At 41.0% G+C, this 461,373-nt stretch carries 411 protein-coding genes, 6 tRNA genes, 4 rRNA genes, 7 pseudogenes and 1 CRISPR repeat array (2 of these 429 only partly in view); of the genes and pseudogenes, 202 read left to right on the plus strand and 226 right to left on the minus strand.

What is annotated here, in order from left to right; translation table 11 throughout:
• Positions 1 to 513, plus strand: the 3' portion of a protein-coding gene (locus J7W08_RS03485; RefSeq protein WP_233085261.1) for a DUF4386 domain-containing protein. 237 nt of this gene lie to the left of the window's left edge; the window shows 513 of its 750 coding nt (coding positions 238–750); the start codon falls outside the window, past its left edge; its stop codon occupies positions 511 to 513.
• Between the two features lie 33 nt (positions 514 to 546).
• Complete coding sequence (locus J7W08_RS03490; protein ID WP_233085262.1) at positions 547 to 1,533, plus strand: NAD(P)-dependent alcohol dehydrogenase; 987 nt, start codon at positions 547 to 549, stop codon at positions 1,531 to 1,533.
• Positions 1,534 to 1,688: 155 nt separating this feature from the next.
• Here J7W08_RS03490 and J7W08_RS03495 read toward each other — a convergent pair whose 3' ends face one another.
• Entirely contained in the window at positions 1,689 to 2,315 is a 627-nt protein-coding gene (locus J7W08_RS03495) for a YkgJ family cysteine cluster protein (protein ID WP_233085263.1), read from the minus strand.
• A gap of 807 nt (positions 2,316 to 3,122) precedes the next feature.
• Here J7W08_RS03495 and J7W08_RS03500 point away from each other — a divergent pair.
• The 8 genes from J7W08_RS03500 to J7W08_RS03535 all read left to right on the plus strand — a co-directional run bounded on the left by J7W08_RS03500 (position 3,123) and on the right by J7W08_RS03535 (position 9,145).
• A complete protein-coding gene (locus J7W08_RS03500; RefSeq protein WP_233085264.1) occupies positions 3,123 to 3,698 on the plus strand; it encodes a hypothetical protein in 576 nt (191 codons plus the stop codon).
• Entirely contained in the window at positions 3,695 to 4,399 is a 705-nt protein-coding gene (locus J7W08_RS03505; RefSeq protein ID WP_233085265.1) for a DUF4386 domain-containing protein, read from the plus strand. The genes J7W08_RS03500 and J7W08_RS03505 overlap by 4 nt, the downstream gene beginning before the upstream one ends.
• Before the next feature lie 31 nt (positions 4,400 to 4,430).
• Entirely contained in the window at positions 4,431 to 5,141 is a 711-nt protein-coding gene (locus J7W08_RS03510) for a DUF4386 domain-containing protein (protein WP_233085266.1), read from the plus strand.
• 42 nt (positions 5,142 to 5,183) lie between these two features.
• A complete protein-coding gene (locus J7W08_RS03515) occupies positions 5,184 to 5,765 on the plus strand; it encodes a DUF4386 domain-containing protein (protein WP_233085267.1) in 582 nt (193 codons plus the stop codon).
• Positions 5,766 to 5,858: 93 nt separating this feature from the next.
• Entirely contained in the window at positions 5,859 to 6,224 is a 366-nt protein-coding gene (locus J7W08_RS03520; protein WP_233085268.1) for a hypothetical protein, read from the plus strand.
• A gap of 344 nt (positions 6,225 to 6,568) precedes the next feature.
• Positions 6,569 to 7,537 carry an N-acyl homoserine lactonase family protein gene (locus J7W08_RS03525; RefSeq protein WP_233085269.1) on the plus strand — a complete coding sequence of 323 codons (969 nt, stop codon included), beginning with the start codon at positions 6,569 to 6,571 and terminating at the stop codon, positions 7,535 to 7,537.
• A 43-nt stretch (positions 7,538 to 7,580) separates the two neighbouring features.
• The gene (locus J7W08_RS03530) at positions 7,581 to 8,423 is read left to right on the plus strand and encodes a CPBP family intramembrane glutamic endopeptidase (RefSeq protein ID WP_233085270.1); all 843 of its coding nucleotides are present in this window, start codon (positions 7,581 to 7,583) and stop codon (positions 8,421 to 8,423) included.
• 47 nt (positions 8,424 to 8,470) lie between these two features.
• Positions 8,471 to 9,145 (plus strand): endonuclease V, encoded by a 675-nt coding sequence (locus J7W08_RS03535; RefSeq protein WP_233085271.1) that lies wholly within the window; start codon positions 8,471 to 8,473, stop codon positions 9,143 to 9,145.
• Between the two features lie 107 nt (positions 9,146 to 9,252).
• On the opposite strand, the gene phoU is transcribed toward J7W08_RS03535, so the two are convergent.
• The 5 genes from phoU to J7W08_RS03560 are packed head-to-tail and all read right to left on the minus strand — an operon-like array spanning position 9,253 to position 13,353.
• Positions 9,253 to 9,903, minus strand: a complete 651-nt coding sequence (gene phoU / locus J7W08_RS03540) for a phosphate signaling complex protein PhoU (RefSeq protein ID WP_233085272.1) — start codon at positions 9,901 to 9,903, stop codon at positions 9,253 to 9,255.
• A gap of 4 nt (positions 9,904 to 9,907) precedes the next feature.
• Positions 9,908 to 10,675, minus strand: coding sequence for a phosphate ABC transporter ATP-binding protein PstB (pstB, locus tag J7W08_RS03545; RefSeq protein WP_233085273.1), 768 nt, complete (start codon positions 10,673 to 10,675; stop codon positions 9,908 to 9,910).
• A gap of 22 nt (positions 10,676 to 10,697) precedes the next feature.
• Positions 10,698 to 11,555, minus strand: coding sequence for a phosphate ABC transporter permease PstA (pstA, locus tag J7W08_RS03550; protein ID WP_233085274.1), 858 nt, complete (start codon positions 11,553 to 11,555; stop codon positions 10,698 to 10,700).
• Entirely contained in the window at positions 11,555 to 12,448 is an 894-nt protein-coding gene (gene pstC, locus J7W08_RS03555) for a phosphate ABC transporter permease subunit PstC (RefSeq protein ID WP_081955767.1), read from the minus strand. Before pstC ends, pstA begins: the two co-directional genes overlap by 1 nt.
• 35 nt (positions 12,449 to 12,483) lie before the next feature.
• Positions 12,484 to 13,353: a phosphate ABC transporter substrate-binding protein gene (locus tag J7W08_RS03560; protein WP_233085275.1), complete on the minus strand. Its 870-nt coding sequence runs from the start codon at positions 13,351 to 13,353 to the stop codon at positions 12,484 to 12,486.
• A gap of 340 nt (positions 13,354 to 13,693) precedes the next feature.
• Between J7W08_RS03560 and J7W08_RS03565 the strand changes: the two genes are divergently transcribed.
• Together J7W08_RS03565 and J7W08_RS03570 are read left to right on the plus strand one after the other, a co-directional pair.
• On the plus strand, positions 13,694 to 15,064 hold the full coding sequence (locus tag J7W08_RS03565) for a dihydroorotase (RefSeq protein ID WP_233085276.1): 1,371 nt from the start codon (positions 13,694 to 13,696) through the stop codon (positions 15,062 to 15,064).
• A gap of 68 nt (positions 15,065 to 15,132) precedes the next feature.
• A complete protein-coding gene (locus J7W08_RS03570) occupies positions 15,133 to 16,035 on the plus strand; it encodes an RAD55 family ATPase (RefSeq protein ID WP_233085277.1) in 903 nt (300 codons plus the stop codon).
• Here the strand turns inward: J7W08_RS03570 and J7W08_RS03575 are convergent.
• Complete coding sequence (locus J7W08_RS03575) at positions 16,015 to 16,674, minus strand: DUF1614 domain-containing protein (protein WP_233085278.1); 660 nt, start codon at positions 16,672 to 16,674, stop codon at positions 16,015 to 16,017. The genes J7W08_RS03570 and J7W08_RS03575 overlap by 21 nt on opposite strands.
• A 383-nt stretch (positions 16,675 to 17,057) precedes the next feature.
• Between J7W08_RS03575 and J7W08_RS03580 the strand changes: the two genes are divergently transcribed.
• Positions 17,058 to 17,216 (plus strand): hypothetical protein, encoded by a 159-nt coding sequence (locus J7W08_RS03580; RefSeq protein WP_233085279.1) that lies wholly within the window; start codon positions 17,058 to 17,060, stop codon positions 17,214 to 17,216.
• 584 nt (positions 17,217 to 17,800) lie between these two features.
• On the opposite strand, the gene J7W08_RS03585 is transcribed toward J7W08_RS03580, so the two are convergent.
• Positions 17,801 to 17,959: a CxxC-x17-CxxC domain-containing protein gene (locus J7W08_RS03585; protein WP_081955768.1), complete on the minus strand. Its 159-nt coding sequence runs from the start codon at positions 17,957 to 17,959 to the stop codon at positions 17,801 to 17,803.
• Between the two features lie 491 nt (positions 17,960 to 18,450).
• Here J7W08_RS03585 and J7W08_RS03590 point away from each other — a divergent pair, with 491 nt between their 5' ends.
• Positions 18,451 to 18,654 (plus strand): hypothetical protein, encoded by a 204-nt coding sequence (locus J7W08_RS03590; RefSeq protein WP_233085280.1) that lies wholly within the window; start codon positions 18,451 to 18,453, stop codon positions 18,652 to 18,654.
• 113 nt (positions 18,655 to 18,767) lie between these two features.
• Here the strand turns inward: J7W08_RS03590 and J7W08_RS03595 are convergent, their stop codons facing one another.
• From J7W08_RS03595 to iorA, 5 genes are all read right to left on the minus strand, one after another.
• Positions 18,768 to 19,238: a metal-binding protein gene (locus J7W08_RS03595; protein ID WP_233085281.1), complete on the minus strand. Its 471-nt coding sequence runs from the start codon at positions 19,236 to 19,238 to the stop codon at positions 18,768 to 18,770.
• 160 nt (positions 19,239 to 19,398) lie between these two features.
• Complete coding sequence (locus J7W08_RS03600) at positions 19,399 to 19,812, minus strand: zinc-ribbon domain-containing protein (protein WP_233085282.1); 414 nt, start codon at positions 19,810 to 19,812, stop codon at positions 19,399 to 19,401.
• A 150-nt stretch (positions 19,813 to 19,962) separates the two neighbouring features.
• Positions 19,963 to 21,279: a phenylacetate--CoA ligase family protein gene (locus J7W08_RS03605; protein WP_233085283.1), complete on the minus strand. Its 1,317-nt coding sequence runs from the start codon at positions 21,277 to 21,279 to the stop codon at positions 19,963 to 19,965.
• Positions 21,280 to 21,296: 17 nt separating this feature from the next.
• Entirely contained in the window at positions 21,297 to 21,926 is a 630-nt protein-coding gene (locus J7W08_RS03610; RefSeq protein WP_233085284.1) for an indolepyruvate oxidoreductase subunit beta, read from the minus strand.
• On the minus strand, positions 21,923 to 23,806 hold the full coding sequence (iorA, locus tag J7W08_RS03615; protein ID WP_233085285.1) for an indolepyruvate ferredoxin oxidoreductase subunit alpha: 1,884 nt from the start codon (positions 23,804 to 23,806) through the stop codon (positions 21,923 to 21,925). Before iorA ends, J7W08_RS03610 begins: the two co-directional genes overlap by 4 nt.
• Positions 23,807 to 24,387: 581 nt before the next feature.
• Between iorA and J7W08_RS03620 the strand changes: the two genes are divergently transcribed.
• The 5 genes from J7W08_RS03620 (at position 24,388) to J7W08_RS03640 (ending at position 29,236) form a co-directional block, all read left to right on the plus strand.
• Positions 24,388 to 25,800, plus strand: a complete 1,413-nt coding sequence (locus tag J7W08_RS03620; RefSeq protein WP_233085286.1) for a sodium:solute symporter family protein — start codon at positions 24,388 to 24,390, stop codon at positions 25,798 to 25,800.
• Between the two features lie 246 nt (positions 25,801 to 26,046).
• Entirely contained in the window at positions 26,047 to 26,394 is a 348-nt protein-coding gene (locus J7W08_RS03625) for a hypothetical protein (protein ID WP_233085724.1), read from the plus strand.
• 229 nt (positions 26,395 to 26,623) lie between these two features.
• The gene (locus J7W08_RS03630) at positions 26,624 to 27,751 is read left to right on the plus strand and encodes an acyltransferase family protein (RefSeq protein WP_259370128.1); all 1,128 of its coding nucleotides are present in this window, start codon (positions 26,624 to 26,626) and stop codon (positions 27,749 to 27,751) included.
• A gap of 12 nt (positions 27,752 to 27,763) precedes the next feature.
• Positions 27,764 to 28,762 carry a hypothetical protein gene (locus J7W08_RS03635; protein WP_233085288.1) on the plus strand — a complete coding sequence of 333 codons (999 nt, stop codon included), beginning with the start codon at positions 27,764 to 27,766 and terminating at the stop codon, positions 28,760 to 28,762.
• An 18-nt stretch (positions 28,763 to 28,780) separates the two neighbouring features.
• A complete protein-coding gene (locus J7W08_RS03640) occupies positions 28,781 to 29,236 on the plus strand; it encodes a GNAT family N-acetyltransferase (RefSeq protein ID WP_233085289.1) in 456 nt (151 codons plus the stop codon).
• A 45-nt stretch (positions 29,237 to 29,281) separates the two neighbouring features.
• Here the strand turns inward: J7W08_RS03640 and J7W08_RS12305 are convergent, their stop codons facing one another.
• From J7W08_RS12305 to J7W08_RS03665, 6 genes are all read right to left on the minus strand, one after another.
• Positions 29,282 to 29,692, minus strand: coding sequence for a DUF6713 family protein (locus J7W08_RS12305; RefSeq protein WP_375141061.1), 411 nt, complete (start codon positions 29,690 to 29,692; stop codon positions 29,282 to 29,284).
• Between the two features lie 221 nt (positions 29,693 to 29,913).
• Positions 29,914 to 30,948, minus strand: a complete 1,035-nt coding sequence (locus tag J7W08_RS03645) for a radical SAM protein (RefSeq protein WP_233085290.1) — start codon at positions 30,946 to 30,948, stop codon at positions 29,914 to 29,916.
• Positions 30,949 to 31,165: 217 nt separating this feature from the next.
• On the minus strand, positions 31,166 to 32,809 hold the full coding sequence (locus J7W08_RS03650) for a PAS domain-containing sensor histidine kinase (RefSeq protein ID WP_233085291.1): 1,644 nt from the start codon (positions 32,807 to 32,809) through the stop codon (positions 31,166 to 31,168).
• A 359-nt stretch (positions 32,810 to 33,168) separates the two neighbouring features.
• Positions 33,169 to 33,873 (minus strand): DUF4386 domain-containing protein, encoded by a 705-nt coding sequence (locus J7W08_RS03655; RefSeq protein ID WP_233085292.1) that lies wholly within the window; start codon positions 33,871 to 33,873, stop codon positions 33,169 to 33,171.
• Between the two features lie 38 nt (positions 33,874 to 33,911).
• Positions 33,912 to 34,910 carry an NAD(P)-dependent alcohol dehydrogenase gene (locus J7W08_RS03660; protein WP_233085293.1) on the minus strand — a complete coding sequence of 333 codons (999 nt, stop codon included), beginning with the start codon at positions 34,908 to 34,910 and terminating at the stop codon, positions 33,912 to 33,914.
• 30 nt (positions 34,911 to 34,940) lie between these two features.
• Entirely contained in the window at positions 34,941 to 35,684 is a 744-nt protein-coding gene (locus J7W08_RS03665) for a DUF4386 domain-containing protein (protein WP_233085294.1), read from the minus strand.
• Positions 35,685 to 36,194: 510 nt separating this feature from the next.
• Here J7W08_RS03665 and J7W08_RS03670 point away from each other — a divergent pair.
• Both J7W08_RS03670 and J7W08_RS03675 read left to right on the plus strand, forming a co-directional pair.
• Entirely contained in the window at positions 36,195 to 38,450 is a 2,256-nt protein-coding gene (locus tag J7W08_RS03670) for a PAS domain S-box protein (RefSeq protein WP_259370113.1), read from the plus strand.
• Positions 38,451 to 38,716: 266 nt separating this feature from the next.
• Entirely contained in the window at positions 38,717 to 39,943 is a 1,227-nt protein-coding gene (locus tag J7W08_RS03675) for an ABC transporter substrate-binding protein (RefSeq protein WP_233085295.1), read from the plus strand.
• Positions 39,944 to 40,140: 197 nt separating this feature from the next.
• On the opposite strand, the gene J7W08_RS03680 is transcribed toward J7W08_RS03675, so the two are convergent.
• Both J7W08_RS03680 and msrA read right to left on the minus strand, forming a co-directional pair.
• Positions 40,141 to 40,296, minus strand: coding sequence for a hypothetical protein (locus J7W08_RS03680; protein ID WP_233085296.1), 156 nt, complete (start codon positions 40,294 to 40,296; stop codon positions 40,141 to 40,143).
• Between the two features lie 156 nt (positions 40,297 to 40,452).
• Positions 40,453 to 40,959, minus strand: a complete 507-nt coding sequence (gene msrA / locus J7W08_RS03685) for a peptide-methionine (S)-S-oxide reductase MsrA (protein ID WP_233085297.1) — start codon at positions 40,957 to 40,959, stop codon at positions 40,453 to 40,455.
• Between the two features lie 320 nt (positions 40,960 to 41,279).
• Here msrA and J7W08_RS03690 point away from each other — a divergent pair, with 320 nt between their 5' ends.
• Positions 41,280 to 43,256, plus strand: a complete 1,977-nt coding sequence (locus J7W08_RS03690) for a DUF2341 domain-containing protein (RefSeq protein WP_233085298.1) — start codon at positions 41,280 to 41,282, stop codon at positions 43,254 to 43,256.
• A 112-nt stretch (positions 43,257 to 43,368) separates the two neighbouring features.
• Here J7W08_RS03690 and J7W08_RS03695 read toward each other — a convergent pair whose 3' ends face one another.
• Entirely contained in the window at positions 43,369 to 44,154 is a 786-nt protein-coding gene (locus tag J7W08_RS03695) for an NYN domain-containing protein (protein ID WP_233085299.1), read from the minus strand.
• Positions 44,155 to 44,168: 14 nt separating this feature from the next.
• Positions 44,169 to 45,818, minus strand: coding sequence for a hypothetical protein (locus tag J7W08_RS03700; protein ID WP_233085300.1), 1,650 nt, complete (start codon positions 45,816 to 45,818; stop codon positions 44,169 to 44,171).
• Between the two features lie 238 nt (positions 45,819 to 46,056).
• Between J7W08_RS03700 and hsdR the strand changes: the two genes are divergently transcribed.
• From hsdR to J7W08_RS03765, 13 genes are all read left to right on the plus strand, one after another.
• The gene (gene hsdR / locus J7W08_RS03705; RefSeq protein ID WP_233085301.1) at positions 46,057 to 48,345 is read left to right on the plus strand and encodes an EcoAI/FtnUII family type I restriction enzme subunit R; all 2,289 of its coding nucleotides are present in this window, start codon (positions 46,057 to 46,059) and stop codon (positions 48,343 to 48,345) included.
• A 31-nt stretch (positions 48,346 to 48,376) separates the two neighbouring features.
• Complete coding sequence (locus J7W08_RS03710) at positions 48,377 to 49,825, plus strand: N-6 DNA methylase (RefSeq protein ID WP_233085302.1); 1,449 nt, start codon at positions 48,377 to 48,379, stop codon at positions 49,823 to 49,825.
• Entirely contained in the window at positions 49,822 to 51,525 is a 1,704-nt protein-coding gene (locus tag J7W08_RS03715; protein ID WP_233085303.1) for a restriction endonuclease subunit S, read from the plus strand. Before J7W08_RS03710 ends, J7W08_RS03715 begins: the two co-directional genes overlap by 4 nt.
• Before the next feature lie 119 nt (positions 51,526 to 51,644).
• The gene (locus tag J7W08_RS03720; RefSeq protein ID WP_233085304.1) at positions 51,645 to 52,541 is read left to right on the plus strand and encodes a HamA C-terminal domain-containing protein; all 897 of its coding nucleotides are present in this window, start codon (positions 51,645 to 51,647) and stop codon (positions 52,539 to 52,541) included.
• Position 52,542: 1 nt separating this feature from the next.
• Positions 52,543 to 55,113 (plus strand): DEAD/DEAH box helicase, encoded by a 2,571-nt coding sequence (locus tag J7W08_RS03725; RefSeq protein ID WP_233085305.1) that lies wholly within the window; start codon positions 52,543 to 52,545, stop codon positions 55,111 to 55,113.
• A gap of 109 nt (positions 55,114 to 55,222) precedes the next feature.
• On the plus strand, positions 55,223 to 55,843 hold the full coding sequence (locus tag J7W08_RS03730; RefSeq protein ID WP_233085306.1) for a magnesium transporter: 621 nt from the start codon (positions 55,223 to 55,225) through the stop codon (positions 55,841 to 55,843).
• Positions 55,840 to 56,400 carry a magnesium transporter gene (locus J7W08_RS03735; protein WP_233085307.1) on the plus strand — a complete coding sequence of 187 codons (561 nt, stop codon included), beginning with the start codon at positions 55,840 to 55,842 and terminating at the stop codon, positions 56,398 to 56,400. Before J7W08_RS03730 ends, J7W08_RS03735 begins: the two co-directional genes overlap by 4 nt.
• A 68-nt stretch (positions 56,401 to 56,468) precedes the next feature.
• Positions 56,469 to 57,674 (plus strand): potassium channel family protein, encoded by a 1,206-nt coding sequence (locus J7W08_RS03740; protein ID WP_233085308.1) that lies wholly within the window; start codon positions 56,469 to 56,471, stop codon positions 57,672 to 57,674.
• A gap of 440 nt (positions 57,675 to 58,114) precedes the next feature.
• Entirely contained in the window at positions 58,115 to 58,618 is a 504-nt protein-coding gene (locus J7W08_RS03745; protein WP_233085309.1) for a hypothetical protein, read from the plus strand.
• 191 nt (positions 58,619 to 58,809) lie between these two features.
• Positions 58,810 to 59,559 (plus strand): phosphocholine cytidylyltransferase family protein, encoded by a 750-nt coding sequence (locus tag J7W08_RS03750; RefSeq protein ID WP_233085310.1) that lies wholly within the window; start codon positions 58,810 to 58,812, stop codon positions 59,557 to 59,559.
• A 229-nt stretch (positions 59,560 to 59,788) separates the two neighbouring features.
• Positions 59,789 to 60,907, plus strand: coding sequence for a pyridoxal phosphate-dependent aminotransferase (locus tag J7W08_RS03755; RefSeq protein WP_233085311.1), 1,119 nt, complete (start codon positions 59,789 to 59,791; stop codon positions 60,905 to 60,907).
• Complete coding sequence (locus J7W08_RS03760) at positions 60,907 to 61,557, plus strand: CDP-alcohol phosphatidyltransferase family protein (protein WP_233085312.1); 651 nt, start codon at positions 60,907 to 60,909, stop codon at positions 61,555 to 61,557. The genes J7W08_RS03755 and J7W08_RS03760 overlap by 1 nt, the downstream gene beginning before the upstream one ends.
• A 40-nt stretch (positions 61,558 to 61,597) precedes the next feature.
• On the plus strand, positions 61,598 to 62,869 hold the full coding sequence (locus J7W08_RS03765) for a carbamoyl-phosphate synthase large subunit family protein (protein WP_233085313.1): 1,272 nt from the start codon (positions 61,598 to 61,600) through the stop codon (positions 62,867 to 62,869).
• A 111-nt stretch (positions 62,870 to 62,980) separates the two neighbouring features.
• Here the strand turns inward: J7W08_RS03765 and rpiA are convergent, their stop codons facing one another.
• Both rpiA and aspS read right to left on the minus strand, forming a co-directional pair.
• Complete coding sequence (gene rpiA / locus J7W08_RS03770; RefSeq protein ID WP_233085314.1) at positions 62,981 to 63,676, minus strand: ribose 5-phosphate isomerase A; 696 nt, start codon at positions 63,674 to 63,676, stop codon at positions 62,981 to 62,983.
• Positions 63,677 to 63,721: 45 nt separating this feature from the next.
• Positions 63,722 to 65,053, minus strand: a complete 1,332-nt coding sequence (aspS, locus tag J7W08_RS03775) for an aspartate--tRNA(Asn) ligase (RefSeq protein WP_233085315.1) — start codon at positions 65,051 to 65,053, stop codon at positions 63,722 to 63,724.
• 261 nt (positions 65,054 to 65,314) lie between these two features.
• On the opposite strand from aspS, the gene J7W08_RS03780 reads away from it, so the two are divergent.
• From J7W08_RS03780 to J7W08_RS03805, 6 genes are all read left to right on the plus strand, one after another.
• The gene (locus J7W08_RS03780) at positions 65,315 to 65,923 is read left to right on the plus strand and encodes an ASCH domain-containing protein (RefSeq protein ID WP_233085316.1); all 609 of its coding nucleotides are present in this window, start codon (positions 65,315 to 65,317) and stop codon (positions 65,921 to 65,923) included.
• Positions 65,924 to 66,240: 317 nt separating this feature from the next.
• Entirely contained in the window at positions 66,241 to 68,145 is a 1,905-nt protein-coding gene (gyrB, locus tag J7W08_RS03785; protein ID WP_233085317.1) for a DNA topoisomerase (ATP-hydrolyzing) subunit B, read from the plus strand.
• A gap of 11 nt (positions 68,146 to 68,156) precedes the next feature.
• Positions 68,157 to 70,652: a DNA gyrase subunit A gene (gene gyrA, locus J7W08_RS03790; protein WP_259370114.1), complete on the plus strand. Its 2,496-nt coding sequence runs from the start codon at positions 68,157 to 68,159 to the stop codon at positions 70,650 to 70,652.
• A 65-nt stretch (positions 70,653 to 70,717) separates the two neighbouring features.
• The gene (pdxS, locus tag J7W08_RS03795; RefSeq protein WP_048194476.1) at positions 70,718 to 71,614 is read left to right on the plus strand and encodes a pyridoxal 5'-phosphate synthase lyase subunit PdxS; all 897 of its coding nucleotides are present in this window, start codon (positions 70,718 to 70,720) and stop codon (positions 71,612 to 71,614) included.
• A 36-nt stretch (positions 71,615 to 71,650) separates the two neighbouring features.
• Positions 71,651 to 72,244: a pyridoxal 5'-phosphate synthase glutaminase subunit PdxT gene (gene pdxT, locus J7W08_RS03800; protein ID WP_233085318.1), complete on the plus strand. Its 594-nt coding sequence runs from the start codon at positions 71,651 to 71,653 to the stop codon at positions 72,242 to 72,244.
• Positions 72,245 to 72,529: 285 nt separating this feature from the next.
• Positions 72,530 to 72,934 (plus strand): pyridoxamine 5'-phosphate oxidase family protein, encoded by a 405-nt coding sequence (locus tag J7W08_RS03805; protein ID WP_233085319.1) that lies wholly within the window; start codon positions 72,530 to 72,532, stop codon positions 72,932 to 72,934.
• A gap of 61 nt (positions 72,935 to 72,995) precedes the next feature.
• Here J7W08_RS03805 and J7W08_RS03810 read toward each other — a convergent pair whose 3' ends face one another.
• Positions 72,996 to 73,268, minus strand: a complete 273-nt coding sequence (locus J7W08_RS03810; RefSeq protein ID WP_259370129.1) for a helix-hairpin-helix domain-containing protein — start codon at positions 73,266 to 73,268, stop codon at positions 72,996 to 72,998.
• A gap of 171 nt (positions 73,269 to 73,439) precedes the next feature.
• Between J7W08_RS03810 and J7W08_RS03815 the strand changes: the two genes are divergently transcribed.
• Positions 73,440 to 74,030 (plus strand): DNA-3-methyladenine glycosylase I, encoded by a 591-nt coding sequence (locus J7W08_RS03815; protein ID WP_259370130.1) that lies wholly within the window; start codon positions 73,440 to 73,442, stop codon positions 74,028 to 74,030.
• Between the two features lie 130 nt (positions 74,031 to 74,160).
• Positions 74,161 to 74,233 (plus strand) — tRNA-Asp (locus J7W08_RS03820).
• Positions 74,234 to 74,362: 129 nt separating this feature from the next.
• On the opposite strand, the gene J7W08_RS03825 is transcribed toward J7W08_RS03820, so the two are convergent.
• From J7W08_RS03825 to J7W08_RS03835, 3 genes are all read right to left on the minus strand, one after another.
• Positions 74,363 to 76,060, minus strand: a complete 1,698-nt coding sequence (locus tag J7W08_RS03825) for an ATP-binding protein (protein WP_233085321.1) — start codon at positions 76,058 to 76,060, stop codon at positions 74,363 to 74,365.
• Between the two features lie 802 nt (positions 76,061 to 76,862).
• Positions 76,863 to 78,176, minus strand: a complete 1,314-nt coding sequence (ftsA, locus tag J7W08_RS03830; RefSeq protein WP_233085728.1) for a coenzyme F390 synthetase — start codon at positions 78,174 to 78,176, stop codon at positions 76,863 to 76,865.
• A 93-nt stretch (positions 78,177 to 78,269) separates the two neighbouring features.
• The gene (locus tag J7W08_RS03835) at positions 78,270 to 79,895 is read right to left on the minus strand and encodes an ABC1 kinase family protein (protein ID WP_233085322.1); all 1,626 of its coding nucleotides are present in this window, start codon (positions 79,893 to 79,895) and stop codon (positions 78,270 to 78,272) included.
• Between the two features lie 283 nt (positions 79,896 to 80,178).
• On the opposite strand from J7W08_RS03835, the gene J7W08_RS03840 reads away from it, so the two are divergent.
• Positions 80,179 to 81,405 carry an ammonium transporter gene (locus J7W08_RS03840; protein WP_233085323.1) on the plus strand — a complete coding sequence of 409 codons (1,227 nt, stop codon included), beginning with the start codon at positions 80,179 to 80,181 and terminating at the stop codon, positions 81,403 to 81,405.
• A gap of 255 nt (positions 81,406 to 81,660) precedes the next feature.
• On the opposite strand, the gene J7W08_RS03845 is transcribed toward J7W08_RS03840, so the two are convergent.
• The 9 genes from J7W08_RS03845 to J7W08_RS03885 all read right to left on the minus strand — a co-directional run bounded on the left by J7W08_RS03845 (position 81,661) and on the right by J7W08_RS03885 (position 91,948).
• On the minus strand, positions 81,661 to 81,837 hold the full coding sequence (locus J7W08_RS03845; protein ID WP_233085324.1) for a DUF8147 domain-containing protein: 177 nt from the start codon (positions 81,835 to 81,837) through the stop codon (positions 81,661 to 81,663).
• Positions 81,838 to 81,884: 47 nt separating this feature from the next.
• The gene (locus J7W08_RS03850; protein WP_233085325.1) at positions 81,885 to 83,312 is read right to left on the minus strand and encodes a 2-oxoacid:acceptor oxidoreductase family protein; all 1,428 of its coding nucleotides are present in this window, start codon (positions 83,310 to 83,312) and stop codon (positions 81,885 to 81,887) included.
• Positions 83,313 to 83,314: 2 nt separating this feature from the next.
• Positions 83,315 to 84,376, minus strand: a complete 1,062-nt coding sequence (locus J7W08_RS03855) for a 3-methyl-2-oxobutanoate dehydrogenase subunit VorB (protein WP_233085326.1) — start codon at positions 84,374 to 84,376, stop codon at positions 83,315 to 83,317.
• Positions 84,377 to 84,400: 24 nt separating this feature from the next.
• Positions 84,401 to 84,643, minus strand: a complete 243-nt coding sequence (locus J7W08_RS03860) for a 4Fe-4S dicluster domain-containing protein (RefSeq protein ID WP_048194498.1) — start codon at positions 84,641 to 84,643, stop codon at positions 84,401 to 84,403.
• A gap of 143 nt (positions 84,644 to 84,786) precedes the next feature.
• The gene (locus J7W08_RS03865; protein WP_233085327.1) at positions 84,787 to 86,460 is read right to left on the minus strand and encodes an AMP-binding protein; all 1,674 of its coding nucleotides are present in this window, start codon (positions 86,458 to 86,460) and stop codon (positions 84,787 to 84,789) included.
• A 61-nt stretch (positions 86,461 to 86,521) separates the two neighbouring features.
• Positions 86,522 to 87,076, minus strand: coding sequence for a helix-turn-helix domain-containing protein (locus J7W08_RS03870; RefSeq protein ID WP_233085328.1), 555 nt, complete (start codon positions 87,074 to 87,076; stop codon positions 86,522 to 86,524).
• A 184-nt stretch (positions 87,077 to 87,260) separates the two neighbouring features.
• Complete coding sequence (locus J7W08_RS03875; RefSeq protein WP_233085329.1) at positions 87,261 to 88,592, minus strand: COG1470 family protein; 1,332 nt, start codon at positions 88,590 to 88,592, stop codon at positions 87,261 to 87,263.
• 240 nt (positions 88,593 to 88,832) lie between these two features.
• On the minus strand, positions 88,833 to 91,616 hold the full coding sequence (locus tag J7W08_RS03880) for a heavy metal translocating P-type ATPase (RefSeq protein ID WP_233085330.1): 2,784 nt from the start codon (positions 91,614 to 91,616) through the stop codon (positions 88,833 to 88,835).
• A gap of 128 nt (positions 91,617 to 91,744) precedes the next feature.
• Complete coding sequence (locus J7W08_RS03885; RefSeq protein WP_233085331.1) at positions 91,745 to 91,948, minus strand: heavy-metal-associated domain-containing protein; 204 nt, start codon at positions 91,946 to 91,948, stop codon at positions 91,745 to 91,747.
• A 243-nt stretch (positions 91,949 to 92,191) separates the two neighbouring features.
• Here J7W08_RS03885 and nadA point away from each other — a divergent pair, with 243 nt between their 5' ends.
• Entirely contained in the window at positions 92,192 to 93,112 is a 921-nt protein-coding gene (gene nadA, locus J7W08_RS03890) for a quinolinate synthase NadA (RefSeq protein ID WP_233085332.1), read from the plus strand.
• Between the two features lie 142 nt (positions 93,113 to 93,254).
• On the opposite strand, the gene J7W08_RS03895 is transcribed toward nadA, so the two are convergent.
• Positions 93,255 to 93,719, minus strand: a complete 465-nt coding sequence (locus J7W08_RS03895) for a NifB/NifX family molybdenum-iron cluster-binding protein (protein ID WP_233085333.1) — start codon at positions 93,717 to 93,719, stop codon at positions 93,255 to 93,257.
• A 192-nt stretch (positions 93,720 to 93,911) separates the two neighbouring features.
• On the opposite strand from J7W08_RS03895, the gene J7W08_RS03900 reads away from it, so the two are divergent.
• Positions 93,912 to 94,598, plus strand: a complete 687-nt coding sequence (locus J7W08_RS03900) for a DUF169 domain-containing protein (protein WP_233085334.1) — start codon at positions 93,912 to 93,914, stop codon at positions 94,596 to 94,598.
• 237 nt (positions 94,599 to 94,835) lie between these two features.
• Positions 94,836 to 95,519, plus strand: a complete 684-nt coding sequence (locus J7W08_RS03905; RefSeq protein WP_233085335.1) for a DUF169 domain-containing protein — start codon at positions 94,836 to 94,838, stop codon at positions 95,517 to 95,519.
• 126 nt (positions 95,520 to 95,645) lie between these two features.
• On the opposite strand, the gene J7W08_RS03910 is transcribed toward J7W08_RS03905, so the two are convergent.
• Complete coding sequence (locus J7W08_RS03910) at positions 95,646 to 98,477, minus strand: DEAD/DEAH box helicase (RefSeq protein ID WP_233085336.1); 2,832 nt, start codon at positions 98,475 to 98,477, stop codon at positions 95,646 to 95,648.
• A 294-nt stretch (positions 98,478 to 98,771) separates the two neighbouring features.
• Here J7W08_RS03910 and J7W08_RS03915 point away from each other — a divergent pair, with 294 nt between their 5' ends.
• The 3 genes and pseudogenes from J7W08_RS03915 to cysS all read left to right on the plus strand — a co-directional run bounded on the left by J7W08_RS03915 (position 98,772) and on the right by cysS (position 101,316).
• Positions 98,772 to 99,035, plus strand: coding sequence for a hypothetical protein (locus J7W08_RS03915; RefSeq protein WP_233085337.1), 264 nt, complete (start codon positions 98,772 to 98,774; stop codon positions 99,033 to 99,035).
• Between the two features lie 145 nt (positions 99,036 to 99,180).
• Positions 99,181 to 99,678, plus strand: a pseudogene (locus J7W08_RS03920) (cysteine hydrolase family protein); the annotation flags it as partial.
• Between the two features lie 219 nt (positions 99,679 to 99,897).
• Positions 99,898 to 101,316, plus strand: a complete 1,419-nt coding sequence (cysS, locus tag J7W08_RS03925) for a cysteine--tRNA ligase (protein WP_233085339.1) — start codon at positions 99,898 to 99,900, stop codon at positions 101,314 to 101,316.
• A gap of 181 nt (positions 101,317 to 101,497) precedes the next feature.
• On the opposite strand, the pseudogene J7W08_RS03930 reads toward cysS, so the two are convergent.
• The 7 genes and pseudogenes from J7W08_RS03930 to J7W08_RS03965 all read right to left on the minus strand — a co-directional run bounded on the left by J7W08_RS03930 (position 101,498) and on the right by J7W08_RS03965 (position 107,679).
• Positions 101,498 to 102,065 (minus strand): annotated as a pseudogene (locus tag J7W08_RS03930) (class I SAM-dependent methyltransferase).
• A 76-nt stretch (positions 102,066 to 102,141) separates the two neighbouring features.
• On the minus strand, positions 102,142 to 102,753 hold the full coding sequence (locus J7W08_RS03940) for an ABC transporter permease (RefSeq protein WP_233085342.1): 612 nt from the start codon (positions 102,751 to 102,753) through the stop codon (positions 102,142 to 102,144).
• Positions 102,747 to 103,385 (minus strand): ABC transporter permease, encoded by a 639-nt coding sequence (locus J7W08_RS03945; RefSeq protein WP_233085343.1) that lies wholly within the window; start codon positions 103,383 to 103,385, stop codon positions 102,747 to 102,749. The genes J7W08_RS03940 and J7W08_RS03945 overlap by 7 nt, the downstream gene beginning before the upstream one ends.
• Positions 103,386 to 103,402: 17 nt before the next feature.
• The gene (locus J7W08_RS03950; RefSeq protein WP_233085344.1) at positions 103,403 to 104,530 is read right to left on the minus strand and encodes an ABC transporter ATP-binding protein; all 1,128 of its coding nucleotides are present in this window, start codon (positions 104,528 to 104,530) and stop codon (positions 103,403 to 103,405) included.
• A 66-nt stretch (positions 104,531 to 104,596) separates the two neighbouring features.
• A complete protein-coding gene (locus tag J7W08_RS03955; RefSeq protein ID WP_259370116.1) occupies positions 104,597 to 105,406 on the minus strand; it encodes a glycine betaine ABC transporter substrate-binding protein in 810 nt (269 codons plus the stop codon).
• A 321-nt stretch (positions 105,407 to 105,727) separates the two neighbouring features.
• The gene (locus tag J7W08_RS03960; protein ID WP_233085346.1) at positions 105,728 to 106,951 is read right to left on the minus strand and encodes a SufB/SufD family protein; all 1,224 of its coding nucleotides are present in this window, start codon (positions 106,949 to 106,951) and stop codon (positions 105,728 to 105,730) included.
• Entirely contained in the window at positions 106,930 to 107,679 is a 750-nt protein-coding gene (locus tag J7W08_RS03965; RefSeq protein ID WP_233085347.1) for an ABC transporter ATP-binding protein, read from the minus strand. Before J7W08_RS03965 ends, J7W08_RS03960 begins: the two co-directional genes overlap by 22 nt.
• A 695-nt stretch (positions 107,680 to 108,374) precedes the next feature.
• Here J7W08_RS03965 and eif1A point away from each other — a divergent pair.
• Complete coding sequence (gene eif1A / locus J7W08_RS03970; protein WP_048194535.1) at positions 108,375 to 108,695, plus strand: translation initiation factor eIF-1A; 321 nt, start codon at positions 108,375 to 108,377, stop codon at positions 108,693 to 108,695.
• Positions 108,696 to 109,065: 370 nt separating this feature from the next.
• On the opposite strand, the gene J7W08_RS03975 is transcribed toward eif1A, so the two are convergent.
• Entirely contained in the window at positions 109,066 to 109,257 is a 192-nt protein-coding gene (locus J7W08_RS03975) for a TRAM domain-containing RNA chaperone (RefSeq protein WP_048194628.1), read from the minus strand.
• A 383-nt stretch (positions 109,258 to 109,640) separates the two neighbouring features.
• Between J7W08_RS03975 and J7W08_RS03980 the strand changes: the two genes are divergently transcribed.
• The 3 genes from J7W08_RS03980 to J7W08_RS03990 all read left to right on the plus strand — a co-directional run bounded on the left by J7W08_RS03980 (position 109,641) and on the right by J7W08_RS03990 (position 112,466).
• Entirely contained in the window at positions 109,641 to 109,847 is a 207-nt protein-coding gene (locus J7W08_RS03980) for a hypothetical protein (RefSeq protein WP_233085348.1), read from the plus strand.
• A 299-nt stretch (positions 109,848 to 110,146) separates the two neighbouring features.
• On the plus strand, positions 110,147 to 111,562 hold the full coding sequence (locus tag J7W08_RS03985; RefSeq protein ID WP_233085349.1) for a radical SAM protein: 1,416 nt from the start codon (positions 110,147 to 110,149) through the stop codon (positions 111,560 to 111,562).
• Positions 111,563 to 111,611: 49 nt separating this feature from the next.
• Positions 111,612 to 112,466, plus strand: coding sequence for an arsenite methyltransferase (locus J7W08_RS03990; protein WP_233085350.1), 855 nt, complete (start codon positions 111,612 to 111,614; stop codon positions 112,464 to 112,466).
• Positions 112,467 to 112,656: 190 nt separating this feature from the next.
• Here the strand turns inward: J7W08_RS03990 and J7W08_RS03995 are convergent, their stop codons facing one another.
• Both J7W08_RS03995 and J7W08_RS04000 read right to left on the minus strand, forming a co-directional pair.
• The gene (locus J7W08_RS03995; protein WP_233085351.1) at positions 112,657 to 114,000 is read right to left on the minus strand and encodes a hypothetical protein; all 1,344 of its coding nucleotides are present in this window, start codon (positions 113,998 to 114,000) and stop codon (positions 112,657 to 112,659) included.
• 152 nt (positions 114,001 to 114,152) lie between these two features.
• Positions 114,153 to 114,677, minus strand: a complete 525-nt coding sequence (locus tag J7W08_RS04000; protein WP_233085352.1) for a hypothetical protein — start codon at positions 114,675 to 114,677, stop codon at positions 114,153 to 114,155.
• 499 nt (positions 114,678 to 115,176) lie between these two features.
• Between J7W08_RS04000 and J7W08_RS04005 the strand changes: the two genes are divergently transcribed.
• A complete protein-coding gene (locus tag J7W08_RS04005) occupies positions 115,177 to 115,476 on the plus strand; it encodes a DNA alkylation repair protein (protein WP_233085353.1) in 300 nt (99 codons plus the stop codon).
• A gap of 69 nt (positions 115,477 to 115,545) precedes the next feature.
• On the opposite strand, the gene J7W08_RS04010 is transcribed toward J7W08_RS04005, so the two are convergent.
• The 3 genes from J7W08_RS04010 to J7W08_RS04020 form a co-directional block, all read right to left on the minus strand.
• A tRNA-Gln gene (locus tag J7W08_RS04010) sits at positions 115,546 to 115,621 on the minus strand.
• A 68-nt stretch (positions 115,622 to 115,689) separates the two neighbouring features.
• Positions 115,690 to 116,091, minus strand: coding sequence for a hypothetical protein (locus J7W08_RS04015; RefSeq protein ID WP_233085354.1), 402 nt, complete (start codon positions 116,089 to 116,091; stop codon positions 115,690 to 115,692).
• A 27-nt stretch (positions 116,092 to 116,118) separates the two neighbouring features.
• Complete coding sequence (locus tag J7W08_RS04020; protein WP_048194544.1) at positions 116,119 to 116,439, minus strand: DUF2551 domain-containing protein; 321 nt, start codon at positions 116,437 to 116,439, stop codon at positions 116,119 to 116,121.
• 118 nt (positions 116,440 to 116,557) lie between these two features.
• Between J7W08_RS04020 and J7W08_RS04025 the strand changes: the two genes are divergently transcribed.
• Positions 116,558 to 117,097 (plus strand): hypothetical protein, encoded by a 540-nt coding sequence (locus J7W08_RS04025; protein WP_233085355.1) that lies wholly within the window; start codon positions 116,558 to 116,560, stop codon positions 117,095 to 117,097.
• A gap of 2,193 nt (positions 117,098 to 119,290) precedes the next feature.
• Here J7W08_RS04025 and J7W08_RS04030 read toward each other — a convergent pair.
• A complete protein-coding gene (locus J7W08_RS04030; RefSeq protein WP_233085356.1) occupies positions 119,291 to 120,157 on the minus strand; it encodes a glycine betaine ABC transporter substrate-binding protein in 867 nt (288 codons plus the stop codon).
• 203 nt (positions 120,158 to 120,360) lie between these two features.
• Between J7W08_RS04030 and J7W08_RS04035 the strand changes: the two genes are divergently transcribed.
• Positions 120,361 to 122,475, plus strand: a complete 2,115-nt coding sequence (locus J7W08_RS04035; protein ID WP_233085357.1) for a thioredoxin domain-containing protein — start codon at positions 120,361 to 120,363, stop codon at positions 122,473 to 122,475.
• 301 nt (positions 122,476 to 122,776) lie between these two features.
• On the opposite strand, the gene J7W08_RS04040 is transcribed toward J7W08_RS04035, so the two are convergent.
• The gene (locus tag J7W08_RS04040; RefSeq protein ID WP_233085358.1) at positions 122,777 to 123,250 is read right to left on the minus strand and encodes a hypothetical protein; all 474 of its coding nucleotides are present in this window, start codon (positions 123,248 to 123,250) and stop codon (positions 122,777 to 122,779) included.
• Positions 123,251 to 123,491: 241 nt separating this feature from the next.
• On the opposite strand from J7W08_RS04040, the gene J7W08_RS04045 reads away from it, so the two are divergent.
• Positions 123,492 to 124,013 carry a DUF2115 domain-containing protein gene (locus J7W08_RS04045; protein ID WP_233085359.1) on the plus strand — a complete coding sequence of 174 codons (522 nt, stop codon included), beginning with the start codon at positions 123,492 to 123,494 and terminating at the stop codon, positions 124,011 to 124,013.
• Positions 124,014 to 124,021: 8 nt separating this feature from the next.
• Here J7W08_RS04045 and sp36 read toward each other — a convergent pair whose 3' ends face one another.
• Positions 124,022 to 124,201, minus strand: a complete 180-nt coding sequence (gene sp36 / locus J7W08_RS04050; protein ID WP_048194554.1) for a Sp36 family protein — start codon at positions 124,199 to 124,201, stop codon at positions 124,022 to 124,024.
• Between the two features lie 250 nt (positions 124,202 to 124,451).
• Here sp36 and J7W08_RS04055 point away from each other — a divergent pair, with 250 nt between their 5' ends.
• Positions 124,452 to 125,702, plus strand: coding sequence for an MFS transporter (locus tag J7W08_RS04055; protein WP_233085360.1), 1,251 nt, complete (start codon positions 124,452 to 124,454; stop codon positions 125,700 to 125,702).
• Positions 125,703 to 125,862: 160 nt separating this feature from the next.
• Here the strand turns inward: J7W08_RS04055 and acs are convergent, their stop codons facing one another.
• Together acs and J7W08_RS04065 are read right to left on the minus strand one after the other, a co-directional pair.
• The gene (gene acs / locus J7W08_RS04060; protein WP_233085361.1) at positions 125,863 to 127,752 is read right to left on the minus strand and encodes an acetate--CoA ligase; all 1,890 of its coding nucleotides are present in this window, start codon (positions 127,750 to 127,752) and stop codon (positions 125,863 to 125,865) included.
• Between the two features lie 454 nt (positions 127,753 to 128,206).
• Positions 128,207 to 129,436 carry a M28 family peptidase gene (locus J7W08_RS04065; RefSeq protein ID WP_233085362.1) on the minus strand — a complete coding sequence of 410 codons (1,230 nt, stop codon included), beginning with the start codon at positions 129,434 to 129,436 and terminating at the stop codon, positions 128,207 to 128,209.
• A gap of 342 nt (positions 129,437 to 129,778) precedes the next feature.
• Here J7W08_RS04065 and J7W08_RS04070 point away from each other — a divergent pair, with 342 nt between their 5' ends.
• Entirely contained in the window at positions 129,779 to 130,267 is a 489-nt protein-coding gene (locus J7W08_RS04070) for an AraC family transcriptional regulator (protein ID WP_233085363.1), read from the plus strand.
• Between the two features lie 161 nt (positions 130,268 to 130,428).
• Here the strand turns inward: J7W08_RS04070 and J7W08_RS04075 are convergent, their stop codons facing one another.
• Positions 130,429 to 131,295: an SDH family Clp fold serine proteinase gene (locus tag J7W08_RS04075; protein WP_310742517.1), complete on the minus strand. Its 867-nt coding sequence runs from the start codon at positions 131,293 to 131,295 to the stop codon at positions 130,429 to 130,431.
• 114 nt (positions 131,296 to 131,409) lie between these two features.
• Here J7W08_RS04075 and J7W08_RS04080 point away from each other — a divergent pair, with 114 nt between their 5' ends.
• Positions 131,410 to 131,703 carry a CRISPR-associated endonuclease Cas1 gene (locus J7W08_RS04080; protein WP_233085365.1) on the plus strand — a complete coding sequence of 98 codons (294 nt, stop codon included), beginning with the start codon at positions 131,410 to 131,412 and terminating at the stop codon, positions 131,701 to 131,703.
• Positions 131,651 to 131,926, plus strand: a complete 276-nt coding sequence (locus J7W08_RS04085) for a hypothetical protein (RefSeq protein WP_233085366.1) — start codon at positions 131,651 to 131,653, stop codon at positions 131,924 to 131,926. Before J7W08_RS04080 ends, J7W08_RS04085 begins: the two co-directional genes overlap by 53 nt.
• Positions 131,927 to 131,994: 68 nt before the next feature.
• On the opposite strand, the gene J7W08_RS12200 is transcribed toward J7W08_RS04085, so the two are convergent.
• On the minus strand, positions 131,995 to 132,117 hold the full coding sequence (locus tag J7W08_RS12200; RefSeq protein WP_259370117.1) for a hypothetical protein: 123 nt from the start codon (positions 132,115 to 132,117) through the stop codon (positions 131,995 to 131,997).
• A 9-nt stretch (positions 132,118 to 132,126) separates the two neighbouring features.
• Between J7W08_RS12200 and J7W08_RS04090 the strand changes: the two genes are divergently transcribed.
• Complete coding sequence (locus tag J7W08_RS04090) at positions 132,127 to 133,062, plus strand: restriction endonuclease subunit S (protein WP_233085367.1); 936 nt, start codon at positions 132,127 to 132,129, stop codon at positions 133,060 to 133,062.
• A 21-nt stretch (positions 133,063 to 133,083) separates the two neighbouring features.
• Here the strand turns inward: J7W08_RS04090 and J7W08_RS04095 are convergent, their stop codons facing one another.
• Both J7W08_RS04095 and J7W08_RS04100 read right to left on the minus strand, forming a co-directional pair.
• The gene (locus J7W08_RS04095; RefSeq protein WP_233085368.1) at positions 133,084 to 133,707 is read right to left on the minus strand and encodes a recombinase family protein; all 624 of its coding nucleotides are present in this window, start codon (positions 133,705 to 133,707) and stop codon (positions 133,084 to 133,086) included.
• A gap of 115 nt (positions 133,708 to 133,822) precedes the next feature.
• Positions 133,823 to 134,065, minus strand: a complete 243-nt coding sequence (locus tag J7W08_RS04100; protein ID WP_233085369.1) for a hypothetical protein — start codon at positions 134,063 to 134,065, stop codon at positions 133,823 to 133,825.
• Between the two features lie 266 nt (positions 134,066 to 134,331).
• Here J7W08_RS04100 and J7W08_RS04105 point away from each other — a divergent pair, with 266 nt between their 5' ends.
• Entirely contained in the window at positions 134,332 to 134,748 is a 417-nt protein-coding gene (locus tag J7W08_RS04105) for a hypothetical protein (protein WP_233085370.1), read from the plus strand.
• Between the two features lie 96 nt (positions 134,749 to 134,844).
• Positions 134,845 to 135,057 carry a hypothetical protein gene (locus J7W08_RS04110; protein ID WP_233085371.1) on the plus strand — a complete coding sequence of 71 codons (213 nt, stop codon included), beginning with the start codon at positions 134,845 to 134,847 and terminating at the stop codon, positions 135,055 to 135,057.
• Between the two features lie 58 nt (positions 135,058 to 135,115).
• On the opposite strand, the gene J7W08_RS04115 is transcribed toward J7W08_RS04110, so the two are convergent.
• From J7W08_RS04115 to J7W08_RS04160, 10 genes are all read right to left on the minus strand, one after another.
• A complete protein-coding gene (locus J7W08_RS04115) occupies positions 135,116 to 136,189 on the minus strand; it encodes a DUF3578 domain-containing protein (protein WP_233085372.1) in 1,074 nt (357 codons plus the stop codon).
• 113 nt (positions 136,190 to 136,302) lie between these two features.
• Positions 136,303 to 136,491, minus strand: coding sequence for a hypothetical protein (locus J7W08_RS04120; RefSeq protein ID WP_233085373.1), 189 nt, complete (start codon positions 136,489 to 136,491; stop codon positions 136,303 to 136,305).
• A 142-nt stretch (positions 136,492 to 136,633) separates the two neighbouring features.
• Complete coding sequence (locus J7W08_RS04125) at positions 136,634 to 139,120, minus strand: SBBP repeat-containing protein (protein ID WP_233085374.1); 2,487 nt, start codon at positions 139,118 to 139,120, stop codon at positions 136,634 to 136,636.
• A 345-nt stretch (positions 139,121 to 139,465) separates the two neighbouring features.
• On the minus strand, positions 139,466 to 140,545 hold the full coding sequence (locus J7W08_RS04130; RefSeq protein WP_233085375.1) for a hypothetical protein: 1,080 nt from the start codon (positions 140,543 to 140,545) through the stop codon (positions 139,466 to 139,468).
• 748 nt (positions 140,546 to 141,293) lie between these two features.
• A complete protein-coding gene (locus tag J7W08_RS04135; RefSeq protein WP_233085376.1) occupies positions 141,294 to 141,590 on the minus strand; it encodes a hypothetical protein in 297 nt (98 codons plus the stop codon).
• A gap of 45 nt (positions 141,591 to 141,635) precedes the next feature.
• Positions 141,636 to 142,619 (minus strand): hypothetical protein, encoded by a 984-nt coding sequence (locus tag J7W08_RS04140; RefSeq protein ID WP_233085377.1) that lies wholly within the window; start codon positions 142,617 to 142,619, stop codon positions 141,636 to 141,638.
• Positions 142,620 to 143,199: 580 nt separating this feature from the next.
• A complete protein-coding gene (locus J7W08_RS04145; protein ID WP_233085378.1) occupies positions 143,200 to 143,421 on the minus strand; it encodes an AbrB/MazE/SpoVT family DNA-binding domain-containing protein in 222 nt (73 codons plus the stop codon).
• A 567-nt stretch (positions 143,422 to 143,988) separates the two neighbouring features.
• On the minus strand, positions 143,989 to 144,471 hold the full coding sequence (bcp, locus tag J7W08_RS04150) for a thioredoxin-dependent thiol peroxidase (protein ID WP_233085379.1): 483 nt from the start codon (positions 144,469 to 144,471) through the stop codon (positions 143,989 to 143,991).
• 94 nt (positions 144,472 to 144,565) lie between these two features.
• On the minus strand, positions 144,566 to 144,691 hold the full coding sequence (locus J7W08_RS04155) for a redoxin domain-containing protein (RefSeq protein ID WP_233085380.1): 126 nt from the start codon (positions 144,689 to 144,691) through the stop codon (positions 144,566 to 144,568).
• Positions 144,692 to 144,853: 162 nt separating this feature from the next.
• Positions 144,854 to 145,450, minus strand: coding sequence for a flavodoxin family protein (locus J7W08_RS04160; RefSeq protein ID WP_233085381.1), 597 nt, complete (start codon positions 145,448 to 145,450; stop codon positions 144,854 to 144,856).
• A 182-nt stretch (positions 145,451 to 145,632) separates the two neighbouring features.
• On the opposite strand from J7W08_RS04160, the gene J7W08_RS04165 reads away from it, so the two are divergent.
• On the plus strand, positions 145,633 to 145,956 hold the full coding sequence (locus J7W08_RS04165) for a DMT family transporter (protein ID WP_233085382.1): 324 nt from the start codon (positions 145,633 to 145,635) through the stop codon (positions 145,954 to 145,956).
• 13 nt (positions 145,957 to 145,969) lie between these two features.
• Here J7W08_RS04165 and J7W08_RS04170 read toward each other — a convergent pair whose 3' ends face one another.
• The 6 genes and pseudogenes from J7W08_RS04170 to J7W08_RS04195 form a co-directional block, all read right to left on the minus strand.
• Positions 145,970 to 147,184, minus strand: a complete 1,215-nt coding sequence (locus tag J7W08_RS04170; RefSeq protein ID WP_233085383.1) for an ABC transporter permease — start codon at positions 147,182 to 147,184, stop codon at positions 145,970 to 145,972.
• Between the two features lie 39 nt (positions 147,185 to 147,223).
• Positions 147,224 to 148,438 (minus strand): ABC transporter permease, encoded by a 1,215-nt coding sequence (locus tag J7W08_RS04175; protein ID WP_233085384.1) that lies wholly within the window; start codon positions 148,436 to 148,438, stop codon positions 147,224 to 147,226.
• Positions 148,439 to 148,442: 4 nt separating this feature from the next.
• Positions 148,443 to 149,690 (minus strand): COG1361 S-layer family protein, encoded by a 1,248-nt coding sequence (locus J7W08_RS04180; RefSeq protein WP_233085385.1) that lies wholly within the window; start codon positions 149,688 to 149,690, stop codon positions 148,443 to 148,445.
• Between the two features lie 38 nt (positions 149,691 to 149,728).
• Positions 149,729 to 150,451: an ABC transporter ATP-binding protein gene (locus J7W08_RS04185; RefSeq protein ID WP_310742509.1), complete on the minus strand. Its 723-nt coding sequence runs from the start codon at positions 150,449 to 150,451 to the stop codon at positions 149,729 to 149,731.
• 230 nt (positions 150,452 to 150,681) lie between these two features.
• Positions 150,682 to 150,843: pseudogene (locus J7W08_RS04190) on the minus strand (helix-turn-helix transcriptional regulator); the annotation flags it as partial.
• Positions 150,844 to 150,875: 32 nt separating this feature from the next.
• Positions 150,876 to 151,217 carry a DUF2178 domain-containing protein gene (locus tag J7W08_RS04195; RefSeq protein ID WP_233085386.1) on the minus strand — a complete coding sequence of 114 codons (342 nt, stop codon included), beginning with the start codon at positions 151,215 to 151,217 and terminating at the stop codon, positions 150,876 to 150,878.
• A gap of 195 nt (positions 151,218 to 151,412) precedes the next feature.
• Between J7W08_RS04195 and corA the strand changes: the two genes are divergently transcribed.
• Positions 151,413 to 152,477: a magnesium/cobalt transporter CorA gene (corA, locus tag J7W08_RS04200; RefSeq protein ID WP_233085387.1), complete on the plus strand. Its 1,065-nt coding sequence runs from the start codon at positions 151,413 to 151,415 to the stop codon at positions 152,475 to 152,477.
• Between the two features lie 17 nt (positions 152,478 to 152,494).
• On the opposite strand, the gene J7W08_RS04205 is transcribed toward corA, so the two are convergent.
• Positions 152,495 to 153,139, minus strand: coding sequence for a MarC family protein (locus tag J7W08_RS04205; RefSeq protein ID WP_048192953.1), 645 nt, complete (start codon positions 153,137 to 153,139; stop codon positions 152,495 to 152,497).
• A 334-nt stretch (positions 153,140 to 153,473) separates the two neighbouring features.
• Here J7W08_RS04205 and J7W08_RS04210 point away from each other — a divergent pair, with 334 nt between their 5' ends.
• The 3 genes from J7W08_RS04210 to J7W08_RS04220 are packed head-to-tail and all read left to right on the plus strand — an operon-like array spanning position 153,474 to position 156,474.
• Complete coding sequence (locus J7W08_RS04210) at positions 153,474 to 154,592, plus strand: iron ABC transporter substrate-binding protein (protein WP_233085388.1); 1,119 nt, start codon at positions 153,474 to 153,476, stop codon at positions 154,590 to 154,592.
• A gap of 35 nt (positions 154,593 to 154,627) precedes the next feature.
• A complete protein-coding gene (locus J7W08_RS04215; RefSeq protein ID WP_233085389.1) occupies positions 154,628 to 155,719 on the plus strand; it encodes a FecCD family ABC transporter permease in 1,092 nt (363 codons plus the stop codon).
• Complete coding sequence (locus tag J7W08_RS04220; RefSeq protein WP_233085390.1) at positions 155,719 to 156,474, plus strand: ABC transporter ATP-binding protein; 756 nt, start codon at positions 155,719 to 155,721, stop codon at positions 156,472 to 156,474. The genes J7W08_RS04215 and J7W08_RS04220 overlap by 1 nt, the downstream gene beginning before the upstream one ends.
• Before the next feature lie 182 nt (positions 156,475 to 156,656).
• Here J7W08_RS04220 and J7W08_RS04225 read toward each other — a convergent pair whose 3' ends face one another.
• From J7W08_RS04225 to J7W08_RS04240, 4 genes are all read right to left on the minus strand, one after another.
• Complete coding sequence (locus J7W08_RS04225; protein WP_233085391.1) at positions 156,657 to 157,265, minus strand: hypothetical protein; 609 nt, start codon at positions 157,263 to 157,265, stop codon at positions 156,657 to 156,659.
• A 322-nt stretch (positions 157,266 to 157,587) separates the two neighbouring features.
• Complete coding sequence (locus J7W08_RS04230; protein ID WP_233085392.1) at positions 157,588 to 159,078, minus strand: small ribosomal subunit Rsm22 family protein; 1,491 nt, start codon at positions 159,076 to 159,078, stop codon at positions 157,588 to 157,590.
• A 151-nt stretch (positions 159,079 to 159,229) separates the two neighbouring features.
• Complete coding sequence (locus tag J7W08_RS04235; protein ID WP_233085393.1) at positions 159,230 to 159,499, minus strand: ferritin family protein; 270 nt, start codon at positions 159,497 to 159,499, stop codon at positions 159,230 to 159,232.
• A 14-nt stretch (positions 159,500 to 159,513) separates the two neighbouring features.
• On the minus strand, positions 159,514 to 159,798 hold the full coding sequence (locus J7W08_RS04240; protein ID WP_233085394.1) for a ferritin family protein: 285 nt from the start codon (positions 159,796 to 159,798) through the stop codon (positions 159,514 to 159,516).
• Between the two features lie 205 nt (positions 159,799 to 160,003).
• Between J7W08_RS04240 and J7W08_RS04245 the strand changes: the two genes are divergently transcribed.
• Entirely contained in the window at positions 160,004 to 160,456 is a 453-nt protein-coding gene (locus J7W08_RS04245; protein ID WP_233085395.1) for a cupredoxin domain-containing protein, read from the plus strand.
• Between the two features lie 90 nt (positions 160,457 to 160,546).
• Here the strand turns inward: J7W08_RS04245 and J7W08_RS04250 are convergent, their stop codons facing one another.
• Positions 160,547 to 161,383: a MerR family transcriptional regulator gene (locus tag J7W08_RS04250; RefSeq protein WP_259370118.1), complete on the minus strand. Its 837-nt coding sequence runs from the start codon at positions 161,381 to 161,383 to the stop codon at positions 160,547 to 160,549.
• A 201-nt stretch (positions 161,384 to 161,584) separates the two neighbouring features.
• Here J7W08_RS04250 and mtaA point away from each other — a divergent pair, with 201 nt between their 5' ends.
• Positions 161,585 to 162,619, plus strand: a complete 1,035-nt coding sequence (gene mtaA, locus J7W08_RS04255; protein WP_233085397.1) for a methylcobamide:CoM methyltransferase MtaA — start codon at positions 161,585 to 161,587, stop codon at positions 162,617 to 162,619.
• Positions 162,620 to 162,926: 307 nt separating this feature from the next.
• Here the strand turns inward: mtaA and J7W08_RS04260 are convergent, their stop codons facing one another.
• The 6 genes from J7W08_RS04260 to J7W08_RS04285 form a co-directional block, all read right to left on the minus strand.
• Entirely contained in the window at positions 162,927 to 163,469 is a 543-nt protein-coding gene (locus J7W08_RS04260) for a cache domain-containing protein (protein WP_233085398.1), read from the minus strand.
• Between the two features lie 255 nt (positions 163,470 to 163,724).
• Positions 163,725 to 164,549, minus strand: a complete 825-nt coding sequence (locus J7W08_RS04265; RefSeq protein WP_233085399.1) for a nitroreductase family protein — start codon at positions 164,547 to 164,549, stop codon at positions 163,725 to 163,727.
• A 242-nt stretch (positions 164,550 to 164,791) separates the two neighbouring features.
• Positions 164,792 to 167,779 (minus strand): PGF-pre-PGF domain-containing protein, encoded by a 2,988-nt coding sequence (locus J7W08_RS04270; RefSeq protein WP_233085400.1) that lies wholly within the window; start codon positions 167,777 to 167,779, stop codon positions 164,792 to 164,794.
• Positions 167,780 to 168,100: 321 nt separating this feature from the next.
• The gene (locus J7W08_RS04275; RefSeq protein ID WP_233085401.1) at positions 168,101 to 171,166 is read right to left on the minus strand and encodes a PGF-pre-PGF domain-containing protein; all 3,066 of its coding nucleotides are present in this window, start codon (positions 171,164 to 171,166) and stop codon (positions 168,101 to 168,103) included.
• Between the two features lie 326 nt (positions 171,167 to 171,492).
• Positions 171,493 to 173,121 (minus strand): PGF-pre-PGF domain-containing protein, encoded by a 1,629-nt coding sequence (locus tag J7W08_RS04280; protein WP_310742518.1) that lies wholly within the window; start codon positions 173,119 to 173,121, stop codon positions 171,493 to 171,495.
• A 3-nt stretch (positions 173,122 to 173,124) separates the two neighbouring features.
• Positions 173,125 to 174,651, minus strand: a complete 1,527-nt coding sequence (locus J7W08_RS04285) for a right-handed parallel beta-helix repeat-containing protein (RefSeq protein ID WP_233085403.1) — start codon at positions 174,649 to 174,651, stop codon at positions 173,125 to 173,127.
• A gap of 369 nt (positions 174,652 to 175,020) precedes the next feature.
• Between J7W08_RS04285 and J7W08_RS04290 the strand changes: the two genes are divergently transcribed.
• Entirely contained in the window at positions 175,021 to 175,938 is a 918-nt protein-coding gene (locus J7W08_RS04290) for a pirin family protein (RefSeq protein WP_233085404.1), read from the plus strand.
• Positions 175,939 to 176,060: 122 nt separating this feature from the next.
• Here the strand turns inward: J7W08_RS04290 and J7W08_RS04295 are convergent, their stop codons facing one another.
• Positions 176,061 to 176,243, minus strand: coding sequence for a hypothetical protein (locus tag J7W08_RS04295; RefSeq protein ID WP_233085405.1), 183 nt, complete (start codon positions 176,241 to 176,243; stop codon positions 176,061 to 176,063).
• Between the two features lie 121 nt (positions 176,244 to 176,364).
• On the opposite strand from J7W08_RS04295, the gene J7W08_RS04300 reads away from it, so the two are divergent.
• From J7W08_RS04300 to J7W08_RS04315, 4 genes are all read left to right on the plus strand, one after another.
• On the plus strand, positions 176,365 to 177,903 hold the full coding sequence (locus J7W08_RS04300; RefSeq protein ID WP_233085406.1) for a SulP family inorganic anion transporter: 1,539 nt from the start codon (positions 176,365 to 176,367) through the stop codon (positions 177,901 to 177,903).
• A 344-nt stretch (positions 177,904 to 178,247) separates the two neighbouring features.
• A complete protein-coding gene (locus J7W08_RS04305; protein ID WP_233085407.1) occupies positions 178,248 to 179,096 on the plus strand; it encodes an EamA family transporter in 849 nt (282 codons plus the stop codon).
• A gap of 591 nt (positions 179,097 to 179,687) precedes the next feature.
• The gene (locus J7W08_RS04310; RefSeq protein ID WP_233085408.1) at positions 179,688 to 179,831 is read left to right on the plus strand and encodes a hypothetical protein; all 144 of its coding nucleotides are present in this window, start codon (positions 179,688 to 179,690) and stop codon (positions 179,829 to 179,831) included.
• Positions 179,832 to 179,968: 137 nt separating this feature from the next.
• The gene (locus J7W08_RS04315) at positions 179,969 to 180,793 is read left to right on the plus strand and encodes a DUF4097 family beta strand repeat-containing protein (protein WP_233085409.1); all 825 of its coding nucleotides are present in this window, start codon (positions 179,969 to 179,971) and stop codon (positions 180,791 to 180,793) included.
• A 90-nt stretch (positions 180,794 to 180,883) separates the two neighbouring features.
• Here J7W08_RS04315 and J7W08_RS04320 read toward each other — a convergent pair whose 3' ends face one another.
• Positions 180,884 to 181,816, minus strand: a complete 933-nt coding sequence (locus J7W08_RS04320; RefSeq protein WP_233085410.1) for a nucleoside recognition domain-containing protein — start codon at positions 181,814 to 181,816, stop codon at positions 180,884 to 180,886.
• 124 nt (positions 181,817 to 181,940) lie between these two features.
• On the opposite strand from J7W08_RS04320, the gene J7W08_RS04325 reads away from it, so the two are divergent.
• Positions 181,941 to 182,105, plus strand: a complete 165-nt coding sequence (locus J7W08_RS04325; protein WP_233085411.1) for a hypothetical protein — start codon at positions 181,941 to 181,943, stop codon at positions 182,103 to 182,105.
• Positions 182,106 to 182,159: 54 nt separating this feature from the next.
• On the opposite strand, the gene thrC is transcribed toward J7W08_RS04325, so the two are convergent.
• Together thrC and J7W08_RS04335 are read right to left on the minus strand one after the other, a co-directional pair.
• Positions 182,160 to 183,503 carry a threonine synthase gene (gene thrC, locus J7W08_RS04330; RefSeq protein ID WP_233085412.1) on the minus strand — a complete coding sequence of 448 codons (1,344 nt, stop codon included), beginning with the start codon at positions 183,501 to 183,503 and terminating at the stop codon, positions 182,160 to 182,162.
• Positions 183,504 to 183,682: 179 nt separating this feature from the next.
• Positions 183,683 to 184,114 (minus strand): DUF61 family protein, encoded by a 432-nt coding sequence (locus J7W08_RS04335; RefSeq protein ID WP_233085413.1) that lies wholly within the window; start codon positions 184,112 to 184,114, stop codon positions 183,683 to 183,685.
• Positions 184,115 to 184,352: 238 nt separating this feature from the next.
• On the opposite strand from J7W08_RS04335, the gene J7W08_RS04340 reads away from it, so the two are divergent.
• Complete coding sequence (locus J7W08_RS04340; protein WP_233085414.1) at positions 184,353 to 185,570, plus strand: glycosyltransferase family 2 protein; 1,218 nt, start codon at positions 184,353 to 184,355, stop codon at positions 185,568 to 185,570.
• 70 nt (positions 185,571 to 185,640) lie between these two features.
• On the plus strand, positions 185,641 to 186,405 hold the full coding sequence (locus J7W08_RS04345; RefSeq protein ID WP_233085415.1) for a GTPase: 765 nt from the start codon (positions 185,641 to 185,643) through the stop codon (positions 186,403 to 186,405).
• A gap of 93 nt (positions 186,406 to 186,498) precedes the next feature.
• Here the strand turns inward: J7W08_RS04345 and J7W08_RS04350 are convergent, their stop codons facing one another.
• Positions 186,499 to 186,696: a YwbE family protein gene (locus J7W08_RS04350; RefSeq protein ID WP_091690408.1), complete on the minus strand. Its 198-nt coding sequence runs from the start codon at positions 186,694 to 186,696 to the stop codon at positions 186,499 to 186,501.
• A gap of 61 nt (positions 186,697 to 186,757) precedes the next feature.
• Complete coding sequence (locus J7W08_RS04355) at positions 186,758 to 187,543, minus strand: DUF1638 domain-containing protein (protein WP_233085416.1); 786 nt, start codon at positions 187,541 to 187,543, stop codon at positions 186,758 to 186,760.
• A 332-nt stretch (positions 187,544 to 187,875) separates the two neighbouring features.
• Between J7W08_RS04355 and J7W08_RS04360 the strand changes: the two genes are divergently transcribed.
• The 3 genes from J7W08_RS04360 (at position 187,876) to J7W08_RS04370 (ending at position 191,523) form a co-directional block, all read left to right on the plus strand.
• Positions 187,876 to 189,735 carry a S8 family serine peptidase gene (locus J7W08_RS04360; RefSeq protein WP_233085417.1) on the plus strand — a complete coding sequence of 620 codons (1,860 nt, stop codon included), beginning with the start codon at positions 187,876 to 187,878 and terminating at the stop codon, positions 189,733 to 189,735.
• A 244-nt stretch (positions 189,736 to 189,979) separates the two neighbouring features.
• Positions 189,980 to 190,918 (plus strand): calcium/sodium antiporter, encoded by a 939-nt coding sequence (locus J7W08_RS04365; protein ID WP_233085418.1) that lies wholly within the window; start codon positions 189,980 to 189,982, stop codon positions 190,916 to 190,918.
• A 227-nt stretch (positions 190,919 to 191,145) separates the two neighbouring features.
• Positions 191,146 to 191,523 (plus strand): DUF5830 family protein, encoded by a 378-nt coding sequence (locus J7W08_RS04370; protein WP_233085419.1) that lies wholly within the window; start codon positions 191,146 to 191,148, stop codon positions 191,521 to 191,523.
• A 425-nt stretch (positions 191,524 to 191,948) separates the two neighbouring features.
• Here J7W08_RS04370 and J7W08_RS04375 read toward each other — a convergent pair whose 3' ends face one another.
• Positions 191,949 to 192,296 (minus strand): branched-chain amino acid transport AzlD family protein, encoded by a 348-nt coding sequence (locus J7W08_RS04375; RefSeq protein WP_233085420.1) that lies wholly within the window; start codon positions 192,294 to 192,296, stop codon positions 191,949 to 191,951.
• Positions 192,293 to 193,036: an AzlC family ABC transporter permease gene (locus J7W08_RS04380; protein WP_233085421.1), complete on the minus strand. Its 744-nt coding sequence runs from the start codon at positions 193,034 to 193,036 to the stop codon at positions 192,293 to 192,295. Before J7W08_RS04380 ends, J7W08_RS04375 begins: the two co-directional genes overlap by 4 nt.
• A 218-nt stretch (positions 193,037 to 193,254) precedes the next feature.
• On the opposite strand from J7W08_RS04380, the gene J7W08_RS04385 reads away from it, so the two are divergent.
• Both J7W08_RS04385 and J7W08_RS04390 read left to right on the plus strand, forming a co-directional pair.
• Positions 193,255 to 193,644 carry a hypothetical protein gene (locus tag J7W08_RS04385; protein WP_135607288.1) on the plus strand — a complete coding sequence of 130 codons (390 nt, stop codon included), beginning with the start codon at positions 193,255 to 193,257 and terminating at the stop codon, positions 193,642 to 193,644.
• A 95-nt stretch (positions 193,645 to 193,739) separates the two neighbouring features.
• A complete protein-coding gene (locus J7W08_RS04390) occupies positions 193,740 to 194,357 on the plus strand; it encodes a hypothetical protein (protein WP_233085422.1) in 618 nt (205 codons plus the stop codon).
• 32 nt (positions 194,358 to 194,389) lie between these two features.
• On the opposite strand, the gene J7W08_RS04395 is transcribed toward J7W08_RS04390, so the two are convergent.
• From J7W08_RS04395 to J7W08_RS04425, 7 genes are all read right to left on the minus strand, one after another.
• Positions 194,390 to 194,653, minus strand: coding sequence for a DUF3303 domain-containing protein (locus tag J7W08_RS04395; protein WP_233085423.1), 264 nt, complete (start codon positions 194,651 to 194,653; stop codon positions 194,390 to 194,392).
• Positions 194,654 to 194,732: 79 nt separating this feature from the next.
• Complete coding sequence (locus tag J7W08_RS04400; protein WP_048192986.1) at positions 194,733 to 194,999, minus strand: DUF3303 domain-containing protein; 267 nt, start codon at positions 194,997 to 194,999, stop codon at positions 194,733 to 194,735.
• A gap of 75 nt (positions 195,000 to 195,074) precedes the next feature.
• Positions 195,075 to 195,980, minus strand: a complete 906-nt coding sequence (locus J7W08_RS04405) for a fasciclin domain-containing protein (RefSeq protein WP_233085424.1) — start codon at positions 195,978 to 195,980, stop codon at positions 195,075 to 195,077.
• A 228-nt stretch (positions 195,981 to 196,208) separates the two neighbouring features.
• Positions 196,209 to 198,347, minus strand: coding sequence for a PEP/pyruvate-binding domain-containing protein (locus tag J7W08_RS04410; protein WP_233085425.1), 2,139 nt, complete (start codon positions 198,345 to 198,347; stop codon positions 196,209 to 196,211).
• Entirely contained in the window at positions 198,344 to 198,784 is a 441-nt protein-coding gene (locus J7W08_RS04415; RefSeq protein ID WP_233085426.1) for a pyridoxamine 5'-phosphate oxidase family protein, read from the minus strand. Before J7W08_RS04415 ends, J7W08_RS04410 begins: the two co-directional genes overlap by 4 nt.
• Before the next feature lie 74 nt (positions 198,785 to 198,858).
• The gene (locus J7W08_RS04420) at positions 198,859 to 199,881 is read right to left on the minus strand and encodes a YbgA family protein (RefSeq protein WP_233085427.1); all 1,023 of its coding nucleotides are present in this window, start codon (positions 199,879 to 199,881) and stop codon (positions 198,859 to 198,861) included.
• Positions 199,882 to 199,962: 81 nt separating this feature from the next.
• Positions 199,963 to 200,145: a DUF378 domain-containing protein gene (locus J7W08_RS04425; protein WP_233085428.1), complete on the minus strand. Its 183-nt coding sequence runs from the start codon at positions 200,143 to 200,145 to the stop codon at positions 199,963 to 199,965.
• Positions 200,146 to 200,318: 173 nt separating this feature from the next.
• On the opposite strand from J7W08_RS04425, the gene J7W08_RS04430 reads away from it, so the two are divergent.
• From J7W08_RS04430 to J7W08_RS04440, 3 genes are all read left to right on the plus strand, one after another.
• Positions 200,319 to 201,650, plus strand: coding sequence for a transglutaminase-like domain-containing protein (locus J7W08_RS04430; protein WP_233085429.1), 1,332 nt, complete (start codon positions 200,319 to 200,321; stop codon positions 201,648 to 201,650).
• 83 nt (positions 201,651 to 201,733) lie between these two features.
• Positions 201,734 to 201,964 (plus strand): ferredoxin, encoded by a 231-nt coding sequence (locus J7W08_RS04435; RefSeq protein ID WP_233085430.1) that lies wholly within the window; start codon positions 201,734 to 201,736, stop codon positions 201,962 to 201,964.
• A gap of 96 nt (positions 201,965 to 202,060) precedes the next feature.
• Positions 202,061 to 202,618 (plus strand): c-type cytochrome, encoded by a 558-nt coding sequence (locus J7W08_RS04440; protein ID WP_233085431.1) that lies wholly within the window; start codon positions 202,061 to 202,063, stop codon positions 202,616 to 202,618.
• Between the two features lie 158 nt (positions 202,619 to 202,776).
• On the opposite strand, the gene J7W08_RS04445 is transcribed toward J7W08_RS04440, so the two are convergent.
• The 6 genes and pseudogenes from J7W08_RS04445 to J7W08_RS04470 all read right to left on the minus strand — a co-directional run bounded on the left by J7W08_RS04445 (position 202,777) and on the right by J7W08_RS04470 (position 206,478).
• Positions 202,777 to 203,070, minus strand: a complete 294-nt coding sequence (locus J7W08_RS04445) for an ArsR/SmtB family transcription factor (protein ID WP_048192996.1) — start codon at positions 203,068 to 203,070, stop codon at positions 202,777 to 202,779.
• Between the two features lie 30 nt (positions 203,071 to 203,100).
• The gene (locus J7W08_RS04450; protein WP_233085432.1) at positions 203,101 to 203,310 is read right to left on the minus strand and encodes a hypothetical protein; all 210 of its coding nucleotides are present in this window, start codon (positions 203,308 to 203,310) and stop codon (positions 203,101 to 203,103) included.
• Between the two features lie 446 nt (positions 203,311 to 203,756).
• Positions 203,757 to 204,257, minus strand: coding sequence for a PepSY domain-containing protein (locus J7W08_RS04455; RefSeq protein WP_233085433.1), 501 nt, complete (start codon positions 204,255 to 204,257; stop codon positions 203,757 to 203,759).
• A 248-nt stretch (positions 204,258 to 204,505) separates the two neighbouring features.
• A pseudogene (locus J7W08_RS04460) lies at positions 204,506 to 205,314 on the minus strand (FTR1 family iron permease).
• 337 nt (positions 205,315 to 205,651) lie between these two features.
• On the minus strand, positions 205,652 to 205,834 hold the full coding sequence (locus tag J7W08_RS04465; RefSeq protein ID WP_233085434.1) for a hypothetical protein: 183 nt from the start codon (positions 205,832 to 205,834) through the stop codon (positions 205,652 to 205,654).
• A gap of 56 nt (positions 205,835 to 205,890) precedes the next feature.
• Positions 205,891 to 206,478 carry a hypothetical protein gene (locus J7W08_RS04470; RefSeq protein ID WP_233085435.1) on the minus strand — a complete coding sequence of 196 codons (588 nt, stop codon included), beginning with the start codon at positions 206,476 to 206,478 and terminating at the stop codon, positions 205,891 to 205,893.
• Between the two features lie 603 nt (positions 206,479 to 207,081).
• On the opposite strand from J7W08_RS04470, the gene J7W08_RS04475 reads away from it, so the two are divergent.
• From J7W08_RS04475 to J7W08_RS04495, 5 genes are all read left to right on the plus strand, one after another.
• Complete coding sequence (locus J7W08_RS04475; protein ID WP_233085436.1) at positions 207,082 to 207,996, plus strand: hypothetical protein; 915 nt, start codon at positions 207,082 to 207,084, stop codon at positions 207,994 to 207,996.
• Positions 207,997 to 208,013: 17 nt separating this feature from the next.
• Positions 208,014 to 208,778, plus strand: a complete 765-nt coding sequence (locus tag J7W08_RS04480) for a helix-turn-helix transcriptional regulator (RefSeq protein ID WP_233085437.1) — start codon at positions 208,014 to 208,016, stop codon at positions 208,776 to 208,778.
• Between the two features lie 556 nt (positions 208,779 to 209,334).
• Entirely contained in the window at positions 209,335 to 210,048 is a 714-nt protein-coding gene (locus tag J7W08_RS04485) for an ABC transporter ATP-binding protein (RefSeq protein WP_233085438.1), read from the plus strand.
• Positions 210,045 to 211,367 (plus strand): COG1361 S-layer family protein, encoded by a 1,323-nt coding sequence (locus J7W08_RS04490; protein WP_233085439.1) that lies wholly within the window; start codon positions 210,045 to 210,047, stop codon positions 211,365 to 211,367. The genes J7W08_RS04485 and J7W08_RS04490 overlap by 4 nt, the downstream gene beginning before the upstream one ends.
• Positions 211,345 to 212,571, plus strand: a complete 1,227-nt coding sequence (locus J7W08_RS04495; RefSeq protein WP_233085440.1) for an ABC transporter permease — start codon at positions 211,345 to 211,347, stop codon at positions 212,569 to 212,571. Before J7W08_RS04490 ends, J7W08_RS04495 begins: the two co-directional genes overlap by 23 nt.
• Positions 212,572 to 212,632: 61 nt before the next feature.
• Here J7W08_RS04495 and J7W08_RS04500 read toward each other — a convergent pair whose 3' ends face one another.
• Positions 212,633 to 214,057, minus strand: coding sequence for a ribulose-bisphosphate carboxylase (locus J7W08_RS04500; protein WP_233085441.1), 1,425 nt, complete (start codon positions 214,055 to 214,057; stop codon positions 212,633 to 212,635).
• A gap of 295 nt (positions 214,058 to 214,352) precedes the next feature.
• On the opposite strand from J7W08_RS04500, the gene J7W08_RS04505 reads away from it, so the two are divergent.
• Entirely contained in the window at positions 214,353 to 214,928 is a 576-nt protein-coding gene (locus J7W08_RS04505) for a VTT domain-containing protein (RefSeq protein ID WP_233085442.1), read from the plus strand.
• A gap of 58 nt (positions 214,929 to 214,986) precedes the next feature.
• Here the strand turns inward: J7W08_RS04505 and J7W08_RS04510 are convergent, their stop codons facing one another.
• The 7 genes from J7W08_RS04510 to J7W08_RS04535 form a co-directional block, all read right to left on the minus strand.
• The gene (locus tag J7W08_RS04510) at positions 214,987 to 215,553 is read right to left on the minus strand and encodes a toll/interleukin-1 receptor domain-containing protein (protein ID WP_233085443.1); all 567 of its coding nucleotides are present in this window, start codon (positions 215,551 to 215,553) and stop codon (positions 214,987 to 214,989) included.
• 131 nt (positions 215,554 to 215,684) lie between these two features.
• On the minus strand, positions 215,685 to 215,816 hold the full coding sequence (locus J7W08_RS12205; RefSeq protein WP_259370119.1) for a hypothetical protein: 132 nt from the start codon (positions 215,814 to 215,816) through the stop codon (positions 215,685 to 215,687).
• Between the two features lie 324 nt (positions 215,817 to 216,140).
• A complete protein-coding gene (locus tag J7W08_RS04515; protein ID WP_233085444.1) occupies positions 216,141 to 216,581 on the minus strand; it encodes a hypothetical protein in 441 nt (146 codons plus the stop codon).
• 102 nt (positions 216,582 to 216,683) lie between these two features.
• Entirely contained in the window at positions 216,684 to 217,106 is a 423-nt protein-coding gene (locus tag J7W08_RS04520) for a hypothetical protein (protein ID WP_233085445.1), read from the minus strand.
• Positions 217,107 to 217,329: 223 nt separating this feature from the next.
• Entirely contained in the window at positions 217,330 to 217,575 is a 246-nt protein-coding gene (locus J7W08_RS04525; protein ID WP_233085446.1) for an ATP-binding protein, read from the minus strand.
• 24 nt (positions 217,576 to 217,599) lie between these two features.
• Positions 217,600 to 219,963: a histidine kinase N-terminal 7TM domain-containing protein gene (locus J7W08_RS04530; protein WP_259370120.1), complete on the minus strand. Its 2,364-nt coding sequence runs from the start codon at positions 219,961 to 219,963 to the stop codon at positions 217,600 to 217,602.
• Positions 219,964 to 220,256: 293 nt separating this feature from the next.
• Positions 220,257 to 220,601: a hypothetical protein gene (locus J7W08_RS04535; RefSeq protein WP_233085448.1), complete on the minus strand. Its 345-nt coding sequence runs from the start codon at positions 220,599 to 220,601 to the stop codon at positions 220,257 to 220,259.
• Between the two features lie 217 nt (positions 220,602 to 220,818).
• Here J7W08_RS04535 and J7W08_RS04540 point away from each other — a divergent pair, with 217 nt between their 5' ends.
• The 6 genes from J7W08_RS04540 to J7W08_RS04565 all read left to right on the plus strand — a co-directional run bounded on the left by J7W08_RS04540 (position 220,819) and on the right by J7W08_RS04565 (position 228,684).
• A complete protein-coding gene (locus J7W08_RS04540; RefSeq protein WP_259370121.1) occupies positions 220,819 to 222,987 on the plus strand; it encodes an FAD-dependent oxidoreductase in 2,169 nt (722 codons plus the stop codon).
• 477 nt (positions 222,988 to 223,464) lie between these two features.
• On the plus strand, positions 223,465 to 224,577 hold the full coding sequence (locus J7W08_RS04545; protein ID WP_233085450.1) for a uroporphyrinogen decarboxylase family protein: 1,113 nt from the start codon (positions 223,465 to 223,467) through the stop codon (positions 224,575 to 224,577).
• A gap of 46 nt (positions 224,578 to 224,623) precedes the next feature.
• Positions 224,624 to 225,097 (plus strand): DUF7479 domain-containing protein, encoded by a 474-nt coding sequence (locus tag J7W08_RS04550; RefSeq protein ID WP_233085451.1) that lies wholly within the window; start codon positions 224,624 to 224,626, stop codon positions 225,095 to 225,097.
• 35 nt (positions 225,098 to 225,132) lie between these two features.
• The gene (locus J7W08_RS04555; protein WP_233085452.1) at positions 225,133 to 226,620 is read left to right on the plus strand and encodes a radical SAM protein; all 1,488 of its coding nucleotides are present in this window, start codon (positions 225,133 to 225,135) and stop codon (positions 226,618 to 226,620) included.
• A gap of 93 nt (positions 226,621 to 226,713) precedes the next feature.
• A complete protein-coding gene (locus J7W08_RS04560) occupies positions 226,714 to 227,865 on the plus strand; it encodes a phenylacetate--CoA ligase family protein (protein ID WP_233085453.1) in 1,152 nt (383 codons plus the stop codon).
• A 123-nt stretch (positions 227,866 to 227,988) separates the two neighbouring features.
• Positions 227,989 to 228,684 carry an MIP/aquaporin family protein gene (locus J7W08_RS04565; protein WP_233085454.1) on the plus strand — a complete coding sequence of 232 codons (696 nt, stop codon included), beginning with the start codon at positions 227,989 to 227,991 and terminating at the stop codon, positions 228,682 to 228,684.
• 113 nt (positions 228,685 to 228,797) lie between these two features.
• Here the strand turns inward: J7W08_RS04565 and J7W08_RS04570 are convergent, their stop codons facing one another.
• From J7W08_RS04570 to J7W08_RS12210, 10 genes and pseudogenes are all read right to left on the minus strand, one after another.
• The gene (locus tag J7W08_RS04570) at positions 228,798 to 229,550 is read right to left on the minus strand and encodes a DUF5714 domain-containing protein (protein ID WP_233085455.1); all 753 of its coding nucleotides are present in this window, start codon (positions 229,548 to 229,550) and stop codon (positions 228,798 to 228,800) included.
• A gap of 16 nt (positions 229,551 to 229,566) precedes the next feature.
• Positions 229,567 to 230,409 (minus strand): SDR family NAD(P)-dependent oxidoreductase, encoded by an 843-nt coding sequence (locus J7W08_RS04575; RefSeq protein WP_233085456.1) that lies wholly within the window; start codon positions 230,407 to 230,409, stop codon positions 229,567 to 229,569.
• A gap of 5 nt (positions 230,410 to 230,414) precedes the next feature.
• Positions 230,415 to 231,824 (minus strand): aldehyde dehydrogenase family protein, encoded by a 1,410-nt coding sequence (locus J7W08_RS04580; protein ID WP_233085457.1) that lies wholly within the window; start codon positions 231,822 to 231,824, stop codon positions 230,415 to 230,417.
• A gap of 32 nt (positions 231,825 to 231,856) precedes the next feature.
• Complete coding sequence (locus tag J7W08_RS04585; RefSeq protein WP_233085458.1) at positions 231,857 to 232,720, minus strand: hypothetical protein; 864 nt, start codon at positions 232,718 to 232,720, stop codon at positions 231,857 to 231,859.
• Positions 232,721 to 232,914: 194 nt separating this feature from the next.
• Positions 232,915 to 233,580: a cobalamin B12-binding domain-containing protein gene (locus tag J7W08_RS04590; RefSeq protein ID WP_233085459.1), complete on the minus strand. Its 666-nt coding sequence runs from the start codon at positions 233,578 to 233,580 to the stop codon at positions 232,915 to 232,917.
• A gap of 451 nt (positions 233,581 to 234,031) precedes the next feature.
• A complete protein-coding gene (locus J7W08_RS04595; protein WP_233085460.1) occupies positions 234,032 to 234,814 on the minus strand; it encodes a helix-turn-helix transcriptional regulator in 783 nt (260 codons plus the stop codon).
• A gap of 36 nt (positions 234,815 to 234,850) precedes the next feature.
• Complete coding sequence (locus J7W08_RS04600; RefSeq protein WP_233085461.1) at positions 234,851 to 235,912, minus strand: sensor histidine kinase; 1,062 nt, start codon at positions 235,910 to 235,912, stop codon at positions 234,851 to 234,853.
• A 15-nt stretch (positions 235,913 to 235,927) separates the two neighbouring features.
• Positions 235,928 to 236,494, minus strand: a complete 567-nt coding sequence (locus J7W08_RS04605; protein ID WP_233085462.1) for a PAS domain-containing protein — start codon at positions 236,492 to 236,494, stop codon at positions 235,928 to 235,930.
• 231 nt (positions 236,495 to 236,725) lie between these two features.
• Positions 236,726 to 237,247 (minus strand): annotated as a pseudogene (locus tag J7W08_RS04610) (SagB/ThcOx family dehydrogenase); the annotation flags it as partial.
• Positions 237,248 to 237,265: 18 nt separating this feature from the next.
• Positions 237,266 to 237,388: a hypothetical protein gene (locus J7W08_RS12210; RefSeq protein ID WP_259370122.1), complete on the minus strand. Its 123-nt coding sequence runs from the start codon at positions 237,386 to 237,388 to the stop codon at positions 237,266 to 237,268.
• A gap of 58 nt (positions 237,389 to 237,446) precedes the next feature.
• Between J7W08_RS12210 and J7W08_RS04615 the strand changes: the two genes are divergently transcribed.
• The gene (locus J7W08_RS04615) at positions 237,447 to 238,157 is read left to right on the plus strand and encodes a DUF434 domain-containing protein (protein WP_233085464.1); all 711 of its coding nucleotides are present in this window, start codon (positions 237,447 to 237,449) and stop codon (positions 238,155 to 238,157) included.
• Positions 238,158 to 238,177: 20 nt separating this feature from the next.
• Here the strand turns inward: J7W08_RS04615 and rsgA are convergent, their stop codons facing one another.
• Complete coding sequence (gene rsgA, locus J7W08_RS04620; RefSeq protein WP_233085465.1) at positions 238,178 to 238,978, minus strand: GTPase RsgA; 801 nt, start codon at positions 238,976 to 238,978, stop codon at positions 238,178 to 238,180.
• Between the two features lie 197 nt (positions 238,979 to 239,175).
• Here rsgA and J7W08_RS04625 point away from each other — a divergent pair, with 197 nt between their 5' ends.
• Positions 239,176 to 239,694, plus strand: a complete 519-nt coding sequence (locus J7W08_RS04625) for a pentapeptide repeat-containing protein (protein ID WP_233085466.1) — start codon at positions 239,176 to 239,178, stop codon at positions 239,692 to 239,694.
• Positions 239,695 to 239,769: 75 nt separating this feature from the next.
• On the opposite strand, the gene J7W08_RS04630 is transcribed toward J7W08_RS04625, so the two are convergent.
• The 5 genes from J7W08_RS04630 to J7W08_RS04650 form a co-directional block, all read right to left on the minus strand.
• Entirely contained in the window at positions 239,770 to 240,081 is a 312-nt protein-coding gene (locus J7W08_RS04630) for a cupin domain-containing protein (RefSeq protein WP_233085467.1), read from the minus strand.
• 810 nt (positions 240,082 to 240,891) lie between these two features.
• Positions 240,892 to 242,055, minus strand: coding sequence for a HEAT repeat domain-containing protein (locus J7W08_RS04635; protein ID WP_233085468.1), 1,164 nt, complete (start codon positions 242,053 to 242,055; stop codon positions 240,892 to 240,894).
• Positions 242,056 to 242,432: 377 nt separating this feature from the next.
• The gene (gene ablB / locus J7W08_RS04640) at positions 242,433 to 243,266 is read right to left on the minus strand and encodes a putative beta-lysine N-acetyltransferase (RefSeq protein WP_233085469.1); all 834 of its coding nucleotides are present in this window, start codon (positions 243,264 to 243,266) and stop codon (positions 242,433 to 242,435) included.
• Entirely contained in the window at positions 243,266 to 244,573 is a 1,308-nt protein-coding gene (kamA, locus tag J7W08_RS04645) for a lysine 2,3-aminomutase (RefSeq protein ID WP_233085470.1), read from the minus strand. Before kamA ends, ablB begins: the two co-directional genes overlap by 1 nt.
• A gap of 311 nt (positions 244,574 to 244,884) precedes the next feature.
• Positions 244,885 to 245,337, minus strand: a complete 453-nt coding sequence (locus J7W08_RS04650; RefSeq protein ID WP_233085471.1) for an SRPBCC family protein — start codon at positions 245,335 to 245,337, stop codon at positions 244,885 to 244,887.
• 253 nt (positions 245,338 to 245,590) lie between these two features.
• On the opposite strand from J7W08_RS04650, the gene cuyB reads away from it, so the two are divergent.
• A complete protein-coding gene (gene cuyB, locus J7W08_RS04655) occupies positions 245,591 to 246,307 on the plus strand; it encodes a cysteate racemase (protein ID WP_233085472.1) in 717 nt (238 codons plus the stop codon).
• 125 nt (positions 246,308 to 246,432) lie between these two features.
• Positions 246,433 to 247,029 carry a hypothetical protein gene (locus J7W08_RS04660; RefSeq protein WP_233085473.1) on the plus strand — a complete coding sequence of 199 codons (597 nt, stop codon included), beginning with the start codon at positions 246,433 to 246,435 and terminating at the stop codon, positions 247,027 to 247,029.
• Here J7W08_RS04660 and J7W08_RS04665 read toward each other — a convergent pair.
• From J7W08_RS04665 to J7W08_RS04680, 4 genes are all read right to left on the minus strand, one after another.
• Positions 247,013 to 247,252: an ATP-binding protein gene (locus J7W08_RS04665; RefSeq protein ID WP_233085474.1), complete on the minus strand. Its 240-nt coding sequence runs from the start codon at positions 247,250 to 247,252 to the stop codon at positions 247,013 to 247,015. The two genes, J7W08_RS04660 and J7W08_RS04665, sit on opposite strands and share 17 nt — an antisense overlap.
• A 24-nt stretch (positions 247,253 to 247,276) precedes the next feature.
• Positions 247,277 to 248,347: a sensor histidine kinase gene (locus J7W08_RS04670; RefSeq protein ID WP_233085475.1), complete on the minus strand. Its 1,071-nt coding sequence runs from the start codon at positions 248,345 to 248,347 to the stop codon at positions 247,277 to 247,279.
• Positions 248,348 to 248,635: 288 nt separating this feature from the next.
• On the minus strand, positions 248,636 to 250,072 hold the full coding sequence (locus J7W08_RS04675; RefSeq protein ID WP_233085476.1) for a TrkH family potassium uptake protein: 1,437 nt from the start codon (positions 250,070 to 250,072) through the stop codon (positions 248,636 to 248,638).
• Positions 250,073 to 250,349: 277 nt separating this feature from the next.
• Positions 250,350 to 251,198, minus strand: a complete 849-nt coding sequence (locus J7W08_RS04680) for a YihY/virulence factor BrkB family protein (protein ID WP_233085477.1) — start codon at positions 251,196 to 251,198, stop codon at positions 250,350 to 250,352.
• Between the two features lie 149 nt (positions 251,199 to 251,347).
• Between J7W08_RS04680 and J7W08_RS04685 the strand changes: the two genes are divergently transcribed.
• On the plus strand, positions 251,348 to 252,208 hold the full coding sequence (locus J7W08_RS04685; RefSeq protein WP_233085478.1) for a hypothetical protein: 861 nt from the start codon (positions 251,348 to 251,350) through the stop codon (positions 252,206 to 252,208).
• 23 nt (positions 252,209 to 252,231) lie between these two features.
• On the opposite strand, the gene J7W08_RS04690 is transcribed toward J7W08_RS04685, so the two are convergent.
• The 5 genes from J7W08_RS04690 to J7W08_RS04710 all read right to left on the minus strand — a co-directional run bounded on the left by J7W08_RS04690 (position 252,232) and on the right by J7W08_RS04710 (position 255,320).
• Positions 252,232 to 253,083 carry a class I SAM-dependent methyltransferase gene (locus J7W08_RS04690; RefSeq protein ID WP_233085479.1) on the minus strand — a complete coding sequence of 284 codons (852 nt, stop codon included), beginning with the start codon at positions 253,081 to 253,083 and terminating at the stop codon, positions 252,232 to 252,234.
• A 94-nt stretch (positions 253,084 to 253,177) separates the two neighbouring features.
• Positions 253,178 to 253,513: a DUF1622 domain-containing protein gene (locus J7W08_RS04695; protein WP_233085480.1), complete on the minus strand. Its 336-nt coding sequence runs from the start codon at positions 253,511 to 253,513 to the stop codon at positions 253,178 to 253,180.
• A 252-nt stretch (positions 253,514 to 253,765) separates the two neighbouring features.
• On the minus strand, positions 253,766 to 254,254 hold the full coding sequence (locus tag J7W08_RS04700; protein ID WP_233085481.1) for a GbsR/MarR family transcriptional regulator: 489 nt from the start codon (positions 254,252 to 254,254) through the stop codon (positions 253,766 to 253,768).
• Between the two features lie 53 nt (positions 254,255 to 254,307).
• Positions 254,308 to 254,625 (minus strand): DMT family transporter, encoded by a 318-nt coding sequence (locus J7W08_RS04705; RefSeq protein ID WP_048193028.1) that lies wholly within the window; start codon positions 254,623 to 254,625, stop codon positions 254,308 to 254,310.
• A gap of 419 nt (positions 254,626 to 255,044) precedes the next feature.
• The gene (locus J7W08_RS04710) at positions 255,045 to 255,320 is read right to left on the minus strand and encodes a DUF3303 domain-containing protein (RefSeq protein WP_233085482.1); all 276 of its coding nucleotides are present in this window, start codon (positions 255,318 to 255,320) and stop codon (positions 255,045 to 255,047) included.
• Positions 255,321 to 255,836: 516 nt separating this feature from the next.
• Here J7W08_RS04710 and J7W08_RS04715 point away from each other — a divergent pair.
• Positions 255,837 to 256,487, plus strand: a complete 651-nt coding sequence (locus tag J7W08_RS04715) for a YggS family pyridoxal phosphate-dependent enzyme (RefSeq protein WP_233085483.1) — start codon at positions 255,837 to 255,839, stop codon at positions 256,485 to 256,487.
• Positions 256,488 to 256,747: 260 nt separating this feature from the next.
• On the opposite strand, the gene J7W08_RS04720 is transcribed toward J7W08_RS04715, so the two are convergent.
• Positions 256,748 to 257,347 (minus strand): methyltransferase family protein, encoded by a 600-nt coding sequence (locus tag J7W08_RS04720; protein ID WP_233085484.1) that lies wholly within the window; start codon positions 257,345 to 257,347, stop codon positions 256,748 to 256,750.
• Between the two features lie 1,074 nt (positions 257,348 to 258,421).
• Here J7W08_RS04720 and J7W08_RS04725 point away from each other — a divergent pair.
• From J7W08_RS04725 to J7W08_RS04735, 3 genes are read left to right on the plus strand one after another with little or no spacing between them, the layout of a single operon-like run.
• On the plus strand, positions 258,422 to 258,970 hold the full coding sequence (locus J7W08_RS04725; protein WP_233085485.1) for an NTPase: 549 nt from the start codon (positions 258,422 to 258,424) through the stop codon (positions 258,968 to 258,970).
• Positions 258,971 to 258,997: 27 nt separating this feature from the next.
• The gene (locus J7W08_RS04730) at positions 258,998 to 260,671 is read left to right on the plus strand and encodes an acetate--CoA ligase (RefSeq protein WP_233085486.1); all 1,674 of its coding nucleotides are present in this window, start codon (positions 258,998 to 259,000) and stop codon (positions 260,669 to 260,671) included.
• Positions 260,672 to 260,685: 14 nt separating this feature from the next.
• Entirely contained in the window at positions 260,686 to 261,918 is a 1,233-nt protein-coding gene (locus J7W08_RS04735) for a Glu/Leu/Phe/Val family dehydrogenase (RefSeq protein WP_233085487.1), read from the plus strand.
• A 21-nt stretch (positions 261,919 to 261,939) separates the two neighbouring features.
• On the opposite strand, the gene J7W08_RS04740 is transcribed toward J7W08_RS04735, so the two are convergent.
• Genes J7W08_RS04740 through J7W08_RS12260 form a run of 3 tightly spaced genes read right to left on the minus strand, consistent with a single transcriptional unit; the run spans position 261,940 to position 265,011 of the window.
• A complete protein-coding gene (locus J7W08_RS04740) occupies positions 261,940 to 262,875 on the minus strand; it encodes a thiamine pyrophosphate-dependent enzyme (protein ID WP_233085488.1) in 936 nt (311 codons plus the stop codon).
• Positions 262,876 to 262,879: 4 nt separating this feature from the next.
• Entirely contained in the window at positions 262,880 to 264,100 is a 1,221-nt protein-coding gene (locus J7W08_RS04745) for a hypothetical protein (RefSeq protein ID WP_233085489.1), read from the minus strand.
• On the minus strand, positions 264,100 to 265,011 hold the full coding sequence (locus J7W08_RS12260) for a 2-oxoacid:acceptor oxidoreductase family protein (protein ID WP_310742510.1): 912 nt from the start codon (positions 265,009 to 265,011) through the stop codon (positions 264,100 to 264,102). The genes J7W08_RS04745 and J7W08_RS12260 overlap by 1 nt, the downstream gene beginning before the upstream one ends.
• 292 nt (positions 265,012 to 265,303) lie before the next feature.
• Here J7W08_RS12260 and J7W08_RS04760 point away from each other — a divergent pair, with 292 nt between their 5' ends.
• Positions 265,304 to 266,728 (plus strand): hypothetical protein, encoded by a 1,425-nt coding sequence (locus J7W08_RS04760; RefSeq protein WP_233085490.1) that lies wholly within the window; start codon positions 265,304 to 265,306, stop codon positions 266,726 to 266,728.
• A gap of 400 nt (positions 266,729 to 267,128) precedes the next feature.
• Here J7W08_RS04760 and J7W08_RS04765 read toward each other — a convergent pair whose 3' ends face one another.
• Positions 267,129 to 268,415 (minus strand): NRAMP family divalent metal transporter, encoded by a 1,287-nt coding sequence (locus J7W08_RS04765; protein ID WP_510618286.1) that lies wholly within the window; start codon positions 268,413 to 268,415, stop codon positions 267,129 to 267,131.
• A 517-nt stretch (positions 268,416 to 268,932) separates the two neighbouring features.
• Here J7W08_RS04765 and J7W08_RS04770 point away from each other — a divergent pair.
• Complete coding sequence (locus J7W08_RS04770) at positions 268,933 to 269,208, plus strand: zinc ribbon domain-containing protein (protein ID WP_233085492.1); 276 nt, start codon at positions 268,933 to 268,935, stop codon at positions 269,206 to 269,208.
• A gap of 208 nt (positions 269,209 to 269,416) precedes the next feature.
• Positions 269,417 to 270,280, plus strand: a complete 864-nt coding sequence (locus J7W08_RS04775; protein ID WP_233085493.1) for a hypothetical protein — start codon at positions 269,417 to 269,419, stop codon at positions 270,278 to 270,280.
• A gap of 606 nt (positions 270,281 to 270,886) precedes the next feature.
• Here J7W08_RS04775 and J7W08_RS04780 read toward each other — a convergent pair.
• Together J7W08_RS04780 and J7W08_RS04785 are read right to left on the minus strand one after the other, a co-directional pair.
• On the minus strand, positions 270,887 to 271,099 hold the full coding sequence (locus J7W08_RS04780; protein ID WP_233085494.1) for a hypothetical protein: 213 nt from the start codon (positions 271,097 to 271,099) through the stop codon (positions 270,887 to 270,889).
• 232 nt (positions 271,100 to 271,331) lie between these two features.
• On the minus strand, positions 271,332 to 273,848 hold the full coding sequence (locus tag J7W08_RS04785) for a PAS domain S-box protein (RefSeq protein ID WP_233085495.1): 2,517 nt from the start codon (positions 273,846 to 273,848) through the stop codon (positions 271,332 to 271,334).
• Positions 273,849 to 273,956: 108 nt separating this feature from the next.
• Between J7W08_RS04785 and J7W08_RS04790 the strand changes: the two genes are divergently transcribed.
• Positions 273,957 to 274,427: a CRISPR-associated endonuclease Cas1 gene (locus J7W08_RS04790; RefSeq protein WP_233085496.1), complete on the plus strand. Its 471-nt coding sequence runs from the start codon at positions 273,957 to 273,959 to the stop codon at positions 274,425 to 274,427.
• Positions 274,428 to 274,510: 83 nt separating this feature from the next.
• On the opposite strand, the gene J7W08_RS04795 is transcribed toward J7W08_RS04790, so the two are convergent.
• The gene (locus tag J7W08_RS04795; protein ID WP_233085497.1) at positions 274,511 to 275,278 is read right to left on the minus strand and encodes a class I SAM-dependent methyltransferase; all 768 of its coding nucleotides are present in this window, start codon (positions 275,276 to 275,278) and stop codon (positions 274,511 to 274,513) included.
• A 142-nt stretch (positions 275,279 to 275,420) separates the two neighbouring features.
• Here J7W08_RS04795 and J7W08_RS04800 point away from each other — a divergent pair, with 142 nt between their 5' ends.
• On the plus strand, positions 275,421 to 276,254 hold the full coding sequence (locus J7W08_RS04800; RefSeq protein ID WP_233085498.1) for a TrmB family transcriptional regulator: 834 nt from the start codon (positions 275,421 to 275,423) through the stop codon (positions 276,252 to 276,254).
• A gap of 1,511 nt (positions 276,255 to 277,765) precedes the next feature.
• On the opposite strand, the gene cas1 is transcribed toward J7W08_RS04800, so the two are convergent.
• The gene (gene cas1, locus J7W08_RS04805) at positions 277,766 to 278,968 is read right to left on the minus strand and encodes a CRISPR-associated endonuclease Cas1 (protein ID WP_233085499.1); all 1,203 of its coding nucleotides are present in this window, start codon (positions 278,966 to 278,968) and stop codon (positions 277,766 to 277,768) included.
• A 45-nt stretch (positions 278,969 to 279,013) separates the two neighbouring features.
• Positions 279,014 to 279,832, minus strand: a complete 819-nt coding sequence (locus tag J7W08_RS04810) for a hypothetical protein (protein ID WP_233085500.1) — start codon at positions 279,830 to 279,832, stop codon at positions 279,014 to 279,016.
• Between the two features lie 196 nt (positions 279,833 to 280,028).
• On the opposite strand from J7W08_RS04810, the gene J7W08_RS04815 reads away from it, so the two are divergent.
• The 7 genes from J7W08_RS04815 to J7W08_RS04845 all read left to right on the plus strand — a co-directional run bounded on the left by J7W08_RS04815 (position 280,029) and on the right by J7W08_RS04845 (position 284,894).
• On the plus strand, positions 280,029 to 280,169 hold the full coding sequence (locus J7W08_RS04815) for a hypothetical protein (RefSeq protein ID WP_233085501.1): 141 nt from the start codon (positions 280,029 to 280,031) through the stop codon (positions 280,167 to 280,169).
• Positions 280,166 to 280,729, plus strand: a complete 564-nt coding sequence (locus J7W08_RS04820; protein ID WP_233085502.1) for a hypothetical protein — start codon at positions 280,166 to 280,168, stop codon at positions 280,727 to 280,729. Before J7W08_RS04815 ends, J7W08_RS04820 begins: the two co-directional genes overlap by 4 nt.
• 109 nt (positions 280,730 to 280,838) lie before the next feature.
• Positions 280,839 to 281,234 carry a hypothetical protein gene (locus J7W08_RS04825; protein ID WP_233085503.1) on the plus strand — a complete coding sequence of 132 codons (396 nt, stop codon included), beginning with the start codon at positions 280,839 to 280,841 and terminating at the stop codon, positions 281,232 to 281,234.
• Complete coding sequence (locus J7W08_RS04830; RefSeq protein WP_233085504.1) at positions 281,200 to 282,855, plus strand: DNA polymerase; 1,656 nt, start codon at positions 281,200 to 281,202, stop codon at positions 282,853 to 282,855. Before J7W08_RS04825 ends, J7W08_RS04830 begins: the two co-directional genes overlap by 35 nt.
• Positions 282,812 to 284,122, plus strand: coding sequence for a hypothetical protein (locus J7W08_RS04835; protein WP_233085505.1), 1,311 nt, complete (start codon positions 282,812 to 282,814; stop codon positions 284,120 to 284,122). Before J7W08_RS04830 ends, J7W08_RS04835 begins: the two co-directional genes overlap by 44 nt.
• A gap of 307 nt (positions 284,123 to 284,429) precedes the next feature.
• Positions 284,430 to 284,570: a hypothetical protein gene (locus J7W08_RS04840; protein ID WP_233085506.1), complete on the plus strand. Its 141-nt coding sequence runs from the start codon at positions 284,430 to 284,432 to the stop codon at positions 284,568 to 284,570.
• A gap of 3 nt (positions 284,571 to 284,573) precedes the next feature.
• Positions 284,574 to 284,894 carry a hypothetical protein gene (locus tag J7W08_RS04845; protein ID WP_233085507.1) on the plus strand — a complete coding sequence of 107 codons (321 nt, stop codon included), beginning with the start codon at positions 284,574 to 284,576 and terminating at the stop codon, positions 284,892 to 284,894.
• A gap of 11 nt (positions 284,895 to 284,905) precedes the next feature.
• Here J7W08_RS04845 and cas3 read toward each other — a convergent pair whose 3' ends face one another.
• The 9 genes and pseudogenes from cas3 to J7W08_RS04890 all read right to left on the minus strand — a co-directional run bounded on the left by cas3 (position 284,906) and on the right by J7W08_RS04890 (position 296,342).
• Positions 284,906 to 287,551: a CRISPR-associated helicase Cas3' gene (gene cas3, locus J7W08_RS04850; protein ID WP_233085508.1), complete on the minus strand. Its 2,646-nt coding sequence runs from the start codon at positions 287,549 to 287,551 to the stop codon at positions 284,906 to 284,908.
• On the minus strand, positions 287,541 to 288,305 hold the full coding sequence (gene cas5 / locus J7W08_RS04855) for a CRISPR-associated protein Cas5 (protein WP_233085509.1): 765 nt from the start codon (positions 288,303 to 288,305) through the stop codon (positions 287,541 to 287,543). Before cas5 ends, cas3 begins: the two co-directional genes overlap by 11 nt.
• Positions 288,306 to 288,325: 20 nt before the next feature.
• Positions 288,326 to 289,210: a type I CRISPR-associated protein Cas7 gene (locus J7W08_RS04860; RefSeq protein WP_233085510.1), complete on the minus strand. Its 885-nt coding sequence runs from the start codon at positions 289,208 to 289,210 to the stop codon at positions 288,326 to 288,328.
• Positions 289,211 to 291,112 carry a hypothetical protein gene (locus tag J7W08_RS04865; protein WP_233085511.1) on the minus strand — a complete coding sequence of 634 codons (1,902 nt, stop codon included), beginning with the start codon at positions 291,110 to 291,112 and terminating at the stop codon, positions 289,211 to 289,213.
• Positions 291,113 to 291,224: 112 nt separating this feature from the next.
• Positions 291,225 to 291,947, minus strand: a complete 723-nt coding sequence (gene cas6 / locus J7W08_RS04870; RefSeq protein WP_233085512.1) for a CRISPR-associated endoribonuclease Cas6 — start codon at positions 291,945 to 291,947, stop codon at positions 291,225 to 291,227.
• A gap of 238 nt (positions 291,948 to 292,185) precedes the next feature.
• Positions 292,186 to 293,941: direct repeats of the CRISPR family, unit length 30 nt; unit sequence ATTTCAATCCCACAATGGTCTGATTTTAAC.
• A gap of 192 nt (positions 293,942 to 294,133) precedes the next feature.
• Positions 294,134 to 294,397 (minus strand): annotated as a pseudogene (gene cas2 / locus J7W08_RS04875) (CRISPR-associated endonuclease Cas2).
• A gap of 1 nt (position 294,398) precedes the next feature.
• Positions 294,399 to 295,400 carry a type I-B CRISPR-associated endonuclease Cas1b gene (gene cas1b / locus J7W08_RS04880; protein WP_233085513.1) on the minus strand — a complete coding sequence of 334 codons (1,002 nt, stop codon included), beginning with the start codon at positions 295,398 to 295,400 and terminating at the stop codon, positions 294,399 to 294,401.
• Between the two features lie 42 nt (positions 295,401 to 295,442).
• Positions 295,443 to 296,009 carry a CRISPR-associated protein Cas4 gene (cas4, locus tag J7W08_RS04885; RefSeq protein ID WP_233085514.1) on the minus strand — a complete coding sequence of 189 codons (567 nt, stop codon included), beginning with the start codon at positions 296,007 to 296,009 and terminating at the stop codon, positions 295,443 to 295,445.
• Between the two features lie 248 nt (positions 296,010 to 296,257).
• Positions 296,258 to 296,342: transfer RNA gene (locus J7W08_RS04890), tRNA-Leu, on the minus strand.
• A gap of 81 nt (positions 296,343 to 296,423) precedes the next feature.
• Between J7W08_RS04890 and J7W08_RS04895 the strand changes: the two genes are divergently transcribed.
• Positions 296,424 to 297,170: an MBL fold metallo-hydrolase gene (locus tag J7W08_RS04895; protein WP_233085515.1), complete on the plus strand. Its 747-nt coding sequence runs from the start codon at positions 296,424 to 296,426 to the stop codon at positions 297,168 to 297,170.
• A gap of 54 nt (positions 297,171 to 297,224) precedes the next feature.
• On the opposite strand, the gene J7W08_RS04900 is transcribed toward J7W08_RS04895, so the two are convergent.
• On the minus strand, positions 297,225 to 297,857 hold the full coding sequence (locus J7W08_RS04900) for a metallophosphoesterase (protein ID WP_233085516.1): 633 nt from the start codon (positions 297,855 to 297,857) through the stop codon (positions 297,225 to 297,227).
• Positions 297,858 to 297,880: 23 nt separating this feature from the next.
• Positions 297,881 to 298,660 carry a TIGR00266 family protein gene (locus J7W08_RS04905; RefSeq protein WP_233085517.1) on the minus strand — a complete coding sequence of 260 codons (780 nt, stop codon included), beginning with the start codon at positions 298,658 to 298,660 and terminating at the stop codon, positions 297,881 to 297,883.
• A gap of 260 nt (positions 298,661 to 298,920) precedes the next feature.
• On the opposite strand from J7W08_RS04905, the gene J7W08_RS04910 reads away from it, so the two are divergent.
• The 21 genes from J7W08_RS04910 (at position 298,921) to J7W08_RS05010 (ending at position 320,232) form a co-directional block, all read left to right on the plus strand.
• Positions 298,921 to 299,421 (plus strand): META domain-containing protein, encoded by a 501-nt coding sequence (locus J7W08_RS04910; RefSeq protein ID WP_233085518.1) that lies wholly within the window; start codon positions 298,921 to 298,923, stop codon positions 299,419 to 299,421.
• Positions 299,422 to 299,531: 110 nt separating this feature from the next.
• A complete protein-coding gene (locus tag J7W08_RS04915; protein ID WP_233085519.1) occupies positions 299,532 to 300,014 on the plus strand; it encodes an ATP-dependent zinc protease family protein in 483 nt (160 codons plus the stop codon).
• Entirely contained in the window at positions 300,011 to 300,916 is a 906-nt protein-coding gene (gene rimK / locus J7W08_RS04920) for a 30S ribosomal protein S6--L-glutamate ligase (RefSeq protein WP_233085520.1), read from the plus strand. The genes J7W08_RS04915 and rimK overlap by 4 nt, the downstream gene beginning before the upstream one ends.
• 3 nt (positions 300,917 to 300,919) lie before the next feature.
• Positions 300,920 to 301,969: a succinylglutamate desuccinylase/aspartoacylase family protein gene (locus J7W08_RS04925; protein WP_233085521.1), complete on the plus strand. Its 1,050-nt coding sequence runs from the start codon at positions 300,920 to 300,922 to the stop codon at positions 301,967 to 301,969.
• Between the two features lie 174 nt (positions 301,970 to 302,143).
• The gene (locus tag J7W08_RS04930) at positions 302,144 to 303,166 is read left to right on the plus strand and encodes a CNNM domain-containing protein (protein ID WP_233085522.1); all 1,023 of its coding nucleotides are present in this window, start codon (positions 302,144 to 302,146) and stop codon (positions 303,164 to 303,166) included.
• 255 nt (positions 303,167 to 303,421) lie between these two features.
• Entirely contained in the window at positions 303,422 to 304,030 is a 609-nt protein-coding gene (trmY, locus tag J7W08_RS04935) for a tRNA (pseudouridine(54)-N(1))-methyltransferase TrmY (protein ID WP_233085523.1), read from the plus strand.
• 30 nt (positions 304,031 to 304,060) lie between these two features.
• The gene (locus J7W08_RS04940) at positions 304,061 to 305,353 is read left to right on the plus strand and encodes a tRNA pseudouridine(54/55) synthase Pus10 (protein WP_233085524.1); all 1,293 of its coding nucleotides are present in this window, start codon (positions 304,061 to 304,063) and stop codon (positions 305,351 to 305,353) included.
• Positions 305,354 to 305,418: 65 nt separating this feature from the next.
• Positions 305,419 to 305,715 (plus strand): 50S ribosomal protein L21e, encoded by a 297-nt coding sequence (locus tag J7W08_RS04945; protein ID WP_233085525.1) that lies wholly within the window; start codon positions 305,419 to 305,421, stop codon positions 305,713 to 305,715.
• A 153-nt stretch (positions 305,716 to 305,868) separates the two neighbouring features.
• Positions 305,869 to 306,222 carry an RNA polymerase Rpb4 family protein gene (locus J7W08_RS04950; RefSeq protein ID WP_233085526.1) on the plus strand — a complete coding sequence of 118 codons (354 nt, stop codon included), beginning with the start codon at positions 305,869 to 305,871 and terminating at the stop codon, positions 306,220 to 306,222.
• A 76-nt stretch (positions 306,223 to 306,298) separates the two neighbouring features.
• Complete coding sequence (locus J7W08_RS04955) at positions 306,299 to 306,895, plus strand: DUF655 domain-containing protein (RefSeq protein ID WP_048193115.1); 597 nt, start codon at positions 306,299 to 306,301, stop codon at positions 306,893 to 306,895.
• A gap of 17 nt (positions 306,896 to 306,912) precedes the next feature.
• The gene (gene rsmA / locus J7W08_RS04960) at positions 306,913 to 307,725 is read left to right on the plus strand and encodes a 16S rRNA (adenine(1518)-N(6)/adenine(1519)-N(6))-dimethyltransferase RsmA (RefSeq protein ID WP_233085527.1); all 813 of its coding nucleotides are present in this window, start codon (positions 306,913 to 306,915) and stop codon (positions 307,723 to 307,725) included.
• Between the two features lie 5 nt (positions 307,726 to 307,730).
• Positions 307,731 to 308,348, plus strand: coding sequence for a HemK2/MTQ2 family protein methyltransferase (locus J7W08_RS04965; protein WP_233085528.1), 618 nt, complete (start codon positions 307,731 to 307,733; stop codon positions 308,346 to 308,348).
• A gap of 149 nt (positions 308,349 to 308,497) precedes the next feature.
• Positions 308,498 to 310,417 carry a hydantoinase/oxoprolinase N-terminal domain-containing protein gene (locus J7W08_RS04970; protein WP_233085529.1) on the plus strand — a complete coding sequence of 640 codons (1,920 nt, stop codon included), beginning with the start codon at positions 308,498 to 308,500 and terminating at the stop codon, positions 310,415 to 310,417.
• Positions 310,418 to 310,684: 267 nt separating this feature from the next.
• Positions 310,685 to 312,616 (plus strand): hydantoinase/oxoprolinase N-terminal domain-containing protein, encoded by a 1,932-nt coding sequence (locus J7W08_RS04975; protein ID WP_233085530.1) that lies wholly within the window; start codon positions 310,685 to 310,687, stop codon positions 312,614 to 312,616.
• A gap of 50 nt (positions 312,617 to 312,666) precedes the next feature.
• Positions 312,667 to 313,530, plus strand: a complete 864-nt coding sequence (locus J7W08_RS04980) for a shikimate kinase (protein WP_233085531.1) — start codon at positions 312,667 to 312,669, stop codon at positions 313,528 to 313,530.
• Positions 313,531 to 313,544: 14 nt separating this feature from the next.
• The gene (locus J7W08_RS04985; RefSeq protein WP_233085532.1) at positions 313,545 to 313,832 is read left to right on the plus strand and encodes a chorismate mutase; all 288 of its coding nucleotides are present in this window, start codon (positions 313,545 to 313,547) and stop codon (positions 313,830 to 313,832) included.
• Between the two features lie 11 nt (positions 313,833 to 313,843).
• Entirely contained in the window at positions 313,844 to 314,233 is a 390-nt protein-coding gene (locus tag J7W08_RS04990; protein ID WP_233085533.1) for a 5-(carboxyamino)imidazole ribonucleotide mutase, read from the plus strand.
• Positions 314,234 to 314,689: 456 nt separating this feature from the next.
• A complete protein-coding gene (lonB, locus tag J7W08_RS04995) occupies positions 314,690 to 316,603 on the plus strand; it encodes an ATP-dependent protease LonB (RefSeq protein WP_233085534.1) in 1,914 nt (637 codons plus the stop codon).
• Complete coding sequence (locus tag J7W08_RS05000) at positions 316,596 to 317,927, plus strand: TldD/PmbA family protein (RefSeq protein ID WP_233085535.1); 1,332 nt, start codon at positions 316,596 to 316,598, stop codon at positions 317,925 to 317,927. Before lonB ends, J7W08_RS05000 begins: the two co-directional genes overlap by 8 nt.
• Before the next feature lies 1 nt (position 317,928).
• Entirely contained in the window at positions 317,929 to 319,239 is a 1,311-nt protein-coding gene (locus J7W08_RS05005) for a TldD/PmbA family protein (protein WP_233085536.1), read from the plus strand.
• A gap of 183 nt (positions 319,240 to 319,422) precedes the next feature.
• Entirely contained in the window at positions 319,423 to 320,232 is an 810-nt protein-coding gene (locus J7W08_RS05010) for an ATP-binding response regulator (protein WP_233085537.1), read from the plus strand.
• 141 nt (positions 320,233 to 320,373) lie between these two features.
• Here J7W08_RS05010 and J7W08_RS05015 read toward each other — a convergent pair whose 3' ends face one another.
• The 4 genes from J7W08_RS05015 to J7W08_RS05030 form a co-directional block, all read right to left on the minus strand.
• Positions 320,374 to 322,623 carry a PGF-pre-PGF domain-containing protein gene (locus tag J7W08_RS05015; RefSeq protein WP_233085538.1) on the minus strand — a complete coding sequence of 750 codons (2,250 nt, stop codon included), beginning with the start codon at positions 322,621 to 322,623 and terminating at the stop codon, positions 320,374 to 320,376.
• 9 nt (positions 322,624 to 322,632) lie between these two features.
• Entirely contained in the window at positions 322,633 to 324,279 is a 1,647-nt protein-coding gene (locus J7W08_RS05020; protein WP_233085539.1) for a S8 family serine peptidase, read from the minus strand.
• Between the two features lie 302 nt (positions 324,280 to 324,581).
• On the minus strand, positions 324,582 to 330,287 hold the full coding sequence (locus tag J7W08_RS05025; protein ID WP_233085540.1) for a PKD domain-containing protein: 5,706 nt from the start codon (positions 330,285 to 330,287) through the stop codon (positions 324,582 to 324,584).
• Positions 330,288 to 330,451: 164 nt separating this feature from the next.
• Entirely contained in the window at positions 330,452 to 331,474 is a 1,023-nt protein-coding gene (locus J7W08_RS05030; RefSeq protein ID WP_233085541.1) for a PGF-pre-PGF domain-containing protein, read from the minus strand.
• 291 nt (positions 331,475 to 331,765) lie between these two features.
• Between J7W08_RS05030 and J7W08_RS05035 the strand changes: the two genes are divergently transcribed.
• Positions 331,766 to 334,420 carry a cation-translocating P-type ATPase gene (locus tag J7W08_RS05035; RefSeq protein WP_233085542.1) on the plus strand — a complete coding sequence of 885 codons (2,655 nt, stop codon included), beginning with the start codon at positions 331,766 to 331,768 and terminating at the stop codon, positions 334,418 to 334,420.
• Positions 334,421 to 334,511: 91 nt separating this feature from the next.
• On the opposite strand, the gene J7W08_RS05040 is transcribed toward J7W08_RS05035, so the two are convergent.
• Both J7W08_RS05040 and J7W08_RS12215 read right to left on the minus strand, forming a co-directional pair.
• Positions 334,512 to 334,844: a carboxymuconolactone decarboxylase family protein gene (locus J7W08_RS05040; RefSeq protein WP_233085543.1), complete on the minus strand. Its 333-nt coding sequence runs from the start codon at positions 334,842 to 334,844 to the stop codon at positions 334,512 to 334,514.
• 151 nt (positions 334,845 to 334,995) lie between these two features.
• Complete coding sequence (locus J7W08_RS12215; protein WP_256360048.1) at positions 334,996 to 335,127, minus strand: hypothetical protein; 132 nt, start codon at positions 335,125 to 335,127, stop codon at positions 334,996 to 334,998.
• Positions 335,128 to 335,238: 111 nt separating this feature from the next.
• On the opposite strand from J7W08_RS12215, the gene J7W08_RS05045 reads away from it, so the two are divergent.
• Both J7W08_RS05045 and J7W08_RS05050 read left to right on the plus strand, forming a co-directional pair.
• Complete coding sequence (locus J7W08_RS05045) at positions 335,239 to 336,072, plus strand: hypothetical protein (RefSeq protein ID WP_233085544.1); 834 nt, start codon at positions 335,239 to 335,241, stop codon at positions 336,070 to 336,072.
• 102 nt (positions 336,073 to 336,174) lie between these two features.
• Positions 336,175 to 336,822: a LysE family transporter gene (locus tag J7W08_RS05050; protein ID WP_233085545.1), complete on the plus strand. Its 648-nt coding sequence runs from the start codon at positions 336,175 to 336,177 to the stop codon at positions 336,820 to 336,822.
• Between the two features lie 106 nt (positions 336,823 to 336,928).
• On the opposite strand, the gene J7W08_RS05055 is transcribed toward J7W08_RS05050, so the two are convergent.
• From J7W08_RS05055 to pncB, 6 genes are all read right to left on the minus strand, one after another.
• The gene (locus tag J7W08_RS05055) at positions 336,929 to 337,783 is read right to left on the minus strand and encodes a 2-oxoacid:ferredoxin oxidoreductase subunit beta (protein ID WP_233085546.1); all 855 of its coding nucleotides are present in this window, start codon (positions 337,781 to 337,783) and stop codon (positions 336,929 to 336,931) included.
• 1 nt (position 337,784) lies between these two features.
• The gene (locus tag J7W08_RS05060) at positions 337,785 to 339,521 is read right to left on the minus strand and encodes a 2-oxoacid:acceptor oxidoreductase subunit alpha (RefSeq protein ID WP_233085547.1); all 1,737 of its coding nucleotides are present in this window, start codon (positions 339,519 to 339,521) and stop codon (positions 337,785 to 337,787) included.
• 97 nt (positions 339,522 to 339,618) lie between these two features.
• Entirely contained in the window at positions 339,619 to 339,990 is a 372-nt protein-coding gene (locus tag J7W08_RS05065; protein ID WP_233085548.1) for a VOC family protein, read from the minus strand.
• Positions 339,991 to 340,139: 149 nt separating this feature from the next.
• Positions 340,140 to 340,256 carry an alpha-hydroxy-acid oxidizing protein gene (locus J7W08_RS12310; RefSeq protein WP_375141066.1) on the minus strand — a complete coding sequence of 39 codons (117 nt, stop codon included), beginning with the start codon at positions 340,254 to 340,256 and terminating at the stop codon, positions 340,140 to 340,142.
• A gap of 160 nt (positions 340,257 to 340,416) precedes the next feature.
• The gene (locus tag J7W08_RS05070; RefSeq protein WP_233085549.1) at positions 340,417 to 342,948 is read right to left on the minus strand and encodes a bifunctional aconitate hydratase 2/2-methylisocitrate dehydratase; all 2,532 of its coding nucleotides are present in this window, start codon (positions 342,946 to 342,948) and stop codon (positions 340,417 to 340,419) included.
• A gap of 169 nt (positions 342,949 to 343,117) precedes the next feature.
• Entirely contained in the window at positions 343,118 to 344,329 is a 1,212-nt protein-coding gene (pncB, locus tag J7W08_RS05075; protein ID WP_233085550.1) for a nicotinate phosphoribosyltransferase, read from the minus strand.
• A gap of 128 nt (positions 344,330 to 344,457) precedes the next feature.
• Between pncB and J7W08_RS05080 the strand changes: the two genes are divergently transcribed.
• Complete coding sequence (locus J7W08_RS05080) at positions 344,458 to 345,327, plus strand: DMT family transporter (protein WP_233085551.1); 870 nt, start codon at positions 344,458 to 344,460, stop codon at positions 345,325 to 345,327.
• A gap of 52 nt (positions 345,328 to 345,379) precedes the next feature.
• On the opposite strand, the gene J7W08_RS12220 is transcribed toward J7W08_RS05080, so the two are convergent.
• From J7W08_RS12220 to J7W08_RS05095, 4 genes are all read right to left on the minus strand, one after another.
• The gene (locus J7W08_RS12220) at positions 345,380 to 345,514 is read right to left on the minus strand and encodes a hypothetical protein (protein ID WP_259370123.1); all 135 of its coding nucleotides are present in this window, start codon (positions 345,512 to 345,514) and stop codon (positions 345,380 to 345,382) included.
• Between the two features lie 760 nt (positions 345,515 to 346,274).
• Positions 346,275 to 347,582: an ABC transporter permease gene (locus tag J7W08_RS05085; protein WP_233085552.1), complete on the minus strand. Its 1,308-nt coding sequence runs from the start codon at positions 347,580 to 347,582 to the stop codon at positions 346,275 to 346,277.
• Between the two features lie 27 nt (positions 347,583 to 347,609).
• Positions 347,610 to 348,815, minus strand: a complete 1,206-nt coding sequence (locus J7W08_RS05090; protein ID WP_233085553.1) for a COG1361 S-layer family protein — start codon at positions 348,813 to 348,815, stop codon at positions 347,610 to 347,612.
• Between the two features lie 66 nt (positions 348,816 to 348,881).
• The gene (locus J7W08_RS05095; protein WP_233085554.1) at positions 348,882 to 349,622 is read right to left on the minus strand and encodes an ABC transporter ATP-binding protein; all 741 of its coding nucleotides are present in this window, start codon (positions 349,620 to 349,622) and stop codon (positions 348,882 to 348,884) included.
• 113 nt (positions 349,623 to 349,735) lie between these two features.
• Between J7W08_RS05095 and J7W08_RS05100 the strand changes: the two genes are divergently transcribed.
• The 5 genes from J7W08_RS05100 to J7W08_RS05120 all read left to right on the plus strand — a co-directional run bounded on the left by J7W08_RS05100 (position 349,736) and on the right by J7W08_RS05120 (position 355,300).
• Positions 349,736 to 350,512: a hypothetical protein gene (locus tag J7W08_RS05100; RefSeq protein ID WP_233085555.1), complete on the plus strand. Its 777-nt coding sequence runs from the start codon at positions 349,736 to 349,738 to the stop codon at positions 350,510 to 350,512.
• Positions 350,488 to 350,790 carry an Sso10a family chromatin protein gene (gene sso10a, locus J7W08_RS05105; RefSeq protein WP_233085556.1) on the plus strand — a complete coding sequence of 101 codons (303 nt, stop codon included), beginning with the start codon at positions 350,488 to 350,490 and terminating at the stop codon, positions 350,788 to 350,790. The genes J7W08_RS05100 and sso10a overlap by 25 nt, the downstream gene beginning before the upstream one ends.
• 367 nt (positions 350,791 to 351,157) lie before the next feature.
• Entirely contained in the window at positions 351,158 to 351,544 is a 387-nt protein-coding gene (locus J7W08_RS05110) for a dihydrofolate reductase family protein (protein ID WP_259370133.1), read from the plus strand.
• Between the two features lie 42 nt (positions 351,545 to 351,586).
• Positions 351,587 to 351,883, plus strand: coding sequence for a carboxymuconolactone decarboxylase family protein (locus J7W08_RS05115; RefSeq protein WP_233085557.1), 297 nt, complete (start codon positions 351,587 to 351,589; stop codon positions 351,881 to 351,883).
• 243 nt (positions 351,884 to 352,126) lie between these two features.
• Positions 352,127 to 355,300 (plus strand): tetratricopeptide repeat protein, encoded by a 3,174-nt coding sequence (locus tag J7W08_RS05120; RefSeq protein ID WP_233085558.1) that lies wholly within the window; start codon positions 352,127 to 352,129, stop codon positions 355,298 to 355,300.
• Between the two features lie 14 nt (positions 355,301 to 355,314).
• On the opposite strand, the gene J7W08_RS05125 is transcribed toward J7W08_RS05120, so the two are convergent.
• The 9 genes from J7W08_RS05125 to J7W08_RS05165 form a co-directional block, all read right to left on the minus strand.
• Complete coding sequence (locus J7W08_RS05125; RefSeq protein WP_233085559.1) at positions 355,315 to 355,704, minus strand: DNA polymerase ligase N-terminal domain-containing protein; 390 nt, start codon at positions 355,702 to 355,704, stop codon at positions 355,315 to 355,317.
• A 142-nt stretch (positions 355,705 to 355,846) separates the two neighbouring features.
• Positions 355,847 to 357,109, minus strand: a complete 1,263-nt coding sequence (locus J7W08_RS05130) for a diaminopimelate decarboxylase (RefSeq protein ID WP_233085560.1) — start codon at positions 357,107 to 357,109, stop codon at positions 355,847 to 355,849.
• Between the two features lie 417 nt (positions 357,110 to 357,526).
• Positions 357,527 to 357,817, minus strand: coding sequence for a ferredoxin-thioredoxin reductase catalytic domain-containing protein (locus J7W08_RS05135; RefSeq protein ID WP_233085561.1), 291 nt, complete (start codon positions 357,815 to 357,817; stop codon positions 357,527 to 357,529).
• A gap of 419 nt (positions 357,818 to 358,236) precedes the next feature.
• A 5S ribosomal RNA gene (gene rrf, locus J7W08_RS05140) occupies positions 358,237 to 358,358 on the minus strand.
• A gap of 232 nt (positions 358,359 to 358,590) precedes the next feature.
• Positions 358,591 to 358,662 (minus strand) — tRNA-Cys (locus tag J7W08_RS05145).
• Between the two features lie 194 nt (positions 358,663 to 358,856).
• Positions 358,857 to 358,978 (minus strand): 5S ribosomal RNA (gene rrf, locus J7W08_RS05150).
• 67 nt (positions 358,979 to 359,045) lie between these two features.
• Positions 359,046 to 361,976, minus strand: a 23S ribosomal RNA gene (locus J7W08_RS05155).
• A 144-nt stretch (positions 361,977 to 362,120) separates the two neighbouring features.
• Positions 362,121 to 362,193, minus strand: a tRNA-Ala gene (locus J7W08_RS05160).
• A 111-nt stretch (positions 362,194 to 362,304) separates the two neighbouring features.
• Positions 362,305 to 363,779: ribosomal RNA gene (locus J7W08_RS05165) — 16S ribosomal RNA — on the minus strand.
• Together the 16S, 23S and 5S rRNA genes with 2 tRNA genes alongside form the textbook arrangement of a ribosomal RNA operon.
• Positions 363,780 to 364,405: 626 nt before the next feature.
• Between J7W08_RS05165 and J7W08_RS05170 the strand changes: the two genes are divergently transcribed.
• Positions 364,406 to 367,462, plus strand: a complete 3,057-nt coding sequence (locus tag J7W08_RS05170; RefSeq protein ID WP_233085562.1) for an ATP-dependent helicase — start codon at positions 364,406 to 364,408, stop codon at positions 367,460 to 367,462.
• Positions 367,463 to 367,481: 19 nt separating this feature from the next.
• Here J7W08_RS05170 and J7W08_RS05175 read toward each other — a convergent pair whose 3' ends face one another.
• Both J7W08_RS05175 and J7W08_RS05180 read right to left on the minus strand, forming a co-directional pair.
• Entirely contained in the window at positions 367,482 to 368,054 is a 573-nt protein-coding gene (locus tag J7W08_RS05175) for a hypothetical protein (protein ID WP_233085563.1), read from the minus strand.
• Positions 368,055 to 368,208: 154 nt separating this feature from the next.
• Positions 368,209 to 370,260 (minus strand): UvrD-helicase domain-containing protein, encoded by a 2,052-nt coding sequence (locus tag J7W08_RS05180; RefSeq protein ID WP_233085564.1) that lies wholly within the window; start codon positions 370,258 to 370,260, stop codon positions 368,209 to 368,211.
• Positions 370,261 to 370,510: 250 nt separating this feature from the next.
• Between J7W08_RS05180 and J7W08_RS05185 the strand changes: the two genes are divergently transcribed.
• Together J7W08_RS05185 and J7W08_RS05190 are read left to right on the plus strand one after the other, a co-directional pair.
• Positions 370,511 to 371,314, plus strand: a complete 804-nt coding sequence (locus J7W08_RS05185) for a TspO-related membrane protein (protein WP_233085565.1) — start codon at positions 370,511 to 370,513, stop codon at positions 371,312 to 371,314.
• Between the two features lie 470 nt (positions 371,315 to 371,784).
• A complete protein-coding gene (locus J7W08_RS05190) occupies positions 371,785 to 373,968 on the plus strand; it encodes a tetratricopeptide repeat protein (RefSeq protein WP_233085566.1) in 2,184 nt (727 codons plus the stop codon).
• A gap of 156 nt (positions 373,969 to 374,124) precedes the next feature.
• On the opposite strand, the pseudogene J7W08_RS05195 reads toward J7W08_RS05190, so the two are convergent.
• Positions 374,125 to 374,311: pseudogene (locus J7W08_RS05195) on the minus strand (IS5/IS1182 family transposase); the annotation flags it as partial.
• A gap of 250 nt (positions 374,312 to 374,561) precedes the next feature.
• On the opposite strand from J7W08_RS05195, the gene J7W08_RS05200 reads away from it, so the two are divergent.
• From J7W08_RS05200 to J7W08_RS05210, 3 genes are all read left to right on the plus strand, one after another.
• Entirely contained in the window at positions 374,562 to 375,311 is a 750-nt protein-coding gene (locus J7W08_RS05200) for an NAD-dependent protein deacylase (RefSeq protein ID WP_233085567.1), read from the plus strand.
• A 50-nt stretch (positions 375,312 to 375,361) separates the two neighbouring features.
• Positions 375,362 to 376,774 carry a TIGR00297 family protein gene (locus tag J7W08_RS05205; protein ID WP_233085568.1) on the plus strand — a complete coding sequence of 471 codons (1,413 nt, stop codon included), beginning with the start codon at positions 375,362 to 375,364 and terminating at the stop codon, positions 376,772 to 376,774.
• A gap of 68 nt (positions 376,775 to 376,842) precedes the next feature.
• Positions 376,843 to 377,238, plus strand: a complete 396-nt coding sequence (locus tag J7W08_RS05210; RefSeq protein WP_233085569.1) for a Mov34/MPN/PAD-1 family protein — start codon at positions 376,843 to 376,845, stop codon at positions 377,236 to 377,238.
• 53 nt (positions 377,239 to 377,291) lie between these two features.
• On the opposite strand, the gene J7W08_RS05215 is transcribed toward J7W08_RS05210, so the two are convergent.
• The 3 genes from J7W08_RS05215 to J7W08_RS05225 form a co-directional block, all read right to left on the minus strand.
• Entirely contained in the window at positions 377,292 to 377,492 is a 201-nt protein-coding gene (locus tag J7W08_RS05215; RefSeq protein ID WP_135607268.1) for a hypothetical protein, read from the minus strand.
• Between the two features lie 112 nt (positions 377,493 to 377,604).
• Positions 377,605 to 379,557 carry an ATP-binding protein gene (locus J7W08_RS05220; protein ID WP_233085570.1) on the minus strand — a complete coding sequence of 651 codons (1,953 nt, stop codon included), beginning with the start codon at positions 379,555 to 379,557 and terminating at the stop codon, positions 377,605 to 377,607.
• Between the two features lie 577 nt (positions 379,558 to 380,134).
• Positions 380,135 to 380,524, minus strand: coding sequence for a PAS domain S-box protein (locus J7W08_RS05225; RefSeq protein ID WP_233085571.1), 390 nt, complete (start codon positions 380,522 to 380,524; stop codon positions 380,135 to 380,137).
• Between the two features lie 391 nt (positions 380,525 to 380,915).
• Between J7W08_RS05225 and J7W08_RS05230 the strand changes: the two genes are divergently transcribed.
• From J7W08_RS05230 to J7W08_RS05250, 5 genes are read left to right on the plus strand one after another with little or no spacing between them, the layout of a single operon-like run.
• Positions 380,916 to 381,323, plus strand: a complete 408-nt coding sequence (locus tag J7W08_RS05230; RefSeq protein WP_233085572.1) for a thioredoxin family protein — start codon at positions 380,916 to 380,918, stop codon at positions 381,321 to 381,323.
• A 33-nt stretch (positions 381,324 to 381,356) separates the two neighbouring features.
• Complete coding sequence (locus tag J7W08_RS05235; RefSeq protein ID WP_233085573.1) at positions 381,357 to 381,647, plus strand: ferredoxin-thioredoxin reductase catalytic domain-containing protein; 291 nt, start codon at positions 381,357 to 381,359, stop codon at positions 381,645 to 381,647.
• A 56-nt stretch (positions 381,648 to 381,703) separates the two neighbouring features.
• Positions 381,704 to 382,162: a (Fe-S)-binding protein gene (locus J7W08_RS05240; protein WP_233085574.1), complete on the plus strand. Its 459-nt coding sequence runs from the start codon at positions 381,704 to 381,706 to the stop codon at positions 382,160 to 382,162.
• Between the two features lie 18 nt (positions 382,163 to 382,180).
• Entirely contained in the window at positions 382,181 to 383,425 is a 1,245-nt protein-coding gene (locus J7W08_RS05245; protein WP_233085575.1) for a formylmethanofuran dehydrogenase subunit B, read from the plus strand.
• Positions 383,425 to 383,820 (plus strand): molybdopterin dinucleotide binding domain-containing protein, encoded by a 396-nt coding sequence (locus J7W08_RS05250; protein WP_233085576.1) that lies wholly within the window; start codon positions 383,425 to 383,427, stop codon positions 383,818 to 383,820. Before J7W08_RS05245 ends, J7W08_RS05250 begins: the two co-directional genes overlap by 1 nt.
• A gap of 90 nt (positions 383,821 to 383,910) precedes the next feature.
• Here the strand turns inward: J7W08_RS05250 and J7W08_RS05255 are convergent, their stop codons facing one another.
• Positions 383,911 to 384,759: a methanogenesis marker 8 protein gene (locus tag J7W08_RS05255; protein ID WP_233085577.1), complete on the minus strand. Its 849-nt coding sequence runs from the start codon at positions 384,757 to 384,759 to the stop codon at positions 383,911 to 383,913.
• 37 nt (positions 384,760 to 384,796) lie between these two features.
• Positions 384,797 to 386,098 carry a phenylacetate--CoA ligase family protein gene (locus J7W08_RS05260; protein WP_233085578.1) on the minus strand — a complete coding sequence of 434 codons (1,302 nt, stop codon included), beginning with the start codon at positions 386,096 to 386,098 and terminating at the stop codon, positions 384,797 to 384,799.
• A 235-nt stretch (positions 386,099 to 386,333) separates the two neighbouring features.
• Between J7W08_RS05260 and J7W08_RS05265 the strand changes: the two genes are divergently transcribed.
• A complete protein-coding gene (locus J7W08_RS05265; RefSeq protein WP_233085579.1) occupies positions 386,334 to 387,269 on the plus strand; it encodes a UbiA family prenyltransferase in 936 nt (311 codons plus the stop codon).
• Between the two features lie 162 nt (positions 387,270 to 387,431).
• On the opposite strand, the gene J7W08_RS05270 is transcribed toward J7W08_RS05265, so the two are convergent.
• Positions 387,432 to 388,601 carry an ABC transporter permease gene (locus tag J7W08_RS05270; protein WP_233085580.1) on the minus strand — a complete coding sequence of 390 codons (1,170 nt, stop codon included), beginning with the start codon at positions 388,599 to 388,601 and terminating at the stop codon, positions 387,432 to 387,434.
• A 254-nt stretch (positions 388,602 to 388,855) separates the two neighbouring features.
• Between J7W08_RS05270 and J7W08_RS05275 the strand changes: the two genes are divergently transcribed.
• Positions 388,856 to 389,785 (plus strand): tetratricopeptide repeat protein, encoded by a 930-nt coding sequence (locus J7W08_RS05275; protein ID WP_233085581.1) that lies wholly within the window; start codon positions 388,856 to 388,858, stop codon positions 389,783 to 389,785.
• A 279-nt stretch (positions 389,786 to 390,064) separates the two neighbouring features.
• Here the strand turns inward: J7W08_RS05275 and J7W08_RS05280 are convergent, their stop codons facing one another.
• Entirely contained in the window at positions 390,065 to 391,111 is a 1,047-nt protein-coding gene (locus tag J7W08_RS05280; RefSeq protein WP_233085582.1) for an exonuclease/endonuclease/phosphatase family protein, read from the minus strand.
• A 277-nt stretch (positions 391,112 to 391,388) separates the two neighbouring features.
• The gene (locus J7W08_RS05285; protein WP_233085583.1) at positions 391,389 to 393,047 is read right to left on the minus strand and encodes a SulP family inorganic anion transporter; all 1,659 of its coding nucleotides are present in this window, start codon (positions 393,045 to 393,047) and stop codon (positions 391,389 to 391,391) included.
• 401 nt (positions 393,048 to 393,448) lie between these two features.
• Here J7W08_RS05285 and putP point away from each other — a divergent pair, with 401 nt between their 5' ends.
• Positions 393,449 to 394,939, plus strand: coding sequence for a sodium/proline symporter PutP (gene putP, locus J7W08_RS05290; RefSeq protein WP_233085584.1), 1,491 nt, complete (start codon positions 393,449 to 393,451; stop codon positions 394,937 to 394,939).
• A 175-nt stretch (positions 394,940 to 395,114) separates the two neighbouring features.
• Here putP and J7W08_RS05295 read toward each other — a convergent pair whose 3' ends face one another.
• Positions 395,115 to 395,774 carry a cobalamin B12-binding domain-containing protein gene (locus J7W08_RS05295; protein WP_233085585.1) on the minus strand — a complete coding sequence of 220 codons (660 nt, stop codon included), beginning with the start codon at positions 395,772 to 395,774 and terminating at the stop codon, positions 395,115 to 395,117.
• Positions 395,775 to 395,992: 218 nt separating this feature from the next.
• Positions 395,993 to 396,496: a formaldehyde-activating enzyme gene (gene fae / locus J7W08_RS05300; RefSeq protein WP_233085586.1), complete on the minus strand. Its 504-nt coding sequence runs from the start codon at positions 396,494 to 396,496 to the stop codon at positions 395,993 to 395,995.
• Positions 396,497 to 396,677: 181 nt separating this feature from the next.
• On the opposite strand from fae, the gene J7W08_RS05305 reads away from it, so the two are divergent.
• The gene (locus tag J7W08_RS05305; RefSeq protein WP_233085587.1) at positions 396,678 to 397,058 is read left to right on the plus strand and encodes a winged helix-turn-helix transcriptional regulator; all 381 of its coding nucleotides are present in this window, start codon (positions 396,678 to 396,680) and stop codon (positions 397,056 to 397,058) included.
• 100 nt (positions 397,059 to 397,158) lie between these two features.
• Here the strand turns inward: J7W08_RS05305 and J7W08_RS05310 are convergent, their stop codons facing one another.
• Positions 397,159 to 397,554 carry a PGF-pre-PGF domain-containing protein gene (locus J7W08_RS05310; protein ID WP_310742519.1) on the minus strand — a complete coding sequence of 132 codons (396 nt, stop codon included), beginning with the start codon at positions 397,552 to 397,554 and terminating at the stop codon, positions 397,159 to 397,161.
• Here J7W08_RS05310 and J7W08_RS05315 point away from each other — a divergent pair.
• The gene (locus tag J7W08_RS05315; RefSeq protein ID WP_233085588.1) at positions 397,480 to 397,635 is read left to right on the plus strand and encodes a hypothetical protein; all 156 of its coding nucleotides are present in this window, start codon (positions 397,480 to 397,482) and stop codon (positions 397,633 to 397,635) included. The two genes, J7W08_RS05310 and J7W08_RS05315, sit on opposite strands and share 75 nt — an antisense overlap.
• Positions 397,636 to 397,653: 18 nt before the next feature.
• On the opposite strand, the gene J7W08_RS05320 is transcribed toward J7W08_RS05315, so the two are convergent.
• The gene (locus tag J7W08_RS05320; protein ID WP_233085589.1) at positions 397,654 to 404,052 is read right to left on the minus strand and encodes an Ig-like domain-containing protein; all 6,399 of its coding nucleotides are present in this window, start codon (positions 404,050 to 404,052) and stop codon (positions 397,654 to 397,656) included.
• Between the two features lie 522 nt (positions 404,053 to 404,574).
• Here J7W08_RS05320 and J7W08_RS05325 point away from each other — a divergent pair.
• Positions 404,575 to 405,255: an MBL fold metallo-hydrolase gene (locus J7W08_RS05325; protein WP_233085590.1), complete on the plus strand. Its 681-nt coding sequence runs from the start codon at positions 404,575 to 404,577 to the stop codon at positions 405,253 to 405,255.
• A 210-nt stretch (positions 405,256 to 405,465) separates the two neighbouring features.
• Here the strand turns inward: J7W08_RS05325 and J7W08_RS05330 are convergent, their stop codons facing one another.
• From J7W08_RS05330 to J7W08_RS05365, 8 genes are all read right to left on the minus strand, one after another.
• Entirely contained in the window at positions 405,466 to 406,401 is a 936-nt protein-coding gene (locus tag J7W08_RS05330; protein ID WP_233085591.1) for an alpha/beta fold hydrolase, read from the minus strand.
• 259 nt (positions 406,402 to 406,660) lie between these two features.
• Positions 406,661 to 408,937: a carbamoyltransferase HypF gene (hypF, locus tag J7W08_RS05335; protein ID WP_233085592.1), complete on the minus strand. Its 2,277-nt coding sequence runs from the start codon at positions 408,935 to 408,937 to the stop codon at positions 406,661 to 406,663.
• Between the two features lie 457 nt (positions 408,938 to 409,394).
• Positions 409,395 to 409,745: a hypothetical protein gene (locus tag J7W08_RS05340; RefSeq protein WP_233085593.1), complete on the minus strand. Its 351-nt coding sequence runs from the start codon at positions 409,743 to 409,745 to the stop codon at positions 409,395 to 409,397.
• Positions 409,742 to 409,921, minus strand: a complete 180-nt coding sequence (locus J7W08_RS05345; RefSeq protein ID WP_233085594.1) for a hypothetical protein — start codon at positions 409,919 to 409,921, stop codon at positions 409,742 to 409,744. The genes J7W08_RS05340 and J7W08_RS05345 overlap by 4 nt, the downstream gene beginning before the upstream one ends.
• Before the next feature lie 127 nt (positions 409,922 to 410,048).
• Positions 410,049 to 410,276: a hypothetical protein gene (locus J7W08_RS05350; protein WP_233085595.1), complete on the minus strand. Its 228-nt coding sequence runs from the start codon at positions 410,274 to 410,276 to the stop codon at positions 410,049 to 410,051.
• A 70-nt stretch (positions 410,277 to 410,346) separates the two neighbouring features.
• Entirely contained in the window at positions 410,347 to 410,844 is a 498-nt protein-coding gene (locus J7W08_RS05355) for a hydrogenase maturation protease (RefSeq protein ID WP_233085596.1), read from the minus strand.
• Between the two features lie 55 nt (positions 410,845 to 410,899).
• Positions 410,900 to 412,687, minus strand: a complete 1,788-nt coding sequence (locus J7W08_RS05360; protein WP_233085597.1) for a nickel-dependent hydrogenase large subunit — start codon at positions 412,685 to 412,687, stop codon at positions 410,900 to 410,902.
• Positions 412,687 to 413,766: a hydrogenase small subunit gene (locus J7W08_RS05365; RefSeq protein WP_233085598.1), complete on the minus strand. Its 1,080-nt coding sequence runs from the start codon at positions 413,764 to 413,766 to the stop codon at positions 412,687 to 412,689. Before J7W08_RS05365 ends, J7W08_RS05360 begins: the two co-directional genes overlap by 1 nt.
• A 173-nt stretch (positions 413,767 to 413,939) precedes the next feature.
• On the opposite strand from J7W08_RS05365, the gene J7W08_RS05370 reads away from it, so the two are divergent.
• From J7W08_RS05370 to hypE, 5 genes are read left to right on the plus strand one after another with little or no spacing between them, the layout of a single operon-like run.
• Positions 413,940 to 414,170, plus strand: coding sequence for a HypC/HybG/HupF family hydrogenase formation chaperone (locus tag J7W08_RS05370; protein ID WP_233085599.1), 231 nt, complete (start codon positions 413,940 to 413,942; stop codon positions 414,168 to 414,170).
• Positions 414,171 to 414,174: 4 nt separating this feature from the next.
• Complete coding sequence (gene hypD, locus J7W08_RS05375; RefSeq protein ID WP_233085600.1) at positions 414,175 to 415,266, plus strand: hydrogenase formation protein HypD; 1,092 nt, start codon at positions 414,175 to 414,177, stop codon at positions 415,264 to 415,266.
• Position 415,267: 1 nt separating this feature from the next.
• Positions 415,268 to 415,651 (plus strand): hydrogenase/urease maturation nickel metallochaperone HypA, encoded by a 384-nt coding sequence (locus J7W08_RS05380; protein WP_233085601.1) that lies wholly within the window; start codon positions 415,268 to 415,270, stop codon positions 415,649 to 415,651.
• Positions 415,652 to 415,672: 21 nt separating this feature from the next.
• Positions 415,673 to 416,326 (plus strand): hydrogenase nickel incorporation protein HypB, encoded by a 654-nt coding sequence (hypB, locus tag J7W08_RS05385; protein WP_233085602.1) that lies wholly within the window; start codon positions 415,673 to 415,675, stop codon positions 416,324 to 416,326.
• A 36-nt stretch (positions 416,327 to 416,362) separates the two neighbouring features.
• Complete coding sequence (gene hypE / locus J7W08_RS05390) at positions 416,363 to 417,424, plus strand: hydrogenase expression/formation protein HypE (protein WP_233085603.1); 1,062 nt, start codon at positions 416,363 to 416,365, stop codon at positions 417,422 to 417,424.
• Positions 417,425 to 417,514: 90 nt separating this feature from the next.
• Here the strand turns inward: hypE and J7W08_RS05395 are convergent, their stop codons facing one another.
• Positions 417,515 to 418,099 (minus strand): hypothetical protein, encoded by a 585-nt coding sequence (locus J7W08_RS05395; RefSeq protein WP_233085604.1) that lies wholly within the window; start codon positions 418,097 to 418,099, stop codon positions 417,515 to 417,517.
• 232 nt (positions 418,100 to 418,331) lie between these two features.
• Between J7W08_RS05395 and J7W08_RS05400 the strand changes: the two genes are divergently transcribed.
• The 3 genes from J7W08_RS05400 (at position 418,332) to J7W08_RS05410 (ending at position 420,451) form a co-directional block, all read left to right on the plus strand.
• Positions 418,332 to 419,126: a COG1361 family protein gene (locus tag J7W08_RS05400; protein WP_233085605.1), complete on the plus strand. Its 795-nt coding sequence runs from the start codon at positions 418,332 to 418,334 to the stop codon at positions 419,124 to 419,126.
• Between the two features lie 75 nt (positions 419,127 to 419,201).
• Positions 419,202 to 420,125, plus strand: a complete 924-nt coding sequence (locus J7W08_RS05405; RefSeq protein ID WP_233085606.1) for a DUF7490 domain-containing protein — start codon at positions 419,202 to 419,204, stop codon at positions 420,123 to 420,125.
• An 11-nt stretch (positions 420,126 to 420,136) separates the two neighbouring features.
• Positions 420,137 to 420,451: a DUF8060 family membrane protein gene (locus J7W08_RS05410; protein WP_233085607.1), complete on the plus strand. Its 315-nt coding sequence runs from the start codon at positions 420,137 to 420,139 to the stop codon at positions 420,449 to 420,451.
• An 86-nt stretch (positions 420,452 to 420,537) separates the two neighbouring features.
• Here the strand turns inward: J7W08_RS05410 and J7W08_RS05415 are convergent, their stop codons facing one another.
• On the minus strand, positions 420,538 to 421,095 hold the full coding sequence (locus J7W08_RS05415; protein ID WP_233085608.1) for a class I SAM-dependent methyltransferase: 558 nt from the start codon (positions 421,093 to 421,095) through the stop codon (positions 420,538 to 420,540).
• 132 nt (positions 421,096 to 421,227) lie between these two features.
• Complete coding sequence (mmrce1, locus tag J7W08_RS05420) at positions 421,228 to 422,061, minus strand: MmRce1 family CPBP family CAAX prenyl protease (RefSeq protein WP_233085609.1); 834 nt, start codon at positions 422,059 to 422,061, stop codon at positions 421,228 to 421,230.
• A 161-nt stretch (positions 422,062 to 422,222) separates the two neighbouring features.
• Between mmrce1 and J7W08_RS05425 the strand changes: the two genes are divergently transcribed.
• The 7 genes from J7W08_RS05425 (at position 422,223) to tatC (J7W08_RS05455) (ending at position 428,904) form a co-directional block, all read left to right on the plus strand.
• Positions 422,223 to 422,429 carry an integrase gene (locus J7W08_RS05425; protein ID WP_233085610.1) on the plus strand — a complete coding sequence of 69 codons (207 nt, stop codon included), beginning with the start codon at positions 422,223 to 422,225 and terminating at the stop codon, positions 422,427 to 422,429.
• Between the two features lie 440 nt (positions 422,430 to 422,869).
• Positions 422,870 to 423,604, plus strand: a complete 735-nt coding sequence (tatC, locus tag J7W08_RS05430; RefSeq protein WP_233085611.1) for a twin-arginine translocase subunit TatC — start codon at positions 422,870 to 422,872, stop codon at positions 423,602 to 423,604.
• 216 nt (positions 423,605 to 423,820) lie between these two features.
• Positions 423,821 to 424,138: a twin-arginine translocase TatA/TatE family subunit gene (locus J7W08_RS05435; protein WP_233085612.1), complete on the plus strand. Its 318-nt coding sequence runs from the start codon at positions 423,821 to 423,823 to the stop codon at positions 424,136 to 424,138.
• Positions 424,139 to 424,323: 185 nt separating this feature from the next.
• Positions 424,324 to 425,352: an iron ABC transporter substrate-binding protein gene (locus J7W08_RS05440; protein ID WP_233085613.1), complete on the plus strand. Its 1,029-nt coding sequence runs from the start codon at positions 424,324 to 424,326 to the stop codon at positions 425,350 to 425,352.
• An 87-nt stretch (positions 425,353 to 425,439) separates the two neighbouring features.
• Complete coding sequence (locus J7W08_RS05445) at positions 425,440 to 427,032, plus strand: ABC transporter permease (RefSeq protein WP_233085614.1); 1,593 nt, start codon at positions 425,440 to 425,442, stop codon at positions 427,030 to 427,032.
• 26 nt (positions 427,033 to 427,058) lie between these two features.
• Positions 427,059 to 428,102, plus strand: a complete 1,044-nt coding sequence (locus tag J7W08_RS05450; protein WP_233085615.1) for an ABC transporter ATP-binding protein — start codon at positions 427,059 to 427,061, stop codon at positions 428,100 to 428,102.
• Positions 428,103 to 428,139: 37 nt separating this feature from the next.
• Complete coding sequence (tatC, locus tag J7W08_RS05455; RefSeq protein ID WP_233085616.1) at positions 428,140 to 428,904, plus strand: twin-arginine translocase subunit TatC; 765 nt, start codon at positions 428,140 to 428,142, stop codon at positions 428,902 to 428,904.
• Between the two features lie 290 nt (positions 428,905 to 429,194).
• Here tatC (J7W08_RS05455) and J7W08_RS05460 read toward each other — a convergent pair.
• Positions 429,195 to 429,268 (minus strand) — tRNA-Val (locus tag J7W08_RS05460).
• 161 nt (positions 429,269 to 429,429) lie between these two features.
• On the opposite strand from J7W08_RS05460, the gene J7W08_RS05465 reads away from it, so the two are divergent.
• From J7W08_RS05465 to J7W08_RS05520, 12 genes are all read left to right on the plus strand, one after another.
• Positions 429,430 to 429,720, plus strand: a complete 291-nt coding sequence (locus J7W08_RS05465; protein WP_233085617.1) for a hypothetical protein — start codon at positions 429,430 to 429,432, stop codon at positions 429,718 to 429,720.
• Between the two features lie 86 nt (positions 429,721 to 429,806).
• Positions 429,807 to 432,161, plus strand: coding sequence for a CoB-CoM heterodisulfide reductase HdrA2 (hdrA2, locus tag J7W08_RS05470; RefSeq protein ID WP_233085618.1), 2,355 nt, complete (start codon positions 429,807 to 429,809; stop codon positions 432,159 to 432,161).
• Complete coding sequence (locus J7W08_RS05475; RefSeq protein ID WP_233085619.1) at positions 432,158 to 433,447, plus strand: 4Fe-4S binding protein; 1,290 nt, start codon at positions 432,158 to 432,160, stop codon at positions 433,445 to 433,447. The genes hdrA2 and J7W08_RS05475 overlap by 4 nt, the downstream gene beginning before the upstream one ends.
• A gap of 218 nt (positions 433,448 to 433,665) precedes the next feature.
• A complete protein-coding gene (gene gatE / locus J7W08_RS05480; RefSeq protein ID WP_233085620.1) occupies positions 433,666 to 435,567 on the plus strand; it encodes a Glu-tRNA(Gln) amidotransferase subunit GatE in 1,902 nt (633 codons plus the stop codon).
• A 15-nt stretch (positions 435,568 to 435,582) separates the two neighbouring features.
• Positions 435,583 to 436,647: a DUF5050 domain-containing protein gene (locus tag J7W08_RS05485; RefSeq protein ID WP_233085621.1), complete on the plus strand. Its 1,065-nt coding sequence runs from the start codon at positions 435,583 to 435,585 to the stop codon at positions 436,645 to 436,647.
• A 150-nt stretch (positions 436,648 to 436,797) separates the two neighbouring features.
• On the plus strand, positions 436,798 to 437,895 hold the full coding sequence (gene carA, locus J7W08_RS05490; RefSeq protein WP_233085622.1) for a glutamine-hydrolyzing carbamoyl-phosphate synthase small subunit: 1,098 nt from the start codon (positions 436,798 to 436,800) through the stop codon (positions 437,893 to 437,895).
• Positions 437,895 to 441,122 carry a carbamoyl-phosphate synthase large subunit gene (gene carB, locus J7W08_RS05495; RefSeq protein ID WP_233085623.1) on the plus strand — a complete coding sequence of 1,076 codons (3,228 nt, stop codon included), beginning with the start codon at positions 437,895 to 437,897 and terminating at the stop codon, positions 441,120 to 441,122. Before carA ends, carB begins: the two co-directional genes overlap by 1 nt.
• A 24-nt stretch (positions 441,123 to 441,146) precedes the next feature.
• Positions 441,147 to 442,331: an argininosuccinate synthase gene (locus J7W08_RS05500; RefSeq protein WP_233085624.1), complete on the plus strand. Its 1,185-nt coding sequence runs from the start codon at positions 441,147 to 441,149 to the stop codon at positions 442,329 to 442,331.
• A 173-nt stretch (positions 442,332 to 442,504) separates the two neighbouring features.
• The gene (locus tag J7W08_RS05505; protein WP_233085625.1) at positions 442,505 to 442,918 is read left to right on the plus strand and encodes a GNAT family N-acetyltransferase; all 414 of its coding nucleotides are present in this window, start codon (positions 442,505 to 442,507) and stop codon (positions 442,916 to 442,918) included.
• A gap of 276 nt (positions 442,919 to 443,194) precedes the next feature.
• On the plus strand, positions 443,195 to 443,902 hold the full coding sequence (locus J7W08_RS05510) for a DUF4386 domain-containing protein (RefSeq protein WP_233085626.1): 708 nt from the start codon (positions 443,195 to 443,197) through the stop codon (positions 443,900 to 443,902).
• A 56-nt stretch (positions 443,903 to 443,958) separates the two neighbouring features.
• Positions 443,959 to 444,390: a DUF6326 family protein gene (locus J7W08_RS05515; protein ID WP_233085627.1), complete on the plus strand. Its 432-nt coding sequence runs from the start codon at positions 443,959 to 443,961 to the stop codon at positions 444,388 to 444,390.
• Positions 444,391 to 444,880: 490 nt separating this feature from the next.
• The gene (locus J7W08_RS05520) at positions 444,881 to 445,057 is read left to right on the plus strand and encodes a 4Fe-4S binding protein (RefSeq protein ID WP_233085628.1); all 177 of its coding nucleotides are present in this window, start codon (positions 444,881 to 444,883) and stop codon (positions 445,055 to 445,057) included.
• A 73-nt stretch (positions 445,058 to 445,130) separates the two neighbouring features.
• Here J7W08_RS05520 and J7W08_RS05525 read toward each other — a convergent pair whose 3' ends face one another.
• Positions 445,131 to 445,766 (minus strand): CDGSH iron-sulfur domain-containing protein, encoded by a 636-nt coding sequence (locus J7W08_RS05525; RefSeq protein WP_233085629.1) that lies wholly within the window; start codon positions 445,764 to 445,766, stop codon positions 445,131 to 445,133.
• Positions 445,767 to 445,869: 103 nt separating this feature from the next.
• Positions 445,870 to 447,045, minus strand: a complete 1,176-nt coding sequence (locus tag J7W08_RS05530; RefSeq protein WP_233085630.1) for a pyridoxal phosphate-dependent aminotransferase — start codon at positions 447,043 to 447,045, stop codon at positions 445,870 to 445,872.
• Between the two features lie 119 nt (positions 447,046 to 447,164).
• On the opposite strand from J7W08_RS05530, the gene J7W08_RS05535 reads away from it, so the two are divergent.
• A complete protein-coding gene (locus tag J7W08_RS05535) occupies positions 447,165 to 447,482 on the plus strand; it encodes a DUF6951 family protein (protein WP_233085631.1) in 318 nt (105 codons plus the stop codon).
• A gap of 55 nt (positions 447,483 to 447,537) precedes the next feature.
• Here J7W08_RS05535 and gpgS read toward each other — a convergent pair whose 3' ends face one another.
• Entirely contained in the window at positions 447,538 to 448,749 is a 1,212-nt protein-coding gene (gene gpgS / locus J7W08_RS05540; protein WP_233085632.1) for a glucosyl-3-phosphoglycerate synthase, read from the minus strand.
• Between the two features lie 237 nt (positions 448,750 to 448,986).
• On the opposite strand from gpgS, the gene mpgP reads away from it, so the two are divergent.
• The 3 genes from mpgP to J7W08_RS05555 are packed head-to-tail and all read left to right on the plus strand — an operon-like array spanning position 448,987 to position 451,601.
• Positions 448,987 to 449,814 (plus strand): mannosyl-3-phosphoglycerate phosphatase, encoded by an 828-nt coding sequence (gene mpgP / locus J7W08_RS05545; RefSeq protein ID WP_233085633.1) that lies wholly within the window; start codon positions 448,987 to 448,989, stop codon positions 449,812 to 449,814.
• Between the two features lie 27 nt (positions 449,815 to 449,841).
• Complete coding sequence (locus J7W08_RS05550; RefSeq protein WP_233085634.1) at positions 449,842 to 450,372, plus strand: hypothetical protein; 531 nt, start codon at positions 449,842 to 449,844, stop codon at positions 450,370 to 450,372.
• Positions 450,369 to 451,601, plus strand: coding sequence for a glycoside hydrolase family 15 protein (locus J7W08_RS05555; protein WP_233085635.1), 1,233 nt, complete (start codon positions 450,369 to 450,371; stop codon positions 451,599 to 451,601). Before J7W08_RS05550 ends, J7W08_RS05555 begins: the two co-directional genes overlap by 4 nt.
• Before the next feature lie 172 nt (positions 451,602 to 451,773).
• On the opposite strand, the gene ade is transcribed toward J7W08_RS05555, so the two are convergent.
• The 6 genes from ade to J7W08_RS05585 form a co-directional block, all read right to left on the minus strand.
• The gene (gene ade / locus J7W08_RS05560; RefSeq protein ID WP_233085636.1) at positions 451,774 to 453,528 is read right to left on the minus strand and encodes an adenine deaminase; all 1,755 of its coding nucleotides are present in this window, start codon (positions 453,526 to 453,528) and stop codon (positions 451,774 to 451,776) included.
• Between the two features lie 56 nt (positions 453,529 to 453,584).
• Positions 453,585 to 456,419: a DEAD/DEAH box helicase gene (locus tag J7W08_RS05565; RefSeq protein WP_233085637.1), complete on the minus strand. Its 2,835-nt coding sequence runs from the start codon at positions 456,417 to 456,419 to the stop codon at positions 453,585 to 453,587.
• Positions 456,416 to 457,360 (minus strand): metallophosphoesterase, encoded by a 945-nt coding sequence (locus tag J7W08_RS05570; RefSeq protein WP_233085638.1) that lies wholly within the window; start codon positions 457,358 to 457,360, stop codon positions 456,416 to 456,418. Before J7W08_RS05570 ends, J7W08_RS05565 begins: the two co-directional genes overlap by 4 nt.
• Before the next feature lie 2 nt (positions 457,361 to 457,362).
• Positions 457,363 to 457,767, minus strand: a complete 405-nt coding sequence (locus J7W08_RS05575; protein ID WP_233085639.1) for a hypothetical protein — start codon at positions 457,765 to 457,767, stop codon at positions 457,363 to 457,365.
• Between the two features lie 201 nt (positions 457,768 to 457,968).
• Complete coding sequence (locus J7W08_RS05580; RefSeq protein ID WP_233085640.1) at positions 457,969 to 459,096, minus strand: PGF-pre-PGF domain-containing protein; 1,128 nt, start codon at positions 459,094 to 459,096, stop codon at positions 457,969 to 457,971.
• A 79-nt stretch (positions 459,097 to 459,175) separates the two neighbouring features.
• A complete protein-coding gene (locus J7W08_RS05585; protein WP_233085641.1) occupies positions 459,176 to 459,832 on the minus strand; it encodes a cohesin domain-containing protein in 657 nt (218 codons plus the stop codon).
• A gap of 762 nt (positions 459,833 to 460,594) precedes the next feature.
• On the opposite strand from J7W08_RS05585, the gene J7W08_RS12315 reads away from it, so the two are divergent.
• Complete coding sequence (locus J7W08_RS12315) at positions 460,595 to 460,990, plus strand: 4'-phosphopantetheinyl transferase superfamily protein (protein ID WP_375141062.1); 396 nt, start codon at positions 460,595 to 460,597, stop codon at positions 460,988 to 460,990.
• 287 nt (positions 460,991 to 461,277) lie between these two features.
• Positions 461,278 to 461,373, plus strand: the 5' end (the start) of a protein-coding gene (locus J7W08_RS05590; RefSeq protein WP_233085642.1) for an acyl carrier protein. It continues 150 nt past the right edge of the window; only the first 96 of its 246 coding nucleotides appear in the window; the start codon lies at positions 461,278 to 461,280; the stop codon falls past the right edge of the window.

The raw sequence follows: 461,373 nt of genomic DNA on the forward strand, positions 1-461,373 counted from the left end.
GTCTTAAAAAGACACAATGAAGTTCTGGCCCTGGGGTATGTTGTTTTCAGATTGTTTGAGGCTGCGCTTTTAAGTGTTGCTTATATCAGTAAGCTGTCACTGGTCAATCTAAGCCAGGATTATTTGAGTAAAGGAGGGGTAGATGCTTCATATTTCCAGTACATAGGAAGCTCGATACAGTCAGTTAATCACTGGGCTGGCACACAGGGACTGATCTATCATATCGCTTTTGCTTTAGGGTCCATGATGCTTTATTATGTATTGTATAGATCAAAACTCGTTCCACGATTCATATCAGCATGGGGTTTTATTGCTGCTATAGCTTTGCTGATCGGTTCTGTGCTGATCAATATTGGCATATTCGCTGGAGTTTCTGAAGTGGGATTGGAGCTCATCTTTGCCCTTCCAATCGCTGTGGCTGAGATCATGCTCTCGATATGGCTCATAGTGAAAGGGTTCGATCCATCCGCGATCACTTCCGCGTATGCAAAAACAGATACAAACGAAGTTTGAATTAGCACATCTAAAATAAGGAAAGATGCACAAATGAAAGCGATTGTAGCCGCAAAATATGGGTCACTGGATGTTCTTGAGTTAAAGGAAGTGGCTAAACCTATCCCAAAGGACAATGAAGTTCTTGTAAAAATTCATGCAGCAGCAGTAACAATATCAGATATAATGATGCTAAGGGGTTCCCCGGTTATAACAAGATTTTTTACTGGTCTTTTAAGGCCAAGAATGGCTATACAAGGCTCGGAGTTTGCTGGAGAGGTCGAAGCAGTAGGCAAAGATGTAAAGCGATTTAAAGAAGGTGACAAGGTATTTGGAACGAATGGTTCCAATCTTGGTTGTTATGCCGAGCTTGTATGTATTCCTGAAGAGGGGTTTCTGGATATAATGCCAGACAACATGTCCTATGAGGAAGCTGCTCCCGTCTGTGGGGCATTAGCAGCATGGAATTTCCTTAAAGATAAGGCAAATGTTCAGAGCGGGCAGAAAGTCCTTATCAATGGCGCTTCTGGAAGTATGGGTACAGCTGCGATACAGATCGCCAGGTACTTTGGAGCAGAAGTTACCGGAGTATGCAGTACCACGAATTTAGAACTGGTAAAATCTCTGGGAGCAGATAAGGTAATTGATCACACCAAAGAGGATTTTACCAAAAGCGGTGAGACATATGACATTATCTTTGACGCGGAAAGCAAGACTTCATTTTCACGTTCTAAAGGCTCTCTAACGCAAAAAGGCATCTATCTTAAAACATTCCCTGGGATAGCAATTCTTCTTCAAATGTTGTGGACTTCAAAGATAGGCAGCAAAAAAGCCAAGTTTTCGGCCACAGGCCTTCTGCCAGTTCCAGAGCGTCTGATCTTCCTCAAAGATCTTAAAGAACTTATTGAGGCTGGGATACTAAAATCAGTCATTGACAGAAGTTATCCGCTGGAACAAATTGTCGAGGCTTACAAGTATGTCGAAACAGAGGAAGAAGTAGGAAATATAGTCATAACTGTTGGATATAGTAACAATATCTGAAAAGAAACTGTTATTATGTGATTCCATTCTTCCCTCATCTCCCTAACGGTTCATAACAGCAAGGTCCACAATAAATCTGAACGTTTCTTGATCTTAGGAGACTTGCCTGTAAGCATCTTTCATGCTAAAATGTTGGGGGAGGAATATTGATCATTTTATATTGAACAATGTTTCTTCTGTATGTCAGATACGTCGGGGATCTTCTTTAATGCATTTTTAGATAGCAGGAACATGGATAGCATCTCAAGTTCATCGTAAGGTATCTGCATCTCTTGCAGGGACTCTCTGGAATGAAATTCCGAGGCCTCGATTGCATAAGACTCGAGGCTTATCTCCCATTGCATCATTTTTTCAACTTTTTCAGCAGCAGGAATATCTGCTTTCGATATTGTATCCGTTGCCCAGGATGATATGTCTTTGATGATCATAAAACCCAATGGACATGGTTGTAATCCCAATGTTGTCCCTGAATTGTTCACCTTGAACGGGTACATACCACAGACAGTTGGTCTTCTTTCATAGGTTTCACACCTGTTAATCTGGTTGAGAAAAGAACATGGATTGTTCATAATGTAAAGAGCTGGATACAGAACATCACTTCTAATACCATTCGTTCTTTCATGATCATTTTCCTTCAGAAGATTGAACTCGTCTTCGAATATATGAACCCGTCCATTCCTGCAACATTCAGCCTTACAGGTATCAGGACATTCATAGTATTGCAGAATGTTCTGTATCACATTGTAGTGAATAGCTTTTTTTACCATTATAACAGAGTTCAAAATCCCTAATCTCCATTTTTAGAAAATATTTTATCGATTAAAAACTAGAATTAGTTTCAATAATGATATAACGTATATATAGGGGCTTTGCTTTATTAAAAATAGTTAAAATAAAGTTTTTAAGCTTATAATTAGTAATAATAAGTCCATTATTTTCAAAAACAAATATATTCAGAATAATAAGGATTTAAAATTCAAATTTAGCTTTTTGAATGTATAATTAGAAAATAAATCAAAATAATCGATTTTAAAATATTAATAAAAATAAGATCTTAATTTAAAGTTACTATAAGCTTTTTTTTGTTAATTAATAGGCATAAAATTATTATTATAATAAATAAAGCGTTTAAATTTCTTAATATTATTTATAATCAAATAAAAATGACTATGCGGAATCATAAGAACGAGAGTGGATGAACTCACCGAATACAAATGTGCAAGACCTGTATATAATGATTTAATGTTCATTTGGACTTTACCTATATTCCCGCATAGCAAATAGGGGATATATACAACGCTAAAAAAGTGTGCGGGTTGTAGGAGAGTTACAAAACTCAATTGTTCTCAGGAAAACAGCACTAGATCTCCGCAAAGGGCAACGCATCAAAAATATTATATAATTGCCGTTACCACTTTTTAAAGTGGGAATGGAGCTTATTTTTGCTCTTCCTATCGCTGTGGCTGAGATCATGCTCTCGATATGGCTAATAGTGAAAGGTTTCGAGCCATCTGTGATTGCTTCCGCCTCTATCAAAACAGATACGAGCGAAGTTAAATAATCATATTGGAATAATGGGGGATAAACAAATGAAATTAGGATTAACTCTATTTCTGATCGGTGTGATCCTTGCTGTAGCAATTGGAGGGATTGCAAGTCACAGTGTAACTTCTACTTTTAAGGAAGCTTCTACAATGGATGAAGTAAATGAGACCATGTGGAAGGTTCCTGGTTTTTGGTTCTTCTTATGGGCATTTGGTGTTCCAATTGCTGCTATTATAGCAGGAACTGGCATTATCCTTTATGGCAATGGGGATAAAAGTGTTCTTTTTGGTGGTGGAACTCTTCTTGTTTTTGCTTTAATTACCCTTATTAACGGTCCGCTTCCACATATTCCTGTTTTGTTTGGTATCGGTGGAAACTTGATATTACTGTTCTTTTTTGGGATCTTGTGGCTCTATTCCAGGAAACTTAAAGAAAAGAGTTCCTATTTTAAACTGACAGGATATACTTTTTTGCTTACTGGGATCTGGTTCTCATGCGAGAAGATGGCCAGGCCTTATTTGACTGCAGCTGAAGGGTTGGGTGAAAGCCCGGCAAATATAATGATCTTTTTTGTTCTGGCTTTTCTGTTCTTTTACCTTGGCGAGAGGGATAATAAATGAATTCAAACATAAAGACCGCAAGAATTGTAGGAATATTGTTTATAATTGCGACAGTTGCATACTCACTTGGTGTTATTTTATTAGACCCAATTCTGGGGGCTTCAGATTATCTTACTATTGTTTCTGGAAATGAGAACCAGATGATGATAGGTTCGTTCCTTGTATTGATCGATGCCGTTGCAGTTGCTGGTATTGGAATAATGATATATCCGATTCTTAAAAAGCATAGTGAATCTTTAGCTCTTGGGTACGCTGGTGCCAGGATCGCGGAGGGCGTACTTTTTACTATTAATGTGATTGCCATACTGACATTACTGGCATTAAGTCAGGACTTTGTGAAGGCGGGATCTCCGGATGCTTCCTATTATCAAACCTTTGGGACTATATTGCTGGCAGCAGGAGATCTGGCTTTTTTGTTTGGGTTCGCAGTTGCTTTTACTATATCTGCTCTGATCTTGAATTATTTATTGTATCGATCAAACCTTGTTCCCCGATGGCTATCAGGCTGGGGCTTTGCTGGAGCTGCATTGTTGTGGGTATACTATCTATTACAATCTTTCAACATCGATCTGCTTGGTATCCTATTTATTCCGATAGCCGTGCAGGAAATGGTTTTTGCAGTATGGCTTATCGTTAAAGGATTTGATCCACATGCCATCGATTATGGGGATGTCAATACAGATACAAATGAGATAAAATGATCAAATTAAACTTAAATTAGGGGGAATTGAAATGATAAACCGTATCGCCGACATATCACAACGCAAAGCTGCAAGAGTTGCAGGGTTACTATATTTAATGATCTTTGTATTCGGTATCTTCGCAGAAGCTTTTGTTCGGCAGAGTCTTATTGTGCCCGGAGATGCCGCAACAACAGTCAATAATATCATGGCTTCTGAATCGCTGTTCCGTCTCGGTTTTGTGAGCGATCTGATTATGATCACGTCTTTTTTATTGTTACCTATGGCTTTATACGTAGTACTTAATGTAATTAACAAAAACCATGCTTTGCTTATGGTGATATTCGCTTTGATCAGTGTCCCGATAATGTTCGTCAATATGATCTTGCATTATGCTCCACTGCTACTTTTAAGCGGTGCTGACTACCTGACAGTATTCGAAGCAGATCAGTTGCATGCTCTGGTGATGTTCTTTTTCGATTTGTACACAGCTGGAGTTTGGATCGCTACGATATTTCATGGACTTTGGCTCCTTCCTTTTGGTTATTTAGTTTACAAGTCGGGTTACATTCCCAGAATTCTTGGTGTCTTGTTGATAATTGGATGTTTTGGCTATATGATAGAGAGTTTTACATTCTTTCTTCTCCCCCCAAGCTACGTAGTGATAACTTACCCGGGTCTCGCGGTTGCCACTATTGCGGAATTGTCAATTACATTCTGGCTTTTGTTGAAAGGTGGTAAAATACCCGAAATGGAATCCTGAAATTAATTCATTGCGGCATTTGACAAAAAAGAGGTGAACAAAATGGACTCAAATAGAAAGAACGCAATAATTGTAGGACTATTAATTTTATTTGCATATGCTGTTTTAGCTAGTAGTGTTATAGAATCAAAAATAGTAGTAATGTTCTCTGAGGCACTTAGTGGCGTTGCAGTTATTGCTATTTCAGTTATAATGTTCCCACTCTTTAAACCATACAGCAAACAAGCATCTCTCTGGTACATTGTTCTTAGAGGTATTGAAGGCGGACTTATGATCATTGCCGGGATCTTATTTTTATCTCATAGCACTTTGTTGCTGGGAATACGTGATGGGATCTATGTGGTCCATGCTTACATTTTTAGCATTGCTGCTTTGTTTTTCTACTATCTGTTGTATCGATCAGAACTTATTCCCAGATGGTTATCATTATGGGGCTTCATTGCAGCAATATTGTTAATTCTAGTAAACTTATTAGAAATGACTGCCCTCATTCCAACTTCGATGTTATGGTATGCTCCAATAATATCAAACGAAATAGTTCTGGCGATATGGCTTATTTTTAAAGGATTCAATCCATCTGCAATCGGTTCCGGGGCTGCCAACACAGATACAATCGAAGTTTAAATGGGCACAGCCAAAACTAAGAACCTATATATTAATTTTGAGTGCCAACTTGATTTGAACAAATAATTAGGGTAAAAAATGGAGTAAGAAAATATGAATAATAAAATCCTTTGGTTAAGAGTAAGTTATTGGGCGGGAGCTATAGCTGACGTACTTTTTGCTATTCTTTGTTTAATTCCGGAAAGGATGGGTGAAATAGAGTACATATATCCTATGGGACTTGCATTTTCTGCTATATTCTCTTGGACATTTATTTTAATCTGGGCAGATAGAAAGCCAATCGAACGAAAAGGAATTCTGTTGCCCACTATACTTGTCGCTTCCTTAATAATAATTACAGGATTGCATGCTGTATACTCTAACATAATTCCATTAGGTATTCCCAACTTGTTATTAGGAGTTGTATTAATCATTCTCTGGAGTTTCAGTTATTACAATGCTAGAGATATTGAACAATAAGAGATGATAAAATAGTTCGAAATAAAATTGATTCAGAAAATTCCATTTAATTCCATCATACAATAATTGTATGAGGTAATATATGTGCTTTTGAAACCAGTTCACTGTCAAACTTGGGGGATGCATCGCATTATTGCATTTTTAATGCTGACAACGGTAAAATATTTATGCAGTTACTTGTAAAGATTATGTATAGTTGGGGCTGGTGTTAATTGAGTGCTTACCACTCTGGAAAAGAGTAGGTTTGAATATTTGAAAATGATGCAATAAAGATGGTCATTTGCTTTCATCCGGGAGTGAGCTTGTACCCTGAGAGTCCTGGCAGATCAAAGGAGGTCTAGAGGATGTCTGAACATACAACGCACTCAAAATCAGGAACAGCATTTCATGAAAGTGTAAGCCCCATCAAGTCTGTCTCCGTTATCAGCACAGGTACGGGTGAAGCACACTGGGAACATATCTATGGGTCACGGAAGTCCGCTCTCTGGTGGATTTTCTTCGGGCGACGGTGGGTTACCATACCTATCAATGTCTATGTCATCGAGCACTCCGACGGACTGGTCCTCTTCGATACAGGGCAGGACAGGGCTGTGGTGAATGATTCGGATTATTGGCCTGGCGGGATTACCGGTTTATTCTTACGTCACCTTTTCAGATTCCATATTGGTCCGGACGACACACTAACCCGGCAGCTCGAAATATCGGGATACTCTGTGGCTGACGTGCGCAAAGCTGTCATCTCCCACCTGCATTGTGACCACATCGGAGGTATCCGTGAGATCCCACAGGCGGATCTGATAGTGAGCAATGAGGCATGGGAGCACATGTTGGGACCGGAACATCCCGAACGGCACGCCGTCTTCCGTAGAGATATCGACCTTCCTGATGCAAAATGGCAACGAATCACTTTCCAGCCGACAGACGATCCCTCGATCGCACCATTCACACATGCCTTCGATCTGATGGGTGACGGTTCGATGATCCTGCTGCCAACTCCGGGACACTTGCCGGGTTCTCTGTCCATGCTGGTGAGACGTAACGGTGCTCCGCCCCTGCTACTGATCAGTGATCTGGCTTACCGAACGGAGTTGATAGAGCGTGGTCAGTTTCCCGGTACAGGTGACATAGAAGAACTCCAGGCATCGTACGCAAAAGTGCTCGCGCTAAAGGAAAAAATACCGGATCTGATCATCCTGGCTACCCACGACCCGGGAGCCGCCGAAGCGCTTGGCAAAGTCATTCCCACGGACATAGGTGCGGGTTCAGCCAAAGGCAACATCGCGGAGGATAATCCTGATGACTCTTCGCAATGACAACGTTCACCAGTAATCTAAAATCTCCGAAAGAGGAAACACTATGAAGATCAGGCCCCTGATGCAACGCTATCCTGTTACCAGCTACTTCGTCTTGGCCTACTTAATATCCTGGGGTGGTAGTTTTGCGATTGGAGGACCAAAGTTTCTCCGCGGAGAGCTGCTGGACTTCGAGGATGCGATGCTCATGGGACTGCCGATGCTGGCTGGACCCTTGATTGCAGGAATCGCAATGACCTATCTTGTCGATGGCAAGACAGGGCTTCAGAATATCTTTTCGCGGATGTTTAAATGGCGGGTTGGCCTACGCTGGTACGCGGCGGCGCTCCTTATCTTTCCCACACTCATCCTGGGGGTGCTATGGACGCTTACTGCCTTTGTTTCCCCGGATTTTGCTCCTACCTTCATGGCGTTTGGCATCCTCGGTGGTCTGCTTGCAGGTTTCATTGAGGAAATAGGATGGATGGGATTCGCTTACCCGAGGATGGAAACGAAATTCGGTACTTGGCGCGCCACGATCTACCTGGCACTTTTGCACGGATTGTGGCACGCGATGGCTGGCTACTTGTGGGAGGCTAGTACATACGGCGTATATTGGTTGCCCCGCTTTATCGCCATGTGGTTTGTTGCCATGATGGCCATGAGGATTCTCTTGGTCTGGATCTATTCCAACACCGGGAGCCTATTGCTCGCCCAGCTCACACATGCAAGCTCATCCGGATTCTTGATTATCCTTAGTCCCTCAATGATCTCGCCTGCGAACGAGACGCTGTGGTTTGCGGTCTACGCCGTCATCTTGTGGATTCCTGCCGCTATCGTGATCATGAGGTTTGGAAAAACTTTCGTGCGACAACCGCTCCAGAGGCAGGTGGAGCGGATGAGATGAGCATCTTGGGAAAACGTAGGCGAAAGAGGAAATAGGAGAATTGAAGAATGGATGAGGCGCTGGATCCGAAGTCGTACTCACCTGAGTTCCTGAGGGGCATACAGGCCAGAATAGCAACTTCGGTGAGCACAGAGGATGAATTCGGGAAACTGGAAACAATAGCAGGATCAGACTGTGCCTTCCTCGGGGATCGGATCATTTGTGGCGTGGTCCTTCTTGATTACGACACAATGGATATTATTGAAAAGGCACATGTGGTCCGAAAGATCAATTTCCCCTACATACCAACATATCTCACGTTCAGGGAGGGAAAACCGATTGTAGATGCCGTTTCAGGACTCCAGGAAATGCCCGATCTCCTGATGGTTGACGGTTGTGGGATCAACCACCCAAGAAAAGCAGGCCTTGCCACTCACACTGGCGTTGTGATGGACATTCCCACTATAGGGATCGCAAAGAAGATTCTTTGTGGTGTGGCTGACAGGCCGGAGACCGGAGAAGCAAATCCTCTTTTATTCCAGGATCAACAGATTGGCTGGCTCCTGAAAACAAACAAGCGAAGCAATCCAATTGTGGTTGCACCCGGTCACAGGATATCCATGAACACCTGTCTTGAAGTTACCAGAAAATGCCTTAGGGGTTACAAACTACCAGAACCCACAAGGCTCGCCCACATGTATGTCAATAAGATCAAAAGGGAAATGCTAAAGGATGAGCATTGAAGTCGTGAGATTCTGCTGTGTTCAGTTATGAGATTCCAGCAAATATCAGAAAAAGAAAAGAAAAGAAAAAATGATATTTAATAAGGTTCAAAGAACCCTGTCATTTTTCAATTGAGATTTGGTCTTTGGTTCGTTACCATATAAACGACACTTTCACAGATATTACATGCGTGGTCTGCAATGCGTTCCAGATACCTGAGAACGAATATCAGGTCAACTGCATTTGGAATAAGGATCGCATCATCTATCATCATTTTGACCAGTTTTTCCCATGTGGAATAGAACAGCTTATCAACCTTCTCATCCTCTGCTGCAGTCACTTTTGCAAGCTCGGCATCTGCTTCTGAATATGCTTTGATAGAATTGCTGAGCATATTCTGGGTGATGGATGCAATGGTGTTTATTTCGGACAATGGGATGGCATGTTCTCCTTCGATCTTCTTGACAAGCTCTGCAATATTGACTGCAAAATCGCTCATCCTCTCAAGGTCGATGGCGATCTTGTAAGAGGCTGTTATCAGGCGGAGGTCGCCGGCCATTGGCTGCTGAAGGGCCAGTAAGTGGGCTGTGGCTTTTTCGACATCATATTCATAATTATCGACGGCTGTGTCCATTTCAATGACCTTTTCTGAGAGTTCTATATCAAGGGTTTCCAGGGCCTTTATTGAACTGGCCAGCATTTCTCCGGATACCTTTCCCATCTCTTCTATCTCTGATTTTAAGTAATCAAGTCTCTCAATGTATCTTTCTCTCACCATATGATCACCCGAACCTTCCTGTAATATAGTCCTCAGTACTTTTTACCTGTGGATTCTCAAATATGTTCTTTGTCTTTCCGAACTCTACCAGTTCCCCGAGTAGGAAAAAGGCAGTATAGTCAGAAATACGTGCTGCCTGTTGCATATTATGTGTTACTATCACAATAGTATAGTCCTTCTTAAGCTCAAGGATCAGGTCCTCGATCTTGGAAGTGGAAATAGGATCAAGAGCACTGCATGGTTCGTCGAACAGGATTATTTCCGGCTTGACTGCAAGTGTTCGTGCAATGCACAACCTTTGCTGCTGTCCGCCACTAAGTGCAAATGCCTGGTCGCCAAGTCTTTCCTGAACCTCCCCCATAAGGGCAGCATCATCGAGTGCTTTGTGTACCCTTTCATTTGTCTCGGATTTTGAACAACCATGGATCTTCGGACCATAGGCGATGTTATCATAGATCGACATGGGGAAAGGGTTTGGCTTCTGGAAGACCATTCCAACCTTTTTCCTCAGGTCGACGACATCAACGTTCTTTTCATAGATGTTCTCATCATCAACAAGTACCTCTCCTTCTATCCTGCATGATTTTACCAGGTCGTTCATGCGGTTCAGGCACCTAAGGAATGTTGATTTTCCACAGCCTGAGGGGCCTATTAACGCAGTAACGCTTTTCTCCGGTATGTCAAGTGAAATATCTTTAAGTGCGTGTTTTTCACCGTACCAGAGATTAAGATCTTTAATATTGATATTCGTATTAATTTCATTTTTAGACATAGGATCATCCTTGAATTCTCTTTTACCTGTTCAGTTTGTTCCGGTAATGTCTTCTTATCACTACTGCGATGCTGTTCATGAAAACAACTATCAAGAGCAGTATCAGTGCTGTTCCATACTGTATCGGTCTTGTCTGTGTGATGTTCGTACCTGAGGTCGCCAGTACGAAAAGGTGATATGGCAATGCCATGAACTGGGAGAACACCGAATCCGGTATTCTTGGTAAGAAGTATGCTGCTCCTGTAAGCAGGATTGGTGCTGTTTCACCTGCAACCCTGCCGATACTCAGGATGATACCTGTCATCATTCCGGGGATCGCTGCAGGAAGTATGACCTTTCTTGTGGTCTGCCATTTGGTAACACCAAGTGCAAGGGAAGCTTCCCTGTATTCCTGTGGTACTGTCATCAGTGCTTCCTTGCTCGCACGGATTATCACGGGCAGTATGAGCAGAGCTAAAGTCAGGGATGCTGACAGGATGGACGCTCCGAAGCCGAAGTACTTGACGAACAATGCCAGTCCGAAAAGACCGAACACTACTGATGGTGTACCTGCAAGATTGTTGATCGCCATCTCAATTGCCCAGGAAGTACGTCCCGGAGTTGAATATTCATTAAGGTAAACTGCCGAGAGTATGCCAAGTGGAATTGCAAATGCCATTGAAAGTCCGATAAGCATGAGACTTCCCACAATTGCCGGGAAAATACCTCCCTCGGTCATTCTTTTCATTGGCATCTGGGTTATGAAATCAAGGCTGAGCACGCTGTAGCCGTTGACAGTAATGTAGACCACAAGGATCGATACAAAAGCGAGTACAAGTGCCATGGAGAGCTTCAGCGTGGCAAATGCCAGTTTCTCGGATGTCTTTGCTCCAAAGAACATTATGCTGCCTCCTTGAGTCTGTATTTCTTCTTAACGCTGTCAGCGATAAGATTGATTATGAATGTTATTAGGAAAAGTACTGCACCAACTGCGAACAGGGCATGGAAATGATCACTTCCCTGTGGAACTTCTCCCATTTCAAGTGCAATGGTCGCGGTCATTGTCCTTACCGGATCAAAGAGACCTTCGGGAATTCCGGGTATGATAGCAGTATTTCCTGTTACCATCATGACGGTCATGGTCTCGCCGATAGCCCTTCCGATACCAAGCATAACGGCTGCGGATATTCCTGACAGTGCTGCTGGTAAGACTACCCTGTAAATGGTCTGCCACTTGGTACTTCCAAGTGCAAGGGAACCTTCCTTTAGTGCAGTGGGAACTGAATTAATAGCATCCTCTGATACTGATATAATTGTAGGTAGTGCCATCATTCCAAGCATGATAGAACCTGCAAGTGCTGTCTGTCCTGTGGGGAGGTCTAAAAGGTCCTGTAGCAATGGGACCACTATAATAAGTCCGAAGAAACCGTAAACGACTGAAGGTATGCCTGCGAGGATCTCTACAAATGGTTTGATAATTTGTGCTACCTTTGGGTCTGCAAGTTCTGATATATAGATCGCAGAAGCAATTCCAAGAGGCACTGAGAGAATAATAGCACCGGCTGTTACGATCAATGATCCTGTCAATAACGGCAACAAACCGAATTTTGCCGGTGATGATGATGGGTACCAGGAAGTTTCGGTTAGGAAAGATATGATGGAATAGTCGCCGAACAAAAGGTAACCTTCCCTGAAAAGGAAAAAACAAAGAAGGAATAGAGCTACAACTGTAATTCCACTTACCATTAAGAGCGTGGATTCAATTGCCTTTTCCTTCTTTTTTCTATGCATCATAATTTATCCCTGATCCTTTAGGAGATTTTAAAAAATTAAGCAGGGAAGTACCCTACTTCAAATACTGTTTCTTCTCCGGTCTCGCTGGATACGAATTCAATGAATTCCAGTGCAAGGCCTGTTGGTTCACCGTCAGTGTAGAAGTAAAGTGGTCTTGAAAGCGGGTATGCACCTGAGAGGATGTTCTCGGAGGTTGGTTCCTCAGCACCTTCGCCCTTGTCTACTGCAAGTGGCTTTACGGTCCCGTCAAGGTAAGCGACACCGACATATCCGATAGCGTTAGGGTTCTGTGAAACGGTCTGGATGATCGCTCCGGTTGATGGATTGATAAGTGCATCAGGTCTGTATTCGTTTCCTTCCATCACTTCGTCCTTGAAGTACTCGTAGGTACCGGAACTGCTGTCACGTGAGAGAACCACGATCTCAAGGTCTTCGCCACCGACTTCATTCCAGTTGGAGATGTCCCCTACATAGATCGCTTCGAGCTGTTCGTAGGTAAGATCAGATACAGGGTTCTCAGGATTTACAACAACTGAGATACCATCCCATGCAATTGTCTGCTGCAGTGGGTTGATACCATTTGCCTGTGCATTCTCGATCTCTGATTCTTTCATTGCTCTTGATGTCATTGCGATATCTACTTCACCATCAATGAGTGCTGCGATACCGACACCGGATCCACCACCGATGATAGATACAATGCTATCATGGTTCTCCATCATGAAAACTTCAGCTTCTGCCTGTGCAAGTGGAAGTACTGTGTCAGATCCCTTGATCATAATTGACTGCATTTCTTCTTCACTACCGGAATCTGTAGAGTCATTACCAACACATCCTGCTCCGAAAAGAGCAAGTGAAGTGACCAGCAAAAGCGTGATCATATATGAGATTGATTTCTTGGACATTGGTTCTTTCACCTTATTGAACTAAATTATTTTTTGGATTTCAGATCGGAAGTGTAATTTATCGACCTGCAAGGAATGAAATAAGGTGAAACGTATATATTCTTTCTTGATATATTCTATATTTCACTATATAATGCTAAATATGCAATATAGTAATATATATTCTATATATCTTAATGCCTAATATGATCGTACAGTGAGTATTGCAGCAGATTAGGGAAGTGAGAAATGCTAAAACGATAAAGAACAGTTTTATAATACATAAAAAAGTAAATCCCAGTGTTGACTTCAGTATACATCTAAATAGAAATCTACATTTTTCAAAAAGGGGCTCCTATCCATGACTGATATCCTAATTAAGAACACAAAGGTCTTCTACAACAACTTTTTGCAACCAGGAGAAGTATCGATCAACAATGGAAAGATCGAGCGTATTGCAAAGGATATCAGCGGTGCTGATCCCGATCTCCTGATCGATGCTAAAGGTGCACTGACCATACCTGCAGGCATAGATGCACATGTACATTTCAGGGAACCTGGTATGATCAAGAAAGAGGACTGGTATACAGGTTCATGTTCAGCAGCAGCAGGCGGTATCACAACTGTAATCGAGCACCCGAATACCATACCACCTACTGTTGATAAGTCATCTTTCAAGGAAAAACTTAAACTGGCAAAGCGTAAATCGGTGATCGATTTCGGTATTAATGGCGGAGTGACGCAGAACCTTGAATCCCTCTCATTGCTCTGGGAGCTTGGAGTAACATCATTTGGTGAGATCTTCATGGCAGAATCCACTGGCGGACTGAACATAAATGAAGAGGACTTCGCACAGTCACTCGAGATCATTAAAGACCTTGATGCCGTAGCCTGTATTCATGCCGAAGATGAGAACATCCGCCTGGAAAACGAAAAGCTGCTTAAGAAGGACTTTTCCCCGTCATCACATTCACGAATACGCTCAAATCTCTGTGAAGGATATGCTGTCGAAAAAGCACTTGAAGTAATTGCAAAAAAAGGCACTAGATCACACTTCTGTCATATCAGCACACTTGAGGCACTGGGGCTTATCCGTAAGGAAAAATATGTTGCAGCAGCAGAGAATCGTGAGCATACTGTTACCTGTGAGGTTGCCCCTCATCATCTGTTCTTATCTACAAGGGACTGGGACAAGCTGGGAACTTTCGGAAAGATGAACCCTCCACTGCGTGACCGAAGGAACGTGAAAGCGCTTATGAATGCGGTAAATGATGGAACTGTGAGTGCTATAGCTTCAGACCATGCGCCACATTCAGAGTTCGATAAGGACCTTGATATCAGGAGTGCACCATCAGGTGTTCCGGGGGTCGAGACCCTTATGCCGCTTATGCTAATGGCTGTAAAAAAGAACATTCTTCCGATTGGTAGGATGATTGAGGTCACAAGCAGGAATCCTGCGCATATATTTGGCCTTGATACACGCCACTCAAAGGGAGTTTTTGCTGAAGGGTATGATGCGGACCTGATCATTGTGGATACACGCAATGCCACCCCTATCAAAGCTGACAAGCTTCACAGCAAAGCCGGTTGGTCTCCGTTTGAAGGTATGGATGCAATCTTCCCGATGACCACTATCGCCAGGGGTGAAGTTGTCTGGGAGAATGAGGTTATTGCTGAAAAGGGACGAGGAAAGTTCCTTGAAGGGCATGGATACCCTGAAGAAGAGCAATGATGGACATATCATTCATATATGTGAACACATGAAGTAAGTCTTAAATATATAGTATTCAATCTACATTTATGGCAAGAAACAAGTTCCCTGTTCACACAACATTAAGTTCTGATGCTGTTAAGATACTTGAAAGGTATGAGAAGGAACTTGGAGCCAAGAATCTTGTACTTGAAAAGGCGCTAATGTCACTTGATAGCAGCAAGTTCAAATCCAAGATCGATACAAAAAATATAGATAAGGCTATCAAAAGGGTCAATACTGGTGTTGTCGGGCTTGATGACATGCTTGAAGGCGGTATTCCGGAAGGATTTACAGTTGTTGTTACAGGTCCTCCGGGAACAGGTAAAACTACCCTTTGCATGCAGTTTTTGATGGAAGGGATCAAGAATGATGAGAAATGCCTCTTTTTCTCCTTTGAAGAAAGGATCCAGCAATTAATTCAGCATTTCATGCGGTTTGGCTGGGATATTGGTAAGCATATCGACGATGGATACCTTGAAGTGTTCGGTATGTCCATGCTGTCATTTGAAGAGATCGGTGAGATCATAGAGTCGTATAAACCACGACGGGTCGTTTTCGATTCTCTTAACATGTTCACTGATCCTGCTGAGTTCAGGAAATCCCTGGAATGGCGTACATTGCATAAGATGCTAAAATCAAAAAATATTACTTCTTTCTTTGTAACTGAGAAAGAGTTTGGAATTGAGACAAAGTCATATGATACATATGATTTCCTTGGAGATGGAATAATCTTCCTTGATAAAATGCAAGCAAATGAGGTCGACGCAAATCTGACCCCTGTTATGGCTGTACAGAAAATGCGAGCTACTCGCGTGGATACTTCCCCACAACCTTTCAGGTTCACGGATAAGGGTATTTCAAAGTACCGGACCGTTAACCTGACAGCCAGCAAACTTCAGGAGAGGATGAACATGCGCCAGAACTCTTCTTCAAACGAACCAGGATATTAATGCTGCAACCAGTGCTGTAACATATACTGCTTTAAAGCTTCCAACTCCGCCAAGGTTGATAAAAGCACTTCCTTTATTCTCTTTATCAAACATCAGTAGTCCTGTGATATTTCCCAGAAGGATACCACCAATACCTGATACGAATATCACGGAAGCTGCATTTTCCGGTGCGAAGATAAGTGCTAAAGGCACTGCTATCAAACCAATGTAATCAGGCATCACGATGCCGATACCATTGACAAAATCGGAGAGAAGTGTTGCAGCTACTATCATGATCAGCATGATCTCAAGCCCTACAAAGTCAGGCTGGAAGACTATCAGGAACAGCATTACAGCAAAAGGAATTATGAATCCCCCAACGTTGAGGGTAATGACCGTGTCGAATGCCAGCTTCATACTGGATGAGATATCTTTTACCAAAGGAACTGAATAGACCTCTTCAAGTGTCGCTGCATCCCTTTGTAGGTCCTGTGTTTTCTTTGTTCTGATGGTACTGACAGGTAGTTCAATATTAGCACCAAGAATCATGAGGACCAGTATTATGAAAAGTGGATACGAAGATATTATCCCTAACGAAAGTTCCTGCTGAAAACACAGGAACGCCATAGGCAATAGTATGGCTCCAAAGATCAAAAACATCCGCATCTCTGATTTATTGATATATCCTCTCATTGTTCTCTTTAATAAGAGCACGTTTTTAGTTATTAAATATTTCTAATGCGAATTCAATTCAAAAGCTGAGTTTTGTCAGTTCAGCTTAAACTTCAGTCCTTTACATATCAATTAGATTGTTCATGAGAAGTCAATAAAGCATCTTTTTTGATGAAAGGATGAGATCATATTTGCTGGACCTTACCCTCTCTGCCTGAATAAGAAAAGATTCTTAGATATAAATTATCTATATATTTTATTGAGTTATCTATAAAATAGGTACGAATAATATATATGCTTCAAATGTATATTCTTATATATAACACGAGATCAGAGATAAATAGAGTCTAAATTCAAAAAGAGGAAAGCTAATGATCAAAGTTCAAATCAAAAATGACATCATCCTGAAAAAGAACTCTCAGTTAAATAATGACCAGCATTCAGTGATCGGGGGGTACGTTGGCAATGATCTGGATGCTGAAGAACTTGACCTTTACAGGTTCATGCTCGGGGGTCTTCTGTCTAAATGATAGATAGAAGTTCGATATCTTCAAATGGTGCATGGAGCAGAAACTAACGGAGGGGGAATTATAACAAACGAAGAAAAACTATTATGTCGAAATTGCAAAACAGAGCTTGAAATACAAATGATAGGTCTGAACACATTCTATTGTTGCAGAGAATGTCTGAGTATGACATCTTTCAGGGAAATAGTCAATCTCAAGCTAGACATGATGAGATCGATCGACGTGATGAAAGCAAGTTCCTGAAGTGAGAAGTTCAGGCTAACGTATCTAATTTATTCATTTATTCATAAACTGAACAAAAGTGCATGTTGTCCTTGACATCGATATGATCAGGGCAATCATTCTGCTTTTTTAGATCTAATAATGCTTTTATTTTTGATATCAAAAAGTCTGATGTTATGTGTAATTCCATTACAGCCATGGGTACTGTGATCAATAAAAAAACTTTATGCACTCAACGGGCATAATCAGCAACAATAAGTTACTTTTAGTATAATAATACAAAAATGAATTGTGCGATGGTGATAGGGATTTTCTATCTAATCGCACATTTAATTTTCATCTTTAAAGTTATTGGTCACATCCACTTAGAATTTTTTAGGTGGTCTGTGGCTCTGGAAGCATTCCCTGCAGTATACCGGTCTGTTTGGGTCCGGTACGAAAGGTACTTCTGTTTCCTGACCGCAGTCAGCACATTTTGCTTTGTGCATATCCCTCGGTCCGTTGTTGAAACCTCTATTTTCCATTTGTTTTCCTCCCTTTATATTGTATACCAATTCGATCCAAAAAGCCGCACTTGGGAATCTATTATTCTTGGGAGGTCTTGATGAACTAGTTGACTATGTCCACTCATGGTCTGACCGGATATATCACTGTTGGTTTTCAGGTGGCTGAAAATGCTGGTAAGGCAGTAAAAAGTTGAGCTGCTTTTTGATTTGTCTCCAAAATATTTATGGGTCATTTATTGATCATGGAGCTGCTGGATCAAGGAAAAATACAGTTATTTCAAACAATTGAGCAGGCTCAGGCATTTATTGATATGGTAATAATCACTTAATTTGAGAGAATTTACTTAATTTGCTTTATGTGACTGGATACAAACCTTATTAAAGATAGAGGACATTATAAGAAATACGTTTTTTTAAAGGTTTTTGATAATTGGTAATGATTTATTTTTCATTTTGTGAATGAATGGCAAATGTTCATTCGTTTTATTATATTTGTTATAGGAGCTATAATGTCCGATAAACCAAAATGTGCTTTTTACGGTGAAACTAATGATGTTCATGCTTTGATCGGTTGTGTTATCAGAGCATTGGATAAGGCTGATATGTATAAAGAGAAACTTGAATACATCAGGAAGATCAACCGTGATGGGAACATGTTCGATTCAGCTATTAAAACTTCAAGTGATTATGTGGAATTTGTCGAAATTGAATAAGATCAATAATTCATTTTCAAGTTGCAGATTGCCTGATCGGTATACAAGATCCACAAATAATCCTTAAAAATCCCTTTTCCGGAATCTAATAGAACGAAACTTCTCAGAACTTCTCAAAAATAACTTTTTGCTTTTGATATCAGGGAGTCTGATATTATATGGACTTCCATTGACAGACACATCCCTGCTGTGGCTACTATAATATACCTCAAAGGTACTTTGTGCAGATCAACACCTATAATCAGAAACAATAAGGCTACTATCAATGCAAGATTGATTATAATGGACAGGGGTCCGATGATAGGATTATGCGAGAATCCTCTGTGTTTGAATATAACCTTGTAGGGCCACCAGAGGAACTTGAAGATCTTCCATCTTTTATATGGCTTACTTTCAATATCGAGATCCGGGCTAAGGAAGAATGTTGCGAACAGATAGGATATGGAAAAGATCGTTATCATGTAAATGTCCAGATACCTGATAGCCATCTCATTTTCCTTCCACATCGTAAGATAGGAAAGGCTTGCCAGTATAACTAACATCACTGCAATATTTATCGTATCATGTGTTTTTGCGTCTGGCATTGTTAATTCGTTTCCTTGGTCTGAATTCTGGCCTTTAATGGTGTGAATGATTTTATATCTTCGCATCATGGTGCTTTTTCATATCAGGGAACAAATATATGATTCGGGAAAAATGACTTCCGTTCAGGTCAAAGCTTGATATAAAACAGTTTTTCTGTGTTTACAATAACTCCATCCAAAGTAAAATAGCAGCAAATAATCCGATCAGGATCAAGAAAACCAAAATAAAAAGAATATAGTCTGAAAAATTTGCCTTTTTGAAGGCTATCTCAGCTGAATTCATTTTCTTTGAGGTGGTGTAAGCATCATAAACCCCATATACACATATTATTATTCCTGGAATAAGGAAAGTAACCCATCCAACAACGACACCTACTAATATCCCAATTCCTTTTTTAAGTTCACCGTTGTAAACTTGTCCTAATCCACTTAATAAAAGGGATAAGACAGCTGCTAGTCCAGGATCCTTTGGAGATTGTGAAGCTGGATATTGTGTGCCAGTAGGAACTCCACATTTTGGACATATTACAGCTTTTTCATCGATCTCTGCCCCACAGTTTGAACAAGACTTCATTGTTTTTCCTATTAGTAAATCTTAAACAGTTTAATAACTTCTACTATAAAATAGAAACTATTTATAATGTTTGTTTTTAAGAATTACACTATAGCGATCTTACTCAATGAATAGACTTGAATAGGGATTCTGAAAAAAGAAAGGGATATCTCACATATCCCTGTTATCAATGACTCTCTTGCTCTTCTTCTCACTGCGAGGAAGTTCTCCTAATCCGACGCATTCCACATCTACACTGATACCAATGAAGTCCTTGAAGGCTTTATTCAGTGCTTTTGCAGTCCTTGATTTCATTTCGGGATCATCTGCATCAGCGGTCTCGACCCTGAAGAGCATTGAATCTCTGCCTTGATATCTTTCAAGAATGATCTGGTATTCGCTGCTGACGCCTTCGACCCTCTGTATGACATCCTCGATCTGACCTGGATAGACGTTTACAGCTTTGATCTTTATCCTGTCATCGGTACGTCCCAGCAGGCGGTCTATGCGAGGGAATGGGCAACCACACTTGCAGACTTCAGGAATGATGCGTGTAAGGTCCCTTGTCCTGTAGCGTATCAGGGGTGCTCCTTCCTTTGTAAGGGTTGTTATGACTAGTTCCCCGAGGGTGCCATCGGGCAGCTTTTCTTCAGTTACCGGGTCGATGATCTCAAAGAGAAGGTGGTCGGACCAGTAGTGAAGCCCGTCATGCATGAAACAATCGAGGGCAATGCCGGGTCCGTAGATCTCGGTGAGGCCGAAGATGTCAAAGCTCTCGATTCCGAGCTCATTCTCTATGCGGGACCTCATCTTTGGGCTCCAGCGTTCGGAACCGATGATTCCGACCTTCAGGTTGATATTGTCCCTCAGGCCCCGCTTGTTGATCTCCTCTGCAAGGAGGAGGGCGTAGGATGAGGTGCTTGCAAGTGCTGTGGATTTGAGGTCGAGGAGCATCTGCAATTGTTTTTCCGTGTTTCCCGGGCCCGTGGGGACTGCCATTGCTCCGAGACGTTCCGCACCTGCCTGGAAACCGATCCCTGCGGTCCAGAGACCGTATCCGGGTGTTATCTGTATCCTGTCAGTTTCAGTAAGGCCTGCCATCTGGTAGCAGCGCATCATCATTTCTGCCCAGACATCAACATCTTTCTGCGTATATGGGATGATGACAGGACTGCCGGTGGTGCCTGATGATGAATGTATCCTGATTATCTTTTCATCCGGGACCGCCTGGAGGCCCAGGGGGTAAGCATCCCGTAATTCCTCTTTGGTGGTGAATGGAAGCTTTGCGATATCTTCTATCGTCCTTATTGAATCGATGTCAAGTCCAGCTTCTTCGAACTTCTTTTGATAGAAAGGACTTCCCGATACAACCCTTTTGAGAAGATCCTTGAGCTTTAGCAATTGATCTTCTTCGGAAGATCCGGCGTCTTCATACCCATTGCAGGACATGTTCTGCTTTGTTTCAGTATCTTCACAAACATTGCACATCTTCATCACCTCGGATATCAGATATCCATTACCTGCACTTGCTCCTGTTGCTCAGGATCCTTTATGCATGCAACCTTTTCGAGGGACATGTCGAATGCCTTTCTGTTCAGTTCCCTGTACTTCTCCGGTACCATCTTCTCAAGCACGCTCCACAATTCGTCTGGATTGAAAGGAAGCAGGTCTGCACCTGCAGCAGCGGCCAGCATGGCAACGTTCGCTGCCCTGTAGGTCCCTGCTTCTTTTGCAAGCTGCGTGAAATCCACGTTTATGGTTTCCTGACAGTTCTTTTTCAGGAATTCGATTACCTGTTCTGGAATGTATTCAGCATTGTTAGCTGAAGCCGAAGGGATCACAGCATGTTCATTTACAACAATGCTGCCGTCCTTTTTCAAAAAGTGGATGTTCCTTGCAGCTTCAGCAGGCTCCAGACCTATAATGAGGTCAGCATTCCCGGCAGGGATGAGTGAACCACAAACCTCGTCCCCGATCCTGACGTGGCTGGTGACCGATCCTTCTCTCTGGGCCATACCGATCGTCTCGGCGGTTGCTACGTGGTAACCGGCATCTATGGCAGCCGTTGCCAGCAGGCGGGATGCAAGTACAACGCCCTGTCCTCCCACACCTGCAATAAGAATATCGAATTTCATTGTAGTACCTCCCTGAGGGTAATAGCATCCGACGGACAGACCTGTGCACAGAGACTGCAACCGGTGCAGTTGTCCTGTATTTGCGGTACTCCTGATGACATCGAGAAGATGGCAGGACAGCCAAGCTGTGAGACACAGAAGTTGCAACCTGTACATTTCTCTTCATCGATCACGTATTGTCCTGTTGCTTTTGTGATACCCACGCATTTTCCTTTGAATACCACAGCAGAGGGACCTTCGTACTCTATGGCCATTTTAGCTGTCTCTATGCATTCGCCAAGGTCATCTGCTTCGATGGTCTCAACAAGGTCCACTCCACAGCTTCGTAGCACTTCGGCAATATCAATGGCCTTTGTAGGATTACCCATTGCTGTCAGGCCGATTCCCGGATGTGGCTGATGTCCTGTCATAGCAGTGGTTCGGTTGTCAAGGACAGCCAGCGTGATATCAGCATTGTTGTAAACTGCGCTGATCATTGCAGCGATTCCGGAATGGAAGAAAGTGGAGTCCCCGATGAAGGCCACCTGTTTAGCATAGTTTCCATCCTGGTATTGTTGTGTGTGGGAAAGGCCTGCTGCCATACTGATGCCTGCTCCCATGCAGAGGCAGGTGTCCACCATGTTGAGCGGCTGGGCGTTTCCGAGGGTGTAGCAACCGATGTCACCTGAGAATACGGTTCCTTTTCCGTTCTCTTTCTTCAGCTTCGCTGCTGCTTTCTTGAAAGCATAGAAGACAGTTCGGTGCATGCATCCTGCACAGAACGTGGGTGGCCTTACAGGAAGTGCAGGTATGTTCTCCCTGGCGACCACAGGTGTTGAATGTGTTAGGAGGGGAATTTCTGCATTCATGGCCTGAAGTGAGCTATTCACTCCTTCGATCACGACATCCACATCATATTCTCCGCTTACAGGGAAGTGGCCGTTCTTCTTTCCATATACGTTCACATCGAGATGATATCTGCCTATCAGTTGCAGGAACTGCTCCTCGAGGTATGGGTCAAGCTCTTCGATGACTATAAGGTCCGTGATGTCGTTGAGGAACTCAAGAGCTGCTTTTTCAGGGAAGGGGTGGACGGTTGCGAGTTTGAAATGCGAGAAGGTTCCTGATTGCTTATTAGTGGCCTCGTTAGTGTACAGGGAGGAAACACCAGAGGATGCAATGCCTATTTTGCTGTTCCCTTTTGATATTGAGTTGAATGTATTTTCACTGAAAAGATCTGAGAAACGGTCAGATATCCTGATCTGAAGATCTTCAAGCCAGGGGTGTCTTTGTGCTGTCAGTTTTGGGAATATGGTCCAGCGTGGTTCCTTTACATAGCCTTCGATGTCACGACCTGCCTGCTCGATATCTTCGGTCACCACGTCAGCACAGCCATGGGAGACACGGGTGGTGGTCCTGAGTATCACAGGGATCTCCATCTCATGTGACAGTTTGAAGGCCAGTTTAGCCATATCATAGGCTTCCTGGGGTGTGGACGGGTCAAGGACCGGAATATTCGAGAAGTGACCAAAGGCTCTTGTGTCCTGTTCGGTCTGGGATGAGTGTGGTCCGGGGTCGTCGGAGACAAGGATCACAAGGGAGCCTTTTACTCCTATGTAGGAGAGGCTCATGAGGGGATCAGAGGCTACGTTGAGTCCGACCTGCTTCATGGTGACCAGGGTATTGGCACCTGAATAGGCGGCTCCGACCGCTGTTTCAAGGGCTACCTTCTCATTGGTTGCCCATTCGGCATATATGCCATATTTGCTCGCATGAGAGGCGATGGTCTCCATAACTTCGGTAGAAGGTGTCCCCGGATAGCCACTCGCTACCTGAAGACCGGCCTTCATCGCCCCAAAGGCGATCGCTTCGTTTCCCATTAATATACGTTTAGCGGTCAATATCGTTCCTCTTGTATTTGGTAAGTGAAAATAGGTAATGTGAATTACTTCTACAGACGTTTCAGTAGTAATTCAGATAGGTCCATCATTGTTGCTTAAGCAGATGTTCGGCAGGTCTGCACATTTTAGCCATTAGGATTTTAGAGCTATTGAATTCAGTAGAGCTGAAACATTGCATGTATTTATACATTAATGTGGACATATGCACTTATTTAATGAAATATAAACGTTTTGTTGTTACTTTTTTGGATTTGCCGGAAAAGTCGATAACAGATGCCAGATTGCTATGCTTTTTTTTAATGTGAGAGGGATGAGGGTCCTTTAGAAAGGATCTGTCAGTGGGAACAAACAAAAATGTTTTAATCTATAATGTACTACTCCGCGCATCATAGTACATAGTAGCCCAACGAAGAGGAGGATAGGAATTGGTATTGAAACACAACACATCAAAAATGACCATTACTAAAAATGCAAACCAGAATGGGGAGATGAGCTCCTGATGCCTCTGCCCTACATTTACCTGATGATCGCCGTCATCATAATGCTTGCCACAACATTCTTTTTCGTATTGAGGCAAGACCATGATTAATCAGGTTCTTCTGGTACTATATATAGTTGGGATACTTTTGCTTTCCCTGAAGCTCAGGCAGGGAACTTTTTCAGGATTTGTGGTCTCGGACAGGAATGTGATGCATCCTGCGGTAATAGGCATTGCCTATATGGCTGCTTACTTTAGCGCTGCCTCTTTCCTCGGGGGTGGAGGCTACGGGCTCATTGCCGGACTTCCATGGGTCATCTGGGGAGTATTCTTCCACGTAGCTTTTGCCTGCCTGGCATTCATCATTGCACCGAAGATATGGATGTTCTCCCAGAAGTACGATGCCAAGACCATACCTCAGCTACTGGAACGCAGGTACGATTCACAGAGAGGCAAGATATTGCTTGCAGGGATCATGCTGTTGATGTATACAGTATACCTGGTTGCCATTTTCAAGGGATGTGCCAACCTTTTCCAGGGACTGCTGGGAGTAACATATGTCCAGGCTCTCCTCATAGCTGTTGCCATTGTGGCACTCTACTACGTGATAGGAGGACTGCCGGCCATCATCTGGATAAGTTTCTTGCAAGGTTTGATCATGCTTGTGGGCGCAGTGCTTCTTTACACAGGTCTTATTTCAAGTGGAGGAGGCATGGCAATATGGGATATGGTCCCGGCCGACATACTGAGTATGACAGGTGCAGCAGTACCATGGCAAAAGACTTTTGGAATGGCGTTTGCTATCAGTCTCGGACTTCTGGCATTGCCCGATCTGCTGATCATGCTGTTCTCTGCAAAGGATAAGAGAGTAGTACGTTTTGCAGGTATCTATGGTCCAATATCCATTACCATTTATGCACTATGCATTTTCTCCCTGGGCGTCATGGTTCACGGGGTATTCAGCCCGGAGCAACTGGCTCCTTTCATGACAAACCCGGATGGTCTGATACCGTTCCTGGCAACATCACTGCTTCCCCGTGGATTTGATAGTATCGTCCTGCTGGCCGCCATCTCCGCTGCTATGTCAACCATGAGTGCCATTGTGCTGGTCACAACAACAGCCCTTACTTCAGATATCCTCAGGTATCTGCGTCCGGCCACTCCCGATGATAAGGTGCTTCGCATGACAAGAATAGTGGGGGTAATCATCATCATAGTTTCGGCATTCTTCGCAATGGATGTGCCACAGATGATAGTACCTCTGGTGTCTGTAAGCATGGGCGTGATCGCTTGCTGTGTCTTCATACCACTTATTTTTGGACTTTACTGGGACCGTGGCACTTCAACCGGATTTGTTGCCAGCCTTGTGGCAAGCTTCGGTTCTGTGGTGCTTTGGCAGTTCCTTGGCAATCCCCTCATCCATCCTGTGTTCATTGGTTTGATATGTGGTACCGTGGCATACCTGGGAGGAAGCCTGGCAAGTCCCCGTCCGACCCCTATGGTGGAAATGAAATAATGGATAAAGGTGTTTGATCCTTGACCTGGTGCTGAAAAATAATCCTTCAGCACCATTTCTTTTCCAGTTATGTATTTATTCTGGCTTGCAAGCAGTCATCTTTGATAGGGATTCCTGGGCAGGTTCATTGTCATATGTTCTTCAGGCAGTAGCACCTTTTGATGAATCTCTATTCAGGACCACTTCATGAAAACTGATTTATTGCATAGGTCTTAATTAAAGAAAAGGTGTTCAAAATTGAAGAATGTGATCAACAAGAGCTTCGAAATTAAGGATTACGCCATCGATGATTCACAGATCAACGGGTTCTGGATGACATTGCTGGACAAGGAAACTCTAACAACTGAAATAATCTATAGTCCGGATAAGGCTGGGACCTTCAATTCAGCCGAAACAAAAAGGATGATACAGGAGATCACCAGAAAATGTGATGGTTTCAGCTCATTGCTTCCGGAGAACATTAATTGTGAAGTCATTTTCAAAGACCTTGATGACCTGACATATATTGCAGATGAAGGTAAAATTGAAGTCGAATACACGGAAATGGATGAGATAAGGGTTGTTTATAAGTTGCATGTTCAATATCATATTTGATCTTTTCAAGATTTGCTTTTTTTAAAAAATGAGATGTTAGATCCCGCAGGGGTCTAATAGATTCTTAAGATTTGTCTTCAAATTCCACCCTATTCCCCTAAAGCAATTTTATGGGAGCGATGCAGACTTTTAAAATGGCTTTTGATAAAAAAACTGTTTATATAATGGCTGTACAATTATTTATGGGGGTATAAGTACGGATAGTAATAAACCTGAGAGACGTTATGATCTGGACTGGCTGAGGGTTATAGCCATAATTACAGTCTTGATCTTTCATTCTATGAGATTTTTTGATCCCATGGACTGGGATGTAAAGAACAACGTCCTGAGTGAAAATATCATGGTACTTGTTTTGTTTATAGTCCAGTGGCTGATGCCTTTGTTCTTCGTGATCTCGGGTATGAGCATATATTTTGTGCTGAGCTTCAGGACAAAGGGACAGTTCATCAAGTCGCGATTTCTGCGCATCATGATCCCCTATCTTTTAGTGGGCATATTTGTCATACTTCCTCCCCAGAATTACCTGAGGTTTTTAAGCGGTGGAGGATCAGGGCTTACATTTCTGGAGTTCTATCCTGAGTATCTGACATACACTTTTGTTGGCGTATTCTCATATTTCGGCCTGCCACCTATGGGTCATCTGTGGTATCTTCTCTTCCTTTTCATATTCTCCTTAGTAATGCTCCCGCTTTTTGTTTATCTTAGAACTGAATCAGGAAGGTCGATAATTTCGCACACCGAACCCATTTTTGAAAAACCAGGTGCTATCTTCATGTTAGCATTGCCAATTGGAGTTCTTACTGCAATCCTTGACCCAACATCATTTGCAGGCAACCCGAATTATTTTGGTGGCTGGAGCATACTGGTATATCCTATCATTCTGTTCTATGGATTTCTTATAGCTTGCAATAATAAATTAGAGGAAACCATCCATAGGCATGGAAAAGTCGCATTGGTGCTGGCAATAACAACTTTCCCGTTTATTTTATGGTTCATACAGTCTGTACTTGATGGGACATTCCAATTTGGAAGCTATGGATATGCAGGAGTTATGCTGCTTCGTTCATTCAATCTCTGGTGCTGGATGATCGCCTTCCTGGGATATGGCAGGAAATACCTGAGCTTTAACAACAGCACATTGAAATACGCCAATGAAGGACTCATAGCCTTCTATATACTTCATCAAACGGTCATCCAGATCGTGGGGTTCTTCATTGCAGACTGGGATATGGGCATAGTTCCAAAGTACGTAATACTCCTCACCACATCGTTCATAGTGATCGTGACGATATATGAAATTGCGATCAGGCGTATCAATGTTGTCAGATTCCTTTTCGGCATGAAAGCAAAGAAATAAGGCGATGGCAAAATGAGATTCCCACCGATCAGGCAAATGATCTACCAAAGACCCGCAGTGCTTGGTCTGAGCATCAGCATTACCCTCCTTTTCGGTTTTCTGATGCAAGAGTACTTACTGGGTCGCTTTACGCTGATCTTTGAAGAGGAGCATTTTCTACAGGACTTCTGGATCGCTGTTGTTCATTGTCTTCTGGCAGGCTACCTCCCGAGTGCGTATTTTTTACTGCTGCGTGGTACAAGGAATACCTTTGAAGAACTTGAACATATCCTAAGACCAGCAACTGACCCCTCGTATGTGGAATCTGCTGTACATATTGAGAAGAGAAAGCTGATCGTTTGGGGAGTGATAGGAGTGCTGGTTGCGGTGTCTCTGCCTTACCAGACGGCCATATCGCCCTGGGATACGTCTACATGGCATCCTGAGGTTGCCTGGCATCGTGTTCTCGAGCCGTTTATAGGTTTGTGGGCTGGTTGGTTCTTTGGTGCAGTTTGGTTTACCTCGGCGCGAACTTCCCAGCTGGCGACCAGAATCGATTCTGTGGACCTGCTGGATCTGAGTCCATTGTTCCCTTTTGTTAAACAGGGTCTATTGACCACCTTGCTAACTATTGGTATGGTGTCCATCTTCAGTTTGCTTCTGCTCGATCCGGGAGAATGGCCTGTTGTTGCCCGAGCTTACTTAGGATCTCTGGCAATTGCATTGATCGGCTTCTGGTTGCCAATGAGAGGGGTGCACCAGAGAATTCATGAGGTCAAAGAAGCAGAGCTCAAATGGACACGCGAAAAGATACACCAATCTGAAACCCTCCTGCATAGCGGTTCACCGGACATGTCACCCGGACAGATGGCGGATCTGGTTGCAAATCTTAAACTCATTGAGGATGTGCCGGAGTGGCCCTTTGAAAGCTTGACCATTGTACATGTGATTGCCTATTTGCTGATCCCGCTGGCGTCCTGGTTAGGTGGTTTGCTTATCGAAAGCCTGCTGGAGATCGTTTTTATTATGTGATAATTACAGGGCCTAAATATGAACCAAAAAAGCTGGAGAATACGGAAAGCTATTGTTGACGATGCAAAGGATCTCAAAAATTGTATGGATCTGGCTTATACGAAGTATTTGGACAGGCTCAAAGGGGAACGACTACCACCCATGAACGTTGATTATGAAGATGAGATCACCTATTTTCCGGTCTGGGTCGCAGAATCTGACAAAGAGATAGTTGGTGGCTTGATCTTAATGTTCGAAGATGATTATACTACGATAGCAAATGTGGCAGTACGTCCTGATTTCCAGGGAACAGGCATAGGCCGGGGGCTAATGGATCTTGCCGAATCAGAAGCTAAACGCAGAGGCTATCTGGAATTACGTTTAGCAACTCATGTATTATTGACAGAAACTATTTCTTTTTATCATCATTTAGGCTGGTCAGAGATCGGTCGTGATGATACCCGTGTCTACATGAGAAAAACTATTGATGTTTAATGATCTAGTTAGTGGCCGTTTTTCATTATTCTTGCCTCTGTCATCTCACCAGTTTATCATTAGATGGATAGTGAGTACTGCCTGAGTCAGGGACACGATCAGGGTTGACACAAGAATGAACAATGAGATGGGCATTTTGAATTCATCTCTTCCTTTCCTGATAAAATACATGTGGGCTGTAAAGGCAAAAATACCAGCAAAACTCAGGACAAGTGAAAATAACAGTCCCGTGATGGATTGCTGAAAGACCAAAACCAGTCCATATAATACAAAAAATATCAAGGGAATGTGTATCAGAAGAAATCCAGTGATACCACCTGGTAATTTGAATAGCTCCCACTCTTTCCAGTAGGCAGAGTCAATCTCATGGTTGATCAATAGAACGGAATTGACCAGATAGATCCAGAATAATATTTCAGACGCAATCATTACACCACCCCTGTTAGGTAAGTACATATTTATTTTAATCTTTGTTAATAGCTCCTGTCAGATCTCTCCTGAACAAATAAGGGATGTGATCGCTACAGTTATTCTCGCTATCAGTTTTGTTCCTACTGTTATTCAGGCCATTAAAGGATATTTGAAATGATGCCTGTTAGACTTTCGTACTTTGGCTACTATGGGAATTCTGCTTCGTGCAATGGGACATACCCTTCGAGAACACTATCTTCTTCCATTTAGAGTAAGACATCTTCAAGGCCTGCTTCTTTCACTATCTTTATTGCACGTATCTTCTCATCAGATGTGAGGAAACGATCAATTTCCGGATATTTTGAAGCTCTATAATAAGGCATGTACTGGAACATTAGATTAAATCTAACCTCTGGAATATTATTTGCGATCCATTCTACGATTGGTTTTGTGCAGCAATCCAGATGATCAGGCAAAACAAGGTGGCGGACTATTATCTCTGCATTCTGATAAGCGATCTCATGATCTCTTTTTACTACAGCAAGATAATTTTGTACTTTGGAATACTTTCTTGCGCATTTATCATCACTATATTTGAAGTCGGCAAGATATACATCGATCACGCCCTCTAGCAGTTTTGCTATTTCTTTAGAATGGTACATATTTGAGTTCCAGACCACAGGGATGTTCGCAGAAACATTGTTAATGATCTTCAAAATGGAATGTGTATGTGGTGTAGGAGTTACAAAATTTACATTCCTTGCCCCTTCATATCGACGCCTTTTTATGGTCCTGGCCAAATTTTCAGGATCTACCTCAGTCCCACTTTCGGGGCGTGTGGATATGTCCCAGTTCTGACAATAAACGCAGGCAAAGACACACCCTGTGAAGAAGATCGTATGTGAAGGTACAAGTTCCGGTTCTTCTCCCATATGTAAAAATTCAGAAGCGTATCGGGAGGATTCAAGTAATCTGCAGAATCCCTTTTCACCATGTCTGCGATCTACACCGCATCTTCGTTCGCACATATGACAATTTTCAAGTATCTTTTCGGCTATCACGATCTTCAGATCAAGAAGTGAGGGAGTTGCTTCAGTCAGTTCAATGTTCTTTTCTTTTGAATCGATACTTTCCAATAACTCCCGATACTTTTCAATTTTGCTATCATGGATTTTCCATAGATCATCAACAGAAGCCGATGGAACGAAGTCTGCCGGAATGCTTTTAGTTATCCGGAAACGAGCTGGAAGCTCATCCTTTTCGACTTTTAAATAGCGGCTTAAAAACTTTGGATCCCCCATATAGGTAGATTCGCTAGCTTCAATTGAATATTTTACGGTTCCATAATTTCAGACTTTTTGTGTAATGGTGTAAGAAGATGAAGTTCTCTAAGGGTACGTTGCATTGCATGAAGTACAACGATAAACTTGATAACACGCTATCGTTTCAAAGAATAGCTATAGATATATAGGAGAATATCTTCTGATCAGATATATCTGTCAAACCAAATAGAACAGATCAACAGGACGTGTTTTCAGGATCGTTTGGTATGCTAAATCCAAATGTACTTCCTTTTCCAAGTTCACTCTCGACCCAGACCTCACCACCATGCATTTCAACAAATTTCTTAACAAGAGCAAGGCCAAGCCCTGTGCCGCCATATTCTCTTGAGTTTGAAGAATCCACCTGGAAGAAAGGCTTGAACAGTTTTTCCTGATCCTCTGGTGAAATACCTATGCCAATATCCTTTACGAAGATATTAACAGAACTATCAGATATTTTACCACCAATGGTCACTGCCCCTCCCTGATCTGTGAACTTAATGGAGTTGTTCACCAGGTTGTAAAGAACCTGCTTGAATTTGATCATGTCTGCTTTTATGGTAGGCATTTCAATGTCGATGTTAAATGTTAGATCTATCCCTTTCTTTTTTGAAAGAGGTATCATCAATGCTCCTACTTCATCAATAGCATCGGATACGGTGAACTCATTAACACGAAGTTCCATTTCGCCGGTTTCAATGTTTGAGAAATCCAAAAGATCATTGATCAGTTCTAGAAGATGATTTCCATTTCTAAGAACCTTAGATATGTATTTTTTCTGCTCTTCATTCAAAGAACCGTAATCTTCACTGCAAAGTAGATCGGAGAATCCGATGATCATAGTAAGAGGAGTTCTTAGCTCATGGCTCATATTAGAGATGAATTCGGTCTTGGCCATGTTGGCAGCTTCCGCAGCAACTTTTGCACGGAGCATTGCTTCCTCTGCTTGCTTGCGCTCGTTTATATCCTGAACAATTCCCTGAAAGTGAGTTGCTTTTCCTTTCTCGTTCCTCAGAATAAAAGTCTTCTCATTTACCCACAATAAATTTCCATCTTTTGTTATCAAACGATATTCCGAGTTATAGTTGTCACTGCCATCTTTACACTTCCCTGTAAGTGTATCTTTTACCATTTGATAATCATCGGGATGGACCAGATCTCCATAATTAATTCGCCCAAGTACGAAATCCTCAGCTGAATAACCAAGCTTTAAAACATTCTCTGAAGCATAATCTGCAGGCCAGAAATCTTCTGCCCTCCATAAGAATGCCATTGTAGAGCTATTGTTTATGATGCCTTCCAGAGCCTTCTGTTTCTGAATTGCTTTCTCAAAAGCAAGACAATTGTTCTTCTGCTCAGTAATATCATCCACAGTCAGCAATACAAGTGGTCCATTATTTTGTCGTATCAGGGTAGTTGAAATCAAAAAATGAAGCGTTGCCGATTTATCATTGGTTACGATCTCCAATTCGCCTTCCTTTTTGTAAATGCTTTCACCGGTCTCAAAAGTGTGCATAACAGAGTTTCTTACAGTACATTCTGAGCATTCTCTGTTCTTCCCACAACTTTCTAATTTGATCGAATTTACACATCCGAAGAGTTCACCACCAAGAAGACCAATACTATTCTTTTTTTCGTTTCCTAATGCAATAGTAGCAGTCCGATTGATGTATTCAACTTTCCCTTCCTGATTGACAAGGATCATGATCATAGGAATATCATCAAAAATAGGACTTAATATATCAGGATCTACAAATGATCCAGTGGAACTTTTACAAAATTCGTCGCCGCTAAACTCACGCTGAATTATGTTATTTCCATCCAGATCAGATCCCTCCATATCACTTGTGTATGGTGTTGACTATGTTGTAGTATATAATATGTTCGATTGTTACATATATAAGAGTTCGAAAATGTAACAAATAATGTCTAAAATATACAAATACATTAGATCATATTGTAGCATGGAGAAGTTTTTTAAAATTTCAGGATCCTTTGGAAAGGTAACATTCAATTGAATGCGATTGCTGTCAAGAAATTGGCAAATAAATAAGAAAGAGGGGTTTATCCCTTTCTCAAGTTAGCCTATAGCAAAAAGTAGGTTTTTCTACCTCTTTTAATTCAAGAACTTCAGTTGATCCGTATTTTGTGGCTACAATTGCTTTCATTTGGTTATCCTCCTATATTGCTTAGATGTGCTCATTTTATCTCGTTTACATCTGTTTTTGCAGTCGAGGGATCGATCGCAGATGGATTGAATCCTTTAACAATAAGCCATACCGCAAAAACCATTTCCTGCACGGCTATTGGAATAAATAGGATACCAAGCAGATCAATGTTGAAAGGTTGTAATAGATAGTATACCCACAACAATGCAGCTCCAGCAAAGCCCCAGCCTGATAGCCATCGGGGAACAAGGTTTGATCGATACAATAAATAATTCAAGATCAGAGCAGATATAGTAAAAGCAACTGCGAACCCAAACAAAAAGGCCAGATCGCCTGCTGCCAGCAATATAGTCCCAAAGGTTTGATAATAGGAAGCATCCGGAGATCCCGCCTTCACAAAGTCCTGACTTAATGCCAATAGTGTCAGTATGGCAATCACATTAACAATAAAAAGTACGCCCTCCGCGATCCTGGCACCAGCGTACCCAAGAGCTAAAGATTCACTATGCTTTTTAAGAATCGGATATATCATTATTCCAATACCAGCAACTGCAACGGCATCGATCAATACAAGTAACGACCCTATCATCATCTGGTTCTCATTTCCAGAAGCAATAGTAAGATAATCTGAAGCACCAAGAATTGGGTCCAGTAAAATAACACCAAGTGAGTATGCAACTGTCGCAGTTATAAACAATATTCCTACAATTCTTGCGGTCTTTATGTTTTCGTCCATTTTCTTCCCCCACCATTTCATTATTAAAATAGTCCTTTTCATTTACCTTGCCAGGCATTGTTGTTATGTTCCACAGTTAGGACAACATGTCCCTTTTTGTGCCCTGTTTCGACATACTTGTGAGCCTCAACAGCCTGTTCCAGCGGATAACGTCGATCTATGACTACTTTCAGCTTCCCATCCTCAATAAGCTCTCTGAGGAAAATTAGGTCTTCAGCCCTCTCTTTTAAAAGTCCAGATATTGCCTTCTTACTATTTGTCAGATTAAGCCATATTATTCGAAAAAGCCGTACCAACCCATAGGTAGTAAAAAGATAGATTCCTTCATTCTTTAACGATTTTGTACTACCTGAAAAAGGACTCTTGCCGACGGTGTCAAAAATAATGTCGTAGGTTTCACCGCTTTTGGTAAAATCCTCTTGAGTGTAATCAATTACCTTATCGGCTCCCAGAGATTTCACTAATTCTAATTTCCTGGTACTGCACACTCCGGTAACTTCTGCCCCAAAGTGATTGGCAATCTGTACCGCAGCTGAACCTACCCCTCCAGAAGCGCCAAAGATAAGAACTTTTTGTCCGCTCTGAATATTTCCTTTTCTTAGGAAAAACAGCGCAGTCAATGCCCCTTGCTGGACTGCAGCGGCTTCCTCATAGGTCATATTGGCCGGTTTTATTGCCAGAGCCCCGTCTTCAGGCAGACAGATGTACTCGGCATAAGCACCTAAATTCATCCCTGTGTATCCAAAAACCGGATTCCCTTTACTGAAGAGTTTTACATCTTTGCCAACGGCTTCAATTTCCCCGGCTAATTCAGTCCCTAGTATAGGTTTCTTCGGCTTTCTGATACCTGATGCTATTCGCATTAGAAGCCCGAATCCTGGTGGGGCTGTGCAACTTCGCATCCAACAGTCATATTTTGTCACTGTTGTCGCATAAATTCTGATCAATACTTCATTGTCCTTTGGAGTAGGTTTATCCACTTCTTTGAGATGAAGGACTTCAGGTGGTCCGTATTTTTCATACACAATTGCTTTCATCAGTATTCCTCCAAATTTACTTTGATTTTGTCATGTTATCTCGTCTATATCTGTTTTTACAGTCGTGGAATCGATTGCAGATGGATTGAATCCTTTAAAGATTAGCCATATCGAGAGCATGATCTCAGCCACAGCGATAGGAAGGGCAAAGATGAGCTCCAATCCCACTTCTGAAATTCCAGTAAACATGTCAATATTGATCAGTACAGAACCGGTCAACAAAGCTATGGCAGCAATAAATCCCCAGGCCGATATGAATCGTGGAACAAGTTTTGACTTATATAATGCATAATAAAGAATCAGGGACCCTAAAGCAAAAGCAATATGATAGATCAGTCCCTGTGTGCCAGCCCAGTGATTTACTGACTGTATCGAACTGCCTATGTATTGAAAATATGAAGCATCCACTCCTCCTTTGCTCAGATAATCCTGGCTTAGATTGACCAGTGACAGCTTACTGATATAAGCAACACTTAAAAGTGCAGCCTCAAACAATCTGAAAACAACATACCCCAGAGCCAGGACTTCATTGTGTCTTTTTAAGACGGGGAACAAGAGCAATGATAAGAGAACTACTGCAGGAACACCTGTAAACTCCAGTAGTATTCCAGTTATCACAACTGTTTTGTTTGGATAAGCATTATCCAGGTAATCCGGAGAATCTAGAATAGGTTTGTAAAGAGCTTCTCCAACAAAAAGCATGACGATAGCAAATATGAACAATACTCCCACAATTATTGCAGTCTTTCTGCTTGAATCCATTCTTTCTTGCATCTAATACCACTTCCCCCTTATAAAAGGGGGTTGGGCAACTATTTAAAATTTTGGATGTGTTCTATTTTCCGAAATCGAGTTGTCCTTCCAGGCAGTAAGGAGGTTGTATAAATACCCTAAGAATCTCCAAGAGATCCAATGCAGGCAAAAAATGGGGGAAGATGTTTTTCTCGAAAGGTATTTTGCATTAAATGAAGCAGAATATTAGGAGTTATAAACCGTTTACTCTCAATGCTTATGTAAAGGGGAGGTTGGATATGATCAAAAAGGAATCCAATAGAAGATATACTTAAATTTAGAACTAAATAAATAAGAAAATTGGTTTAAATATATTGAATAAACTTTTATGAAAATATTAAATCAATATGATATCGATACCAGATATGGAATTTGTATCTAATACAAAAAAAACATTTATATTGGAACTTATGTATGCCATATAATATATTTATTGAAGTATGCTTCAATAAGTGAAAAAATTTTATTAATATACTTCAAAAAAAAGGTGTTATGGTGGATTTTGGAATTGAAGATAGAAATGATAATGATCTTTTTTTCAAAGATGATGCTATAGCATTAAATCTTTTTGAACAAAGTCCCATAGGAATGGCTTTTATAAGTCCAAGGGGAAAATGGCTCAAAGTTAATCCATTTTTATGTAACTTGCTTGGCTACTCAGAATCAGAGCTACTTCAATTAGATTTTCAAAAAATCATACATCCGGATGACCTCAAAGAGAATATAACTCATTTGAATAGGATGCTGGATGGAGATATTGATATTTACAAAACTGATAACAGGTACGTCCATAAGGATGGCAACTTGATATGGACAAAGCTAATTGTCTATCCCTTCAGGGATCAGGAGAATGAACAACTGTATTTCGTGGCTCAGATAGAAGATATAACTGAATACAAATTAGCCGAAAAAGCTCTTGAAGAGTCTGAAAGAAAGTTCAAAGATCTATTCAATTATTCTCGTGATGCTATAATCATACATGATATGGATTTCAACATTCTGGAAGTTAATGAAAGAGCATCTTATTATCTGGGTTATAGCAAGGATGAACTGCTTCAGATGTCAATTTCCAATTTAACCAGTGACGATTGTAGATCACGAATTGCCAGCATCAGTGAGGATCTGATCGAGGGGAGATATTCGCATTTTGATTCGATTGCCACCAGAAAGGATGGTTCTGAATTTCTGTATGAAGCAAGTCTACGCTTAATAGATTATCAGAATAACCCAGCGATTCTGGTGATTGCTCGTGACATCACTGAACGCAAAGAATATGATAATTTATTAAAAGAATCAGAACAAAAGTTCAGGAACCTGTTCGAGAGTGCTAATGATAGCATATTCATCAATGATCTTGAAGGCAATTTCCTTGAGGTCAATGAGGTAATATGCAAAAATTTGGGTTATACTCGAGAAGAAATGATGAGCTTGAATCCCCGGGACTTGATCTCCAAAGAGGATATAGGAAAACTTGCAGGAAGAATAGATGAGCTGAAGAAGAAAGAAAATTCCATATTCGAGATAGTACATGTTCGAAAGGATGGATCAACTATCCCAACCGAGACCAGTGCAAAGATCATCGAATATTCAGGCAAAAAGGCCATACTCAGTACAGCCCGGGACATTACAAAAAGAAAACGAGCAGAGGAGATGCTCCAGATAAGTGAAGGAAGATATCGCGCCCTGTTCCAGTATAACCACGCTGTGATGCTCATGATCGACCCGGATACCAGCGACATCGTGGACGCAAACCCTTCTGCATGCTCATATTATGGCTACAACAGAAAAGAGCTCACACACATGAAGATAACCGATATCAACATGTCTTCAAAAGAGCAAGTCTTCGAAGAGATAAAAAATGCAAGATATGAAAAAAGAAAACAATTTTTCTTCACCCACAGACTGTCCAGCGGGGAAATGCGCAATGTGGAGGTCTACAGTTGCCCAGTAATGATCAATGAAAAAGAGGTTCTTTACTCGATAATTCACGATATCACTGACCGCAAAAAAGCAGAGGGTGAGCTTCTCAATGCTAAAATAGAAGCAGAGTCAGCCAATAGGGCCAAGAGTGGGTTCCTTGCCAATATGAGCCATGAGCTGAGAACTCCTTTAAATTCAGTAATAGGGTTTTCAGATATACTGTTGACAGAGTCTTTCGGGCCGCTTAATAAAAAGCAATTAAGATATGCAAACAATATCTCTAAAAGCGGCAGACTTCTCCTGGAACTTATTAATGATATTCTTGATCTCTCAAAAGTAGAATCTGGAAAAATGGAGCTTTACATTGAAGAGTTCCGTATCTCTGATGTAATATATGAGGTAAAAATGGTTTTGACTCCTCAGGCTTCAGATAAAAACATCGGTATTGTGTATGATATCGCTACAGAACTGAAAACCATAAAAGCTGATAGAACAAAGTTCAAGCAGATCCTTTTCAACCTTGTGAACAATGCTATAAAGTTCACACCTGAAAATGGTTTTGTCTATGTTAATGTTCAACCTGTAAGAGACAAATTGCAAATTAGTGTTAGAGACACGGGCATAGGAATACCAAAAGAAGACCAGGATAAACTATTCCAACCTTTTATACAACTTAGCAATTTCGAATCCAGAGAACAATCCGGAACCGGTCTGGGACTTTCCATTGTAAAACGATTCGTGGAAATGCACGGAGGTAAAATTTGGGTTGAAAGCGAACCTGGAATTGGTAGTACATTTATCTTTACAATTCCTCCAAATAATGAGTAAGTCATATTTTTCTAATTTTTTCGAGTTATATACATCCACTACTTATTTTGCAAACAGTACGATTCTACCTCCGATAATTACCAAATCTCTCCTCAACTTTGATGATTTATACAAAGACTAAAAAGAGGTTATTTAAAAAACAAAATCCTGATCACTGATCCAAAAGCTAATAAATAAAAATCGAAATATATAAATATAGACATTGTGTATTAACTGAATGTGATTTTATGAAAAGAACGGCGCTTTTTTTAATAAGTATACTACTGATGGCAACTTTTCTGTCAGGTTGTGTTGAATCGACCGGCGGAGCTACCAGTGAATCTGAGGATATAACAATTGGAGCTCTTTTACCGCTTACAGGAGACCTTTACTCTATCGGAGAAGCGAGCCAGACAGCACTTGAAGTATCAGCAGATGATATCAACAACTACTTCTCAGGACTTGGTTCCGGAAAGAACGTGAATGTAATTGTAAAGGATACCGAAAGTGATCCTGAGATGGCTTTAGAGCAGCTCAAGGAACTTGATGAAATGGGGATAACGCTAGTTATCGGTCCACAGTCAAGCAATGAAGCAGAAGCTGTTCTGGAATATGCAAACGAGAATGGGATAACTCTTCTGAGTACCGCATCAACAGCTTCATCTTTAGCTATTCCTGATGATAATCTTTTCAGGCTTGTACCTGATGACACTAACCAGGGATTGTCATTGGCTAAATTCATGCAGGAAGATGGCATCAATACTGTGATCCCTATGTACAGGAATGATGTGTGGGGTAATGGAATCTCTGATGAGGTTCGAAAAAGCTTTGAGGGCCTTGATGGCACAGTGCTTGAGGGAGTTACGTATGAAACAGAAAATGCGGATTTTTCCGCAGAAGTAGAGTCACTCAATGAAAAGGTAGTAGCGGCCACTTCAGAATACGATGCAGGATCCATAGCTGTGGTCTTGTGTTCCTATGGCGAAGTAACAGAGATCTTTGCTTTAGCCCGGAACTATCCTGCACTATCAGATGTCAATTGGTATGGAACTGACGGCATAGCGCTGAACAAGAACTTGATCAACGATAATGATGCAGCCAGTTTTGCTGCAACAACCAATATCAAGGCATCAATGTACGGTTACATAAGGGAAAATGACAGGTATAAGGAGATAGCACCCAGGATCGAAGAACAACTTGGAAGACTTCCTGAGTCTTACGCATTAACAACATATGACGCTCTCTGGATAGCTACATTTGTTGATCTGGATTCAATTCCAAATGACGATGAAAGTGTAAAAAGGGCAATGAAAACCCTTACAGATTCGCACTTTGGAATAAGCGGATGGACAATACTCGATGAGAACGGAGATCGGAAATACTGGAACTATGACATCTGGACGGTCACTGAAGAAGATGGAAGTTACCAGTGGGAGCTATGCGGCAAGATTATTCTGCCATATGAGGACAATATGCTCATTATGCAGGGTGAAGAACTTGGCTTTGCTCAATGAATGATGGTGTGTTTCCACCATCTTTTTTTATTTTTAGTTTATTCCACATATTTGTCAGGCGAAAGGAGTTCTGGCATATGGAAGCTGAAAAGGCTTATTGTGGGTGATGTTTCGGAGTATAGTAATCTGTGGGGAATGGTCCACACGTATTTTTGATGCTATGCAGTTAAGAGAGTACAATCCTGAAACTATGATCATCAATTAAATAATTGGGTTTCCGTAACATGCTTTTCTTTATGAGTAAACTCCTTTTCGAAATCTTCAACCTCTTCTTCCGTGACCTCAAAAGAGTCTGATGCGAAAAATTTCCCGGATACCGGCCCTAGGCTTCCTTTGTGGAGTTCCAGTGCCATGAAAGCATCGAAGTTCTCACCGGTAGGGGTTTGAACGTTATACTCACCGGCATTTGTGAAACCAAACCTCTTATAGTAATCAGGATCGCCAAAGATAAAAAGCCGTTTAGTCTGAATGCTGATGTTAGAAGAGGGCAGACGTCTTCTGATCAGAGATCATTTTATGATCTCTCCGCCGGAGGCAGTTTTTTCGAAATATTGCTGGTGGTATTCCTTTGCCCTAAAAAATCTTGCAGCAGGACGTATCTCGGTGATTATGTCCTTCTTGAATTTCCCGGATCTCTCTATATCTCTTTTTGAAAGTGTTGCAAGGGACTTCTGCTCATCGTTATGATAAAAAATAACAGAACCATATTGACCTGTTATTTTTTCCCCTTTCTCATCGGGAACCGTTGGGTTATGCAGTTCCCAGAACAATTCCAGAAGCTTTTCATAAGGCACAACCTTCGGATCATAAACGATCTGGACAACTTCGAAGTGTCCGGTATCTCCCACACTTACTTCTTCATAGGTGGGATAATCAAGTTCTCCTCCCATGTAGCCGACTGCAGTCCCGACAACACCCCGAACCCTACGAAAAATGTCTTCTGCTATCCAGAAACTCCCCGCAGCAAAAGTGGCTACCTCATATCCTTCGTTCCTTAGCTTCTCAAAAAGCTCCATTGTACCATCGGTAAATGTAATTCCCCCATTGTCACGTTGGTGAATTCTTTAAGGTCTATTTTGAGTCCTTAGTTTATAATTGAGTTCTTGGAAGCAATAAATATTGGGTTTGCAGGGAGTTAAAAAAGATTAAAGAAAGGGATATTGTCCCCAGCTAACCTATTTTTGTCCTTTATACTCTTCATAGTACCTCTATAAGCAATGCTTATCTTCCTGGGCGTGAGCAGCTCCATGTTCCTTGACCATGGCTTCAGCCAGACCCCGAGTTAACACATATAATATAAATGAAGACAGAGCAATAAATAAGATAGGTGAGTTGTATGAAAAGAAATATAATCTTAGTTCTGCTCATTTCCATAACTCTTTTGACCGGAATGATGGGTACAGGTCTTGCTCTTTCCAATGCGGGAGGGGGAGAATGGAATTTCTCAGAAGAAATGACGATAAAAGAGAACTCTGGCAAGGATCTAACCAATTACCAGATACAGGTTCTGCTGGATCCTTCAAATTTCGATTTCTCAAAAGCAAACCCGGATGGGTCAGATATCAGATTTTTCATAAATGACAGGCAATTGTATCATTGGATCGAAGAGTGGGATGCTGGATCAGAGAGTGCTATAGTATGGATCAAGGTTCCTTCAATTCCCGCTAATGGAATGACAGATGTGACAATGCATTATGGAAATCCGGCTGCAACTGGTATTAGCAATGGTGCTTCCACGTTCGATTTCTTTGATGATTTTGTCGAATCGCGCCTAGGCATTGCGAACTGGAGATCACATACAAATGCCGGAGGAGATATTGAAATTGGCAATGGGATCCTCAGATTGGTAAACCCAGTAAAACACCCCACGGATTTTGCAAAAATAACTTCCAAGGATGCATTTGGGATAAACTCAATGTTCGTTGTCAAGAGAATGAAGGTTACTACAGGATCCGAACCAATAGGTCCGTTGCTGGAGCAGGGACTTCTTGATCCGCAAGACGAAAGCGAAAATAGGATAATCCTTCGTACGGAACTCGCCAATGAGAGTAAGGTTTCATGGACTCTTACCAGTGATGACGATAAGTTCAAGTCAAGAGACCTGACAAACCTTGGTATTGCGGAGGGGACATGGTATACATCAGGTATTGCATGGTATCAGGACGGTGATTTCAAAAACGTTTCATGGTTCAAGAACGGAGTAAGAGATACAAGGATGGATTATTCCTATTACATTGAAAATGAAGATGAAACTATAATTGACCACATTCCGGATACTGAATTGAAATTATACCTGTATTCAACTACAGCCAGCACCATAAATAATATGGGCTATATGGCTGTGGATTATGCAATTGTACGTAAATATACGCCACAGGAGCCAACCGTTTTCCTGCCCGGAGAGGTCATTGCGCAAGAGCCTGAGCCCTTGCCGGAAAGTGATGTACAGGTCCCTCAGCCCATTTTAAAAGATATTAATATGCCTGCCTCTGAAGCTGGAAAACAAGCAATATTTATCTTTGAGCCTTATTCTGACGACAGATCGATTTCTGTTATAAACGATCTGAAGGACAGTGGCATAAACACAGTTTTCCTGAGAACGGACATCAACAATATCTGGAGCTCTGAGAGATTCATAAAATCGGCTCATGAAAATGCCATCACTGTCCATGCAATGATCCTTGATGAAAAGAAGGACTTCGTGGATGGAAGTGGCGAAAGTTCAATTGAGGCGGTCGAGGCAGTCCTTGATTACAACACGAAATCACTTGCAGGATTTGATGGCATATACATAAGCCTGAAAACCTGCGATCCTGCTGAACTGGAACAGGTGTGTCAGGAAAATGAACAGCTTCTGGAAGCCATCCATGAAAGAACAGCTGGAAATGTATTATTAGTTGCAGGAATTCCGGCATCTTATGACAGATCAGCTATAGAGAACATTACGCCAAATGTTGATCTCTTTGTTCTAATGGCCCATGACATGGATGAGCTCGAGCTAACAGCTGAAGAAATAGAGGACTCTGTTGCTTCAAAAATGGGAGAGATCCGAGGAGCTGAAGAATATGCCCTGATCACAGTTGTCGTAAGCGAAGGATCCGATGATGCAGAAGTCAATGAACTGTTGAACAGTCTATACGCCTACTACTCTGATGATCCCGCATTCCTGGGTGTTTCTCTTCTAATGCATGAAGACCTTCAAGAAGTCATAGAGGCTTCAGCCCCTGCCGAAGATAAGGGAACACCAGGATTTGAAGCTATATTTGCGATCATTGGTTTGCTATCGATCGCATATAGACTGAGAAAGCAATGAGGTCGTTGGGATAATAGGAATAGCTGAAAATGTGGATGGGATGGATATTTGGGGGAGAATCTTCCAATTATCCATTCCTTAAGCTTTATTGGAGCAAGAAAGATTAATTACATTACTTCTTTTTATTTGCTCTGCTGTCTCTAACATAAATTTGGATATTGTTTCCAGAATCATGTAGATCTTGCTTGTTTATCTCGAATAGGTCAATTGCTGTGATAAGATCACTTAGTTTCTTATATCCATAGTTTCTAGAATCAAAATCTGATTCTCTTTTCATTGCATTTTGGCCAACATTACCCAAATCAGCCCATCCTTCCTCATTGGCAGAGTCTTCAATTGCACTTCTCAACAAATTCACAAGTTTTGTATTGCCTTTTAGTTTGTTTTTACTCCACTTTTTACTGCTAGTTGAATTTGTTGTTGCTACTTTCTCTCCTCCACCCTCATCATCTTCCTTTCGAAGGTTTTCAATATATATGAACTTATTACAGGCGGCTCTAAATGCTTCAGGGGTTTTCTTTTCTCCAAACCCATATACAAAGGAACCGGATTCGCGCAACCGTTGACATAGTTTAGTGTAGTCACTATCACTCGATACAATGCAAAAGCCATCTATGTCTTTAGTATAAAGCAGGTCCATTGCATCGATGATCAATGCACTGTCGGTTGCATTCTTTTTTGCTGTATAGCAAAATTGCTGTATTGGTTGTATTGAATATGTATGAAGTGTTTCTTTCCAGGGAACAAGCTGGGGACCGGTCCAATCTCCATAAAGTCGTTTGACATTTGCAACACCATACTTTGCAATTTCATCAAATAACCCTTTTACAATTGATGCCTGAGCATTATCTGCATCTATCAGCACAGCGAGTTTATTTTGTGATTCATTCTTTTCCATGTACTCCCCCCAGTTTAATATTCGTATGAAAGTGCTTCTCCAAATACATCTTTCAAAATATGCTTGGCCAACTCAATTCTAAAGAATAAAATAAAATGATCACTTCTATTTGCTCTATCTCTTTTAAGAATATCCAAATAGTCTTTAAATTTTTCTTTAGATATTTCGGAAAGTTCGTCAAAACCAATGTACAACAATTCAGACCAATTTTCTTTAAGTAGCACGTTTCTAAGATCGTTTTTTAACGTAATTTCTAGATATTTTGGTATTTCTGATTCGGTATCAATATATTTGACCAGATTCTTTGTTTCCGGACTAAAGTGATTGTGCAGGATCTTACAAACCGGTTTTTCTGTATCTTTCAGATATTCCAGCATTTTTGGAAAGTCTGTGATGCTTTCTAATATCTCTAAAAGCTGTTTCAGAATATCAAACTGGTATGTTATTCCTTGATCATAGAAACTGAACGAACTTCTTTTAGGAGCATTGTCATCACCAAATAATGATTCAACTGAAAAACTTCTAGTAAAATACATTTCTTTATATTTGTTGAATATTACTGACATGAGTTCATTTTTTTCAGTTCCATCTACTTTGGTAACGTTTGAAAAGATAATAGTTTCATCAATTAGTTCGTTTTTAGGATATGATCCGGAACTTGCCAGGTCACCAATTGTTAAGAACAAAAGCTTTTCCATAACTGGATCGAATGTTCCCGTGAGAATATGTTCATATGGTTTACTATCCCCTAGTTCCCATTTTTCACAAAGAAATTCTCCGAGGGCTGATGGGGAGCTTTTTATAAGTAATAGGATTGGTGTAATTAGGCAATTCTGTTGCCATTTATTATAGTAGGTTTTTAAGGCACTATGGCAGGTCTTCAAACTCGGATATTTCTTAAAAACATCTTCGTTCAGTGATTCTATTTTTGTTATAGATTCGTTGATATTATTGTTATCGAAATCCAGGACAGGCATTTTTAACATTATCTGTACTGGATAGAATTGATTTATTTTCAATCCTTTTTCAGAATCAATTCTTTCAATTTTTCTTTGCACATAGATGCTAAAAGAATCAATGTCCCCATCTGTCATTTCTGCTACAATTTCCGGATATGTTTTACCAGCTTTTATTAGTTTTTCTATAGAGAAATCGGTATAAATTGTTCTGCTATTAAGATAATCTTTGAATAGGAGAGATGCTTCTGATTCTTCCCAGGAAAAAAGATCAAAGACCTTTTCCGGAATCGCATCTTTCTCATTAAGTGTTTTTCTTATAAGGTCTTCATTTATTCTTGATTGAATGTAATCGTATCCGAAGATTCGAACTGTATTTTTGATGTCTGAATTATCAAGAACAATTCTTATGATCTTCTTAAATGATTTCAGATCAGAGTTCAGATAAAAATACTTGGTTTCATTTTTCTGTCGAGGTGGTTTCCTCATCTCAAAAGAAAATATACCCATCTTCTCATATTTGTTACATACTTCCTTGGCATGAACTCGGGAAATGGTACCTTCAAGATCCTTTTCAATTTTTGCAGGATATGAATAAAAGTGAGATTCGGTCGCATTTTCGCTTCCAAGCACATCACTTTCTTTCATAATGAAATAATCAATTACTAACAAATCCTTCTCTGTAATATTATATCTTTTAGACTCCATGTTTGACCTCCACTTTGATGAGTTAAGCATCGACACTGGTAAGTAGACTTTACTAGTATATATGCTTTACTAGTAAAGTTAGTTTACCACTAGCATGATATGGGGACTGATTGGAGAAATTTGTATTCGTATAGTTGGAGCAGGAACTTGAATTAATTATTTATATCAAAATTTATATTCTAAGTTACAAAGTAATACATATTATCTTTATTCTGATACCATTATTGGAAGCTGGAAAATGGATGAAATTAACAAAAATGAACTGAGTGAAAGGGATATTTGCACCAAATTCATCACTCCGGCTATCGATAAAGCAGGATGGAACCTTCATACACAGGTACGTGAGGAAGTACCACTTACCAACGGGAGAATAATTGTCAGTGGTCAGACAGTTTCCCGTGGCAAGAACAAGCGTGCTGATTACATTCTATATCATAAACCCAATATTCCAATTGCTGTTGTTGAAGCGAAGAATAACAAATTTGAAGTGGGTGAAGGCATGCAGCAGGCCCTTGGCTATGCTGATATGGTGGATGTTCCTTTTGCTTTCAGCTCCAATGGTGATGCTTTCCTGTTCCATGATCGTTCAGGAAACTCCGATAAGATCGAACAGGAACTTTCTCTTGATCAATTTCCGTCACCGGAGGAACTCTGGGAATCCTACTGCAGGTGGAAAGGGATTGATAATGCTGATAATAAGTTGGTTGAACAGGATTATTATCCCAGTTTCGCAGGCAAGAGTCCACGATATTATCAGATAAATGCCATTAACAGAACTATTGATGCTATCTCAAAGGGTCAGGACCGCATTCTACTGGTTATGGCAACCGGAACCGGTAAGACATACACAGCTTTTCAGATCATCTGGAGGTTGTGGAAATCAAAGACGAAGAAACGTATTCTTTTCCTTGCAGACAGGAACATTTTGGTTGATCAGGCCAAGACCAATGACTTCAAGCCGTTTGGTTCTGCAATGACTAAAATAAGTAAGAGACAGGTTGACAAGTCCTATGAGATCTATCTCTCACTATATCAGGCTGTAACCGGCAATGAAGAAGAGAAGAACATCTACAAGCAGTTCTCAAGGGATTTCTTTGATCTTGTAGTTGTGGATGAATGTCACCGTGGAAGTGCTGACGAGAATTCTGCGTGGAGAGAGATCTTGGAATACTTTGATTCCGCTACGCAGATCGGTATGACAGCCACTCCAAAGGAAACGGAGACTGTATCCAATATTCACTATTTCGGTGAGCCGATCTATACCTATTCGCTTAAGCAGGGGATTGAAGACGGTTTCCTTGCTCCTTACAAGGTCATTCGTATCGACCTTGACAAGGATATTCAGGGATGGAGACCTCAAAAAGGGAAGCGGGACAAATATGGCAGAGAAATAATCGACCGTATCTATAATCAACAGGATTTCGACCGTGAGATCGTTCTCGAGCAGAGGACTGAAGTGGTCGCTAAAAAGGTAACTGAGCTTCTCAAAGCAACAGACAGGTACGGTAAAACCATTGTCTTCTGTGAGAACATTGATCACGCTGAGAGAATGCGACAGGCTCTTGTTAATGAGAATCCTGATCTTTCACAGAACAGCAAATATGTGATGAGAATTACCGGCGATGAAAAGGAAGGAAAGGCTGAACTGGACAATTTCATCATACCTGAGAACCGCTACCCCGTCATTGCTACCACATCCAAGCTTCTGAGTACTGGTGTGGATGTGCAGACGTGCAAACTTATTGTTCTTGATAAACAGATCAAGTCCATGACCGAGTTCAAGCAGATCATAGGGCGTGGAACTCGTATAAATGAAGATTATAATAAATTCTATTTCACGATCATGGATTTCAGAAATGCGACAGAAAGGTTTGCAGATCCTGGTTTTGATGGTGAACCGGTCGAGGTTTACAAAGGATCAGGAACTAAACCACTTCGCCCAAACATGCCAACCCAGAAGATCAAGCCCTATAAGGTCGATGATGTGGGCGTTTCCGTCATTGCGGAGAGAGTACAGTACTACGGTTCTGACGGGAAGCTGGTGACGGAATCCATCAAGGATTACACTAAAAATACTATGCTTAAGGAGTTCTCATCTCTTGACCTATTCTTAAAGCACTGGTCAGATACCGGAAAGAAGACCGCCATACTTGAAGAGCTTGAGGACAAAGGCCTGTTGCTGGATGCACTTGCAGAGGAGGTCGGCAGAAATTATGACCCATTCGACATGATCTGCCATGTGGTTTTCGATCAGCCGCCATTGAGCCGCAAGCAGAGGGCGAACAATGTTCGCAGGACTGGCTATTTTGAAAAATACGGAGATCGAGCACGTGATGTTCTTGATGCTCTTCTGGACAAGTATGCAGATGAAGGTATCAAAAACCTTGAGGACCTCGATATTCTCAGAGTGAAACCATTGAGTGATATTGGAACACCTATTGAGATCATTAAGCTCTTCGGGAACAAAGAGAATTTCCTTGAAGCTGTCGAGGAAATGGAAACACAATTATACCTTGCTGAAGCTTAATTGCTGAGCAACGCAGGAAGAGGAAAAAACGATGTCAATTAGTACTACTATCAAGACTATACAGGATATCATGAGGAAGGACGCTGGTGTGGATGGGGATGCACAGCGTATTAGTCAGCTTGTATGGATGCTTTTCCTGAAGATATACGATGACAGGGAAGAAGAATACGAGGCGATGGAAGACAACTATGTGTCTCCTCTCCCTGAGCGGTTGAGGTGGAGGAACTGGGCAAAGAATGCAGAAGGCATAACCGGTGAAGAACTGCTGGATTTCGTGAACAACGATCTTTTCAAGACCCTGAAAGACCTTTCGTTTACTGAGAACTCAGACCCACGTGGCTTTGTGGTGCGTGATGTTTTCGAAGATTCCTACAATTATATGAAAAACGGCACCCTGATCCGTCAGATGGCCAACAAGATCAATGAGATCGACTTTAACGCTTCTAATGACCGCCACCTTTTCGGAGATGTATATGAGAAGATCCTGAAAGACCTCCAGAGTGCCGGAAATGCCGGCGAGTTCTATACTCCAAGGGCTGTTACTGAGTTCATGGTGCAGATGGTGAACCCGAAGATCGGGGAAAAGCTACTGGACCCTGCCTGTGGTACCGGCGGTTTCCTGAAATCCTCTATTGAACACCTGAGAGACAAGGTGGAAAACGTTGAGGATGAACAAATTTTGCAAAATTCCATTCACGGCGTTGAAAAGAAGCCACTCCCACACCTGCTATGCATAACCAATATGCTGTTGCATGGCATCGAGAACCCCGCACAGATCCACAGGGACAACTCACTTGCAAGACCTCTGAGGGATTATAATCCATCCGATAAAGTAGATGTGATCATAACCAATCCTCCATTTGGAGGAACCGAGGAGGACGGAATCGAGTCCGGTTTCCCTACCAACTACCAGACAAGAGAAACAGCCGACCTTTTCCTCGTCCTTATCACCCACCTGCTAAGGGATAATGGACGTGGTGCGATAGTCCTCCCTGACGGAACACTGTTCGGAGAAGGTGTCAAAACTCGCATAAAAGAGAAGTTGCTCAATGAGTGTAACCTTCACACCATTGTACGCCTTCCAAACGGCGTGTTCAATCCTTACACAGGCATCAAGACCAATCTCCTGTTCTTCACCAAAGGAGAGCCTACAAAAGAGATCTGGTACTACGAACACCCCTACCCCGAAGGCTACAAGTCCTACTCCAAGACCAAACCCATGCGAATTCAGGAGTTCGAACCCGAAAAGGCCTGGTGGAATAACCGCGAGGAAACCGAACTCGCCTGGAAGGTCAACATAGACGATATCAAGGCAAACAACTACAACCTCGACATCAAGAACCCCCACGAAGAAGCCATAGACCACGGCGACCCCGAAGAACTCCTTGAGGACTACAAAGCCCTCCTCTCCGAGATCTCCGAAACCCGCAACGCCCTGAAAGCAGAACTCATGGCAGCCCTCGAAGGTAAAAACGCATGAACCCCGAACTCTTTTTCGAGAACTTCGACCTGCTCGCTGAATCCCCAAACGGCATCCAGAAGCTCCGCGAGATGATCCTGCAGATGGCTGTGCAGGGTAAGCTTGTGGAGCAGAATCCTGATGATGAGCCGGCAGGGGTGTTGTTGGGGAAGATAACTGCTGAGAAGGAGAGGTTGGTTAAGGAGAAGAAGATTAGAAAATCTCAGCCGTTATCTGCAATTGAAGAAACAGAGCATCTATTCGAAATTCCAAAAACATGGAAATGGGTAAGATTGGGTAATCTTGGAGATTGGGGGGCCGGAGCAACACCAAATAGGAAAAAAATGGAGTATTATGATGGATCAATTAATTGGTTTAAGTCAGGAGAACTAAATGATGGATACATTACTGATTCAGATGAAAAAATCAACACTCTGGCACTAAAAGAATGTTCCTTAAGGCTTAATAGTCCCGATGATGTTCTTATTGCGATGTATGGTGCAACAATTGGAAAAGTTGCCATACTCAAAACAGAAGGAACAACAAACCAAGCAGTTTGTGCATGTACGTGTTATGATGGATATTACAATGAATACTTATTCTTGCTTTTAAAAGCATATAGAAAACATTTTACTAATCAAGGTTCTGGTGGAGCACAACCAAATATTTCAAGACAAAAGATAATTCACACTGTTTCCCCATTACCACCACTAGAAGAACAAAAACGCATCGTAACTAAAGTAGATCAACTCATGGCACTATGCGACCAGCTCGAATCACTCAAGCAAAAGAAAAACGAAAGCCGCATCCAACTAAACACTTCAGCACTCAACAAAATGCTCGATGCCGGCAGCCCTGAAGAATTTGCAGAACACTGGCAGCTTGTTTGTGAGAACTTCGATCTGCTATATGACGATCTGGATAATGTGGAGAAGCTCAGGCAGGCGATATTGCAGCTTGCAGTGCAGGGTAAGCTTGTGGAGCAGGATGTTAGTGATGAGCCGGCAGGGGTGTTGTTGGGGAAGATTAAGGCTGAGAAGGAGAGGTTGGTGAAGGAGAAGGTAATTAGAAAATCCAAGCCTTTGCCAGAAATCGATGATGAAGATGTCCCATTTAAGATACCAACTAATTGGGAATGGACCATGCTTGGTACCTTATGTTTTAGTGTTGCGGATGGTCCACACTTTTCCCCAAAATATGTAACAAAGGAAGAAGGAATACCTTTCCTTTCTGCTCGGAACGTTAAATTAGGTGGATTTGAACTTGATTCTGTTAAGTACGTATCTCCTGAAGACCACAAAAAGTTTTGTGAACGCATTAAACCAGATAAAGGAGATATACTCTATACAAAAGGAGGCACTACAGGAGTAGCACTTGTTAATGATTTGGATTTTGAATTTAGTGTATGGGTTCATCTTTCCGTTCTTCAAATTGCTAGAAAATATGTAGATTCATATTATCTTGCTTATGCACTCAATTGCCCACTTTGCTATGAGCAATCTCAAAAATTTACTCATGGAAGTTCAAATAGAGATTTAGGTTTAACAAGAATGGTAAAAATACTCCTTCCACTACCGCCACTCAAAGAACAAAAACGCATAGTCGCCAAAGTCGATCAACTCATGGCAATTTGCGACCAGCTTGAAGCAAAAATAAAGCAGGCACAATCGGATAGTGAAAAGTTGGTGGAAGTGGCTGTGAGAGATACTTTGAATGTGTAATCTAATACAAAACGTTGACATGTATGTCAAAGTTGTGTTTTTAGTTTGGTTTAGGTCTCCCACAAAAACACAATAAGTTTAGAAATTATTATATACTACTACTAATTATTTGCATACGGATGCTACCAAAGAAAGAAATTGGACAAGATTTCTTGGATCTTTTTTATCATGAGATCGTTGATTTTGATTTGGAAAATCAAAACAAATTGAATCTCTTTATCCTAAGAATAGATAGCAACAGGTTTGCTTATGATGATTTATTGTATGAACTATATGATAACATTATTACCTTTTCTCTTTCAAGACAGGAACTAGATAACTTTAAAAATAGTCAGGGTGGCAAAAAATATGTTACTGCTCGCGATAAATTTAGAGATTATACTAGTAATGAAGGAGAATTGGGTGAAGTATTACTCTATTGTTTTCTTGAGTCACACCTTAATGCTCCAAAAATAATAACAAAACTTGAAATAAAAACGGCTAATAACGATTATGTAAAAGGGGCAGATGGGGTACATTTGTTAAAGTTAAACTCTAGTGATTTTCAGTTAATTTTTGGAGAATCAAAACTGGATTCTGACTTAAAAAGTGGGATATATGATGCATTTGGCTCAATAATGAAATTTTTAGATGATAAAAAGAATAAAGTTAGATTTGAAACGAATTTGATAAATAGTCAACTAATTAAGGAGTCAGTTGATGATTCAACATATGACTTTTTGAAAAAGATAATAATCCCGTCTGCAAATGAAGATGAGTACAACATAGACAAATCTTTTGGAATCTTTTTAGGTTTTGATATTAAAGTTGATGATGATAAAAAAAAGCTTAGTAACGCAGAATTTCGCCAATATTTAAGAGAAAATACTAAAGATTCAGTTCTCAGTTCTGTTAAAACCATAAAAAAGCAAATAGAAAAAAAAGATCTATGGGGTTACACTTTTTATCTGTATATCGTCCCATTTACAGATTTGAAAGAAATAAGAAAAGACATCATTGAAAAATTGACCACTTAACATGAATGCTACTCTAATTGATAAATTAACCGAAGACGTTCTTGGAGATCAATATTTTAAAGAATTATTCATAAAAGCTTCAAGTTCGTTATCAGCAGAGCTATTTCAGTTGCCAACAAGAGACGTAGAACTTACAGAAAAAGAGTATGTTCATTTGTTGAGATTTGCTGATATTCTTTCAAATTCGTCTGATTCTAAAGCTCGTAATAAATCATATCAAATTATTAGCATATTGAATCATGCGTATAAAGAGGATCCCACTTATCGAACTTATTCAAAAGCTGTTTTTGCTAAGCTAGGAAATTTTCCAGCGATTGAATATCTGGAAAAAAAAGATAGAAACCCTGCAAAATTACCTTTTGATAGAAATTTGGAAAAAACAGCTAAAGAGATTATTCAATCTGTGCCAGATTCAGAAGGATTAGTATTTACAGATGTACAATACGAATTATTCACAAAGCTCAAGAATTCAAAATTATTCAGTTTCTCTGGTCCAACTTCAATGGGAAAGTCGTTCATTATAAAGTCATTTATCAGAGAAGTACTTGGAAATACGCCCAAAGAAAATTTGGTTATAATGGTACCCACGAGAGCATTGATAAACCAATTTACTCTTGATTTAAAAAGTGAGCTTGGTAACTATATTGAAGAATATGGGTATAAAATTGTAACAAATTCTAACGTAAGTGAATTATTAGAAGATAATTCTAATTATGTTTTTATTCTAACACCTGAAAGACTATTAAGCTATTTGTCTAAAAAAGATAATCCTTCATTGGGTTTTATTTTTGTCGATGAAGCACATAAAATAGCATCACAGAAAGATTTGAGAAGTGTAACTGCCTATAAAGCTATTGAAAAAACATTGCAGACATTCACTAATATCAATTTATATTTTGCATCTCCAAATGTATCGAACCCAGAAATTTTTCTAAAAGTATTTAACAAGAATCCCAGCAAAAATTTCCACACAATCGAATCACCAGTATCTCAAAATTTATTTTTCATAAATATGTTAGAATTCTCAGTATCTCATTATATTGATGATTCGATCAAGACATTTCATCCAAAATTACTTACTGACCTTTATGAGACAAATAATCTCATTAAACACTTGGGTAAAAATGATTACAACATCGTTTATTGTAATTCAAAAAATACAACTATAGAAAAATCATTCAGCTTTGCAAATATTATAAGCAAAGAAAATTTTGTAATTTCTCAAGAGACAAAGAAAGCAATTAAACAGATTCAGGATTACATCCATGAAGATTTCTACTTAGCCTCTTTTTTGGAAGTAGGAATTGCATACCATTTTGGAAGTCTTCCTCAATTGGTCCGAAATATTGTAGAGAATCTTTATCGAGATGGTCACATAAAATACCTTTTTTGCACATCTACCTTATTAGAAGGTGTAAACCTTCCGACTAAAAATGTGTTCATACTTGTCAATAAAAATGGTAGATCACAATTTACAGACATTGATTTTTGGAATCTTGCAGGTAGAGCTGGAAGGTTGAAAAAAGAATTATCTGGGAATATATATTGTATTAGAGATGATATTAAAAATTGGAAAAATACAGAAGTATTAGAACAAAAAAATGATATTAAACTCAAACCTACTATCGAGGAAAAAACTGATACTGAAAAAGAGTTAATGAAAATAGAAAAAACACTTCTAAATGAAGATATTAAAGGAACTCTAACAGAAAAAGAAATATTAGAGTACATTGCAAATATTATTTGTATTGATACGCTAAAAATAGATAGTGGATATCAAAGCCCTGTTATACAAAAATTAATTGAAATGAATAAGTCTGAAATAATTTCAATTGCTCATAAAAAAGCAGGAAAATTAAAAGTTCCTCTGGAAGTTTTGAATTCTAATCAATCAATTGATATTGAAATACAAAACAAAGTATACAACTTTATTCTTAAAAGGAAAAATACTTCTTCAGTACTATTACCTCAAAAAGTGGACTATTCTAATTGCTTGAAGGTATTGTCAAAATTTTATGATAATTATGAATGGGATAAGAAGGAGAAAAATCTAAAGAACAAAAATTCGTTGAGCTATTTTGCTTTGCTTATGAACCAATGGATTAATGGGACTTCTCTTAACCAAATAATAAAGGATTCAATAGACTATCATGTAACCAATAAAAAACACATATACATTGCACATAAAGATGCTGGAGAATTTAATAAAAATAATAAAGAACATATTAACGCGCTTATTGGTAGTATTATTGAGGACATTGAAGGGACATTAAGATATTCATTTGAAAAGTATTTCACTCATTATTATATGAGTCTAGTTGAAGTTTTTGGAGAAGAGAACGCTGGGGTAAATTGGTCACAGTTTTTAGAGTATGGTACACAAAACCGTTTATCTATCGCCCTTCAAAATTTAGGAGTTTCTAGACATACTGCAAATTATATTCTACAAAAACATAAAAATGTGCTCATAATTGAGGATAATAAATTGAAGGGGATCAATAAAAATAAACTATTTGCAGATATGAAGAAGACAAATATTGAATATGAGGAGATTAAATCAATTTTTGGTTAAATCATAACTTTGGCTTTTTGAGCTGGTTCACCAAAATTCTTAATCTCCCTCCTCCTAACCTCCCAACCTCTCACAAATCATTTAATACTAATAGTACAAATACCCCAACATGTCTTACAGCTCCCACGCTGAAGAGGACGACGATGTTGAGATCGAGGAAGAATACCTGGGAGATTATGCCAGTATTCGGTCTATTGTGAAAGAGGCATTGCCGTTCCAGATCCTTGCGACGTTAGGAGGAGCTGTGGCTGGTCTTATTCTTGTGGGGATGACTGATGAGCTTGAGCTGATTCCGGGTTTGATCGTCATTTATCCGGCAGTTCTTGGTATGCGTGGGAACATTTCATGCACCCTTGGGTCTCGTCTTGGCAGTGCTATACACATGGGTCTTATTACTAAGATCGAGAACAATCCGGAGCTTACTAATAATATTTTAGGGTCGCTTACGCTTGGTTTTATTCTTTCTGTGGTTCTCGGGATATTAGGGCATGGTATGACAGCCCTGCTGGGGCTTGAAAGTGCGGGAGTTGTATCCCTTACGCTGATCGCTGTGCTTGCAGGGGTGTCCTCAGGGCTCATTCTTGCGGTTATTGCTGTGCTCCTTGCAATAGGCATGTTCAGGTTCGGTTTTGATCCTGACAACGTTGTGACGCCTGCAATTGCGACCATTGGGGACATCGTATCCATGTTCATGCTGTTAATGGCTGCAAAGGTGGTGCTGATGTTATGACCTACTATACCATCGAGAGCATTGTCCGCAGGGGATTGCCTATCCTTTTGCTCACATCACTGCTCGGGCTTACTGCAGGTCAGCTGATGAACTCCCAGATCGAGAATCTGGTAGCCATACCCACCATACTGTTGCTGATACCCGCGCTGATCAAGATCGGCGGCGATACCGGAAGTATGCTGGGTGCAAGGCTGGCTTCGGCGTTCCATATGGGTATCGGTACCACGCACATCCAGAAGAACCCGGTCGTTAAGAACAGCGTCATTGCAGCATTTATCGTCGGGATGTCAGCTTCGGTGTTCCTGAGCGTTATTGCCTGGATGATATGCTGTCTTGGAGAAAATACCTTCAGTTTCTTCACAATATTTACCATATGCATCATTTCCAGCATTTTTGAACTGGTCGCTGTGTTCTCAGCTACCATCGCAATAGCATTCGCATCACACAGATTCGGTATCGATCCCGATGATACTGTAATTCCTATCATCGCAACACTGGGAGATATCGTTGGCATCATTGCTATTTTCACAACGTTACATCTGATGCAGATAATCTAAAAATGATCATGAAAAACGATTATATATAAATAATTAAAAAATCATACCTAATAACTGGTATCAATAATATGAGTCACAAAGAAATCAAGTATATTCCGAGGAATCTAAAAGACCTTCTTATTGAGATGAAGGATACTTCGGAACTGATGGTAGATCTTGCTTATTCTGCAATGGTATATGATGACGAGGATATTTCTGAAGAAGTACTTCATCTTGAAGAACGGATGGACACTCTTCATTACCATATGAAAATGGCCGCAATGTTAAGCACACGCCGTATCGATGAAGCAGAAGATATGGTAGGTGTTCTTCAGGTGGCAGCATCCGCCGAGACCATTGCCAACGCAGCCGGTGATATCGCAAAGATCGTAGAGATGGATCTCGGTATCCCTCTTGAGCTTAAACTTGGTCTCAGGGAAGCCGAAGAGACAATTGTAAAGGCGACTGTCAATGAGAATTCCGATATGTGTGGACGTACCCTTGAAGACCTTGAACTTGAGGTCGAGACTGGTATGTGGGTAATCGCCATTCGAAGGAGCAATGACTGGATCTATGATCCGCATCACGACACCCGTGTCCGTCCAAACGATGTGATCTTCGCAAGAGGTCATGACGAAGGTGTGCCTCTGCTTGTTGAACTTGCAACCATGAAAAATTACATACCACGCAAGTTCGAACATGTGAGCGTTTTAAAGGATCTCGAAAAAGCAGTGGACCTTATAGTTGATATGAAGAACACCGCAGAACTGTCCGTAGGACTTGCATATTCAGCCCTGCTCTTTGATAACACCGACATCGCTGAAGAAGTAAAGGCCCTTGAGTCCGAGATGGATAAGAAGAAATCCGATCTTCAGCACTGGGTACTTGAGACCGCTAAACATGTTCCTGATGTGAATCACCTTCGTGGTCTGCTTCACCTTGCTAATGCATCCGAGTTCATCTCCGATGCTGCATACGGAATTGCAGACATTGTCCTTCGTGATATCGACCTTCACCCCATCATCACTATAGCAGTGCGTGAATCCGATGAGGTCATGATAAAGATGCAGGTTGACGGCTGTTCTCCGATAATAGGCAAAAGCCTCAGGGAGCTGAAGCTTGAGACCGAGACCGGTATTCATATAATGGCCATCAAGCGCCATGAACGCTGGGTCTACAGTCCTGTACCGCGAACAATGGTCAAGGAAGGGGATATTCTTATAGGACGTGGTTCACAGACAAGCGAGGAAGCATTACTCGAGATGTGTGCCTGTCCGGTAAGAGAGGATGACTGATTTTAGCTCTGTAGAATCCTCAACTAAACTAAATACATAACCTTGACATATCTGGCAAGGTTGTGTATCAATATTTAATTTCACTTTTTTTCTTAATTTCCGTACTTCCTTGCACAAAGATTCTCCCTATGGTTTCTTTTCAGAATTGCAATAACAATGTTATGTACATTTTATGTAAGGTTGCAATTATAGTAAGGAAATTTTGCAAACATCAGTCAAAAAATTTATAAAACATGGGCGATTTTATTATAATGTATGGGTTCAGCAAAGTCAAGCAGAAACAGCTAAACCCCACAACAAAAAGGTAAGATAATATTTGTCTTAATTTAGTCTAAAACTTTTGTGATTATACTTCTTCTGTATATGAAGTGAAGTGAGAATATAAAAAAAAGGATGGATTTCTACAGAGTCTGAGTTTTAGTAGTGGGGGTTTTTGCTAAATGGATAAAGCAGTTGTATATGGTCTACTTATACTTTTATTAGGAATTGCGATCGGATATAGCATCAATGACATGGCAACTGTCGAAGAGGTCCCTGAAGGTATACAAATACCGGTAATGTCAGTCGGCTTGGGATCCATTGATGGGAACAATACTGACAGTCATAGACTTAGTTTCAATGCCTTTTTGTATAATTCCGGGGATGAAGATGTATACGTAAATTCGGTAGAACCAATTTTCGGTGAGAACATCTCAAAAATGGTAGTGACCGAAAACAATACTATAGTTGTGGACAGAACTATAAACGGAAAATCTTCGGTAGAGATTAGTGGTCAGGTGGAATTGAATACCCCCGGTTTTTCAAAAGAAGAGACTATTGATGCAACTGAAATAAGCACCATAGGAGCTATCATAGGATACAATATAACATCAACAGAGACCATTTATTGGGCCCGTGAGCAGAAATTAAAAAGAACGTGGAAAACACATGCATTATCGGTCTGATGACCATTGCAGATCTTTCTTCCTCTTTTTTGCAAGATCAGTTCAGCAAGTTGAAATGACTTAATGATTTCAGCATCTCCATCTTTAAATTAATTTAGTAGCTGAGGCAGAATTGACCGATATTACTACCATCCTCCTTAAGTACTAACAACTCCTTTATATATGATGGAAAAAACACAATCGGATATACAATGAACCCAGACCACAGTAATCGTGGTAATGGAGCCATAACTACAGCATTATTATTGGCAGCCGGAAAGGGCAGCCGTCTTTATCCTCTGACACGCGACACACCGAAATGCCTCACAATGGTTCATGAGGCGTCTATTCTTGAACGACTTGTCATTAATTTGAAAAAGCAAGGCTTCAAACGTCTTGTTGTAGTCACAGGATACCAGGAAAAATGTATTCGTGATTTTTTAGAAACGCGGGCTTGTGGAATGGAGATCGACTTTATTATAAGCCCCCTTTACGCGACCACCAATAACATATATTCACTCTGGATGGCACGCAATATCATCAATGAGCCGTTTTTGCTTGTTGAAAGTGATCTTGTTTTTGATGGGTCTCTTCTGGATGAAATGTGCTCTCCTGACAGAATTGCCGTAGCACGCATGCAACCGTGGATGAATGGTTCCACTGTCACAGTCAATCGATCCCAAAATGTTAAGAAATTCCAAAATGGTATTGCTGGGACTTTTGATGAGGCCAGATACAAGACTGTTAATATCTACAGTTTTTCACTATCTTCATGGCAGCGTATTACAGAAAGACTTGACCAGTACATTTCAGCCGGCAAAGTAAATGACTATTATGAAACCGTATTTGCTGAAATGGTAGCTGATGGCAGTCTCGACCTTAAAACAGTCTCTTTTGACAGCAAGCGATGGTATGAGATCGATACAGTTGCAGACCTGGCAAAGGCTGAGACTCTATTTTAGGCGGATAAATACGAAACAATAATTCCTTACGACACAAATCCACATACTTCTGGAAGACCAAGGCCGTTTTTCCAGCAATCAAAATGTGGGGTGAAGGTGAGGATTCCTCGTTCACTTTCAGGTTTAAAACCATTGCCTAAGCCCAGCTCTTTCAACCTGAAACCACTTATTGAGGCTAACAAATTAAAAAATAAAGTATCACATCAAAAAAGTTCTATGGAGGGGATGCATGATGCAACAAAATTATGAGACTCAATCTGAAAAATATGAATTTATTTCCGGACAGCATGGTGGTTACTATCGCCATGACTTTATTGATCATGCTTATCTTTATAATCTGTATTTCCCGCCAGAAGAAGTTTTTACAAGTTTTAAAGATAAAATTCACGACCTTGTCCTTAACTACCCGATTGCACAGGATGCTCTTGACGATCTCATAGGTGATCTGATCGATCAGCCTGCTGAAAGGATCGTTGTAGGAAACGGTGCTGCCGAACTTATCAAGATCATATCCGGCCATATATCCAGCAAGTTGATCGTTCCAGTACCATCTTTTAATGAATATGTGAATGCAGCATCAGTAGGCAAAGTAGTTGAATTTCCTCTTGAATTTCCATCTTTTCAATTGGATGTAGACAAGTTTGCTGATGAAGCGATCAAGGTTAAAGCAGATGTTGCTGTCGTGGTAACACCTAATAACCCAACATCGATCCTGGTTCCAAAGTCTGATCTAATATCTCTTGCACAAAAACTTGCAGACCATGACTGTATGCTGATCATCGATGAATCATTCATAGATTTTGCACATGATCAGGATAAGGCAACTCTGGAACATGAACTCGAACGTTATCCGAACATAGCCATCATTAAAAGCATGAGCAAAGCCTATGGTATCTGTGGTATCAGGATTGGTTATCTGCTAACTGCAAATTTAGCATTTGCTGAATCTGTAAGAAAAGGTGTACATATATGGAACATTAACGGATTTGCCGAAGAGTTTCTGCGAATATTGCCTGATTACAGACAGGATTTTGTCGAAAGCTGTAAACAGGTACGGATCGACAGGTATAATCTGTACAAAAGCCTGTGTGCTATCCCGGGAATGACTGTTTATAAACCCGATGCGAACTTTATTTTCTGCCGCCTCCCTGATCATGCACAAAGTGGTCCTGAAGTCACACGGAAGTTGTTCATTGAGCATAATATGTACATAAAACACTGTAAGGACAAGACCCTACCTGATTCTGACCGTTATGTTCGTATCGCCAGCCGTACTGAAGCAGAAAATTGCAAATTAGTTGAAGCATTAGTAGATGTTATTGACTCCAACAAAGTGGAAGTATTCTGATGAACGATTCTGATCATCAGCAATCGCATCAGACAGGAATGCTTGCTTTCGCCCGGGACCTTCCAAACATCTGTTCTCTTGCAGGATTGTTATGTGCGGTCCTTAGCATATACTATGCCATATTAGGCAATTTACCTATCGCGATAATTGGAATGATCTGGGCTGTTGTTTTTGACTGGGGTGATGGTCTCATTGCTCGCAGGATGAAGGGACGAACTGATGAATATCGAGCTTTCGGGGGACAGCTTGACTCATTGATAGATATTGTAAGTTTTGGAATTTGCCCCGCTGTATTTCTCTTGAGCTATGGGGATTTCAGTCCATGGTTCTTGCCTGGAGCATTCGTGATCGTCGCTGTCAGTGCAATACGGCTGAGTTACTTCAATGTTTTCGGCCTGGTCGATGATTCGACATACATGGGATTGGCACTTGACAACAATGTCATTATTCTTGCTTTTCTCTTCCTGTTTGACAGTTTTTTTAGCCATCCGATCTTTTCAGTCGCTATATATTCATTGTTTATGTTTATGGCTGTCTTTAATTTAGCACCAATCCGAACGCCCAAGTTTTCTGGCAGGTGGTTTTCTGTTCTCCTGGTTTATGCCCTGGTGTTAACAGTCATCTATAGCTGGATGCTGTGGAGCAAGTAACAATAAAATGGGAACTATTTGTATAAAAAAGGAAGATTTAATGTATGAATATCAATCACTCAGAAAATGTATCTCAAACAATGACAATGAGCTAATAATTTACGGGGCAGATCGTTTTTCACAGTTCCCACGCCGTGATGCATCCGTTAATTCAAAATGTGACCGAGTGCTTCCGGTAGCACGTCCTGATGATGTGGTAGTTCTACGCGGAAAGCTGGACTCTGAGTATCATAAATGGCTGCGTTCTCATGGTCTGGGTTCGGATCATATTGTAGAATATAATGCTTATTCAGGAGAAATGTCGCTCTCAGAACTTATCGTTAATGATCCTGAACCAGTTAAAAAGATCATAAGGCAGTTCGGGAAAAAACCTGTATATGTGCCATGGTTTTCAGGTCGTATGGAAACTGAAGCTGCAAAAGTTCTTGGAGCTGATCTTTTTGGAGCAACTGAAACTGCAACACTAAAGTATAATGATAAGTCAGCTTTCAAGACCGTATGTCAAGAATTAGGGATAGCTGTTGTTGAAGGTACTTCATTTGAAATGCATCCTGAAGACAATGAAAATTGTACGGATATGGAAAACATCATTAACGAATATCTGTCAACCTGCGAAACTGTTATTATTCGCGGTACTTTGGGTGAAGCCGGCATGTCGTTATACAAAACGAAAGGCAATGGTATTTCTGAAATATATCACGAAATTGCAGTTAGCGGTGAACGATCTGTTATCATTGAACCTTTTCTGAATGTTTCTTCTTCTCCGAATGATCAGTGGGCGATCAGCAGAGATGAAAATATAAATTCACTTGGCATGCGAGATCAAATATGCGAAAGGGGGATGGTACACGTTGGCACTCTCAAAGAAGCAAATGCATCAGCAGATACTTTAAATTGCATTACAAAAACATCTGCAAAAATTGTAACTAATATGGCTGAATTCGGATATCGGGGTGTAGTCGGTATAGATTATATTGTATCGGATGATGGTATATTTCCTGTTGAAAATAATGCTCGTTTTAACGGTTCCTCTTATGTGAGCATGATCGTAGATAACATTGAAGAATTATTATCTCCCATTCCATTCTGGAAATTTATAAAGATCAGGACAGAAGCATGCTCATTTCTTGAGCTAACTGAACGTATTGAGCCAGTACTTTATGATGGCAAAAAATTAAATTCTGTATTTCCTTTTAGCTGCGATACATTGCCGTTATCCGGAGATTTTGCTGTTATACTCTTAGCCGGGAATATGGATGAGATCTTTAATATCGAAGAATCATTGAAAGAAATGGTGTTCAAAAGTTTTTAATCAATCTTATATGCCAATAAATTATTGATTAAAATCCAAAAATAAAAAAAGCACAATGCAGGTCCTGAATATATCTTAAAGGACCACGCATTGGAAATTGTAATACGACGATTATTTTATGATCTCAACAGCGCCGCCTTTCCTGCCAACATAGACCTCGTCGGTGTTCAGGAAAAGACCGTGCTCGACAACACCCACACAGGCAGACAGCCTCTGGTAAAGTTCTGCCGGGTCCTCAATGGTGCCAAATTCAACATCCATGATGACATTTCCGTTATCGGAGATGACAGGACCGTCCTTGCGGGATGCCATTCTTATTAGAGGGACACCTTCAAGTTCGATCATCTGCTTTTTCACAAGTTCTCTTGCATATGGAAGTACTTCCACAGGCACGAAGTGGTTAAGCTTTTCACTCATCTTGGAATCATCTGCGACCACAACAAAGCGTTTTGCTGAGTAGGCTACGACCTTCTCACGAGTGTGTGCTGCACCGCCGCCCTTGATGACATTCAGGTTAGCATCGACCTGGTCTGCACCATCGATAGCAAGATCGAGCACAGGGTGCTCAGCGAGGCTTGTAAGTGGCACACCTGCTTCAATAGCAAGCATTTCGGCCTGATAGGATGTAACAACTGCAAGAACATCCAGTCCTTCCTCTCTTACACGCCTTCCAACCTCTGCAATAGCAAAAGCTGTGGTGGAACCGGTTCCAAGACCGATGACCATGCCGTCCTTTACAAGATCAGCTGCTGCAATTCCTGCTGCCTGCTTCTCAGCACTTGATGCATTTGCATTTCTTTCTTTCATTTTAATTCCCCTTTTACCGGAAAATAAATGATGGGACTGCCACCCTTAAGGTGACAGTCGCTTCCTGTCCCTTGGGAACAGAACAGTATCGCGAATGTTCTCAACACCGAGCATTGTCATGACAAGACGCTCACAACCAACACCCCATCCGGAGTGTGGTGGCATACCGTACTTGAATGCACGCAGGTAGAAGTCAAACCCATCAGGGTTAAGTCCCTGGGATTCGATCCTTTCCTTAAGCATGTCATGCAGGTGTATACGCTGTGCACCGGAGGAAAGCTCCATTGTCCTGTGCATCATATCGAATGACTTGGATATCAATGGGTCGTTCTCGTAAGGCATAGCATAGAATGGCTTGATCTCGGTTGGCCAGTCAGTGATGAAGTAGTGTGATTCTCCGGTTTCCTTGAACACATACTCACCAATGGTGTGCTCTGCAACTGTACCAAGATCTCCACCCCATTCGATCATTTCCTCACCCTTGGCATTGACAATGTCAATAGCCTCGCTATAAGGGATCTTCATGAATGGTGTCTTTGGAACTTCGAGCTCAATACCAAGGTTCTCAAGGGAAGCTGCTTCGTTCTCGATGACCTGCCCATAGACGTAAGCGATCATGTTCTCGAGGATCTCCATGACCTCGAAGTGGTCTACGAAACTTGCCTCGATATCGATGGATGTAGCTTCATTAAGGTGTCTGCGGGTGTCGTGCTCCTCTGCCCTGAAGATAGGTCCGATCTCGAATACCCTGTCAAGTCCGCCGGACATAAGGATCTGCTTGAAAAGCTGTGGACTCTGGTTCAGGAATGCTTCCCTGTCAAAATATGTGATAGGGAAAAGGGATGTACCACCCTCGGTAGCTGTTGCAACGACCTTAGGGCTTGATGTCTCAATAAAACCTTCATCGGACAGGAAATTTCTCACTGAACGAAGGACCTCATGTCTTATCTTGAAGATAGCTGTGGTCCTTTCACGTCTCAGGTCAATGAACCTTGAATCAAGACGTGTGTCAAGTTCAGCATCTACCTTTCCAGTGGTGTCCATTGGAAGTGGTGATTCAGCTTCGTTAAGGACAACGATCTCTTCAGGGATGATCTCATAGCCGTTTGGAGCCTTGCCTTCAGGTTTTGCAGAACCGGTCACAGCCACGATGGACTCACGTACAAGTTTTCTTGCAGCATCGAAGATCTCCTTGTCGATCTTCTTCTTGACAAGTGTTACCTGTGCCTTTCCTTCACGGTCACGGACAACCAGGAAGCAGATTCCGCCAAGGTCTCTGACTTCATGTACCCATCCGCAGACAGTGACCTTTTCATCACCGATCTTTTCCGGATCGATCTGTGAGGTATAATGTGTTCTTGGGTTTTCTAATGACATATATTCACCTTACAAAGTTATCAAAATGATATGTATAGCGCTTTATGACGCTTTTGATAAGCCTGTTAGTATATAAGCTATTCTTGTACTCTAAATTGCATCCATGTAAATATAGCTAACTATTGGGAAATTAACAAAAAATAAATATAAAAAAGAGTAGTAGAGGGTAAAGTAATACAAATATTGCCACTAATAAGTGAACTCTGGCTTAAAGCTACAATTAAAAAAATGTAGCCTTTACAAAATGCATTCGGTGAAAAGATGGTTCAAAATTCAACAGCTTCCGGCTCAAATATCAAATTGGATGAAACATGGAATGTCGCTGTTATTCCAAAAGAACCAACTTATTTTGACCGTTTCTTACCTTCCACACACCAGCAGAGCACGCTTTTCGAATGTGGTATGGACATGGGGGATGAACATGCATTGCCATACCCAAAGATACATGTCCTTGCAATAAGGCAGCCATGGGCATCACTGGTAATACACGGGCTAAAAAATATAGACATACGTTCGAAGAATACCTCTATTCGGGGGACGATCGCTATCTATGCTAGCAGAGCACCTATTCGTAAGAAGGACCTGAAATGGGTGAATGAGAACTGTAATGTTCCTGCTGACCTGTTTGATGATCTGCCCACAGGAATGATAATCGGGACAGCAAACCTGGTCGAATGTATGGAATATGAATCGGATTTTCATTTCAAACTTGACCAAAGACGTCATATGAACCGGGAAGATAACTATTGTGAGAACATTAAAGGCTGGCTTTTAAGGTCTCCACGTGCAATAGAACCGGTCGATTATAAGTTCAACGGAGAGGTCGTCTGGAGTCTGGCAGATACTGAGATATTACAACAAACTGCTTAAGACTCTCTAAGGTAAGATGTGAGTTGTTAAGTTCAGATTATATCCTCTGATCTGATTTATTGTATTGGTATTGGTAATATTCCGATATATCCAATATATCTAATATTCCTACAAATTGGTTCCCAAATAAACCCAATTACCAATCATACATTTATATACATGTAATGCATAGTACGAGCAGATAATTTAGATGAAAAACAATATCTGGTAAATTGAAACTAAATTAATTCATACTGACTTTTTGTCTACAAATATCATTTACAGGATAAATGATTTTATTTAAGAGCTAAAAGCCACATCACATGGAGAAAATCGAGATGAGTGACAGGCAAGATTACGATGCAACACACATTCAGGTACTTGAAGGGTTGGAAGCAGTACGCAAACGACCCAGCATGTATATCGGAAGTGTAGACACCAGAGGACTTCATCACCTCGTGTACGAAATAGTTGACAACAGTATCGATGAAGCACTTGCAGGATATTGTGATTCAATAGATGTATCCATCAATTCTGATGGTTCTGTTACCGTTGTGGACAACGGTCGTGGAATACCTGTTGGCACCCATCCGAAATATAAGAAATCCGCTCTCGAGGTCGTACTTACGGTCCTGCACGCAGGAGGAAAGTTCGATAAGAGCAATTACAAGGTATCAGGTGGTCTCCATGGTGTTGGTGTATCAGTTGTCAATGCCCTTTCCGAATGGATGGAAGTTGAAGTAAAACGTGACGGAAAATTGTACTATCAGCGTTATGAGTATGGTGCACCGGTTGCTGATGTATCTGTTATCGGGGATGCAGAAGGTAGCGGAACAAAGAGTACTTTCATGCCTGATAGCAAGATATTTGAAACGCTCCATTTCGATTATAGCACTCTTATTACAAGGCTTAGGGAACTTGCATTCCTCAACAAAGGTATCCGTATCAGCATAACTGATGCAAGACCGGAGGAAATGGAACAGGATGTCTTTGAGTATGAAGGAGGTATCGTCTCTTTCGTCGAGCATCTTAACATGAGCAGGACGCCACTTCACAAGGACCCTATCTATTTCGAACGAGAAAAAGAAGGTACCATAGTCGAGATCTCCATGCAGTACACTGACAGCTATGGGGAATACGTCTACTCTTTTGCTAACAACATCAACACTCACGAAGGTGGAACTCACCTTGTCGGGTTCAAGACAGCACTTACACGTGTTGCTAATGATTACATCAAGAAGAATAATGTGGTAAAAGGTGATGAGAAGCTCTCAGGTGAGGATATTCGTGAAGGGCTTGCAGCCATTATCAGTGTGAAGCTCACAGAACCCCAGTTCGAGGGACAGACAAAGACCAAGCTTGGTAACAGCGAGCTTAAGGGAATAGTAGACTCCATGGTCTCAGAAGGACTTTCAGAGTACATGGAAGAGAACCCAAAGGTAGCAACTATCATCTTCCAGAAGGCACTGGATGCCAGGCGCGCAAGGGAAGCTGCCAAGAAAGCACGTGAACTTACCCGAAGGAAGAGCGCCCTTGAGGTCAGCACACTTCCTGGAAAGCTGGCAGATTGTTCTGAAAAGGACCCTACCGTAAGCGAAGTCTATCTTGTGGAAGGAGATTCTGCAGGCGGTTCAGCAAAACAGGGACGTGACCGTAAGTTCCAGGCGATCCTGCCATTTCGGGGTAAGATCATCAATGTTGAGAAAGCACGTCTTGCAAAAGTACTTAAGAACAACGAAGTGCTCTCCCTGATCACTGCAATGGGTACAGGTATCGGAGAGGACTATAATTTGGAAAAGGCACGTTACCACAAAGTCATCATAATGACTGATGCTGATGTCGATGGTGCACACATACGAACACTCATACTTACTTTCTTCTTCAGGTACATGACACCGCTTATCGATGCAGGTTATGTTTACATCGCCCAGCCTCCTCTTTATCGCATAAAGAAAGGAAAGGCTGAACATTATGTCTATTCTGACAGGGAAAAGGCAGCAAAGCTTGAAGAGATCGGTGAAAAAGGAACCAGCATCCAGAGATACAAGGGTCTTGGTGAAATGAATCCTGAACAGCTATGGGAAACCACAATGAATCCTGAGACAAGGACATTATTGCAGGTAAGCATGGAAGATGCAGTAGCTGCTGATGAGATATTCTCTATCCTGATGGGAGATGAGGTCGCACCGCGTAAAGCATTCATACAGAAGCATGCAAAAGAAGTTGTCAATCTGGATGTGTGAGGTGAGATAAGATGGCAGATAATATGAACAATGAGCCTACAGACGTACAGCCAGAAGATGAAGCACCTCTGGACATCCGGCCTACCGATACAGGTGAAAGGGTCGTGCCTGTGTTGATACAGGACGAAATGAAGAACTCGTATATCGATTATGCAATGAGCGTTATTGTGGGAAGGGCATTACCTGATGCACGTGACGGTCTCAAGCCGGTACACAGGCGTATCCTGTATTCCATGAAGGAAGCCGGGATCACATCTGATAAGGCCTACAAGAAGTCCGCCCGTGTAGTGGGAGACGTTCTTGGTAAATACCACCCCCATGGTGACACTGCAGTTTATGATTCCCTTGTGAGGATGGTACAGGAGTTCTCCCTGAGGTATCCACTTATTGATGGTCAGGGTAACTTCGGTTCAATTGATGGTGATTCAGCAGCAGCAATGCGATACACTGAGGTCCGCATGGACCGTATCTCCAATGAGATGCTCTCAGATATCGATAAAGAGACCGTAGATTACAAGCCGAACTACGATGGTTCTCTCAAGGAGCCTTCAGTGCTTCCTGCGAAGCTTCCAAATCTTCTTATTAACGGTTCTACCGGTATTGCAGTCGGAATGGCCACTAACATGGCACCTCACAACCTTGGTGAAGTGATCGATGCCACATTAAAACTTATTGATGAGCCGGAAACTACGATCCCGGAGCTTATGGAAATAGTCAAAGGACCGGATTTCCCAACAGGCGCTACAATTCTCGGTACACAGGGTATCAGGTCTGCATATGAGACAGGACGTGGCCCTATAAAGCTGCGTGCAGTGACCTCTATCGAGGAAATGAAACACGACAAGAACCGTATTGTCGTAACAGAGCTACCTTATCAGGTCAATAAGGCCAAACTCATCGAGAACATTGCCTCACTTGTGAGAGACAAAAGGATAGTCGGTATTTCCGATCTTCGTGATGAGTCTGACAGGGATGGTATTCGTGTTGCTATCGAACTTACAAGGAACACCAATCCAGAAGTTATCCTGAACCAGCTTTACAAGCACACACAGATGCAGACCACTTTTGGTATCATTAATCTTGCACTGGTGGATGGGATTCCAAGGGAACTTACTCTCAAGGAAATACTTCAGATCTACCTGGAGCACAGGATCGAAGTTATTCTCAAACGCTGCCAGTACGACCTGAGAAAAGCTGAGGAGAAGGCACACATACTTAAGGGACTGCTTATCGCACTTGACCATATTGATGAGGTCATTGCTCTTATCCGCGGTTCAAAGACCGTTGAGGAAGCCAGGGAAGGTCTGATGAACAAGTTCGGTCTGGATGAGGTCCAGGCAAAGGCTATTCTCGATATGCGCCTCCAGCGCCTGACAGGACTGGAAAGGCAGAAGATCGAGGACGAGCATGAGGAACTCATTAAGCTCATTGGTGACCTGAAGGAGATCATCGCCAGCGATGAGAGGAAATATACGATCATCAAGGAAGAGTTGCAGGAGATCCGTGACAAGTTCGCAGATAAACGCAGGACAATGATCACAGGTTCCCACGTTGACATCGAGGATGAGGATCTTATCCCCGAGGAAGATGTTGTTGTAACGATCACAAATAGCGGTTATATCAAGAGGATGCCAGTGGACACTTATACCCAGCAGCACAGGGGTGGTAAGGGTGTCATGGGTATGGAGACCAAGGAAGAGGATTTCGTTGAGGACATTTTCGTGTCTTCAACTCACAATTACCTGATGTTCTTCACGAACCGTGGAAAGGTACACTGGTTAAAGGTCTACAATGTTCCGCAGGGAAGCAGACAATCCAAAGGTAAGGCGATCGTTAACCTTCTTGAACTTGCAGAGAACGAATCCGTTACTGCAATGATACCTGTAAAGGAATTCGACGAGGACAAATACCTGTTCATGGCTACTAGGTCCGGTACTGTAAAGAAGACGCAGTTGTCTGATTTCAGCAATGTCAGAAAGGCAGGTATTATTGCTATAAACCTTGACGATGGTGATGATCTTGTCAATGTAGCACTTACCGACGGCTCAAAGGAAATAATGATGGTATCAAGGCATGGAAAGGCCATCAGGTTCTCTGAGGACGATGTACGTTCAATGGGACGAACTGCAAGAGGAGTACGCGGTATGAAGCTTGCAGGCGATGATGTTGTGGTAAGCCTTGACCTCGTTGATGCGGAAAGCAAGTTGCTGACAATAACCGAGAATGGATATGGAAAGCGTACTACCTTTGATGAATACCGTAGCATGAAACGTGGTGGACAGGGTGTCATTACCATAGTCACAAGCCTGCGTAATGGTCCGGTCATAAATGTGAAGGCTGTGCATGATGACGATGAGGTCATGGTCACCAGCTCTGAAGGCATTATCATCAGGATACCTGTGAAAGACATACGTGCACAGGGCAGGAACACACAGGGTGTTAAAATAATGAATGTGAAACCTGGCGACAAGGTTGTGGGTGTTGCAAGAATTAAGAAAGAGGAATGACACGAACTAAACACTTTTAAGCATTGACTATATTTAGTACAATAAATCGACAGAAGGATGATCTTATGGAACTTGAAAAATTACGACATGGTACCGAACTTATCAAGCGCGGTTTTGCAAAGATGCAGAAAGGCGGCGTTATTATGGACGTTACAACTCCTGAGGAAGCAAGGATCGCTGAAGAAGCAGGAGCTGTTGCAGTTATGGCACTTCACGCTGTACCTTCCGATATCAGGAAGGAAGGCGGCGTTGCAAGGATGGCTGACCCACAGGTAACTGCTGACATCATTGAATCCGTAACAATTCCGGTAATGGCAAAAGCAAGGATAGGACACTTTGTTGAAGCTGAGATCCTGCAGGCACTTGGCTCTGACATGATCGATGAGTCAGAAGTACTCACACCTGCTGACGAAAGCTTCCATATCGACAAGACACAGTTCACTGTTCCTTTCGTATGTGGTGCACGTAACCTCGGTGAAGCACTCAGAAGGATCAACGAAGGTGCAGCTATGATCCGTACAAAGGGCGAAGCTGGTACTGGTGACGTCAGGGAAGCAGTACGCCACATGAAGCAGATCCAGGGAGAGATCAGAACCCTCAAGGGCATGACAAAGGAAGAGCTTATTATGGCTGCAAGAGACATCGAAGCACCTATTGAGCTCGTAATGGAGACCGCAGAGATGCAGCGTCTTCCTGTTGTGAACTTTGCAGCTGGCGGTGTCGCAACTCCTGCTGATGCAGCTCTCATGATGAGACTTGGCTCTGACGGTGTTTTCGTCGGATCAGGAATCTTCAAGGCAGAGAACCCTGCAATGATGGCAAAAGCTATCGTTGAGGCTGTCAACAACTACGACAATCCTGAAGTGCTCGCAGAGATCTCAAAAGGTATCGGTGCAGGCATGAAAGGAATCAGTGTTGATTCCATTCCGGATGAACAGGTTCTCCAGACACGCGGCTGGTAACCTTTTTCTTTTCTTTCTTTTTTTACGGTGTTTATAATGCGTATAGGTGTTATTGCTATTCAGGGCGATGTTGCCGAACATGTTGAATCTGTTGAGAGAGCACTCGCTGAGCGTGGAGAAACTGCTGAGGTAGTTACTATCAAGCACAAAGGAATAGTTCCTACATGTGATGGCCTCGTGTTCCCGGGCGGGGAAAGCACAACTCTTGGCCGCCTGATCCTCAGGGAAGGCATTGACGAGGAGATCAAGCAGGCAAAAGAGAAAGGTATCCCAATACTTGGTACCTGTGCAGGTCTGATCCTTCTTGCGAAGAGTGGAGATTCACAGGTCGAGAAGACACATCAATACCTGCTTGGACTGATGGATATAAAGGTAAACAGGAACTCTTTTGGAAGGCAGTTCCAGTCCTTCGAGGTCGACCTCGATGTTTCAGTACTGGATTCACCATACAACGCCGTTTTTATCAGGGCACCGGCGATCCTTGAAGCAGGTGAGGGTGTGAACGTCCTTGCGTCAATTGATGACAAAATCGTTGCTGCTGAACAGGACAATGTCCTTGCACTGGCATTCCACCCGGAGCTGACCGAGGATATGAGGATCCACCAGTATTTCCTTGACAAGTTATTCTAATTAATACAGAAAAGTACGGAACAGCAATATTGCTATCAATAATTTGTTGTTTCCTTATTTTTATTTCATTCTTTTTTTCATGATATACTTCAAGAGGATGATTATCATCATTCCAATGCAGATTCAGAAACTATAAATGCATCAATGCAGGTGCATTCAGAGTGGTTAAAAACGTTCCGATAACGGCAACATGGAACAAATAAGAAATTCTTATTAAGGTATAGCGTGTTTTCTCTTTAGGTCTCATAAGAGATAATTATTATTTTATTAGAAATGGTGATTTAGATGGTCAAACTCACAGAAGATATGAAGGAAGCATTTTCAAAGGTAAGAATTTTCCCATTTGCAACAGCATCAAAGGCAGGAATGCCAAATGTCATCCCCATTGGCATGTGCCAGTTAGTCGATGATGAAACTATCTGGGTCACGGACAACTATTTCCTGAAGACCCGGGAGAACCTGGATGAGAATCCTGTAGCATCCATCTTTGTCTGGGGTCCTGAGGTAGGCGCCTGCTTCCAGATAAAGGGAGATGTCGAGGTCAAGACAAGCGGTGAAGACTATGACAAAGCCTATGCTGATGCAAAGGCAAAGGGCGACAAGTTCCCTGCAAAAGCTCTGATGGTCATGAAGATCACAGAGGTCTTCGAATGTATCTCCGGAGATAATGCTGGAAAGAAGTTGATCTGATCTGATTTAATTTGATTAGGTTAATTCATTAATCGTTCATCCAATGATAAGTTGATCCTCTTTATTTTGGATCTGATAAGTGAACTAAAAAAGAAGAGCTAACTTTATCATTAGGATCACTTTTTTCTTTCTTCCTTTTTTCCATATTTTTATCGGACCAGTTCCACCATTTGAGCAGTTCAGGATCATGGTTTTTGTGGGATGCATAATAGACTGCTTCCCTGATGCCGTATAATACACATCTGTCTATGTGTCTGCCTCTTAGATCAATTAATTGAAGATACATCAGTTCAGGGTCTTTGCCCTTGAGTTCGGAGATGGAATGTATCCCCAGGTCCCATAGTTGCTAAGCTGATTTCTTCCCAAACCCCGGTATTTGCATTAGTTCCTTTAAGTTTTCTTCTTTCTTTGATCCACTCATCGTTTACTCCCTTATCGGATCTTTACTCCTCTTGTAGGATTTTCTAAAAGAAACTATAAAACCTTTAACATATGTCTGAAATGTATAAAACTTCGTTGTGAGTGGGCAAATGCAAACGACCTTGAAATAGAGTATCATGATAGTCAGTGGGGAGTACCTGTACATGATGATCGAATTCTGTTCGAATTCCTGATACTGGAAGGTGCACAGGCAGGTTTGAGCTGGAATACGATTTTGAAAAGGAGGGCATCATATAAAGAAGCCTTTGATGACTTTGACTTCAATAAAATTGCAGCCTATGATGGTGCAAAGATCGAGGAACTGATGCAGAACAGTGGGATCATACGCAACAGAAGGAAGATAATGTCTTCAATAAAGAATGCCAGTTCGTTCATTGAGATAAGAGATGAATTTGGATCATTTAATAAGTACATATGGAGTTTCGTCCACTACAGGCCTATACAGAACTCCTTCAAATCCATGAGTGAGATTCCAGCAACGACCGAATTATCTGAAAAAATAAGCAAGGATCTAAAGAAAAGAGGATTTTCTTTTGTAGGCCCTACCATAGTTTATGCATTCATGCAGGCGGTCGGAATGGTCAATGACCATGTGATCGGATGTTTCAGGTATGAAGAATGCGGGAAAATAGCTGCTGAACAAGTGAACAAATGAGCAATTGAGCAATTGGACGAACGAATCGAAAATAAAAAAATGTAAAAATGACTGAAACAGTCCAAAGATGCGATATGTTTATATGTGTAGAAGCGTTTTAGGAGTGCTCATAACAGCAACCAGTCGAAATGTCCGAATAGTGTAGAGGCCTATCATGGAGCCCTGTCGAGGCTCCGACCCGGGTTCGAATCCCGGTTCGGGCGTATAGATTTACCAGCAGTTTATGCTGGTAAATAATTTTACTTTTTTAACATTTCTTTTATTATAAAATATAAATTCCCGATTTTATACCAAAACAAAAAATAGAGGTAGCTATTTAAATATAAAATTAATTAATTGGATATGCTTTCAGGATCAATTGGCATAGTAAATCCAAATGTACTTCCTTTTCCAACTTCACTTTCGACCAAAACCTCGCCACCATGTAGTTCTACGATCTTTTTGACTAAAGTAAGCCCTAGCCCGGTTCCATGTTGTTCTCTTGTCTCAAAATTACTAACTTGTTTAAATGGTTGGAATAATTCTTTCATGTTTTCTTCAGATATTCCAATACCAGTATCAATAACATCAATTTGTATCATGTTGTTCATGGGACGAGTTTTGATAGTAATCGTGCCTTTTTCTGGTGTAAACTTTAGAGCATTGCTTACAAAATTGTAGAGTATTTGTTTAAATTTCATCTTATCCGCTTTTATTGTGACGATATCAGGGTTGACATTTGTCCGAATATCAATATTTTTACTTAATGTTAAGGGCATCAATTTAGTTCTTACATCATCAATAATATCGGGTATAGAAACTTCTTCAATATAAAGTTCCATCTTAGAGGCTTCAATTTTAGAAAGATCAAGTTCATCGTTTATGAGAGCCAAAAGATGGGTTCCACTTTCTAAAATATTCTGAACATAACTTTCCTGTTCCTTATTGAGTGTTCCAAAACTTTGCATGCCAAGCAAATCTGCATATCCAATAATAACAGTTAGGGGTGTACGAATTTCGTGACTCATGGTGGATATAAATTCACTTTTGGCACGGGCGGTAGCTTCAGCTTTTGCTTTCTCTACAAGTAAAAATTCATTTATTTTACGTTCGGTAATGTCTCGTGAGATGCCAAGAATGGCCTTTTTCCCCATATAATCAATAAGTCGAATATTAACCTCAACCGGAATAGTAGAACCATCCTTTCGATTATGAACTGTTTCGAAGAAGGCATGGCCATGCTGAAGCAACTGATTGATTCGAGCCTCTACCTGTGCTACATCATCAATAGAATCTATATCCTGTGGGTTCATATGAAGAAGTTCACTTCGGGTGTATTCCAGTTGATCGCAAGCCACCTGATTTACTTCCAGGAATTGACCATTAAGGTCAGTTACATAAATTGCATCATTGGCATTTTCAAATAGAGTTCTGAATTTGTTTTCAGATCCCTTAAGTTCCTCATAAGTTATTGTCAAGTCTTCGTAGGCCTTTTGCAATTTAGCAGTGCGCTCTGTAACTATTTGTTGGAGATGGTTGCTTTGATCTTGTAATCTTTCTACAAGCTGTTCGCGTTTGGATAATTGGAGAACAACATGCAGATCTGTTTCAACTGCTTCCTTGAATTCAAATATTAATTCTGAATAAGATGTAGCCTTTGGATTGTCCTTAGTATCTAACACACAGATCGTACCAAATATTTCACCGTCGGGCCACTCGATTGGAAAACCAAGATAATAGATCATCCCTAGTTCAATATCCGGATTGTGATTCCATTCAGTATCCTTTAAAGCGTCAGTAACCAAAAGTTGTCTGCGCTGCTTCATAACAGTTTCACAATAAAGTCCAGTATTGAGGTCTGCTCTTTCCCCTTTCTCATATGGATTATCCTCCGTTGCACTCGATAGAAATACCTCTATTTGCGGAGGATCAACTTTCATGATCAATCCTGCAGGTACACTGATGACCTTAGCCATTTGGTCTACGATTCGTTGCCACTTAACAACGATCTCATCTGGAATTTCAGGTTTTTTAGTGTTATACTTTCTCATAATTTCCCAATTTTGATTTGCAGCCGTTAATTCTCTTCATTATAAATGGTCTTGCCAAGTATCCAAATGAGATCGATACGATGCAAGGCCTTTCGTCACTACAAAGTCTCAGTCGTAGGAATTGTCATATAAGAGTATTTCCTCAAGCACTCTTTGATCTTTTAGTTTCCCCACGATATAAGATCCGCTTGTTTGAATGCAGTTTTGTAAAAAGTAAATTGTTACTTTTAAGTATATATACCTAAGCCATTGTATTTTCAAACAGCATATATATTTCCAGTAGGAGCAATGTATATTATATTTTATTTTAAACTATATTGCAAAATATGTACTTTTTCACAAGATTGTCCCATGAGTTCCAGTCTTCCACTACGGTGATCTCAGATTCTCCCATAACGTTAATTTGTTCAACTTCGTATGCCGAAACCACACCTGTAACTTTGTATGTAGCAGAAGTACAGGAAACTGGTACATGGGGGACAACGTTGTAACCAGTTCGATCACGACCGTAAACACTATTAAACGTGAAATCAATTGTTGACTGGGGTAAGAGCGTGAGGACTAGTTGTTAATCTAAATTAACTTTGATTTTGACAACCTGCCCCTAAAACACGGGTACCTCATAGGCAACGCTCTTACCCCTCACCTTATTACAACCCTTTTCTCTTCTAAACTCCAAGATAATTCTGAGCTACCATTTTCCCGACTTTTATTCAGTAGTTGCAACACTCCACTCACGGAAATATGGGTAAAAAATTTGAATGAGATATTTTTTGGGAAAACTTAGAGTAAGGGCATAAGATCACCTTCGATCTATTACTCTTTTGGCTCTTCCTGTTAATTTATATAATTCAAGCTCATCTGCGCCGGTTAATTTAATATTAACATCAAGATGGCCTTCATCATAAAGAGCCTTAGTACCAGTTACAGGATTAAGGAAACCTCTGAGGAAATTTTCTTCGATAACAGACCTGTCGCATTTTTCTTTATCAATGCATTCTAGACTGACCTTTAGAATGGAAGTTCCATCCTCGTCCTCATAAAGGAAAGCTTCATACTCTCCAGTCAGGTAGTCCATGTTCTCCCTCTGAAAGACACCTCTTTCAACATCCACACGGTTGAAAGGTGAACCCGAGACCCAATTGGTTTCAGCTTCACGTTCAGGAGTTAAGATCTTCATGTGAGTTCTTCCACATGCACACTTTTCCCTTGACTTAACCACTGTTGTGTCTTCGGTGTCATAATTGATCAGTAGACTGCCACACTTTTCACCGGGGCTCAGCAGTGTCGTGAGTACTATCCTGCCACATTCGCCATCTTTAAGGAATTCCTTCCGGTAAGGGTCATAGATGTCAAGGTGGACAAGGTCTTCCGGAACATGAAGTCCACTTTGTTCCGTGCATTCTCCGCACATCGTTCCTTCAGTACTTCCATACGTATTGTACACAGGACAGCCCCATAATTCCTCCAGATAGCTCCTGCTCTCCTCAGCAAAGCTCTCTCCTCCTACGACCAGCTTTTTGATGCTAGTCTCCCCTGGATCCAATCCTTCATCTTTTAGCCTGCTTGCAAGCCTTAAAAGCTTGAATACGCTGGCTACTATCCCTGTGGGTTGATAGCTTTCAAGGACGCGTGTTGGAAAAGTACATTTTCCTTCCGGTATCACTGCCATGCCGATATTACGTGCAGAAAGTGTCATGGTGTTGGCACCGACATTCATTCCGTAGGATGCACACATTATCGTACGATCTCCTTTTCCGAATCCCTGGGATGTGAAACTACGGCTGTATTTCTCCGCAAAACGTAACCAGTCATCCCATGTAAGGAAGAATGCCTTAGGGGTTCCACTTGTGCCGCTGGTCTCATGGATAGTAAAAACATCATCCCAGTTGGTACTCATAAAATTAAAATCATTGGTCTTTGGAGGCTGGTTATTCCTGATCAGCTTGCCTGATACTAGCGGCATTTCCAGAAGGTCTTCATGATCCCGGATGCTTGAAGGCGAGACATCATTGCTTTCAAACCATTTTCTGTAAAAGGAAGAATGCTTTACAGCATAGTCTATAGTGTATCTTAACTTCTCTTCTACCAGGGCATCAAGGTCGCCCCGATCCATGGTCTCGATCTCTTCATTGTAGTACTCCCCACTCAAATTGTTCACCCCTTAGTTTCAATGATCAAATATTGGTATTGTTTTGGTTGTTTGGTGTTACTGGTTTCTCAGGAACAACACTCCGAACATGAAGATAGCTACAACAAATCCTGCTATTCCAAGAGTTGCAAGGCTACCCTCAGATTGTGATGCCAGATAAGCCGAAGCTACAAGTATAATCGACAGGAATACATACTTTGCAAGAGCATCGATCATTCGGTCATGCTTGATCTCACGGGTCTTTTCTTCCAGTTTCTCTATACGATATCCTCTTATCGTCTCAATAACATCATTCACACCCTGTGGCAGGTTTTTGAATATTTCCAGGTACCTGTCGCCTTCAAGCAGGAAGTATTCGCCTGCTCTGAATGGGGAATACCTTTTAGTCATGACAATGAAGATCAGTCTCTTGGCATCCTCAATGATATTGAACCTGGGATCAAGCTCCAGACAAACGCCTTCAACGATCAGAAGAGAACGTTCAAGTGTGGAGAAATCACTTGGAAGGGATAAATTGTATTTAAGTGCAAGATTCGCATAACTGTCGTTCTGCCGTTCTCCTAAAGCAAAGTTCTGTATCGATATGAGCGTATCGAGGTCTACCTTGAACTTATGTACATTGATCTCTTCCTTATTGATGTCAGCGATCTTTAGGAAAGCATCAAAAGCAATGTCAACGTTCTTCTTGTAGATCCCATAGAAAAGGTTCAGCATGTTCCTGCGAAGTTCGGAATCAATTAGTCCAACAGCCCCGAAATCGATGAAAGCGATCCCGTCATCACGAAGGAGAATGTTTCCGGAATGAGGGTCTGCATGGTAGAAACCATGCAGATAGACCTGGTTCAGATAACTGGAACTGATGATGTGTGCATATTTTGATCTCGTTTTCTGGTCTGTTGTTTCAAGGTCCTTTACAAGGATGCCTTCCATATAGTCCATTACAAGAATGCTTTCGGTACAATACTCATCGTGTACTGCGGGTATATGGACATCATGGGATTCTGCGAATAATTCCTCGAATCTCTTGATGTTGCGAGCCTCGTTCAAAAGGTCTACTTCTTTGTTCAGCATATCCTGGAATTCATCAAGAAAATCATCAATATCGATATTGTCTCCAAAACCACCCATTTTCTTCATAAGTGGTTTGAGGTCATTGATGATGGCAAGGTCAACATTGATCTGGTCTATAAGCCCAGGTTTTGCGATCTTGACAGCCACCTTTTTGCCATCGATCCTTGCTTCATAGACCTGTGCTATGGATGCACTGGCAATAGGTTTTCTTTTAAAATCATCAAAATTCGAAAGGAATTCAGAAACGACTGTTGAAGCGTCTGCTTCTGCTATGGAACAACTGGCACGGAATCCCTCAAGGGACTCAGCCATCTCTTCCAGTTCAAGAGGACGGACCTTGTTCTGAAGCTGTGAAAGCTCTCTGGTATAATCCAGGGGGAGAAGATCAGGACGCTTACTCATAATCTGGCCTAGTTTGATGAACGTCACACCAAGGTCTTCAAATGCAAGCCTGAGCTTTCTTGCATTCTTTTGCATCTCAACATCAATATAACAGGTTCCCTTTTTGTTGGAAACATAGTTCTGTTGTATGTCTTTATAAAGAAGGCTGAACAGGTTGTATTTAAAAAATACCTTTGTAATGGAGATATATCGCCGTGTCTTCTTGAACATTAATAGAATGTATGTTTAGTTATAGTAAATAAATAGAGGGGGAATAAGTTCAGAGATGATGTCTTTCACACCCTGATTTTTTGCATAGTATTTTGCTATATGTGTTTGGAACTGACAACTACCTATAAAACATACGCAAAGCTTAAATACAATTGTTATTTTTAGCATGCCCCTTTTAAAAATGCCTTCTGGATTTGATTTTATGAATATAATGAGTTAACCTTAAGTAATATAACAAAGGAAGTACGCTGCATATTACCTAGATGCAATTTGGAGAGCAATCATGTTTGATTCAGGAACTACGGCTTTTATGATAGTTGCGACCAGTCTTGTTATGTTAATGACACCAGGACTGGCGTTTTTTTATGGTGGACTTGCAAATAAGAAAAATATAGTTGGTATAATGATGCAAACGTTTGTATCATTAGGAATAACAAGTATCCTATGGTTATGCGTAGGCTATTCTTTGTGTTTCAGTGGTGACGGGGCTATTTTGGGAAATCTTGACAAAGCATTTTTGCAGGGAGTTGCAGCAGATTCAGTATTTTCAGGAAATGCAAAGATCCCTGAACTGGTATTCATTTCTTACCAGATGATGTTCGCGATCATAACTCCGGTACTTATCACCGGCGCATTTGTCAACCGAGTGACCTTCAAGGCATTCCTGATCTTCCTTGTCCTCTGGCAGTTCCTTGTCTACTATCCATTTGTTCACATGGTATGGGGAGGTGGCTTTTTGGCTTCCGTGGGCGTTCTTGACTTTGCAGGAGGTATACCGGTGCATGCAATAGCAGGATTCGGTGCTTTGGGTGCCGTCTTTTATGTAGGTGCAAGGAGAGAAAAAGATGAAAAACCTCATAGCATTCCCTTAATAGCCATTGGAGCAGGTATTCTCTGGTTTGGATGGTATGGATTCAATGCAGGAAGCGAGCTTAACCTTGACCAGTTTACCGCATTGGCACTGATAAATACCGACATTTCAGCTTCTTTCGCAGCAATTTCATGGCTCATGATCGAATGGGCAAGAGAAGGAAAACCAAAATTTGTAGGCTTATTGACAGGTGCTCTTGCCGGACTTGTGATAATAACACCTGCAGCAGCATATGTTTCCATGACAACAGCTGCTCTTTATGGTATTGTAGGAGGAACAGCATGTTACTTTGCCATCCAGTTCAAGAATAAGATGGAATGGGATGATGCACTGGATGTATGGGGACTCCATGGAGTAGGTGGAGTGCTGGGAATGATCATGCTGGGTATTTTTAGTTCATCAGCAGTTAATCCGGCTGCAACAGACGGCCTGTTCTTTGGAGGAGAGATCATGTTCTTCATAACAGAAGTAGGTGCAGTCGTTGGAGCATCGGTCTATGCATTCATATTCACTTACGGAATGCTGAGAATAATTGAATTTGTAACACCCGTGAAGGTTTCAGAAGAATTTGAAATTAAAGGATTGGATGAAATGATCCATGGGGAAATAGCATACGACTATGATCTGTCATTTGACTGATCGATTTAAAAGATGAATAAATGAGAATAATTCTCCTGCTTTGCAGGAGGCTCCATTCTTTTTTATTAGAGAATAATTAGATGATCATTTGATAATTATTAGATGATTCAGGAAATTATCAGATTATCGATCTGTCCTTTCCTTAGAATCCACATACGCTCAATCTCTTCAGGGATGGACGCTCATAAATAAAAACAGCTTTGAGGGCACTATATCATCGAAGCCTTTAATGGCCGTAGTCCAGCGGATCTGCATTCATTGGCCTTTGTCTTTAACCCGGAGGTAGATGAAAGTAACAACTCCTGCAATTGTACCGGCAGGAAGTCCTACGAAAACAGAAAAGAAGATCATTTCCTGAAGCAGAGCTGTTATAGCAACAGTTACTATAGCAAATACGGTGAAAGCTATTAAAAAATGAAGTATTCTTATCATGGTCGCCAGATCGTTAAAATGTAAGTAGCCGGAAGTTAACCGGCAACTTATTTAACGTTTTCTCTTGACCACTTTGCACCGGCTTCAAGAATATTCAGGTTCATCGGGATAAGCTTTGGTTTGCTTGCAAAAGTATCCTCGATCGCTTCCTTGAACACCTTTTCCGGAAGGCGTGTATCTCCCTGTGCCATGAGTACACCGAGCATGACGGTATTTGCAGCTTTCACTGAACCGGCATCCTTTGCTATCTGCATGGAAGGTACAGCAATTGCTCTCACTCCTTCAGGAGTATCGAAATCACCAATGGTATCATCATAGAGGATGAGACCTCCCTTCTTGACATCATTTGCAAATTTCTCAAGGGATGGTTGGTTAAGTGCTACAAGCACATCTGACTCGTAAACAACAGGTGAACCAATGGATTCTCCTGAAATAACAACTGAACAGTTGGAAGTTCCACCACGCTGTTCCGGTCCGTATGATGGATACCAGGAAGCATAGCGCTGGTCACGACATCCTGCACGTGCAAGTGTAAGTCCCATGCTTAAGACACCCTGACCACCAAAACCGGCGATCTTAACAAGTGCCTGTCCAAACTCAGGATCAGGTACAGAATCAGGGGCTGCACTGCTCTCAAGACTGTAGAGGTCATCGATTCCCTTCTTGGAGAAATCACTATCTGAGCGCCATAGTGGTTCAGTCTCATCGAAGTTGTCCCTGAAGTTGCCGAGAGGGAATTCCTTTTCCATAAGGTCATTCACGAAATCAGTGCTCTGCTCGGAGTTCTGTCTGAGGTTGGTCGGACATGTGGAAAGCACTTCAACGAATGCGTATCCCTTCCCTTCCTTCTGAACTTCGAGTGCCTTTCTGACAGCTTTCTTTGCTTTCCTGATATGTGAGATATCAGATATTGAAACACGCTCGATAAAGACTGGGGCCTTGAGGTTGTCAAGAAGCTCGCACATGTGCATTGGGTATCCTGCAAAGCGAGGATCTCTTCCATCAGGACATGTAACGGTCTTCTCACCGATCAGTGTTGTAGGTGCCATCTGGCCACCGGTCATACCAAAGACAGTATTGTTCACGAAGAACACTGCCATCTTTTCACCACGGTTAGCTGCCTGCATGGTCTCGTTAAGACCGATGGATGCAAGGTCACCGTCACCCTGGTATGCGATCACAACAGAGTTATCCTGTGCCCTTGACATACCTGTACCTACAGCAGGTGCACGTCCGTGTGCTACCTGGAGGTTTCCGCAGTCAAAGTAGTAGTAAGCAAATACTGCACAACCTACAGGACTGATCATTACACTTCTATCCTGGATCTCGAGCTCTTCCATAGCCTCTCCGATCAGTTTGTGTAAAATACCGTGCCCACAACCCGGACAATAGTGTGTTGCACCTGGTGCAGCTCCACCTTTGCGTGGGAATTCCGGATAAATTCCGGATGGTCTTCCAATGATCTTTTCTGCCATGTTCATTCCTCCCTAGCAGCAATTTCTCTTATCTTTTCCATGACCTGGTCCATTGTGATCAGGTTTCCACCCATGCGGTTAATAAGTTCCACAGGTTTGGTACAACCGGTAGCAAGGCGTACATCATCCCTTAACTGGCCGTTGCTCATCTCTACAGAAACGAAGGTCTTATCTGCTGCATCTGCAAGTGCCTTAAGTTCGTTCTCCGGGAATGGGAACAATGTTATCGGACGGAAAAGTCCGACATTGATTCCTTCTCTTCTTGCGATCTCTACAGCTGAACGGCAGATCCTGCTGCTGATACCATATGCTACCAGTACAATTTCTGCATCGTCCATCATATATTCCTCGTACTCGACCTCATTTTCTTTTATGGTCTCGTACTTTTCCTGAAGCTTGTAGTTAAAGTCCTCAAGCTGGTCAAAGTCCAGGAAGATAGATGATACAAGGTTCTCTCGTGTTTCCTTTGTTCCGCAAACAGCCCATGTTTCGTCAATAACAGGTTCCACAGCTTCTTCAGGGAACTGGAGAGGCTCGATCATCTGGCCAAGCACACCGTCTGCCAGTACAACAACAGGGTTGCGGTACTTTGTTGAAAGCTCGAATGCCTTTATTGTGAAATCACACATTTCCTGAACGGAGTTCGGTGCGACGACGATATTGCGGTAGTTTCCATGTCCACCACCCTTTACGACCTGTATGTAATCTCCCTGTTCAGGACCGATGTTACCAAGACCCGGACCTGCTCTCATGATGTCCACGATGACACATGGGAGTTCAGCTCCTGCAAGGTAGGATACACCTTCCTGTTTTAGACTCATACCAGGGCCGGATGAAGCGGTCATGACTCTATGGCCTGCTGATGCTGCACCATAGACCATGTTAATTGCAGCTTCTTCTGATTCTGCCTGTACGAACTTCCTTCCAAGTTTTGGGAATGTCTGGGAAGCCTCGTGCAGGATCTCACTTGCAGGTGTGATCGGATATCCGAAATAGCAGTCACAGCCTGCGTATAAAGCACCAATGACAACTGCGGAGTTGCCTTTTATTAATTGTGTAGCCATAAAATATCACCTCATTTTTTTGGCTTATTCTTCCTTGATCGGGATATGCACAGCAATAGCCAGTGGCTCAGGACAGGTGTAGTAACAATTTCCGCATCCTATGCATCCTTCTCCCGTGTATTCAACATAATGGTAGCCGCGTTCGTTAATTTGTTCACTCATAAAGAGTACATCTTTAGGACATGCAGCTACGCATCTCTCACATCCTTTACATTCAATAATGTTCAGCTCAGGATATGGTTGCATCTTTTCCTTATTTTCAGCCATAATATCAACTCAATGAACGGATAAATATGATCTCAAATGATCGATCGTACGATCATCTTAGATCAGAGTTTTTTTCAATATTTGCCAGTAAATACATTACAGGAAACCTTTTTGACTTCCTGACATGAAGTAATTAAGGTTTATCAGTTTGTTGCCTTATCGTGATCACGTATCTCGACACGTCTTATCTTACCACTGATGGTCTTTGGAAGCTCATCCACGAATTCCACAGCTCTTGGATACTTATAAGGCGCAGTGGCTTTCTTGACATGGTCCTGCAACTCTTTCTTAAGCTCATCACTTGCTTCATAGCCTTTGGCAAGAACAATGGTCGCCTTGACGATCTGGCCACGAACAGGGTCCGGTACGCCGGTAATAGCACATTCAAGTACAGAAGGATGCTCTATCAGTGCACTCTCGACCTCGAAAGGACCGATCTTGTAACCGGAGCTCTTAATGATATCATCAGATCTTCCGATGAACCAGAAATAACCATCCTCATCTTTCCATGCCATGTCACCGGTATGATAATAGCCATCATGCCAAGTGGCTTTTGTTTTCTCCTCATCTGCACGATATCCGGCAAAAAGACCTACTGGTTTGCCGCTGGAAGTATTGATAACGATCTCTCCTTCCTCACCGGAATCACAGAGCTTCCCGTCAAGGTTGAGCAACTGGATATCGTATTCAGGTGATGGTTTTCCCATGGATCCAGGCTTTGGTTCCATCCACGGATAGGTTGCGATTGTTACCACACTCTCGGTCTGGCCAAAACCTTCCATGAGTTTCAGTCCTGTGAACTCAAGGAACCTTTCATACACTTCAGGATTCAATGGCTCACCGGCAACTACACAGTACTCAAGGCTGCTGAAATCATACTGTGAAAGGTCTTCTTTGATGAGGAACCTGTAGATCGTAGGCGGTGCACAGAATGTTGTCACACCATATTTGCTGGCTTTCTCAAGCATGTTCTTTGCATTGAAACGCTCATAGTCATAGACAAAGACAGCAGTGCCACAGATCCATTGGCCGTAGAGCTTACCCCATACGCATTTTGCCCAACCGGAATCTGCAACTGTAAGGTGTAACCCGTCGTCCATCACGTTCTGCCAGTACTTAGCAGTGATTATGTGGCCAAGTGGATAAGCGAAATCATGCTGGACCATTTTTGGCAGACCGGTTGTTCCGGATGAGAAATACAAAAGGGAAATATCATCGTTATTGGTTGCTTCATCGCCTTCAGGTCTGGTAAAATCCTCAGAAGCTTCTTCAAGTTCCTTTTTGAAATTGATCCATCCTTCTTTCTCAACATTAAGGACGGCTTTGTGAAGCAGGACATCCTCATACCCTTTGTGAGCTTCATCGATGTAACCCATGAGACCTTCATCGTCTGCACTTACTACCATCTTGATCTTTGCAAGTTCAATACGATAGGTCACATCCTTGGTTGTCAGCATGTGAGTTGCAGGAAGAGTAACAGCACCGATCTTGTGCAGAGCAAGGATACAGATCCAGAACTCGTACCTACCCTTCAAGGTCAGCATTACAACATCGCCTTTCTCGATGCCATATTTTCTGAAGAGGTTTGCAGCTTTATCGCTGTAGTATTTCAGGTCCCTGAAATTATAGATAAGTTCTTCACCATCATCATCGCACCATACAAGCGCTCTTTTCTCAGGTTGTTCCTTTGCATATCTATCGACCACATCGTATGCGAAATTAAAGTTCTCGGGGATCTTTATCTTAAAGTTCTCCTTGTAGTCATCATACGATTCGAATTCTGTGCGTGAAACATATTCTTCTAAAAAAGATGACATATTTACACCGTTTTCCATTTCTAATAGATCAATTCTTAAATTTGGATCAAATTTATGTTTTTCAGACTATCATAGCCAGGAACTTTGCAGGTTTATCCCCAAGGGCTTCCATTGCATGACCATAGCTGGAATCAAAATAGATGGAATCTCCTTCCTCAAGAACGATCTCGTTGTCATGTATCTTTACTTTTAAGGTACCTTCAAGAACAAGATCGAACTCCTGTCCAGGGTGGGAATTCATGGAATTATTAGCATCTGTTGATCCTGCTTCAACCTCAACAAGGAAAGTCTCTGCCTTTTTGTGTATGAAATTTGGCGCAAGGTTCTGATATTTGTAAGCCTCTCTTCTTTCAACAGTTGGTCCCTTGTCCTTCCTGGTAACAGTAAAGATATGCATGCGTGGTTCTTCGCCGGTTAAAAGTAATGTCATATCAACTTTCAGGAACTGTGCGATCTCAAAAAGTATGCTGGCAGGAATATCGGCTTCACCTGTATCATACTGCTGATAGGTTTCAACAGGGATATTCAGATAATTTGCCATTTCTTCTGCACTGATTTCTGACAGCTCGCGCAATTCATGGATACGTGACGAGATTTCCTTTATTTTTTCCTGCATGATATCAACTTTAATTGGTTAATAAGGAAGATACTTACAAAATAAAATAGAATTTTGAAAGAAACAATATTCAAGCAACTTAACTTGATATTGCGATCCTTTTTCGTATTTTAACATACAGGAAGTTAAAAAAGGTAGTGGGTGCCATGTTAACACATGACACAATCGGAATGTCGGGAATAAATTATTCAGTCAGACCAATACCAATTGAGTATTCAAAGTTCTCTGTGTTGTGTGGCATGATCTCGAGTGTCCAATCACCGACACCACCATCGACAATATATGTCTCTGAATATCCGGTAGATCCCTGCTGGTAGACATCAGTTTGTTCCGTATCTTCAGTCATCACAGATTCAACTTCCATGTAGCTGCTGGCAGCTTCATCCATTGCCATCAAGTAAGGACCAGGATACTGCTGTCCAAGATTGACAGACCCCCTGTAGCTTGTGCTCACAAGTACCGGCCTCACATCTCCTTTTGCGTTCTTCAATACAATATCAAAGGAAGGTGTTGTAGAAGATGTGCTGCTGCTACCATAGTTGTAGTCCGTTGAGAATACCTTGATAGTGATAGGATCATCAGTCCTTGCGCTGAAAGTTGTTGTGAATGGTTCTTCGGGCTGTTGCCAGACATCGAAGTTCATGCTTACCTTCTGGCTCCATTCGGTGATGGTCCTGTCATCGATGTTCAGGTTGATCATTCCATTGATACTTCCTTCTGCATCAGCCGGGATCTTCACATTTACCTTCACAACAGCTTTCTCTCCTGGTTTGATAACAGAAGGTGCTGTGATGGTCACATCTTTCTCATCAAGAGAGACCTGTGAACTGTATCTGTACCATTCATCCTCGATCTCTTCAAATTCAGGGTTGATAGAAATTGCCTTGTCACCAACGTTCTTGAGCTTGATGCTATACTCATACTCAGCACCTGCTTCCACGCGGTCACTGATGTATGAATTGAATATCTCCATATTTGGTGGCAACCATACATTTACTGAAAGTTCGAGCGCTCCGTTGTAACCAGGATACAGGGAAGCAATATCTCCCTCAAGACCGCTAAAGAAGACGTTTGCACTGTAGTGGCCAAGTTCAGCATCTTCAGGAACTGCTACCTTGATCATGAACTCCTGCTTTTCGCCAGTCTCCATTTCAGCCTTTGCAGGTGAAATAGTAACCCATTCATCATCAAGTTCATTATCGCTGTAGAACTGTGGTACAAGGTAAGGCTTAACTGTCATTGTCTCTTCACCGTGGTTGTAGAGCACAACAGTTACTTCCTCTGACTCACCGGGTTTTATTGTAAGATATGAATATCCCGGATTAACATAGAGAGGAACGACCTCTCGTGCAGCTTCAGGATATATCATATCCTGGTAATACCCATCAGCAGCGATCTTTTCAGCTATCAGTACAGGCTCTTCGGCAACCGGCTCAGAGATGGCAACAGCAACACCTGCTGCTGTCATGCTGAGCAACAGCAGACCGAGTGTAACAAATGCGAAATATTTCTTCATATTAATTTCTCCTTTATGATCGTGATTGTGATCGTCTTTCGACATGTTACAATATGAGTTAGACTTATTAAAGAATTGTCTAAACTTCAAATTGATTCGTAGTTATCAAATTAAGAAAAAAAAGAGTAGCATGCTTAGAACATGCCACTTACTTAATTAATTGCTGATAATCAGTTGATCGTTTGGTAGATCAATCAATTAACTAATGATCTATCAACCAATCGATTAACTGATATTCCATCATTTTATTCTGCTTCTTTTCATCAGCAGTGAATTCGTCACAACAGATACCGAGCTCATTGCCATGAAAGCTGCTGCCATTGCAGGAGTGACAAGTACCTGATGAAATACCGGATAAAGGAAACCTGCAGCGATCGGGATACCAAGGCTGTTGTACCCAAAGGCCCAGAACAGGTTCTGCTTTATCTTTCTCATGGTCAGGCGGCTTAAGCGCAGGGAAGCTACTACATCAAGCAGGTCGTTCCTGATAAGGACGATCTGTGCTGACTCAATAGCCACATCTGTACCGGCTCCCATGGCGATCCCTACTTCCGCCTGGGTAAGTGCAGGTGCATCATTGATACCGTCACCGACCATTGCAACGGTCTTTCCTTCATCCTGAAGTTTCTTGACCTCAGCGGCTTTGTCTTCGGGTAACACCTCAGAAAGAACGCGATCAATACCCGCTTTAGATGCAATAGCTGATGCGGTCCTGCTGTTATCTCCTGTGATCATCACAACCTCAAGTCCCATTTCCTTGAGCCTGGAAACAGCTTCTATGGAATTTGCCTTGAGAGTATCTGCTACCGCGACGATACCAGTTGCATTGCCATCAACCGAGACCAGCATAGCGGTCTTACCCTGATGTTCAAGTTCTTCAAGCTTGCCGGTAAGGGAAGATACGTCAACATTGCTGTCAGCCATGAGCTTTCGGGTACCAAGTAGTACCTTATGCTCTTTGATAACTGCTTTTACGCCATGTCCCGGGATGGAATCAAAGGATGATACATCCAGTATGGGGACGTTATTGTCCACAGCAGCGTTCACGATAGCTTCACCCAGAGGATGTTCTGATCCCTTTTCTGCAGTAGCTGCAAGGGAAAGTACATCATCTTCTGTGTGTCCGCCAAAAGCGACAATATCAGTTAGTACAGGTTTTCCTTCTGTCAGCGTACCTGTCTTGTCAAATATGATAGTATTGATCTTGCGGCTGACCTCAAGTGCTTCACCGCCCTTGATAAGTATACCATTTTCGGCTCCCTTGCCGGTACCTACCATTATGGCTACCGGAGTTGCAAGTCCCACAGCACAGGGACAGGATATAACAAGGACCGTTATCCCGATCAGAAGAGAGAACAGGAAGGGACTTGTGATAACAGAATACTGTGCAACGTCGAACATGTTGTATCCGATAAAGAGCCAGAACAGGAATGAAAGCAAAGCAATTATTATAACTGCGACAATGAAGCGACCGGCAACAAAGTCAGCTATTCTCTGGATCGGTGCTTTGGATGTCTGTGCATCTTCTACCAGCTTGATTATCTGTGAAAGTGCAGTATCAGCACCTACTTTGGTAGCCTCGAACCTGAAAGAACCAGTACCGTTTACAGTAGCACCGATGACCTGGTCACCAATATTCTTCTCAACCGGAATGCTCTCACCGGTGATCATTGACTCGTCAATGGAAGATGAACCTTCAGTAACGATACCATCCACTGGTAGCTTCTCTCCCGGTCTGACAACAACAATATCCCCTGTGACCACATCTTCCACAGCTACTTCGGTCTCCTCTCCATTTCTGATAACCCTGGCTGTCCTTGCCTGTAATCCGATGAGCTTCCTGATGGCTTCAGATGTTCTGCCTCTTGCCTTTGCTTCAATGTAACGTCCAAAGGTTATGAAGGTGATCAGCATTGCAGCTGTATCGAAGAAAGTATGTTGGTATCCTGGACCAAGATCAATGACTCCTGTCACAACACTGATCGTGTAAGCAGCACCAGTACCAGTTGCAATAAGAAGGTTCATATCAGCAGAACCGTGTAGGAGCCCTTTGTATGCACCAACAAAGTACTGTCTTCCGGGGAAAGCCATTACTATGGTAGTAAGAACAAAAAGTACACCTCTGTCAGCAAGGATAGGAGGCACAAAATAAAGATACTGTGGGAACCCGGCACTCATTCCACCAAGCATTATCGGAATTGTCAACAGGAAAGCAATAAGCAGATTGTTTCTCTGGTGAGTGATTTCAAGGTCCCTTGCAGCCTGTTCGCGATCAGCGGGTCTGCCCTCCTTCTTAATGGATGCAGTATAACCAATATTATCTATTGCTTTAAGCATCTCAGCTACAGAAACCTTTGAGGAATCATATTCAGCATGTGCACTTGACATTGGGAAATTCACACTGGCACTGCTTACACCATCAAGCTTGCGGAGAGCACGTTCGATGTTATTTGCACAGGCGGCACATGTCATTCCTCCTACATCAAAGTTGACCTCATCCTTCAGTACGCCATAGCCTGTATCTACGATCGTTTCTTCAAGTCTGTTAGTGTTTATCAGATTCGGGTCATACGTCACGGATGCTTTTTCAAGCGGAAGATTGACAGTCGCCGAAAGGACACCGGGCTGTTTCTTCAACGCATCCTCTATGCGCAATGCACAGGCTGCACACGTCATACCTGTAACTTTCAATGTGGAATCAGTGGGTACTTCAGCGGTCTCTCCTGCCTTCTCTTCTGTTGTGGTTTCAGTTGTAGCCTTAGTTGAAGTTTCAATTGAACTTTCTGCAAGTGTTTCTGCTGTATCATCTGAATCGCTGCCTTTGTCTGTCTCATAGCCGGCATCTTCGACTGCCTGCCTGATCTCATTAAGGGTCACTTTTTCAGGATCAAAACTAACAGTAGCATTGTTCTCCTCAAGGTTTACCTCTACATCTTCCACACCTTCAAGAGAAGATATTGCTTTTGTAACTCTGTCATGGCAATGCATACAGGTCATTCCATGGACATAGATCGTGACTTTCATATTATCACACCAAAAGAATAAAAATAATTAGGTTTGTTTGTTTATCCATTTGTCTTTCAATCAACACTTTTAGTGCTGTCAGGTATCAAAAGCTAAAGTTTATAGGATCAAGGTAATATCAAGCAAGGTCATGCCTTGTATCCTGCATCATTGACTGCTTTTTTAATTGTATCAAGATCTGCTGTTTTTGGATCATAGGAAACATTTGCTTCTCCTTTTTCAAGATCGACCTCAACAGAAGATACACCTTCAACTCCTGATATTGCTTTTGTAACCGCCATCTGGCAATGTCCACAGGACATACCTTCTACTTTTATAGTTGTTTCAACCATTTTTTAACTCCCATAACAAAATGCGCAATTATTAGATTAATACTTTTTCCAATATTTTCATGTTGGCGCAAACTACTTAAAGTGTCAGCCGGTTAGTTAACGCCGTTAACATACTTAAATATAACATCCATAAATGCTACCCATATTTATAAAAACGAAAAAGCACAATTTGGTATAATTATCCTCATAACTATTCAAGAAGTTTAGTGTTCTATATAATATAAATTATGATGTGGTGAGAATATGCAGGAAATGAAAGATATAATTGACAGGATAAATACCCTGAAAGCTGAACATAATGCGGTTATCCTCGCCCACAATTACCAGCGTCCCGAAGTACAGGACATTGCAGATTTTACAGGAGATTCACTTGGGCTTAGCCAGCAGGCCGTCGCTACCAATGCCGATGTGATCGTATTTTGTGGCGTAGACTTTATGGCTGAAAGCGCTGCAATACTCAGCCCGGAAAAGACCGTACTTCTACCTGAAAAAGATGCAGGCTGTCCGATGGCCGAGATGGTCGATGTGATCTCCCTGGACGATGTAAAGCAGGAGCACCCCGATGCAGCGGTGGTCTGTTATGTGAACTCCTCTGCCGAGATCAAGGCCCAGAGCGATATCTGCTGTACATCCGCAAATGCAATTGATGTAGTGAACTCCCTTGAAGAGGATGAGATCATCTTTGTCCCTGACAAGAACCTCGGGACTTACGTTTCACATTTCACCGACAAGAAGATCATTACATGGGAAGGCTTCTGCCCAACCCATCACCAGATGCGTGCAGATGATGTCATCAAGGCAAAAGAAGAGCATCCTGATGCCCTGTTCCTCGCACACCCGGAATGCAGGACAGAGGTCCTTGACCTTGCAGATGAGGTCTTAAGCACTACCGGTATACTCAACTATGCTAAAAGCTCGGATGCGAAAGAGTTCATCATTGGTACTGAGAATGGGCTGCTCCACAGGCTAAGGAAAGAGAACCCTAATAAGAAGTTCTATTACCTGTCCGAATTTACGATCTGCCCTAACATGAAGATCACTACCCTCGAATCAGTGCTTAATGCACTTGTGAACATGGAATATGTGATCACCGTGCCTGAAGATACAAGGCTCAAAGCAAAAGAGGCACTTGACAGGATGCTTGCGGTAAAACGCACGATGTAATATTAATGAAAATATAGCCTGAAACTGAACAATATGTCAGTTCAGGCTTTTCATAGCTTATTTTATCTCTTTGATTTTCTGTGAACCTATTTTTTAGTTAATAGTCCACCTTTACATTAACTGAATATGTTCCAAAGACATTTTAGCGATTCATTCCTCCATTACTACCGGATCCGCCGCCACCTCCCATACCTCTGCCGGCTCCTCCGGACCTACCACGTCCCCCCATTCCCCGACCGGGTGCAGCCATAGATGCATGTGCTTCTGCTGTGGGGGCAGATGTTTCCTGTAACTTACCTTCTTTGTACTGGGCGATCGCATCGGTAATTGAACCATTAGCTCCTGCCATTACCTTAATTCCAGCTGCGGAAAGGATCGGAAAGGCATTAGGACCAACTTTGCCGGTAAGGAGAACATTGATTCCTTTGTCAGAAATGATCTGGGCAGCCTGTATTCCTGCTCCGCCAGATGCAGAAGCTGCCGCGTTATCAACTGCTTTGAATTCCATTGTTTCCGGATCGACAAGAACAAAGTACGGGCATCTTCCAAAACGTGAATCCATTGCTGCATTAATATCTTTATCTGTAGCTGTTACACATATCTTCATATTATCTCCTCGTTTACATTTTTTCTTTATTGTATATAACACAAATGAGAGTAAATATATAAACATTGCGGGAAATGAATATATATTTACACACCTATGAGAGATTATATTCTGTTTAATGATAAGAGGTAAATGAAATTTCATCCTCGATAAAAGTAAAAATTTAGAGGTATAAACGTGGATTATGCGAAAATGAGTGAGAAGCTTATTGAGGCACTGGAACTTAATGGAAAACCAGTGGCAATATCATTGTTAAAGAGAGAAAAGGACATTCCAGAAGGTCTGGTAAAGACCGAAGTACCAAGAAGATATTGTCAGATGCTTCAGGATGCCAGGTTCGATAATAAGGTCACTTTTGCTACTATGGATGAGCATGCCTGCAAAGGTGGTGCTGCAGCCATAGGATTGCAGGACTATCCTGACAAGATCAAAAGTGGAGAACTGTATTTTGATAAACTTGGAAAGGAAATATCCCTTAGTGTAGCCAAGCGTGTTGTAGACAAAATGCCAAGACCTGAACCCGGATCAACCGTTGCTACCATCGTTGCTCCACTGGACAGCACACCAACAAAACCTGATATTATTATAGTGATCGGAAACACACTTGTAGCCAGAAGGATCGCACATTCTGTTATCTACAGACGTGGTGGCCGTATGAATGCAAACTTTGCTGGTATCCAGTCCACATGTGCTGATGCTACCGGTTCACCTTACACCACAGGAGAAGTTAACATTTCCATCGGATGCGATGGTGCTGCTAAGAATGCAGGACTCAAGGACAATGAGATGGTTGTAGGTATTCCTGAAGAACAACTTGTGGACATCACTAATATTCTGGAAATGAAAGCCGTTGCATGGAATGACTGGATGAGATCATAAATTTTATCTTATCCTTTGTCTTAGTTTTTTTATGAATGTTAATAAAATGAAATTGCATGAAAAAGAGAAGTAACCCTCATTTTTCCAGAATTGTTAAATAGCAAAGCTTATATAAAATCAGTTGTGTACACTTATAACACAACCGAAATAAACCGTATTAGTGACTATCAAAAGCACTGCTAACAAAGAGAAAGTTGTTATAAGCAGTCATATCGAATATAATACAGAGTGATCAAAATGGACATCAAGGAAATAAATGAATTTGGAAAGCAGTTGACCGAAAAGCTCAACCTCAAGACAAAACCTGTTGCAGTCTCACTTATTCCGGAAGGTCATGATATCCCTGAAGGTATCGAAAGAATTGATGAGACCACAAGACACTGCCAGATGGTAGACACTGTCAGGAAGACCGGTAAGCAGTTCTATTCCCTAGCAGATGACCAGATGTGTAAGGGTGGATCTTCAGTAATGGGCTTGCAGGAAATGCCACACAAGCTGGCTATCGGTGACACCTACTATAACCTCAAGCGTTTCAGCACCATCAATGCAGCAAGACGTACAATGGAAAAGGTAACAAAGGTAGAAGCAGGAACCACAAAAGCAGTCGTATACGGACCACTTGAGACAGCAACTTTCAATCCTGATGTTGTCGTTATCGTAACCTCACCAAAACAGGTCATGCAGCTTTCCCAGGCATTGCTCTTCAAGTTCGGTGGCAGGGTAGAAGCAAGCTTTGCAGGTATCCAGAGTGTCTGTGCAGACGGCGTTGCTCTTCCATACAAGGAAGGTAAGATCAGTGTAACAGTCGGATGCGGAGGAAGCAGGAAATTCGCAAACATCGCTGATGACGAAATGATCATAGGAATCCCTGTAGAAAGGCTCCACGACCTTGTGGAAGCTGTGAATGAGATGTTCGCCTGAACATCTCTTTCTTACATCTCTTTTTCTTAAATTTAACTTCAATTTTTTTAAAAATCAATTTCTATATCACATACTCAATCTTTCATACACTTTTAATTGAATATATTCAACAATCGGTTCTTTCGATCACAGTTCATCGCGACCGTAGAGAGCATTATCAGCTTCCCTTAACTTTTCCCTCATCTGTTTTGTTCCGGCATCATCCGGCTTTATCCTGAGGGCTTCATTGTATGCCTCAATTGCACCGGTACGGTCCCCAAGCAATCTTAAAGCTGTACCCTTGTTCTTCCAGACCATCGGGCTAGTTCCATAACCAAGATCCAGGAGCCTGTTAAAGCATTGCAATGCAAGAGTATACTTTCCCATCATTATGTATGTGACACCTTTGTTCAAAAGTGCTGAACTATTATCCGGATCCAGTTGAAGAGCCCTGTCAAAGCAATCACATGCTTTTTTGTGGTCCTTCTCATCCCTTCCGGCAGCAATCCCCATTTTTACCCACTCGGCAGCTGATCCTGATCCCTGACGCTTAAGCTTTCTTCTTGCTCTGTTCAATGCATCAGCAGCATCGTTCTGGTCTTTCTTCTCATTCTGTCTGTTCAAAGCAGGAGATCCTGACCTCTGCTTTGAGATCTCAGACAGGTGCTTCCTCTTCGGGATGTATTCAGGTTTGCCAAGCATCTTCCTGAGGATCATTATTGCTGCATCCTTATCCAGAGGATTATTGTTATTACCACACTTCGGGGACTGTATACAGCTTGGGCATCCATCCTTGCAGGGGCAGCTCTCTATAGCTTTCAGTGTAACCTCGAGCATTTCGACGATCCTGCCATAGCCTGCTTCTGCATACCCGACACCACCGGCATGACCATCATAAACGAAGATCCCGCTCTTCTTGTTCAGGTCAGTATGTTCAGGAGTGGAAACCCCGCCCACATCGTTCCTGTCAGCAAGAAGGTGAAGCGGATACATTGCTATAATTGCATGCTCGATAGCATGGATACCGCCATTGAAATCCCTTTCATACTTTTCCACCAGATCGGCAAGATATTCAGGAAGCTCAAGCCAGAGGGCTTCGGTCTCAAGACTAAACTTCGGCATTGTGAGGGAAAATTGTCCAAGCTCCTCATCAGTACGCTGCATGAACCTCTTGAAGCCGGTCACCTGTTGGGTGACGTCAACATCACCAAAGCCAACAGTGACACCATCACAGGTCTGAAGAGGCTTCGTATCTATCACATCCGCTATCTGTATGTCTGAAGCTACCTGTGACCTTGTGTAATAGCCATCCTTTGCTTTCTCCACCCGGATGATCTGTTTCTCATGGTCAAGTTCAGTAACAGAATAAGGAGTGCCTTTGTTGATGTAGACAGCACCCTTGAAAGCCTCCCTGTATGCCCTTAGCCTGCCAATATCCTTTTCCAGGGGAGCACGGCTTCCTTTCTCAAAAATGGTGTAGCCATCGCCATCAATTCCCCTGATGGACACACGCATGTGAGCCTTGCCGTCCGTACAAAGTTTTTCGCGATCGCCTTCTAGCAATCCCTCTTCTTCAAGTACTGTCATTATCTCGGCAAAATCACTGCCGAAATACTTCTCATCTTCCGGCCTTAATGCCAGTTCCCTTGCTGCACAGAGCAGATGGCCGGCTTGAATATAACGATTGGAAACATTGATCACAGCCTCTTCACATTCTTTTTTGAAAAGGTCAGTTGGATTTCTCATATAGTACTGGTCAAGAGCATTGGAATCAGCTACAAGGGCAACAACACTCTCCTGACTTCCACGTCCTGCTCGTCCGGATTGCTGCCTAGCACTCATTATGGTCCCCGGAAAACCATCCATTATACAGGCGTCCAGACCACCTATATCGATACCAAGTTCGAGAGCCATAGTAGAGATGACACCTGCAACATTCCCGCTTGAGAGCCCCTTCTCAATCGCTTCACGTTCATTACCGTGATAGCCACCCCTGTACGGACTGATGATTTTTTGTTCGCCTCTCTGCTCAAGTCTGTTCTTTGCTTCTACATACATCCTTTCAACTTTCTGCCTTGATCTTGCAAACACAATGGTCTGGAGGTCATTCTGCACAAAGGTTGTGAAGAGATCGACGGTCTCACCAAAACTTGCTTTCCGGAGAGTGAAATTGCTGGAGCGTGAACGAGTATAAAGAGGAGGATTCCAGAAAATGAACTTCTGCATTCCACTGCCAGAACCATCTTTATTGACCAGTGTCACATCTTTACCTATCAAAGCAGAAGTGTGTTCTGTAGGATTTCCAATGGTAGCTGTACAGCAGATGTACTGTGGTTTAGATCCGTAATGATCACAAACACGATTAAGCCTCCGAAGCAGATTTGCCATATTACTTCCCATGACACCGCTGTAGGAATGACTCTCATCAAGAACGATGAACTTCAGGTTAGAAAGGAATTTCTTCCACTGGTGTTTCCATTGCAGGAAGCTCAAATGGAGCATTTCCGGATTTGTGAAAAGTATTCTGGGATTTCCGTATTTCACCGCAGATTTTTCCTCGGAGGACATGGTACCGATGAACCTGTTGATGTTCATATCAATACCCATGAGATCGCGGAAATTCTGAAATGTATCAAGCTGGTCATTGACCAGTGCGTTCAAAGGTGAAATATAAAGGGCAGTTGCATTGGAATCTTCCATCAATTTCTCAAAGATGGGAAGCATATAGCACAGGGATTTACCACTTGCTGTACTGGTGGAAAGGGCAAGGTGCTCGCCTCTTTTTACTGTCCCGATGGCCTCTGTCTGGTGAGTGTAAAGTTTCTCAATACCCATTTCGCTGAGAGCGTACGTTATCAACGGTTTCAGTGAAACCTCGCCATATTCCGGCTCTTTTGAAGGAATGGTCTCAACATGGACCATTTGGCCTTCATACCTGCGCGAGGAACGGATAACATTGATAAGTTGAGGGACATCCATTGTAGTGCAACTCCGTCATCCATAACAGAATTGATGATACTTAAAATAGTGCGAAATGTTTCCGCCCTGGAATTTATCAGTGAGTTATAATCATACTCTGGTAACTTAAACAAAATACCAGGATTGATAAACTATCGATGTTAAATTTTCATGTAGGGGAGGCGCTATTAGATTTCAAATTATGAAACTGAACACATAACTATATAAGGTAAAATGTTCCAGTTAATTATGATACATTGGGGTATTATTGGTTGCTAAAACCAATACAATTTAAAGAGAGTGGAGGCAAAAATCATGACAAAATATCTAGTGGAATCACCACACACTCCAGAAGGGTGTTTGGAAGCGTTGGATGAAATGCTCGCAATGGGAGCTGACGTATTAGAACAGTATGATTTCGGTTGCATGGTTGACGTACACACAGGCTGGGTTATTTTAGAAGCTGAAAATGAATCAGAAGCTCTAAAAATTGTTCCCGAGTCTCTGCGTAGTAAAGCACGGGCAATCGCGTTAAACAAGTTCACTCCCGAGCAGATCAAGGAGGCCCACGAGGAGTGATTAATATGGGGGTATTAATATTAGTGATGAAATAGACTTGAAGAGAACAGCTTTGATAATCGTAGATCCTCAGAACGATTTCCTGTCAGAGGAGGGAGTCGTATGAGATCTTGTTGGAGATGGAGTTAAAGAAACAAAAGTTGTAGAGCATTTAGTTGAGCTTAAGGCCATGGCAAAGGATGTTGGTATGCCGGTCTTCTATTCTCCCCATTACTACTCAGACGAGGAGTTTGAAAGCTGGTCTCATCTCAATCCCATAGACAAGCTAATGTTCGAGCGAAAGATGTTCAGAAAAGGAGGCTGGGGTGCAGAGTTCCATCCTCAGCTACAGCCTGATGAGAATACCGTTGTCCTTTCGCCCCATAAGGCCCTGAGCAACTTCTGGACCGGGGATATAGGGATACAGCTAAGACAAAGGGATGTTCACACCATTATCCTGGCCGGAATGTCTGCAAATCTCTGTGTTGAATCCCATCTCAGGGATGCCATCGAGAATGGGTTTGATGTTCTAGTTGTCAAGGATGCCACCACAGGCCCGGGTCCTGAGGCTACACAGGCTGCTTACACCAACTATGGCCTTATCGCCACAGAGGTTGTGACCACAGACGATATATTAAAGCGTCTCAAAGAAGCGGCAAAGTGATGACAAGGCTAAGGGGGAATACATTTCTCTGTTCGAAATTAAGGACAAAAGTATGATCCCTTCCTATTTTTTAAATTAATATTTAGATCATTCTTTTCCAGGACTTTATATTAATTAAAAAAGTTTGCAGAAGAAATTATTTCTGAAATTAAAGAAAAATTGGAAAATTTTCTGATGACCACGATCTCAAATGTGCTATAATACCCAATAGTGATTCGAATGCTAAAAATATACAATACCCTGACAAGAAAAAAAGAGATTTTCAAACCAATAAAAGATGGTGAAGTTTCAATTTACGCATGTGGTCCTACAGTCTATAGCACGCCCCATATCGGGAACTATAGAACTTTTTTAATGACTGACAACATTGTAAGAACGCTTGAATATTTGGGCTATAAAGTAAAACTTGTAATGAACATCACAGACATAGATGACAAAACCATAAGGGACTCAAAGAAAGCAGGTATGTCACTTAAGAATTTTACAGAAAAATACACTCAGGAATTCTTCCGTGGTCTTGACATGCTAAACATAAGGTACGCGTCAGTATATCCCAAAGCCACAGAAAACGTAGATGGCATGATAGAATTAACAAAAAAATTAATTGAAAAAGGCATGGCATACGAAAAAGGTGGCTCAATATATTTCAGGATATCATCATTCAAAGATTATGGCAAACTCTCAAAAATAGACCTGGAAAAAATAAAGATCGGCGCATCTGTAGACGTTGATGAATATGACAAAGAGAACCCGCGGGATTTTGTACTCCTAAAAGCATCAACTCCTAGAGAAATAAAAAGAGGAATATGCTATGAGAGTCCCTGGGGCAAAATAAGACCCGGCTGGCACACAGAATGCTCTGTTATGGCAATGAAAGAATTCGGACCCACACTGGACATCCACACGGGTGGAGTTGATCTTATATTCCCACATCACGAAAATGAGATCGCTCAGTCCGAAGGCTCAACAGAAAAAACATTTGTCCGCTACTGGATACACGTCGAACACCTGATGGTGAACAGCGAAAAAATGAGCAAATCAAAAGGAAACGTCTTCACGCTTCCCGAAATTATTGAAAAATACAGTGGCGAAATTGTAAGATATATGTTCTTGTCTGTTCACTATAGAAGACAGCTGAATTATACAGAAAATTTTGCAGAAAATGCGATAAATAACTATCAGAAACTCAAAGAGACATTCGAAAACCTTGAGTTTGCACTAAAAAGCGCAGACAAAAAAGAATATCCATCAGACAAAGAAACACTTGAATTTCTCTCAATACTAGAAACGGAATTTAAAGAAGCATTAACAGACGACTTTAACACACCAAAAGCAATAAAAGTATTCCGTGAGCTCTCACGTGTTGCTAATAAGTACATTGAAACTGGGAAAAATAAGTCCGTCATAGAGAAAATGCATTCTCTTTATCGACAATTTGCAGATGTTTTGGGACTCTTTTCCAAAATAAAAAAAGAAAATATCCCAGAAGAAATAATGAGATTAGTAGAAGAACGCGAAATTACACGGGAAAATAAAGACTGGCAAAAGGCAGATGAACTTAGGGATAATGTAAAAGACTTAGGTTACATCATAGAAGACTCAAAAGAAGGACCAAAAATAAAGAAAATCGGTTTGTAAGCGAAGTTTAGGTAACCTCTTGAGTCGGCGAGCTATCATCCAAAGCTTATGAAGCAGTAGTCTTAGGTTTCAAAATATGGTTCAAGTAGGTTTTCTACAGAGCCATTAATTTGTTCTCCCTAGCTGTAAAACAGATTCAGTTTTTAATTTGTACTTATAACAATTCCAAATTTCATTTTGATCATCTCCTCTTATTGAGGACAATTCCATAATGGTATGGTTTAAGGTCATATGTCATTGGGTTTTTGAATCCTGAAAATATGGCCAATTTGATGCATTGTTCCGGCTTAATTCGAATTTCGATCGGTGGCCCTCTTGGAGTTGTCGGATCGTAGTTCCAATGAATAATTACTACTTTTCCATTTGGTCTCAGAATCCTGTAAGCCTCTCTGAGTAGCTTTTCTGGTTCAGCACCATGTAAAATATGAGAGAGGAGGACATAATCTACGCTTTCGTCTTCAAGACCGGTGCCTTCTGATATAAAATCACGAAGCACTGTTTCAACATTGTTTAAAACCCCCACTTTTGTCTTTTGCTCTGTGACTTCTATCATTTCTGGCTCTATGCCGATAGCGTAGACCCTTCCGGTTATTATTTGCAGCCGAAATTGTAAAAGTTCCATAACCACAACCAAAATCTGCTGCATCTACAACTTTGTTATTTAAGCCTAGCTTTTTAAGGATCTGATCTGGTTCAAAAAATCCTTTCCATACATCTTCATCAGGCATTCCGCTTTCCCGAATTTTCATTTTTGTCCGTCCTAAAAAGCAAAACATATCTAATATATATTGATGTGTTCACCGAAGTATCCCAACATCTTGAAACTCATTTCCTGTAATCCGGAACCAGCTTCTTCTCCATTGCCATAAAGATCACATCCAGTACAAGTGCTATCAGTCTCGCAGGAATGGCACCTGCAAGTATCTTCTCATTGTTGAAGCCTACAAGCCCCTCAAAGATAAGCTCGCCAAGTCCGCCACTGCCGATGTAGGCTGTCAGGATGGCTATACTGTTGATAAGGATGGATGCAAACTTGATGCCTGCGAAGATGGCAGGATAGGCGTTTGGAAGACGGATATAACGAAGCACCTGCCACTGGTTAAGTCCTATGCCGTCTGCGTAGTCAAGCATGGAAGGATCTACCGTTGAAAGGCCTATGTAGGTGTTCTTGATGATGGGCAGAAGTGCCCTCAGCAGGATGGCTATAAGTGCAGGATAGAATCCAATTCCTATTAGAGGGACCACGATAGCAACAACAGCGAAGCTTGGCACCGCCTGTGCAAGGTTCGCGAACTTCATGATGACATAACCGATACGTTTGCTGTAAAGGGAAGCGAACGCAAGGGGGAGGGAGATGGCAATACTGACCAACAGTGTGGTAAGCAAAAGGACAAGGTGTTCGCCGGTGTGCCCGAGTATGGTCTCAATGGTTACCATGTACCGTACCTCCTCTGCAGTTTCTTCTCAATGGTCCCGGCAAAGCCGTCAAGGATGACTGCCAGAAGTCCTGTCCAGAAGCCGGCCACAAAGATGGTACCTACATCGTAGAGCTGTATGCCGGCTATAAGGGCTGCTCCAAGGCCGCCTGCAGCAATAAGTCCGCCAAGTGTCACAACTCCCATGGTAAAGACAAGAGCTATTCTTAATCCACCTGCTATCATGGGCAGGGATAGGGGAATTCTCACTTTAAGGAGGATCTCCCTCTGGGAAAGTCCCATAGCATGTGCTATATCGATATACTGCTGGTCAACCTCTTTGAGGCCTGTGTAGGTATTACGTGTGATAGGTAAAAGTGAATAAAGTATGGATGCCACGATGGTTGGTTCCTCTCCAAGACCGAATATCGGCAGGAGAAGCACAAGTAGCGGAATATCCGGTATGGTTTCCACAACGTTCAGGAAATTGAGTACGGGGTGAGCGATCCTGGGCCTGCTGTACAGGTAGATGCCCAAGCTTACCCCGATGATAGAAGCAATGACAATAGCAATGCTAAACATCGTCAGATGCTCAATAGTACGTGTGGTAAGAGAATTAGTTTCCCAGACATCCATGAGTTCAGATAGTAACACGTTTCACACTCCGATCATCAAACCAGTTGCTTGAATACATCATTGGGGAAAAGGAATCTGGAAACCATGCCACCATCTGTAACAAATGCAATTGAATGATCATTCTCATGGAGCACCTTTAGTGAATTCTCAAGAAAGTCCTCAATATCAAATGATGGAACCTTGACAACATGTTCACTGATGGTATCATTTGTTTCTCCAAGGCGTATCAGGTCATTAAGCCTGACCACACCCATCGGTTCATCACCATTAGATACAACGGCAAGTTCGATATCTCTCCCGATCATCGAATTTATTGTCTCACTGACAGCAAGAGATGAAGGATGAACGTATTTATTTTCAAGAGGAGACATAAGGTCCCTTATTCTCAGGGTATCGAGATGTTTGAACTTCTTTCCTGTATCAACAATACTTGCCACCATCTCGTTCACAGGATGGAAGATCAGCTCCTCTGCTGTTCCGATCTGGACAAGTTTCGCATCGTCCATAATGCCGATCCTGTCCGCCAGCCTGAAAGCTTCTTCGATATCGTGTGTCACGAAAATAATGGTCTTACCAAGCTTTTCTCTGATAATGCAAAACTCTTCCTGAAGCTGCTTTCTCAGGATAGGGTCAAGTGCTCCAAAGGGCTCATCCATAAGCAAAAGAGGCGGGTCCATTACCAGTGCCCTTGCAAGCCCGACCCTTTGTTGCTGACCTCCGCTTAACTGGTGAGGATACCTGTTCATGAACATCTCTGATGGAAGTGAAACAAAATCCAGAAGGTATCTTACCCTCTCATTGATCTTTTCTTTACCCCAACCTTCAAGTTTGGCAACAAGACCTATATTTTCAGCGATTGTCATGTGAGGGAACAAGCCGATATTCTGGATAACATAACCAATGTTCCTCCTAAGGGCAACCTGCTCAATTTCCATGACGTCCTGTCCGTTTATGTGAATAGTACCGGAATCCGGCTCTATTAAACGGTTGATCGTACGTAGTGTTGTGGTCTTCCCTGATCCGCTGGGACCGATGAGAATTAGCATTTCTCCGCCTTCAATATCAAGGGTAAGGTCACTGATGGCAAACCTGCCTTCATATTTTTTGGTCACACCGCGAAGCTGGATCGAATCTATCCTGTCGAATATCCTTTTGGATGGCATAAGCAGATCTCAGTTAAAAAAGCACTTTCTACACTATACTAAAAAAATAAGAGACTGGAAGAGGAATTAGCTCTCTATCAATCCGTTTTCGATCAAATAATCTCTTGCGATGTCCTCTGCTTCACGTTTGTCAACATCGAACTGGTAGTTCAGGCTTCTCATTGTGTCTGTGTCAATCTGTCCTTCAAGTACCTCAAGAGCAGAAACAGCATCAGGGTTTTCCTCTGCGAAATCTGCAGACATCACAACGATCGCATCGTATGGAGGTAATGCGTTCATATCATCATTCAGGATGCGAAGATCGAATACTTCGTTCCTGGTGTCTATTGTGTATGCTGAAACGATATCAACTTCATCGTTCTTTATAGCTTCGTACATGATGTTTGCAACTGTAGGTTTGACTGACTTGAACTCAAGACCATAGAGTTCATTGATTCGAGGCAGACCGTCTTCGCGTTGTGCAAATTCAGGATCGGTTCCTATAACCAGTTCAGATGCATATTCATCAAGGTCACTGATATTGTAGATATTGTTCTCTTCAGCCCAGTCTTCCTTTACAGCAAGTGCATATGCACCCTCAAAGCCAAGATCCGCTACGATGACAACACCATCAGCATTGAGACCTTCTTCAGATACCTGATAAACGACTTCTGGATCCCACACTTCAAGTGGAGGTTTCTTGAGGATCTGGCTATATGCAGTACCTGTATACTCCACATATACATCTACTGTGCCCTGTTTGAGACCTGCATAGTTTACGAGAGTGTCTCCAAGGCCTTCTTTTACATCTACCTCATACCCTTCTTCCTCAAGCATAATGGCAGTCATATGAGCCAGAATATAAGACTCCTGGAACAATTTAGAACCAATTACCACTTTACCCTTCTCAGCATCTACAGGATCGTCAGACCCCGATTCTGTACATCCTTTACCCCTCTAATAGTGGGAATTATTCAATATTTATAAGTTTGGGCAGTATGATCGTATTTTCGAATTGCAATCCTGCATTATAAATAAAAAAAGACAATATATAAATTAATCAAAATATAAACAGATTGGATGAATTAATTGTATATTGCGCATCATACATTAATCATATACCATTTATCGTATACTTCATGTTATATATCCTGAAAGTGGATAATTATCCGTAATAAGTGATAAACAAAAAAAGAATGAAAAAGGACCAATCTGTAATCAGATCGCATCCTTTCCGATCTGTGCGATCGTTTTGTCAATGTCTTCTGCAAGCTCTTCAGGAAGGCCGGTTATGCCCACATCAAGGAAACCACGAACGATCATTCCTACAGAATCCTCTTCGGAAAGTCCACGTGCCATCAGGTATTCTACCTGTTCTTTTGCGATCCTTCCGACTGCAGCTTCGTGTGTAAGCTCCACATCATCTACATTTGCTTCAAGTATTGGAATTGCACGCTGTGTACCTTTGTTGTTAAGTACAAGTCCATGGCATTCCAGATGACCTTTTGAATGCGGTTCGTTTGCAACCATCTCTCCCCTGGCAGTGATCGTACCACCTGTAGTGATGGTCCTTGAAACAAGCTCTGCCTTTGTGTTTGGAGCATTAAAAATTACCCTGCTTCCAAGATCAAGTTCTGAACCGGGGTGTGCAACAGCAATAGTATGGAACCTTGCAAAAGCACCCTCTCCGTTCAGGATGGCAGTTGGGTAGGACTGAATTGACCTCACAGGCTTTAGCAGGATATAGTTGTTAACAAACGTTGCACCTTCTTCGAGATGGATAGCAGTCCTTGGGCGTACGCCTATATCTTCGGCCCAGTTGTGTATCATTGTGAAGTTAAGGACACCGCCTTTCTTGACGTATATCTCTGAAATTCCAAGGTGCATTGCCCTTTCCACGCCTTTCTTGGTAGTACATCCTGTAATGACATCAAGCTGTGCGTCTTCCTCTACAATAAGGATGTTGTGAACGGTCTGTGTCGCGTCCTTATGACCCGTTACAAGACAGGTCTGTACTGGCATAGAGCTTTTCTTACCTGCAGGTGCACGAATGAAATAACCATTAGCATTCTCAAGATAGCTTTTTGCAGTGTACTTATCAGCATCCACAGAAACAAGCTTCCATGAATATTCCTCCAGCCAGTCATGCTTCTCCATTGCTTCATGCAGGGACATCAGTTCAATATCAGGATCATTGATCGAAGAATGGGATATTGCATTGTCCAGCATCAGGAAACTGCCTGAACGCTCTTTCTCATCAGGGAGAACACCTACATTGAGAAGTGTCTGCTTAAACTCACTGTCGAGGTCCTCAAGATCTTCAGTTTGAGTTACTTCTCTTGTACCGACCTCAAATTCGTTGAGATCGAAGTCCTCTCCATACATTGCAGTCTTTGCTATGGCTTTTTCAGCCTTTTCCTTTAAAGCTGTCCCCGTTTGCATTTAATGCACTCTCCATATCCCTGACTCTTTATTTCCTTAAGCATTTCACGTGGATGACCTTTGCACACAACAGCACCATTGCAAAGTATGTAGCCCATATCCGGCTCAACATAGTCCAATACCTGACCGGTATGCGTTATGATAAGTGCGGAATTTCCCCTTCTGTTATGGTCAACAAAACAGTTGGACTTGCTTTTCAGAAGTTCATCTATAGTCTTGCCTATTTCTTCGATGCTCACAAGGTCAACACCGGACTCCGGCTCATCGAGCAGATACATGCATGGGTTTTGTGCTGATAATTGTAATAATTCAGACCTCTTGATCTCTCCACCAGAAAAACCAACATTGACGTCTCTTTCCATGAAACGCTCCATATCAAGCTTCTTTGCGACCGCTTCAGTGTCGAGACTATTGTCCGTTGATATTGCACTCACGAGTGTTTCGAGCTTAACACCTGTCATGTTAGGTGGTCTCTGGGTCATGATACCCAATCCTCGTTTTGCTCTTTCATCAACTGAAAGGTTAGTTATGTCCTCACCTTTGAATATTATCTGCCCACTAACAATATTGTAACCGCTAAATCCCATAAGCGTCATGAGAAGTGCGGATTTACCAGCTCCGTTGGGGCCGAAAAGAACAGTGGTGCTACCCTGCTCTACTTTGAGATTGACTTTGTTCAGGATAGTCCTGCCACCAATCTCAACTACCAGATCTTTTACCTCGAGCATGTTTCCTCCAATTTTTTGAAGAGATATTAATTACCTATGAATTTAACACAAAAATTACAGATCAAATCTAACCAGTTACTAATAACTGAGAATCTGTAGCATTCCATAGCATTTTTCAAATCAGAACATGAGTATCTGTTACTTAGTTCTATCGACAAAAATGTTCAGGCCGTTAGTCTAATAGACATTACTGATAAGCTTTTGTGTTTGAGTTAACGGCGTGAAATGGGGATTGATCGAATATATAGCTTATCTTCAGAAAATGAGAACGAATTCCGGCAAAGTAACTGCTATTTCCGAAAGATAATCTCAGCGATTTTTGGGAATATTTATATGAAACTTTAATTTCAAGTTGAAAATGGGTAAAATTGTTTATACTATTGCCATTTCTTCAACAGACTTTATATGCATTGAGTTTGTTTAATACCATAAACAAATATGCTCATGGTTTGTTATTAAAAAAATTAGTTCCACTTTTTTGAATGATAAATTATATTGATCATATTTGGCTAATCTTCCAACAAATAATATCAGTGAACTTTATGGAATTATATCCCATTAAGTGTGCAGGTGATTTGTAACAATTCACATATTTCACATTATTTGTTTATAGAATAGGACAGAATGTTATACATACATTCTAATTATCTACACACTAACAACGAGGAATTAATCTGGCGAATTATAGAAGCAATATGAGGAAAAATAAGGGTGCAAGCGGCAAAGCTTCCGATACTCCGGAAGTTACAAGAGTTCGTACCCCACGAAAGGATAAAAATGAGATCTTAGCAACTGTTGGTACATTGCTTGGTGGAAAAAGAGTCACATTACAATGCATGGATGGCGTTGTAAGAATGGGTAGGATCCCTGGTTCAAAGAAAAAAAGGATGTGGGTTCGCGAAGGCGATATTGTAATAGTTACTCCATGGTCTTTCCAGGATTCAAAAGCTGATGTGATCTGGAAGTACACAATGCCACAGGTAAACTGGCTTCAGCGCAAGGGTTACCTGAAATAAATAATGAATGTATGATCATTCATTATTTCTTTTCATAATCTATTCCTATAATCTGTTCTCAGTATCAAATTTTATTTAATATAATTATTGATTCTCATTATTTTGTTAAATTTAGTAACCATGCCAGTAGCTATGCCCATATTTCAACTAGATTGAGAAATATGGAGGGATGAGAATAAAGGTGATTATAGATCGAAAAACGATATTATAATTTAGAAATACAATTCAAAATAAGAATCAATATGATCAAGAATCACATAAACAAGAATTAGAATAAATGAGACTAACAGAAACTAAAACTAATATCAAAAAAGTGATAATGAAAGATCGAATAATACGATCTTCCACTATTGAGCTTATAAAGCTGTAATTAAACGAGCTCGCCGAATGCGAACTTTCTCATGACCTTGGTAACTTTGATTGTTACTTCGTCGCCGACCTTTGCGCCTGGGACGAAAATTACGAAACCGCTTACTCTAGCGATTCCATCGCCTTCTCTTGCGATATCTTCAATTGTTACGTCGTATGTCTCGCCAGCTTCTACTGGTGCAGTGGATTCCATGTTATTGAACAAATATTTCACTTCCTTTAAAGTGCTTAAAAAGATAATAACCAGACTAGTAAACATAAGGAGAAATAGCAAAACAGTTAAAGCAATACCATCCAAACCTATATATTCATCAAAGCAGCGTTAATCCTCTAAAAGCAATCTAAAGACACCTTATTTACATATAAAGCTTTTGGATAATATTATCGACATCAACTGAAAAGAAAACAGATCGATAATTTTGGTTTTGCCTTATCTTAAGTAGTTATTTAAAAATAAATATAAAAAACTAGGAGATATTCGAAATTCTTTTATACAATGCTATTAATAGGTTTGAATGCTCAACATACAATATATTTAAAAAATCAAATACATAGAGTATTGGGGGATCTATACAGATGAAATCTAAATACTATTCATATAGTCTAATAATATTAGCATATGCATCACTTGGTTTACTAGCAGAAACACTCATTCATTTGGAAATGAATGCAATGAAATCCGGGGTGAGCGTATTCTTTGAAAGTAACACATATCTTATAATAGCTCCTTTAATGGTCATGATAGGATATGCTGCAGTTAAGACGCTTAAATTAGCTGAGTAAGATCAAGGATTCATTCCTTGACCATGATGTTATTATTCATTTAACCTTATATATTCCGTCATCTCTACATTATATGCAACGTAATTCTTATTCTGATAATTGATCTTTCTGACATTCACCCCTATTTTGATAATCTAAATGTCGATCATCCCATTGTAATCCTTATATATAGTTTAATAGAAAAACTATAGAATGGTATTATTGTGTAGCAGATGCTGTATTTGCTATAAAAGGGGAAATTAACAATTAATAAAGATTCTAAAATATTTCAGGATGGGGACAGCTCGCCTCAAAAAGGCTTGGATCTTAATGAAATTATCACAAGAAGCTCAAAAAGTGTGTGTCCGGAATGCCTTAAAGTCATTGATTGCCAGATGATACTGCATGAGAATAAGGTATTTTTACTTAAAAATTGTGATGAGCACGGGTCGTTCGAAACTCTTGTTTATTCGGATGCAAAAGCCTATCTTGATGCATTAAAGAGCAATAAGCCCAGTTCAAAACCTCTGCATTACCAAAGCCCTGTTTCTAAAGGATGTCCCCTTGATTGCGGATTATGTGCAGATCATCAACAGCACACATGCGTTGGAATCGTAGAAATAACCGACACGTGCAATCTGAATTGCCCGGTATGTTTTGCAGACTCAAGAGGAAATTTTACGCTGCCTTTTGAAAAGGTAAAGGAGATGATAGACCTTTACGTTAAGTGTGAGAAGGAACCCGAGGTGCTCCAGATAAGTGGGGGTGAACCAACATTGCATCCGGATATCTTAAGGATCCTGGAATATATGGGCCAAAAGAATATCATATACCCGGTTCTGAACACCAACGGATTAAAACTTGCTGACATGGATTTTGCAGAAAAGATAGCATCTACCGTACAAAATGATGGATCCGGAATTGGTAAACCAGTCATTTATTTTCAGTTCGACGGGTTAGATGATAAGACCTATACTACCCTCAGAGGAAGACCTCTGCTCGATATCAAAATGAAGGCTCTTGAAAACTGTGAAAAACTTGGTTTGACAGTTGCTCTGGTAGCCACCATTGTCAAGGGAGTAAATGATCAGGAAATTGGTCATATCATAGATCTTGCCCTCCGGAAAACAAACATCAAAATGGTCAATTTCCAGCCAGCTACAATAACCGGAAGATATGAACTGGAAAAAAAGACCGAAACGAGACTAACCATTCCTGAAATATTAGATGAGATCGAGGATCAGACAGGAGGAGTGCTAAACAAAGATAACTTCATTAGCATCCCTTGCCCCCATCCGACCTGTTCAGTTTGTGCCTATGTTTACGACCACATGGGAAAAAAGGTATCACTAACTAAGTTCCTGAATTCCAGTGCCTGTCGGGACCTTCTTGTTGACCGCACTGTTGCAGATTTTAAAGTTGTATCCAAGATTGAAAGATCGATCAATACTCTGAATGTGCTTATGTCCAAAACTAACAAGTGTTGTGGCGATGGAACGCAGAAATGTAATTGCACTTTGTTCCCGGGCATGGTTTCAGATGCCGGTAAAATGATAGACAACATAACTCTCATCTCAGTCCATGCGTTTATGGACGAATATAATTTTGATCTGGAAAGATCGAAGAAATGCTGTATAACAGAGATCCTCCCTAATGGCCAGATGATACCATTCTGCGTGTACAACATACTCTACAGGGAAAAATTGACCTCCGAATTCAGGAGCATGTGTCAATAATGAAGTTATCAGGAATAATGATCATACAATATATCCAATATCGAGGGCTATGATGGATCCAAAAGAAATAAAGAAAATGGTAAAGGAAGGTTACACCGAAATAGCAAGAACAGGCTTACCCTGCTGTCCAACTTCAAATTCATGTTGCGATCTTAGTGGCATTGCGGAGGATATCAGTCGTGAAGTGGGCTATTCAGACAAAGACCTTGAGGAGAGCCCGGAAGGCGCAAACCTTGGCCTTGGTTGTGGGAACCCCACTGCACTGGCATCTCTGAAATTGGGTGAGACTGTTCTAGACCTGGGTTCAGGTGCAGGCTTTGATTGTTTTCTTGCTGCCGCCAGGGTGGGAAAAGAGGGAAAGGTCATCGGCGTAGATATGACTCCGGATATGATCGATAAAGCCACTGAAAATGCCTCTAAAGGAGACTACACTAATGTGGAATTCAGACTGGGGGATATTGAAGACCTACCAGTTACTGATAATTCCATTGATGTTGTGATCTCTAATTGTGTGATCAACCTCTCCCCTTCCAAGGATAAAGTATTCAGAGAGATATTCAGGGTCCTGAAAGAAGGTGGGCGTTTCATTATTTCGGACATTGCCCTCTTAAGCCCCATTCCAGACAGGATCAGGGAATCCGCAGAAGCATACATCAGTTGTATTTCAGGTGCGATCTTAAAGAAAGACTATCTGGCCATCATCAAAAGATCCGGATTTGCAGATATTGAGATAATAGAAGAAACAACCTATCCGTTTGACCTGATCGTTGCAATGATCTCCCCTGATGAAATGAGTTCTATCCTGAAGGACATGAACCTCTCTATGGAAGAAGCAGAAGAGATGACAGGTTCTGTAGTTAGCATTGAAGTCGGTGGGACAAAACCATCCTTATCTTCCATGTAAACTTCATATAGGGCCTTCGATCTTATTGAAGGCTCAGACACAATTTATTTTTTCTTTTTGAAAACACATTAATTTATGCAGAATCTATGTTCCTGCTTTATTTTGTAGTGTTACAAATAATGCATAGATACATGCATAGGTGGATGCATAAATATGAATCTAAATAGAAGTCTAAATTTATACAAAAAAATCAATCCAGAGGCTTTATTTTCGATAATATCAGATCTGACAATTCCATTCTCTGTTTAAACTCAGTTTCAAGCATGAGATCTTTCACTAATTGTTCAGCCTCAGGATCATTGATAAGCATTAACATATCTCCGAAATATTCCGGAATATAGTATTCCGTATTTCCAGCCTCGATCGCATTCCTGTATTCATCCCTTACCTGATCATCAAAATATTCTGCTTCATGACAGAGGAGTTTGAGAATCAGTTCAACTACGCCCTGTTCCTTCTCTAGGACAGCTATGCTAACAAACGGAGGGATAAATATACTTAAAAAATAGAATGTACGATTTATTGAATTCTCAGGATCGTACCAGATATGAAGCTCATCCAGGATTTCACAATTCTTCTGCTCCCTCAATGGGTCGGAAACAGGATGGTTCTCAAAGACAGCAAGAATGTCCTGTAACTTTTCTTTTAGTTTCTGGAATATCATATCCCGGCCCAATAAGTTAGCTGGCTCGAGATGTTTCCACCCCGGAGCAAAATAGAATGGAACAACAAAGGCCTCCTCATCGGTGTCCGGGTAATAAAGTGTGCCAGATTCCCCTGTAACAATATCGAAATAAGGTATCCTTAATCTAAGGCTATAACGAGCATTTTCCAGGGATGAAATGTTGATGACGACCTTATCTGCACCTTCACCTTTGGCACTGAATGTACGCTCAGGTTCATTGTTCAGCTTAAGCAATGGGTATTGCGTTTCATGTATGCTGAGCTCAGCCTCAAGCATAACAACGTTCAATGGAGCTGCCGGCAAGGAATAATCAATTGTGATTTCAGGTTCCCACTCTTCGATCTCCAAGAAGATCTCCTCCACAATAACTGATCCGGAACCTGTATTGGCCAGTATGAACTGTAGTTCATTATCCCCCTGAGGGTAATCCAGAGCTAAAGTAGGCCTGATAATCCAGAGACATGAAGACTCCTTTTTCTCCATTAGCAATTGCCTTAGAAGAGAGATCTCATTTGCGATCTCATCCATTTGAATATTGTATGACATCAATTCGTTCTCAAATGAACTGGTCGAATCCTGAATACTGCTTAGCATTTCGATAGCATCAGAATAATCTCTGCCCATGCCCTGTTCTTCCCCGAAGGTACGCCTTATGGTAGAAGCAAGTACAGTACCCAGAAGGGGTACAGGCATTTTACGAACTTCCTCACAAATAATGTTCAAAGCCACCTCGCCAGTTGATTCTTTCAATTTCTGTGGAAGGCTCTTAAGCATAGAACCAATGTAATTCTGAGCCGACGAAATGATCGAGTCCTTAGAAACGTCCCCTTCTTTCAGATTACCAGACATATTATTCCCCATTTTTATTTTAGTGGGAAACTATATACCATTTCGTCTGGGAACGTCAAATTGAAAATGAAAATTGAGGATAAATTTAAAGTGAATTTAAGTTAAAATGAGGGGAAATTAAGAAACTGAAAGTGATAACATCAACAAAACAATCAATCCCTTTTGATCCTTGCATGCCACCACACGTATTCAAATTCATCTAATAATAATTGCTCTTTCTCTTCATTAGTAGTAAAATTATTCCAATCGATATGGGTAGCCAGATCATAATTTATCTCAGTGTGGAATATCTTCATCATTGTACGACTGCCCCTTGCAGTCAGCGAGATCGAGCTGCCGGTAAATACAATATTTGTCCCATTCAACTCTTCTTGATGATCAAGAACTACAGGTATGATCTCAAAAATAGAATTGATCATTGCATTACGCAAATGTTCGTTATCAGAATATGTCTTTTTTTCAAGGCCGATAACTACTGCATCAATGTCTTCGTAGTAACTTATTCCAACTATTCTTACCTCAGACTCAAGTGATACTTCAGCTAATTCTGACATCAAAGTGTCTTCTATGGTTGGTATTTTATTTTGTGTAGATCCAGCTACCCCTCTTATGGATTCTGATGCATCATCCATATCAATTAAAGTTACTGTAGTAAGCAACAGAATCACAATTGCCATACATAATATTAATTTGAAGACTGACCTCATCGATTTAGTACCCCGCATATTCATCGGTAAAATTAGCTAAAACTTTTATAAGTATTTATATTTTGCTATTGAAAAACTGAATAGATGTACAATACGACACATGAAACAGAAATCAGTCCTTTTTGTCAATGATCTGAAGCAAATAGGAAAACACACATTATACACAATCCTTAAGTGATGCAACAAATAAAAAATGAACATGCTTTCAGATCATAAAATGATAAGCATCCTGCAATCACAAATGGATGAAGGACACAGATTGCAGGACTTCTGTTCTTTCAGGAATACCTGTACGATAAGTTTGACTGGGAAAACTGATCCCTAAGTTAGGAAGCCTTTTTGAAAATGAACACATCTATGATTAGAACGTTTGTGACTGGTTTTGTATAAGGGTACTAGGTTCTCCCATAAAAGAAAACGGATTGCTATGTACAAAGACAATTGCAATCGGAAGGGTTTCTGAGGACGTGTGCAGGCTAGAGTTTCACTGGTTTCCTTTGTTAATTTGACTAGAGAAGAAGAGTTCAGGAAAATTATACTTGATTCCTGCCAAGTTCTGATCAGGAGATATGAGCGTTTTGAGAAAACGCCTGTTGGCTGGGCTCCCCAGGAACTATCAAAATTGGATAAGAAATTGGTAGTTAACCTCATTAAAAATAATAAGAACTATTTCTTAAAAGAGAGTCTGGAAAATGCAATAAAGTATTTCGATACTGAAGAAAAAGTAAAGTTAAAAAACTTACTTCCAGGTGAAATGGCTGATATATAATGGTAGAACGGTCTCTAAAGGAAATATAAGATTATATTTAAATTAATAAAAATTACCTAAAAAAGAAATTGGTAGCCCGGCACGGATTCGAACCGAAGTTGCGGGATCCAGAGTCCTGCATGATTGACCACTACACTACCGGGCTGCTTATGATTGCAGCTCCTACATAGTAATTCTAATTAATAAAGGTATCGGGTGGTGCTTAAATAAGGCTCACATATCATCCGGATTCTCGTCCAGAATCGCTGTCATCCACCATCTTGCCATATCCATAAGATCGTGGCTGAACTGGCCTGATAATCGATACTTATGGTTCTTGTTAGTGATCATACCAGCACCAAGCAGCTTGTTTCGCATCGCGTAGAATGAGGCACGGCCGATGTCAAGCTCTTTTATGACATCCTGCCATTCGCTGGTCTTGATAGGATTGCCCGCCTTCTGGCGCTCTTCGACCATTATCAGAAACTTCTGCCCGCGCATGGCTGTGGCATCTTCCTGGAAAAGACGGCGCATAAGGCTAAAATAAGGATCTCTGGAGCGAGTTATGCGTGCATTTGTATCGGAACGTACCATTAAGGTCGTAGAGGTTCTGGGAGCATCTTTTACAGATACCATTTAAGATCAAAGCCTGCTGATAAAAGATCAGCTTGCGGCAATCCCCTTAGAACTAAGCTCTGATTGTAAAAGATCAGCATATTCTTCCTTTAAAGAATAAACTGTAGGGGTCTTGTAAGATTCCTTATGGGATCTGAGAATTCCCAGCTTTGAATGTATGTAGCCCACCATTGAAGCAACTGCACTTCTGGAAACATCATACTTTTTAGTGATGGTCTTGTGCAATTCATCTACAGTAGACTTCTTTAAGTTTAAAAATAATGATAGGACGTAACTCCTAAGTCCATTAACATCCAGTTCAATGAATTTCTCAAGTCGGTCTTTAATTTTAGATCGAATAGATGCCATGATATGTATTCTCCCTAAAGAACAGTAACACATATTATGTAGATAGCAGTATATATATCTTTGTAAAATAATAACGCAAAATTGGTATCAGAATACTTAATTCATAAGGGGAATTATAATGACCACTCCGGATACTCGAAATTATAGTTACGATCTGAAAGAGAATCTACTTTACGCAGGAGGCAAACAGGTGCCTGCTTATGAGCTGGAGGAAAATGAGATTGGCACTTGTGGCAATTGTGAATCAATCATTATAAGCCTCAGTTATCATGAAACAGATGACGAATTCATTGTTGCAGGCAAATGTACGAATTGTGGAATTCTCTCCGCAAACATTTATGATCCTGACTGGAATTGGGTCTGTGAGATCGCTATTCCTCACTTTACCAGATCTGTCTCTGAAAAAAACAACGATGAACGATCTGAAACGCGACTTAATACTCAAGGTTCCAAAGATGCAGAAATACCTGAAATTGATGACCTGGAACTATTGAACAGCATCCCTATGAAACAGATCGAAGCTATTTTTTCACCCACGGAGATCACGGCACTTTTTGCGCGTGCAAAGGGTGAGAAATGTGTAAGACAATATCTTTACAATGCCAGAAAGAAGTATCAAACTTTTGAAGATGTTTTTGGAGTTAAGCTCACTATTTAAAATTTCGGCTTATAGTTGCGCTTTTTGAAAGTAAAAATACATAAATAGTCAATATGTAATAGTATAATATTACAATAATTAATTTAAAAAATATAATTTAAATTTATTATTTAATTATATACTAAATGACAAATTAAACGTTTGACAGATGTATTTAATTATAAATGTTAAAATCTGACCAAACAAAATAAACATAATTAATTTTTTAGATGAGAAAAAATGATTAAATAATAGATTATTATAATGACTACTAAATTTAAAAATGTTGCCCAATTTTGCCCTATGTTTTTTTAGGCATTTTTAAATTGCAGAGTGTATATGTTACAAACTGAAAAATGCAAAGAACACATAGGCACATTTTTAAAAAATAATTGCGGATATTTTGTTAACTACAAGAAAAAGAGGAAGAAAAGAAGGTCTTTACTAAAATTTAACTCGAAAACATGAGTGATACTTTAGTATTAAATAATGTCTCACTTTTTACTTATGTGATTCAATAGAACAATTAAATATGGGCGAAAAATGCCTATGCTTTGTGAGCAGAATATTAGTTGCAACCTATACCAGTTGTAATCTGAAAAACTATAGAAAAGCATAGTCATTTTTTGAGTAATAATCGACTAAGCTTGAACATATAATTGAAATAATTAGGACAAATTGGATCTGCTTAATGATCATACGTGGCATAACTGAGAAGTCAAAAAGATAGAAACCTTGTATCCTAAAGTATGTATGTATGAATTGCAGTGGCATATCTATTGTGCATTTCTCGATTATTTTTTGCAGAGAATAGGGGGTCTGCAAAATCTTACCACCGTATTCATATAGTGTTTGTAATAAACAAGTTCACACAATTGGACGTTTTAGCTCGGTCGGTCGTGCTATTCATATAATATGTATGAATGGAACTCGGGCATTATTTGAACAGACTTTTCTGAGTCATTTGTGAACAAAACTCAGAAATTTAAAAAAATAAAATCAAAAACGTAGAATTTTTTTGAAATAATTAGATATGTATTTTAAAAAATGTCTGAATTTCTAATTTAATTCCCAACATTGTTATATAATTGCAAAAGTAATGCTATGCGAATTGACTAATATTCGGATTCTCACATGTAGACTAAATAGACAATAAACTATTATATAAATATAGGCATATATTTATTAAACCGTAAGTAAACATATATAATAATATAGATTATTTATTACATATAATTTATTATGAGGTATAACATGCCATTTAATGTATACTTTGTATTAAACAATTCCTTCTAATAAACAGACGTAACATTTAATATATAATAAAATATACATAATAATATAACGTTTTAAAAAAAATAACTAATTATGGTTATATTATTGATTATGTATAATCTAACATATATATTAACTAGAATTGTAAATATGTATAATATGATATATTATAAAAAAAGTATATCTTTAAATGTATAAATTGGACTGCAATAATTTATAACATAGTAAATATTATAATAATTGCGCGCTATGTGTATTTAGCATAATTAAAGTTTAATACTATGGACAATTTAGTGTAAAAACTAATAGATACACATAGCCTTATAAAATTAAAATTATAAATATAATAACTGCTTTCTCACAGGTAATTATAAGCAAAACAGCTTGATCCCATAATTAATATGACATTTATAATTTTGTTTATATGGACATAGTTGCCAAATCGAATAATGTGTGCAATTAATATGTTTAAATTTTATAAAAATAAATGATAATACATAGTTGCTTTAAAAGTATACTATGAAATAATTATATTTAAAAATAAACTTTATATCATAACTATTATTATATCATTATTGTACTTGTTGCAAAATGTAAATTGACTATACAATTAATAATAGACATATTACAATATGTAAAACAAAAATAGATATTTAATAAAATAAATATTAAAATGGATATTTGTTTATGAATATAACTAAAAAACTGATACTAAACATATATTAAATGGAAGGCCCACGTCCCGAATAATGCTTAAAGAAAGACTCTTTTCGAACAAGATCCTCGCCTGTCGTGTTATTACCGGATGTATCCTTATTTCTATACATCTTATCAGGAGGTGGTCTCGATCTAGATCGGAATGCTTCTAATAAGGTATTGCACCTGCATCAGGATTATTACATTGGCTAAGAGTCAAACACAAAAAATGAGAGAAGGACATCAGTCTTCTCGAAGCCATTCATTTACTTTTTCAGGATTGTTCTCGATCCATTTTGCAGCAGCCTCTTCTGAATGCATGCCATACTCCATAGCAAGCATTACAAACTGTGCATCTTCATGCGACCAGTGGAACTTTGTGAGCACACGATGAACTTCTGGCATGTCTTCTTCAAACCCTATACGTGTAAGAGTATCCACATTATCTTCAAGACTAAATACGCCCTCAGGATCATCAAGATACTTAAGGTCCCATCGACTGAAGGCCCAGTGAGGAGACCACAACGTAACAACAATAGGTTCCTTAGCACCCATAGCCCTGCTAAGCTTAGCAGTCATAGCAGCCTGACTCCCTGGAACGAGCCTGTAATCAAGATCATATATCTCAATCGTAGTGATAGTATTACGCATAATACCTGCACTAGGATCGATACCAATTATCTCAGAATCGAATACTTCCTTGTTTGCATTGAGCTCTTCGATAGAGTCGATCTCAACATATGCAGGAACCGCAAGCCCCAGTTGACACCCTTCTAGATTATGCCTTACATTAACGATCTGATCGCCATAATAATTCCAGTAATTCTCATGGGTGACTGGCAACCAGGCAGATGTTGTAAAATCAATATCTCCCTCAGCAAGACCTTTGTAAAGTGTTCCTGCATCAACTGCTCTGATCTCTACCTCATACCCCTTCATTTCAAGTACCTGTTTTATCACATTGGTACTTGCAATCTCTCCATCCCAGAGTACATAACCAACTGTTATCTTTTCAGAAACTGTAATGTCTTTATTTTGATCGGCCTGTTCGGCACAACCAGATGCAACAAGTGCCAGCACTAACATTAAGATCAAAGTAACTGATTTCATGGTCTCGATTGAAGTAGAAATATTTTTTGAATTCTGCAATTCATTTTTGTATATATACAATGTTCGTTTCTGCTTTATAAATATGATTAAAAAAATGATAAGATTTTACCCGAGATTCAACAATAAAAATATACTAAGTAGATATATACCAAATAGAGGAGATATCAAGTAATAGACTATTTGGGGATTATCGGGGGCATTTAATGAATACATATGATGATGACAAAAGAAAGCCGAACAGGCTGGTCCATGAAAAAAGTCCGTACCTTTTACAGCACGCATACAATCCAGTGGACTGGTACCCATGGGGGACAGAAGCATTCAAAAAAGCAAAAGATGAGAACAAACCTATATTCCTATCCATAGGATATTCGACCTGTCACTGGTGCCACGTGATGGAAAGGGAGTCTTTTGAACATCAGGATCTGGCAGACATAATGAACAACAATTTTGTTGCTATAAAAGTTGACAGGGAAGAAAGACCAGATATTGATGCTGTCTATATGGAAGTATGTCAGGCTATGAATGGAAACGGTGGCTGGCCGCTTACAATAATAATGACGCCTGAAAAAGTGCCCTTTGTAGCTGCAACGTACATGCCAAAAAAGAGTATTCTAGGGCGCATTGGGCTGATGGAGCTTCTACCACAGATAAATGAGATATGGACCAAAGAGTATCACAAGATCGAAGAGCAGACATCTATGATACGTTTCCATTTCTCTGAAAGAACAACTAAGAAGCCTATGGGAAAAGGAACAATTGATGATAATGTCCTGTATCTGGCCTTCAAGCATCTTGAGAATACGTTCGATGAAGAAAATGGCGGGTTTGGAAATGCACCTAAGTTCCCATCCCCACACAACCTCATGTACCTTCTTCGATACTGGAACCGGAGCGGTGATGAAAGAGCACTGAAAATTGTGGAAAAAACGCTCAGTGCAATGAGATCCGGGGGGATCTATGACCATATCGGTTTTGGATTTCACAGGTATTCCACGGATAGCACGTGGCTAGTGCCTCACTTTGAAAAGATGTTATACGACCAGGGAATGCTGGCAATAGCTTATTCAGAAGCATACCAGGCAACAGGCAAGCCTGAATTCGCAGAAACGGTTAGAGAGATATTCGAGTATGTTGAAAGATATATGACATCCCCGGAAGGCGGGTTCTATTGTGCTGAAGATGCCGACAGCGAGGGTGTTGAAGGAAAGTTCTACGGTTGGGACATTGAAGAGATCAAGGAGATCCTTGAAGAAGCTGATGCAGAGTTGTTCATAGATCATTTCAACGTAGAAAAAAGCGGCAATTTCCTTGATGAAAGCACTCGTCAACGTACCGGGAAGAACATATTACACATTAAAACTGGTCCTGATGAGACCGCACGTAAACACAACATAACGATCGAAAAATTTCAAAGTGCCATTGAGAAAAGCAGGCAGAAGCTCTTTAAAGTTCGTGAGAAAAGAGTTCACCCTTCAAAGGATGACAAAATACTCACTGACTGGAACGGACTGATGATAGCTTCACTGGCAATCGCTTCAAGAGCACTTGGAGAACTGAGATATACATATATGGCTAAAAGATGTGCAGACCTGATTCTCACCAGCACCTACATGAGAACAGGCAGTCTTTCCCATCTGTGTAGCGAAAGAACAGAAACACCGTCATTCCTGGAAGACCATGCATTCCTAATATGGGGACTGATCGAGCTATATGAGACTACTTTTGAAACATCATATCTAAATGCAGCATTGAAGCTCAATGAATACCTGCTTGATAATTACTGGGATGAGGATAATGGTGGATTCTACCAGACAGCCAGAACTTCGGAAAGCCTTCTTTTCAGGAAGAAAGAAGTTTATGACGGCGCGATCCCAAGTGGTAATTCTATTGCTTTTTCTAACCTGATCCGCCTTGGAAGAATGACTGGGAACACCGAACTTGAGAAGAAGGCCTATGAGATCATGAAGGCATTTTCCGGAACAATTTCAGCCATACCCATAGGATACACACAGTTCCTGTCGGGTGTAAACTTTATTCTGGGACCCTCAAGTGAAGTTGTGATCGCAGGTGATCTTAATTCTGAGGATACAAAATTGATGCTATCACAGCTTCATAAGGAGTATCTTCCTAACAAGGTCGTGATGGTCAAACCACCGGGAACCGAAGGGAATGCGATCACCAGGATCGCGGAGTACACTGAGAATATTGTTATGAAAGATGGAAAAGCAACTGCTTACGTATGCAGAGATCTAAGCTGCAAAGAACCAACTACTGATCCGGAAAAGATGATGCAGTTGATTAAAGATAAGAAATAAGCAAAAGATAGAAAGGGACGAAGTGAGAATTGTCACCATAACCAACCGGATACTAGGGAAGAAATAGTCAAAGAAAGGGACTTCTGGTTCGCATGGTATGCATTCCATCCCGAAACCGAGCTGTATCTCCCTGAAGGAGTGGTTCTTGAGCCTCCGGTGGATGAGCAGGATAGCCCCTTAAGCCCGGCAATTGCACTTCTTTGCGTAGCTATAGCTTTTGCTATTCTAAGAAAGAAGACAAAATAAGAGAACTGAAGAATTAAGCCATAAAAAGAAAGGAGGTCGTGTACAGTTTCGATGATCACTCATCGAGTATCTGGAACACAATCTCAACTACTCCATTTTTGAATGTCATTTTTGAGCTTTCAGGATCTACCTTTGGTTCAAGCTCAACATGCTGGGTAAAGAGCTGTTCTTCAGTCTCGAACTGAAGTTCAAGTTCAGAACCTGATGCGGTGTATGATACATCATCAACATCAACTCCGGTATCAACTGTAACGTACAGTTTATCATCAACCTCAGTGCACTCTACGACTGCATCCTTCTTTGAAACATAAAAGAAGTTATTATCGCCCAGTTTTATGGTGGAGAAGTGCTGCTCCTCAGAGTTATCAGCTCCATTGTAGACTACGGAAAAACCATAAAATGCAGGTTTTTCGAATCCTTCTTCAGCCATTTCATCCATGATACGCTCAATAAGGGATCTGACAATTTCTTCCAGTTCCTTCATCGGAAGAGGAACTGAACCATCATCGTTGTTTTCTTTTTCGGTCATGGTTTGCCTCCAGCAATTGTTTTTTGTTTCAAGGTCGATTCAAACAAGAAAAGAAAAAAGTGTAAGTAATTAAGTAAATTAGTTAAAGAAAATAAGAGTTACTACCAACGTTCGTGTATATACGAACTGGCGTTATATAAATGTTTCTGTCAGGTTAAAAGTGACATTAAATGAAGTTAATAAAATATGACATTACGAATTCTTACAAATTTTTAAATGAAAGAAGGACACAATATCTCTTATGAACACTGCAGATCTTCTTAGCTCGCTTCAAAAATCTGCACGAAGCGTTCCTATATCCGATATTATGAAAGCAAGGGCCTTCATGGTCAGATCAGCTTCCAGCTTGCCTAAAAAGTACAGGGAAGCATATTCAACTGAGCTTTTCAACTATCTATATACAATCTTCACAGAGATCAGTAATTCAAAACAACCTGAAATGAATGAGACCATTGATGCAGAAGAGTATGATGATCTTATGAAAAGGCTCGAACAAATGGGTATTTCAGAAGATAAGAATCAGAAGTATTTCAATCAATTAGTGAATCTTACAGCACCCTATCTTGTATTCATTGTCAAAAAACCGATCCATCCAATAGGGATGGTCTTTCCGGGAGGAGATCAGGTCCTGGAAAAGGATGGAATATACTATTGCCCTGTGAAAGACAAGCAGAATAATGTGGAGTGTGCTCTCTGTAAATTCTGTATTTGCAGGGATGCAGAAGAACTGATAAAAGGAGATAAGTGGAAAATGGAGGTTTAAGATGAAGCTTAGATGTTAGCTCCATCCAAAACACGCTTGAAAAATGCAGTAGACATACCATCTTCATCTACTTGACCAACAAACTTGACTAATTCCCAGCCATCAAGACCCATCTGATTAAGATCTTCTTTTGTCTTACCAACTTCACCCATTCGAACGGACTTAATATCATATTCCCAACATGCCATGACTACACCTCTTTTTGAGTTTTATGTTATAATAATAAATAGCCTATTGATGGTATATAACTGTTTTTAAAAATTATATTTAACATATAGTCAACTAAAATTGATTAAAATGGTTCAATAAAAACCGAACATATCCGCAATGAACAATTTGGTAATTCAAATCATTAAATATCCATAAAAAGCAGCTTCGAATTCAATTCCTTCATGAGACATGACCCTATAAATAGTTAGAAACAGAAAATATGTATAGATGGACCAGAATGGCTGTGAACCAAAAAAACCAAGGCTTTTTCCTTTACTGTTAATCAACTTTATCAATACCCTTGGCTTTGGAATAGTCATCCCATTCCTTGTTTTTCTGGTAGAGAGATTTGGTGGAAATGCCATCGTTTACGGATTCATTGGTGCCATGTATCCAGCATTCCAGCTAATAGGAGCTCCCATACTTGGAAGATGGTCTGATATTCATGGAAGAAAGAAGATATTGTTAATATCCCAGGCAGGCACATTGTTATCCTGGATCATATTCCTCCTTGCATTTTTCACCCCCGTAAAGAGCCTTGTGAGCGTCAATTCAGCCTTTTTTGGAGCATTTGTTATCACGATACCACTTCTGATACTTTTCATCGCCAGAAGCTTTGACGGACTTACGGGAGGGAACATAGCCGTAGCAAATGCTTACCTTGCAGACATAACTGAAGAAAAGGACCGCAATAAGAACTTTGGAAAAATGTCCATTTCTGCAAATCTCGGATTCATAATAGGACCAGCACTTGCAGGCCTGCTTAGCATAACGATCTATGGAGAACTTATTCCGGTACTTGCTGCTGCCCTCATATCCCTTGCAGGAACTATTGCAATAGTTCTGTATCTGCCTGAATCAAGGCAGTGCACCATAAGTAAAGCAAAGAAGATCAGCTTCAGGGAAGTGATCGGGCTAAAGAACATACCATATATGTTACTGCTATATTTCCTGATATTCCTCGGATTCAACATATTCTACACAGCATTCCCACTTCATGCGATCCGCACTCTTCAGTGGTCTGTTGCTGACATGGGAATCTATTTTTCAGTACTCGGCATCCTGATGATCGTAGTTCAGGGACCGATCCTCAGCATGGCGGTAAAGAGGCATTCAGATGCTTACCTTGCAATAGCAGGAAGCATCATACTTGGCACGAACTTCCTTCTGCTGGTATCCGGAAATATTGCTCTTACATACCTTGCAGCCGCTTTCTTTGCACTTGGGAACGGACTTATGTGGCCTTCGATCCTTTCCATAATCTCAAAACTTGCAGGCAAGGAACATCAGGGTGCCGTACAGGGTTTTGCCAGTAGCTTTTCAAGCCTTGCCAGCATTGCAGGACTGATCCTTGGAGGATTCCTCTATGAGATACTTGGAGGAGTGTCGTTCATAGTAGCAGCAGTGATAATTTACACAGTATTCCTGCTGTCTTTCAGGATGCTTTCTTTTGAAAAGGAAGTGCAGGAAGAGGTTTGAGAGAAAATAGGACATATTTCGGATAATTGCAGGATGCCAGGATCCAGAGAACGTTTAGTCTAATGCTCATGTGAAAGAAATTGGAAGGATCGCATGTTAAAATGAGGTGGTGAGCGTAGCTCATCACCTCGTTCCGCGCTCCAGAAGCGATATCTGGAACTCAGTCTTCCAAAGAGGATACATCCCCGGGATCCATTCCAAGCTCCTGTGCCTTAAGCAACCTTCGCATGATCTTACCGCTGCGGGTCTTTGGCAGCGAGTCAACAATTTCGATCTCGGAAGGCATTGCAATTGGGCCCAGATTCATTCTTACATGATACATAAGATCAAGCTTCAGTTTTTCGGAATAGTTGAAGCCCATGCGAAGTATGACGAAAGCTTTGATGGAATCACCTTTCAGAGGATCAGGTTTTCCTATTACAGCAGCTTCAGCCACGGCCTCATGGGATACAAGCGCACTCTCGACCTCTGCACTGCCAATGTTGTGGCCAGCAACGATAAGTACATCGTCAGAACGCCCCTGTATCATGATATAGCCATCCTCATCCTTTACGGCCAAGTCACCTGCACTGTAGTAATTCTGGATCGTTGTCCAATACTGGCGATATCTTTCATCATTGCCATGAACGGTTCTCATCATGGAAGGCCAGGGTTGTTTTATCACAAGGAAACCACCTGTTCCTGCAGGTACCGGGTCACCATTCTCATCCACAACATCAGCAACCACACCTGGGACAGGCCTTCCTGTGAATCCCGGTTTCATGGGTTCTCCAACCGCTGTGGTGAGCATATGCATGCCTGTCTCGGTCTGCCACCAGGTATCCAGAATCGGACATTTTTCCTTGCCGATAACACGATAATACCACTTGAACGCTTCGGGATTTAGAGGTTCTCCGACCGAACCCAGGATCCTCAGGGAGCTCAGGTTGTACTTCCCGGGCCATTCTTCCCCTAGTCTCATGAACATGCGTATCGCTGTTGGTGCCGTATAAAAGACACTCACATCGAACTCCTCAATTATGTTCCACCATACACCTGGATCCGGATAGTCGGGTGTTGTCTCGGAAATGAGGATCGTTGCACCCATAGAAAGAGGACCATAGACAATGTAGCTGTGGCCTGTGATCCATCCGGGATCTGCAGTACACCACATGACATCATTTTCCTTCAGGTCCAGAATATTCTTTGTGGTGTAGTAGGTGCCTACCATATAGCCACCGCATGCATGAACTATTCCCTTGGCCGGACCGGTTGTTCCACTGGTGTAGAGGATGAACAGAGGGTCCTCGGAATCCATCATCTCAGGTTCACATTCCTTTTCCACATCTTCCATGATCTCATAGAAGTCAACCTCGATCTCAGAAAAGAGTTCCATTTGGGGAGTCATTCTTCTCAGGACCACTATCTTCTCAACACATGAGGCATTGACCACAGCTTCATCCACAAGAGACTTCAGATCAATGCGCTTACCACGCCGAAGGCTTGCATCTGCAGTAATGACGATCTTTGCCTGTGCATCCTTTATCCTGGAATGTAATGCTTTGGCACCGAAGCCTCCGAAAACGACACTGTGGACCGCACCGATACGTGCACATGCAAGCATGGCCACGATCTGCTCAGGAACCTGTGGCATATATATGCACACTTTATCCCCTTTCTCAACACCGAGGGATTTGAGACCATTGGAAAATCTCATGACATCACGGTAAAGCTGACGATATGTGATAACCTGCTCTTCTCCACCATCGCCTATCCAGATCATTGCGACCTTGTTCCTTTTCCCATTGAATACATGGCGTTCAAGGCAATTGGAGGTTATGTTCATCCTGGCATTGGTAAACCATTTTGCATAAGGATGGTCCCATTCCAAAACCTTGTCCCACTTTTCGAACCATTCAAGTTCCTCTGCTACACTTTCCCAGTGTTTTTCAGGATCCTTGAGAGATTCACTATAGATCTTTTCATAATCCTGCATCCAGGAATTTTCCTTTACCGATGGATCAGGATAGTAACATTTACTGTCAAGCTTAATATCTAAATTTTCAGACATGTTTCTCTATTCCTAACTAATATTCATTACAGATTTCACATGACCTGACTTCGTTTCAGATCAAATGAACTCAGCTTTGGAACCATGCAAGAGATTCCACTAGGAGGAGAATACAGCTGCCTGCTATGGAAATCGATGGGACCAAATAAGGAAGAGATAATGAAACCACAGGTTAATAGTTCCCATCCATCATGAATAATGATGATGGATGTATTTATCTGTTGTGGTCTTTGGATTAGCAACCCATTGAATAAAAAAAGACATCAATGGAACCAAAAATACAGAAATGCCATAATATAGACTCCTGTTGTTCGCAAAGAAAATGATAAAAAAAGGATGTATGACCATCAGTTATTAGAGACCACAATCTCAATGCAAGTGTACAACCTTTTGAAATAGATTAAACTAATTTTATAGACTCCTTTGAAGAATTTTGCTCTAAAAAAATCAGCAGTTAATCACAATTCTCTACAATATCCTTTAATGCAGCTGCAACTTCCACAAGTTTATCGCAGTCAATAATGTCTGGTATATCTTTTTCTGTATGTGTAATTGTTTTCATCAAAAAAGGAATACACTCAGATGTTAATGCCATCGTTTCTATGCTATTTTGTGCAAATATCATATGGTCTCCGCTATACCAGGGTCCCCCCTCTGTTAGGCCCTTGTAGTTTGATAAAGTGCCACAGATATTTCGTTTTGTTTTATCTGAACACTCATAGAATGAATAAGCAGTTTTACCTTTTTTGTAACCAACATCATCTATATTGATTGCCAGAATTATTTTATCAAACTCTTTTTGATATTTATGCAGGTAATCCATCTGCCCTGCTACACTGTAGTGATCCTCCCCATTGAAAGCCACAATTTCAATACAAATATTGCTTTGATGATCGGAAAGCATTTCAGCAAGGAGTAATAGGACCACTGTCCCTGAAGCATTATCTGATGCACCTGGTGTGCTTGCCCTTGAATCTATGTGTGCACAAATAACAATTTTCTTATCTGCGTCTGGATTTTTCCGCACAATGACATTACAGGCAGTTGAAGGGATTCTTTTGGAATTGATCCTTAACTTGAACATGCCCCCTGTTCCTTTAGCTATTTCATCACCAACATCGTCCGTGCAATATGCAGAAGGGATGTCAAAATCACCATCTTCTATAAGAGGATAGGGATATATTGCCCCTACAAGTTCGGGTTTGATTTCTGTCGCAGTGACTATAGCTGCTGGTTCTTTTGTTTCTAAAAGAGAATATATTTTCTTATGATCTTCCGGGTTATAGAACACAAAATTTTTAGGCATCAGCGGTTCATCGCATATTTTACCTTTCATCAATAGGATCTTGCCCCTACAGTTGCATTTTTCTAATTCTTCAACGGTAGTAACCGTTTCTAATTCCGCTTCTACATCACACCCAAGAGAAAAAGGGCTTGGATATATCTCAAACGATCTGTCAATAGCTCTAAGGGAAGATTCCCCGCTCTCAAAATCCATGCAACTAAAGGACTCGCTTTCAACTGCATATCCATAAGGGCTGACAATCCTCGCAAAAAAGTCTGTTGCTTCACGATTGCCTGCCGAACCAGTGCTTCTGGTAGGCTTTACATCACATAAAGCATTCAAATAGACCTTTGCTTTTTCTGAATATTCTTCATTCTCAGTTCTTATATTAAATTTCATATTAATTTCTCCAAGAATTGATCTAACCCATCTTTGCCAGTCAGAAGACAGCTCCTTATTTTAATGTGAATTAATCTGTACCCATCCATACATAGATCTTCATCGTAAAAAATCTATTTGCTATAATCAACATTTAATAATAGTCAATCAACATTCCTAGTTGACATTTTTCCACCCCTTGAGTTTAACTGTGCCTTTTGGAATTGAATAAATAATCAATTGCATGATGTTCCCATACAGGATTTTCTGGTAAGGAATGATTGTTACTTTCAATCAACTTACTATGAGTTTTTATAGTACTTATTACAGAAAATAATTTGAAATTAAAAGTGGGTGATAAGCTTGGAAATTCTAAAAGAAACAGAGATAACAGAATTAGAAGAAAGAACCGTAGCATGCGTTTCCTTTGTCGGCAACTATGTGGGTAAGGTCGAGGTCTTTGCAGAGCTGTTCGGTAAATTGGGCAACTGGGCAGGCCCGAAGCAATTGATAGGACCGAATACTCTTTTTATGTCTGCCTATTACGATGATCCGGGTGTTACCCCTCCAGAAGAACTTAAACTGGATGCGTGCATGACCATCGACGATGATGTTGAAGTTGAGGGTGAGATCAAGAAGCAGAAACTTCCCGGTGGAAAGTATGTAGTAATGCATGCAGAACTGAAAGGAGCAGAAGAATATGGCCCTGCATGGGAAAAGATCGTAGGGTGGCTTATGGAAAATAATCTTGAAATGGATATGTCCCGGGCAAGTTATGAGATATATTTGAATGATCCAGAGGAGCATCCGGAAAAGCATCATATTCTTGATATATGCATGCCAGTCAAGTGAATAAGAACCAGAGGGGCATTTCTGAAATGTAAATGCTTCTCTTAACAATCGTAATCTGGGATTGGAAGTATGGGATAGAAGGAGTAGTGGAAAAGTTTGAAAAATGGTAATCAGAAAGGTTGTTAACCCTTTCTTAAAATCAAGTAATTCAAAAAATCAATTTACTCAATATATTCCACGCTCATCTTTGCAGACCTGAAAAACTTCATGAAATCATGGACTTCTGAAGGCAATTCAGTGCTGACCGGCAGCCCCAGTTCAATAGCCTCTTTTGCAGAGATCGGAGTGACATGTATCATCTCTCCACTTAATAGTTTTTGAGCAACGGAGTTCCTTTTTTCTTCATCTTGAATTTTGTCCTCAAGCAATTCCATGATAACATCTTTTGTAAGCTCCATTGCTTTTTTTGAGATCTCGCTCATGATGATGGTAGTGTCATCAGCATCCATTCCTTTCTTTTCGGCTGCATAGATCCATGAGGGTGCCGGGTATGTTCCACGAATGAGATCACCCACCTGTGGGTCTATTGGACCTATGACTGCATCAGGATCCATTAAAATCTCATCTGCAGCAAGGGCAATGATGGTACCCCCTGACATGCAATAGTGTGGAATCATTATCCTGACCTTTTCTTTATGATTATTAAGAGCCCGTGCGATCTGTATGCTGGCATGCATTTGACCTCCAGGTGTTTGCATGATAATATCTATGGGCCGGTCACCGGTCTCCCTGATGGCTCGAAGTACCTGTTCAGCATCCTCAACATCTATGTATTGATAGACAGGAAAACCTAACATGGAAACTGCTTCTTTCCTGTGTATCATGGTAAGAACCTTTGTGCCCCACATGCGCTCCATCCGTTTGATCATGGAAAGCCTTTGCATCTTAATTTTCTTGAGCTGGGACTGAGGATAGACAAAAGCGTACAAGAAGAAGATCAGAAATAAGATTATCAGAATTTCTGTGACGGTGATTTCGGAAATCGAGACCAGAATGATACCCCCTTGATCAGAAATAATATTTACTATATTACTTTTTAGTTACATAACCCATATAACCTTACTTTTCTAATCTTTTTCTACATCAATGAGATTGTCAAATTAGAAGCTAAAGTAAAAGAGTTGGGTTCAGTCCATGCATATATGGATACTGATTCCATCTTTGTTCCTCCTGAGCAAGCCCAGGAGATTGTTGATCTTACTGTAATGAACCTGATCGAGAAGGGAGTTGTAGATAACAAGGACTTTGTGAGGACTGAGAGTTTTTCATTAAGGCTTAGACCTACTGGAGCAAGGAAGGTTACTGAAGAGTTCAATTCAGTAATGAACCACAAGACAAGGTCGAATACAGGAAAAAGAACAGTTCTTGGGATCTGTCCTGTTGTTGAAGGCAAGGGAGTTAAGCCATCAGCTTGTTGGAAAGAGGAAAACGATTGAGTTTAGCAGACCTGTTTATGTAGCTCAAAGAGATGATTCTGATCTGCTGAGGAAGAGGATCATTGACATGCCTTACACCGAATGGAAGGAGATGGGATTCTCTAAGGGTACATTGCTTTACATGAAGCAGAATGCCAAGAGTGATAAGCCGTTTACTCTCAATGCTCATGTAAGGACAAGATTAGAGATGGGGATGCATCTTAAAAAGAGCATGATGGCTTAAGCTATGATTAAATATAATGTTGCCTTTGATTCAGAACGATTTAGCAAAAAAATCAAAGAAGGGTTAGATTACCCTTCAGAATTCTCAATAAGCATAATGATGGTCTCTGCGTCTTTGATCAGCTCTTCAGCGACCTTGACAACGGCATTTCCAACCTCAAATTGGTGCGGGAGCAACTCAAGATATACCATCAGGCAGTCTTGAAGAAGGCCTTTGAGGGAGAGCTTACGAGGGAATGGAGGGAACAGCAGACTAATCTTCCGGATGCGGAGGATTTGCTAGAGCAGATTCGGGTGGAACGGGAAGAGAGTTACAAGAAGAAGCTTGAGGAATGGAAAAGAGCTGTTAAAGAGTGGGAGGATGCAGGGAAAGAAGGAAAGAAACCCAGTCGACCCAAGAAACCCAAAGAAACAAAACCACTCACTATCAATGAGCTTTCCAAATTACAAATTACCCCCCAAGAGTGGAAATGGACGAAAATTGGAAATTTAACACTTGGGGTAGAATATGGAACATCTGCAAAATCACAAAAATCAGGAGATGTTCCGGTATTACGAATGGGAAATATTCAAAATGGGAAATTTGATTGGGGAGATTTGGTTTTTACAAGCGACAAGGCAGAAATTGAAAAATATTTACTAAAAAAAGATGATGTTCTTTTCAACCGCACAAATAGCCCCGAATTAGTTGGTAAAACTGCCATTTACAAAAGTGAAAGACCTTCTGTTTTTGCAGGCTATTTGATAAGGATAAATCAACTTCAAAAATATATAGTTGCAGATTTTCTAAACTATTTTCTGAACTCCCACACTGCAAAAATGCATGGAAATTCAGTAAAAACAGATGGTGTAAACCAATCAAACATAAATGGAGAAAAACTTAGCAATTATCCATTCCCACTCTGTTCCTTCCTCGAACAACAAGCCATCGTAACCGAAATCGAAACACGCCTTTCGGTTTGTGATAAAGTCGAACAGGACATCGAAGAAAACCTTGAAAGGGCCGAAGCATTGCGACAGAGCATCTTGAAAAAAGCGTTTGAAGGAAAGCTACTCAATGAACGGGAGCTGGAAGAGGCACGAAACGCTCCAGATTGGGAACCTGCCGAAGTTTTGTTGGAACAAATTAAGACCTAAAAAGCGAACAAAAAATAATTCTCATGCCTTATTGACCCTTTCGACCCGGTCCTGTTCCTCCCATTTATCCCTGTACTTGTACAATGTACTTGCAGGAACGTTCATCACCCTCGAGATTTCGGACCATGTCAGACCCTTATCCCTGTACTTCATGACCTCTTTTTTGTTCGGCTCTTTGGTGGGTCTCCCCCATGTTTTCTTTTCCCTCCGGTGGCGCTCTATGCCAACCTTTATCCGTTCCCTCATGATCCTCTTCTCATTTTCTGCAACCCATCCAAAGATAGATATTAACAGCTTCCTGTAATGAGGGTCACCAGATGTGGACCATGCCTCACTGGGGCTCAAGGAGACCACCCTGACGCCTTTATCTTCAAATTCCATAAGATTAAGGGTGTCGATAAAAGTCCTCCCAAGCCGCGAGATTTCGAACAGATAGATCGTCTTCACTTCATGAGACTCGATATATTTCAGGAGCTTTTTGAACCCGGGTCGCTCTGGAGCCGGAACACTCCCACTGATGCCCTCGTCAAAGAATATCTGCTCCGGAGGAATGCCCTTGTTCTTGAGCTGGACTATTTGGGTATCGATGTTCTGATCTTTCGTACTTGTCCTTGCATATCCAACTGAATTTTCAGAAGATTCCATTAAACATATTTTGTGTTACAGATCTTTTATAAAGTTGTTCTCATTGTTTTATGGAACCAAATAGACATGTATTGTGGGATCTAATTCAAAAAAAAAGAAATATGCGAGGATGGCCTTATGGTTTATAAGAACCACGTTTATAGGTGATGCTTTTGATTTTATCAATAGGTATAAACTCAGATTCATCGGAATCTTCTACAATAATACCATTATATAAGAATACGATTTTATCTAATTCATCAAACAAGTCTTCTTGGCAACCATCGTTATCTTCTTCGAGAAATTTTTCTCTATATTCAATCGATACATTTGATATCGGTCCAATTTCATATGTTATAGTATAACCTCCTACTTCCAATAAAATGTGATATTACTTATACATATTCATATTAAGTATTATCACTTACCTTAATGGGTATCATTGTGCACTTCATTTTAACCCCCTCCATTCTCCTATTGCAACCATATGTTCTGAGGCTTCCGAGAATCATCCAGATTAAGCTTTTTTGGGTGGAGTTATGTCATCGCATGGAATGGACTAAAAACGCTTAAAACTGCTTGTTATAAGAGTAAAAAATAATTTACCCTTAAACATTTAAATATTATTTTTGCATTGAATAAACAATGAAGTGGCAAAAAATTTCAGAGGAAGATGTTGCTGATAAATTATACGATTTTATAAAAGAATACTTTGACGACTTTGGCCATAAAATTGGAACCAATTGGTGGTTTACACCTTCATGGTCACCCTTTGTAGAAGCTTGTTTTTTGATATGGGGTGAGAAATTAAACTATAAAGTAGGGGCTTCTTATACTCAGGATAATGTTCCTATATTTTTAAGAGAAATTGGAGTCATTTCAGATATAGATAAATTTCAAAAACCTATTGACAGAGGCTTCGATTTGTCTTGGCATACTGAAAATTACGACTTCATATTGGGGCTAGAGCATGAAGAAACAATAAAAGGTAATTTTGGAAACACGGTCGAAAATCACCTCCAGAACATATATGATGAAATCGAAAAATTACGATCGTATTAGGGAAAATTCAAAATTATCGTCACAAGACCTCGCCTGCGAAAAATCAATGGAATAAAAGATAATTACCCTGATGTAATAACGCATTATAGGGATAAATTGTCAGAGAGACTTTTAGAAATCACTCCTCATGATGATGAAAAATGGATAATAATCTTAATTGCTCCTGAGAAAAATTTAGGAACAAAACAAAGGACTACAAAAATATTGTTTTATTCATATATGTGGGAAACTGATCAACTATCACAAATAACTGAAAAAAGTTTCGAAGTATTCGTGGATGATGATTTTATGGTAAAAAGAAAAAAATAAGGTTGCTATTAGCCAACTTCCAACATACTAAATTTGGATAAAAGATATTTACAATTTATTAATAATGACCCAATATTTCTTCCCAAGATACACCTATCAAACATTCCAGGAGATCATCTTTCCTTTTGTCATATAGTACCTTTAAGCTATCTTTTTTTTCATCAATTGTCGCATGATGTAATCGCCTATGGCAGTTCGGACAAAGAGACACAATGTTACTCGGCACATCTAAACTCCAATTGAATTCCCCTTGTTTCCCCATAGGGATTAAGTGATGAGCTTCTACAAAATTTTCATCCGTTTTGGAGGAAGTAAATGTTTTATGTCCGATATCGATTTCACAAAGGTAGTTCGAATTTTCCAAACTCTCTTTCGCAACTTTGGGGTCTCTGGTCCACACTTCCTTTCCATGACTTGTAGTTGATTTCGGCTTTTTTTGTGGCCTTTTTGGAGTACTCGAAGCTTTTGCATAAATCACTTCACTTTGATATTCTTCATCTTCAATATCGTCGATATCAGTTGTCAATATTCTGTCCGCAAACCTTTCAAAACTCCCAACTCGCCCCGTTAACTCGCGATAGATGCCGACTAATTTTATGAGATCACTTGTCAATTGCTTGTCATTCGGCAAATCATCTTTTGAATAAAATTTGCCACAAATATGGCCCAGTTGATATCCTACGGCAAGATTCTTTTTACTTTTTAAATCAATCTTTTCGAGTGGAAAATCCATTGATGATGGATTTAATAGTTTTCTAAATTCATTTGCAACTGTTACAATGTTTTCCCGCCCTTCTTTGATTCCATATTCCTCTTTGTAATAAGTCCAACCCTGGTTAAGTGATAAATAAAAACCGGACATATCAGCCCTAAAGAGATATACAATGTAGTAGCCTTCACTTGCACCCGTAGTGATTTTTTTATCAAATATCGCAACCCAAGGAATTTCAGCCCAATTTTTTCTCCTTCCGGGAGAGCCCTCAATTTTATAGTACGATGTATCAATAAGTGTTGTTTTTTCAATAGATGCTTTTGGAATATGCCTTACATAATGTGCAAAATCACTGCCAGGAAGTGGTTTCGTTTTTTCAACTAAATAATTATCCATTATTTTTAGAAAAGACTCTTGCATAAATTTCACCTGATTGAACAATATGATAAAATATATTAAATAATTATTGATAATTTTAGAACAGTTTTTTACATAAGAATGTTTTGTTTTAACCGTTCATCGTTTCCGAAAAATCACTTGGGAGGGGGAATAATCCTCACCTCTTTCTCCGACTTTTCCGGTATATACTTGGAGTCCAAAATCTTCTTCTCCGAGACCACCTTGGAGACCACGTATAGGCCGTCTCTACGCCTCAAGAGGAAGAACCCACACTCTTCTATCTCCTTAGCTGTTAACCTCCTTATGAGCCTTTTCTGGACCATTTCGGAGGCAGTTCTGTCGTCATATATGATAATCTTTTCATTTTATTACAAAGGAAAATGCTTCACGGAACGTTAAAGAAAAATACTGAAAACCACCAAAAAAAGAATTGTGGAGAAAATTGTATTCCCCACACTTAAACAATCACTTTGTTTTGTGGATCTTGATTGAACCTCCACCAATTTCTGTTGTTGGATCTTCATCCTCATCTTCACCCGGCATGTTGTCATAGACCACAACATCGTTGTTGTCTTTGTCCCATATCTTTATCCTGAACATGTCAACGTCGGTGCTTGGTGTGAGTTCTGCGTCGATGGCGGTAAGCATGAATCCGTAGTTACCTTCACCATTGATGGTTCCAGTTCCCTTGTACATTGCTTTGTGTTTGCTGACTACAAGCCAATCATAACTGTCTGAGTGGAAGTTGAGATCACCTGCACGGAACTGGAATTCAGTATTACCAACAGGATAATCTTTATTTTTCACGTACTTTGAAACAAAGCCAAAGTTTGCTTTTCCTTCAAGGGTTGGCTCCGCCAGATATGCTCCCGACTCAGACCAAATCCATCCACCACCGGTTACAAATCCGCCATCTGGGTCGTACACCACTACGTACTGATACAGTTCTGTATCGAACCCACCGTCATCATCTGTAATCGTGAGATTGACTGTGTACACTCCAGCTGTTGTGTAGGTATGATTATCTATTACAGGACTAGTGGTAGGAAGAGGACCTGTTATTATTCCATCACCCCAGTCTATTGTGTACGATGCTTCAGGTTCAAATACTTGAATTCGATGGTTAAAAGTGTCTGCAACATAAACATTTCCGGAAGAATTCACAGCAATACCAAATGGATCATCAAATTGACCATCACCGCTTCCTTCAGATCCCCATTTTGTCAGGAAAGTTCCAGAGGAATCAAATTTTTGGATTCGATGATTCCAAACGTCTACAACAAAAACATTTCCTGAGGAATCCACGGCAACAGTAAATGGATAATAAAATTGACCATCACCGGCTCCATGCGATCCCCATTTCATCAAGAAAGTACCTGAGGAATCAAATTTTTGGATTCTATCATTCCAAACGTCTCCAACATAAACATTACCGGAAGAATCCACAGCAATACCGTGTGGATATCCGAATTGTCCATCACCTGAGCCAGGAGTACCCCATTTCATTAAGAAATTACCAGATGAGTCGAATTTTTGGATTCGATGGTTCCAACCATCTCCAACATAAACATTGCCTGAAGAATCTACATCAATTCCAAGCGGATCATCAAACTGTCCATCACTAGTTCCTTCAGACCCCCATTTCATCAAGAAATTACCAGAAGAATCGAATTTTTGAATTCGATCGTTAAACTTGTCTGTAACGTAAACATTACCGGAAGAATCCACAGCAATATCCGTTGGATAATCGAATTGCCCATCACCAATTCCAAGAGATCCCCATTTTGTCAGGAAAGTACCAGATGAGTCGAATTTTTGGATTCGATGGTTTTGATTGTCTGCAACATAAACATTCCCCGAAGAGTCTACGGCAACCCCAACTGGATGATTAAATTGCCCATCACCAATTCCATACGATCCAAATTTATCGACAAAAACATAATTTTCTGTATCATGAGAACCAGGATAAGTGAATGTGGCAAATAAATCGACTTCACTACCAACTTCAATTGGTTCAGTGGGTTGCACGGTTAGGGATGTTATTTTTGGAATGTCAAGTTCAAATACTTGAACCCGATAGTTGTAGGTGTCCATAACATAAACATATCCGGTAGCATTTATGGCAACATCTAGTGGATAATTGAATTGTCCATCATCTGAGCCAGGAGTACCCCATTTTGTCAAGAGATTGCCCGAAGAATCATATTTTTGAATCCGATAATTCCAACCGTCAGTAACATAAACATTGTCGCAAGCATCTATGCCAACACCATATGCGCCACTTGATCCCCATTTTGTCAAGAAATTACCAGAGGAATCAAATTTTTGAATTCGAACGTTCTGAGAGTCTACAACATAAACATTGTCGGAAGAATCCACGGCAACATCTGTTGGATAATTGAATTGATCATCACCAGTTCCAAGAGATCCCCATTTCATCAAGAAATTGCCAGAAGAGTCGAATTTTTGAATTCGATGATTTTCAGCGTCTGTAATATAAACATTCCCGGAAGAATCAATGGCAACTCCATATGGATATCTGAATTGTCCATCACCAGTTCCAGAAGATCCCCATTTCATCAAGAAATTGCCAGAAGAGTCGAATTTTTGAATTCGATGGTTAAAAAGGTCTGAAACATAAACATTGTCGGAAGAATCCACAGCAACACGGAGTGGTTGATTAAATTGTCCATCACCGGTTCCAGAAGATCCCCATTTCATCAAAAAATTTCCAGATGAGTCGAATTTTTGGATTCGATGGTTAAAAGTGTCTGCAACATAAACATTCCCGGAAGAATCTATGGCAACACTCGATGAATACGCGAATTGTCCGTCACCAGATCCTTGTGATCCAAATTTGTCAACAAAAACATAATCTGCCGATGCAGTTCCAATGGTAATTAATACCAAAGCTATTCCAAAACAAATCAGTATACTTTGTTTAATTCTCATTATTTCCACCACCAAATAATATCTCTTTAAAAATTAATGATAGCCTTATAATTTTCATCTGAAAATTGACTTATCACTAATATTTCCCCAAATTATACTTGGGTGAAATAATTATTTAAGCCACTCGGTCTATTTTTTTGTGATGTGTATATACAGAAGGATACATCCATTTTGAAGGCTCATTTCTAAAAAAATAGTGTTTTTCCTCATCCAAAGCAACATTATAGTTCTGCTCTTCAAACATTATCAGTCACTTTTATCCTGTGATCTCTCCAAATACCCAGCTACATTAATAACTCCGTGTAGATTTTTGTGGAAGAAATCGAAATCTCATGATCGGTGAAATCACTTGGAGGGAGGGACAATCCTCACCTCTTTTTCCGTTTTTCCCAGTATATACTTCGCATCCAAGATCTTCTTTTCCGGGACCACTTTGGAGACCACGTATAAGCCATCTGGACGCCTCTGGAGGGTGAACCCACATTCTTCTATCTCCGGGGCCGATAACTTCCGGATGAGGCCTTTCTTGGCCATTTCGGAGGCTGTCCTTTTGTCATAAATGACAATCTCTCCACCTTTGAGCTTGTATCCCATGAGTTCCCGAACATTACTGGACCCGATGACTCTGTAAGGGTAATGCCAAACCTCCGGGAAATCGAAGAACTTTTTTCGGAGTTGTTTTTTCAAATACCCCTTCATCACATTATACCGATTTTCATTCGCTTGGAGGGTTTTTGGAGATTCTGGAGGTTTTGGAGAATTTTCCTCCACAAATGTTCCTCTCTGTGAAGCAATTATTCTCTGAAGTTTCTGATTTTCCTCCATTATTTTCCGTTCCCGACTCGAAATTCCTCCGTTAACAGCATTTTTCTCCACATCGACTCCCTCATCCTCCAGGATCTTGTCCCTCATACGAACAGGAATTTGCCTTGTGAGAGTCTTGTAGATGGTCTCTGCCTTGTTCGGATGCTCTGCGACGATCCTCTCGATGATCCTTGGGTTCTGAAGAAGGTTGGCGATTTCCGCATCGATTCTATTGTCGATAAAACCCTCCATCTTGACATAGAAATTCTCCCTGTATAGAAAAGGATTCTCAGCATGTTCCATGCCTCTCGGTGTAAGCATGTATCTATAGGGTTTTCCACCGACTTTCGTTAGGTATCCGTATTTGCAATAGCGATAAAGGCTTGTCCTTAAGGATCCATACTTTACAAAGGGAACCTTACTTCTAATGTCCGCACATGTAAGGGCTCCATCAAGCACAGCATTCAAAACCGCTCCCTTGACCATGCAGTCGGAGGTTGGGGAAGGGATATTTGTATTGTGGCCTGTGTGAGTAGGTCTATTGATGTTGTTTTCTTTTATTCCTTGTTCCCAACCATTGCTAGGAACCACATTGATATTGGATGGGGATATTATGTCCATTTGCTTCACCAATACTTTGAGGTTGTTTGATGCTGATTTTTTGTTGGGAGGATTGTTAACATATATGGAGTGACGTGTTCTTGTTGGAGTTGTTAATAGTATAATGTTAACATTATTTGAAGAGTTCGCAGAAATTCCAATATTTTTGTTGGAAAAATGCTAAGCAGAAACAAGAGGCTTTGTATCCGTCTCCAATACCGATGGTTTGGAGGTGCATTCGAAAATATTGGTGGAAAATTGAGATTGAATATTCTTGGATTACTGGCAATTGTTCAAGACATAATCAGGCAAAAACTGAAAATTCCCCGAGTTCCCAAAGTTCACTGAGTTCCCTAATTAACTCAAAAAATAAAAAGTAAGATAATTTGGTGAATTTACTTAATAATTACATAGACGCGTGCTTACAAGATTGATTTTGTAAGATAATAGGGGAACTTTGGAAACTCGGTGAACGGGGTGAATTTACAAAAAAAAGCGTCATAAATCAGTTTATAAGAAAAATTGCTGATTCATGACTTGATTTTTTCAATCGACTGGAAACTATCTCATTCGTCCATCAGTGCAAGAATCTTGTCAACGCCTTTCAGTTGGGATTCAGTCAATGCACCTTTTGGAATATGTAGTATGGATTCAGTAGAATCTTGCTCTGTACGAAGTTTTGACAAAACGCTATCATCATCATTGATTAGAAGATAGCTTCGGGCACCTGTTTCTTCGGAAACATACTTTTTGATAGTCTCTGATTCAATTAATGTTTCGATGACTTCTGTAAAATCCTTACTTTTGATTTCACAGCTCTCAAAAGGTCGGAATGACCACAAGAACCACCCTTGTCTCTTAATTTTTTCAGAACCTTCTCGATTTGATTGAATTTTTCATCCTCTTCGAGCCTTTCAATTACGTAAATACAGGAAGGCAAAAAGTAAGTACCAACCAAATTGATTGCGACTTCAATTGATCCTTTTGTTATGGTGTAAGAAATTGGTTTTTTCCCTATTTCAATGAGCATTGAAATCTTTAGGACATAATCACTTGCCCTTCCCAATGCTGAGTTGTAAATATCGTTCTCAAATTTGTCGGCTTCCGTTTGCTATTCTCGTATTGTGTCTTGATAAAATATCAGTGCATCATCATCAAATGTCATTGCGGTAGTTTCTAATTTATTGAAGATTTGATAAATGGCATTTCCATGCTTAATTACAGCTGCCTGATTGTCAACATCTTCATTACTCTCCATGTCAATATCCACATATGGTTTTTGATAAGTGGGTGCAGCGAACAGGGTTCTATAGCCATACCCACATTCAAAATCCATGATATTCATGACATCACAATATCTTCTCGTTGTTGTTGCATAATACGAGTTAATGTAGGGGTCATTAACAGTAAATTCGGTCGGACCACCTGTTTTGTTACCAGATAATGTTTTCTTTGTACCCAGCCCATCATAAAATTTACACAATTCGTCAAATATACCCTCATTGTACTTTTTATGATATTTAGCCATCAAACCAGAGGATTCATCGGAAACTAAATTTTGGTGTGAATTTAGTGCTAATGATTCTATTAGTCCATCAACTGACTGTGCATCATCAGTAAGCTTCGTGTCTGTGACTCTTTCGTATATTTCCCTGCATTTCTTGGCAGCTGTACTTTTGCGGCTTGTTGTCGACTTTCCAAGAATTTGGACAAAAATATTGGCTTTGATTGTCACTTGTTTCGTCTTAAGAATTATTTTGCCATTGTTCCAAGCTGCCAGAAGCCACAATGCACTGCACACATTGTATTCGTAGTAAGCATCTGTCAAGCCCTTTACCCATCTGGTATAGACATTTATGAAATGGTCGGCAGGTAAGATTTTGGAAAGGTCAGGTATGCGTAGGTCAAGATCCTTCCATTTATTCCGGGACACTCCTTCGTTGCTAAGTATGAGGGTTCCTAACTCTTTAGGGTCAATTAAAATATTGAACATATAATAGAGGCAGGAGAACAAAAAAGTGGTTTCATCATCTGAAGCCACTTTATTGTAATCTGAATGATTCCTTTCAAGTTCAGACCTATTAAATTTAGTCATAGAATAACCTCATGCCTAATCCGTACTTTCAAATAAACAAAATTTCAAAATAGACTCGATATCAGTGTCTGGAATGATATCGTCTGTTTCATCTGTGGAATCATCAGCGTTCTTGATGGACGATTCCAAAGCTTCGAGCTTCTGATGATCTATAACAAATTGTTCATTCTTTGTTTGTTCAAATGAAGATAAAGTGGTCTGGATACTCGTAGTTATTCGACTTCTACTGTAAAAGCCACGTGTGGCATTCTGTAATTTAAGATATGTCATATTATAGCCTCATTATTATAAATTTTCAATTAATTGTATTTGTTCTAATTTTGCAGTTAGGCGTCTGGTTATGTTTCTACTGATTGAGCTTGAGCTATCTCACGAACTAATTTCGCAAGGGCACGATACAAAGTATCTCCATGACATTCCCATCGATCCAGCTGTTCGGATTGCGTTTTCACGAGGAAATCGGAATAGGACTTGAGATCCATTTCAGAAATATTGGGCATTCCAAACCGCCTCTTCGAAGTTAAGGAGGGAACTCTTTAAATAGCAAAAAATGAGTGTTCTTTTTGTGAGAATCATCTTGTTATCTCCTTTTGGGGTTAATCAATTTGTTCTTGCGGGTTCCAATTCCCGAAACTTTTGGTCGAGGGTCGGGAATTGGAGAAACAACCAATTTTCCTTTTTCTATAGTGATCGATACTTTTCCACCCGGATTAATCCCGACATTTGCTGCTAGGGCAGGTGGAAGGCAGATTCTTAAGACGCCCATTTGGGCACCACTTACCTTTCTTATATTTTTCAACATGGTTTTCTCCTGTTGTACTTTCCTTGTCAACTGAGTTGACATATTTCTGTTCTCACAGACCTTTTTAATGGTTTCTATGCGCTCATAAAAGGACAATCATGCAGTGTCATCAATAAAATATTTTGTTCCCATACAAATGATTGTAATAAAATGTGGGGAAGCCTATCTATTATAGGGAACGAAGTGATTTTAAAGGTATAAAAAAGTAAAAATTAATTTTTCTCCCATAATCGTGAACAATATACAACAGTACCGATTGATTGTGTTTCCTATTTTTGTAACAATTTTGCAAAATAAGAATTAATAGTATTCTTTTTCATCATTGTGCGGCATGGTTTTCAACATAAGCCATTAGGTACATGGTAAGGAGTGGTTAACCATTAAACTTATGTGAGTCTATGGTAGGTGGTTGATGTACCATTGAAGGTCATTAGGTTAGTGGTGAGTAGGTGGTTCAACCCCTATGAGATGGTTTACAGACAGATTGCAAATTCAAGTTCGTCAAAATCGATCAAAAATCTTCAGGGGCACAAAATAAAAAGTAAAAAAAGAAGAATGGAGAACAAATTATTCTCCCTTGATTCTCCTCAGTTCCTCAAGTACTTCCATTGCATGCCCTTTGGCCTTGACCTTATCCCATACCTTCGCAACGTTCCCTTCAGGATCGATGAGGAAGGTCGTCCTGACGGTGCCCATGTATTCCTTGCCTGCCATCTTCTTTTGGTGCCACACATCATAGCTTTGTTGCAACTCAGTGCTCTCGTCTGAAAGAAGAGTGATCCCAAGTTCTTTCTTCTCAATGAACTTCTGGTGTGATTTCTGGCTGTCCTTACTGACACCAAGTATGAATGCACCTTCTTTCTCGAAATCGCTCTTAAGCTTTGTAAATTCCATGGCCTCAATGCTACAGCCGGACGTGTTATCCCGTGGATAAAAATAGAGAACGACCCATTTTCCCTTCAGATCCTCTAATGATACATTGTTACCTTCTGCATCTGGAAGACAGAGATTCGGAGCCTTTTCACCTGCAGAAATTGATGTTTTTGCCATTTTACTACCTCTCCTTTTTATTAAAGGATATGAATTAATATATTGTATGATATGAACCTATAATTATGAAAGAAATACAAACCTCTAGCATATATTAGGGATAGAAATAAAGAACTACCCATTTTCCTTTAAGGTCCTCCAAAGATACGTCGTTGCCTTCAGGATCCGGTAGACAAAGGTTTGGGGCTTTTTCGCCTGCAGTAAGTGATGTTTTAGCCATTTTAGTACCTCACAATTATATTGAGCATACAGATACAAAAACCCATCTAAGAAGTGAACATGATGGGCATAACTATCGGATGATACTTTCTTCTATCAACACGTATGGCCATAATGATAAAAAGAATTAAAACAGCAGATAATGCAACCTCAGTTCAGTAACTTATCGAAGAGCCAATGCCATCTTTTTACCAGATTCAAAGGCTTTCTCCAGAATATCTTCATCCTTTGAGACAGCACCCTTCCTGAAGCAGCCGGTAGACAGGAATTTTTCCAGTACCTCATAACCCAGTGCTTCAAGAGGCATTCCAAGGGCCTCAAGCGTAAATCCCATTTCTTCGGCTTTGACCTGCTCGCAGACGGTAAAGACAAGTGCTTTTCTTCCCTGATCTCCAAGTTTGCTCGAGTAGGGTCCCGGACGTTCTTCAGCAAAATCGTAGAATGGATAGAGACGATCAATGAAGGCTTTCATGGGGGCAGTTATGTTGTAATTATAAGTGGGAGAACCAAGGATAAGGCCATCTGCAGCTTCAATTTCCGGATAGAGCAAGTTCATACCATCATGGAACTGCGTGCAAGTACCGGCTTTCCTGCAGGCCTCACATCCAATGCAGGATTCGATAGAATAATCCCTTAGATGGAGCTTCTTTGTTTCAGCTCCTTCGGATTCTGCTCCTTTCAAAAAACTATCAAGCAGAATATCAGTATTCCCATTTTTACGAGGGCTTCCTCCGACTCCAAGAATCTTAACATTGTTCATATTGTAGTTCCGTTCTTTAGATTAACTTTAATGAATATAACGAAAATAATCGATCAAGTGATACTAAATTTAACTGGAATGATAAAAGTATCTTTTTGTCATAGAACTACGATCAGCTTTAAAAGCAATACAATCCCTCTTGCTAAGAAGGAACTATCTGCCAGGTAAGGGTGAATACATCAATGAGCTACGTATTTCTTTTTGCAGCCATACTTTTCGAAGTCATGGGAACCACCTGCATGAAACTATCAGAAGGTTTTACCAAAACACTTCCTTCGATAATGATCTTTGTATTCTATGGAGTAAGCTTCACTCTTTTCACACTGGCCCTCAAAAGACTTGAGGTCAGCCTTGCATATGCGATCTGGTCAGGTATCGGTACACTGAGCATTACTGCGATCGGTATCTTCTATTTTGATGAAACACTGACTGCCCTTAAAGTCGGTTCCATTGCCCTTATCGTCATTGGAGTCATCGGACTCAACTTAAGCAGTGGGATAAACTAAAAAGATAAAAGGATCAGCTCTTTCTTAAGGAATCCACAGGATCGAGCTTTGAAGCTTTATTTGCAGGATAGACACCTGCGATCAGACCAACAACTACGGCTATACCAACACCAAGAACTAGGAGATATGTCGGGAAGATGTAAGGCAGGTTAAGGAAACTTACTGCAGCGTAAGAACCAACAAAGCCCAGTATCGTTCCCAGGATACCACCGATCAAACCGAGTATTATTGACTCTGTAATGAACAGGTAGAGAATATTTGATCTAGTATAACCAAGCGATTTCAAAAGCCCTATCTCTTTTGTCCTTTCGGTAACTGTCACAAGCATGATATTCATGATACCGATAGAACCGACTATCAGTGAGATCAGAGCAACCGAGATAAAGAGGGATGTCAGACCGGCTGAGAGCTCATCAAGCTGATCAAGAATATCAGCCTGGTTAAAAATGCTATAAGGCTTTACGTCCTCATTATCAAGTTCCCTTTCAGAAACTCCAAGGCTTCTGGCGATCTTCTTATCGATCTCATCAGAAACAGGACGCACTGATTCAGCATCCTCAACTGTTATCGAGAATCCCCCATAGTCCTCAATTCCCAGCATCTCGTTCATCGTGTCTATCGGTATGAATATCCTTACATCAGATTCAGCCCCGCTCTGGATAAAAGTAGTATCAGGACTATCAATAATACCAATCACCTTGAAGCTGCGAGATACAGGTGTACCATCCCTGCGTATGAACTCGATATCAATGGAATTACGATAGGAGACCTTCTGATCAAACTTCTCGTATGCAACATCCGAACCCAGCACAGCAGCATACTTATCCTGCTCCGAGAAGAAATTACCAACCTCCAGCTGTATGTTGCCGATCTGTTCATAATCGGCCGAAGTCCCCTGAATATCAACCTGCCGGAGAGTACTGATATATGTAACACCCGCCAATTGCTGTCGGATAGGTGACACTCCTTCGACCTTTGGAGTGTTCTTTATTACATCAAGCTGATTGTCATAGAAGAGATTAATATCCTCACTGTAAATAACAATGAAATTCGACCCCTGGGAGCCAAGCTCATCAACGAAGAACTGGTTGAAGCTGGCACCAAGAGATACATTTGCAACAACAGCAGCTATTCCTATGATAATACCAAGAGTTGTAAGTGCAGACCGCAGCTTGTAGCTGCTGATACTGCCAATGGACAGATGCAGAGCCTGTGAGAATTTCAGCATCCGGTAACACCTCTTTCATTCATAACATTACACGTACCATCATTCATATCTCAACGACTCCCCAGGGTCCATTCTAGCTGCTTTATTAGCAGGATATACTCCTGATATGACACCTACAAAGAGTGCGATACCAAATCCCAGGAAAACAAGGGATATCGGGAAGATGAACGGTACATCAAGGTACTGGTTCACAATGTAAGAGCCTATAACTCCGAGGATAACACCAAAGATACCGCCTAAGAAACCAATAATAGCCGATTCCACAACAAAGATCGTCAGAATATCCCTGTAGGTATATCCAAGGGACTTGAGGATACCTATCTCTTTTGTCCTTTCGGTAACTGTCACGAGCATGATGTTGGTAATACCGATAGAACCAACAAGAAGGGCTATCAATGCGATCGCTGTCAGGATCGAGGTGAGTGCATTGGAGATCTGGTTTAACTGCTCAAGGATCTCCTGCTGGCTGAAGATCACATAGGGTTTTGCGTCCTCATTATCAATATCACGACTTGGAACACCAACGGACCTTGCAAGGTTCTCGTCAACCTCATCAGTAGTAGCTTCAAGGGTCTCAAGGCTCTCAGCTTTTATGAAAAAGCCACCGATATCATTTACACCCTGCATCTCCTGCATAACATCCAGAGGAATAAATACCCTGAACCTTGGATCGACCTCCGGAGCAATATATGTAGCATCCGGATCCTGAACGATACCTTTCACCGTGAACTTGCGGGTGCTTACAGTACCATCTATCCTGTTAATTGAAATGTTGATGGAGTTCTTTACAGAAAGATTCCTTTCAAATTTATCATATGCTATATCCGAACCTATCACAGCAACGTACTGGTCCTGGTCAGTAAGGAACTGACCTTTTTCCATCAAAATGTTCCCGACTTCCTCATATTCGGAACTAACACCATTTATTGAGGCACTCCTGCTTGAAGATTGATACGTGAGAGTACCTATTTGTCCATTAACAGGCGATACCGCCTCGACACCTGCTGTGTTCTTTACAACCTCAAGCTGGTTATCATGGAAGACATTGTTCTTTTGAGTAAAAACAACAATAAAATTAGAGCCCACAGCTCCAATGTTATCTTCAAAGCTCTGGCTGAATCCCACACCAAGCGAAATGTTCACAATAACAGCAGCTACGCCTATGACAATACCAAGAGTGGTCAAAGCAGAGCGTACCTTAGCACTACGTATGCTACCAAGTGCGATCTTCGTTGCCTGTGAGAGATTTACCATTGTTTCAGCGGTCCATAGATATTCTCAGGCCTTTCTTCCTGTACATGTAATAGGCAACAGCTACAATGATACCACCGATCAATAGTATCGCAAGTGCAGTATTATTGCCGTCCTCCTCCACATGTTCCAGTGTAAGAACATGTGATCCAATGACCTCCTCGTGTTCGTTCAAACCGTTCCTGTAATCCGTGTAGATGGTGAGGTTCACCGGACCGGTCTTATCAGGGTCTTCTGCCTGTGCTTCGATCTCAATGGTAAACAGCTCATCAGGATCCATGGATCCCACGAAATATTCCTGTGGAAGAAATTCCACATCATCTGCTTCAAGTTTTACCAGCACAGAGGACAATGCATTCGGATGGATGTTCGCAACATCAAACTCAAGGTCAGCCTTGCCATTTTCCAGGACAAGAGGCACTGAAGGGATTACCCTCACAGCAGAGGAATCCACAACAACCGGAACCATCCAGTTGTTATTGAAAGAATGGGAGTTACCTATCATGACCAGATCAAGGAAATAAGTGCCATCATCCATCGAATCACTAACCTTGATGTTATAGGTGACCTGCACGAAATCCCCGGGGCCTAGTACACCCTTTCCTTCATACGGCTGACTGGTCACTGTTATCATATCAGTACCCATGAGTGTTGCTGACTGCACTCTAGCATAGGTATCATAGATCTGATCGTCAATAGTGATCGTACTCTGCTGAGCAGTATTTGTCAAAGTGAAACTTACACTTCCTTCATCACCCGGCATGAATACCTCAGGAGAGGAGATCACGTTTGAGAGTCCTACCGTACCCTTACTATCAAAAGTGGTGGAGCCTACTTTGATATCAAAAGTGGTCTTTTGCCAGGAAGATTCGTCACTTGCACGATACAGTATGTCAAAACTTCCTGTACCTGCCTTTGCGCCATCATCTACATAAAGACGATACTCATGGATAGCAGTCCTTTCAGGAGGCAAGTTACCAAAGTTCTTGATTGCATTATTCTCTGAATCAAGTGAAAAAGGATACTCTGGTTCGATCTTTATTGAAACGTCTTCAGCAGTACCTGATGCAAAGTTCTCAATTTTGATCCAGACATCTACGTAGGAACCTATTTCCGCAGGATAAGGATCATACCTCAACAGGTCCACTCTTAATGTACTGCTGGAAGATGCTGCACCAGCAATTATGGGAACTGCAGTAACAAATAGTAACATCAACAATACCAGGATCCCTATTGGTTTTTTATAATTCATCATAATATACTCCACCTTTAATCAGTTAATCCATCCTTCTATCAGTTAGCAACATCAGTACGGTCTTCGACATACCCATCTTTCAGGTATACCACCCGGTCAGCATATTTTTTTGCAAGATTCGGATCATGCGTGATCATTATGATCGTGCGTCCTTTATTATTGAGATCCGTGAACAACTCCATGATCTCCTTACCGGTCTTTGAATCAAGGTTACCGGTAGGCTCATCAGCAAGGATAAGCGACGGATCATTAATCAAAGCACGTGCAACAGCAACTCTCTGAGATTGACCTCCTGAAAGCTCAGTTGGACGGTAATTCATTCGGTCTTCCAGCCCCACCAGTTCCAGAAGCTCCCTTGCATGTTTTCGATTATCAACACCAGGCCTGCTATTGGCATAAGTAGGAAGTTCTACATTCTCAAGAGCGGTAAGTCTTGGAACAAGGTTGAAGCTCTGGAACACAAAACCAATCTCAAGACCCCGAAGTTTTGCCAGTTCATTGTCAGAGATACTGTTCACATCTTTCCCCATAAGAAGCACAGCACCACATGTGGGACGGTCCAGACAACCTATCAGGTTCATAAGTGTACTTTTACCCGACCCCGAGGGACCCATTATGGCTATAAATTCTCCTTTTTTAACGACCATATTCACATTTTTAAGAACAGGGATAGTCATCTCACCTACCTGATAATCACGACAGACATTATCAGCTTTTACAACAGCGGGATCTTCAATATCCGAATTTGGGATCGTTTCCAAATATTCACCTCTAAAGGATCACAAGTAGATTGCCAGCACGCCTGAATGATATTTCAACATAATAATATGCACAAAGGCTGCTTATTACAATAAGCCATTACAATATTAGTATATCATTAGTACAATAACTCTATAGAAATATTAGGCTTATGTTTATTTAAGTGTTAGTATACAAAAAAAGAAAGGCAGAGACAGCATAAATAACAAAGGTAGAATGAATAACATATCACTTATTCGTCATCGAAGATGAAAACCTCGTCAATAGTTGTGTTCAAAGCTTTTGCAACATTGTGTGCAAGCTTTAAAGAGGGATTGTAAGTACCCTTTTCCATGAAAAGGACGGTCTCCCTTCTTGCACCAAACAATTTTGCCAGATCTGCTTGCGTGAGGTTATATCTTGCTCTGAATTATTTTATCCGGGTTCTCATATAAATTCCACTTTCCTGTTAAAGTACCAGCGCAATCCTGCATAAAGCAGGATGTTAAAAAGTAATGCAATAATGAGAAACACGCTTGAATCAAGCACAGGTAGACCCATAGAAAGGTTCTCGGAAAGAAATGCATAGTATAGAAGACCCAGCAGGAAATATGTCATTACCATGACCGTTACACGTCCGGCCATCCCTTCTACTTTCATAGTTCTTTCATCTTTCAGGGTAAAACCTTCTTTACTTTCTTTGTAATTGCGCCAGAAGACCTTTAGAAAAAGGATAAACACCACCAAAATTAGTATTGCAGGTGCTAGTATCATTATTATTTCAGCCATTTTCTCACTCCATAATAAGCATTCATAAAATTAAATGAGTTATATCTAACTAATTATTGGAAATAATTAATATCTATATTTTATTGATAAGTATTCAGATAGTTGAAAAAATTAGAATTAATTTCAGGATAGAAATTTTCAATGACCAACAGGCATAAAAACTACTGAAAGAATAAATGATATTCGGGAGATGTTATGGGTAAAATAATTCATGCGGGTTCCAGAAAAGTAGGTGTTGCTCCCGGAACACTGATCCATATTGGAAAAAAGCAGCTAACAGAGCCAAAAATAACTGTTATTGATTACAATGAGGATAATTTCCAGGAACTGGTAGCAGAAAATATCGAGGAAGCATATCCATTTAAAGATAGTGAAAACGTTTCCTGGATCAATATTCACGGAGTACATCATGTAGACCTGATCGAAAAGATAGGTACTAACTTTGGAATCCACCCCCTCGTACTTGAAGACATCGTCCATACTGATCAACGACCAAAAGTAGAGTTCTTCGATTCTTATATCTACATCGTTCTGAAGATGCTACAATATGATAAGGAAAAAGAAGAGATTATAGCTGAGCAGGTCAGTATTATCCTCGGCTCAAATTTTGTAATTTCGTTCCAGGAAATTCTGGGGGACACTTTCGATCCGATAAGAGATCGAATAAGAACATCAAAGGGCCGGATCCGAAAGCAAGGTCCGGACTATCTGACTTATGCACTTCTGGATTCTATAGTTGACAGCTATTTTGTTATGCTTGAGATAATAGGTGAAAATATAGAAGCGCTAGATGACGAACTTTTGGATAGTCCTACACCAAAAACTCTCGAAAGCATCCATCGATTAAAGAAAGAAGTTATTCTTTTAAGAAAATTCGTCTGGCCTTTAAGAGAAGTTGTTAACAGTTTGCAGAGGGATGAATCATTTTTTGTTAAAGAGACAACATCATTTTTCTTGAAAGATATCTATGACCACATAATTCAGGTAATGGATACAATTGAATCATATAGAGATATTCTCTCCACGATGCTTGACCTTTACCTTTCGACTGCAAGCAATAAAATGAACGAGATCATGAAGGTGCTTACCATCATAGCCACCATCTTTATTCCCCTCACTTTTATTGCAGGGATATATGGTATGAACTTTGAATATATGCCAGAGCTGAAATGGCATTTGGGATATCCTGTGATCTGGGCACTAATGATAGCTGTAGCTATTGTAATGCTTGCTTATTTCAGAAAACTTAAATGGATCTGAAAAACATTAAAACTGGATCAAGTTGGCAATGCGATCATGCTAAGGTAAATTCCCCAGATACCACTTGCGATCATAGTTACTGAGATCGCACCCAGGAACAGACCGAATAGTCTGGTAAGTACCAGCATTCCATTGTATCCCATTTTCTTGTGTATTCTCCTCGAAAAGAGAAATGTTACCAGGGCTATTGAATAGGTCAGGACTGTTGCAAGTATTACGAGCAATTTTTCCTGGACCACTTCAGCGGTCTCTGTAAGAATTATAGCTGTTGTTATAGTGGCAGGACCGGTTAGAATAGGCATTGCAATTGGGAAGATCCAGAGATCTTCACGATCAGCGGATGCATCTATCTCTTTGTCAGTAATGCTTTCTCTTGATATCTTGGCATGCATCATATCAAAAGATATCGTGAAAAGTAACAATCCACCGGCAACCTTCAACGAATCAAGACTTATCCCAAGAATATCAAGAATAATGTTTCCCGTTAAAATGAAGAACATGGCAATAACAAATGCCAACAAAACGGATTTCTTTGCGATCACATTCTTTGCATTCAGAGTGAGACCATTGGTTAGTGTTATAAAAGTAATTACTCCGGTAATAGGGCTTACAATAATAAATAAAGTGACAAAAGAATAGATAAAATATCCGATTAAGTCCATTAATTAGTAAAAGGCCATGGTATTTTAAAAAGCATGCGATTGAGGAATCTACTTTTGCTCAATGTAGATAGATGGTACATCACTCAACAATTTTTTGTTTGTTAACACTATTAACATAAAGTTTAAGTTGTATGCTATTTATTATTACAAAAATTAAAATTCGTAATAATAAATAACTGAAATATTATACAACATAGCATTTGATTGTTGCAAATGATCATACCAATAGAACCTAAAACAAAGATAAATGCAGCCATAAACAGGAATTTAACTTAAAAATTCAGGTTCTGTTCATGAAGAACATTTGTAACATCATATCGGTGGTGTTAACAAAATGAAATTCAAAGCATATAGTGGAATACTAATTATTCTCGTACTGATGCTGTCCTGTATCGGTGCTGGTTGTCTTTCAGGCTCCGGCCAGTCATCAGAGGAAAATGTTGAAGTTCAGACCATAACCGATGGTCTTGGCAGAAAAGTAACTGTCCCTGTTGGTCCTGAAAGAATTGTCTGTCAGGGGCCAGGGGCATTAAGGTATATTTGCTATCTTGGTGCACAGGATGCAGTTGTTGGTGTGGAAGACATTGAATTGAGAAAAGATGAAAATAGAAGACCCTATGCTATTGCTAATCCTCAATTCCAGAACATGCCCCTGATCGGCGAATACAGGGGAAACACTGACCCCGAAAAGATCGTTACTGTCGATCCGGATGTGATCTTCTGGACATACGTACAGTCAGCTAATGATGCAGATGAACTTCAGGCAAAGACAGGGATCCCTGTGGTAGCTCTTAATTATGGAGATCTCGGCGTCTACCGCAATGATATGTACTTTTCACTACATACCATGGCAGAAGTAATGGGGAAAGAAGAGAGAGCTGAAGAGGTCATTAAGTTCTTCGATATGACAATTGAAGACTTAGAATCCCGGACATCGGATATCCCTGAAGACGAAAAGACATCAGTCTATGTCGGTGGCATAGCATACAGGGGTCCGCACGGATTCCAGTCAACAGAACCGTCCTACCCGCCATTTACGCTGATAAACGCAAAGAATGCAGCAACTTCACTTGGGACCGAGCACGCTGATGTGTCAAAGGAAGCTATCATTGAATGGGACCCCGAGATCATTTTTGTTGATCTTTCAACATACCAGACCACGCCTTCAGCAGTTGATGAGCTAGAAACTGATCCCGCATATACATCATTGACAGCTGTAAAGAGCGGCGAAGTTTATGGCATACTACCTTACAACTGGTACACTACAAACCATGGTTCAGTCCTTGCTGCTGCTTACTATTCAGGAAAGGTGATCTACCCTGAAAGGTTCCAGGATATCGAACCTTCCGACAAAGCAGATGAGATCTATACATTCCTCCTTGGGGAACCAGTTTATGAAAACCTGAGCTCCGGATTCAGTGCAGGATTCGGACAGATCGAACTGGATCAATAAAGAGTGAGTGGGACCTGGAGACTATCGGAGGAAAAATGGAATTTACAGCAGATAAAATGGATGATCTAAAGGAAGATACACTTCCTTTGGACTATACAGGTTACATAAGAAAGAAGATATCATTCATAATGATCTCATCAATCCTTTTGTTACTGTTACTCATCCATTCCATATCCGTAGGTGCTGCAAATATTTCTTTTACGGATGTAATGGCTGCACTGCTTGGCCACGATGTTGGAAATGTTTCCACCATTATATGGAACATACGTCTCCCAAGAGCACTGACAGCCATTGTTTCAGGTATAGGCCTATCTGTTGCAGGCGTAGCGCTCCAGTCAATCCTCCGAAACCCGCTTGGTTCACCATACACGCTGGGAATATCACATGCTGCTGCATTCGGTGCAGCATTCTCAGTGATCGTTCTTGGCAGCGGCAGTATGCGAAGCACAGGAGCAGATGCGGTCATGCTGAACAATCCTTACATGACAACAGCGGTTGCATTCTTGTTCTCCATGATAGCCACATTCATCCTGATAGCTATCGCAAGGTACAGGAACGCTTCCCCGGAAGTTATGATCCTCACAGGGGTTGCACTGGCATCTCTTTTTACTGCGGGTACAATGTTCCTACAGTATTTTGCAGACGATGTCCAGCTTGCAGCAGTAGTTTTCTGGACCTTCGGGGACGTCGGGAGAGCCGATTGGGGAGATCTCGGGATACTGACAGCCGTCATTGTTCCTTCAATGGCATATTTCATCCTCAACCGCTGGAACTACAATGCCATTGATGCAGGAGATGAAACAGCCAAAGGACTTGGTGTTGACGTGGAAAAGATCCGCCTCTGGGGTATGCTTGTAGCATCCCTGATGACCGCTTTTGTCGTGGCGTTCCTGGGTGTGATCGGTTTTGTCGGGCTGGTCTGTCCGCATATTGCACGCAAGTTCGTAGGTGATGAACAAAGATTCCTCCTGCCGGCCTCCTGCCTTACAGGTGGCCTGTTGTTACTTGGTGCAGACACTGCAGCACGCCTTATGCTCGCACCCCACGAGCTTCCGGTAGCTATACTGACCGCTTTTATGGGTGCTCCGCTATTCCTTTACTTGCTTATCAGGGGGTATCAACACTAATGTTGAATGTAGAAGGGCTTGGCTTTAACTATAAGACCAGAAAAGTACTCGAGCAAATACACTTCGGCTTAAGGCCAGGTGAGATCCTTGCCATCCTTGGCCCCAATGGTGTTGGGAAATCGACACTTCTCAGATGCATAAATACCATACATCCACCTGCTACAGGGACTATTTTCGTTGATGGTGAAGAGGTCCTTTCTCTTGAAAAACATGAGGTCGCAAAGAGGATCGGTTATGTTCCACAAAGATCTGAGGTCGGAAGGCTAACTGCCTATGATGCTATCCTGCTCGGAAGGAAGCCGCATATTGGCTGGAACATCAGAGAAAAGGATCACCGGATCGTTGAGTCCATCATTATGAGGCTGGAACTGGAAAAACTTGCACTCAGGTACATCAATGAAATAAGTGGAGGGGAACTTCAAAGAGTTGCAATAGCAAGAGCCCTCGTTCAGGAACCAAAGCTGTTATTGCTTGATGAGCCGACCAGCAGTCTTGACCTTAAAAAACAACTGGAGATACTACGTACTGTCAGACAGGTTGTAAAAGATAACAGGGTGTCTGCTGTCATAACAATGCATGACATTAATCTTGCACTCCGTTTCGCGGACAGGTATATTTTTCTGAAAGATGGAAACATTTTCGCCCATGGGGGACATGAGATAGTCGTGCCTGAAACTATTGAACAGGTATACGGTGTTTCTGCAACCGTGGAAGAATTGAATGGATTCCGCATCGTTGTACCAAACGAAGAGTGATGTGTAATAATAATTTATTACGCAACGAAGGAAAAGAAAAATGAAATGAAATGAAATGAAATGAAATGAAAAAATGAAATAAACGTAAGCTGAAACGAAAAAAGATATAGCAAAAAATAAGGATAATGGATGTGTCAAAGGAAGTAAAATTACATCCATTCAGCTTCTTTTCCGATCTTGGATCAATAAACACTACCCCTGACAGAAGTACACTCTGCAGAGTTCCCAAAAATGTGATTTTTAATATTGAATCCCAAAAGGAAAGAACCAATGCACTGTTCTTTGCTGTTAGGATGCAACCTTGATCTTATATATTCATCCGTAAAACGGGAAGGTGAAGCCATGAGAGCATCGGAAATGCCTGGGATGTGGCCTATGTGAGGGAATGGTTTCGGATTAACTACCATACAGATAGAATCAGCAGAATCCCCTTTTTTTACTAACTTATCAAGTTCTACAACGATATTTCCAAAAACACAGTAACCTGAATGTTCCTGGTACTCCTGAAGTTTGACAGGATCAGTCACATCACCGCCTATTATCTTATCGCCATGCATCAATTTGATATTATTAGCCGGCCATCCAAACTCCTTGTTCGTCATGAAAGCCATCATTACATCACAATCAAGAACCTGCTTGACACCAAGGTTGTTCTTTTTACCGAAGAGAACTGATTTGACCTTTTCATCCTCCCCCTCAAGTTCAATTATTTTCCTTCGGTCCACATTATTAAGAAGCACTATTTGATCGATACCCCTTGTGGAATTTAGCTTGATCCTCACTTTGTCCATTGTGTCTTCGTATGATATGGTATGACCCCCTATGAAATACCAGTATTTTTACTAAAAAAAACCAATATATAGTATTGTAATTCAATCATATTTAAGTCTTGTTTTGTTGATTTAGAAAATAAGGATGAAAATATACCTGTAAGTCCATATAAAGAAGAGAATCGGCCAAGACACTATATTTTAGTAGAAATCAGATTCAATAGACATGATAAATATTATAAATTTAAAAGCAGGAAGAATTGGATTAAATGAAAATTGAAAAGACAGTTAGAAAAAAAGAAAAGTAAAGTTAAGTGAAGTAAATAAAAAGATGCTAAGAATATTACTTCACCTTTTTAACAATGCTTTGTTTGCTCAAAAGCAGATTGTATGCACCTTTATCTTTGTTGTACTTAACAAGGACATTATGGAGCTCAAGAACATTTCCATAACTTTCCTCTTTGAGAAGCGCATTTTCATAAACGACATTATGTGAAGGTAAGACAGCATATACCTGCTTATTTGAAGTTCCATCACATACCTTATAGACGGAATATTTATTGTCACCAAGATCTCCGGACATGAGGGAACAAACAACGTTAATGCGTTTGTCAACATACTTTTTCATATCAGACAATCTGGCAAATTTTGCTTTTAGTGGTACCTTGTAGCTTACTTTGGACAAATTATCCTTCCTCATTATGGCATATGAATATTTGATATCAGTGTTAAGGTACCTGAAAGGCTCCTCGCATTCTGCGAGTTTTGACATCAGGATAGGTGGTTTGATGTCCTCTTTCTGCTCAAAGCTCCAGCACTCGTCAGGGTTACAGCCCCTGCACCAGATAAAGGAACATGGACTATAGATCCCAAGACCAAGATGCTTAAGAGCAAGAGTAAGCTTCCTGAACTCGGTTGAATTAACCCTGTCCGCAGGCTCGATAAGAACAATATTTCCATCGCCTGTGAGCTTCTCGGACAGTTTTTTGACAAGCTGTGCTTTCTCATCGATTGTAAGCTCTTTGATCTCATTGAGAACATTGGAGAATACCATCAGGTCGATCTTATCAGGTAGATCCTCAGACTTAAGGTCCACGATATTGGCCTTAATAGGTTTTTCCACGGATACTCTTGCTTTGTTCTTTGCATATTCCGGCACGATGTGATCATATGCCTCGATGTTCTCATCATAGAGTTCAACGCTATGGATAGATGCTTCTGCAACGTCGAGTCGCTTGTAGAAGTCAATAATAGAAAGTGGTACTGTACCCGGGCCGGTGCCTATATCAAGGATCTTCATCCTTGTCTTCAGCATGCCATCAAGTGCCATACTGTAGAGGATGTGTTCGAACTGTACGAAATAGACCGGAAACTGATAAGCAAGATAGGCAAGGATGCTATAGCCTTTTTCATAAGAGATATTCCTGGACTTCCCTGATTTCCAGTAAGCATTCTTCTGTGCTACTATCGCTTTTCTTATTTTTTCCAGAACCAGAGGGTCATCCCAGTCCTTTGTAGTCTTATATTCGATGTACTGCTCAATATCCTTCTGGAGTTGTTTTGAGACAACAGGAGACCTGAAGAATGACCTGGTCCTACCCTGCTCTTCAACTGTAAGCTCCAGCTTTTCTTTACTGAGAGCACGAGTCATCCTGAAATCTTCATCCTGAGGTGTTGCATTGATCTTAAGATCGAATAAGAATGGTGATACGGCTTTATAGATGTCCTGTGTTGACATCTCTTCTTCTATGTAATCCTTTATCTCCGATAGCATGAACTCCTTGTTCATACGTGAGACGTACTTCAGCACGGAGAGTATATTATTTTGGGGCATCTTTTGAGAGGAAGGATCGCAAGTAATTAAAGCATTTTGGGAAAAGAAGAAAAAAGAACAGAAATGAAGAATTAGATGAAGAAAAGTTCATCGATATCTCAAGATGAGGGGAGATCCTTCGAACTTCTTCAAACAATGATTAGTATAAAGATCAGCTTCTTGCAAGGGAGTATTCGCCAAGCACCTTCAGGTATTCATCATCAACTTCCATCAGTACCGTCTCAAACATGGCCACATGGATCATTTCTTCTCTTGCAACATCAAGAAGTATCGCCCTGAGATCTTCATCATCGGTAAGAGCAGCCATTTGCTCATAAAGGTTGACAGCATCCAGTTCAGCTATCATGGAAAGCCTCATGAGCTCCTTGTCAATATTTTTCTTATCCACTTTTTCAAGTTCAATAGGTATTTCTGATAACATCACAGGAGCCTCCTTTATTTTTCGAGCTTTTCTTCAACTTCCTTTTTGCCCATCTTTAGCTCATAGTCCTGCTGTTCATCTTCTTTGAGCAAAAGTGTCTGAAACTCACCTACATGGGTCTTTTCTTCTTTTGCAACATCCAGAAGTACACGTTTTACTTCAACATTGTCTGTAAGAGCAGCCATTTGCTCATAGAGACTTATAGCATCTAATTCGGCAATTACCCCAAGCCTCAGGATTTCTTTATTGACGTCTTCAGCAGCTACTTTTGAAAAGTCGATCGGTATTTTTGATAGCATGTTTGCACCCTTTAAAGCTATGATGATATCGAGTCGATCATAGTAAGCATTTAAACAAAAACAAAAATGCTACAACTCGATAAAACTCCCAATCAAATATCATCAACTTAACTATTAATAAATTTCGCAGGACTTTCGTTGGCAAAATGCATATTATTGATGTTAACCTAAATTTAGTTAATTTAGAAATAATCAAGGGGGACTTATGATGAGAGCATTAATTGTATTTATCGTCCTATTGACGACTATATTAATGGCAGGATGTGTACAGGATAGTGAACAACCTGCACAGGAAACAGATATAACCACAACAGAAGATACGGGTGAAGCCACAACAGAAGAAGACATTGTCGAGGATGCTGAAGATGAGGTAGAAGTAGCCGATGATGTCGATGAAACTCTGTCAAAGGACCATGAGGTTCTGATCGAGGACTTTGAGTTCAAACCTGCCACCCTCCAGATATCAGTTGGTGACACTGTCACATGGATCAATATGGATTCAGCACCACACACAGCCACCTCTAATGATGAGGGATTTGATTCAGGAAGTCTTTCAAAAGGTGAAAGTTTCAGCTTTACTTTCGAAGAAAAAGGAATTTTTGACTATATATGCACTTTCCATCCATATATGGAAGGAGACATCACAGTAGAAGCTTAAAATAATTGCCTGAAACTGAGTATTTTGGATAAAAAAGGATGGAAATTCCATCCACCCATTTTTATTCTGCCACTTTATTTTAGTTAGATTTTATCGTATAGGGACCTGTACTTCTGTCAATAACTCCTCCCCTGGAACCTCATTCGGATCATTAAGATAAAGAGCTCTGGAAGGACCTGACTGTTCCATCTCATTTTCAGCCATATATTCGAAAATCCGGGAATATGCAACATCAACTTCCTGATATGGTCCTTTATGGATCACAGATACTGCCTTAATAGCAGGTAGTGTCGTAAGGACAATAGAGGATGTTTCCAAGCCAATGTTGCCTGAGATTGGTAGTGAAACTTCTATATCCGCATCATTTTCCCTATACTCTTTATCATGACAAAGGAACATTACCGGACCAGTCAACTTAATATTCTTACCTGACCTACTTGAGTTCCCAACAAACCCAAGCAATTCGCCGACCAGTTTTCCAATCGTTACTTCATAGCTTCCTGTTTCACGCATACTAAGTACACGCATCTTTGGTATTTCTTTCGTTGTTGGTTCTGATACTGACATACTAATCAACTCCAGTGTATCTGTCTGATTGAGCAAAAGATTCTGTATTTTTTGAAGCCTCCGGATCTCCAGCTGAGTTTCAGTATATCTTTTTTGCATCATCCCACCAATGAATTCACCATCCCTTTGTTTTTCTGCCTCTAACAAAGAGGATATTTCATCCAACCCGAATCCCATCCACGATAGTATACGAATCTTAACACCCCTTTCGATCTGATGAGAAGTGTAGCATCGGTAGCCTGAGAAAGCATCTTTTGCTTCGGGGACAAGAAGCCCTTTCTGGTCGTATAACCTGAGAGCTTTTTGGGTTAAGTGAGTCATTAATGAGAATTTGCCAATTGGTATTCGATCGAATTTCATTGTGCTCAACAGATGATCGACTTAAAAGTATATAAGAGAATTTTTTCTGACGCGGGGGAGAGTTTTCAACTAAGATTGAAATAAAAGACATTAAAGTAACAAAAAACAGAACATTAAAATAAGCCCTATTTAAAACATACATTCATTCAAGGAAAAATAATTCTTAAAACTGATCATCACTAAAAAAACAGAGGGTTCAAATTGACAGATCTAACACCAAAAGAAAGGTTCATGCGAGCTTTAGAATGCAAAGATGTAGACAAGGTTCCGGTCTGTTCAGTTACCCAGACAGGCACTATTCAACTTATGGAGATCACAGGTGCAAAATGGCCGGAAGCACATTTTGATGCAGAGAAAATGGCAACCCTTGCAATTGCAGGACATGAGGTTGCAGGACTTGAAGCAGTAAGATATCCTTTTGATGGAACAGATATTCCACAGACACTTGGATGCAAGATAATCGAAGGAACTTATGATACACAGCCATCTATTGTTGATTTCCCCTGCAAAAAATCGAAAGATGTGAATGATCTGGATATTCCTGAGAATCTCCTTGAATGTGAAAGGGTAGCAACTCTCCTGAAAACAACAGATATTGTTAAAGAACGAGTCAGTGACGAGATCCCGGTAGTTGCAGGAATGCTCGGACCTGCAGCACTTGCAATGTCACTGGTAGGTGCAAAGAACTATCTCATGTGGTTCATTTCAAAACCCGACACCATAAAGGAACTTCTCACGATCGGAACTGATATATGTATAGAATATTCCAATGCTCTTTTAGAACATGGGGCTGATGTGATCTGCCTTCCTGATTCCGAAGCCGGACCTGACCTGATACCACCTGAGTTCTTCGAAACGATGATACTGGACGAGTATAAGAGGCTCAATCAAAAAGTTCACGGGAAGACAATCGCACACATTTGCGGAGATGCTTCCGACATCCTCGAGCCCCTGTCAACTTCCGGCTTTGACGGCATAAGTATCGAGGAAAAGGTCGATGTCGGATATGCAAAGAGCATCATCGGGAACAAAGCCTGCCTGATAGGAAATATATCACCGGTACATACACTTCTCGGAATGCCTCCGGAAAAGCTAAAGGAAGAGGCAAAAGCATGTATAGACGATGATATCGACATACTTGCACCCGGATGTGGATTAGCTCCGCACACCTCACTTAAGAATTTGAAGGCGTTCGTTGATTCAAGAGATGAGTATTATCTGGAGAAAGAGGGGTAATAGGTTTATATTACCCTATAATTTTAGCATTCACATGCTAGGAAAGGTTAACTGCGTCAAATTTAAGATCCGGTTTCGAAGGATTTTAAAAAGAGGGATTTTTCCATACGAACACATATAACATTTTCAGATAAACTATAAAAATAAAAATTTGTCGCGGATAAACGTACCATTCTGGTCGTTGAAGTCCGCGATCTTGGAATGCCTTACTTTACATTACTTTACTTTCTCCCCATCTAATCCCATTCTATCGATCCCCTACAAGAATTCTAAACTCTCCCATACCTTTGAGGATCTGGGGGTGTCCTCACACAGCCTGCGAATCGTATATACCAGCTCCGAGGAACCACTCCTCGTCCACCATCATAACGTAACTGAGCTTTTGTTTGACCGTGAAGTTATCTGCAGGGTCTACATAGAGATACCGGAAGAAACTCCCGTTGGACTGTGCGGTGGCTGCCATTTCCTGGATATATGCTGTACCGTTCGCATCTGTGATGTTCCATCGGTCCGTCCCGATTACCTCAGGCTGGAATGGAAGGGCCAGTGTGGTGCCATCTATATCATAAGCAAAGATGTAGAGTTCGCCGTCAACGAACTGACCAGTCCGGTTATTGAATTCACGAAGAGCGGCTTCCTGCCCTTGAACGTTCGCATATTCATAAGCATTCTCGACGAATGCTATAAGTTCCTCCGGAGATGCAGTGGAACTGAGGTCTGGAGACAATGTGCCGGTCAACGATGCTTCCGATTGATTCTGAGAAGGTTCGGGATTGGCATCCATGCATCCAGCACCAAGAATAGCCATCAGCACGAGTGTAATTACAAGAAGAATATTATAAGTTCTCATACAGCAGAATTAGGGATAGTATCAATTAAAAATTTGTCCCTTTCAAGATTGCTTCAGAATTTACCATAATTTTCTTATAATCACAACCATACTTCTAGCCTCCATGAACATTAAAAGTAAAAGCTTAGTACCTCCACCATTCTGATAACAGACGTGGATTATTAGAAATGTTGTACCATATGCTCTGGAGAAAGGCAAGCTCTAAACTTAAAGAGCTGCCTTCTCCAGAGATCGATCTATAAGGAACTATCTTTTTTATTTCCACGTAACTCTTGGAGGCTCTCTTCCCGGAATTCCCTTCACCTTGTGCTCAGGGTGTCCAAACATCATGCAATACTGGATCGCATGTCCTTGAGGAAGTTCCAGTTCATCAATTAGTGGTTTGTAAGATGCAGCTGCAATGGCAAGGAATCCTGCCCAGCATGTTCCGACCTCAAAGACCTGCGCTGCAAGTTCGAACCATGAAAGTGCTATGATACTGTCAGTGTAACCGGTCGGGCTCTCAGTTGGTGTGTGTGCTATTACCAGATGTGGAGCTCCCCTGCAGATCGGATCCACACCCATTTCATAAGCAGAGATCAGACCAGGCATCAATGGCTTAAGAGGGTGATCGTCTTCGCTTGCAACAACCTCACGCATCCAGTCAATGCTCAAACCGGCGATCTTTTTCACTTCTTCAGGATCATGAACGATGGTCCAGTGTACAGGCTGCTTGTTCATTCCGGAAGGAGCATAACGGGCTATGTCAAGTATTTTCTCTATTGTGTCCTTGTCAACGGATTCGTCCTTGTAACTCCTGATCGAGCGGCGCATTACCATATATTTTCCTAGCTCTGAAGGAGGTATGGTAGGGAATTCATCATCCTGAAGCTGATAGTAAGTTGAATCGAACAAAGTAGAAATAGCACCTTCAGGGCAGAATACCTCGCAATGCCCACATTTTGCACAATATTCAGCAGCATCCTCAGGCGAGTAAGGGGTTTCGCCTTCCTTTGAAGGAAGGATTATAGACATCGGACAGATCTCTACGCATATCTCACAATTCGTACACAATTCTGGTTCAATTGATATTACAGTCATTAAGTCACCTCAGCTCCCGAAAATATATCCATTCAATGTTGGTCGCTGAAGGTTATAAGCTTTTCATCTGTTGAAAGGAAAATAGCAATGGAAACGATCAAACGAATTATCATATCAGATAAAAAAGACAAAACTTATTCAAATGATCAATATTGTGGAATTCATACAAGAAACAACAAATAATTGATGAAATTTAAAAAGTAAAAAAAGAGCAGAATAAACTCTGCCCTTTAATTCAGGAATCAGTTCCTTCTTCTGATAACAACTGCTGCGATCGCGAGCAATGCTGTTGAGAAGAGCATTGTGAATCCAGGAGTTGATTCAGTACTTGCTTCCTCAGACTCAGCTTCAACTTCAGTTGTATCTTCTGCTGCAACTGATCCATCATTTCCTGCTTCTGAAGCTTCATCCCCAACAATACTGAATACGGAGAATCCAGGTGTCTGAGCAGTGAATTGAAGGAACTCGCCATCATCACTGATCTGGATGGTTGGAAGCTCCTGCCACTCCCCATCATGGAACCTCATGAGACGGATTGTGGAGAGATCGATGCTGTTCTCATTGACCCATTCCCAACTTACCTTGAAGTTGATGATAATGTTATCAGCATTCTCATCTGAGATAGTACCAGCATGTCCAAGAGTTATGCTCATGTGCTCATATGGAATTCCATCAGGGTGCTCACCAACATCATCAGGAATATCTTTCAGAACCTGAACATTACCAACTACAAGACCCTTGTCCTCTTTAGGCTCAAAGCTTATTCCAAGGACTGGACCTTCTGAACCACCGAAATCATACTCTGCCTTGTCACCACCAGTTATACGCTGGATAGAAGAACCTGTAGATTCCACATCTTCAGGAGGCTGGCTTGGACCAACATATGCACGGCTGCCGGAACTGCTCTTCTTCTCAACTGGAGCAGGTGCTGGAGCAGGTGCAAGAGGCAGGAAGTCGAATTCAGTTTCTGAGACGTTGTATTGCTTGTCACAGATACCGTCCTCATTGGAGTCTGCTGTATCAACACTAAATCCGGTTCCATTAGGGTGTACCCAGTAGTTTCCACCAAGGGAAGGTCCGCCAACAATGTTGGTTCCGGCGGTCTTGTTGATGCTCCAGTTGTTTAGAGACTCGGTTTCCTCAATGAACGTTATTTCTGCTTCAAAGACATCACGTCCAAAAGTATCGGATATAACGTTAACATTATTGTTGAAATAGTTATTATAGATCAAGTTACTTCTTGAGAATTCAATTAGCAAACCACCCTGCTCACAATTACTGATCTTGTTCTCTGAGAAAGTACTATAATCTGTACCCTGTAACGTGAGACCTGTTGAATTAGAATTCATTACAACGTTGGCAGTAACTGTTGCGTAGTCAGAGGAACCAACAAGTATTCCAGCTTCCATGCATCTAGGTTCAACTGTATTTATCTCTTCAACAGTATTATCTAAAAGAGTGGAGTTGTCAGAGCCAGACAGTAAGATTCCAATTTGGTTTCCACAATCGATATCTGTGACATTACCATTTTCAATGTCTAGGTACATGATGTCATTTCCAGAGGCAGTTGTGTTAAAGGAATCTGCTATTCTTATTCCTGTCTGCTTTCCAACAAAGTCCGCATAGACATTAGTGATCAAGTTTTCACTAATCGTATTTCCCTCAGACTGCCATATAAAAATTCCACTCTGTTTATCATTTCCCTCGGGGCTAACAGGGTTAGTGAACTTTATATCATCTACTACATTGTTCATGAAATCAGAGTAGTAAACATATTTAGTCTGTATTCCTGACTGGCGAAGATGTTCACTAGATATTGAAGAGTTATTAATTGACAATGACTTTATTGTGTTGTCCTCAACAGAAACATAATAATAATCCATTACATCAATTCCATACTGCTTTGAAATTGATGCATTGTCGACGTAAAGTCCTTCAATTGTGTTGGAATTAATGGAAGATACAACTTCAAGATCATCTTCACCAAAATGCACAGAAATGCCCTCTTGCCGATTAGCATCTGATGTATTGGTTATGTAGAAGGAATGAACCTTGTTTTGGGAAATTGTCAGTTTGTCAGCGTAACTTGTCTTTATACCTGATTGCCTATTAAAATTCATATTGTATGTTCCATTCATTGCATAGAATGAGTTAATATCATTACCAATAATTGTTATATCAGTTGCATTCCTCACCTTGATACCAGATTCATGCCATAAGTCGTAATTATAATCTCGATCACCAGAAGATAGATAATCCTCCAGCTCAAGTTCATCAGCATAGAAATTGCTTATTGTGTTATCAGTTATTGTACAATTTACAATTCCATTATAATCACAACCAGCTTTTATTCCAAACAAACCTCCTACGCTATAATTATAGGGGAGTGGAACATTAGCAAGAGAAACGTTATCAATTGTATTGCCGGAAACAATGGAGTCATTTGACATAACTTCAATACCTCTGTCTCCAATGCCAGAGATCGTATTATCCGTTATGTAAAGCCCAGTACCGGTTTCATAGTTCCAGAAATAATCATAACTACCGCTGGTACTATTATGTACAATATCTCTAAACAGGCAGGATTTTATACCCCTGTTGACTTCTGAGATCTCATTGTTTGTAATATAGATGTTCTCACCAGAGGCATATCCAACACCAGCAAAAGCATCTGATAGAATGTTATTATCAACAGTAACATCAGAACAATTTAATAACACTACAAGAGAGTAATCAACTCTTGCCCATTCTTCAGCTGTAGCTGTCTCCCAGTCATCATAATGGTCTGGCAATCCCTCTGTTGTTACATTAAATACTTCATTGTTCTGGATGCTTACATTATCAACTTCAAAAATAAAGATACCAGAAATTGAAGTGTTATTTGCATCAACATTGAAACCGTCGATGATAACATCATTTGCTGTCACATTAATAACAGGAAGATCTGATGAATTTGATTTTATCAAAGCACCATCTGCATCAGCAAACAATGAAACACTTTTGTTAACTTCGAAGTTTTCATAATTACCATCAAGAACTATAATTGTATCATAATTATCTGCTGCATTTATAGCAGCCTGTACTGTGGTAAAACCAGTTTCGTTACTAGCATTTACATAATGAGTAGTAGCGCTTGCTGTACCTGCAAAAGCGATCATTGATGTCATCAGAACGATGAAGAGCATCAAACCTGCTTTTGTCGTCATTTTATTTTTTTTACATATATTCATTTGAATACCACCTATTCATACCTATAAAGAAAATTAGTTTCATAACGCGAACATAATATAAAAATATATCTATACAGATATAGATATATATTTGTGAACATTAATAAATAATTATAATAAAAGTACAATTTATAAAGATTTTATATACAGGCCACCCTATTAAATAAATTGAATATAACGTAAATTTAAAAGTTAAAGATCAATTATCCTATCGATCAATAGCATAATAATGAACAAATAAACTAATCGAGAAATTTTCCCCTGATTTAACTTAAAAATAAAAAAGAAGAGCAGAAAGAATTCTGCCCTTTTATTCAGGAATCAGTTCCTTCTTCTGATAACAACTGCTGCAATTGCAAGCAGTGTTGTTGAGAAGAGCATTGTGAATCCAGGAATGGATTCAGTACTTGCTTCCTCAGGCTCACCTGCAACTGCATTAGTGCCATCTTCTGCTACAACAGCCTTTTCATTTTCTGCTTCGTCCCCGACAATACTGAAGACAGAGAATCCCGGAGTCTGGGCAGCGAAATGAATTACCTCGCCATCATCGCTGACCATGGTGGTTGGAAGTTCCTGCCACTCACCGTCATGGAACCTCATGAGACGAATTGTGGAGAGATCGATATTATTCTCATTGATCCATTCCCTGGTTACCTGGAAATTGATGATGATGTTATCAGCAGTCTCTTCAGAGATCGTACCTTCCGGACCAAGAGTTATGCTCATGATCTGATATTGTTTTCCTTCCGGAGATCTTCCAACCTCTGCAGGAGCACCGTTCAGAACCTGGACGTTACCGACCACAAGACCCTGGTCTTCCTTGGAATCAAAGCTTATTCCAAGAACAGGACCATTACCGAAATCATACTCCATACGTTGACCACCGGTTACACGCAGGATAGAAGAATCTGTGGATTCCACATCTTCAGAAGGCTGACTTGGACCAACATATGCACGGGTTCCTGAACTGCTTCTCTTGTCTAAAGCATCAGCAAGAGGCAGGAAGTCGGTGTTGTTCTCATTGATCATATATGCCTTTTCAGCAATACCATCACTATTTGTATCCTTGTTCTCAATGCTGAATCCTGTTCCATCAGGATGTGCCCAGTAATTTCCGGCAATGTAAGGAGTCCCAATGATGCTGGTTCCGGAGGTCTTTGGAATGTTCCAGACTGTGTTGACGTTGGTATCATCATCCAGCATTGTGTTGTTTATGTTTCTGAAGTAGTTGTTATATATGGTTGTGTTCTCTGAATTTGTCAGGTACAGACCATACATGGTACTACCTTTGACTTCATTTCCTTCTATTGTGTTGTCATAATTCACAGAACTCTGAATATCTGTAGTCTCGAAATCAGTTGTTATTGCGGAAATGTCAATTGAATCAGCTGTAAAGGAGCCAGGTAGGTAGGCACCTATTTCTGAGAAACCTCTATATGGAATATCGCTTAGAAGTATACCATAGTCAGTGCCAGAGACAACATTACTGCTCATCTCATTGTTCCAGGAAAATCTCATCTTAAGTCCGATGGATGCACCATCAACCCTGTTGTACATTATGGAAGAATTCTCGTTTCCAAATAGTACCACGCCGATACTTTCATCTTCCGGACTCAGGGAGATCACATTGTCGATCACTGTATTGTTAAAACCAATTGCAATTGCAACACCTGCTCCGGAACTGTTCCATGTTCCGTTATTAATGATATTGTTCTGCACTGTTGTATTGGCCATGAACAATGCCAACATGCCAGTACGTGTGTTATCAAATGTATTGCCGATGACCTTTCCTTCATAGGGAATGGACGGCAATATAGAGGAACTCTGAACTCCCATTAAATATGGATCAAATGAAAGTACACCCATGCGGGTCATGTTGAAATCGTTGTCAATGACATCTATTCCTCTGGAGATGGACAGTACTCCGATAGTTACGTTCTCAACGGTGTTTCCTTCTATTACAGTTGGAATTGGTTCCATAAATTCGTACATGTCAATGTTTCCAATACCGCCAAATGTGTATTCCCCTGCACCCATGATCGTGTTGTTTGTAATGGAAGAATTGAGAAGGATCGTAGCAATACCGAAATTATCTCCCATGAATGGAAGTGCTGCGACTTGGGGCCTTGGTCTGTATGTCATGCTCACAGAATTGTTTTCAATTACAGATTGTTCATGACTGGGGATATCCTCCGGGATGTATCCTTGTATGGAAAAAGAGTCATAACTATAAACTGGTATGCTGGTTGCAGCAATTCCTCCCCAATAAGGATCGATGACCTGATTATCCATAATGTTTGTAGTATTGACAACTTCGGTAACTATGCCAATGTAGTATGCATCTTTTACGTAATTATTTGTGATATTCACAAAATCAACGCATTGTGTATAGATACCATATCCTGTAGTGTTAATGGTATTATTGTTGATTTCAGCGATGCCACTTTCATCAACATATATCGCAGATTCTGCCATATTTATGATATTATCATTGGCATGCATATCATTGATATTTAAAATATAAATCCCATCAGATGATACATCTTCAATAAAGTTCAAGTTTACCTGAGTTGCATTTGCATTCCAAATCACAATACCACATCTAGAACTGTTCATAAATGTATTATTGATCAGATTGACACTTTCTGTTGCATTTATGTAACAGCTATCGTAAATGGAATCATTTACAAAATTGTTTCTGACATCTGCAAGATTACCGTTTTCAACAGTGATACCTTCCTCATCAGTGTCTTCGATTTCATTGTTCCAGATATATGTATCATTTACATATAAGGTTTCGATACCGACATCGGCGATGCAAAATATGGTGTTGTTGAGAATATAGGCAACATCAGTATTTTCAACATCAATACCATCACTATCATTTACATATGAAACAACATTGTCATTTATATAAATATAATCGGTAGCGTTTGCATAAATACCATAATAATATGTATCGTTGATTATGTTCTCATTAATATTGATGATTCCACAATTTTCAAAATTGAATCCGGCAAACGAGGTACCATTTCCTTCAATGGTAAATCCACTGATCGTGAAGTTTACATTATAACCTCTAATTACAGGTGCATCGATATCGTTTGTTATAATTATTGTATCGGAAGGATCTGTGGAACTTGCTTCCAGTGTCAATGTCTTGGTGATAATGACATTCTCGGAATAGATACCCGGTTCCACAATAATTATGTCTCCCGGATTTGATTCATTTATAGCATCCTGTATCGTTACATAATCAGCTCCTCCACTGGCATTCACAGTGGAAGCGCTGGCTGTACCTGCAAAAGTAACAATTGATACCATCAGAATGATGAATAGCATCAAGCCTGCTTTTGTAGTCATTTTGTTTTTTTTTAATATATTCATTTGAATACCACCTATTCATACCTATAAAGAAAATTAGTTTCATAACACAAGCATAATATAAAAATATATGTATATAGATGTGAATATATATTTGTGAACATTAATAAATAATTAAAATAAAAGTAAAATTTATAAAGAATTTGTACCCATGTCGAACTATTAAATAAATAAATAAATAAATAAATTATGGTGTGAATTTAAAAGTTAAAGATCAATTATCCCACTGATCAATAGCACAACAATGAACAAATAGAGAAATTGTCCCCTGATTTAACTTAAAAATAAAAAGAGAAGGACAGAAAGATTCCTGCCCTTTTGTTCAGAAATCAGTTCCTTCTTCTAACAACAATCGCTGCAATTACAAGCAGTGTTGTTGAAAGGAACATTGTGAATCCCGGAGTTGATTCAGTACTTGCTTCCTCAGGCTCGCCTGAGATCACAGTATCTTCTTCTGCTGAAACAGTCCCTTCATTTCCGGCTTCATCCCCGACAATACTGAAGACAGAGAATCCCGGAATCTGGGCAGCGAAATGAATTATCTCGCCATCATCGCTGATCATGGTGGTTGGAAGTTCCTGCCACTCACCATCATGGAACCTCATGAGACGAATTGTGGAGAGATCGATATTGTTCTCATTGATCCATTCCCTGGTTACCTGGAAGTTGATGATGATATTTTCAGCAGTCTCTTCAGAGATCGTACCTTCAGGACCAAGAGTTATGCTCATGATCTGATATTGTTTTCCTTCCGGAGACCTTCCAACCTCTGCAGGAGCACCGTTCAAGACCTGGACGTTACCGACCACAAGACCCTGGTCTTCCTTGGAATCAAAGCTTATTCCAAGAACAGGTCCCTGTGAATTGCTGAAATCATATTCCATACGCGCTCCACCGGTTACACGCAGGACAGAAGAATCTGTGGATTCCACATCTTCAGGAGGGTGGCTTTGACCAACATAAGCACGGGTGCCATAACTTCTTCTCTTCTCGACAAAAGCAGCTGCAAGAGGTAGGTAATCGGTGTTGTTCTCATTGATCACATATTTCTTTTCTGAGATACCGTCACCCGTTGTATCCTTGTTCTCAATGCTGAATCCTGTACCGTCAGGATGTACCCAGTAGTTTCCTGCAATGTAAGGACTGTCAATGATGCTGGTTCCAGATGTTTTGGCAATATTCCAAACAGTATTATTGTTGGAAGCATCATCCAACATTGTGTTGTTGAAGTTCTTGAAGTAGTTGTTATATATGGTTGTGTTCTCTGAATTTGTCAGGTACAGACCATACATGGTGCTGTCTTTTATTATGTTTCCTTTGACGGCATTGTTGTAATTCACAGGTTCAGAATCAGGTAAACTTCCTGTAATCTCAAATTCCGTAGACATAATGGAAGTGTCAAATGAATCGATAGCAATTCTAGGATGATAGCTGCTTGTTTCAACAAAACTCATGAATGGAACATTGTTAAGAAGCCTTCCTTTTTCGGTGCTATCGACAGCAAAGCTGCCTATATCATCACTCAGAACATATTTACTTATATTGAGGCCAACAGATGCACCCTCAACATAATTGTCCATGATCGTAGAGTTCTCAAAGCTTAACAACTCTATACCGACACTGTCTCCTTCAGGGCTAAGGGATATTGTATTGTCCTGGATTGTATTGTTTATTCCATAGTAAATAGTAAATCCTGCTCCTGATTCTGTCCTTGTTCCATTATGGATGCTATTGTCCCGGATAGTTGTGTTTATCAGAAAGTCAGAATATATCCCGGTGTATGTATTATCAAAGGTATTGTTCCTAATTGTAGTATTTATTAGATACTCAGAAGCTATTCCGAGGTCAGTGTTATCAAAGGTGTTATCAGCGATCTGTTCATCATAATTTTCATTCGCATTCAGACTAATAAGCGTCATATTGACTTTATTGCCAATAATATCCGTACTGGAGGAGATAGTCTATATTCCAACAAAAACATCATCTACAGTATTTCCTTCGATGTTCGTGTTCATCGTTGATTCTTTGGTATTGAGACTGGCAATGCCTGCAAAAATATGATTAATACCTGCACCATTAATCACATTATCTTCAACAGATGTATTTATGTTCAATGCCGCAATACCGAATGGAGGGTATTCTAATACTGCTGTTGGTGTTGGGAGAGGTACATATTCCATAGTTATGGAATTATGCTCAATAACTGATGGTTCATATTTTTGAGTGGAATCCAGCTCTAAAGCAGTTGTCTCTATTTCCAGAGCAGTTGATTCCAATTCCATGTCAATAAAATCATCATCTAGCTCTGTTGACTCCAAACCCATGACAGCCATTTGTACACCAAAGACATCATTCACTGCTCCATTGGTAGCTACGATACCAGCTCCATAATAATCATTGATTTGGGTGCCAATTATGTTGTCAATTATGTATGTTGTATTAACATATTCAACAACTATACTCTCGTAAGTATCGTCAATTAAATTGTTTGTAATATTTACAAAATCAACGTCATCTGTATAGATTCCAGATTTAGCGTCTAGAAATATGTTATTATCAATTTCTAGCAAATAACCATCATCAAAATCGATTATTTCGTAAGATCCATTGATTGAATTATGATTAATGTAAGTTTCATTGATGTCATCGAGTTCTATTCCCGCATCTGATGTATTTGTGACTGAGTTGTACTTTATATTTGTAATATTAGAATAGCGCACATCAATACCATCAGCTCCACTTATGTTTGTAATGTTGTTGTTGATCACATTAACGAATTCGACATAGTATATATAACATCCATCACTAACAAGATCAGCAATTTCATTATCCCTTATATCTGCAAGGTTTCCATATCTAACATCGATAGCATCATCTCTAATTTCAGAAATGTCATTATTTAGGACGTATGTATCATTTACATAATATGTATCGATAGCATCATCTTCAATATTCAGGAAAGTGTTGTTGAGGATATACAAGAGATCTGAATGCTTGGCATCGATACCATCAGACTCATACCACGAATCGTTCAGGTTTGTAAAATAATTATCTGCTATGTGGATTGTGTTGGTATCATTTACATACACTCCATTTTCAGTGGTATCATTAATTGTGTTCTCACTAATCGTGATGACACCACAGTTTTCAAAACGAATACCATTTTCTGAAGTTCCGTTTCCTTCAACAGTAAATCCACTAATAGTGATGTTTATTTTAATATCTTCAGAAGATCCATTTATCACAGGGAAATAACTATCATTTGTTATAATAACGGTCTCAGACGGGTCTGTGGAATTTGCTATTAAGCTCAATGTCTTGTTGATAAAGACATTTTCAGAATATATTCCTGGTTCCACAATGATCTCATCGCCGGAACTTGATGCATTTACAGCTTCCTGTATCGTTTCAAAGTCAGCTCCGCCACTCGCATCTACATAATGAGTAATAGCACTGGCTGTACCTGCAAAAGCAACGATTGATGCCATTAGAATGATGCAAATCATCAACCCTGCCTTTGTAGGCGCTTTATTTTTTATATATACATTCATTCGAATACTACCTATAAGTATCTATAAAAGAAATTGCTTTAAAAGATACAAAATACTATTAAAATATTACTATACATGCCAGAATATATTTAGTTGTACCTTAATAATTTATTAAAATATATATTAAAAATAAATGTAACCCGCTACGCCAAAATTGAAATTTTAATCAGTAGCTAACCAAAAAAAATGTAGATAAAGATCTTATCGATCATACTCATCACACATATCTACAGCCCTTCATGGAAATGAACAGATATAGAAAACTCTCATATAATATCAGGCAAGCATACATTATGGGGTATTATCATGGGAGTTACAAGATCCATCAAAAAGATAATGAAGAGCATGCCGACCATTGAAGGAGCAGGAGTTCACCTGAAAAGAGCCTTCGGATTCAATCATGTACCACAACTGGATCCTTTTCTGCTGCTTGATGATTTCCATTCGAATGATCCGAAAGAATATATCATGGGTTTTCCATGGCACCCCCACAGAGGAATTGAAACTATAACCTATATGTTGTCCGGAGAAGTTGAACACGGAGACAGCATGGGGAACAAGGGTCTCATTGAGTCAGGTGACGTGCAGTGGATGACCGCCGGAAGCGGGATCATTCACCAGGAAATGCCAAAGGGTCAGGAAGGAACAACTCTCTGGGGGTTCCAGCTTTGGGCTAATCTGCCGGCATCTCACAAAATGATGGAACCACGATATCAGGAAGTTAAGAGCGAGCAGATACCGGAGGTGGCAACGGATAATGGTATCTGGATAAAGATCATTTGCGGTGAAGTTAATGGTACAAAAGGTCCTGTACAGGACATTGTAACAGACCCGGAATACCTGGATATTACAATTCCTCCTGAAACATCATTTTCACATCCAACAAAACCCGGATATACTGTCTTTGCCTATGTTCTCGAAGGTGAAGGCTCTTTTGGAAAAGATCAGGAACCATATTCCTTCGAAGTGGAGGGGGCAAAATATTTTGATCTCAATGAACCATCAACGATCGGTCCTGAGAATCTGGTTATGTTCGATGATGGTGATGAGATAGTAGCAACGGCGGGAAATAAAGGGTTAAGATTCCTGCTTATTTCGGGTAAGCCCATCAATGAGCCGGTTGCCTGGTATGGTCCGATCGTGATGAACACACAGGAAGAATTGAAGGTGGCTTTTGAGGAATATAGGAATGGGACTTTTATTAAGTCGGGAAATTCAGATTGACCCACTCTTTTTTGTTTTCAGAGAATGATTACATTTATATACTGAAAGTATGTTTTACGAACCCTGATAACTTTAATAGGAGATCTCTAAAAGGATCGAAATAATGGAATTCGAGAAATATATCATAGATCATTCCTGAATGATCTAAAAACAGGTTTTATTCTAGCAATTGTAGCACTTCCAATTGCCTTTGCAATAACTTCTGGCCCGGAACCGATGATAGTTCTTTGTGATGCTATCATTAGAGGCCTGCTTGTTTTTTCCTTTGATAATTCACAGCATTCCCTATTCAGATAAGTAGTCACCAGATTCCTCGATCTGGAATTACATTATCATTAAGTTCCAAAATTTATTTTGGTAACTTTTCAGTTTCAACCGTTGGCATAACTTACGGGTGCATAGCAATCTTTAAAATTTGGTATAAATATGGCATTTATAGAACAACTAAAGAACGATCAATTGAATTTCAAAAATGAGGTATTATCCGGGATGACAGTTTCACTGGCACTTGTGCCTGAAGCTGTAGCCTTTTCAATAATAGCAAATGTAAGTCCATTGGTTGGACTTTATTCTGCATTCATCATTGGATTGATAACCGCAATTATCGGTGGCAGACCGGGAATGATATCAGGTGCTACGGGTGCAATAGCAGTTGTAGTTGTGGCTCTGGTGATCAGGCACGGAGTCGAGTATCTTTTCGCTGCTGTAATTCTGATGGGTATTATTCAAATGACCATTGGCTTTTTTAAGCTGGGTAAATTTATTCGGCTTGTACCACATGCAGTAATGTTCGGCTTTGTAAATGGGCTGGCAATCGTGATCTTCATGGCCCAGCTTTCCCAGTTCAAATTTACTGATATTAACGGGATCGAACATTGGCTGGGAGGACAGACACTTCTGGTCATGTTAGGTTTAGTAGGATTGACCATGGGTATTATCTATATAATGCCAAAATTAACAAAAGCAGTTCCTGCTTCACTAACTGCGATCATAGTTGTTTCAGCCATTGTCATCTATTTCCAGGTCCAGACAAGAACAGTTGGAGATATTGCATCAATTGCAGGCGGCTTTCCTGAATTCCACATACCACAGGTACCACTAAATCTGGAAACACTGAAAATTGTTTTCCCGTATTCAATCGTCATGGCATTGGTTGGATTGATCGAAAGTCTGTTGACGCTCACAGTGATCGATGAAATGACAGAAACAAGAAGCAGGGCTAATAAAGAAAGTGTTGCACAGGGTATTGCCAACTTTGTTTGCGGACTCTTTGGAGGTATGGGCGGCTGTGCCATGATAGGCCAGAGTCTCATCAACATAAACTCAGGTGCCAGAAACAGAACCTCAGGTATCGTTGCAGCTGTGGGCCTATTACTTATTGTGTTAGTAGGTGCTCCTCTTATCGAAAAGATACCAATGGCAGCATTGGTTGGTGTGATGTTCGTGGTTGCCATCGGAACATTCGAATGGGCATCATTAAAAATATTCAGAAAAGTGCCCATTACGGACGTACTTGTTATGGTGGTCGTAGCAGGCATAACAGTCATTTACCACAACCTTGCAGTAGCTGTAATCGCAGGTGTCGTTATTTCTGCACTGGCTTTTGCATGGGAAAATGCAAAACTTGTCCGTGCAAGGGAAATAATTGATGATAACGGGATCAAGCACTACGAATTTTTTGGTCCGTTGTTCTTTGGTTCAGTTACTGAATTCCAAAACAAATTTGATGTGTTAAATGACCCTGACGAGATAATAATCGATCTCAAAGAATCAAGAGTTGCTGATCATTCTGCCATCGAAGCATTGAATAAGATAACTGAACGCTATGCAAAGGTTGGTAAAAAGGTCCATCTTCGACACTTAAGCGAAGATTGTCTGGTACTGCTGGACAATGCATCTGCCATAATTGATGTCAATCACTGGGAAGATCCGCATTACAAAGTACCCTCTGATATACTGGGATAAGAAAAATCCAACATCATTTCGAAATATGAATTCCAATTCTGGAATTCATTGCTCTTTTTTTTTAAGTTAGCAATTTGCTTTATCTCCAAATCAATTCAATTCTTTATCATGGAAGATGAAAAGCAGAAGATATTCCTTGAATTCAAGTATATCTTATCATCTTATGTAACGCTTCTTGTTGCCAGAATTGACTAAAAGAAGCGCTATGACGTATCATAAGAACAAAGCCGTATAGGTGGGGAAAACAAAGAAGGAGGGATCTGAAATTCCCTAAAAATATAGAAAAATAAGAGGCATAAACCCAAATAGCTTCACCATAATAGTTATTTCAGGAGAATAGAAAAATGATACCTGCTGAATTCCTTGTGGTTTTCTTTGGACTTATGGCAGCCATATCCTGGGGTGCCGGAGATTTCAGCGGCGGATTCGCATCCAAACGTGCGAATGTCTATAGTGTAGTCCTGATAACTCAGGCAGTCGGAGTATTCCTTCTTGCAGCTTCAGCTCATCTGATGGCAGAAGAAATGCCACCTCTTGGCGGTATGATATGGGGAGCTGTTGCCGGAGTTTTCATCAGTATCGGGCTTCTGGCACTTTACCGTGGTCTCTCACAGGGACGGATGGGATTTGTTGCACCAATTTCCGCAGTTGTAGCTGCTACCGTACCAGCCATCTATGGTACATTCTATGAAGGATTGCCTGCTGTTCATCAAATGGTCGGGTTTGCTTTTGCACTTGTAGCAGTCTGGCTCATTGCCGGCGGAGGAGATGAGAGTAGCAAGATCGAACGCACAGATCTTATACTGCCATTGATCGCCGGAACAGGATTCGGACTATTCTTCATATCAATTGACAAAGTTAGTGATACGGCTGTACTCTGGCCCCTTACCGCTGCAAGGATAGCAGCCGTGATAACATTGATCGTATTTATCGCTTTGAGCAAACAGGTCTACTTACCACCAAAAAATGTCCTTCCGATAATTATCATTGCAGGAGTTTTTGATACAGGAGGAAACACCTTTTTTGCACTGGCTTCCCAGGCAGGTAGGCTCGATATAGCATCCATTATATCTTCACTTTACCCTGCAGGAACAGTCTTGCTTGCATGGCTGATACTCAAGGAAAAACTATCCCTAAAGCAATGGATTGGTGTAGCTGCTGCACTTATTGCTATTGTGTTCATCTCGGCTTGAGTTTAGATAAAATTTTATGAGATTTTGGCTCTGTAAAAATCATCTACTCGAAATTCGTGACCATATAGGAATTAAATAATTTCTTTTTTAAAAATATATCATACAGAAAGCGGAAAGTATAAATCCAAATTACTTCAATAATATATTTATTCTAAGAGAATAAATGTATAGCACCTGCTGAATTTCGGATGGTTTTGTTTGGACTTATGGTCGCTATATCATGAGGTGACAGAGATTTCAGCGGTGAATTAAGTTATCAACGCACATATCTCCTTATGAAGTAAAGAGCTTCAATAGGAGAAAGTGTAAATTATATATTCAAAAATTGAAAGAAAATGAGGGGATGAAATAAAACTAAAAAACATCTTTTTGTTGTTTCTTGTATTGAATTCTATGTTTATTTTAGGATATACTTTAGGGATAAATAATATAGAAGTGTCATTTGAAAATAGCACAAAACTGTCTTTTGGAAATAAAAATAATATATCTGATAATTTCCAAGTCGAAAATGATTATGTATTTAAAATTGGTGAAAATGTAAGTACATCGAAATAGTTTAATACAGCCAGTCGTAGCTTTTCAGGAACAGTTGTGGATATTAATTATTATGAAACTGGAAATATTTTAACAATTTATAATTCTTCAACTGATGAGACTAAAATGCTAAATGAAGAGTGGATTGCAGAATTTGGACAAAGAAAATTCGACTTGATAAATGATGGAAACAATTACTGAAAGGACACTAGACACCGCTATTGTTGAAGGTTTCGTTGATTTATGGAGTGTTCCATAATAGGTAACGAATTTGTAGAGATGATTCAACAGATAGATTTATTATTAACTGTCCCCAATTCTTATTGGGGGCTTCTGCAATGAACAAATACAAGATCACATTCCTTTTATTTTCAACATTGATCGTAGCTGCTGTTTCAGGCTGCACGACCTACGGACCGGACTTTGGAGCTGAAGAGATAGAATATTTCAGCGGAGAATATGAAGCAGATAGAAACACAACCTTGGCCGTTAACAGCATAAACGGACAGATCGAGATCAATAGCTGGGATGGCGATAAAGTCGAATTGGAAGCTGTCAAAAGAACAAATTATGGTGAAGATGAACTTGAAAAAGTCCATATTATTGTCAATGAGATCGATGATGTGCTAAAAGTAGAAACAAAATATCCTGCTATTGAAAATGTCAGAGTTTCAGTTGATATGAAGATCAAGGTTCCGGAGAATGTTACAGTTGATATTATAGAAACAACCAACGGAAACATAGTGATCTCAAACACAAAGGGAAATACTACAGCTATAACCACTAATGGAGCTGTGACGATAACCAACGTCGAAGGTTACATAACTGCAAGATCAAGCAACGGTGCACTGGACATACAGAGAACAACAGGCATCAACGACCTGAAGACCACTAATGGTAAAATAGAAGCCCAGATACTTGACATTAAAAACGATGTCGACATCAGATGCACTAATGGAGCGGTCATAATCCACATCGATCCGTCACTGGACGCGGAGATAGAAGTGGAAACAACCAATGGCCAGATCTCAATGAATGAAGTGGAATTGGTAGTAACAAAGCTGGAATCAACTCATGTAGAAGGGATCCTTGGTGAAGGTGGAAGTAAAATAAGTATAAAGACAACAAATGGAAATGTGAACCTGAACAAACTTGTCGTTTGATCAGGGTTCATTTCTATTTCATATTTAATTTTATTTCCATTTTTATTTGTATCTCTTATTTTTTTGTGTTGTCAGGATATGTTGTTTCCATTAGAATAACACAAAGATAAAACCAACTATCCCCAACATGATACCATTTTGCATGACCAAAGATACGACCATTATCCTCACACCCAGGTTTGGACTGAATATTCCCACATAATAAGGCAGCATGGTTCTTATCCTTGCAACACCTGCCAGGATCCTTCCGATGAGAAGTGCAAGGATCACATCCTTGGAAGAAAGCATTCCGGTATCCAAAAGATTGCCGGCTATGGTAAATGCAGCAATATTGCTGGCAAACCAGCCAGCGATTATGGGAAGGCCTTCAGCAGGCACATATCGGATCATGAATGAATCTTTCATAATGGATGCTGCCCAGTCAAAAAGACCTGTATCCATCAACTGGAATACTACGATCGATACAATGGTCATGGTCAGGACGATCCTTGTCAGGGACCTATGGGACCTTTTTAAGGACTTCACAGAAGCTTCCCGGAAACTGATCTTTTCTGTATTGCAGTGTATATTTCCCGAAGGTCGGGGTGTTAGAAGAATACGTGCAGCTATTAGTGCCAGTAGTGTTTTCAGAAATCCTATGAGCACCACTATCCCCAGATAGATGAGACCGGTGGTACCAAGCAATATGACCATCACGGGCAGAAGATCCCTTGAGAGTACGATGCCTGAAGGGAATGAATTTACCATTGTCGCTATGATGGTCTCTTTTCTATCGATGTGATCATCATTATGCAGTTTTGCGATCATTGAGTTTCCGGCAGCTGAAGAACCAAAAGATGTGAGAAAGCTCAGGCCGATCTCTTCCCTCAGGTGACCAAAACGCATGAGAGGGGATGCTATAAAGCCCAGCTTGTTCACCCAGCCCATCTCCACCATGATATCCATTATCAGAGTTCCGATAACGATCGGTGGGATCACCTTGATGAGATAATCAAATGCTGCATATAATCCATCGATCCACATTGGCGGTCATATACCCTATATCAGATAAGAGTCTTTCGTATTCTTACGAAATAAGTATAGACTGAAGCGGAAAATGAAAGACTACTAAAAGAACAACGAAATATTAATTGGTGATGATAATGGGGTGATACCTGGTGCTAGCGGTTCGTTCCTGTCACAGGAAACGATTGAAAGGATAGCGGAAGCACCCCTTAATATTGGAACTAATGAAAAAGACACATCGGTTTTCGTTCCTTACCTTGCGATCATAGAGATACTGGCTGTTTATTTGTTGTTCAAACGGAATTAAAAAACTTTGATTGAGTTTAATTAAATAAAATTAAAAATGATCAAAGGGAAGACCTCACTCAAGCCTTTCCTTCAGATAACTCTTGAACTTCTCATAATCCGTATCCAGGAATTCCATGTGCTCCTCTCTTCCCTCGATCTCTTTCAAGCTCTGAGGGGGTTCAGGTTCAATTCCGATAGCAGACATTACTTCTGCAGGGAATTTTGCAGGATGAGCAGTTTCCAGTGTCACTGCAAGCGTGTTGTCATTGGTGCTTGCCCTGTAATCCATCAGACCCTTAATACCAACAGCACCGTGAGGCTCAATGCAGATGTCGTACTCCTCGAAGAACTCCTTGACCACTGCTTTGGTTTGCTCGTCCGTTACAGATGTTGAATAGATATCACCGTTCAATTTGTCCATGTCAGGAAGCTTGTTGATATTGCCCTGTTCATCCATTTCCCCGCCATAGATAGCGATGAGCCTGGCAAGATTGCTTGGGTGACCAACGTTCATTGCATTTGAGATGCAGTTCTTTGAAGGGACGATCTTCTCATATTCACCGGTATTAAGGAAACCCGGGACCTCATCGTTCTCGTTAACAGAAGCGATTATCTTTTTGATTGGCACGCCCATGTTCTTTGCCAGCACACAGCCCATCATATTACCGAAGTTGCCTGATGGTATGGAGAATATGATCTCCTCAGGGTAATTCCTTAGTTTCAGGTAGGAATAGAAGTAGTAGAGAGTTTGCGGGACCAGACGGCCTATGTTAATGGAATTTGCTGATGAAAGGTTCAGGTGTTTGAGCTCACTGTCTGCAAATGCCTGCTTCACCATTGCCTGGCAGTCATCGAACTTTCCGTCAATTGCCAGTGCAGAGATGTTCTCGTTAAGGGTTGTCATCTGCTTTCTCTGGCGGTCTGAAACTTCTGTCTCAGGGAACAGCACGATCACCTTGATGTTATCAAGACCATAGAATGCATGAGCAACTGCACTTCCTGTATCTCCGGAAGTTGCTGTAAGTATGGTCAGTTCCTTGTTCTCCTTCTTGAGATAGAACTGCATGAGTCTTGCCATCATACGAGCTGCAAAGTCCTTGAAAGATGCAGTAGGACCGCGGTCAAGCCTCATTATGTATGTGTTCTCATTTACCTCTTCCAGAGGGACATCATAGTCGTAAGCATCATAGGTTATTGCCTTGAGGGATTCCTCATCGATCTCACCTTCAAGTATCTTTTTAAGCAGCTGGAAAGCTATCTCAGGATACTCTTCATCCTTTAAGGCCACAAGCTCTTCCTCTGAGAAATGTGGAAGTGTCTTTGGCATGTAAAGGCCTTTGTCTGGAGCAAGACCTGTGATAAGCGCAGTTTCAAAATTTACTTCTTCTGCCTGGAGATTAGTGCTGTAGAGTTTCATATTATCAGGACTCTTGTTTTGATCCGCTGGTTGTATTGGTTCGTTATCGCGTTGATCCAGGGGATTGATGATATTGATAAGTTTATTTTCTGAACGTTAATTCGATGTATCCTATATAAGCATTACATACCGGGTGTATTTATGGGCTTTTCTTCCTTAAGGTCATTGCATTACTGAATTCATCCCATTACGATCTGCACTACAGTGGGATACTTTCTCATGATAGAATATGCAATGCTCTTACCCACCCAGAGCCTTCCTTTACTAAAACTGCGGGACTTGCTTAGTTCCCCCAGGATCTGCAGGGATCTGGCAGCAGTCTCATCATTAAGAAAACTACTGTCTGCCACACGGTTGTCGAGAAAGAAAAGAATAGGGAGGCGAAGCTTTCCATGAAGCTCTACTGGTAGCTGCTCTTCAAGAAGAGTTAGCACTTTTTTATCGAATAAATGCTCATTACCACCCTTTGTCTTTGAGGATGGTGTCTCCTCCTTAAGCAACTGAGAAAGGGGTTTTCTCTCAGCAACGATCTCCTTGTTGATCTTGCCCACCTCCAATCTCATCCATCTCATGATACCCGAATCATCCGAATCCGGTAGCCCTCCTGACATATCGCTCACTTCGATATTGCTATTGAGAACGGTTGTTAGCTACTAATGTTCGTCATTAGTACTATAGTTCTATATGCTGTTCTTTAGATTAATTTCTAGTGCTTGCCACTCTGACAAAAATACTGACAGTGGATGAATATCCCCAGAGTAAAAATGGAAGTAATTATATCATATCGGCTTATGAATATAGGAACTGGAGATAATGTTCACGCTAAGTGGATATCGGGGAGATGGATATTTGAAACTAACAATGGTTATTCCCAGTTACTGGGGAAGAGAAAGCAATGTGGGATGGCTTGAAGGTGATTCAGTATATGATCATGCCACTCCGCTGGATTCTGAGGGAACAATTGGACGAGCCATCGAAAGTACAGCCATACTTGAAGACACGGACTTCGAGCTGGTAATTCTGGTCGCTCCGAATAATGCAGAGATCACCGACCAGGTGGAGCAGAAGGTAAGAGAGATCATCAGGTCCTCTTCAAATGGTAATATCAAAGTCCATATGTTCGGTCCTTCAAATCTGGAAAAACTGCATGAGGAACTGAAGAACGGTGGTATGGATGAATATTGTGACCTACTCTCACTAACAGGTTATTCCAACATCAGGAACATGTGCCTTTTTATCCCGCATATTATGAACTCAGATGTTGCACTCCTGATCGATGACGATGAGGTCTTTGAAGACCCGCAATTCATATCCAAGGCAAAGGAATTCATAGGAAACCATCATGAAGGGAATCTTATCAATGCGATTGCCGGCTACTACCTCCAGCCAGACGGGGATTACCTTGTTGGTGCTCCTGACAGCCCCTGGACCAGATACTGGAACAAGAATGCCTGTATGAATGAAGGTTTTGAACAGGTAATAGGCACATCCCCACGGCTTAAGGAAACTCCTTTCGTATTTGGGGGAAATATGGTCATCCACCGGAACCTGTTCATGGAAGTCCCATTCGACCCCATGGTCCCGCGAGGGGAAGATATTGATTATCTTATGAATGCCAGGATGTTCGGCCATTCCTTCTTCCTTGATAACGAACTTGCCATCAAACACCTTCCACCTGCTAAATCCCACCCGAAATGGAAGCGGGTGCGAGAAGATATTTACAGGTTTGTCTATGAGCGAGCGAAGCTAATGAGCCAGAAAAAGACCGATGGGATGACAATATTGTCTGTAGAAGATATGGGCTGCTACCCCGGAAGCTTCCTCGGTGACGATCTTGAAAAGAAGATCATAAATGCCTGCAGGCTGCTCTCGGAAGAGTATCTTGATAAGGGCGATCCGGTTGGAAGCGAGGAAGCCCTCAAGAACATCGAGCTTTCACTCGACGATGCGATACCCGACCTTGATCCCTTCAACCATCTTTGCCAGCTGCAAAAGAAATGGAGCGAACTTATGCTGTATGCAGATGAGAGAGATGGGCTGGATTCGATCATCAATGGTACTTTGTAAGAACATCATGTGATGGAAGTATACAGACCTCTCAACAAATCCTTATAGGGCTTTGTTGTAAGAAGAGTTGATGGCAAACTACAAGTTGATGGTACAGGATGTAATAAAAAAGGCCGATGTCCTTCTCGAGGTAGTGGACGCCCGATTCCCGGATGAGACACGGAACAGTGAGGTAGAGCGTAATGTCAAACGTTCACGCAAACCATTGATAATAGTGCTCAGCAAATGCGACCTTGTCTCAAAGGAAACGCTTGAGAAATCCAAATCCCGCCTTTCAAAGATCGCACCTACGGTCTTCGTTTCCAGCAAGGAAAGGTATGGTACCACTATGCTGAGACATAAGATCCTTGAAGTTGCCGACATACAGGGACGCGAGATCCTCATCGGATGTCTTGGTTATCCAAACACCGGGAAATCCTCGGTGATCAACGGAGTGGTAGGGAAAGGAAAGACCAGCACATCATCCATATCCGGACACACTAAAGGGGTACAGCTTGTAAAAGCTGGCTCACGCATTGTTTTTATTGACACTCCAGGAGTCATACCTTTTGACGAGAATGACGAGTACAGGCAGGGCCTTCTTGGAGTAAAAGATGCCACACATCTGAGCGATCTTGAGGGAGTGGCCATGAAGATCATCGAGAATGCATGTGAAAAGAACAAGCCTGCTCTTGAGGAATTCTATAAGGTCGAGATCGGGAACGAGAATGTTTACGAGATTCTTGAGCTCATAGGGTTAAAATTAAATTACCTTAAGAAAAAAGGCGAGATCGATGAGATAAGGGCTGCTGTAAGGATCATTAATGACTGGCAACAGGGGAAACTGTTGATCTGAATTCTTTAAATCTGCTATCATCCGCTAAAGCCTGCGGACATAGCCGTCCCGGCTTTAATGGATTTTTATAATAACCGGGGTATGTTATAGTCTTTATGAAAGTATCTCTTTTACTCTCCCAACCTGACCATCCTCCAGCTGAACCTTTATCCCATGGGGATGTGAAGAAGATTTAGTTAGAATTCTCTTGACAATTCCGTGAGTTATTTTGCCGGATCGTTGATCTTTCTTTAAGACGATCCCTACTTTTGCTCCAATTTTGATATTTGCTCTGGTATTACCTTCACTCATGATGGAATAAAAGTCCCTAAAGCTATAAACAGGTATTATTTAAAAGAACTTCATGCAGTAATCAGCCAATGATCTCTTTCTTGATAGAATGATAGCATTGATCTGCTACTTTTGTGGATCCTTCAAATAACTTCTTTTCAAAATCGAATCGAGATGCAAAGTCATCAACCGTTTCATCAAACTTCTTTTCGTAGCACAGGCCGGTATCCACCTTTCCGACATTTTTGTAACCAGAGTAATCAAATACCATTTTTGTCATTTCGATATTATCCGGATCAGGAGTTAATTTTGCAAGAACAAGCATTTCTTTCCAGTTGGCTGCCTGCATGGGGGTTAAGAAGTATGTGCCTGTACCTCTTTCTTCACCGGACATGGCTTCAACATAAGCACTCCTGTTACCGAATGCAGCACAGATACAATCATCCACGATGTTACCTTCAGCATCTTTAAGGATCCGAACCGGGATTCCGAGGTGTGCAAAATCAGATTCGATGGTTCCAAGCACATTGCCACAAAGACCGTAAAATACCAGCACACCGTCAAATCGTTCTCCATTTTCCTCGATGGTCATGTATACCTTTTCCTTGAGAAGATCAGGATCAGCATCCAGCGCGAACTCCAGAAGATGCAGGACAACCACGAATTTGTCGGTCGGATCAAGCTTTGAATCTACATCCTCAATAGATATTTTTTCGTAGTCCAGGGAAACCTCATTCAGCTTCTTTTCAATTCCTTCAATATTTTCGTTCTCGATCAGTAGCAGACGAGTATTCTCGTCCTCTCCCTCGAATATATTAACGAGTTCATCTTCGAACATACGACAGGATACAAGGTATAGTGATGGCATGTTATAACCCTCCGGTAAAAGATTTTGATCTTTTGAAAATGTGACTGTTTTTTAGTGTAAATAATAATGGAGTTGGTACCTATAAAAGTCCATCCATGTAGGCATTCAATATATCCGATCACAGGAACGAAATAACTGTCACCAAACATAAGGACATTTGAGTAAACGTGCTTTGAAAAAATATCATAGAAAATAAAAATGCAGAATTGATTGCTATCATCATAAGAATTAGGTTATAATTATTTTTAGCAAAAACCCAAAACGTATATTATATTAAAACTAATAATTAAGTATCAGGATAATTTGTGGTAAAATCAATAAGAGGTAGTACAATGGATTTACAAAATTGGAAACTTACTGTATTGACCGTTTGTTTGCTGGTCACAGGGATGGTAATTCCAGTCTCTGCATTCGCTCCATCGATCAATGCTCAATATGATATTTATGATGAACTGACCGTAGAAATGCCAGATAATGAACTATACGTACATGACGAGATCATTGTCAAGTTCAGTCCCGGTGTTTCAGAAGAAAAGATCGCAAACATAAATGCCAGAAACGGGGCTAAAGTAAAGTACACAAGTCAGTATGCCGGTTTTAAGGTTCTGAAGATACCTGAGAACAGGAATGCCCAGAAGATGGCCGAGATGTACAGTAAGAATCCAAATGTGGAATATGCTGTTCCAAATGCTATTATGACTGCTTTTGCTGTGAATGATCCATATTACCACTACCAGTGGAATTTACATAGTGATTATGGTATCAATGTTGAACCTGCATGGGAAATTACTACAGGGGAAGGTGTTATTGTAGCTGTACTTGATACCGGAGTTGCCCAAAATGCTCCTGACCTTGCAGATACAAACTTCGTTTCTGGATACGATTTCATCAATGGAGATAATGATCCGGACGATGATCAGTCCCATGGGACCCACGTTGCAGGAACCATTGCACAGAGCACCAACAATGGAATTGGGGTAGCAGGAGTTGCATATGATTGCTCCATCATGCCCGTAAAAGTGCTTGGTGCTGACGGAAGTGGAAACCTTGCTCAGTTGGTGGATGGAATATACTTTGCAACCGATAATGGTGCAGATGTTATAAGCATGAGTCTTGGTTACCCACCTAGGTATTACCCTGGTGTGGCCTTAGACAATGCACTTGAATATGCAGACAAACAGGGTGTTACCATTGTAGCTGCTGCAGGTAATGACGGAACACGTTTCGTTAGCTATCCTGCTGCTTACGAGAAATGTATTGCAGTCGGAGCAACCGGTTATGATGGAAACTTAGCACCATATTCGAATTATGGGCCGGGACTTGATGTAGTAGCACCTGGTGGTAATACAGGACAGGACCTGAACAATGATGGATATGGAGACGGCATACTTCAGAACACTTTTGACCCAAGTACCCAGATATTTAGTTACTACTTCTTCCAGGGCACTTCCATGGCAACACCACATGTCTCAGGTGTTGCAGCTTTATTGATATCTCAGGGTGCTTCCAACGATGAAGTTAGAACTGCACTTGAATCAACTGCAATGGATCTTGGAAAAAGCGGCTGGGACACAGCCTATGGCTATGGTCTTATTGATGCAAAGGCTGCACTGGACTCTCTGAATAGCGTACCTGCAGAGAACTTAGCCCCAACTGCTTCTATAAATGGTCCATATAGTGGTGTTGTAGGGACTCAAATACAGTTCTCCAGTTCAGGTTCTACCGACCCTGATGGAACCATTGACTTCTATTACTGGGAATTTGGAGACGGAAATACCAGCAATTCGGAAAATCCAACAAATGTTTATGGTTCAGCTGGAACTTTCACAGTAAACCTTACAGTAACCGATAATAATGATGCAGCAGGTACAGACAGCACTACAGTCACTGTAACCACTGCTACAGAACCTCCAGAAACTGGAATATCCATTATTAGTGTAGACCCCATAACAAGAACAGCAGGTAAAAACACGTTTGTTTCTGCAAAGGCAGTTGTGAGTGTACAGCCCGATCTGGCAGGCAGTATGGTATCCGGTTACTGGACTGGTGCTACTACAGATATTGATTCCGGCCTCACCGACGGATCGGGAACATTGACTTTCTATTCCGACGAGGTAAAGTACAAAAAGGGAGAATTGACGTTCACATTTACTGTCGATGACTCAACTTTGTCAACAATCTATCCTCAATAAAGCAGTCCCTAAGTAAAACAAAATTCATGGTCTCAAATTGAGACCAACTCTTTTTTATTTCATCATTTTTCATTCACAGTAATTAATCCTGTAAAATATGATCAAGAAAACAAGTAATACAAGCTTCTTTCATTTTCGAAAAAAGGAAGCTTTTATGCATTGAACTACAATAACAATATAAAGAAAACACTAATTATAGACCAAACAGAATCACATTTGAGCACATCGTAGGGAACTCGCTAAAATGTATGAACTCTTAATTCTACTGATAGGACTTGCAGGCCTGATGTTAGGAGCTGAACTTATCATCAAAGCAGCCCTGGCAATCGCCGAACACTACAAGATCTCACATGCATTTATCGGCCTTACACTACTAACTCTGGGAACAAACCTGCCGGAGCTTGTCATTAGTGTTACCGGTTCCATCCAGCGATCAATGGGAACCGAAACATCAGGACTTATTATTGGTGATTCCATAGGTTCCTGCTTTGGTCAGATCGGCATCACTATGGGCATTGTTGGCATGTTCGGGGCTCTGACCTTAACAAAACGCGAACTTTCCCGGGACGGAGTAATGATGCTGATCTCTGTTGCCCTCCTATTCCTGACCGGTCTGGATGGTACACTTAGCCGGACAGACGGCCTGATCTTCCTCGCGGCTTATGCGGTCTATTTCTTTTTGCTATACAGAGAAGAAGAGGTCCACCAGAAATTCAAGAGTGCTCCACCATTATACTTTACACGGACGATCCTTTCCATTAGTGCCGGTTTTGCCATCCTCATACTATCGTCCTATGCAGTTCTGAACAACGCACTATACCTGGCAGATATGTGGGGGATCTCACAATCCTTCATCGGGATAGTACTCATCGGACTGGGAACCTCATTGCCGGAACTTGCACTCTCATGGAGCAGTATCCGGAAAAGAGCTGTAAACCTGTCCGTATTCAACCTGATCGGAAGCAATATATTCGACATACTGTTCACCCTTGGAGTAGGCAGTCTGATAAGCAGCTTTACCGTAAGTGAAGCTCTGGTAAGATTTGACATTCCAGCCTTGTTCTTCGTCTCATTGCTTGTACTGTTGTTCTTCAGAAGGCATATGCAATTGAAGAAGAATGAGGCGTTTGTGTTGATATTGCTTTATGTGCTTTATATCAGCGTGAAGATCTACAGTCTATGAGCATAAGATCTGAAGTCAAAATTTCTCTTTTTAGTATTATTCGTATCTTGAAGAAATAAGTAGATAATTTTATATTTTGCACACTCTTATTAAATGCATCTGAATTATTTTAGATATTTTATACATTGAAAAAGTTAGATTCATTGATCTTAAACATAATTCAGGAATCCGGATCTCATTAAATAATGTGCATATGGACCTAAAGCTCGTGATAATAAAGGGATAAAATGAAACATCCAAAGACTATCCAAAAAGGACTGGACTATATCGTAGCAATGGATGCAACAGAATTGTCTCCACTTGAGATCAGAGAGCTACTGCGTAAAACAGTGACCAAACGTTTTGAGATCATCGATCAGATAATGTCAGCCGCCAGAAAGGAAGGTATCATAACTGATAAAGATGGCATGTGCCACTTCACTTATGAGGAAAACGATCTGGAATTTTTTAAACCTAAAATTATACGATCAGAAGAGGTCAACAACTGTAGGTGTTGTGGCAGGAGTATGAAGGAAAGCCACTACATCGAATTAAAGTCCGGTTTGATTGGTCCATACGGTTCCAAATGTGTCAGGAAGCTCTATCTGGACTATTTGTTTGAATGAAAGTGGTTTTTATATATATTTCACCCGATCTAAACAACCCTTTTATGTGGATATCACAATCATCAGTAACCAGCCACCAAAAATCCTTTGTATCCCACCAAAAGTTGTACTCTGCAACTACATGCTATTATTTTGCTTTTGAATTTCAAGAAAAAAATAGAGATTATGGACTTATCCAACACCCCCCACCGAAACTAGCTTTAACTCAGAAACCAATATACTACATGGGTGTGGGAGTTGTATGTTAAAAAGCGAGTTTGGGGAAATTACGTGGGGCTGAAATACCGCTAAAAGGTGGTATTTCAGATCTATGACTTCCACACTTCTTGTTCAACTCATTTTGTTTTGTTGCTGGACCTTCAGTGATCCATGATATGATCTTTACGGAGCTTGGGCTCCATTCTGTTTTCATATCAATTCTATCATTATCCAAATATAATTGAAAAAACATCCAACTGCACCAGCAGCATATACAGACCCGTTCCTGCAAAAATGCTGAGCATTGCATTGCGTTTCCACAAGTGCAGGCCCATGACAGCTGCTATTGTGAATATCTCCGGGACTCCGTATGGAGCATAAAGCCACTGTACATCCTTCAGGCAGTAGATCACGAGCAGTAGGAGGATCATCGGAGGTAGGTTCTTCTCAATGGTGGAGAGGATCTGCGGGGGAGCTCGAGCATTAAAGAATACAAAAGGAATAGCCCTTGTCGCGAAGGTTGCCACTGCTACTACTGCTGTAACGACCAGAAAATGTGCCGGATCTTCCATCATGGGATCTTCTCCTGATCAGGGTCCTGTTCTGCAATATTTCTGACCTCAAGGTCGTTCTGGACGAACCTTTCATGTGCTATCAGGATGAGGGTGCCGATGAAAATTGAGAACAGCAACATGTTGTCAGGGCTGAAGAGCAACAGTGAAATGACACCTGCACCCATGGCTGCCATGAACGGGAAACGGGACCTTGAAGCATGGTATTGCTCGATCGTCAGAACCACGAACAGTGCAGTAAGCACAAAGGTCATTCCTTCCAGGCGGAGATCAAGTACTGAGCCAAGTACAGCTCCAAGGACCGAACCCAGGATCCAGTATGAGTGGTCAAGTACAGTTATGTAAAAGTAGAACTTTCCCTTTGATCCTTCGTCCGGGGCTTTGGTGGTTGTAAGAAGAGCATAGGTCTCATCAGTAAGTGCGAAGATGAGGTAAGCTTTGATCTTTCCGACACCTGAGAACTTTTCCAGCAAAGACAGGCCGTAGAAGGAATGCCGTAGATTGATCAGCAGCGTTGTTATAGCAAATTCAGTGAGTCCTGCACCGGCTGCCAGCAATGCAACTGCAATGAACTGCCCTGCACCTGCATAGATGAATATGCTCATCAAGGGTGCATATATCCAGTGGTAGCCGGCTCCTTCGAGAAGGAAGCCAAAGGCCATACCTAATGGGATATATCCCAGGAAGACCGGTAGCGTTGTCTTGAGGGCGCTTGTGAAGAGGCTTTCACTCTGCTGGCTCATGATTCTTGTACACCTTTTGAATTTAAGGATAGATTAGCTATTTACTTTCCGAAGTGGGAAATAAAGTGCAAGAAAAGAATTGATTGTATTTATGTTTTATTAAATTAGACTATGAAGATGAAAATGAAGAATAAAATTAGTCCTCAGAATGATAACTTCTCAATAAAACTAAATAGTATACAATTCAATTTATTTGTATAACTAAATGGGGGAATTTAGTGGAACCAGATGTATTTAGAACTTTATCTAACCTTTCACTTTTCTTACAGGTACTAGCATTTCTAATGCTAATATATGCGATCAAGCAGAAGACAGAGGGCATAGATAAACATGCAAGAGGAGCATCACTTGCTGTTTACACAATTATCCCTACTATCCTGTTCATGTTCTATTCGATCAGTCAGGGTTTTCAACTGGCATCCTATGGCATCGTTCTGATCCTGCACAGGCTTCTGGGGTCAATTGTTATACTTTTCATAATACTTTTCGTTACCAACAGATGGAGATTCAAAAAGAAAGTTCACATGGATATTGCAACTGGATGCTGGGCAATAACATTGCTTCTTGGAATTGCTGTGTACCTGATATCCTTCGGATACATAAGCTGAAATCATAATATCAAGAATTGGATCTGTTGCAGTTCTTTCTGTCAGCAGATGTAATTCTAAGGACGGTACTCCTGAGACTCAAAGGAGGATCGTCTTTGATCATCGGGGGAATTGTCACGATCAAAGAAAATTATAACCTGTTCCTTGGAATTATCAAAAAAATAGATTCATTGTTCTACAGTCCTGTTCCTGAAGTATCTGATGAAGATCAGATCGAATGGGAAGTATCTGCTCTTCAATTGAAGAAAGGAGATAATTTGATAATTTCAGGTCGAACGAAACCTGAAAGAAGCATAAAAATGAATGTCAATTTTGAGATTCAAATTCCTGTAAAAGATCAAAAATATGAGCACAGGTTTGATGATGTAGCAATAACTTCGATCCCGAACGAGTTTCAGGTTGTAGCTCAAACTGTAAAAAATATGACATTCGCAGTTCAAATGTTGATACCTTTTAAGCAGCATAGAGACGCTGAAAATGGAAAGGCAACATATGTTGATAAAAATGTTCCTACAGGAAACTATGACATAACCATAAAAGGTGAAACTAATGAAGATGTTGAGACCGTTCTATTAAACGTTAAAGCTTCCCAAACAATTGTTTCAGATAGCAAAGGCGATTTTATTTGCGAATACTCAACAAAACCATTCCCAAATGGAACTGTCGACTTGTTTTTAGGCCAAGAAAAAAAAGAAATAAAGATAATCCTCTGAAAAACAGAGGATTTTACTATTTTTGGTTTCAATTATTTTTTGCTCATGAGAGACATGAACTTGGTTGATTCCATCACAGGAACACTCTCAATGTAGCATATATCCGACCATGGAAGGTTGAATGCTGCAAAAGCCTCTGCATCGTCACACTCATACAGGATAAAATACCTGGACCCTGTCAGATCGACCCACTGATTGACGATAGTTATTCCTGCAGGCACCTTGATCTCTTTAAAGTGCTCAAGTATCTTATCACGGTTCTGTGGTTCCCATGAACTAATTTCCATATATAACATATTCTTCTCCCCCATTTTGAATTTAACACTTGTCTTTCTGCATTGTCTTCAAATTATTTATTTTCAATAATCTCTGATATCAGCTCTTTTTGCTCATTAATGATATGAATTCGGTTGATTTCATTACAGGAACCGTGTCAATGTAACACACATCCGACCATGGAAGATTAAATGCTGCAAACGCTTCTGCATCATCACACTCATATAAGATGAAATATCGAGATCCTGTTAGATCAACCCATTGATTGTGGACTGTTACTCCGGCAGGCATCTTCAGTTCTTTGAAGTGTTCAAGTATCTTATCACGATTCTCTGGTTCCCAGGTGCTTATTTCCATGTATAACATATTCATTTCTCCACTTTTAGTTTTAAATTCATATCATATAAAAAAATAAGATTCAAAAGAATCTCATGGTAGATATTATGGTATCAGTACTGCGTCAATGACGTGTATGACCCCATTACTTGCTTCAATGTCTGTAATGACAACAGTTGCATCATTGACCATTACACCATCGTCTGTTACAGTGAAGGTAATTTCACTTCCCTGTACAGTTTCAGCTGAATCCATTGTTACAACATCTGCTGCCATATATTCACCTGCAACCACGTGGTAGGTAAGTACACCTGCAAGAGCCTCTTCATCTGCAAGTAATGCATCAAGAGTTCCTTCAGGTAATGCTGCAAATGCTTCATCTGTTGGTGCAAATACAGTGAAAGGACCTTCACTTCTCAGTGTCTCCTCAAGACCGGCAGCCTGGACAGCCTGCACAAGTGTTGTAAATGATCCTGCTTCTATTGCAGTATCAACGATGTCCATTTCTTCCTCTTCCATCATTGAAGGTGGAAGAATGACCTTGTCGATAACATGGATCACACCATTGCTGGCCATGATGTCTGCCTGGACAACATTTGCATCGTTTACTTTTACACCATCCATGGTATCGAAAGTAACTGATTCACCCTGGACAGTTTCTGCAGATTCCAGACCTGCAACGTCTGCTGCCATGACCTCACCTGCAACCACATGATATGTCAACACAGCTGCAAGAGCCTCTTCGTCTGCAAGTAATGCATCAAGAGTTCCTTCAGGTAATGCTGCAAATGCTTCGTCAGTTGGTGCGAATACTGTGAAAGGACCATCGCCTCTCAATGTATCTTCAAGTCCGGCAGCCTGGACAGCCTGGACCAGAGTTGTAAATGAACCAGCGTCCACTGCCGTGTCCACAATGTCCATTTCTTCCTCTTCAGGTTCACTGGTAGTACAACCAGAAACTAATACAATCGTTGCTAAAAGCAAAGCTACTAAGATTTTATTTATTTTCACATGTCGCCCCCCTTGGCCACTAAATAAATTCTACATGTCGACTTTGTAATTTATACTATATATAGCTTTTTAATCTATTTTTGAGAGATTATACATAAACTGATTTGAAGAAAGTAAGGGGTCTCCTGTGTGCGATTATAATAAATAGCTTCAAAATGTTCCGGTGAAGAACGAATTTCGGAAGCAATTGGCAGATAACTTATTTTCTAATAATAACATTAAAAAATCTTACTGTCTTTGTATAACTATGATGCCCAGATAACCATCAACAGTAACTTCATCCCCGTTACTTATTATATCTATAGCATCCGGAATACCTGTTACACAAGGGATCCCATACTCACGTGCAATTATCGCCCCATGTATGAGCATGCCCCCTCTACGCTCAATAATACCGGAAACAAGAGGCGCAACAAAGGTCATGTTCGGATCGATCGCATCACATACCAGAATTTCACCCGATCTTACAGCAAAAAGATCATCCTTTGTTTCTATAACTCTTGCTATGCCTGTAACAATACCTTTACTGGCTGGTTGCCCCTGGATCTGCCTTATCCTGACATTACCTGGATGACTAAGATCCCTGGTAATGACTTGTGCTTTTGGAATGTAATTTTTTTCATTTAACGCCTTTATGACATCATCATCAGTTATGTTCTGGTCAATTCCTCTTTTTGAAAGTCTGCTTTTTCCTTCCTTAATTGAATCCATATAATGTCCTTCAATTCTTCCAAGATAGATATTGTCATCATCACGGAGTTTGTAACTTGCTCGACCAATATCAAGCAACTCAGAAGCATATTTTTTTTCTTTCCTATCGAAAATAGCAAGGAAATTCTCTATTAATTCTTTTGGATCTTTCGGACTTATGATCTCATTCTCCGGATGTGAAGATAATTCCAGTATTAGTTTCATCATCTGGATTTTGTCCTCGACATAAGATGATCGACCAAAAAGTTCCATGAATTCATCAAAATGCTTTCCAAAATCCCCCTCGACATTTCTGGACTCAACATTTTTCCTCAGCGAATCATCATTTCGAAGCATTCCTGCAAGTAAGTTGAGCTTCCTGTTCCTACGCATACTTAAAAGATCCGAATTTGACAGAAGGTCCATAAACTCATAGGGATCTGAAGGTTTCATCTTTTCATTATACACATCTGCGAACAACCTCATACCATGAGCAAAAGGAATGAATTCTTTTGTGTATATTGAATCCCACTTCTCGAATGTACTTCTTCGGGAAACGATCACCTCCGCAAGTTCAATATCATTCAGGCTCTGAAGATCTACCTGCGACATTGATCCGGAATCAGAGATCATTTCCGGGATCAATATTTCCTCTATTTTAATACGCAGAGCTTTCAGGTTATCAAAGGTCCTTTTTAAAGAAATATACCAGCTCTTTTCCTTATCTTCAAGGGTTGTAATTGGCCTTGACTGCAGGAGGAATATTTCATCATCCCGAATTGTCCATTCCATATCCTGAGGAGAATCGAACACTTTTTCTGAGAGCATTGCCATCTCATAGATCCTGCTTATATCATCCTCACTTAGCGGTTCCTTATCTGAAAAAGTAGACGACAGTTCTTCGATAAAAGTTCCGCCTTCTTTTAACCTGACACTTTTTTCCCTGTCGGAAGCGACGACATGCTGGATAATTGCACCAGTTTCCCTGTCCAGTATCCACCTGTCAGGTTCAATATCACCACTAACAAGACCCTCATTAAGACCATAAACTGATTCTATGACCAGATGGCTTTCATTATTTGGATCTTTGCTAAAAACTATTCCGGACCTTTGCCCTTCAACGAGTTCCTGAACTAGGACTGCCATTGAACTTTCCTTTATGTCAAGACCTAACTCCTCACGATAAAGAATTGCAGCATCTGACCATAGAGATGCCCATACAAGCTTAACATGTTCAAGTATTGGATCAACACCCCTGACATTCACATAAGACTCATGGATGCCTGCAAAAGAAGTATTTGATGAATCTTCACCCGGTGCTGATGATCTTACAACGACCGGCACTTTTTCGTAATTCTTTTTAATTTCTGACCTGATCACATTTTCGATGTCTTCAGGAATGGATGAATTCAAAAACAGATTTTTAAGACGCAAGGATGTGTCCCACATCTCCTCCCACCTCATCTTGCCGAAATCTTTTCTGGCAATCTCAAGTAAGATCTGACCTTCAAGTCCACTGTCTTTTAAAAACTTTCTATATGCATCGGCTGTTACCGAAAAATATTTTGGAACATTGAATCCTTTTTCCCTGAGCCTTGATAAAGAATAAGCTTTCCCACCAACATTTTCTTTATCTTCCTCGCTGATACTTTCCATCGGGATGATAAGATCGCTCATTTCAACTCCATCTCCACAACATTCTGGAAACTCGTTGCAATAATGTATTTTTCAACTTCCATCATCATCAATGCAGATGTGGGGGCCTTAAGGAACTTTTCTAAATGTGGTTGTTTTGAAAGATAGAGATCAGAAAAAACAGGAACTTTATCTACTTCTTTTACAATTCCCATTGCATTAACAACAGTTGCATCCTTAAAATCCGAAACCGTATTCGACCTGTTATCCACCATAATTGATGCATAGCTTGAACCTTGTATGTTGGAATATTTTCTTGTAAACCTGGGAGTTACAAAAAGTATGTTCTTGAGGTCTTCGGTGGCAGCAAACGCTATAAGATTTGTATACGGCCTTCCTTCTTTTTCAGTAGCAAGAACTGCAAGACTCTGCCCTTTTAAGATATCTATTAAGGCCTCTTCAGGCGTATTTACAGTCATTTAACCACCAACCTACGTAAAACACTAATACAATTTTAGATTGTTTCAGTATTTATTAATTGTTAATTCTGGAATCAATCAGGCTTAGTTAATATCGGGAAATTTGCCCAGAAATCCCTGTCCCGATCAGGTTCTGATTCATTCTTTAATTCTTCCGGATATGGGAAGAACAATCTGGAATATTCTTCTTTTGAATCACTAAAACGCATAACATAAAGCTTAAGGACCTCAAGTAATGCATCGCATGCCATTCGATTATCCGCATATTTTTTAATTACCTGCTCAAGGTATTTCTCTTCAACGTCATTCAAAGAAGAAGCTACACTTAAGAGTAACTCGTTTGCAATATCCATAAATTCGTTCGAACCCGGTGATCTGGAAAAAACCTGTGGAATGAGTTTACCATATTCTGTCATGATCTTATCAGATCCTAATGAGCTTTTATTCTCCAATAACTGATCCATTTTCACAGCCAGATCACGATCATACAGGCGGAAAAGATAACGATTATACTTATGGAACCTCTCCAGCTTTTCAAATGAACCCGACTCTTTCACAGTCCGAAGATCTGAAAACACAAAAAGTTTTGTAAGGAAATGATTCCTTATAATATTGTTTCTAAGCCGATCGTCCTCTTCAAGAGGATATTCTGCATATTTCTGAACGATCTTGTCTGCAAAAAAGCCAGACCCATAATCAATTACGAACCCTTTATCAGAAGCAGCGTATATCTTGATCTTCCTTATTCCGATCGTAGGTGAACCGGATTTAAATATGAAACCATCAACATCAGGCAGATCATTCAGAAATTTGTCAGTGAAATTATCCATACTTTCTGTTATATCAGTCTCTGTTTTTGGCTGAATCAGTCTTTTCTTGCCATCTACAAGCACGATCCTTATAGTATCACGTGGAACCCCAAGTCCAATTTCTACTTCCGGGCAAACTGTGATGAAATCTACAAATGGAATTAAAGCACGAACAGTAGGGCAATTAATAACGCTTCCATTATAGCGCACAGCTTCAAACTCAAGACATTTACTTGCAACCACGCGAGGTCTTGAGTATGGATACTCGGGAATATTACAGTTTGACATTTAAACCTCCCAATCCCATCAACTCATAATAAATTATAAGTTAGAACTCATATTTAAAAAGAAAGGCAGCAAATTGCTGCCTCAATGTTTTTTATTTGCAAAATCGATCATGTAAAATGCTGATAATCCGACCAGTAGATACTCAATTCTCGCAATTATGCTGTAACCGAAGATCAAAGCTACAAGATTGAAATCCTGTGAGATTCCGACTAATCCCCAGTTCAAACCTCCAATAACTACCAGATCTATTGCTATCCAGTCCAACTGTTTCTTCTGATTTTTGATAGAAAGTACTCGTGATCAAAGCAACAATCCTGATCAAAGCAACCATTGGTAGCAACCACAATGCTATTATATTTAAGCAGTAAATTTCATTTTATATGGGTATCAAACGATCTATCTCGTGGTTTTTACTATTTATTATCATTTGTTCATGCATGGGTTGCATAGCAGAAGAAGAATATCCTGAAGAGAGCGGATCAACTTATCTTGATGAAACTGACATAGCAACTGAGGACTATACTGAGCAATATAACACAACTATCAAGAAAACTGCCATACTTGATCTTGAAAATGGATACTCACTGAAGGTTCTGGAGATCGATCGAAAAGAAGATTTTGCGGTTATCTCTTTCAGGAAGGACGGAAAACAATATTCCACAAGAACATTATCCACAGGCCAAACATATAATGTAAAGGACCCTGATGAGCAAAATATTGTTTATTCTATAAAGCTGGATAAGATATATGATAGCAGTTTTTCTATTGATCTGACCTATGAACTAAAACCTGAGATATTTCTGGAAACAGATCCTATCGACATTGAATCCGAACCCATAATAACAGTTTCACTAACTGAAGATTCCATTACACGTACTTATGAGTGGGAATACGACAACACAGAGTTCTGGATCAAGAACGAATACTACAAAGAAGATTACGACTTGTATTCCGAAAGAAGCCGAAGCAGGGACTATGACCAGTTTGCAAATGATCCATACGATGACGAACTGATCTCACAGGTAACCACACAATTGGAATACCTCGCTGATGAAGGCGGTTATGATAACGATGAGATACCATACATTGCAACCGCATTCGTCCAGTCCCTCCCTTATGTCAGTGATAGTGCTTCTGCAGGATACGATGAATACCCGAGATTCCCATTCGAGACGCTATATCACGGTGGAGGGGATTGCGAGGATTCTTCGATCCTTCTCGCATCACTTCTACACGAAATGGGATATGGAGTAGCATTGATCACATTGCCCGATCATATGGCAGTAGGTGTGCAAGGTGATGAAGGCATCTCCGGAAGCTACTATGATTACAACGGAGTCAGGTATTTCTACCTTGAAACAACTAATTCCGGCTGGGACATAGGTGTAATACCTGATGAGTATCGAGATGTAGAGGCAACAATAACTCCTATCGGATTTGGATACCCTCAGCTGCAAATTGAATTTACGGGAAGCAGCCAGAGACAAGCTGCCTACACATATGCGAGCCTGGATATTAAGGTCATGAACGTCGGTTCTGCAACTGCAAAAGACGTGATTATATACACGTACCTTGAATCGACAGATGTAGGCATGGCCTGGGACCAGGTCCAAAGTGATGAGATCGATGAAATTGAAGCAGAAGGCGGGGTAACTTATACAGTGACCAATATGAAGGTCCCTGTTGGTCAGGAATATCGTGTCGCTGTAATAGCCTGGGGTTCAAATGCTGAACAGACAATTGTTTACAGTGATTGGATCGTTTCCTGAAGGTTGATGACTTCACAATAAACTATAAGTAGAAAGGAAATTCAAATTTGTTTAATAGTATCCAAAAGTGGGGGGAATTAACAATGGCCGATAAAGAAAATAAAGTAGCTGAAAATGTACCGGGTCAATTCTATGTGGATGAAGGATGCATTGGATGTCGTTTATGCACAAATGATGCTCCGGATAACTTCAGGATGACTGAAGATGAATCGACTGCATTTGTCTTTAAGCAACCGGAAAAAGATTCCGAGACAAAGGATTGTGAAAATGCAATGGATTCATGCCCAGTAGATGCAATCGGCAATGATGGCTAACGTCTGATATATATTAAAGGCCTTTTCTTTCTTTTTTATTTATTTAGAACAAATTGCTTTGATCAATAATTTCTAAAATCAAGGGGGAAATTGAAGTTGACAATACCAATTGCCAGAACATTGATCTCGATCGGAATAATACTAATGGTCGCAGGATGTATAAATGTTTACGATGAACGATCTGATACAACTGATAGTGGATATGAGTGGCATGATCCCGGATATATGTACCCGGCACAATATGATTCGATGACAGATCCGAACATCATTACAGATTTTTCATCGAACGGAGAAATGATCTATTATACAGGTCTTAATGAAAATCGACAGGAAATACCGGTTAGTGGCGGTCCTCATTGGTTGTATGTCCATGGTGGAAGCTGTGTAAGCTGTCATGGTGTTGATGGGAAAGGGGGAGTTCCAATAATGATGGGAACTGTAATACCTTCAGATATAACCTATGAAGTCCTGACTTCCGAAGAAGAACATGAAAATGAACATGAAGAGCATCCTCCATACACTGATGAAACGATTACTATTGCCATAAGGGAAGGAAAAGATCCTTCTGGTGAAGAACTGGATTACACAATGCCCAGATGGGACCTTTCAGATGAAGACATGGAAGATCTGATCGAATATCTGAAAACGCTTTGATACAGGGATCCTTATTTTTAAGTGAAGAATTCCTGCTTTCTTTTTTCAAAAAAATACGGATATTGAAAACGGGAACCTGAATGGGACATCAGTTAATGATCTCTGATACTTTTACTTAATTTCCCATAGATGAGTAGAGGATCAAAAACGGAAAAATGTCATTCAAAGAAAGTTCCCAGGTCTTCGATATTGAGTGAGACATCGAACTCCTTGAGCTTGAAAAATTTCTTTGCCCTCATATCGTCATCTTCAAGACGAAGATCACTTTCTACAAATCCAGCCTTCTCAAGACGCTTTAAATGAAGATAGAGGACCTGCCGGGAGACATTCAGCTCTTTGGCAAGCTCATACACATACCATTCCCTTTCTGAGAGCATATAGAGAAGCTTAAGCCTCAGAGGATGTGAAATAGCCTCACCTATAGATACTATCTGCTGCATTGTTTTTCCCATAGTAAGACCGGCCAGGGTATTAAGTTGGACTTAGATCTCTTCCAGTTTCTCTTTGATCTCTTCTACAGTCTTCTTGATCTCAGCAACATCTTTCTCCATGCTCACGAGTTTCTCGTTGCTAGCTGCACCTGCAAACCCGGATTTGTTAATGAAGAAAATGACTAGACCTACGACCAATAGTATAAGGAGAACTTCCAGGAAAAAATCAAATAAACTAAATGTATTGTAATAGTGCATCATAGTTATTCATAAGATGTTTTTGTTTTCATATTAATCTTTACTAATATCCCATATAAATAAACAAAAAATGGGACTCAATCCAGTTTCTTCAATATCTTATCCAGTGATTCACGATTGCTCTCCACCTGTTCTTCAATACGGGATAAGCGTGTGTCACGATCGTCTTTGGTATTGCACGACCCATTGTTGAAAATGCACGACCTGTTGTTTAAAAATGAAGAAATTAACCAGATAAGAGCTATCAGTATAAGCAAGCTAAATATCATAGAAAAACCTCCTAAACCTCCAAATACCCCATAATCACCATACATTCCATAGCCCATCATATTATCACCTTCCTGCTAAGATCAGACTCTTCATAGAGGTAAGTGGATGATCCCTGCCACAGTGGGGAGTGGGGGGTACAATTCAAAAATAAATGGCAGGAAATCCACATAATTCATTAATCAGTAACGATACATTCTGCTATATCCCATTCCGGGACCATGGCCCATACCATAGCCAGCACCGTACATCATACCATAGCCACGTCCTGTGTTCGAATAGTCGTATGACTGAGTTGTAGTGTCCAGAACGTCACCAGTGAATGCATCAATGTAGCTACGCATTACAACACCATCATCGTTCATGTAATACACAACCCACCATCTGCCCATCTGGTAGATGTTCTCCTCTTTCACATCGGCATCGATCTGCTCCTGAGCTATGCCTAATGCATCTTCAATGCTTTCAACTGTCAGTTCATAATTACCGGAATAGGTATTTGCCATGTTATATCCGGAATAGCCCGAATAGCCTGAGCCATATGCAGGGCATCCACCCCATCCAGATCCCGGACCTGAACCATAAGCAGCCTGGACAGTATCAGTTTGCATCGTCAGTGCGATCATTCCTGCACCGGCAAGAAATATAGCACCTACCAAAAGCATGTTTGTTATTTTTCTCATTTTGTTCACATCCTTTGTTCATTTCAAACTATGTAACCATAGTTTGTATATGTAGCCTATATGTTACACATGTATTCGTTGCTATTTAAGGATTGTGCCCTAAACATTCAAAACCATAATGCAAGAATTATATTTTTGAAGAATATCGGCATCAAGCAAAGGTATTTGGTGAAAAAATATATTAAAGAAAGAGAGATGCTACCATCTTTGTTGATGGTAGCAGTCAGGTAGCTTAAATTAAGATAAGATCATGCCGTTATGGCGATCTTATCCTTCCTTCCGGGTACTCTCAGCCCGATACCAACCACAATGTAGTATCCAACATAGGTCAGCACTTCGATAAGCGATGGGTTTCCGTTGTATCCGAGCAGAGACTTCATGATAGAACCAAAGGTTCCTTTCTCATCGATGACGTGATTGATATCCCAGACATGTTCTACAATGATCGGAACTACGCCTGCTTCCTGAAGTTCGTGCACACCATGTGCTGCCAGTCCCGCTGCAAAGAGGATCAGGAAGATGCTGGTGATCTTGAAGAAGTTGTTCAGGTCAGTGTGTGAAGAGTATTTGAACACCAGGTATGCGACCACAATGGATACAGAAAGACCTGCAATTCCTCCGTAGAGCACAGCATTGGTTTCCGTGTTCATTGCTGCTGCACCCAGGAAAAGTACGGTCTCAATACATTCCCTCAGGACAGAGAGGAATGCCAGTGCAAAGAGTCCGTAGGCTTTCTTCCCTTCGACCTGCTCCTTTATCGTTGATGAGATATTGTTATTCTCACGTGCCATCCAGATGATCATGGATGTCAGGATAACTGCTGCTACCAGCATCACAATTCCTTCAAAGAGCTCCTCGTTACGTCCTTCAAATTGTATCGCAAGAAGGTTGAAGACAACTGCAGCGATCAGGCTTCCAACTATAGCAAGTCCTGTACCACTATAGACGTACCTGTTCAGTTCCGTTGTCTTGTCTGCACAAGATACGCGAGGATGATCCCCACGATCAGAAAGGCTTCAAGCCCTTCCCTGAATGTTATCATAAAGCTTGAGAACATATTTAATCATTCCCATTATTATTTGGTATGCCTAACAATCGTAGGGGTGGTATATAATTGTTGTTATTGCGACAATCGTTGCAACATAGAATTCCGGTAGGAATGAATCAATATTGCTTAAAATGAAACCTTGAACATTAAATGTGACAGAACAAAATAGTTAAAAATGGATGGCATTTTCCATATGTAGCCATCCAGTAAAGTAAAAATTATACCCCTTCCTCTTCAATATTGTAAGGAGGAGATTGGATATCATCATATCCTTGTCATTCATTTGCTCTTTGAATCAGTCGATTCACCAGCTTTCGTTAAGATGGAATTATTCGTTTTTATACTGTCAACTTTTCTCCCCACATTCATCACAATCCAGACGAGAAACTTTCATGGATTCAGCCCTGATACGACCTTCTTCAAGTGCTGTCTGTGCACGATATACCCAATGAGATATAACAAGCACAATAACAGTAATGAATAGGATTGCCAAAGTCGCTATTATAAGCTCTTCTGAAAACAATACCATTAACTCACAACCGTTGGAAATTTAATCCTCTTGCAGAATTCTGTGCTTTCACACGCTTAAATCCACTTATCGAAGAATCCGAGCACAGTGTTCTTTATTTGTTCGAATATTCCGTCATCAGTCGCGATACCAGGCCTTTCTGTGTTCATCTTGTTATCGACATCAATTTCTGAATCGGACCTGTTCATTTTTTCAGATTTCAAGTATTCATGCTCATCCGCCTGAGGCGTCATAATTGATTTCCTTATTTCCTCAAGATCTTCCAGAGATTCTGCATTTTCAGTCTCTTCTTTTGCATTATCGAGAACTTCAATTTGCTCATCGATTAGTTCAGCAGTTATATTTTTATTTTCAATCTCATCGAGATTCGCTTTTTTATTTTCAAGAACTTCAATCTGCTCATCGATGAATTCGAACAGTTCATTTTGAATATATTCGAACATTTCTTCTTCAGTCTCAAATTCCGGCATTTCTTGAAGCACTTTGTCATTGTCATCGATATCCATTCCAGAATCGGATCTATTCATCTTTCCAAATTTCAAGTTCACATTGTCTTCTGCAGCAAGTGCAGCCGATGGCAGAATGCTTAACACCATCAACATGACTGCAAGACAGGAAAGCAATTTTAGTACTTTTTTTGTCATATTATCAACTCCTTGAGTACCAGTATATCGCTGGTAGCTTACAATTACGACATTGACAGGGTTAAATATAAGCATACTTTCTTTATTTAGCATATAAAATAGGTCTAAAGTTAAAAAGAAGCATTTTAATATTAATTATAACTTAAATTTCTATTTATTCTATTTTAAATAAGAATTAAATACTCATCAATGCTTTAAATATAAGCAACAAATATTTCTTCAAATTGAAACTTGATTTTATAATGTTAAAATTAGTGAAGTTACTCGATAAAAACAGAATTAATTTCAAGTAAATTACAAATAAAACAATATTTAAATCTTAAAACGATTTTAAAAGAATAAATGCTATTAATCTTAATTTTAAAACAATAATAAAGCATTATAAAGAAAAAAATTAAAGATCACATGTATATATACAAAATAGATCATACTATTTTTTCATTCATGTAAAGTATACATATATATTTAGGCCAACATCAAGTAGCTGATAACAAGTGATACAAAGCTCAGTCATTCAATCAATAAACATATATCAATTGTAAGAAAATCAGTGTATCCGCAAGTTATCGACAAAACATCCAGCATAAGGAGATCTAAAAGAATATGAAAAAAACAGCATATTTAGCATTAATTGCACTCTTTATACTCACACTTTTCATATCAGGATGTGTCGACCAGAAAACTACAGATCATCAGGAAAAAAATATTACTCCCTGGAACAGTCTCAAAGATTCGCCTCTGAAATTATTAGGGCTTAATGATAGGTTTGGATTCCACCATGACAATAACAATTTGTCTCCCAAAAACGAAACTGATCCTCTGAGAAAGAACCCGGAAATCTTTATAGAGGACATGATCACCAGATCAGAAATTACAGCTATTCAAATTGAAGATGAAATTAATAGACTGGAAGCAAATGGCAAAGACGTTGAAAAGCTTAGAGGTCTCCTTGGAAGTTATGATCAAGCCATCAAAAGAGCAAGAGAGAACCAAAGACTGGCATATGAGACGGAGCCGGTAACGCAAGTCAATAAGAGGTACTACCTTACTCAGTCTTTGCAGGAATTAAATGAAGCAAACAGGATATTAAAAGAAATATTTGAAGAAGTGAAGCTCATAAACCCTGGTTCTGTAACACTTGACCTGACAGAGAATATTTCTGCTAATGGAAACGGTACAGCGACCCTTGACGGTAACCTTACTATTGGCTTATACGCTGAAGAGGCAATGGTAGCTATATCCGATTTCAAAGGTGACATGGAAATAGATATCGATGCTGATCACGAAAGTTCAGCTGTCCTTCACGAAGAAAAAAATGTGTCCCTGTATAGAAAATATAATGGATATGCAGACATATCCGGTTCCAACCTGGCTGTTATGATAAAAGGAAGTAATATATCATTCAATGCAACCGGTCAGGGAGAAGTTATAATGTCTGGAAATGGTACATACACCATTAGCAAGATGGATGGCCAGACTGAACAGGGTCAATGGATGACCACTTTAGATAAAATATAATTGCAACAGCTGTTAACATGAAAACCAGACATTCAATATTGTTCCTTTTTATCCTGATCATTATGCTACCAACAGGAATGGCAGCTGCAAACAGCTCAGCTATCGTTCATGGAGCAACATATGAGTGGAACACATTTGAACCGCTGGAGAATACGATAATACAGGTCAATTCAACCCCTCCGCAATCCTTTGTAGCAAAATACGGAACATATTCATTTGACCTTAATCCTGGTAGCTACACAATCACAGCTAGATATTACCAGAATGATACCCTTATCTATCTCGCAGAAGAGGATATTGTCATTACAGATGGTGGTAGCTACGTCATTGATCTCCTGCTTTACCCTGCATACTCTGAAGGGCTGATAACTGAAGAAGACCTTGCTGAAATTGCTCCGGTTAAGGAAAGCTTAATTGCTTCCGAAAAAAACAATCAATCATCTATCAGCACTTATTCGATCGTGGCCATAGTGATTGCATTAGCAATGATCGGTGCATATTCCTTTATGCATAAGAAAAAAGGAACTGATCACGTCACATATCAACTGGAAGTAGTTGCTGAACCGGAAGAAGAAAAAGAAGAGTTCCCATCTGACCTTCAGGAAGTACTCGATATAATAATAGCGAATGGAGGAAGGATAACTCAAAAAGACCTTCGAAGCAAGATCAAATACTCCGAAGGAAAAGTAAGCCTTATGTTGTCGGAACTTGAGGCAAAAGGTTATGTGGAGAAGTTCAGAAAGGGACGTGGAAACGTCATCATACTAAAAGATAGAAAATAAAATCAGCAACTTATTTTAGTTCTTATTCTTGTTCTTATTCCTATTTTTATTCTTATTCTACAACTTGATTTTTTGTCCATTCCTGACGTTCTGATTTCATTGATCAGGAATATATAATTTGAATTTTACAGACTGATTTTAGCTAAACCCACAAGCTCATACCTTATTTTTAATAATTATTTTTTGTGCGATCCAAAAAATGAAATTTGTTTTATCACATACAATACAAAATAAAGAAAAATAGTTGTTTAAATTTTAATTTATACACATTATAATGCGTTTTTAAGAATAATTAAGCATTAAAAAGCTTCATTTTGACTTTATAACCATATATATTCTTCAAAAATAAAGTATGCTTATATTCAAAATAACTAATTGGTGGATGCTACCACGCCCCCCTCTCAAGGTGGTAGCAACTACCACCTAAAACCCTATTGGTGAGATGATAGACCCCACATATCTAATTCAGAACCACCTTGAGAGAGGATAATTGCAAATCAAGTAACAGTCAGAAGAAAAAAAATCAGATAATTAATTTCGCGAGGTTTCAACAAAGATGAATGAAAATGAAGTTCCCCTTATAGATCTGAAGGATGTCTGGAAGATCTACCAGATGGGTGAAATTGAGTTTGCAGCACTAAAAGGAGTTGACCTGCAAATCAAAAAAGGCGAATTTGTGGTCATACTCGGACCAAGTGGAAGCGGCAAAAGTACCCTGATGAACCAGATCGGATGCCTGGATACCCCTACAAAAGGAACTGTCAGCTTAAGTGGAAAAGATATTTCCAGTCTTGATGAATCCGAGCTGGCACAAATTCGGGGTAGGAGTATTGGCTTCATTTTTCAACAGTTTAATCTGATCCCCACACTCAATTCTCTGGAAAATGTTATGTTACCACTGGAATTCCAGGAAGTGAATGCCAATGTAGCAGACAAACGAGCCAGAGAACTGCTGAAGATCGTGGGACTTGAAGACAAAATGCAACACTTACCTTCCCAACTATCTGGAGGACAAAGACAGAGAGTTGCCATTGCAAGATCACTATCGGTTAATCCGGAAATACTTCTGGCAGACGAGCCTACCGGCGCTCTGGACAGTAAGACCGGAGACTACATACTGGAATTTTTGAACGAATTGCATGAAGACAAGAACAAGACGATAATAATCGTCACCCATGACAATGAACTTGTAAAATATGCTGAAAAAATCATCTACATCAGAGATGGAATGATCGAAAAAATAGAAACTAAGGAGAAAGGATTGGAATGAAAAAAATTTTGATATTATTAATGCTATTAGCATTACCAGTTGCAACTGCATCTGCAGCAACTTATACGAGTGCTCCTGGTGTCAGTGTAGACGTAATGAGCCAGAGCCCAAACCCCGCAAGACCCGGTGAGACTGTTGAACTGACAGTCAGTGTACAGAACATCGGAAACGAAGATCTTGCCGGTGTGAAGGTTGAAATTGAACCCGAATATCCATTTTCAGAAGTATCCGGCGAATCGTTGAGTGAAACCATCACATTCCTCGATGCACGTCAGGACGAAGAAGATGCAGCGATCCTCAGGTTCACACTAAATGTTGATCCTAATGCAACAGAAGGTTTCTATGATCTCGACATAACTGTCAATGAAGGAAACAGTGCAACTAAAACTACAACAGTTGATGTTGAAGTACGTGGAATGGAATACGCTCAGGTACTAATTAACGAAGCAATTATCGATCGTGCAGTAGAAGAAACACTGGAATTCACAGTAACAAACACAGGAAGTTCACCCCTCAAGAACATGGCAATTTCATGGGATGAACCAAACGGAGAGATCCTTCCGGTATACTCCGACAATACAAAATTCATATCATACCTTGAAACCGGAGAATCAGCCACAGTCACATATTCAGTGATTGCCGATGTAAACGCTGACCCCGGACTTTACCAACTTGACATTTGCTTGGAATTCGAGGATTACGATTCCAATGTCAACGAGATCAATACCAAAGCAGGTATCTTCGTTGGTGGAGAAACCGACTTCGATGTTGCTTTCTCGGAAGGAAATGCAGGAGAAGTTTCCCTATCGGTTGCCAATATTGGTAACAATGAAGCATATTCTGTCAAAGTGATTATCCCTGAACAGGAAAACTACAAAGTTATTGGCAGCTCTGCATCCATAGTAGGCAACCTTGACAAAGGTGACTACACTATCACTTCATTTACCATTGTCAATAATGATCTTGCGACCAATTCAGAAGAGATAGATAAATCATCGATCAACAGGGATGAAATGGATCCTGAAGAAATAGAAACATTACGCCAGTCACAATCCTCCCAGAACGAACTCACAGTTGTAATAGAATATACGGATTCAACCGGACAAAGAATTTCGGTTGAAAAAAGTGTTCCTATTGAGCTGATGTCTGCTACAGGCGATGGTACTGCTTCCGGGAATCGTGCCACAAAAAACTCGTCTTCCACAAGCAATTACCTGTTATACCTGACAGTACTGGCAGTCGTGGCTGGAGGAGCAATGTATTACAGGAAAAAGAAAGCTTCAAAGGGTAAGGACGATGAGGTACAGGACATATCTTAAGCTTGCTGCCAATATCCTCTTCCACAGCAAGATCAGGAGCTGGCTCACAATAATAGGTATTGTGATAGGTGTCGGGTCTGTCGTCACTATCATGGCACTTAGTGATAGCATGGAAGCGGACATGGAAAGTCGCTTTGCGGACATGGATATGACATCCATTACCATTACTCCGGGATACTCCCAGGCGTCATCAGCAATGGGTAATAAGTTTGGAGGAACTTCTTCCTCCTCAACAAATGCGGAATTGACCGATAAGGACGTGATGGCCCTGAAACTGGTTGAAAATGTCGATTATCTGTATGGCCAGATAACAGGCAGCGAAGATGTATACTATCTGGGACAGTCAGCAAGCATTTCCCTAACAGGTGTTGACCCGCAGGTATGGCAGTATGTTACATCCTATGATGTTGCCTCCGGAAGGTTGCTTGAAGCTTCAGACAACTATGTTGCTGTCATCGGGGACAACGTTGCCAATGATATCTTTGACCAGCCCATAGGTGTCAACCAGGTGATCACCATCAACGGAAAATCCGTAAGAGTTGTAGGTATACTGGAATCAGGAGACAATGAAAATGGAATCATTATGCCCATAGATGCAGCAGTTGATATAATAGAGGATGCTGAAGAAGATGTTTATGATTCCATAATTGTAACGGTCGATGATGTCGACAATGTTGATGCAGTGGTAGAAGACATCGAAGAGAAGCTCATGATCTCCAGACACGTGACAGAACGTGACAGGGATTTTACCGTATCTGACTCCAGCTCCCAGTTGGAGAGCGCATCCGATATGATGGATTCAATGAGTCTTTTCCTTGGTGCTATCGCTGGTGTTTCTTTGATAGTAGGATCAGTAGGAATTGCAAACACAATGTTCACATCTGTGATGGAAAGGACCAAGGACATAGGAACAATGAAAGCCATAGGAGCCAGGAACAGGGACATATTAATGATATTCCTGTTCAACTCTGCTATGGTTGGCCTTGTCGGCGGTGTTCTTGGCATTCTTCTAAGCCTTGTTCTGACATCGATGCTGCCCATGCTTGGACTAACGATCATGCGCTCCTCGATGGGATCCACACTTTCCCCTGACTTGGTGGTTATAGGCATCTCCATCGCAATTTTTGTCGGCATTATATCAGGTGTTGTACCTGCATATAGGGCCTCAAAGTTGAAACCTGTGGACGCTTTGAGGTATGAGTGATATCATACCTCATTTTTTAAATTTTACATTTCGAGTTTCCCAGTAGAACTCTGCAACGATCTCAGTCCTTTGGGAAATATTCAATTGCCTGTGCCAGTTCTTCATGATCTTTGGCATATTCTGCAATGTCTATGTTCTTCAGATAAGCATCACATGCCTGAACAAGCGCTTTTGCTCCTGCCTGGGTACCTCCGGGATGTGCATGTACGCCTGAACCCATTGTTGTGATGAAATCCACATTGCCCATTACATCAATGAACGGTTTCAGTCTGACCGGATTCAAACCACCGGAAACTATCGGACAGCACTTCTTCATGCCTCTCCAGCTGTCATCCTCGAGGATCACATGGTGAGCTGAGTCTTCATGTACAAGCTCTATAGCATCCTTGTCGGTGTCCATGATCTTTGTCCATGACTGCTCAAAGAAGTGACCGGTTGAACTGAGGTACTGGATACCATGTGCAGCAACTACATCCTCTTCGGGTGTTCCTTTCATTTTACCCACACCTGCGGTACCTGTGTGTATACCTGAAGAGCCCGCAAGGCGTGCGAACTTGGACAGGACCAGTACTGAAAATCCGATGGGGTTCTCAGGTCTTGTGAAAGCACCATGAGCTGCCCTGTGGAAGTGCAGGAACACATCAGGATATCGCCTTCTGATGGTTTGGACTGCCATCCAGCCAGCGGTTATGCCATCAATGAGGAATGCATAGCTTCCAGGCTCAAATCCGGCATTGACGATCATTTCACACCTTTCGATCATGGTGTCAAAATCAGCAGCTGAAACATTAAAGGAATGGACCTTTTTCTGACCGGTTTCTTTGACCGCCTTGTCCATGGCTTCCTTTACGTGCATTACCATCTTGTCGTATGGACAGAAGTCCTGGTTTGCCTGAGGCTCGTCGTTCTTAACGAAATCTCCTCCGCCTACCCAGAAGTCATAGCAGACCTCTGCATACTCTGCAGAAGTGAGCCCCATCTTTGGTTTTACGATGGTACCAAGGATCGGCCTGTCATATACATCCAGGTATTTTCGCATGTCATCAACAGTAAAGCCAGGACCATCATACTGCTCGAGCATTGATGGCGGGAACCAGACGTCCAAAAGCTTGAGTGCTGCTATCTCTTTCATGCCCAGAATGTTTCCGACAATGTATGTCAGGATATTCTGGACATTTCCTCCCCTGTCAAAAAGTCTCCATGGATAAGCTATCCAGACAAGGTTCCTTTCAAGGTCAAGCTGGTAGACCAGAGCGTTCATCGTCTTAGAGAATTTGGTCTCAGTATTGACCTTAAAGTTCGTACCAGTCGATGATTCAGCTGCGATCTCCGCTGCTGCCTGCAATATATTCAGATCTCCCCCCGGAATAAAGTGAAAAACTCCAAGAAGATATTCCCCATTCGTAGGGTCCGGTATTTCAAGATTCACATAAGCTGCCTGTTTGGAATCGAGCGATCGGACCAGATCTTCATGAATCGAGCTCATAGTAAGAATAACTGCTTGCAATCTATTTGAATATTTGGAGTGAAATGAAACGCAATAAAAATAAGGAATCGAATGCCTTTATTAAAATGCTATAACTTAATCGTATTTGAGATTCAGCCCTGTTATTTCGATATCCACATTTAGAGCTACATTTGCTTAAAAGAGCATTATTTGCTGGTAGCGAAGTATATAATATAAATGAAGGGATTTTATCCCATAACTATTCAAATTGTTAAGAGGTTAAATGCAGGAAAAAAATGGAAAGCTGATCCCATTAAAAGTATATGATAATGAAATGGAATCTTGTCTCCATCATAATGGTAAAAGGAACATACAGGTTCTCGGACTAATTATTCTCTTCATAGTTTCCTGGTCAGTTCTTCTTTTTTATCACCCCCCGGGAGAAATAGTCGAAAGGCTGGGAGTACGCAACGTTTACATTTTTGTCTTCCTGCTGGCTATGATAGGCGGCGTTTCAACATTTACCTCCACTACCTTTTACACAGCTTTGATCACAATATCCCTTGGAGGAGTAAATTCTTTCTGGATCGCTTTTTTCGCAAGCATAGGACTTACTTTCGGCGACCTTGTATTCTACTACATGGGTTCAAAAAGCAGGCAATGCATAAAAGGAAAATATGAAGGCAATGTTCTCCGCCTGACAAAATGGATGGAAGGGATCGATGACAGGATAACAATGCTAATGATCTTCCTTTATTCCCTCACACCTCTACCAAGTGATGTGATAGCAATAGCACTTGCAATAGTAAAGTTCCCATTCCGGAAAATGATAGTTCCGTTGCTTGCGGGTAATTTTACACTTATTGTTCTGCTTGTGGAATTTTCAAAGCTTGGATACAGTTTGATCTGAATTGATTTAAATATCTGACAGATCGATAAATCAATCAATCTGAATGCTCATGCAAGGATCACTCAGGAGAACGAGGTTTGAATGTCCTGGGGTTCAGATAGACAGCATTTTCACAGTAGCTACACATGGTCTTAAGATCAGTGCCTTCCAGGAGAACCTTCTCTATCTCTTCCTGAGGGGTTATATATTGTGTCATTTCTTCCCCGCAGTGAGGACATTTTATTTTCAGCCAATCAAGTTTCGTGAGTTGGCGTAGATCTTTTATGACCACACCCAGTGCATCTTCATAGGTATCCCTGGAAAAACCGATGGAATGAAGGTGGCTTATTAAAGCCGGTAATTTCTCCCCGTATTCCAACAATGGAATTATCAACTGATCCGTACCCACAGCAAGCCCGATCTCCTCATTCACTTTGGGTGATAAAACTCCATCCATGGTCAGGATGACGACCACACAATCTGAATGACGGATCCCAAAGCTGATCAGTTCCGCATCGGAGATTGATTCGGTCTTTTTGGTAAGAGAGGAAAAACTCTCCAGGTTCACAGCCCACAAGGCCTGTTCAAGTTCCTGAGCCAGACCGATGTCCTGCTCAGAGTGAGAAATATAGACTCTGGTTATCATTGCTATTACCTCACAAGACTTTGCCTTTTTTCAATGATCCTGAATATGGGTAATTATCTCAACTTTAAAAGTCGAGGTTGTTGCAGCAGATATGACATTTCTATTAAACGGTCAATCAACCAGTTGATCAATCAGTCTTTCTTATCCCGTGGCTTTTTGGTTGGCTCGGGATAGGGAACAGGCTCAGGAGATGGCTCTGGTTCAGGTTCCGGACATGGTATCGGTTCTGGCTGAATTGATGAATTCTTCTCTTCTTTTTGCAAATAATATACCCCCTTTGGTCAATTAATAAATTTGAGCTTCCTTCTACTTAAGGCTATACTTAATGACTTCTTATTTGCCAGCATTCTCGGATAAAAGCAAAAAGGATTGCTCATGTAAGGACAAATCGATGACCGTTTTCTAAAACACCCTTCATACAAATAAGATTCTTACAGTACTTACGAGCACTTACATGAGCAAAGGAAGTACCCTTTTCTTAATACAGAGTTCCCCAACCCTGCTTCAAACCACATGTTGAAAGTTGCTGTTAACGTATAACTAGGTATTGGTTGACGAGTATCGTTTGATTTCATGATCGAACTTAATCAGAGGAAAAACACAATCTCGAAATGAACAAACATCCAAATAAGGTAAAGTAAACCAAGCAGTATACCAAATGGATAAGCCATGAACCACATGAAAGTCATTTCTGGCTTTTCAAACCGCAAGCTGGTAACTGTAAAAGCAGTATTCACCCACACATGCCAGAAACTAAGCACTCCAAGAATAGAAAAACCCCAGTGGGAATCTATCAGTATTAAGGTAATGCCTACAAAAGTAGCCGGACAAATTATGATTATGTCTGCAAGTGACATTCCAAATAGTATCTTTTGCTCATGCCAATCATCGGTTGAACCATCCGGATTATCCATGGCTTTACCTTTGTAGACATTGATCTGGAACCATCCGAGGATAAGTGTAACTAAACCGAACAATCCCAAAAGAATATATAAAGTCATACGTGAAAGAAGTTCAAGTTCCTGCATATTCCAACCTCATTTTTGATTTTTATTAATGAATTTTATATTCATTTTGAATTTATTAGATGTGCTTCATATTTTGTGATCATGTCTGATCAAAACACCATATTACCACGCAACTATAATTGTCAGAATACCGGTTATGAAATTTGTAAGGAACCAGATGATCCTGAACCTGTCCGTGGTGGTCTGATATCCTAACCTGTTCTGGTTCCCGACCCAAAACCAAAAACTTAAGCTATGATATAGAAAGATCACACCCGGGATCCAGGCCAGTTTAAACGCCCATGGTAAATTCAGGACCAGACCGACAGCCACAAGTCCATATATCCAGCCAATTGATGCATCAGCAGCAGCCATTGCATGTTCATATACCTTAAACTCAGGAATCATTTTCTTTTCCTGAAGCCCTATTTTTGTGGCAAGATCCCAGTTCAATATTGAGATAAATTGACCTAACCAATGGAAAACGAACCCTACAATAAAGACAAGGATACCAACAAGTACATGAAAATAGGGAATTAGTTCCATGTTATTCTCAACCCTGTGATGGAATTCATCCTGTTTCTTTCAAGAAACTCTTCCACATTTGTGACTTTCAGTCTTATTGCCATAATATCAAAAACCCCTAGATAAAAAGGTGGAATGACAACATATATATTTTTTGTAGGGACTGAGAACTATTAGCTAGTGGATCTCTACGAAACAATAGACTGTTTTCCTTAAATTTTAATGAAGCTAAAACTAGGTATGTTCATCGCAGAGTATCTGAAGTTGAAGGGATCGTAAAAGTAAAGGTACTGCCCACACCTTCTTCACTGTCCAGCCAAATATTTCCACCATGCATCTCAACATATTGTTTGACCAGAGCTAATCCCAGACCTGTACCACCATATTGTTTTGAAGTTGAAGAATCCGCCTGTTTGAAAGTCTCAAATATTTCATCATGCCTATTTTTGGGAATACCAATACCATTATCCGATACAGAAATTTCCAACATATTATCACGATCAACAGCATTGATCTATATACATCCATTTTCATGCGTGAACTTCAGGGAATTGCTTAACAGATTATATAATATTTGTTTCATCCTCAACCTGTCAGCATACATTTCGATACTTTCAGAACAAGCCTGATTGAAGATATCAATGTTCTTTTTATCTGCCAGATGTTTGATCATATCTTCCACTTCAGAAAAAAAGGAAACTGAACTGAACGTTTCATATTCAAGTTCCATTTCCCCGCTTTCAATCTTAGAAAGATCAAGAATGTCATTGATCAGATCAAGTAAGTGTTTTCCACTCATCACGATATTGTCTGAATATTTAATTTCCTTTTTATTCAAGTTACCGAAAGGATTGCTATTTAGAAACTGTGAGAAACCAATGATGGAATTAAGAGGAGTACGTAGCTCATGGCTCATGTTTGCGAGGAATTCAGATTTAATGCGATTAGCTTCTTCGGCTTTATTCTTAGCCTCAAGGATCTCTTTTTCAAATTTGTGGCGTTCACTTATATCCCTTGAAATTCCAAACAGTACTTTTTTGCCATTCCAGCTACCGATGCTGAACTTGGTCTCCGCGGGCATAAACATCCCATCTTTTGAAAGAAGAGGAACTGAACATGAATTTATTTTACCGCCAAGCATTTCGTTGAGGATTGATATGACCTCATGTTTTCTGTCATCAGAATGAATAACGGTAACTTTCATTGAAGAAAATTCTTCTTCAGTGTATCCCAGCTTTAATCTGGCTGATTCATTGGTTGAGATGATGTTACCAGATTCATCAAGAACAAAAAAAAGATCGTCCATTGAATTGAACAAGTTTTCCAGATCGGTCTTCTGCCTACCCAGAATATCTTGCATTTTTGCTCTTGCGATATACTCGCCTGCAAAAGATGCTATACTTTCAAGTCCTTTTCTGGTCTGTTCAGGAATCTCGTTGTAAGTGTGAGATGAAAGACTCATGCATGCAATAGCTTTGCCTTCGAAACGGATAGGAATTGCAGTCATTGATTTCAATCCCTCAGACAAACAATCTTCAGACAGATTATTAATAAGATTACCTGATAGCATATCAGAATATTTTATGTATACAGGTTTGCCATCCCTTACAATTTTTGCATTCAGTGAATCCTTATCGTAATGGCTGCATTGTGCTACGAACTCTGGTGAAAGCCCATTGTGTACGATCATATCCAGGTCCCCATTATCACCTACCAGATAGATCCCACCGGAATCAATAGCTTCGATCGTTACCAGATGTTCCACCAGAGAATTCAGGGTGCTAATAAGGTCAGAACGTGTTCCCATTTCAATTGAAAGATCATGCTGAATGGATAGAATATCATCTGTAAGCTTTTTATCTGTAATATTATCCAGAACGATCATTTTTCCATGAAAATCACCATGTTCATTGCAAAGGGTTGATACATTAACAGCAAACCAGAAAGTTGTACCTCCGAGGCTTTTCTTTAGCTCGATATTTTTCATATCTTTATCATTAAGTTCAAGATCCAGAAGTTCATGCCAGTATCCAGACACTTCTGATGCCAGTTTGCCAATGTCTTTTGCACCCAAGTCCATATATTTTTCTACAAATTGGTTAACATCAACAATTCTACCCTTACCATCAAGAACTATGAAACCTGAAGGCATATTCTCAAAAAGGAAACTACGTGCAAGAGGAGTTATATCGAGTAATCTATAACGAAATATACCGATGTATATCATTATCATAGTTAAAGTAAAAGCAAAGGGTATAGGATCGAAACCCTCAGGAAAGATCCCTGCCAGATAAAGCAGGTATATTGAAAAAGGTAACAAAGAGCAGATAATTAGAAGTAGCAAGTGTATACCAAAAAAGGATCTGTTAGAAAAGTACGTCTTGAAGAAAATAACAATGCAAAATACTACCAATATGATCAAATAGAACTGATAGAACCAATAGTAAATACCCGGTTCAAAGTAAAGACCAAAAAGTGGACCTGTAGTCTTGATGTAAATAACTTCGTGGAACAGGTGATGCATCTCAGTAGTGAATACAAGGATCAGCGTGATCACTGGAACAATAAAGAGAGCAAAGATCCTCGAAGGAGTAGACCATTTATCTTCTCTTGTATAGCTGATCGAAAATAGGAGCAAAAAAACAGGGATCAAAACGATGCCAACATACTGAAGTTTATAAAAGAACAACGAAGTCACCATTGTTGTAGAAGATATTTCCAAAGCATAAAATATTGAATATATTGCAACCGAAAATAGTAGCATTGAAAAATAAGTAATATATTCAGAGTCCTTGAACTGGCGGATATACAGTGCCATCACTATAAGCAAGATACCGGAAATAATCAAGAAAAATGAATATAAACTAGGATATAGCATGACAATACCTTCAGTTAATGAACTAATTTCAAGAAAATAAGAGATGATATTATAAATATGTAGTTATTATAATTGCTAATTTACTTCTTGCGCTTGTTTTTAAAGTATCCAAGATCAAAAGAGACAGATCTATGAAGATGGAAATCATACGATTATCTGTACAATCTAAGAAGAAAATATGTTTAGGTATATTTTGACCTAAGCACTATATGTGAAATTTACTCCAGCAATTCAAAAGATAGAGCTGCTGATAAAGAAGATTCTAAATTGAATTTTAATGTGGAAATGAGATATCATTCCCACTGGCTATATCCGAATGTATCCTGATAACGTTTAACTACAGATCCCATATAATTGGACATTGTCCTCGAGGACATATTGGACATGAAATTGTTCAGAGGGAATTCAGAATCGCAATGTGTACAACGTGCATATTCACATCCATTTATCGAATCCGGACAACCGGTGCAAAGTTTTGCTCTTGAGTAGAATAGATTAAAGGATGTTCCACATTGAGGACATGTTACATTTCTATTAGCATCATACAAATTTTTACTAACGCCTTTTCGTTTTAGTTCCTCAGAATACCTATCATTTCGAGTAAGATTTGCCATTAATTTGCTCTCTTCCACATCCATCGCTTATACCTCACGTAAATAGTTCACTAAAGAAAAGATGATTATTTCGGTATATATAACGACTCATATTCGGGAAACAACGCCTTTGATATTATCAAAACCGTTAATATAATAGGGATTAACGCAAAGTAAGATTACTTTAAACATGTTTCCGTGAAGTTCATTGTCAGCATGAAATACTGAATAATATGAGTATGAAATATGTAGAGAGAAAAAGATGACCTATGAGAGATTATTTGAACCCTGTAATATCGGTACATGTAATTTGATGAACAGAGTCATTATGGCTCCAATGGGAAACATCAATATGGCTGATCCCACTGGCCGTCCTACGAATAAGATGGTCGCTTACTTTAAAGAGCGGGCAAAAGGTGGTACAGGCTTATTGATAACCGGTCTGGTCCCGGTTTCTTTTGGAATTGATCCAACTGTTTCTGAAGATAATGATACTACGTATTTTCCACGTATAGATGGAACTTCAAGGACCCGGCTTTCGGGATGGAGAGACCTGACATCTGCGGTAAAGCCATTCGGTTCTAAAATATTTATTCAATTATCTGCCGGACTTGGCAGGGTTGGTTCACCTGAGCCTGCTTTGAAAGGCAAGATCTTAAGATCAGCTTCATTTAACAGGAATTTTTATGTTCCACAGATACCGCATTTTCCACTTTCCGATCGAAAGATCCGTAAGATCGTGAAAAGCTTCGGCCAATGTGCAGTCAATGCAAAAGTCTCCGGTTTTGACGGCGTCCAGATACATGGCCATGAAGGTTACCTGATGGACCAGTTAACTTCTGATCCCTGGAACAGGCGGAAGATCGGAAGATACAGGAATAAGTTCCAGTTCGGTATCGATGTTGTAAAGGAGATCAAGAGAAGATGTGGTGATGATTTCCCTATAATCTATAGGATCGATCTTACCCAGGCCTTAGAAGAAAGTTATGGTCAAGAGATCTTCAAAAAGCAATTTCGTGGAAAGGAACGCAAAATTGAAGAAGGACTCGAATTTTGTAAAGTGCTCTATGAAGCCGGAGTAGATGCATTCGATGTGGACAAAGGTTGTTATGACAACTGGTTCTGGCCACACCCTCCTGCATACTTTGATGATGCCATCTATGCTGAAGAGCTCGCCGGCAGATTGAGATCATATTTCCAGAAAGAGAACATCAATGCAAAAGTAATAGCTGTGGGTAAACTGGGAAAACCTGAAGTTGCTGAAAAGGTTCTGGATAAGGGATGGGCGGATTTTGTTATGCTTGGAAGACCACTTCTGGCCGATCCTTACTGGACCAGGAAAGTAAAAGAAGGAAGAACAAAGGAGATCGTACACTGCATCGGGGACCAGGAAGGTTGTATTGAATCGTTCAAGATGGGCGGTCATTCCTGCTGTACTGTGAATCCATACATGGGCTTTGAAGATTGCAAAAAACTGACCAGAGCAGATGTTGTGAAAAGAATTGCTGTGATCGGTGCAGGACCTGCAGGCTGTGAAGCTGCAATGACTGCTCATAAAAGAGGACACGATGTAACTATTTTCGAAAAAAACGACCATATTGGAGGGCAACTTCATCTGGCCGGGAAAATGATGATCAAACATGATATAAGACGCTATCTTGAGAACCTTCACTTTCAACTCGAACTATTAATTAAGGATGGTCTAAAAGTCGAATTCAATAAAGCAGTGACTCCCGGGGATGTCAACGATCACTTCGATGTGATCCTTTGTTGTACCGGACTGGAAACTTCAATACCGGATATAGAGGGGCTGGAAAGCATCCCACATGAGGAAATTCGAGAGTTCCTTAAGAATGATTTGGATATTTCGGATGATGTGAAAGATGTTCTTGTAGTAGGTGGTGGGATCCTGGGATGTGAGGTCGGTTATTCTCTTGCTTATGAAAAAGGCCTTAATGTGGCTGTCGTCGGAAAGAACAAGGACCTGATACCAAAAACAGTTATGGCAAACAGGTCCCAGATGTTATGGATGATGATGGGAAAAGGTTCTCCTTCCGGTAAAAAGGATGATCTTTTAAGGGAACCTATCACAGCATATAATACTACAGAAGTAATACGTTTTTCAGGGAACAAAGCCTATTTATCTGTAAACAAAGGAAAAAAAGCTCCCTATACACCATGGAAAGCAGTCATTCCTGAAAATGTACATAATCCTTTTGAAAAAGATATTCAGGCTGGTAATGTAGAGGAAATACAACTAAACGCTGATCTTGTTTTGTTCGCAACTTCCGGCAAGCCGAATAATTCCTTATATTACCAGCTATTGAAAGACGATCCATCTCAAGAAATATACGCATTGGGTGATTCAAGCGAACCTGGGAACTTGTGGAAAGCAATTACTAATGCAAACGAGGTTGCAAGAAATATCTGAATGAAAAGATATTGATTGCGAATTATTTGGAAGTATTTTTACTATTATCTTAAATATTCAAAATTACCATCGTAAATTATAACATTTTTTTGTCTTTGTTCTATATTATAAGATCAAGATCTGGCTCCAATCTTATCACTAATGAGATTCATGGGTTTGATATTATCAAAGCTATTATTTTTGAATAATACTTTTTTTTATGACATGGCTTGGTTCCTGAATACAGAATCATTCAGAATCATATTCTGAACGAAAAACAGCCCATCGTCAACGCGATGACTATCGATTTACTATTCCGGGTTATTATATATAATCTCAACCAGATATCAAAGATTAGTCAATAGAACAGGGGTATACCCCATTCTATTGATATGGATCGAAGAAAGATACTGCATCAGTGATCATGAGTGGTAACTATGGAAAAATTTGCTTCTCAGACTATTGATGCAAGATATAAACAGATTGGGTGATGAAATCATGCCAGCAGAAGATTATGCACCAATAGATACAAATTGGCTAGAAAATGCAGGGAATTTATGGACAACTCCGTTTGTAGATACGCCCTCGGAAAGAGTGATTGTGGATCCGATCATTTTGTCACATGCAGCAAGCGTTTTCAAGAAAAACGTTGGCTATTTTTGGCAGAATCCGGCAGAAGCAATGAGAATGGTTTGTCATACATGTGAAATGTATGATGTAACTCCGGTAGGTCATTACCTCTATGCAGATTACTGGGGTGAAGATTACGGAGCTAAAGTGAAGGTACAGGCTAATTCACCTCCGGGAATTACAAAGCGTCCAATAAAAGATGCTGCAGATGTCGACAATTTTGAAGTATTGAGTCCTGAAGATCTTGCGAAAGGTCCTACGCTGACAAAACATTTCGAGGCATTGGATACCTGCAAGAATGAATTCCCCCAGATGTTCGCTCCGATAACCCAGCTTGGCGGTACAATGGAAGTTGCAACAAATTGGGCTTCTATTGATGATGTTTTCATGTGGATGATCACTGAACCGGAAGTCGTCGATAAACTGACGATCAAAGCTTCCGACCACATGGCAAATGCCTGTAAAGCTACAGCAAACCGCTATGGTGCAAACGTTATGATCACCGGATCAGTAATTGCAAGCGGTGACCTGATGGACAGGGAGCAGATCAAGAGGTTCAGCTACAACCCGGTATCAAAAGCTGTCCGAAAGATGATGAACGCAGGTGCAGGTCCTGGAGTATACTACCACCTTTGTGGAAACCACAGTGATGACTTTGACCTATGGAAAGATGCTCCAATGAGTCCGTTCACTGTTGTCCAGATCGGATATGATGGAAAGGATATTTTCCCATCATCAAAGCTTGTAGAGCACTTTGGTAACAGATGTACCTGTTTCGGAACAGTTGATACAAAGCTTGTGGACCGTGGAACTCCAAAGCAGGTCTATGATCAGGCAAAAGAGCAGATCCTTGCAGGAAAGGATAGCCCGAGAGGATTTATCATTGGAACTTCCTGTGAATGTCCAACAAATGCTCCTCCTGGAAATGTTCACGCACTGGTGAAAGCTGCAAAAGATTTCGGAAAATATGAGAAATTCTGAAGTTCAAAATATAAGCTGTACAAGATAAAATAAGGAGTGTTATTCTATGGATCTAAATGTATCTGATGAATTGAACGACCTGTTAAAAGACAATGGGTTTAGAATCGAAGAAATCCAGGATATAATAGAGAATGCGGAATCCAGTGGTAAAAAACTGAAGAATGCAGAAGGGGAAGTTTTCATTGCAAAAGGTGTTTCTGATAACCTGACCACCTATGCAGTTTATTCTCCCCTCTCAAATGGTGCATTTGAACTGAAAACAGCATATGCTCATAAGATGAACGTTGCTGGATTGACTGGAGGTTCTTTCGTTGAAGTCGAATATGATGACGACAGTGGATGGATCTGCCACAACTGTAATGAGACAGCAGTTGACAGGAATGTTGACATGGCCTATCTGGATGTTTCAAGACCAGGTCCCGGTATTGTCTGTCCGAAATGTGGTGATGTCTATATTTCTGAGGGTGTTACCAAGACACTGAAGACAGCCGAATCAATCCTGGAAGAAAAGAGAGCCTGATGAACTTGTGTAACTAAAACTCCGGGAGGGATAAGATGAAACAGATCAGTAAAGTTGGTACAATTTGTCCTGAATGTCTCAGGTCCATAGAGGGTATCAAGTATGTAGAGGATGGCAAAGTATACATCAAAAAGGAATGTGCTGAACATGGCAGCTTTACTACACTCATTTCCAAGGACATAGATCACTATCTTAAAATGGAAGAGTGTTTCGACGTAGATAGAGCCAGAGTTAAAGCACCTTTAACTGATGTAAATAAAGGCTGCCCTTATGACTGTGGCATCTGTCCCTCTCACAAACAGGATACTTGTCTTGCTATTGTGGAAGTTACCGACAGGTGTGATCTGGGCTGTAAATATTGTTTTGCAGATTCTACAGCTGATGCCAGTAATGATCCGGACATGGACACGATAAGAGGGATGTTCGAAGCAGTCATGTCATGCTCCAATGACCCGACCTGTGTCCAGATATCCGGTGGAGAACCCACATTAAGGAACGATCTGCCCGAGATCATCAAAATGGCAAAAGAAGTTGGCATTTGCCACGTTGAACTAAATACCAACGGTCGACGAATTGCCCGTGACCAGGATTATTTCGATCTTATAAAAGCAGCAGGTGTCGATGCGATCTATCTTGGTTTTGATGGTGTATCGGATGATGTGTACATGCAGAGGACCGGAAAGAAATTGTTTGACATAAAAGCTGAAGTTATCAATAAATGTGAGAAAGCCGGAATTGGGGTCGTACTTGTACCTCTTGTGGCAAAGAACTACAACCTCCATGAAGTTGGCAAGATCATCAAATTTGCAAGTCAAAAAGTTCCAACTGTAAGAGGGGTACATTTCCAGCCGGTCTTCTATTCCGGAAGATCTCCTGCTGAAATGGAAGGCAGAACCACAATTCTGGAATTGCTCGAAGGAATTGAGACACAGACAGATGGTCAGCTGAAAGTAGAGAATTTCACACCTTCTCTTATGCCAACCGCCCACTGTGGAGCAACCTGTCTGACTCTTGTTGATAATGACAAATTTGTACCATTGACAAATGTATCAATGGGTGCTATGAGCTCAAAATCAGATGTTGCTAACAAGACAAAAAAATCAATAATGGGCAGGTGGAAAGGCTCAACTCCTGACCTGCAACCGCTTTCAAAGCCATCATGTAAGGATCTTCTTAGCAAAACTTCGCTTATTAATGCGAGTAAAAATAATGGCTCTTCTTCCTGTTGCGAAAAGCCGAATAATGCCATTTCACTTGAAACAATACCCATGGAAAGCTCTTGCTGTCGTTCCGGTGGCGGCTGGGCAGATTTTATTGAAATGAGCATGAACAAGTACCTGACCATTTCAACAATGGCGTTCCAGGATGTCTGGTCATATGAAAAGGAACGGGTTGAGAACTGTTGCATACATGTAGTGACACAGGATGGAAAACTGATTCCTTTCTGCAACTACAATCTTAGTAATTGCAATGGAGATTTCCTGTATCGTAACAAGAACAAGGTTATTGGGATCGGAGATTGATATCTCTATTTCTTTTTAATTTAAATTAACTTAATCTAATTTAATTCAAGAGGTTCAAGTTGTGAATTGATAATAGTAACGGAGGTAATGAGAATGAATCTTCCTGAAAAGATCAGTACATCCATTCGGATGAATGTAGCAAAAAGAAAACTGGATTCCAGAAAAATAGATATCACAAGTGGAAATCCATTGGAACAGTGGGGCGTAGCTAAGATCAAAAAGGACATTGGTAAAGACAAGGAGTTAAAACAACTGTTTGGCGACCAGAACCTTAACAGGAGTGATATAAAAGCATACAAACTTCTGAAATTGAAAGAACTGATAGATTATGTATCTGACAACAGCCCGTTCTACAAGGAACTGTATGCGAAGGAAGGTCTCAACTCTTCCCAGATAAACACATATGAAGATCTTGCAAAGATCCCTCTTACAGACCAGGACAAACTGGCAGCCCATCCTTATCATTTTCTCTGTGTTTCCAGGAAAGAAATTGCCCGCGAGTTCACAAGTTCGGGAACTACAAATATGCTTAAAAGAGTGGCATATACGCAGGGTGAGTTACTTGAGATAGTTGATTCCGTTATTTCCGGATTGAAGATGGCAGGAATGAGTTCTAACAATGATACTTTACAGATCATGTATCCTACAATAACGGCAACATGGGATCCGGGACTTGTCCTAAGTAGGGCTTGTGATCTTGCGGGTTTCCGTTCTGTGATAAACGATTCTGTTGATGCACAAAGCCAGATCGATACCATAAAAGAAAATGGCACGACCGTAATTATCGGCACATCATCATTCATCTATGACTTTTCAGTAGCAGCAAATAAGATACAAAATGTAACGGACCTTGGTATAAAAAAGATAATTTGCTCATCTGAACCTTTAACTGACACCATGAAAATGGTAATTGAAAGTGTTTGGGGCTGTAAAGCTGTCAGGCAGTGGGGGATGACAGAACTAGGGCTGGCAAATGCTATCGAATGTGAGGGGCAGGATGGTTTGCACGTTAATAACCCTGATTTTCTGATAGAAGTTATTGACCCTCAAACCGGGGAGGTTCTGCCCTCCGGAAAGGAAGGAGAACTTGTGGTCACGACATTAAGACGCAGGTGCATGCCCCTCATACGATATCGCACACGTGATATTTCCGCGATCTACGATGAAAAATGCAGTTGTGGTGCTCATCTGGACCAGAGGATAATGAACGTGAAAAGGATGGAAGATCACAACAGTAGTAATTGAACTGACAATTTCATCCATCTCAAGAATAGTCGTGTTGGTTTGTGTCTCCTTCGGGAGGCATGAGCATTTTTGTTTTACTACGAAATTATTTATTATTTATCCATAAAATATGGAGGCATCTTCTTGATAAATTCGATCGAAAAGAGTCTGGCAGAGTTCATAGGAACATTCTCTCTGGTCCTCGTTGCCGTTGGTTCAGTAAATGTGAACCTGCCATTCCATGGCTCACTTGGGATTTTGGGCATAGCAACTGCATCCGGGATCATTGTCATGATCGCAGTATATGCCATAGGGAACATATCAGGCGCTCATATTAATCCAGCAGTTACTGCTTCTCTGTTCGTTACGGGACAAATGGAACTGAAAAATACTATATTCTATATTGTAGCCCAGCTGATAGGAGCAATAGGTGCCTGCCTGTTCTTGTCTTACATATTACCTTCAGATACAGGCAAAATTAGTTTGGGATCAACAGCTCTGGCATCAGACGTTACTTTTGCTGCAGGCATAATCATCGAAGCTATTCTAACTTTTATGCTGGTATTCACTATTTTTGGAGTTGCTGTCGATAATAGAACTTCTACTAAGTACGCAGGCATCCTCATCGGAACTATTGTATTTCTGGATATCATCGTGGGGGGAAGCCTGACAGGCGCATCAATGAACCCGGCAAGGACATTTGGTCCTGCTCTGGTCCTGGGACATTGGGCAGATCACCTGGTATACTGGATCGGACCGCTTACAGGTGGAATTCTTGCTGCGGTCTTTTATACAAAATTATTTTCCCTGAAGACTGATAATAGAACGAATAATGCTTAAAAGCAAAACTTATTTTTTTTAGTTCGATTCCAAAAATATCAATTCGAAATAGGAATGAACAAAATTAATTTCGAAAATGAAAAAAAGGTCTGCAACCCATTTGGGCCTAAATATCAATTGTTCATATCCAGGGGTATCACAAATGAGCTGTTTTGTTCACATATCCTGTAAATGCAATCCTTGTCACATTGTTCATTATACTGAGTATACTGGCATTGGACATTTGTATTAAATTCATTTGTCCAACTGATCCCAAATAGTTCAGATAAGAACTTCATACCCTCTTTCAAGGAAAGCCTTGTAGCTTTTTTACAACATCTTGCTCCACCGGCCTCAGCAATTGCTTTTAATGCTCTGGAAGTTCCCATGTTTGCATTTGAACGCTCTTCAGGGGTTAGTGGTGTAGCATTCAATAGAACGCTTATTGCAATTCCTGTTCCAATACCTCCGCCACATGCTCCCTGATATCCACAGAAGCCACCTGCAACCTTTTCCCCTCTACGAATACCTTTGATTATCTTTGCGTAGTCTTTCTGGCCTATATAATTCAGGTATGCAGTTATAAGGGCAGCAGGTACAAGTGAATGATGTTCAGGGCCATGCATCGGTATTTTTGGATGTGCCATTATCTTTTCCGCGATCAGGATCGGGTTCTTCAGATCCGTATTCATGCAAACACTTTCAATGATCTCCAATGCATCTGAGCTATGACATTTGTCACATACGTAATGTGCACTTTCGCAACACATGTAGGTGTCTTCTTCAGACCCACAATAATAGCATTTTGCTTTGCATGTATGATCATGGTAACTAATGTCATTACCACAGACCATACAATTTGTTGTTCCTTTTGGTATTGCATCCATTTTACTCACCTTCTTTTCAAATTTGCGAATGTTTTTCTCTTAGTTGAGAACGTGAAAGTTTCACTAACCATTTTGTCGGCAGTCTTGTGACGATCCTGTGTATAAAATTAAAACCATGACCCGGTATGATCATGTCCTTCTTTTTCTGCATTGCACGATATGTGTCAAGTGCGACAGTTTCCGGTGTTGTGGTCATCCATGAACTGAAAGTGTTCGTATTTTCCATTCTGGCCGCTTTTTGGAATCCGGTCCCTTTGACCGCTGTTGGACAGACCGTCATTACATGCACTTTCGAACCGCGTTCCCGAAGTTCGTAATTCAGACTCCGGCTAAATTGAAGTATAAAGCTCTTGCTGGCTCCATATGTTGCAAAATTAGGGTTTGGCTGAAAAGCCGATATCGAAGCCATATTTATGATATGGCCCTCATCGCTTTCTACCATATCTTTAAGATAAAAACGGGTAAGGTCGTAGAATGTAAGTACATGGAGATGAAGCATATCGTGCTCACGCTGGCTGCTTATCTCATTTATGAAACCGTATGTCCCAAATCCTGCACAGTTGACCAATACATCGATCCGGGAACAATTCTCTTTCGAGAATGAATAGACCTCTTGTGCACTTCCGGGTTTAGAAAGGTCAATTGACCTTAATAGAATTCGAGTATTCGGATCTATCTTTTGCAGGATCTTACGAGCATTGATCAGCTCTTCTTCCGGTCTTGCTACCAACAGCAACTTGTAGCCATCTTTAGCAAATAGCTTTGCCAGCTCAAGCCCTATGCCACTTGATCCTCCGGTAATAAGAGCGGTTCTTTCATCATGTCTATCTTCCGATCCATCATTGTTCATACGTCCCATATTGATCACATCCACCTGTAGATGAACTTCAATATGCTCTGAATTTTCTCGTTGTAAGGCGGATACAAGATTCCCACAGAACCCCATTTACGGTGCATCACAGCTCTTTCATTAGAGAAACCTACAAACCCATGAAATCCAAGGGACTTTCCGATACCACTGTTGTTTAGTCCACCAAAAGGTAAGTGGGGATTGCTATAGCTGAGCATATAATCATTAGTTAGCGTGCTTCCAGAGGAAATATTGTCCATAAAATAGTCTATATTATCCTGGTCCTGGCTGGCAATGTATAGAATTAGTGGCGAGGGACTGTTCTCTATGATACATTCTACATCTTCCCTGTTGATGTATGTGATCATTGGTAGCAGAGGACCGAATATTTCTTCCTTCATGATCTTCATGTCAGGAGAAACATTATCCAGTAGTGTAGGAGCCATATAAAGTTCAGAATCATCAAAATCACCACCATACAATACCTGAGCATCTTTTTCGCATGCATCATTATACAGGGTTCGGAGTCGACCATAGTGATGATCATTGATTATGCGACAGTAATCAGGACAATTTTGTATCCCTGTTCCTGATGGGTCATAGAGTTGGTTTAGTGCCTGACCAAACTCTTTTACAAAACAATCTTTAGCAGATTCATGGACTATGAGATAATCCGGTGCTATGCAGGCCTGACCATTGTTGATGAATTTCGCCCACACAAGGTTTTTTGCTATCTTCTTTACATTTGCAGTGTCATCAATGATCGCCGGTGACTTTCCACCCAGTTCTAAAGTAACGCTGGACAAATGCTGTGCAGCCCTGGACATTATTATTTTTCCAACCCGAGGACTGCCTGTGAAGAAAATATGGTTGAACGGAAGGTCAAGAAGCTCCTGTGCTACCGATTCATTTCCCTCGAAAACTGCAACTTCACTTTCGTCAAATAGCTCATACATCATCAGTGAAATATAAGATGAAGTGTGAGCAGCCATTTCACTGGGTTTCAGGATGACCGCATTCCCGGCTGCAATTGCATAAATAAGAGGCACCAGTGAAAGATTGAATGGGAAATTCCATGGTGCTATGATAAGAACAACGCCTTTTGGCTCATAACGTATATGTGATCTTGTCCCCAAAAGTGAAAGTGGCGTGGGTACTTTTTTATTTTTCATCCATTTGTGAAGATTTCGTTTTATATGAGTGATATGTGCCTGGACGATACCAACTTCTGTAGCTATTACTTCAGTTTCAGGTTTGCGAAGATCATTGTACATAGCTTTGTACAGCTCTTTTAAGCGCTCACCATCCTGAAGATAGTTCTCGATTCGTCTGAGAAGTTCCAGCCGCTGCTCTGCATCCATTCGTGCAAGGTTAGGGGCATTCTTCTTTTGAATTTCAAAGACCTGTTGGATTTCCAAGCACATGATCATTCCTCATTATCAGGAAAAAGAAATGCTCAGACTGCAGTAAGTCCAAGCAAAGATAAAGTATAGAACGATGTCAACAAAAGTGCGGCAGTTGCCTCTCTTTTTGTCCATTCTTTCTGTCCGTTCACAAATCCTTTTAATGCAGACATGCAACTTATCAGTTGATTATTTCCATGATACGTTCCTTTCCTTGCTTCTATTACCTCAGCAAGTGACAAGCATATCCAGAGAAGGAATACGTATCCTGCCATAAGGGAAAGTAATGAAAAGCTCGGATGTGACCATGTTCCAAATGTTTCTCCTGCGGTCTCAGTAAGGACTGTGAAGAAACCTGTAAAGTATGCAAGTCTTAACAAGTTGAAATTCCTAAACAGCATGAAGACAATAGCAAATTTAACAGACGTGTTCAGGAGGTCCTTTGTCAGATCGAAATATCTGTAGTCTGCCAATATAAGCAGAACAAAACTTAAGATGACAAAATGATCTGTAAAATGGAACCATTTGGACCTTGAATATTGTCTTTCGAATATCTTCCAGAGATTATGAGCTGACCAGAATATTGCTCCATACCCGGGCAATATCCATATTGGAACATTCCCAATTGCACCGCCGAGATATGTGAAATATCCATACTGTACGCCTAATAATTCATGAATATAACCAAAAACGGAAGCTATCACAAGAAAGATCTTTCCTTCCGTTTGGCTGTTCTTCCAGAAAATGATCCATAGTACAGAGAGTATAATTGCAGGAGTAATTTCATCTTTTGTCTGTATATAATATGCAAGTATTCCAAGTATTGTAAATAGCATAAACAGACAGAAGTATATTGGAGTGTTGACGAGTATTCTGCTTTTGCTTTCAATATATTTCAGGGGGATCAATCCACTCATAAACAGAACTCCTTGGTTTTATATTGATGATCTTTTTCGTTTTTTGTTCCAAAATAACTTTAAGAATTTGAAACTGATCATCTGTTAACTTTTCGAATTGTGCTGCAACTTTAAAGGGGAAAGAAGAGTTTTCAGGCAGTGTTAGAAAACCGCCTGATAATCCTTCTCAGGAGTTGCTTTTTGACAAAAGACCTTTAGTTCCACCTGTCGGCAGTCAGTCCAACAATCAATTCTTTTGCTAACCTTGCAGCTTCCATAGCATCAGTTGCAGTTCCGTCTGCTCCGATATCTTCTGCAAAAGCCTGAGTAACAGGTGCTCCACCGATCAGGATCTTTACTTTGTCCCTGATACCCTGGTCCTTGATGTGTTTGACCGTTTCTTCCATGTTGTCCATTGTTGATGTCATCAGTGTGCTCAAAGAGATAACATCTGCCTGATGTTCAATGGCTGCCTCTACGAAATCGTTTATTTCTACATCCTTTCCAAGATCAACAGCTTCGAACCCGTTTGCAGTCATCATGGTCTTTACGAGGTTCTTGCCGATGTCATGAACATCTCCTTCTACTGATCCGATAATGACAACTGCTGATTTTTCCCCGTCTTCCTTTTTGAGATGAGGGGTAAGGATGTTCATTCCACCATACATTGCATTTGATGCCATCATGAGCTGAGGCATGTATGCTTCCTTTTTGTCGTATTTTTCTCCCATGATCTCCATACCTTTTGCCAGTCCGTCAATGACTGCGAGATAGGGATCGATACCCAATTCCAGTGCTTTTTCTGCAAAGGATATTGCGTCATCTTTTTTGCCATTTACAACTGCATCTGTAAGATTACTGATTACCTCATTTTGTTCCATAGTATGCCTCCTTCGTACTGGTGGTCAGGGAAGGGTGTATATGTCCGTAAATATCATCCATGACCGCCAGAGATCCGTAGTGTCAATAGAATGATCATTTGATCAGTGTTATTGACTAATAATCAGTATTCGATTTGAGATACTTATAACGATTTCTTACAAAAAATCGCCATCAGTAGTATTATCGATAGCATATATTCCATTCAAATTGTAGTTCTCAAATACCCAATGTTCAGGAACTATGATGTGCTGAAAAAAAAAGGCAGGATCAAAAATAATGACGTTGATAATATCAAAAGCAAAGTTTTGATCACGGCTGGAAAATGAATAGGGTTTTGCCAAATCCTTTTCTGAATGTGACTTATGTCAGCTTTTGAAAAATTAAATTAAATTAAATTAAATTAAATTAAATTAAATGGAATTAAATTAAACACTGGGTATCCCAACCTGCTTATTTGACCTTTTCTGCAATTTCCATATAATATGTGAAAAGTTCTTTTCCCCATGAAAGTGCACTTTCTTCGAAACTCAGTAACTTCTTATGGTCAAATACACCTTCAGTATTGAAAAATGCTATCAATAAAAGATCATCTGTGATCGAGAGTGCACCAAGTTTTGCTGCATCATCCTCAACAACATACAAACTTGATTTCTTTGACCCCATCATTGCATTGTACTGATCTTCATACTCCTCTTTTAGCCTTGTGTAGACTGATTTTGTCAGAATAAGGGTGAAGTTTGTTTCTTTTCTGCCCAGTTCCGCATAATTGTAAGGACATGAAGGACAGAAATATGAATAAAAGGTTGATACGTTTTCCGCCTTTTTGAGACTTTGAAGCAATTGTTTTGGTGGTTCGAACAAGTGGCTAAGGTCCGGTTCGTGGATAAGCACTTCTCCCAGATCTCCAATATTATCAAGAGCTGACTCTGGAAGTCCACTTAGATCTCTGCTTTGCCAATATTCTTTATTCCCTTCCAGTACATCGAGTGTTTTAATTAAAGGAGCTATTTTTTTAAGGACAATTTGTCCAATGTATGTCAGTTTGTAATCATCACCTTTCTGTTCGATAACACCCTGCTCGAGGAGGATCTTTACCTGAGCCATTATTGCGCTGGTGCTACCTTCAAGTGATTCTTTTATCCGATCTATTGTGGTCGGCCCACTCATTAACATAAGAAGGATCTTTTTTCTTTTTTCGGATAAAAAGACTGTACTTACTAATTCAGATGTCATGGAAACTCCCTTATTTTTATTAATTTGATTGTTGAGTTATATAGCTTTGTGCTTTGGCAGCCTTATGTTAATTGTTGTTCCACGTCCTTCTTCACTTTCAACCTGAATATCTCCATTATGGGTATCGATTATATTTTTGCAAAGATAAAACGTTGATTTCAACTCTTCGTAATCTTTACTTAATACAGAAGACTCCACGTCCTGTATCTGGTAAAATCTGACGAAAAGGTTTGATACAAGTGATTTCGGAATTCCTAAACCATTATCCTTCAGTTCAAAATTAACTATATCGTCCTCTTCAGACACTCTAATATCAATGTTTCCGTTTTCAGGGATAAACTGTATGAGACTTTCAATAATTCTCGTCAGTACCTCTGTAATTTTATCTTTATCGACCGTTATGTTGGTAACATCATCAGGTACTTTTTTCGTTAATGTTATGTTCTTTTCATCGGTTCTTAAAATAACATTCAATATAGCATTATCAATAATTGAACGAACATTTACCTGAGATGGAGCGTAGTTCTTCGTTCCAAACTCTTCCATGTCCATATATAATAATGAATAAACTATACCGTTTAATTTTTCACAACTTCTTATTGCGATATCCACAGCTTTGTTCTGTTGTTTGTTCAGTGAACGGAGCGTTTCTTTTTCAACAAAGTTACCTTCACATATTAAAGTCGATAAATCTTCCTTGCTATCAATGAACTCTTTTTTGATACTGTTAATTGATCTCAGGTCATTATTTGCTTTTTCAAAATCTTTAGAGAACAACTTCAAAGCATCTCTCAGTTCTTTGCGAAGAATGACCTTCCACATATCTTCGAACAACAGTCCTAATTGCTTAACATCGAAGTCAGCATAATCTGTTCTTTTGTTCCCAACGCCTACTAGTGCCACAATCTTACTCCCATCATATATTGGAATATCCATGTGGCGGACAAGCTCTACATGACCATCAGGGTATCCTTTTTTTGCTGAACCTGAAAAATGCTCGTTGGTAATTACAGGTTTTCTTTCCCTTATGGCTTCCCCGAATGATCCTGTTCCTTCAACAGAAAAAAGTTGCTTTTTTGTTTCAACATTACAGCTCATCCCTGCTGTTTCAAACTAAGAATGCACCGTGAGGGCATCTTCAGACTGGTTCACCAAAGCAAAGTAACCAACTTCACTTCCTGTCAGTTTGAGACCTTCTTCAAGTACGAATTCAATTATGCTCTTTACTGACTGGGAACTCATCTGATTAAGCTTAAGCAGCGTTTCCAGACGTGCTTCATTGATCTGTAAGGCTTCCTCTGCCTTTTTATTTTCCGTAATATCAAAAATGATTCCCTGTATGTGATCTATATCTCCAATCTCATTTCGTCTTATCAATGATCGCTCATCGACCCAGCGTATTTCTCCAAACTTAGTTATGATCCTGTATTGACGCGTAAACCCAACAAGTTTGTCCTTTTTAGCATATTCCAAAAATTTCTCTTTTAAGTTATCGATGTCATCAGGATGGACTATATCTGTATATTTCAATTTTCCATCCTTGAATTCATCCATGTCATAACCAAACTGGAGTATGTTCTCTGATACAAAATCAACAGTCCAGTCCTCGTCAATCTTCCACAGGAAAATGACTGCCTGACTGCTATTTATGATCGTTTCAATGTCTTCACTGCTAATCATTCAAGACTCATTTCCTTTATTGTTGAGAAAATATAGATCTGTAAGTATCTTTATTTGTGAGTTTGTATTGCTTATTATCTTAACGATTGTTCAGGAACAAAAAGGAAATATCCACGATTTATCCCCATCTTAAATGTGATTGTTTAAGTTTCAATGTGTATGCATGAAAGATAAAATTCGAATATCAGAACGTAACTATCGGTAACTACGCCGACACAACATGTAATGATGTTATACATACCCTATTGTCAGTATCAGCAATGGCTCTTCATTGACTGGCAGATCAAGGATGGAAGCAACCTCCCCGTCATCAAATGCACCCACGGCACACGTCCCGATACCAAGTGATACTCCCTGCAGATAGATATTCTCAGCAGCACAGCCCACTTCGATATGTGCATATCTGATCCCACGGTTTCCATACTTTACCGTCGTGCGTGAATAATCCGCTGCGATCACAACAACTGCAGCAGCATCCCTGATCTGTGGCTGTAACAACGAGACCTTGCACAGCTCGTCCCTCCTGTCACCATCAAAAACGCGTAACATTGAATGCCTGGATGACACATATCTGTAAACACCAGCAGCAACCCCATCTACATTACCCACAACCAGATACACCTCGAGCGGATAAAGGGCACCAGCTGAAGGTGCTGTCCTGAAGAAACTATCCCGCGTTATTCCCTGTACAGCCCAAAGAAGTTGGGACACGTCAGAAAGTGCTAGCGACCTGCCGGAATAGGAACGAACGGACTGCCTTTCTGCAAGGGCCTATTCGATGGAAGTACTGCTTTCAAGGATCGGTTTAGGAAGTTCGATCTCAAGTATCTGGGATGCAGGATATGTTCCTGGATCAAACTGATCATTTCGGTCTTTTTCTGTATTCCCACTCATCAAAATAGTAGATTGGTTGGCGACATCTATAAATCTTACTCACAGCAAAGTATTTGCAATGTCTGATGCATATCCGCTTCCAGTCGATGAACTCAAAAAAAAGCTATTAGAGCCTGCAATAGACATAAGGTACCTGCTCACAAGAGGCTATGTGAGAAAGACTGCAATTACTTTTGTAAGCAACCATTACCAACTGACAGAACATGAAAGGCATGTACTCGCAAGACTGGTGTTCTCACCAGAAACTGCAGAAAGCCGCATGAAAAAGAAACTCAAATGTTCCCAACTAGAAGGTTGCGATGTCCTTATTGATGGTTACAATGTCATAATAACCATAGAAAGCTCACTGAAAAATGAAACCATATGGTATGCAGATGATAGTTTCCTGCGCGATACCAGTGGAATATTCAGGAACCACAGGGTCACAGACACAACCTACATGGCAGTTGATGAGATGTTATCAACACTCTCAACTTTGAAATTAAGATCTGCTACCATCCTTCTTGATTCCCAGATGAGCAACAGTGGAAAACTTGCACAGTTCATCCGGGAAAGAGCCGAAAGTAACAATTTCAAAGCCGATTCAAAGACCTCAAAACATGTTGATTTCGACCTCAAGAAAGCGGGAACAAGTGCAGTGATAGCAACTGCTGATGGTATTATAGTTGATGATGTGGAGAAGGTGGTTGATGTGACGGAATGCTGGATGAAGCAGAATGGGAAGATATATGAAGCGTTCAGCCTCAAATCTCATTTGAAAGGAAAATGAAACTCCGGATCCAGGCTATTTCATGAAGGTATATGCGGATCATCAAAAATGATCGCACCATTGGGAAGAAGGAAAGACTCCCGCATTGTAGTTATGCTATCTTTATCCCCATCACTTTCCCGAACATCCATCTTTTCCGAAGTATTTTCGCCAATAAGAGAAACGATGAGTGTAGATTTCCCAACCCCTGGTGAACCAAGAAGTAACACAGTATCGCCCGGGTTAATGTAAGAGAAGATCACAGAAGAATAATCTTGTGAAAGAGCACTGACAGCAATAACAGGCACATCTCCTGTAACAGACTGTATTTTTTCCACCATTTGAGATGGATCATCTGCAAGATCGATCTTATTAAGCAGGACCACTGGTTTCGCACCAGATGAATGCGCAATGGCAAGATAGCGTTTAAGCCTTCGTAAATTAAGATTATTTTCGATCGAAATTACAATAAATATAGTATCAATATTTACAGCGATCAGTTGTTCCTCACGACCATCCCCTGAAGCTCCTCTTAATAGACAGGTGCTTCTGGGCAAGACATCCACAATAACATGTGAACCTGATCCCGATTGATCTGAGAGAACGACGAAGTCTCCAACTACTGGTTGTTTACTAGTTTTAAGAAGTGAGACATCAGTTTCTGCATTTAGAATATCATCTGAAAAAAGAATATCGCAGGCTGATCTGTGTCGAGCTACCACTCTTCCAGCTAAGTATGGACCTGAATAGGTAGAAAAAGCCGATTCCAGCTCCTTATTCCAACCCGGAAGGGTATTTGTGCAGGAATGACCAGAGGTATCTGGCTCATATTGGTCATTCATGAGTAGAAATTATCTGGTTCAACAGAGATAAGTTCTTTGGTACCCTTAAAAAATATGAAGCTTGAGATTTACATAAGATTCCTGTCGGAATAGAGAGGCTTAAATTAAAGTTAAGGTTTTTCAATCGCTTCCAGAACCAGAATCTCACATCTCCGTGTGCGAAGAACTCATATAAAAAGCAGCATTATTTCCAGAGCATGCAGTACCAGAACAAAGAATTTGAAGAGGAAACCTTTAAGGATATCGACCTCAGGGACGCATCTTTCAAAAATTCAAAGTTTATTGGTTGTGTTTTTGAAAACTGCAATTTATCAAACGTCGATCTGGAAAATACAAAATTGCAAGGGGTCATATTCAGGAACTGCAAAATTCTGGGACTGGATTTTTCAAAATGTAATGATTTCATACTCACTTTTGGATTTGAAGACTCTTTTCTTTCACTGTCGATCTTTTCCGATCTGAATTTGGAAAATACGGATTTTATCAATTGTCAGGTACATGATTGTGATTTTCTAAATACCAATCTTGCAAAAGCGAATTTTGAAAATTCCGATCTTAAGAAAAGTCTCATTCAGAATGCGAACCTGAGCTTTACGTCGTTCAGGAATGCAAAAAACTATGATATAGACCCAAATAACAATTTCCTGAAAAAGACTAAATTTTCTATCCCGGAAGTGATCTCCCTGTTAAATATCTATGACATTGAGCTGGAATGAAAAACTGTTAAACCGGAGCTTAACAGCTTTTCGTGTTAATCAATAATTCCTTGTAGTCCAATCTTTTGATCGATCTCACTTTGTGAGACATAGCAATATTGCCAGGTCCTCATCCGCCTGAAGAGAATGGGGTGCATTTGCTGGCATAAAAATGAAGGTCCCTTCTTTCATCTCTATGTCATTATCGAACAGCCTGAAAATACCTTTTCCTTTCAAGACCTGAACAACTCCTGTTTTCGTAGAAGTATGCTCGTCAATGTTCGTACCGGCAGCAAGGCACATCAGTGTATAGTTATAGTCTTCAGCTTTTGCCAGAACGGTACTGAAAATTCCCTCTGAAGGGAATTGCATCAAATCACTAAGATCTTTTGAGAATCCTTTATCCATATCTAACACCTCTATTCAACAAACACAGTACTAAGAAATTAATAAATTATCAGGAGGAAAGAAATTACCAATTAATTAGAGACCCCGGTATTTTGATAATTATCCCCATCAATATTATATTTGTATATAGCAACTTATATGTTTGTATAATTTTTAAGCTCTGTAGAAATCCTTATCATCAAATTCAACTAAGATGCTGCAATTTTAATAATAGGCCTATTATGTAAAGCCCGAAACATCAACAACAACTTCACCACTATCATTGGTTAGTGTATAAGTAACCGTATTTCCCCAACGGGATTCAGTATCAAAACCTACTGTATGATTTTCAGATTTGAAACAATAATCCCATTCGGGTTTAATAAGTTCATAACCCAACTTTGGTGGTGTATTCCATTCCAGAGATTGTCTGCCTACCCTGATGTGTTCACCTGCTTCGAGCCTGAAAGTTTTGTTTACATATATCCTACCATCAGGTCGCGTTATCTAAATAGATGCATTGTGTGGATATTCGTCTTCGTTAACGATTGTTAAATTGGTTCACTTGGTCCAGCAAGCAACCATGGGATTGCATACAATACGATGAATATAAACACTGCTGCAATTGCGAATAGAGTAATCCGATTTGGCATTTGATTATTTGTCATGAATGCTTCACCTGTAGAAAATTATCGCAAATATTAGCAATACTGCAATCGTTACTAGAACAATTCTCTTTGCTACTTGTTTACTTATCATCCATACCACCTTTAAACAAAGTTGATTTTTCAATAGTTCCTGAAAATATACATTGGTAATTCGTGAGTACAATCACTTTTGGATTTTAAGTACGAATAAAAGTCCCATTATAAGTGAAAAGATTGTAAAACCTGGCGTATTAGGAGTATCAATGTCCTCTTCGATGAGATCTTCACATGGTGCTTCATCTAGTACGGGCATCTCCTCAAATTCGAATTTCACAGGTATATCATCGATACCATTCTCAACAGCTTTCTTGTCAATTACCCCATAAATTTCATCCATCAAAGACTCATTGACCTCAGAACCTTCCAGGAATGTGACTGATATATAGCCATCATAACCCTGTCCATAAGAGATAACAGGACCATACGGATGCATGTATTTCTGCATGTCACCCATTATATTCCTCATACTTTCAAGTTTATCAAGCCAGCTTCGCCTTTCATCTTCTGTATAGAACTCCCTTCCCTCTCCGTAAAAGGTCATAACTTTAGAACTGCTAACCTGTCTTTCAATGTCGTCGATCGCTGATCTTGCAAGAATACGCACCCTATCGGAGTCACCATCCAGAGCTTTTGTGAGTGGTTCAATTGCTCTTTTGTCATCGAGCTTACCAAGTGCCATTGCAGCATTTGATTTTACATTCTCATCTTCGTCGTTGAGTAGTTCAATTACGGGCTCAACTGCCCTCGAATCACCTGTTCTACCCAGAGCTCTGGCAGCATATGCCCGCACGTGTGGATCTTCATCCCCTAAAGCATCGATAAGGGGTTCAACTGCTGGTTCACCTATTTCTCCTAGAGCTGTAGCGGCATCTACACCGTCTACGCCTCCAAGCATCTCGATCAGTGGACCTACTGCCCTCTCATCTCCTATTGTTTCAAGAACACGCATTCCATTCGAATGGACAGCCCAATTTACATCAGGATCATTTATGGCTTCAACCAGTGGCTCCACTGCTTGGTCCCCGATATCACAAAGAGCAAATTCTGCAGCACGCTGGACATCGTTATCATCGTCACCCAGCAAATTAATGAGAGGTTGTACTGCTCTTTCATCTCCTATTTTTCCAAGAGCAGCTGCTGAATTCTCCCGAATTTTAGGCTTTTCGTCATTTAGTGCCTGGATCAGAGGATCTACTGCAGGCCCTCCTATCTCAACAAGACTTTTCACAGCATCAACTCTGACAAATACGGTCGAATGTCCCGTATTCTGTATCAATGATTCGATCATCGCTTCATCTATAGTATTTTCATCAGAACAAATACACGTAGAAGTTGTGCAAAGTATCAAAAAAATAGATGATGCTAGTACATACATAAATTTTATATTCATAGTTAAAAAATGTGAGTGGTTATATTAAAAAGTAACTGATGTGTTGAAGGTGATCCATATTTAGATAGTTAACAAAAATCTCTGGCACAAGTTCTATCCGAAATTTTGCAATGATATTTTGTAGAAAATTGTATTTTCGGACATATGAAAATAATAAATAGCGAGAATAAAAAGAGTTACGCATTTTAAGCGAAGAAATAAATTTATGCTCTCAAAAAACACAAAATGAAGAAGAAGATAAAGAAAGAGAAAAAGAAAGAGATCGATATAAAATATCAATCCGATCCAAGATCAAGATACCATATATTCATGCTTTCGATGTTGCCTGAAATATTGGTATTGTTCACAAGTCTTCCGCAATACTCATATCCGCATTTTGCAAACACGATGTTCATTCCGTAAGAGCTTGACCTTGCAATGGTAAATGCGGTCCTGATTTCCATTACTTTCATCTCTTCTGCCATTCTCATAAGCAGATGTGAGGATAGGCCTTTTCCACGGAAATCGGCCAATGTCGCAAAATCGGTCATTTCAACGGCTGAATTATCAAAGTCTATTTCAGCAGAGGAAAGTGCAACTGCTCTTTCGTCCCTGAAAACACCGAAATATACAACGTTATCTTCCATTGTCTTTAACAGGTATTCCGGATCATGTATAGGGAAAGGATAGGTATCAAACGTCTTCTGGTAAACTTCAGCTATCTGTTCAATATCCTGCTTCCCGCATTTCCTTATAGAATATCCTCGTGGAAGAGTGGAATTCAGATATTTTTCTTTTGAAAAGGCTGTATCTATGACATCCTCATGCATTTTATTCAGGGAGTTGATGCTTCTCTTGTCATCAAGGAACTTGCTCATGATAACTGCATTTTCCCCTTCATAATATCGCGGGATAGATGCTTCACACTGATAGTCACGATCACTAAAAAGCTCCCTGAAAGACCTCGGAACCTTTGTGAATATCTTGGAATAGCCTTCCCTTTCTGCAAGGGCATCCATTTCATCCAGAAGTGAAGGCATGTCTGTCGGATCCAGTTTCATAAGATAGATCCGGTCGTTATAACTGCCGTGCTGGATGATCGAATTGCCTATTTTTCCAATGGAATCCATTAAGCCCTTCTCTCCATCCTTGCATTATCTTCAGGAACAAGACTGGTGGTGTCGTCATGATCTGCAAGCAGTTTGGCAATTCCGACTCCTTTGTATTCAGTAGCATCATCAAGCTTAAGCTGGAGATAGCAGTCATCACACTTGCGGTCACAATACACCTGTTTGTATGACTCCGGTTCTTTATAGGTTGTAATCACACCTTCATAATTACGGAGGATAACGCGATTCGTTGACCATGAAATGATATAATTCGGCATGACCGGTATCTTCCCCCCTCCATGAGGAGCATCAATGACATAAGTAGGAACTGCAAACCCACTCGTATGACCGATCAGGTTCTCCATGATCTCAATTCCCTTTCCTATAGGTGTCCTGAAATGTGATAGTCCTTCGGAAAGGTCACATTGGTACAGGTAGTACGGACGGACACGATTCTGGACCAGCTTATGGACCAGCTTCTTTATGATCCTCTGGCAGTCATTCACGCCTGCAAGCAATACTGTCTGGTTTCCAAGAGGAATGCCTGCGTCTGCAAGCTTTTGAAGTGCCCGCCTGGAAGAGGCTGTTACCTCACGTGGGTGGTTGAAATGTGTGTTCAACCAGACAGGATGATGCTTTTTAAGTACATCTACAAGTTCATCTGTGATACGATATGGAAGTACTACAGGCATCCTGCTGCCTATACGGATCACTTCTACATGAGGAATGCTACTGATCTCAGTAAGGATCCAGTCTAAGTAATCATCAGACAACATCAAAGGATCACCACCAGAAAGTAATACATCTCTTATTTGTGGAGTGTTCCTGATGTATTCGATACCTTTGAGTACCTTATCTTTTCCGGGGATACAATCAATGTCACCAACCTTTCTTTTACGTGTGCAATGGCGGCAATACATCGAACATACATTGCTTATGTGGAAAAGTACCCTGTCAGGATATCTGTGGGTTATGCCCTCAACGGGGCTATCCGTATCTTCTGAAAGAGGGTCCTCAAGTTCCTCATCTGATACACTTAATTCTTCGGGTGAAGGGAAAGCCTGGAGAAAAATAGGGTCGTTTCTGAAATCATCAGAGTCGATCAGTGATAAGTAATAAGGAGTGATAGACAAAGGGAACTTTTCAAGGGTTTCTTCAAGTTTTGCTTTTTCAGAAGGTTCAAAACTTATTCCGAGAAGTTTCTCGAAAGTTTCAATATCCTGAATAGAATGTTTTAACTGCCAATTCCAATCTTTCCATTTGTCCAGAAAGTCATCAGAATCGATCATTGTTGCTATTTCTTTTTGTTGCTTACTGTATTTTTCCATCAAATACCACGACTAAGGTTTCGGCTTCAAAACAGCATCTATAATTTGACATCCAAAATTGGCATAAAAAAGCATATTGGATCTTAAATAACAGATACTTTAGTCACGCTTTCGTTGACTGTCGCCTATAAAATAAAATACACCTACTCTATATTGGTTGTACAGGCTATAACTTGAAGATGACCACTAATATATCTTTCCCCATAATAAAATAACATCAAAACTTTTCAGATGGATTTCCTGAGAAGGATGCGTGTTGTATTGGATATTAGAATGATCCTGACTGTTGGAGATAACTCTATTATAGGGAATTAATAGCTTGAATTTTCCAATATACTTTTAAGATTTTCTCCTTCTTCTTTCATATGTGTTCTGAGGGAATCAATTCTTTTTTTTGCAATTTTCGAGAACAACCATCCAAATCGAAAAGAAAGAGTAGCAGTGAACAAGCATCTATTGTCACCAAGAGGTTCTATGTAAAATGCTCCACCTGGAGAGATAATGGAATGTGGGAATACTAGTTTGTATTCAATCAATTCACCTTTTTTGGATCTGGTTATTTCAAAGCTTAATTTTTCCAGTTTACCGTTGAGATATTCCTCAGCATAAAGAGTCGAACCTTTTTCAAAATCCTTCCCCCGAATCCATTTCGCAATTATATGGTCCTGATGCCATGAAGTGTAATTTTCACAAAAATGAGTGAACCACTCAAAAATAACTTCAGGTGGTTGGTTTATTGTTACGGAATCTTTTAACGTGAGCACATTTTACACCCCAATATTCCCTTGCAAATATAGCTAACTAATAAATTAGTAAATTAATAAAGAATGTTTGTTTTTATCCCAAAAATAAGTTTGCTCATATCAGATATAAAATAATAAAATTTTTTTGATATATTGATAAAAATACAAAATTGATTTATGATAATAGCCTAATAAAAATATAGGTACTTAATTTAGCAATCAAAGTGAGAATAGAGGGGAATCTTGCAAATGGGGAAGTTTGGGGAGCAATTTAATGAAAGTCAGAGCACATGATAAAACGGTTGGGATTTTAGGGGGCGTAGGATCTGAATCAACTGCACGTTTTTTCTTAAAGGTTATCAAAAATACTCCCGCTAAAAATGATCAGGACCATTTGAGGATCTTCATCGATAATAATCCAAATATACCAGACCGTACACTGGCAATACTTGGACTGGGCATAAGCCCCGTAGAGGAAGCAAAAAGATCTATCCAGACTCTGGAAAATGCCGGTGCAGAGTTAATTGCAATACCATGCAATACTATGCATTACTTTTATCCTGAACTACAAAGCAGTACAGAGATCCCAATAATAAATATGATCTCAGAAACTGCATCCTACATCCACAAAGAATTTTCGGATATCAAGAAAATTGGGCTATTGGCCACTACCGGTACACTAATGACCAGACTATATCATGATGCGATTTGGGGAATAAAAATAATAACGCCAGATGAAGAGTTACAGGAAAAGGTCATGAATTCAATTTATGGACAAGAAGGGATAAAGGCAGGATACACAGATGGAAGTGCACGGGAAGATATTTTAGAAGTAATTGAAGTACTCATTAAAGAGGGTGCAGAAGCCATAATACTTGGTTGTACTGAACTTACCTTACTTTCGATTAAAGAGGAAGTACCTGTTCCATTGATCGATCCTTCGCAGGTCTTAGCAGAAGTTGTGGTCAAAAAGGCAAGGTTACAGATATGAAGTGAAGCCTCCAAGATAATGAAAAGTATCAGTGCTATGTATTCTGTCCTTGGACCTGAAGAGAATTGAGATCTTGTTAACCAAAAAGGTATATACGATTATAATTCATTAAAATTAATAATAGTATGTTTGAAAATAAAGACGCGCTGGAAAATAAAGTAGTAGTGATCGGGAAGTATATTTCCAGATCAGACAATTACATTACCAGAGAAGGCTATTTTGCTAAAAAGGGGGACAAGCTCGTAATCTCTCCTTACGAGCTTAGCTGCTATGCACCTCAGGTCATAGAGGGAGGCAGAAATGAAAAAGCCGGATATGATTGGCGTTTCTTTGATGATGAACAAGATGGACACTTACAAAACATTACTCTCATTTATGATGACTTCCAGGACTCTCTTCGTGTCTATAATTGTAAAAAACTAAAGAGGATATTTGGAGAACTTTCCGGATATTGTTTAGTGGACAATAGCTTTGTTGGAACCGATGCTGTATGCCTGCTAGAGGAATACGGAGGGCGTCCCATTCAAAAAGACGATTTCTGTATTTCATGCCATCCTCTTACTGATGAAGAGATAGAAAAATTCGAGGATTCTGTAGAGAAATACATTAACCACTATTATGATACTAAGTTCTGTAACTATAATGATGAAGAAGACTCTCGATTGAAGCGTTTTTTGAGTGCAATAAAAGGACTTATATGCTCATTTAAGAAACAGAATTAAAAGGGATAGTGAACGTAAAGGTACTACCCCTACCTTTTTCACTATCAACCCATATGTTTCCCCCATGCAGCTCAACATACTGCCTGGCCAAAGCTAATCCGAGACCTGTGCCCCCATATTGCTTTGAGGTTGAAGAATCAACCTGTTTGAAGGTCTCAAATATCTCATCGTGTTTATTTTTCGGAATGCCTATACCGTTATCCGATACAGAGATCTCAAGCATGTTATCAAGATCAGTAGCAGTTACCTATACACACCCATTTTCAGGTGTGAACTTCACGGAATTGCTTAATAGATTGTACAATATTTGTTTCATCCTTAATCTGTCAGCATACACTTCTATACTTTCAGAACTAAAATGACTATATATTTCAATGTTCTTTTTGCTTGCCAGATGCTGTACTATACCTTCTACTTCAGAAAAGAAAGCATGTAAACCGAATTTTTCATATTCAAGTTCAATTTTACCGCTTTCTACCTTAGAAATATCAAGAATGTCATTAATCAGTTCCAGCAGGTGATTCCCTGCATTCATGATATTGTATGAATATTTAATTTCATTTTCGTTCAGGTTTTCATAAGGATTGCTATTTAGCAACTGTGAGAAGCCGATGATAGAATTGAGGGGAGTTCGTAATTCATGACTCATGTTTGCGAGGAATTCAGATTTTATCTGGCTGGCTTCTTGGGCTTTATTCTTTTCAAGTATTGCAGTTTGGATTCTCTTACGTTCCGTAATATCCCTGCCAACGGAAATAATATAGGGAAGACCATTAGACGTAAACAAACTGCTACTTACTTCCGTAGGAATTCTTGAACCATCCTTGTGAATAGCTTCTATCTCTAATAATGAAGATTTTCCCTGAGGTCGAAAAATTTCATCTTTAATTTCTATAGATCTAGAATTAGGATCATATAGTTCCTGAACATGCATCTGCATTAACTCGTCTTTGGTGTAACCCAGTTTATTGATAAGAGCATTATTTGCATTTACGATGGAACCGCCTTTCCTATAAACGACGATCGAATCATTTGAGCTATCAAAAATATTTTGAAAATTTGTATTAGCTTCAACGAGGCTTATAGATTCTCTTTTTACTTCAGCATATAGATGATATGAGAAAATAAAAAGAGAAAACAATAAAAATACAGACGTTAAAAAAATTTCATCCAGATCACTGTGTACATTGACATGCACATAATGAAGTATTCCTTCAAATAAATCAAAATTTATAGACAAAATTCCCACGAAGATAGTTAAAACTGCAATAGTTGAAAGTTCACGACGAATTGTCCTTGAGTATGTAAACTCATTCATTAAATGCCCCCATTTACAAAACTAGAAAATATCGTTCAGACCGATATTAGCAATGTAAATTAATTAGCCCCATCAGAAATAGTACATTTATTATATTTATATTTATATGATAAGATGATTCGTCTTGTAATTTTGTAAAGATGAATAATTATATAATATTTCAAATTTTCAGAAGAGATGTTGCCGAAACTATTCATTGCTTATACGGATAAAGTTTGGTAAGAAAACAGAAAATAAAAAGTCAAAAACGACGAAAATGAAAATAAAGAATCTTTAAGCTACTTATTTTTACTTCCTCCAGAAAGCCGGCGTCAGTATCACCATCACTGTAAACACCTCAAGTCTTCCGATCCACATATTAGCAGTTAGTATCAGCTTGCCAAGGTCTGGAATGGCATCAAAGCTGGCCATCGGACCTACAAGGCCGAGACCGGGACCGACATTTCCAAGGGTTGCAATGGAAGCACTCAGGGAAGTAACAAAGTCCATTCCCATTAGTGAGAGCATGGTCGAGCTGGCAACGAAGATCATGAAGTAAATTACCATGAAGGATACGATTGAATGAATAACATCCTCAGGAACTGTCTTGCCGTTAAAGCGGACATGTCTGATAGCTTTTGGGTGAAGCACCTTGAAAAGTACATTCTGTGCATATTTTAGCAGAAGAAGTACACGCACTACTTTCACACCGCCTGATGTAGAACCGGCACAGCCTCCGATGAACATCAGCAGGAAGAGGATGAACCTTGAGGAGTCCGGCCAGAGATTGAAATCCGCTGTAGCATAACCTGTAGTTGTAAGGATGGAAATGACCTGAAAACTGCTGTACCTGAAAGCATCAGAAAGTGAATAGACCCGGGTGCTGAAGAGCATATAAGCAAGAACAAGGGTTGCTATAGCAATTATAGCGAAGTAGAACTTGAATTCCTGATCTTTTATCAGACTCGTTCTATCAGAAAATATCGTTTTGTAGTGAAGGGCAAAGTTTGCTCCCCCAAGGAACATGAAAACTATGAAAATTGCTTCGACCACGGGATCATTAAAAGCTGCTATACTGTCTGAATACGGGGAAAAGCCGGAACATGATATGGATGTGAATGTGTGGGTTATGGAATCATAAAAGGACAAACCAGCAAGATCCAGGACGATGACTTCTGCAATTGACAGTGAAATGTAAACGAGCCACAGTATTTTGGCGGTTTCCCTGATCCTCGGACGAAGTTGTTCTTCCTGAAGACCCGGAACCTCTGCACGGAACATCTGACGGCCTGCAATGCCGAGCTTTGGCAGGATAGCAATGAACAACATGATAATACCCATGCCTCCAAGCCATTGTGTCATACCTCTCCAGAAGAGCAGGCTTTTGCTATGGCTCTCAATATCGACAAGTGCAGTTGCTCCGGTAGCAGTGACACCGGACATGGATTCAAATAAGGCATTGACCGGAGGTACACCCTCGAGCATGTAAGGAAGAGAATAGACCACTGCTGCAATAAGCCAGCCTGATGCTACAATGAAAAAGCCTTCCTTCATATTCCATTCTTCTTCCACTTTTGCGAAAAACAATGAAAAAACAAAAGCAATAAGCATCGTGATTATCAAAGGTAAGCCAAAAGTTAAAAGTGGTTCATCATAATAAAGAGCCACAAACAATGGAATGAACATAAATACGGCAAGCAGCCAGAGGATAGAACCCAGTACACCCAGAACTACATTATATCTCAAGCCGATCACACCACATTATATTATCATATTAACATCTTCGTTTTTGCCATATGAAGGACATATGGATATTCGATCTCTTTACAAAAACCCGGAAATTCAGTTCCTATTTTGTAAAACATTCCTCATGTAGATATCCATCCAATTTATTTAGGTGTTCTGTGCAGGTTCTTTAGAGAAAGAACATGTGGCATTTTGAACTCAGTTGATCAGGGAGGTAAAAGTGCATGGTTATAACCAAATTATTATTGAATAAATAATTGGACAGGGTACAAAAGTATCATTTATCTACAACAACCTGTTGTTCAATATCTGAATAGATCTTGATAAATTCGGTCATTAGTGTTACGATCATAGAAGAATAGTACAACCACAAAAAAATCGCAAGGAAGGCACCAATTTGCGTATAGACCGTTGTTAAATTGCTATACGAAAGATAGAAGCTAAAAAGATATTTGCCAATGGTAATGAAAAAAACAGTAAGAAATGAACCTATGGCAATATACTTGATGTCTATCTTCTTTTCAGGAAGTGTCTTGTAGAGATAGATAAAAAGGACTGTAAGTACGAACACGTTTGCAATAGAAGAAGCATATTGGATAATATCAAGAGAAAATGGAATAATATTCGTAAGTATTTTTGAGATCACTACTAAAAAGATCTCGGCAAGAATGCTCATGATCAGCAACAAGCTAAATATAAAAACCGCAACAAATGAAGAAATACGTTTTTTAAAAATTCTTCGAACAAATCCTTTTTTATATTCTAAAACTCCCCACATCTTATTGATCGTTTTCTGGAAATGCAAAAAGATGTTGCCAGCACTCCAAAGAAAAAGTAAGAAACTTACCAACAATCCAAAAGTAAGGGAACTTGTTTCCGGTAATTGCTGGAAAAGAAGGTTCAATGAGTTTATGATCTCTTCATCTGCAAAAGGCGAAATGTACTCGATAATTGTTGCCTGAAGTCGTTCCACTTTCAGGAACATTCCACCAATGGATAATGAAAACAAAAGTAAGGAAGGAAGACTGAGTATTAAATAAAATGAGAGAGCTGCACTGAAAGATAGCCCGTCATCAGAGTTCCACTTTTTAATAGTTTGTACAACCACACCCCTCAACTTTTCCATAAAAAGTAATTAACGTATAGCTACAATTAGTTTATGACACCAAAGATCCAGATACAGATGAATATAAAGGCCATGAAACTGACAAAAAACAGTAGCATGTCCAAACACAATCAAAAGAACTATTCATGATTAAATTCTAATTGCTTCTAATGGACAAACGACCGGAAGAAATCCTGCTGGAGCCGTGGGCAAATATCGGATTTGAGCATCCGGACTCGGAGATCGTTGAGATCTACCAATTAGAACAACATCTCGGCACTGTTCCGCAGGTAGCAGAAGATATCCGCAACCTGATAACCCGACTGGAGATCTGCCATTTCAAATTTGAACGCCATGTCCTTCGAATAATTGGATCCATCGGCAGGATGGAACTCGATCTTGATCCGGAGTCTATCGGCAGTGCTCACCCGAAATGCGGAGAAAATGCCTGGCAAGCCGACAGGACCGGCAGAAGTCGGAAAGGACAGGAGTATATCTGGGTACTTCAGAAATGGGTTCGAGGAGAACAGTCAACAGAAGAAGATCACAGAAGCATTCCCGAAAAACTGTTCGAGGAAGTGTATAACTCACTTGGGGAGAGAGACAAACACAAAGAGGCACTCGTTTCAGCACTGCTGGACAGGCTACTGTGGAATTTCGAGACAGAAAGAAACACATTGATCGAAGAGTTCGAAACCCTCATTTACCAGATCGATCGCACCGATATCTGCCATTATGCATTCCCCGAAAATATCAAAAAGACGATCGAAGCCATAGGAGAATTAAGCCCATCACCGGATTTCGAGGGCTGTGGTTCCTCTAATGAAGATCATCAAAAGATAGCCTTGAGTTATTTCATGGACCTGACTGCGTGGTTGCAGGGTGAGATAAATGAAAATGGGAGGACGTTGGGTGAGAGAACACTTCTGAAGAGATGGCTTGTCGCATGTCTGGCAAAGACGATAAAAGAACTTGTGGGGCTTGAAAAAAGTATGCCGGAACTCAGTGATTCCGGGAATCTTAGCAACTAAACAGAATGCTAGATATTTGAACTTCAGACTTTCCTGCCAACAGCAAGAACATACCCCACATGCTCCGATGTAGCTTTTTTCCTCATCAGGATCCTTTTGCCCTTAATGAGCTGCCTGAACCTGTTCCTTATCTTCTTGCTTGATATGCTGTATCTGGTCATTCCTATCATCAGGCTTATGAACAAACGGGTAAATTCCCCGAATCCACCCATTGTTCTTATCACCAATTTAAATTCCTTCAAACTCACAGAGATCTTATTTTTGTACACCTGAACATCGCTCAATCCCGCCTTTTCAAGCCACTGTTTCCACTCCTCAGGAGAAGGAAGTGAAAAAGGTAACTGAGTTATCTCAGCAAAGATGCGTTCAGCTTCCATGATCTCTTCTGCTACGGATGGAGGGAGATCCGCATCCCTGTACATCTCATTGACCCCCACCATGCCTCCGGGTTTCAACACGCGTACGAATTCCCTGAATGCCCTGTTCTTATCAAGGAACTGTGACACGAACTCGGTGATCACCACATCAAAGGTATCAGGCTCAAAGGGCAGGTCGTAGGCATCACCCATGCGAAACTCCACCCCCTCACCAAGACCTAATGCCTCTGCCCGCTCCTTTGCCTTCCTGATGGAAACCTCCGCAATATCGACACCAACAACAGAACAGCCAAAACATTGAGCCACAAAACATGCACTAAATCCTGTGCCACATCCAACCATCAAAACCTTGCTGTCCTTGTTGATCTGGCACAGTTCAGCCAACCGTTCTGTCGATGTTAAGCCACCCACATGAAAGTATGGCACCCCAAGGTAACTCATGAAATCATAGTAACCCAGATCCTCGATCTCTTTCATTGAAAAGCTGTTTTCTTGCATAATGGATCACTTTAATAGTCAAAATAAATAGATTGTTTGTTATGCATTAATGGTCGGTACTAGCACATCATTAATTTAGAATCATCATATTGATTCAATCTAACTGATACTCTTGTGCTTCTTTACCCAGGAAATATCCCAGAACAGTCCTGATACCTACGACTGCACCTAAAAGTATAAGTTCTTCAGTTGTTGGAGCTAACACCGTCTCAAGAATATCGGCTGCTATGTAAAATTCTAGTCCGAATATTATTTTATTAGTTAGGTCTCTTCGGATCCCATTATATTCATATGGTTTCTTAAAGATCTCAAGCATGATCACTTTATAAATTGATCTCAAGCCACCATACGTTATTAAAATACTTCCTACGATCGTGAATAAGCTTGCGATTATCCTTAAGATAAACTCTACGATTGTATATGTATCCACATAATCCCTCTAATAAGAATTACTTTAAAAGTAAATAAAGAGTAGTAATTATGCCTTTAATGAAGTGATCTAAATTAAAAAAGAAACGAGGAAAACTTACTTCCCTTAACGATCTGAACCAGCCTAATTGGCATAAGAATTAGAACTATCAATTTACCAAATCGTTCCTCTAATTAAAGAATGATATAAAAGTACCATATCCCTAAAAATTGAATTAATGCAAAAAAGGTATTGGAAAAAGCAAGTAACAGCTTAAATCTGCTTCTTTTTTAAGTGATCAATTCGATCATATATATGGTGGATCAATTCTTCAAACTTATTGATCTCTAAGAGATAGTTCTCATACGTTTGGAGTTTTATTTTTTGCTCTTCAGTATTGGCATGTTCTCCATACTCTTCTATAAGAGGAGTTATCTTTTCTTTTGCAATGTCTAATTCAGTTTCAAAACCATTCCTGATCTGTATAGCAAAGGCATCCAACAGATTCTTTTCCATATGCAGATATGTCTTGCGGGATCCGGGTTTGTGTATCCGCTTTATACCCCAGAAATGTTCAATATTCTTTATCTTAAGGCTGATAGAAGCAAGGCTATATCCGGTCCTCTGTGCCAGTTCCTCCATACTTATCTCATTGGGTTCAAAGTTAAGTATCGATAGGATCTGTGCAGTGGAATCATCAACTCCATAGCCTCTAAAGATCTCATGACCAATGTCAATTATCTTTTCTTCAATGTCAGTCATTTTTCTCACTTATATATCAGATTACTTTCTATTAAATATTGGGAAATGTATGATCAAGCGGATACCAGTTTTAATCCACCAATTCCAACAGCAATCAGTCCGATAAAAAAGAGTCTGGTCACATTCATTGATTCATTGAAAAGGAATATTCCCAATACTGTTGTCCCGATGATCCCAATACCTGTCCAGACCGCATAGGCTGTTCCAACAGGCAATGTTCTCAAAGCTTTTTCCAATAGATACATGCTTAAAATTAAAGTAACTACTGTAAATACCACTGGATAAAACTTTGTTAAACCATCACTATATTTTAATCCAACTGCCCATCCGGTTTCAAATATTCCTGCAATTAGTAAGTATATCCATTCCATAATTTCTACCTTTTATAGTTTTTAATAATTATTAAAAGCTATTGATGTTGAACTTTTATTTATGCATTTTGCCAGAAAACACCACTATAATTTTGTGATATTCAAATAAGATAGTTACATCCTTGTAATTTCATATTCTTACTGATGCCTGTATATATCAAAAATAAAAAGTGACATGTCAGAGAAGTTAAAGTAGAGCTAAGACATTGATGATCATTTTCTTCTCTTGACAACAAAGAGAGCCATAACGATAGCTAACATTGCCTTCAACAACATGCTTCCATAACCTGCACCTTCTGAAGTTGCCAGATATAAACCCCATACAATTAGAATCAAAACAGCAAATGCAGAACATTTGATGATGCCAAAATTAAAAAAGAAAATATAAAATAGATGACAAAACAAGAATCTCTGGTTTATCAAATTACTGGATTATATCCCATGTGCTCAGACATGAATTTCATGACATCACTTGATTCCATTACAGGAAAGCTGTCGAAATAACAGATATCCCTCCAGGGGAACATAGCAGCAGCATAAGTTTCAGCGTTCTCTGCATCATATACGACAATATGTCGACAAGTGGATAGGTCTGCCCATTCACCGATGATCTTGATTCCTTCTGGATATTTCCAGTTTAAAAAACGGCTCCCTATTTCTTTATCGTCTTTTGGTTCCCATGTGATTATGTCCATAAACAACATTTCTTTAACACTCCCCTTTTACTCACTTATTTTTTATCGATTTAATTGATTACAGCCGAAACCCCCGGTTTACGACTAACCCAGATAAGAGAATTTCATTTCAGTACTCTCAAACCCATAAAGAAGATTTACATTATCACATATATTCTTTTTTATGTAAGATTTCTGTTAGCAAGCGTTAAAGTGAGAAGTAGAACAAAAATTATCAGATCCATATTTCGAAGCTATTTGAGATCTGCGAGAATCAGTGGAGCAGACCTATGATCTTACATTTATTATCTCAATTGAAATGAGATAGTTATGATCTGGTAATTGAAAAGATCATTAACATGCTTTATGCTGAATGGAAGAAAATAAGGTCCTCAAAGTATACGTTGCATTAGATGAAGAAGCCCGCAAAACCAAACGAACGTTTTATATAAAATTCATTGTACTTAGTCAATATAGACCGCAAATCAACCTCTTAAATTCATTATATCTTGAATAAAAATCGTATTGGGAACTTAAATGACAGTCGATGAAAATGTAAAGATGATCCTTAAGGAACTTGGAAGCATAAAACTTGTCTCCGTCACAAAGACGATAGACCCTGACAGGATAAATGAATCCATCAAAGCCGGAGCCACCATCATAGGAGAGAACAGAGTTCAGGAATTCGAGGACAAATGTGATGAGATCCTGCCCTGTGAAAGGCATCTAATAGGACATTTACAGACAAACAAGGTTAAAAAAGCCGTTCAGCACTTTGATGTGATCCAGTCGGTTGACTCACTGAAGTTGATACAGGACATTGATAAGAAAGCCAAAGACATTAACAAGGTACAGAAGGTTTTCCTACAGATAAATATTGGCAACGAGCCACAAAAATTCGGTTTTGGATCCGATGAGATCGATCAGGTGCTAACAGAGATCCATTCACTCAAAAATATTGATGTGAAAGGACTAATGTGCATACCCCCTTACGTATCACCTGAGCAAACACGTTCATATTTCAAGAAAATGAAAGCGCTTTTTGATGAGATAAAACAAGTAGATCAGAATAACATCGATATCCAGGAACTATCAATGGGAATGTCCAATGACTACAGGATCGCCATCGAGGAAGGGGCTACGATGGTACGTGTTGGTTCTGCAATATTCGGAAATCGTAAATACTGAAATACTAAAATTTAGCTTTCGATGCTTGAGCAAGGAAGATTACTGCTAAGTTTGATCTGAGATCTCTGAAAGAAACTAAAAACGAAATAGTAACTCTAAACTAAAAATTGAAAGGGAATTTTATTCCTTTATAAATTGGGAACAGGAACATACTTAGCATTTTCTGTGGCTATATTTCATTGGATGAGATATGGTTCACAGCCAAGTTCTTGTGATCTACAAACTAATTGAGATCATTAAATGTGCTGCACGATACCTTTTTAATAATCTCCTCCAAAATGAGGAATAATCCTGTGAACCTTTTTTTGGTACTCCCTGTATTCGTCACCAAACCGTGACAGCAGTCTTTTTTCCACATGCACCGAGCCCAGATATATGTATATTGTAGACAAAATGTATATGATAAGCAGATTGAAGGTCATAAAGGGAGTCAGCCAGATAATGATCAGACCTGAGAGCAGGAAGGGATCACGTATCCATCGGTAAATACCCCGAATATCCAGGGAACCTGCTTCAGGAGTATTTGGTAAAGATAACTGTCCACTGATCTTGAACCTATGGGGTGCATCCATCAACCCTCTGGCACCAATGATGGCACCTATCAATTGGCCGCCAACCATAAACCAGCGCCATGGAGAAGGTACTATGTAGAGGATAGGCCCCGGATTCTTGTATAGAAGGTAGATGAGTGGTAATATTGTTATCAATGCGATAAGGCTGTATACTGGCCTGAATAATGTTTCTACCCTGGAACCCAAAATTCGCATGATAAAACGTTTGAAAGGCAGACTTGCTAAAAAACTGTGAATAACTGCAAATGCTACCAGACAAAACACAAGGATAATTGTGGATGAGACCAAATCGAATAACCCCCTTATTCTTATTTGAATGATATTTATCTATTATTTATGGCTTGATATGACTTTCAGATCTTCCTGGTGCCAGTCGATTTTCGACATGCTCCCTCACCAGCATCCAAAAATATTACATTATATTTCCTTGATAAATATTAGAAGTTCACTTAATATAAATTAAACGATATAAAGCACCCTACATCACCGTCTTGAACAATAGTACCATCTCCTGAGCAAGCTCGGCAAGTACACAACCAAGAAGATCCTGCATCTGCATCAAGAAACTTGAAATATGGTCTCGGGTATTCTGTGGGAGTTGGTGATGTAGTAAGTGAAATAAATGAAAGAAACGGGTCTATGAGATCTATTTTACTCTCAATTTTTCATATTGGTAAGATGTATAAGTTTCTTACTATGAGCCACAATAGGTTAGATGGGGCTCTCTAAGGAGAGTTTGGATTATATGAAGTAAAGATAAAGCCAAAACTAAACGAAAATAAATCGTAAAAAAGTAAGTTGAAGGCAGTGATCAGGGATCGATTTGTCGACCTTATTGGACAACATCTCGTTGGGCGACCCTTTCCCCCGATGTTCTCCCCCATCTCAGGTCGACCTAAAGGATTTACAAATGCCATATAAACCTTGAAAGATTATGGGTTTTTATACCCAATGGCGTTCTACCTTCTGATTCACTGCCACGCCGTATCACTTATGATACGGTAATAGAGTATATGTTTTAAAACTACTAATTGCTTTTGATATACAATCGGGTAACAAAAAAGAAATTGAAAATTATAAAAGAAAACTAAAAAAGACAGGATCCATGACCTCAGTCTTTAAGAGCAGCAATAAGTAACTCACAGGCCTGACTTGAACCTGCTCAGCCCTTTTTCGTCTCCTAATCTGTATCTACAAGGAATTTCTTATAATTAAATCATATGGTTGTTTACAATTAATACATAGGATTTCTACAGAGCCAATTCACAAGGCCGATTAATACACCTAAAATTAACGACCGGTCGAAAAGCAATTTAACTTAAATACAACTCTATCCATCATTATATAGGGGAGTAAAACCGGATGCTACGAATAGCAGTAACAGGAAAGCCCGGCGTGGGGAAATCAACTGTAGTGTCAAAGATTGTGGAAAAACTTGACCTAAAAGCCTGCGGGATCCGGGCTTCAGAGATACGCGTGGAAGGCAAACGTCATGGTTTTTCGATAGAGGACATAGATACTGGCAGGAAAGGTATCCTGAGCCATGTCAAATGCACCGGCCCGAAGATGGGAAAATATCATGTGAACCTTGAAGACCTTGATGGTATCGGTGCAGAGGCGATCAGGGATGCCATTGGTTGTGATCTTGTAGTTATAGATGAGGTCGGACCCATGGAACTCAAGTCAGAGAACTTCGTCCGGGCTGTGGAGGAGATCCTTGATTCGGACAGGCCAATACTTGCTGTACTTCATAGATCGAGCAAACATCCGCTGGCGCAGAGGATAAGGGAGGAGTTCGAGGTTTTGACAGTTGATGAAGTCAATCGGGACGATCTGCCTGATAGGATTACCACGAGATTCCGGCAAGGCGTAGAAGAAGAAAAGAAAGATGGGAATTCATATTTTGGATGAGCATAGCCACCAAAAGGGGAGAACAACATGGGGAAGGAAAAGGCAGCATTCGACTATGAAGAGGAGAGAAGGAATTTCAATTGGGATGTTCCTGAAGATTACAATTTTGTTAATACCATAAAGGAATTGGCAACGGATAGAACAAAGTTGATGGCAGTTACCGAGCACCCGGACGGAAAGATAGAGAAAGCAACGTACTGTGAGGTATGGGACAATGCAATGAGATTTGGAAATGTCCTTCAGGGCTCAGGCATCCATAAAGGTGACCGGGTACTGGTAATACTTCCCAGGGGAACGGATATTTATGTTGCGAGTATCGGCATCTGGGCCATAGGTGGCGTTGTCGTTCCCGGTACGATCATGCTCAAAAGCAGGGATATAGACTACAGGATAATGGATGCCGGAGCAAAGGCTTTGATAACAGATGATCCGGCAGTTGCTGATGAGGTAGATGCAATAAAGGACAGAATCCCGGAAATCAACCTATTCTTTTCAGGTCAGAGAGAAGGATGGAGAAATTATGAAAAGGAGGTCTGTTCTGTATCCACAGACCTGAAGATCGAAACACTTGATGCAAGTGATCTTTTGACCATCAACTACACCTCCGGGACCACAGGTGCACCAAAGGGTGTATTGCATACCCATTCATTGATGTACTGTTTCGACAGGCTAAATCGATATTATTGGTGGAATACACTCTCCGATGAGCTATGCTGGACAACAACAGAGCCAGGTTGGGCAAAATGGTATTGGGGACCGTTCGGTGCTGTTCTAAATGCAGGAGCTACCAACTTTCATTACTCGGGAAGATTTGAGCCTGAAAAATGGTTTGAACTGCTTGATAAATGGAATATAAATAAGGCATGTTTTACCCCAACGGAACTCAGGGCCATGGCAACAATCGAAGATGCGGACCAGAGATTTGATCTGACGGAATTGAAGGTTATCTTAACTGCAGGTGAACCCTGTACCCCGGGAATCGTTAATTTCTTCGATGAAAAGTTCGGGGTATCTGTGAGAGAGGGATACGGACAAACAGAAACCTGTGTCATTGCCTGCACCCTGCCCGGAATGAAAATAAAGCCCGGGTCCATGGGCAGGTTCACACCCGGTGTAGAGGGAGCAATTGTCGATCCCGATACAGGTGAAAAGTTACCCTCAGGTGAAAAGGGAACAATCGCTGTCGAAAGGGATCATCCTATGCTTTTCAAAGGATATCACAACAAATCTGAAAAAACTGCAGAATGCTTCGTTGGAAACTGGTATCTGACCGGTGACCTTGCAATGCTGGATGAGGACGGATACATATGGTTCGAATCAAGGGCTGATGATATATGTATAAGCTCTGGCTACAGAATCGGTCCATTTGAAGTTGAAAGTGCGGTAAATTCCCATGAAGCGGTCCTTGAATCGGCGATGATCCCTAGTCCTGATCCAATAAGAGGAGAGGTTGTTAAGGTCTTTGTTGTCCTGAGGAAGGGATTCGAGCCATCTGAAGAACTTATTAAAGACATCCAGAAGCACGTGAAAAAGGTGACTGCTCCCTACAAATATCCAAGGGAGATCGAATTTTTAAGGGAACTGCCAAAGACCATCAGTGGCAAGATCAAGCGCAAAGAGCTCAGGGTCACTGAGTTCGAGACAAAAGTGGATGTAATCAAAAAGCTAAAGGAAAAGGGGCTGTGGCAAAGGGCTGATTGAAATAACAATCAAAAATGTGGTCTTTCGGTAAATATTATTATTCAGGAAAGAGAAAATACAACATGATGTCCTGTGATCTTGTGAATCAGGAGATATATAAGGGAGGGGTTGATACGGAAGATATTTTTCGATTTGCGGATGAGCTTGGACCGAGCAAGATCATCCATATATATGAACCATCTGTTGGATTGAAAGCTGTGCTGGTGGTGGATAATGTGGCGGCCGGACCTTCAATTGGAGGAGTACGCATAGCTCCGGATGTCAGCACAGAGGAGTGTTTCCGTCTGGCAAGGGCCATGACCCTTAAGAATGCAGCTGCAGGCCTTCCTTATGGAGGAGGAAAGGCTGTTGTCTATGCTGACCCGAAGATGGAACCTGAAAAAAAAGTCGAACTTCTAAGAGCCCTGGCCTGCTCATTGAGGGAGATAGAGGAATACATCTTTGCTCCTGACATGGGTACGGATGAGGACTGCATGGCCTGTGTAAAGGATGAGATCGGCAGGGTGGTCGGATTGCCCAGGGTCCTTGGAGGAATCCCTCTGGACGAGATAGGGGCTACCGGATGGGGACTCAGACATTCAACTGAAGTGGCCCTTGAGTTCTGTGACTTCAAGCTGGAAGGAGCCAGAGTCGTGGTACAGGGATTTGGAGCAGTGGGCAAGAACGCAGCACGCTTCCTTGTGGAAAAAGGAGCCGTTGTGGTTGCAGTGGCAGATTCCAGAGGTACTTTATATAACTCAGAAGGGGTCGACGTTGATGCGTTGATAGCTTTAAAAGACTCCGGAGGAAGCGTGGTCGATTATCCCGGAGGACAGAAACTCGAGCTCGATGCCGTCATAGATGTTGACTGTGATATATGGATCCCGGCAGCACGTCCGGATGTCCTTAATGAGGGGAATGTGCACCGCCTGAAAACAAAACTTGTTGTTGAAGGTGCCAACATACCAATAACTCCTGAAGCTGAGAAGTACCTGCATGAGAAAGGTATCCTGTGCGTTCCGGACTTCATTGCCAACGCAGGAGGAGTGATCTGCGCTGCCATGGAATATGAGGGAGCCAGCGAGTGTGCAGCACTTCAGGCCATAGAGGAGAAGATACGTCTCAATACCAGATTGGTGTTGACTGACTCAGCAAACAAAAATATACTTCCACGGGAGGCAGCTCTGGAGCTTGCCCTTGCAAGGGTCCACAAGGCTATGGGTTACAGACGATGGTCACTGTTCTCATCAGCTCCGGGATTCGTATAATAAAGGAGAATGGAGGGGAATTTAAGGAAGGAACTCATGTTTCTTCCAGTACTCATCCACCATCTCCTGAATACTTTTTAAGGCATCCTCCTGCCTTACCGGTTTGAAAAGATGTGAGAATCGTTCCTGCTCTTTAAGGTACTCTTCCACAGGCTTGAATCTCTTCGGGACATAAGTGTGTTCCACCTCACCATGGACAGACTCCTTTAATGGCCAGAGCCCTGTCTCAACTGAAAGCTTTGCAAGTCTGACAGATCGGGAGGGATCAAATCCCCATCCAGGCGGACAGGGTATGTGGGATATGAAGAGCTTTGGACCTTTGAACTGTTCTGCTTTTTTGAACTTGTTCATCAGGTCAACAGGATATGCCGGCGAAACAGTTGCAATGTATGGCGGTTTGTGACTGTTCCAGATGTCGAACAGGTTCTTCTTTTGAAGCTGTGAACCAACCGGTACCTCCTTTCCGGGAGGGGTTGTTCCTGTCCTTGAACCAAAAGGAGATGCTCCTGAATGCTGGAAACCGGTATTTCCGTATGCTTCATTATCATAACAGATGTAGTAGAAGTCCAGGTTGCGGTAAATTGCCCCGGATGTGGAGGAGAGTGCCATATCATATGCAGAACCATCACCGGAGAGGACGACCACCTTCAGGTTCTCTTCAGGGTCAAGCTTCCCTTTTTTGATCAGTATATCCAGAGCATCCCGAACACCCTGGGCTCCGGCAGGTGCACAGGCCATTGCTGTATAAAGCCAGGAATTCCTGAATGGTGAAAATGGATAGATGGTAAGAAGGGTAAAACATCCTGCTGCATTTACGATGATGATCTTATCACCCAGCGCCTTCAGGCAATACCTCAGTGTCAGGAGACCGCCACAGCCTGCACATGCAGCAGTCCCTGGCAGCATGTTCTCTTCAGGTGGCAGCTCCTTTATGGATATGATGGTTGATGTATCCATATCTTTATTCCTTCCCTGCGATCTCTTTCAGCTTTGTCATGCCTTCCAACTCACTTTCCGTATAGAGTAGAGAAGGAGGCTCAACAATTCCAGTATCCGATGCACTGATCATTTTCTCAAAGATGAACTCGAACTCTTCCTGGCTGATGTTCTTCCCCCCAAGCCCTCCAATGAAAGATAGCAAAAGAGGCTTGTCCACCTCATTGTACAAGCAACCTGCCATCTCTGAATAGATGATACCTCCCTTTCCTACGCTGATGTTTTGGTCGATGACAGCCACAGCTTTCTTTCCTTCCAATGCATTCTTTATTTCAGATTCCGGAAATGGTCTTAAGAACCTCGGCCTTAATAAGCCGACTTTTATTCCATTCTCCCGTGCCCTTTTCACGGCAGCTTTCCCAAGGGTGGAAAAGGAGTTTATCATTACAAGGACATATTCGGCATCTTCCAGCATATATTCATCAATGGTCCCGTATTTCCTGCCAAACTTCTTTTCGAAATCATCACATACTTCCTTGTAAACCTCAAGAGCATTCTGGCTTGCAAGGTGCATCTGGTACTTGAAATAGGAATAGAAATCCCCGCCAAGGACCGCTACTCCCTGGGCCATTGGCTTGGCTGCCCTGAAAAAGGCATGTTCCGGCCTGTATTCTGGCAAGAAACTCCTGACCTTCTCCATGTCAGGGATCTCAACAGCTTCCCTGGTAAATGAAAGGTAAAAACCGTCCATGTTAACCATCACCGGCAGGAGCACACGCTCATCCTCTGCCAGCCTGTATGCCATCAGGACAGAATCAAGTACCTCCTGACAGGTCTCACAATGGATCTGCAGGAATCCCGAATCCCGGACTGCCAGAATATCGTTATGGTCCGGACCCAGGGTGATTGGTGAGGATAAACCCCTCGATACGTTGACCATCACCAGAGGAACCCTCCACCCTGCCACTGTATATATCATCTCAAAACCATACAGCAGTCCCTGGCTGGACGTGGTCGTGAAGGTCCTGGCACCGGTAGCTGAAGCAGCCCCTGCGGCCGTGATCATGGAATGTTCCGAGTCCATGGTGACAAAACTCGCATCCATAGAACCATCGGAGATCCATTTTGCAATTGTCTCAATTATCTCTGTCTGGGGAGTTATAGGATAGGCCGGAATATAATCCACCTCTGCCAGTCGCACCCCCCAGGCAGCGGCACCGTTACCGGTAAGCATCTCTTTTCCCATTATCGATCCCCCTCTTCGGACCGGGAGTGAATCTCCCGAACTTTAGTGATAGCTTTTACCGGACATTCCTCGGCGCATACCAAACATCCCTTACAATTGTCATAATCCGCATATGGATAGCCGTCTTCGTTCAGCCGGATACAACCCTCAGGACACCTGGCAACACAGGTCATACACCTGGTGCAGATATCATAGTTCCAGACAGGTCTGAACACACGCCAGTTTCCTGTTTTCCTCAAGGGAGTATTACCGGTGGCATTTATGGCAGGACTGGATACACGGGCAATTTCAAAAGGTAGTGTGATAACATTATCTCTTTCCCTGATGGTCTCAGCAGTTTTTACCTGGACCGGTACTAAAGCATTGTAACAATGAAGTGCAGCATCTGTATTTTTCCCTAGAATTTCTCTGTCTGATATGATCCCGGATAGTTCCTTTTCCAGGGCACCCTTTAAAGCCCCCTCCCCAATACCAGCGATCCTGGAAGCAACACCAGCTGCAAGGCTGCTGAGGACGGGCTTTCCGATCATATCAAGACTTACCTTTGTGATATCCAGTGTGACCACATGGTCTTCGATCCCGTACTCTTCCTTTGTTTCAAGAGGACTAAGAGGTGTGTTTACAAAAACAATACCACCTATTTTAAGTCCTGATAATGGCATAGCCTGAGGATCCAACAGTAAGGTTTCGTCCATAACGATCACAATATCAGGATCTGAAACTAAGCCCCGCTCCATGATATCATCCCTGGATATACGAGTAAACGCAGTGATCGGTGCCCCTCTTCTCTCGGCACCATACAACGGGAAATCCTGAGCATTGTAACCATCCAGAAATGCAGCAGTACCGAGCACTCTGCTGGCAACCTTTGCTCCCTGGCCACCCCTGCCATGGAATCTCAATCTCAACATTTATACTCCCTAATATATTTAGGGGCTTTATGTGTATAAATATCCTCTCATTGTTTGTTTGATCTATAGTGGTTGATCAGATCAGGCAATTTTGTCAGGAATGAGAAACTATTTACTCAGGATAGTCATACGGAAAAAAAGCAGACCACTTACAAATTCCTTTACAGAAGGAAGAGATTAATATAGTAGAGGTTAATATTTTAAATGTTATAAATCTGTCAGGAGATACATCCATATCCCGACAGGTTGCAGCTGCATAATTTTCACATATATTTTGTATGGGGGTAAGTATGTGTCATCGGAACAAAATAATGATTCTTTAGACTATAAAGTAAAGATATTAGTAATTATTATTTTAATAATATTGGGAAGTTTGGCGACATGCCAGGGTCCATTTTTAGTTAGAGTTTTTTTCATAATAATGGCTTCAATATTCCCGGCCATGATGTATTGGCTCTTTATCAAGAACATGAAACATGGACATCTTGGTGTTTTCTTCAATAACCTTGACAAACTCGGACTTCTCGGGCATATGCGAATAAAAGTTAACGGCGATTGTAAAAAGGAGTTGGATCTGTCCCGTGAACGGCGTATCTATACATACCTCCACAAGTTCCAGGGAGTATATGGACCATTCACCGACGATCTGAGAGATGAGATCGATGAAAAAATTCAAAAGACACCTCAGCACCCAATACAATTTAATAGCAAACCTACCAAATTTTTTAAACCACAAACTTGCATCCCCATCTTCTTTGCAACTGTTCTAATCACAATCGGATGGGTTATCACCTTACCACCTATAGAAAATACATCTATTTTTACGGTACTTGAAAATATTTCCTTGAATCTTTGCACTTATCCTGTTAATGTTACTTTACCCACTGAGTTTCTTACAAATGCCAACAATACAGCATATCTCTTAAATCTGGGCCCTCTTACTCCTAACCAAACCCCGGTAAATTTTGCATTTCTGGGTGCATACCTATTCTCTGTTGTAATGCTGGTGCACCGATATCATCGCCGGGACCTCCGCGCCAGTGCATATGTAAGTGTGTCACTCCGGATAATATTGGCCATTATTTTAATATGGACTGTGCAAACGCTTGTAATTGTAATGGATATTGTAAATACTACGTGGTCCTTTGATCCAATTCATCTCATGGTAGCGGGATTCATTATTGGAGCTTTCCCACAGACCGGATGGCAGCTTATTGAGATGTTTGCAAAAAATATTTGTGGATTAGTCACTCCCACTTTTAAGACCCCGCTTCCACTAAAGGACATTGAAGGATTAACAATATGGAACGAAGCTCGCTTAGAAGAAGAAGATATTATGAATATCCCAAACATGGCCACAGCAGACATCGTCGACCTGATGCTTACAACACAGATATCCCCCGATCGGATCATAGACTGGGTCGACCAGGCGATTCTCTACACATGTATAGGGCCTGAGGACAAAAAAAGTTCATCACTGCGACAGGAACTCCGTTCTTATGGAATACGTACTGCAAGTTCCCTTATAGAAATTTACAAGGAAAGCGAGTCTTCTGATGAAACACTCGCACAAAAGCTACCAAAAATTGACCTGAGTAAGATCGATACACTTATAGTCACGATCAAAACCAACCCCAACATAAAACTGATCCAGACATGGAAAAAATACCCAATTAAATCACCAATTAAAGAAGCCTGTCAATCTGATGAAATGTAACTGCAGGATAGTAGCAATAATCCCAGAGGGGATTTTGCTCCCGGCTGAGGGGGTTTATTTTTAACTATATTTGACAGTTACAACAATAGAATTTTTTTCTTGTTTTTCATTTTGCCATAGGAAACTTATCCTATGGCTCTTGGCACTACAAAAGTCGTTGAGATTGGAGAAAACTTGAGTGGACTTACAATCGCTATCGCCGGCTTAGTGACGGTTTTTCTTACTACGATAGTGGTTAAGATCCTGCTGTGAAATGGTTAAGTATCTTTCCAGTTTCAATCTGATCAACGAAACGGTTGTTTCAATACGTTGATCTATAGATAAGTAAAGCAGGAGAAGATTGTTGCATTCTCCTGCTATGATTTTGCCTATACTGTTCCTCGAAAATCTTATTCTGCCTTTATACCCGGATGAATGTAACGTAAATAAATCCTACAGTCATCAGCACGAAAAACAATATCCCTGCCCAACTCATTAACTTGAGAAGGGGACCGGGCCGTTCTTCGATCGGTACATTGCTGCCATTCATCACCTTATAATTGATATAGGCTAGAACAGGGGATGTGATAAAACTGACAACGGCTGCAAAGCTCAATAATTGCAGTAAATTATCTACGAAATAAAGTACGATCAAGCAGGAGGCTACTACTGAGAGCACGATCCATACCTTGAATATCGGTTTGAAATGGTTGGTAAAGTTGTCGTGGACCAAGGTACAGCTTGCAGCCAGCGAACGTGGGTATCCATCAATGCATGTCATCGTGGTACTGAACATGGTGGAAAAAGCAGCAGTTAGGATCAGCGGCTTTGACCATTCGCCGATGTTGGCAGAGTACAAATTGACCAACTGTGTACTGAAACCAATTCCACCACTTGCAAGCTCCTCACCGGAACCGAACATGATAAGTTTTCCAAGAGCGAAAAATGCTACAGCCATGACTGCTGCCATGACGTAACCCAGATAAAAGTCAATGGAAGTCTCCCGGGTAGTAGCAAAGTGTCCGGTTTCTTCTTCACGACTGAACATCCAAAGGCTTGACCATGCAGACAGATCGATTGGTGCTGGCATCCAGCCCAGAAGGAGCACCAGGAATGGGAAAGCTTGCCATGTCCAAGCGCTGCTGCCCACAAAGTCAGCAGATGCAACCGAGCCATGAGTAAACGCCAAGCCCAATGCTACTAATGTACTCAAGCTAAGAAGGACAACTATTACTTTAGCAGATTTATCTAGTAATTTATAGTGTCCCAATAAAATGACTGCTGCACAGATCAGCAATATGCCAATTGTGAATGCAGGAATCTTGCTGCCATCAAAACCGTAACCTGCAAAAAGTGTGCCACTAAGCATAGCTACTCCTGCAGTATTGATTATACCGGTCAGGATGTTTATGCCCAGAAAGGTGTATAGGTAAGCAAGCCCCTGTCTTTTATATCCTGCTAAAAGACTTTCCCCGGTAGCAGCAGTATAGCGCTGACCATATAGGAAAAATGGGTATTTTAACACGTTAGCTAATAGTATAAGCCCTAGTAGGCTCCATCCAAATTGTGCACCAGCCCGTGTTGACCATACAAGGTGTGAACCACCAATGGCGGCGCAGGCTATTAAGATACCTGGTCCAATCGCTTTGAACAGATTAGCGTTTCTATTAAGATATGTAGTAGGCGCCTGCATATCTTCTCCAGCCATTGACTGTGTTTCATTTATGTCTATAAATTCGTTCATGGTCGGTTGTTAATTTATGATGTCTATTTTTCAAACTATGCTGATTATTCATTGAATTATGATTGTGCTTTATTGTAATATGGCGATTTTTTATTGATTTATGTACAAATCGTCAGGTTTCAAACACATTAAATAAATATTAAAATATATATAGATTTTTACTCTAATGCCCGTTTTTGTAGCATCTTTTTGAAAGATCTTGCTCGGGCATTCACCTATCTTGACTCAGGATGTCATTGATTAGTACAATCAAGAGATTTAATAGTAAAAAAAGCTAGAAACAAACGTTGTGCCATTATTTTTCAAAATGTGGTATCCGAAAAGAGTTGAACAAAGCTCTTGCATTGTAGCTTTCACATGAGGGAAATAAGTTAATTGCTTTCATTCTTTTCTTTAAACTCATATTTTTCAACAGTCGAATTGATATAGACTGCTTTACACTTATTAAATGGGTACTAAACTAATGGAGCAGGGGTAAAACATGGATATGAAGGAGCTGGAAGGTCTGGTCTTTTGCCAGAGTTGTGGAATGCCTTTGGAGAAGGACGAGGATTTTGGAACCAATGCAGATGGTTCAAAGAGTGAAGAATATTGCAATTATTGTTACCAGAATGGCGATTTCACACAGCCCAACATTACTTTGGAAGAAATGATAGAGCAATGCTCCAAAGCAATTGATGAAAATAGGATCATGTCACTGGAAGAAGCAAAAAAGCTTAGCCAACAGAATCTTCCAAAATTAAAGAGATGGAAGTAATTTTTAATTTTGCTCTCAATGCTCACGTAAAAGAGAGGGCGAGGAATTGGGATGAGAGCTATCGCTATGCCTGACACACCTATCAGATAAACTTTAGTGGCACAGCATAATTGGAAACAATAACATATAATCCATTTCAGCTTGTTAGAATTCCTTATTAAAATGAAAATTGGAACGATTATCAGTCTAAGATCAAGGAGAACTATTTATGAGTGGATTCTTCCCCCTGAAGTATATTGAAAACAAAAGCAGAATACTTGTCAATACTCCATTGTACTTTTTCCTTTTCATGCTTTGTACAATACTTAGTATTCTTGCATATTATATCCAGACAAAGGATGAATTTGCTCCTGCAGTTATACTCTCTGTATTATGGATCTTTTTTTGGAAGAACAGCAAAATTGAAGGAAAAACGTTGCTTTTGATAGCATCCATTTTTGGTTTCATACATGAATTATTGGGCGTACAATACGGATATTTCACATACATTAATGGCGTAGTAGGAAATGTTCCGATCTGGATATTACCCGGGTATGGAGCAATATTCTGGTCAGCTCACAATCTCTGTAAGATATTCGAAAAACAATATTCAAGATCCAAGTGGTTCAATTTTACAGATCATTTTGTCATCTTAAGTTTTATTCTGCTTATACTGGCAGATTTCATATTCTTTGATCTGACAAAGAACCCCCTGATCATATCTATTAAATTTATAGCTTCATTTATGCTGTTTAGAAATTTAAGCCTTTTAAGACTTGCATACTTTACAGGATTCTTCACTCTTCTTAATGAAATTGCAGGAGAAACACTTGGAACATGGTCACATCCGGATTTTTCACTACTTTCCCTGATAGCAGGATACGTTTTCCTTCTCTGGATATGCCTGTCGATCGCCGAAGTAAAAGAAGCAAGGAAAGCAAAATATCATGAAAAGGATCAACTCATAAGTTACGTATCCGCATTGAAAGGACTTGTGAACGGAGAGAAAGGATGGACTAAAAGAGAGGCAACTGCTGCATTTTTAATGTTATTCCTCTATACATTGGGTTTACTTGGGCTGATCAGGGTCTAAACATTTTATTGTCCGGATAACGAGTAACAATTATGTGTCTTATGCTGAATGGAAGAAGATGGGATTCACGAAGGTGCTCTCCATTACATGAAGCAGAACTCCAAGAGTGATAAGCTTTCTACCCTCAATACTCATGTCAGGGAGAGGTTGGAGAATTGCGATAAAGGGGCAGTTTAAATGAATAATTTACACGTGAAATAAATGGTATTAACAAGTTTTACATAGCTAAATGTAATATCGATAGCAATAGCAGACATAGTAAAATTAATGAGATGAATTTTTATAACTGGCGATAAACAGTGATAATATCACTAATACTTCTGAATAGGATTTTATTGCACATCATATTTAATAGAAATTGCGAATTTTGGGGGGGTGAAGGTGCTTCCTTGAATTCAAATATTAATTCTGCATAATACGTAGCCTTTGGATTGTCCTTAACGTCCAGCACACAGATCGTACCGAATATTTCACCGTCTGGCCACTCGATTGGAAAACCAAGATAATAGGTCATCCCCAATTCAATGTCCGGATGTGAATCCATTCAGTATCCTTTAAGGCGTCACTGACTAAAAGTTGTCTGCACTGCTTCATAACATTTTCACACTAAAGTCCAGTATTAAGGTCTGCTTTTTCCTCTTTCTCATTAGGATTATCTTTCGTTGCACTCGATAGAAATACCTCAATCTGCGGAGGATCAAACCTCATGATCAATCTAGCAGGCACACCGACAACCTTGGCTATCTGATCTACGATTAGTTGCCACTTAGCAACAATCTCATCTGTAATTCCAGGCTTTTTAGTGAGATATATTTCCATAATTACCCGGATTTCGGTTTGCATTCGTGGTCTTGATACCAGGATCTAATACTTACTGCTTATTTCGAAGAGGAATATAGTTAAGCTGCAGGAAGTCAGGAATATGGGCATAGCTACTATCAATAATACGGTAGCTATAAGCAGGGGAATCTTATTGTACGATGCTTATAACCTCAAGCTTTAACAAAATACAAAGCCATCTGCTAAAGCAGTTATATTCGAGCTAAACTAATCAACTGGAGATGCTTTCATGATTAGATGGTATAGTAAATCCGAAAGTACTTCCGCTATATTGATCACTTTCAACCCAAACCTTGCCACCATGCATTTCAACAAATTTCTTGACCAGTGCAAGACCAAGGCCGGCACCTCCATACTCCCTAGTAGTTGAAGAATCCACCTGATAGAAAGGGTTGAACAGTTTATCCCTATCCTCTAGTAAAATTCCGATTCCAGTATCCTTTATGAAGAGATTTACAGACTCATCAGAGATATCACCATTTATAGTCACTGACCCTCCTTGATCCGTAAACTTAATGGCATTGTTCACGAGATTGCAAAGAACCTGCTTGAATTTCATCATGTCTGCTTTTATGATAGGCACGCTAATGTCAATGTTACATGTCAGGTCAATATCCTTTTCTAATGCAATAGGCATCATCAATGCTTCTACTTCATCAATAACATCGGATACAAAGAACTCACTAATATGAAGTTTCACCCTCCCTGTTTCGATGTTCGAGATGGATAGGATTTCGTTAATCAGCTGTAAAAGATGCTTTCCATTTCTAAGGACATTGGACACGTATTTCTTTTGATATTCATTCAAGATACCAAATTTCTCACTGTAAAGTATATCCGAGAATCCGATGACTGAGTTTAAAGGTGTCCTTAGTTCATGGCTCATATTTGTGATGAATTCAGTTTTGGACATGTTGGCAGCTTCAGCAGCAAGTTTAGCATTGAGCATAAGATTCTCTGCCTGCTTACGCTCAGTGATGTCATACATTATCCCATTCATCGAAATTGGTTTGCCTTGTTGATCTTTCTCCCAACTGACATGATCTTGCACCCATCGTATGGTTTTGTCCTTCTTTATAATACGATATTCTATAATACCACTTTCAATTTTTGTTTGCAATTCGGCGAATTCTGCAAACACCCGTTCTCTATCGTCATGATAAATTGTTTTCTCCCATATATATGGATCATCAAGCCACATATCTACAGTATAACCATAGATCTTTTCGACAGCCTTGTTCACATAAGTTGACACAAGCGTTTCAGGATTTGCGCGGTAAATTAACTCATTAAGACTTTCAGTTAAATTACGATAGTTTTCTTCAGATCTTTGTAAAGCTTCCTCGACCTGCTTACGTTTGGTGATATCCCTGAGAATTGCCATGTCTGCAGATCTGCCTTCGTAGTCTATGATCGATGCGTTTACTTCTACAAAAAACGATTTTCCATCCTTTGAAATAAGTTCGACCTCATACTGGTTTAGAACTTTTTCCCCACATAATCTCCTTTTGTACCTATCCATTATAGTGTCCCTATAATTAGGAGAAACAAAATCAATAAATGGCTTCCCAATTACTTCTTCGATAGAAAATCCGGACATTTCCATCATTTTTTTGTTCGCATATTTAAGCAAGCATTCCCCCTGGAGAATAATGATCCCATCATTTCCTTTTTCCACAAGATTTGAGTACTTCTTTTTGCTCTCTGTCAACTCTTTCTCGGCTTCTTTGCGTTGGAGACTTGTTCCTATGATCTGCGCCGTCATAAGAAGAGTATTGATATCTTCGTCTGCCCAGTCTCCAGTATTAAGAACATTGTCCATTCCGATAAATCCGGAAAGTTCGCTGTTCAAGTACAAAGGTAAGACGATTAATGACTTTATAGCTTGCATTTCAAGGATTTCTTTTTCTGCAGATGCTTCTTCTGGCAATTTAGATACGTTTTTGATGTAAATCGACTCACCATTATGAAGTTTGTTCATCCACCAGGGAAACAGATCAACCGGAATATCCTGAAGGTTATCTTTTTGGGCTTCAACTTTTTCCACACAGTACTCGTGTGTGTTGTCCATCAGAATTCCATCATCATGAAAACGAAAAACGTAGGTTCTGCTACTTCCGCATAAATTGCAAATTTTCTCCAGAGCAAAATTGATACTATGATCGATATCCCGGCTGGAAACAAACATCGACGAAATTGAGGCTATTACTTTTTCGATCTCAAGTTTTTGTTCTATTAGTTGATTTGCCTGTTTTATTTTTGTTACATCATCCACGATCAACGAAACCATTGGTTTATCATTTTTTCGTATCAAAGATGTTGAAACTAAAAAATGAAGTGTTAGTAATTTACCATTGTTTGTTATTTCCAATTCGCCTTGTTTTTTGTAAATGCTTTCGCCGGTTTCAAACGTGTGGATAACAGAGTTTCGTACAGCACATTCTGAGCACTCTCTGTTTTTTCCACAACCTTCTCCTTTTAACGAATTTATACATCCAAAAAGTTCACCACCAAGAAGACCAAAACTGTCTTTTTTTTCTTTTCCTAATGCAATAGTAGTAGCCCTATTGATGGTTTCAACTTTCCCATCCTGATTGACAAGGATCATAATTAGAGGAATATCATCAAAAATAGAATTTAAAATATTAGAGCTTACAAATGATTTAGTGTGTACATCGTAACACTCATTGGCAGTATTATTTCTCAGAAATGTCCCTATTACACCCATATGTGCATCCCCCTCTAAAGCTAACACTCCACATTAATTTATCTCAATGACCATCAATATATATGTTATGGCGTTAACCTTTTTTGAAAATACCAAAGAAAATGTAGAATGGAAGAGGTATTCAGGTTTGTTGTTGATCTTGCTGTAATGAACCTGATTGAAAAGGGAGCTATGGATAACAAGGATTTTGTAAGGACTGAGAGCTTTTCGCTGAGATTAAGGCCAACAGGAGCAAGGAAGGTTACTGAAGAGTTCAATGCTATGCTGAACAGCAAGGTTGAGTACAGGAAGAAGAATAGTTCCTGGGGATCTGTACTGTTGCTCAAGGCTAGGGAATTAAGCCATAATCTTGTTGGTAAGCGGAAAACTGTTGAGTTCAGTAATCCTGTTTATGTTTGTGCAAGGGATGATTCAAATCTGCTGAGGAAGAAGATCATTGACATGCCTTACACCGAGTGGAAGGAGATGGGGTTCTCTAAAGGCACATTGCACTACATGAAGCAGAACGCTAAGAGTGATAAACCGTTTACACTCAATGCTCATGTAAGGGAAAGGTTGGAGATGTGGGGGACAGCTTAAAACGAAAATGTATTTATTTTAAAAATGATTTGTATTAGGATGTGACCTGCTTTTTATGAGCAAGTCACTCCACATATACGCTATTAGAGTTTGTTCTTCTGAAAAATGTAGAACGCATAACCATATTCATCTGGGCGTTCTCTGAAGAGTTTTATCTCTTTTCTGTTAAACTCAAGTATCATTTCTGCCTCAGTGTTTCCTTTATAGTTATCACTGATTTCATCAACTCTTTTTTCCAGATTGTTATAAAACTCGTACCAGACAGAAACTGGCAGTTTAAAGTTATCAATGACATCATATCCTACTGCTGTAATAACTTTTTCAGTATCAGGTATATTCATGATACCGGGATATATTTCCTGCCAGAATTCAACAACTTCCTGAGAAGGTTCATCCGTGAACCATGTGTTCTCTGTCACTGCCATATAGCCACCATCTTTCAAGAACTGTTTCCAGTAGCTGATTCCCTTTTCAAAACCAAGGATAAAGATGGAGCCTTCTGCCCAGATTACGTCGAATTCTCCTGCTTCAAAAGGCAGTTCATCCATGGAAGCACAAACTGTAGTAATCCTGTCATCAATTCCTTCTTTAGCTGCATTTTCCATCAGCTTATCCAAAAAAGGTTGGTAAATGTCAGTTGCAGTGACGTGACAATTGTTGCAAATCTTCGCAAGATGTATTGTCTGCATACCTACACCACATCCAATATCAAGGATCTTAGTACCTGCAGGAAGGGAAGAAAGCATATTAAAGGCTTTTTCAGTACATTCGTTACTACCTGGACCCTGTCTAGGCAACCCATCAAATATCTCAAAAATTGGTGATTCCATTTTTGCACCTATACTCATCATTTATTTTGCTTGATATGGATATGTAATAAAGTCAATATGACTTTTTGACAATTACAATTTTATATGTTCAAGCAGTGATTCTCAATGTCACGCAGAATATATAACTATTTTACTTTACAATAAACTCAAAAGTAGTGAAAAGATGGATGAAAAGTTACTTGCAAATATCGGTTTAAACAAATATGAGAGATCTGTTTACTGGACGCTTTTGAAAAAAGGTGATCTGGAAGCAAGTAAATTATCACAGTTATCACAAGTTCCCATTGGAAAGATCTATGAGATTTTGAGGGATTTGAACAAGTATGGCCTTGTGGAGATCCAACCTTCAAGGCCACGGAAATACAGGACTGTTGATCCAAAAATTGCTTTTGAACTCATGTACAAAAGAAGAGAGGAAGAAGCACTCAATGAGCTCAAACTACTCAGGGAAACATTTGCTGAAATTGAACGGCAACTTTCCAATGGCGATTCTCCAAAGCATGTTGAAACAACATTCTGGCCCGACAAGTTCCATGATAATGAACTAAAAGAGACGGTGAATTCATTTTTTGAGGATATTGAGCATGAAATATGTGTTGTTACTCCCCTTAAGTATAAGCCAGGAGTATCAGAACAATATGATGATTCAATGTCAATATTCAGCCAGGCTTACTTAAATTTGGCACAACGTGGCATTCATGTTAAAATTCTAGATTCCTACTCTCAACTGTTACCGTCAATAAAAGAACTTATTAATTCAATAGAAGATGAATCAGTCAAAAGTAATGTTCAGAAATTCATGGAAATAAGAATTTTGGAAACAGAGCATGATTTTGTAATCTTTGATTCAAAGACTATCTTTCTTGATATTGAAGATCAGATTAATACTGGTACTAGTCTCGGTATGACACAAATTCATGATGAGTCATATACAAAGCGTTTCAAGGCTAAATTCAACGACCTCTGGACTAAGGGGAAGCGATTCAATTTCACATAAACTGGTCCAGATTATGAGCTTCTTATTGATGCCTGCCAGTTTGTAACCTAATTGAATTGTTGCATAATACTTTTTGAATAAATTACAATTTGATTGGTGACCAAATAATTTTATAAGAGTTCGGTTTTTTACACTTACCTATATCCCAAAAGAAAAGTGCGGGGATATATAAGAAATAAAAAAATTGGACTTTTTTGTACGTTAAATTTTTATGAAGTCGTTTTTAAATATATTTTTAAAAAGATATAATGATACATGACATTGTCTAAAAAATAAGGGTGTCAACGATTCTACTTCATTAAGATATTTGACCATACGTATTTAATCCAAACAGTATAATTTTTATAAAAGACATGCTTAACCATAGACTAATTAATTCGTTAAAATCAGGCCATATTGGGATTGAAATATCACGTCGCCCGTAAGTTCAACGGATGCAGTTGTTGTCAAAATCAGACCATTGTGGGATTGAAATCTGTTTGAAAAGATGATAGATAATTCCTGTAATACTGTTAAAATCAGGCCATATTGGGATTGAAATGCAGAACAGCTTGTCACAAGCCCTAAGCAGATCTCATTAAAATCAGACCTTAAAGGGATTGAAACCTATCAGAAGCATTCCTAAGCCGTGTGAAATACATTGTTAAAATCAGCCCTTGGAGGGATTGAAACTAATAAGCGCTTTCGTGGTGATCTTCTACTAATTGGTTAAATCAGACCTTTAAGGGATTGAAATGTTGCTATCTGGTAGATGGTGTGGTAGTCATAGCTATTAAAATCAGACCATATTGGGATTGAAATGGTGCTACCACGTACTGCCAGACAGATCTTACTTCGTTAAAATCAGACCATTGTGGGATTGAAACAGCACAAAAGTTACGACACCGAGACCGTTCAGGATGTTTAAATCGGCCCTTTTAGGGATTGAAGTTCTCCATAACACATTCTAATTGTTGCACCTGTTGCTGTTAAAATTAGATTTTAAAGAGATTTAAAATAAACTTTTTGTACGTAAGCTGTGGAATTGTATCCGTATATAGCAAGTTTATAACGATATTGCTTTAGGTGTAATTTAAAATCCGTAGTTTCCTCTGTAGAGATATTATACGTAGATTAAGGCTGATTTGTGTATTCATTAATCTTAATGCTGTAGATATAGAGCAGACAATTCACAATCCAATTTTAAGATCTACCTTTCTGTTTCCGATATGGAATTGTCTAGATCCGATAATTAATTATCTGATTACGATAAATGATTTTATTGTTTGATATAGGACTTTTTAGCCTACTTTTTTGTAAATATATATTACTGATTTGTTAATATTAATTGTCGATATGGTAATATTGGGCAGGATATCACCTACGATAAGATTATATTCATAGTGTGTTATGCCTTTTATCCCAATTAAGATAAAGATTGTACTTACGATATGGTATCCGTATATCAAAGCTATATACGATATATATTCACTATTCCTGCGTAGATTCTAATAGGATAAAAAGCCCAGTTTTTAGCCTTCAAACCAATTTTCCAAGCGTTCCCTCACATGAGCATTCAACGTAAACGGTTTATCATCCTTAGCATTCTTCTTCATATAGTGTAAAGAACCCTTCGAGAAGCCCATATTTTTCCAATCAACATAAGGCATGTCAATGATCTTTTTCCTCAACAGATCAGCGTCATCCCTTTTCCCAACATAAACAGGATTCATGAATTCAACAGTTTTCCTCTTACCAACAAGATGATGGCTTAACTCTCTTGCCTTGAGTAACAGGACAGATCCCCAAGAGCTATTCTTCTTTCTATACTCGACTTTGCTATTCATAATAGTATTGAACTCAGCAGTGAGCTTCCTTGCTCCTGTTGGTCTAAGCCTTAATGAAAAATTCTCAGTTCTCACAAAGTCTTTTTTATCCATAACCCCTTTTTCGATAAGGTTTATAACAGCAAGATCAACAATAAACCTGAATGGTTCTTGCAAATCGTAAGCAAGACTGTACTTGCTCTGATTCATCTCATGCAAAAATCCAACATGAGCATCAAGACCAACTGAATTAATAGCTCTCAAGCATTCAGATTCAAGCAATGCATAACCATAATTGAGCATAACGTTGACTCTGTCGCCTGCCCCTGTTGCTCTTCTGTAATTATCAGTCCTTGCCTTGAAATCATACCGTTCAGGAACAGCTTTGGCATACTCATTCCAGTACTTCCAGGCAACTCCACCTTCAACACCAAGAATCTCCTTTATGGATTTAGCATTCTCAAGTTTAGCCTTATCATCAGTAAAATCATACTCGATCTCAGGATATCTCTGTTTCAAATAATCAAGAACAGCCTCAGATTTAGAGAACTTAGCCTCAATGAACTTCTTGGCAAACTCAATCCTTGCATCTTGATCTTCATAAGCATGGTACTGAGCAAACTTTGTCTTTACATTGGTACTCTCAGGAGGAAGCATTGTTGTTAGGAGTTTTCCGTTCCAGTCCAACATAGTGATCTGTACATTGTGCTTAATCAACCACCTGATGGCTTCAAAGCTCAGCGATCCGCTTCGACCATATACAACAATGCTATCAACGTCCATCCTCTTTGGAGAGAATACGTATTCCTGAGGTTCTTCAGTGGTTGTGAACCTGCCGTCTTTGATGTGAAGTTTAGTGCCATCAACATACATGTTGATGCCATGGCCATTTAGAAGCAAAAGTTTCATTTAATGCACCTTTATGTTAGCTGGTGATTTTCGATAGAAAAATTATTAATCTAATATACCCAGATTCTTCATGGCTTGACGTCTTATGTCTGATACAAACAGAACAGCTTCATCTTTTCCTTCTTTAGCCAATTCCCTTTGTAAGTTAAAGAGTTCTGTTCTATGTTTTTCAATAACGTTAGAAGTTTCATTTACCGTGTAACAACTCCTATCTGAAGATAAATCCTTCACAGTTTTGGCATCTTTTATCAGCTGTTCAATAACGAGCTCATCATCATAGTATCCAAGCAGCCGAATAATATATTTTTTCGGACTCCCATGGGTAGGAGGGACTTTAAACTTCTGTTTCAACAAAAATCTCAGTTTTATTAAAAGATCAGGTTCATTCAGAGGTTTGATCTTTTTATTGACAATATGATCGAAAATTATTAGCAATAGCTCATATATTAATTCTTGATCTTCACCATCTAAATTTTGTATTATTGAATCCAGTTGACTTCCATCTAATACGTATTTCTTTTTATAGTACTCAATTTCTTTTAGTGCCAGCCTTTTATCTATATCATCTTCTGATTTAAGAAGTTCTAAAATCTCATCAAGATGCTTTTTTAACTTTAATGTGTCTGTAAATATTAGATAGGAAGCACGTTTATCTGTTTCTTCGATATTATATTTGCCGAGTTCATCATAATTTGGATTTAAGATAATTTTTGATTCAATCATCTTGTTTAATTTGCGGTCAATGGTTGGCTTGCTATATCCTCGATCTCCGGAATGTTTTTCGATAAGATCTTCTATTAGCTTTTCTCTCCTGACGTATCCTTTTTCAGATAAATAATCAGTAACCTCTTTTTCAAAATTCACTTAGTAGATCTCCTTTTGACGTTATGTACATTTTAAATTGCAGCGAAGTTACAGCATATTCATGATATCAAATATGATATCAAACTATATATATCTTTATATTCAAGTTGCATCATTAGAAGCAAATTTTTACCTTTTTTTAATATCAGACTAAATACCAAACTATATATTGATTAATGTATCACATGATGATCACATGAGAAAATCAGAACGATTCATAATGACACTTCCCCCGTATCTAAAGGAGAAGTTAGTACAGTTGGCAGAAAACTATGGCTGCTCCCAGGCAGAAGTGCTCAGGACGGCTTTAATCAAACTGAATGAGGGATTGAAATGAACAAGTTCTCGTTGAGATTCAAGTCGTTTAAAGAATGGCTTAATGCAAAAGCTAGGAACACGGAGTATGCAAAGCGCGTCATTAAACTGCATGAATTGGCTCCATCGCTATCACTCAAGGAATTGCTGGAACAGGGAATTTCTCATCTCAGCCCTGCCCTTAAGTCCTGGAAAGAACTCTCTGCAGAAGAACGGGATCTACGGATAAGGGCACTACAGACTCTTTCAGATATGCGTAAAGGTGAATCGCTTACTAAGGCTGCAAAGGAGCAGGGAATTACCAGAAAACAGGCAGTAATGCATCTTGGAAGATACGTATACAAGAAAAAGGGACGCTGGGTTGCAACTCACACCGATAAGATAGAACGCGGACGCTGGTTCTATTCTGATGGTGAGCGCATTAGCGTTATAATCAACGATTCAGGGGATGCTTCACTCATCAGTAACTATCTGAATGCAGTCAGATGGGCATTAGACACTGGCGATAAATCAATCCTCCAGTCGTTCAAGGGACTCAAAATCACAGACGTTGACGGTGAAAAGCATTGTTTTCGAAACTGATCTGGAGACAGTTTACGGATTGGTAGAGCAGATAGAGGAGTACGCGTTTCTACAGATATACGACGATAGATACTAAATGATAACATTATGCACAAGGAGATTAAAATAAATGAATGAAGAAATTAATAATGAAGATCTAATTGCACAGATTAAATGGCAATTGCAGGAACAGGGTGTTTTGGAAAATGGCATTTGCGAGGTTTGTGCCGAAACAAACCCCCATGCTTTGGGAATATTTGAAAAACATCATCTTTCGACAAGGAACTTCCCAAATGAAACATGTGTTTCCTGCCTTAACTGTCACGCTACAGTAACAGGGCTGCAAAATTCCATTCCACCCAATTTCAGATCGTACAAATTGCCGATGGAACTTCAGATTCCTTACATTTTTCTGAGCCATGCTGCACTCAGGAAACGGATGGCAGAGGTTGAAATTGTGACAATGAACCAACTCTACGAGGTGCTAAAGGATGGACAGTATAGCATTAAGGGCTTTTACAAGTAAAAAGGGTTCCAAGGCAATAAAATCAAAACAATATTCAAAGAAAAAGAAGACTCGTGATTTCCCACGAGTCCTTACTTTTGACGCAGAAACCACAGCTGACAAGTATCAAAATTTAAAATTTGGATATTTTGATGTAAGACAGAATGACATCTATACCTATGGCGGTTTGATCTGGGATAAAAGACACATTACAAGGAAGGAGTATAATACTTTAAAAAAATATGCAAATAAGCACTTGATGCGGCTTTTCTCATTAGAGGAGTTTATAAAAATATTCTATTTAGAGGTCTATGATCGGGGAACGCTGTTCCTTGGGTTCAATATTAACTTTGATCTTTCAAGGGTAATACTGGATTATGGTTATGGGAAGTATTCGGGAAATGGAGGATTTTCTTTCCTTTTAACTGAAGACACCATGTACCCCAGATTGCGCATAAAGCAACTCAAGGGGAAGACCTACAACGTAGAGTTCACTAAAGCACGAAGAAAATCCGTAAAAAAAGGTAACTTCAAGGGTCACTTTTTAGATGTACAGCACCTGGCTTGCATACTTACCGATAGTAAGTCGTTGTCACTTGAGAGTGCTTGTGAAATGTTTGACACGCAGATAAAGAAAAAAGCAGAAAAAGAACATGGCAAAGTAACACCAAGGTACATAGAATACAACATTAAAGATGTGAAAGCAACCTACGAGGTATTCCAAAAAGTACGGGAAGAGTTCAATAAATATCAGCTGAACATCCCGATGACAAAGGTGTACTCAGCCGCCTCTCTGGGTAAGCAGGCGTTGAGACAATGCAGTCTTAAATCATTTTCAGAACAAAACCCTAAATTTCCCAGAAAAATCATAGGTAATATCATGGGTGCATACTATGGGGGCAGATGTGAAGTAAAGGTACGCAAAACCCCGGTCAAAGTAACAGTACTTGACTTCTTTAGTATGTATCCTACTGTGATGCTTCTCCTGGGTCACTGGGAGTTTCTCATTGCAGCAAAAATGCGATACAAAACTGATACCAAAGCAGTACAGGAATTCATTGATAACTTAACATTGGAAAAAGCTTTAGACAAAGATTCCTGGAAGCAAATGAATGTACTTGTTGAATTGCAACCAGATGATGATATCTTTCCAGTACGAACCAATTATGCTAATCAAGATACACGCAATATAGGGATAAATCATATCACATACAAAGATTCACTTTATTATTTCCTGCCAGACGTACTTGCTTCAAAGCTTCTCGCAGGAAAATCACCACGAATCAAGAAAGCAATCCGATTTATTCCGGAAGGTGTTCAGAAAGGCCTGACTGAAACACAGATTTATGGCATTAAGATAGATCCGAAAAAGGATAATCTCATCAAATGCTTGGTGGAACACAGACAGGAAATAAAAAATGAAATGAGAGAAGTTGCAATAGATTCACATGATTACGAGATATTAGACTCCCAGCAAAGAGCAGTAAAAATTGTTAATAACTCAACGTCATATGGGATTTACCTAGAAGTAAACCCAAAAGAGGATGTTGAAGAATTAGAAATATTTAGCAACGCCAATTTCGATTCAATTGGTAAATATGAGCCACCTGGAGTTTTTTTTCCACCCCATAATCGGTGCTAATATAACTGCAGGGTCTCGCCTTCTGCTTGCAATTGCTGAAAGATTTGTTCTGGAAAAAGGAGAGCTTCACACATACATGGACACGGATTCAATCTTTGTTCCTCCGCATCTTGCAGAGGAATTGAGTCATCTGTTCGATTCCTTAAATCCCTACGACTTTGATAAACCCATCCTTGAGATTGAAGACGGGATGGATGATATCTGGTTCTATGGAATCAGTTCAAAGAGGTACTGCTTGTTCCATAAGGATGGGAAAGAGATCGTCATTCCTGGTGGAAAGAAGCTGTTCTATAAACTGCATGGTTTAGGACATATCACAAATCCTTTCAGCAGAGAACTTTGCGAAAAAGATCATTGGCACAAACAGATTTGGTTGGATATACTCAAAGTCTATTACAATCCCGAACTTTTGAGTGGAATATTGGAGAAATACGAGAACTATTCAGTAATATCGAACCTTTCAATCACCACAGCAAACCTCCACCGCAGATTTGAAAAACTGAACGATGGAAAATCTTTTGACAAACAGATAAAGCCATTTAACTTTATGCTTGTAGGGCAGGGGACTGTATCAAATAAAAAAGGTAGATCAGCTGTGCAGATAAAACCTATTACACCATTCAGCAAAAATCCTCAAGAAATCGTTGAATTGCCTTTTATCGACTATAAAACAGGAGATATTCTCCAAGGGAGACATTACTGGAAACCGCTCAGCGATGTTTTTGATAAATATATAAGTCACCCTGAAACCAAATTCGAGGGCGACATTGGTGTGCTCAAAAGAAGGCATCTGAATCCCAAAGGATGCATATACGTTGGTAAGGAATCCAACAACATAGATATGCAATGTCTTGAACAGTCGCAACTAGAAACATTCTATGACCTGGAATCACTGCAGGAGTATATACTTAATTTAACTCCCTCAAAGGCTAAAGAAATAGGGGTTAGCAAGAGTACTCTATTTAGTATGAAAATGAGAATAAAATCCCAAAAACTAAATCTCAATACATCAGCGGTGAAGAAACTTCTGGAGCATTTCTACAATGAAACAGAGAGCGTCTGTCCAGAGAAAAGACTACTTCAATCAGGTTACGATATGAATGATGTGATTAACTATGTTCGCAATCTAACTCCGAAAGAGGCAAAATCAATTGGGATAAAGTACAGGAGTACACTCCAAAATCTAAAGAAAAGGGCTGAGCAGGGACAATTAAACCTTAACACATCAATAATGGATAAAGTTGTCACGCATCTTCTGAATTGTTGAAAACTCATGCGAGTGGGTTTACAACAAAAAGGTGCTATCTCATTTTTCGTATGGGATGGACCTGTATACTTAATTTTTAAATTATTTTATTAGCCTGATCCTTTTTTATGTTGATAGTTAGTTTAATATATTAAACGATACTTACTTTAATATACAGATTAGTTATTACTTTTCGGCTATAGATAAGATGGCCATGGAATTTAAATGAAAATTCATGAAAAGTAATGTATGAGAAACCTGAAATTCAAAAGAAGGTACGTCAATGTTCACAGATAAAATAGCACACAGTAATTATGTGGTGATCTGAATGCGTTCTAAAGTAACTACGCAGATAGACGCTGACATTAAGTTGCTCTTTGATTCCACAAAAAAAGTACATGGGAAATCTTACAGTGAAGTGCTTGAAAATGGAATACAAGAAATGTTGCGTGAGATCAAACCCATATAGATAATGAAAACCGAAATATCATATCTTAAAAGTTTAATCGGTTTAGAAGAAGATAAAAATCAATATTTAAAGGGAACTAAACTGCAAAAGAATGATGATTCAGATATAATAGATCGGATAGGACAATTGAAACAGCAGATAGAACATGAATTGGAAACAATGCGCTTCCGTCTGTTTAATCTTACAAAAGACTTGATGTTAAGTATTGTAAAGGATGATTCAACAGACTGGTATTTTTATGCTCGCATTTACTCCTTTGATTCAGGGAATAAGGCAAAAGAGTGGGTTGTTGATAAGCTGAAATCTGAAGGTATGCTTCAATAAAGATAGTATTTTTAAATAATAACTCCAATCATTGGGTTTTTTATTTCTTCTTTCAATTTTTCTAATCGTAAGCCATCTGTAAATGAATAATATTGTAAAAACTTTGGAGTTGATAAAATAATATCAAATTTTTCATCTTTCTCTATTAGCCCTTCAGTCATAAGATATCCCAATATATCTTGACCATGAGCTTTATTTTTTATATTGATTATTGAAATAATGAATTGGTTGAGGAGACTAGTAATTTTTCTTCTGAGATATATATCTTTAAACTTATCAGTTGATGTTATGATTTCTTTCCAGACTTTGTATACATTCTCAGTTACTACTTTCCCATTGCATATGATTTTATATTTTTTTTCTAACTTCTGAATTTCTGAATCACTTATAATAGACTCAATGTTATATCTGTCATATTCTGACAGAAACTCTAGTGGAATGTCCTCACATACAAAAATATCTATTTTATCTAATTTATCATCAATTACATTCAGCTCATTGTTTATCGTTTGATAATGTAGATCATTTATTTCACGATTTATTTTTTCAAATGAATCCTTTGCTATTTTTTTTAATTCATCTGATAAAATATGATAGTATTCATCGAATCTTTTGCAGATTAATATTTCTTTCATGTCGTTTTGGCTAATTTTTCTGGGGCTCAATATTTTGTATCGTTCTTGATCGGAATATATCTTCTTAGAATCTGCAACTTTGCCATCTTTGTATTTTATGACGAAGAGTTTTGAAATACTTGCTTTCTTTTCATTACATTCTCTATTTATTCGTCCAGATATCTGTTCGATGCTATCTATTATAGAGTAATCTCTAATACCAAAGTCGCAATCAATATCAACGCCTGCTTCTATAGATTGAGTCGAAACGATTATTATTCGTTCTTCTCTAGATTTATTCTTTAGTTCCTCGATTAGTTTCTTTCTTCGCAAATTCGAGATGGTGCTATTCAACAAACAAAAAGAAAAATCATTAAACATTATATCAGAGGTCAGTTCTTCATATACTTTTCTTGAAGTATCAACCACATTTAAAGTTACAAGAACTTTTACGCTCCCTGTTTGGTAATTTGTGTTAATTTCTTCGATTAACAATTGTTTAATGCCCTCCATATCATTAATATCTAGTCTAAAATGAATTTCATTTCTTTTAAACAATTGATGGTTGTAATATTTTTGGGGATTACTGATTACTTGTGGAATTGCAGCATCATCTAAAAAAGAATTCAAATTCGGAAGTGTTGCACTCATAACAATGTAATATATATTAAAATTTTTACTTGTTTCACTGATAAAATTATAAAAAACTCTTATATTTTTATCACTTAAGGTTTGTATCTCATCAATAATAACTATACTGTTGCATAAGTTAGCTATTTTATAACGATTGGTGCCACCAGTTTTTATGAAACAGTTGAAAAAGTTTACATTTGTAATTACATTTACACAATTATTTAAAAAATTATCATCCCGAATTATCATCATCTGCTTTAATTTAGAAATTGAATCTTCATCACCCATATCACGATATTTATCGACATATGCTCGCGAGTATATGTCTGAAACAAGACCTACTTTGTGAGGGAAGAACGAGTTTTCGAATAATGCATCATTTATAGCTTTGTAGTTCTGTTCTATAATATTGATGTAAGGAAATACATAAAACAAGCGCTTAACATTTTGATCATAGTCGAGAATATTTAACGCCATTTTCATAGAAATATTTGTCTTCCCACCACCTGTAGGAATTGCCAACATAAATATTTTATTTCCTTCTTTTAGAAGTTTATTTGTACTTTTGTTGCATTCAATTAATATTTCTCTTCGCAGTTCATTTATATCATTGCAACAAGAATAATTTTTAAATTCGATTTGATCAATATCTGAGTTGTATGGTATCTTTGAATAAGATTTGATCATTTTTTCTCGGATGTCTTGGTTTATAGTGTTTAAGGAGTACATCTCGTTCAATGAGTATGTGTAATGTAACGTTGAATAAGAATCGCTGAGAACAAGCAATGAATAAAGGAGCTTTACCAAAAGGAAGATTTTACTCCACTCAAAATTGCTCTTGAAAAATTCTCTTTTATTATCTTCGAGGAGTACTAACTCTCCAACATCTACTAAATGAAGAATTTTTTGAATAAGTTCTTTTTCTTCACGTGATGTGTCATCATCTTTAACGTGAAAATTAGTTAAACTACTATGATGGGACCTAATAATATTAGCAAGTAAGTAGATAATCCCATGAGAATTTGGAAATTTTTTTAGTAAAAAAGAAGTTAATATTTTTTCTGAAAAAAGACTGTGATAGCTATTTCCTGATATCTTATTTCCTTTTACTTTCGCTATTTGGAAATTTGGATTTAGTTTTCCAACATCATGATAATATATTCCATAAAGTATAATCTGCTTGATTTTATTTTGTTGTTTTTCTCCAAAAAGGTCGGAAATTAATTCGTCAAGTATAGGCTCAAGTTCCAATTTATCGATTATATGTAAAAAATATTTACCACATAATTCCAAATGATCTTCCAGGAATTCCAGATTATCTCCTTGTCTGTGAGCAGAATAAAATTGGTTGCATGGAACTAAGCTCTTATCCAAGATTATGAATAATTCATTGAAAGTATCAGAAGACATAGTAGACATTACCTTCCGACATAATGAAATTCTCTGGATTCTTCAATTGTACCTTGCATTCTTTTTGTGGTATTGCCATTAGGTTATAAGTATACTTGAAATTATCATCAAAATCTACTGGAAGCATTTCAAGTTTTATATTGCCATTACCTTCTTTTTCTAGCTCATAGAAGGGGAAGATACTAGAGCACACCGTTTCTTTTCTAGAATTTATCTCATAATCTTTTAATGAAATATATTGAATATTCGCAAAAAATTCATTTTTACCGAGATATATGTGAAAAACACTACGGTTATTCTGAATATTTTTAATTATTACTTTATGCAGTTCATTACTTTCGTCCAGCAGTAAGCCAATTTCGTAATCTGGGTATAAAATCACCTGTTCATTTATAATTACGTTTGGAGAATCGGTGTCTTTTCTATTGTTCAGGAAACTGTTCAAGCTGTTATAATTCACCGTAAATTTTCTATCAGAAATATTGTTAGACTTAATGAAAACTTTCAAATCACCAATTTTAGAATAAAATTCAGGTTCAATGGTCCTGTTTTTATATCCTCCAAGACCAGCAATTGAACCAATAAGTCCCAGTAACTGAGGTTTTGGAATGATGGAATACGTGTTCCTGAAGCGATTGCTTATGGGTTGATTAAAATGAGCAAAATTTCCATACAATCTAAAAGTCAGGAGTTTATTTGATTTATTGCCAATCTTATATTCTCCTGATGAAGAGTATTCCAGCTTTTGAGTCATGTAAGCACCTGATAAATTAGTCACTTCTCACTCGATTCCAGGGAATAAATATTTTTGACTTTATTGCTGTATTGCTCAAGTGAATCGTCAATGATTTCCTCTTTTATAATATCTATAACCTTTGAGTAATCTACAATCATTTCACCCTCTGATTCATAGACATCTACCAATGAGTTTAGGTTGTTGAAAATCCGATCATTTTTGTTCTTAAACCAAAGCGTGCTTACCGTTTCACAGCCAAACATGGTGGTGGAAGTTATTTCTCCCACTGCATATTTCAATGCATTTTTAAGTTTTTTGATATCATCATCCGACACTTTAATTCCTTGTTTCTCTGCAGAATTCATGTTAAGGCAGATGTCATATACGTAGTAAACGTCGTCTGCTCTGGCTTCATTTCCTATTGTTGTCTTCTGAGCATCCTGGCTTTTCTCATTTGGATTTCTATAAGGGGACAATATATCGGAAGAATATATATTGGATCCATCTAACCTGTTCACACCATAATTGATCTGACAAGGGCCTGTCATAGAAATATTACGTGTATCATCGCCACTGATTGCAAATACAACTCCAAACAATCGAACATCTATGAAACCTTTGAGGTCGCTAATAATCTCACTTTCATCTTTAGGCAGGGCACCTTTGTCACATTTTTTGAAATAATTCTCTTTTAATGTAAGGTATCGTTCTACCACTTCATCCTCATTGCTTTTTTTATGAAACTCCTTGGTTCTCTGAACGAACACAGGTTCTTTTTTTGAAAGATACTCTCTTAAGCAATACTTCAACGCTTTATCAGTAGCAAATATCCTCCCGCTAGGCAGCCTTCTAGGGAGACCATCAAAACCTGCATTGAAACTCGCATTCTTTGCGTTTACAACAACCAAACCATTGTAGTTCATTTAATTATCCTCCTGTTGTGTAGATTCACGTTCTTCTTTTTCTTTTGTGGAAGAATAGAGATAGTTATCATCAAAGTAGCCTGTGTACAGAGAAATCTTGTTGTCCTCATATGACTTTTTGAATTCGAATGCTAGGACATTTTTAGTCAGATTGTGAAATCTCCGATTATTGTCAAGATATTCGTTATGAGAATACTTTTCAAGTACTGAAATTAACTTCTTTTTTAGCATGTCCATATTATGAACATTCATAGTATATTTTGTGAAGAGGTTTAACTTGTTCTTTCCTTTGTATTCCTGAACTAAGTAGTAAAATGCTTGTCCCATGCAGTAACTCGCTTCGAAATCATTCTCTATTTCAAAAGAGTCATTATCTTTCATTTTTTCTTTTAAAGCCATGTATTCTGTAATGGTTTCGCCCCCGTTAGGTTCTATGTTTAGATACTTGTAGTAGATTGTAAGGAAGAAGCGGATTTTGTTAGGTCCGATCTTCATGTCATCACGAAGACCTGAATTTGTGATTAACTCAGAAAGCATTTCTCTGAATAGCTTTGAATAAATACAATCCTCAAAAAGGGAAACATCTTGAAAATACAAAAAGTTCCTAATAATTGAGTTGTATTCTATAATTTTCAGTTTAAGGAAAGGATGAAGTGTATCTCTCAACTTTTTCGGATTCTTTTCAAACAAGGACCCTATAAGATTATTGTTAAAAATCAAGTTTAATTCTCTCAAAAATATTGATTTATCCCTTTCATTTTGAATGTATCTGATTGCTCCCTTCTTATTTTTATCAGGAAGCTCCTTTAAAGTTGAGTGTATCGAGATATCTTTAATATTAATAGTTGGTTTTATATTTTGAAGGTAGTAATTGAAATTATTAACATATGTGAATTCTATATCCTCAAGTTTCGGATTGGCAATCATCATCACATAATCAAATTCCTGAGATCGATTCCTGTCGTACAAAGATTTTAACATTTTTAAGATTCCAATAGGATCAGAAGAATAATCTCTGTAATCACTTGTCTCAACTGTTACAGTTGTGGGAAACACGTATCTGTAAAACTTGTATTTCTTGATGTATTCAAAATAATCATAAATTTGTTTGGAACATTTTTCACATAAATTGAAATTTTCCGAACTTTTTGATTTCAAGTTAGACTTAAATCTTGTAGGATGCCTAAGAAGAAATTTCCTGTCTTTGGCCAGATCAAATATATTTCCAAAAGTCAACATATAAAGCTGACCCAATTCTCCACAGCTATCACAGTTTCCTTCAAATGTATTATATTTCAGAATTTTTTGCAGGGTATACTCTTCGATAGTAGCAATATAACTATCAATATCAGATTCATTTACAAGGAAAACGATTAAGTCATTTTCCCGTAGACCAAAAGTATTTTCAGGGTTTCTTGTATCAAAATTTCTAAAAAAACTCTCAACTCTATCACAGAGATTTGGGAATTGATTATAATACTCAGTTTTCTTGACTGAATCTCTAAAAGAATCAACTTTTTTAGAAGGGATTTTTATAACCACATTTCCGTTTGGATGCTGTCGATTTATATTATCTTCATTTTTATCGAAGAAAACATTAGTAAGTTTATAATGAGTGGGTGAATGACTTAAAAGTGCAGAATTGCTTCCAATATTGTTACTTCCTTTACGAGTGGGTCGCACAAACTTACTAGTAAAATATACAAGAGGATATTTTTCTAACAGTAAGATATCGTTTACCTCTTCTTCAATATCTGATCCACTAATAACAAATGGTGAGTCGCTTAAATTCGGAGGTACAATCAAAATTTTGGTCGTTTCATTTTTGGGTTCGGATTCATCTTCATTCAATAAAGCGTTATAGTCTTCTTCAGTAAACAAATTTACAATAAAATTGTACATATTTCCTCCAAATCTACAACACACTATACCATTTCACTCTTCAAAACACTCTTGTGTATCATGACACCGTATCCTATGTACGCTTAAACATTTACCAAGTAAGAGGAAATATTCACACAACCTCCAAACATCCAAACCCCATGGCATTCTTCTCCCCTAACCCTGCATCATATGCAAACCTTACAATCTCAGGACTAGCCTCAAGTTCCAGAGTCATCAAACTACATCTCCTGAAACTATTGCCTATCGAAACGCGTTTTGGCTTGAAGTTCTTCACTTCCAGCACTTCAAAATGATCATGCTCAACCTTGTGACCGTAGTATTCCTCGTACCTTGACGTAAGGTTCGTATGGACATTTTCATAAAACTTCGAGTCCTTTGGATACAAATCAATTTCAACAAGTTTTCCGTCCTTCTTCCTCATCGTTTTTGCATATACAGGAGAGAGGGTTGTAAACTTGCAGGACTCAGACATCTCCAGCTGAGGTATTATTTCTATACGCTCAATTATGAAATTTGCTTTTTTGACTCTTCCAAGGAAGAACTCTGGCTCGAGAAGCAAACCTTCCGTGAAGCTGCGAATGAACTCCGAGTCTGGTGAGGATATGAAAAAGTGTGCTTTATTGAAATCCAAACCATGTTTGTTCGGAATCCTATCCTCGATTATGAGATTCGAAAATGTATAGAACTTGAAACCCTGGTGACTATGTGTCTTGTCTGCTAAAGTGATATTTGCACTGGCAAGCCGTGCGTAGAGCATTGATGCTAAACCATACTGATAATCGTAATGAATATGATTGTTCGTTGTTTTTTGTATGGTTACCTTGCATCGCATGGTATATGAAACAACTTAATATAATTTATATGTTTTGAAAATATTCGAGCGAAATCATCTCATAAATATAATCTGTTTTTACCAATTATATTGAGATTATGTTTGTTCAATCCCCGTAATGTTTGAGTATGACATTATACTTAAAGGTATTATATGTAATCTATATAGGTATACTTGTCCCTCTTTGGTCTGATTTTAACGCTTGACGAAACTCTCCTGAACGCTTTCACCTATCTTGATTTCAATCCCACAATGATCTGATTTTAACGCACCGCCCTTATGGACACGTAATAAAGCTAACAAATTTCAATCCCACAATGGTCTGATTTTAACCAGTAATATTAATGTCATGCCCTCGCTTGCAACATGTTTTATTTCAATCCCACAATGGTCTGATTTTAACTGAATACACTCCAAGAACGAGATTAATATCAATTGAATTTCAATCCCACAATGGTCTGATTTTAACTCGTTTCCAACTTGCAGACGGAACAAATCTTGACCAAATTTCAATCCCACAATGGTCTGATTTTAACTATTCTTGTCTTCCTCGCTTCCCTCTTCACTTCCGCATTTCAATCCCACAATGGTCTGATTTTAACGAACAAAAGCACGTTTTGTAGATTGGTAGATAAGGCATTTCAATCCCACAATGGTCTGATTTTAACATTTTATTGATAGTTAACATTAATTCGTTTCCTCCATTTCAATCCCACAATGGTCTGATTTTAACACCAAACGCAAAAACGACAGATGGAGTTTCAGCAGAATTTCAATCCCACAATGGTCTGATTTTAACATTATAGCCCCCCACAACTGCCGCGCTGGTTACTGCATTTCAATCCCACAATGGTCTGATTTTAACCCTGTACAAAACTGTACAAAGTTAGTATGAAACTTAATTTCAATCCCACAATGGTCTGATTTTAACCCGAATCTCAATATTAGGTGTAAGCTCGTTATCATATTTCAATCCCACAATGGTCTGATTTTAACAAAGATAAAGCCGATTCTATGAACGCTTTTAGAAATATTTCAATCCCACAATGGTCTGATTTTAACTATTAATTTTGATTTCACAGCAAATGTTCATTATACATTTCAATCCCACAATGGTCTGATTTTAACACGAATCGATAAACATCCTCAGTTGAAATATCATATCATTTCAATCCCACAATGGTCTGATTTTAACCTTTGATCCTGATGATACCCTGAAAACCTTTACATTAATTTCAATCCCACAATGGTCTGATTTTAACGAGGAATTAATTCCTCTTAAATATTACATTCATCAATATTTCAATCCCACAATGGTCTGATTTTAACCCAAAACGGATCTTCCGGTTCAAATCTATCAACTATATTTCAATCCCACAATGGTCTGATTTTAACAAAAATCCTTGTTTCTCATTAATATTTGATACAATATTTCAATCCCACAATGGTCTGATTTTAACCGTCTTTAATGAAGTCACCCTGCTTGTTCTTGGCAGATTTCAATCCCACAATGGTCTGATTTTAACTCAAATGCCGAAGCTGTCCCGGTGCAAATTAACAATATTTCAATCCCACAATGGTCTGATTTTAACCATTGCGGCAGTGACGAATAAACCGTTCTATTTCAAATTTCAATCCCACAATGGTCTGATTTTAACAAAATTGTCACCAACCACAGAAACCTGCTGAATGGTATTTCAATCCCACAATGGTCTGATTTTAACGTTCATGTTTGCCGTACGATCCGGCAGGATACTTCATTTCAATCCCACAATGGTCTGATTTTAACGATGTCAGTGATTGTCGTCTGTGGTTCCTCGACTACTGATTTCAATCCCACAATGGTCTGATTTTAACATTAATATTTGTTGGTTTGGGCGGGAATGTATTGCATACAGATTTCAATCCCACAATGGTCTGATTTTAACGGGCTAATTATATCGCTATTGAAGAAACTATATTATATTTCAATCCCACAATGGTCTGATTTTAACCAAGCTCATTTGGCCATATTTTACCCAACAAATTTGATCTATTGAAAAGCATCTATGCATTTATAGATGGCTTTTTTCACAACTAAAGTTCTATTTTCTATTATAAAAAAACGTTCATCGGAAGCAAAAATTAAAACTTGTTTTCGGGGATTCCTTATTTTGCGTCTCCTATATAAGCATCCACGAAAAGGATTAAATGATTGAGTCTATTTCAGCTGGTCTGGACCCTAATTCATCTAACATGAGATACTTTTTATCTCTGACATGGTAGATGAAAACACTATCTTCCTCTTCATTGATTATCTTCTTTAATTGGGACTATACTCTCAGATACTCGGCTTTTGTGAGTTCTCCTTCAAGTACACTATTTTGCACCCAGTTGAGATATTGTTTTAAGAAAACACGCACTTTGTTTAAGCGTTCTACGCCAACATCATAGACAACAATCACATACATCTTACCACCACATCACAAGTGGTTTGTATGCTTCATCATCAAGTACGTGTTTTGATAGCTTGTAAAGCTCCAGCCGAATCAGTCGTTTATATGAAACATTTCGCTTCAAACCTTTATGTTTGATAGTAGTAGACAACTTAGCATTATATTCTTGCAAAAAGACTTTTTTACCTTTTTCACTCAATAGCATATCCCCGATCTCCCCCATGAAGCAACTATCATCTAGCATATTCTTGTTTACAAGTTTGAGTATGATTCTATCTATTATGATAGGTTTGAAAATCTCACTTACATCAAGAGCAAGAGAAAAACGACGTTCAAAGGGTTCGTGAAGGTATGATATAGTTGGATTTAATTGGGTGTTATAGATCTCAGAGAGCACTGTAGTGTACATCAAAGAATTGCCGAAACTTATGAGTGTATTCATTTTATTACTTGGGGGGCGTCTGGTCCTTGTTATAATCCGATAATCCTCAGGAAATATTTCATCCAATGCACTATAGTATATGTTTCGTATGCGTCCCTCGACATTCATCATACTCGATATCGAGTCTGCATTAGGTAGGCGAGTAAACTCCGATTCTATTGAATTTATATGTTCATCCAGACTATCCTGAAGACCATCTTTGCTCCTTGAGTAGTACCTCAAATTTTTGAGAATATTACCACAGGCTCCCTCGATGAATTTCCCTGCCAAAAACATTCTTTTTTCAGTATCGAGGTAATGAGATGCTTGTTTAATGACGAGATCTCCACTGATTAGCGTCTCTCGCGGGTACATACTGCCTTCGTAGAAACCATAATAATTAAAAAAGTGTATGGGGATGCCATTCTTTGCAAGGTATGAGACTACTCCTGATGATAAAGACAATCTGCCGTATGCATAAATCGAATATATCTTATTTATAGGTAAGACCCGCTTTTCATCCTTGTTCACAAAATAGACCGTGTTTTCTTTTCGCTTTAAGGTACCATCCTGCAAGATGTAATAATCTGTTCGCATTCAAATTCCCCCATAATCAAATCTTGTAGCTAAAAAGTTATCTTAATCGTCATCGACTTCACCACAAAAACAGAACTCAAAATACGCACATTTCGAACAGATACGTAGGCGTTTAGGATGTGGCATCCTTCCTGTAACGATTTCTTCAATGTGTTCAATATCATTTTCTATTTTCTTTTCATCATCTTCTGTCAGTACAATTTCCTTGGTCTGGTTCAGCAGAGGGTAGTTCATAACACCCTGAGCATCAATTCCCCTCTGCTTAAGATAATAAATGTAGTAGAGCATTTGGCGTAAATGGGCATCTTCCATTTTTTTAGTTTTTTTGATATCGTGCAATTCTATGATGTCATTTCGCTTTTTCACAAAATCAATACTTATCGTATTGTCGATAGTAATATCTTTTTTATTTTTGCTATAGCGATCTTCATGGAGTAATTTTCCGATATTGACATTCTCGTCCTCACGTTCAAGAACAATGTTGTGGGAAAAAAGCCAGAGCTTGGTATGACAGATGTGGTAATAGTTAATCTTGACACCTGTTATTTTTACGTAGGGTGTTAATGCAGTTGGTATGTCTTTAGATGTTGACAGACAATTTGAACCCATCAATATATAATTATATAAAACAATATTTAAATTATTTGCAAAGTTTTACCTAAAGATAGTACTGTTTGGATTAAATACGTATGGTCAAATATCTTAAAGAAGTAGAATCATTAACATTCTGATTTTTTTAGAGAATTTTATATATTATTGTATTTTTTAAAAAATATATTTAAAAAAAACAACTTCATAAAAATTTAACGTACAAAAAAGTCCAATTTTTTTATTTCTTATATATCCCAAAAGAAAAGTGCGGGGGGAGGGATTCGAACCCTCGAAATCCTTCGATACCAGATCTTAAGTCTGGCGCCTTTGACCTAGCTGGGCGACCCCCGCATGAGAATTAGAACGGCTGCCTTATGCTCTTGGTCACCCCATAATTAAAGTTAAGTTACTTAAGCCTTATTCTAATGAAGCATGAAGATAACATTTCTTGGAACAGGTGTGGCGATACCACAGAAAGACAGGGTTCAATCAGGACTACTTATGGAGATCAGTGAGAAGAAAGTCCTTTTCGACTGTGGAGGAGGTGTGCTGAACCGGATATTCGAGAGCGGGAACTTGCATACGGACATCGATACCATTGTGCTTTCACATCTGCACCTGGACCATGTGGCTGATGTTATGTGCCTTCTCAAGGCAAACTGGCTGTGTGATAAGTTCGATTCCACCATTTATGGTCCGGCAGGTACGCGGGAGTGGCTTAACAGGGTCATGGACATCTATCCATACATGAAGGAAAAGGTCAGCGTCGATGTCGTGGAGGTTGCGCCGGGCGAGGAGTTCAAGCTCTTCGATGGATGCGATGTGAAATGTGCCAGCGGGATACACAGTGTGCCATCACTAGCGTATCAGGTACGGCATGATGGGCAGACAGTAGTCTACTCAGGGGATACCGAGCCGTGTGAAGACATCATGGAACTGGCGCAGGGCTGTGATATGCTTATCCACGAGTGCTCTTTCCCGCTGAACTTTGAGATGACGAATCACACCACACCTGACATGCTGAGACCTTACCTTAAAGATACAGGCATCAGGGGAGTTTATCTTACACACCTTTATCCCCACATGCAAGGGCATGAAGAAGAAGCTCTTGAATACCTGAAAAAAGAGTTTGAGGGGGAGGTTCACATACCCTTCGACCTCATGGTTGTTGAGATCTGATCGACTCCGATCGGGAGGCGATCGATCTATTAAAGCTGGTCGAACCTATTGAGCTCAGTCCTCAAGGAAGACCACGCTTACATTATCTTCATCCAGCTCGATCAAAGCAGCATATCCCTGTGCTGCCATGCCGGGATTTACAAGGAAAGTATCGCCTGATCTGGCGAATCCTCTTGCTTCATGGATATGCGCACAGATCACGAGCTTTGCACGGTTAAAGAACTTAGCCACGGCTGTGCTTCCCACATTCTCGCCTCCGACTTCATCCAGCAAGCCCCTGGGAGGAGTGTGGGAGAGGAGCACGACAGTGCCTTCAGCAGCTTCGAAAAGTGGCTCAAGGGTCTTTTCGATCTCATCCTCCTCAAGCTCGAAGGGTGTATTGAACGGGGTTGGGCAGGAACCTCCCATTCCTATGAACGTAAAGTCATCTATCTTCTTCACAGCATTATGCAGGTTTACCGCATCCGATGAATCGATCGCGTCCATGACATCCTTCGGGTCACAGTTTCCGGGAACTGCAAGGACAGGTACATCGAACATCGAAAGCAATTTCTCAGCTCCACTGCCAGGACCGAACTGGGTCAGATCGCCGCTTATCACTGCCAGATCGACATCACCTGCTTTCTCCAGCAGGCCATCGATATGGGAAGGATCACCATGTACATCCGCAAGGGCAAGTATTCTCATTTTTCACACCTCGAAAAAGAACGTTAGAATTTCCTGTCACCACCGAGGATGCCACCGAGTGCCGTTTCACCAATTCCCGATATGCCGCCTCGCTCTCCCCTGTTGGATTCCCCTGGACCGATGGCCGCAGCGATCCTGTCAGCAAGACGGGAGAACGGCAGGCTCTGGAGATACACTTTACCCGGTCCCTTGACCGTTGCCAGTACCATACCTTCGCCTCCGAAAAGTGCATTTTTGAAACCGCCTACGAACTGGATGTCGTAATCAATACTCTCAGAAAATGCCACCAGGCATCCTGTGTCAACCCTAAGGGTCTCTCCCGGTGCAAGCTCCTTTTTCACAATTGTACCGCCTGCATGGACGAATGCAAGGCCGTCACCGTGAAGCCTCTGGAGAATGAAACCTTCCCCACCGAAAAGACCGGCCCCTATCCTCTTGGAAAAAGCGATCGTAATGTCGATACCATCAGCAGCACAAAGGAATGAGTCCTTCTGACAGAGGAAGCTACCACCCTCCTCTGTGAGGTCTATAGGCACGATCTTACCAGGATACGGAGCACCGAAAGCAACACTGCCCTTTCCATTGCCGGTCTGGGTGAATGAAGTGATAAAGAAGCTCTCACCGGAGAATGCTCTTTTAAGTCCTTTCAGGAGCCCGCCGCCTGTAGAGGTTTCCATCTTAATGCCATCCCCCATGAACATCATGGCTCCGGCCTCTGCCCTTACTGTTTCTCCTTTATCAAGGCCGATCTCCACCAGCTGCATCTCATTACCATGAATCTTATAATCGATCTCATCTGCCATTATTAGTACTCCTCTACGGGACAGCAATTTTACTTTGGAACGTCCCCTCTGCAGGAATATTGCATTTAAAGACAAATAAACATATTGTAGGCAGATACAAAGATCAATCTTTGCCGGGATAGTGGAACCATCAGCATCAGACGCATTCCAACAAACAAGATAATCAGCATCAGAAGACTTCAAATTGAACTGTAGCTTAAGCAACCGATATATAGGTACCAGACATAGTGTTATTTAGAGAACCAGGAGGTTATCAAATTATGAACACACAAAAGATATTATCCATATTCATGATCTTTGCAGTACTTACAGGCACCATGCTGGCATTGGGCTGTACTGAAGCTGACAATGAGAACGACGTCATTGAGACCGAACACGACGAAGAAACCATCATAGCCCTTGATGAGATCATCGACATCGAATGGCAATGGTCAGGACTGATCGAGACACTTCCTGCAAGCCAATCCGTTGTTCCTGATCCGGAAAACTACACAATTACCTTCAGTGAGGATGGAACATACTCCATTAAAGCAGACTGCAACCGTGGCAGTGGAAGCTACACACTGGAAGACAACAAGATGACCATAGCACCGGGACCAATAACACTTGCTTACTGCGGCCCGGACTCACTCGACAGCCAGTACCTTTCCTTGCTGGGCAATGTGACAGCTGTCTCAATGGACGACGAGCAGCTTGTTCTCGAGATCGGTGAGAACGGTGACATGATGCTCTTCACAAAAGAAGAAATTGTCGAACAATAAGATCACCATTTAACAACTTTTCTTTTTTCGGGAAGGAAGAGCCTCCGGGACCTTTCATCCCACCAAATTTATTTTATACTTAATTGCTCTTTCTCGTTTTAAGATATCCTATGGATAGGGAAGAACACAAACTGACACTTGGGTGGAGAGAGTGGGTCACATTGCCGGAACTTGGCCTTCCTGCGATCAAAGCAAAAGTGGATACAGGTGCAAAGACATCTGCAATACATGCATTCAATGTGGAGCATTACATCGAGAACGGCATTGAAATGGTCCGGTTCATGGTCCACCCCATACAAAATAACAAGGAACTGCAGGTAGAGTGTACAGCACCCTTGAAAGACCGCAGACAGGTGACAGATTCCGGCGGACACAGGGAAATGAGGTATGTCATCGAAACCGACATCATTATTGCATCCATTCGTTATCCGATAGAAATTACACTTACAGACCGCGATACCATGCGTTTCAGGATGCTTCTGGGACGTCGTGCAATAGAGAATCGAGCATTTGTGGACCCTGCTGCATCCTACATGCATGGGAAGCTCGATGCACACAAGATATACAAATTAAAGACAGAGGTTGACAAATGAAGATCGCCTTATTATCAAGAAACCGTAAGCTTTACTCATCCTGCCGCTTGATCGAAGCAGCCGAAGAAAGAGGACACGAAGTTCAGGTAATAGATGTGTTAAGGGCTTATATGAACATCACATCCCACAAGCCAACCATTCACTACAAGGGTGAAGAGCTTGATGGATTTGATGCAGTTATCCCTCGCATAGGCGCATCCGTTACTTTCTATGGTACTGCAGTTCTCCGACAATTCGAAATGATGGGAGTTTACCCGTTGAACGAATCAGTTGCTATCACCCGATCCCGCGATAAGCTCCGCTCCTTGCAGCTGCTTTCCCGCAAAGGAATAGGGCTGCCTGTAACAGGTTATGCCAGCAAGCCTGATGACATTAAAGACATGATCAAGATGGTAGGAGGTGCACCTCTTGTCGTCAAACTGCTGGAAGGTACACAGGGAATTGGTGTGGTACTGGCAGAGACTCAAAAGGCTGCTGAAAGTGTAATCGAAGGTTTCATGGGCGTAAAGGCAAACATCCTTGTCCAGGAATACATAAAAGAAGCAAGCGGAGCTGACATTCGCTGTTTCGTAATCGGTGGAAAAGTCGTTGCAGCCATGAAAAGGCAGGCACCATCAGGAGAGTTCAGGTCGAACATACACCGGGGAGGAACTGCGGAGATCATCAGGATCACACCGGAAGAGCGCTCTACCGCAGTACGTGCTGCAAAGATCATGGGGCTCAATGTTGCAGGTGTTGATCTTTTACGATCCAATCACGGACCTCTGGTAATGGAGGTAAATTCAAGCCCGGGTCTGGAAGGCATAGAAAAAGCAACTGGCAAGGATATTGCAGGTATGATCATAGACTATGTTGAGAAGAACTCTAAAACCGGCAAGACCAGAACACGTGGTAAAGGTTAATCTATGCAGGAACCGATAACAATTGCAGGTATAACAATTCAGCCGGGAACAAGGACATCCATTGAATTACCAATCCCCAGCTTTTATACACATACCTCAGCGTCAATGCCGATCCATGTTGTACATGGAAATAAACCGGGACCTTGTCTGTTGATCTGTGCTGCTATCCACGGAGATGAGATCAATGGTGTTGAGATCATACGCCGTATCCTCACACACAAAACGCTCAACAAAATAAAAGGTACACTTATTGCAATTCCAATTGTAAATGTGTTCGGCTTTGTTTCCCAGTCCCGCTATTTGCCTGACAGACGTGATCTGAACCGATCATTCCCCGGTTCAAGATCCGGTTCAATGGCATCCCGTCTGGCAAATATGCTTATGACAGAGATAATCGACCATTGTACCCATGTTATAGATCTTCATACAGGAGCCATTGCTCGGGAAAATCTACCACAGATCCGTGCCTGTTTGAGAGGGGAACCAGAAACCGAAGCTATTGCACGTGCTTTTGGTGTACCTGTAATTATTAATTCTGAACTACGCGATGGATCGTTGCGAGAAGCAGCTCGTGAACATAATAATATACCGGTCCTTTTGTATGAAGCAGGCGAAGCACTCCGATTTGACGAAGTCTCTATTAGAGCAGGAGTAAGAGGAATCCTCGGAGTCATGTCTTATTTGGGAATGAGACCAAAAAGCAGGAAGAAGAAAGAGTATGAGACTCTTATTTCCAGATCTACCCAATGGGTCAGAGCTCCGGAAAGTGGAATACTACGTTCAGTTATTCCTCTGGGAACTCTGGTTAAAAAAGGCGATATATTAGCCTACATAAATGACCCATTAGGGGAGATCGAAACGAACGTAACAAGCACAGTATCAGGGATCGTCATCGGAAAAACGAACCTCCCACTTGCACATGAAGGTGAAGCTATTTTCCATATCGCAAAATTTGTGAAGGAAGAAGAAATCTCAAATTACATCGAAACATATCACGATGAACTTGACCCTCTAACTGATGAAGTAAAAAGTGAGCAAGTGCCTCTGGTGTAAATTTCTGGATTGTAATGGCAGTAATAATGAACAGAACTATAGCTCAAAAACTCCAGAAAGCACAATTATACATCAGAACAAGATTGAAGATATCCAATCATACAGAAATTGTTTTATTTCGTGCCCGCATATTATGATTAACACTGTTTCATACACGGAGTGAATCACTTAATCATGAATGATATCATTATCTGGTTACTTATTGTTCTTTGTCTGAGCCAATCAGCTCTGTTTTCGGGATTGACCATCGGTCTTTTTGGAGTAAGCCGCCTCAGGCTTGAGATCGAGGCCGAAGCTCACAACATACATGCAATAAAGGTCCTGAAGCTGAGGAAGGACCCGCACTTGCTGCTTTCCACCCTTTTGTGGGGTAATGTGGGTGTCAACGTACTGCTCACCCTCTTAACGGACTCAGTAATGATAGGTAGCTCTGCTTTCATCTTCTCCACTGTGTTTATCACCTGTTTCGGAGAGATCCTTCCACAGGCATATTTCACAAGAAATGCCCTGAAGATGGGAGCTTCACTGACACCCCTTGTCAGGTTCTACATAATGCTGTTGTATCCTGTCACAAAACCTTCCGCAATGGTGCTTGACAGATGGCTTGGTACGGAGAAACTTGAGTTCTTCAAGGAAACATCCCTGAGGATAATGCTGCAGAAGCACATCAGGGAGGATACCAGTGACATCGACAGGCTGGAAGGAGTTGGTGCCCTCAATTTCCTCTCACTGGATGACCTCAGCATAAAGCAGGAAGGTTCCATTATAGACCAGAATTCCATAATTGAGATAGAATCATATAACAATCGACCGATCTTCCCCGAGATAGGGACCCCGGAGTTTGAGGAACTGCTACAGAAGATAGCCAAACCTGCCAAGAAGTGGATAATCGCTGTCGATGAAAACGATTATCCTGTCGTGGCCATCGATTCCACGTCGTTCATAAGGGATGCGATCTACAAAAGGCCATTCTACCCACTAAGATATTGCCATGTCCCTATAATCGTAAAAAGCCCTAAGGAAAAAATAGGGGATGTCATCCATAAGCTGAAGGTATATCCTGTCGATTCAGAGGATGATGTCATCGATAACGACCTCATACTTTACTGGAACGACGAGGATCCAGAAAAGATCGTCATAACAGGTTCTGACATCCTTGGTCGCCTGTTCAGGGGTATCGTGAACAGGATGCGATAAAGACCTTCATTTTTTGTTTTTATATTTGTCGTTATTTTTTATAATTATGAGGATTCAACAAAATGAAATCTTTGAATAGGCATTATTTCAACTGAAGACGTTGATTAAAGCAGATATCTTTTTATCCTATATTCCTTATTAAGAATCATTCCGGATTACACATTAACTAAATAAAAAAAGTATTGTGTTATCTAAGGGTGCATTTAATCTAATAAAACATGGTTATCACCAAAAAACAAGACAGGATACTAAAATATGCGAGATTTTGTGATAATTGCCCATAAAGCCTTGACAACAGGCGACTTTTCCCTCAATGACATGCCCGGAGCAGCCGGCCGCATGGATATCCTTTGCAGATGCATAAACTCATCATTGTTCTTATCCCACGATCTGAGAAGGGACGTTCAGGTTCATCTGGTATTACTTGGAGAACCGGAGCCTGAAAAGATAGTCCGTTTTGACGGAGAGCACATAAGATACCTGAACCCGGATGAGAGAAGTGCAGGTTCACTTATAAAGAAAGCACTCCAGAAAACAGCAGGCGAATGGGAAACACGCTCCACACCCGGAGTGTTCATTAAAAATGGTGGTCTTGACACCCTCCTGGCCGAATTCAGAGAAGCAGGAAGAAAGTTTATCTACCTGCATGAAGATGGCGAAGATATACGCGAAGTTTCCGACCTTACAGATGATGCTGTGTTCATTCTTGGTGACCATGTTGGTGTCACTGAAGAGGAAGAACAAATGATAAATGAGCAGGGAGCACAGACCATCTCCCTTGGCCCAATACCACTACACGCAGACCATTGCATAATACTGATCAACAATGAGATAGACAGGACAATGGCAGAGAAGGTCCAGTAATTTAAGGAACAGGAAGAAGGAAGTGACCAGGTGAACATACTCGATACTGCAAAGAAGATCATCCAGGAAGGACCCATTTGTGACCACTGTATGGGAAGACAGTTCGCAAAGCTCTCCACCGGATTGACCAATGATCAAAGAGGACGTGCCGTTAAGCTCGCACTCGCTATGGAAGGCGACCGCATTAGCAAGGATGAGGGTGACAAAGAGATACTGGAAGAGTTAAGCAGCTCAAGTATCAACGCCCGTAAATCATTGAGGAAAGAAGGCGAAGATGAAAAATGCTGGGTATGCCTGGGACTTTTCGAGAAACTTGATGATTGGGCCGAGAGGGCTGAGATCGCACTCAAGGATTACGAATATTCTACGTTCCTTGTCGGAACAAAGATGAGCGGACTCCTGAGCGAGAACGAGGAGATACTCTGGACAGAGTCCGAAGCCACCCACGCGGAGCAGTTCAAGTCCGAACTTAACCGAGAAGTAGGAAAGCTCATTGCAAAAAGGACAAATAAAGAAGTTGAGCTTGATACTCCCGATATACTGGTGACACTTGATCTTGCTAACGAAGAGGTCATTCTTCAGGTGCGCTCGGTCTATATCCTTGGAAGGTACAGGAAACTTGTGCGAACCATACCGCAGACACGCTGGCCATGTCGGTCATGCAAGGGCAGAGGATGCGAGGCATGCAACTTCACCGGAAAGCAATATCCAGAATCAGTTGATGAACTTACCAAGGACCCTGTTATCGAAGCACTGCGCTGCACTGATACGAAGTTCCATGGTGCAGGTCGTGAGGACATCGATGCCCTGATGCTCGGTACCGGAAGACCTTTCGTAGTAGAGGCTGTTGAACCACTGCTTCGTACATGCGATCTTAAGAAAGTTGAGAAAGAGATCAATGAACGAGCCGCCGGCAAGATCGAAGTAATTGGTCTTACTTTTACACCAAAGGCCACTGTCGAGGCTCTCAAGAGCTCAAAGGCGGATAAAGTTTATAACCTTAAAGTTACATTCAAAGAGCAAATTCCAGAGGAGAAACTCAGATCGGCCATCAATGAACTCATTGGTGCACAGATCGGCCAGAGAACACCACAGCGTGTATCTCACAGAAGGGCTGATCTGGTACGTAAGCGAACCGTCCATGACATGAAGCTTAACGAACTGACCGAGGACTATGCAATGATCGAAGTTCATTGCGAGGGCGGCCTCTATGTCAAGGAACTGATATCCAGCGACGAAGGAAGAACAGTGCCAAGCCTTACAGGGCTCATCGGCACACAGGCTACCGTTGCCGAGCTGGACGTCATCGGAGTCGACATATAAGTCGGCTAACCATCAAATTTATCAAACATAGGTCTTATCCACGACCTGAACAACGGAGGAAAATAATGCCAACATCACACGGTGAAAGAAGCTGTACTAGGTACAAATTGAAGAAGACTGTTAGAGAAAGGGGACTCTCTCCTGTAAGCAAGGCAATCCAGGAATTCGATGACGGACAGATGGTCCACATCGATATCGATCCAAGCGTACAGAAGGGAATGCCAAACGCAAAGTTCCAGGGAAAGACTGGTAAGGTACTTGGACAGCGCGGAAGAGCTTACCTTTTACAGGTCAGGGACGGAAACTCTATGAAAGAGGTCATTTCCCTTCCACAGCACCTGAAACCACAGAAATACAACTAAGTTCATGTTCCAGACTAGCAATAGTCTGGACACTGACACATTCAGGTGTCGATAGATATATCTATAAAAACACCTATCTGAAAGATTACGTCCGCTACAACTGTGTGGCTCTCAAAACGGTAAACTATACTTAATTTCAAAGAGTGTATTTTAATGATCGTCAAACAAGTTCAGAGTGAAGAGTTATTGACTGTTCCCGAAGTCAAGGAAATACTTAGCGAGATAATGGAAGAACGCACAGAACGCGGCGAAGAATTGGGATATGAGCTGCGCAAGGCTATCAACCATGCAGACATGTTCGCAAAGATCAGTGCCGAAAAGTCCAGAGAACTTGTGAGCAAACTTCTTGAACTGGAGAAGATGAAACCTGAGATCGCAGTACATATTGCTGATATCATACCTCAGAGCAGGGATGAGCTCAGGGCACTTTATGCAAAAGAGAGATTCACTTTGACCGAAGAAGAACTGGATACGATACTGAATCTGGTACTCGAGTCAATGGAATAATTTATATCTCATACTTTACTTTTTTTGATGGAGACAGTAAGTTTCATCACCGATGCACAACATACTGGAGGATACTATGAGAAAGAGGGGAACACCACCTGAGAAAGAGGATTACGCATGGGTCCTTGATTACCTACCTTATGGCAGTACAACAGACAAGCGTCCGGCATACCAGAAGAAACCTCTGGTTCAGGCAGTTGGTGATAAACACTTTGTACTTATGGAGCTTGTTCCAAAAGAAGGAGCAAATCCACAGATACAGTCCCGCGTCTATATTGGTGACGGGGATAGAGATGAGATCGATCATGTAAAACACAGGATCCACTATCAGGAACTTAGCCATGGTGCACAGCTTGAAGTTCCTCATGTACTTGAGGAATGCGTCAGGCATCAGGAAGAGAAGTTCGTCAAGTTCTTCAACGAGGCACATCCCATAACAACAAGGCTGCATATGCTGGAGCTCCTACCTGGTATCGGCAAGAAGCTCATGTGGGCTATCATTGATGAGCGCAAGAAGGGCGAGTTCAAGAGCCTGAAGGACCTGCATGACCGTGTTGGCGGAGTACATACCCCTGAAAAGGTCATTGTAAACCGTATTCTTGAAGAGCTTAAAGATGATAATATCAAATACAGGCTCTTTACAGTACCAATGCATCGTCCAAAAAATGATTAAAGACAGGTGTCATTGCCTTGGTAAGAAAAATTCTACAGAAATATGGCATCCAGGGCGGATGCCATGACCAACATTTTTTGATCGACGAACGAATTCTTGATTCTATTGCCGAAGAGGCAAACCTCTGCGAAGATGACGTTGTGCTTGAGATCGGAGGCGGCATCGGCAATCTTACAGAAAGGCTTTTGGAAAAAGCAGGAAAGGTCATAGTCATAGAACTTGACCCCAGACTTGTAGAGGTCCTTAATGATCGTTTTTCCGATAATGACAAACTGGAGATCATCCCAGGCGATGTCCTGAAAACCGATCTTCCCAAATTCAATAAAGTTGTGGCAAACCTGCCATATTCGATATCCTCTCCAATCACATTCAAGCTCTTTGAGCATGAATTTGAACTGGGCGTACTGATGTACCAGTATGAGTTCGCACAGCGTATGGTTGCAGAAGCCAATACCGAGGACTACAGCAGGCTCTCAGTTAACACACACTATTTTGCTGATACATCCATCATCATGAAGATCCCCCCTTCAGCATTCTCACCACCTCCGGAAGTGTGGTCTGCCGTTGTGAAAGTTGTTCCTCGCCCATCACCATTCCAGGTTGATGAACCCGAATTTTTCCTGAACCTTGTTACCGCCGGGTTCCTTCAAAGGCGTAAAAAGCTCCGGAACGCAATTATCAAAGGTAATCATTTGTTAAAGGTCCCAAACATCAAACAGATCGTTGATGAACTTCCAGAAGAGCAGATGAACAAGCGTGCTGAGAACCTTGAACCCCATGAACTTGCAGACATTGCCAATCACATCTGCAAAATGAAGAACGCGATGTAAAGACCATGGTAACGATCACCTACAGGAATGCGAACATAAATCTTGATGAGCAGGTCTACGACCCCGCTGAAGATTCCTATTTGCTTGCTGACGTTGCCATTGATAATGCAAAAGAAGGCATGAAAGTACTGGAGGTCGGTGCAGGTACCGGCTTTGTTTCAGCAGTCCTTCAGGAGAACGTCGATGTTGATCTTATTGCTACCGAGATCAGCCCGATTGCTGCCACCTGTGCAAGGGCGAGCGGTGTAGAGGTTATCAGGGCAAATATGTTCAATTGTTTTAAGCCCGGAAATATATTCGACCTCGTCCTTTTCAATCCACCCTACCTCCCCACATCAGAAGATGAGAAAGTTCCAGGATGGCTTAATTATGCTTTCGATGGCGGGCCTGATGGCAGGGATGCAGTAAATCGTTTCATTGATGAAGTTCCGGGATATCTCACCCGGAATGGAATTGTGCTTATTCTCATATCTTCACTTACAGGCATAGAGCAGGTAAAGGAACGCATGGTAGCATGTGGATTTGAAGTCGAGACCTGTGGCAGTGATAACTGCTTCTTTGAGGAACTGATAGTGGTTAAAGGCACTTTTCCGGACTCAGAAATTGATCTGCCAAAACTGTAAGTTAAATAATAGGTTTTGCACATATTGCACACAACTCTTATATACGATTCCAAACCATTTCTATTAGGGACAAGATCCCTGATTCATTTTATGATATAGCCTTCATGCAAAGAAGAGTCTGAGATTTGGAGTTAAAGGAGTGATAAAAGATGCAATACAGCATGGGTATTGACGCAGGCGGTACTTACACCGATGCGGTAATAATACGGGATTCGGATGGCGAGATCGTTGATTCTACAAAAGCAAGAACAACTTATCCAGACCTGTTGATAGGCATTCAGAACGCTCTTGACGGATTAGATCAGAGTTACCTCAAAGACATAAAGCTGGTTTCCGTATCTACAACACTGTCCACTAATACAATTCTTGAAGGTACCGGATATCCCGTTGCACTTATCATGGCAGGAGATTATGTAATACCGGAAACTCATTCCATAAATAACTATATTGTTGTTGATGGTGGCCATGGTCCCAGCGGAGAAGAAATAAGAAAACTTGACATGGAAACTGTCAGGGAATTTATTCTCCGGAACAAAGATATAGTTTCAGCCTTTGCAATTTCATCTTACTTCAGCATACGTAATCCTGAACATGAGCTTCAGATAAAAGAACTGATCAAAGAACTGACAGGGCTGCCAAGCGTTTGCGGACATGAGCTTTCCCAGGACCTTGGTGCATACAACCGTGGTATCACAGCATACCTTAACGCACAACTGATCCCAATAACTGATCATTTCATAGAGACCATCATAAATGAAATGGACAGAAGGAACATAAAAGCACGACTTCTTATGCTCAAATGTGACGGTTCCGTGGTCGGTATCGATGAAGCAAAAGAAAAACCTATTGAATCAATTTTCTCAGGTCCCGCAGCAAGCCTTGTCGGAGCGGCATACCTTAGCAAAGCAAAGACCTGCACCGTCATTGATGTCGGAGGTACAAGTACAGATGTATCCATGATAGAAAATGAACTGCCGGAACTCTGTGATGAAGGGGCAGTGGTCGGTGGCTGGCAGACAAAGGTCAAGGCCATTCGCATGGAAACCTCTGCAATGGGTGGAGATAGCCACATCTGGATCAAGAACCAGAAACCTAACATTGGCCCAAGAAGGGTAATACCACTATGTGTTGCTGCAACAAAGTATCCATCGCTGATAGAAAGGCTTAAAACGGCAAGAGTGCCCTCAAGAATGCTACTGAGCGATAATATACAGCCCACCAAATTCTTTATTCGATCAGGAAAGGAACCTACATCGGAATTTTCCCCATCAGAAAAGGAGATCTATGACAGGATTGGAGATGAACCGGTCTCTATAAGTGGTATTTTCCTGGATAAACTTCCTTCACCGGTCTTTCTTGACCTTCTCATTCAGAAAAGGCTCATACAAGCTATCGGATTCACTCCAACCGATGCACTACATGTGCTCGGGGACTACAATGAATGGAATGCTGAAGCCTCGAACATTGCCGCCACAATACTCGGACGCATGACGCACCAGAGCAAGGGTGAATTCTGCCAGCAGGTCAAAAATGAAGTAGCCAAGAATATGGCTATTTACCTTATGTCCTATCTTCTGAAAGATGTACATCCCGAGGAGATTAGAAAAGTTATTGAAGGTGATCATCACACCAAGTTCAAACTTGACGTCCCTGTAGTACTCCTGGGCGGACCTGTAAGGGCTTATGTGGAAGATGTCAGAAAGCTGATAGACGCAGATGTTATACTTCCCGAGCATTCCGAAGTTGGAAATGCAGCAGGAGCACTTGTAGGAAAAGGCATCAAAAGGATCGAGATACTTATCAAGAATGTAAGAAAGAAATCGAAGATAAGTAATATCGTGTTCGTGCAAGGCCAGCGTGAGATCTTTCAGACGCATCCGGAAGCTCTCAAATATGCAGATAAGATTGGAAGAGAACTTGTCCTGGGCTACATGAAGGAAGCAGGACTGGATGCAGAGGATGTACGTATAGAAGTAACAAGGAACGACATCACAATGCATGGCGACAGCCTGCCACTGGAAACAAAACTTGTTTTCGTAGGTATCGGTACACCGAAAAGAGAGATATGAAAATCAACAGGAATGGAAAAGTATCCACATATTTCCCGGACATCCTGTAACAAGCTGAAAGAAAGGACCTTAAGCAAGTTCGAGTAACACCGAACTTCTTAAAGTCCATAACAAAATCCGAATGTTCATATAGTAGTAATTAATCAGCTACTTAGCTGACTAACGATTCTAATATTGATTAACACGTGGAAGCTAAGCTTTATGTGGTACTGGCAAGCAGACCACATTAAAAAACACAAAATAAATTCACAATAAAGGAATAAGATCATGAAATATAGTCTTGGTATTGATGCAGGAGGAACTTACACCGACGCCGTTCTCATCAGCGACGCGGACGGAAAGATCATTGATTCTACAAAAGCAAGGACTACCTATCCTGACCTTTTGCCAGGCATACAGAACGCTTTTGACGGACTTGACCAATCCATTCTAAAACAGGTCAAACTTGTATCAGTATCCACTACCCTGGCAACCAACACAATTCTGGAAAAGACCGGCTATCCCGTGGGACTTATCCTCGTAGGAAAAACAGACACCCCAAAGAATTCGGCAATTAAGTACTATATCTCTGTAAATGGAGGACACAGTTCCGGCGGCAATGAGGTCGAACCGTTAGACCTTGATTCGGTCGAAGAGTTCGTCGAGGCTGTAAAGAACAAAGTATCAGCATTTGCCGTTTCATCTTATTTCAGTGTGAGAAATCCCGAACACGAACTTAAGGTAAAAGAAATTATCACAGAGCTTACCGGAATGCCTGTGATCTGCGGACACGAGCTATCCCAGTCACTGGGTGCATATGACAGAGGAATAACAGCATTCCTGAACGCCCAGTTGCTTCCAATTGCCAACCAGTTCATGAAAACAGTCGCTTCTGAGGTTGAGCGCCGTGGAATAAATGCAAAACTCATGATGTTGAAATGTGATGGCTCCATCGTAGGAATGAATGAAGCCCTCAAGCACCCTATAGAATCAATATTTACAGGACCTGCCGCCAGTCTTGTGGGTGCAGCTTACCTGTCAAAGGAACCAAGCTGCGTGGTGATCGATGTAGGCGGTACGAGTACCGATGTTTCCCTGACGGTCAACGGATTGCCACAGATATCTGATACTGGTGCCATTGTAGGCGGATGGCAGACCAAAGTAGAAGCCATTAAGATGGAAACCTCTGCAATGGGAGGAGACAGTCATGTCTGGGTCATGAACCATGTGCTCAGCATAGGACCAAGAAGGGTGGTTCCACTGTGTGTTGCAGCTACAAAATATCCAAGGATCATCAAGAAGCTGAAACAGGGACAATCAATTTCAAGACTAAAACTTGGTGAGAACGTCCAGCCAACGAAGTTCTTTGTCAGGACAGAGCAAAAACCTATAGAACTGACCAAAAGGGAAGAGGAACTTCTGAACAGGATAGGGGATGAACCACTTGCTGTCAGTGAAATATACCTGGAAAGAAGAATACTGCCTTCTCCAATGCTTCTTGACAGCCTGATACAGAAAAGACTTATACAGACCATCGGATTCACACCTACCGATGCATTGCATGTACTTGGAGATTACAACGAATGGAATACCGAAGCATCGATCCTCGGTGCAGAACAAATGTGTATCTTTGCAGATATGGAAGTAAAGGAGCTCTGTCTTGAGATCAAAAAGAAAGTTGCAAAGAACATGGCATTGAATCTCCTTTCCTACCTGATGGAAACCGTGGATGCAAAAGAGATAGAAAAAGGTCTTGACGGGGATTTCTTCGCCGGATTCAAAGCCGATGTCCCGGTAGTACTTCTCGGTGGACCTGTGCGTGCATATACCGAAGAAATAAAGAAGTTCGTGGATGCAAAGATACTGCTACCTGAACACGCGGAAGTAGGAAATGCAGTTGGAGCTCTTGCAGGAAAAGGTGTGAAAAGAATAGAGATCCTTATCAGGGTCACCTTCGGCGAATCCAAATACAATCTCAAGCCAACCTCCATATCCGTATTCTCCCCTCTTGGAAAGGATGAGATGAGCAACTACGATGAAGCAGTGGTCTATGCAGAAGAACTTGGCAACAAGCTGGTAATGGATTACATGCAGGATGCAGAACTTGAAGATGGCAACATCAACATCGAAGTTACCAAAAAGGTGATCAATCCTTTAAATACAGGAGTACCACTGGAGACGAAATATGCTTTCCTGGGTATTGCTGAATTGAAGAAGTAAGTTATACCCTTAAATATCAACATCCCGTATTCTAGTCTCGGGAATTTGATATGACACTAACAGGACATGCCTATGCACTCGGTGCAGGAACCATCATTAATGCAATTGCAACATGGAAAGGAGCCGCTTTCGGAGTTGACCTGAAGACCTTTGCAGATGTTGAACTTACAAACAACAGCTCAAAAATAAGCGGCACCATTGAAAATGTGCCGCAGGGTGACACTACACTGATCGAAAGGTCAGTGGAACTTGTCCTTGAGCATTTTGATATTGAGATGGGAGGCAATGTCCACACAAGCAGTGAAGTGCCGCTGGCAAGCGGACTGAAAAGCAGCAGTGCGGCTGCAAATGCAACCATTCTTGCAACCCTTGATGCCATTGGTGAAACAATGGAACCCATGGATGCAGTACATCTTGGAGTAAGGGCAGCAAAGGATGCAGGCGTTACCATCACAGGTGCTCTTGATGATGCTTGTGCCTCTTTTTTTGGTGGGATCGTTGTCACGGACAACAGGAAGAACGAACTTATCAAACGCACCGAGAAAGAGATGGATGTAATTATCTTTGCACCCGACAGGCAGTCTTTCAGTTCACAGACCAATGTTCATAACTCTGAGCTTATTGCACCCTGGGTCGATATGGCTTATGAGCTTGCACTTGAAGAGGAATATGAAAAAGCCATGACGCTTAACGGATTCCTCTATTGCGGAGCACTTGGGTTCAGTACTGATATAATGATGGAAGCCCTGAAGATCGGCGTAAAAGGAGTTAGTTTATCGGGCACAGGTCCCGCATATTCTGCACTTGTTGATAAAGGTCTGGCAAATGAACTTATAAAAATATGGGCAGAGTTTGGCACTACCGGAAAAGTGATAAATACCAAGATTAATAATGAAGGTTTAATGAAACTTTAATTTCGTGGGTAAACATGACCGCAATAGATGAAGTTCGCAGCAAGATCGAGAGGATCGATAACGAGATCATAAAACTGATCGCGGAACGCACCGATCTTGCAGATGATGTGTTGGAGAGCAAAAGGCAAGAACACAGAGCTATCAATGATGATACGCAAAACCATGTTGTTCTTGACAGAGCTGCTAACATTGCAACCGAAAAAAACCTTGATTCCGGCGCTGTCAAAGAGATCTTTGAGATCCTTATCAGGATGAGCATTGAGCGCCAACATGAACTTAGTGGGGAAGGGAACCTCCCCTAATGGAGATAAAAATGGTAGATATTTCAATATTAATGGGCTCTGAATCAGATCACGCAATTGCAAACCGCGTTACAAAAGTATTGGAAGATACAAAATACTCCTTTGAAGTAAATGTTATTTCCGCACACAGAGACCCCGACAAACTTGAAGACCACATCGCCAGCAGTGATGCAAAGGTCTACATTGCTATTGCAGGACTATCCGCCGCACTTCCGGGAGTCATTGCTTCCAAGACAATGAAACCTGTGATCGGTGTACCTGTCAGTGCAAAACTTGGCGGACTTGATGCATTGCTCTCAGTTGTGCAGATGCCTCCAGGAGTGCCTGTTGCCAGCGTTGGTATCGATAACGGTGCAAATGCTGCAAAACTTGCAATAAGGATCCTCGATCTTATTGAATGATAAAATCGATCAAATTTAATAACTACAACAAAAATTAATCAAATAAATTAATGAAATATAATGAAACTTTATTTTAAAGAATTTAAAGGGAAACGAAATAGATCCGAAAAGCAATCATTTTTCCCTAAATATTCTTTAATAAATTCTATTATTTTTACATATATTTCATTTTACTTTTACATCGATTCTATTTTATTTTTGTCACGAAACGACATTTTACTGATGTACATGATTCCCCAAAGATCCAGCTTTATTTTCGGCAAACAAATTAATTTTATCGAGCATACAAAACCAACTAAAAACATATCAAGCCATAGCTTTCAGACCGGACTGAAATAGTTAAATATATTTAGTTGAATGCCTCTATTATAATATAGAAAAATTCTCGAAACAATTACATTAGTGCATATTTCCTGTAAATATCTGCATATCATACTGTTAAAATGTGAGTTAACCATGGACAACGAAATGACTCCTAATGAAGAAGCCGAACTGTTCGGTGAAGATTTTAACACTACAAATTCAATAGATGTACCTGAATTACTGATCGATCAGGTCATCGGGCAGGACCACGCCGTTGAAGTTGTAAAGAAAGCAGCTAGCCAAAGGCGTCATGTAATGATGATAGGTACACCAGGTACCGGAAAATCAATGCTCGCAAAAGCAATGGCTGAACTTTTGCCAAAGGAAGAACTTGAAGATATAATGACATATCCTAATCTTGAGGACAATAACAATCCAAAGATCAGGGAAGTACCTGCCGGCAAAGGCAGGGAGATCGTGTTAGCCCATAAGATGGAATCACGCAAGAAAGCACAGTCACGCAATATGCTGATGATGTTCCTTGTATTTGGTATTGTAATGTATTCCTTCTATGTTGGGCAGTTGCTCTGGGGTATCATTGCAGCTATCATGATACTTATGTTGACAAGACAGTTCATGCCAAAAGAAGAAATGATGATACCAAAGCTCATCGTTTCAAATTACCAGAAAGACCACGCACCATACATCGATGCAACAGGAACACACGCTGGTGCACTCCTTGGAGATGTCAGACACGACCCATTCCAGTCAGGTGGACTTGAAACACCATCCCACGACAGGGTTGAGAGCGGAGACATCCACAAGTCACACAAAGGTGTGCTTTTCATTGACGAGATCAACACATTAAAACTTGAATCACAGCAAAGCCTCCTCACAGCATTACAGGAGAAGGAATATGCCATTACAGGTCAGTCCGAACGCAGTTCCGGTGCACTTGTAAAGACAGAACCAGTTCCATGTGACTTCATCATGGTAGCAGCAGGTAACCTCGATGCCATGGAAAAGATGCACCCTGCACTGCGCTCACGTATCAAGGGATATGGATACGAGGTCTTCATGAGAGATTCAATGGAAGATACTCTTGAGAACAGGAAGACACTTGTCCGCTTTGTAGCACAGGAAGTTGCACGAGATGGACACATCCCTTCATTTGATAAAGATGCAGTAAATGAAGTGATCAGGGAAGCAAGAAGAAGAGCAGGAAGAAAAGGCCATCTTACCCTTAAGTTCCGTGACCTTGGAGGACTTATCCGGGTTGCCGGTGACATTGCTCACTCCGAGAACGCAGAGATCACAACTGCAAAGCATGTTCTGGCAGCAAAGAAGATCGCACGTTCAATTGAACAGCAACTCGCAGACAGCTATCTGGAGAGGCGTAAGGACTATCAGCTCTTTACCAAGGTAGGAGCAGCTGTCGGCAGGGTCAACGGACTTGCGGTCATGGGTGGAGATTCCGGCATTGTACTTCCGATCATGGCAGAAGTGACACCGACACAATCTACTGGTCAAGGACACGTTATCGCCACTGGTATGCTGAAAGATATAGCAAAGGAAGCTGTACAGAACGTTTCAGCAGTCATCAAGAACGTAACCGGGGACGATGTGATCAATCACGATATTCATATCCAGTTCATTGGAACCTATGAAGGTGTGGAAGGTGACAGTGCATCAATATCAATTGCAACTGCTGTTATATCTGCAATGGAAAACATCCCTATCGACCAGACCGTTGCAATGACAGGCTCTCTTTCTGTCAGAGGAGACGTACTGCCAATAGGCGGTGCTACCTACAAGATAGAAGCTGCAGCACAGGCAGGCATCAAGAAGGTCATTATTCCAAAATCCAACGAAGCCGATGTCCTTATCGAGGAGAACTATAGAGATATGGTTGAGATCATACCTGTAACAACAATTGCAGAGGTCATCGAACATAGCCTTGTAGGTGAAGACAAAGCAGGCATTATTGAGAAGCTCAGGAAACTGACAGAAATGAATGCCATTCCAAAATCTGAAGTTGAAACGCTCACAGGTAGCAACAATGAATGAAGTTTGTTTTTACGACGCCAGGGTGATCGATGGTACATCTACCTCGATCGTCCTTGATAATGGCAATATCGAAGAGATCTCGGTAAATTACAGCAGGGGATGTGGAGTTCGCGCATTATGCGGAGGATCCTGGGGATTTACTACAGCTGAGGGGAACTTTGATATTAAAGATGCTATCAGTTCGGCTTCAGAGCTTGCACAGCAGATGAACAACATCTCTCCAAAAGACAAGGTTGAGCTCAAACCCACGGAAGAACCGGTAGTTAAAGACCTCCCGGTTGCTACTATTGATCCCAAGGACATTCCAATTGAAGAGAAGGTCCAGTTGTTGAAAGACATAGACAGTCATGCAAAGATAGATGGAATTAGCAGTACCTCTGCAGTTTATTCTGAAGCTTCTGTCAAAGTACAATACATCAATTCCGAAGGTATTGATTGTGAATACGATCTAATAAGAACTGGATTCGCCATCAGTGCAGTGGCCAGCGAAGGCGGAGCTTACCAGGTAGGCAGAGAAAGCCGTTTCGGAGTTTCCGGCTATGAACTTTTTGAGAAGAACGATGTATTTGCTCTCGCCGAATCCGCAGGAAGAACTGCTGTGGAATTACTTGGTGCAAAACAGGCAAAGGGTGGAACACTTCCCGTTATACTCGACCCGGAACTTGCAGGCGTATTTGCCCATGAAGCCGTAGGCCATGCATCTGAAGCAGACCTTGTACTTGAAGGAAGCTCCATACTTGAAGGACGTATCGGAGAACAGATCGCTTCACCACTTATTAACATAATCGATGACCCTACTATTCATGAATACGGGTACTACCCCTTTGATTCTGAAGGTGTCACGTCCTCAAAGACCACCATCATAAAAGATGGTACCTTAAACTCATACATACACTCAAGGGAAACTGCAGCAGCCCTTGGCGGAGAACCCGGGAACTGTCGCGCACAGGGATATTCTGAACCTATCGTAAGGATGAGCAATACTTATATTGACAATGGTGATTCCAATTTTGACGAGATGCTGGAAGATGTCAAAGACGGCATGTACCTTACCGGCTCACGTGGCGGTCAGGTCAATACAGGTGAGGGGATATTCCAGTTCAATGCCGAAAAAGGTTATCTTATAGAGAATGGGGAAGTGACCACATTGATTCGCGATGTATCCCTTTCCGGCAAAACACTTGAGATCCTTAATAATGTCACAATGGTCGGAAACGACCTTAAGATGCATTCGGGAAGATGTGGTAAAGGCGGTCAGCTTGCACCGGTCTCGGATGGTTCACCACACATATCAATTTCAAAAGCACTAGTAGGAGGTGCCTGAGATGTTCGACCTTGCTGAAAAAACACTGAAAATAGCTGAACAACTGGGTGCCGATGAAGCTGAAGTTTTTATCGTACACAGCCGGTCCATAACTGCAGATATAAAGAAGAACACGATCGAATCCGCAAAAGACAGAAGCAGTCAGGGTATTGGAATTCGAACTATTGTCAACGGTGCAGTAGGTTTTGCAAGCACAAATATCGTGGAAAGTATCGATGAAACTGTAAAAGTAGCTGTAGATTCTGCAAAAATAAGAGAAAGCGATCCGGACTGGAGATCACTGCCTTCAAATTCAAAATATCCGAAAGTTTCAGGAACCTTTGACAAAAAGATAGAGGAGCTTGGGCTGGACGAGTGTATTTCACTGACAGGTGAAATGATCAATGGTGCGTTGTCAATACCAAACATTAACACGACCTCAGGGAGTTTCTCCACAACTATCAGCAAACAAATGATAATGAACACCAACGGTGTTGAGGTAATTGATGAAGGTACCGGAGTCTCCGGTTTCGTAGATGTTATCACAACAGAAGGAGACATCTCCACAGCCTATGACTTTGAGGTATCACGTTTCCTTGACATTGATACGTTCAACATAGGTAAAAATGCTTCAGACCTTGCCATCAGATCACAGAACGGCATATCCATCGAACCTCAGAAAACGAATGTCATACTTCACCCATTCGCATTTTCCGACATCCTCGGAAATACATTTGAACCATCCATTGATGCCGATAATGTGCAAAAGGGAAGATCATCGCTTATAGGTAAGATCGATGAAGAAATTGCCACATCAGAGCTCACAATAGTAGACGATGGCACCCTTCATGCTGGTATTGAGACATCCATCTCCGATGAAGAAGGAACCCCATCCCAGCGCACAGAGATCATCGATAAGGGTATTTTCAGATCCTACCTCTATGATAACTATACTGCAGGAAAGGATGATACCAACAGTACAGGAAATGGTACACGCCACTCCTATGCTTCCACACCTTCGGTAGGTTCTCGTAATCTGATCATAGATTATCCTCAAAGTGATGTAATAGCTGAAACTGAAGAAGGTGTCTTTATCAACACGGTGATAGGTGCCCATACTGCAAATGCTATTTCAGGAGACTTCTCAGTAGAAGCCAGGAACGCCTTCACAATAAAGGACGGACAAATAGACAAACCTATCAAGTCCCTTATGCTTTCAGGCAATATCTTTGAAATGCTCAATAACATAACCGGTGCTGGAGCCGATGTTCGCAAAGTTGGTGGAACAATTGCACCATCACTGAGAGTATCCAATATGAGCATTGTAGGATAAAAAGCAATAATAGCGATATAAATCATAAATAAATCGTAAAATAGTAATGATTATATATTGTTCATTACAATAATGATTGTAAGGTTCAAATATAAATCGCTTACTGAAAACCGATGTATTATAGCAGTGATCGTATGAAAAATAATGAATTTGACTCCGAAACCCTGTCCATTAGGTGTTAATATGGCTGAGAATGGTAGAACCAAAATACTTGTAGTCGACGATGAACCTGATAATGTCGAATTGCTTACTGCATACCTATCATACGATTATGATATAGTTCCAGCATACAGTGGCAGGGAAGCCCTTAAGATCCTGGAGAATTCACAACAGAATTTACCGGACCTTGTTTTGATGGACATTATGTTAAAGGATGGAATGGACGGTGTGGAAGCTGCAAACCATATCCATATCGACTACGAGATACCTCTTGTCTACATCACTGCCTATGCCGATGAAACCATTATGCAAAGAGCAAAGTTGACAGAACCTTTTGGTTATATACTCAAGCCCTTTGAGGAAAGTGAACTTCGCACCAACATCGAGATCGCTCTTTACAAGCATGAGATGGAGAGTAAACTAAAGGAAAGTCAGAAATGGCTTACTGCAATACTAAACAACACTGGCGATGCAATGATCGCTACTGACCAGGATGGCTACATTAAGTTCATGAACCCTTTTTCAGAAGCACTTACCGGCTGGAAGCAGGATGATGTACTTGGAAAACCATTAAAGGACATATTCTATGTCGAAAGTGAAGAAACCGGTAAAGCCGCTGAGGACCCCATTGAGAAAGTCGTTCGCGAAGGTATGTTCTATGGACTTGCAAGCCAGACACTTCTGGTTACAAAGACCAACACAAGAATCCCTGTCGATATCATCGGATCACCCATTAAAGGCGAGAACGACAAATTGATAGGTGTTCTGATAAGTTTCTGCGATATTTCAGATAGGAAGAGGATCGAGAATCTTATCTACAAAGAAAGGATGTAATAGGGATATAGATTTTTTAGACTACTTTTAGTCAATCATTTTTTGTCCTTATGAACCACATCTGAAGCATTTTCAGAAACATCATCCTCTGCAACTTTTGTTTTATCTCGGAGACCCACAACAATGTCTCTTGCTTTCACATTATAATCCTTTTGATCTTGCAACATACGAAGCTAATACCAATATAAGCACCATAACCACTGGTATTACAAAGAATAGTATTTCAAACTCCGAGTCAGCTGCTTCTTCAAATCCAGTTTCGTTCAAGTCTTCTACTGAGGGTTCAGTAATATTAACAGTACTGGAAACAACAAAAAATCTGGAATCCTCTTCAATTAAACCAATATCATCGGCCACAGCTCCGTTATCCATATCTGCTGCAATAGCAAATGGTGAAAATCCCGGTGTTTCCGCTTCGAAGTAGATGTATGATCCATCTTCTCCGATCATCTCGGTATCAAGAGCATTCCATTTGCCTTCACTGTGTCGATATAGTACTATTGAATTCTCATCAATGCCATCCTCTGCCAGCCAGTCTTTTGGCACACTGAACCCTATAACAGGACCAGCAATGTTATCTGCTGTAGCAAATCCTGATTTACCAACCCAGATGTTAAGATTGCTATAAACAATTCCCGGAGCACTTTCATCGACCATTGCAGATTTGTTCTTAAGCACTTCGATAGTTGTTGAAACTCTTCCACTATTCCTCAGTGCAGAGAAATTGATGTATTGAATTGCATTCTGTCCATCATCGAAGAGATAACTAATTGTAAGTCCACCTACAATGTTCTCTGTTTTCACATCCTTAAATACGATGTTATCGAAAGCTTCACCGGTAGACCCACCGCCACCTCCGGAAGAGGAACTACTACCAGATGATGTATCATCTGACTTTGTAGCACTTGTACTTATACTCAGATTTACCCAGCTGGAATTGATATTACCGACACTATCAACAGTACGGGTACTAAGTTCATAAACGGCATCAGCAGTAAGACCACCAGCATTATACGAGGTTGAACTGGTATTAGTCTGGAAAATACCGTCAAGATACAACTCAACATGGTCAAGGTCAGGATCAGAAGGATTGGACCAGCTCCAATTTATCCAGGTTTCCCCAGGACTACCGCTAAGACCGGTTATACTGGATGGTGTAGTGGTATCGGCAGTGGTATTTGTACTGGAATTTATCCAATTGAAATTGATGTTACCGACGTTATCAACAGTCCTGGTGCTTAATTCATAACTTGTGTTTGCAGTGAGATGTGTAGCATTATAATAAGTTGAACTAGTGTTCAATTTGAAAATATCATCAAGGTAGATCTCAACATGAGAAAAGTCAGGATCATAAGGATTGCTCCAGCTCCAATTGATCCAGGTTTCCCCAGGACTGCCAACAAGACCTGTTATACTGGAAGGAGCAGTGATGTCGTTGCTTACAGTAGAATTTATCCAATTGACATTGATGTTACCAACGATATCAACGGTCCTGGTGCTCAATTCATAACTGGTATTTGCAGTAAGAGGTGTAGCATTATAATAAGTTGAACTGCTGTTCAACTTTAAAACACCATTAAGATAAAGTTCTACATGATCAAAGTCAGGATCAGAAGGATTGGTCCAGCTCCAGTTGATCCAGGTTTCCCCAGGACTGCCAACAAGGCCTGTTATACTGGAAGGAGCAGTTGTATCGGCAGTGGTGTTCACACTGGAATTGATCCAACTGGAATTAATGTTACCAACGATATCAACGGTCCTGGTGCTCAATTCGTAACTGGTATTTGCAGTAAGAGGTGTAGCATTATAATAAGTTGAACTGCTGTTCAACTTTAAAACACCATTAAGATAAAGTTCTACATGATCAAAGTCAGGATCAGAAGGATTGGTCCAGCTCCAATTTATCCAGGTTTCACTGGGCAGAGCATTAAGATCGCTTATGCTGGAAGGAGCAATAGAATCATTACCAAATAATCCGGACATAACAATTGCAAATGGTTGTGGTCCTTGTGGGACGTTTGTTCCATTCACTGTTATCGTATACCAGCCGGTAGTTGGAGATAACAATTCAACCTGTTCTACATTGTTTATAGTATCGGGCTGGCTTCCCCCATTTCCTAAATAGGTATCATAAGGACCTGTTACGACTAGATCTAAGTTATTGATCAATTCACCTGCAGCAATTAGGGATCCGGGATAGTCAGTCCAAACGAGCGTTATTTTGAGGGGGACAGAGCTGCTACCAACGTAATAATTAATATCCCAGGATTCAGATGTATTTAAGCTAACCGTACTTGAGGTATCATTGAAATATATTTTGCGAGGAAACGTTGGAAAAAGTGATTCACCGACATCCACACGCCCCCATCCTTGTGCTGCATCAGGATGCACTTGTATCTCCTATACACCATCATATTGGCCGGGAGACATATCATAAGCACCGTTTATTATTGTAGCCTTAAGTAAGGCTGCAGAAGGTGTTATGTTTTCATATTCTACATAATATTGCCTCACAAGTGCAGCAGAACCCGCAACTATCGGGGTAGACATACTTGTCCCAGAACTATAACGGTAATAAGCATCGTAATCTCCCCACAATTGTCCAGTTGCCACGCTTGACCTAGTCGATATGATATAGGTCCCAGGTGCTACTACATCAGGTTTGATACGCCCATCGTCAGTAGGACCCCTACTGCTGAATGCTGCAATTCCTTCGCTATTATTTGCCATTTTGTCACTGTATATTGGTTCAGTAGGCCAAAGAAATGGCTTTCTGTCACCATATGTATCAGACATGTCTGGCCTGTAGTTCTCGGATGCACCAATTGTCAGGCAATTTTTTGCTGTCGCAGGTGATCCCATAGAATCAAGGTCTATTACTCCATCATAGTTTGAATCAACACCATCATTACCAGCAGAAAACAAGATCAACATATCCGGATGCTCCCATGTGAAAAGATCAACATCCTGTGAATAAGATGTATATTGGCCATGATCCGAAGATCCCCAACTGTTTGTATGAATTCTTGCATTCAGGTCATACGCTTGCTGGAAAAGGCTTGAAAGATGTGTAGGAATTCCACTAAGGCGACCATATCGATCTTCGACCGCCTGAAAAACAAGATGTGCCTCTGGTGCCATCCCATTGAATTGGCCATTAGAGTTAGAACCATTTCCAAGGACAGATCCTGCAACATGAGTTCCGTGTCCACTGAAAATGTCTGCTGCACCATTACCAGAGAGATCAATTAATGCATCGATCCTTCCTTCAAGATCATCATGCATTGAGCCATCATTAAAACCTGTATCCAATCCAGTGTCTGCCACTGCTATGACCTGACCGCTTCCATTCAATCCATGTGTATCCTGAACATAAGGAACGTTGATTATACCAGCTGCAATATCGTTCAATATAACAGGTTGGTGGTATTCTTCTATCCAGCTAACTCCTTTGATAGCTGCAATATCAGATATTTTTGTACCATCGATCCTTACCCTCATCAGATCTCCGGAATTATCAACAATTTCACCACCCTGTCCGATAATCTCATTAAAAATACGCTCATTATCCTCTGCATTGAAGAGAATAACAAGTATCTCTATCTGATCGGACTCACCTGAAATCGAGGATAAGGAAGGACTTATCCTGTATGATGGGTGATAAGGACCAATCCATTGTACAGAATCCAGAATCTCAATCTCTGCTTTCACTGAGGAGTTCATGCTTACAATAAAGGCATTATTTGGAACATAATCAAAAATAGTTGCACCAGTATCCCTTACATCCTGTTTCCACTCTTCAAGTATATATCCACTGAACTGAACGATATAATATTCACCGTCCCCTGATAAAGAAATACTTTCTGTAGATGTCAGACTGGAAACAAAAGCAGCTTCTTCCGTATTGAATTGTGAAGCTTTAAGCAAAATATATCTTCCATCATTAGAAGTAGCAGAACTATAACTGCTGCTATGATCAAAACTACTTCCAGTAGTATTTTTCGGCAGTGATGATCCGGAAGCAGATGCTAAGATCGGAAATAACATTGCCACCACTAAAAAGATAATCAAGAACCAAATCGTTTTTCTTTGCAATTTAACCCTCTTATATTAACAAAGACGTACCTACCATACAATCTTGCAATATTATAAAGCTATATTTTTAATTAATTTATTTCTATAATGACAAAGCCATATATAATATTTGATGAAACTTACCTTTACAAGTGAAAATAAGCAGAAGTTTTTTAGTTGTTTTTAAAACGACCAAAATTCATCAAAAGAGATATACGAATTTTGATTGGTAAATACACTGATCTTTGGTAGAAAATGGGGTATATAGCTCAGATTTATTTTTTGTTCTTGTGAATTACATCCGACAGAATTCCCGATTCTTCCATCTTTTTGAGCTTTTGTTCAATATCAACTGGCTGTATTTCATTTCCCTGAGCAGTAGGTATTCTTTCAGCAGACTGATCAGATATATCCTGCAAATTTGTACTATCAGAAGCAGTTTCTTCTGTAACTTTTACCTCATCAAGGAAGTTGGCAACCCTATCCTTCGCTTTGATATGATAGCCTTTGGTTACTCCAATATATGAAGTAGATAACACTATAAGCACCATGAGTATCGGTATTGCAAAATAGACTATATTTAGCTCCGAGTCAGTTGCTCCTTCAGATCTACTTACAACAATACCTGCATCATCTTCTAAAGCTAATGCTGGTTCCTCATTTATAGGTTCAGGAACCAGACTGCCTTCAGCAATAGCTTCTTCGCCGGCATCCAATGAAACCGGTTCAGTTTCTATGTATTCAATTATTGCAAAAGGTGAATGTAGATCACCAGAGGTAGACGTCTCATAGTAGATGTACTCATCATCCTCATCTATCTTTTCCGTAGGCAAAACATGCCAGTCACCGCTACGATAAATGCTTAGTTTTACAGAATATTCCGAAACTCCGTTATCTTCAAGCCAGGTACTATTCACTCTGAATCCTACATCAGAAGTTGTCAAACTGCTCTTAAGCCTATCATCGCCAACCCATATATTGATGTTCTTGTACACCCTGCCTTCTGTCGGATTTGATGCCATTGAAGATGTTGATTTAAGAGACTCAACTATAGCCTTTACTTCACCCATATTCAGGTCTGTTGAGATATTGATGTAAGTAATGTCAATGCCTTCATTCCTAAATGTAAATGACCTCTCCAAATCTTTTATCATATGTCTGACTGCAACATCTTTCACAGCTATGTTATCATAGTCTTCAGCTGTGGTGCTGCTGCCACCACCACCACCTCCGCCACTGGAGGAACTACTGCTAGGACTTGATTTTGTAACAGTGATATAATTCAACTTTTCAATATTATCAAAAAATTCTGGATTACTGGCGTTTAAAGAAACATTGTAATTACCTTCCGCAGTGTAAGTGTGAGATGGATTTTGTAGAGTTGAAGTGCTGCCATCACCAAAGTTCCACAACCAGTTGGTAGCATTAGCAGACTGGTCTGTGAAAACTACTGTTAAAGGATAATCGCCTGATCTCGGAGTTGCTGTGAAATCAGCAACTGGCAGGATTGGAACGGCAGTCACATTGATATGATCGGTCTTGACTTCGGAAGATGTGCCATTGAGATTACTGACAGTGAGATTGACAGTGTACAAACCAATCGTATCATAGGTATGAACAATGTTCTGAGTGGAATAATCTTCAGTACCGTCATTATCAATATCCCAGGACCAGGACGTTGCACTACTTGAAAGATCAGTGAAAGCTACGGTAAGTGGGACATGACCTTCAGTTACATTAGAACTGAAATCAGCAACTGGCAGGATTGGAACGGCAGTCACATTGATATGATCGGTCTTGACTTCGGAAGATGTGCCATTGAGATTACTAACAGTGAGATTGACAGTGTACAGACCAATCGTATCATAGGTATGAACAATGTTCTGAGTGGAATAATCTTCAGTACCGTCATTATCAATATCCCAGGACCAGCTACTTGCACTACTTGAAAGATCAGTGAAAGCTACAGTAAGTGGGACATGACCTTCAGTGGTATTAGAACTGAAATCAGCAACCGGCAGGATTGGAACGGCAGTCACATTGATATGATCGATCTTGACTTCGGAAGATGTGCCATTGAGATTACTAACAGTGAGATTGACAGTGTACAGACCAATCGTATCATAGGTATGAACAATGTTCTGAGTGGAATAATCTTCAGTACCGTCATTATCAATATCCCAGGACCAGGACGTTGCACTACTTGAAAGATCGGTGAAAGCTACAGTAAGTGGGACATGACCTTCAGTTACATTCGAGCTGAAATCAGCAACCGGCAGGATTGGAACGGCAGTCACATTGATATGATCGGTCTTGACTTCGGAAGATGTGCCATTGAGATTACTGACAGTGAGATTGACAGTGTACAGACCAATCGTATCATAGGTATGAACAATGTTCTGAGTGGAATAATCTTCAGTACCGTCATTATCAATATCCCAGGACCAGCTACTTGCACTACTTGAAAGATCAGTGAAAGCTACAGTAAGTGGGACATGACCTTCAGTTACATTCGAGCTGAAATCAGCAACCGGCAGGATTGGAACGGCAGTCACATTGATATGATCGGTCTTGACTTCGGAAGATGTGCCATTGAGATTACTGACAGTGAGATTGACAGTGTACAGACCAATCGTATCATAGGTATGAACAATGTTCTGAGTGGAATAATCTTCAGTACCGTCATTATCAATATCCCAGGACCAGCTACTTGCACTACTTGAAAGATCAGTGAAAGCTACAGTAAGTGGGACATGACCTTCAGTGGTATTAGAACTGAAAGCAGCAACCGGCAGGATTGGAACGGCAGTCACATTGATATGATCGGTCTTGACTTCGGAAGATGTGCCATTGAGATTACTGACAGTGAGATTGACAGTGTACAAACCAATCGTATCATAGGTATGAACAATGTTCTGAGTGGAATAATCTTCAGTACCGTCATTATCAATATCCCAGGACCAGGACGTTGCACTACTTGAAAGATCAGTGAAAGCTACGGTAAGTGGGACATGACCTTCAGTTACATTAGAACTGAAATCAGCAACTGGCAGGATTGGAACGGCAGTCACATTGATATGATCGGTCTTGACTTCGGAAGATGTGTCATTGAGATTACTGACAGTGAGATTGACAGTGTACAAACCAATCGTATCATAGGTATGGATAATGTTCTGAGTGGAATAATCTTCAGTACCGTCATTATCAATATCCCAGGACCAGCTACTTGCACTACTTGAAAGATCAGTGAAAGCTACAGTAAGTGGGACATGACCTTCAGTGGTATTAGAACTGAAAGCAGCAACCGGCAGGATTGGAACGGCAGTCACATTGATATGATCAGTCTTGACTTCGGAAGATGTGCCATTGAGATTACTGACAGTGAGATTGACAGTGTACAGACCAATCGTATCATAGGTATGAGCAATGTTCTGAGTGGAATAATCTTCAGTACCGTCATTATCAATATCCCAGGACCAGCTACTTGCACTACTTGAAAGATCAGTGAAAGCTACAGTAAGTGGGACATGACCTTCAGTTACATTCGAGCTGAAATCAGCAACCGGCAGGATTGGAACGGCAGTCACATTGATATGATCGGTCTTGACTTCGGAAGATGTGCCATTGAGATTACTGACAGTGAGATTGACAGTGTACAGACCAATCGTATCATAGGTATGAACAATGTTCTGAGTGGAATAATCTTCAGTACCGTCATTATCAATATCCCAGGACCAGCTACTTGCACTACTTGAAAGATCAGTGAAAGCTACGGTAAGTGGGACATGACCTTCAGTGGTATTAGAACTGAAAGCAGCAACCGGATAGATAGCAGCAGATTCTGGATATAGTCCCCCTGACATAACAATTGCAAATGGCTGTGGCCCATTCGGAACATCTGTGCCATTTACTGTTATTGTATATAACCCAATAGAAGGCGATAGCACTTCGACCTGTTCGACATTATTTATATAATCAGATTGACTTCCACCATTTCCTAAGTAGGTGCTGCCTGGCCCTATCACAGTTAGATCCAAATCGTTAACCAAATCATATGTTGCAGCTTCAAATTTAGGATAATCAGTCCACACAACCGTTACTTTAAGTGGTTCAGAACTGCTACCAACATAGTAATTAATGTTCCAAGATTCAGATGTACTTAAGCTAATAGTACTGGATGTATCATTATAATATATCTTTCGAGGGGACTTTGGGAAAAGTGATTCCTCGATGTTCACACGCCCCCATCCCTGCGCTCCATCGGGACGTATTTGTATTTCCTGTGTAGAAGCTGAGCCATATTGCCCGGGCGTCATATTATAGGCACCGTTTATTATCGTAGCTTTAAGTAAGGCTGCAGATGGTGTTATGCTTTCATATTCGACATAATATTGCCTCACAAGTGCAGCAGAACCTGCAACAATAGGAGTAGACATACTTGTACCACCACTATAACGGTAATAAGCATCGTAATCTCCCCATAATTGTCCAGTTGCCACGCTTGAATTTGTGGATATGACAAATGTACCTGGTGCTACAACATCAGGTTTAATACGACCATCATCAGTAGGCCCTCTACTGCTAAATGCTGCAAGACCTTCGATATTATCTGCCATTTTGTCACTGTATATTGGTCCTACCGGAAAATCAAGCGGCCAGCTACCACCATATGTATTAGTTATACTCACCCTGTTGTTTTCCGATGCGCCAACCGTCAAACAATTCTTTGCCGTTGCAGGTGATCCAATGGAATCAGGGTCTACTATTCCATCAGAGTCTGAGTCCTCACCATTGTTCCCTGCAGAGAACAGAATCAGCATATCCGGATGTTCCCACGCGAAGAGATCAACATTGCGTGAATCTACAGTATATTCACCATCTAACGGTGCTCCCCAACTGTTTGTATGAATTCTTGCATTCAAATCATATGCCTGTTGGAAAAGATATGAAAGGTTTGCAGGAATTCCACCAAGACTTTCATCTGCATCTTCAACAGCCTGAAAAACAAGTCGTGCTTCTGGTGCCATTCCCTTGAATTGGCCACTCGAGTTAGAACCGTCTCCAAGGACAGAGCCTGCAACATGAGTTCCGTGTCCAGTGTAAATGTCTGCTGCACCGTTATCAGAAAGATCTATCAATGCATTGATCCTACCTTCAAGATCATCATGCATTGAACTATCATCGACACCAGTATCCAATCCAGTATCTGCCACTGCTACGATCTGGCCACTACCGGTTAATCCATGCGTATCCTGAACATAAGAAACGTTGATTATACCAGCTGCAACATCATTCAATATCACAGGCTGCACATATTTTTCTATCCAGCTGATCCCATCCAAAGCTGCAATATAAGAAATATTCATTTTATTGATCCTGACTCTTATTATATCCCCAGAATCATCAACTATTTCACCGCCAAGTCCGGTAATCTCATTAAAAATATGCTCATTGTCCTTTGAATCGAAGAGCATCACAATTATATCTACCTGACCAGCATCTTCAGAAATAGAGGAGAGCCCCGGGCTGATCCTGTATGATGGATAATATAGACCTACCCATTGTACAGAGTCAAGATTCTCGACTTCGGTTTTGACTGAAGAATTCATGCGTATAATAAAAGCATTGTTCGGTACATAATCAAAAATAACTGCACCAGTATCTCTTACATCCTGTTTCCAGTCTTCAAGTACATATCCTTTAAACTGAACTATATAATATTCATCGGAAGTTGAAGAAGAAGTGCTTTCCATAGTTGACATACTGGAAACAGAAGTAACTTCTTCTGTGTTGAATTGTACAGCTTTAAGTAGGATATATCTTCCATCATTAGAAATCGCGGAAACAGAACTGCTGCTATGATCAAAACCACTTTCAGTAGTATTTTCCGGCAATGTTGTTCCTGAAGCTAATGTTAGCACGGAAAATAATGTTGCAATCACTAAAAGCATAGTGAAAAGCCAGATAGTTTTACTCTGCAACTCAACACCTTCTTATTAACAAAGAAGTACCCACCATACATCCTTGTAATGTTGGAAAGCCGTATTTCTATCAATTAATTCTATACTTCCAACGACATATATACTCTTTCGTGAATTAAATTTTGCCAGTCAAACCTATCAAAATTAGGATTAATAGTTCCTATTTATTTTTTATGTTTGTAAACAATATCTGAGATAATGTTAGAATCTTTCAGCGCCTTGATCTTCTGTTCAATATCAATTAACTGAATTTCATCCACCTGGGTTCGAGTTATTGTTTCAGTGGATGGAATGGAAATTTCCTGACCATTCGTGCTATCTGAAACAGTTCCAGAAACAGCATCCTCTGCAACTTGTTTTTCATCTTGAGGAGGAGGAGCACTACCTATTGCTTCAGCATGATATCCTTTTGTTTTACCAACATACGAAGTGGATAGCACTATAAGCACTATAAGTGCCGGTATTGCAAACAATAATATATTTAAGTTCGAGTCAGTCGCTCCTTCAGATTCACTTGCAACAATACTTGTGTCCCCTTCCAAAGCTAATGCCGACTCTTCATTTATAGGTTCAGAAACCAGATTTTCCCCAGCAATAGATCCTTCGCCGGCATTCAATGAAACTGCTTCATTTTCTATAGATTCAACTATTGCGAAGTGCGTACGCAGATCACCTGAGGTATTAGCCTCATAGTAGCTGTAATCATCATCCTCATCTATCTTTTCTGTGGGTAAAATGTCCCAGTTACCACTAAGAAAAATGCTTAGTTTTACAGATTGATCGGAAACATCGTTATCTTCCAGCCAGGTACGATTTACTCTGAATCCTACATCAGAAGTTATCAATCTGTGCTCAAGCTTGGTATCACCAACCCATATGTTGATGTTCTTGTACACTCGGCCTTCTGCCGGAGTTGATACCATTGAAGAGGTCGAGTTTAGAGATTCCACTATTGCCTTTACATCCCCCACAGTCAGATCTGTTGAGATGTTGATATAAGTGATATCAATCCCCTCATTCCTAAAAGTAAATGATTTCTCAACATCCCTTAGTACATATCTTACTGCAACATCTTTTTCATCTATATTCTCAAATGCTTCAGCCGTAGCATTACCTACTGACAAAATCAAAAATGATGTTGCTATCACTAAAAAGATAGTGAAAAACCAGATATATTTATTCTTCAACTCAACCCCCGCCTATTAACAAAGAAGTACCCACCATACATTTTTGCAAATTAGAAAGCCTTGTTTTTATTAATTAATTCTATACTGTCAAACACATATATAGCCTTTCATAAAAAATAACTTTTTAATAATATCAATATACTAAGCACCATTTCTTTAAAAATAGAAATTAATAATACCTACAGCTGATTTTTAAATAATCACATTAAGAAACTATAGACTCTAATAGAATTAAGGTATTCTAACAAAAAACCAAAAAGAATATCATCCTACAATAACACATAATTACCTATGAGTGGGGAAATCAAATGGTATCGTGTGCCTGTCGATGAGGTTCTTACCTTACTGAACACCGATGAAGATGGTATTACTGCCGAAGAAGCAGAAATTCGACTTTCAAAGTATGGGTTCAATGAAGTTGAGGTAAAGGAGAAAGAGAGTCCCCTTCATCGATTTGCAAGACAATTCGCAAGCCCACTCATATATGTACTTCTTGCAGCCTCACTTGTCACATTCATTCTCGAGGAATATGCAGATATGGCAGTGATCCTCGGTGTTATCCTTGCCAATGCTTTAATAGGTTTCATTCAGGAAAGGAAAGCTGAAAATGCACTTGAGTCCCTTGCAAAGATGCTTGTGCCCGAAACAAGCATCCTAAGAGACGGGCAGAGGATGATAATACATAGCAGGGAACTTGTTGCAGGTGATATCGCAATAATGGAAGCAGGCGATAGGATCCCAGCAGACCTGCGGCTGATGTACGCAAAGAACCTTCGTATAGACGAATCCATGCTTACCGGTGAATCCACAGCTGTGGAGAAGAACATCGATCCTATAGAGACCAAAGGCCTTCCACTTGCAGAGCAGAAGAACATTGCATTTGGAGGCACACTGGTAACTCAGGGAAGCGGTCTTGGAATTGTGGTTGCTACGGGTTCTGAAAGCGAGATCGGAAAAATATCAGAACTCATCAGTAAAACAAAGAAGATCTCAACACCTCTTGTCAGGACTATCGACCAGATGGGAAAAACACTTGCTGTTGTGATCCTGGGACTGGCAATACTGACATTTATTATCGGAAGGCTCAGGGGATTCGATGATCTGGATATATTCTTCGCCTCTGTGAGCCTGGCAGTTGCAGCCATTCCGGAAGGCCTGCCTGCACTTATTACCATCTCCCTGGCATTCGGAATAAAGCGAATGGCATCCCGAAATGCAATAATCCGGACAATGCCTGCTGTCGAAAGCCTTGGTTCGGCCACAGTAATCTGTTCTGACAAGACCGGTACGCTTACCAAGAACGAGATGACGGTAAGGAATATCTACACTCTGGAAGGAAAGTTCGATGTCAGCGGTGTCGGATATACCACAGAAGGAGATCTCGAGCTCCAGGGGAAGAAGATCGATCCGTTTGAGCATCCCGCATTGATGGAGACGCTCAAAGCCGGAGCACTATGTAATGACGCTTACCTAAGGGAAGAAGGTGGTATAGATGGCGATCCCACCGAAGGAGCACTTCTTGTATCTGCCTCTAAAGCCGGAAAATTCTACATGCAAAGAGTTGATACCATACCCTTCGAATCTGAAGAAAGGTTTATGGCAACATTGCATCAGGATGAAGTAAAAAATAGCTGGATATATGTCAAGGGATCTCCTGAAAAACTTATCGAACTTTGCAGCCATCAGTTCAGTGGAAAAGAACTGTCACCTATCGACCCGGAAAAGTTCCTTACAGCTGCAGAGGACATGGCATCTGAAGGTCTCAGGGTCATTGCAACAGCATACCGGAAATTAGAATCTGGAAAGGATGAGATCGAAGAGGAGGATACAAAGGACCTCATATTCCTTGGCCTGCAGGGAATGATCGATCCTCCAAGGGAAGAAGTTAAAAGATCCATCTTCAAGTGCAATAATGCCGGCATCAGGGTGATAATGATAACAGGAGATCATATCCTGACCGGTCACACGATCGCCAGGCAACTCGGCATACGAACTGATGGTGCCTTATCAGGAAGCGATATCCAGGGAATGTCAGATGAAGAGCTCACTGAAGCACTGAAAACAGTATCAGTCTTTGCAAGAACATCTCCTGAGGATAAATCAAGAATTGTTGGTCTGCTTAAACAAGAGGGTGAGGTCGTAGCAGTAACAGGAGATGGTATCAACGACGCTCCAGCACTTGAGAATGCTGATATTGGTGTCGCCATGGGGAAGTCAGGTACAGAAGTTGCAAAGGATGCATCCGATATGGTACTTGCAGATGATAATTTTGCATCCATTGTAAATGCTGTAGAAGAAGGAAGGAATGTCTACAGCAAGATACAGAAAGTCATACTCTGGACACTCCCTACAAATGCAGCAGAAGGATTAGCAGTGCTGGCAGCTGTTATTATTGGACTAAAGAATCCACCATTGCTCCCACTACACATTCTCTGGATCAATACGGTCACTGCATTGGGACTGGGAGTACCCATCACACTGGAACCGATGGAAAAAAAACTCCTGAACAGACCCCCAAGGCAACCAAATGAACCACTTCTTCTTCCAGTTATAAAGCAAAGGATTGTCACCGTAGCATTGTTAATGGTAACTGCTACATTTTTGCTATACTTCTTTGAGATGATGCGGAACGGCAGGGATAGCAACACTGCTCAGACAATAGCACTCAACACAATAGTCTTCTTCGAGATATTCTATCTTTTCAACTGTAAGTCCATCTATGAGAATGTATTCAGAGAACTTTTCTCTAATAAATTCATGCTGATGGGGATAGCACTGGTGGTATCTCTTCAGGTTTTCATTACATACAACCCTACAATGAATGCGATCCTTAAGACAAGCCCCATTGACCCTATGGACTGGGTGATAATAGTAATTACCGCAAGCTCGGTCTTCTTCCTGATAGAACTGGAGAAGTATGTGAAAAAGAAAAGAAAAGAAAAATGAATTGTTTGATTGATTAATTGATTGATTGATTGATTGATTGATTGATTGATTGATTGATTGATTGATTGATTAATTGAAAGGAACTCATTTGTTATTCTTCATCGCCACAGCAAGTACAGGAAACATTACCTTTGAGGATCTCCTTCCAATCCCCAATTACATCATGTGTCCAGCAGTCATCAGCGCCTGCCGCCTCTCTCATTGTAAGGGCAAATATGTATGATAGTTCCTTGACAGTGGCCCCGGCCTCAAGAGCACCTTTGAAATGTTTGAGCACACAGGGTTTTGATCTTGCCTTGATGGAAAGAGCAAAACAGATGAACTGATATGTCTTTTCATCAATGGTTCTATTATCGGCATACAACTTGTCGATCTCATCAAGCTTTTCCGTAAATTCCGGGAAGAATTCTTCTAACATCCTCATTTTGATCCAAACCTTCGTTTCAGTTGTAATAGCATACTGGTATTGTGCCAATATACAAAATAAGAATGAAAATTATAGAAACTTAAAAGCAGCGCTTCAAATGTTCTTGAAATATCATAGTAAAAAAGAATGAAAAAAGAAATAAGGATACTTACTTCTTTTTCTCTTTTGCAAGCTTCTTCTTAGCAGATGCATCACCAGCAGCTGCTTTCTTTTCAAGCTCAGCGAGTTTTTCTTTCTTCTTTCCGCTCTTCCTTGCCAGATCCTTCTTAGACATTGCCATAGGGTTTATCTCTTGAAGTCCAAACTATTTAAAATGATGGCATTCGTCTTTTATATTGATAGATTTCATCTTCTTAGAAACTTTAAAATTTAAGAACGTACCATCTTATGTATGGACATTAACAGGATAACATCCATCAATCGTCCACTTGATCCGGCCTATCCCACCAACCGTCTGATAATATGGATCTTTGTAATTGTACTGGTAGTTGCTTCATTATTCCATTTAAGCCTCAACAATACCATCATCATTTCAATGATATATGGTATAACAGGAGGAACATCCATATTTCTGGTCTGGGCAATCTCAAGAGAAGTTGACCCTGACCACGATATAGCTGCCTTTGTTCCTGTTATCCTTTCATTTATTCCTGTTGTAGTCTTTGGGATACATCCAGTATTACCCTTATTGTGGCTTCTGCTCTTACTACGCATAGTAGATCGTTCGACCGGCTTAAAAGCAAGACCATTCGATACAATATCTGTGCTTCTACTCAGTTTATTTCTCACCTACCAACTGACCTGGATATTTGGAATAATAACAACTACTGCGTTTTTTCTTGACAGCAGAGCATCTTCACCAAACCAGATTCATTTGGTCGCATCAATACTTATGCTAGTTGTATCTGTATTCAGCATCTTCGAGGGAAACAGTACTGCAATTGAAGATATAACATTGATAGAGATCACTGCTTTACTTTCCATGGTAATATTATTCATTCCTTCTATCCTTGATTCCCGGAAACTAAAAAGCAAAGGCGATATGACTGGCGAATCTCTTGATACATTAAGAGTGAAAATGGGGAAGATACTGTTAATAGTAACTGCAATACTTTTCCTTTTAACAAATGTCGGATCTGCTAATCTCTGGTCTCTTCTATGGTGTATTGCGACAGGAATTGGCTTATATCGTATTCTTATCGGAGATCAGACTGTTAAACTTTGAATACATATTATGGCATAAAGTAAAAATATAGGGACGCTGCGGCATAGGTCTATATATAGGTTCATTTTTATAAATGAACCATATAATCAGGTCCCCGATATTATGATAGAACTTATCAAAGCACTTGCCCTGGGATTTACAATTGGCATTTCTGCTGCACTTATTCCAGGACCCATGATGTTCGCCACGATAGGAATATCACTTGAAAAGGGCTGGCGCACAGGACCATTTATTTTCCTTGGACACTCACTGGTAGAGATATCCATAATACTCCTGATAATTGGCGGTATTTCATCCTTTATCGGAAGAAGTACCATTGCATACATGTCAATTGTTGGTGGTATTATAATGATATTATTTGGACTGATAATCTTTAAAACCGCAAAAAGTGTTTCAACGATGGACATCACCGGAACGGCCAGTAAGATCAGGATATCGAAGAGTCCGATCCTTGCGGGCATCCTTACTTCCGCACTTAATCCAACTTATGTGCTCTGGTGGCTTACAGCAGGCAGTGCCATAATACTTCAGGAATACCTTATAGGAACGATTGCTATAATTGCATTTGTCGCCGGTCACTGGCTGGCAGACCTTAGTTACCTTGTTGTAGTATCATCATCCACATCCAGAGGAAAGGATTTCATCTCCAGAAGGAGTCACACAAAAGTACTCTATTTCTGTGGAAGTTTCATGATGATCTTCGGTATCTGGTTCATCTTTAACTACAACAACCTCTCTGCAATGTTATGATGTTGGTATTACTACTATTATATGGAAATCGAGTTTGAAAAGAATAACAGATTTAAATATTCAAGAATTACTGAACAGGAAATAAAAAAGATATAAAAAAGAAAGGTCAGATGAACCTGTCAAGCAGTTCATCTACTTTTTGAGGATCACTTTTATTTCTTACTAATGTCCCGGACTTAAGAACATCAAGGTGGTCCTCGAAAGTTGGTTTCTCATTTACATAAAAAATACCGAGAGGTATCTTTTCTCCCCATTCCAGAGACTTTTCGAAAGCTTTCACCCTATCATTAGGATCGTGGTCTCCTTCTTCCATCTTATATACTCTTTCTGAATACCAGCTGAAAGTGTTGAGCTTATTAAAGGAAATACATGGCTGAAGTACGTCCACCAGGGAGAATCCCTTGTGCTGGATAGCCTTTTTGATAAGCTCAGTAAGATGAGCAACATCACCTGCAAAGCCCCTGCTTACAAATGAACAATCAAGGGAAATTGCAAGCGACAATGGGTTTAGCGGAGTATTGAACACGCCATGCGTCTGTACCTTTGTCTTCATCCCGAGCTCACTTGTAGGTGAAGCCTGTCCTTTGGTAAGACCATATATCTGATTGTCGTGAACAATCAGAGTGATATTAGGGTTTCTCCTTACATTATGCAGGAAATGATTACCACCTTCCCCATAGCAATCACCATCTCCTGTAACTGCAAGTACGGTTAATTCATGGTTGGCTAACTTCGCTCCTATTGCAGGAGGCAGGGACCTGCCATGAAGTCCGTTGAAGACATTGCATTTCAGGTAATGTGGCAATTTACTTGACTGGCCAATACCTGATGTGAGCAACACTTCATCCGGCGACTTGCCAAGCTCTGCAAGAGCACGCTTGACTGCCTTGAGTATCATAAAGTTCCCGCAACCGGGACACCATTCCGTTTCAAATTCACCATAATCTTCAACACTGACCATATCAGATCACCCCCTTTTCCCTCATGGAACGTATTATCGATTCAGGACTGTATGGTTTCCCATCAGACCTAAGGACATTTTCAGAAACATGCAGGCCAGTTTCAGATTCAAGTAACTTCGCAAACTGTCCCGTTGCATTGTTCTCCACGCAGACAATGGTTTCTGAATTACCAAGAATATTTTTGGTAGCCTCTAAAGGCAGAGGAAAAACATGAGTGAAGTGCAAATGATTCACCGAATGACCTTCGCTTATGAGAATATTAACCACTTCCATAAGAGGACCGTATGTAGAACCCCATCCAACAAGTGTGATCCTGGCATCTTTAGGGCCATACTGATGCGGAGGTTCCATATCCTCCCTCAAAAGATCGAGCTTTTTCATCCTCTTTTCATTCATAAGAATCCGGTTCTCGATGGTCTGGTCAATATGACCATATTCATTGTGTTCATCACTATCAGCTACGACCACTTTTCCTGCCTGCCCGGGTATCGCACGTAGCGAGATCCCTGTTGGTGTTAGTTCATAGCGCTTATACTCATCTGTGTCAGCCAGTTCTTCATCAGACATAAGATACCTTGCCACCTTCACCTTCGAGGGATCAAACCTCTGACATGTGAAAAGTGAATCTGCAAGATACTGGTCGCTCATGATAAAGACCGGTATCTGGTACTTGTCAGCAATGTTGAAAGCTTCAGCTGTCATATAGAAACAATCATCAGGTGTTCCGGGTGCCAATACACAGCGAGGGAACTCACCCTGTGCTGCGGTCAGCACGAACTGAAGATCACCCTGCTCGGTCATGGTAGGAAGACCGGTAGCAGGCCCGGGACGCTGGGACAGGAATATTACAGCAGGCGTCTCTGTGATGCCGGAAAGGCCTAAGGCTTCTGACATCAGGCAAAATCCACCGCCTGAGGTTGTTGTCATTGCCCTTGCGCCGGCAAAGGAAGCACCAAGCACCATGTTCAAGGCAGCGATCTCGTCTTCCGCCTGCTCGACCACGACATTGAAATCATCAGCATTTGCAGCCACATAGGTCATGACACCTGTAGAAGGTGTCATCGGATATGCTGCAAGGAACTGTACTCCTGCAGCCAGTGCTCCCAGTCCCACAGCATCGTTTCCTGCGATAAGCATCCTTCCGTCCTTGTCCGTTGGTTCACTTACCGTGAACTTGCAGCCTGAAGAAAAATTCTTCTTTGCATAATCATAACCTGCACGTGCTGCCTTGATGTTGTTATCAACGATCTCATCGCCTTTTTTCTTGAAAACTTCAGCCAGGACCTTTGCAAGATAATCAAATTCAAAGCACATCACACCAAGAGCAGCACCACTTGCGACAGAATTGGAATATATCTTGTTCCCGCAGACATCTTTTGCGATCTTCAGCATCGGCACATGGAAAAAGATACCATTGTTGTTATCGTTGTTGTTATTGATCTTAATGACATCGTTGTCAAATATGATGACACCATCGAACATTTCCTCGATCTGCTCCTCAATGGACTCTTCATCAAGAGCTATCAGGATATCCACTTTCTCGGGCATTGCTCTGATAGGCTCATCGCTCACACGTAGCTGGAACGTATTATGTCCGCCTCTCACTCTTGAAAGATAGAACTGGGTGGCAAAAACATTGAAACCGCTTTTCTTGAAGGTCTTTGCCAGTGCAACACCTATGGTCTGTAAACCCTGACCTGCGGCTCCGCCTACTTTTATTACAAGATCTGTACTCATTTTGTTTCCCCTTTAGTGCAATTGTAGATCAGATAGGATCAGGTTCGATAAAACTTAGAAGGCTGACCAACAGCCCTGATCCGGATCAAATATGACCTTACTTTGCGTTCTCATTTACTTCCCATAAACCGAAGGTGTTCGCCTCGGTATCCATACAAACTGCAAGATAGCCCCAACCTGGCACGGGCATCTTTGGTTGTAGCACCATACCCCCGAGTTCCTTCACATGATCGCAGTACTCATCCACCGAAGTTACTTCAACGAAATTGGTTATCCTCTGATCAGGACTGCCACGAGGCCCCATACCCCCACCAAGACCTGGTTGACCTTCAAGGTCTGTGGTCTCGATGAAATAATAATCAAAAGCCCCATCCACTTTCTCGATCTTCCAGCCAAAAAGCTCACTGTAGAACTTCTTTGCCCGCTCAGGATCATCAACTGGCAGGTCAAAATGTGCAATCGTTGGCATACATTATCACTCCCAGATAAAATATGCCTTTGAACTGATTTAAATTTTATGTAGAGAACATATCATTCAATAATCATACAAAATATCCCTGTTGATATCCTCAAGGCTATTCCAAGCCGTCATGATCATAGCCTTTTCAATATCCGATTTCATGTACTCGATCCTTCAACAATACTCGGGAGCACTTCAGCAACACCGGGAGTGGAATCAAGCACACGTTCTCCATGGTTTGAGATGCCTATTATGTCAGCTCCGGATTCTTTGATAAGGTCTTATAGAAATTGAAATGAAAATAATAAGAAAAAAAGAAAAAAAGGTGGTGAATGGGCTTTGTGTGCCCATTGCTAAATGCGCTTAAAGTTATGCGTTAAAGATTGTTTCACAATTGATTCTACAATTGTTTCACAGTTGGTTCTACAGTTCGTATTACTGGTATTCTTCCATTTCATCGAACTGAAGATATTTGTAGATCTCATCCTGTTTTGGCTCGATCTTCTCTTTGTAAGCTTCCAGGTACTCATCGACCGTAGGCATCCTGCCAAGGTTGGTAACGACAGCTCCAAGCTCTGCTGAGCCAAGGTAGACCTGAGCTCCGTCACCCACACGGTTGTCAAAGTTACGTGTGCTGGTGGAGAACACTGTGGATCCATCCGGTACACGGGCCTGGTTACCCATGCACAGAGAGCATCCTGCGATCTCGATGCGGGCACCGACCTGGCTGTACACTGAGAAAACTGATTCTTCTTTGAGCTGTGCCTGATCCATTTTTGTAGGTGGGCATATCCAGGTACGGACATCGGGGTTGAACTTCTGGTCACTCCAGATCGTGGCTGCAGCACGGAAGTGTCCGATGTTCGTCATGCATGAACCTATGAAAACGTCCTGGATCTCTGTTCCTGCAACCTCGGAAAGAAGCTTGACATCGTCAGGATCATTTGGACATGCAAGGATCGGTTCCTTGATGTCTGCAAGGTCGATCTCTATGACCGCAGCGTATTCTGCATTCGGATCTGCTTTGAGCAGGCTCGGGGATTCCAGCCACTCCTCAACAGCTTCGATGCGCTTCTGGATGGTCTGTGCGTCGCGGTATCCGTCCCTGATCATCTTCTTCATCAATGCCAGGTTGGAGCGCAGGAAAGTGGATACGGATTCCTCGCTTAGCTGGATACAACCTGCTGCGGCTGAGCGCTCTGCGGCTGAATCGGTAAGCTCGAATGCCTGCTCGGCTGTGAGGTCAGGAAGTCCTTCGATCTCGAGGATGCGACCATTGAAGATATTGATCTTGTTCTTCTTTGGCACGGTCATAAGACCCTGTTTGATAGCATAGTATGGTATAGCGTTGACAACATCACGCAGCGTAATGCCAGGATTAAGCTTACCGCTGAAACGTACCAGAACGGATTCCGGCATATCCAGAGGCATGAAACCAAGAGCTCCTGCAAAGGCTACAAGTCCAGAACCTGCCGGGAATGATATGCCTATCGGGAACCTTGTATGAGAGTCGCCACCGGTACCTACTGTGTCCGGGACAAGCAGGCGGTTGAGCCAGCTGTGAATTACACCGTCTCCGGGTTTCAGGGATACGCCGGCACGCTCAGAAACGAAATCCGGGAGTGTTTTATGCATCTTCACGTCTGCAGGCTTAGGGTAAGCTGCGGTGTGACAGAATGACTGCATGAACATTGGAGCCTGGAACTTCAGGCAGGCAAGTTCTGTGAGTTCGTCAGCGGTCATTGGACCGGTGGTGTCCTGGGAACCTACTGTGGTCATTATCGGCTCACAGGCAGTACCTGGGAGAATTCCATCCACGCCACATGCACGACCAACGATCTTCTGTGCCAAAGAGTATCCCTGCCCTGCTTCCGGAACCGGATTATCGGGCTTTGTGAATATGTCTGTCTCAGGCAGTCCAAGTGTTTCGCGGGCCTTAGTGGTCAAAGAGCGACCGATTATGAGAGGGATACGACCTCCGGCACGGTATTCATCTGCTATGGTGTTGGGCTTGAGATCGAAAGTGGAGAGGACATTGCCATTCTCATCTGTTACTTCACCCTTTACGGTGTTGATGGTAACGATATCTCCCTGATCGATCTTACTGATGTCCATTTGCAGAGGCAGTGCACCTGAGTCCTCGGCTGTGTTAAAGAAGATAGGAGCTATAGCGGTTCCAATGATCACGCAGCCACGGCGTTTATTTGGAACGAACGGTATGTCCTTACCGATGTGCCAGAGCACACTGTTGCAGGCGGATTTACGAGAGGAACCGGTTCCTACCACATCAGCTACAAAGGCGACATCGTGTCCTTCCTCGCGCCATTCTGCCATCTCCTCAATGCCCCCTGGGAAGCGGGTCTTACCCATTTCCAGTGCATGAAGAGGTATGTCCGGGCGGCTCCATGCAGCACTTGCAGGGGAGAAATCGTCGGTGTTGATCTCGCCATCGACCTTGAATACCTTTACAGTAATGTTCTCAGGAATTCCCGGTCTGCTTGTGAACCACTCAGCGTTAGCCCAGCTCTCAAGGACCTTCTTTGCGGCTTCATTTGTCTTTGACAGTTCCACTACATCGTCAAAAGCTTCGTAGACAAGAGTTATGCCTGAAAGCGCACAGGTAGCTTCATCTGCTACCTCAGTATCCCCAAGTGCTTCGATCAGATATTTGACATTGTAGCCACCGATCATGGTTCCCAGGATCCTGATGGCTTCTTTTTTGTCGATGAGAGTTGAAGAGACTTCTCCTGAGAGAATCTTACCAAGGAAATCTGCCTTGACCTTTGCAGCTGGGTCCACACCTGGAGAGATCCGTTCCGTGAACAAGTTCAGCAGGAACTCTTCCTGGTCTGCAGGAGGATTTTGTAACAATTCACAAAGTTCAGAGGTCTGTTCCGGATTCAGAGGAAGTGAGGGAATTCCCTGTGCGTTCCTCTCTTCTTCGTGTTTTAGATAAGCTTCGATCATGTTTTATCCTCCATTAGAAATTGCGTTTTCACCGCATTGGCGGCTGAGTAGCTTTTTCCGATCTTGTTTTCTTGAAAAAAAGCATTAATTATGATATATGATGCTGATAATCGCGTTTTCTGTATATGACGTTAACGGGGCAATTACTGAAAAAAACAACTCAAAATACTTAATCGTCCAGTCCTTTCCTGCCGAAAATATAGTTGGCAACCCTCAGAGCATCGCGATCCCCTGTGGCCTTGTCCGCAGAATCACTCAGCTTCACCACAGGTATGTTATCGATCTTGTGGAGCTTGATCACCATGTTAAGCGGTGGACTGTAGCTGAAGAAATCAGAATTGTTCGTCAGACTTGTTCCGATACCAAAACTGCAATTGATGCGGCCTTTACAATGCTCTTTCAGCCTGATAGCATCCTTTACATGGAGTGAATCACTGAAAACAAGTGACTTCTTCATAGGATCGATACCCAACTTTTTGTAATGCTCAATGACCTCATCCGCAAACTTAAAAGGATCTCCGCTGTCATGGCGGACACCATCATAGAGCTTGGCAAGCTCAAGACCGAAGTTCCTGAAGAAAGGCTTTGATCCGAACGTATCACTCAGTGCAATTCCCAGATCACCTTTGTAGACCTTTATCCAGTTCTCGAAAGCGAAGAGGTTTGCGTTTCGGAGTCCCACAAGAGCAGAATTACCCATGATCCATTCATGTCCGATGGTTCCTATAGGACGGACACCGTACTTTTTAGCAAGATAGACATTGCTTGTTCCGGCAAATGACTCAAGCCTGTGTAGGACGTCAACCACCTTGTCGTGTAACTTGAATCCCCTGCGTCGCCGGGTTCCGAATTCTGAGAAGATACAACCGTTTGTGCTGAGTTCTTCACCCATCTCGCTCATCAGATTACCATACTCGTTCATTAAAGTGGTCTCAGGATCATCACCATTGGATGCGAACCGGTTCAACCAGTCCTTTTCCACAATCGTGAAATAAAGTTCCGAGATGGACGCCATGAGGACGATCTCCCAGAGAATGGAGCTATGCCATGGCCCTTCTACCCAGAGATCAAGATCACCGTCATCGGTGAGGGATAATCTTACTTCAGAAGGATCGAAGCGGAAGTTCTTAAGATACTCAAGATAAGAAGGTTTGAAAAAAGGACAATTTATCTTAAGCCAGGAATATTCCTCATCATTCAGTGCCAATCCAACAATGTCTTCATTGATAGTTCGCCTTAGTTCTGCCACGAACTCAGAAGTAAAGCGCTGTTCTCCCCTGTTTATGAAATGGTACTCTGCCCGTGCATCAGGGAAAAGTTCCAGCACAGCCATCTGCATTGTGAACTTGTAGAGGTCATTGTCCAGTATCGATCGGATCACATGAGGTCTTCCTTTTTAGGCATTGACTTATATCATTGCCTTATATGAATGTACATATCGAAACCAATATATAAAAACACAGGCTCGCAAATACAGTCCTGATGTTAAAGCTTACAAAAGTGGTGAAAATGGAAGATCGAACAAAAGGAATTCTCTACATGTTGATGGTTGTTGCCATCTGGGGATTTTCCTTCGTTGCTACAAAAATGTTGCTTGATTACCTTGATCCTGCAATCATTGCGTTTACCCGCTTTTTCATTGCTACCGTCCTTCTGTTCGCTATTTGCAGGAAAAGGGAGAGCTACAGCCGCAATGAGGTCAAGTATGTTGCAATCGCTGGTTTTCTGGGGATCACCTGTTACTATATGTTCGAGAACGTGGCACTGACATTCACAACAGCCACCAACTCATCCCTCATAAGTGCCACTGTACCGGTATTCTTCCTGTTCACTGTCGATGCCCTCAGAAGGAAGTTCTCAAGACCAATAAAGTATTTTGGAGCATTCATTGCCTTTGTTGGAGTTGGTTTACTGATATTGAACGGAAAGTTCAACCTTGACCTTAACCCTTTAGGAGATTTTCTGATGTTCGGATCCGTCTTTTCCTGGGTATTTTACACCCTGATCATCGACCGAATGGGTTCAAGGAACATCCTCATTGTTTCTCGGGACCTCACATTGTCAGGAACGGTCTTTCTCCTTCCCTTTGCACTTTTTGAAGCACAGGACCTGAGGATAGACATATTCTCACAAAATGACCTGCTGGTGGTCATAGCTGCTCTTATCTATCTGGGAGTTTTCTGCTCAGCATTTGGTTTCCTTTTCTGGAACAAAGCAATACACCTTGCAGGGTCAAGTACGACTACCAATGGAATATACCTGCTCCCGCTTGTGACCATCATTGGAGACAGCATAATAATCGGTAATGTGCCGAATATCTATGTGGTGATCGGGGCAGTGCTTGTACTTGCAGGAGTTTACCTCTCCGAGCGTAACTGAAATGATCGTATAAAGATCAGTGAGAAGATCTGACGACCAGTAAGTATTCAATTCAGGACATGTCACACCTGATGGCCTCTTCTCCGGTCTCAGCATCACGATATGTCTTCCTCCGCTTGGAATACCTCTCCTTGTAGCCACAGACGATGAAGATGCAGTCGATCTTTGTGAAATGTTCACATTTCATGCATTCCAGCAGTTCGATGTCCCTGTTAAGCTAAGGGCAGTTCTCGATCCATCCTTCAAGAACTGGAAATTTGTTTTTATGTTCTATTGTATCACCCCATAATATGGGGTGTTAAAGACCAATATATATTTTGTCCAGATTGTGGCAAACGGAAACAAGATCACATAAATACCGGGATGGTTTATTGTCCAAGAGTTTCTTTGCCAAAAAAACCACTTTGCTTCAGTAATAAATTCTGTCCTAATCTTACCTTAACACATAATATAGAATGACAAAACCAAAATTATATATTTTGTAAGTTTTGAGATATATATGTTTAAAAAAATACGAAAGGTTGATAAAATGGTTGATCAGAGAAACTGTACATGTCTAAATTGTGGAAATTGTTTTTGTGAAAAAAGCCCTGAAATAGTATTAAAGGAAGGTTGCCAAAATTGTATTTGTAAAGAAGTTGGACCTAGCTTCTGTCTTTTAGAACTATAAAATGCGGATCTGCCCGAATAACGTAAGAACAAGATCTCGTAGAAGTGCTCACATTTAATTCATTAATTCAATCAATAATTCGAAATCTCTGTTAAACCAGAGGTTTTTCTCGCCCATTACCCTAATATTTCTAATCAACAATTTTTATTGTACCTCATTCAATTCAATTCAATTCAATTCAATTCAATTCAATTCCAATAGAAAAATAAGACCGGCAGAAATAAAAAGGATCTGAGAAACAAGAGCAATGTTCCTCAGTACTTCACCTCTTCTCGATTTACTCATACCTCAAAGCATCTACAGGATTCAGCTTCGATGCATTCTTTGCAGGCATGAGACCGGCAACCAGACCAACTCCAATTGAAACGATGGTTGCCACTGCTGTTGCCTTCAGGCTAAGTGTGAATATAAATGGTATCTTCAGCTGCATAGAGATCAGGAAAACAATGACCTGGACGATCGCTGTTCCCAGCAAGATCCCAAGTAGACCGCCTACAAGACCGATCAAGGCAGCATTGCACAGGAATATCATGAGGATGTCTTCATTTCTGGCACCAATTGCTTTCATGATACCGATCTCCTTTGTCTTCTCAAGCACTGAAGTGAACATAGTGTTGGCAATGCCCACAGAACCTACCAGCAGTGAGATCCCTGCAATGAAAGCAAGGAATGCGGTCAGACCGGTGATCAGCTTATTAGTACCTTCCATTATCTCCTTCTGTGAGGATATGTAGAAATCCTTTGTATCTTCATCGACACGTCTTGATAACTTCAGCTTTTTGTCCATGTCATCGAGCACAGCATTCACATCGGATCCTTCGTAAAGCATCACTTCAATGGAATCGTAGACACCTTCCTCTTTTGCAAAAACATCATCCTCAGATTGAAGGCCATAGACATCATCGCATGACATGTAGACACTACTACCGAACATACTACTTATGCCTCCAAGCAGTCCGTCACCTTTTGCAAGGATACCAACCACCCTGTAGGACCTTTCATTAAGGACGATCATCTGGTTAAGCCTTATCTTCTTATCCTTGAAAGCCTCGTTAGCAAGTGAATCAGAGATCACCACAACATTCCTGTCACCGCTTTTTAGCATCCGGCCCTCGGCGATATTCTCTGTGGTCATCTTCTCCCATACCTTCGGGTCCACACCACTTATCCATACGGACGTTTCTTCTCCACTCATATCCAGTAATGCACTGCTTTCCACTTTTACGTTGATGTACTCGACCTCAGGGATACGTTCAAGGGTCAGTACATCTTTTTTTGTCAACTTTGCCTGTGCCTCCATGTCAGGATCTTCCAGATACTCATTGTACCCCTGATCCTCAACAGGATCGACACCTACTTCTTCTTCATTAATGATCTGGAAAGGTGTGGAAGCAACTATGGTGATAGTATCACCTCCAAATCCTTCCAGTGTTTTGGTCACCTGATCCTGGAAAAATTCACCTGTTGTTACTACTGTCATAACAGATGCTATCCCTATGATAACGCCAATGATGGTAAGCCAGCTTCGCAGCTTATTAGCCTTGACCATGTTCAATGATATCTTTAATATCTTCGCCGGTTTCATGATGAATACCCCACAAAAGAAGAAGCATCAGAGCTTTTTCTTCTTATTGTTATAGAACACAAACCCTGCAACACAGGCTACTGCAAAGGCAAGGACCAGCCAGCTTTTTGATCCGCTGCTTTTAGCAGATTCCTGTACTACCACCGGTTTTGATGCAAGTACTGATAACTCCTTTTCCTGAACTTCCCTCTCACCATCACTTGATGTATATGCGATCTGGAATTTCAATGGAAGGAACTCACCGTAGTTGTCAGGAGTGATCCCAAAATCTGCCATTGTATAATCACCCTTTTGAAGGCTGCCAAGAACAACAGAATTAGAACCACCGTTCATGCTCCAGCCTTCCTGATCAGGAATGGATATGGTCACAGAACTTGCCTTGTTGTTACCGATATTGGAAACCGAGAAAGAATAATCCCCTCTCATGGTCTGCTCAACGAAAACGATATCAAAATCAGTTGTACCTCCTATGTAGATACCTGCTTTGCTCTCAATGGTTTTGCGTTTCTGGTTCTCCAGCGTCCCGGCCTGTGTAATGGTCTGCAGTTCTTCGACGTCATCATAGACAAGTATCATATCCAGCTTGTAGAGTCCGGGTTTTGTGTTGACGTTCGTCAATACCTGATACTCAACAGTTGCATTCTCACCAATATCGATAAAATTAATGTATTTCACATTGCTTGAACCAACAGGTAGTATGAGGTCACCTGTACTATCCCAGGAGAACATAGCATTCTTCAGTGGAGAATTGCCAACGTTCTTTATGACAAAGGACAGGTTGGTCTTCTTTCCCGGAACCAGTTTTTCAAGGCTTATAGACTCGATCTCAGCATTTGATTCACTGTCAACATCGATCATGACCTCCTGTTTCAAGGAAGCATGGTTCCTGTTGCCCTGCTCATAGACCAATACCTCAAGAGGATATTGACCTGCATTGACATTGTTGTCGACAAGAAGTTCAAACTTTACAACCTTGCTGTTCTCGTCCTCATACCTCTTTCCAAGCTTACCGATGTTCTCAATGAGAGGTTGACCGGAAACTTTGCTGAAAGGATATTTTGGTACGAGCTCAACAACAACGCTATCTGTTGTACTTGATCTGGCATTCTGGATGGAAAATCTGACCTCAAGAACATCACCGGGTTTTACGGGATCAGGGTTTTGATTAAGGAGATCTACGACCAATCCCCTGTCTGAATTGGTCAGAGCCATTGCAGTTTGTCCAAATGACATTGAAATGAAAAGTAATAGTACTAGAATACTTGAAATCTTTTTAAAATTCATATCGGATCACTTTTTTTAGATATTATGGTCATCAAAGTTTGACTGAGATCTATCCCTGGATAAAATGTCATTTGGTTCATCGCGAACTATCTGACCATCCTTTAGAACAATATGTCTTGCAGCATACTGTGCAAGATCCATATCGTGGGTTACCATCACCACGGTCTTTCCCTTCTCGTTCCAGAGCCTTTGAAGAATGTTCATAACCTCACGTCCGGTCTTACTGTCCAGTGCACCGGTTGGTTCATCTGCAAGGATAAGCTCCGGATCACAGGCCAGTGACCTTGCAATAGAAACACGTTGTTGCTGCCCACCTGAAAGCTGGCTGGGCCTGTTGTTCAGCTTGTCCGACAGGCCGACCATTTCAAGGGCTTCCTTTGCCCTTTCCATGGCAATGTTATCTTCAACTTCCTGGATCTCAAGGGGCAGAAGAACATTTTCAAGAGCTGTCATTCCGGGAATCAGATTATACTGCTGAAAAACGAATCCGATCGTCTTCCCCCTGAGTGTGGAAAGGTCTGATTCGGTCATTTCAGATATATTCCTTGACTTCAGGAAGATCTCACCATCGGATGGGACGTCAAGACATCCTACGAGGTTCATCATTGTGGATTTTCCACTCCCTGATGGTCCTATGATAGCTGCAAACTCTCCACGGTCTATGGAAACACTTACATCCTGGAGAGCATTTACCTGCACCTCACCCATCTGGTAGGTTTTCCAGACATCTCTGAAAGTGATCAGTGGTTCTGACATGAAATGTTGTAAATACTGACATCTATAAAAACGAGAAGTAGTTGAGAAACATAGTTGAAAAAGATAGTTCAACTACATTTTTTTTATATACCAGCTCTGATATAGAACCCGGCATGGCAATTGATGCTATTGATGCAATACTGACACCGAAAATACTCGAGATGTCAACAGAAATGACATCCATGTACACACTAACGGATGTTGTATTCGACCTTGTTGCATATCCTGTTATGGCCATTCTTGCACTGATGATCTATCTGGAAATTGCCAAACTTTATTCAATTAGCCAGTATGAGGGACTGAAGCATTTCAAAAATACCTTCTTTTTCTTCGGTGTTGGAAATCTTGCAATTCTTACAATGATGATCTCAATGATAATTGCAAAATTTTCATTGGAAGCCGGAACATTATTTTTTCTTTTTGTGGGAATCCCTGCACTCCTATTAGCAGGTTGTTCTTTCTGGATAGCAAATACTGAGCTACTCTATACTATAACGTGGCGGCTTTTTGATAATATTTCCACAAAAAGAAGATATAAATCAATGTTTTTCCTGGCCTTGATGATATTCGTCCTGATAGATGTAATAGCATACGGAGTTATTTCAGAATATTATGGACTTACCAGTACAATTATGTACAAAGGAAGTATATTTATACTGATTCTTCTGCTAATAAGATCTAATCTCAGGTCTTCCGGAAGAATAGGGTCAATAAAACATCCTTACTACCTCGGGCTTATAATTATATTTACACTGAACTTCCTGGGAACTTTTAGTGATGTTATATCAGAAGATACCATAGCAGGATTTATTATAAATGGACTGACGATCGTAGCTTATTTTATTATTCTTAAGGGAATTCGAAAATGGACTCGCATTCTAACAATATGAAGCCATTCCAGAAAAGAAGCCGCCTGGAGATCATAAGGGATATACTCAAAGTTATCCGCGAGTCCAACAATACGATCAGTCCAACAAAACTTCAGAGATTATCAAATCTTTCCTTCCAGATGTTCGAAGAATATGTAGGAGACCTTGAATCAAAAGGTCTGATCACTGTCAAGCCATACAAGGAAAAACGCAAGATATATTCATTGACCGATAAGGGAAGAAATTTTCTGGATAAATACGAAGATTTCGTAGCATTTCTTGCAGACTTTGGCCTATGAACAGCAGTCGATATTTTATCATTCTGATCAACGATAGCTCTTTTATTTAAGGAGAACAATATAAGACCGGGGTTATATGGCAAGGCCAAAAGTAATAATACATAATTCCATTACACTTGATGGCCCATTCAAGGACATCATAGTCGATATGAGAAAACATTATGGACCATTGCCAATCTTTGAATAAGACATCCACCTGGTAGGAGCGAACACTGTGAAGGCCGGGATCGAAATGTTTGGTGGAGTTCCACCGGAAGAGGATACAGATCTCAGGAAACCTGAAAGAGAAAGCAAGATCCAAATATGAACTCTAGTTGACTCGAAAGGTACCCTCAAAGGTTCACTTCATGTATTTCGAAGGTTCGAGCTGTGTCGTGATGCTTTCGTTCTTGTATCAGCATCAACACCAGAGGATTATCTGGAATACCTTAAAGAAAGGAATTACGACTTCATTGTAACAGGTGAAGAACACGTTGACCTCCGGGAAGCACTTGAAGTACTTAACAAAAAGTACAAGGCAAGAACAGTCCTTTTAGACAGCAGAAGCGGACTTAACGAAGCCTTGCTCGGACAGGATCTTGTGGATGAGATCAGCCTTATCATGCTGACCCTTTTGATAGGGAAAGAAGTTGATACCTTGTTTGCCAATATTGGAAAGAAGAAACCTATCGAACTTGAACTGTTAAAATGTGAGAAACTGGAGAAGGACAATGTATGGCTTATTTACAAATTAAAGCGTTCTTCTGATAAATGATAGTACACTTGTATTCGATAAAATAGACAATGGAGATTAATAATGACATTTTTAGATGAAAATTTACCAGAAGCTTCTAAAGCCTTCGCAGACATGCGTTCAGCAGTATTCAGGAATAATTCACTTGATCTGAAGGTCAAGGAACTTATAGCAGTTGCATCTTCAGTTCTCATGAGATGTGAGAAATGTGTGAAGATACATTCTGAAAGAGCAAAGGAAAACGGTGCAACAGAGGAAGAGATCGCCGAAGCTATAGCAGTAGCAATGTTCATTGCAGGTGGATCACAGTTACACTGGACGGAGGCTTATGAAGATATCTTTGACGGATCCGATGAGTAAATGAATATATAATCGAAGTAAAGAAAATCAATTTGTGGAAAAGTTTATTTGTATTGGAGCTATTACCTATGTTAGCATAACAGTTAGTGAATAGCTTCAATATTAATAAGACCTAACAAAAAAAAAGAAACCCGAATTAAACTTCGTATAAAACAGACATTTATGCCATAAAAAACGATATTATATTCTGAATACAGAAATATAATCTATTTTAAAATTAAAAATTATTTAATGGGTTAAAATATGGTGGTAAAAAGATCCATTCTAAGCTTATTGATAGTTATCCTCCTGATCTCAGGATTTAGCATTCAGGCTCAAAGTCTGAGCTTTGAGGCCAGAGCACTCAATGAAGAAGGACTAACTTTTACATTTAACGGAAGTTATGAAAAAGCATTGGCAAATTACGATATGGCCCTTGACATTGAACCTGATTATATTGAAGCTCTTGATAATAAAGCATCAACATATTATCTTCTTGGGGAGTACGATAAAGCAATAGAATGTTATGACATGATGCTGGAACTTCAACCTGATCATGTGTTAACGCTCACCAAAAAGGGTATGGCCTTTTCTGAAAAAGGTGACTACAAATCTGCTATTTCGATGTATGATCAGGCACTTGTCTCCATTGAAAAATACCTGATCAAAACCAGTGGACCAAACAATTCCAGCAGAATAGATACTGACATGCCAGCATCTGAGATGACAGATGATATGAGCTCAGAAGAAGCAGTCGTACTATATCATAAGGCAAAAGCACTGGACACTATTGGACAACATGATGAAGCAATGAACATCTATGGAAGTTTCCTTGAACTCCAGATGGAACATTCAGCTTACATCTACAAGGAAGCTATAGCTTGTGCAGAAGAAGGCAAGACTTCAAAAGCTATCGAACTATATGGTGAAGCTCTAAAGATCGATCCGGACAATTCCACCATATGGTACCACAAAGGCCAGGCATATGATAGTCTTGGAGAATATGAAAAGGCAATTGAAGCATATGAAATGGTAATCGAGTTCGATACTAAGAGCAACGATGCATGGTGGAGCAAAGCAAAAGCTCATGAGATCCTTGGTGAAACTGAACCATCAATAGCAGCTTATGAAAAAGTTGTAGAACTTGATCACCATAATATCGATGCATGGTTCAAACTTGGTGAAGCATTTGAATCAACTGAAAAATATCAGGATGCTTTAACAAGTTACGGACAGGTGATCAAGCTTGATCCGGATAATACAAGAGCTTGGCAAAAGAAAGGCATGGTACTTGAAATTCTTGGAAAATATGATGAAGCCATTGTTAGTTATGATAAAGCTTTAGGCGTAGACCCCGATACAATTGCAAAGATATATTTACAGAACCCTGCTATTTCCCGATTGAATACAAGCAAGGAAGAAAATTGCTATGATCAAACTCCAGATTTTAGCATTGAATCCACAAAAATATGGTTTGATAAAGGTTCGATCTACCTGAAACAGGGAAAATATGAAAATGCTGTCGAGAGTTTTGACAAAGCACTTGAACTTGAAACAAAGCACCCTTCTGTCTGGTACAATAAAGCGATCGCTCTTGACGAACTAGGGATGAAGAGCGAAGCTGTAGAATCATATACAGTAGCCCTGAAAAAAGATGCATCCTGTTCAGAGGCATGGTATAGGAAAGGCTTTGATCTTGATGCACTCGACAGGTATAACGAAGCTGTCTATTGCTACAGAAAAGCAGTTGAGATAGAACCGGAGTTCACTCTGGCATGGTATGCACTCGGACTTGACCTTGACCACCTCGAAAAATATGATGAAGCTATCAGAGCTTATGGAATGGTCATTGAACAGACCCCCGACTTCGTTGATGCTTATTATAGAAAAGGAAGGATCCTTGCGAAGCAGGGTCATTATTCAGAAGCAATTGAGAATTATCAAACAGCTTTAACATTTGAACCATCAAATCCAGCCATAAACACTCAGATGCATGTAGCCATCAGCAAAATGGAAAGTATCAACAGCTCTTCAAGCATTCCCACCGTTACAAATTCATTTACCGGACCGGGCTTAATTGACATGTTCAAGATCGTCGATCTGGAAAATGGATACTATGATCCAATTACTGATAATGATCTGAATTCCCTTGATGTGGATCTAATAGGTGTTGAACCTCATGCAGAGGACGCCTGGTTTGCACAGGGAAATGCACTTTTAAATTCCGAAGACTATTCATCCGCTCTAAGTTCATACAATAAAGCCATCCTCATAGATCCCAATTCCAGCAATATGTGGCTCATGAGGGGAATTACATTTGATATGCTGAAAAGACAAGTTGAAGCTATTGAAAATTACAGGATAGCAGTGGAACTTAATGCTGATAATACTGATGCATGGTCCTATCTTGCTCAGGATTATAGCAACATCGGGGATCACTATCATGCAGTTGAGTGCTATGACAATGTTCTCAGGGTAAAACCACAGGATACAACTGCATTATTCCTGAAAGCTCGCTCATATGACAAACTTGGATCTCATGAAAGTTCATTAGTTTCTTATGACCGACTTCTGGAGCTAGAACCTGATAACCTTGAAGGATTGTACTATCGCGGAGAAACATACTACAAGCTTGGAAACTACGAAGCTGCGATCCAGTCCTATGAAAAAGTACTGGAAATTGAACCGAATAATGTGGATGTCATGTTCGCACAGGCACTTGCATTTGAAGCTGCCAACAGGAAAGAAGATGCCATCGCATCCTATGACATGATATATTCCACTGAAGTTAAGGATACGTCTGTACTTTACAAGTTGGGTGAAGCATATGAGGAGTACGCCCTTTACAGAAATGCCATCAACTGTTATGATGATATACTGGCAAACACCCCTGCAGACACGAAAGCTCTTAGCATGAAAGGATTTGCGCTCTACATGACCGGGGACTACAATGGTGCTATGTACCATTATGACAAGGTACTTGAGATAGAGCCGAACAATGCCGCTGCGTGGTACAACAAAGCAACTGCTGCTTACCTTAAAAGCAGTTATGTTGCATCATCAGAATACTATGCAAAGGCACTCGAACTACAACCCAATAGCATAACTGCATGGTATAATATGGGATTTGTTGCCAACATCTTCGGGGATGTAGAAGGCGCCATCAAGTGCTATGAAAATGCATTAAGGATCGATCCGACATCGACATCTGTGCTCTACAACAAGAGGTTTGCACATTATAGAATCGGTGAATCGGTATCTGCAGAAACTGAGAAGAACAAACTGGAATCCATTGATCCGGGATTTATCGAGGCACTTGATGACAGGGGAACAAAGTTCTTCCTGCCTCAGGAGTATGACCCTACTATCAACTATGAGCTGCCTGACAGATGGTATGATGAGAACGAGAATAACACAATAAAAACTATCTCAAAGTGATGGGGAGAAAGCTCTCAACTTTTTTTCTTAAAGAAGAGCCAACTATTCTTAACCTTCCCGAAGTTCGTCTTTAACAGGACGAACTTGCCTTTCATTTTTTCACCTGAGAGACGGAAAACAATCTCCTTTTCTTTAACGACCACAGGTTCAAATCTACCATGGTCCCATATCTCGACCTTCCCAGCACCATAGCTGCCTTCAGGTATCGTTCCTTCAAAATCAGCATACTCAATTGCATGATCATTGGTCTGTATGGCAAGTCGCTTGACCCCTTCTACAATAGGAGGTTCCTTAGGGATCGCCCAGCTTTTGAGAACACCATCCATCTCCAGACGCAGATCATAGTGAAGATTTCGGGCATGGTGCTTCTGTATCACAAATATAAAAGCGTCCTTATCAGTCATCAATAATAAAAAGAGAGCTTGAACTTAATAAAGTTTCACTCCTAAACGGATTATGAGCAAAATATATTGAAAGAAAAACAAGAGCATATTTTGAAAGGCTTTCCCATTCCAAAATATGCCGGTCAGAACTAGTGTCCTTTGCTTAACTGAAATTGTCGAGACCTTCGAGGTCAAGGGTTGCAAAGTGGTCTTCGATCGTTTCTGCCCTTCTTATCTGGACAAAGCTGCCGTCCTCTCTTAAGAGAAGTTCAGCAGAGCGGAGCTTACCGTTGTAATTGAATCCCATCGCATGACCATGGGCACCGGTGTCGTGAATTGCAAGAATATCACCGCGTTCAACTTCCGGGAGCATTCTGTCGATGGCAAATTTGTCATTGTTCTCACAAAGGGAACCTGTGACATCATACTTGTGTGTTCCAGACTGGTCTTCCTTTCCAAGAACTGTTATGTGGTGGTATGCACCATAGAGACCAGGTCTCATGAGGTTTGCCATACATGCATCGGTTCCCACGTAATCCTTGTAGATGTGCTTGAGATGTCTTACCTCGGTCACAAGGTAGCCGTAAGGACCTGTGATGGTTCGGCCACATTCCAGATAGATCTTCAGCGGGTCAAGTCCATTGGCCTTGATCTTTGCATCATATTCCTCTTTAACGCCCTTTGCAATGACATCGTATGGAACAGGTTCCTGATCCGGCAGGTAAGGGATACCAATACCGCCACCAAGGTTCACGAAATCGAAGCGGATGTCAAGCTCATTTGAGATTTCGACAATAGTCTCAAAAAGTAATCTTGCAGTCTCCACAAAGTAAGATGGGTCAAGTTCATTGGATGCCACCATTGTATGCAGCCCGAAGCGCTTGACACCTTTCTCTTTGAGCATCCTGTAGCCTTCAAAGAGCTGTTCCTTTGTAAAACCGTACTTTGCCTCTTCCGGATTTCCAATGATAGCATTTCCTTTCTTTAGGGTACCGGGGTTAAATCTGAAACAAACCAGCTCAGGGAGTCCTGCTGTCTCTTCAAGGAACTCGATATGGCTGATGTCATCGAGGTTGATAATCGCACCGAGTTCTTTTGCTTTGACGAACTCTTCTGCAGGAGTGTCATTTGAGCTGAACATTATGTCCTCACCAACGATACCGGTCTTCTCAGAAAGAAGTAATTCGGGTAATGAACTGCAGTCTGCACCGAAGCCTTCGCTCTTCAGTATCTTCAGGATATATGGATTCGGTAATGCTTTGACGGCAAAGAATTCTGTGAATCCTTCGAGAATGCTGAAAGCATCCTTGAGCTTCCTTGCATTCTCCCTTATGGCCTTCTCATCATAGACATGAAAAGGAGTAGGGTACTGCTCTTTTATTTCCAGGATCTGTTTCTTTGTGAATGGAACTGTCTTTGACACCATTTTTTAAATTCTCCTAATTAGGGTTCTGGTGTACCCTAGTTACTTCAAAGTTAATACTATTTTGGGTAATTAAATTTTTTGAAATGAAGTAGGCTTAATTTGGAATCAATTTGTGTAGAATTTGATTGTATTGTTAAAGGAGTGGATGCGATACAAATAAAGGTGTCAAATTATACGCATAGAAATAAAGAATCGTTTTCCATCAGGAAATGTGAGAAAGGATGTGGCACCTTACATGAAATTAAAAATATGGAGACGAGATCATACATAACAACTGTAGACAACAATACTGACATGCTTGGTCGAACTGAAACATATTCCTACAATATTTAAGCTTAAATAAAGAAAATTGATCCTGAATTCTATAATAGCAAGCTTATGATCTCAGATCAATCAATGCTGGTTAAATTCTAATTATTATTCAGCCTTATCTTTTTTGAAGAAAAGTTCACAATGGCACATCCCATCATTTTCGATCTCTTCTTTGAGATAGATACATGGACAAATTATTTTTTTATCCTCTTCCTCATCGCCTTTTATAATCCGACATGGACAGTACCTCTTGCCGTATTCTTCTTTATTTTCAGCAAGTCCATCGATCACAGTGTCGACTATTTCCTTATCAGGATTCAGCCTGTATCCTTTCTTTTCAGCGTACCTTATACCCAATTCATATAAATGTTCTTTTAGTCTTTCATGTTCATTCATGTTTGCCCCCGGAATAGTTCTAAAGTTTCCCCAATCCTGTTAATAAATATCCATTTCAATCCCATATTGCCGATCAGAGTCTTCACCATTTTATCAACAGAATGTGGTTTGAAGTTTTCTGATCAATAGTGGTTTTTTAAGAATATCTGTATGGTTATACATCATATCAGAGAAAAGTCCCATACAAAAGATGTAAATCAAATTATCTCTACCGCTTTTTCCCAACTACGTATCTATTTTTTATTCATATTCATATTTATCATTTTGTTTTTGATCAAATATGAATCGAATAATGTTGATCCTTATTATATGATTTTATACATCCTTATCAAGTTTTGATCATGAATAAAAACATATCAAAACAGCAAACCCAAAGCTAGTGAGTTAAGATCAGTTAAACAAAAAGGGTAATAGAGTGAGCACAGCAGCGACGCAGATTTCCCGAGGACTCTCGTACCTCAGTACAGTAAGCAACGTGGGCAGGCTTATCTTCTGTGTTCGGAATGGGAACAGGAGTGGCCCTGCCGCTATGGCCGCCGTACTCTGACTCTTATTAATGGATGAAAGCCAAGATCCGAATCCAGATCAGCGCTTCTGCAGCGCGCAACCTTTGAGCTTTGCTCAAGAGGTCAGGATGCTGAATCAGACTTTACTTTTTTAACGGATGAAAGCCAAGGTCCGAATCCAGATCAGCGCTTCTGCAGCGCGCGACCTTTGAGCTTTGCTCAAGAGGTCAGGATGCTGAATCAGACTTTACTTTTTTAACGGATGAAAGCCAAGGTCCGGATTCGAACCGGAATGGAATCGCTCTGCAGGCGATTGCGTAGCCGCTCCGCCACCTTGGCATTTGAACGAATCCTAGTAGGTAATACAGGCATATAAGCCTTTACATTGCGACAATGAAGGCACAAGTCTGATGATCAGCCATCAGCTCAGTACTAACTTTAAGCAAAGCTCAAGGACTGTTGGATACTAGAAAAAGATAAAGTTACAACTCATGAGTTGTAGCAGATTGAAGAAAAGTTAAGGTAAAGAGTGAGCATAGCAGCGACGCAGATTTCCCGAGGACTCTCGTACCTCAGTACAGTAAGCAACGTGGGCAGGCTTATCTTCTGTGTTCGGAATGGGAACAGGAGTTGCCCTGCCGCTATGGCCGCCATACTCATCTCTAATACTGGAAATGATCATGTTATTATATTACATATCAGATTTCGCCTGGACAAAGCAAAACGGATGAGGCACAGATATTAGTGGCCGCGGACTGAACACCTCGTTGCCTTGGTGCGTACATCCCGACTCTATCAATCCGGTCTTTTACCGGAATCCTTAACGTAGTCTCTTTTTAGGTCAGATTTCGAGCTTAGATGCATTCAGCTCTTATTCCTTAGCGCGTAGCTGCTCGGCAGTGCCTTGTCAGACAACCGATCGACCAGTGGCGCCGTTGCTCTGTTCCTCTCGTACTAAAAGCAACTTACCCTCAGACTACAGACACCTCTAGTAGATAGTAACCGACCTGTCTCACGACGGTCTAAACCCAGCTCACGATCTCCTTTAATAGGCGAACAACCTCACCCTTGGCTGCTGCTGCACAGCCAGGATGGAAAGAACCGACATCGAGGTAGCAAGCTGCCGGGTCGATATGTGCTCTTGCCGGCAACGACTCAATTATCCCCGGGGTAACTTTTCTGTCATCTTTAGCCCGCACCAAGCGGGACATAAAGGTTCGCTAGAACCGACTTTCGTCTCGTGATCCGCTACTGTGCCGAATCACGTCAGGCTAACTTATGCTCTTGCACTCTTCAGTAGGTTTCCGACCCACTTGAGTTAACCATTGCGCGCCCTTGATATCTTTTCAAGGGCGTCCCGCCCCAGGCAAACTGCCCACCTATCGGGGTCCTCCTCTCGGAGTAAGGGGCGTAACTTTGGAAGGGTAGTGTCCCAATTGTGACTCCACCGATGCTGGCGCACCGGCTTCGACGTCTCCTACCTACACTGTACATCCAAAATCACACCCCAGCGACAGGCTGCAGTAAAGCTCCACGGGGTCTTCACTTCCCCCTAGAGGTCTCTAGACTCTGCACTAGAATGTAAGCTTCACCGGACTCTGGCTAGGGACAGTAGAACTCTCATTGATCCATTCATGCAAGTCGCCAATTAAGCGACAAGGTACTACGCTACCTTAAGAGGGTCATAGTTACCCCCGCTGTTTACAGGCCCTTCTTTCCGTTGAACCGAAGTTTCAGGTACCTGCACTGAGCAGGATTCAGAGATCGTACTAGCCCTTACGGGTTTGCGATCTCCTATGTTGATATTAGACAGTTAGAGTTCTCTGGTCACTGCGACCTGCCGTCTACACGGCAGGCACTCCTTCTCCCGAAGTTACGGAGCCAATTTGCCGAATTCCCTTAGCCAAATTTATTCCGACACGCCTTAGCCTTTTCAGCTAGGGGCACCTGTGTCAGATCTCGGTACGGACATTTAACTCCCTTTTCACGGGTTCCAGGGTGAAGCTGACTTTCGCCATAACATATTCGTCTGCTTCTCGCCATTACGGCTCTCCACAGAGTTCGATGCTTAGACGGCGCGACGGCGCCGCTCAGCCTGCCCCGAAACGTCAGTTTTATTGTTAAATGGTACAGGAATATTAACCTGTTTCCCTTTTGATGTACTCGAATTACGGTACAACTTAGGACCGACTAACCCTCGGCTGACGATCATTGCCGAGGGAACCTAGCACCTTCGGCGGTCAGGATTCTCACCTGACTATGCTGCTACTATTACCAGGATTTTCGTTTCCGCTCGGTCCACAGGACTTCACAGCCCTGCTTCTGCCCAAACGCAACGCCTTCCTACAAGATTACCTTTCGGTACTCCGTGGTATCGGTGGTCGACTTGAGCCCCGTCCATTTTCGGGGCCCCAAACCTCGACTGGTGGGCTGTTACGCACTCTTTAAAGGATAGCTGCTTCTAAGCTAACCTTCCAGCTGTCTAGGGCTTAGGACGCCCTTTAGTATTAACACTTAGTCGACACTTAGGGACCTTAACCACGGGCTGGGTTGTCTCCCTTACGGACTACAAGCTTACCCCAGTAGCCCGGACTCCAACCTTCTACGACGACGGTGGGTTCGGAGTTTGACAAGCGGCTGAGGGATTTCTCCCCCGGGACCACCAATCAGTGCTCTACTCCACCGACTATCTCCAGTTAGGTCATGCTGCGACATGTTTTGGAAGGAACCAGCTGATGCCGGGTTAGATTAGCCTTTCACTCCGAGACGCAGGTCACACGAATGATTTGCAGATCAATACCGCTTGCGGTCCTCCACGTAGCTTTCGCCACGCTTCAACCTGCCCACGCCTAGATCACCCGGCTTCGGGTCGTAACTTAGTGACTCCACGCACTTGTATACGCCGCACCTCACCCCGTGAAGGGTTGCGTGCTTGTTGCTTTCGCTTCGGCTTCCCAGATAAAAGGTTAGCCATCGCCACTTAGTTACACTCCCTGGCCCGTTCTTCAAAACGTATGATATGACATCGGCATTAGAACTCGTACTACAACCTCGCGGTTGATTCCTTCGAACTAAAGATCCTTTCATGCCATATCGCTCCATCACCATCAGGTTTCAGGCACTTTTAACCTCCCTTTTGGGGGTACTTTTCAGTTTTCGGTCACCCTACTACTTCGCTATCGGTCTCAAGACGTATTTAGTTTTGGAAGTTGGTGCCTCCCAAATTCCCGCGTGATTTCCAACACACGGTACTCAGGAACATTTCCAGTTCCTCTTTTCTTTGCTTACGTGACTTTCACACTCTACGGTCTAACGTTCCAGAAAAGTTCAGCTAAGAAAAGGTCGGAACCTTAGAAAGTTCCTACAACACCACATCTCCCTCACATTACTGGAGGGATTCAGTTTGAACTTTGCCGTGTTCATTCGCCATTACTAACGGCATCTCTTCGATTTCTCTTCCTGCCCCTACTAAGATGTTTCAATTCGGGGCGTTCCCGATCATGACTGATCAGCACAAATGTGCTAAGAGGTCTCATTAGGAAATCTCAGGTTCATAGATTCCATGCGTCTACCCTGAGCTTATCGCAGCTTGGCACGTCCTTCATCAGCGCTTGAGCCGAGCCATCCACCTGACGGCATAATTACCAGAGTCCATCTCACTTTGTCCAGTGAGCGTCTGATATGTAATATATACATGATCTCATAGTGCCCAATATCGGGGAAAGGGCACATCCATCCTTCCCAAGCAACATTACTTGCTCGGTGCACTTGATGATTGTGAATCGTAATTGATCCAATGGACTTGCTGGGATTCGAACCCAGGGCCTTCGCCTTGCAAAGGCGACGATCTTCCAACTGATCTACAAGCCCTCGCTCGCATTTTTTCCAGCGAAATCTTGTTTCATTGAAGTGGTTTGTCGAAAGTGGCAGTTTATCGATTTCTGACTGATAGCGTTGATCCGCTTTGTGCGGATCGTTGCTTAGAGGTGATCCAGCCGCAGATTCCCCTACGGCTACCTTGTTACGACTTAACCCCCCTTGCGAAATTTAGGTTCGAACACGGCACAAAATCCGTGCCCTCACCCATACCTCACTCGGGTGGTTTGACGGGCGGTGTGTGCAAGGAGCAGGGACGTATTCACCGCGCTATGTTGAAACGCGATTACTACGGATTCCAGCTTCACGAGGACGAGTTACAGTCCTCGATTCGAACTACGGCTGGGTTTAGGAGATTACCATCACCTTTCGGTGTAGGAACCCATTGTCCCAGCCATTGTAGCCCGCGTGTAGCCCGGGAGATTCGGGGCATACTGACCTACCGTAGCCCGCACCTTCCTCTGGTTTAGCACCAGCGGTCCCCACAGAGTACCCATCATCCCGAAGGACATGCTGGCAACAGTGGGCACGGGTCTCGCTCGTTGCCTGACTTAACAGGATGCTTCACAGTACGAACTGACGACGGCCATGCACCTCCTCTCAGCGATTCAGGTAAAGTCTTTAGCTTGACCTACATCTTGCTGTCGCCCTGGTGAGTTTTCCGGCGTTGAGTCCAATTAAACCGCAGGCTCCACCCGTTGTAGTGCTCCCCCGCCAATTCCTTTAAGTTTCAGCCTTGCGGCCGTACTTCCCAGGTGGTTCGCTTCACGGCTTCCCTACGGCACCAGAAACGGTCGCACCGTCCCTGACACCTAGCGAACATCGTTTACGGCTGGGACTACCCGGGTATCTAATCCGGTTCGTGCCCCCAGCTTTCGTCCCTCACCGTCGGACCCGTTCTGGTAAGACGCCTTCGCCACTGGTGGTCCCACAGGGATTACAAGATTTCACTCCTACCCCTGTAGTACCTCTTACCTCTCCCGGTCCCAAGTCTGACAGTATTCCCCGGAAGCCTAACAGTTGAGCTGTCAGATTTCCCGAAGAACTGATCAAACCGGCTACGGACCCTTTAGACCCAATAAAAGTGATTACCACTCGGGCCGCCGGTGTTACCGCGGCGGCTGGCACCGGTCTTGCCCGGCCCTTGCTAACACATGCCGTTTACACATGTGGACAGCCAACATAATATGCTGGCACTCGGTATCCCCTTATCGCGGTTTCCCGCATTGTAAAGTTTTCGCGCCTGCTGCGCCCGTAGGGCCTGGATTCATGTCTCAGAATCCATCTCTGGGCTCTTGCTCTCACAACCCATATCCGTCGTAGGCTAGTAGGTACCTTACACCCACTACTACCTGATAGACCGCAGATCCATCCTTAGGCAACCGAAGTCTTTGAACCAAAAAGCATTCCAGCATCAATGGTTTATTCGGAATTATCTCCAGTTTCCCGGAGTTATGCCGAACCTAAGGGCAGGTTATCCACGTGTTACTGAGCAGTTCGCTATGTTCACGAAGAACATTTAACTCGCATGGCTTAGTCGAATACCGATAGCAGTAACCTCTGGCAGGATCAACCAGAGTTATTTGTTAAAGCACACAAAATTTGGAAGTTAACTAAGAATTGTCGGAAAAGAACTCTTTTGTTTAATTAGAGAGTTGTTTTCTTTGCACAATAGTTGGTTAGTTCTTTTGATAGATAAAGTCACTATCAGTCAGAATTAACCGAACTGCCACTTTCAACGTCAGACCGGAAAAGCTCCGGTCTCCACTAATGATTTTGAAATGGAGGTGATTGAAATTCCACGCACGTTGTGCGGGATTCTCATAATACATCTCATCGCATATATACCTTCCTGATCGGAAGATTATGACACATTTTTGGAGAATGTGTCGATATACGCGAAATGTATGACGTTTTTCGAACTCTCAATAGATCGTGTCAGAATCGACAGCGACCAGCTCACTGAGAGCACCCCTACAACAGCTCACTCGTATTTATACGTTGTGTGTCAATTTGTGACACGGATTTATTACAAGGGTGATTCGGCGTTTCAAACGATCAAATATTAATGCCGATTTGCATCAGCATTGCTTTTTAGAATACCTTCCTCAAACCATTAAAACAAATAGTAAAGTATAACATACATCAAATCTTTGATGCTTAGCATAATATTTGTCAACCAAAAAGGAAACAGGGGCACTTAAAATTGGCATCCACCAAACTCAACGATAATCAGCAAAAAGCAGTCACATACACCGAAGGCCCACTCCTCATCCTCGCAGGTCCCGGCTCAGGAAAGACATTCACCATCACAGAAAAAGTTGTAGACCTAACTGAAAACAACCTCTCCCCGGAAAAGATACTTGCACTAACCTTCTCCGAAAAAGCAGCCGGAGAGATGCAGGAAAGGATAGAGAACAAAATAGGCGTTGGAAGCAGCATCACGGTTTCCACATTCCACTCATTCTGCAATGACCTGATACGCGAGTTCTCCCTGTACCTTGGAATTAACCAGAACGCAAAGCTGATCTCAAAGGAACACTCCCACGTCTGGGGCATCAAGAACATCGATTCCTTCGGTTTTCAGAACCTTGCCATCCCCACACAGCCATACGACCTCATTACCAGCCTGCTGGAAGGAGTATCCCAGCTGAAGGACCACCTTGTCTCACCGGAAAAGCTGGCCGAATATGCAGGCAGGAATCTGGAAGATGCGAGCATCGACGAAGGTGAAAGGGATGTTCTGTTAAAGCTCAGCGACCTTGCAAGGTTCTATGAGCATTACCAGCAGTACAAGAGTGACAACGGATTCCTTGACTACGACGACATGATCACCATGGCCTGCAACCTCCTTGAGACGAATGATGTTGTCAGGAACATGGTGAGATCCAGATATGACTATGTTCTGGTGGATGAGTTCCAGGACACCAATTTCGCACAGCTGTTCCTCGTGCACCTGATAGCTGATGGCAATAACCTGACCTGTGTGGCTGACGATGACCAGTGCATCTACCTTTTCAGAGGAGCATATCTTGCTAACATAGAACAATTGCAGGAATACTACCACACCCTTGAGAAGATCCCGCTTGAGAAGAACTACAGGTCAAGCTCACAGATCGTGCAACTGTCCCAGCAGCTCATTGCGAACAACCCGCAGAGGCAGGAGAAGAAACTCACGGCCCACAATGGCGAGAAGAGCGAGGTAAAGGTGGTCAAGGCGCCTGATGATGTGAGCGAGGCAGAGTGGGTCGCTGAAGAGATCACTAACATGATCAATGAAGGTGTCCGGCCGGGGGAGATATTCATACTTACACGAAAAAGGGCTGACGGAAAGAAGTTCAGCGAATCATTGAAGCAGAGGATGGTGCCTGTGGAATTTGTGGGAAGCATCCAGCTCAACCGTTTCCCGGTGGTGAGGGAAGCAATGGCATACCTCCACGTGGTGGCCGATCCGTTCAACAACGGAATCGCCTTTGCAAAGATACTGTCAAGGGAAGGACTGAGCGAGCATAACCTGCAGAAGATCAACCTTCAGGCATTGAAGATCAGCAGGGATGACAGCGATACAGGCGACGGGATATACTCCGTGCTGCTCTACCACCTTGACGAGCTTGACATCAGCCAGAAGGACCTGATAAGGTCGATCGTATCCCGGCTCAATGAGCTGATAGAATACAAAAAAAGCCACCTGCCATCGGATACTGTGAAGCACATGCTGTCCAAGAAGACCGACTTCTACAGGACACAGCTGCAGGAGGATACGCAGGCGTCCAGAAGGAACATTTCCATCCTGAACTCCCTTGTCACCACTGTGGAAGACCTTGAGCTCGTTGATGGTGGCAGTGAACTGGATACCGTGGTTGAGGACCTGGAGCTGGTCTTCGGCCTGGACCTGGATGAGGGAGTGTCCAGCGAGGAGGATACTGTGAAGGTGATGACCATCCACCAGTCCAAGGGCAAGGAAGCGAAGGTGGTGTTCGTCTGCGACATGGCCACCAGGCACCTCCCTCTGACCTACAGAAGAAAGGCCTTCACCGTGCCAAAAGCGCTCTCCAAGGGCAGGCAGAGGGATGTGGACGAGAAGGTGCTGCACCTTGAGGAGGAAAGAAGGCTGGCCTATGTTGCCATGACAAGGGCAAAGGAAGAACTTTACCTGATGTTCCCTGAGAAGTATGAAGGCAACAAAAGGAAGGTCTCCCCAAGCGAGTTCCTTGCACAGCTTGAGTACACGTCAAATCCGCTGATCGAGTATATCGAAGCAGAGCAGTTCGAAAAGAAGAGCGAGGTCGAGGAGGTTTCACCCCTGATGAAGAAAAAGGACGAATACCTCCGGATGCTCAGCATGTATTCAAAGCAGGGCCAGTTAAAGCAGGCCCTGGAATCCCTTGTGGTCCTCGCCCAGCTGAGGGAGATCGAGGATGAAGGCAACCTGTCTGCTTTTGATGCAAAGGATTTCCTGCAGGTCAACCCCAAGCAGCCGCAGGAACTGGAGGACCTGATCGATAACAATATCCCGCCCCTTGTGGACCCGAACATGAGATTCTCCGCTTCCAAGATCAAGACATACCAGGACTGCCCGCTGAAGTTCAAGTACGGGACAGTCCTCAACATTCCCACGCCGCAGAAGGCCTATTTCCAGGTCGGGACAGACGTGCACTCCGTCTACGAACAACTGTCCCAGATGGACATGAAGGGAGAATCCATTGACATCACCACAGCCAACAAATTGCTAGATGATATATGGGACCCTACAGCATTCCCCTCCAGTACCCTGGAAAACCAGGAACACAGCAAGATGAAGAAGATGCTGGACTTCTGGTTCCGCTTTGAAGCCGACAATCCCAACGAGACCGTTGCAGTGGAAGAATGGTTCGACCTCGACCTGAACGGTGCCATTTTCGGAGGAGTCATCGACAGGATAGACCGGACACAGGAAGGCGAATACATCGTCATAGACTACAAGACCGGCAAGACCACCCTCCCAAAGAGCAAGCTGAAAGACTATGTCCAGCTGGCTCTCTATTGCCTGGCCGTGAAGGAGATGTACGGCAAGCTCCCGGTACAAGCCGGATTGCTTTACGTCAACCCCGAGGTGCAGGAACTAAGGATGATGGATGTTGATGAGGAGAGGATCGGGATGGTGGTGGATGAGATCAATGCTGTGGTTGCAAGGGTCTTGAGGGATGATTTTGAGGTTGATGGGGAGCCGAATTGTTATTTCTGTGATTTTAAGGGGATCTGTGAGTGGGGGGAGGAGGAGTGATTAGTATAATAGGGAATTGTTATTCCATATTATCAATTGTTTTTTCTATTAATTCTTCAATATCTTCTATATCCCTAGATTGGACTTTATTTAATATGATTCCAAAATTATATATTTTGTAAAACCACAAAAAAATGAGTGACGACTCAAGTAGAAATAAGATTTGTGTTGCTTCGATTCTCGACATTGTTCCAAAAATCATACCCTCTGGATTTGAAGTACTATATATTCCTGAAAAGAACAGCGCAGCTAACAATATTAATACGTATTTACCAGATTTATAGATAGAATCTTCATTTTTCAATAGTTTAGAAATTGCTTCGTTTTTCCCTTGCCAATCATCCATGAAAGTCATAATAATTTCTAATGATTGTTCATCTCCTTCATTTTCGGAATCTTTACAGAATTCTTGGATGTCATTGAAGAGTTCTAAAGACTTTTCTCGACCATATTTTTTCAAATCTTGTTTAAAAACAATGGTTTTTTCAGTTAAATCCCGTTGAAGGAAAACGACCCATATTGTTGCCAAAGATGGTACTAATATAGCTGTAAGAGTAAGAATTTGGAATGAACTTAATGCAAACCACGCCATGTAATTTGCAATAATCTTTTAAAATATATATATTTGTTGATTTACAAAATGTGTAAAGATTACTTTTAGTATTAACTTTATTTCACTTTTGGACAGTCGTTGGATATTTTATTTCATCTCTTTTTTGGCATACATTTTCAAATCCATATATACATTATTTGATGATTCTAAGCTTCTTGAGCTTTGACCTTATGATTCCATCCTTTCTTCCAATAGGTTCATCTATTTCTTCACTCTTTATTTCAAATCCGAACTTTTTGATTATTTTAGGCTCGTCTTTAGTTTCTACTTTTGTTTGTTTATTGGAATTGTTTTTTCGATCATTATTCAATACAAAATTATGTTTTTGAGCCTTAATGGTCTCTTTTTGGGGTTTAACTGCTTTCTTCTTTTCGAAAACTGTCTCTTTCTTAGCTACTTTTTCTTTTTCAAGAACTACAGGTTCATTTCCGGTTATTTTTTTGTAGCAATTTAGCAGTTCATTAAAAACAGATCCACCTTCAGAATTTGGAGAATGAATTATCAATTTTTCAGAAGCACGAGTCATTCCTACGTACAAAAGCTTCTTGTCTTTGATCTTATCCACATCCATAAGGATGCAAACTTTACTTTCAATACCTTTAGCAGAATGATATGTGACAAAATTCATTTTTTTGTCGTTCAAATGTTTTGAAGCTACAGTATTTGATTTCAGGTTATTGTCCAACGATTTGTAGAGTTCATCCCGAAGCCAATTATTTGGGAATAAAACGAGCACATCCTCTGGATTATAATCCTGATTCTTAAATAATTCCTGCAATAGTTCATTGATGACTTTGAAATTACCTTTAACAAACTCAAGATTGTTGCCAATATCAAAATTGCAACAAATTCCGTCTCTCCCCTCGTAGAAGTTCTCTACTTCCTTCTTTGTTGATGGATTTTCCATTAAATAGTCTAAAGCCAGATTCACGTGAGTGCTTCCGGAACGATATGACGTTTTCAGAAGTTTGGATCTTCCTACAATATTGATCCCCAAACTTTTCCAGTTGTGAGTTGAAGGATTGTAAATACTCTGCAGCCTGTCGCCTGCTAAAAATAGGTTTTCAGTTTGTTGACCATTGTGATCATGCTTTCGACATAACAGTAAACAAAGCTTCATCCAAGAAACATGAAAATCCTGATATTCATCGATCAACATCGCATCATAAATTGGAGGAACATTTTGTGCTTTTTCGATAGCTTTGTATGGTAATATTAGTTCCCAGTAATTATCTGGGAGAGGTTTTGACACAATACCAACGTCTGCAATTGATTTTGCAAGGCTGTGGAAGGTGGATATTTCAATATTCTGAAAATTAACTCCCATAAGATCCAGATCTTCATGGATTGATGCAAGTTTACTTTTCAGCTTATCTGCCAGTGAATTATTATATGTCAGGATCTTAATTTTCCAGTCTGGATTATCTCTGGCAAGATGTACAGCTCTGGCCAAAAGAATTACAGTTTTACCGCTTCCGGGGATGCCAGAAACCATATAGTGTCCATATGGGACCCTTCTTGCAAACTTTTCCTGTTCTTCATCAAGAGTTTTTATAGTACTATTTTCAGTTATTTTCTTTCTGCCGTATTCCCAGATCTCTTTCTGTACAGTCTTGACTTTGATTTCCGGGAAGAAAGTGCCCCTCATAACTGAAAAATCATGTCTATCAATATACTGAACTTCTTCAGAAAAGAGATCGTTGATAGTAAGATCAGTTATATTTTCAGATGTTATGCAGTTTGAAGGGGGCTGGAAAAAACAGTCCTCATACTCTTCAAGCTCGTGTGACTTTATATTAGGAAGAACTAAATTTGAATATAAACCATATTTCAGCTCATGCTTATCGTCTACAAGTGCAGCTTGATTCTGTAATCTACTTTTTGCAGCATTAAAATATTGGTTTGTTACATAGATGGGATTATGCCTGGTTTTACCATTGACAATTGCACTCAATGGATTTATTTCATCAATATATTCCAAACTCCAATCTTTAACTTCAATGATAGAAACGCCTTTGTAGTCATCAATTAAAATGAAATCCGGATTCCACTTTTTAATGCGAGGTTGATAATAGAGATATGCATTCCATGTTGCGTCTTTGTAGATTTGTTTAATCTTGTTAGCGACCTTTTTCTCTCCGGCCGTTAATTCAGATTGATCAACCTGCATTATGTTTAAAACCAATTTAGTGCCCCTCTTCCAACATATAAAATTATTAGTACAAATATATTATAAGAATGTACAGCCAATATAAATTTTTCTATTTTCACCTCATCTGCAAGTGAAAATTATAAATTTTCAATTTTTCAATTTTCATAACCTTGAAAACCGAAATTCCAGCAGAACAAGTTGTGACTTTTGTAAAAGGTTATTTAAAGAAATATTAACAGATTAAATCATACTGTATTCGCATTAGTGGGGGAGTAAAGTTATCATGAACACAGATCAAAGAAAACAAATAATAAAAATCATCACAGCAGTAACGTTCCTGATAATGATTACAGTCAATGCACTGGCCAACATTCTCCCCATCAATGACATGACCACCGGCCAGCTCTCAGACTCCTATCCCAATCTATTTGCCCCTGCAGGAGCGACCTTCGCGATCTGGGGAATCATATACCTCTTACTGGGTGGATACACACTTTACCAGCTTGGTATTTTTCAGGGAAACACAACCACCGACAAGACCGAGCTCATCTATAAACTCGGAATCCTGTTCTCTGTATCTTCCATTGCCAATGCATCCTGGATCTTCGCATGGCACTATGAAATAATCCCATTATCCATGTTGCTGATGATCGTGATCCTCATCTGCCTGATCCTGATAAATCAGTTGACAAGCAGGGAACAGTTTTCTAAGAACGAATATTTCTTTATCAGACTTCCATTCAGCGTTTACTTCGGATGGATCACCGTAGCAACCATTGCCAATGCCACTGTACTTCTTGTCAGCCTGGGCTGGAAAGACTTCATTTTGAGTGACGCTTCCTGGACTGTTATAGTAATTGCTTTAGGACTTGTTATCGGCCTTGCAACAATGCTGAAGAACAGGGATGTTGCCTACGGGCTTGTTATTGTCTGGGCTTATTCAGGAATATTGCTAAAGCACACTTCCCCTGAAGGATTTGGGTATCAGTATCCTGCAATTATCAATACAACGATTGGGTGTATTGTGTTGTTGCTTCTTGGTGAGGCTTATTTGTTGATTTCAAAAAGGAAGAAGATGGGGTATTGAATATAGTCGGTGGGAGAGGGATTAAAATATTCATGCTATTATTTCTAACAGATCTTTCTTGATGTAATGCCAATCCTGATTGAGATTTATTGACATTATACTGATCCTGTGATTTTCGTAATTGTAACAAAAATCAAAGTTTAGAATTTCAACAAGAGCTTCTGGCGTATGAAAACCGGATCATTTCAGCACAAAATAAAAGCGTACACTTTTTTCACGTTATATATACCCACCCTCAATGTCGGAGGTAACATTCGAACCTCCATGAATGAATCACTACAAAATTAATATTTAAAGATTTGTTAACAATATTTTTAATATATGAACGTATTAATTTCTTATTGGGAACTAATATTTATGTGTACAATTGAATATTATGAAGAATGTATACGAAAGTTTTATTAAAATGCCTTATTTTTACATGGAGAGTTTAAGGGAAGTAGACTTTAGTTCTAACTAAAGGGTAGACTATGAATCCAGAGAATGCTGATACTTGGAATAACAAAGGTAATGTCCTTTATGATCTTGGAAAATATGAGGATGCAATAAAGGCATACGATAAGGCCCTTGAGATTGAGCCAAACTATGTCCATGCATGGAATGGAAAAGGTAATGCACTTTCTGAACTAGGGAAACACGAGGATGCAATAAAGGCATATGATACGACCCTTGAGATTGAGCCAAACTATGTCCATGCATGGAATGGAAAAGGTATTTCCCTTTCTAAATTAGGGAAATATGAGGATGCAATAAAGGCATACGATAAGGCCCTTAACATTGACCAAAAGTATGTCGATGCCTGGAATGGCAAAGGTAATGACCTTTTTAAATTAGGGAAACACGAGGATGCAATAAAGGCATACGATACGACCCTTGAGATTGAGCCAAAGCATGTCCATGCCTGGAATGGCAAAGGTAATGCTCTTTCTGAACTCGGAAAATACGAGGATGCAATAAAGGCATACGATAAGGCTCTTAACATTGACCAAAAGTATGTCGATGCTTGGAATGGAAAAGGTTATACCATTTCTAAATTAGGGAAACACGAGGATGCAATAAAGGCATACGATAAGGCCCTTGAGATTAACCAAAAGTATGTCCATGCATGGAATAACAAAGGTAATGTCCTTTCTGATCTTAGGAAATACGAGGATGCAATAAAGGCATACGATAAGGCCCTTGAGATTGAGCCAAACTATGTCCATGCATGGAATGGAAAAGGTATTTCCCTTTCTAAATTAGGGAAATATGAGGATGCAATAAAGGCATACGATAAGGCCCTTGAGATTGACCAAAAGTATGTATATGCCCGGAATAACAAAGGTATTTCCCTTTCTAAATTAGGGAAATACGAGGATGCAATAAAGGCATACGATAAGGCCCTTGAGATTGAGCCAAACTATGTCCATGCATGGAATGGAAAAGGTAATGACCTTTCTGAACTAGGGAAACACGAGGATGCAATAAAGGCATACGATAAGGCCCTTGAGATTGAACCAAAGCATGTCCATGCCTGGAATGGCAAAGGCATTTCCCTTTCTGAACTAGGGAAACACGAAGATGCGATAAAGGCATACGATGCAGCCCTTGAGATTGACCAAAAGTATGTATATGCCTGGAATAACAAAGGTATTTCTCTTTCTAAATTAGGGAAATACGAGGATGCAATAAAGGCATACGATGTGGCTATTGAGCTTAATCCGAAGTATGTTTTGGCACACAGCAAATTAGGAGAACTCCATTTCATCCTCGGAAATATTGATAAAAGTAAAGAAGAAGTTAAAAATGCACTTGATATAGATGAGAAAGATGCTTACGCATTAAATATGGATGGTAAAATTAAAATTGAAGAGCAGAATTATTCTGGGGCGGCCAAATCCTTTAAAATGGCTATTTCTTCAGATGTGGGAAATCCATTGCATCTTCTCTGGGAAGTGTATGCTGATTACCTTAATGCAGAATTTTACTGGACTTCAAAAAATGAAATGTATCAGGAAAAGATAGTCTCAATAATAAGAAAACTGGAAAGGGCAGAGAACTTATCTAAAAAGAATGGGAAAGAAGAGATACAGGCTTATATTCTATATTTTATGGGTTATTTTTACTATAAGAATAAAGACAATCCTACAGCTAAACAAAAGCTGGAAGAGTGTATCAAGTTGAGATCAAGGTTTCCAGTAAAGACATACGTTCGTGAATTGCTCAGGAATAAATTAAGATATCCGATAAGGACATACGTTCAAGAAACAAAAAAAAGCAGATCAAAGTTTCCAATGAATCCATATGCTCGTGAATTGCTCGGCAACATCTGGAATTGTCAAATAAATCCACCTTTGATCAAATGGTGGTTAGCTTCTCCATTACATTGCTGGGTTAAAAGAATTGTATTTACTCTACTTTCACTATCTATTTTGGCATTGTTTTCTTTTTATCTAGTTATAAGTATATGGCATCCATTTCTTCAAATAAATTGGACTATGTATATATTTTTTATCATACTTTTAATTCTTATTATTTTATCTCCAAGAATAGAATCTTTCAAAACAAAAGAATTAGAAGTAGAAATATACTCGCCTTCTGCCATTGAAGTTGTCCTGTCTCCTGTAACAATGGAATCAAAGATGGCGGAATTAGAAACAGATTCAAACAAATAAATTTCTACCACAAAAAACATGGATATAGTTTATCCGTTTAGTTAAACTTTGGATAGTATGCAAACCAAATACTTTAGAAATTAAATCAATGATTCACTTTTTGAAATGATTTAGGTGTTATAATCATCAAATTTCTAAAAATATATTATTATTCTTTTAGGTAGGTTTCGGCTTTGTAGAAATCCTCAACCAGACAAAACATAGAATCTTGACATATCTGTCAAGATTGTGCAATACCATTTTAATTTCACTTGTTTTACTTGGTTTCTATATTTCCTGACTCTCAGATTTTTTCATATTTTCTTTTCAATACAGAAAACATCGTTTCACTCAAATTTTGCAGCAACTCCAAAATGATTCTTTAGTAAATTACAAAATTCACTTGTAGTCATGCCATCGTAGACATAACCTTCGAGTTCAAGAAGAATACTACGTGCGAGCTCTTCTTCACTTACAGAATCACATACTTCAAGTTCGTCTATTTGACTAGAAGTTTTAGTCTTTCCACTTGCACATTTCTTAATACAATTTTAGTAATGTAACTAATATCCCACCTTCCCTCTATAAATACCATTACCACCCCACCTTTAACCATGCAAGAACTCCTCACTCTCCTGCAAAACTCAAAATACTGCGTCATCCTGACCGGCGCAGGAATCTCCACCCTTTCAGGCATCCCTGATTTCCGCGGAAAGGACGGGATCTTCAACAAGTTCGATGCGGACCTCATCTTTTCAATAGACTACTTCAACGAGGACCCTTCGTATTTTTACACGCATTCCAGGGAACTGATATACGATCTTGAGAGGAAGGAGCCGAACATCATTCATAAGGCCCTGGCAGAACTTGAGAGGAGAGGGATCGTTAAGGCGGTGATCACGCAGAACATTGATATGTTGCATCAGAGAGCGGGGTCTGAGAATGTTATCGAGGTTCACGGGTCTCCGGCGAGGCATACGTGTCTTGCTTGCGGGAAGAAGTATTCCTTTGAAGACGTTGTGGGGCTTCTTGAGAAGGAGGAGGTTCCCATGTGCAATGAGTGCGGGGGGCTGATCAAGCCGGATGTTGTGTTCTATGGGGAGCTGCTTGAGCATGATGTGATCGAGAAGGCCATTGAGGAGAGCTCGAAGGCAGACCTGATAATTGTGCTGGGGTCAACACTGGTGGTTCAGCCGGCGGCTTCGCTTCCGTTGTATACGCTGGATAACGGCGGGGAGCTGGTGATAGTGAACAACATGCCGACTCCGCTGGATGATTATGCAAGGAGCAGGTATGATGACCTTGTGGAAGTATTCAGCTATCTGGATGAAGTAATGGGTCTTAACATTTCAGAACATATATAAATGAATACAGCTTAAAGAGCTGATACATATATAATTTAAAAACGATGAATATGAAACTGATACCGGATCACATTACAGAGGCTGAACCACAGGCACACGGGCAGTTGATACTATCCTTTGCCTTCATGTTCCTGTTCCTGCTGTTCCCATTCGTAAGCTGGGAGGTACTTATCGGCCTGTTCTTCTCCTTATTTGTAACCATCAGGTATCTTGAGGACAGACCTGACAGATTGGGAATGTTCGAACCGATGTTGAAGATACGATCACCTCAGTATCTGGTAGTTTCGATCTTCATCCTGCTTCTGGTAAGCTTTGTGCTCAACCTGTTCTCTGCCACATATCCGCTCTTTGTGATAGGGCAGACGATCACCATATCAACCATGGGTCTGGGTGTTGCGACCATCGTTCGCTGCCACATGAAGTCAAAGTATATTTCCCTTACAAAGAATGAATACCCTTCAAAGAAATACAAAGATGAACCAAATATCCTGAATCTCATACCTTCAAGCATCTCAATGCTTATCACCGGAATTATCTTCGCATCCATCGCCGGTGCATGGATAGTCTACTGGCAGGATTCCGGCATATCCTATAATCTGGTATTCTTTGTAGCAGTAATAGGCTCAATAACGGCTGCACTTTTCGAATCCATACCATCCAGGATAAATGAGAATATTTCCATCCCGCTTGGTGCAGGAATGGCAATGTGGCTTTTCGTCTCCTTTGGCTATTCCATACCACCCCAGCAAATATTATTCGCCCTTCTGTTCTCATTGTTCCTGGGATACCTTGCCTACTATGCGAAGATAGCAGACATATCCGCATCCCTGAGTGCCACCCTCATCGGTGTCCTCATCATAGCGTTCAGCAATATCTACTGGTTCGTCCTGCTGCTGACATTCTTCATACTTGGAGGTATGTTCACCAAGTACAAGTACAAACTGAAAGAATCCATGGGCATTGCAGAATCAAAAGGCGGTGTGCGAACCTACGAGAATGTTTTCAGCAACAGTACAGCAGCCCTCATACTTGCAATAGCATACGGGATCTACCCGCAATATGGCGAACTGATCATCTTTGCATACCTCGGGACCGTAGCAACCGCTGCAGGAGATACCCTTGCCAGCGAGATAGGTACGACCTCCAACCAGAAGCCAAGGATGATAACCACCCTCAGGCCGGTCAAAACAGGTGTTGACGGCGGTGTCACCCTGCTAGGTGAGCTCTCCTCAATAGGCGGATCTGCAGTTATCGCTATCCTTGCAGTGGCTTTCGGTATGGTTGATAATATCACCGCAGCCCTTTTCATAACCATCGCAGGTGGATTCCTGGGTACGAATGTCGACAGCCTTCTGGGTGCTACCCTCCAGAGTAGAGGAGTGTTGTCCAACAGTGGTGTCAATTTTGTAGCCACCTTCATAGGCGCAATTATCTCTGCAGGACTCTATCTGCTGCTTTTTTAAATTGCAGATATTAATATAGAAAATAAACTTCAGCAAAACTATATCATCTTCGAAAACAATTTCTTATTATGAAAGTAAATGGCATTGCACGTGAAACGCTGGAGTTCATCCTGGGTGTCAGCAAAGCATCAGCCCCGAACGAGTTTGCCGGGCTTTTACAGGTGGAGAAAGACGTGATCGCGGAGGTCCTCATACTTCCGGGAACCGAGACCAGTGATCAGAATGCTGTTATCAAATTATTCATGATGCCAAACGTATCATCCGTGGGATCGGTACATAGCCATCCCGGACCTAATATAACCCCTTCAAAGGCCGACCTTCGGCTCTTCGGGAAGACAGGAAGCTACCACATAATTGTAGGGGAACCCTATGATGAGAACAGCTGGCAATGTTACAATGGCGATGGTGAGCCTATCGATCTGCCTGTACTGGATGTTGAACTGGATGAACCGGAATTCATCTGATGCTGTGGTATCAACAACATATTAATGTCTATTTTAGTTACTGCAGTTTGAAATTACTCATCCTGCATCTTCTTGTGGACAAGGCCACCGAGCCAGAAGCCCACCATTCCAATTGCAAAAGCTGCCGGTATGAGAATAAGCATCTTAAAACCGAGTGGTTCCATAAGAGGGAAGCCCACTGCTACGAAAGCAAGAATGAAAAAGATGTAACCTGCATACTGTGCCTGTCTTCTGGAGATATTGCTCTTTGACATGATGGTCACTTTGTAATATCTGATAGTATTTAAAGGAAACAGATAACATTAATATGCACTCATCAAAAATTATCACCAGATATGGCTTATAATTCAAAAAAATAAAGCGTACTTATTCGCTGATGATCTCGTCCTCAACTGGTATCGTAAAAGTGAACTTGCTGCCTTTTCCAACTTCGCTTTCAACCCAGACATTCCCGCCATGCATCTCCACAAAATTCTTAACAAGAGCAAGACCAAGCCCTGTGCCACCATATTCTCTTGAGTTTGATGAATCCACCTGAATGAAAGGATTGAACAATTTACCTAGGTCTTTTTGTGAGATGCCTACTCCGGTATCTTCTACAAAAATAGAAATTAATTTGTCAGACCTGTCCACCCCTATTGTCACCAAGCCACCCTGACCGGTGAACTTGATCGCATTACTTACAAGATTATAGAGGATCTGCTTGAACTTCAATGGATCTGCCACTATAGAAAGATCTCCCATATTGATGCTGCAGTTCAGGGCAATATTCTTCTTTTTTGCAAGAGGCATCATGGTCGACGTTATCCCACTGATGATATCAAGTATAGCAAACTTTTCAGGGAAAAGCTCCATCTTACCAGCTTCGATCTTTGAAATATCAAGAAGATCATTAACTATTTCTAAAAGATGGTTGCCGTTTTTAATAACATTGTGCAGATATTTTTTTTGGATGTCACTTAAAGTACCAAAATTCTCATTGTACAGAACATCCGAGAACCCTATGATCGAATTGAGTGGAGTTCTCAATTCATGATTCATATTTGCTATAAATTCGGTCTTGGCCAGATTAGCATTTTCAGCAGCGATCTTTGCAGCTATAAGCATATCTTCAGCATTTTTACATTCAAGACCTGCACCTATTATCTGAGAAACCATATTAAGAATATCGAAATCTTCTTTTGTCCACTCGCCGGTATTTAGGACATTATCCAGACCAAGGTAACCTACCAATTGATTATTCATATACAAAGGCAAAACTACCAGAGATCTTATATCCTGCATTTCAAGGATCTCTTTCTCTGCAGACGCCTCTTCTGTCAAAGTTGAAACATCTGTAATGTGGATCAACTCGCCTTTATGGAGTTTGTCCATCCACCAGGGAAACATACTTACCGGAAGATCCTGAAGACTTTCCTTTTGTGGAGTAACACCCTCAGGACAGTATTCATGAGTATTATTCATCCGTTCCCCATCATTACTGAATCTAAAAATATAACTTCTGCTGCATCCACATAATTCACAGATCTTTTGAAGAGCTACATTGATAGTATCATCAATATTTTTAGAAGATACGAACATGGAAGATATAGAAGAGATAGTTCTTTGAATTTCGAGCTTTCGTTCGATAAGCAGATTTGCTTTTTTGATCTCAGTAATATCCACAAAAGAAGCCATTATGCAAATCGGATCCCCGAACTCATTAAATACAGTATTGGCTGACAAATTTACTGAAAAAGCAGTACCATCTTTTTTTCTGGCAAGTAATTCCCCAGTCCAGCTACCTTCAGAAATTAATTCATTTTTTATTTTCTTTGCTATGCTTTTATCCTGCCACAGTTCTACGGAAGATCTTCGAAGGACCTCTTTTTCGTCATCATATCCCCACAATTCAAGGAAAGAAGGATTGACATAGGTAAGAATCCCTTCAGGATCAGCAAGAAAAATAGCATTGATCGATGAATCAATAGCATTCTCTTTGACTAAAAGATCATTTTCTGTTTCCTTAAGGTTTGAAATGTCTATAAAGCTCTCGATCAAGTATAGATCGTCACCCTTCTCAACCTTCTTGACCGTTTTCAAAATTGGAATTGGTTCACTCTTATAATTTAAAAGTACACATTCAGATCGATCTAAAATTTGTCCAGGATGAGCAACAGGACATTGACCAAACTCAGCGGGGCAGATATATTTATGACACACGTTACCAATGATATCTTCTTTTGGCAGCCCGATCATGTTTGCAGCTGTTTCGTTCACATCAACTATAACATGATCTTTGCCATCAATGATCACAACACCCGAGATAAGTGAATCCAAAACAACATCAACTGTTTTTTCTTCATTGTGTATCGTTTACCCCCCCATTTTGTGAGTACATTATGATGATGACTCTATTGAGTATGCCATTAATTACTATAAACTTTGCTATTAAATTTTAGTATAAAATAGAAAAATAGTCATATTATTACAGAACCTATGCCAGTCATATTAAGCATAGATCGAGTTACAATTGAAATTTGTTAATCTACTCGAAAAATATATTGTCCGGATGAACTGAAGATCATCTTTTTACTATTAACCCATTTAATTCGGTGATCAAACATGTTATGTATCCAATTTCCGTCATTACCTGATCCAAAAATAGAACTCCATATATTGTTCCATACATAACAAACGATATCAAGAGCTAGATTATGAACTCATCGATACTTTTTAATAGATGTGACCAGAAAAGAAAGCGAAACTATGCCTATTCCAGTTTCAAGTCTTTACTTGGTAGCCAGGTTTGCCTCATCAATATTGGTGATGTCCACAAAAAAAGCCATCAGAAAAACCGGATCTCCAGCATCATCCTTAATGATGTGATGATAAAAGATCTGCCATTGCAATAGGATCAATTACCTTTTTTTATTAAAATTTCCTCTTTTGCTTCTTTAAGGTTTGAAACGTCTATAAAGCTCTCGATCAGGTACATATGACCATCTTTCTCTACCTTCTTGACCCTTTTCAGGATAGGAACTGATTCGCCCTTATAGTTCAGAAGAATGCGTTCAGATTGGTTTATAAGTTGACCCGGATGAGAAACAGGGCAATGTCCGATCTCAGTAGGACAAATATATTTGTGACACACTTTACCAATGACATCTTCCTTTGGAATTCCGATCATCTTAATAGCTGTTTCATTAATATCAACTATAACATGATCTTTGCCATCAATAACAACAACACCCGAGATAAGTGAATCAAAAACCAAGTCGATATAATCTTCTTCTTTACTTATCATTCCCACTCCCCAGCAGTACTAGACGATCTTAATTATAACTATAATTATTACTAGATTAATTTTTTATTTATATTATAAAAACGTTTTTAAAAAATATAGCTGTTTCGGAAAATCCGGTTTATATGCAGTTATATTTATGTCAGAATAGCCATATACTGAGAATATAGAATTCTTGAAATTAATTTGAGAGCCTGCCACTCAATGCCATCACATAACCTCAGATATCAATATCGAAATAGATATGTACTTTCAGATATGCTTTATTTATGTTCTACAAAGGAAAGTGTTAAAATATCAATGGATATTAGAGCTACTGACAGGCATTGCAGACAAAATTATTTGTAAGATAGCTTAAGCTTAAGTTTAAACCTAGAGCAAGAAGGTGTAATATATGGGATTGGGAGACTTTATCAGCAACCTGTTTGGGAAAGAAAAAGCAACTGTAAGCAGCGAACCAATAGTAGAGGAGATCAGTACGAACCTTTACGAAATAAATACACGTGCATTCGATAATGAGGTCGTGAATTCACATTTACCCGTCATAGTGGATTGCTTTACAAAGACCTGCCCACCATGCAGAAAAATGGCACCGATCTTTGAAAAGGTAGCAGCAGAATATGACGGAAAGATCAAGTTCGTAAAGATCAATCTCAAGAACTCACCCGGCATCGCAAAACAGTTCAAGATCGTGGGAGTACCAACCTTTTTGTTCTTCAGGAGTGGGGAAATGGTGACAAACGTAGTTGGATTTGTCGAAGAAGAGAAACTGAAAGAGAAGCTTGAAACTCTTTTGGAATGATTTATTAAGAATCACTTATTCAGAGTGAGAATTATGAGCGAAGGTAAAACTAAAAAAGAAGATGTCCATGCATGGACTACCAAATATGCCGATAAAGCCGGCTATATGCTTAACCCTGATGAAGAGATGAGGGACCTTGTCCTCGAAGGAATAGCAAAGAACAAGGACACTCACGGAAAGAACTACTGTCCATGCAGGATAGTCACAGGCGATGAACTCGAAGACAAAAAGATAATTTGTCCTTGCATATACCATAAGGATGAGATCGAGACCGATGGTTCCTGTCATTGTGATCTGTTCTTCAAGAAGGAAGATGAAGATTAAGATCGAACACCTTTTTTGATCTTTTATTGATATGAGAATATTTATCAGGTGAACCTATGACAAATGCATTGGAGATATACCAGCTTCTCCCAAAAACGAACTGTAAGCAATGTGGGAAAGCCACATGCATGGCTTTTGGAGCTGCCCTTCTTTCAAGAGAAGTTACCATAGATGACTGTCCGCCTCTGAAAGAGGACAAGTTCAAGGAAAACTATGAGAAGCTCTCACAAATGATCACACCCTCAGGCGAAGCCTCTGAATCCGGGATGATCGTCCATACGGAAAAATGTATTGGATGCGGTAACTGTGTGGTCGCCTGCCCTGTAAACGTCGCAGAAGATCCCCATGGAGCAGGTTCAGGAAAAGCCCCTACCAGTGAAAATGTCATCCTGCGAGTTGAGAATGGTGTTGTACGTCTCTCCAATGTTAACCAGTGCCGCCGTTTTGGAAAGAACAAGATAATGTGCAACGGCTGCATAGTGACATGTCCGACAAAAGCAATAGAGTTCGTCTGAAACTACGTGGTGAGATAAGTGGAACAGGAATATTACGTTTGTACAGGTTGTGCACTTCTTTGTGATGATATCGAAATAGAAGTAACTGATAACAAACTCTCAAAAATTAACAATGCCTGCTTAAAGGGTGTAGCCCGCCTAAAAGAGTGCGCTGAGCCTGCAGAGTGCAAAGTTGATGGAAGCAATGTCAACATCGATGATGCGATAAAGGAAGCAGCAAGCATACTTAAAAATGCCAGCAACCCCCTGATATTCGGCATGGGAAACTCTACCACCGGTGCCCAGAAAAAAGCTATAGAACTGGCAAAAACGACAAATGCATATATTGATGATACATCTTCGTTCTGCCAGGGACCCGTTATTGAAGCGATCCTTGGAAACAGGATCAAAACATGCACACTGGATGAAGTGAAAGACTATTCAGATGTGATTATCTATTGGGGTGCAGACCCTTCGAACTCACATCCACGTCATCTCTCAAAATACACATACTTCCCTCGCGGAAAAGAAAGGCAACGTGGCTGGGAAGAAGACAGGACCGCTATCTGTATCGATGTGAGAAAATCTGATACCGCCATCATATGCGGGGACAAGTTCTACCAGATACCACCACAGGCAGATGAGGAACTGATCGATGCGCTTGTCGCTGCATTGTCAGGAAAGGTCCCGAAGGTCTCCTTTGGAATGGGACCAAAGAAGATACTGGAACTTGCCAACATGTTAAAGAAAGCAAAGTTCGGTACCATCTGTGTCGGTCTTGGGCTGATCTATTCCATTCAAGATGTTGAACCTCTTGTCAGATTGATGAACAAACTCAACGAGGTCTCGAATTTCCACCTCATACCAATGGTGGGACAGTACAACATGCGTGGATTTGACCATAATCTGCATGAGGAAACGGGATACATCAATCGTGCAAGATTCCAGGAAAGTGATGTCGAGCATGGTCCGCAATGCTCAATTGTTGAACTATTGAGAACAAAGAGTGTGGATGCAGCCCTTGTAATAGGATCTGATCCAATGTCAAGCCTGCCGGGAAGTATTGCTAAAGAACTTCTTGACATCCCTGTGATAACCATCGATCCCTGTGTGACAATGACGTCCAGAAAAGCGAAGGTAGCAATAGCTTCTGTTACCAGTGGTTCTGAATGTGGTGGCACTGCCATACGAATGGACGGTGTTGAGGTCGAGTTCAAGCCGATGATAGCTACTGACGATCTGAGCGATGAAGAAATACTTAGCCGCATCATGGAGGTATTATAATGGGATTTGGACAATTTCTTGCAGCTCCTGAATATGACCTTAAGATCATAACATACAGGGACATATTCCAGAACACTGCTCTTGAGTCCTCAAGGGGCGGAGAGGAATACCTCAACCGTTCAGCAGTCATAAAGATAGACACAAATGACATGAAGAAGATGGGATTCAAGGAGAACGGCCATGTTATCCTGAAGAACAGCTTTGCAAGGATCGTAGTTTCTGTTCAGTTATCCGAATATGAGGAAGCACATGAAGGCATTGCCTACATGACCAACAGCCCGTGGTCAAATGCACTTGTATCCGCTGACGATGGTACAGGAGTACCAAAATTCAAGATGATAACTGCAACGATCTCTGATGCAAAGGACGAGAAAATAACAACTTATGATATGTGATATCAGACCTGATATCTTATATTTATCAATTTTTTGCAGTCGTTCTGCAAGTGGTCATTAAAGATCATAAAAAATATTTTGCCGAAAAGATCAGACAAGATCCTTCGGCTGCTTCTTTTCAGGAAGCATTGGTAATGGCATTGTGTTCACAAGGATCGGACTTTCCACTTCCTTGGCACGTTCAAGCAACAGCTCCTTTCCTTTTTGAGTGAGTCCAAATAAAGGCACAGCAGTTCCGACCTGTACCAGAGGCTTTATTGTATCCCTTATGTTCTTTGAAGCACATGAAGTGATGATATCAAGATATTTGATTATCTCGAGAGCATCCTCCCTGCTAAGACCTGTTGTATGTGCACCGATTATCATAAGTTCAAGGTCATTCTCTTTCTCGATCTCACGAAGGGTCCTTGCAGTAAAAGGGTCGACCACAGTCACTGCGATCCTCTTGAAACCGAGGTCACTTGCTTTCAAAACGCCACCAACAGGATCAATACTTGCACTTGAAGGATCGAGCACGATGCCACCCCTGTCCTCGATACCGTTGATGACCTTGTCAATAGGTTCGGTCTCCACAAGACCTGATATCCTTGCACCCATCCCCTGAACAAGGGTCGCATTATTCGTAATTACAGTACCTGCACCGTCACAAACAGTTATCGTGGTATCCAGCATGTCACGTTTCAGGCCGGTCATCATAACTTCTGAAGCACCAAACCCCACAAAGACATCCATCTCAAGTTTACGGTCCTCAGTAAAAAGACCGAAGTCCCTTATGCGAAACTCCATGTTCTCCTTTACAGCCTCACAGGTGATCTTTTTGATACCTCTTGCCTTTTCAAAAAGAGGACACCATTGGAGCTGTGGCTCGCCAACTTCGACAACCTTTCCATCCTCGACGACAACCCTTGTTTTCCCAAGGATCTCCATAACGTGTGCCATACTTAAACCTCTGGAAATAATATGAAATAATGAAGGGTTAGATAGCTTCCCTTCTGTCAAAGACCCTCTTGGCCTTACCTGTGCTTCTGGGGATAGTACCCTTTTCCACAAGATCAACGTTTGCCCTGATGTTCAGGACGCTCTTGAGTTCGCCTTCAACAACCCTCTTTACTGTTGCAAGGTCCCCGATCTCACCGGTGAAAGCTTCTTCATCAAGTTCGACCCTTACAGTGATCTCGTCCAGCTTCTTCTTGTTCCTGTCAAGATATATCTCGAACTGGTCAGTGATCTTCTCGATCCTGACAAGTACATCCTCGATCTGGGATGGGAACACATTGATGCCCCTTACAATGAGCATATCGTCTGCTCTTCCAAGTATCCTTGAAATACGATCAGTAGTACGTCCACAGGCACACTCGCTTTTCAGGCGCCTGGCAATATCTCCGGTACGATACCTGATAACAGGTAGTGCTTCCTTTGTGAGGGAGGTGAGTACGATCTCTCCTTTCTCGCCTTCTGCGACCTCTTCTCCATTTTTATCAAGGATCTCTACAATATAGTGGTCGCTCCAGATGTGAAGACCATCCTGCTCCTGACATTCAAATCCAATTCCGGGACCCATCATTTCAGAAAGACCGTAGGAGTCGTATGCCTTAATGTTAAAAGCAGATTCAAGTTCTTTTCTTGTGCTGGAAGACCATGGTTCTGCACCGAAGCATCCTACACGTAAAGATAATTTGTCAATGACACCCATTTCCCTGACAGTCTCTGCAAGGTAAAGGCCATAAGAAGGAGTACAGTGAATAGCAGTAACATCAAAGTCCTCCATCATTTCGATCTGGCGGACGGTATTTCCTGTTCCGCTTGGAACTGCCATGGCACCCAGTCTCTCAATACCATAGTGGAAGCCAAGACCACCGGTGAAAAGACCGTAGTTAACAGCATTCTGGAAAGTATCAGTAGCATCAAGACCAACCATTGTGAAGTTGCGTGCCATCATGTCTGCCCAGGTGTTAATGTCATTGGCAGTATAACCGACCACAGTAGGTTTACCGCTTGTACCGGAAGAAGCATGGATACGAACAATGTCCTTCTTAGGAACAGCAAAAAGACCGAAAGGATAGTTGTCACGAAGGTCCGTTTTTCGAGTAGTTGGCAGTTTTTTAATGTCATCCATGGACTTGATATCATCAGGAGTTATGCCCAAAGCATCGAACTTCTCCCTGTAGAAAGGAACATTATCATAGACTGCAGCAGCCGTTTTCTTTAAACGTTTAAGTTGCAGTTCCCGAAGTTCATTGTGCTCCATTGTTTCAAATTTTGGCTGCCAGTATTTCATGAGATGATCACCTTTTCAGGACTCATTGAATTCAATCTTTAAATTATTTCCTATCAACTCTTCGATAAAAAAACCGGGATAAAAAAATACTACATTTATATACTTCTAAAGTTTCATTAAAAGCTCATATTTTGAAAATATAATGCCATAAATTATAATTTTGAATACATAAAATTTATTTGATGTCCATATATTGCTACTTCGTGAACATGCATTATATTTTTAGAGGGGAAACATGAACGAAGTAGGTAATGTAACAAGAAATGACAGAATATATAGAGAAACTTTAGTTATTATAAAGGAACTATGGAATGATTTCATATACGGAGGACATCTTTTTGCATTCGGTGCAATTTGTGTTGCATTTATGTGCTCGATCCTTTTCGCGATTCCCATAACATGGGATTTCCTGGTCATAATCTACCTTACATTTTACATAATCTACCTGTACGATTATTTCAATGGAACAGAAGATGACGAGAAAACAAATTCAACGCGTGCAAACTATTTCCGAAAAAATGATTCAAAGACGATAACCTACATATTATACGGGTCCATCATATCCATCGCTTCCATCTATGTGCTCTATAGTGACATACCGAACATGCTGATAGGATTTGCTATCCTGATCCTCGGATTGACATATCAGGCATATTTTAAAGGTTTGACAAAAAAGATAACGGCATTTAAGAATATTTTTGTATCACTGGTATGGGCCATACTTGTCTATGTCATGTTCATTTACTACTCATATCCAATAACATCAGAAGCCCTGATCATCTCTGCTTTTGTCTTCCTGAGAATGACAGGGATACAGATCCTTTTTGACATAAGGGATATCGAAGGTGACCAGAAGAAAGGCCTTCGCACATTCCCTGCCATCTACGGATACAGAAAAGGTCTTATGACTCTGGTTGCGATCAATTTCATAACAGCCATACTGCTTATTTACGAAGCATATATAGGAGCTCTCCCCTACACTGCACTAATGATCGTACCGGTAATTTTCTACGCCCAGAATTATCTGGACAAGGTAGACAAGTCAAGAAAGGACCACAAGAGCTACCTCTTTGCAGCCGGAGAGCCATTTGTCTGGTTCATTCTGATATTTTCAGGTTCAATGTTCTTCCGCATCGTCCCATACATACCAGATATCCCGAACATCCTGTGAGCAAGGCATATAAGATCAAAAAGGAAGCAGACAGAACTCTCGATCTAGCAATAACGATCCCGGTCACAATAAGGCTCACAGACATCTTGCTCGTAATTATAGGAGGATTCATGCCGAACATTGTGACCGGACCAGATACTGCTGGAGAAGCATCCAGCAAAATCACTCGTTCTCAATTGCTTCTACAGGATCAAGTTTTGAAGCACGTCTTGCAGGATAAACTCCTGCGATGAGATTCAGGATAAAAGCAAAGCCTGCAGCATAAATGAAATTGATGGCTTCTATTTTCATTGGCATTGTGGTCAGGCCAAGATACATCTCACTTGGAAGCTCAAGCTCGTAAGCCCCGATAGCCACTGATGCTATGTATCCAATTATACAGCCCACTACCACACCGGCTGCTCCAAGGAAAGCTGATTCTAAAAGGAATATCGACGTTATGCTTTTTCTGGAAACTCCCATTGCTTTAAGCATACCGATCTCTTTTTTCTTGTCCATAACTACTGTGATCAGTGTATTGGCAATACCAAAACCTGCGATCACATAGATTAGAGCATAGAATACCCACACGAACACTTTCTGAGTGTTGAGCAGGTCGAGGATATCCTTGTTGGCCTCGGTCCAGCTAACCGCATCAGTTCCGGTCTCACTCTCAATCAGAACCGCTATATCTTCTGCCCGGTAAGGATCAGTCACTCTGACCCCGATGGAGGTCACAACCCCGTTCTTTCGGAAGAGGTCCTGCAGGGTCCCAAGCCTTGCATATGCGAGACTTTCGTCACTGGCAGTTCCAGTGTCTACAATACCAACTACCTTGAAGGATCTCGTAGGGGAACCCGGATAAACAGCTTCAACATTGTCCCCAACACGCACTTCGAGATTGTCTGCAAGTTCATCGCCAAGGACAATACCATGGCCTGTAAGGGAAAGGTCTACAAAACTACCTGAGACAATGTCATCGCCTACCCGCATTACTCTCTCTTCAGCATGCGGTTCTATACCTTTGAGCAATACGCCTTCTGCATTCTCCCTATATTTCAAAGCCGCCTGGCCTGAAAGATAAGGCGATACTGCAACAACCCCTTCTTTCTGTATGATGACATCCATCAGATAATAATACAAATGGAGATCATCTTCAGCATCCGACTGCGGGCTGACAACAATATGCGGAGCATTCTCAATGGTGATCTCGATAAGTTCCTCCTGAACCCCTGAGACCATTGACATGAGGACAACTATAGTAGCAACTGCCAGTGCAACGGCAAGAAGAGAGAACAGAGTATGCCGCCGGCGTGAGTTGATATGGCGCATTGCTATGCTTAACTCGAACACAAGAGATCCCCCGACACAGGTACTGTGCCTGTTATGGATATTATATTATTTTCTCCGGCTTAATATTTGTTTGTATTGTATGTTTTTATCTTGAAAATGGGCCACGCACTTCATTTTTAAGCTAAAGTAAACCGAAAATCAATTTGCATCAAGGCACATATATTTATAGGTTTCAAAGATTATAATAATGGGCAGGTCTTTTCGCAGATGAGCTGTGGAGATGACATGAGGGCTGCTCTTATAGAGGTAATCGGATGGATCTTATTAATAAGCTAAAGGATAAACAAAAAGACCAGAGCGCTAAGAACTGGTTCGATCTTGGTGTGCAAACAAAAAGCCTGGATAAAAAAGTGCAGTACTTCACGAAATGCCTGTTGATAGAACCGGAAAACGTGGAAGCATTAAGACTTCTGGCAGATGCACAGGACGAGCTTGGCATGATAGATGCTGCCATGGGAAGCAGAGCAAGAGCAGACGACATTGAAGGCTCATCCGGCATGTTCAGCCAGAGATCCGAAAGCTATACAGAAAGCGATGCATTTGGTTCCAATAGTTTTGGTTCTGATAGTTTTGCCTCAGATACCATGGCCGTAGAAGAGGAAGAACAGTTAGTGGAGGATAACACATTCTCAACACCTGAAAATAATGGAAACATTCCATTTGACACCTCTTTTAGCGAACCTGACCAGGGCACTGAAATACCTGGTTCAAACAACGAGAAGTGGGCTATTTTTGAGATCGCAAAAGAAAATGAAGCTAAAAAAGAGGAAGAAAGCTTCAGCACAAGTTCAGCATCAGTACCTCAACAGGAAACAAACGTCGTTGTGGAAGAACTAACTGAAACAGAAGATCAACCAGTTACTCCAGAGACATCAGCCAGTGTCCCGGAAGAAACTCCTACAAGAGCAAAGAAGGAACCGGTCGTTGTTAAAAAGCAGACTGAGCAAAGAGTAGCAACTTCCACTATGGAACAGGCTACACGTCAACCAGCTGCTCAAGCATCAGCAACCAGACCTGCACCAACTCCTTCCACTTCAACTGCCGTTCCACAGGCAATACCACAGTGCAGTATTTCAGAACCTGTAGCAATGAAATTGCCAATGGGAGAGATCATCAAATTCTGGATCGTGGGTGCAGTTGTGTTGATCATCGTAGGTATGATCATGAACTCACTGGCAGTATAAGAATAACTTTAAAAGATGATCAATTACCAAAAACTACCAATTTCCACTGAATTGGTAGTTTATTGGACCCATAGCTGGATCCTTTGAGCAAACCATAAAATTATAATTAAATTTAAAATTTAAACTAAATTTAAAAAAGAAAAGGAAAAGGCTGGCAGATCATATTGTTTAAGATATCGATCCAGCCACTAGCCTGCCTTTACCAGTTATTACTTTTTGTCCTTCTATTTTCATTCATCATAAATCCTAAAGTAGCTCGTGATATTTTAGCACCGCCTCTCATAGGTCGCTGTCACCGTAGGAACTGACCTCCATATAGACCGGATAGTGATCCGATACAGCCACTGTCATCTCTTCGGAAAGACCGTATTCAAGATCATACCTGAACACACCATTCTCACCGCTAAGGTCGGAAGCATCGGTCAGCACTATCCTGTCATAGGTATAGTCAGTGCTCTTTGTGGTAGTATCAAGACTATTGTCGATCAGCCAGAAATAGCCATCAATATCACTGGATGAGTCCTCATCAAAGTAATTACCGTCAGCGTTGAAGTCACCCATGATGACAAAGTCCCCTTCATCGGGATAGGACCGTTGTGCATATTCAAGTACGTCATCAAGAGCGTTGATCTCTTCGGTAGCCTCGTCCGGGTCGGTGTGGATCACCATCAACACTACGTCATAATCACCTTCTACTGCATCGAAGGAGCTGATATATGGCTGCCTGTGGAATGGATCAGTACCTTCTGGTTCAGGATATGTTTCAGGTGTACCTGTTACGGCAACTGTGGTGGAGTCATAGATATAGGCATACTGCTCCTTGCTGGAAGTCCTTCCAAGCCGCTCACTTACAACATAATTGTATTGTGAGCCGTCACTGTTCACAAGGTCCACAAGTTCAGGAAGTGCAGTCTGCGAGGAATCCCGGATCTCCTGGATGGCTATGATATCATAGGTGCGGACGATGTCTGCAAGCACCAGCATGACATCAGGTTTTGATGCCTTTGTCACACCGAACACCTGTATGTTGAAAGCCCCTATCCGAAGATCTTTCGCATCGGATGCTGAACCCTCAAATTCAGGTGTTGCTGTAGTATCACCCACATTATCCATATCATCGATATCAGATGGAATACTTACCACAGGTTCGTTGACTTTATCCAAATCGTTCAACTCGGATTCTATCTCTTCTATCGCACCTGATACCTCTGCTGCAGCCGTAGCGATCTCATCCACAGACCCTGCAAGGTCTTCAGTGGAATCCGTACAGCCGGAAGATACCAGGAATATTGCTAAAAATAAGATCAGGATTGTTTTTTGTAACATTTCTATACTCCTTTTTTGGAAGTATAGATTTTTAGTTATTATATTATATTAAAGTTATTAAATTGTTGAAAAAAGAATATATTTAGCTTGAAGAAACTGCATAAATGAAGTAACAAGTACAAGCTTTTCAAAGATCCGAGCATCCCTGATAAATAAGTAAATAAATAGGCAGAATAAGGAGAGCTTACTCCTTATTCCACCATAATATCCTAACATGAATTAGGATCAAAATCAGGATGGCAAGGTCATGATCATCTTCAAATGATCAGATAGAAGCTTATCTTCCACCTTCCCCGGAGGAACTCAGATAAACAAGAGCTTCCTGCGTCCTCTGGAATATAAGTACCTCTTTTTCCTTTACCATTTCACTAAGAGCCGTATCGGAGTTGATAGCAGCCATTACTTCCGGCTGAACGCTTGTGAGATAGACATGATCCCCCAACTTATTACGGTTTAGAATAAAGCTTTTCAGCCTTTCTATACCCGTGGTATCGATAAAAGGAACATACCGCATTCTTATCACGACATGCTTCTTTCTCATATTGATCTGTTCATCGACCTTGTGCTCGAATACATTCATCGCTCCAAAGAAGAACGGACCATTGATCGTGTAGACGGCTACGTTATCATGAAGATATGGGTCGGAAAGTATCGTAGCATTGATCCCTTCTGATGGGTCATAGTTCTCCATGGTATGAATATCGATCATATTTGTCAGCCTTATGAACAGCAGTATTATTGAAAGGAACATGCCTGCCTGAATGGCAAATACAAGATCTGTCAGAACGGTCAGTGCAAAGGTCGAAAGCAGGACGAAGGTATCCATCTTGCTGATCCTCATGGTGGTTCTGATCTCTTCGATGTTGATCATTTTTATAGAGACCAGTATCAGGATACCTGCAAGATATGCCTTTGGTATGTACCTTGCAATTGGTCCGAAGAATATGAGAATAGCAAACAATATCAGAGAATGTATTACACCTGACATACGTGTCCTGGCGCCTTCCCTGATATTTACTGCACTTCTTGCAATTGCTGCCGTTGCAGGAATACCTGCAAAGAAAGGAAGAAGCACGTTTGCGATACCCTGACCGATGAGCTCTTTGTTACTGTTATGTTTCGTAGTTGTCATTGCATCACAGACCACAGCGCATAGAAGCGATTCTATGGTACCCAGCAAAGCTATCGTAAAGGCAGCCGGAAGAACAGCATATATGAGCTCAAGATCGAAGTTCAGCATGTGAAACTGCGGGATATTCCCCGGAATATCGCCTACTATGGGAACCTCAAGGTGGAAGTAATACGTAAGAACCACAGAGATCATTAGCGTCACAATGGATGCCGGGACGTTGTTCAGGTATCTTGACCCGGACAGTATCCTTGGAAGCAATAGCATCAGTGCAATGGTACCGCTAAAGATGAGGACAGCTGTGGTGTTCGCCATTCCAAGGGCTGCAAATACATCATAAACGGTTTCCCAGACATGTTCACGTGCAGGAAGTACAAGACCAAAGGAATTGGACAGCTGGCCGATCAGGATGATCACACCGATACCACTTGTAAAACCGGAGATCACGGGCAATGGGATATACTTCACCACTTTGCCCAGATTCATTATACCGAACAGTATCTGGAAGATACCTGCCAAAAAACCTGCAAGCAACAAACCTTCCACACCAAGAGTATTGACCGTTGAAAGGATTATAACGGTCATGGCACCAGTAGGGCCCGATATGGAATAACGTGAACCGCCAAAAGAGGAGACAAGGGCACCTGCAATTATTGCAGTATAAAGTCCCATAACAGGTTCTACCCCGGAAGCCAGAGCAAATGCAATTGCAAGAGGAAGCGCTACGACCGCAGTGATGAAACCTGCTTTAAGGTCGCTCAAAAACGATTCTTCAAAGTATTTTTTTATTTTATGTTCAGTTGTCATTAGATCAAGTCTTTAAATCGATTCATTTTTTGATTTATGAAGCACGAGATCGAAAAAAGCATCATACAGACATAGAAATGACTCAGGATACATGGACTAAACCTGTGGCTATCAAAGACCAGATCCAGAAAATCAGATGACTGATGCGTTAATTTCCACGGGCTCCATCACCGAGTACCAATTTTTTAAATGTAGCCGGTTGGTTGCGTTAGACATGCTACTGGCGTAAATAGTTTTTGGAACGATCTTTTTTATGGCATATGAAGTTCTGACAGGCATCATACCTCAAAAAGAGAAAAGTGGTGTTATGAAAGCTCAAAATAAAAATCAGAACATTAATATCTGAAAACCCTGTATCCCAAATCAATTCATGGACCTGGCGTCCACAGGAGAAAATATTAATGGAGATGACATCCGGAAACCAGAGTGTTGCGATCATAATAATATTATATCTGCTTTTTATGCTAACGATCGGTTTTTACTACTACAGAAGAACCGAGAACCTGTCCGACTATATTCTTGGTGGCAGGAAATTGAACAAATGGGTAACCGCTTTAAGCTCCCAGGCATCCGATATGAGCGGATGGCTGCTCCTGGGATTGCCCGGTTATGCATACCTTGCAGGAATGGAAGCGATATGGATCGCACTTGGCCTGGGAATCGGAACCTATCTCAACTGGAAGTTCGTTGCCAAGAGGCTTCGAAAATACACAATGGAAGCAGGCGATGCCCTCACGATCCCGGTGTATTTCGAGAACCGTTTCCGCGATAAGAGCAAGCTTCTGAGAACTATCTCAGCCCTGTTCATCCTTATATTCTTCCTCTTCTACACATCCTCCGGATTCGTTGCCGGCGGTAAACTTTTCAGCACGGTCTTCGGAGTAGAATACATCACTGCACTGACCATCGGAGTGCTTGTTATCATCTCATACACTTTCATGGGAGGATTCATGGCGGTCTGCTGGACAGATTTCTTCCAGGGCCTGCTAATGATCCTTGCAATTACACTGGTACCTCTGACAGCCATGAACGGCCTTGGAGGAATCTCTTCGACCACTGATATCATCAGGACCATCGACCCAAGCCTCCTGAGCCCGTTCACAGGTTCAGATGGAAGTGTGATCTCCCTGATGGCAATAGTGTCACTCATGGCATGGGGATTCGGATATTTCGGACAGCCGCACATTCTTGTGCGTTTCATGGCCATCAACAACCCTGAGGAGATAAAGCAGTCCCGTGCAATAGCAATGTCGTGGGTCACTATCTCCCTTGCATTTGCGGTTATCGTTGGGCTTGTGGGAAGAGCATATGTACCCGAGTTCCTTGCAGGAGCTACAAGCGAGACAGTGTTCATGGTAATGGTCAACAGCCTCTTCCACCCTGTAGTTGCAGGAATTATGCTGGCAGCGATCCTAGCAGCCATAATGAGTACTGCTGATTCACAGTTGCTAGTAGCAGCATCCGCTTTCACAGAGGACATCTATACGCTGCTCTTCAAGTCAGATGCCAGCCAGAGAGAACTTGTCTGGATGGGACGTTTCACAGTTATCGGCATCTCCCTGCTTGCATACTACTTCGCACTCGACCCGGAAAGCTCGGTACTTGATCTTGTGGCCTACGCATGGGCCGGATTCGGTGCAGCTTTCGGACCTGCCATCCTCTTCTCACTGTTCTCAAAGAAGATGACAAGGAATGCAGCACTTGCAGGAATGCTCATTGGCGGACTCACGGTCATCGTCTGGAAACAGCATTCAGGAGGCATCTTCGACCTCTATGAGATCGTTCCGGGATTCGTGCTTTCAAGCATTGCCATCATGCTGATCACCAGATTTGGTGAGGAGCCGGAACAGGAAATTCAGGATGAGTTCGAGAAAGTTCAGAGGTCGGTCTGAACTTTTTACTTTTTACATTTTACTTATCGTTAGTATCCAAAGCTAGCAATATTGATCTGAAAAGTAAAAAAGCATGGTACAAACCTCTTTTTTATTTTTCAAGACCTGGCATTTCCACATCCACAAGTGCAAATTGCAACCCGATTGGGAAACGCTATCGAAATGCAGTTTTCAATCATTTCTTATGACATCTTATCAGAATTTCAGCAGCTTCCACAGCCTCTGTGGCAGTCCTTACACAGGCATCGGCACCGATCTTGTCAGCATATTCCTGTGTAACAGGAGCACCACTGACCATTACTTTTACATCATCCCGACTTCCTTTTTCTTTCAAGAGATCGATGATCTCCCTGAGATTGTTCATTGTCGTGCTTGTCATAGAGGATGCTGCAATGATGGTAGCTTTATTCTCAATTGCTGCATCGACAAACTCTGATGGACCTAGGTCCTTACCCAGATCGATCACATTAAAGCCTGCAATTCGTAACATACTTGATGCAATGTTCTTCCCCAGATCATGCGTGTCATTCCTGACAGTGCCTATGACAACAGTTCCTTTGCTTTCGACCTTTATCCCACTTTCAGCCAGCCTTTCAGCAATGAGATCGTTCGCTTTATCAAGAAGAGAAGCTGAATTCATCAACTGGGCAAGGAAATATTCTTTTTCGTCAAATCTTCTACCGATCTCAGTCAGAGCCTCAACGAATTTTTTCAGAAGGTCTTTCACGTCATAGCCGCTTTCAAACCACTTTTCAATGACCTCGAAGACCCTATTTTCATCAATTTTCACAAATGATTCGTATGCTTGACCGAGAAGTTCCTCTTTTGATAGCATTACACTCCCCCTTTAAAGTACCATAATAAATGTTCATGGAACACTATATAATACTGTTTATTCAGTGATCTGGAAATGACTCAACCTGCTGGATAGATAGTTTACATTTAATAGTGTAGGCTAACGTGGATCTGTGATCAGCAATTCAATAATAATGAAAAATAAAAAGTGAAATTTGTGATGATATCCTGCGAATTTAGTCGCAGGAGATCATTGATTTAAGCAAATGGGTGCTCTGCAGAGTCCTTCTTTGCAAGTGCTTCATCGACTGTTGGTGTTCCGTCAACAGCACGCTTTATTGCCATCTTTGTTGCTTCGTAGTTGAACTCGTAGATCTTTTCCTTGTCTGTTGCATCCCATTCGAGGAAGACTGAAACAATGATGAGAAGGTTCTCTGCTTCTTCTTTTGGAATGACGCCATCAGCTACACTGTCCATTACAGCTTTTGCAACAGCTGCCTGCGCAGGTCCGAACATCAGGGAAGCCTGAGATACATTCTTGATGGTTACCTTGTTCACCAGAAGTGTTGCAGGTTTTGGCATGACATTTGGTTCAAGGACTGCAAGTAATGGGGAATGACCCTGCTGTGGGTTTGCAAGTGCGTTCATGAACGCGGTCTCAACTGCACTTCCCTTTGTACCGATAACAAGATCGATGTGTGCAACTTCTGGTCCTTCTCCTACCAATGCTTCGCCAATTAAGCTGTTTGTGAATTTTGCCATATTTTATTCTCCATTTAGCCTGTAGAATGACATTATCCAGGTGTTAACGGAAGTAATTTAAGGTATTACCGAATTTTATTCCGAAATCTGGAAGCATTCTACAAGACCGGTTTAGCACCCCCTAATTACAAAAGGTTATTTAATAACTTAATCTAACCAAATGGTAACCAGGTGAGAAATCATGGGAGAATTGGAAAACAGCCCGATCGATAAAGCTATCAGATTGATAAGCAAGAAATGGACACTGAACATCATCCGGGATATGTTCTGTGGCAGCACACACTTCAACGATTTTTTAAAGAATAATCCCAAGCTCAGCAGCAAGGTCCTTTCAGACAAATTGCGTCAGCTGGAAAAAGATGAACTTATAGAAAAGGTGATCACCTCCAAAACACCACTGAACATAGAATATCACCTGACAGGCAAAGGCCGGAATCTTAACAGGGTACTTTTCGAACTTTCCGAATTCGCTTACAAGGAGTGCTTGGACGAATCTGCTCCGGAATGTACAGAGAAAAGCTTTGAGCTTACAAAGAAGATCCTCGGAATTAATGATCAATGAGCACGTAACATTAAATGTTAATTATCAAATATAACCGTAATAGCTCAAAAAAATAAAAAGAGAAGCAAGGACAAATATCCTTACTTTACTTTGACTTCACTTATCTCATCTGTTCATCTTCTTCATCCTTCCTTCTCTTCCAGAGAACGAAGAGGAAAATTCCCAGAATTCCTGCGATCACAGGAAGCAACCACATTGAACTTGTAAATCTTTCTTCTGTAGAATCACCTAAATGTCCACTGTCGGTTGTGGTGTCAACATCCTCACTTTCCACAGGGAACATTGCATCCATACCAAATGGCAGCGCTGCTACTGCGAACTCTGAGAATCCCGGAGTCCTCACTGTGAAGTAATAATAGTCTTTATCCACTGAAGAGGAAACAACTTCAAGCATTTCCCATTCAACATACTCAGCGCCGCAGTGAGTCACAGTTGTGGTGGTTGGATCAAGTTCATTCTGCTCATACCATGCTACAGGAACACGGATGTGGATCAGTGCACTTTCCGTGCTTCCCGGACTACTGGTGTCAATATTGATGTATCCATAGACACGAGCTCCATTGCCTACTGCAAATGATATGTCAGCAGGTTCTTCCTAAGAGGATGATGAGCTCTGAGTGATGGTCACATCCATGTCATCGACATCCCTGCCCAGATTAATGTCCACACCGGTGACCATACATCCGGCAGTTTTGAGCTGGTCAAGTGTATCGATCTCAACGGTATCTCCTGACATGACATCTCCCACATCAAACTCTCTGGAAGCCTCAAGTGCTGAGCAGGCAGCTTCATTTTCCTGCTTTTCCTTCAGATCCTGGAAGTAGTAGTAGTTTGGAAGACCGTTGTCATCAGATGATCCACCCCCGGTGCTTGTTTTAACAGTTGTGAAGTTACTGATCTGGGAAGAGTTGTTGAAACCAAAAATGTCGTAGCTGACTACCTTATAGTAGTACAGTGTTTCATCCTGAAGTCCGGTTAGCATGATACTGTGATCTGTTCCAAATACTGCTTTTGAAGCATTCATAGAGACATTTGAATCGAGACCATAGTATACCGTGGAATTGGCAGCTTCATTAGTCTTCCATGAGATTGTGGCAGACCTGTCTGTCACCTGTGATGCGGTCACATTGGTTATTTTCATATCGATTGCATCAATACCATAGGCAATAGGACCGATCGGAACAATATTACCACCAAGATCCTCAACAGTCGCATTCAGATAATACATTCCGGATTGCAGTGATGTGAAGTTCACAGAAAGACTGCCGGGGTATGATGTGGAATTGAACAATCCTGTACTGTTGTAAAGGTAGATAGTAACATTCCTTATGCCCATATTATCAGATGCTGTTACATTGGCAAATACCCAGTCCTGACTGAAATTACCTGAAGGTAGCACATCATCATTGAATACAATTACCGGATCGGTTGTATCAAGCAGGATAGATCTTGTTTCAGTTTCATTGGTGTTACCGGCATAATCCCAGACACTTGCGTTCAGCTGGTAGTAATCATCAGCAAGACCGCTGAAAGTAACGGAATGAGTAGGCTCAGCACTGATGCTGGAATCAACAACTCCACTGCTGTTGTACAGGTAGATTCCGGAAGCGTTCAGCCACATGTCACTCACGCTTATGTTACCAACAATGTAGCTCTGGCTGAAATTGCCTGCATCAGTTGTCTCATCATTGAAATCGATCGCAGGTTTAGCAGTATCCAGTGTGATCTCCAGAGTAGAGGTAGTGTTGGTGTTACCTGCAAGATCAACTACGGTTGCATTCAGGTAATAGACACCATCAGCAAGACCTGTGAATTCGTTGGAAAGGTTACCATTACCTTCGGTTGTACTGGAATCCACAAGTGAACTCTCATTGTACAGGGATATTGTAAGACTGGAATAGCCGAATAAATCGAAGGATGTAACGTTAGCAAAGATACTGGTATGACTGAAGTTACCTTCAGCAGTTGTATCCTCGTTGAATACAATTAACGGATCGGTTGTATCAAGCAGGATAGATCTTGTTTCAGTTTCATTGGTGTTACCGGCATAGTCCCAGACACTTGCATTCAACTGATAGTAACCATCAGCAAGATCGCTGAAAGTAACGGAATGAGTTGAATCAGCACTAATGCTGGAATCAACAAGTCCACTGCTGTTGTACAGGTAGATTCCGGAAGCATTCAACCACATGTCACTCACACTTATGTTACCAACAATGTAGCTCTGGCTGAAATTGCCTTCATCAGTTGTCTCATCATTGAAATCGATCGCAGGTTTAACAGTATCCAGTTTGATCTCCAGAGTAGAGGTAGTGTTGGTGTTACCTGCAAGGTCAGCTACGGTTGCATTCAGGTAATAGACACCATCAGCAAGACCTGTGAATTCATGAGAAAGGTTCCCAAGACCAGTGGTTGTACTGGAATCCACAAGTGAACTCTCATTGTACAGGGATATTGTAAGACTGGAATAGCCGAATAAATCGAAGGATGTAACGTTAGCAAAGATACTGGTATGACTGAAGTTACCTTCAGCAGTTGTATCCTCGTTGAATACAATTACCGGATCGGTTGTATCAAGCAGGATAGATCTTGTTTCAGTCTCATTGGTGTTACCGGCATAGTCCCAGGCACTTGCATTCAACTGATAGTAACCATCAGCAAGATCGCTGAAAGTAACGGAATGAGTTGAATCAGCACTAATGCTGGAATCAACAGGTCCACTGCTGTTGTACAGGTAGATTCCGGAAGCGTTCAGCCACATGTCACTCACGCTTATGTTACCAACAATGTAGTTCTGGCTGAAATTGCCCTCATCAGTTGTCTCATCATTGAAATCGATCGCAGGTTTAGCAGTATCCAGTGTGATCTCCAGAGTAGAGGTAGTGTTGGTGTTACCTGCAAGATCAAATACGGTTGCATTCAGGTAATAGACACCATCAGCAAGACTTGTGAATTCGTTGGAAAGGTTACCATTACCTTCGGTTGTACTGGAAGCCACAAGTGAACTCTCATTGTACAGGGATATTGTGAGGCTGGAATAGCCGAAAACATCGAAGGATGTAACGTTAGCAAAGATACGGGTCTGGCTGAAGTTACCTTCAGCAGTTGTATCCTCGTTGAATACAATTACCGGATCGGTTGTATCAAGCAGGATAGATCTTGTTTCAGTCTCATTAGTGTTACCGGCATAGTCCCAGACACTGGCATTCAACTGATAGTAACCATCAGCAAGATCGCTGAAAGTAACGGAATGAGTTGAATCAGCACTAATGCTGGAATCAACAACTCCACTGCTGTTGTACAGGTAGATTCCGGAAGCATTCAGCCACATGTCACTCACGCTTATGTTACCAACAATGTAGCTCTGGCTGAAATTGCCCTCATCAGTTGTCTCATCATTGAAATCGATCGCAGGTTTAACAGTATCCAGTGTGATCTCCAGAGTAGAGGTAGTGTTGGTGTTACCTGCAAGATCAACTACGGTTGCATTCAGGTAATAGACACCATCAGCAAGACTTGTGAATTCGTTGGAAAGGTTACCATTACCTTCGGTTGTACTGGAATCCACAAGTGAACTCTCATTGTACAGGGATATTGTGAGGCTGGAATAGCCGAAAACATCGAAGGATGTAACGTTAGCAAAGATACGGGTCTGGCTGAAGTTACCTTCAGCAGTTGTATCCTCGTTGAATACAATTACCGGATCGGTTGTATCAAGCAGGATAGATCTTGTTTCAGTCTCATTAGTGTTACCTGCATAGTCCCAGACACTGGCATTCAACTGATAGTAACCATCAGCAAGATCGCTGAAAGTAACGGAATGAGTTGAATCAGCACTAATGCTGGAATCAACAACTCCACTGCTGTTGTACAGGTAGATTCCGGAAGCATTCAGCCACATGTCACTCACGCTTATGTTACCAACAATGTAGTTCTGACTGAAATTGCCCTCATCGGTTGTCTCATCATTGAAATCGATCGCAGGTTTAACAGTATCCAGTGTGATCTCCATAGTAGAGGTAGTGTTGGTGTTACCTGCAAGGTCAACTACGGTTGCATTCAGGTAATAGACACCATCAGCAAGACCTGTGAATTCGTTGGAAAGGTTACCATTACCTTCGGTTGTACTGGAATCCACAAGTGAACTCTCATTGTACAGGGATATTGTGAGGCTGGAATAGCCGAAAACATCGAAGGATGTAACGTTAGCAAAGATACTGTTCTGACTGAAGTTACCTTCAGCAGTTGTATCCTCGTTGAATACAATTACCGGATCGGTTGTATCAAGCAGGATAGATCTTGTTTCAGTCTCATTAGTGTTACCGGCATAGTCCCAGGCACTGGCATTCAACTGATAGTAACCATCAGCAAGATCGCTGAAAGTAACGGAATGAGTTGAATCAGCACTAATGCTGGAATCAACAGGTCCACTGTTGTTGTACAGGTAGATTCCGGAAGCGTTCAGCCACATGTCACTCACGCTTATGTTACCAACAATGTAGCTCTGGCTGAAATTGCCCTCATCGGTTGTCTCATCATTGAAATCAATGAACGGAGCATTGTTGTCTATTGTTACACCGATAACATTGCTTGAACAGAACTTTTCAGCTGTTTCATTCTCACATGCTACCCAGGTAATATTGTAGATACCATCTGCAAATTGGGTACTATCGAAAGTGACAGAAGAAACATCCTGAGGGAGAGAAATATATCCACCAACATCGCCTGTGGTGTTGCTCAGGCTGATATTGGACACGAAAGCATCCTCGTTGTTATCGGTTACAGATGCATTCACGTAGAAAGTACCGGAAATATAAGCATCCGGTTCAGGTGCAATTATAGCCACATGCGGTGCTGTATTAATAAAAGTGATATCAAATTCGCTAATCTCGAAACCAGCGAGTACTTCATCGATCTGTTCAAGAACCTCACCTTCTTCCACAGTGACCCAGAGGTTGAAATTGTATGTTTCACCCGGTGTCAGACCACCAGTGGTGTAGTAGATGAAAGCGTTACCAATATCATCATCTGACATAAGGTATCGCTCCTTCTTTGAATAACAGTCAGGAACCTGAGTACAGTTGATGAAATATGTCGGTGTCTGAGAGCCGGAAAGTGAGCTGAAAGAGCTGGTCATTGCGAGGAAGTAACCGGTACCATTATACACAGTCACACTTTCGGTTGCCAGTAGATGCGTACCAGCTGGAAGCTGGAGATCATTTGAAGCATCTGTACCCTCGTTGGAAACAGAGAAGCTACTTATCTCATATGCTCCCGAGTCTTTCAGGTCAAAGTCAAGTACCTTTCCAACAACGTTCGTATTCACACCGCTGCTCTTTGAGAAAATGCTGTAATTGGTTGATGAGGTCTCAACCTGATCTACGAATATACCGGAAACAGAGCCAACGTCAAAGGCACTTCCCTGATGTCTTGACCAGGATGTTGAAGTGTCACCTGAGTTGAGATCCTTATAGTAATATTGTAACACTGATTCCAGATCAGAACTCAGTGAGTATTTACCTATCACAAAGGTACCGGATTCAACACTCTTTTCCACAGACCAGTTAAATGCGTCATTAAATGTAGTAGAAGAGTGACTATAGCTCACATCCGTAAGCTGCTCACGAACCTGGTTTCCTTCTGCCGTAACGAACTTCAAGAGAGTTATGTCAATATCATTAACCTCTACCGCACCGTTGCCTGTCCTGTTGAACTCATAAGTAATATTATGTGTCCCGGAAGAAGGAATAGTGAAACTGATTGGCCTTGTTCCTGTTGAGCCTTCGTCAATATTTGACCTGTCTTTACTGAGAGACCTCATCTTTTCTTCAAGCACAGGTTCTGAGGCACCATCAACATAGATCCTGACCCATACATCATTATCCAGAGCTCCGGTCAGTTTCACGATATTCATTGTGCTCATAAGGGTAAGGTCAACATTATCACTTGAAGTATTGAATTCCACATTTATGCCTTCAACAAATTCCGAGCTGGCGAAAGTGAAATCAGTTTCATTGAGAGGAACTGCGAGGAGGGAAGTCAGATTTTGTACATCTTCACTAGCACTTACCGGAGGTAGCTGCAATAAGTACGGATAACCACTGTTAATACTGTCATCCATGGACCAAATTGAAGAGAAATCCCAACCAACAAATGTGGATTGTGTCTTCATTTCAGCTGTTGTCTTACCTGTGCCTACAGGACTTGTAGATTGACCAGAGGTTTGAGTATCCCAGTAACTATTAGTGGAAATTAACTCAAACATATCATATCCAACAAGACCACCGACAGAATCAGAACCAGTGACATACCCGGCAGAATAACTATTCAAAATTTCGCCATCCCAGCATTCTCCAACGAGACCACCTATAATAGAAATACCAGTAACATTGCAAGTGGAATAACTATTGGAAACGGTTTCAAAATCATTATACCCAAGAAGTCCACCGACATCATAGTCACCAGAAACATCTCCAGTGGAGTAACTCTGATCAACAGAACCTAAATTTACTCCAACAAGACCACCTACATAATCAAAACCAGTAATATTGCCATTGGAATGACTTTGAATAACAGAACCATCATTCCATCCAACAAGACCACCGACATAATCAACACCAGTAATGTTAACATGCTCAAGCCAAACATTATTAAGTTCTGAACTTGAACCCACATATCCAAAAAGTCCGATATAACTTGTGGATGGCCTATTTATATGAAGCCCGGTGATCACATATCCGCTACCATTAAAGCTACCTGTGAAATGACTTGAGGAACTACCTATTGGCACAAATCCGGCATTACTATTCCAGCTAATAGTTTCACTGGCATCGATATCATTAATCAATATGTAGTTTGCTGACAAGGCAGTACTCATGTTCTGAAGCTGCTCGATCGTAGAAATCTGATATGGGTTTCCGGCAGAACCGTCCCCGACTGCAAATGTGGCTGCACTCGCAGGAGATGAGATCATCATACCGATTAATATCAGCAATAAACTAAGAAAAAGTATATTATCCGTTCTTTTTATAAATACCATTATATCATCCTAAAATTTATAAATGCTTATAATTAAATAATTAAGAGAGTTTAAATGTAAGTATTATGCATGATATATATACATAACTATCGAGATAATGCGAAGTTAAAAGACCGATAGTTTTGATTTAAAAGTAAAAGCATTTAGATAACATCATCAAAACGTTGTTAAATCTATATTACATCATTTTCCTGAAATAGATAATTATAATAGCAACAAAAAACACAACAAAAATACTACCGATGAGATCATCGCTGGAAAAAGCTTCGAGGATCAATGTGCTTTACTGTTGCAGTCTCTTTTTTCTTATCATTCGACATAATTAGATACCATTCTTGAACGTAAATCTCTATATTAAAAATAATCAGGAAAAGATGGCTTTAGAAGATCAGGAAAAATCATCAGAGGTCATCTTCAAACCCATTGCAAAAAATATAAGAACTGGCGATGCAACTTTAATAAGTGGAGAAAGGGTTTATGGACACATCTACAAATGTAATTCCAATACCTCTGAAGATGACAACTGCTTTCATCGTAAGAGGAGAAGGAACTATTCTGGTCGATACCGGTTATCCGGGAAGTGAAGATGCCATTCTTGAAAAGCTCCATGAAATTGATATCGCTCCTGAGGATGTAAACCTCATTGTCCTGACCCATGGCCACCCTGATCATGCAGGAAGTGCTGCAAAGTTGCGTGAGATAACCGGTGCAAAAGTTGTTATAAACCGACTGGATGCGAATAAGCTCCGCACCGGTACTCAGGGAAATTTAAAACCTTCCAGATTTATCGGAAGGATCCTCAAGTTGTTCCTCGGACATGGAAAGAATACACGCTATCCCCCACTTGAACCCGATATTCTCATTGAGGACCTGTTTGAACTTGATGAATACGGTGTCCTGGGAAAAGTTATCTCCACACCGGGACATACTCCCGGATCTGTATCAATAATTCTGGATAATGGTGATGCCATCGTGGGAGATCTGATAGTCCCGTCACTTCTTTCCAGCAAGCCCAATATTCCTTTCTGGGCAGATGATCTGAATGAAGTTATGAAGAGCATCCAAAAGCTAGTTGACTATGCTCCGGAGAGAATATATATTGCACATTTCGGAGGACCTTACACTTTGGACGATCTAAAAAAGAGCTTCCGGATATAATTGATTATAAAGATCACATCTTTTTGGTTTACAGAGACCATCTTCTCCGAATTCGGCTTAACTGCTGCAATTTTAAAAATAAGAAGTTGTGTATTTAGTTTGCTTGTGGAAATCCGGGATCATTATTAAAATATTGTAATAATTGAGGGATTTCCACATTACTTTAATGACCTTATAGCGTATTTGTTGAAACTACCACATATCATCAGATCACTCTGATACCAGAAAGCAGAGGATTTTATTTGCATATTCTTCCGGTAGATATTGCTCTCCTAAATGTCCCACGCCTTCAAACCTGACAAGTTGTGAATTGGGAACCTGCTCTGTGATCGTAATTGAAAGTTCCGGAGGTGTGAGAATATCCTTATCTCCTGTAAGAAGAAGCACTTTTTTCTGAATCCCTAGCAGTCTTTCATATGTGCCATCCCAGCCCAGATTTCCTTCTGCATACTTTCTGATCATTGGGTCTGTAGAAGGATCAGAAGCCCGATATTGAATTCTGCTTCTCAGAATCTCTGTTTCTGGAACATCAAGACTATAGGTTGCTGATGAAAGGATTAAACGATCAACTTTCCCAGGGTATTCAAGAGCCAATTCCTGGGCAATCGATGCTCCCATAGAGGTACCAAATACATTTGCAGAATCCAGATCAAGCGCATTCATCAGACCCTCGGCATCATTGACCAGAAGATGTATCGTAATAGAACTGTTATTGTCCGATGAATATCCCATTCCCCTGTTATCGAAGATAATTACTCTGTAACTACCGGCCAGCTGTTCCACAAAGGTCGCATTCCACATATCCATTGTTGAAGCAAATGGAGATATCATTAAGATAGGCTCACCTGAACCAAACTCACGGTAGGCTATCTTAATACCATTAACAGAAGCATATTTTACAGGAGCTTCAAATATCGAAAATTCGCCAGTATCATAATTTTCGCTTTCCCTATGCAATCCGTCATTGCTAGATATGCACTCAAGCAGAGGTGGGATGTCAATGAATGAATAGGCATTTACAGAAGATGAATTGATCGAAAATTCTGAAGATCCTTGTATTGCGCTTTCACCCTCCATTCCAATACAACCAGAAAATGCAAGAGTTATGAGAATCAACGTTAGAATCAGATCAATTCTTAATTTCATGATATTTGAATATGATCTAAAATATAAAAAGACAACTTCCAATCAGACAACTAAGCAATCCCGTAGGAAGCATGGAGAAATACTTTCTCAAATGTTGAAAATATTAGATCGAATTTTCACAGCACTATTAAGAATCTATTCTTACCTGAAACTACATCAAGATAGCAGCTATTTGAGCGAATAATACGTTGTTTGGATATTTAATAATCATTAAATCGTAAAGTACTTTCTAAATGTGCATATAAAAACAAGGAATCATTCAGTCAAACTTTTCAGAATATCCTGCAACAACTGCCTGCCCCAAAGAAACCCCTCCATCACCACATGGGATTCTGTTATGGGTGATAAATTCAAGACCTGCATCCTTAACAACTTCACAGACACGTCCTGTTATGTGTTCGTTATAAGCAACTCCCCCACTTAGTCCCACAATGTCAACATTCCTTTTCTTAGCAGCTGATATTGCAAGTTCTGCAACCCCGATGGCAAGGGTATCCTCTACAGAATATGCCAGATCACAAACTGCATGTGTATCAAGCCTTTCGTAGAGACCATATAACAAACTGGTAGTATCAAGCACTCCTCGTTTGCAAACGACAGGCAGATCCAGATCAAGCACGCTCTTTTTTGCAACTGATTCCAGCTTCATTGCAGGCTCACCCTGGTAACTGCGATAATGTGAAACGCCAAGAAGTGCTGCTGCACTATCAAGTACCCTTGCAAAACTGCTCGTTCTAACCAGATTTACATCCTTTTCCAGTTGCTGCAATACAATGTCACGTTCTGGCTCACCATGCTTGAAGTAAAGAGGAAGCTCCCTCAATTCTTTCGCTTCAAGAACATCATGTAGCATCCCCAAAACCATGCGTGAAGGATAGATCGCAGCCGTATCCCCACCGGGCATTGGCTGCTCCATAAGATGAGCAACTCTTTCATAGCCAGAATATGTGGCTTCAAGGATCTCTCCCCCCCATATTGTTCCATCTTCCCCGTAACCAGCACCATCAAGAGCTATACCGATGATCCTTGAATCGGCAGACAAGAGATTATCAACCATCAGCGAAACTATGTGTGCATAATGATGTTGCACGAAGACCGTTTTATTTCCACCTTGCTCCTGTGCGAAACGTGTGGTGTTGAATTCCGGATGCAGGTCACAACCCCATCGATGAGGGTTGATCTTTGTCAACTGTTCTAAATTGGAAACGACCTGCTTGTGATACTGAGAAGTCTCAAAGTGCCTTGTGTTCCCGATATACTGGGAGATATATGCACTTTTCTCCTTTGCCAGGGTAACAGTAGTGTTAAGTTCGGGACCAGAACCAATCGCCGGTTCTATTGAAAACGGAAGCTCTATCCTCTCAGGTACAAAACCCCTCGATCGCCTTATGAAAGCTTTTCTACCATTAACGAACCTGATAACCGTATCATCTGTCCTGTTCCTGATAACATAGTTGTGAAGCAGATAATGATCTGCGATTCTTTCGAGATTCAACAATGCCTCCTCATTATCGGTCACCATCGGAAGACCCGGAAGATTTGCAGATGTCATTACATAAACATCCGTATCACTATTATCGAACAGAAGGTGGTGTGTGCCTGAATAAGGTAGCATCACACCTATGTTATGCAGATCGGGAGCAATGTGATCAGATAATGCAAGATCATCACTTTTGTCCAGAACAACTATTGGACGCTGCCTGCTGAGCAATAGGGAACTTTCATCTGCATCGATACTGGCAAAAGAACATACCGTTCCAACATCTTTTGCCATCACCGCAAAAGGCTGAGCAGGACGATCAAGAGAATTCCTGAGCTTCAGGACAGCACTGTCTGAAGTAGCATCACAGACAAGATGGAAACCACCGTATCCTTTGACTGCAACAATTGATCCATCATCTATGAGTTCAGCACATCTGATAATGGCATCATTTCCGGATGCAATAACATCACCATTACAATTGGTAAGTGAAAGGACAGGACCACAATCCGGACAGCAGGTGGCCTGTGCATGGAATCTTCTGTCAGACGGGAGTTTGTACTCAAGACCACACTCCTGACACAGGGGGAATTCGACCATACTGGTATTTTTCCGATCAAAGGGAAGAGAGCTTACCAGGGAATATCTCGGACCACAGTTCGTACAGGAAGTAAATGGATAGTGATAGCGCCTGTCCTTACGATCATACATTTCCCGCAGGCAATCGGAACAGATCGCATTGTCAGGGGGGATAATGGAACTGGTAGTATCATCCAGTTCGCTGTCAAGTATCGAGAAAACGGAAAAGCCCGATACAGGGAAAAACTTCGTTCTTACTTGGTCAACAAACGATAGAGGTGGTTTTTTAGTATGTAGCTCGTGGAGAAAACGGTCGATATTCTTTTTGTCTCCTTCTGTGACTATCTCTACGTCATTGCCTGTGTTCTTCACATAACCGCAGAGCCCGTTCTCTGTCGCGATGTGATATACGAAAGGGCGAAAACCAACACCCTGTACCACCCCGCTAACATTGATCATCCTGCATTGAGTTTGCATCTTTAATATACCTGGTTCAAGATAGTATAAATAGGCCTCTGTGACGTTACTTTGGATCAAATTAATCGTAAAACTTTACCGTCATCAATAACAATTATTTTTAAGTATTGTTAAACTTATTTGTAAATGTGGGAAGGAAAGGGCTAATCGACACTATAGTTTATTTGCTTATTATATTGCTGCTAATTGCAGTAATCGTTAATCTGAGGCCTACATACCTTTAAATCACTTATCAGAAGATTTGAATAACTCAAGCTTGATCAGCTGAACAAGATCACAGCAATGTACTGTAACCACTCCGAAGCATCCCAAGATTACGCTACATTACATGAAAAAGAATGCTAAGGGGGATATGCTGTTCCAGAACCTTCTCAGCTTCTTCCATAGGCATACCACTCTTCACAGCAAGAGCCAAGTCCTTATAATCAGAGTTGAAGTAAACTTTTATATTTCACATTCACATTACAACAGATGGGAAATAGCCATCAATCGCATCTAAAACATTCCAAAAAGCCTTTGCTTCCCCGATATTATCAAAGAAAAACACCTTATCATTGTAAGATGTCATAAAGAATATCATACCAAAATCCATCCCTTGACTGTAGGGTACAGGAGCTTCTCCACCCATATGACAATATTCGATATATTCCGTAGCGGGTTTCACAAAAAGCTTTCCTTCGGGTGAATACTTTCCACCATAACAGTAAGTACAGCGGTCACTTAAGAACTTCTTGTAAGCCTCAACAGCTTCTTCAAAGTTCCCATCGTCAATTCCAAAGTTCACAATCTCTATCTTCTGTTCCCTCATAACTTCACATTCCCCTTTTTCATCACACCAACAAAACCGGCCTTTAAGCCCATGAACACCGCCATCGGTTTTTCTACTTTCTCCGACTTGTTGTGCGATGCTAACGGCCATACAATGTTGGAGTCTTTCGTTTTAATCACGACAGTTGGTGGACTATCAATTGCAGCCTCCTGCATATTTATTTTTTTTGTATATATTAGTTAGTTAATTCAATATTAGTTCAATAATATAACAATATACGATTAAACCAATAATTCGAAGTTTCAATCACCAACTTTCTATGCGAGGGATAAAATTCAAAATTCAAGTATCCACGAAATACAAATGCTGATGATCTGGAAAATACATATCTAATTCTATCTTCATTCCCTGGATCAGATCGCAGCAGTAAGCAGCAACCACACCAAAGTATTCTTTCAGAATCCGACAAAGCTCGTATGTCGTGATGCCATCGTACACGTATCCACGTAGTTCCTGGAGAACAGATATTGCCATTTCTTCTTCTTCTTCTTCTGAGATGATTGCATCCACATCGATGTCCCGATCAGGTATCGCATCATCTGACTGTGATCACTGAATACGGGCTTGTGTACAAGCGTGTTTATTGCGATGCCCCGGGTATTTCCTCAATAATATACGAAATTACCCTGTCCACCGCAGCAAGAACCTCCGGACTGAGATCCATTGATAGATCTTCCCTTATCCCGCCGACCTCTATCCCGAAAACAATGATATCTGGAAAATCCTGAACGTGTTTTCCAATGGTAAGGATATCAGAAATACCGATATCATGGGCTGAGAATATCCCAGCGTATTCATGGTCTTTATTCAAAAGATCATCAAGATCTAAACGAAGAATTGAACCTCTTTTCGTACTTCCACTGCCAACCATTGAATCAACAATAATTGCCTTATCAACACCATCCAGCAGGTTCAGGATATCAAGGCCACATACACCAGCATCCAGTATATCAATATCCTCCAGAATACCAGACTCTATTTTTTCGAGAGCTTCGACAACCCTCACGCCAACACCATCGTCCCCCATTAGAATATTTCCACATCCGATTATGCGAACCGATGGATTTAATTCAGACATTTAGGCACCCCTACAACCCGTATATATTCTTACCATATGATAAAATCCAATATTCTCACAGCAGTCGGAATGTACCAGGAAGGTTCTTCCCTGTCAGGTCTATGGTGTGGACAGCACACGTGATACACGGATCATATGACCTCCCCACATGTAAAATACTGGTAGGATTACTGAAATCGACTCCCAGCCAGTTATCAACTGCAGATATCCTGCACCCCACCAGTGCCTGCTCAAGAGGACCTGGCACCCCTTCACTGTCCCTGGGACTCAGGTTCCAGGCACTTGGGGTAACTATCTGGTAATTGGCGACCTTTGAATCATCATCTGTTATGAGCCAGTGCCCCAGTGCACCCCGGGGAGCTTCACAAAGACCCATTCCTCTGGAATCCCTGCCCATTGACATATTAATATCAACACGGAATCTTCCATTTGGATCAAGGTCTGTTGTTATCCACTTGATCATCTCATTGGTGACAATGAACAATTCCTGCATGCGTGCTATCATTCTGGTAAAGCTGTTAAAAGGAGAATATCCTTTTTCCCGGAACATTTGTACAAGACCCGTGACAAGTGGCTCTTTCATAATGAGCAGACGGGATAACGGACCAACCTCGCATGGGATGCCATCATAACGTGGAGCTTTAGACCATGTATATTTTTCCTCAGAAAAGTTATCATAATTGATCCGGTCGGGATCTGTAAAAGGTTCGGTTACTCCTTCATATGGATGTCTTTCGCCTTCATAATCATCATAGAAAGCATGTTTGACGTTTTCTGTGACCTTCGTTGAATCAAAATTATGATACTCTAACGAGCTGGTCATAAAACCGGAAGTCTGGAAGCGATCGCCGGAAGGACTTGTCGGATCATAGCCTTCATGGTCAACGCTATAGAATCCGCCATATGAGAGTAAGCCTATTTTTGAAAGATCATTGTAACCACCCATTTTATCGTGCTTGAGACTGATCGGAAGTCCCAGCAGTTCTTCACCGATAAGTTCTGAGCCGAATGCGGAATATAGCTCTACATCCCCCCATCCATTTGAACGTGAAAGGTCATTCTTCTGAAGTGACATTTCAGTTATTTCGTTAAGGTGTTCAATAAAGAAGTCTACAGCTTTCTTTGGAGAAGACGCCTTGTAAGTGTTCTCGATCCAATCCTCAAAAGGTATGCCGATTACATTTTTATTTAAGAAATCGACAACTTCAGACATGATCGATGACAAGGTTTGAATGTCTGAAGTTGTTGGATTGTTTGTAACTCCCCCGGGATAGATTACGGTCTGGTGGGGCATTTTCCCACCGATCACAGCACCGGCATCGTGTAGTCTTTTCTTCATCGGGATAACGCCAACATATGAACTACCGGGGGGGATCGGTTCTCCACCGATCTTATAGCTGATCGGGGCAAATCTTCCAAGCAATTCTTTCCAGACAGAAGCTCCAAGGTCACCAAAAGTGGACATTACATTACCATAGGCAGGATTTGCAAGGTCCGGAGCCCACAGGATATAGAAATGGAGTAAATGATTTGAGACCGTATTCAGACCCTGATTTATGTTCCTTGCAACAAGTGCATCCTTTGGAACCGACTCAGCAACGCCAAAAAGCTCATCAAGCGCATTGACCGCAGCTATTGAGTGTGCTACGGGACATACACCGCATATCCTCTGGGATAGAAGAATTGAATCCCTCGGGTCCTGACCACGATATATGCGTTCAAATCCCCTGAAGATCATATTGGAACTTCTGGCTTCCTTTATGACACCGTTCTCATCAACCTCAGTATCCAACCTTAGGGGGCCTACGACCCTTGTAAGGGGATCAACTGTTACCCGAACCATTATTGGCCAGTCTCCTTCTTTTTTATACTTTTCATATTTTTCTTACTTGAATACAGAGGTCTGGCATTATCAGGAAAATCCGGTTCCACACATGCAATACATGGGGAACCCGACTGTACACAGTAACTGTGCCCATCATTCCATTTGCGAAGTGCACAGTCAGCATGAGCAAGGAAGGCCTGACATCCCATTTTCAACAGGCATTTTTCCCCACCAGCACAACTATCAAATTCTTTGTTTTTGAAGAAATCCTTACGGGGACAGTCCTTATGGACGTTATGATCCGGTGGGAAGAAGACCTTTGGCCTGCCAAACTCATCCAGTACCTCAGGCAGATCATCAGGTACCTTGACATTACCGGATATAATTGCACTTAACGTAAAGATAATCCAGTCAGGATGAGGAGGACAGCCCGGGATGTTAATCACAGGTTTGTCTATCCCGAGAAGTTTCAGCATGCCTTTTGATGGGTCCTTCTTCGTGAAAGCGACACCCCTGTAATCCAGAATATCAACTATGTCGCTATTTGCTGTATTAATACCTCCATATGCAGCACAGGTCCCCACAGCTATTATAAGGTCAGCATTCTGGGCTGCCTTTTTGAACATCTCCTTGCTGCTACGGTTTCCTGACATGAAATATTTTCCTGAACCTTCAGGCCCGTTTGCAATTGCCCCCTCAACCATCAGGATGTAGTTTCCCCTTTCACTGATCTCATCGAGCAGGATCTCAGAATTAAGTTCTGATGTATTGGCAGGCTCACCATCAACAAATAGTCCCTGGTGTGCAAGGAATGCTTCATGCCGTTCCAGATCGATGTTGAGTATCTCAAATGCCTTCAGGAGATCCGGATTGGAAGCATCCAGTAAAGATTCAGAACAGCCCGTACATTGGGCACCCTGTATCCACAGGACATGGGTCACAGGAAAGTCAGGATCATCCGAAGTATAGTTCTTATAGTTTTCCAGAAGCTTGAAACTCCCGCCCGACCCTCTTGCCTTAAGGAACTTATGCCAGTCCATCCTTAAGAAATCAAGATCATTTACACTACTATCTGAATTTGTATTTCCCTCACTCAAGTGACCATCTCATTATGAATGATTTTTAAGATCGATACTGATAGTCCCCCACTAAAATTGATCGATAAAACCCATCTCACTATAGTAGTTATTTTACTTCCAGATATAAATAACAATCCACATGATTAGTAGCAGGCGACACATATTAAATATAAAAGACCCTTTTTTATAGTATGTGCATAGCCATTCCGGGGAAAATAACTTCGATCCTGAATGAGAACACGGCTACTGTTGATATCGGGGGTATAAAGAGAGAGGTGAACCTTGATCTTATAGGGGGAGCTGATAGTTCGCTCATAGGCAAGCATGCACTTGTCCATGTTGGGTATGCTATTTCATTGATCTCTGATGAAGAAAGTGAAGAAGTTCTCAAACTACTAAGAGATGTGATGGATCTCAGTTGATATTATGGAAAATATTGAACAAAAGCTGATATCAAGGATCAATGAACATGCCACACCTCTTCGAATAATGCATGTATGTGGCACTCATGAAAGAACCATATCAAAATATGCAATTCGTGATATAATCTCTGATGACGTTCAGTTATTAAGCGGTCCGGGATGCCCTGTTTGTGTAACCCCTGTAGAGGACATCGACTTTGCAATTGAACTGGCAAGGTCAGGAAAGGTGATCACTTCCTTTGGGGATATGATGAGGGTACCGGGAACTACGGGAAGTCTATTCGATGCAAGATCCGATGGATATGATATTCGCATGGTCTACAGTATCGATGATGCCATAAAGATCGCGAAAGATAACCCGACTCTGGAGATTGTATTTTTCGGGATCGGATTTGAGACCACTGCACCCTCCAATGCTGCTGCATTATTAAGAGGAGTGCCTGAGAACTTCAGCATTCTCACATCACATAAACTCATGCCTCCGGCAATGGAGATCCTCACACGAGATACAAATGTGGACGGATTCCTGGCACCAGGACATGTATCAACGATCATTGGAACTGAAAAATATGATCAAATTTCAGAAAAAGGGTTTCCAATCGTAGTAACGGGTTTTGAAGCTCTTGATGTTCTCCTCGGCATAGCCATGGTCCAGAACCAGCTCGAAACCGGCAGGTCCTGTGTGGAGAACGCATACCCACGCTGTGTGAATGTCGAGGGAAACCTCAAGGCCCGGGAAATGTTGTATCAGGTATTTAAGAAGACCGATAGCAAATGGCGGGGAATTGGCATGATCGAAAATTCAGGTCTTGCTTTGAAAAAAGAGTTTGACCAATTTGATGCTGTAAACGTTCATGCTGATATCTATAAGGAACTTCATGAGAAAAGAGCTTCAGAGAGCGATAATGTTGATGGTGAAAATCGTCTTTATGAAGAATGTATCTGTGCCGAAATATTGACAGCACGAGCTCAGCCTCCCCAATGCCCTCTCTTTGGTAGAAGATGTTCACCTGAAGCTCCGGTCGGCCCCTGCATGGTAAGTCTGGAAGGCACATGCTATAACTGGTACAAATATAGACATAATAAAGGAATATAATATGCATGAGTATTCACTTGCCTGTGAGATCTTTGAAACTGTGATAGCAACAGCAGATCAGAATAAAGCATCAGCAGTAAATTCCATAACACTGGAAATTGGCAGGCTAACACATGTGAATCCTGACCAGTTATTGTTCTGCCTTGATGTTCTGTCCGGGGACAGTATTGCCGAAGGTGCAAAGGTCAATGTGAATTTCGTTTCACCGTGTGGCGAGTGTGAATGCGGATATAAAAGAGATAGCGGAGTTCCAGACAATGCTTGTTGTGATGATCAGCAATCCCTTTACGAATATGCATTAATGACCTGCCCGGTATGCGGGAAGTTGCTTCAGCTGGTTGGTGGAAATGAGCTCATAATTCAGACGATAGATATCGACATATGAAATTAGAGAGAGGAAAAATCAATGCTGATGCACGTGGTAAATGTCAACAAAGATGTCATGAAAGCCAATAATGAGCTTGCACATAGCAACAAGAAGCTTTTGATCAAAAACAGGGTTTTCGCCATGAATATCATGGGAGCCATAGGTTCCGGGAAAACAACCCTTATTGAAGAGGCGATCAATGCGCTCAAAGACCGTTACAGAATTGCGGTTATTGCAGGTGATGTGGTAGCACAGATGGATGCATCCCGTTTTGAGAAGCTGGGAGTGAAAACAGTAGCTGCAAACACTGGCCGTGAGTGTCATCTGGATGCAAAACTTGTGGAAAGATCAATGGAAAATATCGATCTTGAAGATATTGATATCCTATTCATCGAAAACGTAGGGAATCTCATCTGCCCTGTGGACTATAAACTTGGTGAGAACGTCCGTGTTGTGGTCGTAAGTGTAAGTGAGGGTGATGATACTGTTTTAAAACATCCGATGATATTCAGGACCTCTGATCTTGCCATCGTGAACAAGGTGGACATTAGTGAAGCTGTATCTGCCGATCCTTCCAAAATGAAAGCTGACATTGAAAAGTTAAATCCATCAATTCCCATACTCCTAACCTCTGGAAATGACAGGATAAGCATTGATAGATGGATAGAGTACATCGAATCCTATCTTGAATAAAGACATTCTTGTTTCTGATAACAATAAGTGATGATCATGTCAAAAGATAAAGTCATTAGGATGGAACATGGAGCTGGTGGAGAAACGATGCAGGCACTTATTCGTGAAGTGATCCTCAACAACATAACCAGCAGATCTGCAGGACTTGTGGGTCTTGACGATCTCGATGATGGTGCAACGATAAACATTGCAAGTACCATTGCCAATAACAAAAACTCTGATGAGATCGTGATCACTACAGATAGTCACGTGATAAAACCTGCTTTTTTCCCGAATTCCAACATTGGCAGGCTTGCTATTTCAGGTACTGTCAATGATCTTGCAGTAATGGGAGCTGCACCCCTTGCCCTTACATGTGCGATAGTTGTACCGGAAGGATTTGAACTTGATTCTTTTGAGCAAATAATCAGGTCCATGAACGAAACTGCAGAAGAGGTGGGTGTTCCTATCATAACAGGTGACACAAAAACCATCGAGAGAAACGGACTTGACTCAATTATAATTAATACTACAGGTATCGGGATCGCGGATGAAGTTATCCGGGACTGTGGGATTTGTCCCGGTGACAGGATAATCCTTACAGGCACCATAGGTGATCACGGGATATCGCTCCTGGCCCATAGGGAAGGATTCGATCTTACCACCGACCTGGCATCTGATGTAGCACCTTTGTGGAATATGATAAGGTCAGTTATTCCAATACGAACTATCGAAGGCAGGCCTGCCATATCAGCCATGAAAGATCCGACAAGAGGAGGACTTGCAGGCGCACTGAACGAAATGGCTCAAAAAAGCGGAACAGGGATCATCATTGAACAAAAGGACCTGCCTATAAAAAGATCAGTATCATCTGCCTGTGAAATGCTTGGGATAGACCCTCTTGAAGTAGCAAACGAAGGTAAAGCGATCATCTGTGTGAAGGCTGAACATGCAGAGGAAGTACTATCATTAATTCGTCAACATGAGTATGGCAAGGATGCTGCTATCATAGGGGAAGCAACAGACGAGAATTCAAGTAAGGTTCTGATGAGAACAACAATTGGCAGCATGAGGTATGTAGATACACCTACAGGCGACCTGATACCAAGGATCTGCTGAGATCTGAATTCGATTATACTTTTGTTCCAACACTTTAAAAAAGATAGGAGGAGTGCATCCTTTGCATCCCTTTTTGAGAGAATAAAAGCATCAACTCCAGTAATTCATAACATATGACCTCGTGTTACGCAGATATGGTGTTACAAATCTTAACAGAAGAGGGGTTATAAAAATCGTAACTACCAGATTGCCAATGAACCATCCCTGGAAAATGATCCTGTATTCAGACCACGGGACGATACCCCCGGCAACAAGTACGGAAGAGCCCCATACAGCACCCACCAGATTATTGAGGAAAAGCCCAAACACAAGAAAAATCGCCAGATCCCTACGGGTCTTCAGGGTGATATCAGCGCCCAGTGAAACAAAGGCAATAAGCGGTATAAGAACCTGCCAGAAATCTGCAAGAGACCATATTAAGCTTAATGAAAATGGCATATCAATAAGACTCGCCGCACCTAGCAGACATCCAAAATAGGCAGCCAGAGCACCCCACATACCATACCACAGAACAAAAGCTATCATAACAGCCGCTGCAAAATATATCCCCGATACACCCTGAGCCGGAGATACCGGAGAATTGACAACTGCAAACCTTGATAGAAGTGCGTAGACAAGAACCAGAACTAAAAAGATACCAAGATGTGTTGACAAAGAATCTTTCCTAGATTCCATTTAAATCCCTCTTTTATCTTCGATTAATCTGAACATATTCCAGAAACTCCACTGAATATACATATACAATAATTGTAGAAATGCACTAATAAAGATTTGGAATTCTTGTTTTAGAAAGATCACGCTTCTGTAATATTAATGTAGTACCAAAACCAAATCAACCGGGAACTGATAACATTTATATAGCATCTTTGCTAATTTTGTTACATATTACAAATTTCAAAGAGGATATATGATGAATAAAAATTTAGGACTTATATTGATCGTTTTAGCTATTCTTGCATCTGGTTGTGTATCTACGACCACTATGACCCCTGTAGGATCAGATGATCTGATCTTAAGTACAGAATCGATAGTTATGAAGGAATTCCATGAACAGGATATATCCGTGCTGGTGCTCAACAACAATACCAGCCAACCTATTGATTCTGTAAGAGTGAGTTCTTTTGGACCATTTACAATCCTCGGGGACAGCTCAGATATAAACATTCCTGCAACTAAGAAAGCCACTGTTAATGCCAGGATCCAAGCTCCTGCATTTGATTCAGTTGAAGACACTACAATGCTGACCATATCATACGCATCAGGCCTTGACGAGGATGAAAAGCCCGTGATCATGACAAAGAACATTCCGGTCCAGACCGTTGTCCTTCCGGATGCATCACTGCAATTCGTAGGTTTTGTAGAAGATATAGATAATTTGCTTGCAACTCCACCGGTTTCCACCTGGGAAGCTGAAAAGGGTGAAAATACTACTGTAAAGTTCTCAGTTAAAAACAACGGACAAACCACGATCGCTGCAGATAGCCTGATTGTGCTTGTTGATATTGAGAACGAGCTTATCGGAGGAAATGCAAGCTTCAACATAACTCAGGCAATGGCAAGAGGAGGTACTTCCTATACCCGCGGTGTTGAGCTTCCGGTACTCGAAGATGCTCCTAATGGAGAGACAGACGTGTCTGTGAGACTGATGCAGGGAGATTACCTTATTGATTCCCAGTCCCTTGTACTCAAAGTAAAACTTTGATCAGGTTTGATTCTCATGGGATTTGAAATATCGGGATCTAAAAGATCCCTATTTTTATTTTTTATTTCCATCAGCTTGATCTTAACTTCATTTTCCGGCTGCATTGATACTCCGGGAGACCTTTATAGGGAGTATGATGAGGTCTTCATCCAGGACATAGATGTGATGTCCACTCCTCAGGAAGAAGGTGCTCTCCTGACAATAACCCCCTATATCCGAAATGACCAGAATTCCGACAGTTCGATGCTTTCTGTAAAGATCAATGTAATTGACCAAAGCACGCAGCTGATAGTTGCAGAAAAGAATCTGGACATGGGGTATGTCAAAGCTGAATCAATGGCTTACAATAGTGTATCTCTTCAAGTTCCGAAACCGGGGAGATATGATATCGAAGTCCAGCTTTTTGAGGATGATAGGCATCTGGAGACAATGGGCACTCTCGTTACTGTGAAAGAAACGTCTACCGCCGAACAGCCAGCTAACATAAAGCTTACTGATATGAACCTTGTGATAACCAAATTCGTGAGCTCAGATCAAGAAGCAATTGTAGATGTATCTCCAGGAATCTACAACGAAGGAGGAGATTCTAGATCTCTTAATATGATAGTTACCGCAAGAGTGGATCCTTACAAAGCATATACCGAAAGTGACGAGCTCGGGATACTCAAAGGTTCAAGCCGGGTCAGGGGAAACGTCCGTTTTGTTCTCCCGAGGAATGACGATTACACATTTACAGTTGTTGTGGAAGAGAACGGACGGGAAGTTGCCATATCTGAAACACCAGCGCCGGTAAAGCTGGATGAGATCTATAAGATAGACGTTATCAATACGTATCCACTTGTGGAAGAAGGTACACCAGTTGTCGAGGATGAAGCAACAGAGGAACCAGCTGAAGATGCAATGCCCGGATTCCAGATCCTGATGACGCTAACAGCAGTCCTTCTGATAGCCGGGATCGTAAATCGTGGAATATTAAGCAGCAAAAAGCAAAGAAAATGAAGGGGAATAATATGACGGGGGAAGAAGACAGACATAAAATCGAGAGCATGGAAGAAGAAAAACCTGCAACGGTGGCTCCGGATGCAAAAGGAAGAGCCTCAAACGGCAACAACAATGACGAATCTTTCAAGAAACTCGTTAATGCATCAGTGGTGATCGTTCTTGTGGCTCTGATCTTTATTGCCCTGTTCTCTTTCTTTTTTAGTATGCAGGAAGCGATCTTTGCCCTTTTCAACCCCAGATATCAGGCACTTATGCAGGCAGTCTTTAGCCTGATGGTTGTGGTTATGGGAGTTTACATGATCAAGATGTTTTTGGGAAAATGATCAATCAGCCAGATCACGATATTTGCGCGAGGTTATTGGGAATCCGGATTTCCTGAGACTTATAGAAAAAAAGAGAATGATAAGTCTCAGTCTTTTTTCAGAACAACTGCTCTACTTAGAAATACCTTTGGCCTTTCCACAATTGTGAAACCATTGTTTAAAGCTATCTTGATGGTCTTGTTAAAGCTCTTCGGTGAAACATGCAGATATGGTTCTGCTATGAACAAAAATCCGTTGCCCTTTACAATGGAAGCTAGCTCATTGAGGGTCTTTTCCGGGTTAGGAACCTCATGAAGCATATAAAAAGCTATTGCAAGATCGACCTTCTCCGATATACCAATTACATCCTCTTTACACTTGTGTAGTACAATACGTCCCTCTAGCTCCGTACCCTGTATCTTCTTTCTGAGCTTGTGAAGCATCTCCTCCTGCAGATCAGAAGCTATGACCAGACCGGAGCTACCGACCATCCGAGCTATCTCTGTTGAGAAGAAACCAGGACCACATCCAAGGTCAAGAACTGTCATTCCTTCTTTGACATAAGGTTCCAGTATCTCCCGGGGTTTCTGAAACCATCTTCTTATTCTGTTATCCAGAATGCCTGAGATCGCAGCCGGGCACACACGATTGTATCGAATGTTCACAATATCCCCTTAAAGATAATTAGCTACAATGAAACATATAGTTACCTTAAACAAAAGATAGATACCATCTTCGAAATTTTACCTTGAAGTAGAAACGTCACCATTCTTAATTAATGAAATGTCGTGGAGCACTCATTCAGCACCGTCTGAAAGATGTTCTCTGGAAAAGAACATTTCCCGATCATATGCAATGATGGCAGCAGCTACAACAATGAGAACAACGGTCTCAATGCACTTAGTGGTCTGGGAGATATCCAGGATCTCCTGCGACATATTTACTATAAAGTGAAAAGCGATTGCGGCAATGATACTTTTCCCGTTCTTTATGCATATCCAGCTGATTATCATTCCCATGGGAACTATGCTGACAAAGAAGTTCACACCATACCATACACTTTCGTGGAAGATCTCATACTGATAGGAGTTGTTGACAAACATGAGCGGAAAGTGCCAGAGTGACCAAAGTACACTAAAAATAAGCGATGCTTTGAAGTAAGTGTGCCGGCTCTGCAGGCTGTCAAAAGCATATCCTCGCCATCCCAGCTCTTCAAAGCCTGCTGCAAGTAAAAGCAGCAACAATACAGGAACAAATCCGGTAGAGAAGGAGAAGCCTTCTGCAAGCTGGAACTGTGACACTGATCCTCCGAATAACAGGGAAATAAAGATCGATACCAGTACTGAAAGAGGCATTATTAGAATAAATACAGGCAGCACTTTTGGCTGTATGAGTCTTATGTTGATCAGCCTGTTGACAAAATCTTTTTTAAGATCTGCATTTTTAGACCTGAAGATCATAACAAGTGAGATAAGAAATGGTGCCATAAGCCCCGGCAGCATAAGCAGCATATATAGCCCATCCCCACCATCCTGAAAGCTTACATACGCTCCTGCAAACCAGAGAGCATAGGTTATGATAAAAGTTGAAAGGTAATAGATGCCGGGTTTGTAATTATAGTTAGGTATCATTTCATTTCATTTCTCCAGATCTTAATTACTGTAGCCTATTAAGAGGTAATAATATTTGAAGGGGCAAATAAATTAACTTTAGAAGTATTAGTGAAAACTTGCTATTAAAATATATATGTTCTGTTTTGACATCGGCAAGGTTTTACTGCTATTTCACCTTCATGAAGAAAATACGTCATGGTCGTGTCTCTGCAAAAACCATACGCAAATGGCATCTTAACGTTATGATCAAAGAAGGAGTTACTGAGAGTCTAGCTGATTTTATTCAGGGAAGAGCTTCTATGACTGTTGGAAGTGCTCATTACCTCAACAAAGTGGAACAGGCTAAGAACGAGTACAGGAGGATCATGGAGAAGTTTTCGATATAATTCATGTGTGATGTTCAAAGTTTGTCAACTCTAGAACACTTGAGTCAGTTGGAACACTTCTCATGTATAGAGTAGAGTGCAGTGCATTCTACAGTACAATGTATAATTATCAAAAAATGATATTAATATAAAGCTGAAAACGTACCATGCATTTTACCTTACTGTACATCTAGAAAGTGTTCCATGCGTACCAACTGTTCTATTTTAATTCTGAATGTGTAGCTGATTCTAGTAATGGTGTGATCTGATACAGAAGATGAAAATTGAGCTGGACATGTACTGCCCTGATAGGCAACATCTGTATATCGTAAATGGTTGATAGCATAGGGCAGCTACTAACAAAAGCATAAAACCAAAGATCAAAAACATACGTATTTCTGATATTACAATCAATGAATTGGGAATCAGTTTTTTATTCCATGTAATTATATTATATACTAATGATTGAACATTTGGGTCCAACAAAATCGGTACCTGAGGATTATGATGCCCCTCTTGCAGAACACTTTGGTGAACTGAGAAAACGGTTATTCGTTGTAGCCATCGCACTTTTTGGTTTAATGATGGTCGCATTCCCATTTTCAGAAATAGCTTTGAAGATGGTCTGGGCTAATTTTATACCTCAAAACATAGAAATGTTCGTTTATTCTCCTCTTGAATGGATATTCGCAAAACTCAAACTGTCTCTTGTGTTTTCTGTTGCATTTACTTTCCCATTGTTTCTTTATGAAATGTTTAAGTTTGCTTCAAGGGGTCTGTATCAGCATGAAAAAAAGTTTTTTTTGAAAATAGTGCCAGTTTCATTTTTATTGTTTATTATTGGAGGAAGTTTAGCATATTACATTGCACTTCCTCTGATGTTTAAATATATCATTTTTTATTCCAGTGAAACCGCCATATCTCAAATTTCAGTACAAAGTGTTCTGGCAGCAGTGACAAATATGATATTAGGATTTGGTCTTATTTTTCAAGTTCCACTGATAATTGTTTTTGCTATAAAAATGCAAATTGTAAAACTTGAGATGCTTAAAAGAAAAAGGATATTTGTTTATGCAGCAGTGCTGAGTCTTGCTGTTTTTATGTCCCCTGATCCAACCTTTATTTCACAGATAATAGTTGCTTTTGTTCTTGTGATATTGTTTGAGATTGGTCTTCTAATCGCACGATTTCTGTAAGGTCTAGTGATAGCAGTAGATTAAGGCATAAATTATCTAAAAATATTGATATTTTGATTATCGTATTTTTCAATCAGTTTTGTCACAATAGTAGGGTATATATACAAGTTAAGGCATTGCACAATATGTTAGGTGTGCCAAAATTACATTTGGAACTGAAACAAAATATGGTTTACAAATTATACTATATACGCATAAATTAACAGGGTGATAAAAATGATAGGTGGATTAGGGTCTACAGAACTTTTACTAATATTTGGTTTGATCGTACTCTTGTTTGGTGCAAACAAACTTCCAGAACTAGCTCGTTCAATGGGAACATCCATGGGCGAATTTAAAAAAGCACAAAAAGAATCTGAAGTTTCTCTAAAAAAAGCTGAAAAAGAGATTCTTGTCAGTGAAAATGCTTCAGATGATGATCCAGGGGTCAAGAAGTTAGCAGAGGATCTTGGAATAAACGTCGAAAGCAGAACAACCGAAGAATTGCTGGACGAAATTCGTCATAGTGTAAAAACAACTGCTACTAAAGCATGAATTGATAATCTTGGAACTGCTCGCTTGAAGTGTTATATGTCAGATCGACGATTAACAGCATTTCGTGATCAATAGTAATTCCAATTAAATAATACGATCAATATTTTAAAAATTCAAATAATGCCACAATCAATATTTTATAAATTCAATTTAGGCATAACTAATTTCATTCGGAAGGTCTAAAAATGGAACGACGTACTTTCATAAGAAATGCTTCTATCGCGGTTGCTAGTTTATCCGCATTGGGAATCGCAGGAAAGTTTTATTCAAATACGGCTGATGTAGCTGGAAAAACACTTACGATCTATTCGGGAAGAAAGGAGAAACTTGTAGGCCCACTTATTGAAAAAATAAAACTGGAAACAGGGCTTAACATACAGGTAAGGTATGGAGGCACTGCAGAACTAGCATCAACAATCTTAGAAGAAGGTGCCAACAGTCCTGCACACATATTCTTCGCTCAAGATGCAGGTGCTCTGGGTTCACTCAGTAAAGAAGGAAGGCTAATTGAGCTTTCTCCTGATCTACTTGAGCCGGTCGATCCAATATTCCGCTCACCAAAAGATGAATGGGTTGGCATCACGGGACGTGCAAGAACCGTTGATTATAATGTGAATCTTGTAAAACCTGAAGAGTTGCCAGATTCTATCTGGGGATTTACCGATCCTAAATGGGGTGGCGGGAAGATCGGCTGGGCACCAACGAACGGTTCATTCCAGTCTTTTGTCACTGCTCTGAGAGTTCTTGAGGGTGATGATAGGGCAAGGGAATGGCTAGAAGCTATACAGGCCAATGATCCACAGGTCTATCCAAAGAATACACCGATAGTCGAAGCTCTTGGTAGGGAAGAGATCCATGTTGGGTTTGTAAATAATTACTACCTTATGAGATTCAAATCCGATGATCCTGATTTCCCTGTGGAACATCATTATACCAAGAACGATGCAGGATCCATTGTAAATATAGCTGGTGTCGGTATTTTGGATTCGGTCGAAGAAAGGGAAGTTGCTGAAATATTCATCAAGAGCTTGTTGAGTATGCAGTCACAGCAGTATTTTGCTAGTGAGACGTTTGAATACCCACTCATCGATGGGGTTGAGGTAGAAGGCGGTCAGAAGCCACTCTCTAGCATCAACACACCAGATATTGACCTGAGTGATCTAGATGATCTTAAAGGCACTCTGGACCTGTTAAACGAAGTGGGAGTACTCTAAATTATACATGATCTGCATACGGTAGAGACAAACTAACTTGAGTTTAAACATATCTTCGGAATAGAATAAATTAGCAAGGGGGTAAATATGACTGGCTTCACAGATGCTATTGAAAAGAATATGGAAATATCCAGAATATTGTTCATACTATCTTTGATCGTTGTGACGCTAGTCTCGATTCCCCTATTCTATCTTTTGATCAGAACTGCTTCAATCGGGCCTGATATTTTTAATGTGGTCCTATCTCAAAGAAATCTATCTATTCTGATCAACAGCATGCTTCTGGCAACGCTGGTTACTTCATTTTCAGTAATTATAGCTGTACCTTTGGCGTTTTTGACCGTTAGGACCGATCTGCCATATAAGCGCTTTTTTGGTATAGTAGCAGCACTTCCTCTTGTAATTCCAAGCTATGTTGGTAGTTTTGCTATTATCTCAGCTATTGGTCCAAAAGGAAGTATCCTTCACAACTATCTCAAGCCTTTCGGGATTGAAAGTTTGCCGTCAATATACGGACTTGATGGTGCGGTCTTGTCCCTTACCCTATTTACTTATCCATATATTTACCTTACAGTTCGCTCCAGTCTCCAAAACTTAGATCCATCTCTGGAGGAAGCAGCACGAAATATGGGATATGGTCAGTTACAGACATTTTTGAAGGTAACTCTTCCACATATCAAACCAGCGATTGCTTCAGGAGGTTTACTGGTTGCACTTTACAGCTTAAGTGATTTTGGAACTCCATCCCTTATGAGATTCAATTCATTTACAAGAGCCATCTTTATCCAGTACCAATCAAGCTTTGACCGAACAACAGCAGCAGTGCTAGCTATGTTGTTGGTACTTCTTGCATTGGTTATTCTTTCACTCGATCTTAAATTCAGAAAGAAACTCAAATATCACAGTGTAACTGCAACTACTAAACGTCCTCTTGCGACAATAGAGCTTAAAAAATGGAAAATACCTGCTCTGATCTATACAGTAGCAATAATATCCGCTGCTTTGGTCATGCCACTGATAGTAATATTCTACTGGATGTTCAGAGGGATATTTGACTTTGGAATACTGTCCGATCTATTTGGACTGGCGTTAAATTCTTTATATGTGTCAGGACTTACTGCAATTGCAGCGGTACTGGCAGCATTACCAATTTCGCTATATGCCATACGCTATCCAAAGAGAGTCAGTAGCTTGTTTGAAAGAATGACATATCTGGGTTCTGGGCTTCCTGGAATAGTTGTAGCGTTGTCTCTGGTATTTTTTGGTGCTAATTATGCTATTGGTCTTTACCAGACGATCGCGATGCTCATCTTTGCTTATGTGGTGCTGTTCCTTCCAAAAGCGGTAGGGACCATAAGTGCATCACTGCTTCAGGTAAATCCAACACTTGAAGAGGCTGCCAGAAGTCTTGGGTGCAGCTCGATCGAAGCTCTACGAAAAGTAACGATCCCGTTAATAAGGCCGGGTATTGTCAATGGTGTAGCCCTTGTGTTTCTAACTACCATGAAGGAATTACCTGCGACCCTCATACTATCACCGATCGGATTTCAAACATTGGCTACTCGTATTTGGGCAGCTACAGATGATGCATTCTATTCAGAAGCAGCAGTTTTAGCTATACTATTGATACTTGTATCGGGGATTTCAACTTTCATTATTCTTAGGCAGGAAAAAAAATAATTTTAACAATACTGGAGAAAAAAATAATGGCACTGATCGAAATGAGTAACATCACTAAAATCTACAATGAAGTTCCTGCACTCAAAGGAATTGATCTGAAGGTCGATCATAGTGAAATATTTGCACTGTTAGGTCCAAGCGGATGTGGGAAGACAACAACTCTACGTCTGATCGCTGGCTTTGAAAGGCCAAATAGTGGACAACTCCTTCTTGGAAATGATGTGGTTGCTGGCAGTCATGTGTTCTTGCCTCCTGAGAAAAGAAAAATAGGGATGGTCTTTCAGGATTATGCTCTTTTTCCTCACTTAACGGTTAGTGAGAATATAGCGTTTGGTCTTCAGAAATATAGTGATGAAAAAGACGCTATTGTAGAAGGTATGCTAAAATTGGTAAACCTGTCTGAATATGGATCTCGATATCCTTATCAGCTTTCCGGAGGGCAGCAACAGCGTGTTGCACTTGCAAGAGCGCTTGCTCCATGTCCTATAATGGTGGTTCTGGATGAACCATTCAGTAATTTGGATGCGGATATGCGGACTCAGATGAGAGAAGATATGTTAGATATCCTCAGGAAGTCAAAAACGACTACAATATTGGTCACTCATGATCAGGAAGAAGCCTTTTCCATGGCTGATAAAATTGCAGTGATGAACAATGGATCTATTGAACAGATCGGAACTCCTGAGGAAATATATCACCATCCTGCAACTATCTTTGTTGCTGAGTTTGTGGGGAAGGCCGATTTTGTTGAAGGGACAATTAATGATGGAAAGATCTTGACAGAGGTCGGTATCTTTTCGGGAAGTTCAAGGCTGGAAGATGGGGATCAGATACAACTAATGATCCGTCCTGATGATATTGCAATAACTCCTGATGGAACAGGTACTGGGGTCATAGAAGATAAAATATTCAAGGGGTCTGAAATACTGTATACCGTTTCTTTGCAATCGGGAAAAAATATTCACACGTCCATGTCTTCATCGCATATCTTTGATATTGGTTCAAGAGTGCGTGTTACAGCAGATCCTACTCATATAGTCACTTTCAAGAACGGGATCTCAATTGTTTGAATTAAGAACATAATTATTACAGGTAGAAGTGAGAAATATGGTCGAGCACATGGAAGAATTGAATTTGGTTCTATCCGAACTTCGTAAAAAGTTGGCATACATAGTCGTTCTGTTCCTTACAGGGGCTACTGTGTCTTTCCCTTTCACGGGATATATTATCGAGCGGATCAGATCCGATCTTTTGCCAGATGGTGCATCAATTGTTTATGTAACACCTCTTGAAGTCATCATGTTAAAACTTAAAATGACATTAATCCTGGCATTGCTACTTGTATTACCACTTGTGGTTTATCTGGTAGTAAAGATGATCTTTGCTAGATTTAATTTTGAAACTACTATCAAGATCAGTCGTACGTGGATGCTCGCAACTTTTGTCGGTGCAATTATTCTATTCTTTATCGGTGCATCATATGCATATTTTGGAATGCTTCCACTGTTCATTAAGTATCTCTTTCTGAATGCTGAAGCTTCAGGAGCGATCGCAACATATTCGATCTTCAAATTCGTTTCATTTGTAGTCACAGCAACAATAATTTTTGGACTAATATTTGAAATGCCATTATTAATGTTGTTCCTGATACGCAATCAAATCGTCCCATACAAAAGCTTCGTTCAACACAGAAAACACATGTACGTTGTATTCTTGTTAGTTGGAGCATTGATCACACCACCGGATGTTATTAGCCAGGTGTTGGTAGGGCTACCATTAGTTGTGTTCTTTGAGCTAAGTCTGCTAATTGTGAGGATAATTGAAAGAAAAAAATATGTACGGGTTGAAACAGCTTGTATTGATGCCGCATAAATCGCTGGGATCTAAAGAATAGGCAGGTCTCAATTCGACTAGTTTTCAGGTTGAGTTGGATCTTTAACTAAGATCCAATAATGCCGATACTGAAAGGCAAGATCCAGATCAAGCCATGATCGTCTGGAAATAAGGACAAATCGCTACCCAGATAACGTTTCTGGAGCGCGAAACGAGGTGATGAGCTACGCTCACCACCTCACTGACAGCAGAACGGAAGCTTCAATAGTAAATTCAAAACAGCAAAAACAAAGCTCTTCCTCGCGAAAACAATCAGAAAATGAACATAATGGGCCCGAGGAGATTCGAACTCCTGATTCCCGCCGTGTAAAGGCGATGTCATAACCGGCTAGACCACGGGCCCCTGTTGCAAATAATACACATCAGTATCCGCCACCATCTAAGTGGTGTGGGACGTGCAACTCCATAATAGCACTAGTCATATATAATGTTTTTCATGCAGGGGCAGGGATGTGCAGGAATGAATCACAACCATTAATAATTAGTAATGCATAGTTGGATAGCATGACCGATAGTAGTGAAAATTCTGAAATAGTCCAGCAGAGCAAGCAACTTGAAGAGTTCAAGGTTGATCTCAACTACAATAAAGAGATGGGACAGATCGTCATCTGGATGCCGGTCGGGGAGCATGATATGCGCATCATTACCAGTAGCGAGGACGGAAAACTGGATTGTGTTTTTGTCCAGATGCACCCGAGTCCCGAAAAAGCGCAGGAAACCTATGAGAAATTTGCTACTGCAGATGACGTCAGGACAATGTTCACCCTCACCGGCATTGGAAAGAAATGTAAATGATGCTGGTTGATGTTATCAGCAATTAATAATAAATTTGAACTTTTGTTATCTCATAAATTAGAAAACTTCAAGAGGAAGCCTATCGCATGCGAATCGGAGTATATATCTGCCACTGTGGATTGAACATTGCCAGTGTCATCAACATGGATGCACTTCATAAGAAAGTCGAGGAGATGGAGGATGTTGCCCTTGTAAAGGACATTCAGTTCATGTGCTCTGATTTCGGGCAGGAGCAGCTGATCGAGGACATCAAAGAAAACAACATCGACAGGATACTGGTAGCAGCGTGCACTCCGAAACTCCATGAACCCACATTCAAACGCGTCCTCGAAAAAGCAGGGATCAATCCTTACCTTCTGGAGATCGCAAACATCCGCGAGCAATGCTCCTGGGTACACATGCATAACCACAGCATGGCTACCCAGAAAGCTTTCGATCTTATCAAAATGGGCGTTGCAAAGCTTAAGCTGCTGGCACCATTGCAGATCCGTACGTTCAAGGCGAACAAGGATGTTCTGGTCATCGGTGGCGGTGTTGCAGGTATCGAAGCAGCCCTGACACTTGCAGATTCCGGCACACACGTATACATGGTGGAGAAAGAGCCCACCATCGGGGGCAAAATGGCACTGCTCAACGAAGTTTTTCCCACCAATGACTGCTCCATATGCGTACTGGCACCGAAGATGACGGATGTACAGAACCACCCGAACATCGATATGCTGACCTACTCCGAGATCACCGAGATCTCCGGCTCAGTAGGTAATTTCAATGTAAAAGGCCTCCAGAATCCCAGATATGTCATTGTCGATCGCTGCAAAGGCTGTATCGACCAGTGTTCGAACGTCTGCCCTGTAGAGATACCAAATCCGTTCGACAGCGGTCTTGGCAAGACAAAGGCCATCAACATGCCTATTCCGCAGGCTGTCCCGCAGTCGGCTTACATCAACAATGAATACTGTGTTGGGTGCGGACTTTGCAAACAGGCCTGCCCGGCAGATGCTATTGATTTTAAACTGAAGGAAGAGGAATTCTCGTTCACCGTCGGAGCTGTGATCGTCGCAACCGGTTATCAGGGTTTTGATGCAAAACGCAAGGAAGAATATGGTTACAGCGTCTATCCTGATGTCCTGACCAATATGGAGCTGGAGAGATTGCTCAACGCATCAGGACCAACGCGCGGCAAGGTAGTAGTGCCATCCACACACGAGATCCCGAAGAAAGTTGCTTTTATCCAGTGCGTCGGCTCCAGAGACGAGACCGTTGGAAACCCCTACTGCTCCCGTGTCTGTTGCATGTCATCCATGAAAAATGCACAGATGATCAAGGAGCGCTATCCTGACACCGATGTTACCATTCACTATATTGACATACGTGCAGCCGGTGAGATGTACGAGGAATACTACGTACGCACCCAGATGATGGGAATAAATTTCATCCGGGGCAAAGTTGCCGAAGTGCAGCTTGACCCGCAAGGCCAGATGCAGCTTCGGTATGAGGACACGCTCGAATGTGCCATCCACGAGGAATCTTACGATCTCGTGATCCTTGCAACCGGAATGGAAGCCAGCACAACTTCAGACCCGATCGCAAAGATGCTGAACCTCTCAAAAAGACCTGACAGGTTCTTGTCAATCGCACACCCGAAGATGAGACCTGTGGATGCCCACATAAACGGTGTCTTCATCGCAGGCTGTGCCTCAGGACCAAAGGAGATACAGGCAGCCATTGCACAGGGAAGTGCAACCGCTGCAAGGTCCACCCGCCTGCTGGCAAAGGGAGAGCTTAAAAGTGATCCGTTCAGCGCACATGTCGATCCGGAAAAATGCATAGGATGTCGCATATGTGAGAGCGTATGCAATTTCAATACGATAAAGGTCATAGACGGGAAGGCAGTGGTAGATGAGATATCCTGCCAAACATGTGGTTCATGCAGTGCATCCTGTCCCACAGATGCTATTACCATGCCCCACAGCACTGACGAGCAGATCATAGCACAGATAAGGGCGGCTGTTGAGATCAAGGATGAGTTCCCGCTTATCATTGCGTTCCTCTGCAACTGGTGCAGCTATGGTTCCGCCGACCTTGCAGGAACATCAAGGATACAATACCCGACCAACGTCAGGATCATCAAGGTCATGTGTGCCGGACGTGTGGACCCGGATTTTGTACTGGAAGCATTGCAGGGAGGCGCAGACGGAGTACTTGTTACTGGCTGCCGTCTTGACGAATGTCACTACATACTCGGCAACATTGATGCAAAACACAGGATGGATAACCTCAAGGAAATTCTCGATGAGATCGGACTGGACCCGCGAAGGCTAAGGCTACAATGGATATCTGCAGCAGAAGGGGATAAATTTGCAAAGACCATTGAGGATTTCGTTGACGAGCTCACCGAACTTGGACCTGTTGGTTCCGAGCTGCCGGAGGAGCAGGAATGAGTGACGAAGAAAAGTCCATGGAAGTCTCAAGAGAGATGGACATACAGGGCAACCACATCCTTTACAAGCTGGTCTCCGACAGGTCTGAAAAGACACTTGATTACGATTACAAGAGATGCGTTGGGTGCGGGATCTGCGCAAGGATCTGCCCCACGAAGGCACTCGAGCTTGGACCTATCAAGGAAATAGCCACAGGAATGGATGCACCACCTGTGATGATGGACCTTGATAAGTGTACATTCTGTTCCATGTGTGTGAACTTCTGTCCAGTAACAGCTCTGGAAATGAGAACAGAAGGAGATTTTCCTGAAGAGGAACTATATCCTGCGCTTGAATACAAGGTCGAGATGAACGAGAAATGTGTACCCTGTTCCTTATGCGAAGCATCATGCCCGGAGGATGCCATTGAGCTGAAATACACATTCCCGAAAAAAGAAGAGATAGCACCACTAAAAGAGAATGCCGAAGGCGAGATAGAGATCGATACTGATAAATGCAATCTCTGCGGAATTTGTGCACATTTCTGTGATGCCTTCCTCATGCTGGAAAAGGAACCAAAGGCAACCGACCCCATGCCCTTTGAGCAGCTCATCGTTGACGAGGATATGTGCGACTACTGCATGCTCTGCCAGGACATCTGTCCCGAGGATGCGATAAAGGTCAAGGGAGAGCGTCCCTGCGAACCGCCTGTAGTATCAGGACATGTGACGGTTGATGATGATAAATGCACACGCTGCGGCTGGTGTGATGCGGTCTGTCCTTATGATGCGGTCGATCTGGTCAAGCCATTCGAAGGTGAGCTGGTACTTGTCGAGGAACACATCGAGAAATGTGACACACAGGGGTGTCATGCCTGCTTTAACATCTGCCCATCGCACCTCTGGTACGTCCCGGAAGATGGAAAGAACATCGCAGCAGTAGATGATCTTTGCACTTACTGTGGAGCCTGTGTCAATGCATGTCCAGTCGATGTGATGAAAGTTGCACGCAGCAAGGTAAATCATACGGATATTCCTGATTCGCCCTGGGCATCCGAGTGGAAGGATGCCATCGATTCACTCCTCACAAAAGAAAGAAAGCGACCTGATCTTTCAAGAGCACTGGAGCTCGAGATCGAGCCACTGAAAGAGCATGTGGATATCGCATTCCCGGATGTCGATGAAGAGATGATGGGTAAAGTTTTCGACAGGATGAGAACAGCCAGGGATGTCCTTACAGACCCAAAGTTCAGGAGGAAACTGAACAAAGGGGATGCAGATGATATCCATAAGTCCATGCCAAAATAAGTGCTTGAAGAGTACTGGAACTATGACTGGCATTTCCCTTGAAACTTCTATGAACACAAAAGAATCCATTCTTTTTGGAATAGTTGTTGATAGATACACAGAGCAAAGCACAAAAAGTTATAGCATATGCCTGTGAACAGATAGCAAACAATACTTTTATAACGCCTAACACATTTTGTTGTCTAGATTGTGACAGAGTAATTTTTGGTGATACTTTTATGAGCAAAAAGATCGACTACCGTGAACTTGGACTAAAATGCGGACTTGAGATTCATCAGCAGTTGAACTCAAAAGAGAAACTCTTCTGTAAATGCCCTACTAAGATACGTGACACGGATGAGTCGAACTTTGAATTCTTCCGTTACCTGCGTCCCACTGCAAGTGAGATGGGAGAGACCGACAGGGCAGCACTTGAGCAGACAAAGGTCAACAGGAAATATATCTACAAAGCATACGATACCACCTGCCTTGTGGAAAACGATGAGGAACCACCTCGCGAACTTAACAAAGAGTCACTTGATATCGCATTGTCGATCGCAAAGCTATTGCACATGATACCAGTGGAGCAGCTCCACGTCATGAGAAAAATAGTTGTGGACGGATCGAACACCAGCGGATTCCAGAGAACTGCTTTCCTCGCCGGAGGTGGACACCTCGACACATCTGAAGGAGCTGTAGGCGTTGATGTCCTCTGTGTAGAGGAAGAGGCCGCACAAAAGATAGAGGACAAAGGCGACTCTATCCTTTATTCACTTGACAGGCTGGGAATACCGCTTGTGGAGATCGGTACAGCACCTGACATAATCTCACCGGCACATGCAAAGGAGACTGCTGCCAATATCGGCATGTTGCTCCGTTCTACCGGCAAGGTAAAAAGAGGTCTTGGGACCATCAGGCAGGATGTCAACATATCCATAGCAGAAGGAGCCCGCGTAGAGGTAAAAGGTGTCCAGGCTCTTGATCTTATCGAAACTATTGTTGAAAGGGAAGCCGAGAGACAGGTTAACCTGATTGAGATACGCAGGTCCCTTAAGGAAAGAGATGCAAGCGTCCATGATGAGGTCTTTGACGTGACCGACCTGTTCAGCGAAACAGAATCAAAGGTCATAAAGAAATCACTCAAGAAAGGAAAGGTACTGGCAGTACTACTGCCCGGATTTGCAGGACATGTGGGAATGGAAGTACAGCCCGGAAGACGCCTTGGTACCGAGTTCTCAGACCGCGCAAAGACCTCAGGTGTAGGTGGCATATTCCACACTGATGAACTGCCCAATTATGGTATAACCGAAGATGAGGTCGCTTCATTGCGTGATTTCGTCGGTGCGAAAGAAGGCGATGCTGTCGTTATGGTAGCAGACAAAGAAAAACGTGCACACGGTGCCATGGAAAGTGTGCTTATCCGTGCGCAGGAAGCACTTGAGTTCGTTCCCGAAGAGACAAGACGTGCACTCCCTGATGGTAACAGCGCATACATGAGACCGCTTCCTGGAGCTTCGAGGATGTACCCCGAGACAGATGTACCACAGGTAGAGATCAAAAAAGAGTACTTTGATACTATCGAGATCCCGGAGCTTCTCACAGAAAGGGCAAAGAGGTTTAGCAAAGATTACGGGCTCAACGAGGAACTTGCTGAGAAGATCGCATATTCACAGGACCTGACGCTTTTCGAGGAATTGATGAGCAGGTACAACAATGACAAGAATGTCACTGCAACCCTTATCGTGACAACATTCACAGGACTTGTGCCTGAACTCAAACGTGATGGTGTGGATGTCACGAAGATCAATGACGAGCACTTCAAACAGATGTTCGAGATAATATCTTCAGGTGATGTGGCCAAAGAGGGTATGGAGCAGATACTCCGCCATGTTGCAAAGAAACCAAAGGCAAACATAAGGGACAGTCTGGAAGAACTTGGACTTACGGGAATTGACACATCCCAGATCGAAGATTTCATCGCAAAGATCGTAGAAGAAAGACAGGACTTTGTGAAAGAAAAAGGACCAGCAGCCGTAGGACCTCTCATGGGAATTGTCATGGGCGAGTTCCGCGGAAAGGTTGACGGAAAGGTCCTCAGTGAACTCCTGAAACAAAAGATTAATGAGTGTATTAATACATAATATTCGTTAGATATTATGACACTTGGGAGAAACAACACTGGTACATTAGTCTTAAAGATTGCATTGATCGCGTCGATACTATTGATATCAACAGCTTTAGCAGGTGCTATATCGTTAGGAGAGACAGAACAACTTACCTTTGATGTCAACCAGAGATCACCTGCATGGAGTCCGGATGGGCAATTGATAGCTTATTCTTCTGAGCAGGCCATCTGGATAATGAATGCAGACGGATCTGACCAAACAAGGATATATGACACCATTGCATGGGAAGGAGAGCCTTCTTTCAGTTCAGATGGAAAATTCATATATTATGCTACAGAACATGTCCAGCCATTCTCTTCCAAGTTCGTAAGTATCCGTGTGGTAGAGCTTGCTGAAAAAAGCAATACTTCACAGATAACAGAAAATGCTGACAAAAGGGAACCCGTCATGAGTCCCGATGGAACAAAGATAGCATACCTTTCAAAAACTGCAGGAAACTATGATATATGGACAATGAACCCTGATGGCAGTGAGAGTAGGCAGATAACCGATTCATCCAGTAATGAAGGAGCACCATCCTGGTCACCTGAAGGCGACATGCTGGTATATTCACTGGAAGGGAAGATATGGACCGTCGACCCTGATAATAGGGTTCCAAAGCTCCTCAGGAATGATAATTTTGTGAACACAAATCCGGTGTTCAATCCTGATGGAACAAAGATAGCATTTGTATCTGACAGGTCAGGCAATTCTGATATATGGGTTATGAACTCAAATGGTGTAGGAATTGAACAGGTCACATTTGAAAATTCAACTCAGGAACATCCTGCATGGAGTCCAGAGGGCGATAAAATTGCGTTTTCATCTAACGAAGGTGGTGACTACAACATCTGGACAATTGCCCTTTCAGACACAGATAGTCTGGTTGAGTTGGGACCTGATAAGGAACTGCTGGTGGAAGAAGAAAAGTTCGACATATTAAAAGAACTTGAAGCTTTTGCAACAAAGTCGCCACTGAGAACACTCATTATATTATTCTCACTCTCAGTAGTTATAATACTGATCTTCCTCAGGAACTTCCTCAAAGGACTGTAAGAACAGTCCTCTTATTTTCTTTTACGGATATTACCTTTTATTAGTCCATTGTTTTAGAATCAAGAGTTATATCACTCACAACTGTTCTGAAATCTATAAATTCCATCGTAACGCTTATAGCCTATTCATGACATGTATTCGCAGGTTCGGATGATGTCTGCAGTAATAGGATTAGAAGATGGAACAATTTTAAAAGGTACTGGTTTTGGTGCCGAAGGTATCGTTTGCGGAGAACTTGTTTTTACTACCCAGTACACAGGATATGAGGAGTCTCTTACAGACCCGTCCTACACTGGTCAGATATTAATGTTCACGTACCCTTTGATAGGGAACTATGGTGTTAATAAGGACACTTTTCAGTCAGATGGCGTGAAGGCCGAAGGCCTTGTGGTGAGGGAAGCCTGTCCTTCTCCAAGTCACCACCTTTCCACGCGTAATATCTACAAATTAATGGAAGATGAAGGTAAGCCGGGAATTTCCGGCATTGATACCCGTATGCTTACCATCGGTACCAGAGAGCATGGTACCATGCGTGCTGCACTGATAAACGGCAGCGACGATGGCGAAGAAGCAGTCAGGCTGGCAAGGGAACAGCCCGACATTTCAACTCTTGACCTTATCTCAAGGGTCACCTGCAAAGAGCCATATACAATAGAAAGTCAGGTAAAGACCGCTGACAGAAAGCACGTTGTGCTCTTTGATCTTGGTATGAAGAAGAACATCTCTTTAAGTCTTCTGAGAAGAGGCGTAGATGTTACAGTAGTGCCTGCCAACACACCTGCTTCTGTGATCGAGGATTACAACCCTGATCTGCTTTTCCTTTCCAACGGACCGGGAGATCCACAGAATGCACAGAATGCTATTGATGTTGTCAAGAACCTTGCAGGAACAATGCCAATATCAGGTATCTGCCTTGGACACCAGGTCATCTCAAGAGCACTTGGAGCAGATACATACAAGCTCAAATTCGGACACCGCGGAGCAAACCAGCCGGTCAAGGACCTGGAATCCGGAATTGTCCACATAACATCACAGAATCACGGCTTCGCCGTTGAAGGTGACACATTTGATGATACAGATGTGACTGTCACACAGATCAACACTAATGATAATACAGTAGAGGGGATCGAACACAACGATCTTGACATCTTCAGTGTCCAGTACCATCCGGAAGCACATGCCGGACCAAGGGACACGGAGAAAATATTCTTTGGAAAGGTCATGAAAGCTATGGGAGGCAGGGTATAATGACAAAACGAACAGATATTAAAAAGATCCTGCTGATAGGCTCCGGACCGATCATGATCGGACAGGGAGCAGAATTCGATTTCTCAGGAAGCCAGGCTTGCAGGTCATTAAGAGAAGAAGGATATGAAGTAGTCCTTGTAAACTCCAATCCGGCAACCATTATGACAGATCCGGAGATGGCAGATGCTGTTTACATCGAACCCCTTGAAGCAAAGATAATCGCAAAGATAATCGAGAAGGAACTCCCCGACGGCATCATTGCAGGTATCGGTGGTCAGACCGGACTAAACCTTACAAGTGAACTTGCTGATATGGGAGTTTTCGAAAAGTTCAATGTCGAACTGCTTGGAACATCTCTTGAAGCCATCAAGAACACCGAGGACCGTGAGCTTTTCAAGAAGAAGATGGAAGAGATCGGGGAAAAGGTCCCTAGAAGTGTGGCAGTTTCCACACTTAAAGAAGCTGAAGCGCTCATTGAAGAGCTTGGACTTCCACTCATCATTCGCCCCGCATACACCCTTGGTGGTGCCGGTGGCGGTATCGCATACACAAGAGAACAGCTTCTCGAGATAAGTGAAAGAGGACTGCGCCGCAGCAGGATCAACCAGGTGCTTATCGAAGAGAGCGTACTTGGCTGGAAAGAGTTCGAATACGAGGTCATGCGTGACTCCAACGACACATGTATCGTTATCTGTAACATGGAGAACCTCGACCCGATGGGAGTTCACACCGGTGAGTCCATTGTGGTAACACCATCCCAGACACTGAACGATATCGAACACCAGATGCTGAGAACAGCAGCTATCAAGATCATACGTGCTTTAGGAATTGAAGGTGGATGTAACATCCAGTTCGCTGCAAAAGACGGTGAATACAGGATCGTAGAGGTCAACCCGCGTGTTTCAAGATCATCAGCCCTTGCATCAAAGGCAACCGGTTACCCGATCGCCAGGGTAACGGCTAAGATCGCTATCGGCATGACACTGGACCAGATCCTCAACGATGTCACAAAGAAGACACCTGCATCCTTTGAACCTACCATTGACTATGTAGTTACAAAGATCCCAAGGTGGCCTTTCGACAAGTTCGTGACCGCGGACAAGACATTGACAACCGCTATGAAGAGTACAGGTGAGGTCATGTCCATCGGACGCACCATTGAGGAATCACTCCAGAAAGCAGTCCGTTCCCTTGATATCGGAATGAAGTTCGGAAGCAAAGTATGGGATCAGGCAGAAGCCAAAACCCTGCTAAAAACACCTACCAGTGAGAGGCTTTTCGTTATCTTCGATGCATTGAAGAATGGTATGAGCGTTGAAGAGGTCTCAGAACTTTCAGGCTATGATATATTCTTCGTAACAAAAATCAACAACATCGTCGAGATGGAGAAGGAACTTGAGAACAGGCTTTTCGCAGGTGAGCCGGACATTGAGATGCTCAGGTCTGCCAAGCAGATGGGATTCACCGATGACAGGATCGCAGAACTCACAGGCAAGAGCCGCGAGGAGATCAATGATCTTCGCCGTGAGAACATCAGTGCTACCTACAAGATGGTAGATACCTGTGCTGCAGAGTTCGCTGCAGAAACTCCTTACTATTATTCATGCTATGAGACCATGTGCGAAGACCAGCCAACGGACAGGAAGAAGATCCTGATCCTTGGTGCAGGTCCTATACGAATCGGTCAAGGTATCGAGTTCGACTACTGTACCGTCCACGCTGTTACAGCCATCCGTGATGAAGGCCTTGAGGCACACATCATCAACAACAACCCTGAGACGGTATCAACTGACTACGATACATCCGACAAGCTGTTCTTCGAGCCTCTGACACTCGAGGACGTCATGAACGTTATCGATCGTGAGAAACCATACGGTGTACTTGTCCAGTTCGGTGGACAGACATCTGTCAACCTTGCAATGCCACTCCAGAAAGAGCTTGACCGCCGTGATGATATCGATACGATAATTCTCGGAACATCTCCGGAAGACATCGACATGGCAGAGGACAGGGAGAAGTTCAACCTGATGATGAGCAAGCTTGACGTTGCACAGCCTGAAGCAGGTTATGCAACATCCGAAGAAGATGCCATTGCGATCGCAACACGAATCGGGTACCCTGTACTTGTCAGGCCATCATACGTTCTCGGTGGACGTGCAATGGAGATCGTCTATGAACAGTCTGACCTTGAACGCTACATGATAGAAGCAGTCCGTGTGTCCCCTGAGCACCCGATCCTTATTGACGATTTCCTTGAGGGAGCAGTAGAAATCGATGTTGATGCTGTCTGTGACGGCAAGGACGTGCTTATCGGTGCTATCATGGAACACATCGAAGAAGCAGGTGTGCACTCCGGTGACTCTGCATGTGTGATTCCACCATACTCACTCTCCGAGGAAACTCTCGCAACAGTACGTGATTATACCCGCAAGATCGCACTTTCGCTCAATGTTAAGGGACTTATCAACATACAGATGGCAGAGCAGAATGGCAAGGTCTATGTGCTTGAAGCAAACCCACGTTCCAGCCGAACGATACCATTTGTATCAAAAGCAGTAGGAATTCCACTTGCCAAGATAGCTGCACAGGTCATTATCGGACATACCCTTGAAGACCTTGGTTATACAGAACTTGATGAGACACCTGTAAAACATTACTCTGTCAAGGAAGTATTACTTCCATTCGACAAGTTGCCAGGTGCAGACCCTGTGCTCAGCCCCGAGATGAAGAGTACTGGAGAGGTCATGGGAGTTGACTATGATTTCGGACGTGCTTTCTTCAAGGCACAGATCAGTGCAGACAATATACTGCCACTTAGCGGTTACGTTTTCATGTCCATCAGACAGAACGACAAGGAAGCTTTTGTTGAAACCGCCCGCAAGATGCAGGATGCAGGACTTAAGCTCATCGGTACCAAAGGTACTGTGAACTTTTTGGCCGAGAAAGGCATCAATATGGAAGCAGTGATGAAGGTGCACGAGGGAAGCCCTAATGTCATCGACATGATGCGCAGGGATGAGGTCGCACTCATTGTGAACACCCCAACAGGAAGGCAGTCACGAAAGGACGGATACACTATCCGCCGTGCAGCAGTGGACTTCAAGGTGCCGTATATCACCACAATCCAGTCTGCAAAAGCTGCGGCTGATGCTATTGTCTCAATGAAGGAAGGAGACCTTGCCATCAAGTCCATCAATGAATATCACAAAGAGATCGTCAGGAACTAATTATCAATTAAGGAACGAACTAACATGTCAAAGAAAGTAGTACTTGCTTATTCCGGAGGACTGGACACATCTATCTGTATCCCCCTCCTCAAAGAAGAATACGGATACGACGAAGTCATAACCGTAGCAGTCGATGTAGGACAGCCAAAGGAAGATGTCGCACAGGCAGAAGAGAAGGCAAAGAAGATCAGTGACCTTCATTTCACCCTTGATGTTCGCGAAGAGTTCGTGAACGACTACATATTCCCTTTGATAAGAGCCAATGGTGATTATGAAGGATATGTTATGGGAACATCCATCGCCCGCCCGCTTATCGCCAAAAAGGTCGTCGAGATCGCTGAGCAGGAAGGCGCTGTTGCACTTGCACACGGCTGTACCGGCAAAGGCAACGACCAGCTTCGTTTCGAGGCTGTGTTCAGGCTCACTGATATGGATGTCATCGCACCTATGAGAGAGATGAACCTGACCCGTGAATGGGAGATCGAATACGCAAAGGAACATGGCATCCCAGTAGGTGTCACAACTGCAAAGCCATGGAGCGTTGACGAGAACATCTGGAGCAGAAGCATCGAGGGCGGAAAGCTCGAAGACCCTGGATACATCCCACCTGAGGAGATCTACAAATGGACAGCTTCACCTGAAGACGCACCTGATGCACAGACCATCGTGATCGGTTTCGAGAACGGTGTCCCAGTATCACTTGATGGTGAGAAGATGGACGGTGTTGAGCTCATTGAGAAGATGAACGTCATTGCAGGCACCCACGGTGTCGGACGTACTGACATGATCGAAGACCGTGTCCTCGGACTCAAAGCACGTGAAAACTACGAGCACCCTGCAGCAACCGTACTCCTTGCAGCACACAGGGATCTTGAAAAACTGGTCCTCACCCGCTCTGAGCTCAAGTTCAAGGCAATGGTGGACGAACAGTGGTCCGAACTCGCATACTACGGTCTTGTAGACGAACCACTCTACGATGACCTGAATGCATTCATTAACAAAACACAGGTACGTGTAAACGGTACAGTAACCATGAAACTGTACAAGGGAAGCCTCACAATCCTTGCAAGGACATCCCCGGCAGCACTCTATTCAGAAGAACTTGTATCCTTTGATGGAACAAGTATTGACCAGAAGGACGCTGAAGGATTTGCTAAATATCACGGTTTCCAGGCACGCCTGTTCAGGAAATTCGTTGATAAGAACTAAAAGTGATTTTCTCGTATGCGGTTGTCGCATACGGGCTTCTTTTATCTTTTTTTCTATTGTTGATCTTGATTTGATTCAGCCCAATCTTTAACATCTGTTCTTTTTAACTAATATTATCAATTGTTATTGACTATACGCTATATAGTTCAAATTATCCTTCGAGATGATAGTAAATGGAAAGAAGATACAAACTGATCAAGCAGATTCCAACTGTTGAAGAATATCAAACACTTCGTGAAGCGGTTGGATGGGATAGAATAGCTGATCCAAAAGCAGCTGATGTCGGTTTGAATAACTCACTGTTTTGTGTCTGTGCCGTTTCAGATAACAAAGTTATCGGATGTGGCAGGGTTATCGGAGACATGGGAATTTACTATTACGTCCAGGATATCATAGTCTTACCCAAGTTTCAGGGGAAGGGTCTGGGTAAAAATATCATGGATATAATTATCGACTATCTAGAAGAACATGCTTCACCAGGTTCTTTTGTCGGATTAATGGCTGCAAAAGGTCTTTCCGGATTTTATGAGCGCTATGGATTTACAAAAAGACCATCTGACGGACCCGGGATGTTCAGAATGATGTGAAAATGGTAAGCTGGAGATGCTTGCTGCTTCTTTAAGATTTAAGCTAAAATATCGGTCTCCAATTTATTCTATTTCTATCAAATCATTAAAATAAGGTTTACAATACTAAACAAAAAATTCGAATATTCCCTCCTTACATGCAATGTTGTTGAAAATCATTTTTGATATGGAAATCCAATTATTATCAATTTTTAAGTTGCTTTCAAGTTATATTTAGAATATCCAAAAATACTAAATAGTGACGACACCCAATTTTTAATGTGGAAGTGGTGTGGAATGGCAGAAAGAAAAGAACTATCAAACCCTGACAGAAAGACAGCAATAATCGTAGGAATATTGTTCATAATTGCTACTGCGTTTCTTTTTATCGGAGAGGCATTTTACAAACCAATACTAAGTTCTTCCAATTATCTGGATATTGCATACCCAAACAGGACACTTGTAATAATTGGAATGCTTCTTGAATTTGTCTGTGTTCTTGCAATACCACTCATCGCCATATTCCTTTATCCTGTTCTAAGGAGATATAGTGAAACATTGGCCATTGGATATGTTGTCTTCAGATTCTTTGAAGCGGTTTTATTTGTTGATTCTGAGATAAACAAACTCTCACTGATCGGCCTAAGTCAGCAGTATTTAAATAATGAAGTAGTCGATGCTTCATATTTCCATATCATAGGCAGTTCAATTCAACATACGAACGAGTGGAATTTTTTGATCTATGTAATGATCTTTTGTTTCGGAGCCTTAATGCTCTACTATGTACTATATACCTCAGAACTTGTACCTCGTTTTATATCTGTCTGGGGATTTGCTGCTGCTTTATTTTTGTTGGCGGGCACAGTAATGACTCTGGTAGGAGGATTTATTGGATTTTCAGAACTGAATTTTGAACTAATCTTTGCTCCACCGATCGCTGTGAATGAAATGGTTCTGGCACTATGGTTGATCGTAAAAGGATTCAATCCATCTGCCAAACCCTAAATAAAATCCCGAAGTTGATTCATTACAGCATTTGACAAAAAAATAGAGGTGACAAAATGAACTCAGATGAAAATACTCCCACATTCTTAGAAGATGTGAAGATAAATGTGAAGATAAAGCTTTCAGCATTATGGGCAACTTTAATGTTTTTATATCTGTATTTGGATTTTTTCAAATTGTATGAACCAGGGTCTATAGAGGAAATCCTGGCGGGAAGAGTATGGGAATTTGAAATTACTCAGGCATGGGCGTTGTCAGCTATGGTACTAATGACAATTCCAAGTCTTATGGTCTTCCTGTCCATGGCATTACCAGCTAAAGCGAATCGCTTGACAAACATCATACTGGGTGCATTATATGTTGTTGTTGGGATAGGAACTATGATAGGAGAGACCTGGGTTTTTTATATATTTGGTCATAGTCTAGGAATTATACTTCTTTTACTGATTGTCTGGCATGCGTGGAATTGGCCTAAGCAGGAAGCGTGACTCGCTTCCTTTTTTTAAGATTTCTGTGACTTCGCACTATTTTTGTGAGCTATATACAAAGCTAACAATGTGTACGCAAATTTGTGGTGAATTTAAGTGAAAGGATCTCAGTTTCGGTATGTATTGGCTTTCAACAAAATGCTTATTGATACAAAATAAATAGCTTTCACATGGTAATGACCCAAAAACCAAGTATGCGATCAGCCAAAGTCACTGAGTGTATAAACGCAACAGCATTTTAATTACTCGAGAAACATCCAGAAGGACTGCGCTGGTCAGAACATCTCTCAATGATCAGGGCATCAGATCCTCAGGAACTGTTCTTCATCCTGTACTCTATCTTGCCGTTAACCATATCATCTTCATAAGCATGGTATTTAGCAAACCTTTTTTGATACTCGATACATTTTTATCGAACATCACTTAATGAGTATATTGTAAAATTTGCAAATAGTGCAAGTTTAACCAACCTAAATGGGAGAAAATAATAATGGTAGCTATAATTAAAAGGGACGACTGCGTAGGATGTGGAGTATGTGTAGATGACTGCCCGGCCGAAGCAATTTCAATGGACGGCGACAACATCGCTGTAGTAGATGCTGACGCATGCACTGAATGTGGTATATGTGTGGACTCCTGTCCATCCGAAGCAATTTCAATGGAATAAGCAGTTTTATTCCATTTATTTTTCTATTTTTAATATTCAGTAGTTTGTTTCCAATTCCTGTCTACCTGTTGATTTAATTCTTCCTATCCTTAAATTTAGCATTGGAGTGCTGGCCGTCACAGAATGGTTTATTTCGGGATTCACCGCATCTGCATAGAGCATAATGGTCCTGGGTTTCAGGTACTGAACCATCAGAGTCATCAAGACTGACTCCTGTAACATTGTAAGGTCCATCTTTCAGAACAAAAATTTCCGGACCATGTGAATAATCCTTATACAATTTTCCATTAACAGTATAACTCAATGCGCCAGAAGGACAGGTTCTGATGAGTTTTGCTATCTCTTCCGGGTCTGCAGCATCCGGATCTGCCCAGGGTTCTTCACCCTTTCTGAAAACAGAAGGTAGATTACGAACACAATGACCTACGTGAGAACACACATCTCTGTTACGATGAATGGTAATATGTTTTCCGACGTAAGTATCAACCCTATCAGGAACACGGTCTTTTTCTTTTTCACCGGAAAAATCGTTCTTTACATGTGTTCCATCACAAAATGGCATATTTGTCGACCCTCCACATCTGCAAAGTGCCATAGCAGGTTTTGTCTCGATAAAAACACCCTTTGAATTCCTGAGTGTTTTAAGGTCTTTCACAATATATGGTCCATTTTTTGATACTTTTATTGAAGGCCTGACTTCTTTCTCCACTCAAACACCTCTGTAATAAGAAATCTGTGTACATCGGATTTCTAATTATTGTAAGGAACAGTTTTTGTAACAAAAATCAAGTTAATTATTAGACCTTCAGCGATCATCCATTCAGGAAAGCATCGAGCCTCTTCATTCCCTCTTCAATATTCCCCAGATTGTTCGCATAAGAGAACCTGATATACCCTTCAGCACCATCGCCAAAATCAATTCCCGGTGTGACTGCCACGCCTGCTTCATTCAGTATTGTACGACTCATTTCCAGGGAATCGGTCCCGAACTCACTGGCATCAGCAAGCACATAGAACGCCCCCATTGGTTCGTATCCAACTCTGAAACCGATGTCCTTCAGTCTCTTCAGCATGTGTTTCCTGCGTTCGTCATATGTAGCCACCATTTCACCAACATGGTCCTGCGGACCACGAAGTGCAGCAATACCTGCCTCCTGGACAAAGCTGTTGGCACATATGAAGAAGTTCTGCTGGAGCTTTTGCAGCACCCTCATGCAGTCAAGAGGTGCGATAAGGTATCCAAGCCGCCAGCCTGTCATGCAATATTTCTTGGAAAATCCATTGAGTACAAAGGCATTGTCAGTGTATTCCAGAATGCTGTGGTCCTTTCCGCCATAGATAAGACCCTGATAGATCTCATCAGAGATTATCGGGATATTGCCTTTATTTTCTGCTATCTCTGCTATTCCCTGCATCTCCCCTGAGGACATCACATAGCCTGTAGGATTGGAGGGACTATTGATCAGGATCGCACTGGTATCAGCATCAATATTCTCAGATACAAGCTCAGGGGTCAAGCCAAATCCATTCTCTTCGGATGTGTATGCAAAGTTCGATCTGCACCCAAGAGCACTGACGAAATTCGGATAGCATGCATAATGAGGATTTGACATAAGGACTCCATCACCCTGATCCAGCAATGCCATGAAGGTTAGCATCAATGCAGGGCTTGTTCCGGATGTCACAAGGACCTGCTCAGGAACAAGGTCAAGCCCGAAGCGGTTGTTATAATCATCCACGATGGCACTTCTCAGTTCAGGCAGGCCCAGACTATGAGTATAGCGGGTATTGCAGGATGCAAGGGATCGGTCCGCTGCATCACAAATATGAGGTGCTGTCGGGAAATCAGGCTCTCCTATCTCAAGATGGATTATATCCCTGCCGGCTTGTTCCAGCTTCTGGGCACTTTCCAGCACCTCCATGACATAGAAAGGAGGTATATTCATGGATCTTTCAGATAACGATAAAGAGGCAGGTGGATGTGACATTCTTGGTAGCTCCTGATCCTGGGTTTTTAATGTGTATTCTCTTGAGGTTTATGCAAGGATAATTTATAATACATATGATAGAAGAAGATATTTCTTAACCAAAAATAAGGGATGATAATATGACAAAGATAACTGTCGATTCGACAATATGTGCATTTACCCATACTATTACCGGCCAGTTGGAAGGCGATAAGGTCATCATAGATATCGATACACCGTGTGAAAAGATCAAAGAACTTTCCCACATGGAAGTCCCTACGATGGAGATATTCGGGATCGATGATAACTATGTCATCAGGAAAGCAAAGGATGCAAAATGCAGCTCTACTTGCCTGATCCCTTGTGCAGTACTTCACATGTGCAATCTGGAAGCAGGTTTTCTGTCAAAGAACCTGGCAGAGAAGTCCGGAAGTATCAGTATAAATTTTGAACCGTGAAGATCCTCCTGCTCACAAAATAAGAGAATATTTTACCATTCATTACAAGGTTCCATCACTTATTGCAATATTCTTTTTCATCAGCAAGACAGGCTTCATATAGCTGTTCACGAAGGTCCGGCATAGCTGAAAGGGCACGGGTCCAATCAGGCATGAGTACGTCTGAAGGATGTTCAAGGTAATCTTCACCAGATCTCCTGATAACATTTGCGAACATATCCACATATAGCTCTTCCGCATGCCTGTTATAGCACAGACCATTGCAAAGGGCATCAGCATGATACCTGCGTATAAGGTCCTGACCGAGGCGCTTGTATTTTACATGGATACCATGCAGGTAAGAAGGTGAAATTATATTATCCGTGGATTCCGTTGTGATCCTCATAAAGGTCGTGAAGATATCACCGACCATTTTGCATAGACCTTCTGATCTGTTGGAACCTACATCCTGATGCTTATGATCATAGTAACCAAGATCAGTCTGGCAGATCTTCTTAGTTGTTGTGTTTCTGTAGACCTCTGCAAGAAGACCGACTTCAAGTCCCCAATCTGCAGGGATCCGTATGTTCATGGCAAGATCACTCGTCATAGCAAATTCACCTGCAAGAGTATACCTGAAAGCAAGAAGATACCGAAGTATATCAGCCTTGGAATCCATCTGTAAAGTGTCGAGCAAAGGACGTACAAAAAGCCTGAAAACACGACCGTGCATGGTCTTTGTCTCCATATTTATCCTTGCATAATAACCTTTGTTGAAAAAGAAATTAAGTTCCGGTTCCACAATAGGATACAATAACTTTGCCGGGAAATCCTTGGAATAAGTGACAATATCAGCATCATGATAAGCGATAGCATAGGAATCAAGGGTGGCGATCCCCGTGGCCAGCCAAACATCTTTCCCTTTACCCTTATAAGAAGTAATATCGATCCCCATCTTTTTCATAGTGAATAAAATGTGTTGGGCCCTGGGGCCATCACACCATACCACAATGTGAGGAGTTTTCAATTCTTTGAAAAATTCCACCACATGAACATATTCTTCTTCAGTTTCAGCTGCAAGGGCGATAACGACCTGATTAAGGCAAGTACACTCATTGAGATTGGAAATTATGTTCTTAAGAGGGGGATTATTAACCTCTTCATACAAGATAGGAATTATGAGTGATGCAGGTCTGCGAGTTTTAAGTTCATGTATTCTTTTGATAAGTCGTTCTTTATCAATACTAAAATCATGAATTGTCGTAATATATTCTTGGTAAAAATCCATCTAACTCCCCAGTAGATCTGATAGGCTGCAAAGTGTTCATAGTCCGGAATAAAGACTGGATCGAAACGCATTCCCCCACCTGTAGATGCACACCAATATTCCCGTTATGATATGTTGAATATCTATATATAGAACATTTAATATAAGCTTTTATACAGACGGAGAATTCAAAACTGGTATCGGTAGACTAAAACATTTACTTGCTACCAAATATTTTTAAAACTGCTGGCAGGGGGAATGATCTTGGGGTATATTATATTTACAGATCTTGATGGCACCTTAATAGACCACGCCACTTATTCTTATGAGGCAGCAAGACCTGCACTTAGCCTGCTCAAACAAAAAGGTATACCTCTAATATTCTGTACCAGCAAGACCCGTGCAGAGATCGAGGTCTATGTTGAGGAACTGGACTGTCGCCATCCATTCATATCAGAAAATGGAGGAGGCATCTTCATACCGGAAGGATATTTTGATATTGATCTGAAGTTTGATCACAAGATCGGTGACTATAATGTCATAGAACTTGGAACCAGCTATTCCAATCTAAAAGATACCCTCTTGGAGATCAGCAAGAATTTCGATATTGAGATAATTAATTTTGGTAACATGACCACTGAAGAAGTAAGTGAGGATACAGGACTCGATATTCACTCTGCAGGACTTGCAAAGCTACGCGAGTATGATGAGGTCTTCCGGATAATCGATGAAACTGAAGAAAAAGCTTCCCGGATGATGGAACTTATAAGCTCTGCAGGGTACAACCACACCAGAGGTGGTAGATACTGGCATATTATCGGGAACAACGATAAAGGCAAAGCTGTCAGGATGCTAAGTGACATCTACAGAAAGCAGTTCACTGAGATCACCACAATAGGTCTTGGCGATAGCCTGAATGACCTGCCAATGCTGGGATCTGTGGATATACCTGTTCTTGTACAAAAGCCGGGCAGCTTACACGACCCTTCAATAACCGATCCGAAAATAAAGCGTGTAAAGGGTATCGGACCCATAGGGTGGAACAATGCGGTCAGCGAGATAATAGAGAAGGGATCCGGAATTTAATTTTAAGAACATAAAGGGGTACATGGAATGATACGAATTGAGAATATGATATCAAGAGCCTTTTTGATAGGAATTATCAAGATGGTGGACAAGAATGGGGTCCAGAATGCTCTGGAATGGTTACGTGAGATCGGGGAAGAATTAGCTGAGATCGAAGGACCTGGATTTGAAGGTGCTCGTGAAGATGACATTAACTATTTGCCAGTCTGTCCGTTCTCAAACACTCTCCTTGATTTTATAGCGATATATGGAGAGAGACCTTCACAATTCGTAGAACTTGTAAACCTTTCCAACAAGCAAATGAGGGAAGCTGAGGACGGTTGGGAATATCCGGCACTTACAACGGTCACAGGCATACTTCATCACAGCTACATAAAAAGAAGGGGAAAACTGGCAGGTGTTGAACTTCTTAATGTGGGATCAAGATGCCCTCGTACCAACAATATAGTCTACAACGAGAAAGCCCTTGAGAAGGCAAATATGACAAAAGAAGACGTGGATAAGTATCTTGAGAAAGCATATTACGTTTGTAAGATCAATTACCTTAAAAAGGAGTGAATTCTTTGAACCTGATCGAAGCTGAAAAACTCTACGAGAACAGCGTAAAGATCCTGAAGAACAACCAGCATGAAAAAGGAGGATTTTATGCAAGTCCGCCAGGAACACGTTATCCTTTTATCTACCCCAGAGACCACTCGGTGGCAATACTTGGCTGCATTGATGCCGAAATGCTGGACGAGGCCAGAAGAGGTCTTGAATTTGTCCTGAACTCCCAAAAGCCCCTGGGAGAATTTTCCCAGAGATATGATGTTGACGGAAATGACGCTAGCTACAAGGACCTGCAGATCGATGGGAACGGCCTGGTCCTTTTTTCAATGGGAAAATATTTCGAAGCAACGGGCGGACTCTTCTTTGAATCGATGGCTGACAGGATTTTTGTGGAAAAACACTGGGAAACTGTCAAGAAAGCTGTTGAGTTCATATTGCTGAACAAGAACGAAGAGGTCGACCTGATTCATACTGTGAACAGCATCCACGAATATCCCGCCTACGAGCATGGTTTTGAGATCTATGCCAACTCTGCCTGTTGTGCAGGGATCCTCGCAGCAGTAAAAATGGGAGAAGCCCTTGGTGAAGATGTCGCCAACTGGAAAGCTGAGGCTGAAAAGATAAGGGAAGCCATTCTTACACGGATGTATAGCCCGCGTAGGCGCTCATTTATCAAATGTATCCGTGTAAAAGAGAAAAGCAGCAACCCTATCGGATACGATGCCTTTGCCTCAAGCGTAATCGATGTGGATGTTGTGGAATACGCACCTGCATACTTTGAGCTCATAGACCAGCATGACATCAAGAATCGCTATACTGTCCGGAGGATACATGATAGGCTCTGGGACAAGGAGATCGGAGGCTTAAACCGCTATCCGGAAATGTGGGACAGGAATAACGGAGGATATGGACCATGGTGCCACTTCACCTGCCAGCTTGCAAACCATTATGTTGCTATTGATGACCAGGATATGGCAGAGATGTATATGGGATGGGTAGTGGACATGGCACACAACTACCTCCTGCCCGAACATATCTCAACAATTGAAAGGTTTGAGATATGGCATGAAGACTATACCAACGCAAAGATTCTCAGGGATAGTAAACTTACTATGATCGAAAATGTGCGTAACCATCCAAAATGGAAAGATGGAATGGCATACGTGACTATACCACTCATATGGCCTCACGCAGAATATGTCAGGACTTATAAGAACTACATGGAGAAGTTTGGCTGAATAAGTTCTTGTATGATCTTTGAAGATGCCATTTTGTAAAAGCAAAAGTTGTGCCGGCATATTGCTGAAATCTGTCAGAAAATGCCTGCACTGCTCCCTGAGCAAATCTATTATTTTAACTTTCCATTTTTTTAATTAAGCCCTCATTCTTCTGAGGACACATTGTCAACGATCATTTTTCAGAAGTCTCCACCTCTTCTCCTATGGGAGAAACAAGACTGAAACTATCCACATCAAAAAGTCCCATGTCAGTAAGTCTCAACGAAGGGATCACCGGAAGAGCAATGAAAGAATGGGTTATAAATGGTGCCGGAAGGGTGCAGCCAATACTTTTTACTGCCATGTGTAGGTCGTTCAATCTTTTTTCAACCTCTTCGACCGGAAGAGTGCTTAACAAACCGGCAAAAGGCAGTTCAAGCTTATCCACAACCTTGCCATCACTGACAACACAGATACCGCCATTCATACCCCGAATGGTGTTGGCACACAATGCCATATCCGAATGGTTATCTCCTGTGACTACAACGTTGTGGCTGTCATGCCCTATGCTCTGACCGATAGCACCATTTCTGATACCTATTCCTTTGATAAAACCAAGACCTATGTTACCCGTCCTGCCATGTCTTTCGATCACAGCGACACTCAGGACATCATTATCGATATCCGGAAGCAACGTACCGTCCTGATCTGAATGAAGTATGGCATTCTCTTTTTCTGTCAGGATCAGATCAGGCAGGACTTTTATCGCTGAGACCCTGTAGTCCCTTTCAGGATCTGCTTTTAATTGAAGGTCAGATGCATCGACCTCTGAGAAACTGACAGTATTAAAGACGAGATCAGGATATTCGTAAGATGGAACAAAGCCTTCAACCAGCTTTCCTGCTGCGTAGACCGAATCTATGCTGAAGGCATCAAGGTCATCAAGCACAATAATATCTGCTTTTCTGCCGATCGAAATGGAACCAACCTGGTTGTCAAGATGGTAATGCTTTGCAGTATTGATGGTGGCCATGCAGATCGCATCGATCGGGGAAAGTCCCATTGCTATAGCTCTCCTGACGATCACATCCATATAGCCTTTCATCAGGTCGGATGGATGCTTGTCATCGGTTACAAAGAAAACGTTCTCAAGGGAAACTCCATCCTCAATAAGTCTTGGAAGGAACCTATCAAGGGCTTTAGCTGCAGATCCTTCCCTTATCATAAGCTTCATTCCAAGACGCAGTTTCTCCAGTGCCTCTTCATATTCAATGGATTCGTGGTCCGTGGAAATTCCGGCTGCCATGTAGCCCCACAGTTGCTCTCCTGAAATTGCGGGACAGTGACCATCGACCACGAGCCTGTCCTTAAGTGCAGCCTTTATCATGGACAACTTGTTCTCATCCCCGAACAATACGCCGGGATAGTCCATCATCTCACCAAGGCCAACAACATTCTCGTTATCGATCAGCGAATTAATATCATCTGCACTGATGGATGCACCTGCTGTTTCAAAAGTGGTAGCAGGAACACACGATGATATCGCTACAAAAGCATTCAAAGGCAGTGATGACGCTTCTTCAAGCACAAGTTCGATACCTTTTTTACCAAGGACATTGGCTATCTCATGAGGATCGATCACAACGGATGTCGTGCCGTGTTCCAGAGCAGGTGCTGAGAACTGGCTCAGGGTTACCATACTGGATTCAAAATGAACATGACCATCGATCAATCCGGGACAGATGTAACGACCGCTTACATCGATGAGTTGAGTATCATCACCTTTAAGGCAGGAAACATCACCGATGCCTGCAATATAGCCTCCCTTTACCGCAATGTCCCTATCCAATATCTCTTTTGTATTGACATTGACAACATGACCGCCGGTAAAAATAGTATCTGCTTTAATTTTGCCTGTAGCTGCAAATATCCTGTCCCTTATGTCCATGAAAGATTTCTTGGATGTACAAAGTATAAGAGAATTGCGCCATAGAACCCTGATTTTCACTTCCAGAACTGCTTGTTCTTGGCATAGTTCCTTTCTGCAGCCATGATATCCCTGTAGAAGGTTTCCTCATCCACACGCATCTTTTCGATCACACGTGAAGCGGTATCAGGACCAATACCACGACTTGCAAGAGCTATGACCGCAAGCTTTCCGTTACCCATCACGATGCCGGCATTTCGATATACCCGCTGAATGCGCTTCACATCTTCCTTTGCAGTTACCTTATCCTGCTTACGGACAAGCTTGATCTCTTCCTCTTCCCACGGTTTAAGGGCAGCCACCATTCTGGAATCACACACCGGGCACTGGATCTCATCTGGAACGTTCATAACCTTCCGACGTGACACCCATTTCTTGCAATGCACACAGAATAATATGATCCGATCGTGCATGATCCTGTCCTTCAGAGCAAGGACAATGGACCTGTCGGCTTTCTCCGGAGCTACAAGATCACGTCGCATTGCAAATCCTGCAGAACCAATGGGTGTTGGCATAGGGCTGACCAGTATGACCATCTCCTCTGAAGCTATGCGCGAAAGAACATCCCTTGCCCGGTCCACATCCAGCATGTTGTGGAAGATCTCACGCATGACCTCATCATACATGGAAGTGTCCTTGTAGATCTCGAGCAGTTTTTTCATGCTGATGCGATCATAATCAATATCCTTGCTCAATGCACCGAACTTCCGTGCCACATGAACCATCTTCCATTTCATCACAGAAGTGTTCTTCAGAGTCATCTCAATGATCGGCTCAATGTGCTCCGGCTGGATCTCGTAGATCATTTCCTGAATATGCAAAGCCTTCATACGCCTCGGGAGCTGCATCCTTATCCTGTAAGGATCGATCTCCTGACTCACACTGCTTCCAAAACGTGCAGCAAGAAGGGAAGTTATCACTTTCCCAATGGTCTCATTGGTAGTGTGCCCGAAACATGAATTGATTATGACAGCTTCGCCTTCATCCTCAATTACGATCGTATCATTATCAGGAAGCGGATAACCCTTTGAGATGTGTTCTTTTATGAGCTCTATGACTGCAAGTGCACTGTGAATATCAACAGGATATTCTTCCATCAGTGCTTCAACGATCTCCTCATCACTTTTCCCATCGTGTATCAGGAACGATACCCTGAAACGAATGCGACCAACCTGCTGTGCAACTTCGAACGGGACCGGGATCTCCTCACCAACCCAGCTTGGGATCTCACCCATGGTCTTGACAGGCTCCACTTTTATCCGGTCACGATCGGTGTTCATCTCAATGACACGCCACATGTCACCCTTGGTAATAAAAACTGCACCGGGAGATGCAAAATTAACAACAAAAGCCTCATCCAGCATTCCCACTGACCTGCCGGAGACAATATCGTAGATCTCGAACTTCCTTTCATCAGGGATCATTGAAAGATTTTCGTAGTAATATTGCCAGCTCTTCTTTCGCCTGCTAATGCTACTGGAACCCTCATCACGCCAGACCATGCGGTAGTCTGTAACCTGTTCAACGACACGTTCAAGCTGCTCTATGGAAAGATCCCTGAAAGGATAGGTCCGTCTTAGTATGGAATGGATCTTCTTTATCTCAACATCACCAAAATCGATCACCATTCCGGATATCTGGTTTGCCACAACATCTAGGGAACCACTGTGGGGAATTATATTCTCAACTTTGCCTTCCATTGCAGCCTTTGTAATCGCCATACTCTCCACAATGTCATCGGAGCCCATTGCAAGGATCGTACCCCTGGAAACCTCGTGTATCCTGTGTCCTGCACGTCCTACACGCTGGAGCAGGCGCGAGACCTGTCTCGGAGAACCATACTGGACAACGTGGTCAACTTTACCGATATCAATACCAAGCTCCATTGATGAAGTACATATCAGTCCTTTTATATCGCCTGCCTTGAACGATTCTTCAGCCTCGATACGTGCATCCACAGAAAGGGAACCGTGATGTACCCCTATTGAAGCTTCCAGTATCTTAAAACCCGATGCAAGGGCTTCGGCACTTTGTCTTGTATTAACGAAAATAAGAGTTGATAAGTGACCCTCCACGATCTCACGTATACAACGCAGATGAGATGCAAACTCCGGCTCACAGCCGATCTTTCTCCCAAGCTCAACATCTTCATCGGTAACCTGCGGACTGATAACATTGAATTCCAGCAGGCTTATCATGGAAACCTGTACAACGGATACGTCCCTGCCTGAACCTACAAGGAATTGAGAGACAACATCAGGATTACCCACGGTGGCTGAAAGCCCTACCCTCAGAAACTCACCGGATATCTCCACAAGCCTTTCAAGTCCCACGGAAAGCTGTGCACCCCTTTTGGATGATGCAAGTTCATGGATCTCATCCACGACAACATAACTGACACACTCGAGGTTCTTCCGAAGCCGGGAACCTGTGAACATTGCCTGAAGTGTTTCAGGAGTTGTTATCAGTAGGTCAGGAGGGTTCTTGGATTGTTTCTGCCTCTGATAAGGAGTAGTATCCCCATGGCGCACCTGTACGGTTATCCCTAACTCTTTACCCCATGTCTGGATACGTGTGAGCATATCACGGTTGAGCGCACGCAGTGGCGTTATATAAAGAGCAGAAATACCTGTGCGCCCTTCTTCACTTTTGCGAAGAATGTGATCGAACATCGGAAGAACTGCAGATTCAGTCTTTCCGGAGCCTGTGGGTGCGATCAGGAATGTATGCTCCCCTGCAAGGATATGTGGGAAACACATATTCTGTGGTTTGGTGGGAGCAGTGAAACCCATTTTCACAAGGGTTTCCTGAATGGCAGGATGAAAAACATCAAATTGGTTTCCAAAGCTCATTTTCCAGTCTCCTTTGAGGTTTTCTTTGTGGAATTGCCCTTTTGCTTATTCTCTTTTGACCCAATACTGCTGCTTTTATTGTTTTCATTTTTAGTTTTCTTTTTCTTACTTCTACGATTTCTGCTTCGATCGGAACGGGTTTCCTCCAGTTTCCTGATATTCTTCAGTATTCCCAGATACGTACCGTCCAGCAGATAGATATCAGAATTATCAATGTCGAGTGCACCAGATGAAAATATCGGTCCTAAAAGGTCGTCACGTACGGACTCATTGAAAGCCACTCCGCCACAAAGTTCGTTGAAAGCCGGAACCACTACTACATCAGGATCAGACCAGGCATCACTTTCCGGAGAGAGGTCAGCACTCTTGAAGTGGGCTGCAAGTACTTCCCTTTCAAGTCTTGCCCTTATCCATACCTGCTCCACCACCGAGTAACCCATAGCATCCGTGAACCGCACTGTTGGGTGGTTATGAGCAACGATCACATGCTCAGCAGACAACAATTCCACCGATGGCCACGTGTGACCATGAAAATAACCGACACCATCGATCACATCACCACGAGCTGAATAGACATTTACATCACTGTCCGAAGGAAGGAGAAACTCGATCCCACCGTCATGGTTTCCGGGGAAGATATCAACAATGGCCTTCTCTGCAAGACTGCAAATAAAATACGGGATCTCATCACGTTCCTGCCAGGAGACCTGTGGCACGTTATGTTTTACATCACCAAGCAGCACGATTCGGTCTGGCTTCTCCTGCTCTACAAGTTTCATGATACGTTCAAGTCGCTGCTCTATCTGGCTTGGTATGGAAAAACCACTCCTGTAAAGGTCCCATTCGATTCCAAGATGGATATCTGCCAGTACAAGAGCCTTTGTATCGCCTGAAACTAAGAGTGCAGGCTCATTGATCACAGGTTCGACCGTTATCGTCATTATTATTTCTGTCCTTCTTTGCTTAAGCTATCTACCTTTTCCTGCAACTCCTTTACCATGGACTGCATCTCACGCATTTCATCATGCATCTGCACCAGGCGGTTATACATGGGACTCCTGTCATCCTTTACCGCCTGCTCCTGGGAGAACTTCTGTTTGCTCGGAAAAATATAAACATAGGTAAGCCACATCCCTATGAAAGCTACGATGAACATTGATAAAAGGAAGAAATAATATTCCGGAAAGATCGTTCTGGCAAACGAATCACCGGAACTGTAATACTGAAGCCGGGTGATCATCATAAAATTCAGGATCGAGAACAGGAACATGGTCTCACCTACAAGGATCAGGATCCCTCCAAGACGGGTGGAAGTTGCCCTCTGTTTAGGAATTAGTCTTTCAAGCATATCGGTGCCTCGATTAAAGATAGGTAATCGTTGTTAAACTCATTTATCAAAAATGTTATTTGAAACTACTGAATTGAATATTGCATAAAAGTCCTTTCCCAAGTGAATTAAAGCTAATGGATAAGGTTAGGAAAACATAGAGCTGAATAAAATATAAAAGAAGGAAAAAGTGAAGAAGGTATATACAGAAACAACTGCAATTTATCTCCTTCTGGCAAACAGTAGTGCTAACAGTGATAAAACTAGTATTAGACCTACATTCTGATCAAGATTATTATCTTCTTCAGGAAGCTCATCAACTTCTGCTACTTCCGCAATGACCTCTTCTGAAATATCTCCTACGATCACAAATGGAGAAAATTCAGTCGTTTTAGATTTAAAATTAACATAACTGCTTGTCTCACTGATCTTCGTTGTTGGAAGAGGTATCCAGGTGTCCTGTTCATAACGATATAACATTACAGAGTTATCAGATATGCGGTTGTCTTCAAACCATGAATTGTCAACCCTGAAGCCGATAACTGCATCTTTAATATCCTCTTCTGTGCCATACCCGGGCTTCCCCAGCCAGATATTCACATTCTTGTAGACAATTCCGGGAGGATCAGACGAAACAAAACGAGAAGGTGCATTAAGGACTTCGATCGTTGCGATCACGTTGCCGGCATTTGTGAGAGATTCATAATTGATATAAATAATGGGATTTTCAGGCTTATCGAACTGATAGGAAACCTGAGAGCCAAGATACACAGCCTGAGTAGATCTCTCCATCATCTCAAATTCCTGATAGGATCCGCTTGTGGTCGTAATTATACCAGATTCAGGATCATCCTTGTCACTTGTCTTAGATCTAGTAGATGAAGCTGTAGCAGCTCCGATAGAAACTGATCCATCGACGACATCTATCGGTATGATCTGCCCTTGAGTATCACTAACTACAACATTAGAGAGCTCCAGAGAACTTATACCGGATCTATTGCCACCGGTCATCTGGATGATAGCAAAATATCCCGGTTCTGTAACGCTTGTCTTGTCAAGTATCAGGCCATACACAGAATTAATATTCCCATTTGAACTTTCGATCTTACCGGGATTGAACCAGACAAGAACACCTTCCTGTCTTAAGAATTCACCTTCTGAGACCTGAACAACCTTTACAAGTTCATTATCATAAGACAAGTCGAACTGGACACCAGCAACCGGATTATCAGGATCCAGATATACACCCACTGAAAAGTTCTGTCCTTCATCTACTGATTGAGAAATAGGCATTATGCTTACGGTTGTACTGGCAACGGCAATGCCACTAAGGAAGATAATAGTAAACAAATAAAAAAATAGTAAGGAATAAAATTTACTTATTCCAGAGATGAAAATATACTTTTCCATCAGTACACCTCACCATTAATCATTCCATATGTGACAATACCAACATCATATCAAGGACATTTACAATATTGTCCTGATTTACATCCCATAGAGGATAAGGATATGAGGTGGTTTCATCGAAATGTTGTTCAACCAGACCATAATCGTCAAAGTTAACCACATTATCCTGATTTATATCAAAAATCAAGACTGATATCACTGTATTTGTTAATTCAAGATCCACAGAATTACCTTCCGGATCACTTATTATAACATCTTTCAGGACTAATTCTGATTTTCCATTTGCCTGTTCAGTTGCGGTTAACGTGATGGTAGCAAAAGTTGCTGGTGTTGCTACATCTGAAGCACCGAGAATGCAACCATACGCATCATTTATAGAACCTGAATTTACAGAACCTGAAACAAAAAATGTATCCATACCACTTTGTTTGAACAGGCTTCCTTCACTCACATCTGATATTTGGAACTGAGAACTATCAAAAAGCAAATCGAACTGTATCCCTGCAATATCAACATCAGGAGAAACAAAGATATCGACTGTGAAAGTTTCCCCCGGTGCAATGGCCTGCGATGATGGATTTAAAGTTACATCTGAGGCAGCTGCAGAAACATTAGTTAGACCTACTAGCAATGTGATTATAGTTGCTACTATCAAGATCATTTTTATGCTAGACATGTTTTTTCCTTTATTTTGAAATGCATTTGATGAGTCATACTGACTTGATTCTAATCACCAAAATCCAAAATCCCCATATTTCAAAAGGTGTTGGTACTATAAAAACATTATGAAAAAAACAAATATGTCATTACAATCATTATTATGAGATGTTTATAATAGTCATATATAATATGATTGAATAAAGGTTTGTGCATATAAAAGGATGCATTTTCAAAAGAGAATTTTCCAGAATGACCTCGAACCATAGCCTTGTAAAAATACTTATAGTCACAAAAACTAATGTAACAACAACCAACTGTGAGATCACATAACTAGCTTAAAATTAATCAGAGACATAAGGATATTCGTTCACAACGATATCATAAAGAAATGGATCGATACCTGCTAACCTAACTTGAACCATAGAGATTTACAAACCTGATCATTGCCTGCTATGCTCTTTGTTACCACTATAAACCAAAAGGTAATTTCATGGTCATTAAAACATTACTGTCGTTAGCTTCTCCGCCTCCTATATCGATCCATGAAGCATGGGACACTAACGATGCTCTTATTTTTTTGATCGATCTGGAAATGGATGATCAATTAGAGTTATCAGATCTAAGCAGCGATGAAAAAGAATATCTGAACACACTTAAAACAAATTATTTTAAAAAAAGGTTCATTGCATCTCGGTCGTCCCTTAAATTTATTCTTTAGCACATACTTAAAAAAAAATCGTTATTAGATATATCTCTCTATCGAAATGATAGCGGGCGTGTGTGCGTACACAAACATGACGATATTTTTATCTGTATCTCATACACCAACAGTCTTATTGCTATTTCGATATCAAAAACGAAAACAGGAATTGATATTGAATATATAAGAACGATACATTTAAGAAATTTTGCGGAAATTTTGCGGAATACAGAAGCTAAAAGAGATATGCTTCAAAAAGACAATGTTGATACACTGAAAAATTGGACATTGAGGGAAGCATATTGTAAACTGACAGATCAGAGTATGCTAGCATGTTTGAATAAAGAAATTGACTTCAATGACATCTATCATCAAGAACTTGTCATAAATAACAGATATGTATTATCTGTTGCTTTTGCTTCAAAAAATAACAAGATCAATATATGCCATTTCCAAAAGAGCATTATCACTTAAATAGCGAAATGACTCTTAAAATGTATAAACTTATTATATATAAATCAATAAATTTTGATAAATGGCTACCTAATTCGATAGTAGAGATAAATCATTGGCAGATAGAAGAAATTGTTTGCTATAAGAATATCTTATATACGATTGAAGTTATTTTGTTTATGGGGAAGTAGTTCAAACAGCTATGAAGCATAGAGTATTCCTTATGCTCATACTACGTGGATTTGTTGAATCAATGCTACATAATTATAGCTATTTAAATAATAAATAATTTGAGTGGGTTGACAAGCATGGATGAAATTAAAGAAGATATAACGAGATATTTGCAAAATAAGTCTTTTATGGACAGTAATACACAATTGAACGATGATGATTCTTTAACAATG

This window comes from Methanococcoides orientis (assembly GCF_021184045.1).
Taxonomy (GTDB): Archaea; Halobacteriota; Methanosarcinia; order Methanosarcinales; family Methanosarcinaceae; genus Methanococcoides; species Methanococcoides orientis.

Coding starts and splice junctions, on each gene's coding strand:
- J7W08_RS03490 (WP_233085262.1), top strand. CDS start 547: ATGAAAGCGATTGTAGCCGCAAAATATGGGTCACTGGATGTTCTTGAG.
- J7W08_RS03500 (WP_233085264.1), top strand. CDS start 3,123: ATGAAATTAGGATTAACTCTATTTCTGATCGGTGTGATCCTTGCTGTA.
- J7W08_RS03505 (WP_233085265.1), top strand. CDS start 3,695: ATGAATTCAAACATAAAGACCGCAAGAATTGTAGGAATATTGTTTATA.
- J7W08_RS03510 (WP_233085266.1), top strand. CDS start 4,431: ATGATAAACCGTATCGCCGACATATCACAACGCAAAGCTGCAAGAGTT.
- J7W08_RS03515 (WP_233085267.1), top strand. CDS start 5,184: ATGGACTCAAATAGAAAGAACGCAATAATTGTAGGACTATTAATTTTA.
- J7W08_RS03520 (WP_233085268.1), top strand. CDS start 5,859: ATGAATAATAAAATCCTTTGGTTAAGAGTAAGTTATTGGGCGGGAGCT.
- J7W08_RS03525 (WP_233085269.1), top strand. CDS start 6,569: ATGTCTGAACATACAACGCACTCAAAATCAGGAACAGCATTTCATGAA.
- J7W08_RS03530 (WP_233085270.1), top strand. CDS start 7,581: ATGAAGATCAGGCCCCTGATGCAACGCTATCCTGTTACCAGCTACTTC.
- J7W08_RS03535 (WP_233085271.1), top strand. CDS start 8,471: ATGGATGAGGCGCTGGATCCGAAGTCGTACTCACCTGAGTTCCTGAGG.
- phoU (WP_233085272.1), bottom strand. CDS start 9,903: ATGGTGAGAGAAAGATACATTGAGAGACTTGATTACTTAAAATCAGAG.
- pstB (WP_233085273.1), bottom strand. CDS start 10,675: ATGTCTAAAAATGAAATTAATACGAATATCAATATTAAAGATCTTAAT.
- pstA (WP_233085274.1), bottom strand. CDS start 11,555: ATGTTCTTTGGAGCAAAGACATCCGAGAAACTGGCATTTGCCACGCTG.
- pstC (WP_081955767.1), bottom strand. CDS start 12,448: ATGATGCATAGAAAAAAGAAGGAAAAGGCAATTGAATCCACGCTCTTA.
- J7W08_RS03560 (WP_233085275.1), bottom strand. CDS start 13,353: ATGTCCAAGAAATCAATCTCATATATGATCACGCTTTTGCTGGTCACT.
- J7W08_RS03565 (WP_233085276.1), top strand. CDS start 13,694: ATGACTGATATCCTAATTAAGAACACAAAGGTCTTCTACAACAACTTT.
- J7W08_RS03570 (WP_233085277.1), top strand. CDS start 15,133: ATGGCAAGAAACAAGTTCCCTGTTCACACAACATTAAGTTCTGATGCT.
- J7W08_RS03575 (WP_233085278.1), bottom strand. CDS start 16,674: ATGTTTTTGATCTTTGGAGCCATACTATTGCCTATGGCGTTCCTGTGT.
- J7W08_RS03580 (WP_233085279.1), top strand. CDS start 17,058: ATGATCAAAGTTCAAATCAAAAATGACATCATCCTGAAAAAGAACTCT.
- J7W08_RS03585 (WP_081955768.1), bottom strand. CDS start 17,959: ATGGAAAATAGAGGTTTCAACAACGGACCGAGGGATATGCACAAAGCA.
- J7W08_RS03590 (WP_233085280.1), top strand. CDS start 18,451: ATGTCCGATAAACCAAAATGTGCTTTTTACGGTGAAACTAATGATGTT.
- J7W08_RS03595 (WP_233085281.1), bottom strand. CDS start 19,238: ATGCCAGACGCAAAAACACATGATACGATAAATATTGCAGTGATGTTA.
- J7W08_RS03600 (WP_233085282.1), bottom strand. CDS start 19,812: ATGAAGTCTTGTTCAAACTGTGGGGCAGAGATCGATGAAAAAGCTGTA.
- J7W08_RS03605 (WP_233085283.1), bottom strand. CDS start 21,279: ATGTGCAATGTTTGTGAAGATACTGAAACAAAGCAGAACATGTCCTGC.
- J7W08_RS03610 (WP_233085284.1), bottom strand. CDS start 21,926: ATGAAATTCGATATTCTTATTGCAGGTGTGGGAGGACAGGGCGTTGTA.
- J7W08_RS03620 (WP_233085286.1), top strand. CDS start 24,388: ATGATTAATCAGGTTCTTCTGGTACTATATATAGTTGGGATACTTTTG.
- J7W08_RS03635 (WP_233085288.1), top strand. CDS start 27,764: ATGAGATTCCCACCGATCAGGCAAATGATCTACCAAAGACCCGCAGTG.
- J7W08_RS03640 (WP_233085289.1), top strand. CDS start 28,781: ATGAACCAAAAAAGCTGGAGAATACGGAAAGCTATTGTTGACGATGCA.
- J7W08_RS12305 (WP_375141061.1), bottom strand. CDS start 29,692: ATGTACTTACCTAACAGGGGTGGTGTAATGATTGCGTCTGAAATATTA.
- J7W08_RS03645 (WP_233085290.1), bottom strand. CDS start 30,948: ATGGGGGATCCAAAGTTTTTAAGCCGCTATTTAAAAGTCGAAAAGGAT.
- J7W08_RS03650 (WP_233085291.1), bottom strand. CDS start 32,809: ATGGAGGGATCTGATCTGGATGGAAATAACATAATTCAGCGTGAGTTT.
- J7W08_RS03655 (WP_233085292.1), bottom strand. CDS start 33,873: ATGGACGAAAACATAAAGACCGCAAGAATTGTAGGAATATTGTTTATA.
- J7W08_RS03660 (WP_233085293.1), bottom strand. CDS start 34,910: ATGAAAGCAATTGTGTATGAAAAATACGGACCACCTGAAGTCCTTCAT.
- J7W08_RS03665 (WP_233085294.1), bottom strand. CDS start 35,684: ATGCAAGAAAGAATGGATTCAAGCAGAAAGACTGCAATAATTGTGGGA.
- J7W08_RS03670 (WP_259370113.1), top strand. CDS start 36,195: ATGGTGGATTTTGGAATTGAAGATAGAAATGATAATGATCTTTTTTTC.
- J7W08_RS03675 (WP_233085295.1), top strand. CDS start 38,717: ATGGCAACTTTTCTGTCAGGTTGTGTTGAATCGACCGGCGGAGCTACC.
- J7W08_RS03680 (WP_233085296.1), bottom strand. CDS start 40,296: ATGGCACTGGAACTCCACAAAGGAAGCCTAGGGCCGGTATCCGGGAAA.
- msrA (WP_233085297.1), bottom strand. CDS start 40,959: ATGGAGCTTTTTGAGAAGCTAAGGAACGAAGGATATGAGGTAGCCACT.
- J7W08_RS03690 (WP_233085298.1), top strand. CDS start 41,280: ATGAAAAGAAATATAATCTTAGTTCTGCTCATTTCCATAACTCTTTTG.
- J7W08_RS03695 (WP_233085299.1), bottom strand. CDS start 44,154: ATGGAAAAGAATGAATCACAAAATAAACTCGCTGTGCTGATAGATGCA.
- J7W08_RS03700 (WP_233085300.1), bottom strand. CDS start 45,818: ATGGAGTCTAAAAGATATAATATTACAGAGAAGGATTTGTTAGTAATT.
- hsdR (WP_233085301.1), top strand. CDS start 46,057: ATGGATGAAATTAACAAAAATGAACTGAGTGAAAGGGATATTTGCACC.
- J7W08_RS03710 (WP_233085302.1), top strand. CDS start 48,377: ATGTCAATTAGTACTACTATCAAGACTATACAGGATATCATGAGGAAG.
- J7W08_RS03715 (WP_233085303.1), top strand. CDS start 49,822: ATGAACCCCGAACTCTTTTTCGAGAACTTCGACCTGCTCGCTGAATCC.
- J7W08_RS03720 (WP_233085304.1), top strand. CDS start 51,645: ATGCTACCAAAGAAAGAAATTGGACAAGATTTCTTGGATCTTTTTTAT.
- J7W08_RS03725 (WP_233085305.1), top strand. CDS start 52,543: ATGAATGCTACTCTAATTGATAAATTAACCGAAGACGTTCTTGGAGAT.
- J7W08_RS03730 (WP_233085306.1), top strand. CDS start 55,223: ATGTCTTACAGCTCCCACGCTGAAGAGGACGACGATGTTGAGATCGAG.
- J7W08_RS03735 (WP_233085307.1), top strand. CDS start 55,840: ATGACCTACTATACCATCGAGAGCATTGTCCGCAGGGGATTGCCTATC.
- J7W08_RS03740 (WP_233085308.1), top strand. CDS start 56,469: ATGAGTCACAAAGAAATCAAGTATATTCCGAGGAATCTAAAAGACCTT.
- J7W08_RS03745 (WP_233085309.1), top strand. CDS start 58,115: ATGGATAAAGCAGTTGTATATGGTCTACTTATACTTTTATTAGGAATT.
- J7W08_RS03750 (WP_233085310.1), top strand. CDS start 58,810: ATGAACCCAGACCACAGTAATCGTGGTAATGGAGCCATAACTACAGCA.
- J7W08_RS03755 (WP_233085311.1), top strand. CDS start 59,789: ATGATGCAACAAAATTATGAGACTCAATCTGAAAAATATGAATTTATT.
- J7W08_RS03760 (WP_233085312.1), top strand. CDS start 60,907: ATGAACGATTCTGATCATCAGCAATCGCATCAGACAGGAATGCTTGCT.
- J7W08_RS03765 (WP_233085313.1), top strand. CDS start 61,598: ATGTATGAATATCAATCACTCAGAAAATGTATCTCAAACAATGACAAT.
- rpiA (WP_233085314.1), bottom strand. CDS start 63,676: ATGAAAGAAAGAAATGCAAATGCATCAAGTGCTGAGAAGCAGGCAGCA.
- aspS (WP_233085315.1), bottom strand. CDS start 65,053: ATGTCATTAGAAAACCCAAGAACACATTATACCTCACAGATCGATCCG.
- J7W08_RS03780 (WP_233085316.1), top strand. CDS start 65,315: ATGGTTCAAAATTCAACAGCTTCCGGCTCAAATATCAAATTGGATGAA.
- gyrB (WP_233085317.1), top strand. CDS start 66,241: ATGAGTGACAGGCAAGATTACGATGCAACACACATTCAGGTACTTGAA.
- gyrA (WP_259370114.1), top strand. CDS start 68,157: ATGGCAGATAATATGAACAATGAGCCTACAGACGTACAGCCAGAAGAT.
- pdxS (WP_048194476.1), top strand. CDS start 70,718: ATGGAACTTGAAAAATTACGACATGGTACCGAACTTATCAAGCGCGGT.
- pdxT (WP_233085318.1), top strand. CDS start 71,651: ATGCGTATAGGTGTTATTGCTATTCAGGGCGATGTTGCCGAACATGTT.
- J7W08_RS03805 (WP_233085319.1), top strand. CDS start 72,530: ATGGTCAAACTCACAGAAGATATGAAGGAAGCATTTTCAAAGGTAAGA.
- J7W08_RS03825 (WP_233085321.1), bottom strand. CDS start 76,060: ATGAGAAAGTATAACACTAAAAAACCTGAAATTCCAGATGAGATCGTT.
- ftsA (WP_233085728.1), bottom strand. CDS start 78,176: ATGGATCGGGGCGACCTTGATGCCCTGGTAGAAGAGAAGTTAAGATAC.
- J7W08_RS03835 (WP_233085322.1), bottom strand. CDS start 79,895: ATGTTCAAGAAGACACGGCGATATATCTCCATTACAAAGGTATTTTTT.
- J7W08_RS03840 (WP_233085323.1), top strand. CDS start 80,179: ATGTTTGATTCAGGAACTACGGCTTTTATGATAGTTGCGACCAGTCTT.
- J7W08_RS03845 (WP_233085324.1), bottom strand. CDS start 81,837: ATGATAAGAATACTTCATTTTTTAATAGCTTTCACCGTATTTGCTATA.
- J7W08_RS03850 (WP_233085325.1), bottom strand. CDS start 83,312: ATGGCAGAAAAGATCATTGGAAGACCATCCGGAATTTATCCGGAATTC.
- J7W08_RS03855 (WP_233085326.1), bottom strand. CDS start 84,376: ATGGCTACACAATTAATAAAAGGCAACTCCGCAGTTGTCATTGGTGCT.
- J7W08_RS03860 (WP_048194498.1), bottom strand. CDS start 84,643: ATGGCTGAAAATAAGGAAAAGATGCAACCATATCCTGAGCTGAACATT.
- J7W08_RS03865 (WP_233085327.1), bottom strand. CDS start 86,460: ATGTCATCTTTTTTAGAAGAATATGTTTCACGCACAGAATTCGAATCG.
- J7W08_RS03870 (WP_233085328.1), bottom strand. CDS start 87,076: ATGCAGGAAAAAATAAAGGAAATCTCGTCACGTATCCATGAATTGCGC.
- J7W08_RS03875 (WP_233085329.1), bottom strand. CDS start 88,592: ATGAAGAAATATTTCGCATTTGTTACACTCGGTCTGCTGTTGCTCAGC.
- J7W08_RS03880 (WP_233085330.1), bottom strand. CDS start 91,616: ATGAAAGTCACGATCTATGTCCATGGAATGACCTGTATGCATTGCCAT.
- J7W08_RS03885 (WP_233085331.1), bottom strand. CDS start 91,948: ATGGTTGAAACAACTATAAAAGTAGAAGGTATGTCCTGTGGACATTGC.
- nadA (WP_233085332.1), top strand. CDS start 92,192: ATGCAGGAAATGAAAGATATAATTGACAGGATAAATACCCTGAAAGCT.
- J7W08_RS03895 (WP_233085333.1), bottom strand. CDS start 93,719: ATGAAGATATGTGTAACAGCTACAGATAAAGATATTAATGCAGCAATG.
- J7W08_RS03900 (WP_233085334.1), top strand. CDS start 93,912: ATGAGTGAGAAGCTTATTGAGGCACTGGAACTTAATGGAAAACCAGTG.
- J7W08_RS03905 (WP_233085335.1), top strand. CDS start 94,836: ATGGACATCAAGGAAATAAATGAATTTGGAAAGCAGTTGACCGAAAAG.
- J7W08_RS03910 (WP_233085336.1), bottom strand. CDS start 98,477: ATGGATGTCCCTCAACTTATCAATGTTATCCGTTCCTCGCGCAGGTAT.
- J7W08_RS03915 (WP_233085337.1), top strand. CDS start 98,772: ATGACAAAATATCTAGTGGAATCACCACACACTCCAGAAGGGTGTTTG.
- cysS (WP_233085339.1), top strand. CDS start 99,898: ATGCTAAAAATATACAATACCCTGACAAGAAAAAAAGAGATTTTCAAA.
- J7W08_RS03940 (WP_233085342.1), bottom strand. CDS start 102,753: ATGGTAACCATTGAGACCATACTCGGGCACACCGGCGAACACCTTGTC.
- J7W08_RS03950 (WP_233085344.1), bottom strand. CDS start 104,530: ATGCCATCCAAAAGGATATTCGACAGGATAGATTCGATCCAGCTTCGC.
- J7W08_RS03960 (WP_233085346.1), bottom strand. CDS start 106,951: ATGCAAACGGGGACAGCTTTAAAGGAAAAGGCTGAAAAAGCCATAGCA.
- J7W08_RS03965 (WP_233085347.1), bottom strand. CDS start 107,679: ATGCTCGAGGTAAAAGATCTGGTAGTTGAGATTGGTGGCAGGACTATC.
- eif1A (WP_048194535.1), top strand. CDS start 108,375: ATGAGGAAAAATAAGGGTGCAAGCGGCAAAGCTTCCGATACTCCGGAA.
- J7W08_RS03975 (WP_048194628.1), bottom strand. CDS start 109,257: ATGGAATCCACTGCACCAGTAGAAGCTGGCGAGACATACGACGTAACA.
- J7W08_RS03980 (WP_233085348.1), top strand. CDS start 109,641: ATGAAATCTAAATACTATTCATATAGTCTAATAATATTAGCATATGCA.
- J7W08_RS03990 (WP_233085350.1), top strand. CDS start 111,612: ATGATGGATCCAAAAGAAATAAAGAAAATGGTAAAGGAAGGTTACACC.
- J7W08_RS03995 (WP_233085351.1), bottom strand. CDS start 114,000: ATGTCTGGTAATCTGAAAGAAGGGGACGTTTCTAAGGACTCGATCATT.
- J7W08_RS04000 (WP_233085352.1), bottom strand. CDS start 114,677: ATGGCAATTGTGATTCTGTTGCTTACTACAGTAACTTTAATTGATATG.
- J7W08_RS04015 (WP_233085354.1), bottom strand. CDS start 116,091: ATGGTATCTGTAAAAGATGCTCCCAGAACCTCTACGACCTTAATGGTA.
- J7W08_RS04020 (WP_048194544.1), bottom strand. CDS start 116,439: ATGGCATCTATTCGATCTAAAATTAAAGACCGACTTGAGAAATTCATT.
- J7W08_RS04025 (WP_233085355.1), top strand. CDS start 116,558: ATGACCACTCCGGATACTCGAAATTATAGTTACGATCTGAAAGAGAAT.
- J7W08_RS04030 (WP_233085356.1), bottom strand. CDS start 120,157: ATGAAATCAGTTACTTTGATCTTAATGTTAGTGCTGGCACTTGTTGCA.
- J7W08_RS04035 (WP_233085357.1), top strand. CDS start 120,361: ATGAATACATATGATGATGACAAAAGAAAGCCGAACAGGCTGGTCCAT.
- J7W08_RS04040 (WP_233085358.1), bottom strand. CDS start 123,250: ATGACCGAAAAAGAAAACAACGATGATGGTTCAGTTCCTCTTCCGATG.
- J7W08_RS04045 (WP_233085359.1), top strand. CDS start 123,492: ATGAACACTGCAGATCTTCTTAGCTCGCTTCAAAAATCTGCACGAAGC.
- sp36 (WP_048194554.1), bottom strand. CDS start 124,201: ATGGCATGTTGGGAATATGATATTAAGTCCGTTCGAATGGGTGAAGTT.
- J7W08_RS04055 (WP_233085360.1), top strand. CDS start 124,452: ATGGACCAGAATGGCTGTGAACCAAAAAAACCAAGGCTTTTTCCTTTA.
- acs (WP_233085361.1), bottom strand. CDS start 127,752: ATGTCTGAAAATTTAGATATTAAGCTTGACAGTAAATGTTACTATCCT.
- J7W08_RS04065 (WP_233085362.1), bottom strand. CDS start 129,436: ATGAAATTTAATATAAGAACTGAGAATGAAGAATATTCAGAAAAAGCA.
- J7W08_RS04080 (WP_233085365.1), top strand. CDS start 131,410: ATGGATACTGATTCCATCTTTGTTCCTCCTGAGCAAGCCCAGGAGATT.
- J7W08_RS12200 (WP_259370117.1), bottom strand. CDS start 132,117: ATGGTATATCTTGAGTTGCTCCCGCACCAATTTGAGGTTGGAAATGCC.
- J7W08_RS04095 (WP_233085368.1), bottom strand. CDS start 133,707: ATGGAATCTTCTGAAAATTCAGTTGGATATGCAAGGACAAGTACGAAA.
- J7W08_RS04105 (WP_233085370.1), top strand. CDS start 134,332: ATGAAGTGGCAAAAAATTTCAGAGGAAGATGTTGCTGATAAATTATAC.
- J7W08_RS04115 (WP_233085372.1), bottom strand. CDS start 136,189: ATGCAAGAGTCTTTTCTAAAAATAATGGATAATTATTTAGTTGAAAAA.
- J7W08_RS04120 (WP_233085373.1), bottom strand. CDS start 136,491: ATGGTCCAGAAAAGGCTCATAAGGAGGTTAACAGCTAAGGAGATAGAA.
- J7W08_RS04125 (WP_233085374.1), bottom strand. CDS start 139,120: ATGAGAATTAAACAAAGTATACTGATTTGTTTTGGAATAGCTTTGGTA.
- J7W08_RS04130 (WP_233085375.1), bottom strand. CDS start 140,545: ATGGACATAATATCCCCATCCAATATCAATGTGGTTCCTAGCAATGGT.
- J7W08_RS04140 (WP_233085377.1), bottom strand. CDS start 142,619: ATGACTAAATTTAATAGGTCTGAACTTGAAAGGAATCATTCAGATTAC.
- J7W08_RS04145 (WP_233085378.1), bottom strand. CDS start 143,421: ATGTTGAAAAATATAAGAAAGGTAAGTGGTGCCCAAATGGGCGTCTTA.
- bcp (WP_233085379.1), bottom strand. CDS start 144,471: ATGGCAAAAACATCAATTTCTGCAGGTGAAAAGGCTCCGAATCTCTGT.
- J7W08_RS04155 (WP_233085380.1), bottom strand. CDS start 144,691: ATGGCTAAAACATCACTTACTGCAGGCGAAAAAGCCCCAAACCTTTGT.
- J7W08_RS04160 (WP_233085381.1), bottom strand. CDS start 145,450: ATGAACAATGTTAAGATTCTTGGAGTCGGAGGAAGCCCTCGTAAAAAT.
- J7W08_RS04165 (WP_233085382.1), top strand. CDS start 145,633: ATGAGCTACGTATTTCTTTTTGCAGCCATACTTTTCGAAGTCATGGGA.
- J7W08_RS04170 (WP_233085383.1), bottom strand. CDS start 147,184: ATGCTGAAATTCTCACAGGCTCTGCATCTGTCCATTGGCAGTATCAGC.
- J7W08_RS04175 (WP_233085384.1), bottom strand. CDS start 148,438: ATGGTAAATCTCTCACAGGCAACGAAGATCGCACTTGGTAGCATACGT.
- J7W08_RS04180 (WP_233085385.1), bottom strand. CDS start 149,690: ATGATGAATTATAAAAAACCAATAGGGATCCTGGTATTGTTGATGTTA.
- J7W08_RS04195 (WP_233085386.1), bottom strand. CDS start 151,217: ATGGCTGAAATAATAATGATACTAGCACCTGCAATACTAATTTTGGTG.
- corA (WP_233085387.1), top strand. CDS start 151,413: ATGGGTAAAATAATTCATGCGGGTTCCAGAAAAGTAGGTGTTGCTCCC.
- J7W08_RS04205 (WP_048192953.1), bottom strand. CDS start 153,139: ATGGACTTAATCGGATATTTTATCTATTCTTTTGTCACTTTATTTATT.
- J7W08_RS04210 (WP_233085388.1), top strand. CDS start 153,474: ATGAAATTCAAAGCATATAGTGGAATACTAATTATTCTCGTACTGATG.
- J7W08_RS04215 (WP_233085389.1), top strand. CDS start 154,628: ATGGAATTTACAGCAGATAAAATGGATGATCTAAAGGAAGATACACTT.
- J7W08_RS04220 (WP_233085390.1), top strand. CDS start 155,719: ATGTTGAATGTAGAAGGGCTTGGCTTTAACTATAAGACCAGAAAAGTA.
- J7W08_RS04225 (WP_233085391.1), bottom strand. CDS start 157,265: ATGGACAAAGTGAGGATCAAGCTAAATTCCACAAGGGGTATCGATCAA.
- J7W08_RS04230 (WP_233085392.1), bottom strand. CDS start 159,078: ATGCCCCAAAATAATATACTCTCCGTGCTGAAGTACGTCTCACGTATG.
- J7W08_RS04235 (WP_233085393.1), bottom strand. CDS start 159,499: ATGTTATCAGAAATACCTATTGAACTTGAAAAAGTGGATAAGAAAAAT.
- J7W08_RS04240 (WP_233085394.1), bottom strand. CDS start 159,798: ATGCTATCAAAAATACCGATCGACTTTTCAAAAGTAGCTGCTGAAGAC.
- J7W08_RS04245 (WP_233085395.1), top strand. CDS start 160,004: ATGATGAGAGCATTAATTGTATTTATCGTCCTATTGACGACTATATTA.
- J7W08_RS04250 (WP_259370118.1), bottom strand. CDS start 161,383: ATGAAATTCGATCGAATACCAATTGGCAAATTCTCATTAATGACTCAC.
- J7W08_RS04260 (WP_233085398.1), bottom strand. CDS start 163,469: ATGAGAACTTATAATATTCTTCTTGTAATTACACTCGTGCTGATGGCT.
- J7W08_RS04265 (WP_233085399.1), bottom strand. CDS start 164,549: ATGACTGTAATATCAATTGAACCAGAATTGTGTACGAATTGTGAGATA.
- J7W08_RS04270 (WP_233085400.1), bottom strand. CDS start 167,779: ATGAATATATGTAAAAAAAATAAAATGACGACAAAAGCAGGTTTGATG.
- J7W08_RS04275 (WP_233085401.1), bottom strand. CDS start 171,166: ATGAATATATTAAAAAAAAACAAAATGACTACAAAAGCAGGCTTGATG.
- J7W08_RS04285 (WP_233085403.1), bottom strand. CDS start 174,651: ATGGCATCAATCGTTGCTTTTGCAGGTACAGCCAGTGCTATTACTCAT.
- J7W08_RS04290 (WP_233085404.1), top strand. CDS start 175,021: ATGGGAGTTACAAGATCCATCAAAAAGATAATGAAGAGCATGCCGACC.
- J7W08_RS04300 (WP_233085406.1), top strand. CDS start 176,365: ATGGCATTTATAGAACAACTAAAGAACGATCAATTGAATTTCAAAAAT.
- J7W08_RS04305 (WP_233085407.1), top strand. CDS start 178,248: ATGATACCTGCTGAATTCCTTGTGGTTTTCTTTGGACTTATGGCAGCC.
- J7W08_RS04315 (WP_233085409.1), top strand. CDS start 179,969: ATGAACAAATACAAGATCACATTCCTTTTATTTTCAACATTGATCGTA.
- J7W08_RS04320 (WP_233085410.1), bottom strand. CDS start 181,816: ATGTGGATCGATGGATTATATGCAGCATTTGATTATCTCATCAAGGTG.
- thrC (WP_233085412.1), bottom strand. CDS start 183,503: ATGAAACTCTACAGCACTAATCTCCAGGCAGAAGAAGTAAATTTTGAA.
- J7W08_RS04335 (WP_233085413.1), bottom strand. CDS start 184,114: ATGTCAGGAGGGCTACCGGATTCGGATGATTCGGGTATCATGAGATGG.
- J7W08_RS04345 (WP_233085415.1), top strand. CDS start 185,641: ATGGCAAACTACAAGTTGATGGTACAGGATGTAATAAAAAAGGCCGAT.
- J7W08_RS04350 (WP_091690408.1), bottom strand. CDS start 186,696: ATGAGTGAAGGTAATACCAGAGCAAATATCAAAATTGGAGCAAAAGTA.
- J7W08_RS04355 (WP_233085416.1), bottom strand. CDS start 187,543: ATGCCATCACTATACCTTGTATCCTGTCGTATGTTCGAAGATGAACTC.
- J7W08_RS04360 (WP_233085417.1), top strand. CDS start 187,876: ATGGATTTACAAAATTGGAAACTTACTGTATTGACCGTTTGTTTGCTG.
- J7W08_RS04365 (WP_233085418.1), top strand. CDS start 189,980: ATGTATGAACTCTTAATTCTACTGATAGGACTTGCAGGCCTGATGTTA.
- J7W08_RS04370 (WP_233085419.1), top strand. CDS start 191,146: ATGAAACATCCAAAGACTATCCAAAAAGGACTGGACTATATCGTAGCA.
- J7W08_RS04375 (WP_233085420.1), bottom strand. CDS start 192,296: ATGATGGAAGATCCGGCACATTTTCTGGTCGTTACAGCAGTAGTAGCA.
- J7W08_RS04380 (WP_233085421.1), bottom strand. CDS start 193,036: ATGAGCCAGCAGAGTGAAAGCCTCTTCACAAGCGCCCTCAAGACAACG.
- J7W08_RS04395 (WP_233085423.1), bottom strand. CDS start 194,653: ATGTTATATATGGAAATTAGTTCATGGGAACCACAGAACCGTGATAAG.
- J7W08_RS04400 (WP_048192986.1), bottom strand. CDS start 194,999: ATGTTATACATGGAAATAAGCACCTGGGAACCAGAGAATCGTGATAAG.
- J7W08_RS04410 (WP_233085425.1), bottom strand. CDS start 198,347: ATGAGCGATCTTATCATCCCGATGGAAAGTATCAGCGAGGAAGATAAA.
- J7W08_RS04415 (WP_233085426.1), bottom strand. CDS start 198,784: ATGACTGTAAATACGCCTGAAGAGGCCTTAATAGATATCTTAAAAGGG.
- J7W08_RS04420 (WP_233085427.1), bottom strand. CDS start 199,881: ATGTCAAACTGTAATATTCCCGAGTATCCATACTCAAGACCTCGCGTG.
- J7W08_RS04430 (WP_233085429.1), top strand. CDS start 200,319: ATGGGTTGCATAGCAGAAGAAGAATATCCTGAAGAGAGCGGATCAACT.
- J7W08_RS04435 (WP_233085430.1), top strand. CDS start 201,734: ATGGCCGATAAAGAAAATAAAGTAGCTGAAAATGTACCGGGTCAATTC.
- J7W08_RS04445 (WP_048192996.1), bottom strand. CDS start 203,070: ATGGGAAAAACAATGCAGCAGATAGTATCTATAGGTGAGGCTATTTCA.
- J7W08_RS04450 (WP_233085432.1), bottom strand. CDS start 203,310: ATGATGCACTATTACAATACATTTAGTTTATTTGATTTTTTCCTGGAA.
- J7W08_RS04455 (WP_233085433.1), bottom strand. CDS start 204,257: ATGAGAAAAATAACAAACATGCTTTTGGTAGGTGCTATATTTCTTGCC.
- J7W08_RS04465 (WP_233085434.1), bottom strand. CDS start 205,834: ATGGTATTGTTTTCAGAAGAGCTTATAATAGCGACTTTGGCAATCCTA.
- J7W08_RS04470 (WP_233085435.1), bottom strand. CDS start 206,478: ATGACAAAAAAAGTACTAAAATTGCTTTCCTGTCTTGCAGTCATGTTG.
- J7W08_RS04475 (WP_233085436.1), top strand. CDS start 207,082: ATGAAAAAAACAGCATATTTAGCATTAATTGCACTCTTTATACTCACA.
- J7W08_RS04480 (WP_233085437.1), top strand. CDS start 208,014: ATGAAAACCAGACATTCAATATTGTTCCTTTTTATCCTGATCATTATG.
- J7W08_RS04485 (WP_233085438.1), top strand. CDS start 209,335: ATGAATGAAAATGAAGTTCCCCTTATAGATCTGAAGGATGTCTGGAAG.
- J7W08_RS04490 (WP_233085439.1), top strand. CDS start 210,045: ATGAAAAAAATTTTGATATTATTAATGCTATTAGCATTACCAGTTGCA.
- J7W08_RS04495 (WP_233085440.1), top strand. CDS start 211,345: ATGAGGTACAGGACATATCTTAAGCTTGCTGCCAATATCCTCTTCCAC.
- J7W08_RS04500 (WP_233085441.1), bottom strand. CDS start 214,057: ATGAGCTCGATTCATGAAGATCTGGTCCGATCGCTCGATTCCAAACAG.
- J7W08_RS04505 (WP_233085442.1), top strand. CDS start 214,353: ATGGAATCTTGTCTCCATCATAATGGTAAAAGGAACATACAGGTTCTC.
- J7W08_RS04510 (WP_233085443.1), bottom strand. CDS start 215,553: ATGATAACCAGAGTCTATATTTCTCACTCTGAGCAGGACATCGGTCTG.
- J7W08_RS04515 (WP_233085444.1), bottom strand. CDS start 216,581: ATGCAGGAACTTGAACTTCTTTCACGTATGACTTTATATATTCTTTTG.
- J7W08_RS04520 (WP_233085445.1), bottom strand. CDS start 217,106: ATGGAACTAATTCCCTATTTTCATGTACTTGTTGGTATCCTTGTCTTT.
- J7W08_RS04525 (WP_233085446.1), bottom strand. CDS start 217,575: ATGTTGGAAATTTCTGTATCGGATAATGGTATTGGTATTCCCAAAAAT.
- J7W08_RS04530 (WP_259370120.1), bottom strand. CDS start 219,963: ATGCTATATCCTAGTTTATATTCATTTTTCTTGATTATTTCCGGTATC.
- J7W08_RS04535 (WP_233085448.1), bottom strand. CDS start 220,601: ATGGATGTGGAAGAGAGCAAATTAATGGCAAATCTTACTCGAAATGAT.
- J7W08_RS04540 (WP_259370121.1), top strand. CDS start 220,819: ATGACCTATGAGAGATTATTTGAACCCTGTAATATCGGTACATGTAAT.
- J7W08_RS04545 (WP_233085450.1), top strand. CDS start 223,465: ATGCCAGCAGAAGATTATGCACCAATAGATACAAATTGGCTAGAAAAT.
- J7W08_RS04550 (WP_233085451.1), top strand. CDS start 224,624: ATGGATCTAAATGTATCTGATGAATTGAACGACCTGTTAAAAGACAAT.
- J7W08_RS04555 (WP_233085452.1), top strand. CDS start 225,133: ATGAAACAGATCAGTAAAGTTGGTACAATTTGTCCTGAATGTCTCAGG.
- J7W08_RS04560 (WP_233085453.1), top strand. CDS start 226,714: ATGAATCTTCCTGAAAAGATCAGTACATCCATTCGGATGAATGTAGCA.
- J7W08_RS04570 (WP_233085455.1), bottom strand. CDS start 229,550: ATGGATGCAATACCAAAAGGAACAACAAATTGTATGGTCTGTGGTAAT.
- J7W08_RS04575 (WP_233085456.1), bottom strand. CDS start 230,409: ATGGGACGTATGAACAATGATGGATCGGAAGATAGACATGATGAAAGA.
- J7W08_RS04580 (WP_233085457.1), bottom strand. CDS start 231,824: ATGTGCTTGGAAATCCAACAGGTCTTTGAAATTCAAAAGAAGAATGCC.
- J7W08_RS04585 (WP_233085458.1), bottom strand. CDS start 232,720: ATGAGTGGATTGATCCCCCTGAAATATATTGAAAGCAAAAGCAGAATA.
- J7W08_RS04590 (WP_233085459.1), bottom strand. CDS start 233,580: ATGGAACAAAATGAGGTAATCAGTAATCTTACAGATGCAGTTGTAAAT.
- J7W08_RS04595 (WP_233085460.1), bottom strand. CDS start 234,814: ATGACATCTGAATTAGTAAGTACAGTCTTTTTATCCGAAAAAAGAAAA.
- J7W08_RS04600 (WP_233085461.1), bottom strand. CDS start 235,912: ATGAGCTGTAATGTTGAAACAAAAAAGCAACTTTTTTCTGTTGAAGGA.
- J7W08_RS04605 (WP_233085462.1), bottom strand. CDS start 236,494: ATGATTAGCAGTGAAGACATTGAAACGATCATAAATAGCAGTCAGGCA.
- J7W08_RS12210 (WP_259370122.1), bottom strand. CDS start 237,388: ATGAGTGGGAATACAGAAAAAGACCGAAATGATCAGTTTGATCCAGGA.
- J7W08_RS04615 (WP_233085464.1), top strand. CDS start 237,447: ATGTCTGATGCATATCCGCTTCCAGTCGATGAACTCAAAAAAAAGCTA.
- rsgA (WP_233085465.1), bottom strand. CDS start 238,978: ATGAATGACCAATATGAGCCAGATACCTCTGGTCATTCCTGCACAAAT.
- J7W08_RS04625 (WP_233085466.1), top strand. CDS start 239,176: ATGCAGTACCAGAACAAAGAATTTGAAGAGGAAACCTTTAAGGATATC.
- J7W08_RS04630 (WP_233085467.1), bottom strand. CDS start 240,081: ATGGATAAAGGATTCTCAAAAGATCTTAGTGATTTGATGCAATTCCCT.
- J7W08_RS04635 (WP_233085468.1), bottom strand. CDS start 242,055: ATGATCGAATCATTGATACAGAATACGGGACATTCGACCGTATTTGTC.
- ablB (WP_233085469.1), bottom strand. CDS start 243,266: ATGGATTCCATTGGAAAAATAGGCAATTCGATCATCCAGCACGGCAGT.
- kamA (WP_233085470.1), bottom strand. CDS start 244,573: ATGGAAAAATACAGTAAGCAACAAAAAGAAATAGCAACAATGATCGAT.
- cuyB (WP_233085472.1), top strand. CDS start 245,591: ATGAAAGTCAGAGCACATGATAAAACGGTTGGGATTTTAGGGGGCGTA.
- J7W08_RS04660 (WP_233085473.1), top strand. CDS start 246,433: ATGTTTGAAAATAAAGACGCGCTGGAAAATAAAGTAGTAGTGATCGGG.
- J7W08_RS04665 (WP_233085474.1), bottom strand. CDS start 247,252: ATGCTTGAGATCTCTGTATCGGATAACGGTATAGGCATTCCGAAAAAT.
- J7W08_RS04670 (WP_233085475.1), bottom strand. CDS start 248,347: ATGAATGAGTTTACATACTCAAGGACAATTCGTCGTGAACTTTCAACT.
- J7W08_RS04680 (WP_233085477.1), bottom strand. CDS start 251,198: ATGGAAAAGTTGAGGGGTGTGGTTGTACAAACTATTAAAAAGTGGAAC.
- J7W08_RS04685 (WP_233085478.1), top strand. CDS start 251,348: ATGGACAAACGACCGGAAGAAATCCTGCTGGAGCCGTGGGCAAATATC.
- J7W08_RS04690 (WP_233085479.1), bottom strand. CDS start 253,083: ATGCAAGAAAACAGCTTTTCAATGAAAGAGATCGAGGATCTGGGTTAC.
- J7W08_RS04700 (WP_233085481.1), bottom strand. CDS start 254,254: ATGACTGACATTGAAGAAAAGATAATTGACATTGGTCATGAGATCTTT.
- J7W08_RS04705 (WP_048193028.1), bottom strand. CDS start 254,625: ATGGAATGGATATACTTACTAATTGCAGGAATATTTGAAACCGGATGG.
- J7W08_RS04710 (WP_233085482.1), bottom strand. CDS start 255,320: ATGGACATAATCACATGGGAACCAAAAGACGATAAAGAAATAGGGAGC.
- J7W08_RS04715 (WP_233085483.1), top strand. CDS start 255,837: ATGACAGTCGATGAAAATGTAAAGATGATCCTTAAGGAACTTGGAAGC.
- J7W08_RS04725 (WP_233085485.1), top strand. CDS start 258,422: ATGCTACGAATAGCAGTAACAGGAAAGCCCGGCGTGGGGAAATCAACT.
- J7W08_RS04730 (WP_233085486.1), top strand. CDS start 258,998: ATGGGGAAGGAAAAGGCAGCATTCGACTATGAAGAGGAGAGAAGGAAT.
- J7W08_RS04735 (WP_233085487.1), top strand. CDS start 260,686: ATGTGGTCTTTCGGTAAATATTATTATTCAGGAAAGAGAAAATACAAC.
- J7W08_RS04740 (WP_233085488.1), bottom strand. CDS start 262,875: ATGGATACATCAACCATCATATCCATAAAGGAGCTGCCACCTGAAGAG.
- J7W08_RS04745 (WP_233085489.1), bottom strand. CDS start 264,100: ATGGGAAAAGAGATGCTTACCGGTAACGGTGCCGCTGCCTGGGGGGTG.
- J7W08_RS12260 (WP_310742510.1), bottom strand. CDS start 265,011: ATGTTGAGATTGAGATTCCATGGCAGGGGTGGCCAGGGAGCAAAGGTT.
- J7W08_RS04765 (WP_510618286.1), bottom strand. CDS start 268,415: ATGGCTGGAGAAGATATGCAGGCGCCTACTACATATCTTAATAGAAAC.
- J7W08_RS04770 (WP_233085492.1), top strand. CDS start 268,933: ATGGATATGAAGGAGCTGGAAGGTCTGGTCTTTTGCCAGAGTTGTGGA.
- J7W08_RS04775 (WP_233085493.1), top strand. CDS start 269,417: ATGAGTGGATTCTTCCCCCTGAAGTATATTGAAAACAAAAGCAGAATA.
- J7W08_RS04780 (WP_233085494.1), bottom strand. CDS start 271,099: ATGGAAATATATCTCACTAAAAAGCCTGGAATTACAGATGAGATTGTT.
- J7W08_RS04785 (WP_233085495.1), bottom strand. CDS start 273,848: ATGGGTGTAATAGGGACATTTCTGAGAAATAATACTGCCAATGAGTGT.
- J7W08_RS04790 (WP_233085496.1), top strand. CDS start 273,957: ATGGAAGAGGTATTCAGGTTTGTTGTTGATCTTGCTGTAATGAACCTG.
- J7W08_RS04795 (WP_233085497.1), bottom strand. CDS start 275,278: ATGATGAGTATAGGTGCAAAAATGGAATCACCAATTTTTGAGATATTT.
- J7W08_RS04800 (WP_233085498.1), top strand. CDS start 275,421: ATGGATGAAAAGTTACTTGCAAATATCGGTTTAAACAAATATGAGAGA.
- cas1 (WP_233085499.1), bottom strand. CDS start 278,968: ATGAAACTTTTGCTTCTAAATGGCCATGGCATCAACATGTATGTTGAT.
- J7W08_RS04815 (WP_233085501.1), top strand. CDS start 280,029: ATGAGAAAATCAGAACGATTCATAATGACACTTCCCCCGTATCTAAAG.
- J7W08_RS04820 (WP_233085502.1), top strand. CDS start 280,166: ATGAACAAGTTCTCGTTGAGATTCAAGTCGTTTAAAGAATGGCTTAAT.
- J7W08_RS04825 (WP_233085503.1), top strand. CDS start 280,839: ATGAATGAAGAAATTAATAATGAAGATCTAATTGCACAGATTAAATGG.
- J7W08_RS04830 (WP_233085504.1), top strand. CDS start 281,200: ATGGACAGTATAGCATTAAGGGCTTTTACAAGTAAAAAGGGTTCCAAG.
- J7W08_RS04835 (WP_233085505.1), top strand. CDS start 282,812: ATGAGCCACCTGGAGTTTTTTTTCCACCCCATAATCGGTGCTAATATA.
- J7W08_RS04840 (WP_233085506.1), top strand. CDS start 284,430: ATGCGTTCTAAAGTAACTACGCAGATAGACGCTGACATTAAGTTGCTC.
- J7W08_RS04845 (WP_233085507.1), top strand. CDS start 284,574: ATGAAAACCGAAATATCATATCTTAAAAGTTTAATCGGTTTAGAAGAA.
- cas3 (WP_233085508.1), bottom strand. CDS start 287,551: ATGTCTTCTGATACTTTCAATGAATTATTCATAATCTTGGATAAGAGC.
- cas5 (WP_233085509.1), bottom strand. CDS start 288,305: ATGACTCAAAAGCTGGAATACTCTTCATCAGGAGAATATAAGATTGGC.
- J7W08_RS04860 (WP_233085510.1), bottom strand. CDS start 289,210: ATGAACTACAATGGTTTGGTTGTTGTAAACGCAAAGAATGCGAGTTTC.
- J7W08_RS04865 (WP_233085511.1), bottom strand. CDS start 291,112: ATGTACAATTTTATTGTAAATTTGTTTACTGAAGAAGACTATAACGCT.
- cas6 (WP_233085512.1), bottom strand. CDS start 291,947: ATGCGATGCAAGGTAACCATACAAAAAACAACGAACAATCATATTCAT.
- cas1b (WP_233085513.1), bottom strand. CDS start 295,400: ATGCGAACAGATTATTACATCTTGCAGGATGGTACCTTAAAGCGAAAA.
- cas4 (WP_233085514.1), bottom strand. CDS start 296,009: ATGGGTTCAAATTGTCTGTCAACATCTAAAGACATACCAACTGCATTA.
- J7W08_RS04895 (WP_233085515.1), top strand. CDS start 296,424: ATGAAGATAACATTTCTTGGAACAGGTGTGGCGATACCACAGAAAGAC.
- J7W08_RS04900 (WP_233085516.1), bottom strand. CDS start 297,857: ATGAGAATACTTGCCCTTGCGGATGTACATGGTGATCCTTCCCATATC.
- J7W08_RS04905 (WP_233085517.1), bottom strand. CDS start 298,660: ATGGCAGATGAGATCGATTATAAGATTCATGGTAATGAGATGCAGCTG.
- J7W08_RS04910 (WP_233085518.1), top strand. CDS start 298,921: ATGAACACACAAAAGATATTATCCATATTCATGATCTTTGCAGTACTT.
- J7W08_RS04915 (WP_233085519.1), top strand. CDS start 299,532: ATGGATAGGGAAGAACACAAACTGACACTTGGGTGGAGAGAGTGGGTC.
- rimK (WP_233085520.1), top strand. CDS start 300,011: ATGAAGATCGCCTTATTATCAAGAAACCGTAAGCTTTACTCATCCTGC.
- J7W08_RS04925 (WP_233085521.1), top strand. CDS start 300,920: ATGCAGGAACCGATAACAATTGCAGGTATAACAATTCAGCCGGGAACA.
- J7W08_RS04930 (WP_233085522.1), top strand. CDS start 302,144: ATGAATGATATCATTATCTGGTTACTTATTGTTCTTTGTCTGAGCCAA.
- trmY (WP_233085523.1), top strand. CDS start 303,422: ATGCGAGATTTTGTGATAATTGCCCATAAAGCCTTGACAACAGGCGAC.
- J7W08_RS04945 (WP_233085525.1), top strand. CDS start 305,419: ATGCCAACATCACACGGTGAAAGAAGCTGTACTAGGTACAAATTGAAG.
- J7W08_RS04950 (WP_233085526.1), top strand. CDS start 305,869: ATGATCGTCAAACAAGTTCAGAGTGAAGAGTTATTGACTGTTCCCGAA.
- J7W08_RS04955 (WP_048193115.1), top strand. CDS start 306,299: ATGAGAAAGAGGGGAACACCACCTGAGAAAGAGGATTACGCATGGGTC.
- J7W08_RS04965 (WP_233085528.1), top strand. CDS start 307,731: ATGGTAACGATCACCTACAGGAATGCGAACATAAATCTTGATGAGCAG.
- J7W08_RS04970 (WP_233085529.1), top strand. CDS start 308,498: ATGCAATACAGCATGGGTATTGACGCAGGCGGTACTTACACCGATGCG.
- J7W08_RS04975 (WP_233085530.1), top strand. CDS start 310,685: ATGAAATATAGTCTTGGTATTGATGCAGGAGGAACTTACACCGACGCC.
- J7W08_RS04980 (WP_233085531.1), top strand. CDS start 312,667: ATGACACTAACAGGACATGCCTATGCACTCGGTGCAGGAACCATCATT.
- J7W08_RS04985 (WP_233085532.1), top strand. CDS start 313,545: ATGACCGCAATAGATGAAGTTCGCAGCAAGATCGAGAGGATCGATAAC.
- J7W08_RS04990 (WP_233085533.1), top strand. CDS start 313,844: ATGGTAGATATTTCAATATTAATGGGCTCTGAATCAGATCACGCAATT.
- lonB (WP_233085534.1), top strand. CDS start 314,690: ATGGACAACGAAATGACTCCTAATGAAGAAGCCGAACTGTTCGGTGAA.
- J7W08_RS05000 (WP_233085535.1), top strand. CDS start 316,596: ATGAATGAAGTTTGTTTTTACGACGCCAGGGTGATCGATGGTACATCT.
- J7W08_RS05005 (WP_233085536.1), top strand. CDS start 317,929: ATGTTCGACCTTGCTGAAAAAACACTGAAAATAGCTGAACAACTGGGT.
- J7W08_RS05010 (WP_233085537.1), top strand. CDS start 319,423: ATGGCTGAGAATGGTAGAACCAAAATACTTGTAGTCGACGATGAACCT.
- J7W08_RS05020 (WP_233085539.1), bottom strand. CDS start 324,279: ATGTTATTTCCGATCTTAGCATCTGCTTCCGGATCATCACTGCCGAAA.
- J7W08_RS05035 (WP_233085542.1), top strand. CDS start 331,766: ATGAGTGGGGAAATCAAATGGTATCGTGTGCCTGTCGATGAGGTTCTT.
- J7W08_RS05040 (WP_233085543.1), bottom strand. CDS start 334,844: ATGAGGATGTTAGAAGAATTCTTCCCGGAATTTACGGAAAAGCTTGAT.
- J7W08_RS12215 (WP_256360048.1), bottom strand. CDS start 335,127: ATGGCAATGTCTAAGAAGGATCTGGCAAGGAAGAGCGGAAAGAAGAAA.
- J7W08_RS05045 (WP_233085544.1), top strand. CDS start 335,239: ATGGACATTAACAGGATAACATCCATCAATCGTCCACTTGATCCGGCC.
- J7W08_RS05050 (WP_233085545.1), top strand. CDS start 336,175: ATGATAGAACTTATCAAAGCACTTGCCCTGGGATTTACAATTGGCATT.
- J7W08_RS05055 (WP_233085546.1), bottom strand. CDS start 337,783: ATGGTCAGTGTTGAAGATTATGGTGAATTTGAAACGGAATGGTGTCCC.
- J7W08_RS05060 (WP_233085547.1), bottom strand. CDS start 339,521: ATGAGTACAGATCTTGTAATAAAAGTAGGCGGAGCCGCAGGTCAGGGT.
- J7W08_RS05065 (WP_233085548.1), bottom strand. CDS start 339,990: ATGCCAACGATTGCACATTTTGACCTGCCAGTTGATGATCCTGAGCGG.
- J7W08_RS05070 (WP_233085549.1), bottom strand. CDS start 342,948: ATGATCGAAGCTTATCTAAAACACGAAGAAGAGAGGAACGCACAGGGA.
- J7W08_RS05080 (WP_233085551.1), top strand. CDS start 344,458: ATGGAAGATCGAACAAAAGGAATTCTCTACATGTTGATGGTTGTTGCC.
- J7W08_RS12220 (WP_259370123.1), bottom strand. CDS start 345,514: ATGAAATGTGAACATTTCACAAAGATCGACTGCATCTTCATCGTCTGT.
- J7W08_RS05085 (WP_233085552.1), bottom strand. CDS start 347,582: ATGAAACCGGCGAAGATATTAAAGATATCATTGAACATGGTCAAGGCT.
- J7W08_RS05090 (WP_233085553.1), bottom strand. CDS start 348,815: ATGTCATTTGGACAAACTGCAATGGCTCTGACCAATTCAGACAGGGGA.
- J7W08_RS05095 (WP_233085554.1), bottom strand. CDS start 349,622: ATGTCAGAACCACTGATCACTTTCAGAGATGTCTGGAAAACCTACCAG.
- J7W08_RS05100 (WP_233085555.1), top strand. CDS start 349,736: ATGGCAATTGATGCTATTGATGCAATACTGACACCGAAAATACTCGAG.
- sso10a (WP_233085556.1), top strand. CDS start 350,488: ATGGACTCGCATTCTAACAATATGAAGCCATTCCAGAAAAGAAGCCGC.
- J7W08_RS05115 (WP_233085557.1), top strand. CDS start 351,587: ATGACATTTTTAGATGAAAATTTACCAGAAGCTTCTAAAGCCTTCGCA.
- J7W08_RS05120 (WP_233085558.1), top strand. CDS start 352,127: ATGGTGGTAAAAAGATCCATTCTAAGCTTATTGATAGTTATCCTCCTG.
- J7W08_RS05125 (WP_233085559.1), bottom strand. CDS start 355,704: ATGACTGATAAGGACGCTTTTATATTTGTGATACAGAAGCACCATGCC.
- J7W08_RS05130 (WP_233085560.1), bottom strand. CDS start 357,109: ATGGTGTCAAAGACAGTTCCATTCACAAAGAAACAGATCCTGGAAATA.
- J7W08_RS05135 (WP_233085561.1), bottom strand. CDS start 357,817: ATGAATGAACATGAAAGACTAAAAGAACATTTATATGAATTGGGTATA.
- J7W08_RS05175 (WP_233085563.1), bottom strand. CDS start 368,054: ATGGCGTGGTTTGCATTAAGTTCATTCCAAATTCTTACTCTTACAGCT.
- J7W08_RS05185 (WP_233085565.1), top strand. CDS start 370,511: ATGAACACAGATCAAAGAAAACAAATAATAAAAATCATCACAGCAGTA.
- J7W08_RS05190 (WP_233085566.1), top strand. CDS start 371,785: ATGAATCCAGAGAATGCTGATACTTGGAATAACAAAGGTAATGTCCTT.
- J7W08_RS05200 (WP_233085567.1), top strand. CDS start 374,562: ATGCAAGAACTCCTCACTCTCCTGCAAAACTCAAAATACTGCGTCATC.
- J7W08_RS05205 (WP_233085568.1), top strand. CDS start 375,362: ATGAAACTGATACCGGATCACATTACAGAGGCTGAACCACAGGCACAC.
- J7W08_RS05210 (WP_233085569.1), top strand. CDS start 376,843: ATGAAAGTAAATGGCATTGCACGTGAAACGCTGGAGTTCATCCTGGGT.
- J7W08_RS05215 (WP_135607268.1), bottom strand. CDS start 377,492: ATGTCAAAGAGCAATATCTCCAGAAGACAGGCACAGTATGCAGGTTAC.
- J7W08_RS05225 (WP_233085571.1), bottom strand. CDS start 380,524: ATGATAAGTAAAGAAGAAGATTATATCGACTTGGTTTTTGATTCACTT.
- J7W08_RS05230 (WP_233085572.1), top strand. CDS start 380,916: ATGGGATTGGGAGACTTTATCAGCAACCTGTTTGGGAAAGAAAAAGCA.
- J7W08_RS05235 (WP_233085573.1), top strand. CDS start 381,357: ATGAGCGAAGGTAAAACTAAAAAAGAAGATGTCCATGCATGGACTACC.
- J7W08_RS05240 (WP_233085574.1), top strand. CDS start 381,704: ATGACAAATGCATTGGAGATATACCAGCTTCTCCCAAAAACGAACTGT.
- J7W08_RS05250 (WP_233085576.1), top strand. CDS start 383,425: ATGGGATTTGGACAATTTCTTGCAGCTCCTGAATATGACCTTAAGATC.
- J7W08_RS05255 (WP_233085577.1), bottom strand. CDS start 384,759: ATGGCACACGTTATGGAGATCCTTGGGAAAACAAGGGTTGTCGTCGAG.
- J7W08_RS05260 (WP_233085578.1), bottom strand. CDS start 386,098: ATGAAATACTGGCAGCCAAAATTTGAAACAATGGAGCACAATGAACTT.
- J7W08_RS05265 (WP_233085579.1), top strand. CDS start 386,334: ATGAACGAAGTAGGTAATGTAACAAGAAATGACAGAATATATAGAGAA.
- J7W08_RS05275 (WP_233085581.1), top strand. CDS start 388,856: ATGGATCTTATTAATAAGCTAAAGGATAAACAAAAAGACCAGAGCGCT.
- J7W08_RS05280 (WP_233085582.1), bottom strand. CDS start 391,111: ATGTTACAAAAAACAATCCTGATCTTATTTTTAGCAATATTCCTGGTA.
- J7W08_RS05285 (WP_233085583.1), bottom strand. CDS start 393,047: ATGACAACTGAACATAAAATAAAAAAATACTTTGAAGAATCGTTTTTG.
- putP (WP_233085584.1), top strand. CDS start 393,449: ATGGAGATGACATCCGGAAACCAGAGTGTTGCGATCATAATAATATTA.
- J7W08_RS05295 (WP_233085585.1), bottom strand. CDS start 395,774: ATGCTATCAAAAGAGGAACTTCTCGGTCAAGCATACGAATCATTTGTG.
- fae (WP_233085586.1), bottom strand. CDS start 396,496: ATGGCAAAATTCACAAACAGCTTAATTGGCGAAGCATTGGTAGGAGAA.
- J7W08_RS05305 (WP_233085587.1), top strand. CDS start 396,678: ATGGGAGAATTGGAAAACAGCCCGATCGATAAAGCTATCAGATTGATA.
- J7W08_RS05325 (WP_233085590.1), top strand. CDS start 404,575: ATGGACACATCTACAAATGTAATTCCAATACCTCTGAAGATGACAACT.
- J7W08_RS05330 (WP_233085591.1), bottom strand. CDS start 406,401: ATGAAATTAAGAATTGATCTGATTCTAACGTTGATTCTCATAACTCTT.
- hypF (WP_233085592.1), bottom strand. CDS start 408,937: ATGCAAACTCAATGCAGGATGATCAATGTTAGCGGGGTGGTACAGGGT.
- J7W08_RS05340 (WP_233085593.1), bottom strand. CDS start 409,745: ATGAGGGAACAGAAGATAGAGATTGTGAACTTTGGAATTGACGATGGG.
- J7W08_RS05345 (WP_233085594.1), bottom strand. CDS start 409,921: ATGCAGGAGGCTGCAATTGATAGTCCACCAACTGTCGTGATTAAAACG.
- J7W08_RS05355 (WP_233085596.1), bottom strand. CDS start 410,844: ATGTCTGAATTAAATCCATCGGTTCGCATAATCGGATGTGGAAATATT.
- J7W08_RS05360 (WP_233085597.1), bottom strand. CDS start 412,687: ATGGTTCGGGTAACAGTTGATCCCCTTACAAGGGTCGTAGGCCCCCTA.
- J7W08_RS05370 (WP_233085599.1), top strand. CDS start 413,940: ATGTGCATAGCCATTCCGGGGAAAATAACTTCGATCCTGAATGAGAAC.
- hypD (WP_233085600.1), top strand. CDS start 414,175: ATGGAAAATATTGAACAAAAGCTGATATCAAGGATCAATGAACATGCC.
- J7W08_RS05380 (WP_233085601.1), top strand. CDS start 415,268: ATGCATGAGTATTCACTTGCCTGTGAGATCTTTGAAACTGTGATAGCA.
- hypB (WP_233085602.1), top strand. CDS start 415,673: ATGCTGATGCACGTGGTAAATGTCAACAAAGATGTCATGAAAGCCAAT.
- hypE (WP_233085603.1), top strand. CDS start 416,363: ATGTCAAAAGATAAAGTCATTAGGATGGAACATGGAGCTGGTGGAGAA.
- J7W08_RS05395 (WP_233085604.1), bottom strand. CDS start 418,099: ATGGAATCTAGGAAAGATTCTTTGTCAACACATCTTGGTATCTTTTTA.
- J7W08_RS05400 (WP_233085605.1), top strand. CDS start 418,332: ATGATGAATAAAAATTTAGGACTTATATTGATCGTTTTAGCTATTCTT.
- J7W08_RS05410 (WP_233085607.1), top strand. CDS start 420,137: ATGACGGGGGAAGAAGACAGACATAAAATCGAGAGCATGGAAGAAGAA.
- mmrce1 (WP_233085609.1), bottom strand. CDS start 422,061: ATGATACCTAACTATAATTACAAACCCGGCATCTATTACCTTTCAACT.
- J7W08_RS05425 (WP_233085610.1), top strand. CDS start 422,223: ATGAAGAAAATACGTCATGGTCGTGTCTCTGCAAAAACCATACGCAAA.
- tatC (WP_233085611.1), top strand. CDS start 422,870: ATGATTGAACATTTGGGTCCAACAAAATCGGTACCTGAGGATTATGAT.
- J7W08_RS05435 (WP_233085612.1), top strand. CDS start 423,821: ATGATAGGTGGATTAGGGTCTACAGAACTTTTACTAATATTTGGTTTG.
- J7W08_RS05440 (WP_233085613.1), top strand. CDS start 424,324: ATGGAACGACGTACTTTCATAAGAAATGCTTCTATCGCGGTTGCTAGT.
- J7W08_RS05445 (WP_233085614.1), top strand. CDS start 425,440: ATGACTGGCTTCACAGATGCTATTGAAAAGAATATGGAAATATCCAGA.
- J7W08_RS05450 (WP_233085615.1), top strand. CDS start 427,059: ATGGCACTGATCGAAATGAGTAACATCACTAAAATCTACAATGAAGTT.
- tatC (WP_233085616.1), top strand. CDS start 428,140: ATGGTCGAGCACATGGAAGAATTGAATTTGGTTCTATCCGAACTTCGT.
- J7W08_RS05465 (WP_233085617.1), top strand. CDS start 429,430: ATGACCGATAGTAGTGAAAATTCTGAAATAGTCCAGCAGAGCAAGCAA.
- hdrA2 (WP_233085618.1), top strand. CDS start 429,807: ATGCGAATCGGAGTATATATCTGCCACTGTGGATTGAACATTGCCAGT.
- J7W08_RS05475 (WP_233085619.1), top strand. CDS start 432,158: ATGAGTGACGAAGAAAAGTCCATGGAAGTCTCAAGAGAGATGGACATA.
- gatE (WP_233085620.1), top strand. CDS start 433,666: ATGAGCAAAAAGATCGACTACCGTGAACTTGGACTAAAATGCGGACTT.
- J7W08_RS05485 (WP_233085621.1), top strand. CDS start 435,583: ATGACACTTGGGAGAAACAACACTGGTACATTAGTCTTAAAGATTGCA.
- carA (WP_233085622.1), top strand. CDS start 436,798: ATGATGTCTGCAGTAATAGGATTAGAAGATGGAACAATTTTAAAAGGT.
- carB (WP_233085623.1), top strand. CDS start 437,895: ATGACAAAACGAACAGATATTAAAAAGATCCTGCTGATAGGCTCCGGA.
- J7W08_RS05500 (WP_233085624.1), top strand. CDS start 441,147: ATGTCAAAGAAAGTAGTACTTGCTTATTCCGGAGGACTGGACACATCT.
- J7W08_RS05505 (WP_233085625.1), top strand. CDS start 442,505: ATGGAAAGAAGATACAAACTGATCAAGCAGATTCCAACTGTTGAAGAA.
- J7W08_RS05510 (WP_233085626.1), top strand. CDS start 443,195: ATGGCAGAAAGAAAAGAACTATCAAACCCTGACAGAAAGACAGCAATA.
- J7W08_RS05515 (WP_233085627.1), top strand. CDS start 443,959: ATGAACTCAGATGAAAATACTCCCACATTCTTAGAAGATGTGAAGATA.
- J7W08_RS05520 (WP_233085628.1), top strand. CDS start 444,881: ATGGTAGCTATAATTAAAAGGGACGACTGCGTAGGATGTGGAGTATGT.
- J7W08_RS05530 (WP_233085630.1), bottom strand. CDS start 447,045: ATGTCACATCCACCTGCCTCTTTATCGTTATCTGAAAGATCCATGAAT.
- J7W08_RS05535 (WP_233085631.1), top strand. CDS start 447,165: ATGACAAAGATAACTGTCGATTCGACAATATGTGCATTTACCCATACT.
- gpgS (WP_233085632.1), bottom strand. CDS start 448,749: ATGGATTTTTACCAAGAATATATTACGACAATTCATGATTTTAGTATT.
- mpgP (WP_233085633.1), top strand. CDS start 448,987: ATGATCTTGGGGTATATTATATTTACAGATCTTGATGGCACCTTAATA.
- J7W08_RS05550 (WP_233085634.1), top strand. CDS start 449,842: ATGATACGAATTGAGAATATGATATCAAGAGCCTTTTTGATAGGAATT.
- ade (WP_233085636.1), bottom strand. CDS start 453,528: ATGGACATAAGGGACAGGATATTTGCAGCTACAGGCAAAATTAAAGCA.
- J7W08_RS05565 (WP_233085637.1), bottom strand. CDS start 456,419: ATGAGCTTTGGAAACCAATTTGATGTTTTTCATCCTGCCATTCAGGAA.
- J7W08_RS05570 (WP_233085638.1), bottom strand. CDS start 457,360: ATGACGATAACGGTCGAACCTGTGATCAATGAGCCTGCACTCTTAGTT.
- J7W08_RS05575 (WP_233085639.1), bottom strand. CDS start 457,767: ATGCTTGAAAGACTAATTCCTAAACAGAGGGCAACTTCCACCCGTCTT.
- J7W08_RS05585 (WP_233085641.1), bottom strand. CDS start 459,832: ATGTCTAGCATAAAAATGATCTTGATAGTAGCAACTATAATCACATTG.